Here is a 461,373-nt window from a genome sequence, read left to right on the forward strand (position 1 = left end):
CAATAGGTTATAATGGCTTACCTGAGAAAGTCGTGACCGATAAGAGTAGTGCCAACGCGTTAGCGCTACATAATATCAACGTCCAACTTTGGTTGACTGGTAGGATACTCAACCTGATTGAAGTGCTTCAGGTTAAGTATCTGAACAATATTGTTGAGCAGAGCCACCGCAGAGTAAGGGAAAATGAACCAAGCACTGGGTTGGAAATCTGACGAAGGCGCAAAAGCGACTTTAGCGGGAATAGAGCTGTGGTCGATGATTAAAATGGGCAACTCGACAATCCTGATGGTTTATCCGTTTGGGATGAATTTTACGCGCTTGCAGACTAGTTGCATCTGGAAATCAGTACGCTTGTACATCAGCATAACTTTGCGACAAAACCCGATATTATTGGTTTTCAGGGGCAAAGGTATTGAATAGCTGGCCTCTTAAAGGCTTTAAAGCCTTGGAGCCAACATTCACTTCAAGTAATGGTGAAACGGTCAGGAGCTTGCTTTAGCAGGAACGGTATCGCATGTTTGTCTGGCTTTATGGTTAAAAAGATATCGAAGAGGGACGATTGGTTCCATTATTAGAGCCTGAAAACTCTCGAATATAGACAGGGAGATAAATGCCGTGTTCTATAAATCCTCTTCAGTGGCAAAACGTATTTCGGCGTTTATAGACTTTATTCAGCCTAAATTGGAGTTGTGATATAGAGCCTACAGAACTTTTATGTGCATTTATGACAAAAATCATTTGTTCTTTTGCTGTAAATGTTCGCTATACAACTTGCTAGTATGACCTCAGTTTAATTCAAAGGGCATATTATGACTAGTTCACTTTTCCAACCGATTCAACTGGGAAACCTTACCTCAACAACCGCATTGTGATGCCACCAATGACTCGCTCGCGTGCAAGTCAGCCGGGTGATGTCGCCAACGACATGATGGCGACCTATTATGCTCAGCGAGCTACGGCAGGCCTGATCATTTCAGAAGGCACACAAATTTCGCCGATGGGCAAAGGCTATGCTTGACTCCGGGCATATATGCACCAGAGCAGGTCGCTGGTTGGAAAAGGTCACCGATGCAGTACATGCCAAAGGTCTTGCCATCTTTTTAACTTTGTCGGCCGCGTGACTCACCCTGATAATATTGGTGGTCAGCAGTTTTCTTCTTCTGCCATTAAAGCAGAAAATGTCAAAGTCTTTATTGATAACGGCACTGATGAGCCAGCTTTGTGGATGTTGTCCAGCCGCGTGAAATGACGGTTTATGATATTCAGCAAGTGATTGAGCAATATCGTCAAGCGGCATTTAACGCGATAGAGGCGGGCTTTGATGGTATCGAGTTGCATGCCGCCAATGGTTATTTGATCAACCAATTTATTGATTCAGAAGCGAACGACCGCACCGATGAATATGGTGGCAACCTACAAAACCGTCTGCGTTTTCTTGATGAAGTGGTCGCTGCTATGGTTGATGCTATCGGTGCTGAACGTGTCGCTGTTCGTTTAGCACCATTGACCACACTCAATGGAACAATCGATGCTAACCCTATTGAAACCTATACTGCGGCAGCGGCGTTACTCAATACTCATGATCGTTTATTTGCATATTGCCGAAGTGGATTGGGACGATGCGCCAGATACACCGATCTCTTTAAACTGGCTCTTCGAGAAGCTTACCAAGGTGTGTTGATTTACGCTGGTCGTTATAACGCTGAAAAAGCGCCTCAGGCTATTGATGACGGGTTAGCCGACATGATTGGTTTTGGTCGCCCATTTGTGGCTAACCCAGATCCGCCAAACCGCCTTCAAAATGGTTATCCACTCGCTACGCATAATGCAGAGACGCTGTTTGGTGGCAATGAAAATGGCTTAACCGATTACCCAACTTATCAACTTAAGGGTTAGTTTATGTTATTTCAAGAATTCAGTAATACGCTGTTAAAAAAAAAATCGTATCGCGATGGCACCTATGACTCGTTCACGCACCACTCAGCCGGGTGACGTGCCTAATGAAATGATGGCAACGTATTACAAACAGCGTGCTAATGCCGGTTTGATAGTCACAGAAGGTACGCCGATCTCAGCAGTGGGCCGTGGTTATTCAATGACACCGGGTATCTACACGCAAGACCATATTGAAGGTTGGAAGAAGGTGACCCACGCGATTCATGAAGAGGGGGGTAAAGTTTTTATTCAGCTTTGGCACGTTGGTCGTCGTAGCCATTCTATTATTTCTGGAGAGCAACCTTTAGCACCATCAGCGCTGAAAGTGCCTGATCAAGTGTTTGGTCCATTACCAGAAGGTGGTTTTGGCATGGTCGAAACAGAACAACCAAGAACTATGAGTCAGCAAGATATCGATGATACCATTGCAGATTTCGTGCTAGCGGCAAAAAATGCTATTGATGCGGGCTTTGACGGTGTAGAAGTGCACGCCGCCCATGGTTACTTACTGGATACTTTCATGCGTTTGGAAAGCAACCAACGTGATGACCAATATGGTGGTAGCCAAGAAAACCGTATGCGCTTTATGCTTGAAGTGCTGCAAGCGCTAGTCAATGAAATTGGCGGTGACAAAGTCGCGGTTCGCGTATCACCTCATGTGACCGAGGGCTTTGCGGAAGATGATACAGAGATTGTTGAACTGACCTTAAAGGCACTTGAAAAAATGATGCCGATGAATCTGGCTTATGTGCATTTCTCTGAAAATATTTCTCGTTCTGTTGAAGTTCCTGAAGTGTTCCGTAAGCAAGTACGAGAGGTATACTCAAACCCTATCATGGTGGCTGGCAAGCTAACAAAAGAAAGCGCACAAGTTCTACTTGAGAAAAAGTACGCAGATTTGGTTGCATTTGGTACGCCTTATGTCACCAATCCTGATTTAGTAGAACGTTTTAAAAATGATTGGCCGTTAACAGAATTTGATGCTGATGCACGCCTGAATCTCTATGGAGGAAGCGAGAAGGGTTATATCGATTACTCTGTATATCTAGCGTAATAAATCATACCCAAAGGCTTCAGCAACCTTTGGGTAAAACGTCAAAGACCAAAATCCTCAGAGCCGTACAAGTGCTTTTAGAGGTTCCCGAAAGTGGACAACACTATTTGGTATTTCTGATTTTCACTTTGCCGGATCCAAGTATTTCTAAATGATGTTTAGATCGAATTATCATGGTGTTCTCTGACTTTACAATACTTTCATGTCAGACATTCCAAAGTATCGAGGAAAAGCAATTGCTTTTCCTCGATCAGAATATGCACGATATATTCGTCAACATGGAATGATTGATTTTCAAAACATCCAAGGGGCTTTGTTGCGTAATTCGATGGGACTAAACGATGAGCTTACGATCTGATCAATTACATCAGTTAATCATCGAAGCCTTATGCCTAAACCTTGTTACAAAACATCTAACTGAAAGCAGTACAACAAGGCCTTAATCAACCGTGGCTCACTCACATTCTGGATTGATGAAAAGGCCATAAAAGACTGGAAGCAAACAAAACAAGCTGAGCTTTCAGGTGATGGCATTAAGTCGTTAGCGATACATCCAAGATGGGTACATAGCGATACATCCAAGATGGGTACAATCCGATATGGGCGGTGAACAAGCTAGATTGACAACGGCGAAAAGTATCTGCGGAGTCATACTGGTTATCTATAATCCCAAACCAGAGCATTCTGGATCTTTTTTGTTTATGACGGAACTCAATTGCCAGGGTAAGACAGTGATTAAAATAGTTTTACGAGTAAATGCGTTGATTCAGTCACTCCATGGATTGTTTACATATCTCCTTGAGCCAGTTTTCGTTATAACGCTTGAGTCCGTTTGCTGAGAAAAATTTGGTGAAGCGTGTCATCCCGCCACGTTGGGTAACTTCTGATGTGATGGTGCAACCTTGTGTATTGGGGGTGAGTAGCCAAGCATGATAAACATCGGCACTACCAATTCTGCCTTTCCAGGCAATAAACTCATTTTCTTTATATTGAACAACAGTGCATTTATAGGTTCGAGTTTTTGTTTTAAAAACAAAAACAGACCCTTTGTGAAGTGTAAGCCCATCACCATTAAGTATTTGTACTGAGGTGTTGCTGAATTTCCAGCTAGGCCAACAAGCCGCATGAGTTAGACTATGCCAGACGGTTTCAACATTACTTAATAGAGAGGCTTCACTTTTTATATGCAGTTGCGCATTGTCTGGATGGTAATAGCTTGGCCAAGGAATTGGGGGGATTTCATGCATCACGATTGCTCAATTAGCGTTGACTAACTGAGTATAGTACTTTTTACAGGAAGCAGAAGTATTGTGTCCACGATTCACGAACTTTGCGACAGAACCTGGGATAACGCTAATGTCTCAGATATGACCTTCATGTTTTACGAGGTTGGTGCTTTTAACCAAATCAGATTCCTCTTGAACAAAATGGCTGATCTTAAAGATTGATTCAACTAAAGTTGTCGTAACTATTCTGTCCCATATTCAACAGAGAATGTAGGTAAAAGGTCCAAGGACGCATTTCTCAATTGAAGTAAGTTTTAATGGTTGAATGAATTTGGCCACTAAAATAAAGGTTTTGCAATACTTTATCGGCTAATCCGTTAACTGCTAATTTAGCGAAAGTTGTAGCTCATTTTTGTCCGTGCGACCTGAGGTCGTATGAAGCGTTGTTCACCGCTTTATGAGTGAACCATCTGTATCACCAGATGAACCTACGAGCCTGAATAAAGCAGCGGCTCGGACAATGTAACGAAACTTGGCCGTTGGGCTGAGTGGGAAAAGAATCGTGAGAGGACGTTCCTCCTGAAAACCACAATTCGGGTAAGTGCTAGGTAGTCAGTATGATGAACGTATGTGAATCCATTCAAGGTGCGTTATATGATGAAGCAGCGGAAGTGGTTAATACGCCTGGCCAAAGGCAATGAGAGTTGGAAAGAGGTTGGACAGTACTTTTCGTGGTCGCCGTACTCCGCACTATAGTGGGCATCTAAGCTGACATTTTACGTAACATACGGAACAGGGTAAGCCTGTATCACTCCCTTTGGGAAAGCCTTTGTGGCCGATAGTGATGCAGGTATAGGAGGTCGGAAAAAGCGAAAGCTACATTGTAATGATGCAGATACAGACTTATGTCTGATCACGAAAGTGAGCCCACTTCCGACTGGTCTCCCATTGCGAGAGAATTTGAAGAACTTTATTCAAGGAGAAAAGCAAATGGTGATCCTCGAAAGAGATTAGTGCATCTTCTGACGGCGCTAAATGGCAGTCCATCGACTGGAAATCCGTTGAAGCGCACGTATTGAAGCTTCAAATGCGTATCGCAAAAGCAACGAGAGAAAAGAAATACGGTAAGGTGAAGTCCTTACAGTGGCTCTTGACTCATTCTCGCTCAGCCAAGCTTCTTGCGGTTAAGCGAGTCTCTCAGAATAAAGGCAGTAAAACGTCTGGAATAGACGGTGTCACCTGGAACACAGATGTACGCCGTATGAAAGCAGTCAATCAACTGAGCCGCAAGGCTTACTCTGCAAAACCACTCAAACGTATCTACATCCCCAAAAAGAACGGTAAGCTCAGGCCATTGGGTATTCCATGCATGATTGATAGAGCGCAACAAGTCCTCCACCTTCTAGCATTAGAACCAGTGTCCGAAACGCTCGCCGACCTCAATAGCTATGGGTTTAGGCCAAATCGCAGTACGGCTGACGCCGTCAGTCAGTGTTTCAAATGTTTGGCTCTAAAGCGATCAGCGAAATGGATTCTTGAGGGAGATATTAAGGCTTGCTTCGACAAAATCGGGCATCAATGGCTTATCGACAATATCACGGTTGATAAACGTATGTTAGAGCAATGGTTAAAGTCTGGCTATGTGGATAAGGGTCTGTTCTATGATACCGATGAGGGCACACCTCAAGGTGGGATAATATCTCCAACCTTGATGCTAATGACTCGTGGGAATAGAGCAACGAATAAAATCTACAGCTCTGAAAATGGGTGCTAGGGCCAACTTTATTGGTTATGCGGATGATTTCGTGGTCACCTGCTCTTCAAAGGAAGTGCTAGTGAACGATATCAAACCGTTGATTGCTGACTTTCTGGCAGAAAGAGGGTTAACCCTCCGAAGAGAAAACGAAGGTCACTCATATTGATGATGGCTTTGACTTTCTGGGTTTCAATCACAGGAAGTACAAAGGGAAATTGCTCATTAAACCGAGCAAATCTAACACGCTGTTATTTCTTAGAAATCTACGTGAACTTATTAAAAAGCACGCAACCATCCCTGTTAACGATCTTATCAAGTTGATAAATCCGAAACTTAGAGGGTGGGCGAATTACTATCGCCACTGTGTTGCTAAACAAGTATTCGGGTATGTCGGCCACAACTATTCCAAGCGTTATGGCACTGGGCAGTTAGACGTCATCCAACCAAGTCCAAAGACTGGGTTGTTCATAAGTATTTTCTCAATCGTAAAGGCCAGTGGCAATTTCACGGTTGGCAGAAAATCATGGACATGGACTGTCACTTCAATCTGTTCCAAATAGCTAAAGTGCCCATCGAGCGACACGTAAAATCAGGAATGCAGCGACCCCTTTGACCCTCAATACCAAGAATATTTGGTGAAGAGAAAATCTAAAAGGCTAGCTCGTAACTCTTGGAAAGAGCCTGTCCCGACTGCGTTATAAGTTGCTGGGTATCAATGATGCCTTAGTGGAGGCTTGAGCCGTATGCAGTGAAAGTTGCACGTACGGTTCTTAGAGGGGCGGCACTTGGTAACAAGTGTCGTCTACTCGACAGAGGCTTCTCAGCGGCGCTCATTCTTAGCTCATTCTTAGCTGTGATCACCGCTAGCATTGCAGCTTTTCGACTAATTGTGACTCGTAACATGCTTGAACAAACAAAAAAGCAGTACATCTTAATAAAAAGTAGTTTCTTTTATTCTGCCTTTAGCAGTAAAACAACGTGTTTTCGACGAGCGTCATTTGTAAAAATGATACGATTTTTGTCAGTGTCGATCCCCCAGAGGAGCTTACCATCAGAACTGTCTAAAACAGACACCAAAGACCATAGGCTTAAAGATATGGGTGTTGTTAGCGTATTCGGTGGAATGGGCATTGGGTAATTAATGGATGAATGCACGTGATCTTGCGTGAGACTAAGAGTAGTGAGCTCAGATTCAAAGCATTGTTTTATATGCAACCGTGCCTTTTTAACATCGTTGGCAACATTGAGTTTTTTCAGTGTTGATGCTAAGTCGTATGTACTAAATGGGTAGAAATAGTCATCGGCCAATGAGCATAATTGCTCGGTAAAGTTGGAACCATCCCAATGTGGCTGTGTTTGTCTAAAGGCACATTGCCACTGACCACGCGACAAAGATAAGTGGGACCGACATATATCAACACGTACTGAGCCTGAAACTTGACTTAGCAAGCCGGTTAGTTTGCTAAGGTCTCTAAGTTTGAGGCGGGCTACTATACTGTTACATTTTCCTTTTTGAGTATTGTACTTAACATCAATGTCTTGAGTGGCAGACCAGTATGATTTCCGTGAATACAATCTTATGTAATTGAGTGACTCAGTTATTTTAGTTTCTAGAATTAACTCGTAGTCATTCGATGTGATGTCACTGCTTTCCTTAGCCAGTTGCTCAACTAATTTGAGCTCTTTGCATAGTGTCACTGCGTCCACCTGAAACGAGCACTCATCGCCATTAAATATAAAGTCATATTCATAAAGTTTTCGATGGTCGATAACTTGAATGCTGTAACGTAGCCGCCTTATTAGTGATCTTAGGCGTGTATGTTATTGGCTCAAAAAGTGAAATTTGTGATGGGTGGGCTTCTTCGTAGGCTGCAATATAGATTTCATTTTCATTTGGCAGTCCAAGCCATACAGGCTCTTTGACGCCGACCTTGTTTAGTATTGAAACCAGTCCTTTGGCGGGCAGTTCTAAATAGCGGTTTTCTTGAAAAGTGGATTGTACGATTGTCCATCGATAAGTTGCATAGATACTTGAATTAACAGATAAGTGGGTGCTAATTTCAAGGATTTGTTTTCGAACATCGATACGTACACCAAAATAGACGTGGGTAGAATCACTCCCAATAATGGCACTGACCATGAACTCTAACAATTTAATTCTAGCGTTGGCTTCTAATACGAGGCTGTTGCGGAATTCCATCAGCACTCCTTATTCTGTATGAAAATGAGGAAGTCAAAATAATCAATAAGTTGCTTAATAATAAGCTCAAGATGGAGCCATAACGGCCACCTAAGCCGATAAGGGCGTATTGCAGCAGATAGGTTTCCACTGGCTTCAACGTCAAAAATTTTCGCGTCAAATTTTTGTATTAATTGTCCCCATTGACCCCATGATGTTGAGTGAGAATTTCCCATCAATTTAATGGTAATTGGTAGCAGATTGAGTGATTGGTAAACGCTCAAAGCGTTGTGTAACTCTCGATATTGGGTAATGTTTTGTTTTTGGCTCAGTAATCGATGAAATTTTTTGTATCGGTTTTGCATTCTTTTAATACTGTTGAGGGGCTTGGTGTGCCATGTGTCTAGGTGCAATAACAATGCCAGCCAAGCACTGGCTTCATTGGCCTGTGGTATAAATATGGCTGGAGTACATTGAGTGGATTGTAACCATGTAACCAACGCATTGTTGCAGTCTTTATCGTCAGCGTGATGGTGCAGCTTTACAAGCTCAGTCGTGTAAACAGAAAATGGTAGATTACTACCAATAGGGGTGGCGTTGTCGCTGAACGTTGGCGAAATATCGTAATTAGTGCTCACATCGCAATGGTGTTTGACCCAGTGACCGAGCGAGTCTAGATGAACAATACCAGTTAGGCTTCTGTCGTTTTCCGATTGAAATAGCTGCTTTTGACGCTCGAAACCATAATTTGAGTCTGAGGTCCAATAGCGAAGTGCAGCTTTGGTTGTGGTACGTGGTTTTGCGTTGATTACGATTGAAATCCAGTCTAATAGATGAAGGTAGCAGCTAAGGGTTGTGGCAGGTGAAGCGTGACCGAGTTGGCTGCTGACCCAACTGAGTATAGGAAAGTACGGTGATAATACCTGTCCACACATTTTAAAGGACTGTTTGACTCGTGCTCGTTGTTCAGCAGAGAAGAGAGCGTGTTGATTAAAGTAAAATTGCGGCTCAACGGGTGGTTGAAAGGCTATCATCGACAGTAAATAGACCCAGTTGTTGGCAGCACAGTGTCGCAGTGAATGAGTGACCAAGCTCTTCGAGTTCATCTTTTAGAAACGCGATAAAGTCACTTTCCTGATTTGCATACAGATACGTATCAAAAGGGTGTTGTCTTCGTCTGGGGTCGATTTTAAAATGATTCGACGCCCGTTTATTAAGGTGCTGATGCTTTTAAGCACATGACTTGGAATAAGCGCTAATGGGATTTTTCGAAGCGCGTTTTGAGATTTGCGCCTTTTATCAGCAGTGATATAAAGCAATCCTGTATTGAAATCGATGTCCGTTAATCGCAATGAAAGTGCTTCATCTTCTCTCAGACCTGCGTAGTAACAAAGCTGCATGAACACGATAATCGGAAGAGGGCTATGAGCGTGAGGTGGGTAATAGCGAAGACATAATGCATCAAACATTGCGGGTGGAATATAATGTGCTCGTGTTAGACCTTTACGATGAGAGAGTTCTAAAGCGTCCACCTCTATTTTAGGGAAATAATCGAAATGGCGACAGTACATTAGGAATCGAATTACGGTACATTGGTCATCGCTGTTATTAAGTGCGTCGAGACCATATTGGCATCGGGCTTCAAACTCATGCAGTGGCAAATTTAGCACTCCATCGCTAAATCCAGCTATTTCAATAAAACGACGAATAGCCGAGTGATAGGTGTGTAGTGAACCCACCGCGAGTATGGGTTTCCAGGGGGAGCCATGTAGAAAAAGGCTCGTTATCCAGTGAACGGGCAGTGCAAGTGCCCAATGGTGTTTTTCATTTTGTAGCTTCATTAAAGAATATTTACAGTGCCTATATGCGGCACTTCTTCTATCTTGCCCTAAGGATTGAGTCTGAAATTGCTTAAGTGCTTTTCTAAGTCGTCGATGGGACTTTTTAATTACGGAGTTGTCTTCACGGGTGAGAGCGTCATCCCAAATGATTTTATCTGTATTTGGGAATGTAGGCGATGGAATACTAGGCTCAGGATTTTCGACCACTCTTCCTGTAAATGCTCTCAAAAAGGTATGTGGCTTTACGGAATGATGCTTTGACCAAAGATGGTGTATTCCTGCACATTGGTCTAATAGGGACAAATTCTGGACCATCGCCTCAATGGATAGTGCCTCAATGAGTGTTGCAATGTGACGCGGACATTGAGATTGAGCGAACCTTTTCCAGGCTGTTATATTCTCTTTAAGACACTTTTTTCGCCGTGAAGAACCTAGTTGTTTCATGGCCAATTGTACGCGCCTTAAAGCGGGAATAGCCTCTTCCACCACATAGATCCGCCGAGTAGAGTTGGGGAGTAACGCACTGACGACAGGGTAGGCACCTATAATAGTTTGCCATGCTTCATCAGGCAGCGTAATGAGTGCCTCTAACTCTTTCATCGTACTCAGTTCACATCGATAGGCCACGGTCAATATCGCATGACCTATGCTGGCACTCGATATTGATAAAGCGTGAATTAGTGGCGTTGGATGTTGGGTGGAAATTGAGAAGATTCTCTTTAAAGCCTCAATAAGCCCTATGGATGGGGTGGTGTCATTTATCAGCGGCTTTTCATCTCGAAGAGGCATAGAAACAGTGGCTCTTAATAAACCGGGTGCTGCTGTTGATGACAATCACACAAAGTATCGAGTACGTGGGCGGTGGCACGTAGTTCATGCGCAGTTTCCGCTAGCATAGCCAGCGGCTTTGCGACTTTTTTAAGAAGGTTTTTGGGTAACTTTACATTTTTGGAAAATAGGCGTGATTCCATTTTATGCGCGCGATGAGTGACAATGATGAGTGCGTCTCTGACCTCTACAGGTTCAGCCTTAGTTAGCGCAGCGTTAATTTTGACAATCCACTCGTTTAGGCTCTCTGTCATGCGTATCTCTCACAGCTGTATTGCCGCATTTGGTCAGTGACTATGACATCCCACTTTTCTACGGATTGCCAAAACCCAGTGGTCCTTGAATTTGCATTGCAATGCTTGACTCTTTTTTGCATACGCCGCTGTATTTCTATCGAAGTGCTTATTGAGCACAATGAAAATTCGGCTAAAGGATTCTGCCCACGTTTATAGTGATTCATTTTTTGATTGAGTTCACTTTGCTCGAATTCACTGTGGGGTTGTAGCGCCGTTTGGATAATTTGATGTGCACATAAGTGGCGAAGGCTGCCTGGGTCAATAGGCGCGAGGTATTTCGCTTAAACGACTAATAATTTGAGGAGACACCGCTTGCCACAGGTCATCAATCAGTACAGACAAACAGGGTTCCTGAGAAGGGCGATAATGAGGGCAGAGAGTTTGAGAAAAATCCTGATAGTCTTGCAGTAGCTCTGATAACTCTTCAGATAGTACGAGTAGCCTTCTTTCTTCATTATGGTGTACTCGTTTATCTTGCACTACCATGATGCCCGCAGTCCACGCGCAGTCTTTATCGAGGGGATAGGGGGCGTTAACGGGTCGCAGTGCAAATTCAACCGCAGTGCGGATATGCAAGTACAATCCAATTCGTTGTGAGTATTCTTCGCCAGAAATTGGTCTGTCCCGTTTTTTTATTGGCGAGAGCAATACTTCAAATAAGTCCCAAAAAAGCGAATCTCTGAGAGTAATCGCGCTGCCGCACTGCTGATGAAATGTGTCACCAAGAGTTGAGCCAGTGTCTGTTTGTGAAGACCAGTCAAGCTCATTGGGTACGCCAACAAGCGTTATAAAATTAAACCAATGCCGGTTAAGCAAAGATGAAAACGCGGATGTTTCAACATTCACATAGTGCATGAGCACGCTGCCATTTTGATTCAAGTAGTCGCTCCACACTGAAGGTAAAGATTGTGCGCAAAAGTGCTGAAAGGCGTGGAATAGAGCCGTTGGGGTTACTTTAAATGGAAAGACTGCTTTGCTTTCTTTTAGTAACGTTGAGAGCCATTGTTTTTGTTCATTAGTAGACTTCGCCAACGCTGATTCGATCGGGGTGTTGTGGCGCTTGCTGGGCGGCAACGCTCGCAATATAAGATTCAACAGTGTCCCTAATGGCCAAGGGAGTTTGAGCTCAACGTAAGTTTGGGTCGAGTAGTACTGTTTGGCTCCCGGTGGAGCTTGCTTACCCTTGAACAAGTTGCGAGTAGATAATCGAAGTGAGGATGCACAGTCTCCTTTTTTATCAAGGATATAGGTAATACAGGAGTTTTCTGGGGAGTTGCCGAGTTTATTGGCTTGATTGAATAATATGGGTACGCAATTAGTATTCCCTAAAAACAAGCGTAAGAAAAAAGAAACCAATGAACACGATCTTCAGTAAGCCGATTGAGTTGATTGCTAAAAGTTCAGGGCAGTGATGAGTTAGCCAGCATTGCAATTCGCTCGGTGTTAGTGCTGCCATACTCATTGGCAGTTTTTGGTTGTTTCGAGCAATGGCGTTCTCAACTCCAACTCGATGAAATTGATATTGTCTCTTTGCTTGATCGTGGGTTAATGAAGGTGAGCCTTTGAATGTGGGATTGTCTAATTCATAAAAAGCACTTTTTTCATTGCCATCTGTATCCACGGGTGTACAAACAGTGATTGATTGACCCAGCGCTGTCGTCATGATGTCTTTATATTCATTGTCACTTTGGTATGGATGGTATGGCTTTCGCTTTCGAGTTGGATGAGGTGGAGTTATAAAGTAGTGACTGAACCGACGCAACTCTGGGTATGAGAGGCATAAGTTCGATAGCTCAATTTGAGAGTGCCCTTTAATGTCGTTTACTGTGAAGGGCTGCTTTTGAGATAATGTTCGCCTTGCATTATCAAAGTCCAACAATTGCTCATAAGTAAGATTTTCAACGCAGAGTTGCAATCGTGCTAGCAGCCAAAGCCAAGTACTCTTCTGCTCTTTATCTGGCATGGAGTAGATAAAAAGCAGTGTGCTGTAGAGTGGGTAGTCGGTGAGGTGCGTATTTAATTCAGACCTTTCGCATTGCATGAAATTGTTTCGATATCTTGATTGTGAATAGACATGCTATAGGTTAGTTCATCAATGCACTCTTTCAATCGAGATACTTGATTCCGCTGCAGTTGGTTAGGGGTGTTTGCAAGTTGAACATGAATGTCCAACCAGTGATGAATGATGCTGTGATACGAATCGACAAAACGAACGTTCTCTGGAGTAGGGCACAATTGCCATAAATGATTGAGGCTCACCCGTCTATGTTCAATGGTCAGAGTGCTTAACAATTCGGGAGATAGGAAACGTAGATAGGCACCGGATTGAATTAGATGGGCTGGAAATACGTCGAATTGTTGCAGAAACCACATATTAATCTCCCGATCATTCGATAGCGTCATTTGAAGGGATTTGTCGCGTTGCGTTTTCCCACGTGAAGGTCTTGGATTCGGTATGCTCTTTCGAGGAAGTTTCTAGTGATGTGGTTAATTGTTTTCGATGCCGATGCAACGAACTTCGCTCACAATTTATAAGTTGTGCCCATTGTTTTTGGCTTAAGAGGGGAGAGTAGCCACTGTTGATTTGCTCTTTCCATTTTTGTTCGAGTCCATAGAGATCTTTATTATTTATGGAAGGCAGGTGTTTCAGGATGAGCCGTGTATAGATATGTTGGTCAACTTCAGCGATGCTCTTGACTGCTTCAACGGTGATCGAGGCTATTTTCGTTTCTGGATAATGAGAACGAAGCCAGAGGATTTCATCGAGGTACTCGACAGGGTAGAGTTTTCTTTTGTATTTAACGACTTTAATTGGACTGATGCAGGCGAGAAGGGGGTCTAAAGCGTGTGGATGTGCAGTAAGGTGATTCAAGTAACGAGCGATTTCGTCATTTGGGTAAATAGCAGCTTGGATTTTGAGTTTTCAACTGAGACTGTTGTTACCATAAATGGGCCTACTTAACAGTATTATGTAACATCTATGCTATCAGACTTATTTATGAGATATAAGAGGTGTTGGTTAAATTGTGACCATGAGCGAAGAAATGTACTGTTAGTATAAAAAAACAGCGAAATTTATGCTCTGAAACGCCCCCAGGATGTGGTAAAAATGACACAATGAACCTCAGGTTTATGTTCAATTCTTTCAATTTTTGTTATTTTATTTATTGTCCCAATTTCGCCCCAAATAAAGATGACGCCATGTTAAGTGATTGAAATATAAAGGCTTGAATTCTAGGTTCGTGAGATGTTCGAAACTTGGTACAAGATGGCTTCACTAATCCAATCTGGCCTAGATTTGACGCCAATTATCACGCATCACTTCAAGGTTGATGACTTCCAAGCAGGCTTCGACGCTATGCGTAGCGGGCTTTCTGGCAAAGTTATCCTTGATTGGGAATAAGTGAAAATCTAAAAAGGTTTGACGTTTTATTAATGGTGGCTTTACTGGGTACGACCACAGTGAAATGGCAGATATAGCCCCATTTAACCCTCAAAAAAGCCCCAATTTAGCCCCAAAACTCGATGGAATCGCCCCATTAAATTTTTGGGGCTTTTATGTGTTTTATTATTTAATTTCAGATGTTTATAAGATTTTCTTGAACGTATCCGCTTTCAATGAAGTGGGCTGCCTAAATTTCATCTTCACAGGTAACTGCCCGCTCTGTTAACTCACTAATTCGATGGTATGCCCCACACCGACGCTAAAATTAGCTATGTCGTAGTAGATTTAGAGCTGCCATCATGTCCGCTATAACAGTTATTGGTATATATCTCGGGAAGTCGGTTTTCCATCTCATTGGTCATGACCATTCTGGCCGCGAAATTTACCGACACAAATTGAGCCGAGTTTAGCTCGTTCAATTCATCTCCCAACAAGAAACGACAACCATAGCAATGGAAGCCTGTTGTGGTGCACATTGGCTAGCTCGAAGATGCCAAGAATATGGTCATAATGTTAAGCTGATACCAGCACAGTATGTAAAGCCATTCGTTAAGAGCCACAAGAATGACTTCATTGATGCTGACGCTGCTACGAGACCTAATATGAGATTTGTTTCTGCTAAGAGTGAACAAGCTCAAATTAGTACGGTTATTTGGAGAATCAGAACGGGATATATTCGCGAAAGAACCTCATGCATGAATAGAATTGGTTCCATCTTGCTAGAGTTTGGCATCAGCTTTCCTCGTGACCATGCCAATATGAAAAAGTTGTTCCAGTGGCTAGAAGATAAAGATGCAGTAATCCCACCTCTGCTCATTCTAGAACTTCGCGATCAACTGGATTATTACAACCAATCAAATGAAAAAATTACAGCTCAAGACCAAAAGTTAATCGAACTTAATAAAGAAAACGAGCTGTATGCTTTGCTTCAAACAATACCAGTTGTAGGCCCGATGACAGCTTCGTGTTGTTTGTCTTCTGTAGGTGATCCAAAAGACTTTGCCAATGGGCGAAAATTTGCTGCATGTATAGGGTTAGTGCCGTTTCAATGTATCCGCCACATGAACCCACGGGGCGACTTGTCAGTGTTTGAAGTTCCAAGGTAGGAGTGCGTCGATATCAGGCTCAGCTTTCGCTAATTCTTTCATGCACTTGACCATGTTGTCGTAGAGGATAAGGCCGTTGGCTTTCGCGGTCTCGATGATGCTGTAAAGCATCGCGCTCGCATCAGCACCGTTTGTTGTGTTGGAGAATAGTCAATTTTTCCTACCAATGACCACTGCCCGAGCGTGTATTTTATCGCTTTGGCTAATGGGCTAGAGCCTATCACCTTCTGGGTTGTCTCCATTGGTACAGCTCATCCAGTATCCGCTTGGCATACGCTTGACGCTCTGCTTTTCGTTCTTCGACAGGCACTCCTTTTAAGCGTGATTCTATCCCGTAGAGTTTTTGGATTTTAGCTAGCGCTTTATCGACCTTGCCCGATTTACCTTTCCCTTGAAGCTTCTTCGCGTCCATGAACTTGCGACGAGCATGCGCTAAGCCCCCCCCCCCCACACATTGGTAACTTGATGAAGTCCATCATAAGCCGCGTAGCCATCGGTTTGTAGATAACCGCTGTAGTCACCTAAAAAGTCCACGGGACACGCCCTCGCGCAACTGTTTTGATAGTCGTACAAGGCGATATTTTTCACATTTGGCAGTGCCGCTTCGGACGAGTCAACTCCTGAGCAGTAGAGCCACATATAACACTTCTTCTCTTCTTTGAGCACATTGAGCGGCGTTTCATCCGCTTGAACCACCACCAGCTGAAGTAGGTGCTCTTTCAAAGCGACATACAGTGGGGCGAACTTCTCGCTGGCTTGGATGACCCACCTTGCCATCGTGGTGCGTGATAACTCGATACCGGACTGGGTAAACAGCGATTCTTGGCGATAAAGCGGCATCGCGTATTGGTATTTACCAAGAATGATGTTGGCCAGCAAGCTTTCTGTAGCGAAGCTTTTAGGGATGAGACTCTGAGGGGATGGCTCCACCTAGATGTAATTAAAAGTCAGAGTAGAGGTTATGTGTATTGGTGACAAATAGTTAACTGAGGATACCGAGAAAAATATAGCCAGCTCTTGGTGAAAGAGCTGGCCTTATCGTTATTCGTTGAGTGCCAGATTGTCGCTTTCAGGCTGCCAACTTTGAGTCCGCAAAGAATGCGAATACAAATTGTAGGTGATGGTGGTTTTGTTGCCATCTTGGTTGATACTGAATGTGATTTCGGTGTCGCTCCAAGAGATATCTTCAAGCAGGAGAACTGCATTTTGCGATAGGTCGTGAAGTACCATGGTGTTTAGCATGGTCGCATTGGAGCGAACCAGGGTATACGCGAGATTCGATGTTGCTGGGTTATCTGGCGCTTCACCAATCAAGACATCACACGGCGAACTGAATACCATCTTCTGGCTAAATGGCGTTTGTCCTTCAATGGCGTAGCGATGGGAGTGCGCTGAAACCGAACTCAACTGATGTGTATTGGTCATTCGGTTGAGTGCGCCTGGCAACGGGTTAGCGCAAACCTCAAAGCTGTCCGTTTCGGTATGTTCACCGCGAATATGGTAGGTCAAATCCAACTGTTGCTGATGCGGATTGGCTATCAGGTTTGCTTCTACATACGCTTCGCCAACACAGAACAAGATACGCCTGAACATGACGTTCTGATATGACTGGCTATCCCACTGCTCGATGGTGTGGCTATCGACTTCTGCTGCTGGTTGATTCCAATCGGCAAGCGTATCTATGACTTTGCAAATTGGAGAGTCAGAGAAGTGAAGTAACGTTGGATCGATTGGCGATTGGTTCTGCTGATTCACAACAAGGGTGTTGTGCGTGGCGGTATTCTTGTAATAGCCATAGTGCAGCTCTGCGCCATACCCGGTGGTACCGATATCGGGCAGTATCTCTTTGCCATTACGAACAATGATCAAGCCTAATCGATCGTAGTGATCGTGTTCGCCACCATAAGGACTATGCTTAACAAGCAGAGAATGGTCATTGCTTTGGTCGTAATGAATCGTCACGCCCGCCTGAGCGGTGTGGATAGATTGACATTGCAGTGGCGCAGCCTTTGGAAGTTCATCCACACCGTAAAGTAGAGCATCGATGTTATCTCTTGAGATATTTTGATAGATGCTAGTAAGAACACTCGCAAACTCATCACAAGGGTACTGCGCGTAGGCAAACTCAAACAGGTGTGAGTGAGCAATGCGCCTTGGCCGGCAATACAGTCATTGAGACGCGGGAAGTCGCCCGTATTAAGTACCAAGTTTAGTGGAAACTTGAGCATCTTAACAAAGTTAGAGTTGGAGCTCACGGAATGAGGCGTTGAGTAGGCGATTTTTTCAAAGTTTAACAGCGCTTGTAAGGCGTAGTAGTGATAGTGAATTGAGCCCTCAAACCACATTCCCTCTTCTGAGCAGCCGTGGTTAAGTTGATAGTGGATACCGTAGTTAGTATTCAGAGCAAAATCGATGTAGCGGCTCTCTTCGAGGATCAACCCAATCACACCAATGGTGGCGTTGATTTTCATTTCATGGTTGTGTAGCTGGTCAGTTCGGTATTCCATCAAAAACTCAGCCCCTTCACGAAGTAGGCGCTGCTCGATGTATGACTGCTCGTCTAGTGACAGTTGCTCATGAATGAAGTCATAACCGCGAGCAAGATCCAAGTGGCAGTTTGCCTCACATAAAGTCTGTGCATTCGCTTTGCCAGGACCGTTGTAGGGGATGCCACCATGAACTTCGTAGTCCGGATAGTATTTAGCGGATTGAAGCAAGATGTCTTTAACCTTATCGAAGAAACGTTGTTCTCCAGTCAGTTTCCAAAGCAAGCCAAGATCGTAGCACGCTTTTGCATTCAGGCCATTTAGCCATCGCCACCAGGCGCCATCATATGGTTCACCCGTGAACGCTTTACCGTCAACTGAGCAGCAGTGCGAGAGTGGCTTTTCACGATCCCACGTTAGGCGAACGCCATGCTCAGGGCAAAAGTAATACAGGTTCCAGGTCGCACGACCGTCGGGCGGAACCAAGGTATCGTTATTGAGCACAACATGATTGTCTTCTATGAGTTGGGCGATAGTTTGCTCAGAAGCGCGCTGTTTGATGGATTGAATTTGTTGTTCGCTAAACTGGATCATTGAGCATCCCCTGTGAGTCTGGATTGAGGAAAATTAAAGTAGCGCTCTGCATTGTAATAACAGATGTTTTCTATGGTGTCTTTCAGTAGCGCTTCACTATTTGGAAGCTCTCCATTTTCGACCCAAGCGGCGAGTTGATTACAAAGTACACGGCGGAAATATTCGTGGCGACTCATCGAAAATACGTTGCGAGAGTCGGTCAACATACCTATGAACCGGCCTAGCGCACCTAAGTTCTTTAATGTGGTGAGCTGGGCTTCCATGCCGTCTTTGTGGTCGTTAAACCACCATGCGGCGCCAAATTGGATTTTTCCAGCGGCGGAGTCACTGTCTTGAAAAGCACCGGCAATGCAACTGAGTAGTGCATTGTGATTCGGATTGATGCTGTAAAGCACCGTTTTTGGTAGCTGGTTGGTTAAATCTAATTGACTGAGAAGCTGGGTTAGATTTTCGGCAATAAGGCGATCATTCATCACGCTAAATCCGGTGCCACCGCCAAGCTCCTGTTTTCTGCGTTCGTTAACGTTAATCAATACACCAATGTGGAGTTGCATTGCCCAGCCACGGCTATGGTAGTGCTGACCTAACTGGTTGAACAGAAAAGAGCTAAGTTGTTTGCTTTCGATATCTTTAAGCACTTTCCTGTTAGCAGCTTTTCAAATAGTTGATGAGCGGAATTATGCGAGCAAGGTGCAAAATGCACTTGAGTGAATCCAAGATCGGATAGTCGGCAGCCAGCGTTATGGAATGCTTCGATTCGCTTTGAAATCGCGTTGAGAAAGTCATTGATGGATGCAATATGCAAAGAGGTCATCGTGTTTAATGTATCAATCATCATGCGAAAAGCACTTGGCGATCCAAACGCAAATAGATCGTCTGCTCTGAATGTAGGGAGCACCTCAACGTCAAAGTCGGACTCGGCAATCAGTTTGTGATAGTGAAGATCGGAGAGCGGTGAATCTGTAGTGCAAAGCGTAGTGACATGACACTGCTTCAACACACTCTGAGTTGTGAGTCTAGATGTGGCAAGCTCGGCTTCACAGTGTGACCAAATGGCATCGCAATTGTCCGAGTTTAATAATAGTGAGCAGTTGAAGAAACGCTCCAGCTCTAGGTGAGACCACTGATAAAGCGGGTTGCCGAGAAGATAAGGGGCGGTTTGACACCATTTCTCGAACTTTTTCTTGTCGTGCGCATCGCCGGTTATATAGTGTTCTTCAATTCCATTGCTGCGCATCGCTCGCCATAAATAGTGATCACTATGCAGCCAGCATTCAGCGATGTTACTCGCGCGATGGTTTTCCCAAATCTGTTTCGCATCTAGGTGATTGTGATAATCAATTATCGGCATAGCTTTGGCGTAGTCATGGAACAAGCGGCGAGCCAAATCTGAGGTTAAAAGAAAATCGTCGTGAATGTATTGGTTCATGGGTTTCATCTCGAAATACTTTGAAAACTCAACGGTGTTAGCGGTGACGAGTGGATTGCTAAACGCAAAATAGGGGCTGGTGGCCAGCCCCTTGTCATTACGCTAACTTTGAGTCTGTAGGTCCACTACTTTGGTATCCTTGGCGCTTTTTAACAGTAAAGCACCAACAGTGAGTACCACGCCGCCACAGAACAAAAATGCCATAAACTTACCTCTAAAATAAAAATTGCTTCGATGAAAATAAAACGATGGTTCATTATTGCACTTGTAGCGTCGCGATTACCAACGAACTGTGGGTTTTTGTGATGAATGAAACGGTTTTTCATTTTTTATGTTGCGTGTGGTTTTATCTTGTTGGGTTGTTCAGCCCTTATCTTGTCTACGCTTATGTGCTTATTAAGTCAGAGTTGGCTCGCTACTCATCCAATAGTAAACGCACACTGTGCCTTATCTTACTTGGTGATATATACAATAAAGGGTGAGTCATGGGTTAATAAATGAGTTACCTACAACCATATAAGAAACGGTTGATCTTGCCTGTTGCGCATTCTTTGATCGTGGTAACACAAAATCATACAGTTAGAAATAATTGGTTACATAGCTCACATAATAACCTGGTTGGACTTTATAAAAACGTTATTTACTTAATAATGAAACGTAGTTTTAAAATTAGTCTAAAAATAAGTAAAATGTAAAAGGAGTTCAGAATGAATGTCGATATGCTCGTCGTGGGCGTTTACTTTATCTTTATGATAGCGATAGGCGTCATCTTTAAACGTTTCGCAGGTAGTTCTACCAGTGACTACTTTCGCGGGGGCGGTAAAATGCTCTGGTGGATGGTAGGCTCAACTGCCTTTATGACGCAATTTAGTGCTTGGACGTTCACCGGGGCAGCAGGTAAAGCCTTTACCGATGGTTTTCCCATTATGGTCGTATTTATGGCCAACGCATTTGGCTTTTTACTTTCTTGGTTATTCTTTTCATACCGTTTTCGCCAAATGCGAGTCGTAACACCGATTGAAGGCGTTCGTCGTCGTTTTGGTGCTACAAATGAGCAAGTATTTACTTGGGCGACCATGCCAACCAGCATCGTTTATACCGGTATTTGGCTAAATGGTTTGGCACTGTTTGTCAGTGCGGTATTTAAAGTAGATATTGAGACAACAATCGTAGTTACAGGTCTAATCGTCCTGTTTATTTCTGTTATCGGCGGCGCGTGGGGTGTTGTAGCATCCGACTTTGTTCAGATGGTGGTCATTATGGCCGTGACCGTGGTATGTGCTGTTGCCGCTCTAATTAAGATAGGTGGTCCTACGAACCTAATTGAACAGTTCCCTGCGGATTCGATCATGGGTTCAAATATGAACTATCCGCTGTTGTTCGTGGCATGGTTCATCTTCATGTTCGTGAAGCAGCTTCAAAACATCAACAACATGCAGGACTCTTATCGATTCTTAACAGCTAAAGATTCGACCAATGCTCGTAAAGCTGCGCTACTTGCGTTTGTTCTTATGCTGATTGGTCCTGCTATTTGGTTCTTGCCTCCTTGGGTGTCGGCAGTGATCTACCCAGATGCAGCCACAGTACACGCAGCACAGCTAGGTAAAAAAGCAGCGGATGCGGTTTACTTGGTATTCGTTGAGAATGCGATGCCTGTTGGTATGGTTGGCCTACTTATGTCTGCGGTATTTGCCGCGACCATGTCTTCAATGGACTCTGGCCTTAACCGTAACTCCGGTATCTTTGTTCGTAACTTCTATGCACCAATCATTGATAAAAAGGCTGACGACAAGAAACTAATGCGTGTAAGCCAAGTGGTTACTGTGGTGTTTGGTGCTCTGATTATCGCAGTTGCCCTATTCATTAACTCTCTTCGTGGATTGAGCTTGTTCGATGCGATGATGTACGTCAGTACGCTACTGCAGATGCCAATATTGGTCCCATTATTCTTCGGTATCTTCATCAAGAAGACGCCAGATTGGGCGGCATGGGCAACATTGGCTGTCGGTATTATTGTCTCTTACCTTGTTAGTTTCGTGATTACTGCCGATGTTGTAGCAAACTGGCTGAACTTAGACACGCCATTTACGGGCCGTGAAGCGAAAGACCTAAAAGTCTTACTCGGTATCATGGGTCACTTGTTCATCACGGGTGGTTTCTTCTGCCTAACCACTAAGTTCTACAAAGAGCCAGTTGGTGAACGTGAATCTGAACTGACTGAGTTCTGGAGCGATGTTGCTACTCCTGTAGTAGAAGAAGCAGGTCAAGATGAGTTGGATCGTCAACAACGCAACATGCTAGGCAAATTGATTCTTGTATTTGGTGTTCTAGTGACGCTAATGGTACTCATCCCGAATCCATTCTGGGGACGAATGGCCTTTGTCTTCTGTGGAGCGGTCATTGTGACGGTTGGTAGTTTGCTTCTGAAAAGTGCAAAACAAGCCGATAAGCTTACGACTAGTAGCGCCACATAATTCTAATGCCCCCATGAGGAGCTACGCAGTTCACAGTAGCTCCTTTTTTTAACCAGTAACTAAAAGAAGTACATAATAAACGCGGAAGGGAGATCTAAACGTGAAAATGAACGTGAACACACTCGCCATACTTATTCCTCTAACCCTATATAGCGCATCTGGCATTTCAGCTCCAGGTTATAAACAAGGCGCAACGTTACCTACGACATTTCAAAATACTATCTACGCAGTTGATCACGGTGTTATCGTCGACGATGGCATCGATGATTCTGCTGCATTGTAAGCTATTATTGACAATGAGGTTACCGCTTCTACGAGTAAAAATACGGTGATAATACTGCCACAGGGCACTATTAACCTGAGTGATGAAATCCATATTGACAAGTCAGGGTTAGTTATCAAAGGGGCGGGAAGCGATCCAGCCACGGGTACTCAAATAGTCGTTAAGTCTTGGTCACCTTATGGTGTGGATGCCAGTAATGCTCCTGATTTTGATAAGAAATACTGGCCTGGTTTTGGCGTATTTCGTGTCGAAACTCGAGAGAAGCATGTCAAGGAACCCGCTTACGAGGGGAGCGTCAACTTCCACTGGAAACACAGCATTGAGTTTGCACAACCTGCAAAAATGGGTGACAACACCATTGTAATAGAATCAGGAAAAGCCGGTGAGTTTAGCCAGGGCGATCTTATTTATGTCGGTGCCGCCAACGACAAAGCGTTTTTGGATAAAGGGCAAGTGCCAGAATCGAGAAGAAGTGGTAGTCACATAAAAACCGGTCACATGCGCACACAGATTTTTAAAGTGACAGCGGTAAACAGTGGCAACAATTCGGTCACCCTTGATGGCGCTCTAGAGTTTGATATCCCGCTAAACAATGAGAGTGGTTACAACAGCCGTGTCATGCCAGTCAGTGCGGTAGAAAACTTTGGTCTGCAAGACTTCTTTCTAACCATGGACACGAAAGGCAGCCATTGTGAGGGCTACAATCGCAACCAGTTTTCGGCGAGCAACCCTAATGGCGTCTTGTATCGATATGAGAACGTATGTGCACAAGATGCGATTCACGGCATCATTCTCAAGTGGGCGTATAACGGCTGGGTTGATAATGTCCGTATCGACATGATCGGTTCACATCCTATTGTCAGTGAGTTCGCCAAAGCAGTCACCATCTCCAACAACACGATCGACGGCTCGTGGAATAAGGGGGCTGGCGGAAATGGCTATGTTCGTGGCTCTAAGTTATACAACAGCTGGATCCACAATAACGATATTCGTAACATTCGACACCTCGCTCTCCAATGGTCAGCGACTGGAAATATCGTCGAGCACAATACACTGAATGTTGATATGAACTTCCACGGTGGCTGGGAGCGAAATAATTTGGTTCGCTTAAATCATATCGCCGTGCCGTACGAGCATCGCAGTTGGTCTAATGGGGCGCCAGAATCGGGGTCAACGTGGCAACCGATTTGGGTTGGCTCCGGCGACCACGCCAGTAAGTGGTCAGGACCGACAGGGCCTAATAATGTCCTAACCAACAATACACTGGAGAAAGCAAAGAGTTCGGGTGAGAGTATTACTCGATGGGGGCTATTCGATGAACCTGATGTCGAGTACGCGCTCAATTGGGATGGCAGCCAGTACAAACATCTCAATATTAATGAAGAGCCAATAGCGACTTGGAATCAAGCGTTGGCAGAGGGCGTTCATCAGCAGATACCAACTTCTGGTGTCACTGTGGCTGGAGGTTCTTGGCCTCCGGAGGGGGTCGATCCAGAGGAGCCTGTTGATCCAGTCGATCCACCTGTATCTGAAGGGTGTGATGTCATCACCCAATATAGTTGGGGCAGAAAATGGAGTTGGACTTATCCCAAGCAAGCTGTGTAGCGATTGATAGAGATCTCGCAGGAAAGACAGTGCAATTGTGGGACAGTGATGCAAATAATAGTTGTGATTTCAGGGGGACGTTATCCAGCATTGATGGTAGCGGCTCAGTTAACGTGACATCAAACTATGTGAGCAGTAATAGCCTAACAGGTAAGCTGGTTAAAGTGATACCAAATAATAATTGTCAGTATGTTAAATTTAGGTCGTACTAAGTTACATACTTGCCCCGTCCTGATATGGGTTGACACTTCTAACCATACGCTCGATGTAATTCATCGGGCGTTTGGTATTCTAAGGACGTATGTGGCCTCATTTGATTATAGATCTTGATATGATTTTTAAACTGATGCTTCAATTGATATTTTATGTAATTTCATTAAGGAAGTTTTATGATTGTTCGCAAAATTTATGATTGCTATTTCTCTTGCTTGTCCTAGGGTGTAATGGCGGATGATATAGACTTCATTTTATTGGTTGAAACCATAAAGTATGAGGTTACATCATTTCTTCCGTTTGCAAAGAAGCAAGCATCGGATGTAATCTCGTAAAGTCGCACTTCAGGAGAGGCTTAGAAGCGAGTCATCATTGCACTTATCAATTATCGTTTAGGCAATGCCTACATTTGGGCTAATGACCACAATGTCGTCGTTTCATTAACCCAGCGGATTGCCGATGGACACTTATCTCAGTCTGTACCGCAAGGAAGCATTTTAGAATCCGTTAGTCAGATGCAAGCGTCAATCAAGCCATTTTCATTGAGTTCAATGAAAACGGCTATCGGACGATCTGCAATCCAATAGCCATGGTTTTGAAAAACAAGAGCTAGTGGCAGGTTAAGCATGAGTTGTCACGTTTAATAGGGTGGTTTGCACATCACTTCACTGAGCGGGCGATGACAGAGTCTTAGTCTCTTTACTTGAGCTAATAATAGCTCCGCACAACCTAATGCATCACTGGCTGCGGAGTGGGCCTGATAATCGGGCAAATTATAGTGTTGGCGCAGATCATCGAGTTGGAAGCTAGCATGGCCACTATTTTTTCCTAAATAGCTAAATCGCTTCTCAAGCATCAAGGTGTCTATCATGTAACAAGGCAGCTTTTCCAATTGATAGCGCCTTTTGAGATACGACGATAAAAAGCCATACTCAATGCCCGCACTGTGGGCAATGATAGTTTTGCCTGCACAATGTTCGATTAATAGATCGAGTGCTGGCTCGGGCTCCACCCCCTGTTTTTGAACTTGAATGGGCATAATTTCATGAATGATAGCGCTCTCTGGTCGCACAATAACGTCGTAGCGCAGAATCACTTCGCTAACACTGGTTAAATCAATCTCTTCATAGTTTAACTCAACCGTTCCAATAGAGAGGATCCTATCAGTGTCAGGATTTAATCCTGTCGTTTCAAAATCGAGTGCGACAAATTGTTGTTCAGACAACGGGCGCTCTGCATTAGGGAGCGGGTGGGCAAAGTAATGCTCGAGGGCATGAGAAGACCAGCGTTTAGCCTGCATGGATTGGTGCAAAGCTTCAATATTGTCGCCTTTAGAGAATAGCTTTTGTAGGGCTTTGGCCAGCATGTTAGAACCCGCCTACAAATTTGAGTTTAGCGACATCCTGCAGTTCGCTGATTATCTTGAACGCTTCTTTGAGGTGCTTGCGTTCAAAACTGCTGAATTCGTCAGGGCGGATGTGGTTATCCGGAGTATCACCACGAAGCTGTGCGTTGAGCTGGTGCCTAAAACGAACTTGAGTTAGAAAACGGTACGCGCCGATAATGTTGTCGCAACTGTTTTGAGACAAGGTGCCTTGCTCAACTGCATATCGAAATCGCTCTTCAGTCCCTGTTAGCGACCCTCCAGCGGCAAGGCTGTATATTCGAGCAAGATCGATGATGAGATTCAACGCAAATTTTTTGATGTTGAGTGATTTAGTGTTATCACCACTTTTTTCTAGTACCAGGCTATTGAAAATACCAAGTGGCGGTGATGTTTCGATGGCATCGCGTGTTAGTGCCGGGATAAAGCGAGGGTTTGCATGAATGGTCTGGTGTAGGTGGTTTTGAAGCGTATCAACAAGTTCCGCGTTCCCGTACACGCAGCGTATTTCCATGAAGACACTGATGTTGAGCAGTTTATTGTATTCTGGACTAGCTACCCATTTTGTATAGTATTCTTTCCAGCGACCTACACTCTGATTCCATTTTGCTGTGGCTGCCATGTACTTGCCATCACAAAGGGGATAGCCCACTGCGGCTAATCCATTACACACTCGCATTGCAAAGTAAGTGAAGTAGAATCGATCATCCTTGGTTGCATCTTCTGCGAGTACGAGAGCATTGTCTTGATCAGAGAGCATGTGTACTTCGTTTCTTGCATGCGACCCAGCAACCATCCAAGCGTATTCACAAGGTGGTGGACCGAGCACTTCTTCAGTTAGTTGGATTATTCGTCTATTGAACGCATCCATGATCATCGACATCACCTGACCATGAATTTCGGCGCTCACGCCACTTTCGACCAAGGCTTGGAAAATAGTTTCTTTTTCATCTCGTAAACTCGCAAGCGCATTGATCGAGTTGGCGTACTTGATTTTTTCAATGAGGAAGAGCGATTGAGTACGATGGTTATGAACTAGATGTGTAGTCGTTAATAAGCCTTTTACTTCGTTATTGGCGATTACAGGCAGGCATCGAATATTATACTGCAACATGAGTGAAATCGCTTGAATCACTTTGTCTTCGCTATTGATCAAAATGGGGTTACGTGTCATGACTTCATAAATAGGTCGCTGGGTATCTATGCCCTGAGCGACAACATGTTGGGTCATATCACGGTCGGTGACCAAGCCGACAATTTCATGTTCTTTTAGTACCACGGCGCATGAGCTGCGACGCTTACCACACATGGCCTTGGCGACATCCATGATCGAGTCGTCGTAACTTGATACTGTGATATTTTCGCTGGCGACTTCTCCAACCGTACGAAAGAACAAGCTTTTCTCTTCTTTGTTGACGATAGAACGTATGGCGGAGTTCAAACGGGTTTTTGCCGTAGCGGCAAAGTAGTCTTTAAGCTCGGGATGTTGCTTGCACGTCTCTTGAATGTTTGCATGTGGTATAAGATAAAGTAGCGAGTCTTCAATAGCTTCCGCTCGGTAGCCATCTTCTGCTTCATTAAGGGGCTCAAGGAAAGTAAACCCAAACTGATCCTCTTCACCGAGACGGGCTCGGAGTTTATTGATTTGGGTACGCTGCTCTATTGCGCCTTTTCGAATCACATAGAGGTACCGTTTCTCGCACATCGAGTGAAACTCAATACTTTCTCCCTTGGCTAGGTATTTGACTGTGACTGAGCCTGCTAGTGATTCAACCACCTGTTTTGGTAGAAGGTCGAAAGGGTCAAGGTGAATCAAAAAGTCGAAAATGTTATTTGAAGCTGAAGTACCCATGTAAATCCCTTAAATGAAATGGTGTTTCAATAAAGTGCTTGACGGCAAAAAAAGCAGCACGAGTGCTGCTTTTTTAACTGTATTAATGTCAGACAGGGTAATTGTGATAGCCCAAGTGCTCAGAAACATTGCGGCCAGCCGAGTGGAGCTGGGCAATATACTCTTGTTTGCGGTTTTCTTCGAATCGGATAGTAGGAAACGAAACAGAGATAGCCGCAATAGGGTCACCAAATCGGTCGTAAACCGGTACTGCAATGCAACGCAATCCTGGCTCTTGTTCTTCGTTGTCTTCACCAAAATGCTGCTCACGAACAAGGTTCAATTCTTCAAGCAGTTGGTCTGCGTTTTCATGCGTATGCTGCGTGTGTTTTTTAAACTTAACATCAGCCAAGAGAGCTCGTACTTCTTGCTCATCCATATGAGACATCAACACCTTACCAATAGCTGTGCTGTAGAGCGGGTTGCGGCGACCGATGCGTGAGTGCATACGTAGATGATAACTGGAGTCTATCTTGTGTAGGTAGATGATGGAGTCTTCGTCAATGGAGCCCAAGTGGACAGTTTCATTGATTATCTTGGAGATTTTCGCCATCTCAGTATTAGCAAGATTAATGAGGTCGACATGCTCTAAAGCTTTTGAACCTAACTCAAATAATTTTAATGTCAGTGAGTATTTATCGGCTTCCCCTTCCTGCTCAACAAACCCGAGTGTCTTCATGGTTTGTAAAAAGCGATAGGTTGTCGCCTTTGACATCATCAAGCGTTGAGATAGCTCGGATACACCAATCTCTTTTTGGTTAGCCAGTGCTGAGAGGATGTTAAATACTTTTAATACTGACGATACAGCTTCCGGTTGAGTTGATTTTTCCATTTCACGCTCTGAGTCATTTTCGATAGTACCTGATTATACCTGACATGTTCGAGCGAGTCAGTAGTTTCGAAAAGCCATTTCATTAATTTAAAATCAATAATTGAGATGTCAATCACATTAGTTGTAGTTAACTTTAAAAATTAAAACGCAATTTCAAAAATAACTTTAGATCGTATCATTTTTTGTGTAATGTAAGTTTCAACAGAGTGAACACCGGCCTTTTTTTGTTCACCACACATTCATTACAAAGGTACAGATTATGATTCTTGATTCGTTTAGCCTTGAAGGCAAGGTAGCAGTGGTAACTGGTTGTGATACCGGTCTTGGGCAAGGAATGGCTATCGGGCTTGCTAAAGCAGGTTGTGACATTGTTGGCGTGAACATTGTTGAACCGTCAGAGACGATTGCGATGATCGAAGAGACAGGTCGCAAGTTTGTTGATATTCGCGCTAACTTAATGAAGTTAGATGATATTCCAAGCATCGTCGATCGTGCAGTTACGGAGTTAGGTCGAATTGATATCTTGGTAAACAATGCAGGCATCATCCGTCGTAACGACGCCATTGACTTCTCTGAGCAAGATTGGGATGACGTGATGAATATCAACATAAAGTCGGTGTTCTTTATGTCACAAGCGGTAGCGAAACAGTTTATCGCGCAAGGCCAAGGTGGCAAAATCATTAACGTCGCGTCAATGTTGTCATTCCAAGGTGGTATTCGAGTACCATCTTACACCGCTTCAAAGAGTGGAGTGATGGGTGTGACTCGACTAATGGCTAACGAATGGGCAAAAGAAGGCATTAATGTTAATGCTATTGCGCCGGGCTACATGGCAACAAATAACACAGTAGCACTGCGCGCTGATGAGCAGCGTAATGCTGAAATTTTAGAGCGTATTCCAGCTGACCGTTGGGGCACTCCGGAAGATCTAGCGGGGCCATGTGTATTCTTGGCATCGAAAGCATCTGACTATATCAATGGTTACACTATTGCCGTTGACGGTGGTTGGTTGTCTCGCTAACAGGCTTAAGAGAAGGTGATGGATCTATTTTCTGTCGGACAGGTATTAGGTTTTTTGAGTTTTGGTTTAGGAATTTCTACCTTTTACCAAAAAGACGACAGGCAGCTCAAAATTTTAATGTTTGTCTTTAATATCAATCATCTTTTCCACTATTTACTACTAGGTTCAACCGTATCTGCCGCGGCAGCCGGACTGTCGGCAGCAAGAACGTTGGTATCGATACATACACGGTCCAAGCTTGTAGCAGTATTGTTCATTGTTGTTGCAGGTGGTTTTGGGTTTTGGGTTGCTGATGGTATAGGGCAGCTTTGGTCAATTTTTGGCACGATGATCGGGACGTTCTCAATGTTTGTTCTCAGCGGCGTGGCAATGCGTATTGGCTTTTTGCTTGGTGCGACATGTTGGCTAATCAACAATATATTGGTTGGTTCAATAGGTGGTACCTTACTTGAAGCGACACTTATAGTGACGAACCTAGTAACCATTTATCGATTACGCAAATCAAGTGATTTGGTGTCTAGCGAATCACAAACATAATAGGTTTTTACACATGTTCGTATTCAATAAAAATGTGCAGTTAGAAGACTTAGGTGATGGTGTCAGCCGAAAGGTGCTTGCACACAACGACAACATGATGTCGGTTGAAGTCCATTTTGAAAAAGGTGCGGTTGGTGCTATGCATTCGCACCCACATGAGCAGCTTACTTATGTGCTGTCTGGCGCTTTTGAATTCACGATTGGCCAGGAAATGCACATCGTTAAGGCCGGTGACACCATGTATAAGCAGCCAGATATTGAACACGGTTGTGTGTGTGTTGAGGCAGGTACGCTAATCGATACGTTCACACCAATGCGCAAAGATTTTGTTTAAGATTAAACTAATGACGAGCCTTCTCGTCGGGGAACTACTATGAAAATTGCACTAATGATGGAAAACAGCCAAGCACCAAAAAATGCGATGGTTGCTTCTGAACTAAACCTTGTGGCAGGTAATTTAGGCCACGACGTATTCAATGTCGGTATGACAGATGAAAACGACCACCACCTAACTTACATTCACCTAGGTATCATGGCGAGCATCCTACTGAACTCAAAAGCAGTAGACTTTATCGTAACTGGCTGTGGCACAGGCCAAGGTGCGTTGGTGGCAAGCAACCTTCACCCAGGTGTGGTATGTGGTTACTGCTTAGAACCATCAGATGCATTCCTTTTCAACCAAATTAACAATGGTAATGCTATTTCATTGGCGTTTGCGAAAGGCTTTGGTTGGGCTGGAGAGCTGAATGTTCGTTATATCTTCGAAAAAGCATTTACTGGTGCTCGTGGCGAAGGCTACCCTGTAGAACGAGTTGTACCTCAGCAGCAAAACGCAGCAATTCTTAATGATGTTAAGGCTGCTGTTTGCAAGGACGTTGTAGTATCACTAAAAGCGATTGATCAAGATCTAGTCAAGCAAGCTGTTGGTGGCGCTCAGTTCCAAGAATGTTTCTTTGCTAATTGCCAGGTCACTGAAATTGCTGAATACGTTCGCACTTTGATTGATTAATTTGATCTGACTTAAAGTGGCCTCAGAACTCCTTGAAATTTTATATCTGAGGCTGCTTCAAATCAAACGTAGCACCACTTATTGGCTATTTTATTATTTGTTTTGATGTCCATATCGGGATTTGGCCAGCCAGTGTTATCATTGGTTTTTTTATTTTTGATAGTCAACAGACTTATGGTCGTTGTCTCATAGTTTCACTAGCTTTCCTTTCTCATTCTCATTCTCATTCTCATTCTCAAAAGCAAAGATTCACATTGAACGGAAAAGTCTATTCTTAAGGTGGCATCTGAAGTCTATTATTCCAAGCAAACTATGCCGTTGTATCATTGGCATTTGCGAACAAACGGTTAGTGTGTAGGCTTATTTTCATTGAGCTCCCTGTTAGATGCATGGACTTGCTTTGGACGCTTAATGTCTTGACTGTCATCTGCTGCGTAACTGTGTAACTGCGTCGGCGGTTGAGGTAAGTAAATTTGAGCTGGGTGCGGTTTCGTTAAAAATAGCGGTTAGAGCGGATGTTTTTTTCCTTATTATCCCATCATGATTGATTTTTCAAAAAGAAATTAGCCCCATGGCCAAAGCTCGTGGGGCATAGTTTCCATAAGCGGGGGCGAATTAGTTAACGTGCGCAACCGCACCTTTAACCAACTGACCTAGTTCATCCCAGCGACCCTCGTCGATAAGGTTGGCTGGAACCATCCAAGTGCCGCCGCATGCTAATACAGACTTGATGGATAGATAATTATCGACATTCTTTAGGCTTACACCACCTGTTGGCATAAATTTCACTGGGTATACGGCTGTTAGTGCTTTTAGCATACCCACACCGCCAGATGGCTCTGCTGGGAAGAACTTCAACGTACGCAGACCCATTTCCATTGCTTGCTCAACAAGGCTTGGGTTGTTTACTCCAGGCACGATTGGTACGTTTTTATCGATGCAGTATTGAACCGTGCGTGGGTTGAAGCCTGGGCTTACGATAAAATCAACGCCAGCTTCAATCGCTTGGTCCACCTGTTCGTTGGTAAGAACGGTACCCGCGCCAATCAGCATTTCTGGATACGCTTGACGCATTGCAGCGATTGCGTCTGCTGCGCATTCGGTACGGAACGTGATTTCTGCGCAAGGCATGCCGTTGTCTACTAATGCTTTACCTAGAGGAATAGCATCCTCCACTTTGTTAATGGCAATGACGGGAATCACTTTAAGGCTTGCTAGCTGTTCATTTAGAGTTGTCATTTGTTTTGTCCTACTAATCAAGAGTTGGCGTTGCTGTATTAGGAATGATTGCACCGCGGTACTGAATCACAGTTCCGGCGACTTTGTGTCCTATTTCCGCTGATCTAAATGCATCACCACCTGTTAGGCGCTTGGCAAGATAACCGGCGCTAAATGAGTCCCCCGCAGCTGTGGTATCAATAACGGAGTTAACTGGCTTAGGCGCGACATACTCTGCGCGACCTTCGCTAAGTACTAGGCACTCTTTTGCGCCACGCTTGATGGCAATTTCAGAGACGCCTGCTTGCTGAGTGCGTTCAATGCACTCATCTAGACATGTGTCACCGAATAAGTATTGATCATCTTCGAAGGTGAGCAATGCGGTATCCGTGAAACCGAGCATCGCAAGGTACGTGCGCTGAGCGGTATCTCGGTTCGCCCATAATTTTGGTCGATAGTTGTTGTCAAAGAAGACGCTGCCGCCTTTGGCCTTGAACTTCTCTAAGAAGCTAAACAGGGTGTCACGTCCAGTGTCAGTTAAAATAGCCAAGGTGATGCCGCTTAGGTAAACCGCATCGTAATCCATCAATGAATCGACAAGGGATTGGCTCTCTGGCTGATCGAACACGAATTTAGCCGCTGCATCGCCGCGCCAGTAAAAGAAGGTGCGTTCGCCAGTTTCATCGGTCTCGATGTGATAAAGGCCGGGCATTTTGTCGTCTAGACGCAGTACCTGATCGGTATCAATGCCCTCTTCAGACCACGCTTTTAGCATTTCAGCAGAGAAAGGGTCATTACCTAATGCGGTAATGTAGCTCACTGAAATGTTGTAATTTTTCGTCAAACGAGAAAGATACAGCGCGGTGTTTAGTGTATCACCACCGAAACTTTGCTTTAGTAGTTCTTCTTTGCGTTGTAGCTCCACCATGCATTCGCCGATGATCGCTATTTTGTATTGGCTCATAGTCAAATATCCAGCTTGAGAGTGACCCGTTTTATCAGTATTTACTGAGTTAAAAACGTTTGGTAAGTATCTGATTTTAAATTTCTAACTGATTGTTTCTTTGTATGTTTATTGTGTTGATAAACGTTAGAGCGTAGATGTTGACTAAAGGATGTCGTGTTTAGCATGGTTTTACCATCATCCGCGCCTTCAAGAAGTAATTAGAGGTTGCATTTTATTTGAAACAGCGTTCCAGGTAGTTGTAATCTATCAGCGTAACTTGAAGGCGAGGTAGTAATATTTCTACTTTTAACCATTAACTGTGATTTGAGTCGAGTTTCATTGTTGCGGTCATTGAGTTCCGTATGGACGGCGAAACCAATAGGACTAATCGCAGTGAATGAATAATCTGTGATGTATAAGGAGTGATATAGAGCTCATTGATACTGTTATTATTGTAGGTTACTTTGCTTTCTTATTGTTCGCCGCTTTAGTGTTCAAGCTTTTTGCCACAGATAGTTCGAGCTTTATCCGCGGTGGTGGAGCAATGATGTGGTGGATGGCGGGCGCTACTGCTTTCATGACACAGTTTTCCGCGTGGACCTTTACGGGGGCTGCAGCCAAGGCCTATGAGGATGGGCTGACAGTATTGTTCATTTTTTGGGGTAATGCCTTTGGCTTTTTCGTCGCGGCTGGCTATTTTGCTCCCCGTTATCGCAAGATGCGCGTTGAGACGGCTATGGAAGCTATCAAGGTTCGGTTCGGACGAGCATCTGAGCAAGTTTATACCTGGCTCTCTTTTCCTTTGACTATTATGTTTGCGGCGATCTGGTTAAACGGTTTAGCGCTTTTCGCAGCCGCGGTTTTTAACATTGATCTTGTAGTGACGATTGTTGGCGTTGGTCTAATCGTGAATTTTATTGTCACGAGTGGCGGCTCGTGGACTGTGTCTGCGACTAGTGTCATTCAACTCATTTGTTGGTTGCGATTAGGGGCATTTGCGTTGCTCGAAGTTGGTGGGCCAGTGACACCAATAGATGTTACCCAACCTATAGTTATATGGGTGCTAATTTGAGTTATTGGCAAGTGTTTTGGCTTTGGGTTGTGATGATGCTACTTAAGCAAACTATCAACGCGAATAACGCGCTTTCTTGCTATCGATTTTTGGTGACAACGAACGAAAGATGAGCAAAAAAGCAGCCTTGTTCGCTGGTATCCTATTTATTTTTGGTCCTGTCATGTGGATTGTCCCTCCGTGGGTGACTGCGTCGATGGAATGGATCTTATGGCGTTATTTTGTTGGCAGGGACTCATCTCTGTCGGTATGGGAATGTAAAGGCTACCTCGCCGGCCCCCACAACAGATTAATTACGCTTTTCAGCCTGTGTGAATTGTTGGCTTTATTTTTGTCGAATCTTGGTCGTTAAGCTCCCGAACTATTGTTCTCACTGGTTGTACTATTCGTCTGGCACTACGACCCTAAAAGGGAGGTGTGCCCATCACCTTAAAGCCTACTTCATTTGGTGTTCACTAAACTGGGTGCCGACCGTCGCAAAAATCATCCCTGATTACACCAAAAACAGACATGTTTTTTCCAAGGTGATTACCCTATATTTGAGCTATGAACTAAACGTAATTATCACCGAAAGAAGTAGAGGGATAAAAATGGATTCAGATAAAACGTGGGCAAATAACGCTTGGAAAAGTGTGTTTGAGAAAGTTAAATTTACTAGTGAAGACATTTCAGTACAGTTTCCTTCCATGACGTCTGAAGGTAGGTATGAAGATACCCACGCTCCTTGGGCTTGGGTTGTCGGTTTTTGGCCTGGTTTGTTGTGGCTGCTTTATGAGAAAGAGCACTACCAGCCATTCAAAGGCATCGCCATAGCACGCGAGAACACGATGGATGGCCCGCTTGATGAATATGTTAATATCCACCATGATGTTGGCTTTATGTGGCAACTTACTTCAATCAAGCAGTATGAACTATTTGGCAACGAGCGTTCTAAAAATCGTGCACTTAGAGCAGCGAGTCACCTAGCGAGTCGATTTAACATCAATGGACGTTTCTTAACCGCTTGGAATAAAAATGATGTAAGTGCCGCAGACCCGAAAGGTTTGAGTATTATTGACAGTATGATGAACTTACCTCTTCTCTACTGGGCTGCTGACCAACTAGATGCACCGCGATTCAAACTGATTGCCATGGCGCACGCAGATACTGTGCTTAAAGAGTTTATTCGACCAGATGGTTCGGTAAGGCATATGGTTGAGTTTGACTATATTACTGGTGATGTGAAAAGCTACTACGGTGGTCAAGGCTACAATGAGAATTCTGCGTGGAGTAGAGGCGCATCGTGGGCGGTTCATGGCTGTGCATTAAGTTATAAATACACTAGAGAGCCAAGATACCTAGAAGCGGCCATGAGAACCGCTGACTTCTTTATTGACCAGTTACCTGAAGACGCAGTCCCACATTGGGACTTTAGAGCTCCAAGAGATGAGAATACGCCAAGAGATACTTCTGCAGCGGCGTGTGCTGCGAGTGGTATGTTACTCATCTCTGAGCTTGTTGAAGATGAAACAAAGAAAGCACATTACTTTGAAGCCGCCAATAGGATCCTAAAGAGTCTTTATGACAACTACTGTACAGCAGGCGAGGATAATCAGCAGGGAATCTTAACTGGAGGGGCGTTCAACTGTCCGAAAGGTTTGGGTGTTAATTGCTCTCTCATCTATGGTGACTACTACTTTGTAGAAGCTCTATCCAAACTGGTGGCAAAACTCTCGGTTGAGAAAGAAGAAACTATCGCCCAAGAAGCGGCGGTATGATAGTCAGTAATAGATAGTAAATTCTACGTTACGATCTATGAATAAGAACGCCTGATCTGGAATTTCGGGCGTTTTTTTATGCGCCGAGCATAGCACCAACCTAGGAGGTCAAAGCCCTCTACGTGCCTTATCGAGCAGGACACGTTAGCTTATGCAAGGGTGTCTATCGTGAGGTGGAATCTGAAGGAAGTAAATGGCAAAACATAGCTTGACGAACAGATATCTGATAGTAGGTATAGTCAGCTTGGGTAACCTAGCTACAGATAGAATAGCCCGAAGTCGCGAATAGAAGTGCGACTATGTAAATCAGGCTGAGCTATGAGAAAGGGGATATCTTACCTCGGGAGTTCTTAACAATTGTCCCTTAGACTAGGCTAGTAGTGATGTTAGACAAAGATTGATAAGAAATCAGCAGAGTGAATAGTAATTTTTAAGCTAAGTTACCCTCCTAGCAACTGTTTAATTCGACACATCGCTGCTTCTGAAAGTGAACGTTTGTGGTATCCATACCGCACTTTTCAATGCTTATTTGAACCATATAATTTTTGGCAGCCCACGGCGAGATTTCGATGGCTCCCATAATCTTATTAGCAGTGTGACATACTCTAGTGTAATAAGAACCATCACCAGCCACCGCAAGGATACTTCGGCGTATTTGTTTTCGTAAGTTCGGGAGTACCTATCGATTTGTAATCGTTGGTAAAACTAGCTCGGCGGCAATGAACTCATGAGTAATTGTATCTACTGGGATATGAAGCTTTCGCCAAACTCTACGCTTGCCATCCGTGCCGTTTTTTGCCTTTCCATTCGCCTTTGCCATAAACCTTAAGGCCAGTAGTATCAATGGCTATGTGCCGTATCGCTCCTTTCGTTTTAGTCTTCAATGAAACCTCAACTTGTTTGGCTCTACGACTGATACAGGTGTAATGCGGACACCTTAATGGTACATGGGCTAACCTAAATATTGAGTCGATAAATCCTTGCAGCGCTCTCAGTAGCATAGAAAAAACCTTTCACCATGAGTGCCGTCGTGATAGCTAAATCATTGAACTGACGTGGCCACCTGCGCTTATTCTGTTTGTTTTACACTGACTCTCACAATCTAAAAGATCAGAGAGCCATGAGAGGTAGTGGGTGTGGCTGGTTAGGTCGCAGGTTCTGGATTTATTCCACTAAATTACGCAACAAAGCCCTAGCTATTAAATGATGATCCTAGTCAGCACCATTAACGTCATTTTATGTTTGAGTCGAATCGCCAATTACACCGTAAATTGCGACATCTCTTTATTGAGAGCGACTACATTTTGCTTCAACTCTTCGCTAATCCTAGCGACCGAATTCACCTCAGATTCAGTATTATTCGTAAGCTCAAATAAGCCATGTAGATTAGAATTTAACTCTTCCGTAACCGAGGTCTGCTCATTGGCAGCCGTCGAAATCGTAGCATTTACCTCATTCAACAAAATGATTGCTTGATTAACCCGAACCAGGGAATGGTTAGATTCTTCCGTGACTGTTTTAGCATGAACACTCGATGCTCTACTCACTGTCATAGATTCCACAACATTATTCGCGCTAATCTGCAGTTTGTCGATCATCACACGAATCTCTTCGGTGCTAGCCTGGGTCCTGCTGGCAAGTGTTCTTACTTCATCCGCTACAACTGCGAACCCTCGCCCTTGATCACCTGCTCGGGCAGCTTCAATGGCGGCATTAAGAGCCAGCAGGTTCGTTTGTTCAGCTATTTGTTGAATCACCTCAAGTACTGAGCCGATTGCTTCAGTCTCTTGTCGTAACTCATTCATTGCATTGGAGGACAGATGAATATCTTCATTGAGCCTGCTCAGTTCTTGCACAGCATCGCATAGCGAAGCAGATGTTTTTGTTGCTTCCTCTGTTGCCTTATTAGCAGCACTAGCGGCTTGAACCCCATTGTTGGCAATTTCTTGTGCACTCATGATCATTTCATGAATGACATGCGTTAAGAATTCTGTCTTAACCTTTTGCTTTTGTACTAGTTCTAAACTGGATTGGGATGAGTTATCTAGTGCAGTAGACGCGCCTTTAATCACCTGCGCTTCTGTTGAGACAGTCTTGACAATCAGGCGGATTTTTTCTGAAAAGTCATTAAATGACTTAGCACATCGACCCACCTCATCATCAACTTCAACAACCAATTTATGGGTTAAATCTCCCTGACCATGAGCAATGTCTTGCAATGCTTCGTTCATATTATCAAATGGCTTTAAGGCCTTCATGATTGAGAACGCACACGCGGCTAATGAAAGAATAAAAATCCCTAAAGCAATCAGACCTGTTTGATTCATAATTCGAGTGATGGTTGATTCGAATGAGTTAACTTTCTCTTGCGCAGCAAGCTCAATATCATCAATAAAATATCCTGTACCGATTAACCAGTCATAACCGGGTACATTTTGCGTGTAGGCAAGCTTGGGATAGTATGCAGAATTTGAGCTTTTTTGCGCGTCATACTGTACAAATCCGCCACCAGATCGAGCTTGGAGAACCATTTTTTCAAGCGGGTGCAGTTCAGTTGGGGAATCACGAGTGAAACTTAGCTTCTTTGGTTCAGTTCTATTTATTCGACCATTTGCAATCGACCATTGATCATAAGAGTTAAGAAAGAAAAAAGAATTATCATCAAATTTAAAACGGTTCGCTATGTCGATAATCATCATATCGCGCTCTTTTGACGCAGGTAGTTTTAATATATCCTGCATGGATGATAGAGCTAGCGTTACTAGGTGTTTTAATTCACTTTGCTTGTGTTCCAATAGAACAACGCGCTCGCGCTCTATTTGCTCGTTTTTAAAAGACTTCAATTCATTGATTGTGATTGTAAATAAGGCCAATGACACGAGCAATAAAGGTACGATACAAATGAACAATAGTTTGTTCTTAAGAAGTGACATTTGTTTCAACAGCTTAATCCCCACGTACAGTTTAAAATAATTAATCAGGTAATGTATTGACAAAACATTTCAATCAATTGACAAACGATGAACCATAACTATCATGAGTTATACCGAAAAATTATCACGGAATGACTTCTATTGTTTCGTGTACTTATTATTGAAATGATTTATCTCTCTCAATAAAGCTACTTCATACTTGCCCCAGTAACCAAAACTAAAATATCATCAAGAACTTTAGTGGAACCAACATAGATTCCCCATCTGAATCCAATTTCTTCGGTTCTTTTAAATTGTCCAGTACCCACTAACTCACCATCGATATACATTTCGTAATCCAAGCCATTGTCACGAACTTTCATATCAAATGGCTGACCTAAGACATTGTCACGAATTTTAGTGTGCTTGGCGCCGCGTGGATAGAACCACAGGCTTCCGTCACCATGCACTCTCAACATGACCGACCAATGATCTACGTTATTACCTTTAGCTTGGAACAAAGAACAGTAATGCTTTTTAACAGGCTCTGCTGAGCACCCCGCAGCTTTCAATACATTGAAACGTGCAGAAAATTCATGCCAAACACTAGGTTCTGGTAACCAGCGGTCTTGAGGACTAAATGCCTCTACCCGAGCTGCTAGCTTACGCTGATTACTAACATTCTCTTCGTCTTTAAACAGGCGAAAAATTTGTGTGTTACCGTCCTCTTGATACCAACGGCTCCACAGATGAAACTTATCTTGCGTAATCGAAGGGTGGCCTACGGTATGTATACGATACTTATTGCTTTCGCTATTTATTGCTCGATTACCATAAGGTCCGGTCTCCACTTTCTCGTGATCAATTTTAATACGAGAACCTTCAAAACCTGCTGAAGTATGTGTCTGTAGTGGTTTTAAAGCAGCTGTACTTAAGATTTGTGACCAAGTAGGATCTGATCCTTCTTGAACGTAAAAATTATGAAGATCAGTTCCTTGATTATTGCTATCGGAAACTTTGTCACCACTAAAAGCCGATGCAGATATAGTTAATCCTAACATTGAAAAAATATAATATTTTTGTACATTTTTGTTTTCCATAAAATAGATGTAAAATAAATGTTATAAATTATAATAGCAACACATCAATTAATATAAGATAAAGATAACCCTGTCACTATTGATTAAATTAATAAATTTAATCGTAAAAAACACCTTTAATTTTCAAAGTTTCTTTAGTTTTAAAATTAGTAACATACAGCATAAGATAAAAAAAATAACACCTATCTTTGGGTTTTGTAACGTCAAAATTTGCGATTAACACTCCCCAATTCAACGGTGAAGTGTGACACTCGCCAATATCAAGCGACTAATGCCATTTATTGGAAGACAATCTTTGGTTGGTGAAAAATAAAAAACCTTGCGGTCAATAATTTGTCAGCGATAAGGCGTATTCAATATTGCTGTCTATTTAGAGGTGTTAGGTCAGTTACTTTCCTTTATTCACATATAGCTTCTTCATTAATTAATAAGGAAGGGTATTATGTCGGATTAAAGCTTGATAGTAGAAGAAGCAAATTTTGACATGGAAGTTGTCAATTATTTACATTGTAACCTCAATAATATCTAAGACAAAATAAATTGCACAAAAAACTTAGCAATACCAAATTAGGTGTAAAGAGAGATACTTACAATTAAAATTAATTCCAACATTAGGTGAAACATTATATGAGTAAGAATAGGGTTTTACTATCTATACTTTGTGGCTCCATGCTAATTGCTGGTTGCAACAGTGAAGAACAGTCTAATAATGGACCTATAGATCCACCTGTAGGCAATGACAAGCTAACTGGTGTACTGTGGGAACTAGCCCCCCGTGGCGCAAGTTCTCTATCCAAAACATCAGCAGACCTACCCAATATCTATCTGTTTTCTGACGAGAGTTTGAAATACTATCATGATGACGTAGAACTCGGAAACTATCAAATAGAGTACTCTGATTATGACCATGATGAGGATAAAAAAACCATTTCATTTACATACTACGAAGGTGATGCTATTTCCGTCGTATCAGGGACATATTCTGTCGAGAGTAATGTACTTACCATTAATCCTGGAAATCAAGGTGAATTAATCGGCGACGATCGCTCTGATGATGAAGCGGTAACTGATGCTGTAAAGCAGGCTGATAATACCACTGAAAACAAAGTGGGAAAAATCGAAGATCTTTTGACTACGAGCGCCGGTGAGCTTCGATTTGCTGTTCCGTCAGATAAAGTCAGCTCTGGTAAATTCACGTTCGATGCCACTGTGCGTCTTAACACCGATGATGAGGTTGGTGATAATCAAAGCGACTACGCATATGTGGGTCTCTTTAATGGTAGCTTCACTTCGGGTAAAAACTTCGGCGACATCGTTATGGATAATGACCCTGCTGACGGAGGCGAAGGAAGAATTCGCTACCGTGAGGGAAATCCTGGCTTTTCTGATGAGGTGGGTAAATTTGAATTTGGCGTTCCTATGTCCATTGAAACAAACTGGGACGAGAACTACTTCATATTTAAGATCATACAAAACGATGAAGTTATCGCTGACGAAACAGTAGATTACGCTGTAATCGCAGGCCCTGTCGATCGCTTTTCTCTGCGTGTAGGTTCGGTCAGTAAAACCAGTCGTTACGAGTTTTTAGTGGACAATCTCGAGGTGTACTCAAATGATTCGCAAAAAGTGGTCTTTTCTGATGACTTTGAGAGCTATAATAGTGGACAGGATTTAACTGGAGGTAGTGTGGGTGGTTATCACTCTAGTACCATTCAATCATCCGTTACCACGGTGCAGGGAGAAGCCCCCGTTGATATTAGTCAGTTCTATAGTCAAAACGGAACTGATATGACGTGGCAAGAGGTCTTAGACACAGGTAATCTATCACCACTTGGCACGCCAACGTCAACAGGTGTCCAGGGGTCGACTATCACTATAAACCCAGAGACGGTAGAAACTGGTCCTTATGGGAATCGACCAATCAACAGCGAGGCTAATAACTACCGTATACATACGGTTGGTAACTCATCAATTAGCCCAAATAAATTTGATGCATGGAGTCGTTGGTACCAAGAGGACAGCAATACCCAGATTTTCCGCCTGTTTAAAGACGAAGAAAGTGTTAGTGGTTCACGTGAACTAGCAGCTCGCATAGAGGCTTTTAGCCCTGATGGACGCTGGGCCCCAGGTGAGTGGCATGAATTTTCTGCACGGTTTAACGTACTAAAAGCAAAAGGTTGTTCAGCACAACCTGTAAAAGACCATTACTGTTCATTGTTTCAAGCAAAAGGCAACAACGTTGACCATTGGTCAGTTATGTTGAGAGTGCATGGCGATGGAAGCTTGTGGTTCTATCCACGTATCGGTGAAAAGATCAAGATTACTGATAATACTATTGGTAAACCATTTGATATGCGAGTTCGTGATAATGGCTTAGACTATGAAATGTACATTGATGAAGAACTTGTTGGTAGTGGTCAATTTGAGCGTACCGAAGAAGTTGGTTTCCGATGGGGTATTTATGTCGGTGAAACAGAGGTTGTTTACGATATATTGGTTTTGGTTACCGGTGCGAGTATGGAATAGAGCATCACACGGCGAGAAATCACCAATCTTAAGTTAGGTTAGAAAACAACAGCAGGCTTCTAAAAGCTTATACTTTTTGGCCTGCTATGCTAGTGTTGTTTGTATTCTCCTTTAGGGCTGAAGTCCGTGTAATTTGGCTGTATCAATCAAGCTATAACTAATAGCACGCGCTTGAGCACCGGTTCAAAGAGTCAAGTTCTTCGCTCTACTGCGAATAGAGGGATTACATTTTCTACCATGATGTTACTAATGCGTAGCTAACCACTATCGCAGTAAATTACCAGTTTTGACCACTGATTCAACATATAATTGATAGCTTTGCCCGTTAAGCTTTCTGATGGCAATTGGGTAATGCTCTTATCTAAGAATTCCTTCAAATTATCAAACAAGGGAGTGTTTGTGCCGATACTCCACTACTTGCTCTTGCATATACTTACCAGTTTCTTTTAATTCAGTCAGCTTAAGTTCAATGCGGTAAATTGTATTGATGTAACCGAGTGCTGTATCGGTTTTGCTGACTTTAGCTTTTTCCTTTTGGCTGCGCATCGATCTGATTGAGATTGAAGTTCCGCTTCTTTAGTTGCTGCCCTGTGGACGCTCTCGTCGGAGCGCTTTGGCCATTTAATTTTTTGCGCTGCTTATTGATAAATCCATCGAGGTACCTTGATCCGCACCAGAAGTTTTGGACACTGAGTTAAGTGAGTACAATCACTAACGAGGTGAACAATGACAACTAAGAAAACACGAATTAAACATGCTCCTTAATTTAAAGCCGAAGCGCTTAAGTTAGCAGAGAAAGTCGGTGTCGCTGCCGCCGCACGACAGCTTTCACTATATGAATCTCAAATTTATGGGTGGCGTAAAGCCGTCAAAAAAGATGCGAAAATCAGCGATAGAGAAAGAGAACTCGCCACTGAAAATGCCAAGCTCAAGCGATTATTAGCAGAGCAAGCTGAAGAGTTAGATATCGTAAAAAAGGCCGCCACCTACTTCGTATATGGAATCCACGGGTTTTACAAGATAAGAATGTGCAATGGATAAGATGCGGTCGTATATTCGGTTTCTCATTGAAGGAGCGACCTTCTAACCTTTGATGCATGCGCACCTACTGTCATTGCCGCGAAAAAAGCTTTTTATAGCATTGCGAAGTAGTCAGGGTCTCAGTAGGCTGGTCTAACCATTGAACATCATTATTTGTAATCTGTTAATTTATACTGCTAGCAGGATAGTGTCTTTGACTGATATTTTGTTTCATAGCGAAGCATTGCCCAAGCTGTTCTAACAGTTTTGTTTGCCAAAGCGATACAAGCTCTTTTGAAACCGACTCTATTGACTAACTTGATAAGCCACGCCTGTTTCTGGTTTGTAGGTGAGTCAGGCAGTCGATATATGTATGCCATAGCACCAAGGTAAAGCATTGAGCGAAGATCTTTAACTCCGCCAAATTTATCAATACCCATCATCGTCACCTTACCACCTGAACTGTATTGCTTCGGTGTTAACCCGATAAATGCTGATGCTTGTCGACCGTTAGTAAATTGTGTCCCGTCACCCAAATTAGCATAAAGCATGGATGCTGTTACCTCACCAACACCTTCAAGAGCCATGAGCCTTTTACAGGGTTCTATTTGGCGAGTTGTCGCATTCATGGATTTCTGAAGATGGCTTAACTCTTCTTTCAGGTTAAGGTATTGTTGCCAGAGCATTGATAAAGTAGCAATTAAACTTGCAGGTAGAACATCCCTTTCATCAAGCGCTGAAGTCACTAATGCAGCAAGCCCTTTAGTGCCTTTAGCCCTAACGATACCGTATTCGTTAATGATGCTTCGAATGTGCAGCCCCAATGACACGATAGTTTTCGAAAGAAACTGGCGATTTGCTTCAAGAGACATCAAAGTTTGTTGTTCCATCGATTTAGGTTTACTGTATTTTATCCCTATTTGAAGTGCCGCATTGGCGATAGCAAGCGCATCATTGGCGTCCGTTTTATGACCCTCAACATACGCCTTCACTTTTTTCGGATTAATTATACGCACCTCATGGCCGAAGGACTCAGCGTATCTACCCCAGTAGTGACAAGTAGCACAGCCCTCTAGAGCAACAAGGGATGGTTTGGCTTTAGCAAGGAGCTCCTTAAGCTTCTGCCTGCTTATAGCTTTGTTGCTGAGTAACTCTCCCTGGCAGCTTATATTACAAACCTGAAATACATTTTTCGCTAAATCTATGCCGATTACGTTCGTTCTTAGCATGATGACACCTCATTTTACAGTTCCTGCCCATGCTTAAGTTTGGCAGAGTATGAGTGGATTCCATACATCGCGAAAAATCTAAAATAGATTGCTATGAGTTTATGCTCGAACACCTGATGCAATATAGGATTGTCCGTATGGCTAAGGTGTTTGGGGTTTCTCGAAGTGGGTTTTATTATTGGATTGATAATCGCCATAAAGTCACTCAACGCAACGAGCACCGCAAGCAGCTTGATAACAAAGTTCGAGAAGTCTTTGATGATAAAAAGGAACGCGACGGTGCAAGGCGCATTCAAAAAGAACTTGAGGCAAATGGTAATAAGCACGATGTAAAAACCATTGCCGCGAGCATGAAGCGCCAGAGCTTAGTCGCGAAGGCCGCCCGTAAGTTCAAATGTACGACAGACAGTAAGCATAGACTTCCTGTAGCCCCGAATTTGCTTGAGCAAGACTTTAATGCGACAGCACCAAACCAAAAATGGGCTGGAGATATCACTTATCTAGCGACAAGCGAAGGCTGGATGTATTTAGCCGTTGTTATCGACTTGTACTCACGGCAAGTAGTTGGTTGGTCAATGAGTACCAGAATGACCGCAACTCTGGTCTGTGATGCGCTATCAATGGCATTGTTCCGCAGAGGTATGCCAGAAGAAGTGATTATCCATAGTGATAGAGGTAGCCAATATTGTTCAAAAGACTACCGCGACTTAATCGCAGCTCATAATCTAAAGCAAAGTATGAGTAGGAAGGGAAATTGCTGGGACAACGCTTGTGTTGAAAGCTTTTTCCACTCAATGAAAGTAGAAGCCGTCCAATACGAGCCGATAATGACCCGAGAAGAGATGCGTCAAGCACTCTTTGAATACATCGAAGTTGATTATAATCGAACAAGAAGGCACAGTGCTCTTGGGTATCTAAGCCCAGTTAACTTTGAAAAACAATATGTCGCTTAATGCGGTGTCCAGTCTTACTGGAGCAGATCACCTTCTGAATGGGCTGTGACCAAGTTCCATTTCGATGAGTGCACTCAACCCATTATATGACTCTAAAAACCTATGGGATCTTGGTAAAGCTAAACTGTTGGTAGGTTCTAAGCAAGCTTTAACGTTGTTGCGCTAGGTTACAGAAAATAATTGATATAATGAAGAAGGTTTATTTTTTTAAGTATGATAATGGCCTCATAATTCCGATCACTTATAATAAATAAGTTGCAATTACTCGGCAATAATCCGCTTAAACTATTATTGTGTGAAATTTATAATAATACTACTTAAACACTAATACTGTAGAGGTGGCGGTTTTGTTCATGAGTTATCTTTTTACTGTCTTGTACAACTAACCGCAAAATTTGACCTAGTAAAATTCAATTATTTACGTTGAGTGATTATCTAATAATAGGTGATCATATATTAAACTTTTGCATTAAAACCATTTATACCCCGTAATTAGTTTTCCGAAGAGATTCGATGGTAGGTTTTTATCGTTTTATTTATATCGCTTGTTGTCCTAATGAAATAAGAGGTCAAACAAGATTGAATCTTTGTCCAACCCAAATTAATGAGATTATACTATGAAAAAACTGCAATTTACGATTCCTTTGGTATGTGTGTCGTTACTCCTTAGTGGGTGTTCTGACGACGATCAAACACCTAGCAACCCTGGCGATGGTGATGCTACTCAATTGACAGGAGTATATTGGGAACTCGACCATGAAGGAGTGAAAGTGGCAGCAGCTTCTGATACAGATCTTCCAAACGTTTACTACTTCTCTGAAAGTCGCTTGAAGTACTACAATGATGACAAGGTCAGCGGAACTTATGAGATTGAATTCTCTGATTTCGATTATGATGAAGAGACTAAATCTATCACCTTCAACTATTACGATACTGATGTTAAAGAAGTTCAAGGAATTTACAGTTTTGATGATGGCAAGCTCATTATTGACGGTGGAAATGATGGTTTTTACAACGGTTTCGATCAGTCAGACAATAAATTAGTTGAAGATGCAGCGAAAGATGCTGATGACCGTTACGGTGAATCTAAGGTCGCGCGCATTCAAAACATTACTGAGGAACTGAGTGGCACCCTCAATATGGCGCTCAGTGAACCAGCTGCTGAAGGCTCGTTCGACGCCGATATTACTTATCGTTTAAATGAAGATAGCGCTGAGGATGGTGATTCTAAGGCCTACGTCGCTGTTTATACGAATGGTTTTACATCGGCAAACAGCTACGGTGAGTTATTGTTTGAAGCTATTGATGGCGAGCGGGCGCAAATTAAATACCGTAAGCTTTCAAATGCTTTCTCTGATCCGATTTGTGAGTTCACCATGGGAGAAACGCTTCCAATCAAGACTACTTGGGGTAATGATCAGTTTTCATTTACCATCGAGAATGCTGAAGTGATTAGCGATAGCGCGGACATAGAAGGTAATACTTGTACAGCAACCGTTGACTATGCTGTTAGCAATGAACCGGTGAAGTTTCTGAACGTTCGAATTGCGGCTAAAAAGACAGTATCTTCTCACGAAGTGCTTGTAGATAACGTAAAATCGGTGACAGGTGAAACGGTTTTGTTTGATAACGACTTTGAAAGCTTTGAGGATGGTTACGAGCTTGGTGGAGGCCATGGCTTTCGCGGAGAGAGTGCTCAAGCTACTGTCATTACGGTAGCGGGCCAGCAATAATCAGGGTGTTCTATATGTATCTACCTAAAATACGTTAACAGTATCTCATCAAGCCAACAGCGTTAGCTGTTGGCTTTTTTGTGCGCTTCATTTGACGTTTTCATGCTGGGGCTGAGGTTAGGCTGAGATGTGGCCTCATATTGCTTTAGTGACCCGTACCAGCAGTTTTGGACACTGAGTTAAGTGAGTACAATCACTAAAGTGGTGAACCATGACAAGCAAGAAAAGACGTGTTATCCATTTTCTGGATTTAAAGCAGAAACCCTGAAGCTAGCAGAGAAAGTAGGGGTTGCTTCAGAGCGAGACACTCGGCTTACACGAATCTCAGATCTACTGCAGCGTGGGGCGGTCAAGAAAGACACCAGCACTAGTAAGCGGGAAAAATATCTAGCCGCTGAAGTCCTAGCTCAAGAGACAATTGACTGAGCAACCTAAAGTGCTAGATATAGTAAAGGCCGTAATCTACTTCGCGAAAAATCTAAAGTAGATTGCTACGAATTTATGCTCTAAGACCTACTGTGCTTCAGTGTTGTCCGTATGGGTAAACTGTTCGGGGTTTCTCGAAGTGGGCATTACTGGATTAAGTACCGTCACAAAGCTACTCAGTACAAGAAGATATGCGCCAAGCGATCTTCGAATACACAGAGGTTTGTTATAATTGGACTAGAAGGCACTGTGCTCTTGGGTATCTAACCCCAGTTAACTTTGGACAACAATATATCGCTTAGTTAAGCCCGATTTCTGGCTGGAACAGATCACATTTACTCTTAAGTTGAATTCGGCAACTTAAGCCTAATCAGATCGTAACTTCCTGGTTTTGTTCCAAGGAATTACGCAACCAAATCAAAATAAATGTCACCGATATATTAATGAGTGTTTCGATATTCTCTTGGAGATACACCAAACTTAGCCTTAAACTTTTTATAGAAGTCACTGGTGTTTGAAAAACCGACCTCTATTGCTAGATCATTAATGCTAATGTTTTTTATTTTAATAATGTCGCAAAATTTATTAAACCTGATCTCTCTTAATAAATTATTGAATGTTACACCACTTTCTTTTTTTATAAGCTTAGAAAGATTGTAATTCTTCATTTTTAACTGGTCAGAAATTTCGTTTAAGTTAGCACATCTGAGGTTTTTCTCCATATAGGTGATGACCTTGCAAAGAACACCTTGATCATAAGTCACTTTTTCAATTCGCTGGGGTTTTTCAAGCGTCAGATCAAGTACAAGGATACCGAGTAGGAACTTAACACGTGGCTCGGTTAGAGGCTCGTCACCGTCTAACTCTGAAAGCATCTCATTGAGCAACGTCTCAAGCCTATTATTACCTTTGGTTGAAAAAATTAGCGCTGAGGTCGAGGACTTTTTAAACACGACATCAGTAAAAAAGTTAGATAAGCTACAGTTTTCACTTATAAATTCAAAGATATAGCTAAAGAACTTTTTATGGATAATAAAATTAATTAAGATATCTTTATCTCCAGTAGGATATATCTCATGCGTGACTCCTGGGCCTAAGAACAATAAATCCCCTGTTTGTAACTCTACCTCTTCATTTTCTACAACTTGTAGCGAACGCCCGCTCAGTACATAACAGATCTCTACGTAATCGTGGCTATGTTCAGGGTAATGGATAAAACGAGTATGTTTTCTTATGGATATCATCTTACCTTTTGGACAAACTTTATCAAAAGATATGATGTTTCGGTATCTATCCGTAAAAATGCTATTATCGATGCCTGAAACTTCATTGATTATCGCTTGTTCTTCAATAGTGGTAGACCTCATCTTTTCCATGAAATCGTACAGTCCTCTTTCCATAATAAACCCCGCTTAGTCCCTAGTTTACTCGTGTGACACTGCGCAAATATTGCCTTTCTAACGACCAACTTTTGCGATGCGCCGTACTGATATTTAAATATACACACAAAAAAAATAAATAATTGAACCGGCATTTTAAGTGTGAATTCAGTCAACAATGGCACGGTTCGAGGTGTGTTTTTTTTGGTATCGATCACGATGGGGTGATTATCCTTGCCATCGACAAGATCATCTTGTATTCATTCGTTATCCGTACGCTATGGTTTAAGCAACCATATCACGGAGGAGTCGACAACATAGCGCTATACGCGTTGCCAAGACAAGTTGTGACAACGGTCAGGCTATCTAGCAAAAAATGATGTTTTGGAGTGCAAAGCTTTGTATTTATAGGACAGTTTTACCCAATTATAATCAACGATCAGTGACGATTGGAGGTTGTAATGAATTACTTTTTAGCAATTGATATTGGTGCTTCAAGCGGACGACACTTGCTGGGCCATCTAGATGATGGCAAGCTCAAGATTGAAGAAATCCATCGATTTGGAAATCAAATCTTTAATGTAGACGATCAGCTTTGCTGGGATCTTGGTTATCTGTTCTCTGAAATAGTAACCGGCCTAAAGAAGTGTGCAAAATTGGGAAAGAAGCCAACAGCACTTGGTATCGATACATGGGGGGTAGATTTTGTCCTTCTTGATAGTGATGATCGTTTGATTGGTAATGCAGTGTCTTATCGAGACAAGCGAACCAATGGCGTTATGAACGAAATTTGTTCACAAATTGGTGATGAGGAGCTCTATGCCAAAACTGGTATTCAATTTATGGACTTCAATACCATCTGCCAGTTAAAGAAACTCCCAGAAGAGGTTAAGTTACAAGCCAAATCATTCCTCATGATTCCTGACTACTTAAATTACTTACTGACAGGGAAAAAAGTCAACGAATATACTAATGCCACCACAACACAACTTTATAACGTCGAAGCCAATAAATGGGACGAAGATCTGATTGAATTTGTTGGTCTTAAAAAAGATGTATTTCATGAAGCACTTCCTCCGTTATCAAAAGTCGGCAAGTTAACACAAGAGTTAGTAGATGAAGTCGGCTTTGATTGTGAAGTGATTCTACCCCCCACTCACGATACCGGATCTGCTTTTATAGCTAGTATTTTGAACATAGAAGATAACGGTGTCATTCTTAGTTCGGGTACATGGTCACTGTTAGGCAAGGAGTTGCTCGATCCTATAGTCAACGAACAGTCAAGGTCGAAGAACTTCACCAACGAGGGGGGGGTCGACAGGCGCTATAGATTCTTGAAGAATATAATGGGGTTGTGGATTGTCCAAGAAGTGTCGCGAAATTTGGATCATAGATATTCGTACTCTGAACTAGTCAAGCTAGCTCGAGAAGCTAAAGATTTTACTTCAGTAATTGATGTGAACGATCAAAGATTCTTTGTAAACGATAATATGATCGAGGAAATAGTCAATTATTGTAAAGAATCGGGCCAAATACCACCGTCGACAGTAGGAGAAGTCAGTGCGTGCGTCTACCGTAGTTTGGCAAGGTGTTACAAGAAATATATTGATGAAATATCTGAGATAACCGGCCAGGAAATTAGTGTTGTCAATATTATTGGCGGTGGGTGCAAGAATGAGTTCCTCAATGAACTGATAAAAGCAGAAACCGAGCGTGAGGTCATTATTGGCCCGATTGAAGCAACGGGGATAGGTAACATAGTCACCCAGATGATCGCCATGAAAGAAGTTGTTGATTTATCCGCTGCAAAAGAAATCATTAGATTTAGTGATCTATAAATACATCATTAATATCTTTTTGTGATGAAGTGATATATGTATTGGTAAGCTAATATATATTAATGGCATAGTAATTCATAAGTGTGATTGTTATAAAAAATATCAAATTTACTGTGCCGCATGTAAACTGTGATATTAGATTTTTAAATGGCAAATATTGTCATTAGATGTTGCAATAGTTTGTGTTACTTACTATTTAGTCTCTTGATAAGATATAGATGGTTTTATTTGTATCTAAATTCTGCTACGTGAATAAATAATAATAAAATTATCAATTAACGAGAAGCAAAAATAACTGTTATAGGAATATCAATGAATATGTTTAAATTTAGCTTATGTGCGAGTGCTATATTCGGCTCAATGTTATTTGTACCTACTGGAGTAGCCAATGCTGCTATTGCTCTTGAGAGTGAAGTAAAAATCACCGATGGAGCCCTACATTTTGATGGAAGTCGACTTAAAGCTCGACATGCCGATGACAACGGGTCTGATGTCTATGATTATAAGTTTGGACCTCAGATATCAGCTCATGGAGATAGTGTAAAAACATACAAAGACTACGTTTTTATGACTTGGTATAGTGGTGGTAAGCAAAATCGACACGTCATGTTAAGTCGACTTAACACCAAAACCGGTGCCATTAAAACGATTGAGTTCCCACATCAACATACAGGTTTTCTAAACCAACCGCATATCGGTGAGTCACACAACACTATCGCGGTTGAGATAAGTCCTATCGATGGTACGATTCATATGCTTTATGATATGCATGCATATGGCGAAGATAGACCAGCAGATGGATCATTTAGTGAAGATTACTTCCGCTATTCATTCAGTGTGCCTGGGGCTGCTGAGGTTGTGGATAAAGATTTTACGTTGGATAAGTTTGTTAAGGATACTAGCCCGTTAAGTGCCGGTGACAATGACTACAAGCACTTAACGCTTAGTGGTAAAATTGATTATGCCAGCTACGAAGGTCTCACTTATCCAACGTTCTACACAAACGATGATGGAACCTTGCTGGTTTATATGCGTAAAGGCGGTAACAACAACGGTGGGTATGTATTTGCTCATTATGATGCAGAGAAAGGCCATTGGTCTGACTGGAATCAATTTAACGTTTTAGATGCCAAATCCTATGGTAATGCCTATAACTGGGGTCTGTACGGCAGCATGAAGTATGTTAATGGTAAGCTCAGGGTTAGTTTCCAGCAGCGTGCTAAACGGGACGACAAATTTGTTTATCAAAATGGCGTTTACTACGCATACTCTGATAGCCCTAGTGGTGATGGCCAATGGAAAAACCACTCAGGTGAAAGCATGACGTTTCCACTTGTGAACTCAGATGAAATTAAGGTGTTTGAGCCAGGCGACTACATTAGTCATACCGAAAAAGATTCGGTGCATATTGTACAGAATTTTGATTGGACTGTGACAGAGAAGGGCGATGTACACATGATCAGTCGTGTTAAGTCCAGAGATAACAAACGTCCAGATTTCGAGATGGTTCACTTACACTCATATAAACCTGCTGGTGCAAAAGAGTTTATTATTTCTGACGATTTTGTAGGTGCGTCTAATATTTATACTGCTGGTGAAAATATTTATATCATTGGTTTGAATAAAAATGGCAAACCATATGTTGAAAAAGCGAAAGGCGGAACTAACGAATTTGAACGTGTCTATGAGTCTAAATCAGATAAGAAGTTTAGCCACGGTAAGGTACATATTCAAGATGGTAAGTTATATTATTATCTAATGGAACGTGCAAAGGGTAACTCTCGCCCGCTATATCTACAAGTTATTGACTTAGATCTATAATATAAAACAGTATAATAAAAGGGCCAACAAGTTGATTATCCTGTTGGCCCTTTTTATATAAATCAAAGCTAGATGACTGAAAGCGAGCGGTGGTGAGTTATCAGAGTTTGTATTCAGTGAATCGACGATAATTAATATGCTTCGCTACCCAGTCTACATCACTAACGTCATTTGATCTGGTTCTGGTGTCGCCGAGTAGAACCTCTGCGATAGCAAACGCAAAATCGATTGTGTAGCCATAGTCTTGCCCGGTAATAAATTGGCCGTCCATCACAACGGGTTGATTGATGTATGAGCCATCTGAGTAATTTTGGTGGAAGTTCCCACAGCAAACGTAGTGGTGAGAACCCAACAGTGAATTCTTGGCTAGTACTTTTGCACCAGAGGAGCATAGCGCTGCAATATAGGCACTCATGCTGATGTGTCTTTCAATAAAGCGGATAACCTGACTGTCTGTACCTAGTTTATCGGTATTCGGTGGACCACCAACAAGAACAATTGCATCAAAATCACATTGTATTTTGGAGGATAATAGGTCATCGGCAACAATTTTTACCCCATGATAGGAGGTAAGACTAACGGTTTGATCGCAGGACAATATCTTCACCGAAAGCTCCAAGCGACGTAATATGTCAATTACGTTGATTGCCTCACCTTCTTCGAATCCGTCACTGAGTAAAAGTGCAATAATTTTCATACCGCGTTACCTTATATATTAAATGTATTCATCGCTATCAGTATCGATGAGCTTCATGCTATCTACAATAATTATTATTGCCCAATGACTTGTCATATATTGCTTGCACACTTTATCACTACATTAGAATATTTTCGGCATTATATTGAAAATTACTATCACACTATTTAGGTAGTTAGGCAGAAATTGCCCCAGGATTTAACAAAAATAATTCTTATAACTTGTAGGGATAATTGTAACTATAACATTGGAACAAATATTTAAAAATAAACCAAGTGTATACCATTTCCAAACTTGGTTGAAAAATTATAATTCAAGGAATTGAAACATGAAAAAAGCAAATCTAATAGCATTAGCAGTGACCTCTACCCTCATCAGTACCTCTGTTCTTTCAGCAACATTGATGGTCCGTCAAGAACACTTGGCCGATCCTAGTAACCCAATAAATAAAAACGCTACTCTGATTAAACTTGGAGCTAGCTCTGGTAACACGTTCTTTGGCGCTCAGGTTTCTCATAAGGGCGAAACGCTAAGCACGTATCAATTGGGTAGTGGTGAGGTGCAACTTGGCCATCGTTACAACGTTAATGACGATATTAGGCTTGTCCCACAGCTTCAAGTGACATCAGTAACTAGTGGTCTTCTGTACAAACCGCAAATGGGTTTTGTTTATCAGCTTGGTAGCGGTTTCTCTACTGAGTTGAAATATAAGCATGAGTTTCATGTTCGCAGCGACGACAAAGATACTACCCAAAAAAGTCAATACCAATTTAATCTAGATTATCGAATAGACGACGCGCTGCGTTTGGGCTTACAGTATGATTACTTTAAGAGCCTTGACGATGTAAAACAGTATAATAATCATGACTTTAAACAGCACCTAGAGCTAAAAGCGTATTACCGAGTGGCTAAGGGGTGGACGCCATTTGTTACTTTTGCAGGTGTTCCTGTTAGTGCTAGGTCAGAAGACTACCAACTCCGCACAAGGGTAGGCTTCCTCTATAGCTTTTAATATAAAATTGCTTAGCTGATATTATTAAAAAACAGGGCCTCAAAAGAGGGCCTGTTTTTTTTTGGGAGTAAATGCAGTCGTAAAGTACCATAGGTTCAGTGGTTAAATTAACTATAACGATAACGATAACTAACTCATAGACAGGATCTTAAGCTCTAAGCTATTTATTTAGATAGAAAAAAGGCTTCATTTATGATCAGATAATCGTCGCCAAACAAACCACCCATATCAACCGTGAAGCCGATGACGATTATCTCCCTACAAAAACAGTTTAAGCAATTCTTTAATGCTGATAGCCTTCAAAAAATGGCGAAAAGTACAGGACTTATGAAGCGATGTCGGGCTATCTTACCCGACCAGCTAGTAGTAAGCCTAGTGGCCGCTTTGAGCAAAGGAAACTGCTCATCTATTGCCGATTTACTAAGGCAATTCAATGGGATGTGCTTAAGCGCTAAAGATACTGTGGCTTATAAGCCCTACCATAACCAGTTAAGAAAAGAAGAATTTCCGATATTCATGCGCCAATTGGCCATGCGAGCGATAGCTCAGTTTGCTCGCCAGCAGAGTGCCAACCTACCAGATAAACTCGCCACCTTTGATGATGTGCTGCTTCAAGATGGTAGCTCTTTCCACATTCATCGTGACCTTTCGAACGTTTACCCGAGCCGATTTAAACGCAATCCAGCCGCAGTTGAATGCCATATGACAATGTCTTTAAAAAGCTTTTCTCCAGTCGCAATGAGCATCAGCGCTGATACAGCATCAGAAAGAGACTTTTTGCCCGCCCCCAAAACAATGAGTAACAAATTGTTGTTGGCTGACGCAGGGTACCCTGACTTCCAATTCTTTACTGAGCTTGAACTGTATGGTGGTTTCTATATTTTTCGAGGAGCAAAGTCCCTGAATCCTCATGTTATAGAAGCGAGAAACGGTCAGGGCCGGCATTTATCTAAACTAGAAGGAAAGAAGCTCAAAGACATCACTCGAGGTACTAATCGCTCACAGGTACTCGACCTTAAAGTTCGTAGTGGTAAGCAAGAATTTAGAGTGGTAAGATGTTGGTTTGCCGAAGAAAAGCGATTCTGTATTTGGTTAACTAACTTGCCTTCAGGTACCTATACTGCTGATGACATAATGGCGATCTACCGCTGTCGATGGCAGGTGGAGTTGCTTTTTAAAGAATTAAAATCTCACACAAACTGGCAACGATTTGTCACCGCACAAAAGGCCATCGTTGATGGGCTTATCTGGGCCAGTTTACTCTCGCTGATCATCAGGCGCAGTACTGCGCTTCAGATAATGCCATCGGTCTCGCTGTTTAAGGCGGCAAAAAATGTGGATGTGTGGCTGTTGCCCATATTTGAATGTATCAGCCACAAGGCATGGTCAGAAATAGGTAATAAACTGGAATGGGCCTCTAGCTATATATTTAAGAACGCACAAAAGTCCGCCCAGAGGAAGTCAAAGAAAAACATCACGTTAGACGGGATTTATGCTGGTCTTAATGCTTAAGGTTCAGTCTATGATGACTAACTAGCTATGCTTTTGTGTTTACAGAGCAATAGATAGTACTAGTTTTCTGGTTCCATTTATTCTCCTTATTTTCATGTTAATATTGTAATTTAGGCTAATTTAGTCTTATTAAGTGGTTATATTTGCTTGTGTGAAGAGTGTTGAAAAAATAATTTTGTTATAAATGTGATATTGACTACATTTAACAATGAGACCCATCATTGAAATGAGGAATAAAACATGAAAGCAATTATTGCAGTAGTTTCAGTTTGTATGTCATTAAGTGCCTATGCAATGACAGACCAAGATATTTGTGAGGCATATGGTGTTGCGATAGCGTCGAATAGTACTCATGACCAGGTGCATTTCTTTGACGAAATACGTTATAGAATTGAGAATAAATCTTGGAGTCTAAGCTCTGAAGAATGTAATAACCTGAGTATGGAAGCAAAATATGAGTTCGATGTTGATTTGATGATTGAAATGGGGACAGATTAATCTCTGGTTATCGGTGATAAATGAAAAAGCCTCAACCCACCTTATTCTAGATGAGTTGAGACTTTAATTATCGCTTCTATTCAGTGCGCGTAAGCGCTTCTTCCTGCAACCTTTGGATTGGTCCGTTATCTCCGAGGAGGTACATCTTGCGCCATTGCGTTGATCCTTTTGCTTTCTCGGCAACAAACAGTCGTGCATCTGGATGAGCATTGCTAATCATAGCGGACATAGACCAACCAGACTTCGCTCTGCGTAAGAGTTCTGTGCTCTTCTCAAATGTCTGACCACCATCTTCAGAAGTAAAGTAGGCTACGACACCATCACCTTTTTCCTTATACCCTAGTGTAAATGTTACTTTTTCAGGTGATGAAATAAAGAAATCACCACGAGTATCGACGCCCCAGTTTACTGCTGCAGGGTTAACGGGATTTCCACCTATCCACTCTTCACCTGTCCAGCGAATGTGGGACGTCTGTTTTGGACCACCCGTCTTCTTAACGCCTAAGTCGACACCAATGTTTGTCCCAATATGAGGGTTACCATCTTGGTCTAAATGCACTGAACCATTAAAGGTCCACTTGTCTTCGGTGTCAAAAGCGAGTGTTTTCTTATCTGCGAGCTCTTTGGTAACCGGCAGGTCGAACGTTTCACCCTGGACATTACGCCATGTCCCTTCCTTGGTATTAAATACCATATAGTAAGTGTTGTGACGTTCTGTCGTGTGTCCGCGACCATTGTTTGCGTGGGTCTTCCAACACAGGTGATAGTCGTAGGTGATGATTATGTCATCGCCTTGTCCCTTGACGGCCCAAGCATACCAACTGTCTACGGCCTCTACATCATCACGCTCTTTGTGTTTGAGGAATGAGACAGGGTCTTCGAACGTACGGCCATGATCTGTCGATTTTTGGTACACCCAATCACTCTCATGAGCACCATGGCGATAGAACAGGTAGATATCGCCATTATCCATTTTGACCGCTTGGTTGTAGTTGCCAAATGGAGGAATATTGTCAAGCTCTACCCAGTCAGAAATGTCGTGTGGTTTTTTTGAAACGATATGCTTATTTTTTCCATCATGAACATCGCCCAACGGGTTCTCACCATGGCGGGCACCACCACCATGTCCGCCAAAGAAAATGTGGATGAAACCAAGATCGTCAATAATCATCGTCGGCTTACCGTGGTTGTCGATAGCACGGCCAGATGGAGCCCAATAGTTATCTTTACCTAACTCACTAAAGCCGGCTTTTATTGGACCTTGCCACTCCTTTGTCTCGTGGTTGTATGCAACGACATATGGATCTTCTAGGTCGCCTTGGTAGGTAAGATAAGTAATACCATTCTCATAGATCCCTGCTGGCGCTTGGACCACGGCAAGAGGGTTCCCGAATCCATTGTTAGCAAAGTAGTCAACCATCTCACCCTTGTCTTTTTCTGTCTGATCTGCCGTCGCGTTGAATGCGGTTGTGCCTAGAGACAATATCATGGCAGATGCCAATAGGCGTTTCTTAAATCGAGATGGCGTAGTGGTAACAGGTTGTGTATGTGACAAGTTGTCATTAGTAATCGTCATTAATGTTCCTTATATATTTTATTAAATAACAAACTAAAATTAGAAAGCTATGGATTATTAATTTTTTACTCTTTGAATAAAGAAATATAATGATATCGTAAAGTTGGTGGATTACTATTTCCATGCCTATTTTTGGGTTGTTGTAAGGCAAAATTTGCATGTAGGTATCAACTACAATTTATCAGGGGCTTTGTTGCGTAATTCAATGGAACTAAATCAAGAACCTACGATCTGATCAGCTACCTCCACCCTCTCTCGTAGCCCTATGCCTAAGCCTCGTTACAACACAACCAACTGGAAGCAATACAACCAATCACTCATTAACCGTGGCTCTCTGACCTTTTGGATTGATGAAGAAGCAATAAGCGGGTGGGCGCAAAGTAAACAGAATAAGCGCGGGAGGCCGCATCGGTTCAGTGATTTAGCTATCACGACAGCACTCATGGTGAAACGAGTTTTTTCTATGCCATTGAGAGCGCTTCAAGGATTTATCGACTCGATATTTAGGTTAGCCAATGTACCGTTAAGTTGTCCGCATGACACCTGCATCAGTCGTAGAGCCAAGCAAGTTGAGGTTTCATTTAGGACTAAAACGAGAGGAGCTATACAGCACCTAGCTATTGATGCTACTACCTTAAGGTTTATGGCGAAGGTGAATGGAAAGTCAAAAACATGGGACGGATGGCAAGCGTAGAGTCTGGCGAAAGCTTCATATTGCCGTCGATACCAACACTCATGAGATCATTGCCGCCGAGCTAAGTTTATCGAGGGTTACAGATGGAGAAGTACTCCTAACTTACTGAAACAAACACGCCGAAGTATCCTTGAGGTGTCTGGTGATGGCGCTTACGACACGAGAGCGTGTCACGCTGCTATTAAGATTAAGGAGCCATTGCGCTTATTCCCCAAGATAAGGCAGCCTTCTGGGAACGTGGTCACCCTCGAAATCTCGCCGTGGGTTGCCAGAAATTATACGGCTCAAATAAGTATTGGAAAGAGCGGTATGGATACCACAAACGTTCACTCTCAGAAACAGCGATGTATCGAGTTAAACAGTTGCTAGGAGGGCAACTGAGCTTAAGAAATTACAATGCACAGGTGGGTGAAACTTACGCGATGATAAAAGCGTTGAACAAGCTTACTGGGTTAGGTATGCCTGAAACTTGTCGTATTGACTAAGAAATACGCGAAACGGGGTGGCTCTATCTCTAAACTTAATTACGCAACAAAGCCTTTATCAGGCCATATCACTAATCTGATAGAACTTAAAAATATGATGTGTAAAATCTTATATAACTCATTTTTAGAGATTTATTCGGAAGTAACTTTAATTTTAAATATCACTAGTAGTTCCAGTGGCTTGTAATAATTAAGTATGAGGTTGGGGTGGGATGACTATTTTTATATATTTGGTTTTAATATACCATCATAAGTTAAATATTAGTTAAGCTAGACTATTTAGTGTGATTAATTCGTTAGATTTCCTTATTAATGTTGAGTCTAGTTCACCAGTTACCGTCCTTGGTGATTGGTTTTTCTTACTTCATAAATACCTAACTGTCTCATACACTCAAGCCAAGTGATACGATTATTGACCAATTTCTCAGTGGCAATTATTGACTGATTTATTGTAAAGACGATAAATAACATATCGTTTGTTTGGTGGTCTTCTTTCCTGTTAGCGTAGCTTTTGTTTTTAATTGACTTAATTTAAAGGGTATTTTTTATTGGGTACGCTTGGTTGAGTAGCAAAAAATGACACCATTAAGGGCAATTTAACGCATTTTACCAACTGCTGATTCTTGTATGATGAAATCAAACACTAGGAGGTGGTTATGAATTACTTTTTGGCAGTCGATATTGGTGCTTCTAGTGGAAGGCACTTATTAGCGCATATTGAGAATGAACAAATAGTGCTTGAAGAAATATATCGATTTGAAAATAAACTCTCATCAGTCGATGGTCAACTATGTTGGGAGCTGGATAATCTATTTAGTCATATTCTCGAAGGGCTAAAACAATGTGTCACGATCGGCAAGATACCAAAAAGCGTCGGTATTGACACTTGGGGTGTTGACTTCGTTCTTCTGGATAATGAAGAGAATATTATCGGTAATACGGTATCGTATCGAGATAGTCGTACAAAAGGTGTTATGGATGATATTTGTGATCAAGTTGGGCACCAAGAAATCTATAACAAAACTGCCATTCAGTTTATGGGTTTTAATACCTTATATCAGATGAAGTCTGTGGGTTCAAAAGAGAAGCAACAAGCCTGCTCGTTTTTGATGATTCCAGATTATATCAACTATCTGCTAACGGGTGTTAAAGCGAATGAGTATACCAACTCAACAACAACTCAAATGCTAAATATTGATACTGATGATTGGGATAAAGATTTACTTGAAGTATGTGGTATCAGCAAAGATATCTTCACTAAACCCCAATACCCTGGTCATCAGCTTGGAAACCTTAAATCCTCAATACAAGAGGCGATTGGCTTTGATTGCGAAGTAGTATTACCAGCTTCACACGATACAGCTTCTGCTTTTATTGCCAGTGTTTTAGAACTCGAAGACGATGGTGTAATTTTGAGTTCTGGTACTTGGTCATTGTTGGGCACTGAACTTGAGAAACCGATAGTTTCTGATATTTCTCGTCAAAGCAATTTCACTAATGAAGGTGGTTACGACAAACGATTTAGATTTTTGAAAAATATTATGGGTCTTTGGATCGTTCAAGAAGTTTCACGAATATTGGAATACAGGTATTCATATGCAGAATTAGCCAATCAGGCACGAGAAGCCAGTGATTTTACCTCTGTTATCGATGTCAATAATGAACGCTTCTTTGTGAGTGAAAACATGATCGAAGAAATTGTCGATTATTGTAAAGAAACTGGACAAGACATCCCACAAACAACAGGTGAAGTCTGCATGTGTGTTTATCGAAGCCTAGCCAAGTCTTATAACCAGTACATTGAAGAACTTATCAGTATTACCGGAAAAACCGTAGATAAAGTCAATATCATTGGTGGAGGGTGTAAAAATCAGTTTCTCAATGAGTTAATTGAACAGGAAACCAAGAAAGAAGTTATTGTCGGCCCAGTAGAAGCAACTGGTATGGGTAATATTATTGTACAAATGTTATCCATGGGCGAAATTGCTCATTTAAAACAAGCGAAAAATTATATTAGAAACAGCATTTAATTAGGAATTATCATGGAACAGAGTTTAAAAAATAGATACGAACTGAGTAAGTCACTTTACGCTAAATGGGGCATTGATGTAGATGCTGTTCTTGAGAAATTAAAAGGCGTTAAGGTCTCTATTCATTGTTGGCAGGGTGATGATGTTACGGGCTTCGAGGAAGCGGCTCATGAACTGTCTGGTGGTATCTCTGCTACTGGTAGCTACCCGGGTAAAGCAACAAATGCACAAGAGTTACGTGCTGATTTAGACAAAGCACTGAGTCTAATCCCAGGCAAGCACAAGATTAACCTCCACGCTCTTTATGCAGAAACACATGGTGTAGCGGTTGAGCGTGATGAGTTGAAACCAGAACACTTTGCTGGTTGGGTCGAATGGGCGAAAGAGCGTGCTCTAGGCCTAGATTTCAACCCTAGTATGTTCTCTCACCCGAAAGCGAGTGATGGTTTGACACTGTCTCACCCTGATAAAGAGATCCGTGATTTCTGGATTAAGCACTGTATTGCTTCACGTAAAATTGGCGAATATTTCGGTAAGGAATTGGATCAAACGTGTCTGACAAATATCTGGATTCCAGATGGTTATAAAGACACCCCAAGTAACCGTTTTGCGCCGCGTCAGCGCCTAAAAGATTCTCTAGATGAGATTTTTGCTGTTGACGTTGACGAGCAGTTCAACAAGGATTCAGTAGAGTCAAAGGTATTTGGTATTGGTGTTGAATCTTACACGGTTGGTTCGCATGAGTTTTATATGGGTTATGCGGTCGCGAACAATAAGCTTTGTTTGCTAGACAATGGCCACTATCACCCGACCGAGTCGGTTGCGGACAAGATCTCATCTATGCTGCTTTATCAAGATGAGCTTGCTTTGCACGTTACTCGCCCTGTTCGTTGGGACAGTGATCATGTCGTAACGCTAAATGACGAAGTTAAAGAAATCGCGAAAGAGCTAGTTCGTACAGACAGCTTGGACAAAATATACCTGGGTTTAGATTTCTTTGATGCAAGCATCAACCGCGTAGCTGCGTGGGTATTGGGTACTCGCAATATGCAAAAAGCGCTACTTGAAGCGATGCTTATGCCACATGACAAGCTGACTGAGTTGCAAGATAAAGGCGACTTCACACAGCGCTTGGTTCTGATGGAAGAGCTAAAAACCTATCCAATGGGTGATATTTGGAACTATTTCTGTGAATTGAATGATGTACCAGCAAACGAAGATTGGTTTAGAGCGATCGAGGTTTATGAGCAAGACGTTCTGTTTAAGCGAGGCAAATAATGGATAAGTTAGCATTTATACAAGAGTTTAAAAAGACGACCAACGACGCATGGTTGAAAGGGTGGCATGAGCGTAATGGGGGCAATTTGTCCTACCGTTTGACTCAATCCGAAGTAGAGCAAGCTCGTCCATTTTTTGAAGAAACATCGCAATGGCTGGAGATCGGTGTAACGGTTTCCAATCTTGCAAATGAATACTTTATCGTTACCGGTAGTGGTAAGTACTTTCGAAACGTAGAAGTTTGTATTGAAGAAAATGCTGGAATTATCCAAGTTTCAGAAGATGGCACTCAATACCGAACACTTTGGGGTCTTGTTAACGACGCGAAACCGACGAGTGAGTTGCCTGCGCACCTTATGAATCATTCAGTCAAGTTTGACGCGACGGGTGGAGCGCATCGAGTTGTTATGCACTCTCACACGACAAATTTAATCGCGCTTACCTTTGTTTTGCCGCTGGAAGCTGAGACGTTTACTCGTGAACTATGGGAAATGGCGACGGAGTGCCCAGTTGTATTCCCTGCTGGTGTGGGCATTGTCCCATGGATGGTTCCCGGTGGTCGTGCTATTGCTGAGTACACTAGCGAACTGATGAAAACGTACGATGTGGCTATTTGGGCTCATCACGGTACATTCTGTTCTGCGGAAGACCTAAGTCTCGCGTTTGGCTTGATGGATACCGCAGAGAAGGCCGCTGAAATACTAGTAAAAGTTCTCGCGATGGGTGGCAAACGTCAAACTATTCAACCAGCAGAGTTCAAAGAGCTAGAATCTGCATTTAACGTTACGTTGAATGAAAAAGCATTGGCTTGAGGAGGCGTTAGGTGATTAGAAAAGCGTTTAAACTCAAAGTTAACATGGATCAGTTTGAAGAATACAAAAAGCGTCACGACAATATTTTTCCTGAGTTAATTGATGTACTTAAAGCTGCGGGAGCAAACAACTACTCTATCTTCCTAGACGAGGAGACAGGTTGTCTGTTTGGTTATGTTGAGTTAGAATCTACTAATAAATGGAACGATGTTTCAAAAGCTGAAGCTTGCCAGAAGTGGTGGAGTTATATGGAAGATATCATGGAGACGAATCCAGATAGCAGCCCTAAATCCACAGAGTTAACAGAGATGTTTTATCTAGCGTAACTATGATCCGCTAATGCTATGAAACAAATTAGTATCAAGAGGTAAATATGAACAAGCCGAATATTATTGTAATTTTTAGCGATCAGCAGCGTTGGGATACGTTGGGTTGTTACGGTCAGGAACTGCCTGTAACACCAAACCTGGACGAGCTTGCACGAGACGGTGTTATGTTCGAGAACGCATTCACAGTCAACCCTGTATGTGGTCCTACACGTTCGACAATGCAAACTGGATTGTATCCAACCGAAACTGGTTGTTTCCGAAATGACATTATTCTTCCTCAAGGTCAAAAAACCGTGGCTCACTTTCTTTCGGATGAAGGATACAGTGTCGGTTACGTCGGTAAATGGCACTTAGCTTCAAATAACACTGCTCATGAGGGCTTTGTTGTAGCGGCACCGACAGAAAGCTCAGGTGAAACTATCGATAATTGTTTCACAGCAATACCAAACCAGTATCGAGGTGGTTATAAAGACTTTTGGGTTGCTTCCGATATCCTTGAAGGCACATCGCATGGCTATGGCGGACATATGTTTGACATCGATGGCAACAAGGTAAGTTGGGATGAAGATGTATATCGCGCAGATTTTTTGACTGACTTGACGACAGACTACATCGATAATTACCAAGAAGAGAAGCCGTTCTTTTTATTCTTGTCTTATCTAGAGCCACATCATCAGAATGACAAAAATACGTATGAAGGTCCCCATGGCTCTCAAGAGAAATGGAGTAACTTCAAAGTCCCTGGTGATCTAGAACCGTTTGTTGATGGTAATTGGGCAGAAGAATACCCAGATTATTTAGGTTGTTGTAATAATCTCGACCAAAATGTTGGAAAGATTCGCCAAGCGGTAAAAGATAAAGGCTTAGATGATAATACTGTAATCGTTTATCTGAGTGACCACGGCTCTCACTTCAAGACACGCAATGGTGAATACAAGCGTTCATGTCACGACTCTTCGATTCGTATTCCGTTCGTGATTTACGATCCACGTGCGAAAGCAGGTCAGGTGATAGATGACCATGCAAGCATCATTGATGTAGTTCCAACTCTGCTGAAGGCTGCGGGCGTTAAAGTACCTAGCTACATGCAGGGTCAGCCGCTTCAAGATCTGTATATTGACAACGCTAAGAAGAGTAATGCTAGCTTTATTCAGATCAGTGAGTCACAGATTGGCCGTGCTATTCGTACTGATTCATGGACGTATTCGGTATCAGCTCCGGATCAAAGTGGTTTAATCGAGAAAGACAGCGGGGTGTACCAAGAAGAGTTCTTGTACAACCTAGTTGATGATCCTAATCAGTTAGAAAACTTGGTGGCTAATGAAGATCTGAAGCCGGTGAAAGCGGAGCTAAGAAAGCTTTTATTGGAAGAGATCTATCGTATTGAAGGGGTACAACCGGAAATCATCGAAGCGTAACTGTTGGTGCTGAACACACATTTATATGTTCATTGCAAAAGTCCATAGTGGTAACACTGTGGACTTTTTTATTGTCATCTTTCCAGCAACAGTTTCGATCTCAATGCTAATGGGCACCTTGGAGGTGCAGCCTATGATTCGGCTGTGCAATCGGTTTGTGCTCATTCGTAAGCAACTATGAGGAAACCATTATTGGGTGAGGATAGTTCGTTGATACGGTGGGGTAAATGAAGATATGGTTCGGCGGGAGGTTATACCGCAAGAAAAAAGACGTTGAGTATGAACCTCTATTGGAGTTGAACACGAACTAACTGCGCGGAGCTTCTCCTCTGGAGGGGACTAAAAGTCAAATCCGCCTTCTAAGAAGGCGGGTTTTCACCTAGTTGTTATGCACAACAGCGTTTGTATTTCTTGCCACTGCCGCATGGGCAGGCGTCATTTCTACTCACTTTCTCAGCCTGTTTATTGGCAAACTGTGCCATGATCTCTGCAGGGGACTTACCATTCTTTATTAGCTTCGCCATATAAGCCATCGCATGTTGAGAATGATCGAAGAAACTATAATAGCCCTCACACAAGTAGTTATGGTCGAGTTCCCCTGTTGGTCCAGGCAAAAATCGATGTTTCGGGCAGCCGCCGTGACAGGCGAATCGATATCGACATGATTGGCACTTGCTATTCAGTTGTTTTGACTTGTTGAGTCCGAAGTCGATGGCCTCTTGACTATTGTTCATCGAACGGATGGTGCGGTCATGGATATTGCCTAGTTTGTACTCTGGGTACACATAGTGGTCACATTGATAAAGGTCTCCATTTGCTTCGATGGCAAACGCATGCCCACATCGAGGTGCGAATACACATATAGGGCTGGGTTGACCAAGCCAAGTGGTTAATGTGGTATCAAATTGTTGAACAAAGACGTGTCCAACATCTTTGGTTACCCAGTAGTCGAAGATTGTATTGAGGAATTGACCATAATCAACGGGTTGGACAGACCAAGGTGTGACTTTTCCATATTTTTGGTCTGGATTTACTAACCAGGTATCGTTTGTCAGTTGATCAGATTCTTGTCGTTCAACTAATGGGATAAATTGAATAAAGTTCGAACCAATGCTTTTTAAAAATTGATAGACCCTGAGAGGATGCTTGACGTTCTTGTCATTGACAACCGTGAGGGTATTAAACTCGACTTGATGCTTTTTCAATAGCTCGATTGCTGCGACGACTTTACTGTGAGTCCCCTTACCACTGGTGTTGGTGCGATAGGCATCATGTAGATCTTCAGGACCATCTATTGAAACGCCAATAAGAAAGTTGGCTTGCTTGAAGAGTTCACACCACTCATCGTTGATCAAAATCCCATTGGTTTGAAAGGCGTGAGAAATCGTTTTATTACCCCGATAGCGTTCGCACAATTGAAGTACGGTGCGATAAAAGCCCACACCGAGTAGTGTCGGCTCTCCCCCTTGCCATGCAAACTGAACGGTATCGCCCTGCTGCGCGTCGATATATTGTTGAATAAACACCTCAAGCGTTTCTTCATCCATACGCCAGTTTTTTTGTCTATCTGGATAGAGTTTTTCTTTCTCTAGGTAAAAACAGTAGTCACAGTCGATATTACATACCGAGCCAGATGGCTTGGCCATCACATGACAGTTGGTAATTTGGTTCATTGTAGTTTTCCTATGAAGACATCAGATAGCATGGTTAGGGCGTAGGTCACTGCTATCAGCATTATTATTATTGAAGTTAAAAACTTGATAATTCGCGCATGGGAGAAAGAGCACATGATGGCAACCAGCATTGCGGTTGCACCACATAAATATGTGAGCGTGGCATCTTGAGTTATCGAGACCTTTAGCAATACCACACCAATGGCAAATAGAACCAACTGAGTTCGTAGCCAGGATAGAGCAGTACGTTCAAACTGTAGCCCTTTAACCGCACTCATAGAGTGATGGCCAACGTGATAATGAAGGTGAGCACTAAAATGGTTGCACTAATAATCTTCATGTTCGATGTGTATTTGAGGTCTTGGTTTAGCCTCATCGCTTGTTCGTTGCGAGACCATCGTCGATAAGCATAGATAGCGACCGCTCCAGAGCAGAGGCATAAAAAACACGAGAGCAACAGTCGCACAAGTGGGTTCGCAAGTTCCGGAGTCAGCTGATCGAGAGCAATAGCGCCCGCTAGCAAGGCGAGAGATGTCCTAATCCACGCGAGATAGGTTCGCTCGTTGGCGAGTGAGAAGCGATAGTCTGGAGCGTTCCCTTGCGCACGCCATGGTGATTTTTTCGAGCGGAACTTTTTCATTCAACTTTTTCCTTGGACAACGAGTTAAGACTCGTGAGCTTTGATAGATCGGCAGGATGGGGATTGCGATGGTGGATGCTCAGCACTCCGGATTGTTTGAGTGTTTTGCAAAAACGAATCACAGTCGTCACGTCGGTAGCGCTGTACTCGCTAATTTCGCGATAAGTCCAGGGATAGTGTGGGTAGTATGCGAAGAAATGCTGTATCGCATCGATTATTCGGTTTTTAGCGTTGAAAGCACTAAATTGAACAAGACGTCGCTCAGCTTCCCCTAACTCTTGGCAAACTTCGGTTGTTAACGCTTTGGTTAGTGAAGGGGCCAACTGTTGCAGATCTTCAAAGGTGTGAATATTTACTCGACTAACAACACTGTTCTCCATCGCTCTAGCCGTCGCTGGGTAGCGCTGATGAGTAAACAGAGAGCGATAACCGAAGTATGAGCCCTTCCCGTACAGTCTGAGTAACGATTCTTTTCCGGTTTCTGCCACTTGGTAAAGCCCTATAAATCCACTTTCAACGCGATAAAACCCAGATGCTTTGTTGTTACTAAAGTAGACAGCTTCTTGTTTGCAAACGGTGAGTTTACTGGTCATCTCTTTCAGTGATGTTGGTATCGGTATCGTCATACTGCCGTCATTGCGTGTTACTGGAAGCGATAGTGTACTGCAAAAAAAACAGAAGAAATATGATCAACGCCATAAACTAAACACTAATTGGTACGTTAGATTGTTTTTAGTAAAAAGGTGTTTTGTTTTTAGTGGTAACGGAGGTGGTCTATGCCATTCAATGAGCTGTTGATGAACGTGTGGTCTGCGGATGCAGTGGCTTTGAAGCTGCTTTTAGGAAGCATTTTTGGTTTATGTTTAGGGCTAACCGGGGTTGGCGGAGGAGTGCTGTTAATACCAATGTTGCAGTTATTTTGCGGAATGTCTCCCGTGTTGGCGGTCGGCACAGCAAGTTTGATTTCAGCGATGGTTAAGATCAACGCTTCCCTAGTTCATATAAAAGCTCGGAACGTATCTTGGAACAAGATAGCGCTACTGTTTGTTGGTGCGGTACCGGTTACATTGGTGGTCACTCAGCTGGTAGTTTACTACAGTACACATCCGCTTTACTCGCAAAGTACAGAACAGATGGTGACTTGGCTTGTGACAATTGTGATGGTTGGGTCACTGGTTTCAGTGTTCTCTAAATACAAAAGCATGTCTAAGGTTGAGCCGGGCTTAATTTCAGAGCCTAAAACAAACACCAAAAAAGCGATTGTTTCTGGCATGTTCTGTGGTTCAGTTTTGGGTTCGACGGGTGTTGGTGGGGGCGTTTTGCTTCTCCCTGTACTCAACAATGTGTTGCATTTGGATATTAAGAAAGCCATTGGCTCTTCGGTAGTATTGGCATTGTGTCTGTCTGCCATTGCCGCAGCTGGTTATGCAAAGGGTGGACAGTCAGATATTCATACCGCAATCTTGTTTTTTATCGGTTCATTTCTTGGCGTTCCTGTGGCTGCTCATTTGATGAAACACATGTCTGAACGTCACGTTTATTCGGCGACCATGATTGTTATTTTGGTTAGTTTGATTGCATATCTAATGCTTTAGATATCGAGCTTAGAGTTTGCTTTAAATTACTGTCGCTGGTGAATCAGCGATCCTAAAAGTGTAGGTCGAGTTTAAATAGTCGACCTGTGATTATTTGTAAATATATTGTTGTTAATTACAAGGATTAAATATGGCATTTACTTTGGCACTACCCAAAATAAATATCTCTGGCGAAAATGCGATCAACGAATTGGTTTGTCATTTAGTCTCCAAAGAGGTTGGTGATGGCTTTATTATTGCGGACAATGCATTAAAAGATCTGGGTTTACTTGAACCACTGATTACAGCGCTCAAAGAATCTAATTTGTCTTTCACTTGTTTCACGGATACGGTTCCAAATCCAACTGTAGCCGTTGTTGATAGTGCTTATCAGGCATACAAAGAGTCCGGTGCGAACTACATTATTGGATTTGGTGGAGGTAGTGCAATTGATACCGCGAAAGCTGTAAAGATCCTGACTGCGAATCCACAACCAATCACTCGTTATACAGGGGTGAACAATGTAAAGAATCAAGGCGTACCACTATTTGCTATCAATACCACGGCAGGTACTGCTGCAGAGGTGACCAGTAATGCTGTCATTACCGATGAAAAGAGCAAAGTAAAGTGCGTTATTATCGATAGCAATATTATTCCGGATATTTCTGTGAATGACCCTAGCATTATGGTTGGCTTACCCGCTGATGTTACGGCAGCAACTGGTATGGATGCCCTGACTCATGCTATCGAAGCTTACGTTTCAGTAGGTGCACACACCCTAACCGATCACTCTGCGCTAGAGTCTGTTCGCGTGATTAGTCAATACTTACCTCATGCTGTAGAGGATGGTTCAAATATCGAAGCGCGAGAGAAGATGGCATTAGGTCAGTTCCTAGCAGGTATGGCATTTAATAGTGCTGGATTGGGTATGGTTCACGCCATGGCACATCCAGCAGGCGCACATAAAAACCTACCACACGGGGTATGTAACGCTATTCTCTTGCCACTAGTGTGTGAGTTTAACCGACCACATCGGATAGAGAAATTTGCCAAACTGGCTGTTGCTCTGGGGTGTAAAATTGATGGGATATCTGAAGAGCAGGCGAGTATCGAAGCTGTGAAGGCGATCCGTGAACTTAGCTCGCGTGTTGGTATCCCCGTTGGATTTGGCCAGCTAGGTGTCACAGAAGATGATGTGAAAGCCTGGGTGGATAGTGCGTTGGCAGACCCGTGCGCCGGAGGCAACCCCGTCAGCATGACCCCTGACGATGTGCTCACTTTGTATATCAAGTCGCTTGGGTAGTTAACACCATTACGTTGATTACATGAGCCCGTCATTCAAGGCGGGCTCATTTGTTTGCAATTTTTTAAGGTTTCAAAGGAGAATCATCTTACTGATTGCATTTTTTGACGCGATTCACATTATTGGTCATCCAGAAATGCGAACATTTCTTTGTTATTTAAACCCACGCACTATGCAAATTTTGCCCTCAAAATTACCAAAAATTATCATTTAACTTAGCAAGTATAGATTGTAACTTTACTATGTTGGTTTTAATTGATGGTGAAATTAATTCTCAAAATGAAATTTTTGTGGCTCATAAATAAATGGAATAGATTGTTTATTCTAATTTTTCATGTCACTTATTTATTCAAATGAGATTGTGATTAATGTTCGGATAAAACGGGCAAATTAAAATAAATTACGTTGAAATAAAATAAATGAAAGGGAAGAAACATGATTGATATAGCAATCGTACTGGTTTACTTTGGCTTCCTTGTGGCAATTGGGGTCTTATTTAAATCCTTCAGTAACTCCACAAGTGATTATTTTCGTGGGGGCGGTAAAATGCTGTGGTGGATGGTGGGTTCCACATCATTCATGACAGCGGTTAGTGCCATGACGTTTACTGGCCACATGGGGAAAGCATTAACGGGTGGATTCGCAGTAGCGACAACAGTTTTTTATGCAAACGCACTTGGCTACCTGTGTAACTATCTGTTTTTTGCTGCAAAAGCGCGTCAAATGCGAGTGGATACACCACTCGAAGGCGTACGCATGCGATTGGGTGCCGTGAATGAGCAGGTTTTTACATGGGCTAACGTACCATTAAGTGTTCTTCAGGCCGCGATTTGGATCAACGCACTTGCGGTATTCTGCAGTGCAGTCATTGGGCTTCCTCTAGAATTAACAATCGTAGTTGCCGGTTCTGTTGTGTTGTTTATGTCTCTTGTTGGTGGTAGCTGGGCTGTTATCGCATCAGACTTCATGCAAATGATCATTCTAACGACAATGACGTTGGTAACAGGTGCTGTTGCGATTTGGAAATCTGGTGGCTTAACACCATTGCTTGATGCAGGCCTTCCTGAGCAGCCATTCATTGGTGACGGATACAACCACGCATACTTGTTTGTTGGTTGGTTTATCTTCATGTTTATTAAACAGTTCTTTAGTACGAATAACATGGTGGATTCATACCGTTATATTGCTGCAAAAGACACCAAAAACGCACGAAAAGCGGCTATTCTAGCTGGTACCTTGATGCTTATCGGTCCACTACTATGGTTTGTTCCAGCTTGGTATGTGGCAGCTCACTACCCGGATACAAGCACTTGGGGCTTGGATGGTTTGGGTAACAAAGTCGCCGACGCGACCTATTTTATGTTTGTAAGTCGCGAAATGCCCGTCGGAATGGTTGGATTGATGCTCGCTGCTATGTTTGCTGCAACCATGTCTTCGATGGACTCAGCGTTAAACCGAAATGCAGGTATTATTCTCAAGAGTGTATATCAACCATATTTCTGTAAAAATCACTCTGAGTCACACCTCATTTTTGTGAGTAAACTGCTGACGGCTCTATTTGGTATCATCATCATTGTTTCAGCGTTGTTCCTAACATCATTGAAACAGTTTGGTCTGTTTGATTTAACGATGTTGGTGAGTACGCTAATCGGCTTCCCAATCCTTATTCCGTCGATCATGTGTTTCTTTGTCAGAAAAACACCTGATTGGGCAGGCTGGGGTACGGTTATTGTAGGTATGTGTGTGTCAGGATTTATTGCCATTGTTCTAACACCGGAAGTACTACAATCAATTTTAGGTTTAGATCAGCCACTGACGTCTCGTGAATACACAGAAATGAAGTCGGTAACGTTAGGCTTGATAGGACACATGTTGATTACACTACCGTTCTTTGTTTGCTCACAGTTCTTTTATAAAGGACTACCAGCGAAACGAGAAGCTGAAGTTAAACAATTCTTTACCAACGTAGACACTGAAGTTGTCGTTGAAGATTGTCCAGAAAGTGTTGCGATGGATAATAAGCAAAACACTGTACTAGGTAAGATGGTACTTATCGCGTCTGTCTTTATCCTTTGTCTGACTCTCGTTCCTAACCCTTTGTGGGGAAGAATGCTGTTTGTCTTTATCGCAGCAATTCTAGCACTTATCGGTACCTTGTTAGTTAGGTCTGAACGTAAACTTGAAAGTACAAAAGTAACTCAATCTTCAGCAACCGTTTAGATATAAGATAATACTGAAACCCTTAATGAGTTAATTCTCATTAAGGGTTTTTGGGTTTACAGCGAACCATAGTTATTTTTACATCTGGGATTCTAGTTTTGTGGGCAAATTATGATGTTGCTATGGGCAATAAGTTACCTTGTTGAGTGGTTATTTACATCAATTAATTAGGTAAGATAGATGCGGACGCCTTACTTTCTACTATGACAATAAAAATATTCATATAAATAGTAACTTAAATAAGATGAGACAAACTTATGAACCACAGTCATTTAACAAAAAACCTATCTCTCTTGATTCTCAGCTTAGTATCGAGCACCGTAGCCGCCGAAGACTGTACTTCAGCGCCGATAAACCCAAAGGGTGATACAAGCAAACTTCAAGCTGCGCTCCAACAAGCCACCAATACAGGCACTGAACTGGTACTTACGGGTACTTATTACATCAGCCAAGATACAAAAGTTTACTTGAGAAACGATCTTAAAGTAGATGCTAGCGAGGCTAGCTTTATTGCTACAAAGCAGTTGGATGGTGATATGTTTAGTTTCGATACGCACACCTCAAAATCGGATGAGTGTGGTGGCGCGAGTGTGCTAGCGAACTTTGATTGGACTGGTGGCACATTCAATATGTCAAAAGCCAAGGTTTCTACTGTTGTTCCACTTCGCTACAAAACCCCTGCGGGAAGAGAGGGAACAAAGCAGACAGCAGATGCGCTTTCAATCCGAGGTGCGACAAATTCAGGCAGGAGCAAACTTAACGAGTTACTTATTGAAGATATTGTTTTTATCGGTACTGAAAATGACACTGACCCTTATTATCTAGCTGGTGGAGATAGCGGAATCCTCATGACGGGGGCACTAAAAGCAATTATTAGAAACAGCAGCTTCTTTGGCGTTCGTGATGCAGCAATCTATGTTTCTGCTGGGGGCGTATCAGGAGAATATGGAGATCACTTCACACTGGTTAACAACTACGTTGAAAGAGCTTATGATGGCATCACGAGCAAACGAGGCGCTGATAATATCAAGATGCAAAACAATATCATGAACGATGTCGTAGTAGGTTTGAGTATCAAGAGAGTGTATGACGGTTGGACTGCAACCAACATTAATATTTCTGAAAATAGTGTGTCAAAGTCGGTTAGACCGATTAGTGTAGAGCGAGCTAATGATGTGGTGATAGACAGTAATCGTATCGATAATCTTGGCTCTATTGTTGCTGATTCTCCGAAACCAACAAACAAGTATGGGCAGCAATATGAAGGTATCGCACTCAACGGCGCTCAAGGGAGTAATCGTGTGACGAACAATATAATCAACGGAATCACGCAAGACGACTCACGCGCAAAGATACAACGACATGGGGTATTGTCCTTCGTCCGGAAGATGGTCGAGAAACAACGAATGTTGTTATCGAGGACAACAGTTATTCTAGGCTCGATAAGTGGGTAAATAGAATATCGCTTTAGTCTGCATTTGAGAGTGTCTCTTTTTATCTGAGTGGCTCTTCAGGTTTCGCGACCACGATGAATCCAAAGAGCTAGATTGGGTAATGGTGATACCCGAGGTTCTTAGAAATGTTACGAGCCGCATGATGCAATGAGCTAAAGTAATCGCGTTTTCTTTTTTCATCAAATCGATTTGTCGGAAAAGAGATTGAAATTGCCGCTGCGGCTTCTCCAAATCGGTCAAAAACTGGCACTGCAATACATCGTAACCCTGGCTCTTGCTCTTCAATATCTTCCGCATAATGTTGATGTTTGACCCAATCTAGCTCCGCTAGCAGATGCTCTACAGTTTTGTGTGTTTTGTCTGTGTGAGCTTTGAATTCCACAGGAGAGAGTAGCCCCCTGATTTCGGACTCAGAGAGGTAACTCATGATAATCTTGCCAATTGCGGTACTATAGAGAGGAGCTTGTCGCCCGATTCTAGAATGCATTCGAAAGTGATAGTTTGAATCTACTTTGTGAAGGTAAATGATCGCATCTTCATCGATCACGCCTAGGTGAACGGTTTCATTAAAGGCACTGCAGACAGTCGCCATTTCCTTGTTTGCTGCGTCGACAAGATCAACATGAACAAGCGCTTTTGAACCAAGCTCAAACAGCTTGGAAGTTAGTTCGTACTTCTCTGCATCCCTATTTTTCTGCACAAACCCTAAACTCGTCATCGTTTGTAAAAAACGGAAGGTCGTTGCTTTCGACATCCTCAATTGCTTTGAGAGCTCAGATAGGCCAGCCTCTTTTTGGTCCGCTAAGGCAGAGACGATATTAAATACCTTTAGTACTGAGGAGACGGCTCCTGGCTGGGTTGTTTTTTCCATTTCATGCCCTCGGCTTCGTTTAAATCAAAAAGTCATCACATATAGTTTTGCTAACTCTGCGATCTCATTTTGATAAACTTTAGTGTTGAGTAAAAGGCTAAGGTTTGCAGTGTTGACTGGCAGATTTAGTGCTAGCCTTAATCATTCTAGCCAGGGAGCGGCGTTATAGGTAATTAAGCTTGTACTAGCGCAAGTAGAGGTCTGGTATCAGTTGCGACAAAGACAAGCTTTACCTTGCACTTTGAATATTCACGTATTAGTAGGTCAATGCAAAGCCTGATGGTTATATCTTTGAGTTAAACGAATGTAATGAAAAAAGGATTTATCAGATTTTTTGATCTAACTGATGAATGTCCTCTTTATGATCACAAAGCGATTCGGGAACACATCTTTGATCAAACTTAATTTTCAGATATTGAGCTTTCGTTCATGTAATCTAATACAGAAATGGTCAAACTATTGTCCTCCGACAAGATGTACCCTAGGAGTTCTTCTGGTGGCATTCCATTTACTAAAAGATGTATTTTGGCCGCAAGTTCTTTCATTTCTTTCAGAATGTCTGCCGCAACTTGTGCTTGTTCAATCAATTGAAGTGCCTTATAGATAAAGTGGAAATTTAGCTCGTTACTGAACCGCTACGAAATCGATGGACACAAGCATGCCTGTACGATTACCCAACTATTAGCATATTGATCTGCTCCAGTCAGATTGGACACTTCGCTAAGCGACATTTTGCTTTTCAAAGTTCATTGGGCTTAGGTACCCAAGAGCACTGTGCCTTCTCGTTCGATTATAATCAATCTCTATGTACTCGAAGATCGTTTGGCGCATCTGTTCTCTCGTCATGATCGGCTCGTATTGATTTGCTTTACTTTCATTGAGTGGAAGAAGCTCTCAACACAGTATCCCAACAGTTCCCTTTTCTACTCATACTTTGTATTAGATTGTAAGCACTTATGAGGTCGCGATAGTCTTTCGAACAGTACTGACTACCTCGATCGCTATGAGTATAACCTGCTCAGGGAACCCTCGACGGAATAAAGCCATCGATAAGGCATCACAGACCAGTGAGGCTGTCATTCTAGTATCCATAGACCAACCAATAACTTGCCTTGTATAAAGGTCCATAATGACAGCTAAGTACAGCCAGCCTTCGCTTGTAGCAACATAGGTGATGTCTCCAGCCTATTTTTGATTCGGAGTCGTTGTGTTAAAATCTTGAGCGAGAAAGTTCGGAGCAACGGGCATAAACGTCTACGTCCATGAGTTGTAACGTCAGTGAAATTGGGAGTGATAATGCAACTCGTCATGGACGAGCTCTATACCTCTAAAGATCATCGATATGCTACCACCACCGCTGATATTCAAAAAATGATTTGGATGGGATTAAGTCTTAGCCTCAGAGATATATAATCGTTCTTCGGACAGCTAGGCAGGCAAACATGACAAAAATATCGAAGCCGTCGCGATGTATATGAATACGATTTTTGACTTTGAATGCCCTAACGCAAATCGTTTATGACTTGTTCTATGTTGTTACTAAGTTTGGTCGAGAGGCGATTAATAGAGAAAGAGTCGACCAAGCCAATAAACTCAAGTAAGAAAAAAGTGAGGCAATAGGTCAAGTGCCCATGCTCACTATAGATACTAGCGAAAATAGAGGCACTTAAATACAAGATAAAGTTAATCAAGCTAGTGGTATATGGGGATTGATATGTAGACAGCCACTTCTTGGAGGTAAAAAGGCTTTCTCCAGAAAGCCGCGGTGGATCATATAAAAGCCCATTTTGTATCGTTATTTTTTCACACCAACATAGTCGTGTGATTAGACTATGTTGGCGAGTCAAATCGATGAGGTATCATCTCTAGCACGCAAAGATGGTACCCCTAGTTACTTTAAGGTGCTGTCAGAATTAATTGCTGTTTTGAAAAGTACCAATGTCTAGTACTTGTCGTTTAATACGGTATCGACTGATAAAATTCCAGTTCCAAGACGGGTCATACTTATGGCATAAACCCCACTCTAACCCAGGTTCGAGCGTCGAGTCTGATTCTTCAGAGCGGAAGATCCCCAGCGCTTCAGGCGCCCCTTTGATATAGGACATAATTTCGAAATTTATGCCATCTTTCGCCCATTGAATTGTATTCTTTTCAGGACCATCTGTTGTAATCAGAGATGCGATGCCACCGTTGTAGTGCCATACAGCAACTTCGTGACCACTATTGGATATTGGGTTGTATTCAGATTTGATGTATGGACCTAAGATATCATCCGCTATGGCCACACCATGCTTGATTTCACGCCCCCCCATATTCATCTCTTCGCCCATCGTTTCGCCTTTGTAATATAGGTAGAATTTATTATTGAAGAACATTAAACATGGATCGTGCACCTTGTGGCTATCAAAGCTACCTTTTGATTCCACTATAAATCGATTGTCTTCTTCACCACGCCATTCTCCGTCTTTTGAAGGGCTTAAAATAGGTGCTTCAGTTTTAGTCCATGGCCCAAATGGGTTGTCTGCCCATGCCATTGCGATTTCTTCGTATTGGCGGTTTGTGTAAGGAGACTTGACGGTTTGGTAAACCAGATAGTATTTGCCTTCATGGGCAAGGACTTCAGGGGTAAAGACGGCACGATCATCATACTCACCAGCTTTGCCCGCTTGAATGGCAGGGCCTTGTTCTTTCCAAGTGATGCCATCTTCGGAGCTGGCATGCCACACTTCGGTTAGATCCCAAGGGAACACTTTATCTTTGATATCTCCGGTAAACCCGAGTGTTTCACCTTCGCCCTTTGTATACCAACAATGATAGGTATTGTCGACCTTTATGACCGCGGTGGGATCTCTTCGAATCACACCGTCCTCAAACTCGAAATCGCCTTTGAGATCGATGATATCGAACTCAACCATCCACTCTGGGCCTTTCTTATCGTAGCCCAACTCGATAGCACGACGACTGGCGAGGCTAAGTTTTTTTCTTGAATTGTCCATATCTACCTCTAAGAATAATGTTAAATCCGCATCAAAGGTAAACCAATTCCATCTTTGGTGCAATGAGTAGTAAATAAGAGAGGCAAGTAGCGTGACAAGACGCACGTAATTATGATTATCACGGTATAAACATAACTATATACCGCTTGTATTAGCGCAGTTTACGTTGCAGGTTGAATTTGTTGGTATTTACAAAGGTAAAAAATGACATCCCTTACTATAATGTGAGACTAATAAGTGAAAAAATAGAGTTTTCATGAACAAAAGTCGAGCTATTGGTTTGCCAATACTGCTGTTTTGGTTGTCTGTGTGATTGTGGTCACTGAAATTTATCAAAGTCTCAATTATAAATAGCCCTCATTGGTTAACCGTGGCGTCGTTAAGAAGATGATAAACACGGTTTGATAGTGAATAACGCGAATTAATACACGGTTTGAAGAGGCAAATATGACAACAGTTAGGGTAAAAGAACAGGCGTTGAGAACCATGGCGACTCAAAAGCTTGTAGAATCAGGGTTTTCAGCATCGGACGCGAAGAGTGTGACGGATGTGCTGATATATGCTGACCTAACTGGTGTTCATTCTCACGGTGTTATGCGTCTTGAGCACTACTGTCAACGAGTTATGGCTGGTGGTCTTAATGCTGCTACTAAGCACCAATTCGAATTAATATCACCTTCAGTCGGTATTTTTGACGCTGATGACGGTCTTGGGCATCCTGCACTCGTCGCAGCAACGAAACACGCTATTGAAATGGCGAGTGATACAGGACTTGGATTTGTCAGTATTAAAAAAGCCTCGCATTGTGGTGCCTTATCATATTTTATGAACATGGCAACGGAAGCTAGGATGATTGGCATTGGCATGACTCAAACCGATGCTTGTATGGCACCTCATGGTGGAGTAGGACGATTTTTAGGAACCAACCCCATCGCGTTTGGGTTTCCTGTCGAGGGAGCTCACCCTATGATCATAGACATGGCAACCAGTGCCACCGCATTTGGTAAGTTACTGCATGCGAAAGAAACGGGCAGTCAGATCCCCTTAGGCGTTGCCATTGATGCTGATGGAAATGAAACTACGGATCCACATAAAGTTGAAAATTTGCTGCCTTTTGGTGGTCACAAAGGCTCCGGTATTGCTTTGGCAATCGATGCGTTGACTGGCATTTTAATGGGAGCTAATTACGGTAATAACATCATTGGAATGTACAGTGATTACGATAAGATGCGTGAGTTAGCAAGCTTGGTGATTGTGATTAACCCTGAAAAACTTGGTACAAGGCTATTTGCACGATCGATGGCTTCAATGGTTTGTGAACTAAGAGAAGTCGCACCTGCACCAGGTGTGGATAAAGTGCTTGCGCCGAATGATCCTCAAATGGATTACAAATCAGATTGTTTAGAGAATGGAATTCCTGTCGCAGGGGGGGTATACGAGTTTCTGACCAGCTAGAATCCGTTATTATTTGCGACAAGGCGAGCTTGGTTATCCATGTTCGCCTTTTTTTATACAATATAAGTCGCTTATTATCTTTTTGGCCCTTTTCCCTTATTTTCCTGATTTTTATTATTGGTAAATGATTTTCTTTATATTGCTCATGCCTAGTGCTTTATTCGCCATTCTTCGGGTTTTCACTATATTAAATTGTTTACTAGGCGACATTGGTTGTCCAATTTTAGTTAAATGTCATCCAATGACTCAAAGTGTTACACCTGTCACTGTATGCTAGTGTATCACCATGTATTATCAATATTACAAATTTTAGGCAGTTCAAAGTAGCGACTGTTTAGGTATATAACGGAGTAAATATGAAAACCGATTCGAATAAAGTCGCAATGGGCAAAGTTTGTCTTATGTACTTTTTTTACAACTTTTTTTGGTCTTTGAGCTCAGGTTCATTATTCGCAGTGTGGCTGAATGATAGGGTTGGTATTGACGGTTCGCAAATTGGAGTCTTGTTTGGACTACAAACTGGTATTGCCGTTTTATTTAAGCCTGCCATGGGTTATATCATGGATAAATTAGGACTTAAGAAAAATTTACTTTATTTTATTTCAATACTTAGTGTGTTAATTGGTCCATTCTATATTTATGTATATGGACCGTTGTTAAGTAATGATTCTACGTTTATCGCAGGAATTATTGTTGGGTCAATTTATCTCGGCATGTTGTTCCAAGCCGGTAGTGGTGTCATTGCTTCTTATTCAGATAGATTCGCTCGTTGCCATAGTAACGATTTTGGCTTGGTAAATGGCTTTGGTATTGCAGCTTGGGGTACGTCTGCGATTCTTGCAGGTTACCTATACAACATTAACCCAGATCTCATCTTTGTTGCGTGTAGTGTGGCTGCATTGCTTATGCTATTTTTTGCATTCTCATTGCGAGTGGGTCACTTGGACGAAGTGGACAATGAAGTATTGTCAGCTGAGAAAATACAAAAAGAAGATGTCATCAAACTCCTTAAAAATAAGAAAATGTGGGCGTTCATGACTTACGCTGGAACGATTTCGGTTGTATTTTGGACATCAATGTCACAGTTTACTCGTTATTTTATTAGTTTCTTTCCAACGCAAGAGGAAGGTATTACTTTCAGCTCAAACATGGATGGTATAACAGCTATTTTCTTGTTTGCTGTTAGTGCTAGCGTACCATTTGTTATTAAGAAAATCGGTGCGAAAGGAAGTCTACTTCTTACTGCTGTTGGTATCACATCATTCCTTTTGATGATTGGTTTTGCGGGTTTGGGTCAAAAGAATCTTTACCTAGCTATAGTAGCAAAACTATTATTTGGTATTGTTAACCCATTACTTATCGTATCTGTATTTGCCTATATTGCTGAGCAGTTTGATAAAAAGGTTAACTCTTTCACTTATATGTTTGGCTTCCAGGTTATCAATAATTTAATGACAGCGATAGCTGCGCCAGTCATGGGTACCATGTACGATTCGCATGGTTTTCCGATGAGTTATATTTACTTTGGTGTGTTTTCAGCGGTTGCAACGGTACTTGCAATATTTACTTTGAGTCGTCCACCAATAAAAGTTGATGAGCAAGATATAAACAAAGAACCCGCAGCAGCGTAAATGATCATTTGGAGTAATTGTTATGAAAATTCTATATATTGTTCGTGGTCCATTTGGTACAGGTAAAACTGAGTTTGCCAATACGATTAGTGATAATGTTGTTTCTTGCTGGGATTACTATGCAAGATATGGCAAAAATAAATACGATGAAAATTTAAAATCTTATGCTGATCAATATTGTCGAGAGTCTGTATTCAATTTAATGAAAGATAATAAAAAAAATATTGCTGTGACCAACTCGTTTTCTAAAAATAGTGATCTAGATTATTTTTATCAAGCGGCACAAAAACATGGTTATGAAGTTTTTAGTCTTTTTATGGATACAAAAGATTCAACTAAATATAAGCGTGATGCACCAGATGATGTGGTATTGAAGCAAATTATTAACTTAAAGAATAATGTCGCTTTCCATCAAACTTTTTAAGAGTTGAAAAGGGGATTTCGGTCCCTTTTCATATTGTCATCTCTAAACGGCTTTTGTTACGCAATTCAGTTTAATGAAATTATATAAATAGCTACATCCACTAAAGCTAGTAGACTTATGTATAAACCTCGTTACAAAATAAACAACTGGAAGTAATACAGCCAATCAATCATTAACCGCGGTGCTCTGGTCTTTTGGGTTTATGACGAAGCAGTAGGTGGTTGGGCGAAAATAATCAAATTTAGCTTGGGAAGTATTTTGATTCGACAATTTAGATATCACGGCAACCTCATGGTGAAACGGGTATTAATAATGCTTTACGATGCTCAGTTTTTTAAACAAGATCAAACAAATCATTATATCGAGAAGTGCTGCCAGAGTTAATTATTCGTTTTTAGTATCATTTCTCGCGAGAATAAACATATCTACTTTAGCTAAGCCAATGTTGTTTCTTTCTTAATTAGCGAATGGTATTACCTCAATGAAGTATCTATTCCTTATAGATTCTTCATTTCTCTTTGGTCGACCTAGAGCCGAGTAAATAGAAAATTTGATGATAGTGGCTTGCTCTCGCACCGTACTGGGCCGCTTGGCTATTTATATTTGTCAAAGACTCTGATTCGCTGGATGGACGAATTAACCTATGAACAACGCGATGACATTGAACTTGCGGTTCAAAAGTTGACTAGTCGTTATGACCGCCTCTTTAAATGTTTATTCCCAGCACTATGCACCGTTTTTGAACAAGGAATCGATATTGAACATTGATAGTTCCATGCGTTCCGTTGTTCTATCTACCACGACTGCATAGTGAAACAATGCGTAAATTTATCTAGCCGAGAGCCATCACGATCTAAACACAGAATAAGAACCACTGCACCTGCGTGTTTCCACTATAAAGAGCAACAGTGATTATTAGCTTTCAGAGGGGGGGGCCCCCTTTTGTATTCGACTAAACAATAGGAGGAATACCTTATGTCGCAACTAATTCAAAACGTCATGACTTCATTTGAAGCCGTTTTAGGTTATAAGCCTAGTCATATTATTCAAGCCCCTGGGCGTGTTAACCTCATCGGTGAGCATACTGACTATAACGAGGGCTTTGTCCTGCCATGCGCTGTTGACTATCAGACAGTTGTGGCCGCAACTAGGCGCGATGACAATTTGGTACGTGTTGTGTCAGTTGATTATGGCAATGCTGTTGATGAATTTGACCTAACCCAATCCATCATTTTTCAACAAGATAAGATGTGGGCTAACTATATTAGAGGCGTGGTAAAATGTCTTATCTCGCGCGGTTATGAGTTTACTGGTGTTGACATAGCCGTGGGTGGGAATGTACCACAGGGAGCGGGATTAAGTTCTTCTGCGGCCCTTGAGGTTGTTATCGGGCAAACGTTTAAGGTTTTAAATAAACTACAAATTGGCCAAGCGGAAATCGCCCTAAACGGTCAACAAGCCGAAAACGAGTTTGTTGGTTGCAAGTGTGGAATCATGGATCAGATGATTTCGGCTGAAGGACGAGAAAACCATGCGATGTTACTAGATTGCCGAACTTTAGAGACACAACTCGTTCCGATACCTGAAGACATGTCGGTGCTGATCATCAACTCTAACAAAAAACGTGGACTGGTTGATAGTGAATACAATACACGTAGAGAGCAATGTGATGCGGCAGCGCATGTGTTTGGTGTAAAAGCACTACGTGATGTTACGCTTGCACAGGTCAACGAAAAGAGTTACGAACTTGACAACGTTGTTGCTAAACGAGCACGACATGTTATTACTGAAAACAGTCGCACATTGGAAGCTGCACAAGCACTTCGTAACCATGACATGAAACGCATGGGTGAGCTGATGGCAGAATCACATGTATCTATGCGAGATGACTTTGAAATCACAGTGAAAGAGATTGATCTGTTAGTGGACATGGTGAAAGCGGTAATAGGTGATGAAGGCGGAGTACGGATGACTGGTGGTGGTTTTGGTGGTTGTGTTGTTGCGCTTGTACCACCTGCGCTAGTCGATACCGTAATTACGGTAGTGGAAGAAAACTATCAGAATGAAACGGGTATCAAAGAGTCCATTTACATTTGTAAAGCGAAAGATGGAGCTGGCCTAGTCAAGATTCTGTAAAAACTGGTGTATATGAAGGTGTCATTAGGAACAACGATAATTCAGCAAAACGCGTATGGTTATAAGCTTGCTAAGCGGTTGTGTCGCGGAGTTGTTATGAATTAGAAGCACCCTAATTTTCAGGTGCAATTAGGCAGCTACTGTGTAAATTGCTCCCAAGAAGATAAGCCTTCAGGGTTGCTGAACTAGACTGCCCTAAATTCTGTGTATTTTCCTGAACGAAGCCTTGAAGGCTAAGTATAGGCAATATGAACAATAATGCGCTTGAAGCTTTCACTAAGCAAGTTGCCACTAGAATTAAAACCCTGAGGATTTAACCGAGTTTCATAGACAGGATCTTAAGCTCTAAGCTATTTATTTAGATAGAAAAAAGGCTTCATTTATGATCAGATAATCGTCGCCAAACAAACCACCCATATCAACCGTGAAGCCGATGACGATTATCTCCCTACAAAAGCAGTTTAAGCAATTCTTTAATGCTGATAGCCTTCAAAAAATGGCGAAAAGTACAGGACTTATGAAGCGATGTCGGGCTATCTTACCCGACCAGCTAGTAGTAAGCCTAGTGGCCGCTTTGAGCAAAGGAAACTGCTCATCTATTGCCGATTTACTAAGGCAATTCAATGGGATGTGCTTAAGCGCTAAAGATACTGTGGCTTATAAGCCCTACCATAACCAGTTAAGAAAAGAAGAATTTCCGATATTCATGCGCCAATTGGCCATGCGAGCGATAGCTCAGTTTGCTCGCCAGCAGGGTGCCAACCTACCAGATAAACTCGCCACCTTTGATGATGTGCTGCTTCAAGATGGTAGCTCTTTCCACATTCATCGTGACCTTTCGAACGTTTACCCGAGCCGATTTAAACGCAATCCAGCCGCAGTTGAATGCCATATGACAATGTCTTTAAAAAGCTTTTCTCCAGTCGCAATGAGCATCAGCGCTGATACAGCATCAGAAAGAGACTTTTTGCCCGCCCCCAAAACAATGAGTAACAAATTGTTGTTGGCTGACGCAGGGTACCCTGACTTCCAATTCTTTACTGAGCTTGAACTGTATGGTGGTTTCTATATTTTCGAGGAGCAAAGTCCCTGAATCCTCATGTTATAGAAGCGAGAAACGGTCAGGGCCGGCATTTATCTAAACTAGAAGGAAAGAAGCTCAAAGACATCACTCGAGGTACTAATCGCTCACAGGTACTCGACCTTAAAGTTCGTAGTGGTAAGCAAGAATTTAGAGTGGTAAGACGTTGGTTTGCAGAAGAAAAGCGATTCTGTATTTGGTTAACTAACTTGCCTTCAGGTACCTATACTGCTGATGACATAATGGCGATCTACCGCTGTCGATGGCAGGTGGAGTTGCTTTTTAAAGAATTAAAATCTCACACAAACTGGCAACGATTTGTCACCGCACAAAAGGCCATCGTTGATGGGCTTATCTGGGCCAGTTTACTCTCGCTGATCATCAGGCGCAGTACTGCGCTTCAGATAATGCCATCGGTCTCGCTGTTTAAGGCGGCAAAAAATGTGGATGTGTGGCTGTTGCCCATATTTGAATGTATCAGCCACAAGGCATGGTCAGAAATAGGTAATAAACTGGAATGGGCCTCTAGCTATATATTTAAGAACGCACAAAAGTCCGCCCAGAGGAAGTCAAAGAAAAACATCACGTTAGACGGGATTTATGCTGGTCTTAATGCTTAAGGTTCAGTCTATGAACCGAGTTTAGTCAAATGTTGAAGAAAATAACCGGCGAAGTTGTACTCAATTTGTACTTTGGCGTTGGTCAGTGATCGTTTTAAGTGTTGTTTGAAATAGTCAATGTGCATGATGTGCTCACTAAAGAGTATCCGCCCCATGAACCCGCGGGGCGATACTATTAATGTTTGAAGTTCCAAGGTAGGAGTGCATCGAGATCTGGATCAGCTTTCACCAGTTTTTTCATACATTTGACCATATAGTCGAAAAGGATAAGACCGTTGGCTTTCGCAGTCTCGACGATGCTGTCAAGCATCACACTCGCGTCAGAACCATTGGTTGTCGTCGAGAATAACCAATTTATTTTGGTTCATCGCGGCTTTCCGGGGAAAGCCGCTTTTATCTTCAAGAAGAAGTAGTCGGTATCTCGATACCCATACCCCATTCGCTTGATTAGCTTTATCTTGTTGTTTATCCCTTCTAGGGTGCAGGTGTTTAGCGGATAACTTGCCGATGCGATAATACCGTGAAGATAAGGACTCAGTTTTCGAGCGAACTCTTTCAATGGCTTAATTCCACTCTCTTGTACTTGTGCCCCGAGTATATAAGTGGTCATTAAGTCCTTATTGATATTACAATATTTCTGTAAGATAGCGGTCTTGCCGTGGATTTAAGTTGCCTCTATTTTTCAACAACACCCAGCGTGAGCGCTTGACCCATTGCCTCGCTTTTTTATCTTGCTTGAGTTTGTTGGCTTGGTCGACTCTGACTCTATCCATGACCTCACGACCGAACTTAGCAACAACATGGAATAAGTCGTAAACGATTTTTGCGTTCGGGCAGTGCGCTTGAACTTCAAGGTCAAAAGCCGTATTCATGTCCATCGCGACCGCTTCGATATTATTGCCATGCTTGCCTAACAGCTCGAAGAACGGTCGTATGTCCTTGCGGCTACGGCCTAACCCTATCCAAATGACTTGATGAGTCTTAGCGTCAGCAATGACCGTGGCATACCTGTGCCCTTTAAAGATAGCGAACTCGTCCATGACGAGTTGCCTTAGCTCTTCCCATTTCACTGACGGTACAACTTGTCGAAGTCGGCGTTTATCTATCTCTTTAATGGTGTGCCAGTGTACGCTCGTTAACTGGGAGATATGCTTAATGGGAAGAAGAGGCAGCAGTTGTTCTATATAACTTTTTAGGCGCTTCGTGATGCGAGCATAAGGCTCTAGCCAAGATAGAGACTCTGTTTTTATGCCGCAGTCACGACACTTAATTCTTCGTGTTTGAACGGAAAGTTCAACAGGAACACCGAGCAACATGGCTTCTTTCACATGACGCCATTGATACTCATGGATAGCTTCGGCTTCAAGACCACAAAGGCACTTAGCCTCAGAGTTAGGTTTAAGAGTCAGGGTAATAAGTGATGCTGTCTGGTGAGACTTTACTATTTGAAAGCCTTCCCAGAATGAAGATAGGAAAGTATGATTCGGCATGAAAACGGTAGTTTGTGTATGATTTTTGTTTGGCGACTAAACCATATCACTTACTACCGTTTTTGTTTTTAGTTCCCGCTAATCCGCGATGAACCTAAAAATAGGGGAACCGAAGTAGGTGAATTTATTCAGATGCTGCTAACAGCATGAAGTAGCCCCTTTTAAGGGGCTATATCTAAGTAAAATGCTTATTTTAGGTCGCCGTAACGACTCTCATAAAGGGATGTATGGAATTGCTTCGCAGCGTCGACGAGTTCTTGGTACGGCGTATCAGTTACTGTTACAAAACCGTTATTGTAGTTTTCACCATCCCATGCTCTCCCTGTTACAGGAGAGTCGAGGTATTGGAACCAATGCGCGCCAACAAAGTATGGGTTGTCGACAATACTTTGCATGTAATGCTTGAACATATCACCTCGCCATTGTTGAGATTCACCACTGATTGGTCCAGGATGGAACATACCGCTGTCCATCGCACCAAAGGCAAACTCACCAATAAAACTTGGTTTATCTAACTCTTCGAGTCGACTCCAGTCCCCTTTTGACTGAAGATCATAGGCATATAGGTTATAGGACATCACATCTACATACGGTGCTGCCGCTTTTGTAGCTTCTGGTGTGACACCCCAATCAGCAAAGCGAGAGCCAAGGTAAAGATGATTTGGTAGTTCTTGCTTCACTTCTTCACTGACAATCTTGAAAAATTCATTAGCGTGCAACGTCAAGAACATTGAGAAGTCAGATTTGATGGCTTCAGTGTACTCTCCAGAAAATTGGTAACCGTTTGAAAGATCATCCCATGATGCCAGCTTCTCACCCCACGCGGTATTGAGTGCAGAAATCTCACCATATTGTTTTTTTAGTGCGTTGACATACGCGGTTTTCGCAAAGCTATCTTTTGCATCTAAACGCAACGCTCCGATGGCTAGAGAGTAATGATTTGCATCAAATTGCATATTGCCCCACGTAAGCTCATTATCAACAAATATGCCAATACACCAAGGGGAGTCAACGACATCTTGGGCAACACCCTTTGCCATGGTTTTCACCGATGTTCTAAATTCTGGGTCAAATGGGTCGTGCATTGCCCCCCAGTAATCGTTACCGGTTTTTATTTTTTGGTGGTTGCCCACAACCCATCCGTGAGCGGTGTATGGGACTTTCGTATTGCTGTAGTACCCGGTATCGGACCAGTTTCCCAATGAAGTAAAGCCCCAATCCATCATCCGAGACAGTACCACTTCTCGCCAGGTGGTTAGCGCGTCATTAAAAGAGTCAGGTGCGAATTTTCGTTGTAGGTTTGCGCCGTAAAACGAGAAGACTTCACCGTGGTCAAGAGGCCCATCATGGATCATTTTACTGTATTGATATGACTGTGCTAAAGAATCGTTGTAGTCAGGAAGCCAGCTAAACATGTTGCGTCGTAAATCAGAAAGCTGAGTTTTCTCTCCTTTTTTATCGAGATATGGAACGCCAGAAATTTCACTTGGACGATAGTTAGCGGTATCTGGTTTTTCTACTTCAGAGAAACCAATACCTGTGGTGGTAAAGGTGTCATCTAGTCTAATGTTGTCGAGGCCAGTCGCAAAGTAAAGGTAGCCTTCGGGATCAACAAGTGTCCACTTTCCTTTGACTTTCTCTGTGCGGAAATAGCCCGTTGCGTCAAGTTTAGGTCCTTTTTTCCAGCCACCAAATTTTGATCTGTCTGGCATTAACGTGGCATTTTTTATTAGGCTGATGTCTTCTTTTGCCCGTTGGGTAAGCTGCTTATCATCAGTGACTTTTTCATTCCAGTTTTCTTCCTTATATTGACCATATTGGTCAATTAAGTTTTCAAATCGTTTGGAATCTGCCGCGAGATTTGGAAGCAAAGATACTGCCGATATTTCCAGTGTGGCTTCGTTTTGAGGGTTCATTTGGAAGAGTTGAATACTAACAATGTTACTGGTGTCCAATTCATCTGCACCCCAGCCAAACCCCATTTGCTGTGCCTGATACGCCTTTCTCGGCGGCAGCCCCCTCATGCCGGCATCAAACGTTTGGTCTAAGTTCTTTAGGGTAAAATAGTACGTGCCTTCATCATTGGGTGATAACTGCACGTACCCAGTGCGACTGTGCTTAACGCCGTCTGCCTTACCGCCGAGATTGACATCCACATCATCGTCAACACGAACATAGAGTTGAATAGGTGCCTCACCAGTATATTTGAGGTCGAAGCCTAAAGTGATGTCTTCGTACTGACTCCAGTCCCACGGTTTATCTTGAGCAATCTTGACTGTTGGATAATCTTCATCTGTACCATAATGAACTTCGAGCGCCTTCTTACCATTGTGTTCCACAATGCGAACGTCAGAACCCGTATGGCGCTCAATCATGTCTAGATTGGTGTCATTAAAAGCAATGACCGGTGCAACAATATCAATAGGTGCATCGATCACTTTTGTTTCTCGTACTTCGGATTGTACTAAATCCCCCGTTCCTTGGAGAAAATCGACATTGTGAATCAATAACGTTTGTTTTTCTGCAGGTCCAACGGTGTAGAGTGTCATTTCATACAATTGACGTAAATTGAGCTCTTTTCCCCCACGATAGCCAGGCATTTCCATGGCTGAGCCACTGAAATAAAATTCGATAGTGCGTTTTTCATTAGGTTTAAGATCAACAGGGAGATCGAGTTGGTGATCAGTCGCACCCATAATACCAATGGTGTCGGCAAGCTTAATTTCGAAGTGTAGCGGGGCATCGGTTGGGTTTTCAACCTCCATTGAGAACCCACCTTGTGTGTTCCAATCCCATTTTTCATCGGGTGCAAAAATTTTCAAACCTGGCCATTTTGAGTTGGCTTCGCTTTCGCTAATGGCATCAAACTCAACGGCGAGACTGTGCCCTTGCTTTTTAAAAGTGACATGGCTTGGTTGCATTTTATCCATAATGACATCGGACGTCAGATCAAGCTTTGCTGCGGTATTTAAGGTGGTTTCATTGGCCTGTGCTGTTTGTGCTTCCACTTGTGGTGTATACACAAAGCCGCCAACGAGCGTACCAGCAATCAGAATCGATAAGGCAGATCTTTGAAGTTTCAAGAGGGACTCCTTGTTCCTGTATGATATTGGATGTTCAATATTGGTTTTGTAACATTGAATTAAAGTTCAACCAAAAGATCCACAGGTAAACCATTGTTGCTCGTAAAACTGTGACTAGCGTGACTTAAAATGATAAATTTTGAATGGAATATTTGAACCTGTCCAAATGAACGCGAAATTTATGTTTTATTTATAAAGCTTTGATAGCAGCAATGTTATGTGTTTACTGAGCTTCATCGCTTAATTATAAATAAAATGACTTTTGCGATACCGATCAAAGATTGGTTTGCTGTGTTGGGTTAGATTGGTTGATGATTCTATTAAGTGCAGCGTATTTATTATGATGCTGCCAGTTTGAGGTAACTATCTATATGTCAGTGTTAGCCAAGGAAGCCGTTATGTTTTCTGAACATGATACGTCAATTTCGTTATTTGATTTCGCAGAAGCAAGTATTCCAAGTCAATTTTCGTTTGAAAATATTGAGGCGAAGATCGTATCAAGTGGTGATGGAATTACGGCTAGTAACCATGCACTCAAAATTCATACTCATAGTAAAGAGAACTTTCATACGTCGATTGTCCTTGAGCCAAGCGATGGTGAAGTATGGGATTGGAGCTTGTTGCCTGCGTTTAGTTTTGCATTTGACGCCACCAACGTCGGTCAACGTTCAACACAGCTTTTTATCAATTTATTTGATCACAAAGGGCAGATGCACAGCCGTTGTGCCAACATTCCGTCTCAAACAAGTGACACGTATTTAGTCGAATTAAAGGGAGAGTTTCTTAAAGGAAAAACGAACTTTGATTCTGGCTTACGTTCCAACCCAGCCTCTTTTGAGACCCCGTTTACCTACGCCACTTGGATGTGGGGTTTAATGAATGTGGATTTGACGAGCATCGTCAAAATTGAATTGAGTATTCACGGTACTTTAATTGATCACGATATCGTCTTTGATAATTTTCGATTGATGTTAAACCCAGAGCCAAACCCAGCATTTTTAGAGGGTGTTATTGATCAATATGGTCAAAACCGTGATGCGTCTTATTCTGAAAAAGTCACCTCTGACGAAGATCTACTTGTTCGTACCAATAATGAATTGCAACAACTCAAAGAAGGTGCGATGCCGGATAGAGGTAAGTTTGGTGGGTACATCGATGGCCAACGCTTGAAGGCAACGGGTTTCTTTAGGACTGAAAAAATAGAGGGTAAATGGTCGCTGGTTGATCCGGAAGGCTACCCCTACTTTGCGACGGGGATTGATATCATTCGTCTTGCCAATGCTTACACCATTACTGGTGTTGACTATGACCATAATAAAGTAGAGTCACGCGCCTCCGATGATGTCACGCCAGAAGACTCAAAAGAGAAAGTTACGGTCCCATATGCTGCTAAAGAAAGTGCCCACATTGCCAATAAAGCGCGTCGTGACATATTCCAGTGGCTACCAAGTTATGAGGAACCATTGGGTGAACATTATGCCTACATGCGTGAGTTGTTTGAAGGCCCTGTCGAACGTGGTGAAACCTTCAGCTTTTATGCTGCCAACCTACAACGTAAATACGGACAAAATTATTTGGAAAAATGGCGTGAGGTCACGGTCGATAGAATGTTGAACTGGGGTTTTACGTCGCTGGGTAATTGGACAAATCCAGAATTTTACCGCAATGAAAAAATTCCTTTTTTTGCGAACGGTTGGATTATTGGTGACTTTAAAACGGTGAGCAGCGGTGATGATTTCTGGGCTGCCTTGCCTGATCCATTTGATCCAGTCTTCAGAGAGCGTGCTCGTGCGACGGTTACACAGGTACGCGAAGAGATAAAAGAAACGCCATGGTGTGTCGGCATCTTTATCGACAACGAGAAAAGCTGGGGCCGAATGGGCACCATCGAAGGTCACCACGGTATTGCGATTCATACCTTGGGTCGTGATGCAGTTGACTGTCCAACTAAATTAGTCTTTGTTGATACACTCAGAGCAAAATACAACACGATTGAAGCATTAAATGCGCGTTGGGGAACCCGCATTGTTTCATGGGACACTTTAGCCACTGGAGTTAAGGGGCTTGAGCATAATGAAGCGCAGTTAGAAGATTATGGCATGCTGCTTGAAGTGTTTGCTTCCGAGTATTTCCGTGTCGTAAATGAAGAACTCAAAGCACAATTACCCAATCATTTGTATCTGGGTGTGCGATTTGCGGATTGGGGGATGACCCCAGACGTGGTACGTGCAGCAGCGAAACACTGTGATGTTATTAGCTATAACTATTACAAAGAAGGGTTGCACCCTGAACCATGGAAATTCCTTCCCGAGATTGATATGCCGAGCATTATTGGTGAATATCATATTGGATCAAAAGACGTGGGTTTCTATCATCCAGGATTGGTCTGCGCTGCCAACCAGCAAGAGCGTAGCGAGATGTATGAGAGTTATATGCATACCGTCATCGATAATCCCTATTTCGTTGGGGCGCATTGGTTCCAATATATCGATTCACCTATTGCGGGACGTTCATTTGACGGCGAAAATTACAATGTAGGTTTCGTGTCTACTGCGGATGTGCCGTATGAACCGATGGTTGAAGCTGCGCAAAGACTTCATAGTCAAATGTACAAACGCCGTTATCAAAAATAAAAGGCGTATTAGGTAACCTTAAGGGCTGATATTCATTTATCAGCCCTTTACACGGAGAGCGTTCATGATATTACCTAGAAAAGTTGTCGCCTTTTTATTACTGAATACGATACTGTCACCTTCGTTGTTTGCCTGTGCCTTTCATGATCTTGCCACAGACAATCTGACAGAAGAATTGTCTTATACCGTTGGCTATTACATTAAAGTTGGGCGTACTCAAGGAAAAATTGAAGAACCAAATAATGACAGTATGGCGATGTACTTGTTTCTGAATTCATTAAACAAACAGTCCGGTGAAGCGACCGTTTTCGATTTTCGACAACCTATCGACGGCCACGTGTCGACCATTGATGTGACGAACAAACCTAAACTGGTCGAATACAACCCAAAGCGTCAAGTAGCGATGTTGATAACTGAAATGGATATATTATGGGGGCTAGCGAAGGGGAATTTTTCTTGGAAGTGGGTGAAATCTGAAGGATTGGCGACGATAAATGGTAGTACTGAGCAACGATCAGAATTAGATAAGATATTAAGCGAATTGTATATTTAATCAATAGCTTATAGGATGGGCTTTCATTGTCGTTAGTGCATGAAGTAACAATGATGCCTTTGTTACCATGATTATTTCTCTACATGATAATTTATATATAATCATGTTCTGTAATGTGTTTTCTTTATATTAACGGATGGTTATTCCTCCCGTTGTGCCTGTTTTGCAAGGTGATTTTCCAATTGGTTATTTCTTTATTAAAGTTATGTTATTAGTTATTAGATTCGCATTTATACTTATCAAGTGAATTTTTTAATGAGTGTTCGTACTTGTTTTTATGTTGCGACGATTCTGTAGGAAGAATTATACCCTCATGTTTTTAATATGGCTTTGCACGTCTATATAGCTCCATACGTCAATATAAACGCATGACCTTATTTTTATATAGGGTCGATGAAATAAAAATACAGAGTGTATTAACATTTAGGAAGAGCGATGAAAGAATATAAAAAAAATGTACTAACCTTATCATTACTTGGGTTGCTTTGCATATTACCAGTAACGTCATCAGCAAGTAATGCTCCGGTTATAGTTAAACCTAATCATCCACTAGAGTTTAATGAAACCATAGATAGTGCTGTTAAACGACTTGTTTTAGAACTCGATAATCAGGGTGAGTATGCGACAGTGAGTGTTTACGCGGGTGAACAATTGCTTGTCGATAATATGAATGTACCATCAAAAGGAAAACAAACCATATCGGCATTGGTGAAATTTTCAAATTTAGGTCAGGTAACATTAAAAGTAAAATCACTCACCTCCTCATTAGTCATTCATCGCTTAAGTTTAGAGACTGTGGATGACCTCATAGTACCTTATTATGAGGATATTTCAGTAAAAGCAGGGCTTGATAAGGTCAGTTCACTTAAATATGGTGGACCGTCAGTTGTTGATATAAACAATAATGGCTTTTACGATTTTGTTGTTAATAATCATAATGAAGAAAGTAGTAAACTATATTGGAACAATGGTGATGGTACCGTAACAAAACATAATAAAGACCTTTCTCGTTGGTACATGCATGACTTACACGGTACGTCATTTGCAGACTACGATAATGACGGTGATTTAGATCTAATATTAGCGCAAGGCGGCGGTAACGGTAGAAATCCATCGAGGAACAATTTTTACCACAATAATAACGGCGAATTTGTGCTTTACACCGGTGATGTTGGTATTGAAAGAGGCGCTCGAGGTCGAGGGTCTAAATGGGGAGACTTCAATAAAGATGGCAAGCTCGATTTTGTCATGATTAATGAAAGAGGACTGTACAAAGAAACGCCGCAGCATCATTTTTATGAAAATGTTGGGAACGGGAAGTTTGAACTTCGTTCAGTTGAAGGCATTGAAAATGCAACCCCAGAACGGGCATTAATTACCGATTTAAATAACGACGGGATTGATGACATCATTCTCTATGGTCACCGTGATGCGATGTCTGTGTGGTTAGGAAATGGCGACTTTACATTTACTAACATCACTTCTCAGTTTCCTAAAGCACTTCGCGATGCCAAACAAATTTCTGCCGTGGTTGATTTAGACATTGATAACAACGGCAGAACCGATTTGTATTTCGCTCGTGGCAATGAGTTTGAACACGGTCGAGGAGAAGCACCGTCGGTTGATTTTGACCCGGAAACGAAACAGTTTTCCATTAAGCCACGCCCTTATTTTGGTAAAGATCAGTGGCAGTTTACGGCGAATGGCCCCTTGAAACTGGATAACTACTATTTCCTTGGACAAAACGGGTTTCGTCACAAAGATTATCCGATATTTTTGGGTAAAGACAAACTGGCGACGGCAGTTCCTTCAGGTGGAGAGTTTGAATTCTCTGCTGAAGATGCACATGGTTGGCCTGATGATATCAATAAGAGTGGTGTCTATTTTGGACACATAGGAAACGGGCAGTGGAAAGCCGCATTAGTTCGTAAAGGGGATATTTTTTGGGCATACAAATTTAATCTGACAGGGGTGACTTCTTACGACTTAGATTTTACGCCAGAAAATCGAAATCTTAGAGATTTCTTGATTCGAAATGATGGCGATAAATTCGTTGATGTGTCCGAAGAGTGGCAGATTCCTCGTGGTGGTAATGCGCAAGGAGTGACGACGGGGGATTTTAATAACAATGGTAAGCAAGATCTTCTCGTGTATCGCTGGGGCAATGTTAACCATCGTATTTCTGATCTAATGTTGCTTAATAATAATGGTCGATTTGAAGCGGTCACTATGCATGGAGCGTCAGATGTCGGCGGTCCTGGTTATGGAGACATGGGGCAAGCGTTTGATTTTGATATGAATGGTCGAACCGATATTTTGAGTGGTAGTGAATTTGGCGAGTGGTATCTCTACAGTAACCAAACAGAAGGCATCGGCAACTATGCTTTGGTTAGAGTTGGCTATTCACCGAAAGACAATATTGACCCTATTGCGGCGACGGTCACAGTAAAAACAGCAGATGGAAAGTGGCGCAAACGAGTTGGGTCTGCGGGTGAAATTTTCTCTCAAAGTTTATTGAATATTGTTCATTTTGGTGTCGGTGATGCCAAAGAAATCGAATCCATTGTGGTGACCTGGAGAAACGGCGAATCTGTAGAGTTTAATAACAAACCGGTCAATAAACAGTATTATACCGACCAATTGGATCCTGAGTCGCTTTCGATTGAATCGCCGTTTGAACACATTCGAGAAAACACAGAACTTTCGCTTCGAACCATTCCGTCCCCGATAAACTCTGATGCTTCAGTGGTATGGTCAAGCGACAATAATGATGTCCTAGTTGTTACTCAAGATGGTGTGGTTTCTGCGGTTGGACATACGGGTCAATCTGCAACAATTTCGGCCTCAAGTCAGGTGACGGATCTCAATACTTCGCGCACATTCGAATTAGTGGATTGGTACCCGAATCCAATTCAATCTCTGGTGATCTCACCAGAGAAAACAACGTTAATCGAAGGTGAAACGATGACGCTTGATGTCGCGGTGGCTCCAGCTCAAGCGGATGATGAAACATTGAGTTGGTCAAGCAGTGATGATGCTATTGCGACGGTAAGCTCTGATGGCGTGATTAATGCTTTAAGTGCGGGTGAGGTGACTATTATTGTACAATCTAAGGTGAATACCACCATTGAAAGTGCAACCGTGTTGACCGTCGAGCCAAACATAGAGGGCTTTGTGAGCATTGTTGGCAGTGATGTGTATGCGCAGCAGCCTATTGTGATTAAAGACAATATGACGGTTAAGGTGGATTATCATGCGGGCACTGAGAATAAAGTTATCTCAGCAGATGAAGGCGGCTTACGAATTTGGTTGCGTCATTTTCAACGTAAATGGTTACCACAACGCGATATCGTGTTAGTGGAAGCTGAAGCGATTGATACCGAATCTGGGCATGCCAGTTTTACCATTCCTCTTGAAGGCGTCGTTCCAACTAACGAATTACCGGAAGGGCACTTCTACTCGCTTCGAGCGACATTTACCGCGAGTGATGGCACCATGCACAGCCATGAAATTTATCCGCTTAACTTTGTTGCTAAGTAAAGTTAATGAGTTTGAAACGGATATAATCGGATATTAGTGTAGAGAAATGATAAAGCCCGGCCTTGAAATCAAGGTCGGGCTTTATTTATTGCTTTTGCTTATTTTGCGTTGTTGCTTACGTCTAACGTGACTAATGAGTTACTTGGCAATGCCCAGAGGGGAAAATAAGATATACAACATCATCACACCAATGCAGATAACGGCTGCCGTTGGTTTAGCCATTTTCCAGTGCTCTAATTCTACAACATTCGCGACTTTAGGTTGATAGTCAGAAGCACTTGGATAAATCGAACCAATAATTAACATTAAAATGGCAGTGACAACAAATAAAATGCCTGTCAAATGTAAGAAGTGAATATCAAATTTAAACACAAACATTGAAAGAGCATAACTAATCATAAAGAAGGCGATACCAATATTAGCTGCAATTGCTGGCACTCGGCGAGTGATAAATCCGACGACAATGATGGTACACATTGGCGCCATGTAAAAGCTATTAATTGTCTGAAAATATTGGAAAAAACCCTGTGGAGCATAATAAATAAATGGTGCTACAAAGATGGAGCCGAAGCCAATGACACCACTAAATGTACGCCCAACCTTGACTAATTTAGTATCACTCGCCCCTGAATTAATAAGTGGCTTATAGACATTCAACGTAAACAGAGTAGATGTACTATGAAGTACGTTATTGAAGGAACTCAGTACGGCTCCAAATAATACCGCTGCAAAAAATCCAAGCATCGGCGCAGGTAGTACTTCGCGAACCAACGCTGGGTAAGCGGCTTCTCCAGACGGTAGTGAATCACCAAATAATGCGAATGCAATAACACCAGGTAATAGGAGATAAAATGGACCTGCAAGCTTAACCAATCCAGCCCCAAGGACTCCTTTTTGCCCTTCGGCTAAATTTTTAGCACCTAACGCACGTTGAATGATTGACTGGTTGGTTCCCCAGTAGAACAGGTTAAGAATAAGCATACCAGTGAAAAAGGTTGAGATCGGCACGGGGTCATCAGCGCCACCAATTGCATTTAATTTCTCTGGATGTTCAGTCATCAATACTTGGAAACCGTCTACAGCGCTTCCGTGTCCAAGTGCGGTTAAGCCGAAAAAAGGGATGAGAATGACACCACCAATAAGCAGTTCGACTCCATTAAATGTATCAGCATAAGTAATGGCTTTCAGACCACCGAATACGGCGTAAGAGACCCCGATAAAACCTAATGCTAAAACCATCACCCATAAACTGCCCCAGTAGGAGATGTCAAGTGCCTCAGGTACATTGAATATCCCACTTAGTGCAACAGAACCTGTGTATAAAATGGGAGGAAGAAGATTAAAAATATAACCAAACAAAAATAAGAAAGTACACACATACATTGTGCTTTTTCCATACCTGTCTTCGATAAAATCTGGAATGGTGCTAAACCCACCACTTAGGTAACGAGGTAACAAATAAAGGGCAACCAAAACTAAGGTTAAGGCAGCACATACCTCCCACGCCATAGGGGTCATGTTTGCTGTATAGCTTTGAGCATTTAATCCGACGAGTTGTTCGGTCGAAAGATTGGTAAGGATGAGTGAAGACGCGATAATTATACCGCTCAAGCCTCTTCCTGCTAAGAAGTACGAGTTTGCATCTTCTTTCTCTGTGTTTTTTTTAACTTTAACCATGAGCCAATGGCAACCATGGAGGTCAGTAGGACAAAGGTAATTGGAACTATCATATTAAGCTCTCTTTGTGTTTTTTATTCAGTTCGCCAGCTTTTTGTATCAAAAAGCTGGCTGTGTAGGGGGGGAATCATTTAATTAATCGTGATCACCTTAATGCCTTCCATGCGAATATTGGTTTCGATTGCCTCACCGAGCTCATCTAATGGAAATTCGTGAGTGACGAGCTTTTCAATGGGAAGGCCAATACGCTTAATGCCCTTCATACACTCTATTGCATTTGGGTAATCTTCTGGACTATATGCCCATGAGCCCACTAAGGTGATCTCTTTGTTACAGATATCCAAATGAGGATTCATGGTTGCTTCACCATTATCAACAAAGAAGCCAACCTCACATAGACCACCACCACGCGCTACTAATTTAAGGGCAGTAGAGGCAGCAGCAGGTACCCCGGTGCACTGGAACGCAAAGCTTGCACCTCGGCCGTTGGTCAGTGATTTGACTTGTTCAACGATGTCCGCTGTATCATCAAAGTCCATAAAGTTAATTGTCTCTGTTGCCCCTAGCTCTTTTGCTAATCGCAAGCGAGATTCTTGACCATCGATTGCAATGATCTTTTGCACTCCAAGCGTTCTGAGAACCGCAATAACAGATAGCCCAATAGGGCCCGCCCCTTGAATAAGAACCGTAGAAGCGAAGTTGATTAAATGTGTGGTTTTTGCGCGCTCTACCGCGTGGACAGCGACTGCGATCGGCTCAATAAGAATGCGTTCTTTCAAGCTAAAATCTGATACGTTAAAGAAAGTCGACCCGGGCTTTAGGACGAGGTATTCACCAAACCAACCATTAAAACGGTTCTCAGGCTGGTCGCCCATCAAACCGTAGCAACCCATGTTTTCACAAAGGTTGGTTCTGCCTGGAGTACTTACACAAGGCTCACACTCGCCGCACGGAATGATGCTGGTAATAATTTTGCTGCCAATGCCGACTGGTTTATCTGCAGTATCTGATACAATATTGCGGCCCAATTTAACTATTTCACCGGTACCTTCATGGCCAAGGACTATCGGCATAATGCCGAATGGGTCATTGCGGTATTCGTGGACATCAGTACCACATACGCCACACCCTTCGATACGGACAAGGATTTCATCGTCCATGATGCTTGGCAGAGGGTGTTCAATAAATTGAATTGTTTTGATGTCCTTAAGGACAGCAACTTTAGCTTTTTCTGGAATATACATAATGTACATTTTCCTCGTGAAATTTTAAACAAATACGGTTGCCTGCTTGAGTACCTAATTCGTGTCAAGTTGGTTGAATTTAGATATTGGGGCCCTTAGTTACAGCGATGAACTAAGGGCGGTGTTATCGAACTGAATAACCGTGTTTATAGAATGGAGTTCACCGCCTTTAAGCGGTCTAATACGACAGCTTGAACTTGAGGGATAATCTCTTTCATGATGACTGGTGGATAAGCAGAAGCGACATCTTTGGTTATTATTGCGTGGGCTTCTCGCATGTAGGTAGTATGGACAATGGTGCCAATGTTAATTTTGGCAATCCCCATGGTAATGGCTCTTTGAATATCTTCATCGGCAATTCCTGTCCCACCATGCAGTACCAGTGGATTAGAGACAGCATTGGCAATCTGTTGTAAGCGGTCAAAATGAATTTTTGGCGTTGTTGGTGTAAAACCATGAGCGGTACCAATGCCAATGGCAACGATATCTGGTCCAGCCTCTTCACATAAGGCTACGACGTCTGCTACTGATGCAAGGTAATCATCTTCACTTTTGATGATGACATCTCGTCCCATAATTTTGCCGATTTCAGCTTCTACCGAGACGCCGGCACTACGAGCGTAATCGACGACCTCTCGTGTCATTTTGATGTTGGTTTTCAGGTCACTATGAGAACCGTCAATCATGACCGAATCATAACCGTCGTCGATCGCTTGTTTACATAGATCAACGGAGGTACTGTGATCGAGATGTAGGTATATTTTTTGATTGGCAATTCGTTCAAAACCATCCACCATTTTACGACATAAGTACGTACCATTTAGCTCTGCAACAGGTGGATACGTCATTGCCATAAATGGTAGGTCTAACTCATTCGCCGCTAATGCAACAGCATGAAGATCATAAATATCGTTGATATTAAAGCCAGCAAGACAACGTTGTTCTGCACGATACTGGTTGAGTAGCGTAGTTAAGTTTGTAGACATAATTCAATTCCAGAGTGTTGTGTAACGTTAAAAATCAAGTTTCTTTGGTAGACCACGACCCGTCGTTTGGGCGGCTGTCGCTGGCAATTCATTGATACCAGACCAATAGTTAAATTCACGTAGGTCTTCAAGAAGGTGACCTCGCGCCACAACCCAGTGATGATCCATACCGTGATTCATTATGGAGCTGGCGACAGATTTAGAGTTAAGCTCTGTTGGCACGACTTCGCCGTAGCAACCTCTATAGCGCATTGGCGATTCAACGAGATTGCCTTCAAATGAGAAGATTGTTGACGCATGAGGATACTGATACTTCGCGATGGTAACGGGGCCTGTTTCTTGTAAAAACTCGAACAACATGCCGTAGGAAGTCTCAGGATCGTAATTGTCCAGTATGCTGTGATTTCGTATTTCCAGCTGACATCCGTCACGCATCAACTTGGTTGACGTACCGCCGCAATGCCACATACCAATCTTATTTTCACTATGATTGACGAATGAAAAATCCATGAGTGTAGGTAAGGCTTCACCTACCGTGATTTCATTAAATATGGTCATGGTAAGTAAAGCTCCCATGTCCGATTCATCGGCAACAGGGATCCCAAGGTCTTGCACCAATGAGCCTGCACCATCACCTGATATGCCGTAGTTATCAAACAGTTCAGGCCAATTTTTCAAGGCCACACCGATGTAACCTTCTTTGTTTGCGTAGTCGGCTATAGCCAGAGCCAGTCGAACTGACTTCTTCAATTCATCGCGCTTTACATCGCACTTATGTACTTTTGGCGAATTGACCAGCTTATCGACTAATGGGTTCAATATGTCATCATGGTATTTAGCTTCGCCATGCAGCCAAATGGTATGCATATCAATGCGTTCTACTGCCAAACCAAAATGTTTGGCAATTGACATTTCGTTGAGCTCACAATCATAGAATCCGGGAACACGCATTCCCCCTACCATCAGCAATTTTGCGTGTTTTAAACGTGCTTTTGCTGATGTAGTACGAATGAAGCGACCTAATGACTCGTTCAGGCTTTCTGCACCAGGCTCTTCAAATATCCAAGAATATTGAACTTCCATGGATGAAAGATTATTCAACAAGAAATTTTGTCCACACAAGCGGTTTGCCGTCAGGCTTCCACCTGTTGTCTCTGTATGCGACCAGCTTAATATGGGTACATTGTGGTCGGCTAACCAAAGTGCTAATGCTAGCGCTAAATCACCTTGTATGTATGAAGCTTGGTAGACGATAAGCGCTTTCATACCTTGCGCGTAGTAACTTTCTAACAGCGCTAGCATCTGTTCTTTGGTTTGAATAGGCTCGTCTTCGGCAAGCATGGAGTTGTACTGGGAAAAGACTCCCGCGACATCAGACACCGCTTGTTTATAAGACTGTTTGGCTTTCGTCCAATCAAAATGCAGCTCGAAACCAATGCCAATGAATCCTACAGGTACATTGCTGTAGTTGGCTTTAGGTGCGATAAGAGATTTCATTTCTTGTTCAAGTAGTCCAGCACGAAGCGGAAATTTAGTCGTCATTAGGTTCACCTGTTATTGATAATTTTGGATAAAGGATTTAACTTCTGAAGGCGATGGGAAATACGTTCGACCACCAAAGTAGGTTGCGACGATAGCGGCAAACGCCGACGCAAAAATCATTCTTTCGGTCAAGGTGTCACCTTGAATTAGGCTGTAAGCATAAGCCGCATGATAAGCGTCTCCACAACCAGTGGTATCCACGACGGCGACCTCAAAACATGGCTGGTGGATGCTTTTTCCCTGTTGTCGCGCCCAGCTACCATTAGCCCCGTCAGTAATGACGAGCTGCGCGTCACTTAGCTGACTAAGAGTGTCGAGGCAGGTTTCAGGGTCTTCTTCATTGGAGATCAACTGTGCGGCTTCAAGCGGTAAAATTACGTGGCTACCTAGTTTGAGCATGGTTTCAAGTTGGTTGAGGTTACCGACTTCCATATCAATGATAGAAGGAATACCTTTCTCTTTGGCGAGCTCGAGCAATGCGATATTACCTTCGACGTCATAGCCATCGACATACAACAGTTTTGTGTTATCAAGCCATGTAGGCTGAATATCGGCCGCTACAAGAGCTCGATACCCTTGGGTGGTATAGAACACTGTCCTTTCACCCGATGTGGCATCGACTTGCACCAACGCTGTCGCGGGGATCATATTGGGTTCGCAGAGCATTAAACTGGTATCAACATTCCATCGATTCAGTTCATCACGTGCAATACTGCTTTGTGCGTTGTTACCTAGGTAGCCGAGAAATGCGGTATTTAGTCCGAGAGTTGCCATACCACACGCCCCATTGCCAGCAGGTGCTCCTCCTTGAATAATAATATTGTCCACTTTGTGTTTGCTACCGTAGTTGTACTCCTCAGGTAGTGTCACAAGCAGATCAATAACATTGAGACCTGAAACCAAAACATCAAATGTCATTTGATTGCTCCATCATAAGAATGTGTGTTGTTGATATCAGATTACGAGCAATTTATGAGATAAGTTAAATACTCAATTAGATTAATTGTGTACTATTTTTCCTTTAGTGATATTTTGGTGGTCTAAATGTTGGAAAATAAGAACTTGATCATGTTTTTTGAGGGATACAATGAGACCAATACTTGAACATGTACCTAACACGGAACAGCAGTCTCTGTTTTTTAATCGTTATGAAAAAACCAGCTTTACCTTTCCTTGGCATTACCATCCGCAATGGGAACTTAATTATATTATTGAGGGAACGGGTTCGGCTTATACTGGTAACACTGTTCGTCATTTCGTTGCCAACGAACTAGCCTTGATTGCACCAAACGTTCCGCATTGTTGGAAAAGTAATGTCGGGACACAAAGTGGTGTGAAGTCGATATTTGTCCAATGGGATAATCGTTTTCTGGGTGATAATTGGCTCGAAAAACCAGAATTTACGAGTATCAAAACCATGTTTGAAGGGTGTAAAGCTGGGTTATCTTTTCATCATTCTAATGCCCTTGGCAGTCGTATCATTGAGTTACAACTGAAAAGTCCATTTAAACGAATGTTAGGGTTTATTGATTTATTGCATGACTTGAGTATGCAAACCAACGTCATGCCATTAGGGCAGGGGTCAATGGTCACACCCTCTATGGTTGCGGATAAAAGAATTATTGCTATTTTGGATTACGTCAGCGAGCATTATGTGCGAAAAATATCGGCGGAAAATATGGCAACATTAACCAATATGACGCCGGTGTCTTTTAGCAAATTCTTTGCGCGAACCTTTGGAAAGACGTTTACTCAGTTTGTCAACGAATACCGAATAAGTCAGGCGTGCACTCTACTGATATCGACTCGACTGACCGTAGAACAAATTGCCGATCAATGTGGTTACCAAAATATGTCGTTTTTTCATCGGCAGTTTAAAATATTACAAGGAGGGGTGACGCCGATTGCATTTCGTGCGTCCTACCTGCAAGTGACTGATGAGACATCTGCAGATAGGACGTCGTGACTATTTTTTGACGGGCTTAAAGACGCGGATCCAATCGACTAACATTTTGTTTCGGCCTGTGGTATCACTAAGCTCTTCGTCCGTTGGGTTTGATGTCCACCAGCTTTGCAGTTCATTATTAATAATAATATCCATTGGCTTGTTGAACCCTTTACCATCTTGATAATTGTATGGGTCAATAACCGAAGTCGGTGAGCGTTCACTTGCTTGCTTTAAATAGGCAAAGTTAAATTCTCCTTGCTCTTTTTTGTAGATATCAACCGCTTGATAACCCTTACCATCGTTAGACAACTTTTTGTTGCCGTTCACTTTTGGGTAGCTGTAAGTCCATGTCCACTCACCACGATTAAACATTTTTGTGGCAAAGGCATTATTGTAGACAACACGAACGAGTTCGCCGTTGATATAGTATTCAAAGTGAAAAGGGTTCACCCAGTTAACGCCAATTTGAATGTATTGACGATCGCCATTGTTCCACGTGTAATCTCCCCAACTTGCGTGACCTTCACGATCGCCTAGCCACCAGCTGTTAGTGTCTCGAGGCTGGTAATCTGTAAACGGGTCACGAATAAATGAGTGATGACTAAGATGAATATATTGTGAGAAATGACCATTATTGTTGTCTTTTCCAGGATACGCTTCAAGAATGTCAATCTCTTGCGTATCATCAGGGCTTAGTAACCATACTGCCGTTGCGAGTGAAATATCAGCAAGACTTACACTTGCTTCCACAAAGACAGGATACAACACCTGAGTATTCGAAGTGATACATCCTGCATTAACTCCCGGCTTTCCTTGTTTTTCTGTACTTGGGTTCCGTGATAGGTGGAATTCAAGATTACCGTCTTGGACACCAATGTGATCGTGTTTCCAGTAGGTGGCACCTGGTCCATCCCAAGCGTTGTGGTAAAAGTTGTACCATTTACCATCACCAAAATCAGCACGTTCAGAGGTTCGCTCGAATGTGTACTTGAAGTCATCAGAGATATGAGTTTGTGCTTGCCATTGCTGCTGGTCGCCAGCTGCCGCCGGAACATCGAGTAATAAGTAGTCACCGGAGGTTGGATCAAGTCCAATGGCCTTATAACCGTTTTTCGACGCAGAAGTCAGCTCAGTTGTACTGTTTGGGCCGGGTTGGGCCGAAATAACACGTTCATAGCCTGTTAATGCCGGTTTGCTGTTTGTTGATGCACAACCGGCTAAGGCAATAGCGATCGATGTAATAATAAAGGTGTTCTTTTTCATTGAGATTGCATCCGTGATATCAAATCATAAACAAAAAATGCCAAAGCTTGTGTAGAGTCTCAAGCTTTGGCAAAGTGGATTATTTGGTCTTATTGAGCAACGGGTTTGAAAACACGGACCCAATCGACAAGCATAACGTTTTTACCAGAAGTATCGGCCAGTTCATTATCCGTTGGGTCATGTTCCCACCAACTTTGGAGCTCATTATTTATAATGATGTCCATTGGTTTGTGGAAACCTTTGCCCTGTTGATAGTTATAAGGATCAATGACTGAAGCTGGAGAGCGCTCACTGGCTTGTTTTAGGTAATCAAAATTAAAGTCATTACTATTTTGTTTATAAACCTCGACCGCTTGATAACCGGTATTGTCATTCATTAAGTCATTATTACTATCCACTTTTGGATAACTGTAATGCCACGTTGGAGCGCTACCGGAGTACATTTTCGTCGCAAATGCATTGTTATAAAGTACTCGAACTAACTCACCATTAATGTAGTACTCAAAATGATAGGGGTTGACCCAATTCACACCAATTTGTATGTACTGACGGTTACCATTATTCCAAGTAAATTCTCCCCAACTTTCATGACCGCCCATATGATGATCGTCATTCGAACCTTTCCACCAACTATTTTTATCACGAGGTTGATAATCGGTGAAAGGTTGTCGTATGAAAGAATGGTGGCTCAGGTGAATAAATTTTGAAAAATAAGTATTGCCGTTTGCGCTGCCTGCGTACGATTCTAGAATATCAATTTCTTGAGTATCATCCGGGCTAAGTAACCACACTGCAGCAGCTAGAGAAATATCTGACATACTGACACTTGCTTCAACAAAGACAGGGAATTGCACTTGTTGGTTTGAAGAAATACACGCGGCATTTATACCGGGTTTATCTTGTTTATCGGTTCTGTCACTTCGAGAGACATGAAACTCGGCTTTACCATTTTTTACCGTAACGTGGTCATGCTGCCAATACGTTGCGCCTGGACCATCCCAACTAGAATGATAAAAGTTGTACCAACGCCCGTCACCAAAATCCTGTCTTTCTGATGTCGCTTCAAACTCGTATTGAAAGTCATCAGACATATCAGTCCGTTCTTGCCATTTTTTTCCAACACCTGCAAATGCGGGCACGCTTAGTCGATGGACGTCTTCAGGGTCTTCGGAAACAGAACCGTAACCAAGAGTGGAAATATCAGTCAATGTGGTTGAACTGTCAGGACCAGCCTGAGGAGGTGCTACGCCATTTTGTCCGCCTGGGTCTGTGGGGCCGTCACCTGAGCCACCGCCGCAACCGGCCAAAACAAGAGCTGTCGCTATCGTCGCCAGAGTAAATGTATGTTTCATTCCTTTAATCCCTTCAAAATACGTTGCTAAACAAAAGAAGCATACACATTTCAACCAATGGGTTTTGTGATCAACCAATTGTATTTAACTGGCAGCCCAATGATTGATGTTATTCGTATCATTAATGTGATTTATGCGAAAATTTGTACAAAAATAAGTAAGGCCAACAACACGTTGTTGGCCTTAAGTTTCTAATAGCTATTGCTTTGTTCTAATTTCTTATGGGACTTTCGATTGGCTGACAACAACACCTCTATCTGTTCAATCGATTTGTCTTTAGTTTCAGGTAGTAGTTTACTAATTAGCACTAATCCGAGACCACTGAACACTGCATACATTAAGAACGTGTTTGCTGCGCCAAAGTTGGCCAATTGCCATGGGAAGAATTGTTGAATTAGGTAACTCGCAATACTAGTAACGATGGCACATATAGGGATAGCAGCACTACGGACTGAATTGGGAAATATCTCAGAGAAAAGAACCCACATAATAGGTCCAATTGATATATGGAACGCAGCGATGAAACCAAGAATTCCAAATAAGATTAAATAGGAGTTAACGGTGATCGCTTTTTCAATAATGCTCGCTTCATATTGTACCAATTCAATCGAAGAGTAGACCTCTGATAAAGTATCTTTAAATTCAACATCACTGTTAAAGACGATTCCTTTCAGTGATGTGAGAGGGGCAACATCGATGGTTTCTGACAGTTGCTCAATGTTAGTGTTGGTTAGCTCAAACTTAGCACTATTGAAGCCATACCAACATGTAAGATGACTAAGAACTGCGCAAGTTAGACCAAGCAGTAGTAATGGGCGGCGTCCTAATTTGTCGATAAAAATTATCGCAATGATGGTAAATATGACGCTCGTTAAGCCTATATAGATTGCTTGCTGGAAGGCCGCATTACCGCCAAATCCAACTTGTTCAAAAACCGTAGGCGCATAGAATAAGATGGCATTCATTCCCGTGATGCCTTGTACAATGGCGATCGTTACACCAATAATCAAAGCGGTCCGATACTTCGGTGTTATAAGGCTTTTAAGTTGATGACCAAAGGCGGGTTGTTTGTCTTCTAGCATGGTTGCGTTGATTTCTTTCACGATACCCATCAGTTCATCGGGCGTGTACAGTTTGCTAAGTACTTCTTTTGCTTCCTTAACTTTCCCTCTAGTGATTAACCAGCGAGGAGATTCTGGGACGGTAAATAATAGCCCAAACCAAAGGGTTGCGGGAACAAGTTCTGATGCAAGCATAGTTCTCCAGATACCTTCTGATGAGAGAAAGTAGATGTTCTCAGAGACATTGATGACTAGGTAGTAATTAATGAAATAAGCCATGGATAAACCAACGACAATGTTAAATTGGTTACATGACACTAACTTCCCTCGTAGTCGTGAAGGTGCAACCTCACCAATGTACATGGAGGCTAAAGAGAGAGAACTAAAGGCAAGACCACCAATAAATCGCGCGGCGACTAAAACCTCATAATTGGTTGATAATGCGGAACCTATTGCGGAAAAGACATACAAACCTGCAATAAGTATGAGGGTTTTTTTCCTCCCCCACGCGTCGGCTATTTTACCCGCGAAAAATAGTGCAATGATCGCGCCAAGGCTTGGTGCACCTACCACAGTGCCGATCTGCAAATCAGACAAACCAAACTCCAAACTAATATAGCGAATGGTTCCCGATATGATTGCGGCATCAAGGCCAAAGACGAATCCACCCAGCGCTACAATTAGCGCGTATCGGATGGCATTTTTAGTGTGATGGTTCATTGGGTGTTACCTATGAAAAAAAGATAAACCAATAATCAACTAAAGGTAACCCAAAATCTGCATGATTGATCACGATTGGTTAATCTCTTGTGCTTTTTTATGTTTTTTATCAACCAATTGTGGGTTTTGATAGAAAAACCAGCACGGAGGTAGCTTATAGTGGAAGACCGAGATTATTTGACCGCCCTCGGTTGCCATGTCATGCCTAAGACGATTTGTTTTGAAAGCGCAACGAATACGCAGTCGGGTGACGGGATATAACTACGATCTGAGCTCTTATGAGAGTAGGAACGAGTATAGAAATTATAGCTATTGATTCTACGGACCTCAAAGTGTTCGGTGAAGGCGAATGGAAAGTCAGAAAACTCGGCTATGAAAAGCGAAGAACGTCGCGAAAAATCCACCTTGCTGTTGAGTAGATACACATGAAGTCATCAGCGCTGAGGTAAACCTAGTCAATGTAGGAGATAGTGAGGTACGACCAACACTACTCAACCCACCTCGAAGGAAGTTTCACGCAGTTTCAGGTGATGGAGCGTATGATACGAAAGAGTGTCATAAGGTGTTGCAACGAACAGAGATAACTCCATTAATACCGCCCTGTAAAACTGCAGGGTATTGGGAAGGTGGACATGCAAGAGACGAAGCAGTACAAGCTTTAAAAGATGGTGCTTTAGTCCAATGGCAAGCAGGCTCTGGTTGACATGACCGCTCAATATCTGAAACAACAATATCTCGATACAAAGGGTTAACTAATGGCCAATTAGGTTTGAGAAATTACAACGCTTAAGTTGGTGAAGCATTTGCGAACGTCAAAGCCATGAACAAGGTCATAGGCCTAGGTATGCCAGTTAGAAATCGGGTGTATTTGGGCAATTTGTGGGTAAAAACGATGTTATTGTGCATTGGCCTGGAGTACATCAATTTGAAGAGATAACGCTGTATTTGTCATGCAATAATTATCATCTATTCGATGAAAATGGAGTTTGCATTAATTGTTACTCTAAGAAAGCATCGGAATAGCGATGCTTTCTTTTTAAAGTTAGTTATTACTAAATAATGAATGGATTATTGATAATTGACGTACACAGTTTTTTTCTGTAAATAACCCTCTAAACCGTGTTTACCATCCTCTCCACCAATACCAGAGCGTTTGAAACCAGTGTGGAAGCCGTTGAACAACTCACCATTCGGTCGGTTGACATATATTTCACCGACTTCAAGCTCGTTGACCGCCTGCATGATCTTACGCATATCGTTGGTATAAACATAACCAGAAAGGCCTAGGTCGATATCATTGGCGTACTCCAGCGCTTGTTCAAAGCTCTTAACTGGCATCGCTGCTACAATCGGTCCAAATGTTTCTTCTTTCATGATGTCCATGTCATTGGTCACGTTCGTGATAACCGTAGGTGCAAACCAAAAACCTTGGTCAAACTCTTCCCCATCAGGTCTTCCACCGCCAAGTTCAATCACCGCGCCTTGTTCTTTTGCACGCTCAACCATACGTGTAAGGTTTTGAATCTCTCTTGCGTTGACTTTAGGGCCAATATCGGTGTCATCTAGAAGCGGGTTACCAACTTTTAGTTGCTTTGTTTTCGCAATGAATTTTGTCATAAACTCATCGTAAATTGCTTCATGAATGTACATACGCTCGTTAGATGTACAAATTTGACCGCAATTTCCAAAACCAGACTTCACGGCTAGGTCGACGACATGATCAACATCGACATCGTCAAGCACAATAAATGGCGCCTTACCACCAAGTTCTAAATTCAGCGCGGTGATATTCTCAGAAGCTGAACGATAAAGTATTGAGCCAACTTCAGAGCTTCCTGTTAGTGTTACTAACTTGGTTAATGGGTTTCGAACTAATTCGTCACCGACAACGGCACCTTCACCTGAAATAATGTTAACGACACCTTTAGGGAAATCACACTCAGCGATGAGCTTTGAAAACTCTAAAACCGCTAGTGGCGTATCTGCTGGAGGCATAATCACCATGGTATTGCCCGCAACTAATGCATTGCCGAGTTTTCTCGCTGCAAGTGCTAACGGATAGTTCCATGCAAGTAGACCAGCAGTAACACCAAAAGGCACACGTTGAATCCAGATTTGCTCATTTGGGTTTTCGCTTGTCACTATCTCTCCCTCGATACGTCGAGCTGATTCAGCTGAGTAACGAAGAAAACCAACTGAACCTGCGACCTCACCACGAGCGTCCGAAAGTGTTTTCCCTTGTTCGGTGGTTAACAGCTTTGCGAATGACTCTGTGTTCGCTTCGAGTTTGTCGGCGAGTTTAGAGACATAGTTAGCACGAGTCTGGGCAGGAAGCTTTGCCCATGCCTTTGACGCTTTATCACTCGACACAAGTGCTTTTTGAGCATCTTCTCTCGTCGCTTTTGGTGCATAACCCACGATGGTTTCATTACTAGGGTTAATAACTTCAATAGTCTCTGAGCTAGAGGCTTTTAGCCATTGACCATCGATGTAAAGATTGCTGTGTAAAGTAGACATAGTTTCCTCAGCGAGTACAAATAATATGACCCTAATATAACCCAATTAGCACCACTGGTAAACCAAAAATGTTTCATTGGTGAATGTATGTGTGATTTGGTCAGCGTATTTGTATTTTTTAATTATCTAATGATACAGCATGATTATTTGTCAGGTATTTATCACGAACTCTGAATATTCAACACTGTAACCCTATTGTATTGCAAAAATCTGTGACACTGATGGCATAGCTATGCTGTATTTGGTGGTAAAATTGGTTATATTAAAGTAAAATCGGTTGACCGAATTATACCGACCACCTCTGGAAGACTGAATGATTGCATCAAATAACACTAAACGACGATACTATGACATTGGGCTTCAAATCGAGGAGCTGCTCCACTCTGGAGTATTTAAAGCTGGTGAACGGTTGCCCTCTGAACGCGAACTGAGTGACCGCTTTGAGACGAGTCGCGCGACGATCCGTGAAGCTATCATTATGCTTGAGCTCAAAGGTCTAGTGATTGTAAGACAAGGCGCAGGTATCTATTTCATTGATTCTCCTGATAAAGCGTCCAGTAGTGCATTTATCCCTAAAAGTGATATTGGTCCTTTTGAGCTTCTTCAGGCTAGACAGATTATTGAAAGTAACATCGCAGGGTTCGCCGCGACGCAGATCAAGTTCAATGAACTTAGAGACCTTAAAAAGGTGCTTATCCAGCAAGAGAATGAAATTAACGGTGATAGTGAAAAGTTCGAACAACTTGATGAACAGTTTCACCATTTGATCTCTGAGTCGACCCAAAATCGTGTACTGATTCGTCAAGCGGCAGAGATGTGGAACACGGTACGTATTGAAAACCCTCTTTGGCGTGAGTTAAACCACAAGTATCTTCATGAAGAGCGACTACAAACTCAGTGGATTAACGATCACAAACGTATTTTGATGGCTTTACAAAAACGCTCTGCGGAAGAAGCGAAGCAGGCCGTTTGGCAGCACATTGAGAACAGTAAGGTCGAGTTATTAAAGATAGCATCGTCAGAAGGGGTTGATGAGGAACTCGATGACTTTTTCTTCGCTCTTGATTTAGATATCGAGAACAGTTGATATAAGGGGCTAGTCCAAATAGCTTATTGTCATTAAAAATAAGTATGAATTAGACATTTCCTGACTCTCTAGAAAAAATCGGATACCTGTTTTAGGTTCCGATTTTTTTCGTTTTGAACGCTATTGTCTAGCCAAACCAATGTCGCGCCAAACCAAGTTCTTCAAAAAAAAACCGGAAACCTATGGGTAGGTTTCCGGTTGCTTGGTACTACGATTTAATCGCTATTTAGCATGGATTATTATCGCCAGCTTCTGTAATACAGACTGGTTGAGTCCCCCAATCACTCTTCTCACCTCGATCATTTAAGAACTCTACGTACAAGTAGTAGAAATCACCATTTTCCAAGTCTTTCGTTGGTACCAATCCATTATCTTGGTAAGACGGAAGATCAAGAGAGTAAGTTGCCGTTCCACTTTGACTACCTACTGTTTCAGGTACGACATCGTACTGATTACCTGTTCCCTGACCAGCAAAATCATAGACAAGGCCCCAGCTTGGGCTTTGGAGACGACGCAAGTAAATTTTCACGCCTTCTGGTATAACGCTATTAGAACCAGCGTGATATTTGAATGTAACCTCCATTGGGTTGTTGATTGGGTTTGCTCGAGTTTTGTATTTCCAATCGTTGTCAAAATTAATGCTACTTCCTACAAAGTCCTCGGAGTCAAAAGTAATTGAGTCTTGAACAGCATCTGGTGTTTCACTTCCATTTGCAGTCGCGGTAATCGTTACTTCACCAACGCCAGTACCTGATACGACACCCATCTCAGTTACGGTCGCGACCGCTGAGTCAGAAGTCGTCCACGTGATGGATACATCGTCGGGTTTTTCAGTTGGGTCGCTTGATTCCAGTGCGGCGTCTAGCGTTACCTCCTGACCAACGTATAGGGGAGTACCATCATGTTCGATCTCGATACCAGTGACATAGATTGGGTCAAAGTCTCCTACTGAAATATCGATTGTTTGGCTTACGCTACTTGCTACTGAAGAAGTCACGGTAATGACGGCATCACCGTTCGCTTTAGCAGTGATAACACCAGAGGCATTGACACTGGCAACCGCTTCATTGCTACTAGTGTATACAACATCCGGTGTAGCGTTTAATGGAGTGAAAGTAGGTGTCAACTCATAGGTCTCATCAACACGAAGCTTTTTATCTTCACGATCCAATGTAATGCCGGTTGGTGTTGGCGCCATACCGTCTTCAGAGTCCAAAGTGCCATTAAGCGCTGGTTTATCAAACGAGACCGTTTCACCATTTCGCCAGATGATGGTCGCCTTATCAACTTGCTCACTAGTACCAAGACCAAAATGGGTTAGGTTCATGACGCCTTGGGAGAACGCTTCACCACGAGAACCAACTCGGTGGGAAGGTTTGGTACCGGACGCTGTTTCTAAAACAATGCGAGCGCCCAGTGGATCAATGTTTGCAAATGGGCTGTAGCCAACATCGACATTGAGGTAGTTGTTCGAACTCGTGGTTGTGTTTTTATACAAGTACCACTTACCTTCTTCATTACTACCATTGAGCAAGTCAACTTGACCGTTGCGGTTAAAGTCGAATGCTTGTCCCATATCCCCATGTCCAGGGTCCGTTACATCGTGTGCACCATGAATCGTAGTTGTTTCAAATTGCCCTTTGCCGTTGTTAACCAACAAAAGGTCAGAAACACGTTCTGTTAAGAAGCCATAACGATGGATAAACAGATCGTTCCAACCGCTGTTGTTAAAGTCTCCAAACGTAACACCCCAGTGGTTACCACCCGCAGGTACATTCCACTCTTGTGTTGCATCAACAAACTTATCGCCCTCGTTGATAAGAAGCATATCACTAACGTTGCGGTTCGTTGGTGCCCAATCCGTTTCAACGCCTGTAACGTTTTCTAGAGAGAACGAAACGTTCCAATAAACATCTTGAGTTCTTACCCACTCAACTTTCCATTTTCCGTTGCCAGTGTAGCCAATATAAATACCATTTTGGTCTCGGTTTTCTGGGAAACCAGCGGCATCTTTTGGTTTAATATCAAGCTCGTGTGGTGCATCTTTCATATCTGGGTGAAGTTGGCTGTCTTGGAAGCCTGTGGCATAAACCCATTTTTTCTCTTTTGCATCACCAAGGTAAATTGGATAACCATCATCATACTGACGATAGGTAAGGTTTAGTTCATTGAGTGTTAACGTCGCCCCTTCTTCTGTCATAATATCAACGAGTGTCTCACCTTTCTCACCATCATCACGGACATCAAATTTTTCTGTGACCGGGTTGTAATCGTAAGACTTACGAGACATCTGATATTCAGGGAGACCACGCGATAGGTAGATATCGAATAGCCCATCATTGTTTAAGTCCACCTCTGCAGCTGCTTGGACCTGGTATAGGTTTTGAGCGCTTGCAGGCAAACGTTCACTCGTCACGTTGGTAAAAGAGAAGTTACCATTGTTTTTCCATAGTGAAAGAGGGGAAAACAACAGCAGGTCTTGTTGGCCATCGTTGTCAAAATCAACAATCAATACGCGTTCAGATGGCGTCGACTCAATGCCAGGGATACGCACTTGCTCGAAGGTACCGTCGCCGTTATTGCGATAAAACAGCTGGATAGGACCATCGTAATTAGGTGTCGTCGCGTTAATGAGAACCAGATCTAATAGACCGTTATTGTTTAGGTCAACCCAACGTGGAGCACGTCCGCGAGCGGGGGTATTGATACCACCGTTGTTGTCAACTTGAACATATCCACCTTTACCGTCGTTTTTGAAGAGGATGTAGGAAGATGGACTGGTACCGTTGGCCCCACCCATAGCAAGCATAAGATCTAGGTTACCATCGTTGGTGAAATCACCGAGCGCGGTACCGTGATAATCTTGAGCATAAGGGAAAATAGGTTCAACAGTAACGGTTGCACCTGAGGTGTTAGTTACTACTTGCGGAGCGATGAAATTGTGGTTGTTTAGAATAGCATCGTAGAAGCCATTGCCCTCAATATCACCAATGGAAGGACCACCGTATTTAAACGAGACCTCCGTCTCCAATCCAACGTCTTGAGAGGCATCTGTAAATTGAGGCAGAGCGACATCAACCAATGGTGCAGCGGTCATCGACTTGACCCTTACCGAACCAGTTCTGACAGCGATGGTAAAAGGTACATCACTATCAGATTGTGCAGCAGTATCATTTAGCCGAGTAATCAATCGTAAAGAATGATCGCCGGAACTTGGAATATCGACCTGATCTAAAAGAACTTGTTTTCCCTGCAATACAGAAATAGATGCGTAAGCAGAGTCAATAGTAACTTCTAGCTCAATAGCTTGAAGTGAATCTGGCGAAGCAATATCAACATCAACATCAATATTTTTGCCCACTTCAACAGTAGCGGGTAATGGCGTGGTTGGGTTTTGGCCTCCTGGAGGGATTTCACCGCTATCTGAGCTACTGTTGCATCCGACTGCGGTGATAATAGCCAAAGCTAAGACGCTGTAGCCTATTTTACTAAGTGACATAACGTTTCCTTTTTAGTGTCATACAATTTCCAGCAGATAGATTAGCGCTTAGTTTTAAACTGATTTGTGACCTTTGTCTTTTGGTTATCCAAAGTTTAAATTTGATTTCCAATTTTATGAGATAGATCAACCAGTTTGGCGGTGAGTTCACTTTTTTAAGGAATTTTCGGTAATGTGACTTAGGTTATTTAGAATTGGCAAAGGTGCTGTTATCTTTTGTTCAACCAATTTTGTTGTTTAATTTAGAGGTAAGACCAAGATGAAACGTTATCAAATGTATGTCGGCGGTGAGTGGGTTGATGCGAAAAGCAAGCAAATAGAGAGTGTGATTAGTCCATCAACGGAAGAAGTGATTGCGGAAATCCAAAATGCTGACGAGAGTGATGCTGACTGGGTTTTAGACGTAGCGAAAAAAGCCCAAGCCTCTTGGGCTCGCAAGCCCGCCAGACAACGCGCAGACATCATGCGTACCTTTGCACAACTAATTAGAGACAATAAAGAATACTTAGCCAAGTTAATCGTTAAAGAACAAGGGAAACTGCACCGTGTTGCACTGGTTGAGGTAGAGGTAACCAGTTCATTTATCGAATATGCGTGTGACTGGGCGAGGCAGATGGATGGCGATATCGTTCAGTCTGATAATGAGAATGAACAAATTATGATCCATAAAGTGCCGCGCGGCGTCGTAGTTGCGATAACCGCCTGGAACTTTCCACTCGCGTTAGCTGGTCGTAAAATTGGACCTGCGTTGGTTGCTGGTAATGCCATCGTGGTAAAACCGACGTCAGAAACGCCTTTAGCAACACTTGAGTTAGGTTATCTAGCCGAGCTGGCGGGTATTCCCGCGGGCATATTGAACATTGTCACGGGTGGGGGAAGAACACTCGGGAATGCGTTAGTTGGACATAGATTAACCAATATGGTCTCGATGACAGGAAGTACTCCAGCAGGCCAGTCGATTATTAAAGCATCTGCCAATAATATGGCACATGTTCAGCTCGAGCTTGGTGGTAAAGCGCCTTTCATTGTCATGGAAGATGCCAACCTTGAACAAGCGGCTGCAGCGGCTCTACACTCGCGTTTTGATAACTGTGGTCAAGTCTGTACCTGTAATGAGCGTATGTATGTGCACAGTGGGGTTTACGACGACTTCATGCGTATTTTTGTAGATAAAGTGGCGTCAATTAAAGTGGGGGATCCAATGGATCCTTTAAGCGATATGGGACCCAAAGTGAATGCGCGTGAATTAGCGCATATGGAAAAACTTGTCGCACAAGCGATTGACGAGGGTGCGACGTTAGCTTTCGGGGGCAGCAAAATTCAAGGAGCTGGGTTTGAAAAAGGTTTTTGGTTCCAGCCAACGGTACTTACCGATGTGACTCAAACGATGACGATTGCACACGAAGAAGTGTTTGGTCCAATTTTGCCAGTCATTCAATTTGATACGTTCGAAGAAGTGATCGGTTATGCGAACGACAGTGACTATGGTCTTGCCGCTATGGTTTGTACGAATAACATGAAATATGTTAACCGATTATTGTCTGAACTGGAGTCTGGTGAGGTATACATCAACCGTGGTCATGGTGAGCAGCACCAAGGCTTCCATAATGGGTATAAATTAAGCGGTACGGGGGGGGAGGATGGTAAATATGGTTTTGAACAATATTTAGAAAAGAAAACATTTTACCTAAACTTTAACTAATTAATTGAAAAACATCAATATAAAGCCAGTTTTATTGTTTAATCAATAGCAGGCTTTTTTAATTGGATTCTGCACAACTACCTCAATAATGCCATTTCCCCTCTCGTTTATTGACTCATGTGCTTCCTTTCTAATAAGTTGTTCGATTTTTGGTCTGCTGATTTATATGTTTTGTTATACCTTTTTGATACAACAGGTATTGATGTAGGCAACATTCAGGGTTCGTAAGGAAGTTAATAAAAAAACAATAAATTCAGTTGATTGTATTATCCTCCCCCTTTTTTCTTTATTGGTACTTTTGTGACTTATGGTGTTTTTGTGCAATTTAGAGTGGCAAAAAGACGTTCGTGATCAAAATTTTCATATCAAAAAAAAATTGTAAAATCGAAATGCTACTTCCATCACGTTAAATTGGGCGACCAGTAAGTAAACTTGTCAACATGAAGCGGGATATTGGTTAAGTGGATTTGGCGGCTGTTTAACATCAGATGTATTAGTTTCTCTATAAGTAAACCGATTAATTAACGACTTTAACGGGTAAATAAAAATGAAAAGGAAAATTCTTTCACTTTCTCTTGTCGCTGCAGCGGTAAGTAGCGTATGCGCGCCGGCAGCGGCGGGTGACGCAGCGCATTTAGATGGTTTCAAATTTTCAGGCTACGGTCGTGCTGTTGTGGGCGTGACAGAAGATCAGCTTGTAAGTAAAGAAGCTGAACGTGCCAATAATGGTGTGAATATTATTCAAACTGCAGGTAACCCTTATAAACCAACTGGTAAGCTTGGAAACCAAGGCAGTCAAGCTGAACTCCATTTGGATTATGGCATAAGTGCAAACGATATGAATTGGGTTACTCATGTAAATTTATTTACAGGTGCAAGTGATTATGAAGACCCATCAAAGCCACCATCAAGTTACGTTTATCTTGATGAATGGTGGGTACATGGTACGGGTATTTTTGATAACAGCCCAAATGCAGCGCTTTGGATGGGTAAACGGTATTACGGCCGTTACGAAGCATCATTAAACTCATACCAACATGTTAACCAAGATGGTATTGGTGGTGGTGTTGATAACTATGATGTGGGATTTGGTCTTTTAGATCTTGGTGTAGTGAAGGATGGATTTGGTGGCTCTACGCATGAATTCTGTGAAAAAGATTCACTAGGCCAGTGTAAATCCGATTCGGTTGAAGGCTATAGTGGCGGAAATGTTTCATTTCACGTAAACCTTCACAGCGTACCTATTACCGATAACGTGAAAGGAGACGTATTCGTAAATTACGGCCGCTACTTTGGTTCTGATTCAGATATGAAATCCCACATTTCTGGAGGGGAGTACACCCGTTCGGCACGTGAAGACAACCCCGATTCATATCAAGTAGGTTTTTCTCTTAAACAAGGCGAATGGGCAGATTTTAATCGATTACTTGTACGTTACAGTCACAAAACAAGTACTTCTATGACGCAATCTTGGCTACATCGTCCGAGCTATCAATATGGTGGCTTCTTTGACGGTATGCAAGAAATTACTGATTCGATTCGAGTTGAATACTTGCTGTCTCATGAAACTGCGTCTTATGGTGACGATGTACAAGATCTTGCGATTAACTGGGACTTACCATATGAAAGAACTACCTGGAATCAAGCTGTAGTTCGCGGCACTTATAAATGGAATCAAAAATTCTCCACAAAGCTTGAAGTGGCATACGACCAAATGGATTTTGAAGTGAATGCTACGGGTGCGGCGAAAGGGGGAGATGGTACTAATTCATCAGCAAAAGTTACATTAGCTCAAGATATCCATCTAGGCAATGGGTATTGGGACCGCCCAACGATTCGCTTATTTGCCACTTACGGTCAGCTCGATACCAATACTTTAGCGTTCCAAAGCTTCGACAATGGGTATAGTGATTGGCAGGCTGGTTACAATCCATATATAACCGAAGTAGGTACTAAAAACGCGACAACTGTTGGCATTATGTTTGAAACTTGGTGGTAATGATTTTTTGTGTGGCAGTCTTCTCGGATTGCCACCCCTCTTCTTTTTAGGATTATAACGATGAATACAAATAAAACGAAAATAGCAGTATTGCTATCTACGGTTTTAGTTGCGGGTTACGGTTGTAAATCAACACCAACCGACGATGTCAAGACGGGTGACAATACCGCAGAAGTTGCGGCGGTTTATCCTGATTTTGAATCGGATAGTTTCTTTAACTCTGCACGTGCAGAGCATGCCAAAACAAAAATCACCAGCGAAAGCGGTGTAACAGCTGGAAGCAAGGCATTACAAATCGACTTTGATGCCGTTTCAGATGCCAACAAATACAAGTACTGGCCAAACGTGAAATTCTTCCCTGCATCCGGTGAGTGGAACTGGAATGCAAAAGGTAGTTTTAAGGTTGATGTGACTAACCCTCTAGACGCGCCAGCGAACGTGATTTTTAAATTGGTTGATAACGTCGGTCAAATGGGCGCGGAAACTAATCAGTTAAATTACGCGGTCAATATTGGTGCGGGCGAAACTCAAACTATTGAAATGTTATTTAATGGTGGTGTCCGTAAGCTAGATGGTTATTGGAATGGTGATAACCTTAACCTAAGAAAATTAGTTGAACTTCAAGTGTTTGTTCAAGGGCCAGCAGATGCCCAGAGCATTATTTTAGATAATTTAGAGTTGGTGAATTCGACCGGTGATTTTGTTGCAGCTGAAGAAAAAATTGTTGCAGCTGGTCCGGTACCAACCGTTGCTGCTATCACCAGTTTCGAAAGTGGTGAAGAGACTTTTGTGAGTGCAGAGCGCAGCAACTCGACTCAAACGCGCGTTGTTGACACTGCAGATGGTAAGGGTTTGGAGGTTAAATTCTCGGCGACAAACGCGTACCCAAATGTAACGTTTATGCCGAAAACACCATGGAATTGGTCTGATAAAGGGGACTTTAACTTAGCGTTTGATATTGAGAACCCAACAGACGACGCTATTCAAATGTTTGTCCGTGTCGACCAAGCTGAAAATGCAAACTGGGGCGGTACTGCGGACGGCGTTACTGACAGTATGTCTAGTTATATGACAATCCTACCTGGAAAGAAGTCTACGTACTACATGTCTTTGCGCGAGCTTGAAGGTCACGTTGTCTCTGGTATGAGAAGTGAACCGCCAAAGCTATCTTATGATGCGCAGGCCATCAGTTATGGCTGGGGTGAAACGGGTCTTGATGTCTCAAACATTGATAATGTTCAGCTGTACCTACAAAACCCGACTAAGGATGCAAAAATCGTTGTCGATTCCATTCGACTAGTTCCAAACCTTGATGCAGATACGTCGCGCTATTCCGGTATCGTTGACCAATATGGTCAGTTCACGGGTGATGAATGGGAAGAAAAAGTCCATACCGATGAAGAGCTAAGAGAGGCCGGTAAAGAAGCGTTAGCCCAACTTGGTAATGTTAAGCCAATGGCAGATCGCTGTAAATTCGGTGGTTGGAAAGACGGCCCACGTCTTGAAGCGACAGGCTTTTTCCGTACAGAAAAAGTGGATGGCAAATGGACGATGGTTGACCCTGAGGGATGTATGTTCTTCATGACAGGGCTTGATAACGTTCGAATGGATGACACAGTAACAATTACCGGTATTGATTTTGCCAATGTTGATACTAAAGAAGGCCGTGTTGTTGCTTCTGAACTGCGCAACTCGATGTTTGAGTGGTTACCAGAAGAAAACGATCCTTTGGCGGTCAATTACGATTATGCGGGATGGATTCACTCTGGCGCATTGAAAAAAGGCGAAGTGTTCAGTTTCTATCGTGCGAACCTAATGCGTAAGTACGATACAGACCAAGCCGAAGCAATGAAGATCTGGAAAGATGTGACGCTTGACAGAATGGTTGATTGGGGTTTCACCACACTTGGAAACTGGATTGATCCAATGTTCTTTGGTTCAGATCGTGTTGCTTATGAAGCGCATGGTTGGATTCATGGTGATCATAAACGAATCAGCACTGGTAACGATTACTGGGGACCGATTCACGACCCATTCGATCCTGAGTTCAAAAACAGCGCTCGTGATATGGCAGACGAAGTCGCTTCACGAGTAAAAGACGATGATCAATGGCTTGTGGGTGTTTTCGTTGATAACGAAATCAGCTGGGGCAATGTCATGAACGAAGCAAATCACTACGGTTTGGTCGTCAATGCATTGGCTTATGACGCGAAAGATAGCCCAGCGAAAAAAGTGTTTGCTGACCATCTAAAAGCGAAATACAAAACAGTAGATAAGCTTAACTCTGTTTGGGGTAGTAAGGTTGCGTCTTGGGATTCATTCAATCGCTCTTTTGACCACCGTTCAGCATTGACTGCGGGAATGAAAACGGATTACTCCGAGTTGCTGCAAATGCTGTCTGAGAAGTATTTCTCAGTAGTGCGTGGAGAAGTGAAACGTGTCCTACCTAACCACCTTTACCTAGGTGCGCGTTTTGCCGATTGGGGTGTTACACCAGAGATCGCACGAGGTGCAGCGAAGTATGTTGACGTAATGAGCTACAACCTGTACGCCAATGATCTTAATGACGGCAAAAAAGCGCATTGGAAGAAACTACTTCCTGAGCTAGATAAGCCAAGTGTCATTGGTGAATTCCATTTCGGCGCGACCGACACTGGCCTGTTCCACGGCGGTATTGTAACGGTATCGAATCAAACTGAGCGTGCAGAAATGTACACCCAATATATGGATAGCATTGTCAAAGACCCATATTTTGTTGGCGCACATTGGTTCCAATATTTGGATTCGCCAGCGACAGGACGAGCTTGGGATGGTGAGAACTATAACATTGGTTTTGTAACGATTGCCGATGAGCCGTATGTCGAACTTATCGATGCAGCTAAGCAATTCAACGCAGATCTTTACAATAAGAGATTTGGGAAATAATGAGATAAGACCCGCGATGTTGTGTCGCGGGTTCTACTCAAAGTAGAAGGATTTATAGAATGAAAAAACTAGTATTAGCCACATTGGTTGCGAGCGTGTTTTCAGCTCAGGCCCTTGCGAAAGATGTCTTAATTAATGGTTTTGAAGGTACTCTTGAAAGCCCAGAAGACTCGGTTGCATATTACGCAAACGAAGGTGCAGTACATGACTTGGTGACGAGTGATTTTGCGTCTTCAGATGGCGGCAAAGTATGGGATATTGCATTTGCACCAAGCGGAGCGGCTGACTACGAGAAAGTATCTTTCGGTGGTCCTGATGGAACTGCACTCGACTTAAGCGATTACCATACTATTAAATATAGCGTTCAAAATACAGGCGATAATGCCGCTGTGTATGCGATGCGCTTAGAAGATAGTACAGGTGCCGTCTGCGATTTCTACCAAGAAGATCTCGCTACAGCAACGGACAGAACCGATACGCTAGATATGACGACGTGTGCTGACAAAATTGATGCATCCGATGTGGTGTATTTTGCGATGTTTGCTCGTCCTTGGGACACAACCAATGCAATCAATGTTCAGGTTGAAGATGTCATAGGTGTAAAAGAAGACACGACTGAGCCGCCGGTTGGTGATGTGACGGTGGTCGAATCTTTCAGTGATATCGATGTTGGTACGGTTATTGACAATAACGCTACGTCGTTAAGCAATATGGTGTCTAGTGATTATTCCAGTGATAATGATGGTAAGTCGTGGAAGATTGATTTCGATGCTAGCCATCAAGGTACAAGTCTGTGGGGAGAGTGGGACTGGAGTGCTCGCGACACTTTTGAATTCGATGTTATCAACAACTCTGGACAAGACCTTGCTATTACGGTGAAATTGATCGCTCAGAATACAGATTGGGGCGAGAGCTATAACCTATATGGTGGAGAGACTCTTCCTTCATCTGAAGAGCCTCAGACGATCAAAGTAGACCTAGATTCTTCTGAAGCAGGTGCTAACTTTACCAAAGGCGCAGTTGGCGGAATCCAGTTTATGCTTGATATTAATCCAACGGCTCAGGTGGCTGTTTACTTCGATAACATTCTTGTTTCAGGTCAGGATGGCGGGACGACTCCTCCAAACCCAGGTCCAGATCCAGAATACCCAGAGATCATCGGTGAAGGTGGTAGCTTTGGTAGCTTAGGTCTATTCATTGTTTCTGCTCTGGCATTCTGGCGTCGCAGAAAGTAGTACTCGATAAGGCAGCCGTACGGCTGCCTTTTTCCAATACGCCAATTCAAAGCGCCAATTGACTCAGTACGTTCGTGTATTAATGGCTTTGTTGTTCGTTGGTGTCTAGAAATCGCATTCTTCAAGAAGTATAAAAGCGGTGCGTTACATGAAGATATATCAAAGCAAAAACATATTCTTAATGCTTGTTGCCATCAGTGCGACATTCATGGCTCATGCAGAGATAAAAACACCGATGGTATTTCCGGGGCGAGATACTCTCATTCTCGAGTTGATTGATTTAGCGCTTGAAAAAAGTGCAGCATCTCACGATATTACTCATGCCGATGAATATTTATCTGATGCGAGACTTGTAGAAGAAGTCCGAAATGGAAATATCGATGTTATGTGGGCTGGTGCTTCTCAAGATCTACAAAATCAACTTGAAGCAATTAAAATTCCAATTTTTAAAGGCCTTGCCGGTTACCGTACTTTTGTCATTGAAAAAAACAGTCAAAACAAGTTCTTTGGTGTTAAAAATATTGATGATCTACGGAAACTAAAAGCTGGCCTAGGCCGGTTCTGGTCTGATACAAGGATTCTAGAATCAGCGAATTTAGACGTTGTGAAACCAGTAAAGGCAGAAAGTCTTTTTCATATGGTCGAGGGAGATCGCTTTGACTACTTACCACTCGGTGTTCATGAATCCCATGGTGTCGTTCGAGACCAGCATGAGCTTGAGCTAGCGGTTGAAGAAAATATTCTTCTTGTTTACCCATCAGCCATGTATTTCTATGTGTCTAAAGAAAATAAGCAGCTGTACCATTCATTGAACTCCGGATTAGAAATGGCGATAGCCGACGGCAGTTTTGATGAGGTTTTCTATAACTCTCAGCTTATTAAAGAGACATTTAAGTCAAGCCTAATAGCTGAAAGAAACATCATTAACATTAAAAACCCATATTTACCTCTTGATGCACCAATTAATAGAAAAGAGCTTTGGCTTGATATTAATCGATAGAATAGGTTCGAGAAAATGAATAATAGTTTAAGTAAATCACTCTCAATTTTCCTTATCTTAGTCGGGCTTGTTGGGATCGCTATCGGTGGTGGCACCAGCTATTTCACGGTTAAAGACCGACTGAACACGGCGTACACGCAAGATCTAGAATCTACAATCGGCTTGGCAGATGCGGCATTAGTAGAGGCAATATTTGCCTATGATTTTGAACAAGCTCAGGCGGTTACGGATGCATTGTTAAACTCTGAAATACTGCATTCTGTCACAGTCGTTGACCAGCGTGGTAAAGCGATCGCTAGTTCAGGTACTCAACATACAGAACTAAGCACACGAGCGCATTCGGTAGAACGCGGTGGTTCGAAAATTGGTACGATTACCTTCCAGTTTGACCCTGCAATTATTGCTCAAAGTATGCAAAATGAAATGCTGCTGATGATGTTTGGCATAGTGTTGGTTTTGGTACTCGTTATTGTCAGTGTCTATTTCTTCATGCGCAAACTTGTTATTCAGCCTATTGATGATGTTACAAAGTCACTTTATCGCTTATCCAAAGGTGATGCGGACTTGTCGCAGCGTATTGCTGTTAAAAGTGAGAATGAAATTGGGCGGTTAACCAAGAACTTTAATAACTTGATGGATAACCTAATGGATATGATTGCTGGTGTTGTGAATAATAGCAATCATATAAGAGAGATATCGAATACGCTGACTACTGCGGCGCAGCAATCGCAGGATGATTCTCACGCTCAGCAAATTTCAATGCAAACCGCTGCTTCATCGTTAGAGGAGATCAGTGTCTCTGCTGAAGATGTTTACCGAAACGCAGAAACGACATTGGCCAAAACTCAAGATGCAATCGAATGTGTTGAGGAAGGTGGTCGTCTGGTTGAGCAAAACGGGACATTGGCTACGAATCTATCTGACCAAATTAGTGAAACATCCCGAAGAATTGATAATCTGATTCAGTCCTCGTCTGATATAGGTTCAGTCGTAGAGGTGATTTTAAATATTGCAGAGCAAACGAATTTATTAGCACTAAATGCAGCGATAGAAGCGGCTAGGGCAGGCGATCAGGGACGCGGTTTTGCGGTGGTCGCTGATGAGGTAAGAGCACTGGCACAGAAAACCCAGAATTCAACATCGGAAATTGAGAGTATTGTTTCGGGCTTACAAGCTAACGCTAAAAACGCTGCGGATTCAATGGTGGCGAGTTTAGGGTCATCTCAGGAGGTCACTGCAGCAGCAAATAGCCTATCTCAAAATTTGAAGCAGATTTCTGCGAATATTGATTCAATTAACAGTATGAATAGTGAAGTTGCTGTTTCGACCAAGCAACAAAGTGAAGTAACAAAGACGATTGCTGTGAATATTGATGAGCTAAATCAGTTATCTGCATCTTTATCAGCAAATGCGACGGAAGTAAATGCCAAAGTCGAAGAGCTTCAGGGAGTGAATCATAGTTTAACGGCGAATATCGGACGTTTTAATATGTAACGTTGATAACTTTTCGATATAGTTGTTCCTAGAAAGTGGCGTTTACGCCACTTTTTTTCTAGGTGTTATATTGGAGTGGTATATTGAAGAGAAGGAGCCGATGAACAAGAAAGATGTACATTCATTTAATAAAAAGTCATTAAATGAATGTACTAATTAGATTAGGTTGCAAGCGATTTACTTGAATTTAATCCGTTGGTTGTTTTCTCCATCACAAGACGCTTGAATAATGCTACCGCCGTTTGTTGCTTGGCTATTAGCAACCTCAAGACATTTACCCGTCTTCTTATTTCGTAATTCAAAAGTGTTACTGCCCTTGTCGAATAACGTCCACAACTGATTTTCTTCTGCCGAATTACAAATATACTGCTGGATAGTAGCGCCATCTTTCCATTGAGATGCGTCTGGTTTTAACTCAACACAGAGTTGACTGTTATCTGATTGAATTAAATACTCACTGTTTGATACTGGAGTGAAAGTGAAACGTTGATTGCTATTTGACGTGTTGCAACTCCATTGTTGATAGGTACTACCATTCCACGTTGCTCCATCTTTTACATCGAGGCATCTATTACTATGAATAAACTGTAAACTAGTTGTATCACTTGGAGGGACAACGCCGTTATTATCGTTGTCTCGAACTGGTTTATAAACACGGATCCAGTCAACGTACATTTTATTTTTCGAGCTATCGGCTAGATCCGCATCAGAAGCAACGATACCAGCCTCTGAACGCCACGAATGGTCTTCAGTGTCAAGTATAATGAACATCTCTTCATCCATGTTAAACTGGCTCTTATCTAGAGTTTGTCCAGTGTAATCCTTGTCTTTCATCAACACTTGTTCCCACGAACCTTTCGGTGTCTTTACACCATCTATATAGAACGTCACTTCTGTAGGACTTTTCCAATAGGCAGCAAAGCGGTGGAAACCATCCCTCCAATATGTCCCCCAACTTGGTTCGTTGTGTGTCTGGTCGTTGAAATCACTTTTAATTGTGTTATCAGAGTTTCTAAGGAAAACATGAAAGTTAGTCGACATGTTTTTCGCAAACCAGGTATCCTTCGCTCCACCATATACCTCGAGAATATCAATTTCGCGTTGATCATTTTCACTCAATAACCAAAAATTTGATGAAAGCTCTAGATTACTAACTTTAATTCTAGCTTCCATGAAAATTGGATACTTTACTTTCGTCTTAGAGGTTACAACGCCAGCATTAACTTGTTCTGTACCTTGACGACGAGATGCGCTGATAATTAGGTTTCCATCCGAAACCCATGACTCGTTCGACTGCCAATAAGTTAAGCCTGGACCGGTCCATCCATGAAAATAAGTGTCGTTCCACTTGCTCGTGAAAGTGGTATTTTTACCCGAGTAGTTAAAAGAGTCGGAATAAGCTTCTTGTAACTCCCACTGTTGACCGTCGTCTAACTCTGCAGGAATTGGAATAGAATCCCAGTCATTCGCGAAAGCAGGATTTATGGCAATGGTGAGTAGAGAGAGTATTGGTAATTTCATTATTAATCCTTAAGTGTGGATATTAAAAATAGTTTGGTTGTAGTGCTAACCTTGTGTTTGCACTGTAATAATATAGTTCAACCAATGTTATTATTCGTTGATGTTTGAGTGGGTTTGGTAAATAGGTCGCTATAGGTTGGTGTTTATTATAAAAGTGAGACATAGCGCTTGTAATATTGCGATTCTTTATATAGTGCAGGTGATTTTTCTGGAAGTAGTTGTTTGTTGGTTGGATTATTTTGTTGAAACGGGTATGAGAGGATTTGTTCGGAGGTGAGAGGTGATGCAAACTATTAAAATATATATGAGAGCTCAGCAACAAGGTGAGCTCTCATATGGTTTTTTATATCCCTTACTTAGCTAATGATATTTTCTCCACGGTTTTCTTTTTGTTCTATTGTTACAGGCCAGCCTTCATAAATATTATCGAGGTTAGGATTATTGACATCAGCTAAGAAACGATCATAGACTGAACCTTAAGCATTAAGACCAGCATAAATCCCGTCTAACGTGATGTTTTTCTTTGACTTCCTCTGGGCGGACTTTTGTGCGTTCTTAAATATATAGCTAGAGGCCCATTCCAGTTTATTGCCTACGGTGTTTTTCAAGGTAGTTGTCATCATTTGCTTACTTATTAAGCAGCTTCTCTTTCTGGATTTAGGTGAACGTCACCAACAGGCGCACAGTTCCTGATATCACCAGACCACCGCTCAGGCTTTCGCTGTTTTGCAGCGAGCAATACCTCTACACGACGCTTCAAGATCTCTTTATCTTTTCCATTGTGACGCTCTGAAGGCGTGACGTAATTTAGCTGACTGTGCTTGTGCTCGGTGTTGTACCAGCGTACGAAGGCTTCAACCCAACTTCGGCTACTATCGATTGTTTCAAAGCCCTTTGTTGGCCAGCTTGGCATGTACTTTACCGTGCGGAACAATGACTCAACATACGGGTTATCATCACTGACTCTTGGGCGACTATACGATGAAGTAATACCTAACTCTTCCATTTTGGCTTTGAACGTCAACGACTTCATCGGCGCACCATTATCGGAGTGAAGAACCAGCGCTTGATTGAAGCACTGCTCTCGCATCAACGTTCGTTGCAGAAGTTGTGACGCCAGCTCACCGCATTCATGCTCATACACTTCATAACCAACAATTTTTCGACTGTAGATGTCCTCAATGACATACAGGTAATAATGTTGGCCTCGAACTTTTGAAGGTAAGTAAGTGATATCCCACGTATAGACTTGGTTCGAGTCCGTCGCTGTGTAACTGGTTGGCTTCGCTTGCTTCTGTCTGCTCCGCTGACGACCTCGTTTGTGAAGTTGCCCTGCGTACTCAACACTCGGTAGTAGCTCGACTCAGAGGCGATATACTCACCTCTATCAAGCAGTGTCGGGACGATTTGAGTTGGAGGCAAGCTTGCGAACTCAGAGCGGTTACACACCTCGATTATCGCATCACGCTCTTCCTGCGACAGCTTGTTAGCAGGCTCAGGTCTGAGGCATATTGGCCTTTTGTCAGCTTGAACTTCACCTTGCTGATACCAGCGACGATACGTTCTCAAGTCGATTTGAACTTCATGGCAAGCTGGCTCTAAACGACATCCGCATTGCTTCGCTTCAAGGATAAGAGTCACTATGGTCTGCCTTTCATCGGTTGAGGTTAGTCGTCCTCTGGCTCTTCCCCGTAAAAGGCTCTCAGCTTTTTTCTTAGTACCAAGAGAGCGGCCGTTTCAGCGAGTGCTTTTTCTTTGAGTCGTAAATCTTTCTTCAACTCTTTGATTTCAAGTTTGTCAGCTTTAGCCTGCTTCTTTGCTTCAGCTTCCTGCTCTTTACTCGACTTAAACCCTTGCATACAATCGCTGCGCCAGCTTTGGATTTGCTCTGGAAAAAGACCTTTTTCACGACAATATTGGCTGAGTTCACTTTCTGTCATTGAGTAGGTTTCAGCGACGATGGCGAGTTTAGTTTGAGCAGACCACTGCTCTGATGAAGTGTTGCTATTTGGCACTGCGGCTCCTGAACGTCTGAGTTGCTTGCGCCAATGATACAGGGTCGCAGTGCTAATTCCTTCCTCTTCCGACACTTCTTTAACTGACATTGAATATGGAGGCAACAGCTTCTTCAATATAGCTTCTTTTCTTTCTACTGAGATACGAGACACAATTACTCTTTATCGCCCAAACTGGTTAAATTTTAACAGTGACAACTACCCTGCCAGATAGGGCCTATTTCTGACCATGCCTTGTGGCTGATACATTCAAATATGGGCAACAGCCACACATCCACATTTTTTGCCGCCTTAAACAGCGAGACCGATGGCATTATCTGAAGCGCAGTACTGCGCCTGATGATCAGCGAGAGTAAACTGGCCCAGATAAGCCCATCAACGATGGCCTTTTGTGCGGTGACAAATCGTTGCCAGTTTGTGTGAGATTTTAATTCTTTAAAAAGCAACTCCACCTGCCATCGACAGCGGTAGATCGCCATTATGTCATCAGCAGTATAGGTACCTGAAGGCAAGTTAGTTAACCAAATACAGAATCGCTTTTCTTCGGCAAACCAACGTCTTACCACTCTAAATTCTTGCTTACCACTACGAACTTTAAGGTCGAGTACCTGTGAGCGATTAGTACCTCGAGTGATGTCTTTGAGCTTCTTTCCTTCTAGTTTAGATAAATGCCGGCCCTGACCGTTTCTCGCTTCTATAACATGAGGATTCAGGGACTTTGCTCCTCGAAAAATATAGAAACCACCATACAGTTCAAGCTCAGTAAAGAATTGGAAGTCAGGGTACCCTGCGTCAGCCAACAACAATTTGTTACTCATTGTTTTGGGGGCGGGCAAAAAGTCTCTTTCTGATGCTGTATCAGCGCTGATGCTCATTGCGACTGGAGAAAAGCTTTTTAAAGACATTGTCATATGGCATTCAACTGCGGCTGGATTGCGTTTAAATCGGCTCGGGTAAACGTTCGAAAGGTCACGATGAATGTGGAAAGAGCTACCATCTTGAAGCAGCACATCATCAAAGGTGGCGAGTTTATCTGGTAGGTTGGCACCCTGCTGGCGAGCAAACTGAGCTATCGCTCGCATGGCCAATTGGCGCATGAATATCGGAAATTCTTCTTTTCTTAACTGGTTATGGTAGGGCTTATAAGCCACAGTATCTTTAGCGCTTAAGCACATCCCATTGAATTGCCTTAGTAAATCGGCAATAGATGAGCAGTTTCCTTTGCTCAAAGCGGCCACTAGGCTTACTACTAGCTGGTCGGGTAAGATAGCCCGACATCGCTTCATAAGTCCTGTACTTTTCGCCATTTTTTGAAGGCTATCAGCATTAAAGAATTGCTTAAACTGCTTTTGTAGGGAGATAATCGTCATCGGCTTCACGGTTGATATGGGTGGTTTGTTTGGCGACGATTATCTGATCATAAATGAAGCCTTTTTTCTATCTAAATAAATAGCTTAGAGCTTAAGATCCTGTCTATGAAGAAACGATCATAGACTGAACCTTAAGCATTAAGACCAGCATAAATCCCGTCTAACGTGATGTTTTTCTTTGACTTCCTCTGGGCGGACTTTTGTGCGTTCTTAAATATATAGCTAGAGGCCCATTCCAGTTTATTGCCTATTTCTGACCATGCCTTGTGGCTGATACATTCAAATATGGGCAACAGCCACACATCCACATTTTTTGCCGCTTTAAACAGCGAGACCGATGGCATTATCTGAAGCGCAGTACTGCGCCTGATGATCAGCGAGAGTAAACTGGCCCAGATAAGCCCATCAACGATGGCCTTTTGTGCGGTGACAAATCGTTGCCAGTTTGTGTGAGATTTTAATTCTTTAAAAAGCAACTCCACCTGCCATCGACAGGGATTTGTTGCGTAATTCAATGGAACTAAATCAAGAACCTACGATCTGATCAGCTACCTCCACCCTCTCTCGTAGCCCTATGCCTAAGCCTCGTTACAAAACAACCAACTGGAAGCAATACAACCAATCACTCATTAACCGTGGCTCTCTGACCTTTTGGATTGATGAAGAAGCAATAAGCGGGTGGGCGCAAAGTAAACAGAATAAGCGCGGGAGGCCGCGTCGGTTCAGTGATTTAGCTATCACGACAGCACTCATGGTGAAACGAGTTTTTTCTATGCCATTGAGAGCGCTTCAAGGATTTATCGACTCGATATTTAGGTTAGCCAATGTACCGTTAAGTTGTCCGCATGACACCTGCATCAGTCGTAGAGCCAAGCAAGTTGAGGTTTCATTTAGGACTAAAACGAGAGGAGCTATACAGCACCTAGCTATTGATGCTACTGGCCTTAAGGTTTATGGCGAAGGTGAATGGAAAGTCAAAAAACATGGGACGGATGGCAAGCGTAGAGTCTGGCGAAAGCTTCATATTGCCGTCGATACCAACACTCATGAGATCATTGCCGCCGAGCTAAGTTTATCGAGGGTTACAGATGGAGAAGTACTCCCTAACTTACTGAAACAAACACGCCGAAGTATCCTTGAGGTGTCTGGTGATGGCGCTTACGACACGAGAGCGTGTCACGCTGCTATTAAGATTAAGGGAGCCATTGCGCTTATTCCCCCAAGATAAGGGGCAGCCTTCTGGGAACGTGGTCACCCTCGAAATCTCGCCGTGGGTTGCCAGAAATTATACGGCTCAAATAAGTATTGGAAAGAGCGGTATGGATACTACAAACGTTCACTCTCAGAAACAGCGATGTATCGAGTTAAACAGTTGCTAGGAGGGCAACTGAGCTTAAGAAATTACAATGCACAGGTGGGTGAAACTTACGCGATGATAAAAGCGTTGAACAAGCTTACTGGGTTAGGTATGCCTGAAACTTGTCGTATTGACTAAGAAATACGCGAAACGGGGTGGCTCTATCTCTAAACTTAATTACGCAACAAAGCCGATAAGAACTGCAGATATGTGATCTTGCTTGAATAATGTACGAACTGAGTCGGTGCGTTTGCTACCTGTCGAGACTAAGAAAAGAATTAACAGGTAACGGCATCTATATGAAATGCTGCAGTATTCAAAAAAAAGCCCCTCAATATTGAGGGGCAAAGGTCTTTAAGGTTAATGAAAAACTAGATACTGGAGCGAGCCAGATTAAACTTGATACTGAGCAATCTTATTCCAATCGAATTCAACTCCGATCCCCGGAGTTTCTGGGGCAACAGCGCGATGGTTATCGACAACAAGTGGACGTTTGGTATATTCGTCAATAGGGAAGCTATGCACTTCTAGCCATCCAGTATCAAAAGCGGACACTAAGCTAACATGAAGCTCTTGCATGCCATGAGTACACACAGGGACACCATATTTTGTGGCTAAATGAGCGGCTTGAAGCCACCCTGTGATACCGCCACAGTTAGACGCATCCGGCTGTACAAAACCGAGTTTCGCTTGATCCATCGCATAACCAAACTCATGGATAGTATGTAGGTTTTCACCCATAGCAAGTGGGATAGACGTGTTGTCTGCAATTTCGGCATAGCCAAGATAGTTATCGGGAATGGTAGGCTCTTCAAACCATGTGATGTTGTATTGTTCAACTGCCTTAGATAACGTGATTGCTTGTTCAACAGACAACGAGTAATTTGCATCAATCATAAACGTGACGTCAGGACCGATGAATTCACGCACAGCCTTGATTCGACCAATATCTTCTTGCATGTTCTCGCGACCGATCTTTATCTTGACGGCATTAAAGCCACTATCTAGATAGCCTTTAATGTTACTCAGTAATTTTTCAAGCGGAAATTGAAGATCGATACCACCACAGTAAGCTTGGCAAGTATGGTTCTTTCCACCGGCCATCTTCCAGAGAGGCTGGTTTTCACGTTTACCTTTTAAATCCCAAAGTGCAATATCTACGCAGGACATAGCAAAGCTGGATATACCACCACGACCTACATAGTGAATGTGCCATTCCATAAAGTCGTAGATTTCATCGATTTTTGAAGCGTCTTTACCGATAATCGCGGGTTGAATATCGTGTTCCAACATCGCCTTTATAGAAAAGCCGCCTTTGCCGCCAGTGTACGTGTAGCCAGTTCCTTGACTGCCATCTTCAAGAGTGATTGTCGTTGTGATTAATTCAAAGTGGTCATGATCGCCATGTTTAGCATCAGAGAGAATCTCTGCTAAAGGGATCTTAAACAATTTGGTTTCAATATTTTTAATTGCTGTATTCATATTGCTCTCTACATTCTATTTTCACTTAAGCGACAGATTTAACAACTTCGCGAACCAATCGGCCAATTTCAGCCCAGTTACCATCGTTGACCAGTTTTTTATCAACCATCCAAGTGCCACCGCAAGCAAGTACAGCAGGTAATGATAGGTAGTCGTGAACATTGCTAGGATTAATGCCACCTGTTGGCATGACTTTAATTTGTTGGTAGGGACCGAGTAAAGACTTAAGCATATTTAACCCACCGGAGGCTTCGGCAGGGAAGAATTTCAACGTGGTAACACCTAATTCTATCGCTTGTTCAACCAGAGATGGGTTATTCACACCAGGAATAATATCAATGTCATGCCTTAAGCACGCATTGACTGTATTGGGGTTGAACCCCGGTGAAACGATAAAATTAGCCCCTGCTTTTTTGGCGGCAATCACTTGATTTTCGTTCAAGATGGTGCCGGCACCAATCAACATATCTGGATAAGCCTTACGAAGCTGTCTGACCGCTTCTTCTGCGGCGTCTGAACGGAAAGTGATTTCCGCAACAGGTAATCCATTTTCGACCAGCTGTTCGCCCAATGGCAAAATATCTTCTGCGCGGTCAATAGCGATAACGGGAATGACTTTATACTGAGCTAACTGTTTATTTAATAGTGACATGATAATTCCTTAACGATTAGTTGCCGACCATACGAGATTTCACTTGAGCAAGTGTTGGTAGTGGAGCAACAGCGCCGTAACCCGTAATGGTGATAGAGGCGGTCGCATTCGCGTGGGCTAAACAGTCTTCTAAACTCAACCCATTGACATAATGAGTACAAAATGAGCCTGCAAAGGAGTCGCCAGCTGCAGTCGCATCTACGGGCGTGACTTGATGCGGCTTGATGTGATGGCGAGTATGTTCATTTGCAACTGTGGCACCATCACCACCTTGCTTAAGTACCACCACTTTAGCGCCAAGCTTGAGGTAGTGATCGATAATATCATCAGGTTGCTCTAGTCCTGTAAGCAGTTGAGCCTCATCAACACTTGGAAAGCAGATGTCGACGTTTGAAATAGTTTCTTCAATAATGGCTTTCGCTCGTTTTATCGACCATAGTTTAAGGCGCAAGTTAGTATCAAAAGAAACTAACGTATTATTGCTATTCGCGATATCGATAGCACTGAATACCGCATCACAACTCGACGCACTGATCGCTTGTGTAATGGCGGTAGTATGTAACAACTTAGCATGGCAGATGGCATCAACTGGTAAGCGAGCAGGGGTAATAAGCGATGCTGCTGAGTTTTTTCTCATAAAAGAAAAATGATGTCCCTTTTGATCATGGGTAATGAAGTAGACGCCAGTATGAGCGTCTGCATTAGAGAACACTTGGCTTGAACAAACTTGCTCTTGCTCCCACAAATCTAAAAAACGCTTACCAAACTCATCATCACCCAGGTGAGTCAACATTCCAACTTTTGCGCCTTGTCTGGCGGCCGCAATGGCGAAATTAGAGGCATCACCACCAAAACCACTTAAAAAATCACCTTCACCGCTAGTGGCGTCTCTTAGCTGGCTAAACTCAAACATTGGTTCGCCAAAGCTTAAGATTTCTGGATATTTTGGACTAATATCTTTCATTTTAGTACTCATAAATTGATTTTAGGTTGAAGATAAAAGGCAAAATACCTATATCCACTAAAATTGGTTGAACTTGATGCTATGTTAAAGGTGGATGTTTTTGTGGTCAACCAATTGGTTTGGTATTTTAAAGCCTGAGATCACACTTTTGTTATTTGTGTGAACATTGGATTATGGCCTTTATCGGTAAGGCTTTTGGATATACTTATATTGTTTTCCCATTTAAAATTGTTATCTGCATCACTTGTTATTATTTTAATTGGTTGTCCAGTGTCTTGTATTGGTTTTGTGTTTGTGTCTATAATTGGTCAAACGCGGCAGAATTTAGCCAATTTTTAATGTAATGGTCAACCAATCGAGCTTAGAATATGACATCAGCAAACAGAATTTTGGACGCTCAATACTCGTCTCAAACAAATTATGACAGAGCAGAACTACAAACGGATATTGTGCACCTTGGTTTTGGTGCATTCCATCGAGGTCATCAGGCGGTTTATAACGATCTTACAAACCAAGCAACAGGTAAGTTGTGGGGTATTTGTGAAGTTAACCTATTTGGTCCAGAAGACCTTATTCGCAATCTACAACAACAAAATGAACAGTTTACGGTTGTTGAGAAGTCTGCAAGCGATACCCATACCCGATTGATCAGAACGGTTTCGGAGTCAATTCACACTCCGGTTGATGGCATTGAACGTGCAATAGCAAAAATGACTGAAGAACAGGTCAAAATCGTGTCTTTGACGATTACGGAAAAAGGCTACTGCACTGACCCTCAATCTGGTCGCTTGGATTTAAGTAACGAATTGATTCTGAATGACTTAGCCAATCCACAGTTACCAAAATCCGCAATTGGTTGTATTACCGAGGCATTACGCCAACGTCGTGAACTGGGTTTAACACCGTTTAGTGTTCTGTCCTGCGACAATATCCCAGAGAATGGCTTGCTGACAAAAGACGCGGTTGTATCGTTTGCCAAAGCATTGGATCCAGTGTTTGCATATTGGATCGAAGAGCATGTGACGTTCCCGAGCACGATGGTTGATCGAATTGTACCCGCGATGACGGAAGATCAATTTGATGTCATAGAGCAGGAAACTGGTTATCGAGACCCTTGTGGGATTGTGTGTGAGGATTTCAGACAATGGGTGGTTGAAGACAATTTTGTTGCTGGTCGTCCTGACTGGGATGTAGCGGGGGCTATGTTTGTCGGTGATGTTCTGCCTTATGAAGAGATGAAACTTCGAATGCTAAACGGCAGCCATTCATTTCTCGCCTACAACGGCAGCTTGGCAGGGCATGAGTTTATTTACCAATGTATGCAAGATGAGGCGTTGAAAACAGCAACGCTTCGTCTAATGACGCAAGAGCAAGCTAAATCGTTACAAGAAGGGCTTGAGGTCAATCTTGAGACCTACGCAAACCTTCTGATTCAGCGATTTAGTAATACCAATATTAAACACAAAACAGGTCAAATCGCGATGGATGGTTCTCAAAAATTGCCACAGCGCTCTATTGATCCATTTATGACACTACAGCGTCGAGGTATTGAAAGTGTGTGTCTTCCGATTGCTATTGCTGGATGGATGCATTACACCCTAAGCCAAGCGACCAATGGTGACACGATTTTTGATCCACTTGAGGCTATCTATAAAGAAATTGCCTTGAGTGACGCTCCGTCAGTGGAGAAAGCGAATGCACTGCTATCAATCGAAAAAATCTTTGGTTCACACAAATCCGAGAACCCAGAGTTTCACAAAAAAGTGCTTGAAGCATTTATGTCTATTGAATCTAAAGGAATCAATGCTGTCATTGATTCTATTGCCAAGAATTAAGGAAACACCCATGAAAACACTTATTTGCCATGAACCAAATAGCATCGAATATATCGAACGTGATATTCCGTCGATCTTAGATAATGAAGTACTTATTAAGATTAACTCTGTAGGTATTTGTGGTACTGACATTCACGCGTACGCGGGCAGACAGCCATTTTTTTCCTACCCAAGAGTACTTGGACATGAGATCTGTGGTACAGCGGAAAAAGTAGGTCAAGCTTGTCAGTCGGTAACGCGGGGTAAGCGCTATTCTGTAATCCCTTGCGTACCTTGTGGAACGTGTTCTGCATGTAATGAAGGCAAAACAAACTGTTGTGAAAATGTATCGCTATATGGTGTTCATCGTGATGGTGGCTTTTCAGAATATTTAGCGGTTTACGAAGATAACTTAGTTGAACTCCCTGAGAATGTTAGCAGCTCAGAGGGCGCTCTGGTTGAGTGCTTCGCTATCAGTGCTCACGCTGTGCGTCGTGCTGAGATTAACGCTCGCAACAATGTCGTTGTAGTGGGTGCTGGTCCGATTGGCCTTGCCGCTGCGGCAATTGCAAAAGCGGAAGGTGCTAATGTCGTTGTGGTTGATGTTGATGCTGGCCGACGCGACCAAGTGGTTACCAAGTTAGGCGTTCAATCTCTCAACCCGCTGGAGGACGATTACGTTCAAAACTTGAAAGCAGCTTTTGGCGGTGAACTAGCGTGTGTGTTAATGGATGCAACCGGTAATAAAGGTTCTATGTCACGCAGTGTAGATTTGATTCGCCATGGCGGAAAAATTGTATTTATCGGCCTTTATATCGGTGACTTAGTTCTAGATGATCCAACATTCCATAAAAAAGAAACAACACTGTTGAGCAGTCGCAACGCAACTCGAGTGGATTTTGAACGCGTTATTGAGTTGATGGCTTCAGGCGCTATTAACCAAGATATCATGAAAAATAAAGACTATGACTTCCACACCTTCGGCAATAACTACAAGCAAGATGTTGCCGAGAATAAAGAGCTAGTCAAAGGCGTAATCAATTTTTAAAGGGAAGTAACATGTCTACAATCAACGTTAAATCAGAAGAGCTTAAATCTCTCGCGCTTGGCAAACTCCTTGCAGCAGGACTTGATGAAAAAACGGCAAATGAAGTGACAGATGTGTTAGTTCATGCCGACATCACAGGCGTGCACTCACATGGTGTGATGCGAGTTGAACACTATTGCAATAGACTTGCTGCTGGTGGTCTTAACGCAAACGCGAAGTTTACTATTGAACAAGTGTCTCCTTCGGTAGCCATTTTAGACTCCGATGATGGTATGGGGCATTCAGGTCTTATCGCGGCAACCAATCATGGTATTGAACTTGCCAAAGAGACTGGATTAGGTTTTGTCAGTGTTAAGAATACCTCTCATTGTGGCGCGTTGTCTTACTTCATGGAGCAAGCGACCAGTCAAGGTATGATTGCGATTGGCATGACTCAAACTGATACTTGTGTAGCGCCTCACGGTGGAGCAGAACGATTTTTGGGCACTAACCCAATAGCGTTTGGTTTCCCTGTTGAGGGTGGCACGCCAATGATCTTAGACATGGCAACCAGTGCAACCGCTTTTGGCAAACTATTGCACGCAAAAGAGACCAACCAATCAATAGGCGAAGGCCTAGCAATCGATGTCGAAGGCAATGTGACAACAGACCCTCATAAAGTTGAAAACCTGTTGACGTTTGGTGGTCACAAAGGGTCTGGTATCGCATTGGCAATTGATGCTTTGACTGGAGCATTGATGGGAGCAAACTTCAGCAATCATGTAGTACGCATGTACGGTGATTACGACAAGATGCGTAAACTGGCTAGCTTGGTGATTGTGATTAACCCTGAGAAGCTAGGTAATGCATTGTTCGCAGTGACTATGGCGGCGATGGTGTCTGAGCTGAGAGCTGTCGCACCAGTACCAGGTACAGAAAAAGTACTCGCGCCTAACGACCCACAAGTTGCTTACAAAGCCAAGTGTGAAGTTGAGGGAATCCCGATAGCGAAAGGAGTGTATGCGTACTTAACAAGCTAAACGGTTCCATTATACCTAGATAAAAACCGCCTTTGATTTGATAGTCGCATAGGCGGTTTTTTTTTGTTCACATAGCCTATTATCGGGAACTAAAAACAAAAACGTTAGCAAGTGATATGGTTTAGTCGCCAAACAGAAAGCATACACAAACGATCGTTTACATGCTGAATCAGATTTTCGTTTCTTCATTCTGAGAAGACTTTCAAATAGCAAAGTCCCACCATACCGCATCGCTTATTAGACTAACTTTTCTGTAATTTGGTCGCTCTATCTCCTTGATGGCGTTCATTGGTATGATCCGCACCAGCAGTTTTGGACACTGAGTTAAGTGAGTACAATCACTAATGAGGTGAACCATGACAAGCAAGAAGAAACGTATTATCCATTCTCCTGAATATAAAGCCGAAACCTTGAAGCTGGCAGAGAAAGTGGGAGTCGCTACAGCTGCAAGACAGCCTCGTTACATGAATCTCAGATCTGTGGGTAAGCGCTTAATTCTCGACCCCATTCCCATTTAAACCCAAGCCCCGATAATGACAACAGTCATTACTCATTGAGGCTTATATGTCATCTCTACAGCAAACTTGGCACCGTCATGTCGAGGCATGGCAAACCACTAATTTCTCGCAAGCGCAATACTGCCGAACCCACGATCTAGACCAATCTCAGTTCAGTTATTGGAAGCGCAAATTCAATCGTACAAAATCTTGATTATTAATAGACATGCAATGGCATAGTTCATCAATGCAATTTTTTAATAGGTATAGTCGATTCTGTTGCAACTGGTTAGGGTGATTTGTAAGTTGAACATGGATATCTAACCAGCGATAGATAATGCTCTTATAAGAGTCGATAAAGCGAATACTGACAGGAGTAGGGCACAGTTGCCATAAATAATTGAGACCTATTCGCCTATGTTCTATGAGCAGAGTGCTTGCAAATTCTGGAGATAGGAAGTCTAGATAGACTCCTGATTGGGTTAAATCGACTGGAAATACGTTAGATTGTTGTAGAAACCACATAGCAATCTTCCGTTCATTTGTTAGTGTTATTTGAAGGTATTTGTCGCGTCACTTTTTGCCACGTGAAATCGTTGGAGTCGATATGTGCTTCCGGAGATAGTTCTGGTGATTCAGTTAATTGCTTATGATGCCGACGCAGCAAACTACGCTCACAATTTATTAGTTGGGCCCACTGTTTTTGGTTTAAGAAGGGAGAGTAGTCACTGTTGATTTGCTCTTTCCGTTTTTGTTCGAGTCCATAGAGATCTTTATTATTTATGGAAGACAGGTGTTTAAGGATGAGTCGTGTATAGATATGTTGGTTAACTTCAGCGATGCTATTGACTACTTCAACAGTGATAGAGGCTATTTGCGTTTCTGGATAATGAGAACGAAGCCAGAGGAGTTCATCGAGGTACTCGACAGGGTAGAGTTTTCTTCTGTATTGAACGACTTTTATTGGGCTTATGCAGGCGATAAGGCAGTCTAAAACATGCGGATGTGCAGTAAGGTGATTCAAGTAACGAGCGATTTCATCATGTGGATATATCTCAGTCTGGATGTTGATTTTTTTAATGAGATTGCCGTTACCATAAATGCCCCACCTAACCGCACAGTATTATGTAACATTTATGTTACCAGGCTTATTTATGAGACGTAAAGGTTTTTGGTTGAAATTTAACCGCAATGAAAGAGGGAGGACTGTTAAAAACAGAGTTTTTCAGTTGAGCAACGTTTTAATTATGCAGCATAAATGCAACATTGTAAGTCAGGTTTTTGCTTAACATTTAAGATTTTTGTTTTAAATTTATCGCCCCAAATTCGCCCCAAATAGAGGTTGTTTTATAGCAAGTTGTTGAAATTAAATTACTTTTTTCTTGGTTCGTAAAATGTTCGAAACTTGGTACAAGATGGCTTCACTAATCCAATCTGGCCTAGATCTAACACCAATCATTACTCACCACTACAAAGTGGACGACTTCCAGAAAGGCTTCGACATGATGCGCTCTGGCATGTCTGGTAAAGTAATTCTTGATTGGGAATAAGCAAAAGGAGTAAACACTCCCGAGCTTCCTGATTAATTGAAAATGCCTCAAAGCGATTTGGGGCATTTTTGTATCTAAATTCTACCTAGGGTTAACTTATCCCTCTGTCACTTAATGGCCATTTTACTGCCCAGTAATCTCTAAAATACTCAATAAGCAGTTACACCTTATTGTTTTATTATTGAAGAGAGGGCTCATGGCTTGTAAACCACTTGCACTGATAATAACTGGAATATTATTAACGCCGAATTTTGCTAGCGCTGATGTCGACATTTCGAAATCTGAAAGCGATCAAGCAGCAGAAAAGGCAGCAAAGGAACTTGCAAACCCAAACACAGCTTACGCTAGCCTTAACTTAAAGCTCCAGTATTCAGGTGGTTACGATGGTGGAGGGGATGCTTTCGCGACTGTATTACAGCCGACATTGCCGTTTCCAATGGATAATGGCGACAAAGTCATCTTCCGTCCTGCGATCTCTTATGTTCAGAATGATTTCAATGTGGATACGCCGACAAGTTCCCAACATATGGATCAGTCAGGCGTTACAGACATCTCATTTGATTTAGCTTATGCGCCTAAAATGGAGGGTGGGACTATTGTCGCTTTCGGTCTCTTTGCTTCTTTGCCTACAGGTAGTAATGACTTAACGGTTGATCAATTTGCTGTCGGGCCAGAGTTTATGGTCGGGAAGGCGAGTAGTGAGCGAGTTGTTGGTATGTTCCCCAATCACCTGTATGGTATTTCTGGAGACGGAGCCGACCATTCTGATACTCGAATCAACAAGACATCGACACAAGTGTTTTGGGTAGAGATATTAGGAGGAGGTTGGACGGTGGGCTCTGCACCAACATTCTCGTACGACTGGAATAAGGATCAGGCGGAAATTCCGTTAAACATCAGTGTTAGTAAAACAACGGTTCTGAATGGACGCCCTTGGAAGTTTGGGATTGAAGCGAACTATTACCTTGAGAAAGACGAAAAAACGCGTCCAGATTTTATGTTGAGCTTTAATATCAGCCCTGTGGTGGAAAATAAACTGACATCTTTGTTCGATTAAGCCGTTATTTGAAATACAGTTTTAGAAACGAAAAAGGCTGAACGATCATCGTTCAGCCTTTGGTGTTATTGGATTAAGCGATTCTATTAACCAGCAGCAACCTGCATGATGAGACCACAGATGTAAGCACCGTATGTACCGAGAGCGTAACCCAATACCGCCATTAGGATACCTACTGGTGCCAATGCTGGGTGGAATGCAGCCGCGACGATAGGTGCCGATGCAGCACCGCCTACGTTAGCTTGGCTACCTACAGCCATAAAGAACAATGGTGCACGAATTAGCTTCGCCATCACAATCATCAGAAGGGCATGGATAGTTAACCATGTAATACCAATGAAGAAGTAACCTGGGTTGTCTAAGATAGCTGTCACATCCATTTGCATACCGATAGTTGCAACTAGGATGTAGATGAATGCTGAACCAACTTTAGACGCGCCGATGTGCTCAAGGCTGCGCGTTGATTTGAAGCATGAAGCGATCAGCGCGAACGTTGTTACCATTACGATCAGCCAGAAGAAGCCAGATGTTAGGCTGTATTTCGCAAGTTCTGGCGCGTTGCTTGAGATCCACGGTGCAATCATGTCACTGAATAAGTGAGCCAAACCTGTTAAACCAAAGGCAATTGCCGTGATCTTCATGAGATCGGTTGTAGTTGTTGGGCGCGCGTTCTCTTCTTGGTATTTAGATACAGTCTCTTTTAGCTCTTCAATAGATGAAGTATCCGCTTTTAACCATGCATCAATCTTCTTCTGACGACCAGCCATGATAAGCAAAACGGCCATCCAAATGTTCGCACAGATAACATCAACCGTAATCATTGCAGAGAAAAGTTGGTCATCAACCTCGAACACTTCTTTCATTGCAGCTTGGTTCGCACCGCCGCCGATCCAAGAACCAGCTACCGTTGTAAGACCTCGCCATACATCGCCAGATACGAGGTCAGGGTTAACTTGGTCAATAATCAGAATCGCTAAAGGACCACCAATGATGATGCCAACCGTACCCGTTAGGAACATGATGACGGCTTTTGAGCCAAGGCCGAAGATTTTGCGTAGATCAGCTGAGATGATCAGTAGAACGAGTGCGCTTGGTAATAGGTAACGACTTGCAACAAAGTACAGCTTTGAGTTTGATGCGTCGATGATGCCTAGGCTGTTCAATAGAGAAGGAACAAAGTAACAGAGCAATAGACCCGGAACGAACGAGTAGAATTTTTTCAGTGCGCTATTTTGGCTACTTTCCGTGATAAAAACACCGCCAAGAATAACAGCTAACATGCCCATTATTACAGCATCATTAGTAATCATTATTATATCTCCTTTAAGGTGAGCGCAAAGGTCTCACTTTTTGAATTGCAGGACTATACCGACAACCGCCATTCGTTACAAATTGTAACGATAGACATGCTTTGAAATGTTTATGTTAATTTTGATGGTTTGAATTTGTGAATGTCGTGCGTTATTTATTTGATTGATGAATGAATTTATTAGGGCTTGTGCAGCGTATTTAGATATATGCAATGTAACTCAAGCCTTAGCGAGTGGTCGCTATGAATTGGGGCGATGATTGAACGACTTAAATGAGTGCATATATAGCCATGTTTATGGTGTGGTTTATGCAGGGTTGGAATGTTTCAATAATGTAAAAATTGAATCCACTTTTGCTATGTGGTCAGAAATTAAAAATTTTAGCTAGATCACACAAATCTCCCGGATTACGAGTTTCAGCACTCGATATTTAGGCTCATTTGACGTTTTGTAAGGGGTAAATGAAAGAAAAAGCGGCTTAAATAGCCGCTTTTGATGGTTGAATTGCATGGTTATCTAGAGCTGAAGTCTAGATGCTGTTTAAGACTCTTCTTCCTCAAAGCCATCTGCATAGCCTTTTGGTGGAGGTGTCCAACCACGCTCAGATCGAGAGTGTTTGTCTGAACGGTCTTTTTTCATATCTTCTTTCATTGCTTCTTCTAGGTGAATGAAGATTTGTCGGTAGTTGTTGTCGTAGCGTGGATTCTCTTCCGCTTCAGACCAAGCTTGGTAGAGTTTTTCAGACTTACGGCTCTCAACGCGTTGATACGTCGATTTTTGCTGCTCGACGAAGAATGGGTGATGACCCAAAGAACGCAAGGCTTCAGCGCCCATTTCAAGAGCAGAATGGTAGGTCTCTGATTCCACAAAGTCTGCTCCCGCTTCTCTTAGGCGGTAACTATGACCACGGTCGAATGCGCGGGCTAAGATTTTCACTTTAGGGTAGGTGTGTTTAACGTACTTCACTAATTCAACGCTCGAGTCTTGGTTGTCGATTGCCACTACTAGCATCGCGGCTTCTTCGATTCCGGCGGTATGCAATAAGTCGTGACGAGTCGCATCACCAAAGTAAGATTTGATATTGATAGAGCGCAATAAGTCTACTTGGTTCGCTTGGTGATCCAGTACTACCGTATTGACATCGTTCGACACCAACAAGCGGTTAACGATTTGACCGAATCGACCAATGCCCGCAATGATAACGGTACCTTTCTCTTCGATGGTATCTTCTTCGCGGTCGTTAGATTTTTGTTCGTAACGCGGCAGAATCACTTTATCAAAGAGAATGAACAGCCCTGGTGTTAGGAACATTGAAAGTGCCACAACCAGCGACAATGTTTGGACGATGTCAGCAGGTAATACGTGGTTTTGAGCTGAGAAGCTCAGTAGTACAAAACCAAACTCACCGGCTTGCGCCAAGCTCAATGTAAACAGCCAACGGTCACTGTTTTTGATTTTGAAGATCAATGCCAACGTAAATAGCACCAAGGCTTTAAGAAGCATAACGCCAAGAGTGAGGCCAATGATCAAACCAAAGTCGTTGAATAGAACATCAAAGTTGATGCCAGCACCAACGGTAATGAAGAACAAGCCAAGTAGCAGCCCTTTAAACGGGTCGATATTAGACTCAAGCTCGTGGCGGAATTCACTATTTGCTAAAACCACACCCGCAAGGAAGGTACCTAAAGCGGGTGATAGACCGACTAGGCTCATCAGTGCAGCAATACCAATCACCAACATCAGTGCGGTTGCAGTAAAGATTTCACGCAGGCCTGAGCTTGCCACGAAGCGGAACAGTGGACGACTCAAGAAGTGTCCGCCGACCACAACAATCGCAATAGATGCTGTGATCACAAGGCCATATGCCCAACCGGGTAGGCCAGCAACAAGGCTTAACTCTTCATGGTGATCAGAAGCCGAAGCGACCGCGCTTTGTGCAGCTTCGATTAATTCTGGCAAGGCTAATAGAGGGATAAATGCCAACATAGGGATGACGGCAATATCTTGGAACAGTAGAACTGAGAAAGCGTTCTTGCCTCCTTCTGTTTTGGATAGCCCTTTTTCGTTAAAGGTTTGGAGAACAATCGCGGTAGATGACAATGCGAAGATCAAACCGATAGTCAGCGCAATGGTCCAAGGTTGTCCGAAGAAAAGGGCGATACCCATTACAATCGCGGTCGTGCCACCAACTTGTAGGCCACCCAGCCCCATAAGTCGGTTTCTCATTGCCCAAAGCATCTTAGGTTCAAGTTCAAGACCGACCAAGAACAGCATCATAACCACACCGAACTCGGCAAAGTGTTGAATAGTTGTGGTCTCTTCACCCACTAAGCCGATGATTGGGCCAATCACAACACCTGCGATGAGGTAACCCAATACAGAACCAAGGCCAAGTCTTTTGGCAATAGGCACGGCAATAACTGCTGCGACTAAGTAGATAAATGCTTGTAGAAAATATCCCGTCATTATTTAACCTCTGCCATTAGTTCTTCAACGTAGTGGTTTAGCTTTTCTGCCTTACTGGCTTTTTTGATATTGATCTCGCCAGCAACCAACGCCTCTAACAGTACTTTATAGCTATCGACATGCTCTTGAATGCGGTTCTCTTCCAACGCGGTACGCGAGCCAAATAACGCAAAGGGCGCGAGGTAGTTCATCCCACATAGGGAAGCGGTTTGTTCGATTGGGTGAAGCAGTTCTCGAATCGTGAAATGGTTGTAACCATCACTTTGGTAGGCGTCTTTTTTGCCACCTGCAGTAATGCTACATAACAATTTCTTGCCTTGTAGTTCGTTGCCGTCGGTGCCGTAAGCGAAGCCGTATTCTAGAACGAGATCTTGCCACTCTTTAAGAATTGCCGGTGTTGAGTACCAATATAGTGGGAACTGAAAAATGATGATGTCATGGTCTAACAGGCGTTTCTGTTCTCGGTCGATGTTGATTTTAAATGTTGGGTATTCAGCGTAGAGATCGACGCAGGTAACACCGTCAACGCGTTTGGCTTGTTCAAATAAGGGTTTGTTTGCTTCAGAACGATGTTGAGAAGGGTGGGCGAATAGCACCAAGACTCGATTTTTCGACATATAGCCCTCTTTGTTCATTAACGAATAATATTTATTGGAATTATAGTTATACAATAATAGAAGAATGGTTGAACAACAACGAATTAGCCCATACTTATCTAGTTAGATGCGCGTGTTTTTAGGGACTTAATTATATAAAACACCCGTCAATTTGAGTATTTCCGGCACACGCAGCCGATGACTGCGTAAAACTAATTATTCGCTAATAATAAAAGCGAATAGGTGCATTTTATGTCACTTTTGGTGGGTAACGTAAATAATCCAATAACCCTACATAGAACGATAATGAATAAAGGAAAAACTATGAGCATGGACTTGCGTCAACAATGTGATTTGTTGCTTTCCGGTCATCTAGAACCGACACCAGCACAAACATTCGCTCAGATGGCTGAATGGTGTGAAACACACAATGTGAGCCATGATAGCTACGGTAATGGCGAGTTTATCGAGAGCTTTGAAAACAAGGTCGCAGAGCTGCTTGGTTATGAAGCTGCCGTGTTTGTTATTACCGGGACGATGAACCAACCCACAGCATTAGAAATTGCGTGCCAAGAGAAAAGAAACCCGGTAGTAGCGATGCATGAATCGAGTCATATCATTCGCCATGAACGCCAAGGGTACCAGCTCCAAAATCGTTTCAACGTGCTTCCAGTCGGCAACGTATTTCGCACTTGGAATGTTGATGACTTAAAGGCGTGGCCTGATGAGATCGCCGCCGCTCTGTATGAATTACCGATGCGCGAAATTGGTGGTCAATTGCCAGAGTGGGAAGAGCTTGAAGCTATAAAGCAGTACTGCAAAGAACAATCGATTCACCTTCATATGGATGGTGCACGTTTGTGGGAATGCGGCGCCTATTACCAAAAGTCATACAGCGAGATTGCTCAGGGCTTCGATAGTGCTTATGTTTCGCTGTACAAAGGTCTCAATGGCCTTGGGGGTTCGTTATTGTTGGGCGATAAAGCCTTTGTAGCGAAAGCATCTGCGTGGATGAAGCGCCAAGGTGGCAATGTTTATCACCGAACGCCTTATGTGGTTTCAGCAGCAATGCAGTTTGATGAGCGATTAGAGTTGATGCCATCACTGTTTGAGCGAACAAAACAGATCTACCAAATCTTATTAGACTATCCTCAGTTCACTGTTAATCCGCAGCAACCGCAGGTCAACATGCTTCACCTATATTTACCTGTGAGCTATGAAGACGGCATTATTGTGAGAGATAACATAGCGAAGAAACACAAGATTTGGATAGGAAACCCAGCGATCAGTGAGTTGCCAAACCAATGTAAGATTGAATGGTATGTAGGGGATAACCTACTAAATTTGCCTGATCATGAGCTGATAGACATTCTAGATTTTATTAGCGAAGAGCTGATTTGATCACGGAAGAGCTGGCTGAAGAAGAACTGATTTAATTGGAACTGAAATGGATACAGGAAAAGGTTCTTATATCCATTTATATAGCTAGGATGTCCGGCTCTGTTACATATACTGGTTGATGTACACATCAACTAAGAACATGAACACTGGAACCGTGCTGAGAAGTCCGAAGAAGACGATTGGCACCCAGTTTTTCATTTTCTTTTTAGGTTGCTCAGTGTTATTCATAAATTCGGCCTTAAATTTGTTGTTGAGTCTGTTTAGCTTTTTGGTACTAAAAATCTAAGTGTATGGTATCAAATAAATGGGTTTAGCCCTATGTAGATTTAGAGAACCGTGGTGTATATCAATCACATAAAATGTAAGTGATTCATAAACGGTTCATAAAGGTTCAACAATAATGAACCTATTAGAACAAGCATTGCCTTACTCGGCATATCAAATAAACAGCATTCAAAGATTTGGAGAATACAAAATGAAAACAATAGGAAACATCATTTGGTTTCTATTCGGTGGCGTATTTATGGGACTGGCTTGGTGGTTCTTCGGACTGCTCGCATTCCTAACCATCGTTGGTATTCCATGGGGCAGAGCATGTTTTGTGATGGGTAACTTCTCATTCTTCCCATTTGGTCAGGAAGCGATTTCGCGTGACGAGCTAACCAATGAAATGGACATCGGCACGAGCCCGCTAGGTGTGATTGGTAACGTTATTTGGTTCTTATTTGCGGGGATCTGGCTTGCGATTGGTCACATCATGTCAGCTGTGGCGTGTTTCATTACCATCATTGGTATCCCGTTCGCGATTCAACACCTTAAGCTAGCAGTTATCTCGCTGGCGCCAATCGGTAAGACGGTTGTCGATAAACGTGAAGCAGAAGCGGCGCGAGTAAGAAATTACAAAGGTTAAGATTACACTTTCAGCCTGGTTGAATTGAAAAGCACATCGCATGGTGTGCTTTTTTGTGCCTCTGTTCTTATTTCTCGATGCTCATATCCTAAACACTAACTAGGCGTTGTTGAGCTAGACATTATTGAATAGGACTTCAAGCCGTAGGGTGATGTTGGCCTCTTCGGTGTGTTTCTCATGGGGCTCTCGTTCCCATTGATAACGAGGAATGAGTTCGTAGAACAACCACTCTTTCCACACGTTTTGTCGGTAGGTAACCGAAACCTGAGCGTATTCGTAATGATTATGCGGCTCATCTGTTGCATTAATCGTGGCGCTATATTGAAGTGCTTGGTCTTGGGCAAGGTAGTGATACAAGGTTAGTCCTGTACCATAGTTCCAACCTTTAAGGTCGTCGTTATACCCCGCAAAGCTTGACCATCGAGCCAAGAAACCATCACTCAAAGAAAGATCAAAATCGATGTCAGTGATTTCGCCAGTCTCTTGTTTTTCTTGATATACACGTTGAGTAAGCCTGAATACCAAATCGGTGGTGAGAGGGTAGGTAAATCGGTAGCGAGCTTCAATACGCGGGCGCAGTGTCGCTTTGATATTGAAGCTACTGTAACCCTTGGCATAAGCATCGTAACGTAGGCCGAGTGCGCTCTCTAATTCCTCTGAATCTTGCGGAAAGAAATCCAAGAACTCTTCATCGCTGACAGATTCGTAGATCAACTTTAGGCGTTTACTGACAAAGGGGAGATGAAGGCGCGCTTTGAGCTTGGTCGAGTAGTCGACATCGCCACCTTCAGAATAAATAAAATCGTTATACCAACGTACAGATGTGCCAGCTCTGGCATCTTCAGTTATTCGGTCATCTACAAAGAAGCTATCGAACCAGAGTGCAGGTTGGCAAAATTTACTGTTCAGAAAATGGTAAGCCTTTTCGACAGGGACGTCTTCTAACGGCTTACTGTGGCACTCATTCTGTTCCTCTGCCAGAACGGAGTATGAAATGAGTGACGCCAATAATGAGGTGCTAGCTATCCTACGACTCAATGGAACCTGTTTGTTATTCTATATATCAATAGTTTGACTATAACCAAGCGATTGCAACAATGCGACTTTTTAGTGATTAGCGAGGAAGATAAAGGTTTGAAAGGAATTGGATAGAAAAAAGAAAACGGACTCACAAGGTGAGTCCGTTTTTATCGATTGGTTTCTAGAACTTAGATTACATCGCCGCTTCGAAGATCGCTGAGATTTCTTCGTGAGTTGCTTGTTTAGGGTTAGTGAAACCACAAGCATCTTTCAGTGCGTTGTCAGACAGAGTAGGGATATCTTCTAACTTAGCACCAAGCTGCGCGATACCTGTTGGGATGGTCACGTCGTTTGCTAGTTGAACAATTGCGTTGATCGCTGCTTCTGCACCTTGCTCTGGTGTCATGCCTTCAACATTCACGCCCATTGCTTTTGCAACATCACGTAGACGCTCAGGACAAACTTGCGCGTTGTAGCGTTGAACGTGCGGCAGAAGGATAGCGTTACATACGCCGTGTGGAAGGTCGTAAAAACCACCCAGTTGGTGCGCCATTGCGTGAACATAGCCAAGAGATGCGTTGTTGAATGCCATGCCAGCCATGAACTGTGCGTATGCCATTTGCTCACGAGCTTCAATGTCTTCACCGTGCGATACTGCTGTTCTTAGGTGTGCTTGTACAAGCTCGATTGCTTTAATTGCTACAGCGTCGGTAATTGGCGTTGCTGCGATTGAAACGTAAGCTTCGATTGCGTGCGTTAACGCGTCCATGCCTGTTGCAGCAGTTAGTGATGCAGGTTTAGCAAGCATCAACTCAGGATCGTTTACTGAGATAAGCGGTGTTGTGTGCTTATCAACGATAGCCATTTTAATGTGACGAGCTTCGTCAGTAATGATGCAGAAACGTGTGACTACAATGGGTAACCTATGTTGACAAATTATTGGACTTTTGGGTGTCTATATACGATTAATCAGTTAGTTATATGTTCTATAACTTTCAAATTTTAGCTTTCATAGATAAAAACTAAAACGTCCAATTTTAACGAGAAATGTACGAAATTTGGACGTTTAACATCGGTGAAAACGTCCAACATTGTGTCTCTAAACTTCTTTAAATCCGGCATTAATCGGCCTAACATTGTCTTCGAATTTCTTGATTATCCGCTCTTTCTTAGCATCAGGAATATTGTCCAGCAATACAAAAAACATTTCATGATGTTCTCCTAACTTCTTCTCCAAGGTCTTAGATAAGGTATCAGCCTGTTGCTTGTACATAGTGGCTGCCATACGTGCATTATCTCTTTCTTCCTCAAGACGTTCATTCTCCAATACCTTATCAGTACTTTCTAACTCTGACTTTGTAATAACCCGGCCATTTTCAGGTGACACGAACACTCCATTGTCCGCCCAAGCCACTGTAGAATCGGCCTTTTTTGCCTTTATAAAGGACTTCACTTCAGGGAAATGCTTTAAAAACTGTCCTGATTCAATTTCAACATTTTTGTTGTTAAGTGAAAGGGTGTCCATTTTCGATTTCTGTTTTGGATTTCCAGATAAAATGCTATCTATTGCTTTTAGAAAAACCTTAATCTTAGCCTGTCTTCGAGGCGAAATATAAACTTTCATTAGATAATACTCTTTATATTAATCAGGATGTTCTTAACAGCATCAGTAGGTTGATACTCCGTATAATCAACATTTAATTCTTTCATGAGCTTTTCAGCACTTTTTATTTGCACAACGGCTTTTGCGGCGTACGATGGTGATAACTCACCCAGTTCCTCTGCAATAAGTAAATCACGTTGAGCTGCTATGCGAATCTGTTCTGCATATTGAGCAAACTCAATAAAATCAAACTCACAATCTAAGCAATCACTCAAATCAATAGCAATACGCATTGAGCATTTATTATTGGTGCAATACATGGCTGGTGCAATTGCGTGGACATGTTGAGTCTTCTTTCGCAAAGTTCTTTTCCAATAAGCCTTGGATAAAAGCCTATCTCCAGTCCCTTCTACAAAATGATTTACGCCTCTTTGAGCGAGATTGTCACTGACAAGTTTAGCTTTACCACCACCAACTCTTTCTTTGTTTGCGATCTTATTGTAAATTCTGACCATTAAGTTTGCTTGCTGCTCCAAGCGCTCCTCTTCCGTCTCCCGATAAAATCTTGCGTAACTCTTAGCATTCCGTGCATACCATTTGGTCATAGCTAAAGAAAAGTGGGACAGTTGTTGTTTCAATTGAGGATAACTAAGCAGTTCATACCCAATAAGGTAATATGCTAAAGAGCGCCGTAATTGGTGGACATTAAAATGATAGACTGCGCCGAGTTCAGTATTGACTCTTCTTGAAGGGTCTGAAATATTGAGTTGCTTTAGATCCTCAGACGTTAGACCACCATGTTTTTGAGTAATAACGCCTCTTGCCCATCTCGCCACTTTGTCAGCAGCTTTAGTTTGGGGAATGTTATGCGACCATTTTTGATGTGAACCAAAGAAGCGGTGTTTATCTTCAGTAAAGAATTCTCTTAATGGTTGGTGAATAGCATTCATCAATTGATATGCTTTGGCTCCAAATTTACTTGTGACATAAACATCATTAATGGAGTTTTTACCTTTAACTATTTTTGATTGGCGAGTTGTCAGCAAATATATCAACTGACCTTGAACTGTTGTAGACTGCAAGCCATACTCTGAGTGGATCCTATATAGCTCATCAGTACGCATTCCCGACATAGCTTGAACCATAAATCGACATGCAGCATCAATCTGATAAAGAAACTTTTTGAACTCTTTTAGCCCCGAAAAACGATGAAATGACAAGTTTAAGTCATACGAAATCGTGCTAGGTTTATATGCATGTGGCATTATATCAAATGACTTGATATTAGGATTGAATGCGTTATATATATCCACCCAACTTTCACCGTCTTTGTAGTTATCAACAAAATCAATACCATTCATTTTGAAATGGTTCATTAATGATTTATATGTTTTTTTATCATAGTTGGCTGATGGAATGCGTACTCCGATTCGCATTTCATGAATATACCTTTGGGTTTCTTCGAATTGAAGTGTTTGTATGTGCCTTATTTTATTCTGTATTTCAATACGATGGTTATAATAATTGTCAATTACTTCTTCAGCTTCATCGATCAGAGTTTTGTAAACTGACAAAGGTATAACACAGTGCTGTTCCACTTCTGATTTGTTGACCTCTGGAAAATTTTTATTTATATATGAACCTGCATCTTGTGGTCTGAATGGTATATCTTCCATTTTTGAAAACAGGTTTATAACTCCAATTTTCTTTTTATTTATTTCAACAAATCCATTATCTATCGCCTCTCTAAGTTTTCGAGAAGTCAATTCACTAAAACTCCTAATTCCAAAGTCAGATAGCTCCATCAATAGATTCTTTAGCTCTTGTGTATAGTTATAAACAGAATCTATTTTAATGGGTTTTTTCCTTTCAAGAAATAGAGAGTAGAGCATAAAAACTTTAATCTCATCACGCATTTGACTTGGTAATGTAGTAATAATAGAATAAAAATCATCATCAATAGCATCAACTGAAGTAAACTTCATATTTGCTAGATAAAGGTTATCAAATTTTGATTCCTTCAAATATTTCCTGAATCCCCAAATGTTATCTTTAAAAGATATAAGTATCTTTCCATTATCTCCTACTAATATTGGGAAGTCATATAAACTTTTTAAGTCGCCACTTTTTATTGCATCTAGTAAGGCGCTCTTTAATCCTTCAATATGTTTATTTGCATACTTATCCCATCTGGAGAATTTATATGCTGATACTTTACATGCACTTCCAAAAACACTGTCCATATCCCACCTAAATTATCAATTCTGCTACATCCATACTTCTTACTAGCGGGTGCAATCCCTCAAGTAAAAGTCTTTTTTGAGCATTGTTAATAGTTTCATGAGGTATATTCTCATGAATTATGAGCATTAAGTAATGAGCTGATTTTATTAACTCAATTTCATCATCAGGTTTTTGATCTGCTTTATTTTTTAATATCTCGACGAACGAAATCATCTTATAGATTTGGTTTTCATCATCGGCCATCTTTGCACTATTACAGTAGCAGCATTGATCTAACTGATAGCATGGAATTGTTTTTGCTTGTCCGACACCTAAATTTTCAGCTCGCAATGAGGCGGAACGATGTAAGTCTTTAGCTATATCCTTATTAATATCTGGCTTACCATTACATGCAAAGCCGTTTTGATTAAAGTACATCTTATCAGCGATTAGTTTATCGTAAGCTAAAACTTCTTTCTTTAAATATTTAAGTAGTTTTTCTTTAGCCTTTTCCTTTTCTATACCTTTAAATATCAAGGAGGCAACCTCCAAAGCTTGTGAAAATATTAACTGATTAAATTCTGGGTTACCACCTGAATAAGCAACGTCAAAAGTATTAATATCATTATCCAAGATCAGTGAACCCTCAGCACCCATATCCTCGTCTGAATAAAGCATCTCAGCAGTAAAGGACCTAAAACGCCTTGAGGTTAGGTCTAAGTAATAATGACCATGACCTATTCCAAGCCATTTTATCGTTTGATGTAGTGATGGTGGTAATTTCGGATTGTTCCATACATAAACTTGACGTCCTCGCTGAGCTTCTTTCAATGGAATAAGATATTTATTTTCCTTAAAAGACATTGCCCAAGACTCAAGGTTTCTTATTGTTTTTTCATATTCAGCTGGAATATAAAACTCCCCAGAACCAATATCATTTTCGAATCCAATTGAAAACCCTCCTTCAGTTTTAGTATAAGTAAGTGGAATCTTTGCTCCATAAAATGATTCAGGTTCGTTGTAGCTTGAGATCAAGGCTATTGCGCAGGAGCAGACTTCTTTGTAAGCTTTTCCCTTAGTTAAATTAATGGTTTTTTTTGAGACAACTCTTTCACCTTCCTCATTATTCTTGCTGAAAATTTCAAGGAATGCGTTTTTAGTCGCCAATGATAATGCTGCTGCAAATATATGGTTGCAAGGAGTAGTGTCAATTGGTTTAATATTCAACTTTTCTGATAGGAACTTCATCCACCCAATATCAAATTCAATGATTTCACTATTCTTACGCATACTCCAGAATAATGGTGCTCCCTTTTCTGTTGTGCCAAACATTTCAGCAATTTCAACTAGTTTTTCGACAAGATTAACCCCTGTCTTTTTTTCCACATCGACATCAAATTCGTTTTTATTAATATCATGAACTTCATCAGTTAACTCACTAGCTACAAACTTTCCAGATCTTGTTTTCCATAAACTTAACGATATCATTTTAATAGTTTTGTCTTTATAGTTTCTTTTGTCGATGATAATAGGATGTGCAGATTTTAGAATTACACTTTGATTGAGAGCAGTGTAAAAACAGAATAAGGCATAGCCAGAAAGCATGAGAGTATTAATTGGTGATTCACATTGACGGGTATTACCATTAAAGTTAACTTCACCTAATGAAGGAACTTCGACTGTTAAGTCATCTGGAATTGTATTGCCACATTTCAAGTAATGTTCTTTAACCGCGTTAAATAATGAATCAAATACATTTGACAGGCGTTTAACTGCGATTTTTGTTACATCACTTGAATAAGATATTGTTAAGTTTTGATCTTTTTCTGAGAAAGGTTCACGTGCTGAATCCCATAGTGGATCAAATACACCTGAAAGTTTTAGATATTTCCGTATATGCCCATTGTTGTTTAAAGCATATTTTTCAGTAATTCCAAGCATGTCTCCATCATCATAATCAAAGAGAAATGGTAGCGCCTCATCGTTTTGTTTAATCAAGCTATTTAGTTTACCATCATCACCTACATACCCTAAATATCCGTCTCTAGAAAACGGGTCTAGTTTATTTTTGTCACACCAATACACATACCTACGAAAACTGTAGTAAGAATTTGTAAATGTGTATGTTGAACCTTTATCCATAAGCGCAAGATTGATGCCTCTTGCAACGTTTTTTACGTATTCAATTCTCTTAGGTATTTGAATGCCAGATTTATTCCCTGACTTAAAAAATAGCTCAGATAAATTAATAGTTCGCTTTAGGTGCTTGAATTCTAGCCATGATTCATTAAAATCCCCCTCAACCCTAGCCTCCCTTTGAGTTAGCTTAATTCTAGAGTTTCTGGCTAAAATACTTCTTCTTGCCATTTAGGTCACCTAAATTTAGTAAATCACTGATGTAAGGAAAGTATTTTTCTTCCTCGCTTGATTAAAGCGTTTAATTTTTTCATTTAGGAAATTTATATACTTTTCCGTTGATTTATTACTTTTGTGACCCATTAACTCTGCTAATTCATCAATAAGCAGGTCAATTGGACATTTTCGTTCCTTGCTTTCTCTAAGTAACCACCTTGTAGCAAAGGTGGAGCGTAAATCATGAGGTCTGTAATACCATCGTGGTATAGCTTTATGTGTTAGCCTTCTCTTTTCCTCGTGAAAATGCAGGACCTCACTTGATATCTCTTTTAATTTGTCTTTCACAATTGATGATAGACCTTTGTTTATTGCATCATTTATATCTGACCTCGAATCACTCATAAACCGTTGAAAGGTACTTTTAGCATAAGGAAACCCCTTTCTAGTTACAAATAAACGGCCATGAGCATTATCACCGATTTGATTATCATCTTCACCTAATTCAATTCCTACTTTTTTAAGTGCTTCCATGCGCTTGTTTGATAACTTGTACTCAAAAAGCTCGCCCATTAAAGATGAAGGTATTTCAATAGTTCTGGGCTTACCATATTTCGTTTTACATCCATTATGTAACCCTATATTCACCTTAATGAAATCAAGATCTAGATACTCGTCAGAAATGTATGTTTCAGGAAAAGAAATTAACTCTTGCCCCCTTAAACCAGTTTCTAAAGACAGCTTAGCCATAAGGCTTAATTCTTTGTTAGCTTCATGCTTTAAATAATACTCAAACATCTCTCTATCGTCAGGAGTCATTGGTTTGAGTCTTTTATGTGGCTCGACAGAGTTTGTTAATGGAGAGTTGGCAAAGCGCTGTACTAAATCAGATGTTTCTATCGTAATGAATTTTGCGCTATCTAGGTGAGATAACATACTCTCATTAATGTATTCGTAATTTTTAGTGAAGTTTATCAATTCCTTTTTGTAAGGCATGTAGTCTTTATTTATTGTCAGGAAATTACATGAAATAAGCCAAGAGTAAAATTTGGCTGCAACCCTTACATACAGCATTGCTGTTGACGGAGCATATCCTTTGTTTATGACAATACCTGTCTCAGGGTCAATCTCTTGCAAATTATCAAACAAATGGTCTCCGTAAAGACTTGGTGCTCCCTGTTCAGTATTTTCAGTCAAACTCCTGTAGGTCATTTGTTCTTTTATATTGGTTACAGGGTGCGACCATTCACTTAAAGAACAGTACCGACAGAAATCCATTAGCGCTAACGCCTCTCTCTCAAGAGTGCTGTATTTGAGTTTTCTAGCGGAGTTAGCTCTCCAATGTATATATGTATTTTCAAGGAAGGCCAGAGTTCCATTGGGTTTTACTATTAGCGGCAAATCTATCTTTTTTGGTTCATCTTTATCTTTTTGGTTCTGTGCATGAATGCTGGCCTTTTGTTCACCATTTATAATTGATATTTTGAGTTTTGGATATTTCGTTACATTAGCTTTTACGACAAGAAAGTCCTTCAATAGACCGCTGTACTTAACCGTGGAGGACTTGTCAGCATGCTTATCGATTTCATCCTGAGTAAAACCGAAGGTATCAATTTCCTCTTGTCTAAAGTGAACCCCATCCATTGTGTCACCTGCTAAATCCATGTGCTATTTGATTATTGTACAATATATAATCTAATCTAAGCATTGAGTCCATCTTTTGTCAAATTTTTAGCCCGATACATATTGAGGTAATGCAAAAGATTGAGAATAAAGTTGATCTGCTGAGTTAAACACCCATTTGGAAAGAAATCAGTTTCGCAAATCAGAACATTAACATGTCATAAATTACGTGAAGTAAGGAAAAGTCGCTTAACTTGGTGTTTAGCATTGATGATGCAGATCACACGAAGTAGGCACACATTGTCTTTGACTTGATAATCTTGTGATAATTAATATGAGATTTATTCCATATTTTGTATTTTTAACCATCACTATTTTCCCAATGTTGAGGTGTGTATGAGAAATCGTTCTATTTTTGGGTGGAAGCTAAGTGAGAGTAGAGTTGTTCCTGTTGTTGAGCTAGAAAGTGGCACTCAGGATGACGTTGTCTGTCCTTGCTGTGGAGACTTCATGGTTGCCGCACATAGTAATAAAGGCATAGCTAGCTACTTACGCCATCAAAGTAACGCAGAATGTCGCTATTCGTATGAGACCCAGTTGCATTTGAGTGCAAAGGAGTTCATCGAACGAGAGAAGCTCATTCCTCATCCATATTCCAGTGGCATTTTTGATTCTAGTGATTGTGAAATGGTAGGTGTGAAAAATGTCCGTCTAGAGGTCTATCGAGACGGAAGGATTCCAGATGTCGTCTGCCAGATCGGTAGGGAAGAGTATTACGTGGAAGTTGCTAATACTCATGAAACCCCACCAGATAAAATAGTGGACTTTCGAAAGCAGGGCAGGAGTTCTCTTGAGTTATTTCTAGTTGGATTGGACTCAGATTCGTTGCTGAACAGCTATGAAAATGTAAAAGTTCAGATAACAGCATTAAACCCGTTAAATCCATTCTGGGATTTTATTGAGCAGCAAGCTGCGATGAGTATCAGCAAAGAAAGAAGTATGTTGTTGAGAAAGATAGCAAGGCATCGCAAACAAGTTCAAAGAATTACTGAAAATATTTCTGAGCGTGAGGAACAAGCTAAGGAAAGGGTTGCCCGAATAAAACAAAGAGTTGAAAAGTGGCAAGAAAAAGAGCGAGAGCAAAAAGAGCTCTATAAGCAGATAAAGTCCCTAGCGAATGATCTTCAAGTTGTGGTGGTGCGACTTGAAGAAGATAAGTCATCTTTAAATCAAGAATTAGAACAACTCAAGCAAACCATCTATCTTAACAAGTTAGAGGCGGGAAGAATCATTAACAATGCGAGAGTTGAAGCAGAACAGCAACGTGAAAAGGTTAGAGTAGAAGTTAAAAATGATGTTCTAGCTGAGTTAGCTTCGGAAATAGAAGATGCTAAAAAGAATGCTCAAATGATTACCGATAATGCTCTAAAACATGAGTTATCAATGGTTGAAAGCGCTCAAAGAACAGCGCAACAAATATTAGATGGAGCACATTACAAAATCACGAGTGAGCTTGAAGCTGCACTTGATAGAAAAGGTGTATCAAATGAAGCGTTGACCGAGTTAGAAAACCGTGTCAAACGGCTAAAACAAGAAACGGAGAGTCTAGAGGGAAAGAAAGCTGAGTTAGAGAGTGGTGTTAATTTAGATAGACTTTGGAGTAAACAACAAAACTTGCAGAGAGCGATTAGTAAGGAAACAAACCGTTTGAATGATCTTAAAGAAGTCGGTGATAAGTATATCAAAATCATTAACAGTATCGCTCTAGATTTCAAGCAGCTAGATACGGCAGAGTATGCATCTCTTTTTCCTGAACGTATTCAAAAGAAAATAAAAGTTAATCGAATGATCTTAGAGATGCAAAACTCAATAGAATACGAGCCGCTGTAACTGACTGAATGCGTTATGGATTTTATGACTGTTACTGACATTCGAGCAGAAGAGATTTGTCGAAGTCGAAGTGAATGCAACCTACACGCTAGACAGATACAGGCCGACTTATCATATTGAATTATTAGAAAAAATAGGTAAGTGAGTGACAAAAAATGAGTTCTGAGTCATAGGCTAGAACGTTTTGGGGTACAAACGTTTTAAAGTCGTAGCACTAAGGCGTTCTTGTCCCAAAGTATGGTGTGGTAACACATCACTGGACAAAAGCACGTTAGAATATGGGCCCTAGCGTGCGAGATTTGGATTAGAAAAAGTACCTTGAAAATTTAAACGTTTGTTATATCGATGATTATGCGCTTATGCTTCACGTAATTTTAAAATCAAGACTCCAAATGCGACAAAGCAAAATATCGCAGTAATAACGAACATAAACATGAACCATAGTGAGAAGAAAGCCATCAAGAAAGCTACAGCAAAGAAAAGAAGAAAAAAGCTCAAAGTTGCTATTGTACTTACTATCCTAGCTCCTAATACCTTTTCACACTGCTCAACTGACAGGTCAATCTCCGATATATGCACATGTGCTATTGCAAAAGCAGTAAACACAGGAAAACATATCGAAAAAAGTAGTGTTGATATAAATAAGCATGTCGAGTCATCAATGCTACTTGACCCACTAAAAAGTGCTAAGAAATATGCTGCACAAAATCCACTCAACGCAGAATAGAGCCACTTTAGCTGATTATATTTATAGTTTTCACTGACTAACATCTTAATGATACCCCAGACTCATTGATATAACGGTCTCTATACGGCTTCTTACTAGTAAGACAGACGTACAACTACAGATTGTGAGTAGAGACTTTCGCGCTGAGAGGGAATACGCCATTTTCATGTTTCATGCTCCGTCAGCACACCTTTGGACAAAAATCATTTTCGCAAAACCATACATTAGCAATTCATGAATAACTTTTTATAAGGCAAACTTGTCAATTAGTGCGCCTTCGTACAGTGCACACTTTGCCTGATTATGTTAAAACAAGTTTTATATCAAAAACATATAAAATCAAAGGTTTATCTGGAGATTTTATATGCACTATCGAAAAATGACCGAGAACTACATTTTTCGTGAGTTTGTCTGTCGATTAACCAAGGAAGATACGGCAGAACTATGTTTTAAAACTGTGAGAGCAATCACGGGTTGGGATGAGGGGAAACCAATACCTCCGGAGTGCAAGAGGCTTATGAGAATGGTGAATGGCAGAGAACTAAGTCACTCGGAAGATTGGAAAGAATTCAAAATGCATCATGATGGGTTGGAGTTACCAACGGGGCAGCTAGTCAGTGCACAACAAGTTCTAGCAGGTATGGCCTTATTAGAGATCCAATCTGATTTAGAGATTAGAACATCTACACATTTGCTTGAAATAGCTAGAGCGATAGCCAAGATAAAGAAGTGAGTATTAGAAAAGTATGGTTTGTATCGGCAAACATCAATTTTCGAATTAGAAGTACTTACATGTAGAGAATCAGCCTGATATGGTTATTCCGTCTGACAAGGTAACCTAGATGTTGTGAAAGTTCCTTTCACCTTGTCAGTCCTCCTTTTTGGTCATATCAAGGAGAAAGAAGCCGGGCTCATTGAGTCCGGCTTTCTATTTTTGGTAGTGAACAACTAAAAAATTCAGGTATTAATTTCCATTTGATTTCCCTTGTCCAAGCTTAATTGAACTTTTACCCAGTTGTATGTTCGAGCCATTAACATTTTTCAAAATTACTTCAAAAGGGTGACTGGTATTTCTTTCTCGTTCTGCACGACTTGTCATTAATAGTCTCAGGAATTCTATATCATGTTCGGTGAGATCTTTACCTTTCTTATACATCGAAAAAAACTCGAATAACTCACTTTGTTTTTTTAGATCTTCCTGAATTGCTATCAGCATAGCGCTTCTTTGGTGAGACGTTCTAATAATAAATATCAAAAATGAACTCAACGTAATGTATGTAATACCGACTAAGATTTTATTAGTGTCTGAAACATCATTACCGTAGACAAAGTTTGCTCCTAGCATTACCAATGTAAACAATATGAACAAATTAGTAAGTCTGGACTTCATTGAAGCAGAGTTGCGTTGCTCTGAAGTCAATGTCGAGTGTAAAAGTTTTGCGGATAATTCTTGCTTCTTTAGACGAACCCTATAACTATCAGATAGTTCGTTGTTATCCCTTAAACTTTGTCTTACCTTCGCATCTACTCTTTCGTTACAATAATTCTCTAGCTCTGCTTGTACAATCTTTTTAGTTAGGCCTTTATCTAGTAATTCGCGAATGACCTGCTTCTCCATTGTTGGAGATAGGAGGTCAGAGTCGTTATGCCTAGGCTTATGTTTATCGTCAGGATCAATAATGAAAAGAATCGAAGCAATACTTCTGATAAGGCTAGACATTTGAAATAGAGTGTGTCTGGTTTTTCTGTTTTTAAGCATAAAACCAAACACAACAAAGTAAACAGCTAAACCGGCTAGAACTCCTAAATTTTGTAGTATATCGCGCGACAACATGGTCGAAACTTCTACAAGTTTATACATTATGTCTTCCAATTATTACTCCTTTCTCGAAAAGAAATTAATAGTAGCAGCTGCATATGGCACTTTTAATTTACGAATGGTTATATATGCGAGGATTATACTCGAAATTTTCGCTTACTAATAATGACTTATCCCAAGATTGTATTAGGTAATAAATATAGACGGGTTGTGCGAGCGCAGGTAGTTATGTCGAATTTACCCCCGTGATACAACACGGGGATTAACGACGAGCAGCATTCGAAGAATGGATAACTTCTAGTAGGGCAAAACCCCATTAACAGGATGTGAATGAGTAAAAGGTCTATCTAACAATGGGGCACTTTCGAGCTAGAAAGTGCCAAGGGTAGAAATTCAACCTAAGAAACTCTTGGACATTTCCGAGTTACCCCTTTACCTAAATTAGCACTTCATGGATTACCAATGGTATTACAAAATATCTATTCTAGTGACCAAATTAACTATGCCATTATACTGGTGCAGATCAAAACAAGACTTGTGATTACAGGAGACATAGGGGGCTATATCTCCTGTTCAAACATTTATTTTCTTCGTTTTTTCAGGTTAGTAAAGTACTCATCAAGGTCTGCTACATCTTTTTCCAATTCATCAATATCTGGAAATGCACCAGCAACTTCCTCTGCCATATCATGTCCGTGCATATATGTACTGCACTTGCTCATAGCAGTATTAATGGTTTCAACATCTAGGTCAGTAATATCAGTTAGGTATCTGCAACTCTGGGTTTTCACCTCCCTATTGAAACGCTCAACAACACCACGAATCAACCATTCTTCGACAAGCCTTTCCCAAGTTTCTCGCATTTTCCCATAGATAAAGCCTGCTTGATGCTGATAGTCTTCTATGGATTCGTTGGCTGCTTTTCTAGCTCTGACTAACCTATCTTTGAGAAAACCTATTCTGCTTTGTGTTTTCAAAGCGTCCCAAGGTGGAGCATCGAGAGGAATGCCCGTAACACTCTTATTTCTAGTAACAGCTCTAATAGTTACATCGTCAGCAGTCTCTTGAATCATTTTCATAAAAGGTAAGTCATGAGTAAATACGATTACTTGTCTTGATTTTGCTTCCTCAACGATTCTTGTTGCGAATCTCAGCCTCCATATGTGATCAAGAGAATTTACAGGATCATCAAAGATGATTGCAGACTTTCTGCTATCGGTAGCTAACTCCGCGAAGAAGCTCGCTAAAGATATACACTTTTGCTCTCCTTCACTTGCAATATCGATAATGTTTGTATTGTTCCCTGAAAGCTGAATACTGAAGTTTTGGTTCCCTTTAGCACCTTTCGTAAGAGCATTAATTTTGAAGTGGTTAAAACCTAATTTTTCTAGCTCACTATTGAAAAACTCTTGCATCCGTCCTATCGAACCAGAGCTACATATCTCGTTATTTAACCTCGTGATAGCAGTTGTAGAAGTGGAGCGCTTAACCTTATCATAGGCGTCTCTTTGCTTAGCTTTCACAATTTCAGCTTTAATTTGCTCTTTGACCGCTAAGATTTTCTCTTTGTCTTCAATCTCAAAGATTCTCTGCTGTTTAACCTTAATTGCAGCAGCTTTTGCTTCGTCATTCAGTACTGCTTTCTCTGCTTCCTCCAATTTAGTTATGTAGGAGTTTAACCGTGTAAGCGCTACTGAATTTATTTCCTCTTGTTTAAATACAGGGGTGTCTTGTAACAAGCTATCAGATCTAGTTTTAAGTGTTAGAATCAGCGTATCAAACTGCGTACCTAACTCTGCATCCTTCTCTTTGATTTCATTGAGAATGGCGTCATATGGAATAGTAGAAAAACTTAAATCCTTAATTTTCTTAAGTTCTGTATTCCAATTTTTCAATGCAACATCTGCTTCTTTTTGCAACTCACTGCGAAGGTAAGTATCGAAAGAAGCTAACCGAGATGCAGTTGTATTATCAATTTCCTGTAGGCATGTTGGGCAGTGGTCACCTTCCTGTAGAGGAAATGTCTTCTTTTGTTCTGTATTTTCAATGAATAGTTTGGCCGCGTTCCACATCGTAAGCCATTGTTCGGAACCTATATTCGATACTGGTAGTTGAGAAAATGTTACAGAACTTAACTCAGCCGCAGCTAACTTGGTTTGTTCTTTTTTGCTGTATACAGCCTTATAGTGTTCCACCGACTTTAGATTTAGTGTATCAACCAGATTTTGTAAGAACTTTTGAAGCGGCACAGCCCGAAGTCTTCTTTTTTGATATCGGTCTTTAAGTGTTTGAGGAGAATTATTAGTCAGTTCAATAACTTCTTTTCTCAATTCTTGTAATTCAGACCGTTCTTTTTGAGTAGCACACAATAAATCTACGTTCTCAGGTTTTAACTGTGAGCTTATGACTAGTTTGCTTGGTGTTGTGCCAATATTCATTTGTGGAAGAACATGGACAGGTAGATAAGAGATCTCTTCCTTTTTCGCCTTATCAGTGATGAAGCTACTCACTTTGAGCAACTCATCTAATAGCTTCAAAGCCGCTGGTTTGAAGTCCAAAGTATCAGTTTTAGACAGGTAGTGAATTGATGATTGTGAGTCAAATACTCGAATAGACTTAAGACGAGGGTCTGGCTCCAATTGATTGTTCCATGTCACCAGTTCTGGTTTACCATTTGACTCTATTTGAATTTCTGCCGATGGTAGTCCAATTTTGGCAGCGAAGACGTTATGTTTTAGAGCAGGAGCTTCCCCCCTTGTTAAGCAGGCATTCTTCAATATCTTGGCATAACTCGACTTCCCAGCTCCGTTGTTACCATAAATGACAGTTAACCCTTTCGGTGAAAACTCGATTTTTTTCTCCTCAGCAAGTGTTGATATGTTTAAAGCATTACCAACAGAAATAAGTTTGTTTTCTTCAGCTTCTGCATGATATCCAGTTGCTTTAGCTTGCTGAGTTAATATTTCGTAATCTGGACTTTTGTCTTCTAAACCAAACTCCATCTTTGCAAGTATGTAAGCAGTTTCGAGTTCTTGATGTGATAGCTCGCCTAAAACCAATGCTTGGTTTAGAGTGTACCTCCACCAATCAGGCTTTCCTTTACTGTTTATTAGGTCACAGATTTTTGTTGCAATTGGCATAGATACTTCCCTCGCTGATGTGAATATCCATGATATTGCATATTGTTTATGAAAAACTGATTATAGCTCAAATAAATAAATCCAACTGAGAACGCCTTCGACACATATTGAACAATCAATAAATCCGATTTTTCACATCAAAGGTATAGTGAATACCTAAGATTAGATTTTCTATGGGAGCTTGTGTTTGACTCCTCATAATCAAGTATTAGCTCTGACAAGTTTCGGGGCAGGAATAATTTGTGAAACAGGTTGTTTCACAATTTAGCGACAAGCTGTTGCCAATTTGATAGCGACCAGTGGCATTCACGATTGGCAGAAGATCATGGATATGGATTGCCAGTTCAATCTCTTCCAAAGTGTCAATAGAAAAGCATGTGAAAATCCGAAATGCAATGACACCATTTGACCCTCAATACCAAGAATACTTGGCTAAAAGGAAGTCAAAAAGGCTAGCTCGTAACTCTTGGAACGAACCTGCTCCGACTGCTTTATAGGTTGCTGGGTATCATCTGATGCCTTCGTGGAGGCTTGAGCCCAGAGCAGTGAAAGTTGCACGCTGGGTTCTTAGGGAGACGGCACTTGGTAACAAGTGTCGTCCACCCGACCTTTGTGAATAATATTGATGGTCATTATTTCCCTCCTAGAACCTAAACGTGTAACGTGTCAACTTTATGTTTTTCGATTTTTATTTTTTGAATAGGTTTCCTAGAGTTTTCTCAATTTCTTTATTTGCATATTCAGCGACAAGTGATTCGCCCTCTTCGATAGCCACATCAATAAGCGCATCATAATCATTAAACTCGTGGCAATTCTGGCATTCAAGCATATCGCCAGACGAATACTCTATATCAGTATCGCCTTCTAGTACGCAATCACAAAAAAGACACTTTAGTTCAACGGTAAAGCTTTTGTCTTTCATCACTTATCTCCCATAATTTTTAGAGCAAACGTAGCAAGCGCAAGCAAAGAACCAAGAACAACAAATAGCCCTTTATGGTCCTCAATGTAATCAGAAAGTTTTTTCAACAATCCTCTCGATGCTTTCAATTCTTGAGCTCGCTTTTTTGACCGTGCAGCACCAATTCCTTTAGGTGTGATTTGTAAATGACGATACTTATCACCGAGAGAGGTATGCTTCAACCACTCGTGAGCTAAACATTTATCCGCAGCCTTCTGTAGTTGTTCAAGGTTAAACTGCTCCTTACTCGAACCATTAATCTCATTGAGTAACTCTTCGTCTATCGTGACATGAACAAGCTTATAAGTTGCACCATTCTCTTCCATACAATCAATGACGTTATCTAATATTAAGAACTCTGGCACTATATTTCCCCCTGAAACTTAACGCTAAATAGACTGATTCTTTTCGTATCGATATGCAACCATCATAATTCTAGTGGCGATAGAGCGCAATCAAGTCAAAGAAGCCATACAGCAGAACTTTTAGAAATTGACGAAAGTTTTCGTATAACTCCATAGGTATTGGCAAAGCACGGATCTAGCCAACCTACACGCAAAAAAATGATTGTCTGGTCTTCTTTAAATCGGATTAGGTTTGGTAGGGAAAGCTTACGCCCGAAAGTTACATGGAGTACTAATGCTCGATGATAATGGGGCACTTTCTTTTCAGACAGTGCCTAATGTGAAGGTTCTGGACAATTATTATTTGAAATCTGGAATTTTGAATTGTCTCACTGAAAGGGAGGTGGGAAATTGTGAAAATAAGAATAGATAAATTGTTTGGAACAATTAAATGGAACGACTGAAAGAGTCTCCTTTAGAGTCAATAGATGACATGGAGAACGTCATTAGGAAAGCAGAGCGTAGTGAGACGGTAAAACTTTCTTCAGAGGCTATATCAAAAAGGCACGGAGCCTTAAAAGATGCAGCTAGATTACAGGCTCTCGTCTCTATTGCTCGTAATTCTGCTGAAAAAATCTTGATGTTGCAGAACTCATCTAATATTGAAATTGTTTTGCAAGAGCTGTGTAGTTATGCTCCGGGCTTGACGTCGGTGCGACTAAATAAATCAATTAATATAAACAATGAAGTTATCTCTAGGCGAAAAGCTCTTTTGCCAGCAAAAGACAAAATGATTGCCTCCGATAATCAGCACTATGCAGAAATAGTCCGTGGACGTTCGATCGACTTATGTTGTATCAGCGGTGCGGAAAGACAGTACTTGTCTCCTTTGTTTTCAAACAAAAATAGCCAAGCGGTAAGAGATAGTTCACTAATGACAAAAACTATGGTGGCTATTTTTAAACAAATTAATCAGCGAGAGTTCAACCATTTAGAGGGAGACCTAATTGAGGCCTTTGGTATTTTTGGTTGCGAGCTTTTCAAAAATACGCAAGAACATGCCCTTAGAGACCAGCACGATAGACCTTACATTGAACATGTAGAGGGGATGATTGCTTCATGGAAAGACCAATCAAGCGAGACATATAAAAAAGACTTTATGGGGCATCCAAGACTAAGCCAGTATTGGAACGACAATGTTCTAACGAGTGTAGACGGAACCAAGAAAACGCTGCGTTGTATGGAGGTGAGCTTTTTTGATACCGGCCCGGGGTTGGTAGGAAGGGCCTTTGGAACAAGCATTGACGCAGCCTCCGAGAAAGATGCTCTGATAAAGTGTATTGGAAAAAATTTCTCTACTAAATCTGAAAGTGGCGCAGGTAACGGCTACCCTACGATTTTAAATCAGCTAAGTAAAGTAGGGGGATTGATAAGAATTCGGTCTGGGAACCAGTGTTTATTCAATTGCTTTGACAGAGACAAGCATGGATTTTGGACGCAAGAGCAATCTCTAGAAGCCGCGAAACAGCAGCAAACCCAATATTTGATGAATTTTGACAACTGGACGAACAAAAGTCTTGGGTCCACTTCAGGAACAGTGGTATCGATTTTGGTTCCCTTAAGGAAAGATAGTGGACAACGTACTTTGCTTTAACGCAGAAAAAGATCTTGACAATCAAAAGTTTGACATTCTATGCGCTTATCTTGGAGACGGAGCTTGGCAAGATCCATCTAGCTTTTATCCAGCTTTGGAAAAAGCGTTAAAAAATAGTGATACCCTTCCCGACGGTATCGTTATTTACGTACCTTCCGGCAAAATCAATGACTGCCTTCAACATTGGAAAAATGAAGATTTACAAGACAGTTTCTTGGATCGTTTGTCGAAAAACAACGTGTGCTTCACCAAAGCCCTATACTTTATTGATATTAGTGATGGCATTTTTAAAATGCATGAAGGTTATACTAGCTCATCCAGCTCTTTGCCACTTCAGGTAAATGATGTGACTGATTTTTACTCAACAGGTCTACGTAAGCTTGCTGAACGCAATAATGTTCTGCATGTTGCGCCCGCAGGACACACATTCAAACACCCCTCTGGCCGCATCAGTAAAATGTTTATACAGTCGAGAGATATAGCTGCCACTGAAACTGAACTACAATTCGTCGCTAACGGGTTACGAACCTTAGTTGAAAATGTAGATTGGATCAAAATTAAAACAATCTATATAGATACCATGGGTATTTACTCTATTGTAAAAGAAGCTGCTTTAACCGCCGGTTGTAGTGCTAATATCGAAAGCTACCATTCCTACGATTTTTTGAAGGAGCTGAATTTACCCATTGACGACTACCTTGTTGTAATTTCTGCATCGACTTCAGGGGGAATGGCCAGAGATCTAGTCAACAGAAACTTCTGTAAAGATAAAATCGTTACCTTGATTGATGTAGAAGTAAGACCCTCCATATCACATGTGCTTATCAACCTGTCTTCAACATCCTTGTTACAAGGGGTAAGTAATGTTGATGGCAATGAAACTGATATAGAGTTAGTAGGTGAACATTTCTCATATAAGGCTAAACCCCCTAAACAAGTGACCGTAGGTATCCCCCACAAGCCTAAACACCTTCCGGATATCCTCAAAGATTTCTGCATATCAGGCATCAACCCAATTAACCAACGCGTTGATATAATTGAAAAGAGTCCACTGCTAAGCCTCAAGCCAGAAAATCTTCACACCAGTATCAAGTTTAATCACTGGTTGGACGCAGAGTTAAAGTGGTCTCTATCCTCGTCTATTGATACTGTAATATTTAGTGATGACGGTGCGTCTAAAATTTTGGCTCAAAAAGCCTCGGAGTTTATTCAAAGCAACAGCGGTAATAGAAAATCTCCATTGTTATTGAAATGGCCGGATATAAACAAAGAAAAATTACAAGATTCAACTGGAGTTATAGTTGTCACGGCATTTGCAGGTGACGGAGGAAAATTGAGACAAATTAGTCGAGACCTTCGGGAATATGAAAGCAAAACCATTCCCAGACACTTTTTAATAGGCGTTGGTCTACCTCAAAGCATGGCATCTTGGAAAAAGCTTGAGCAATTCCTCGTACGCAATGCAACACCAAGATTTTACAATTTTTCAGTTTGGAAAGTATTGCCATTGGGACCAGATAACATCCAAAAATCATGGGATGAGTTGGCACAATTAGCTGCAAAAGCGGATAATGAAAGCACATCACCATTGGACATAATTACGCTCGATGAAGCAGAGAGATGTTACGAAGAACTTTCTAATTATGTTGCTCAGGCTAGCGCTAGCTTGCTGCCCAATACTAATGGCGATTCATTAAAACTTACCGAAGGTTTCGTATTTTTTGATGACAAGTTTGATGACGAAATTGACAGTATTACGCAAAGCGCTACGCTTTTAACCATAGCCGCAGTATTACAAACAGCGCGAGAACACGCAGATCCTGAAAAGTGTTTAAGGCCAACAAACTATCAATCCGTAATTATTTCCCCTGAGAACTTCTTGAGATTTAACGATGATATTTTGCAAGCCTGCATCCTTCGCGCCAGCTTACCATCAGAATTGGATTATTCGTCCGATCATCACTTAAGTGAACTGATGAAAGAGTTCCTCTACAAGGTTTTTACTAGACACAAGCATCCGTTCGGATATGCAGCCCTTGAGTTCGCGGGCGCACTTGCAGTTGGCAAGCTAAAACTGAAGAAGGAACACTGTAGGGAGTTAGTGGAGAAATCGGTCAAATCCATTGGTTCGGAAAGTCGCGTGCTAACAGGTTTCTTGCTGATGGCAATGCCTAAAAGCTGATTCAACGACATTTACAAAGTAGTGGGGGCAAGATTAGCGTTTTGCCCGAATTGCCTAACCATATTTGTTTAAAATATATAACTGATTAGTAAGAATCGTGGGCACTTTCAGATTAGAATAGCTAGTGCAAACTTGGGCTGTAGTTCCAGCGAATGCAACTAAGCGAAACTCATAATGGGGCACAAACGTTTTAAAGTTGTAGCTCTAAGTCGTTCTTATCCCAAAGCGAGTCTAGATTCCAGACGATTTAACACTAGCTTGGGTATCAAACGAACTAGCTTCTACTCCAACACCATATTATGGGTATGATTTACATTACAAACCAACGTTACGCTGTGTGCTATTGACTCCCCCAAAGAGTTTAATTGTAAGGGCTTTGTTATTACTCCATTGGCACCAGCATCAACGAACGCTATCGCTGTTTCTTTGGTAACATCAGCGGTACAACCAAGAATAGCCCCTTGAAAATCATGCTCATTTCGTATTATTTTTGTCGCTTCTATACCTCCCATTTGTGGCATTTGATGATCCATCAAGATTACGTCAAAAGAACATTGGTGCACCCTTTCAACAGCTTCTATACCGTTAGATACAATAGAAGTAGTAAGCCCTAGCTTTTCACACAAGCGTTTAGCAACAAGTTGATTAATCCGGTTATCCTCAACGATAAGAACTGACTTACCGGAAAAGTCTTCTTCGTTTGCGAGCTTTCTTTTATCTTGGAAGGTGGTTCCTCTTGGGCTTATAACTCTTGCTACAAAGCAACTTCCTGAACCTAACTCACTTGTGACTGTTATATCCCCACCCATTGATAAACATAATTTTTTAACTATGGATAAACCTAACCCTGTTCCTCCAAATTCGTGCATCGTTCTAACATCTGCTTGTTCGAACGCATTAAATATACCGTTTAAACGATGTGAAGGTATACCAATTCCAGTATCAGAGACTTGAATAAAAAGCTCATTTTTTTTATTGTCATATTTTAAGACAACCTTAACCTGCCCATCAGAGGTAAACTTTATGGCATTCCCCACTAAGTTGTAAATAATTTGACGTATACGAGCTTTATCTCCGACTAAGACAAGATCTTCAGGCAAACTACTGGTGTCGAATATAAGCTGAAGGTTTTTGTCAGAAGACTGCGGATAAAAAGAGTTTTTTATTGGCATCAATAGCGTGTTTAGTTCGAATTCTTCCTTAACAAAAACTAGATTCCCTTGCTCTAGATTTGAAAAATCAAGAATTTCGTTTATGACTACCATTAGGTGTTCACCTGACTCTAACAGCGTATCTAAGTGCGTCTGAATAGTTGAATCTTTATTGTCAGATATGAGTAACTGCGTCATTCCTATAACACCATTCATTGGGGTTCTTATCTCATGACTCATTGTTGCTAAAAAAATAGACTTAGCTAAATTGGCTTCCTCTGCCTTATTTACAGCCCCCTGTAATGCTAACTTGGTTTTTTTCAATTCTATAATGTAGTGGTTGAGGTAAAGGAACACGACAGAGAAGACTAATATAATCAATAGTATCAAGGTATAAACGGTTGCTTCGCTGGTTAAGAATATGTTGTCCATCAAACGTTCGTGAACATGTTCCGCTGCTTCATCCATCTCTTCTGAAAAAACTTGTCTCTCTAATTCACTTAATAAAGGTTCTGATACAGTTTGTTGTTTTGCTTTAAGTATTTTCTCAAGTAATACCAATTGTCTATCCGCAGTTTTTACGTACTCATCAACTACAGAAGGGAGTGAATTGCCTAACCAAAGCATTTGAGGAAATCTAACGTTAATGTCATTACTGGCTTCCTTTAAAGTGTTTAACTCGTAGGTTAGTTCTTGCACTTCAGAAAGTAGTTTGTTTATCTTTTGGTCAGCGTCTTCTGGCTGAGTTAAATGAATATAGCTTCTCATATGGACAAGGCTTGCTGAATGGGCAACGTGTGAGCTTTCAATGGCCTCTAGAAGAGAGTTTTGAGTTTTAAATGAAAAGAATAAACTGAGAGTTATGCCCAATGCTAGTGCAATTAAAGCTTCCATAACATTGAACATTTGTGAGTGTTCATTATTCACTTGAGTCCTCCAAATGGAATTCATGGATAACAGGTATAGAGCTTTCTTTTTCAATATAATCAAAAAAGCAAGCAACCATAAATAGCCAAACAATTAATGCTATCCATACAAATACGCTTGTTTTATTCACCTTCCGACACCTCTCTTTCTCCATATGCATGAAGTTTAGAAGAGCGTAACCTCAATAGCCATTCAATTTATGTGACTAAACTCAACGGAAAGAAAATAGTGTGGTTATGATACGCTTAAATTTGTTGGAGTAAGGCGCTTCTGTCCCGCTCCAAGTCAGAATCGCTTGGTGATCACAGTCAGAAACGCCGAATTCTAAGAAGGTTCTGGACAAAAGCACGTTAGAGTATAGATTCTAAAGTGCCAAAATTGGATTAGATGAAATATCTTGAAGCCTTAAAGATTTGTTAGGTTTATTTTCGGCCATAGTTTATTTTTACTATGTTGTCCATTGGCACTTCAACTACCCGACTTTCAGCATCTCTTAAGATGAGTGCTTTTGAGGTGCGCATCAATAGCTCATATTCGTGTAGCTCGTCACTTGATTTCAAAGTTAGGAGCACATCGATACCACCACCATAACGTAAATCTTGCAAGATATGTGCATAATTACTTGTATTGAACAACGCATAAGGCACCGTTACCACAGTTAGCAAGGACATTAAGAGAGCAAAGCAGACTAACATTCGTTTGTTCCATATTAGGACTAGCAGTAACACCCCTAGGAAAACTGATCTTAATAATCGCCAAACATCAAAAGAGAAGGAATCCCGATACAACTCTACAATAGAAAAAGCACCCCACAAGCTGAAACCTAAACCAGTGCCAATTAGAAAGATCGCCCAAATAGGAAGCTCTCTTACTTTTGAGTGATAACTTAAAAAGCCACCCTTTACATCAGTTCCTAGCTGCTGTAAGAGCACCGAAAAAATGACTGCATAGTAAGTAAAGAAAAGCCCCATTAAATAAACTAGCGCGAAGACAACTGCAAATACTATGAATAGAAAGAAACTGATCGTGGAAATCGTCATTGCGAGATATGGGATGCCCTCAGCTGGAATACGAAAACCACTTTGCCATGCAAAGTAATAGGATGCGAACTCACTAATGATTCCTACATAACCTGCGCCAAACATTGCACTTAGTACACTCAAGATTAGGTAGCGAGCTACAGCATGAAGCGCTAAGAAACTTGTGACTATTTTCTTTATTACCTTAAACACTGAACTTCCTTTAAAACCTAACGCCAAGCGTTGCGAATCACTCTAAAATGCTTTGTTAGCACACTAATTTTGTTCGACACTGCAACGTAAGATGCTGATGTATATCGAAAAGCTCTGTCGCTTTTTGATTTAGTAACTTGATGTTTTCTTCGTATTCTTTAGGGATATTATATGCCCTGATGTACTCCTCTGTGAGAACACTTTGACGTCCACTTCTAAGTGGCCCCGTCTTTCTACCAATTAAAATACTCAATTCACGACTTTTAGCCCAAAAATCCATTTTGATAGTTTCTAGTGACTCATCTAGAAATCTTTTTTCTGGGCAATCCCAATCATATACAAATTGGTCAATTGGGTGAAAACGACTTAAATCAAATGTGTTGCCAAAGTCATGTTGTTCCAAAAACTGAGCTGCACCAGATGTAGATGGTAACAAAGCTATAAACTCATTAAATAGCTTTCGGTCTACTTCCTTTTCTTTTTCTGAATCCATATGAGTCTGAATACTTTCTTGCAACACTAACCATTTACAAAACACATTGTGTACCAACGCAATTGCAATCAAAGAGAAACCCAGCCAATAGTCAGCAGAGCTGCTCCCTAACTCAGCCAATGTAAGCTTTTCACCACTATTTAAATTAAAAGACTCAATTAGGAAATTTAAGATAATTTGCTTTAACGGCATTGGGGCAAGGATGACAGAAGCTCCGAGCGTCACTACATACCCAGTGACCTTATTGGCAAAATCTGGAAAAAACCATTTTCGCCCTAACTTAATGAGAAAAGTTTTTACTTCTTGTTTACTAAACATACTATCTAATAACCTGAACCATAGTGTGTGCTAACGCCCAATTAAGGTGTGAAGCACACTACCACGACACTCAGTTTGAGCCCGTAATCACTAAACTAGACCCAAGCAAAAAATGCCACGTGTGCTGAATCACTCTTAAATGCTTGTTATGTGAATTTTTCCATTGAATTAGCTATAAACTCATTCTTTTCGTCTATTAGAAATCGATAATTTCCAGCTTTTAGATTTTCTTCATTGAACTCTCCATTGGGACAAGTAACCTTACCCAGATAATCAGAGACTTTTGAATATAAAACCCTACCAAATTCTTCTTTTGTAAAAGGCTCCATATCCATAGTCTCTGGTAATTCAGTATGAATACTCAGTGATTGTGCTGCTCGGTCGAATTTAGTGAAAAACCTAGGTCTGTACTTGAGCTTGTCATTAATTAGTGTCACATGAGCCAAGATTTCACGCAACTGAAGCGGAGAACAAGATCCTGTTATTTTTTCAAGGATTGGGGCAAGAAAGTACGCACTAGCACATGAATCATCTAGCACCGAAACTATAGCGACGTCACCAATACGAAGCATGATCGTATTGCTTGCGTAAGTATCACAGAAATCGAACTGGGAGTAGTTTGAACTTACAGTAGCAGGCAAAATAATCATTGAACCAAAACAACGTTCATCAAACTCAACACCTGTTTTTAGAGTCCGTATTAAACAATGTATATGGTGCATGAAACTCCAATCATAATCGCTGGCAATAGTCTCTTCCCCCTTACGCATATCCAAGTGCTTTCTTAAGAAAGAGTCTTTCAAATGAGTTTTAAAGAAAATTAGCGCAAGCCATAGAAACAACTTTTGCGTGCCATTCTGGTATATATACTTATTTAACGAATCATGACCATTATCAAATGCACATTTGATCTCAGCCTCAACCGTTTCTCCAAGAAAGGAATTACAACTCGTACAACAAGGAACAACATATCGTTCATATGGTATTTGTGCTTTATTTGGTAACGTGATTTTCTCTTTATATAAGTCTAGCTTTCTCAGAACCCACTTGGGAATGACATGTTCGTCATTAAATGAAGTATTAGTTGGCGAAGCACCACACATAAAGCAATGTTCACCCAGACAAATGTCAGACACAAATCGGTCTAAGCCGAAACTTAAAACGTTACCCTCGGAGTCTTCGACCGTACCATCTTGATATCTAACAACAATCTTCATTCCTTTCTCCATTCACATAACGCTTATTAGTCGACAAACTGTCGTCTTTTTCTTCTATATGATGCACTCTTAATCATATTGATTCAATTAACAATCAATAAGTTAAAGTAATACAAGGGATACTAAGCTGCAAAATGTCGCCTAAAAAGGGGAACGCTAACTTCTCGATTCAAGTGGATAAGTTTGAGTAGGCCAAACTCAGATTAACAAGATATGAATGAGTAAAAGATCTAACACTAAATGGGGCAGCTCTGAGCTAGCCATTATAGCTAGCTCATTGTTGGAAATGGTTTAGAGCGTATACATCATGTACTTCGGAATTTTATTTCTCTGACCTGAACGAGCTAACAATTAACATAAGCTCAAACGTCTCTGCATATATCTGTTTCTTCGTGAGCTACTAGTAGGTTCATGAGTCAAAGCAGCGAAATGAAATATTTTGCTATTCCATCTCTCAAACTTCTTCCTCCCCCTGTCGCATTAATATAGTACTTACCAGTAGCGTCGAGCTTCAACGCACTACAGTTACTCCAATGCTTTGCAGCCTTATCATAGTCTAGATGAGCAAGAACCTTTGCTGATTCATTTACGGAATCAGCAACATCAACTTCGTGTAGATGATGAATAACCAGACCTAGCGCTTGCCAAACTTGAGAAGAGTAATGAAACCCGTCAGGGTCTTTCTCAAACTGCGTCCCAAGAGTCGATAACCAGACTTTCAAAAAATCGATAATTAACTGTTTGGTTTCATTGATGAGTTCTTCTGTAATTATATTTTTGTTTGGAAGTTTTTGGGGTAAAGGAGTAGTCAACCTTGCGCTTCTTCCGCCAATGGCGGCTAGTACTAATCCGGCCATCGATGTTTGAGTCGTTACATATGAATCATTTTTTGTAAGCCGAGAGGATATCGACATCCCCCCGAACTTATCTATATTGATCGCTCTCGCTATATCCGTTACAGCTAACATAATTGGATGAGTTTCGTCCTCATATACTCCGAGTGACATTGAATGAATTCTAGTATCAAGGTTGTTGTATGAGTTAAGTAGTGAAACTATCTCGCGCTTGCGTATATTTTCATTGCTTCTATAAATGACGTTAGTAAGAGTCGGCAACATAGCGATCTTAGAGTTAAGGCTTTCCGCTTTTTGTTCGTCAATACCTATGGCTGGAGATCTAACAATTTCAGATTCGTATTTGGTAATCGAAGCGTATGCGGCTATCGTTTGTATGCCATTGATTATATAGGCTTTTTTGGGAGAGTAGGTTATTGATACTAAACCCGATGCCTCATCTATAATCTCTTTAAAGCACTCTTCTACTGCAATTGTTACAGTCAACAACGGATTCATACCAGTGTTATTCGATAAGCCTAATAAGTAGCTTTGAACTCGCTTGACTTCTGATAAGTTGACTGGTCTTGACATATCAGCAATTATGTTTTGTGCCCCTTCCAACACGTCAGGTAGCGAACAAAATTCAGAGACCTCAGAAAGAGGGAGCGCACACTGAAGAGAACTAGCCTCTCGACCAAAAGGTGCGACACCAATTCCTCTTAACGTTACAACGTCTTTTTTTATCATTATTTCAAATTCTTACAGTTCTTATCCTCATAACTTTACCAAAAAATTTAAAAAAACATTTGATCGGGGCACTGCCCCGATCAATAATTCGACACCTTCTTCAACAACTAAACAAATATGAGGCAATTAATTTGGAAATGACTATCCCTGCGCCAACTATGCGACATGGAGTCACTAGAAAACTAGTATATGGTTCATCCAGTGAAGGCAGTTTCAATGGCGTTAAAACTTTCTTAGCACATATGACATTATCTGAACTATTGAGGAGTTGTTCGTTAGACCTTATCCCCGAACACCTAAGGCCAATATATGATGACATTCAGCGAGTTGCGACACCAAGACGTCGAAATGGATTTGAAGATTTTTGCTACAAACATTTAAGTGGTACAACTGATATAGGGAGTGTTATTCCACCTGTTTTAGTGGGCTGCATGCATGGCGTTAGTTTTGAAAAATCTGGTCAAATTAACTTAAGTGATTGGTTAGAAATAGAGACTGAGAATACATTTGTCATTGATGGTATTGGAAGGCTTAGTACTGGCGGGGCAGTTATCGGGGGGTTCGATAACTTCCTGCTTCAGGTAAGTCGAGATTCAAGCGCACGCCTTGCTCGACGAGCCGAAATCCGAGACCAAATGGCATCATTAGAAATCCCGGTAATGTTCATTTTCAAAGATTCTGGAGGAGCTTTAACAGAAGATGAATTTGCTCAGATGTTTGTCGACGTTAACGGCCAACAACAACCATTAACTATGAACAAACTAATGAAAGTGCTTCGCTCAGATCCAGTAACTAACCTTGCTCGTGAACTAGGTGAGCTACCTGTTATCGTTTCCCACGGTGGAATGTCGATAGAAGGAGAGAAGATTACAGAGTCTAGCGAATACATTATGACTCTAAACTCACTAACTCGATTTGTGCTTGGAGGTATTGGTGGGTTTAGTATGCAGAGTCGACTAAAAGGAACCAGAGAAATGCCTGACGGTGCTCTTTTGGGAGATACACATGTCAATACAATTAAGAGCGATCTGACACTTTTCCTCGAAACATGGATCTACGAACAAGGAGATGACTTTTCAATGAATAGGAACGGCTTTCAGCTTGTTACGACACTGATTCAGTCTTTGGGTTTGGTGTTCCATCAAGTATGGAATAATTGTATTGACCTCACTCCTGCGAGTCGCACCAATCATATTTATTCTGTAGCTGAAAAATTAGGCCGTTTGGACTATTCGAGAAGAGCTCGACATTGGTCAGAGTGTTCGTTTCTTGCTTTATCTGAAGACGGAACTTATAAAGTCGCTTCTGGTGGTTCAACTACGAGGAAGTATTTTGCTCAACATCTATGTAAAAAAGCAGGATTATCATACACCTAAAATTATACTCATTAATTAGATCTCAACACTTATAGCTTTTGTGCCACAAAACTTCATTATAGACTGAGAACGTGTTGGAGGGGTCATACCTCTCTAACACGACTAATCAGGTTTCATACGTTCAAGATCAAACTAAGCCGTTATACATAGTAGCTAAGACTCGATCTGACATATCGATGAAAAATCATGGTTAGTCAGTATAGGTTAACTTGCAAGCGACTTACGAGATTAGTATAAACACCTTTGGACGGAAATGAGTTTCGGAGAACCGAGTATTAGCAAATCACGAATTAGCATAAGTATGGAAAGTCACTAAGCTCACTGTCCAGTATTGATGGTGCACATCAGTATTACTAAATGACCAAAAACTACTGTTTTCGTGAATTTGAGTGTGGATTATCTGTAGAAGAAACCGCTGCTCTTTGTTTTAAAAGTGTGAGGACTGTCAAAGAATGGGGCAAAGGTAAAACAATTCCGAAGGAGTGCAAAAGGTTGATACGCCTATCCACGGGGGTGTCGTATATTAGAAACTAAAGACTGGTGGAATTTTAGAATACATTTAGATAAACGAGAGCTGCCAACAGATCAATTAGTATCCCCCACAGAAATTATTGTCTGGAATAGCTCTACTTCAAATCAAATCAGAATCAGAGCTAAAAACGACTACTAAACTATTCAAGTTCGCTCGAGCTATAGTAGGTTCAAGGAAATAAAGGGAAGGGGGGAGGAATTATAGCCCCCCACATGAAGTTATACTCCGAAAAATTTATCTTCTGTCGAAAGAGTGAGTACTGAGTGCTTGTCAATCAACGCGTCAGGTAACAAAGCCAGCTTATCATTTAATACTGACACTATTGTTTGTATCTTTCGTTTATTTGCTATATTAAAGAGCTTAGTTAGCTTATCTAAATCAGCTGCTTCTAAATAGTCTTGTAGAGTAAACATTGGCAACTTAGCACCAGACTTTGACACATACTCAACAAAAGCCATGTCAATTGCCATTGCTGCTGCTCTTGGAGAACCATCACCTGTTGTTTTATCTGCATTTACTAGAGAAAAATTAATAGTACTTTCCCCGTCGATTGCGGAACCGAAATATATGCTAAATTTTTTAAATACTTCTTTAGTAATTTCATTGCATGATTCGTTAAATATCCCTATCTTAGCTTCAAAATTTGTTAGTTTTTTAGAGATGAAAGAACAAAGATTAATATTCTCTTGTTCTAATAAGAAAATATCTTCATCAATGCTAGATACTTCTTCTACTACGTATGATAGTTTGCCCCTAAGCTCTCTTTGCGCTTGAATTTCTTTTTCTATAAGAATGAAGCCACCTAGATGCGACTCATTCGAAATTCCTTTAATTAGCTCTTTCTCTTTTAAAAGCAACGCGTTTAACTCGCGTTTCAAACTACTAATCTCTTGGCTAAGACTTACATTTTGATTCCTAACAAATTCTGCCTTTTTTACGAAGAGAGAATTGTGAAAATTCATCGTTTCTTCAAAGGTTTTATACACTGTTGGTACTAGTGTAGTTGCCTCATCATAAATAGACTTTACCGTTTCTATGTCAATGTCAGATACTTTAGACTCGTAGTCTTTTATAGTACTTAGATTGTAGTTTATACGTATTTCAAGCTGAGATATTTTCATTGATAAACGAGCAATATTTTCTCGCGTAATACGAACATTCTCTATAGCTTTACTTTGTGCGCCTACGATATCGTAAGAGTTCTCTGCCTCATAAAGTTGATCTAGCTCATCATCTATAGACCTTAGCTTGTCTTGATAAGCAGCTATGCTATTCCCGTTTAGCAAAGCGGACCTTCTTTGGTTTAAAGATGAAATCTCTTGCTTGTTGGCGTATTCGGCTTGCAGTTCTTTGTGTCCATCAAAGCCGAACATGTGAGAATATATTAACTTATACTGATCATTAGATGTGTATGTATGGTTATAGTCTAGAAGTCTATTTGCTACTGATTTGTTTAATCGAGTGAACCTGTTTTTGATTGTTGGGAATGAAGGATTATCACAAGAATATCCGAAGATAGAGGATATTTCGTTTTTGAATGCTTTCACAGAGTTAAACGAAGCACCATTGATAGTGCTCATTCTATATATTTTTTTACCTCTTTGTTCAAAATGCCTAACAATATTATATGTTGTTCCATTTACAAATATAACTAAATTAAATAAAACTGGTGAATGAACTAATTTATTAAAAATATCTTCGTTTTTTACTTTATTGTCTGGGTCTAACCAAATGTTTTCACCCGATGAACCAAGACAAAAGTTTATTATTCTTAAAGTGGTGCTTTTACCTATTTGATTTCCGTTAGTTCCGGAGTTTGTAATAATATTCAATCCTTCATTAAATATTACATCTCGAATAATTAATTCGCCTTCACTTACAATTAGCCTTCTGATTTGCATAGTATAATATCACCCGATTCGTTATATTTTGCTAAACCGGAAATGTAGAGCCAGTCTAATCCAAAAAGAAAGTATGAAATTGATATGTGTTCAACTCTTTCACAATAATTATTGTATAATATTAGAGGCTCAATAGAGTTAAACTGATGTTGTTTAATTAAGCTTATTATATTCGAACCAATAAAAAACAGAGTTAATCTTTGCGTTTGAGAATTACTAATGATCACTAGGAGGAGCCTCTAAGATCTTGCAATTGATAAACCCATAACAGACTATCAGCCCTTGAGCAGCTTCAACAATTTCCACTGGTACGGATTTGGTCGCTTTTACAGTACTAAACAGTTCTGCTAAGACATTGTGAATCAATCTGTCAGCGTTTTTGCTTATGGCTTCATGTATGGATTCTTGGTTTGTCAGGTTAACTTCATTCTCAAGTAATAAGCGCGTTCGGCAATTGTTATATTTCTGTTTTATTGAGTATAGAAATTTATCCTTTGATTTGGGTTTTTGGCTATCTATTTCATTGATTACGTTTTCAACTAAAGACATCAAACCGCTGTTATCGCGTATTTCACCTGCATATAGAACCACTGAGTTATAACTAATTTTCTTTTCGGTTTCTGGGCTAAAATGAGGCTCTTCAGGAGTATCCGAAAAAGGATCGTAAACGTCTATAATTCCTTGCAGCAAAGGGCTCAGCAATGAAGGCATACATTCAACTGCTTTTATGATGTTTACTGGACTGTTTTTTCCGGCTGTATATACCGATATCCCGTCATCTGTAGCTTGGACTTGGGTCATTGGTTAGTCCTTTCTACCAATAGTTACACCGCTGTTATTACCAGTAGTTTTGACAGCATGACCAGACCCAGATGATGATATTACATCACCAGACTTTTTCTTAGATGCTAGATGCGTGTATACCGACAGCACAAGCATAATCAAGCAAGTCGCTAACGTCGCTAGAAATGATTTGTAGACCAAATCTGGAGTCAAATTAGCTAATGCTGGCATAGTTATAGCTTGAGACATCAGCGCGTAAAAAAATACAGCACCCACTCCCGCGATACCACACCCTGCTCCTAAAACTGCTTTAAGTATCGATATCATATAACCTCCATAAGTAACTATATTACAGATACATAAAATGTGTGCATATCAACACAGTGCGCATTAAAAGTAAATCAGAACAGTCGTACTATTTGAATTATCTCGAAGCATTGTTCCAGTTAGACTTTCACCCCGTATTACATCTTGGGGATTAACAGCCAACAGCATGAGAAGAATGGATAACTTTTAGTATTGCAAAAGCTCATTAACAGGATATGACCGAGTAAAGCACTAAGTAGAAATGGGGCACAAACGTTTTAGAGTCGTAGCACTCAGGCTCTAGACCCGAACTAAAACAGATATACTATTGAGACCAAAGACCAAAGACCAAAGACCAAACAAAAGCTGAACAGAACTAATGATGATTAGTGGTTAATAAATGCTAATCCGCCTATTTTATTTTTTAGTTTCTGAGACTTAATCATTTCTTCGAGATTGATAGGAAGCAAAACTCAGGATCAATTAGGAAGTCTTCACAGTTCAGTGGCTTTAAATTCTGCCGCTTACCCACAGAGCCACAATCAAAATCTAGCCGCCTTGGTAAAGCATAAGTAAATTAGTGGGTTGACGTTCTCTGGGGGGAGGGGGGGGAATGTTGTTATATCTTTATGGCATAGAGAGAAATTGATGAAAACAAAATGTCCAACTTTTAGCCCACTACTTTACGTCCAACTTTTTAGCCCACCGTAAGTCATCTCAGATGCTGTACCGGCCGTGGTGTTGATAGCGATCAATGGCATCATTGGTTTTTCAGATTGGTCTACGCCTTCGTAATCTGCAATCTTGCCGCCGTTAGAAGCAACCAGAGCGATGCCTTTTGCACAGTCGTGTGGAGAACCGCCACCTAGAGAAACAACAAAATCACAATCGTTGTCAGTCAGCAATTCTAGACCATCGTTCACGTTAGTGATGGTTGGGTTTGGTTGAGTGCCGTCGAATACAACTGTGTCTACGCCGCGCTGGCTAAGAAGGTCTTGTACCTGCTTAACTACGCCAATTTGGTTCAGGATCTTATCAGTAACGATCAGACCTTTTTTAAAGCCTTGAGACTGAATGCTATCAGCAGCATCCTTCAAACAGCCAGTACCCATGAAGTTGATTGTAGGGATGTAAAATGCAGTAGACATTGGAAAACTCCGTTAATTATGATTTTTAATTTCCTACATGTTGTCGGCATTCAAGTGGTCGACCATTGATCTGGAACAACTTTGATTCCGAACTACCACTTTGTGGCTAGTCGTTGTGATAGGGCTCATATAGCAATCGTTTTCATGTTTTTTGGTTGTGCTCTTTGTCAGTAGTGGTTAGCGATAAATCGGCTCCACCAAGAGCAGAATGGTGCTCTATAACAATGAAAATTAAGGTTTTTCACTGAAAGTTGATCTGGTTAGGCAGGTGTCGACGTTTTATCGGAGTCATCACTGCATTCAATTTGAGGATCTTGCGACTCTTCAGAACCAAGGATGTCTTCTGGCTCCTCGTCATAGTATTTGACAAGAAAAGGGGTGAGCATGACAGATGACGGTAAAAAGTGCTTCATAATACCTCCCGGTACTTAAGTGTATTTTTAGGGCGTGTTGATTTTTCGAGCTGATTTTTGCAGCGAGTTGCTGGGCATTTATACAAGGCAGAGGCTTTGATGTGTAGCTTGCCTACATGAGAAGCCGTTAACGTAGTAGAAATGACCAGAAAACGCTGCCCGAAGGGTTCGAGCTGGGCGCCCCCGCAAAAAGCGTTTTACTCTTTGTTGAGGGAAATTTGCTTAGAATGACTAGGCTACTTCCCCTCGCCGCGATTAAAACGCTTTTGTTTCGAACAAAACTTAACCACGAAAGGTCAACACGCCCTAGTATGGTATTGGTTTAATATGTGGCAAAATTTGCGATACATCATGAGTTGCGACTTGTTTTCTATAAATTATTAGATTTATATACAGGCTCACAAATTTGAGGGTAAAGTGATGCTTCGCCGTTTTAGGCCGCGATAAGAACAACGAAAAAAACAGTGTAGGCAGTGCTCAAAAGCGCGAATAATAGGAAATAAAATGAAGTACGATTGGATATTCTTTGATGCAGACGAAACCTTGTTCCATTTTGATGCTTATCAGGGAATGAAGCTGATGTTTTCTCGTTTTGGTGTGGACTTCAACGAACAGGATTATTCGGCTTATCAAAAGGTTAACTTACCACTTTGGGTAGATTACCAAGATGGGCGCATTACGGCAGCTCAACTGAAGCACGCGCGTTTTGAAAGCTGGGCAACAAAGCTAGAGACAACAACAGCAGAACTAAACAGTGCATTTTTAACGGCGATGGCGGACATCTGTTCTTTATTACCGGGTGCAAAAGAGTTGATGGAGTCTTTAAAAGGCAAAGTGAACATGGGCATCATTACCAATGGTTTCACCGAGCTGCAATCTATCCGTTTAGAACGCACTGGAATGACAGACTATTTTGACCACGTGATCATCTCTGAAGAAGTGGGTGTTGCTAAACCAGATGCTGAAATCTTTGAACATGCACACAAGCTTGTTGGCTTACCAGCAAAACAACGCGTATTGATGGTCGGAGATAACCCACATTCAGATATTCTAGGCGGACTAGATTTTGGCATTGAAACTTGTTGGTTAAACAGTCAAGAAAAGGCAACGCCAGCGGGTATTAACCCTCATTATCAAGTTAAGTCTTTAGCTGACCTGCAAGCACTTCTATTGGCATAATTGCTAATTGCTTTTAGATTTTTGAGTGAATGATTGATAGCCGAGTGCAGTTATGTGCTCGGCTACTTATTTTTACCTACTGCAAGTTATCGATAGTGGTGCTTAAGCCTATCTTTGCTTTAAGCTCGCTTTAATTAGACCATTAGAATAAAGAAAAGGAAGAGGCGTGCTGAAATCTCATCGCCATAGCTGCTACGGCATTGCTGCCATTTTACTTTGGAGCTGCTTAATTGCGCTTTCTCGTAGCGTATCAGAACAACTAGGCCCAATCGGTGGCGCTGCCAGTCTTTATACGGTGAGCTCAATTTTGTTGGTCTGTGTTATGGGTTTACCTAAGCTGTCACGCTTCTCTAAGTCGTATCTGCTGATTGGTGGTGCTCTATTCGTTTGTTATGAGATCTTCTTGGCTCTGGCTTTAGGAATGGCAAACAACCGACATCAAGCTTTGGAAATGGCGGTTATCAACTACCTTTGGCCTGCATTGACGGTGTTGTTCGCTGTGCTGCTTAGCGATAAAAAGATTAACTGGTTGGTTTACCCAAGTATCTTCTTAGCCTTCTTTGGTGTGGCTTGGAGCATCAGCGGTGACCAAGGTCTCTCTGTCGACCAAATTGCTGCCAACATTGCGACCAACCCTAAAACCTATTCTATGGCGTTTTTTGGTGCGATTATTTGGGCTGTTTACTGCAACTACACCCAACGTGTCGCTAAAGGTCAGAATGCGATTGTGCTTTTCTTTATCGCTACGGCGATCACTTTGTGGATCAAATACGCATTGAGTGATGAAACCGGCATGGTGATGACAACCAGTGCGGCGATTGATTTAGCGCTAGCAGGCGCTTGTATGGGCGCAGGCTATGCACTTTGGAACACGGCGATTCTTGGCGGCAATATGGTGTTTTTGGCAACCATGTCGTACTTTACGCCAATCTTCGCGACGCTACTTTCCTCGGTGATTTTGGGTTTGTCATTGACCATGACGTTTTGGCAGGGCGTATGTATGGTAACTGTTGGCTCACTGGCTTGCTGGTGGGTAACAAGAGAAAAGCCGACGGCAAAGGCGTCGGATTCCAAAAAGGTTCAATCTCAGTCGTAATTTACGCTGATGTTCCAGCGTCATTTGCTAGGTGAAAACTTAGCTCGCGACATTGAGGTTCAATTGAAGCTCATAAGGCATCTTCGATAGGCGACGCTTAAGTTGGCGGCGCGTACGTTCAATATCATCGACCGCTATTGCTTGTTGGTCATTGGTATGAATATCAACATTGATTCGTAATTCTGGACCAACCTTAGTCACACCCATCAGCTCCAAATCTTGCTCCGCTTCTTTGTCTACCGCGACAACGTTCTTATCGACCGCATCACAAATATCTTTGTTTGCCGACATCATAAGCAGTTCACGCATGGCTTCACGTAACATGTCGAAAGGCACTTTGATGAAGTAGAAAGACATTAGCAACATCATCATTGGATCGGCATACACCGCGTATTCTGCAAGCGGAGAAAAAGTAATTAACCAAGCTGCTACGAAACCCGCTGTTACCGCTACACTCAATAGCGTATCCATCTGCCACTGTTTAGACTCAGCCTGAATCAGACCTGAAGAAATACGTTTGCTCTTATTCGCGATGTACCACCAAGCGTAACCACAACCCAACACGTTGAAAATCCCAAACAGAGTTGCAATAGAAGCATCAACTTCACGACCACCCGTCATTAGGGCACCAAGCGCAGAGTAAAGTGAATAACCAACCACAAGCAGAATCACAACGGCTTTGATGGCAATCACAATCGGCTCGATGACAGCTCGACCGAACGGGAACTCTCTATCTGAAGGGCGGTTAATGTATTTTGAAGCAGCTAGTGACAATAAAGTTAACAGTAAGCTGATAAGAGAATAGACACCGTCAAATACTATGACCAGAGAACCAACGAGAAGACCCAACACCAATCCGCCAATTGCGAAGCCTGATGCTAAAAGGGCTGAGAACAATAGTACTCGATTTTCGTTTTGGCTTTTCCTGTCACACATAATATTTTCCAGATGTTTTTGATAACTTCATTGTTCTAATATTGAGCTAACTTTACAAACTTTATCTGATGACGTTTATATGTCCTATTTAAGTAAAATGTATAAATACATTAAATTCAGTGGCTTAAGTTTAAAATTTGGTGTCAATAAAGTTGACGCTGAGTGTTTTTTGGGGATGATGTGCAACTGAAATAGGATCGTTTATGATTAATAAAACACATTAGTCGCTGAGGTCTTATTGGTCTTCTAGATTTGACTAAGACTGCAATGGACAAGGAGAGAATCAATATGAAGTTTGACGATATCAGTGATAACGAGTTGTGGGTGATTGCTAACCCGATCATGGATAATCTGATGGATGGTTCAACCAAGGTCGACCATGAACAGCACTGTCGAGATTTTACTCAAAGGATGAAAGACATTGTTACACCAGATTATTTAGAAAAGGTGTGCCACCATTATCAGCACAGTAATGGCTTTTTTGCTGAGCGTGAACCTGTGGCGCTATTTAGACGTTCAGACTCCATCGCTTTTGTGTGGAAACAAGCTTACACCATTGCCAAAGGTGAGTTTGTCGCTGAAATGGTATTGGTTGAAGAAGACGGACGCTACTTAGTGGATCACGTGATGGTTTTTTAGGAGCAGTGCTGTTTGTGATTTTGCCCTTTGCTATAGACGATAAGCGCGAGCTAGAAATCAAACAAGTAGTCACTAAGCTGGTCGGCTAACCAATTCATTCCCGGGTGCTCCGCCATGCCAGCTGCGGTAAACATACAGTAGTCTTCTTGAGTCAGGCCGTAGGTGTGTTTGATCACCGCTAATTCTTGTTCACGTAGCAAGTGACGAATCAGTGGCTCTGGCATTACGCCCCATGCATCTTCACGCAAAATCGTATCCAACATAAAGTCGAAGCTAGAAAAGCCAATGTAACGACGCGAGAAGGGCTCAAGCTCTGGATTATCCTTTTCATTAAGATAAACCATGGTCGCTTGCATCGAATTTCTCAGTACCTCATCAGACACTCGTCGCATCGCACTCAAATCATGCCCTTTCTTACACACAGACATCATTCGAATTTTACCAAGCGGATTGTAGATAATTCTTGGGTCATCGACACGTTCGTAATCGACGCCAAATGCGAAGTCGACTTGCTGAGTTTCAACTAGGTTAGCTAAGTCACCGCTCGACGCGAGAACGAAGTTGAACGAGGTAGAAGGGTATTTGTTGTTTAAGGCATGAGATAAGTCCTGCCACATTTCATCGGGTAGTGAGTCATCTCGTGCTATCCAAATCTCCGCGTTGAATTCGCCCGAAACATGCAAGCAGGTTTGTTTAATACGCGCGGCTGTCACCAACATGCCTTCGCAATCCTTGTAAATCGCTTTACCCGCTTCTGAAAGCTCAACGTGGTTTCCGCTGCGGACGAACAGCTCGACATCTAACTCTTTCTCCAAGGCTTTAATCGACATGCTGAGTTTGGTTCGGTTGCATTCTAACTGGCGTGCAGCTTCAGAAACTGATCCTAAATCAGCAACGGAACAAAAGGCTTGGACTTGAGAAAGGTTCATTTCATTTCCATATTGAGCGGGTGTCGGTGCATATTATCTGAATATTGTGCTGACTATCTTAGAAATAGTCCATCTTTGCATGATAACTCTATGACGAATTGACTAATTTGGTTTACTCTGGGGAAGTTCCGAACCTACAAGAAGTAAAGATGGAGGCCATGATGGCGAAACAATGGGACGAATACGCCGTTGATTGGGATAAAGATCCCGCAACCGCAGTATTCGCACAGTCCGTATTTGACCAGTTAACACAGCTCGTTGATTTAAACGGAACCCGTGTCCTTGATTTTGGTTGTGGTACAGGACTACTCAGCCAGAAAATATCTCCTTTAGCAAAAGAGATCATCGCACTTGATATCTCTGAAGGGATGATTGAAGAGTTAGATAAGAAAGAGTTACCTAACGTTGAACCGGTAGTTGATATTTTATCGCGCGGACTTGCAGCGCAGCATCCAGCATTCAGAAACCAGTTTGACCTAGTGGTAGCCTCTTCGGTGTGTGGTTTTATCCCGAACCTACAAGACACAGTCAGTCTGATTTACACGCTGCTTGAAAACGACGGCACGTTTGTACACTGGGATTGGTACTTGGAAAGTGACAGTGAAGACTACGGTGTAAGCCAACAGCGATCAGAAAATGTATTGAGCGCAGCGGGCTTTGCAGTGGTTGAGGTCTCTACACCGTTCTCGATTGACACTCCACAAGGAGAGTTAAAGGTATTAATGGGTGTTGGACGTAAACAAGCGCTTCCAGATCTGTAATCGTGTGTATGCCTTGAGCTAGCATTCAGAATGCTCATTTAAACTACTAAACCCACATTAACGACTTTAAGTCAGTTATGTGGGTTTTCTCTTTTTGGCGCTATTGTTTTAAACAGAACGAGTTAGCGCTTTCTCATTTCTTCACTATTAACTCTGGTTTCCCTATTTCCCATCTCGCTCATAGAAAACTCAACACCGCTAATTTACAAATTACTTATTTCCATTTTGGAAATGTAGTCTTGCATACATTTCATTAGTGGAAATATAAGGGTGAGATATAAAATAAGCCCATAATAACACTAAGGGTTTAATCATGAGCCACCAATCTGCGTCATCTACTTCTTCACCACTTTCAGAGCAACAACAACGCTTTAGCAATATCATTTCAGATGCCAAACTGTCACCAAAACAGAAGTCGAGCTATCTTGCATTAGAAGCTGAAGCCAGCCTGCCGTATATGCCGGTAAACAAAGAAGTAGAGCAAGCCTTACAACAAGGTGTGCTGTGTGACATGTTTGAAGGACACGCCCCATTTAAGCCGCGCTATGTACTTCCAGATTATTCTAAATACTTACATCAAGGCTCAGAGTATTTAGAGCTTAGTGCGGCAACCAACTTCGATGAAGCATTGAACATGCTTACCATCCTTTACCACCATGTTCCTTCTGTCACTTCAATCCCGGTTTACCTAGGTCAGTTGGATGATGTGTTGATGCCTTTCGTGGGTGACTTAACGGAAGAGCAGGTATACCAAAAAATTAAACTTTTCTGGATCATGTTGGATCGCACACTGCCAGACGCGTTTATGCATGTGAATATCGGCCCGAAAGACAACATTATCTGCCGTACGATTTTACATGTAGACGCTGAATTGAAGCAGATCGCGCCAAACTTAACCTTTATGTACGACCCAGCTGTGACACCTGATGATCTACTTCGTCATGCGGCGAGCAACATCTGCGAATGCAGTAAACCACATATTGCAAACTATCCCCTGCATGCCGAGGCTTACGGCGACAAACGTTTTGGTATTGTGAGCTGCTATAACTCTTTGCCGTTAGCGGGCGGTTCCAACACCTTGGTGCGTATGAACCTTAAGCAAGTGGCGTTGAAGTCTGAGGACAGTGCTGATTTCTTACAACACGTATTACCGAACTACAGTGGCATCATGGTCGAACTTATGAACGCACGTAGTCGCTTCTTACATGAAGAGTCTAACTTCTTCGAAGGCTTCTTAACCAAAGAAGGTTTGATCGAAGAAGATCGCTTTGCGCCAATGTTCGGTATTTATGGCATGGCAGAAGCAGTCAACATCTTGATGGAGAAAGAGGGGCAAGCAGGGCGTTATGGTCACGATGAACTGGCTAATCAACTTGGTCATCGTATCTCTGAAAAGCTGTCTGAGATCGTTGAAAGCTCTGAAGTGCAGTATGGATTAGAAGGTAAGGCTCTGCTGCATGCTCAAGGCGGTATTAGCTTAGATGAAGATGTGACGCCGGGTGTCCGTATTCCTTATGGTACCGAACCGGATCCAGTCTCTTACGTTCGTGCAACCGCGGGTCACCATAAGTTCTACACCTCGGGCATCAGCGACATCTTGACCATCGACGAAACAGTAAAATCTAACCCTGAAGCGATGTTCAACTTGTGTAAAGGTGCGATTCAAGCGGGTTACCGTGAGTTCACGGCTAATGTGGCATCAAACGATTTGGTTCGTGTCACGGGTTACATGATTAAGCTGTCTGACATTGCCAAATATGACGAGCAAGGTTCACGCACCAATACTACCTTCTTAGGTGCTGAAGCCGCGAAGAATACAGGCATATTAGAGCGTAAACCACGCGTAGTGAGCTTAGAGATGTCGCCGACATACGAATAGCTTTAACGTGTCTTATGCGCTTCGAATACGAACAATGTGAATTATGAAAATTTCTGATCTAACAACTCAAATGGCTAGGGTTAAAAATAATAAGACAGAAAAACAAGCGAAGGTCAGCCGTGTGCTGACCTTTTCTTGTGTTGACGGCCCGGGAAATCGCTTGGTGCTGTTTCTTCAGGGCTGCAACTTTGACTGTATTACCTGCCACAACCCACACACAATCAATCACTGTAACCATTGTGGAGATTGTGTGAGTGGCTGTCCAAGCCATGCTTTAAGCATGGTTGATGGCAAAGTGAAGTGGGACCCAGCAGCTTGCACCAACTGCGATAAGTGCATTGATATCTGCGACCATAAGTCGAGCCCGAAAATTACCACAATGACGGTCTCAGAGGTTCTGGAGCTTGTCAGGCATAATCAGTTTTTCTTGAGTGGCATTACCGTTTCTGGCGGTGAAGCGACCATGCAGTTGCCGTTTATCATAGAATTGTTTCAAGCGATTAAACGTGATCCACAGTTAGCGCATCTCACGTGTTTTATTGATAGTAATGGTTCGCTGTCACTTCAAGGGTGGGACAAGGTGTTGCCTTATCTTGATGGCGCGATGATTGACCTAAAATCATGGCAATCGGAAACACATCAATGGTTAGTGGGCAGAGGCAACCATAGGGTGTTTGAAACCATTAACTACTTAGCAGATAAAGGAAAACTGCACGAAGCTAGGTTGCTGCATATTCCAAATAAAAGCGATCTTGAGGACGAAATTGAACAAGTGGGGCGTTACTTGAAGACTCTACCAAGTGATGTTCGAATTCGGCTGAATGCGTTTCAGCATCATGGTGTCATTGGCGACGCGTTAGATTGGCCGAAATGCACCGAAAAACAGATGCAGAGCTTTCACGATAAGCTCTACACCATAGTTCAAAGACCGATGCAAACTCCTGAGGTTTATACCTAGTCTTTAGATTTCTTAGGCGGTCAATCAGGCTTCTAAGAACGTTAACTTTCTAAAGATATTAAGTCTCTAAAAATATTAAGCTTCTAAAAACAGGTCACACAACCACTTGATCGCTTGATCATTCATGTTGGGCTTATTCCACACCAAGCTATATGCCACCTTACCGTAATCAAAAGGCAAGGGCTTGCTCACTAAGCCCTGAGCTTGCTTAGCACGCTCAGCCCACTGTTTAGAGCAAGTGAACAGGAAAGGCGTGTGGTGACACAACACAGCCGCAGCGCCGAAGTCCGCGACCGATATCGCCATCTCTCTTGGCTGGTGGCATTGAACCAAGTTTTGTTCAAAGTAGGGCTGAGACAGTTCGTTATCTAAAATGCCAATGTGTTTGTAATCTAAGTAGCCTTCTACCGTCAGTTCTTGCTGAGAAAGAGGGTGGTGTGCGCCCATCAAACAAACCATTTCATCTGGAAGAATTGTTTCCCAAACCAGCTCTTTGTTATCGGTGGGCGGCTGAGATATATCATGGGGCAGTAAGATCAAATTGACCTTGCCACTGAGCAAAGCATCGAAGCCGAGCTGTTGTTTCGAATAGATGTTGAGCTTCGCGTTTGGCGCGAGTTCAGTGGTGATTTTACTTATCTTAGAGGCAAATACTTCGAAGGTACTTTCACGCATCGAAAGTGAAAAACTTCCTTGGTACTCCTGAGGGGTAAAACTCTTCTGATGAAGCAGTCCGTTCATGCTTGAAAGAATTGCGTGAACCGTGGGCGCTATCTTCAGAGCAAAGGGAGTCGGGATAAGCTTGGTACCATCTCGATAGAAAAGCTCATCATTCAGAATGTCACGCAGCTGAGACAGGGTTTTGCTTACACTCGAAGGGCTGACACAGAGTTGCTCTGAGGTCTGAGTGACACTGTAGGTGTTCAGCATAATATGCAGCGCAGTGAGGTGCTTAAGGCTCACCCTAGATAAGTGTAAGTAATCCATTTATGACTCACGCATTCAGATTGGCTTGTGATTTTGCATGAACGACAAAATCGAACAAGCCAAATTGGATAAAGGTTATTTACGAGCTAGCTTATGGTGCGCTCGTGAAAAGTGGCCTGCGCAAAATGCGCCCACAATCGATAGCTCACCCGCCAAACACAATGCAGCACAAACTTCAGCTAGGGCTTGTGATTTACCGTTGCCATGCAGCCCAAGTAAATCTAAACAGGCTTTTTGACTTGGCAAGCCGGTACCACCGCCGACAGTCCCCACCATTAAGTTAGGCAGTGTTACGCTCGCGTATAAACCGCCTTCTTTGTTGAGTTCCATACGCGTCATACCAATCGCTGACTCAGCGACACAGGCCGCGTCTTGGCCACAAGCGATATAAAGTGCCGCCAGCGCATTCGCATAATGAGCATTGATACCGATAGTACCACTCAAAGCGCCACCGACTGTGGTCATTTGACCAAACTGGACCATCTTCTCAGGCGTCGTGTGTAGGTATTTAGCGACAAGCTCAGCAGGGATATTCACTTCTGCCGTCACCTTTTTGCCACGAACGCTGCGCAAGGTTTGGGTATTGGCTTTTTTGTCGCCTGACAAGTTGCCATCAAGGAAAGCATGGTCAGGCTTAACTGGCGTATTTTCGATGATGTATTCAAACACGGCATTGGTCGCGATGGTCACCATATTCTGACCAGAAGCGTCTCCGGTTAGAAATTCAAACACCAAGTAAACATGGTTACCTTCGATGTTGATGTTGATGTCGGTCAGCTTGCCGTGTGATGTTGTTGATTCTGCCAAGATCTTGAACTGGTCATATTGAGTTACAGCCCAAGCCACAAACTGTCCGGCTTCAACTAATCCTTGGAATGCAAAGCCAGGAGTACGTGTTACACCTTCATTGAGCAACATAGCACTTGCACCACCACAAGCTGTAATTAGCTTAGAACCACGATTGTAAGACGCGACAAGCGCAGCTTCTGTGGTCGCGAGTGGTACGAGGTAATCGCCCGTAGCAAATAGGCCATTGACTCTCAGTGGGCCAGACACACCGACAGGGACTTTAACTGTGCCAATAAAGTGCTCAATGTTTTTCTCATAAGCTTGGACCTGGCTTTGTGTATGAGGATCGAGCAGTTCTTGCTGTGAATCTGCATTATCGAGCGCTGTCCAGCGACGTGTGAGGTTCTTTTCTGTCAGGTAGGGGCTAGGTGTCAGCTTATTTACTGGCTTTTCAAAATGAGGCTGAAGCTTTTTTTCTAATTCGTCTGCGGAGATGTCGCCTCCTAAAATAGAAACATAGTCACGGCGATGCAGATTTAGTTTTGGCATAAATAGTATGAAGTAAAGTTTGTGCAGCAAATTGGTTTGCGCTGATTCTACCGAGTAATAAACCAGAAACAAGCGCCTGATATAATGAGTTACAGTTTGTGTGGTTGTTGAAGCAAAAAGCAGCGAAGTTTCGCGAAATATAGGCTTTATTTGAGCGAAATTTAGATATGAATGTCGAGAAGGCTACCGATGGCTTCGTTTTGACGATCAACCACACTTGCACCAACGCGGTTATAACTTGCGCTTTGTGTCAGTTTAATCAAGGAATCGGTTGAAGATGAAGCAGGTTCAGGTTCTTTGTCTTTAAAGGAAATGGATTGTTCAGGCTCTATTTGATTAAAGCTGAGATCGCTAGCTTCGAAAGTGTCGTCGGATTCTAGAGCGTGTTTGGAGGCTTGGTTGAGCTCGATTGCGGCTTCTTCAGCCATGTTGGTGGATTGCTGAATAATGGCGTAACCAGATTGAATACCAGATATCGACATATCAGAACCTTTTATTGACGTATGAAATGAGTCTAGGCGGACGATATTTTGAGCGCAATGGTGAACAGATGGAATTTACGGTGAAAATGTGAACTTAAGCTAAAATAGTGATGTCTGTCTATTAACTGAACAGGTCATTTAGCGCGTTTAATTCTTCGTCAGTAAGCAAAGAAGGCTTCTCTGTTTCAAGGTTGCCGTCGATCTCACCCTGAAGTGCTTTTAATTGTTGTGGGCTAAGAAGCTGTATTTGCTGCTTAAATGCTTCAAATTGCTGTGTATTCATAGTGTGACCTTTGTTCAAATCCATATGCTCTTTAGAGCATAGCCTACTGATTCAGGAAATCAAACAAGATTAAGTGAATATTAAATGATGTTTGAAGTTTCTTGAAACTAAGACAACTATAAATTCCTGTGGTCGTTTTTTGTCCGAGAAATGTTAGGCAAAGTTAAGGCTTGGTCAATCAAAGTCAGAAAATTCCCACAATGTAAAAATGCCTGCAACCCTTGTGGCACAAGGGTAGGTAAGTAATTGCCCTACCCAATTAGGGGTATAGGTAAAGCAATGTATAAGTATTTGTGATGATCAAAATATAAGCAATTGGCGTTATCTTTTTGTTTTTACAGTATTTTGTGTGTTGCTCAAGAAGCTTCCGTTTCAAACGGCTTGTCGATCTTAACCTTAACGGCAAACTTGGTCGCTAAGGTATGCAGTTCTGGAAGCATTCGATAGATCAAATGGAGCTGTTGTAGAACCATTTTGACAGAATTCTCATCTTCTTCTCGCCATTCACTCAAACGTTTATCCAACTCAGGGTCATAAGCGTTTTTCACTTCACAATGCTCTTTATGAGAATAGAGTTGATCATTTAGAGCGTCGAGATGCTCGTGGATTACTCTGTGCGCATCTAGCACCAGTTTGTGTGTCGCTTCATCATCAATACGCGTTCTGTGAGCACCCAGAGCCGAGATATAGCTAAGTAGAGCATGATTAAGTGTTAGGAATCGGAAGCTCTCATCTTCAGAGGTACGGTACTTACCCGGTTCAACCAACATGCTACTGATGGCGGCAGTCAGGTTTGCATCATTATTATGCGCACTACGTCGAGCGATACGATAGTTAAGGCTATCTTTCTTACCAACACGGTATTGGCCGATGATCTGAGCGAGATAGTTCTTATTGGAATCGAGCGCATCCGCCATCACTTTGTGCAGTCGCTTCGATTGCCAATCAGGCAACACATAAATGACAGCAAGCACGGCGAGAGCACAACCAATAAAGGTATCCGCTAACCTTGGCAATACTACCGCGTAGCCTTCTCCTAGTTGGTTAAAGCAGAAGAGCACAAGCAGTGTGATAAAGCCGGTCGCAAAACCGTAGTTATTGATTCGAAACGCAAAGAACATTACGCCACTGATCACAATGAACACCAATTGGCTCTCTTGTGACGGGAAGAAGGTCAGTAACGGTACTCCGATCAATAAGCCTGCGACCGTGCCAATGACACGCGCCGTCAGTTTTTGACGGGTTGCACTGTAGTTCGGCTGACACACAAACAGTGTCGTCAGTAGAATCCAGTAACCTCTTTCGATATCAAAGCCTTGGATAATCCCGTAGCCCAGCGTCAAAGTGATCGCCATGCGAATCGCGTGACGGAATAGCATAGAATCGGTGTGCAAGTTAGCTTTGATCTTGTGCCACATTGCCGTCAAAGTATGAGGATTGGTATCGTCCAATACACCTTCTTCGATCTTCTCTGCATCTGGGTTGCTGATATTCGAGAGCTGTTTTTCAACGGTTGCTAGGTTATTGAATAAGTAATCCAACTGGTTCAGCAGTGATTTCCATTCAGGATTATTCTGTTGGTGCAGATGATTAAGCGAAGACATCAGCTCATCAAGTGCCAGTACAGACTTGTCACCATGCTGGTATTCAGCGCCAACTTTCAATGAGCTCGCCACTTCTTTACAAGCTGTTGCCTGTGCTTCCAGTAGATACTTAAATCGAAACAACACGTCAGAGCGTTCAAAGTGTTTTGCTAGCTCTTGATAACGATAGTGGCTAGAGCTTACGCGTTCATGAATATCTTGTGCGATGAAGTAGGTGTTAAGAAATCGGTCACTAGGGCCGTCAATGTGTCCGCGCTTAGAGCGATTAAGCAGCGTCGCTTTGCACATGTTGAGTGCGCTAACGGTACTCGCGTTGAGTTTGGCTTCAATGATTCGGTGTGGCTGGGGAATCAAGTCTGAAACGGGGTAGAAGAGTTCCGCTTTTGAATCGATGTAATTACCGATTTGATCGAATACCGTGGCTAGGTTTTGCTGCACGGGTTGCATTGGCCACACTATCTGCCAAATCATCGACATGAAGTAGTACCAAGCGGCGCCACTTAATAGTAGTAGCGGTTGAAACCAAAGGTTAGTGCTCTCGTGTGCACCAAGCATGGTATAGATGGCAACCAAGAGAGAACCAAACGCGATACTCGCGTATTTAGGGCCAATTGCCCCGAGAATGATAAAAGAGAAGGTTGAAACAAAAAGCCCTATTGCGAACAGCCAAGGCGTATCGAAGAGAAGCTCAATAGAGAAAGCTGCAACGGCGAAACAGATAAAGGTCAGCGTGAGTGCTTTCAAGCGCCCGGTAAAGCTGTCATCACTTTCCGCAAGAGCCGCAGCAATAACGCCTAAGATCAAAGGCGTGATCAGTGTGTTTTGTCCATAATACCAAGTAGGCACCACCACGCCGAGCAGAGTGATGAGAATTAATATGCTGTAATTTATGGTTTTATTCGCCCAATAGAGGCGTAATTTGGCTGGGAAGTCCACAGTCGCTCACTTGACACACTAAAAACCATAATCCTAACAGAAATCAAGCACAAGAATTTGATACTTATCCATAATTGCCCGTAGGTGGTCATGAAAGCGTCGATAAGATATGAGATATTATTAATTCTCATTGCATCATGATATAAATTCAATATTCCCAATTAAGAGCACACTCCAATGCAGCTAAGCGCTAACAAGACTGCACAGTTTTTTATTCAAAATGAATATCATCAGGTTGAACTTGATGGTCCACGCTTGCTGTTATCTTCAGTAGGCAGTGAAGAGCGTATCCCATTTACTATTTGGAGTGGCAAGATCGCTATAAAACGCGGATTGTTTTGGGGATCGCTACAATTTTTTGCTAATCAACAAGATGGAACACAGCGCAGTTGGTTAGTACAAGGCTTACCTTGGGATCAATGCCGTCAATTTGCACGCGCGTCAGTGGCCGCTTATCAGAATTGGCACGACACTCAATGTCAACAATTGGCTGAACACGTTCCTCAGTGGGAAGCTGAATTAACACGTCTTGAGCAACTCCCTGCTTTTCTACCGCATTCTAAGGTCAATACTTGGGTTGATATGGTCAACTCAGGTTTAGAGAGTATGACAATGACGCTAGAAGAGGCCGCACAACGCATGCCAAACCGCATCGCAAGAATGCAGCCATGGTTATCTGAAACGGAAATCAAGCAAGCTGAAAGAAATCAGCAATGGCTAGAGACCGAGCGAAAAAACTGGGAAGTGTTGTTTGCGCAATGTGAGTCGTCACCACTGAACTTATCGCAGCAATATGCGGTGTTGATGAATGATGATCACAACCTTATTTTAGCGGGTGCAGGCTCGGGTAAAACCAGTGTTCTAACGGCTCGCGTCGCGTATTTACTGCAAAGCCATCAAGCTCAAGCTGAAGAGTTGTTATTGCTCGCCTTTGGTCGTGAAGCGGCAGAAGAGATGAAGCAGCGCCTCGACAGTAAAATTGGTTTATCAGCTGAGAAGGTGCAGGTCAGCACTTTCCACCAGTTGGGTTTAAAGATACTGAATCAAGTTGAACCCGAACGCGTGGTTATTTCTCCTTTAGCGCTCGATGATAATCAACGCCAAGCATGGTGTATTGATTGGTTGAAGAAGCACTGGATGACGCCGACCAACTTCAAACGTTGGCAAAAGCATTTGTCTAAATGGCCAATCGCTTATTTAACCGGAGATGATGAGCTTGGTAGCCATGTTTCAAACCTCAAATTGATCGGTTGGCTTGAAAAGCAGCTTGAACAGTTGAATGCGTCGGGTTTAACGAAAAAAGAAGTACAGCAACAGCTGATTGATCATCGAGACTATACGCGCCTCAACAGCGAGCTTTCACTGTGTTGGCCATGTGTGACCGCGTGGCAAAAGGAATTGAAAGAACAGAATCATATCGACTTCTCAATCATGATCAGTCGAGCGACTCAGTATGTCGAGAAGGGCAAGTTTATCTCACCTTGGAAGTTCATCATGATCGATGAATACCAAGACATCTCGCCAGATCGTCTTGCTTTGGTGGAAGCACTTTGTAATCAGTCTAAAGCCGAGCATCAAGCCTCTATTTTTGCAGTAGGCGATGACTGGCAGTCGATATATCAGTTTGCGGGTGCGGATGTGGATTTGACCACGGGCTTTAAGGATCGTTTTGAAAGCTCGACCATTCATCACCTAGATACCACTTACCGTTTTAACAATCAGTTAGGTGCGGTGGCTAATCGCTTTGTACAAGAAAACCCAATTCAGATTCCGAAAGAACTGAACAGTTTCAAGCAACAGAAGCAGAAGGCGGTGTACAGTGCGCCAAGTAAAGAAGTTGAGAAGATCCTCGACCAATTGAACCGCCAATCTAAAGGCAAAACCAATAAATCGGTGCTGCTACTTGGACGTAATCATTACCACAAGCCAGAGTTGTTGGAAGACTGGAAGAAGATCTTCACCTCCATTGATATCAAGTTCATGACTTGCCACGGCAGTAAAGGTAAAGAGGCGGACTTTGTCATTATTCTTTGTGTTGACGAAGGACAGTTCCCGACCAAGAAGAAACAGCTGCATATTGATGGCGCATTGACTGAATCATCAGACGCGTTCCCTTATGCGGAAGAGCGTCGTTTGTTCTATGTAGCAATGACGCGAGCAAAAGAGAAAGTATGGATCACGCACAGCGGTGACGGGTCTGGCTTTGTGCAGGAGCTGCATGGTTCTGATTACCCCGTCGTTCGTAAAAAGTGATGTTACTTGACGTGATTGTCTAATATTAGATCTTCAATCCCTGCCTTAACATCATAAGGCAGAGTCACAAAGCAGAAGGAATCCGCTATGGAACACGGCTCTATTAACTACATTGAATTTGCTGCGAAAGACATCGCCGCAACTAAGGCGTTTTTCGGCCAAGTGTTTGGTTGGAGCTTTGAAGACTATGGCCCTGAGTATTCTGCTTTTGAAGGCAAAGGCTTAATGGGCGGCTTCTATTTGGCGGATCTGGCGTCGAATGCGGATAATGGCGCGGCGCTGATGGTTTTTTATAGCCAAGATCTTGAGCAAACCGAGCGCGATGTAATTGATGCTGGTGGTCAGATAAACCGTGAGATCTTTAGCTTTCCCGGCGGCAGACGTTTCCATTTCAGAGAGCCAAGTGGCAACGAGATGGCAGTGTGGAGCGATAAGTAGAGACTCACTACACTGTTTATGATTGAACTGTTTAATGTCTGAAAACGAGACATAAAAAAGCCTGCGATAAAATGAAGTGACCCCATAAAGTTGGACATTTCTGTTAAGCGGCTTTCAAGGCCTGAGTTCGATATTCTATCGGAGTCAGGCCTTTTAGTTTCACTTTTATACGTTTGGTATTGTAGTACTCGATGTATTCTTTAATTTGCTCTATCAGAGCATCTGCATCTTCAAAGCTTTGGTTGTGATACATCTCGGTTTTGAGTAAAGCAAAAAAGTTTTCAGCAACAGCATTATCCAAGCAGTTACCTTTTCTCGACATGCTTTGCGTTAACCCACTCTCCGCTACCTTTTTCTGATACTGTCGATGGCGATATTGCCAACCTTGATCGCTGTGTATAATTGGCTTTGAGTTGGGTTTAAGCGTTGATATAGCCTCCGTCAGCATATCCGTGACAAGCGGCAAGCAGGCATTTTTGGCCACTCTATAAGCTACCACTTCCTGAGTAAACAAGTCGACAACGGGAGACAAGTATACTTTCTGCTCTTTGACTTTGAACTCCGTGACATCAGTTACCCACTTTTCATCGGGTTGAGTCGCACTAAAATCTCTTTCAAGCACGTTGGGAGCAGCTGTTCCAGACTCTCCTCGGTATGAACGGTACTTTTTAATCCTGACCGTCGATTTAAGGTTGAGCTGAGCCATAAGCCTTTGAACCGTTTTGTGATTAAGCGCGCCCCCCTGATTTTTTAGTTCTAAATGAATACGACGATAACCGTATCGGCCCTTATGTTCATGATAAATTGACTTTATCAACCGCAGCTCACGTTCGTAGCTATTTGGGCGCTTGCTCGTTTGAGCCTGATAATAAAAGACACTTTTTGCCAGCTGTAGAGTCTGCAGTAAGTGCTTCAACGGGTACTTGCCTTTAAGAGTTAGAGCTATGACCGCTTTTCTTTGTTCGACGGTTTTTCCTGCTCCAACTCTTCCAACTTTTTTAAAACAGCATTCTCGGTTCGTAAGTAGACTAACTCCTCTTTTAGCTCCTCAAGTGTCATTTCATTATCAGGCTTAGTGGTTCGTTGAGGTTGCTGTTTCATTGAGGGTCTTCCTTTCTGGCGCATTTTGAGCCCCTTGATACCGAGCTCATTAAATCGTTTGAGCCAGACAGAGAGTATCCCAGGGGATGAGAGGTTTAATACTGCGCTAGTGTGCGTGAGAGACCATTCATTCGTCCACATTAAATTCAATGCTTTTCGTTTTGTTTGAGCAGTCGCGGCATGCTTAGTTGGTAAAAATGAATCAGTACCATGGATGGCAAAGACTTGAGCCCAATACCGTATCTGCCTTGAAGAAATTGAATATTGTTTTGCTAAGTAGAGAGATGACGTGCCATCTAAGTATTGCTTAGCAATGATACATTTTAGCTCTCGGCTATATTTGGACATAAAAAGACCCCCAATAATTGGTGTCCAACTATTGGGGGTCAGTTCAAAATGCAGGCTTTTTAGTCTGTTCAGTAGAGAGCACATTTAACGTGCGATTATGTGCGCTCAGCTAGGTACGCTTCGTAGTCTGGGATCTCGATGATTACTTCTTCTTCAAGCAGTGAAGAGTTAAACAAGAAATTAGCGGTAGCGCGGTTAGTGGCCACAGGAATGTTCCAAACACTTGCGATACGAAGCAGTGCTTTTACATCTGGGTCGTGTGGTACAGCATTAAGCGGATCCCAGAAGAAAATCAGCATATCGATTTTGCCTTCAGAGATAAGCGCGCCAAGTTGTTGGTCACCGCCCATAGGGCCACTAATCATGCTCTTGATTGCTAGGCCTGTCTCTTTACTGAGTAGAGAACCAGTCGTGCCCGTTGCGTAAAGGAAGTGCTTTTGTAGTTTTTCTTTGTTCTCTTTGACCCATCTTAGTAGCTCAGGTTTGAAGTGGTCATGAGCGACCAAAGCGATATGCTTGTGTGTTGGCATAGTGCGCGTCGTTTTTTGCATGAATGTTCCCTAAATTGTTGTTTCGTTTTTATTGTTTTGAGTTCTTCAGCCAATATAGCACTAAGGATTCACACTGAATACCGGACGAAACTCAGAAGGTGACAATGAGTCGGCGATAATTTGATCTTTGAGTGTTGCTGGTGTCAGCGCTTCGATAATTGGTGCGCTGTGTTTCTCGTAAGGTTGACCGCGTAAGTAACTCGTGGCTTGTTTTACCGACAAGCGACCTTGCTCAACCATTTTATCTGTTGGCGCAAAAAGTACCTTGTTACGAAGTAAACCACGGTAGGTTCCGTGACTTAGGTAACTTGAAATTAATCCAATTTCTTCGGTTTTATCGGCTGCTCGTAGCTCACTGATCGCTGCTTCAATCGCGACGGCACTTCCGACTATATATTGGATATCCGGCTCCTCGATCACCTGTTGTACTAGGTTTCTTTGCAGTTCTTTATCGTTATCTGCCCAATAGCTGATCGCAATTTTGATATCGCTCGACTTGATCGCATCATAAAACCCCAGTGCCACAGGCTTAGTGCCGCCACTTGCTTGTGGACCAAGTAACAGGGCGATAGGTGTTTCGCCTGATCCTTTCGGGTGTCGTTTCGACAAAAAATCTCCGACTTGGTATCCCATTTGGTACCAATCGACACCGACCGTACCTTTTAATACCTTCTGTTGTTCTTCATTGACGGTTAACTCATTTACCGTAGCAAACACAGGCGTCGAGCCAACCCAATCGCTGAGATTGTCATGATACGCATCGGGTGAAACCGTACCTAAAATAATGGCGTCGGCTCCCCATTGTGTGCAAAGCACCAGTTGCGAGGCTTGTTTGGCCACGTTGGGGTAACCGCCAGCTTCCAATACTCTTAGCTCAACTTGCTGCTTTTCTGCTTCAGAGATCATTCCGTAGTTCACAGACAACCAGTATGAGTCTTTTAGGTGCGGATAAATGGCACAGATTTTCTCTTTTTGCGATGTGGCTTCGGCTGGTTTTATTGGGCTCAAAGGCTCGCTAGCACTTGCGACAGTAGTCACTGAGGCCAGTAGTGAGAGAAGAATTATTGAAGCGAAAGGTCTAGATAGCATGAATTGCCGTTTTATTGGTTTTAGATAAGAAACACTGCAAAATATAGCGTATTCTGCATGGGTAAAGAAGAACGTTTTAAGGTTTAGAGTTTATGTTGTTAGCTTCAGCGAGTATTGGACGCAAGCTGCTGGCCTCATTCTTAGTGATGGCACTGTTGGTTCTATTGTCTGCATTGATCGGTGTTTCTGGTTTTAGCTTTGTAGCCAAAACGGAAAGAAACGTCGTTGATTCGGCGCTTCCTGCCATGATCGAAGCTCGTCAGGTTTCTGAATTGAGTAACCGTATTATTTCGTCAGTACAAACACTTTCTAATGCGAGAAACGAAGCTGAAAGAAAAGAGGCTGGCACCGTACTGTTTGACCAACTTGAGTCGCTTCTTCAACATATCAAAGAGCTTGGTGTCGACAGTTTCGATTCTCAGCTCCTCAATAAACTCGAAAACAATGTTCAAAGCGTTATTAACACACTGGCTGAGCTGGGTGTGTCGGTTGAGCGTAAGCTTTGGTTAAGTAAAGAGTTGTCGTCTCGTGTCGAAGAGATGCGCCTATTAGCCGAAGAGCTAGAGCAGTTGACGCGAACCCAAGTTTTGAACACGGCTACCATTGCGGTTGCTAACGTCACGCATATCTATGACCTGCTAGAAACCAAAGAAACGGATAAAGCCTACCAAGCCTTAGATGCGCTTGTAGAGGTTGACCTTGATTTGTCTGAGCGCCTACACGAATTGCATTTGTTGGCGTTCAAAATGCTTAACCAAATTGAAGAAACGCAAACCGTTACCAACGTAGAGCGTATTCATCAAATCCAATCAGAATTTGAATCCAACCTAAGAATCATGGCGCGCCGCGTTAAAGCGGTCGAAGATCCTACTCGTTCAGCGCAGATGTCTCAGCTTCTAGAAGAGCTCAGAAAACGCCAAGTCGTGTTCGATATTTCATTAGAACAATATGAGAACACCAAAAAGTCAGAGTTTCTGATGCAAAATACGTTGGAGCTGTTCTCTCAGCTGAATACAACGGTTAACCAACTGGTTGATGATTCAAACCGAAGCACCAAAAAAGCGGTTGATGAGCTGACCAGCACGTTGAATTTGGCTCAATGGTCACTGTCTGTGATTTCGGTTATTGGTTTGGTTATCGTTGCATTTATCGTGTGGCGAGTGGTGTATATCTCGGTTGTTAAACGTCTTACTGAATACTCATCGGCCTTGATGTCTATCGCACAAGGTCGCCTGAATATTGATATCTCGGTAAAGGGTAATGATGAGCTGGCTCATATGGGCGAGGCGATCATCACTGCCAGAAACACCGCGCAGGCGCTACAAGTGGTTGCGGTGGGTGAAGCAAAGGCGAAACGCGAGCTTGAAGAGCACAAAGAACACTTAGAAGAGTTGGTCACAGACCGAACCTACCAGCTGCAAAAGACCAATGAGAAGCTGAATATCGAGGTGGGGAACCACGCTAAAGCTCGTAACGCCGCAGAACAAGCAAGCCGAGCAAAATCCGCTTTCCTTGCGACGATGAGTCATGAAATACGAACACCGATGAACGGTGTATTAGGTACCGCAAGATTGCTCAAAGATACTGGGTTAGACCCGCTGCAATCCGGCTATGCTGACATCATTAACCGCAGCGGTAAGAATCTACTCGCGATTTTGAATGACGTGTTGGATTACTCAAAGATTGAAGCGGGGCATCTGGAAATCCGCACAGCTTCGTTTGATCTTCATCAGATGGTTCAAGATACCTACCAATTGATGGAAGGGCGTGCCGCTGAGAAGAAGCTCAATTTTGATTTCCATATTGAAAGTGACGTGCAACGCTATTGGCGTGGTGACGTAACGCGAATCAGCCAAATCTTGAATAACTTGGTCGGCAACGCAATTAAGTTTACGGAAATTGGCTCGGTCGATATCTTTATCAGCTTAGATATCGAAGATGAAAATCGAGTGATGTTTGAAGTGTCAGATACCGGTGTCGGCATTGACGCTAGCGAACAAGCTTGCCTGTTTGATGCCTTTACCCAAACCGACAGCGGTCGCAACAAAACTGGCGGCACAGGTCTTGGATTAGCGATCAGTAAAAGCATCATGTTGGCAATGAACGGGGATATTGGCGTTCATTCTGAAGAAGGCGAGGGTAGTCAGTTCTGGTTCTCACTGCCACTTGAAGCCGGTGAGAAGATAGAAACGAAAGTACCGATCATTGAAGCGTGTATTCGAGCTAAGGTACTTCTGATTGAAGACAACCCCGTAAACTGCATCGTTGCTGAAGGCTTTTTGCATAATCTAGGCCACGAGGTTGTGATTGCGACAACCGGACAAGAAGCGAGAGCCATATTCAGTGAGCAAGAGTTCGATATTGCGCTGGTGGACATTAACTTACCGGACTGCGATGGCGTCGAGTTAATTCAACAACTCAAAGACGATGCGCTTCAGCATCAAAGTGAAGAAGACGTAATTCGAAAAGTACCCCCAATGATCGCAGTATCAGCTCACGTGTTTAACGAAGAAGTGGAAAGCTACTTGTCGTCTGGCTTTGATGGCTTCTTGCCTAAGCCGTTAGAGAAGGAAGCCTTGTCGGAATTGATTGTTGAGCAGTTGGACGGCCACACGCTGTTGCTGCCTCAGCCGGATCCGTCAGATGCCGTTTGTTATCAGCTAAACTCTAAACCTGAGGAGACCGAGCTAGACTTATCAGCATTGGCATTTGTAAGCTCGACACAACGAGCAAACCAAGGCGCGGAACATAATCAAGGAGAACCGATTGTGCAGATGATTAACCCTAAGATTATCAAAGACGACTTGGCTATTCTCGGTCGAGAAAAAATAGTGCAGATTGTTGGGTTGTTTGACCAAAGCAGCCAAGTCACTCTCGATGAACTGGTTGTGGCAAGTGCCGCTGACAACGCTCGTGAAATTAAGTCTTTAGCTCATAAACTGAAAGGGTCTGCCGGCAGCCTAGGGTTATCTGCACTGTTTGCTTTGTGCCAGAGCATTGAAGCGAGCGAGGACCCATTGCTTCAATATCGCGATAATGCTGACTCATTACCTGAATTGGTGAAAGACTCGCTAGCAGCGCTCCGAGAACAGCTATAGAGTGGCTATTGGGCGGAAAGCCCCAAAATAAAAGCAAAAAGCAAAAAGCAGGCTATTTCTCCGTTTTAATATGAAGAAGTGACCTGCTTTTTTATTGTCGAATAAGAATCTAAGCAAGGCGTTCGAGGAACGGCTCTAAGCCATCTTGATATGCCCAGCTGCTTTGATCTTAACGTGAACCATATTGCCTTGTAGGTAGCTTAATGGAATCTCGCTTCGTTCAATGATCGCGACATTATCGCTGCATGCGCCAGCTTCAATTGCCAGTTGCTTTGATTGCTCCTCCAAGCCCTTTAAGGTCTCTTCACGTGATGCTGGATCAATCGGTACGATCTTATCGAACTGGCCTGATATTTCTCCCAGCGCAACACCAATGGCATTCGCTACTTCAAAGTGCTCAGGGCGAACCACTTGGCTTACTCCTTCAAAATGATCTGGGAATAGTGCACTGCCGCCGCCAACCATGATTACGGGTACACTCGCTGCAGATGTCTTCATCTTATCGATGCCTTCTTCAACATCCGTGACCATTTGTTGGTAAACCTTGCTCGCTTGTTCGGCCGAAACACCAATATCATTACTCAATTGATGCTCTGCCTGCCACTGCATTTGACCTGTTTTGAGTGCAATATCGGTGAGCGTAAGTTCATCACCACCAAAGCTACGCGCCGTTTGCGTTAGAGTGTGACCAACACTTTCAGGGCCTAGTTCGATACGTTCTTGCTCAAAACGAACCTTGGTGCCGCCACCAATGGCTAACGCCAAAATATCAGGCATGCGGAAGTTGGTTCTCACTTCGCCAATCTCTACCGCTAAGCTCGACTCTCTTGGGTAACCGTGAGTCAGCACGCCGATATCAGACGTAGTGCCACCCACATCGACCACGATTGCATCTTTTAACTTGGTCAGGTGGCTTGCTCCGCGAATCGAGTTTGTTGGGCCACAAGCCACGGTAAGAATCGGGTACATCAATGCGAATTGCTGCGACATCAGTGTGCCGTCGTTCTGACCGAAATAAGGTGTGGTGTGGATTTCATGATTGATGAGTGCATTACAAAAGCCGTCTACGAATCGTTTTGCTGTACCTTGCAGAGCCGCATTGAGGATAGTGGCGTTCTCGCGTTCTAAAAGCCCTAAGCTGCCCACTTTATGGGATAACGAAAGGTTCACCCCCGGAAGTTCTTGTTGAATCCACTCTGCTGCTTGAAGCTCCTGGTCGCCATTGACGGGAGAGAACACACCGCAGATAGCAATAGAATCCACTTGGCCTTTCATTTTCTGGCAAAGCTCGCGGATCTCAGATTCTTGAATATCGGCAATCAACTGGCCGTCGTATTCATAGCCGCCGTGAGCTTGGTAGAAGTGCTCCCCAAGCAGTGTTTGCCAAGCTTTGCTCCAACCACAGAGTGGCGGAACACTATCACCACTGGGAAGCGCTAAGCGAATCATGCCGACTCTATCTAAGCCTTTTCGTTCAACGATTGCGTTGGTGCATTGAGTGGTACCAAGCATCGCATGTTTCACTTGCTGACCATCAATGTCTGCTTGGTTTAATAGCGCAGTAATCGCGTTATCAATGCCAGTTGAAATGTCATGTGTGGTTGCGGTTTTTACTTTGGCAATCACATTTAAGTCTGCGTCGAGCAGCACACCGTCGGTATTGGTGCCACCTACGTCAATGCCCAAACGGCAGTAATCAAGCGTAATGTTTGTCATGCGACTACCTCTTCAATGCAGACTTTAGTTGTTCAATGGTTTGATACTCGACTGTGTAGCCAAAGTAACCCGGGCCCGCGATTTCGATGCCTTTGTCAGTGCGCCATTTAGGGTCGCAAGGGTAGGCGATAAGGTCGATGCGCTGCCCGTAACGAAGTTGTTCGGTTGTGATTGGCTTGCCGGTTTCATGATCCAAGATCGAAATAAGATCCGGTGTTGATGCCAGCAGGTTATCTTGGTTCATGTCTGCACGACTTGTGCCTTTGTGCGCGAGAAGTAATTCGTTTTGGAACTGTACAAATACGTTATCGACACCGGTATCTTCAAACTGAGCCAGCTTTTCAATCACGACACCGCCTGTTGCAAAGCCACCATCGGTTTCACGTTGTATATCAACAATCTTGCCACTGATGATGGTATGGCCGCCGACAATGTCTAACACGGCCTGTGTGCCACTTTGATTGTTGTCGTTCGCCAGTCTAATCGCTTCACCAATCTTCATTGCTTGGGTCAGTGTTGCAGGCAGTGCACTGCGTTTTAGGTTCTTACCGTTCATTGGGTAATCGCACATTGCTGCAGAGCCACCCATCTGTTCGGTAATCGGCCTCGCAAACTTTTCAGACCAAATACCGTCAATCGGATAAAGCGTGACGACATTGCCACGCTCATCGGCCAATGTGTTCGGTGCAGAAGGGAGACCATCAAGAAAGAAGGTCACCATCTGAGCTTCTGGAAACGCACGTCCCATCGCATCACAATCGATCACAGGAATGTTCTTTTGCGCTGCAACGAGAATTGGAATCAATGAATTGAAGCCGCCTACTTCGATAGGAAACGTTGCCGCTACTTCAGTGCCGAGCGCTTTTTCCATCGCTTCGAAAGCAATCAACATTTGATCTTTCGAATTGAGTTTCTCTACTGCGACGGTTGGTGCGCCAATCATTGAAGAGGGCACTGTCATCCAATCGTCTTGCACGTCTTCTAAAGGAATCATGCGTACAGGGTGCTTTGCCGTTGCAATGGCTACTTTCGCCATCAAGGCACCGCTGTATGGGTCACCGCCGCCGCCAGTACCTAATACCGTCGCACCAAGCGCGATATCATCAATCATTTGTTCGGTAATAATCACAACTACTATTCCTTATCACTTGAAGGAGAAAGCTTCATTAGGGCGAGGTAAATCACACCAGCGGCAAGAATGCCGTCTAACGCCGAGATGCTGGTGAACGAAAATAGGTTGAAAAACTCTGGTGCAGTACAAGCGCTGAATGCAGTACCAAATGCCCAAGAAGCCAAGCCTTTAAACATCCAAGCTGGAACTTGTTGGATGTTCTCAAAGCTCATTTTTGTCGAATCTAAAACATAATATTGAACGATGTAGACACCCGCAGCAGGCGCAATGGTTACGCTGAGTAGCATTAAGAAGTCGGTAAACTTGTTCACCATGCCGAGTTGAGCAATGCCAATGCCGACGATGGTCATGATCACAACCAGAACAGGGCGCGGAATCTTAGGTAGAACCATCGACATGCATAAGCCGCCAGAGGTCAGGTTGCTACTGTTGGTAGTCCATTGTGCGAACACCAGCACGATGATAGCTGCCATGCCTAAACCTAGGGTGAAGAAGACTTCTACTAGATCGTCGGTGCCGGTCATTTTGGTCAAGATCAACGCGATAAGAATGATGGCACTGTTGCCGACGAGGAAACCGATACCCGCTCCTAGAATCGCATCACGACGCGTTTTGGCGTAGCGAGCAATATCAGGTGCTGCAACCGCTGCCAAAATCCAGATAGACATAACAAAAGAGATGGCTTGGCCAAGCGTCAAAGGATCTTCAATCGATGGCGCTGTGCCACCTTGATAGTCAGCGGCCATAAACAAACCGATGGTAATCAGCGTCACCATCAAAGGCACTGAATAGGTACTGAGTTTACCTAAAGCGCGAACGCCATAGATAGCCGTCATCATCATTAATACACTGCCGCCAATAAGAGCTGTAAGGTGTGAAATTATGATGTCGTATTTCGCCAGTGCATCGACCATGATGAAAGCGAAGAAGTCAGCCTGAAATGCGAACCAACCAACTAATGAGATACCGTTGATGAAGCCAAGAATTTTACCGCCGTTACGACCAAATACTGCGCTGCTCACCAGCGGGGTAGAGACACCAGCTTGAAAGCCAATGTTGGCACACAGCATCGCGATGATCGCCAATAACCCTGAACCAATAAACGTGGCAAGCAGGGCATCTTCAAAACCAATACCGCTGCTTAGGATCGAGCCGAGAAACAATCCCGAAATATCGATGCCGATAGCCAACCAAATAAGGCTGATAACCCACCAAGATCGTTTGGCCTTCTCGGGTACGGGTTCCAATTCGAAGTCATCTATCTTTTTGTGGCTGTGTGTTGCTTCGGGTTTATTCACGTAAGCTTCTGCCGCCATATTGCCATCCATGCATTGTTATTCCATAAGTGTGAATAAAGCATACTGATGTATTTATTGTTAATAAATGAATATAATCAGATGTAAACATAACAAAAAACAAATGTGAGTGGCAAAGTGAATTCAAACAATAAGTTAGATAAAAGAGACCTGCGAAGATTAGAGCTTTTTTGTGAAATTGTTGAGCAAGGTGGCATCAATCAGGCGGTCGCAAGCACTGGTATTAGCCAACCTGTGCTGAGTAATCAGCTTATTGCCTTGGAAAAAAGCTTAGAATTAACATTATGCCAACGTGGAAGAAGGGGTTTTAAGCTGACTCACGAAGGTGAGCAAGTGTATAAATATGCGAACCAACTAAAATCGACCTTAACCGACTTCGCTTATAAGTTACGTGGTGTACAGACAGAACTCTCTGGGCATGTGCGAATTGGATGCTTGGATAACACCGTCACTTTGCCCTATAACCCACTTCCTAAAGCGATCGAGACGTTTTACCAACGCAGTAACAGTGTTGAGGTGAGTGTTGATGTCGGCGATTTCACCCAGTTGAATGAGAAGTTAGCAAAGAACCAGATTGATATGATGATAGTGGTTCTAGGGTCACATCAAAAATCAGCGTTTCAACATAAATACCCACTGTTTGAAGAGCACAGTTATCTATATGCGCGCAAGGATCTGGCTGAGAAGATCATGGACAAGGATTTCTCATTGGAGGGCTGTCGTATCAACATGGGCGGCTATGCCAAAGATGAGATGTTCCGATTACTGAATATTGAGCAGTACGATTCCGTAAAGCCTTTTGATGGCTGGCATGTCGAGTCGGGTGTAATTTTAACCTTGGCCGGCACACACCTGAGTTTTTTACCGTCTCACTTAATCGACCGTGGCCATTATGACCAAGCCTTGATTCCGCTTCAGCCCGAGAAATGGAGCCTCAAGAGCCAGTTTTACGTGGTGTTGAAGCAACCTGTGGATTCCCTTTCTCCCGCCGCGCGTGCGTTTTTTGATGAGCTACACCAACCGGAAGCATCGGCTTCAATATAGAGAACTCGTCGCTTCTCAATAGCACTTAAGATACTTTCCTATATACAAAAAATCCTCTGCCAAGACAGAGGATTTTTGCTTTTATGCTTTATGAGTGAAAACTAACGGTTCTCGAAGCGGTTGTAATCCAATAAGCCAAACTCGATCGGTTGGTCTTGTTGATACCAACGATGCACGCGATCACTGAATGGCCAGAACTCGCTAGAACTGCGTCGTACCGCAAACTTGTCTAGCAGCGCCACGTAGTCCTCTTCTGCGTTTAAGTTTTGCAGCGCTTTAACCAGAGCAGGAATCTCGCTCTCCGTTAATGATAGGTAAGCCGCAGGGTAGCTTCCCACAACACCTCTTACGAGGGTTAGGTCATCATTGGCGTAATCACGGTTACCTTCTTCATTAAACAAGCTAGAAATGTTGCTGTGCGCGTTATTGTGAATCATGGTGAACAGTTGCTCTTCGCCGTTTTCGCCTTCAATCATGATCATCACTAATTGTGGTACATGACGCAGGCCTTCTCCCTTAATCAAATTCACTTGATTAAGCAGTGCTTCATTCTTTCTACCAAAACCCGTTTCCACAATCTCAAAGCGATTATCGAGAACAGGTTCGAGCTTATCTTTGATCATATTAAGCAGTTCACGCTTAGGGTTGGCTGTTTTGTAAACCACGCTGGTCGGCTGATCAAAAGGTGCAATGTTTCGCTGCAAGTAGTCACTCAGTTGTGCGCTTTGGTTCTGGTACCAACTAGAGTGTTCAATGTGGCGGACGTCTTTAGGAAGAAGGCTTAAGAAGTTACTCTCACCTTCAAGGCGCAAGAAGTCCATGAACATGCGTGTAATCAGCTGATGGCCAAAGTTGCCGTAAACATCGAAGCCCGCAACGAGAAGATAATGAATACGCTCTAGAAGAGCATAATCAAGAATCCACGCAGTCTTAGGTTGAGTGCCAACTAACCCTTGTGCAACAGAGGCGCTATCGAAGTGCCTAAAGACGGTGAGAGCAGCATTCGGGTTGATACCATCGCCATCCCAAATGATGCTAGTGTCTAGGTTTACGCCACTCTCGAACCATTGGTTGGTGAAGTCTGATTTCGCGTTTAAGTATCGCGCTTGTTGCTTCGCGTATCTTACCCAGTTGGTCACAGGTACGGTGTTGCTTTTTAGCTCACTAGGCAGCTTTAAGTTTTTCTTTTGGCTCGCGTAGAAGGCATTTATTTCTGGTAAATCGGCTTTCTCAGGGTCGATGAAGAAAACCCAAAAACGGTCGTTAATCACGTTCAAGGCAAGTTGACCACGACACACAGGTCCTTTGATGTAGGCCATGATGGTGTTTTGCGCGTTATCTAACATGAAATTGAAGCGCGAGTTTACTGGCAGCGCTTCAAACGAAGTCATTGGGTTAGCTGAAACATCAATATCGTAACTAGGAAGTTGTTTTACGGTGTAATTAACGTCGACAAACCAGCTATTCCACTTTTGTAGACGTTCTTTATTAAGTGCGAAAGGCATGTGCGTTTTGTCGACGATGGTGCCTTGCTCTGGAATCAGACGATAGTAAACACGGTCTACTTTTGGATCGTCATAAGGGCGACGAGTCGTGATGCGCTGTACCGCTTCACCCGGAGGTGTTGCAGAGCGAACAACAGTGAAGAAGCGTGTTGGCTGAGCTAAATCAGAAAAATAGACATGAGATAAAAACAGGTGCTCATAGATGTAACGTGCTGAAAGTTGGCTCTTATTATCACTCTTATTTAAAAAGCTTTCGTAGACATTAACGAGCTCTTGCTCTGCATCATTTAGCGGAATATGGTCGTTCATTAACGCGCCATTTTCCAACCAACTCATTAAAGTCGCGTATTCGGATTTATCTAAATTCGGCATCCCATAAGGCATCCCCCAAGTTGGGTAATCTCTCTCGTATTGAGCGTACTCTTCAATCGTTGGGCACTGTTGGTCGCGATCGATTGAAAAGTCGAAACCTTCAAGCTGGGTTTGATCGGGCAGAGGGTGATTCTCTTTCTGGATCAACATACGAGAAACAAGACCAGCATCGAGGTTAGCCGTTGAGTTCTGCATTCGCTCATTGAGGACTGGATGAAAATCCGCATCGCGCCACTCTTGCGTGGTTAACGCATCTTCAAACAAGCGAGTAGGGGCTGATGCCGTCAAGCGGGTGCCTTGATAAACGAGTGCTTTGCTCGCGCCTCGGTCTATGCCTTCCACTGAAGACATTTTGAGTTGGCAAGGGGCATCATAACAAGCGTGACAAACCACGCATCGGTGATCAATGATGGGCTTTACTTCGTCAATGAAGTGCTGTGCTTGAGCCGAAAGAATAGGCGCTTGGCGGTCGCGAACTTGTTGTTTACCAAACAGCTCGTCGAAGTTTAAACCCGCGTAGACGGCACAACCTGAGAAGACGCTAACAAAAGCTAAAATGAAGAGTTTTTTCAAATTCATACGTATTTAAATATTAGGCATTTTCTATAATTATATCGAAAATGATTGAAAATGCTCATGTTCTAACAATCTTATAGATAAGATCTTGATGGGACTGAGCAACTTATCGAGGTGAGTCACTCACCCGAGGTTGGAATTTAGAGTGTCGACTTAAGGCTTACTGATTGACGTAACAAACAGAGAAGGGGACAGACAATCGCTCAAACTCTTTGATCCAGCGCCACTGGTTGTCTTGCAGTTTATCGCCAGGGCCTTTGACTTCAATCCAATGAAACTCAGCGCCCTTGAATGCAATCAAATCCGGCATCCCAGTTCTAAATAGCTTTAAATCACTCAATATCACCTTGAAGAGATCGACAACTAAGGCATTTGGAATCGAAGCCAAGCTGTGTTCGATGAGTGCCTTAGGAAAATAATTCCAATGAACAAAGGGGTTCGCGATACCTAGCTTTTCATCGTGAGTATCAGGCAAATGGTTCAGCCCATGTTTGGATATCGTCTGAAACACGGCTTCAACCTGTCCGACTCGCTTGTCTACGAAATCTGAATGGTACAGATCCAATGGTCGATGTTGGTATCGATTGATAAAGGCGCCTTCAACGTCTGCGAAAATGACATCCCAGAAAGCCAAACCAAACAAGCCACACAGAAAACTGTTTTCAGAAAAATAGACATCCCAACCTTGGTTCTCAAAATGCTGCTTTACCGCAAGCTCTACTCGAGTTTGGCTGAGGTCTAATTCCAGTTTTATCTCTTTGCAGCTTGGTTTTATAGTTCGTGAAACTTTGTGCCCCTGTTTCCGTAATAGCCTGTCTTCAAGCTTAATCGCGACTTCTAACTCTGACACATCCGATGGAGTAGCTTTTATTTGCGTGACAATGTCACACATTAAGTCTAACTCACCTTGTTTGTCGTAGATGCGCGCAAGTCGTTCTCTGCTTGGTGGAAGTGTAGATTGCTTGAACCAAAAGACAGCTTGGGCGTTTAGGTTTAACCTTTCTAGATCGCGAGCAATATCATTGAGCAAACGCGATCGTTTTCTGGCAATGCTTCTGTGTTCTGATTCTTCAGGAATCGAATTTAAAAGCAGTTCCAGAAACTCGCCATCTTTGCGGTCACCTTCTGAATACAAGCGTTGAATATCGCGCATCTGGAGTAATTGATTGAGTTGATCTCTAGAAGTGAAGAAGCGGCGTTGCTTACTTAGTGGGTAGTTCTCAAAGGTGTTGAGCCCAAGGTCGCTTAACACGAACTGGCTTAAGTCTTGATAGGTGTTAGCAAAGAATAGCAACAGTAATACATCAATCACTTGAGATTCGATGACGTAAATACAGTCAAAAGTTAGGTTTTGAAATTGATCAAAAGGTTGCTGATCAAGCCGTAACAACAGATCATCTTTCTTGGCAGTTCTATGGCTCTTAAGGGCGGGGAATACATTCAACAGCTCTGGTTTGGTGAGTAAGTGCAACCCGAGATCGACCTCATTAATGGCGAGGTCATGCTGTTCTTCGGGATGACTCAACCCAATGAAGCCTGATCTGCTTAGCTCTTGCAGTGCGGTCTTTAGATCAGGGATCTCAACATAGTTGAGTTTATCGCTGCGAAACCAACGGCCTTTACGAGAAAGCAAACGAACCATTAAGCATTGGCTTGAAACAGAAAGGCGTTTGTATGCGGACAACCAACGACATTCATCGTCACTCAGAAGATCGGGGTAGAGCGTTTGAGCGTGTTCAACCAGCCGATTGAAGTTGTCGAGATAATAAGTAGGGGAGAGCTGAACAGTGGTTTCGGTCGTCAATGGAGAAGTCGCTTGATACAAAAAGAGCCTAACCCTAAGGTTAAGCTCTTCAGTAACAAATTCAATCTTTTCTGTTGATTAAGCTTGCGATGCTTTTAGTTCAGCAACTTTAGCTTCAGAGATTGGCTTAGTGATGATTGCTAGAACAATACACACTGCCATCATAACTGCAGAGATTGTGTAAGCTAGGCCGTAACCTTCGCCGTTTGACATTGAGAAGCCAACAACTGCTGCACCGATAGCGCCGCCAATACCCCATGCCGTGTAAAGTACGCCGTAGTTAGTACCGTAGTTTTTCAGGCCGTAGAACTCAGCAGTCAGAGTTGGGAATACTGCTAGAAGCGTACCGTAACCAACAGCTGCGATAGCCGTACCAATGATTAGCGTGAATTCAGAGTTGAACGTAGCGAATAGAGCCATGTTCGCGCCTTGAAGGATGAACGCTAGAAGTAGAGTACGTACACCACCGATTTTATCTGCAAGCATCCCTGCAGCAACACGGCCGCCTGAGTTGAATACTGCAAGGATAGACGCTAGGTAAACTGCGTTTGGCAGGTTAGCTTGAACGCTAGCAATCGTAGTGATGTTACCGATGATCATTAGACCAACAGATGCAGCGAATGCGTACATGATCCATAGAGAGTAGAACTGAGGAGTCTTCAGCATTACTTTCCAAGTTAGGTCTTCAGTCTTCTTAACCGCTTTAGGAGCTTGGCCGGCTTTTACTTTAGGCTCAGCTGGCGTGTAATCCGCTGGTGGGTTGTTGATTGTTGCTGCTAGAGGTACTGCGATTGCAAGTACACCAACACCAAGAATCATAAAGCTAGTTTGGATACCCATGCTGTCGATTAGCGCAGAAGTTACTGGTGCTAGGTAGATAGCTGCAAGACCGAAGCCTGCTGCGATAAGACCGTTAACCATACCTTTCTTAGAAGAGTGGAACCACTTCATTGCAGATGGAGAAAGACATGCGTAACCGAAGCCGATACCAGCACCTGTCATAATACCGAACGTGATGTTCAGCATCATAGGCGTTGTAGCGAAACCAGAAGCAATCATGCCTAGGCCTGTTAGAGCCGTACCTAGGATTAGGATCTTACGTGGACCCATACGGTCTTGTAGGATGCCTGCAACAAGAAGACAAACAGAGAATGTGATAGTTGCAATAGCGTAAGGAGAAGATGCTTCAGCAGCACTCCAACCAGCTTCAGTTACTAGCGCTTTGTTAAATACACTCCAAGCATACAGGATGCCAAGACAAAGGTTGATACAGAAGCCTGCTAGCAGGATACGTGTTGCTTTATCAATCTTGCTCATTTTTATTCTCAGTTTTGTCATCGGTTAGTGGAGAGCCACTTAACTAAAGACGGGTTATTGTGATTGTTTCTTCAAAATTAGTTTGCGTTTATCAACAGATAGCGCAAAAGAGCGCGGATTATAACCAATAAAAATGTGATTGGAATCTCTTTTTCCATTTTCGGTAAATTAAATTTAGTTTGTTAATGAGTTGTTTTTTATTGGTTTTTAAAATGTATTCAACACCTTTCTGTTTTGTTCTTTTTCGCTCTGTTTTCTTATTATTTCAGGGATTTTGAGGTGATGGTTTTTGAATAGACACGTATTCCGTGCGGATATCACAGAGTTACAAATAATTTTAATTAATTTCCAAGGTTAAAATTGTGTAACAAAATAAATCGAAATAGCGCTTTGTTCATATGAGACAAGGAGTAACGGAGTTTTATTAAAAACAGAATGTTACGTAATTGTTAAGGGTGCTTTTTGTTAGCACCTTTGCTTACATTTTGTTCGATTGGAGGGGTTGTGTTGTCCGTAAAAAGTGGGAAAATAGTACGCAAACTGAGATTCCAAATTTGAAAGGATGCGTTTCCAACTTATGGTGAGGCGAGTATTATGAAACTGTTTTTAATTTTATTGATGTCAATTTCTGGTGGTGTAGCGGCAGCTGACCATATTCACTCTTTCCTATTCGGCTTCTATGTTGCGGCTCTAGCAGTTGGTAGTTGCTACTGGCTTGCATTCCGCAGTACGCGTTTCCCACAGTTGGCATTAGTGCTATTGATGTGTGGCTTTTTTGCGAAAATTGCAGTGACTGTTATCGGTGTTTCTTGGGGTATCTCGAACGATATCATTCAATCGCCGTTCATTTTCTCATTGTCATATCTGTTTTTCTTAGTGGTCGTGTCTTACGTTTGGTTTGCGTACCGCGATAAACTGATGATGAAAAAGCGCGCTAAGCAGGTAGAAGAGTCTCGCAAGCAAGCGGCAGCATAATTCTATTTGATTCTTAAAAAGCCTTCTTCGGAAGGCTTTTTTGATCCTGCCTATCTGAACTCTATTATTTGGTTATGACGGCAGATAAAAGAAACCCCAGCATGGTGACATGCTGGGGTTTCTTGTTATTTATCTATTATCTACCAGTTACCATCTACCAAAGGCAACTCTGAAGGTGTGTTACTTCTTCATCATCTTGGCGAGATCGGCGAACGGGTTGTGTGTCGCTGACTGATGATCATCTAAACTCGCTTTTGCATCCACACCATAACGCTCATGGTCAGTGTATTTTGAATGCTCATGATCGTGACAGTACAGGCACAGTAGCTCCCAGTTGCTGCCATCTTCAGGGTTGTTTGTATGGTCGTGATCCACGTGGTGAACGGTCAGCTCTCGGAGGTTTGAGTAAACAAATTCACGCGCACATTTACCACAAACCCAAGGGTACAGTTTTAGTGCTTTTTCACGGTAGCCTTTCTCTTGGCGAGCATACGCTGCACTTGAACCTGTGAAATCAGAAGACATTGCCAAATCCTTATCAATTGTAATATCCCGATTTTATCACAGCTTTCTTGAAGCTGTCGGTATGTCGTTCGTAAATCATTGTTAAATGATGCGGGGGATTTTGCGATATTAGACTGAAGTTTGAATACGGACTTATCTTTTACACACTAACGCTAAAGCGGGTTATGTCTTTCTGGAATAAGCCATGCTTAACAGTTTGAAAATAAATCGTATTCAGGGGTTTTAACCGCAGACATGTGACCTAATATCAGTTTGTGAGACCCTATATTAATAAGGAAATATCATGTCAGAACAATACACTCCGCCAAAAGTTTGGGTTAACGATACTGCTGGTGGTAACAAATGGGCAAACATCAATAGTCCTGAATCTGGAGCTCGCTTTGATAAAGAGCTTCCTGTTGGTGACCATGCTTTTCAATTGTATTCTCTTGGCACACCTAACGGTCAAAAAGTCACTATTTTGCTGGAAGAGTTGTTAGCGGCGGGTGTTAAAGAAGCTGAATATGATGCGTACTTGATCAACATCGGTGAGGCTGATCAGTTCTCTTCTGGCTTTGTTGGCGTGAATCCAAATTCTAAAATACCAGCACTTGTCGACAAGTCTGGTGACGAAGACGTTAATGTTTTCGAATCGGCATCTATCTTGATGCATCTAGCAGAAAAATTTGGTCACTTCTTACCAAAAGAAGGGGCAGCAAGAACACAAACCATTAACTGGTTGTTCTGGGCACAAGGTTCTGCGCCATTCCTAGGTGGTGGCTTTGGTCACTTCTACGCTTACGCGGATGAAAAGCAAGAGTACCCAATTAACCGCTTTGCGATGGAAGCTAAACGTCAGCTAGATGTGTTAGACAAACAGCTCGCAAATAACACATTTGTGGCGGGTGACGAGCTAAGCATCGCTGATATCGCGATTTGGCCTTGGTATGGCAACCTTGTGCTAGGCAAAATCTACGATGCAGCCGAATTCCTGCAAGTAGAGTCCTATACCAACGTCATACGCTGGGCGAAGCAGCTAGAAGCGCGCGAAGGCTTCCAACGCGGCCGAGTGGTTAACCGTTCATTTGGCGAAGAGTGGGAGCAAGTACCAGAGCGCCATTCTGCAGAAGACATTGACCGAGTTTTAAAGCTTAAGCCTTAGTTCTTTTTTGAACGTGTTTTTGGCAGATATACCCTATCGGTCTTAATGTTAATGGCTAATTGAAACGCCATATCTCAATCGAGATATGGCGTTTTTCCGTTTTAAGGTAGGGAGAGGTTTTGCAATTGGAATGAGAGTCTCAATTATCACTTTATTCATCTTATTCAATCGCTTATGAGTAATAGTCTTTGTGGTTAAGACAAAAAACAATAGTCATCGAGGTGGAGTAAATCTATAAGATAACGGTCCACTTTAAATTACGACTAACTTCGCTCAATGAAAAAAAACTTAATTGCGTTGGCTATCATATCCACGGCTCTTTTAGGGTGTAATCACGACTCACTAAGCTATAGTGGTGGCCCTGATACGGTTCCTCCAACAGATATTGTACCACCAGCGGACATTCTTCCTCCGACAGATATTGTACCACCAGCGGACATTCTTCCTCCGACAGATATTGTACCACCAACGGATATTCTTCCGCCGACTGACATTATTCCACCAACAGATATTATTCCCCCAACAACTTACATCGGTTCACTGTTGTCGAGCGGGGCGTTTGTTTCTGGAGAGGTGTACTGTGACGGCATTCATCTTGAAAACGGAACGTTCAGTGTAAAACAAGGCGTGAGTTTTAGTTGTACCTTGGGTCACCTTACCTTAGGTGATTTCACTGCTCCTTTCCCTGAAGTTACCGAAAGCACGATTTCAAATGACACGCTTCATGCGGCATTTGAGTTGACAGAATTACATGGAGACAACGTTACTAAGGTACTCGAATCAATTGATGTTTGTGAGACTGAAAGTGCTATCTGTTTAAAAGAACTGGATGCTTTTGATATTGAGGATGTGTTCTCGCAACTTGATGATCAAGATGCTGTCGATGCGTACTTTTCTTCGAAAGAAGAAGAATCTACAGATGAAGTAGGTAAGGCTCCTAGTTCACACGTAGACACAACTGTTGTTCCTGCGGTTGACCCTAATGCGGACAATAACCTTAACGCTGGTTTTGTTTCTGCAGACGCAGAGTCTACCTATGCTTATAAGCCAAGTGTTGAAGGCAAGGTGTTAACTCGCAGTAAGCTTACAGATGCTAATGGTACGCCGATTTCTGGGATCAGTTTCTTTTCGGCTAACGCGACGGGCGTGACGGATGAAGAGGGAACCTTTGAGTACCTGTGGGGCGACAGAATTGTTTTTGGTATTGATACGTTTGAGTTTGGCTCCATTACGGGTAATCAGATTGCTTATAAATTGTCTGATGTGACCAATAATGTGGTAGAGAAAGCGAATATCCAGTCATTACTAGAGCGCTACGCGGTTGATCATGTAAGTTATTATGAGATATCTGAAGAAGTCCAAGATACCTTTTCAAAGTACCCTAACGTTATAAATGAGTTGATCAACCTAACTCTGCCAAATGGGGGGCTGATAGAGGGTACAGACTTCGAACTTCCTAATGAGTTTGTTGGTCAGTTTAGCCAAGGGTTAACAGCAGTCATTGATGAGCAGCTGCGCCAAACGCCTCAGTTTATGGATTATGTTCGTCAACCTGCCGTTTTATCTATGGATTCTGGTCAGTATGTTACAGATTCTCTGCAGCAAATCTTCCACAACGTCACCACATTCCATGTCTTCAATGACAATGGTAGCTTTTACGGTGCGACGGGTTATACCCGCGGTATGCGAGCTCTGAACATCTCGAACAGAGCCTTCCCTGTGATGATGCCAAGAACTGATAAAAACCGTGAGCTTTATTTTGGCGAGCAACAGGCTTGGACTCGTGAAGGTAAGCCTTACATCGCACAACACCCAAGCATCTCGATGCCTTCGATCCCTTTAGTTTCTGAAGACAACGCGACTTATGGATTTCCATTCGTTACTGCAGGCGAGATAGGCAAAGGTAAAGTCGTGTTCATGGGCAATGGCTTATATCCAAGTATTCTGTCATGCCCAGAGAATTATTGGGCGAATCGCACATTACACATCGATAGCAACAAACAACAGTGCACTGTTTCGACGTTTGAAAACCTACTGCATGATGACCAAGGCAGCATGAGGCTGTTTTTCTCGAACTTGTTTGAGTGGTTCAATAATGGTTTGCCTATTGCTGGGATGAATGCAGTCACCAATATTGACCAAGCTTATTCGGCTTATCACCACTCCACAATGGGTAAGCAGTACACGTTTTTTGTTAGTCCTCAGTATGGTTTTGCATCAGTAGAAAAGCGTGGTTCAGGTGACTTTGATGGTTTGAATGCGAGCACTACGCCGATTTTGATCCTTCAGGCATACCCACCTAAGTTGGTTCAAGATGGCATGACTAACCAGTTTGTCGCTGACTTGGATAACCCGAATTTAAGCCAAGACGATATTACGGCTCTTATTAACTATGTTAATGACGGTGGCAATATCTTGTTTATGGATGCGATTCAAACGACTAACCCTGAACCTATAGGGCGCTTGGCGGATGCCGCAGGTGTATCTCTTGGCGGTGAAAACGTTACGCCGACAAACCAAGCTTTCTGCAGTAGCTCTTATTACTGCCAAGCACCGTATCCAAATCTTCACGTGAAGAGCCAAAAGGAAATGGTGGTTCTTGAGCGTTTTCAAGATAACCAAGGGGAGCCTCCATTCACGGTAAATCAAGATGGTACGGTTGAGTGGATTGAAGATGAATCCAAAATCAAATTTGAAATCCCGACTTATGAGGTTGTTAAGTTAGACGTTGAAGGGAAGCCAGTGCTTGATGCGTCTGGTGTAACCGTAATGGAGACAAAATCCGCACGTATCTTTGTTGAATCGGCAGAAGAGCGTGAAGCGGCGATCAAAGAACTGCAATCTGCATTTGATGGAACTGATCTTTGTACAAACGATTATGAATACGAATTTAACTGTATTGAGACTCGTTCTGGAGACGGAATTACTGTTCGTGGTGCTTATCATAGAGCCGATTTCGACCGCTATGAAGTAAGTGAAGCTGTTGTTGGTAGCATGGTGAAAGCAGCAAACTTGGGCACTAACTTTACAGCGCTTTACGAGCACGAGATTTACTATCGAACAAAAGGTACTCAAGGTAAACGCCTGTCTAACAGTGAATTGAATCAAGCGTTTGATAACCTGTCTGTTTGGATGTGGAACGACAACGCATACCGTTTTGAAACAGACATACAAGATGAGTTGGGGTTCAAGCAAGCTGTTCAGTTCCTAAACTGTTATACCGAAGGCTTACATCAAACAGACACAATGGATGCACAGTGTCCTGTTGACCTAAAAGCGTCGTTAGTCGCTAATGGAATGATTCATGGCGAAGGTGAGTTATCTGGGCAGTTGAATCCGAGCTATCCATTAAATTACATGGAGAAACCTCTGACTCGTATCATGTTGGGGCGCTCATTCTGGGATCATGAAATCGTTGTCGATACCACAATGTATCCGGGTCGAACTTCGGGGGCATCCTCATCAAGTACGGTAATGATTCAAACCAACGGTAAAGCAGTGACGTATTCGGCAGGGAATAATCAATCTACAGGTCTGTGGGCACCTCAATTACAAGAAGTAACCATTGAAGACGGAGTGGCAGCTACGATTACCGTGATGATGGCGGATGATCTTACAGGTAAGCCGAATCACGAAACGAGCTTGAAACGTCCTCCACGTATGCAAACCAGCTACGATTACAATGGTTCGAGCTTAAATTTCAAAGCCCCTTATGGCGGCCTGATTTATATTCAACCGAAAGTAAAAGAGCTTGGTGAAGTTTCGTTTAGCATTGATGGCGCGTTAAAAGCGGCTTGGTGGAAAGAGGGGGAGTGGATTAACTCTATTCAATCGGCAGAGGCTCCAATTGCAGAAATCGATACGGGTTCATTTATTTATACGACCCCAATCAGGAATCTAGAATCCGCTGATTTGAACCAATTCACAACTGATATGAATCGATTCGCCGAAGCGGCAAGTGACTTCTACGGGCGTGATGAGAAACAAAACGATGGTTTACACCGTAGGTTCACTTATCCAGAACTGAAGGCGTTCCGCCATCGTTTTGTGAATGACGTGCAGATTTCGATTGGTGCTGCTCACTCTGGCTACCCAGTGATGAACTCAAGCTTTAACGCAAATCGGACATACATTCCAACCAACCCTGTGAACGACTGGCTGTTGTGGCATGAGGTGGGTCATAACTTAGCATCAGCTCCTTTCCTAGCGGCTGGTAGTACAGAAGTGACCAATAACCTTCTTGCGTTGTATATGCAGGAGTTAGAGGGGCGCAATGCAAACCCTGAAATGGATCGCATTAAATCGGATATTAAGAAAGCACCTAAATGGCTAGAGCTTAATAATGAACATGGTTGGTCACATGGTGATGCAGGTTTACGATTAGTTATGTTTGGTCAACTAAAAATCTGGGCAAAATCGAACTTTGCAATTGATGATTGGTATACACGCGGCGCAAGCCAATCTGATGTGTATGGTGACGATGAAGGCTGGAACATGTTCAAACTTATGCACCGTAAAGCTCGAGGTGATACAGAGGGTGATGTGGTTGAAAACTATTGTAGTGCCAAAGATACTGGGCTAACCGGTGGCGACTTAATGATGGTTTGTAGCTCCTACGTTTCCAATTATGACTTAAGTGATTTCTTTGTTGCTTGGAACGTGGGCGAAACTTCAATGACTAATGCTGATGGCACGAAGTCTTATAGTGGCGGAATTAGCTCTAAAGGTCTTAGTGCGGTTGAACAATTAAAACTAGAGAAACCAAAGAACAGTCCTTTGAATGTTGATTCAATTTACTAACGCTAATTATTGCTAAAGCATTTTATAGCTTAAAAACAAACGCCACACTTAAACTACGTGTGGCGTTTTTGTTGCAATGCTCTAGAAATTTCAGCTAGATCAGTCTTCTACATGATGTTTAATACTTCGGCTGCCATTGGTTGGCTGTCCTTGCTAGAGAAAGCAGGTTAAACTGTTCGCATCATAATTCTAAAGGATGGTGCCATGTACCACGGTCATATCTATTTCCCTCTGCGTTTTGCAGAGCAGGCAGAAACACTGCGTCAGAAAATTTTATCGGAACGTAAAGATGTATTAGAGGTTTTCCCATTAATACAGCGTTTGATTGGCCCACATAAGATGCCGATGTTTGAGATTCACTTTGCTAACAAAGAGTCGGGTATTGTTGAATGGCTTGAGCAAGAGCGCGGTGATATGTCGGTGCTTATTCACCCGGTAACTGGTGGTGAAGAAACTTTAGATCACACAGTACGTGCGACATGGCTTGGTCGTGAACTGGGTGTTTTTGAAGAAACGCTAAGTAGCTAGGGCGTGTTGATCTTTGCTGTACATTTCGCGTTCAACAATACATCGGTAGCCACATTAACATGAATGCCAGCGATAACATGCTGGCATAATTCCTTTCTAGCTTGTCATATCTACTTGAAATAGCTCGATAATGCTTAATTCTCCCAAAGGCATTTTCGACCAAGTGACGATACTTGTATAAACACCAATCCATACTGTCTTTGTCTATATCTTGTCCGTAATTGCGTTTAGCAATTACCGTTTCTCCGCCACGTTCCTTAACAAAATACGGAAAGGTTCGCTGTCATATCCTTTATCACAAACGATGGTATTAACTTCATCGAGTTGCTCAACTAAGCTTTCGGCATGCACTATATCGTGGCGTTGTCCCTCTGATAAATCAAAGCAAATCGGCAGGCCACCACTATCTACGGCTAAGTGAATTTTGGTTGAGTTGCCCCCGCGACTTTTTCCTATTTGCTCTGAACTTTCAGTAGCTGCACCTGTACTATGCTGATGTGCTCTAACTATAGAGCCATCAAGAAATACCCATTCAAAATCAGCCATGTTAGATAAGCTTTTGAAAAGATTATCTAAAATCCCTTTCTTTGACCAAAGATTAAATCGTCTGTAAACGGTACTCCACTCTCCGAACTCAGAGGGTAGATCTCGCCAAGGAATACCTGTTCTCATTCGATAAAGTATTCCTTCAAATGTCATTCGATGTTCAGTTTTATCGTAAATACGACCTGTACTTTTCATAACTTGGAGTAGCAGTTCCCAGCGAATATCAGTTAGCATTGTTCTTGGCATGGTATTGGTTATGGTTTTACTTTTGGCGAAGCAAATTATAACTCTTTACCATGCTGTTCAAAAAACACTCACGAAAGATCAACACGCCCTAATCAAATATACCAATATTGCACTTAACTCATTCCGACCGGAAAATATATGAACAATAAAAAGGCTCCTCAAATGAGGAGTCTTTGTTTTAAGAAGCCGTTTTACCAAGAAACCGGTTATCAAGAGCCTCTGGTTATCGGGCTGAGCCGTTAACCAGAGTAGGGGGATTAAGCCTCTGCAGTTGCCTTAGAGTCGCTCATCTTTTTAAGAGCTGCGTAACCAAAGCCAGTTACCGCTGTACCCGCTGCAATTGCCACTAGGTACATAAGAACTGGAGAGATAGCGCCAGGAATCAGTAGTACGAATAGACCACCGTGTGGAGCCATTAGTTGTGCACCAAACATCATTGATAGAGCGCCAGTTAGTGCGCCACCTGCCATACAAGCTGGGATAACACGCATTGGGTCTTTCGCTGCGAATGGAATAGCACCTTCAGAGATGAAACATAGGCCAAGAACGAATGATGCTTTACCTGCTTCACGCTCGCCCGCTTCAAACTTGTCTTTCACTAGGAAAGTCGCAAGGCCCATACCTAGAGCTGGAACCATACCTGCTGCCATGATAGCTGCCATTGGTGCGTAAGTTTGCGAAGCCAGTAGACCAACACCGAATGTGTAAGCTGCTTTGTTTACAGGGCCACCAAGGTCGAAACACATCATTGCGCCTAGAATCACACCCAGAAGAATCGCGTTAGACGTTCCCATGTTGTTTAGGAAAGTCGTCATCGCGCTCATCACGCCAGAAACAGGACCACCTACGATGTAAACCATCACAAGGCCAGTGAACAAACTCGCAATAAACGGAATGATCAGGATTGGCTTAAGGGCTTCCATAGATTGTGGAAGTTGAACCTTGTCGGCAATGAATTTAGCCGCGTAACCCGCAATGAAACCCGCTGCGATACCACCTAGGAAGCCTGCACCTGTTGAGCTAGCCAGCATACCGCCGATTAGACCAGGAGCCAGACCCGGACGGTCAGCAATTGAGAATGCAATGAAACCAGCAAGAACAGGAATCATCAGAGCGAATGCAGAGCCACCACCGATAGTCATCAGTGCTGCAGCCAGTGTGCCTTCTTCTTTAAACGCTTCGATACCGAATACGAAAGAGAGTGCGATGATCAAACCACCCGCAACAACCACAGGAAGCATGTGTGAAACACCCGTCATTAGGTGCTTGTACACGCCTTTCTTCTCGTCAGCAGGTGCTGAATTTGAAGAAGCAGTGTGTTGGTATGGTTTAGCTTCTGCGAACGCTTTTTCCATCTCTTGCTTTGTTTTCTTCAAAGCAGGGCTTGTTGTTGTTTTGTATAGCGCTTTGCCGTTAAAACGATCCAGTGGAACGTCGATATCTGCTGCGATGATAACCAGATCAGCGTCTGCGATTTCTTGGTCTGTCAGTTGGTTTTTCGCACCTACAGAACCGCGAGTTTCCACTTTGATTTGGTGGCCTAGGCGTTTGCCTTCAGCTTCAAGCGCTTCAGCTGCCATAAAGGTGTGTGCAACACCCGTTGGACAAGCGGTAATCGCTACGATCTTCTTGCTGCCTGTCGCTGGAGAAGTACCAGTAACTTCGACTGTAGTCTCAACTTGAGAAGCGTCTAATACTGTTGCTTCTGCTACCGCTTTCTCTAGGAATGCTTTTGCATCTGCAGTGCATTCAGAGATAGCCGCTTGGTACACTTTCTTACCGACAAAGCGCGCTTTATCAACGTTTGTGTTGGCTGCGATAACCACAACGTCGCTGCTGTCGATAGTGTCTTGCGATACAGTTGAATCAGGTAACACGCTTGATTGACATTCAATAGCGGCGTTCCAACCCAGTGCTTTTGTCGCTTGCTCTAACAAGCCTGCTGCGATGATGCTGTTTGCTACGCCACTAGGGCAAGCTGTGATAATGGTAATATTCATAATAAACCTTTTGTCCTATTTGCTTGTGTCTAACTGGCTAGTTGGAGCACTAAGCGACTGTAATTGGATATTTTGTAGTACTGAATCCAGCTCTTGTTGGCTGGTGATGCCCACGCCTACCTGTGAAACTGCTAGAGCAGATAGGGCGGTTGCGAATTTAATAAGTTCTGGTTTTGGCATCTGTTGCATGTGACCCCAACATAGACCAGCAACCAATGTGTCACCTGCGCCTACCGTGCTTACTACTTGCATACGCGGCGGTTTAGCATGTAACCATTCACCTTGGTTTAGCCACATCACGCCTTCAGCGCCAAGTGATACCACGATGTTATCGATGCCTTTTTCACTTAGGGCTTGGCCTGCGTGTTGGCATTGGTCACGTGTGGTGAGTTCTGCGTTGAACAGCTGAGAAAGCTCTTCATCGTTTGGTTTGATTAACCAAGGCTGTGCATTGATACCGGCTTTTAGTGCGTCACGGCTGCTATCAAATAGCACCTTCTTACCCAAATCGTGTAAGCGTTGCACCCAAGAAGCGCAAAGCTCTGGCGATACGCCTTGTGGCAAGCTGCCTGCAATTACGAAGTAATCGTGCGTTTCAGCAAGTTCTAAAAGGGTTTCTTTGAACGCTTTAATCGCGTCAGCGTCAACAGGTACTCCTGGGAAGTTGATGTCGCTTACTTGGCTTGAGTTCTCAACGAGTTTTACGTTGATACGAGTCGCGCCGTCGACACGGATAAAGCGGTCAGTTGCGCCCATTTGTTCGAACAGTTGGCAGAACGCTTCTTCGTTATTGCGACCAAGGAAACCTGTTACGGTCACTTTCGCGCCAAGCTCTGAAAGTACTTTTGCGACGTTTACGCCTTTGCCCGCTGCATGCAGAGAGCCTTTGTTTACTAGGCTCACTGAACCCACATTAAGTGCATCGATAGCGCCTGTTAGGTCTAGAGCAGGGTTAAGCGTTACAGTAACGGCTTTGATTTGTTTATCAGACATATCGACTCCTTAACCTTCGCCAAGGCCTGAAGCGATAGCTTTGCCAATCGATTCAAGTGCTTGTGCTGCATCATCACCTTCAGCAACAAACTGAAGTTGGTGACCGTGTTTAACGCCAAGAGCGATCACTTTCATCAAGCTCTTCGCGTTCACTTCTTTTCCGTCGCCATCTAGGTTTGAAACGCGGATAGTCGATTCAAACTTCTTGGCTTCAGCGACTAGCATTGCACCCGGACGAGCGTGTAGGCCGTGTGCGTTTTTGATTTTGAAGACTGCGCAGTTGTCATCGTCTTGAGACGCTGTAGAAACCGCTTCACCTTTTAGAAGGCCAATGACTTGCGCTGCGTCAGCGGCTAACAGTTGTTGCTGTTTACCTTCAAAAACCATCTTACTTAGGTTTGCTAGAATCGATTGGTGTGCGCTGTTACAAGCGGCGAATGCAACAAGTGCTTTAACTGGTGTGCCTTCGTACTCACAGTGGTTTGCTGTTGAAACGAAAGATACGCCAGTGCGAGTTACGCCTTTATCGCTGCCCAGCAACCAAAGGCCTTGGCCTAGGTGAGTCGGTGTTTTTGTCACTAGGTCAGCAACGAATGCGTTGTCTGTGCAACCTGTGTTCTTAAGTAGGCCACCCGCAACTGCAGACATTTGAATCATGTCGCTTGCAGGGAACAGTAGCTGAACCAAAGAAGCGTCTAGGTCGGCTTCTAGCTGAACTTCGCCGTTAAGTAGGGCGATGATTTCGTCTTCTGATTTAGCTTGCTTTAATTTCTCTTCAACACCGTCAGCTGCTAGCACTTTCGTTAGCTGCTTAAGAATGCCTAAGTGCTCGTCAGATTTAGCTGCAATACCAATCGCAACGTAAACACGGTTGCCGTCTGCCCAATCAATACCTTCAGGGAAGTGGTGTACCGCAACGCCTGTCTCTTTTACTAGGCCACGAGTATCCGTCGTTCCGTGAGGGATCGCGATGCCGTTACCTAGGAACGTAGAGTTCTGGTTTTCACGGTTCAGCATTCCTTCAACGTAACCAGAGTCAACTAAACCTTTAGCTGTCAGGTCGCCAGCAATGTTTTGGATTGCTTTGAATTTGTCTTCGGCAGTTTGGCCTAGAGTGATGTCAGATTTTGATAATTTAAGCATGGTGCCTCTTTAGCGTATCGCTTGAGAATTTGTGTATCGCTACGATTCAGTCTAGAGCAAGATTTATGGAGCTTAACTCTTTGCTTTATATTGGCTGAATCGGTTCAGCATTCAGTGTAAAAAAATTCAGCAAAGCCGATTTTGGTTTTCAAAATAGTTTTGCTGCGTGTCGTAATGTCAGTTTCGTTAACAACAAGAAGCTGAATCACGGCAAATGACGCTCAATCCATTCAAAAGGATGATTGAAGTCACTTTTCAGATTTTGCTGAATCCTTTCAGCTTTTATACTGAATCGATTCAGCATATAATTCAACTAATCCAAGGATCAGAAGATTGGTTATATGATCCTACGCACAAAATACAGGTCACCCATATGACACTAGATGAGATTGCCAAACTAGCCGGTGTGTCGAAAACGACAGCTAGCTATGTGATTAATGGCAAGGCGCAGAAATACAGAATCAGTGAAAAGACACAGCAGAAAGTAATGGCAGTGGTGGAAGAGTATAACTACCGACCAGACCATGCTGCTTCGTCGCTGCGCGCTGGTAATAGCCGTTCATTTGGTTTGATTATCCCTGATCTGGAAAACAGCAGTTACGCGCGTTTAGCAAAACTGATCGAGCAGAATTCCCGTAAAGTGGGGTACCAGATTTTGATTGGCTGTTCAGATGATGACGCTGAAACCGAGCGTAAAGTTGCGGAAGCGCTTGTTAGCCGTCGTATCGATGCCTTGCTAGTGGCGAGCTCAATGCCAGACGCCAATGAGTTCTACTTGAAACTGCAAAACTCAGGCACGCCAGTCATCGCGATAGACCGTCCTTTAGATGATGAGCACTTTGCTTGCGTGATCAGTGAAGATTTCGAGGCTGCATTTGAACTGACGCATTCGATTCTTGATGACAGTATTCATAGTGTTGGTTTGATTGGTGCACTGCCTGACCTGAACATTTCACGTGAACGTCAGTTGGGTTTTGAAGCGGCGAACAAAGCACATACTCAACAAACAGGGCTAGCAGACAACAAGCCGATGGTAGTGGGTTATGGCGAGCACTTTGACCGAGAATCAGGGCGTGAGATTTTTGAAGAGTGGATTGCCAAAGACACAGTACCCGATGCGATTGTCACTATGTCTTACACCTTATTAGAAGGTGTGCTGGATGTGATGGTCGAAAAGCCAGAGCTGATCAGCCAAGTAAAGCTAGCAACCTTTGGTGATAATCGTTTATTGGATTTCTTACCTTTTAAAGTCCACTCACTGCCACAGCAATTCGAAGTGATTGCAGACAGCGCCTTTGCACTTGCTTTGAACGCGTCGGCTAAACGTTACCAAGCTGGCATTGAGCTAGTGCCGAGAAGCTTAGTAAAACGAGGCTAGCTCGAATTTTACGCTTAGCTAGAAGCCTCGCGTTTAGCTCGAACTTAGATTTAACCCGCACTTGGTTTTAACTCGAACCTGTAATTAACTAGAACTCAGCAATAAGCCCATTTCTACAATGGCAACAATGCCGAGCAACAAGGCCAACACTTTCCAAAACTGGATCGGGTTTCGGTTTATCAAAGGTTGCTTGGCTTTGCTTTTGACCAAGCTTTGGTTTGGTGTGTAAAGGTCTGCTACAAAATCCCCCAACACTTGATGACGTTCGCTTGGTGATTCCGCGCAGGCTTTTTGTAACACCAAATCTACCCAACTGGGTAAGTCAGCTCGTTTCTGGGTGATGGGTTGGTATTCCCACTGATGATGACGAGATTGCTTAAGCGATTGTGCCGTCATTTCAGAGTAGGGCAATCCACCGGTTAGCATCTCATAGCCGATCACAGCGATAGAGAACAGATCCGAGCTGGTGGTCGCGCTGTTATGTTTGATGGTCTCGGGTGCAATGTAATTGACCGCGCCTAATGGTGTCTCGTCTTTGTCGGTGAGTTCTCCTTCTTCAAGGCCTCTCACTAACACTGCACCAAGGTCGATGATTTTCACCTCACCATCACGTTGAATCATGATGTTTTCCGGCTTTAAGTCTCGGTGCACCATATCTGCACGTTGTAATACTCGAATGCCTTGAGTGATCTTTTCTAATATGTCGCGCACTTCATTGAGTGACGGTTTTGGGTTGTCGTACATCCATTGTCTTAGCGTGATGCCTTCTACCCATTCGCAGATTTGGTATAAGAATTGCGAGTTCTCTGGCGTCGGGTAAACCTTCATTACTCTCTTGTTTTTTAACAAGATCCCTGCCCATTGTTCATTAAAGAAAGCTCTCAGTTGCGAAGGGCTATCGTGATATTGAACGGAAGGGACTTTCAGCACGAATTCGGTTTGTGTCTCTTTCTGCATCACACGATACACATGGCTTCTAGAGCCTGCATACAACACCTCAAGCACCATGAAGTTGTCGATACTTTGGCCGAGCTTTAAAGCGGGTGGGATAGCACGTTTAGCCAGTTTTTCATGGAATTCAATCAGCGAAGGTTTAGGCAGATGGCTGACTTGCACAATCAAGCAGCTCACGTTGTCTGAGCTATTGTGGCTTAAAGCAGTGTTACAGATGCTTTGTGCTGCGTATTCGAAATCCGCTCCGGGTTTGTCGATGTGTTCCTTGAAGGTGTTGGGAGAGACAAACTCATGCACGCCATCAGATGTCAGGATAAAGCAGTCGTTTTTCTTGATAGGCAGGGTTTGATAGTCAACGTTGAGTTGGTTGTCCATGCCTAAGGCACGTGTTAGATAATGCTTTTGCCCCATATTTTTACGGGTGTGGTCGCGGGTCAGTTGGCGTAATTCACCATCTCTTAGTAAGTAAATGCGACTGTCGCCAACGTGAAATATATGCGCGGTGTTGGATTTCAATATCACGCTGCTAAAGGTGGAAACGAGCGCATTATGGTTCACTTGTTGTGCGGGATGAATATTAGAAACAGACGTGTTGAAGAGCCAAGAATTGAGCGAGGTTAGGACTTTTTGCGCTGAACGCTGAATGCTCCAGCTATTTGGCGTGGCGTAATAGTCGTCGATAAACTGCATCACGCTGGTGTGACTGGCTTTCTGGCCGTGTTCACTGCAACTTGCCCCGTCTGCAATACAGGCAACACTGCCTTTCAACTCTTGTTCTGTGCGAGTTTTGGGGTGTTTTACAATGATGGCATCTTGGTTTTCATCACGTACGCCTTGATTCGAATAACCACCAAACTTAAGCGTTAACTGGTTGTTGGATTCTGGCGTGATGACTTGCCCTTGGCTGAATGAAATTGTCATAACTGGTCTTCTTCTTAACTGCTCTTCTTCCCGCTTCCTTGACAGAACATCCTAGGAAGAACAAAAGCCCTAGTGAACTTAGAGCTTTTGAACGAAGCACCTAGCATTGATGTATCCGCTAAGGTGCTTCTCCCGATTCAATAATATCAATGCTTCATAGTACTGAGACTAGCTTGAAACATTAATCAGCGTGACACTGCCATCGTCGTTTACTTCGGCGATTTGACCGTTAGGCTCTTCCATGAACAGTAGAGTTACAAAGCCTAGTACCGCTGTTGCAGCAATCACTAAGAAGAACGTTTGGTAGCTCACGAATGACAACACAGTTAGGTAAACTACCGCACCCACGTTGCCGTAAGCACCCGTCATACCTGCAATTTGACCTGTCATACGGCGCTTGATTAGAGGAACCGTTGCGAATACCGCACCTTCACCCGCTTGCACGAAGAAAGAACACGCCATCGCCGCGACAACCGCTAGCCATACAGGCCATGTGCTGTCTACTTGACCCATTGCAAAGTAACCCACAGCAAGACCAATCGTTAGAATAAGCAGTGTTGGTTTACGACCGAATTTATCTGAAATCCAACCACCACCTGGGCGAGACATTAGGTTCATAAAGGCATAAGCCGATGCAACCATACCTGCAAGAACCGGCGTTAATTCAAAGGTTTCAGAGAAGAATAGTGGCAACATAGAAACCACAGCCAGTTCAGAGCCAAATGTCGCGAAGTACAATACGTTAAGTACCGCAACTTGCTTGAATTTGTACTGGTGAATCTCTGGTACTTCTTCTTTGAATACGTTCTTGTTTACTTTCCAAACTTGCGACACTTCGTACACGTAAAGCGCAGCCAAACCGGCATACACAGAGTAAACCGCCATGTCAGACAACATGTTGATGTTGCTTGGTGATAGCTTCCAAGTCAGTAGCGCTAAAGCGGCATACATTGGGATCTTCATAATAAGTAGGAAGAAAAAGTCACCCTTTGATGTCACTTCCATCGCTGTTACTTGAGCAGGCTTGAAGTAAGTTGAACCTTTTGGTGTATCTGACACGTTTTTGTAGAAGATAAACGAGAACGCTAAGCTCATTACGCCAGTAATACCAACCGCATAACGCCAGCCGTCTTCACCACCAAACGCTAGAGCGAGAGTTGGAAGGGTAAACGCTGCTGCCGCTGAACCGAAGTTACCCCAGCCGCCGTAAATACCTTCTGCCGTACCCAGTTCGTTGTGTGGGAACCATTCAGACACAAGACGAATACCGACAACGAAACCTGCACCAATGAAGCCCAGTAGGAAACGAGCGATGGCTGCTTGAATGAAAGAGTCTGCCAGAGCAAACATGAAACAAGGAATAGAACAGACCGCGAGTAGCGAAGAGTAGACCAACCTTGGGCCGTATCTATCGGTTAGCATGCCTATTGCGACACGCGCCGGAATGGTTAATGCAACGTTGAGGATAAGGAGGGTTTTGATCTCTTCAGTAGAAAGACCAAGCGTGGTTTTTACCATTTGCAGTAGTGGGGCAAAGTTGAACCACACAACAAAGGTAATGAAAAAGGCCATCCAGCTTAGGTGTAAGACCTTCATCTTACCCGTAAATGAAAGCAGCGAAAATTTAGTGTTATCCATGGTTTAAATCCTTTAAATCTGGAAAATTACCCGGTTTGTGCATCTGCGTTACTTCCGAACTTCGAACGCTTTTAATGTGCATAAACCCTGTGCCGAAATTGCGCACGCCAATAAGCGTTTGCATGATGGTGTCGGCGTTTTAGTTAACTGGCGATAGCAAGTGGTGCGAGAACTTGAACTTGTTCTCCTTGCTTGCGAACTTCAAATTTCACGAGCTTGAGCTCAGGCTGTTCAAGACATTCGCCAGTTTCTAAGTGGTAATGCTGCTTGTATAAGGGTGAGGCCACGTAAGGTTCTCCGCTTAATGAACCAATTATACCACGTGACATCACATTCGCCTTGCCGATAGGGTCGTAATTAGAGAGCCCATAAAGCGTGTCGCTGCGCTTGCAGTAAAAAATAGCCACTTGGTTATCGTCTACTTTGGCGCAAATCCCCCCGTTTGGGGTTAGATCGCTGGTGCTGCATACGGTTGTCCAATTTTCCATGACTTTCTCCTAGTCTAAAATTGAGTTTTTATTTTTTTATTGATGAACCTGATGAAATTTATGAAACCTCAGTCACTTCGATTTGGTCTGCTTTAGCGAGCTTTTCATCGCGTTTTGAATTCGAAGCATCACTCAAGCTCGGCTTAGGAAAACGTTGCTCTCGCTCTTTGATGAAAGAGAGGCTAGTGTCCATTTCTTCACTGTTGATGTAGTGCTGGAAGCGCTTCATCTTCTCAGGGTTTTCAATGGTGGTTTTCCATTCACACTGGTACTTCTCGATGTTGAGTGCGATGTCTGCTTCGAGCTCTTCAGCAACGTTGAGCTTGTCTTCAATCACGACTTGCTTGAGGTATTCAATGCCGCCTTCGAGGTTCTCCATCCATACCGATGTACGCTGTAGGCGGTCTGCGGTACGTGTGTAGAACATCAAAACGCGGTCGATGTATTTAAGGAGTGTGGTTTCGTCTAAATCAGTGGCGAATAGGTCCGCATGGCGAGGGCGCATACCGCCGTTACCACAGATGTATAAGTTCCAACCTTTGTCGGTGGCGATAACACCAATGTCTTTCGATTGCGCTTCTGCACATTCACGAGTACAGCCTGAAACCGCAAACTTGATCTTGTGTGGTGAACGTAGGCCTTTGTAGCGGTTCTCAAGACGAATCGCTAAGCCAACACTGTCGTCGACACCGTATCGACACCATGTGCTACCAACACACGATTTCACGGTACGAACCGATTTACCGTAGGCGTGACCCGTTTCAAAACCTGCATCAATCAGCTTTTTCCAGATGATAGGCAGTTCGTTAAGCTGTGCGCCAAACAAGTCGACACGCTGACCGCCCGTGATTTTGGTGTACAGGTCGAATTCTTTAGCGACTTCACCAAGCACGATCAATTTATCTGGAGTAATTTCACCGCCAGCGATACGCGGAACCACTGAGTAAGTGCCGTCTTTTTGCATGTTGCCAAGGTAGATGTCGTTGGTGTCTTGCAGTTCGATGTGTTGATCTTCAAGGATGTAATCGTTCCAGTACGAAGCCAGAATAGAACCGACTGCCGGTTTACACACAGTACAACCCAATCCGTTGCCGTGAGAATCTAACAGCTCATCGAAGGTCTTAATTTTGTTGACGCGGATAATGTCGGTAAGCTCTTGGCGAGAATACGCAAAGTGCTCACAGATATCGTTAGAGACTTCCACACCTAGGTTACTTAGCTCGCTATCGAGAACCTGTTTAGCAAGGGCAGAACAACCGCCACAACCTGTTGAAGCATTAGTGGTTTCTTTCAATGCAGCCATCGTGGTGCAGCCCGCAGAGACCGCGTCTTTAATGTCGCCTTTGGTCACATCAAAACATGAACAGATCACAGCGCTGTCTGGCAGAGCTTCAACACCCATTGCGCTGCCAGAATCATCGGCCACGTTAGGTAAAATCAGCACTGATGGGTTTTCAGGAAGGGGCATATCGTTTTGCTTGATTTGCAGTAGCGAACTGTAGGCTTCTGCATCACCGACCAATACGGCACCGACAATTTTCGTGCCGTCAGCCGAAATGATAAGGCGCTTATAAACTTGTTCAATTTCATCGTTATAAGTATACGATTGAGCACCTTCTGTCTTGCCGTGTACTTCACCAATACTGGCTACATCGACGCCAAGCAGTTTGAGCTTGGTGCTCATGTCTGCGCCCTTAAATGCAGCGTCGTCAGTACCGTCAGAGACAATATGCGAAGCCGCGATTTTTGCCATCGAATAACCGGGAGCGACTAAGCCGAAGATCTTGTTATCCCAAAGGGCACATTCACCAATTGCGTAGACGTTTTCGATATTGGTTTGGCAGTGGTTGTTGATGACAATACCGCCACGTTCGCCAATCTCGACATCAGAGCTTCTTGCCAACTCATCTTGAGGGCGAATACCGGCAGAGAATACGATCATATCGGTTTCTAAATGGGTGCCATCGGCGAAGTTCATACGGTAGCGAGCGTTTTCACCGTCGACTATTTCAGAGGTCGCTTTCTCGGTATGAACTTGCACACCAAGGTCTTCAATCTTTCTGCGCAGTAGGGCACCGCCACCGTCATCTAATTGAACGGCCATTAGGCGTGGAGCAAATTCAACCACATGGGTTTCTAAGCCAAGGTTTTTGACTGCGTTTGCGGCTTCTAAGCCAAGCAGACCACCACCAATCACCACGCCAGATTTGCTGCCTTTGCTTGAAAGCTCGATGGCGTCTAAGTCTTCGATGGTGCGATAAACGTGACAGTGTTCTTGGTCGTTACCGGGAATAGGGGGAACAAAAGGGAAAGAGCCCGTCGCCAAGATTAGCTTGTCGTAACTTTCAACATGGCCACTTTCAGTGATGACTTGTTGATTGGCGGTGTCTAGCTTGGCAACCTTCTGGTTCAACAAGTAGTTCACGCCGTTGCTTTGGTAATACTCTTCACTGGTCAATGACAAGTCATCAGCACTTTTACCATTAAAGTAAGCCGTCAGCTGAACACGGTCGTAGGCCAGCCTTGGCTCTTCACTGAAAGTAATCACATCAAATTCATCACTGTCTGATTGCAGGATGTTGTCGATAAATTTGTGTCCAACCATGCCGTTACCAACAACGACGATTTTATTCTTGCTCATAATCCATTCCTTATTCTCGGTATCACCATCACTAGCATCTAATTTCTAGTCGTTAGCAGATGAATACCGGGTTGAGATTCCACTCAATTCATAATCATCAAGAAAAACAAAAATGTTTTTTCTAAGTCTTGGTTTTTAGTGGAGCAAGGAGGATGCCAGATTACGGTTAGTTCATTTAAATAAAAATTAACTTATAATTTTCAGTGGTTTAAAAAATATAGGTAGTACGCAATTACCCCTAAAGTGGTATGTAAAATTTTTGTTAGATTTATATAAATGAGCGTTTGTGGTGCAACTTTCAGCAAGATGGTGCAAAAATTAAGTTTCTATCTTGGTTAAGTTCTAATTGGTTCATTGTTGATATTTGTGTTTTTATTAAGTTGTTGTTTTTAAATAAAATTATTTGCTATTCATCAGCTGCTATTAAGTGGCGTGTTATTTGCTTGGTTTCAGTTATTACAATTATGGATATTTGAGCGAGAAACGGATGACCGATTCAAACAGCGGCTGGATAAAATCGACCTGTGCTTATTGTGGTGTAGGGTGTGGAATAGAAGCGAGACCGACATCGCTAGGGAAACTAGAAGTACGTGGTGATAAAGATCATCCATCAAACTATGGAAAGCTTTGTACTAAAGGGATTGCGCTCGGCGACACCGTCACGCCTTTAGGTCGTCTTACACAGCCTGCTTATATTCAGAACGAGCAAAAACAAGAGCTGGATTGGAACAGTGCCACTCAGTTGGTCGCAGACAAATTCAATCAAACCATCGAAGAATTTGGGGCCGATTCGGTTGCGTTCTATGTGTCTGGTCAGCTGCTTACCGAAGACTACTATGTTGCCAATAAACTGATGAAAGGCTTCATCGGCAGTGGCAACATCGACAGTAATTCTAGGCTATGTATGGCTTCAACCGTGGTCGGGCATAAGCGAGCATTTGGCGCAGACACCGTACCGGTGTGCTATGAAGATCTTGAGCAAGCCGATCTAGTCGTGATTACAGGCTCCAACTTAGCATGGTGTCACCCGGTACTTTTCCAAAGATTAAGAGCCGCGAAACAAGCCAACCCTGCATTGAAAGTGATCGTGATAGATCCGCGTTATACCGACACCTGTGAAATCGCAGACATTCACTTGGCATTGGAATCTGGCTCAGACGTGGCGCTGTTTAACGGCTTATTGGGCTATCTCGACGATAACGACAAGCTAGATGCAGACTACATAGAAAACCACACTCAAGGCTTTACTGAATCGATTCGTTCTGCAACTCAATATCGCTATACCGAATCGGGCTGGGGCGACAAAAGCGTGCCTGAGCTTACAGGGTTAACAGAGCAGCAGCTAAAACAGTTCTACAGTTTGTTTGCATCGAACGAGAAGGTGCTGACCATTTACTCTCAAGGCGTGAACCAATCGACACAAGGGTGTGACAAGGTGAATGCCATTATTAACTGCCATTTAGCCACTGGGAAAATCGGTAAACCGGGCATGGGGCCATTCTCTGTAACGGGCCAGCCGAACGCGATGGGTGGGCGTGAGGTGGGCGGTTTAGCTAATACCTTAGCGGCGCATTTTGAATTTGGTGACCCGCAATCACACCAAACCGTCAGTGAGTTTTGGCAAACCGACAGCTTAGCCACACATGCGGGTTTAAAAGCGATTGACCTGTTTGATGCCATGAATGAAGGCAAAATCAAAGCGGTGTGGATCATGGCAACGAACCCAGTTGTGAGCCTGCCTGACAGTGAAAAGATCAAAACCGCATTAGAGAAGTGCCCGTTTGTGGTGGTGTCGGACTGCATTGCCGACACTGAAACCACTCGCTTGGCCGATGTGGTTCTGCCCGCGCAAGGGTGGAGTGAGAAGTCGGGTACTGTGACCAACTCTGAACGCCGAATCTCACGCCAACGCCGCGTATTACCAAGCCCAGGGGAAGCCAAACCCGATTGGTGGATATTAAAAGAAGTGGCACAAAAAATGGGATTCAACGATCAGTTTGAGTTCCGCCACGAAGGCGAGATCTTCAAAGAGTATTGCGAGATGACCGCGCTCGACAATGAAACAGGCAAAGCGCGAGACTTGTGCTTAATTGGACTCACGCAACTGGATGAGAAAGGCTATGGCGAACTCACTCCACAGCAATGGCCAGTGCTTGAGTATCAACCAGAGATCATTGAGCAGCGCATGTTCACCAATGGCGAGTTCTTTACAGAATCTGGCAAAGCGCAGTTTATTGCAGTCGAACACGACAAACCGATTGCCGATACCAGCCTTGAATTCCCGCTTATCATGAACACAGGTCGAATCCGAGACCAATGGCACACCATGAGCCGCACAGGCTTGGCGGCAGGTTTAGGTGAACACACCCCAGAACCGTTTGTCGCCATGCACCCAGATACCGTTTCAGAACTGAACTTGGATGAATTCGGGCTAGATGCCTTCAACCACGCCACTATTAACCCTGTGGTGAAAGTGCGCAGCGCACAAGGGGAATGCCAAGCACGATTAGTGGTGACCAAAGAGATGCGCCGCGAACAAGTCTTCATGCCTATCCACTGGAATGCACCGACTGCCAAAGACAGCAAACCGTGTGACTTGATCTTGCCTCATACCGATGCCGCATCTGGTCAGCCAGAGTTTAAACACACCCCAGTGGTGGTTGAACCGTGCGGCTATCGCAGTGAAGCCGCACTGGTCAGTGACAAGGTGATGGATTGCAGCGGATTTGATTACTGGGTTCGCCAGAGAGTGGAGGGCGGCTTTCTGTATCGCATCTCGTCATCCAAGAACCCAATGGAGTTGGTGATTCAGCTTGCCAACACCCTCGATGCCTTACCAGAACCTAACGCGGAGGCGATCAAATCACTCCATTACCACGGCAATAAATCATTCAAGAACTACGGCTCTGCCAAGCTGGGTCAGTCTGGCGTAAAGCAAGCCTTCGTAGTGAACAGTAAGCTAGACCATCAAAGCATCGAATGGCTGGTGGAGTGCCTAACCCGAGAAGCCGATGAAGAGTTCGAAGCCGAGTTTTTGAGCACCATGGCGAAGTAGTAACTACCTCTCACTTATCCATACCTATAGCGTAAACGCCGACAATCATGTCGGCGTTTTTGTTTGAGAATACGACTCTTAAGTTATGACAACTCATAGACTGAATTACGGTTCACTCACATATTGAGGGGTTTTCTACATTTTGCCGAAACTATATGGAAAATTTCTGCTTTTCGTCATGTTTGATGCAAGGATAAGTAGGTAAGATGATGTTATTAAATGGGTTGTTGGGCTAAGTGTAGTGTGTCTTGGAGACTAGACAGAATTGTTTCAGGGACAAAATGCAGAATTATTCTGTCTAATATAGGTGTTAGACCACAACATCGAGATATCGTGAATAAGTAAAAATGGAGTTGTTTATGGAAAATGCAGTAAAACAAAAAAAGATTGAATATCTATGGCATTTTACAAAGCTAGAAAATGTTCATAGACTGAACCTTAAGCATTAAGACCAGCATAAATCCCGTCTAACGTGATGTTTTTCTTTGACTTCCTCTGGGCGGACTTTTGTGCGTTCTTAAATATATAGCTAGAGGCCCATTCCAGTTTATTACCTATTTCTGACCATGCCTTGTGGCTGATACATTCAAATATGGGCAACAGCCACACATCCACATTTTTTGCCGCCTTAAACAGCGAGACCGATGGCATTATCTGAAGCGCAGTACTGCGCCTGATGATCAGCGAGTAAACTGGCCCAGATAAGCCCATCAACGATGGCCTTTTGTGCGGTGACAAATCGTTGCCAGTTTGTGTGAGATTTTAATTCTTTAAAAAGCAACTCCACCTGCCATCGACAGCGGTAGATCGCCATTATGTCATCAGCAGTATAGGTACCTGAAGGCAAGTTAGTTAACCAAATACAGAATCGCTTTTCTTCTGCAAACCAACGTCTTACCACTCTAAATTCTTGCTTACCACTACGAACTTTAAGGTCGAGTACCTGTGAGCGATTAGTACCTCGAGTGATGTCTTTGAGCTTCTTTCCTTCTAGTTTAGATAAATGCCGGCCCTGACCGTTTCTCGCTTCTATAACATGAGGATTCAGGGACTTTGCTCCTCGAAAATATAGAAACCACCATACAGTTCAAGCTCAGTAAAGAATTGGAAGTCAGGGTACCCTGCGTCAGCCAACAACAATTTGTTACTCATTGTTTTGGGGGCGGGCAAAAAGTCTCTTTCTGATGCTGTATCAGCGCTGATGCTCATTGCGACTGGAGAAAAGCTTTTTAAAGACATTGTCATATGGCATTCAACTGCGGCTGGATTGCGTTTAAATCGGCTCGGGTAAACGTTCGAAAGGTCACGATGAATGTGGAAAGAGCTACCATCTTGAAGCAGCACATCATCAAAGGTGGCGAGTTTATCTGGTAGGTTGGCACTCTGCTGGCGAGCAAACTGAGCTATCGCTCGCATGGCCAATTGGCGCATGAATATCGGAAATTCTTCTTTTCTTAACTGGTTATGGTAGGGCTTATAAGCCACAGTATCTTTAGCGCTTAAGCATCCCATTGAATTGCCTTAGTAAATCGGCAATAGATGAGCAGTTTCCTTTGCTCAAAGCGGCCACTAGGCTTACTACTAGCTGGTCGGGTAAGATAGCCCGACATCGCTTCATAAGTCCTGTACTTTTCGCCATTTTTTGAAGGCTATCAGCATTAAAGAATTGCTTAAACTGTTTTTGTAGGGAGATAATCGTCATCGGCTTCACGGTTGATATGGGTGGTTTGTTTGGCGACGATTATCTGATCATAAATGAAGCCTTTTTTCTATCTAAATAAATAGCTTAGAGCTTAAGATCCTGTCTATGTAGTCTCTCTAATTGTTTTATTGCTAGCCGCAGTATCAAAAGTGGTAGATTTGGGTATTGGAGATTTAGTTTCGATTATAATGGCTTCATTGACAGCAATTGCTGCGTATGGAGCTTGGAACTCAGCTAAAGCATCTCAGCAACAGATAGTTATTCAAAAGAATTTAGTTGATAAAGAGCACTTTTTTGCACTTCTGGACAGTCTCGAACGTGCTCACGACATAGTTTTTTTTAGCAGAAATAAGCTTTACTCAAATTTAAGTGATTTCAATGAAATGTTTGAGCGCTATGAAAAAAGAACCGAAGCCTGTACGAAGCAAATAAAATCAGTTTTAGCGCAACAAAAAATGTTCGCTAACTCAAAAAGCTTAAAAGGTAACTTAGAAAAATCTAGCACCATATATGAGGCTCTTGTTGATTATGCGCGAGAATTAAGCTACGAGTATTGTTTCAACTATCACATCCATAGGAACGACTATATAGTCACATTTGCGGGTGCTAAAATCCCAATAGACAAAGATGATCAGGACCGATTTATCATTACGTTGAATACGGTAGTCGAAGAAGTACTATCTTATAGAAAACCTGATGTGTTTAATTATTCCGAGGGGATTAACAGAGGATTGTATAAATCCCATTCTTACCTAGAGCCATTTAAAAAAAAATATAGTCATGGTGACAATGAAACCTATAAGTACGTGTGTAAAAGTTGAGCTATAACAAAGGGTTTAAGGCTGATTCCCAACGCTTAGTATTTTTGGTTTGCTTTGAATTTAGTGTTTACGGCACAATGCTTTAAGTGCAGTGGTCTGCGTTGCTTACCACTTAATGCGGCTAGAGAGCTAAGGAGAAATAAGTGTCACCCGAAGAAATCGAATTGTACAAAGATGCTATAAAAATCGGTGTGCCCGCTATTGTAGGTTTACTCGCAGGACTTGTACCTTATCTAATTGAGGGGAACAAAGTATCTACACAACGAATGATCGAGAAAGATAAGTCTAAACGAGAGTTGGTTTTAAGCTTTTCTGATGCGTTATCGCAATATATCGGTAGTTCTTCAGCTTATATCTCCTATTTGTTGTCTAAGGAATTTAACCGTGGTGAAGAGTGGGATAAATCTGTATCCGAATCCGCGAAGAAAATGTTAGATAATGAAGTTGATAGAACAAGGGCTAAAGCTCTATCTGGTATCATTGGTGATACTGAAGTTATTGATTCTATTTTAGAGTATGACAAGTGTGTTACCAATGTAATTGCCTTGCTCGCTCATCCTAAGCGACCTGATAAAACAGAGAAGGAAGCTGTCTTGAACAGAATGAAAGATAGTGAAAAAGTGCTTCTACATTCATTGAGTAAGCTTCTTTAATAGCGCTCTAACAAACGCTTCAATAGGACAGTTAACGCTTGGTGAGCTTATTGTCAATAGCTGAGTTCTGTGTTTCTGGCATTTCAGGTGGAGTATAGTGGTAGCGTTGTCTGCCAATTAATCGGGCGTTATGACGTTAATGAAATTGGAGGTTCTGTGTCTTACGATAAACTATTTAAAATGCCTAATCCTGTGAGTATTACTGGCCGCTCTTCAAGTATCACTAATTCTTTTGTGAATGGCATTATTCCAACAGTTAAACCGTCGGAAGTTGAGGTTCAAGAAGCGTTAGCAATATTAGGAATGAACGATAAATCTATCTGTTGCTCATATTGCGGAGACAAGTTTACTGAGTGGGACCATTTAAGGCCATTGGTAATGAACAAGAAACCTACTGGTTATATCTCTGAAATCCATAATCTAGTTCCAGCTTGTGGTAAGTGCAACCAATCTAAAGGTAATAAACCTTGGGACGTGTGGATGCTTAGTGACGCGCCGTTATCACCTAAAACACGTGGTGTTAAAGATATTTCAGAAAGAATGTCTGCATTGGCTCGTTACGAGAGTTGGCAAGAGCCTACCAAAATGGATTTTGAGTCCATTGTCGGTGCTGAAACTTGGAATAAACACTGGGACAACTGGGCTAAAGTTCAGCAGTTAATGAAAGAATCTCAAGCTTTAGCTATTGAAATCAACCATAAAGTGGCTGAAGCATACAAAGCGTCATAACAAACGTTTAAGATTCAAGCCAACCAAACAGGGCGCCAGTAACGGCGCCCTTTGTGTTAGTTGGAAACGCTATAAGTGTCGTAGTCACGAAGTAAGAAGATTGCGACACAGGCTGCGAGCATTGGCCAAGAGGCGAAGAATAGTAGGTTGTTGAACGGGTCCATGTATTTTCCAAAAGAGGAAAAGGTTGAGCCTGCATGAAGAACTAAAATGGCTCCGTAGGTGTACTTTTTCCACATACCTACGACGAATGCGCCTAAAAATCCGAGCTGCGCGTGCATATTTCGGAGTATTCCGATCAGTCATTTCGGGATTATCCGATCACCCATTTCGGTTTAAACCGATCACTGATTCCGCGATTATCCGATCACTTTTAGTCTAACTCCGAAATCGGTGATCGGAATAGCGAAAACCGCGATCGTAATGGCCGAAACCCTTCCTTTTTCTCTTTTAAATCAATAGCTCGCTATTCTTTACTTCTTAAACAAGAAGGAAAGGAAGCGACAATGGCCAAAAAGAGAACTCCAATGAACAAAATCAAAGAGGTATTACGCCTTAAATACGACTGCGGTCTCTCAAATCGTGGTATCGCTTCTTGCCTTAAACTCGGCCCATCCACCGTATCAGAACTCCTTACTCGCTTTAAACAAAGCCAACTTGGTTGGCCTCTACCCGACAGTTGCAGCGATGCAGATCTCACACAGGCGCTGTATCACGGCAAGAAAGCCAGTCGAGATAAAGTTATGCCAGACTTCACTCAATACGCAGTCGAACTCAGGCGTAAAGGTATGACAAAGATGCTGCTCTGGCAGGAGTATCATGAGCAATATCAAGAGCAAGCTTACGCTTACACTCAGTTCTGCGAGCACTTCACTCGTTGGTTCAAAACCAAAACGCAGCATGCGCCAGCTTCATGTCGCAGGTGATAAACTGTTTATCGATTACTGTGGGCCTCGGCTTCAGGTGGTCAACCCTGACACAGGGAAGTGCGCGAAGCGGAGGTGTTCGTCGCGACTTTAGGCGCGTCCAATTACCCTATGTTGAAGCCTTCCCAGCCAAGGGAAGCCTTACTGGTTAGAGGCGCATGCAAATGCGTTCGAGCACTTCGGTGGCGTACCACAACTCTTAGTTCCCGATAACCTACGCAGCGCTGTCACTAAAGCGAATCGTTATGAGCCGAGGCTGAACGACAGCTATCAAAAACTGGCTAATCACTATCAAACCGCTGTGATGCCAGCTCGCCCCTACAAACCGAAAGACAAAGCCAAGGCAGAGAATGCCGTGCTCTTAGTAGAGCGCTGGATCATGATGCGGCTGAGACACCAAACCTTCCATACCTTCAAAGAGTTGAATCTCGCCATCCGCGAACTCATGAATGAGTTAAATCAGCGTAAGATGAAACAGTATGGCGCTAGCCGCCAAGCGTTGTTCGATAAACTCGACAAACCTGCATTAAGGCCATTGCCTAAGCAGCGTTACCTGTATACCGAAACTAAACGAGCCAAAGTTGGCCCTGACTATCACATCGAATATCGCCGTCATTACTACTCAGTTCCCCATCAACTTGTCGGTCATCATGTCGAACTAGAAGCCTCTAATCGTCTGGTGCAGATCTACCATAAAGGTAACGTGGTCGCCCAGCATCCACGTAGCCAAAGAGATCGCGGAAACAGCACCCAACCAGAGCACATGCCAAGCAACCATCAACATCAGAAGTGGTCACCAGAGCGCTTGCTTAGTTGGGGGGCCAATATCGGCGCAGCCACACGAGAAGTCGTCAATAAAATGCTGAACTCCAAGCCTCATCCAGAGCAGTCTTATCGTTCCTGTCTTGGCTTGCTCAGTCTGAGTAAAACCTATGGCGAACCGCGCCTTGAACAAGCCTGTAAAGATGCGCTGATGCTGACAAAATCCAATTACACCTTCATCAGTAATTTGCTGAAAAACAATCGTGAAGGACAGCTGAGCAAAGACAGCACGAGCACGCCGAACCTTGTTCATAGCAATGTTCGTGGCCCGAACAGTTATCACTAGGAGAAAGGATATGAATACACTGAACGACCAACTCAAAACCCTACGCTTGAGCCATGTAGCGAAAGCATTAGAGCAGCAACAAGAGCAACTGACTACTTACGCAGAGTTGGACTTCGAGGAACGGTTAAGTTTACTTCTGGAAAGCGAGATCTTGAATCGCAATCAGACCAAAATCCAACGCTTAAAACGACAAGCCAAGCTAAGAGTGGATGCACAGCCGAGCCAACTCATCTACAAAGAGGGACGAAACCTCAATCGCAAACAGATGAGCGAACTTCTGACTGGCAGTTATCTATATAAACACCAAAACATCTTGATCACAGGCCCAACGGGCGCAGGCAAAACATATCTTGGCTGCGCACTGGCCACCAGTGCCTGTGACCAACAACAAACGGTTAGGTACTACCGATTAACTCGCTTGCTTGACGACCTGACCGCTGGTCGTATGGATGGCAGCTATCAAAAGCAACTCCAATCACTGGCTAAGAAAGCCTTACTGATCCTCGACGACTGGGGGATGGAAAAACTGACACAAGAGCATGCGGGTCACTTATTAGAAGTGCTTGAAGATCGTTATCAAAACAGCAGTACAATCGTCATCAGTCAGTTACCTGTAAAGGAGTGGTACAACATGATCGGCAACGCGACCGTTGCCGACGCGCTAATGGATCGGCTAGTACACAATAGTCATCGACTAGAACTGGGAGGTGAGTCAATGAGAAAACTGGCGCAATCCGATCACTTAGAGTAAAAATAAGAAGAGAGAAAAACGGTAGGATCAGGCGATCGGAATAAACCGAAACAGCCGATCGCAATCACCGAAATACGCACTGCGCGACACCCAGAGCCATCATCGCATTGTTCGAGATGTCGATACCGTAAAAGCCAGACAGTACTTTTGTCGCGTGCTCAGGGACAAGGATCTTATCTAAGCCCCAGAACAAGAAGACGATAAAAATGCCGATTCTCAGCAGTAGTAGGCTAGTCGCCAGTTTGGTTTGAAGTGTCTTTTCCATGATATCCCTTGTGATGCATTCAATGATGCGATGATTTAAATGTTCATCAAAGGAGACCCATAGCCTTCGCATTTTCTTTCGTTGTTTTTTAGTGCCTTATGTAACAAGGAATGTCTGATTAACCTTTGCTTATATAATATGTCATTTTTTTGATGTGGTATCATTCACGCAGTTAACTGTTAATGGATATATAACGTGAAAAAATACCTACTATTATCGCTTTCGGTTTTAATTTTGGCTGGTTGTGGAGCCCCTCGTTACACTGGGAGCGCGATTCCAGAACCTACGACTGAAGTTGATGTTGTTATCGTTAAAGACGCTGAAACACGTGAAGGGTTTTTAAATACTATGGAAACGTGGCTGCAAGATAACGATTATACCTACACCGTCGTACCTGATAAGTCGAAGCACGATCTTGATAAGCTGACATTGGAGTATGAAGGCCATTGGAGCTGGGACTTAGCGTTGTTCTTAAAGCAAGCGGAGATCAATGCTTATCAGAACGGGCAAAGAGTAGGTGAAGTAGAATTTAAAGTCCCATACACGGCTAACCCAAACAAATTTGGTAATGCAGCTAAGCGTATTGGTTTTATGATGGATACGGTATTTGGTAAGAAAACCGCTGAAGAAGCAACGAAAGCAGCTAATTCATCAGATTCAAAAGCGACGAACTAGTCTAATTAGCTTACTAACTTATACCTTTGTTCGCTTTCTATTTTTCTTTAAGCTCTGCTCGAATAGACGAAGATACTAAGATGTGAAGCCGTCGCTTTAAAGCTGCGGCTTCGCATCTTTTCATATTAATTAAAACTCTTGTCTGAAGTAATTTTTGCTAAACCAGCAATCAACTTCCAAAGCGTGTAGATCGCGGCAACAAGAAGAACAACATAGCCAATAACAAAAACGGCTGTTAGAGCGCCAATGATAGTAAGCACAATCGAAACAAAGAATGTTTTGGTGATGTTGTCGTAGTGATCCGCAAAGACAGTCCCTTGAGCATCGGACTTTTTAACGATGCCCCAAATACCACCTGCAAGAAAACTAATACCAGTAAAGAAGCCTAATAGCATTAACGCATACGCGATGATGGCATGAGTTTTTGCATTTTTGTCCTTCTCTGAGAGCCCCGTATTAATTACTTCAGTATTTTCCATGTGATTGATTCCTAGGTTAATTTAATCGCGCACATGATACGGTATTATCTTGTTGATGGTCACGAATTAGTTTCTTGTTGCATATGTTGCATGCTGCGTTGTGATGTGTTTGGCATTGTGTGTAGAGTGTATGTCTCACTGGGCTTTTGTTGATAAAAAAGACATTAACGAAAAGATTGATTGGAACAAAAATCACGCTGATAGCATGCTAGCGATTACGAGTAGTCATAAAACCAACCAAAACACGCGTCGATAATTTAAGTCACAAATATGGTAAAAGCCTGCCTGGGTGTAAGAGTGGGGAAACGTACCGTAAGCTAAAGTGACGCGTTGTACTAAGCATCATTCTGAACTGTATCTTCAGCGCTTATCCCATCGGACCTGTTTAAAGCTGCTCACATTTTGGTGTTGAAAAGGATGATTCCTCAACGTTATCGGACTCAAAATGCTGCTGCCTGAGTAAGCTGACAGTCAGGTTTATCGGCATTGGCTTATAAAAATAGAAGCCTTGGATATAGTCGACACCAAGCTTAGATAAGATTTTCACTTGGGATTCATACTCGACGCCTTCGACAATGACTTGCATGCCTAAGGTTCGTGAGAGTTGAAGCATGGACTCTAGTAAAGGGATACCAAAGCTGGATTCGTCGGAGATGTTTTTCACGAACACGCGATCAATTTTGAGAATGCTAAACGGGAACTGTCTTACGAAATCTAACCCTGCGTAGCCTGTACCAAAATCATCAATCGCAACTCTTACGCCCATGTTCGATAGTTTGGTTAGGTTGTCTCTAATTTTGACCATGTCGGCATCAGAACATTCACCATCTTCGGTTACTTCAAATACCACCTGCTTGAGAATTTCAGGGTGTCTTTTAAAGATGCTGATCACTTTGTTAGAGAAGTTACTGTTGGACACAACGTTGCGGCTGATGTTAACGCTGATGTACTTCGATTCGAACACATCTTGATTGCTTTTCAACGTCATTAATACTTTGCGTAGCACGAAGTAGGTGAGCTCCTCAATCAAGCCTAAGCTTTCAGCAAGCGGGATGAAAATAGCCGGGGAGACGTTACCTTCAATTGGGTCGTTCCATCGTAATAGTGACTCACAGCCGACGATCTCATTGGTGTTTTGGTTAACGATAGGCTGCATGTGAACATGAAGGTGCTGGTTTTTTAGCGCACTTGAAAGCGAATACTCTAAGCTCCGTTGGCTCTGCTTTTTATGTTTGATGGAAAGGAGAATAATGGTGGTGATTCCGGCCATCAAAAAGCCAAACCATAAATAGCTCAACATGAAGCGAAGATAAAACTGATACCCAATGTATGAGGTGATGGTCAACGGGTAGGTGTTTGATTGTATCCGCACCTTGGCGATTGATGAGTCAATATTAGTAGGGTGGATATCTCTTTTGATCACCTCTACTTTGGCCTGTATTCCATGGTTGCTCAGGTTTGTTTCAACAAGGTCATAGATGAAGTGTGGCGGAATCATTAGGCTCACTCCGGCATCTTCTTTGTTCGAGAAAATGAGCATGATGGACTGAACTTGCGTGATGGCTGAGTTGGAATACGACAGGGTCGTTAAATTCGGGTCGTCGTTGAGTCGCTGCCTGATGGTGCTGTATAGGCGAAATGAAACGTCACCATCGGTGGTTGAACAGTAAAATCGGTTCTCTTTATTGAATACCGCTGCTTCTTTTACCCAATCGGCTTCAAAAACGTTTTGTCGAAGCTGTCTAACGATCGCGTCGCAAGACTGTTCAGGTCTAACTTCAGATAAAAAACGGTCGAACCTTGATTGGATCCCTTCTAACCTGGTTTCGACTAACCTTGATGTGTCTTCGGTTAATGTTTGGTAGTGATGCGGTGTAAAAGGAATGAGCATTGCCATGGAAAAAAAGAAAGAGATGGCAAAGTAAAATGAAGTCTTGGCAATGTTTTGGTACTTGATATCCATAGTTGGAGAAGCGTTACCGATTTATGTGAGCATTCGATTTAATTTATAAAGTTAACGATTATGTAGCAATATAAATAATTAATATTGTGAATGTAGGCACGAATTATTGATATAAATAATATGTTTTCCAGTTTTACCAGCAAAATCTTGATGTTATCTCGTTTATTTGAGTTATCGAGGCGTCATTTTTGATGATTCATGCGGATAACAAATGCTTATATCCTGATAAGTTTTGTTGTTATTTGGCCGAGCTGAATGAACTGAATGAACTGAATGAGCTAAATATTGAGCCATGTTTAAATTAATAAAGTCACGACACGATTCGTTTTGGTGGTGACAGCATAAGGGATGTTTATGAAAAAACTGATATCAGCACTCATAGCGGTGTGCTTCTCATTCTCTGCGTTGGCCGATGACGGTGTTGTTGATTGCGAGAATGCGATGAATACCATCGAGATCAATCAGTGTGCGGCAATTGAGTTGGAATCTGCACAAGCGGAACTGGATAAATACCTTGCAGCCAGCTTTGAGCACAATGCTTATGATGCTGAGCTGGTGGCATCAATTAAGAAGGCTCAGGAGAGCTGGCAGGTGTACATGACAGCGCATTGTGACTCGGTGTACACCCAATGGCGTGATGGTTCCATTCGAGGGGTTATGGCGCTTTCCTGCAAGACAAGGTTAACCAAGCAGCGCACGCATGAGGTGTGGGCGAATTTCTTAACCTATATGGACAGCACGCCTCCCGTTTTATCAGAGCCTAAATTAGCGCCGTAGGCAGATTTGAAATACGTACAGGACTGTGCACCTGCTTCAACCTTTGGCGTGCGAATAAGAAAGCGATAGGGGATTGTCTTACTCTGTCGTTCTTAGTCTCTAGTTTGAAGTATTACCTAGCAAGGATTCGATTTTGAATAATGTCAGTATCACCCTTATTCAGCTTGAAGTTGAATACAAAAACAAACAAAAGAACATTGATTCGGTCTCTGATCTTTTGCAAGCGGAGCTGTCAGTCGGGGATATTACTTTACTGCCTGAACTGTTCACGACTGGGTATATTTTTAACGAGGCTGAAGAAATTCACGAATTGGCTGAAGACTTCACCGAAAGCAGTACGATTGATTCATTAACTCAGATGGCAGCGAAACATCACACCTTGATTGTTGCGGGCATTGCCGAGAAAGATAGCGGCCAATATTACAACAGTGTGGTGGTTGTGGATGCTTCCGGTTTACGACACAAATACAGAAAAATCAGTCAAACCAAATTTGATAAGCAGTATTTCTCGAGAGGGGAGGAACGCCTCACGTTTGAGCACAAAGGCTTGAAGTTTGGTGTCGCGATTTGCTTTGATATTTGGTTCCCAGAGATCATGAGAGCCTATCAGTCGGTCGATGTTATTCTTCACCCTGCCAATTTCGGCGGGCAGCACAGTTTTGCTATTGCTCAAGCAAGGGCTTTAGAAGAGGGGTGTCATGTCGTGACATGTAATCGGGTTGGGCAGGATGTGGTTGATTCGTTTACCGCGACTTATTCTGGTGGAAGCAGAGTCTACTCACCCAAAGGGGAGTTAGTGACTCAACTTAACGAAAAGCAATCTATAGAAACTGTGAGTATTCAAGATCTCTCGATTGCGCCGCAATACAATGGCGTTGATGTTGAAGATGAGATTCAGCAAATCACCGCTCTCTTAAACCGTTAGACCGTTAAATCGTTAGAACAGAGACTAGCGCGGTATCATAGACAGGATCTTAAGCTCTAAGCTATTTATTTAGATAGAAAAAAGGCTTCATTTATGATCAGATAATCGTCGCCAAACAAACCACCCATATCAACCGTGAAGCCGATGACGATTATCTCCCTACAAAAGCAGTTTAAGCAATTCTTTAATGCTGATAGCCTTCAAAAAATGGCGAAAAGTACAGGACTTATGAAGCGATGTCGGGCTATCTTACCCGACCAGCTAGTAGTAAGCCTAGTGGCCGCTTTGAGCAAAGGAAACTGCTCATCTATTGCCGATTTACTAAGGCAATTCAATGGGATGTGCTTAAGCGCTAAAGATACTGTGGCTTATAAGCCCTACCATAACCAGTTAAGAAAGAAGAATTTCCGATATTCATGCGCCAATTGGCCATGCGAGCGATAGCTCAGTTTGCTCGCCAGCAGAGTGCCAACCTACCAGATAAACTCGCCACCTTTGATGATGTGCTGCTTCAAGATGGTAGCTCTTTCCACATTCATCGTGACCTTTCGAACGTTTACCCGAGCCGATTTAAACGCAATCCAGCCGCAGTTGAATGCCATATGACAATGTCTTTAAAAAGCTTTTCTCCAGTCGCAATGAGCATCAGCGCTGATACAGCATCAGAAAGAGACTTTTGCCCGCCCCAAAACAATGAGTAACAAATTGTTGCTGGCTGACGCAGGGTACCCTGACTTCCAATTCTTTACTGAGCTTGAACTGTATGGTGGTTTCTATATTTTCGAGGAGCAAAGTCCCTGAATCCTCATGTTATAGAAGCGAGAAACGGTCAGGGCCGGCATTTATCTAAACTAGAAGGAAAGAAGCTCAAAGACATCACTCGAGGTACTAATCGCTCACAGGTACTCGACCTTAAAGTTCGTAGTGGTAAGCAAGAATTTAGAGTGGTAAGACGTTGGTTTGCAGAAGAAAAGCGATTCTGTATTTGGTTAACTAACTTGCCTTCAGGTACCTATACTGCTGATGACATAATGGCGATCTACCGCTGTCGATGGCAGGTGGAGTTGCTTTTTAAAGAATTAAAATCTCACACAAACTGGCAACGATTTGTCACCGCACAAAAGGCCATCGTTGATGGGCTTATCTGGGCCAGTTTACTCTCGCTGATCATCAGGCGCAGTACTGCGCTTCAGATAATGCCATCGGTCTCGCTGTTTAAGGCGGCAAAAAATGTGGATGTGTGGCTGTTGCCCATATTTGAATGTATCAGCCACAAGGCATGGTCAGAAATAGGTAATAAACTGGAATGGGCCTCTAGCTATATATTTAAGAACGCACAAAAGTCCGCCCAGAGGAAGTCAAAGAAAAACATCACGTTAGACGGGATTTATGCTGGTCTTAATGCTTAAGGTTCAGTCTATGAGCGCGGTATAAGATCGAAAAACGCAAGGCGATTAAGCCTTGCGTTTTAGCTTGGGAACCAAGCGTTCTTATGCTTGATCGTTGATTTGATTCAGATGTTCGACTGAATGGGCGTTTTTCATCCGCTGAGCTTGATGGATATTGACCATAAGGCGATTGAGCAGTTTTTGCAGTCGTTCAATATCCGGCAGTTGTTGATTTTTGGCTTCGACTTCTAGCTCCAATGCCTGCTTAGAAAGCATGTTAAGACCTAAGTTTAGCGACATGCCTTTAATGGAGTGCAGAGTACGACAAAGTGGCTCCAACTCCTTCGCTAAATAATATTCGATGACACGATCAACCGACTGTTCGAACTCAATAATGGTTGAGTCGATGAGTAAGCTGAACCCTTCCGTGTCGTCTTTCAGTATGTGTATCACTTCTGAATGGCTGATCTCTTCTTCCGTTAACCTTAACGTTTCAATAGGCTTACGATGAAGCTCGACAATATTTTCATTCTCACTCGAACCTTCGGCTGCGATTTGTTTCGGTAATCGACTTGAGAACTGTTGTAGGGCGTCGAAGAAACTCTCTTGCTGCAGAGGTTTGGTCAGAATATGGTCGACACCCGCCTGAATAAAGTTGTCATGCGCCTCACGGAATACATCGGCCGTGTAAGCGAATATCAAGGTATCGAGTTTCAGTTTTTCGCGGATGTGATGTGTTGTTTCGACCCCGTTCATTTCAGGCATATGATTGTCCATCAAGATAAGGTCATATTGAGTGGTTTTGAGGCGTTCAATCGCCAATTTTCCGTTCTCCGCATGATCGACATGATGGCCGAGTTTTTCACAGAAGCCTTGTGCAACAATGGCATTAATACGGTTATCTTCCACCAACAGGATACTTAACGAGTCATAACTGAGGGTTTCTGCATCGACTACATGAGTTGCGATGTCTTTCGCTTTGCTTTCTTGCCATGTGATAGGCAGAGAGACTTGGAATTTTGTGCCAAGCCCAACAGCACTGGTTAATGTGATTTCTCCGTTCATGAGGTTGACTAGGTTCTTAACGATTGCGAGGCCAAGCCCTGTTCCGCCAAACTTCCTTGTTGTGGAAGTGTCTGCTTGTTCGAATGAATTGAATACTTGCTCGTGTTTATCTTTCGGGATACCAACCCCGGTGTCTGTCACGGTCAGAATCAACTGGTTGTTGGGGCGATTGAGGTCAGCTTGAATGGACACATGACCTTCTTTGGTGAATTTGGTCGCATTGCCACCCAAGTTGAACATGATTTGACGTAGCCTTGCACAGTCTCCGACGAGTTGGATGTTTTTCGGTATGTTATTTTCGATCAACAGGCGAATGCCTTTTTCATCCGCTAAGGGTTTTAGTGCGCTGCATACCGGCTGCATGACTTGAACAAAGTTAAAGGGAGCCACGTCTAGCTCAAGCTTGTTTTCTTCGACTTTTGAGAAGTCCAGAATGTCGTTGAGTATCGTCATCAAGTGGTGACCAGAATCGAGAATGATGTTGATGTTCTCTTTTGTTTCGGGTTCTTGGGTCTGGCTTGCAATGATTTGAGATATTCCAAGAACGCCGTTCATTGGCGTTCTGATCTCGTGGCTCATGGTAGACAGAAAATCGCCCTTAGCTTTTACTGCGGCTTCAGCTTTGGTTCGTTCGGCGATTAGCTCCTGAGTTTTCGCTCTCATTTCACTGTCATTACTGATCAAATTGGCTGTCATTTTTTGAAAGCTTTGTTTGAGATGAGCGATTTCGTCTTGGGTGTTTATATTCGAACTCAACTCCAGAGTTGCAGCACCTTGATCCAAATGGCCAGCGGCAACTTGGTTAGTGGCCTCAAGTAGGGTGTGTAATCTTCGATTAATACGCTTTGACGCCCACGCAGCAACAAGGAGTGAGATGAACACGGAAAACAGTGTTCCGAGGATTAATATGTAGCTGGTTTGATTGGCTGAGCTCTCCGATTTTTCGACCCTGAGAATAATAAGTTGTTGTTCAATTTCAATGAATTGAGCAATCTCTTGGCGGATCTCATCAATCAATTTTTTTCCGGTTTGCTGCTGAGTGAGGTCGATGACACTTTGTATTTCAGCTTCGCCTTTATTGACAAGGCTGCGTTGATTGATCTCTTTCTCTCCAGACTGTTTCAGCCATGTTTTATGAATATCATCGATTCTATATAGGCGTTCTACTTGAGGTGGGTTATCACTCACTTGATTCGCAAGGGTTTGGAGTTTTTGAGGCCATACATCAAGAGCTAAATGGTAGGGTTCTAAAAAAACAGGATCACCCGTGATCAAGTAACCACGTTCAGCCGTTTCTATGTCGACTGTTAAGCTGAGAAGTTCTTGAGCCCGAGCGATGGCTTTATGTGTGTGTACAACCCAACTATTGTCTTTTACAACCGTTCGGGTGTTTTCATGGACAGAAAAAGCCACGATAAGCATCAAAGCGATAGGAATCAAAAAGCTGACTAATAGCTTTTTCTGTAGGGATATATTGTCAAACCAACCCGCGATCATAAAACAGCGCTCTCCATGTCGTTGTTATTCAATGTTAGTGTAGATGATAATCAGTCGTTAAGTGCGCAAATAGTTGCTGAGTGCGTAAATACATACTTTAGCGTGTAAGTTTCGCATATTAACGGCATTTTAGGGGCGATTAAGCGGCGTTATTATGTTTCAAAGACAAAAAAGCTAGCTCAATAAGCTAGCTTTCAACGGTGTGATGAGTGTGGCGAGTATTAAAGCGCTTTTACGCTGCTTCGTTCAACAAGAGTAGGTTCAAGTTCAACGACTTGCGGATAAGCATCTGGAGTTTGTAATCTGCTCAAAAGCGTATCCACTGCGGCTTTACCTAAACGATGTTTTGGCTGGTGGACAGTGCTTAACGCGGGTGTCATGTACTTCGACAGGTGGATGTCATCGTAGCCAATGATAGACAGATCATTCGGAATCGATGTGCCATCTTGCGCCGCAGCGTGAATCACGCCCATCGCCATCATATCGTTACTGACGAACAAGGCAGACGGCATTTCGCCACGAGTTTTCAATGTCTGATAAGAGTCAAAACCACCGTCACATTCAAAGTTGGATTCAACAATCCACTTAGGGTTGATCTCTAAATTGGCTTCTTCCATTGCTTGCTTGAAGCCTTGATAACGAGACGAAGCTTGATTGCGGTGCAGTGGCCCTGTGATACAACCAATTTGAGAATGACCGTTATCAATCAGGTGCTTAGTTGCCATGTAGCCACCTTGGTGCGAGTTGTCTTGGATCTTATCGCTCGCAAACAACATTGGGCCCCAATCCATTACTACAACAGGCAGTTCTGGGTAGCGCTCGAATACATCGATATGTACACCTTCAAGGGTAGAACACATTAGCATCAGGCCATCGACACGCTTTTGCAGCAAGGTATCGATAGAGGATTTCATGCGTTCGCTATCGCCTTCGGTGTTACACAAGATAAGGTTGTAGCCTTTTTCGTAGCAACGACGTTCCACACCCTTTACCACTTCACCAAAGAAGGGGTTGGTGGATGTGGTCACTAGCATTCCCAAGGTTTTGGTTTGCTTCATTTTCAAACTGCGAGCCAATGCAGAAGGCGCATAGTTGAGTTCTTTAGCCGCACTGTTAACACGCTCAGCAATCTCTTCACTGACAAAGCGTGATTTGTTGATCACGTGGCTCACGGTAGAAGTCGAAACCTTTGCGAGCCGTGCGATGTCTTTCATTGTTGCCATAAAAAATCCTTGTGGGAATAACCTTCCACGTTGGGCGATATTCTGCCTGAAAACAGGGGCTTATTCTTGTTATTTGTTGTTACCGAATTTGAAGGCTAACATCCGTTAACCACGATTTAGCTCAGGAGTTAAGCCTTCAAATAGGTATCAAGCTAAGCAGACAGTTGCTCTGCTAAAAACGCATCAGTTTCAGCACGGCTTGGAATCGAGGTTTGAGCACCAAAGCGTGTTACAGAGATAGCAGCAGCAGCGTGGGCAAATTTAATCGCACGCTCTAGTGGCATATCTTCAAGCAAGCCTGTCACTAGCGCGCCGTTAAAGGTGTCACCTGCGGCAGTTGTATCTGTTGCTTCAACACGGAAACCTGCGATTAATTTACCTTCGCTGGCTTCATTGCCTTGACCGCGATGACTCACCCACACGCCTTTCGCGCCTAGCGTGATCATTACCGTTTCGATGCCTTTAGCATGCAGAGCCAACGCAGCCTGATGAGCAGACGCGTTGTCCGTCACGGTAATGCCTGTCAGCACTTCTGCTTCAGTTTCGTTCGGTGTAATCACGTCAACACAAGCAAGCAGTGAATCCGATAATGGACGAGCAGGAGCCGGGTTTAGAATGACTTGCGTGCCACTCTCTTTTGCTACTTTTGCTGCGTATTCAATGCCTTCAATTGGCGTTTCAAGCTGAGTCAGCAGGTATTTAGCGCCGCGAATCTTTTCTAGGTGCGGCTCGATTTGATCGCAAGTCAGCTTGTCGTTCGCTTCCGCAGAAAGACAAATGCTGTTTTCGCCGGTTGCTGATACTTGGATCATCGCAATGCCAGTCGGCGTGTTGTCCGCAACGATCACACCGTCGATGTTGATACCATCTTTAGCAAAATCTTGACGAATGTTGATGCCAAATGGGTCGTCACCAACACAGGCGATGAAGCCAATGTCTGCGTTTAATCTTGCTGCCGCTACGGCTTGGTTTGCGCCTTTGCCGCCAGGAATGACCTGATAGTTACCGCCAATCAAGGTTTCACCCGGACGAGGGAACGAAGGAACTTGCAGTACGTGGTCAGCGTTAACGCTACCTAAAACAATCAGTTGAGTCATGATACGAGCCTTATGATATATCGTATTTGAAAATGCATGGGTCTTTCTCATGGTGTTGAGTGCGCTCTCCTTTAGGAGCGGAATGAGAAACAGCGATGCACTGTCGGGTTTTGCTTTTATGTTAAGTCAGTGAGCTAATGAGCTAAGCTAAGCTAAGCAAAGCAGGGGATAGGGGACCCCTGCTTTATATCGCGTTACTTAGTAACGATTACTTAGCGATGATTTTTAGAGGTACTGGTACGTACTCGTCTACTGTTTCGCCTTTCAGTACTTTGTCTGCCATTTCGATACCTAGAGAACCGATTAGGTCAGGCTGTTGTGCAACCGTTGCGCCAAGTAGGCCGCGGTTAACTGCTGCGATGCCGTCTTCTGTGCCATCAAAGCCAACGATCATTACTTCTTTACCTGAAGCTTGAACTGCGCGAAGTGCACCTAGAGCCATTTCATCATTCTGAGCGAATACTGCTTGTACGTCTGGGTTAGCAGCAAGCAAGTTTTCCATTACGTTCAGACCTTTAGTACGGTCGAAGTCAGCAGGTTGGCTTGCTAGAAGCTCAAGGTCGCTGCCGTTTACTGCGTTCATGAAGCCTTCACCACGTTCACGAGCAGCAGAAGTACCAGCGATACCTTCAAGTTGGATTACTTTCGCTTTTTCGCCCACTTTTTCCATGATGAAGTGGCCTGCCATTTCGCCGCCGATTACGTTATCAGAAGCGATGTGGCTCACTACGTCACCACGGCTTGCACCACGGTCTAGCGTTAGTACAGGGATGTCTGAGCGGTTAGCAATACGAATCGCGTTAGACACAGCGTCTGAATCCGTTGGGTTAATCAGGATTGCTTTAACACCACGAATGGTTAGATCTTCAATGTTCGAAAGCTCTTTGCTTGGGTCGTTTTGAGAATCAAGAACGATAAGCTTGTAGCCTAGCTCTTCCGCTTTCGCTTCTGCGCCATCTTTCATGGTTACGAAGAATGGGTTGTTCAATGTAGACAGAACGATTGCCATTGTATCTTGCGCCTGTGCAGACACAGATACCGTTGTAGAAAGAAGAGCAGCAGAAATAAGAGTCGCTAATTTTTTCATGGTGTAAGTCCTTTGTGTAGGGTGAGCTAGGAGGTGAGTCCTAGCTCGTAGTTACATTATTTATAGATTCTAATATTTTAAGGTAAAACAGGGTGTTACTTGTATTAACCTAGAGTGTGAATAGGTTTTATTTGTTTTTGTTGTCGACCAATACCGCCAGAAGAATAACCACTGCTTTTGCAATCATCTGGTAGTAAGAAGATACGTCTAACAGGTTTAGGGCGTTGTTTAGGAAGCCGATAATCAGAGCACCAATCAATGTGCCCATGATGCGACCACGACCGCCGGCCAAGCTTGTGCCACCCAGAACTACTGCGGCGATAGCGTCGAGCTCATAACCCATACCTGCGGTAGGTTGAGCAGATGACAAACGAGATGCCACGATGATGCCTGCAACCGCTGCTAACAGACCACAGATTGCGTAAACGCCGATTTTTACTTTGTCTACGTCGATGCCTGATAGGCGAGTTGCTGATTCGTTGCCACCCAGAGCGTAAACGTAGCGACCAAAGCGTGTGTGGTTAAGTAGGTACCATACCGCTGCGAATACCACGACCATGATCCATACTGGAACTGGGATGCCCATTGCGTAGCCTGTACCGAACCAAGCGAATGCGTCTGCTGTGTCTGTAAAGCCAGTCGAGATAGGACGACCGTCGGTGTAAACCATGGTCACGCCGCGCAATAGAGTCATAGTCACAAGCGTTGCGATGAAGGCTTGAACCTTACCCTTGGCGATAATCACGCCACTGATTGCACCTAATGCTGCACCTGCTACAAGAGCGGTTGGCACGGCGATCATCACTGGAATTTCCATGCCAATCATGCTGGCTGCGAATGCACCACAAAGTGCCAGTACAGAGCCAACACTCAAGTCGATACCCGCGGTTAAGATAACCAGCGTCATACCTACAGCGATAATTGCGTTAACCGAGGTTTGGCGCAGAATGTTCAGGATGTTGTCGACAGTAAAGAAGTTCGGGTTTAAGAAAGAAACGACAACAATCAGGAAGATCAAAGCAATCAATGACTTTTGATCAATCAGCCACTCTTTGCTGATTAACGGTTTTTTCTTTGGAGCTTCAGTTGTTTTGCTCATGGTTTTAGTACTCATGCTGCGTCCTCGTTGATCTTTTTACCGACCGCACACGCCAGTAATAATTCTTGGTTTGCTTCTTTAGCATCAAATTCACCGCTTACACGGCCTTCATGCATCACCATGATGCGGTCACTCATTCCTAATACTTCTGGCATTTCAGATGAGACTAAGATGATGCTCATGCCGTCGGCTTTAAATTTATTAATGAGTTGGTAAATCTCTTTCTTAGCACCGACATCGACCCCGCGCGTTGGCTCGTCGAGAATTAGTACTTTTGGTTTGGTCATCAAGCCCTTAGCGATAGCCACTTTCTGTTGGTTACCACCAGAAAGGTTGCCAATAATCTGTTCGCGAGTCGGGGTTTTGATGTTGAATAACTTGATGAAGTCATCAACCGCAATCACTTCGTCTTTATGTTGGATTTGACCGCTCTTTGTTAGTAGGTCAAGCGAACATAACGACATGTTTTCTTTAACAGAAAGCCCTAGAACTAAGCCATCGCCTTTACGGTCTTCAGAGATGTAAGCAATGCCATTGGCCAAGCCGTCTTTCGGGCTTACAGGGTTGATGGTTTTGTTTTCTAGGTTGATGACGCCGCGTTCACTTGGAAGGGCACCGTAAATCACTTTCATCAGTTCGGTACGACCCGCGCCCATTAGGCCAGATACACCCAGGATTTCACCGCGTTTTAGCGTAAAGCTCACGTCGTGAACACCAGAACCCGTCAGGCCAATCACTTCAAGACATGTTTCACCGTGGCTTTGGCCGATACGCGGATATTGCTCGTCTAGCTTACGGCCAACCATCATTTCGATTAGGCCATCTTCGTCGGTGTCTTTTACTTCACACTGACCAATGAACTTACCGTCACGAAGCACGGTGATGTCATCACAAATCTCGAAGATCTCTTTCAAACGGTGAGAGATGTAAACAATGCCACAGCCTTCATCACGCAGTTCGTTAATCACCTTAAACAGAGATTCAGTTTCGGTATCGGTTAACGCATCGGTTGGTTCATCCATGATGATGACTTTAGATTCAAACGATAGTGCTTTCGCGATCTCTACCATTTGCTGCTCACCAAGGCTCAACTGACCTAGAGGTGTTTTCGAGCTGTGTTTCACATTAAGGCGTTTAAGTAGCTTGTCTGCTTCTTGGTACATCTCGTTCCACAAGATGCGACCCATGGTGCCCGTGATTTCACGACCTAAGAAGATGTTCTCGGCAATGGTCAACTCAGGAATTAGATTCAGTTCTTGGTGAATGATACTAATGCCGGCTTGTTGTGAATCACGAGGTCCTTTAAATGCGGCAGGCTTTCCTTGGTAGGCGATAGTGCCGCCGTCCAAGTGATAGATACCCGTCAGCACTTTCATGAGCGTTGATTTACCCGCACCGTTTTCACCCATTAACGCCATTACGCGTCCTGGATAAACGTTGAGGCTTGCCTTATCCAGTGCTTTAACACCAGGGAAGGCTTTCTCAATTGAGCTAAGTTCTAAAATGGCTTGAGTCATGTCGGTTCCTTTACTCGGGGCCAGTTGTATTTGATTGTTCTGTCTATGTATTGTTTTGGTTCAGTGATGACACTGAGCTGTCGTTGCGTTTTGCTTGAGCTAAAAGGTTACGCCAGCTTGGAAAATAACATTTGCGTATGGTGTGCATTCACCTGTGCGAATCACTGCACGGCTTTCATGCGTTCGCTGCTTGAATTCTTCATGAGTGATGTAAGTAATAGAAAGCGATTTGCCACAACGTGCTTCTTCTGTCTTGATTAAATCAATCAGTGCTGCGTGGTGTTCTGGGCTTACTTTCGCAAATTCTTCTGCAATCACAACGCCTTCGATTTGAGATTCATCCAGCATGGTTTTTACCGTTTGCTGAAAGCTTGGGACACCGTGAGTCAAAGCAAGATCAATACGAGTTACGTGGTCTGGAATCGGCAGGCCCGCGTCACAAATCGTGATTTCATCTGTGTGGCCAAGAGTCGCCACTAGGTAAGAGAGTTCAGAGTTTATTAGAGTACTTTTTTTCATATCACGACCTATCGAAAAATAACGCTTGATGGGTTGAGAACAACTCAAGAAAAGCCATCGAAACGTTTCGATAGTGATAATAGTGTCTGATTTATCATTTGCACGTTTGATTGTTTTAGAGTGTGATAATGATCATCGAAACGTTTCGATGGGGCGTTTTTTGGTGATCTTAGTCACCGCCATTGATTGCATAAATCCTTTTACGTGGGTTCAATCGATAGCGCATATCCGAACTTACTGATGGTAATGATCTGGACGTTTTGTGCTCTTAATCGCGCGAAGACATTGCGTAGGTTATAGACGACGTTTGCAAGAACATGTGGTGACGAGAGTTGTCCGTTCCAACACACATCAACAATATGATCTCTTGAAATCGGTCTTCCCACATTTTCCAATAACAAGCAGAGCACTGCTAATAGGTGAGGGCGCAAAGTGATTTTGTTTCCTTGCTGGTTGGTAATCGTTCGAGCGTCGATATCAATGATTAAGCCGTTGAAGTTTATTGTGTGGTTCATCGTGTTTTCTGTTCGTCTTATTCTAAATTGCGGAGATTGAGCAAATTGGCCTGCTGTTGGAGTGGGTAATTATTTAAGTGTGCTAATGGTCGAAGTGGGCGGATTATGCAAAATCACACCACGCTTGAAAGTAAGCCTGCGTAAGCTCATGAGAATAAAATCTAAAAATGAGAGGGTTTGAAAAATAGAGGGAAGGTTATTCTGAATAAATGACAGGGTTTTATTTCTCGCTTATTCAATGATTTATTAGGTTTTTACTGGTTGTGTTGGTTGAAGTTACAAAGTGATTATATTTTTATTTATTTTTTTGTTTTCTGTGAGATTAACCTGCTTGCCAATTCGACGGGGTGTCGGATAACTCTAACAAGATTGTGCAGCACAGGAAGGCGTAACAATCTTGATTTGCACTAAGTAAGGTTAAGCAGTAATGAACAACAAATTTATTCTAAGCATCGCGATGATGTCAGCATTTGCAGCAAACAATGTAATGGCAGCAGACAGTGGATTTTATCTAGGTGGCGCAATCGGTACATCTGGTATTGATGATGGCGGGTTAACTGACACGATCAAAGAACCTATTACTTTTAAAGCCGAAGACAATACTTACCGATTAATTGCTGGTTACAAATTTAACCGCATTGTTTCGGTTGAAGCTCAATACACAGATTTTGGTGATGTAGCCCTAAAAACGAAATCTGGTAATAAGGTTTTCACTTGGACACCTCAAATCTTTTCGGTAACGGCAAACCTCGGTTACACGTTTGATAATGGTATTCGTCCATTTGGCATCATCGGTTTGTCGACGATTGATTTAGACCAGTCGCTGCCGGTGCTTGATGACGATAGTGGTGAGGGTATTCGCTATGGTTTCGGAGTGGAGTACACACCTAAACAGGCTAAAAACGTCAGCTTTAGGTTAGGCTATGAAGCGGATGCTTTTGATATCGAAGATTACGAAAACGGACACAAGACAGAAGATACTGTTGTTCTGGATTCTTTCTACTTAGGCGCAATGTACACATTCTAAGTTTCACACTTTGCTAAACGGTAAATCGGTTTCTAAATGGGGCGTCGGTTGGCTCAACCCGTTTAGCTAAAGTGGAAGGCCGCAGTTTTTGACTGCGGCTTTTTTATGTTTAACTCTAGGCTTCACGGATATGTGCGGTAACAGACACGATGGCATGGTCGGTACTGAATTGGTCATGCTCAAAGCTTGGATTGATGAGGTGATGGTCTAATACTGTGTAGCTAGAGATCTCCATTAAGCTTGAAGAGTTCTGACAATCAAACTCGTTCGACATCAAAATGTAGTCCAGTACAGATCCAGATGCGCCGTAGTAATGGGTTGGTTTACGCTGTTCAAGCAAGTCTTCTTCATGTAACTGATGGTAAAGATCCCAGCTGTCTTTTAAGCGAAAGTGGGACAGCCAATGCTTGCTGTTTTCGTCTCGGTTGATTGAGTAACTCAATAGCCCTTTAAACTCATCATTAAACAGAGGCTTATTAAAGTCACCCATTAACACAACAGGCTGGTCGGTCTGGTAGCGTTGGTTGGTGATGTATTGATGCAGCATCTGAGCTTCAAGGCCACGCTGAACACTCGATAACCAAGAGCCAAGTTGTTCTTGGTGGAAGCGAGTGAGTGTGTCACTTTGTGGTTTTTCGCCTTGCTGAGTGTTGTCGGCATCGACAGATTCTGCTTTTGGTTCTGTCGGACGTTGTGATTTGAAGTGCACCACATAACAGTCGGTCGAACCTAAATGGGGTAACGTAATCGTCGCGTGAACAGGCGTTCTGTTGAATGAGAATTTGTCGCCAAGGTTGAATGCTGCCAGTAACGTCGAATCTGGCGTAACAGGCTGTACGTTTTCAATCGGGTAGCGAGAAGCGATCCCAACGACAGGTGAGGTGTATAGGTAATCATCTTCAACGTGTGCGCTATCGACCACTGCAAAGTATGGATAACCTAGCTCGTTCATCAATTGCTCTAAAGACTGAGGGCTAAATATCTCTTGGAAGCCAATCACATCGCAATCTAATGAACGAATCGCTTCAGCCATCCAATGTTGCTTCTTCTGCCATTCTTCGAAGCTGTAGATGTTCTCAAAATCATAATAAGCATTCGGTGGCTCGAGATAGTTCAGAAGGTTGAACGTTGCGAATGTTATTTGGTTTGGTTTGTTCAAAGTGTCATTCCATTTAGACCTAGGCAGCAAGGATACTCCAGTAAAAGTATAGTTTGTTGATTATTTAGAGCCTAAATTTCACTTTAGAAGCGAATCAAAGGAATCTAAGCCGTGGAGGCTTGTGTCATTCACGCTAGAGCAAGCTTAGTGCTTCTGCCTTATCCCGTACTTTCCAACGCCACCAAGCTAATCAACTTATTCAAAGGAACCAAAGGAACCAAAGGAATCAAAGCTAACTGTATCCAATAACTTCGAGCGGTGACGAGTAATTTGTAAATAAACCGTCAGAGATAGAGTGCTGATGGTTTTATTAGTTATTACATGATGTTAGATTTGAACCTATACTTGATTTAACGGCATGCATTCAAAGCCGATAAATCAACTTGAATATAGAATTCATGACATTTGAAGGGAGAGTCAAATGGGAACAGTTTTTCGACGCAAAGCCTCGCAACGCACTCAGTTTTTCAGGTTTAAATTGAAGTCATGTGCAATCATGTTGCCGCTTATTGCTTTACAACCCTCCGTTACTTACGCTTCTGAAACTCAATCAAACCCTGCTGTCACCGTTATTGAAACCACACAACTGGTTGGTTTTGGTGAAGCAAAATATCCAGCCGATTTCACTCACTTCGATTACGTTAATCCTGATGCGCCAAAGCAGGGTAAAGTGACCTATGGCAGTATAGGTACGTACGATAGCTTTAATCGATTCGGTTCCCGCGGCGTTGCTGCAAGTTATACCGGAGAGATTTACGATACATTGATGTTCTCTCCGAGTGACGAGATTGATGCGTACTATCCATTGATTGCTTCAAAGGTTCGCTACGCCAGTGATTTCACTTGGATGGAAATCGACATCAACCCAAATGCTAAATTCCAAGATGGCGAGCCTATCACTGCGCATGATGTTGCCTTTACTTTTGACAAGTTCTCAACAGAGGGCGTGCCTCAGTATCGTGTGTATTACAAAGAGATTAAGTCAGTAAAAGCGGTCTCTGATTTGGTTGTTCGTATTGAAATGAACAGTCCAAACCGCGAAAAACTGTTTAGCTTTGCGCAAAGCACTCGTGTATTGCCGAAACATTTTTGGAAAGACAGAAAGCTGTCTGAGCCTCTAAGTGAGCCACCAGTCGGTAGTGGTCCTTATAAGATCATCAGCTACAAATCAGGCCAAAGTGTTACCTATGGTCTAGATGAAAACTACTGGGCAGCAGACTTACCAGTTAACGTTGGCCGTAATAACTTCAAGCAGGTGCAATACGATTACTACCGTGACGACACGGTAATGCTGGAAGCCTTTAAAGCAGGGGAGTTCGATCTGCGAACCGAGAACTCGGCGAAGTTCTGGGCCAACTCCTACACAGGCGCGAACTTCGATAAAGGCTACATCATTAAAGAAGAGATAAACCATGAGAAGCCTGAAACGACTCAAGGTTTTGTCTTCAACATTCAATCTCCAGTGTTCTCTGATCCTAAAGTTCGTGAAGCGTTAACCTACGCGATGGACTTTGAGTGGATGAACAAGAACATGTTCTATGGTCAGTACAAACGTACTCGCAGCTACTTCCAAAATACTGACTATGAAGCGAAAGGCTTACCAAGCGAAGCTGAAGTCGAGTTGTTGTCTCAATACAAAGATCAAATTCCACCGCGAGTTTTCACCGAAGAATTCCAACCACCCGTCACCGATGGCAGCGGCCGTATTCGTAGCCAAATGCGCACGGCTTTCAAATTATTGAAAGAAGCGGGTTGGGTGCTGAAAGACAAAGTAATGACCAACGAAAAGACGGGCAAGCCGATGTCATTTGAGTTGCTGATTTATAGCCCAACGACGGAACGTATCGCAACGCCGGTTCAAAAGAACCTTAAGCGCATGGGTATTGAGATGAAGATACGTACCATTGATACGACTCAGTACATCAAGCGCTTACGTGATCGTGATTTCGACATGGTTTCGTCGTCATTTTCCGCAAACCCTTATCCTAGCCCGAACTTAATGATCGTTTGGAACTCTAACTACATTGATTCTACTTACAATACTGCAGGTGTTATCGATCCAGTGGTTGACGCGTTAACAGAAGAAATTGCGCTTAACCAACAGCATCCTGAAAAGCTTCTTACACTAGGTCGTTCACTTGACCGTGTATTGCAGTGGAATTTCTACAACATCCCGCAATGGCACGTTGGTGAATATCGCGTAGCAATGTGGGACAAGTTTGAGCGTCCAGATGTATTGCCTAAATACGATTTAGGTATCGATACATGGTGGATTTCAGAAGAGAAGGCGGCATTGCTTCCTGAAAAACGTCGCTAGGAGTTAGTTAGCATGGCCGCGTATATATTTCGACGTTTATTGTTGGTGATCCCCACGCTGTGGGCGATCATCACCATCAACTTTTTCATCATCCAGATTGCCCCTGGAGGCCCGGTAGAGCAAGCCGTTGCTCAATTAGAAGGGCATAACTCTGGCATTATGGAGCGCTTTTCTGGTGGTGGACAAGAAGTTGATTTGAGCGAAAGTGACCAAGCATCTGCCAGTGGCTATAAAGGCTCACGCGGGCTTGATCCTGAAGTGGTTGAAGAGATCAAAAAGCAGTTTGGTTTTGATAAGCCGATTCACGTTCGCTACTTCGACATGTTGAAAAACTACGCGACCTTTAATTTCGGTGAAAGCCTGTTTAAGGGCGGCAACGTTATTGATTTGATCATCGAGCGACTGCCCGTCTCCATCTCCTTGGGATTGTGGAGTACGTTAATCATCTACGTGATCTCGATACCTTTAGGCATCATGAAGGCGATACATCACGGCTCTCGGTTTGATATTTGGTCGAGTGCGGTGGTGATTGTTGGTTATGCCGTTCCAGGTTTCTTGTTTGCGATTATCCTGATTATTTTGTTCGCGAGCGGTAACTACTTCAGTTGGTTCCCATTGCGAGGCTTGGTGTCGAGTAATTTCGACCAGCTTAACTGGTACCAGCAGATTGGCGACTACTTCTGGCATTTAGCATTGCCTATTTTTGCGATGGTCATCGGTGGTTTCGCAACACTCAGCATGCTGACCAAAAACTCCTTCCTTGATGAAATCAATAAACAATATGTAGTGACCGCACGAGCGAAAGGTTTGGATGAGAGCAGCATTCTCTACAAGCACGTTTTCCGTAACGCGATGTTGATCATTATTGCCGGTTTCCCGAGCGCATTTATTAGTATTTTCTTCACGGGCTCTATGTTGATTGAAGTGATGTTTTCACTCGAAGGCATTGGTCTGCTTGGCTTTGAGTCGACCATTCAGCGAGATTACCCAGTGGTGTTCAGCTCTCTCTATATCATGACCTTGCTTGGCTTGGTGCTGAGCATTATCTCCGACCTGACGTATACCTGGGTTGATCCTCGAATTGATTTTGAAGCGCGTTAATGGCGAATGAATAAAAAGGTATTGATAATAAATGTTTAACAACCCTTTAGCTGAAGCTCGTTGGTTACGTTTTAAAGCAAATAAGCGTGGTTTTATCTCCCTTTGGATATTTACCATTCTGTTTGGACTGAGCCTGTTCGCTGAGATCATCGCCAACGATAAACCACTTTTAGTTTCTTATGATAATCAGTGGTTTGTACCTGTCATTAATGAGTATGCCGAGACTGAATTTGGCGGCGAGTTTGAAACCGAAGCGGATTACAAAGACCCTTATGTTATCGAACTTATTGAAGACAGCGGTTACATCGTGTGGCCAATCATTCCGTTTAGCTACGACACCATCAACTTCGATATTTCGGGCGCAGTGCCTTCTGAACCTGACTCAGTGAACTGGTTAGGAACCGATGATAAAGGGCGAGATGTATTAGCTCGCATCATTTATGGGTTCCGTATTTCTGTCTTATTTGGCTTTATTCTGACGATCGTATCAAGCGTGATAGGCGTGGTTGTCGGGGCGACACAAGGTTACTACGGTGGCTGGGTGGATCTGTTTGGTCAGCGCTTCATTGAAGTTTGGTCAGGGATGCCGACTCTATTCTTACTGATCATTCTATCGAGTTTTATTGAACCGAATTTCTGGTGGCTGCTCGGAATAATGGTGCTGTTCAGTTGGATGAGTTTAGTGGGGATTGTGCGAGCTGAATTCTTACGCTGTCGTAACTTCGATTATGTACGTGCCGCGCAAGCGATGGGTGTTGACGACAAACGCATTATGCTTCGTCACATGTTACCCAATGCGATGGTTGCATCGTTAACCATGATGCCGTTTATCCTTTCAGGCTCGGTCACTACGTTAACCTCATTAGATTTCTTAGGCTTTGGTCTTCCTGCGGGTTCACCTTCATTGGGCGAGTTGTTGGCGCAAGGTAAAGCTAACTTACAAGCGCCTTGGCTTGGCATTTCTGCTTTCGTCGTGCTTTCACTGATGCTGACGTTACTGGTCTTCGTTGGTGAAGCGGTGCGTGATGCTTTCGACCCACATCAACAGAAGTAAGGATAGGTTATGACTTCAAATACAACGCCTGCTTCTCCAGTTTTGACCATCGATAAATTGTCGGTCGGTTTCGGGCGAAAAGATTCGATAGAACAAGTTACTCATGATGTCTCGTTGGAGATATACAAAGGTGAGACACTTGCTCTGGTAGGAGAGAGTGGTTCCGGCAAATCAGTTACGGCTAATTCAGTGTTAAAACTGCTGCCTAAAGGCTCGTCGCATTACTTGAATGGTAAGATTAACTTCTCTGGCACCGATATTCTGAGTTGTTCTGAAAGACAACTGCGCGGGATTCGTGGTGGTCGCATCGGCATGATCTTTCAAGAGCCCATGGTGTCGCTGAATCCGCTTCATAGAGTCGGGAAACAGCTTGTTGAAACCCTCGCGATTCACCGAGGTATGCGAACCAACAAAGCGCAAGCCTTAGCGATAGAGTGGCTATCCAAGGTGGGGATTCGTTACCCAGAGCAAAAGATTTCAGCTTATCCGCACGAGCTATCTGGTGGAGAACGCCAGCGCGTGATGATCGCGATGGCACTGATCAATGAACCAGAGCTGCTTATTGCTGATGAGCCGACAACCGCATTGGATGTATCGGTGCAAGCGCAGATCCTCGACCTACTAAAAGACTTACAGCAAGAGTTGGGTATGGCAATGCTTTTCATTACTCATGATTTAAGTATCGTTCGTAAGATTGCCGACAGAGTAGCGGTAATGAAAGATGGTCGCTTGGTTGAAAGTAACGACTGTCATACCCTGTTTAACGCACCTGCTCACCCTTACACTCAAAAACTTATTAACTCTGATCCGAAAGGTTTGCCTGTTCCTGTGTCACCCGAAAGCAAACCGCTACTCGATGTAAATCAACTTCGTGTTTGGTTCCCGATCACGGGCGGTTTATTCAAGCGAACCATTTCTCATGTTAAAGCTGTGACCGACATGGAGTTCACTTTGAAGAAAGGGCACTCAATCGGTTTGGTTGGCGAAAGTGGTTCTGGTAAATCGACGACCGGTATGGCGATACTTAAGCTGGTAGATAGTGAAGGGTCAATCACCTATTCGAGTGAACAGCTTCAAGGTTTAGACCGAAAACAGATGCTTCCGTTTAGAAGCCGTATGCAAGTGGTCTTTCAAGACCCGTTTTCTGCATTGAATCCAAGAATGTCGGTCGCTCAGGTGATTGGCGAAGGCTTGTTAGTGCACCAACAATTGGATGAGCACGAGCTCGACCAACGCATCTGTGATGTAATGAAAGAGGTCGATCTCGATCCTGAAACTCGTCACCGTTATCCAAATGAGTTTTCTGGCGGACAAAGGCAGCGTATTGCGATTGCTCGTGCTTTGATTTTAAAGCCAGAGTTTATCTTGCTTGATGAGCCAACATCTTCACTCGACAGAACCGTTCAAGCTCAAGTACTGGATTTACTGAAGTCACTTCAAGAAAAGTATGGCCTGACCTATTTGTTTATCAGTCATGATTTGAATGTCGTGAAATCCCTATGTCATTACACCATAGTCATGAAAGCTGGCGAGGTAATAGAGAAGGGTGACACTGAGACTTTGTTTGGTAATCCGCAGCATGAATATACCAAGCAGTTGGTGAATCTCTCGAACGTTGGTGGTGTTTTATAACGCAGAGGGCTTATTTAAAACAAATGGGCTCTGGTTGAATTCAACATGGTCATTTCGTTGTTTTAAGATTACACTGCGCCCAATATTTCAGAAGTACATATTTAGGTAGAGGTCACCATGGACCAAGAACATTACGAAGACGCTGATTACGAAGACGCTGATTACGAAGGCCAAGAGCTGGGCGAAGAAGGCGAAGAGATTGAAATCGAAGCAATTGGTATTGATGTTTCATCACAGCCAATCGAACTCTACAAGGTGTTTAAAATTGCTAACCTAGTGAGTGGTGGCGGTGAAGCTAAACACATCATCTCTGAAGGATACGTAGCGGTAAATGGTGAGCTGGAAACGCGTAAGCGTCGTAAAATGTACGATGGCGACTTCTTTGAATTCAACCAAGAATACTATGTAGTGGTGTGTGATCAGCCAGTACAAGAAGAATCAGACAAGCCGAAAAAGAAAGAAGCGCCTAAAAAAGATAACAAGGCGAAGAAAGGTCAGTCTAAAAAGGATTCTAAGAAGAAAGAGTCTAAGAAAAGCAAAGCTGAAATGCTAAGCGCAAAGGCTGAACCAAAGAAAGAGAAAAAAGAGAAGAAACCGAAAAAGAAAGCGGATACGCCTAAGCCAACACGTGACGATAAAAGCGGCCGTAATTCGATTGAATTCTTCTAACATTATTCTTTTAAGACGTTAATCAACGTTAGAACTCGGTTTGCGTTAAGCAGATATCAAAAGGCTCACTATTTAGTGAGCCTTTCTGCATTTAGAATCAACAAAAATCTAAGCTCTATTCTCAGTGTCGAGTGCGAGAAGACGTCAGTTCTGATGCGCGAAGCTGAGCAACGGCTTTCGCCAATTCTAGCTGAGCTTGTGCGAAGTTAATGTCTATGTTGCCCTTGTTGATGTTCTCTAGAGCCGCATATTTCGCCTCTTCTGCACGAGCGCGGTCAATGTCTTTACCATGCAAGGCAGTGTCGGCTAACACCGTAACCACATCCGGTTGAACTTCCAGCATCCCACCAGAGACATACAGCACTTGGCTTTCTGATTTAGGGTCTGTAACAAACACGGTTACGCCCGGTTTGATCTTACTGAGAAGCGGAGAGTGACCGGGGCGAATCCCCAGTTCACCATCAGCGCCAGAAACGGCTAGGGCATACGCTGGACCTGAAAACAGCGTACCTTCCGCACTTACAATATTAAGTTGAAATGTATTATCTGTAATTCCGATAGCCATGGTGCACCTACCTGTTAGAGTGATTTTGCTTTGTTAAGCACTTCGTCGATAGAGCCACAGTACAAGAACGCTTGCTCTGGGATATCGTCATATTCACCGCTTAACAGACCTTTAAAGCCTCTTAGTGTTTCGCTTAGCGGTACAAAGACACCTTTCTGACCGGTAAACACTTCGGCTACGTGGTAAGGCTGAGTTAAGAAACGTTCAATCTTACGAGCGCGAGATACGGTCTGTTTGTCTTCAGTAGACAGCTCATCCATACCAAGAATCGCGATGATGTCTTTTAGCTCTTTGTAGCGTTGCAGTGTTGTTTGTACTTTTTGTGCAATGTCGTAGTGCTCTTGGCCAACCACAAGTGGGTCTAACTGGCGAGAGGTTGAATCCAATGGATCAATCGCAGGGTAGAGGCCCAATGCCGCGATATTACGAGACAGTACAACGGTCGCATCTAAGTGAGCAAAGGTTGTTGCTGGCGATGGATCGGTCAAGTCATCCGCAGGTACGTATACTGCTTGGATAGACGTGATAGAGCCTTGTCTAGTCGAAGTGATACGCTCTTGAAGCACACCCATCTCTTCAGCCAGTGTTGGTTGGTAACCTACTGCAGAAGGCATACGACCTAGCAGAGCTGATACTTCAGTCCCGGCAAGCGTGTAACGGTAAATGTTATCAATGAACAACAGTACGTCACGACCTTCATCACGGAAGCGCTCAGCCATAGTCAGACCTGTAAGTGCTACACGTAGACGGTTTCCCGGTGGCTCGTTCATTTGGCCATAAACCATGGCTACTTTGTCTAGTACACCCGCTTCTTTCATCTCGTAGTAGAAGTCGTTACCTTCACGAGTACGCTCACCTACACCGGTAAATACAGAAAGACCTGAGTGGGCTTTGGCGATGTTGTTGATAAGCTCCATCATGTTGACGGTTTTACCTACGCCAGCACCACCGAACAGACCAATTTTACCACCCTTAGCGAATGGACAGATAAGGTCGATAACCTTAACGCCTGTTTCTAGAAGCTCAGTGCTGTTTGCTTGTTCTTCATAAGAAGGGGCTTCACGGTGAATCTCGTAGTTTTCTTTCTGACCGATTTCACCACACTCATCGATAGGTTGACCAAGCACGTTCATGATACGGCCTAGCGTTTCTTCACCCACAGGAACCGTGATTGGAGAGCCTGTATTTTCAACCGTTAGGCCACGACGTAAGCCATCTGAAGTACCCATTGCAATACAACGAACGATATTGCTACCCAATTGTTGCTGTACTTCCAATACTAACGAACTTGCTTCGTCGCTAGTCACTTTCAATGCATCATAAACGCGTGGGCTATTGCCGCCGCTGAACTCGACGTCAACCACCGCGCCGATTACTTTAACTATTTTTCCAACACTCATTCTTAAATCCTCAAATTCTGTTCTTGACCCAGTCTTTTCTAGCCCTAGACAGCTTGGGCACCTGAGACTATTTCACTCAGCTCTTGGGTAATGGCAGCCTGACGCGCCTTGTTGTAGACCAACTGCAAGTCATCAATGAGTTGGCCTGCGTTATCAGTCGCCGCTTTCATTGCGACCATTCGGGCTGCTTGCTCACAGGCAATGCTCTCAACAATGCCTTGATACACTTGCGATTCGATGTATCGATGTAACAGTTCTGAGAGTATGTCTTTGGGTGCTTGCTCATAGATGTAGTCCCAACGACGCGCTTTTTTAGGCTCACCACCTTCCTCAGAATCCGAAGGGTGGGGGAGCAACTGCAAGGTCGTTGGCGCTTGAACCATGGTGTTGACGAACTGGTTGTAAACGAGATACAAGCTATCGATCTTGCCTTCGTCGTAATGCCCCAGCATCGCGTTCACCGTACCTAAGATGTCTTCTAACTTAGGTGTGTCGCCAAGACCTGACGTTTGTGCAATAACGTTGCCGCCGCGTTGGAAGAACGAGATAGCCTTAGATCCCACTAAGGTTGTTTCTACCTCGACTCCCTTGGTGCGCCATTGCTCCATTTCTTCTAACACTTTCTTGAACAAGTTTGAGTTCAAGCCACCACACAAGCCGCGATCGGACGAGATAATGATGTAAGCGACACGCTTAGGTTCACGCTGTTGCAGGTAAGGGTGCTGGTACTCCAGCGAACCCGATGCAACATGAGAGATAACTTTTCGCATGTTCTCGGCGTAGGGCCGAGTTAGCGTCATGTTGTCTTGAACCTTACGCATCTTACTTGCTGCAACCATTTCCATTGCGCTAGTGATTTTCTGAGTGTTACTAACACTGGCTATCTTGGTGCGAATTTCTTTAGTACTTGCCATAACCTGCTCCTATTTGTTTTGATTTCCAGCTAACAAACCGGAGCACTTACCAAGCTTTCATCCCAACAAAACCTTCTAGGATCTCTTTAAGAGCGCCATCGATTTCGTCGTTGTAATCGCCTGTCGCGTTGATTTTTTCGAACAACGCAGGGTTTTGACCTTTGGCGTAAGCAATCAGCTCTTCTTCAAAACGGGCAATGTTGCTTAGTTCAACACCGACCAAGTAGCCTTTCTCTGCCGCGTAGATAACCGTTGCTTGCTCAGCGACTGACATTGGAGAGTATTGTTTTTGCTTCATTAGTTCGGTAACACGCTCACCATGGTCTAGCTGTTTGCGCGTCATCTCATCTAAGTCAGAAGAGAATTGAGCAAAGGCCGCCAGCTCGCGATATTGAGCTAATGAAGTACGGATACCACCAGACAGTTTCTTGATGATCTTGCACTGCGCCGCACCACCCACACGAGATACCGAGATACCTGGGTCGACTGCAGGACGTAAGCCTGAGTTAAACAGTTGGGTTTGAAGGAAAACCTGACCATCGGTGATTGAGATTACGTTGGTTGGTACAAACGCTGATACATCACCCGCCTGAGTTTCAATGATAGGAAGCGCCGTTAATGAGCCTGTTTGGCCTTTCACTTCACCGTTAGTGAACTTCTCTACATACTCTGCATTCACTCGTGCTGCACGTTCTAGTAGGCGTGAGTGAAGGTAGAATACGTCGCCAGGGAAGGCTTCACGACCCGGTGGGCGTTTCAATAGCAATGAGATTTGACGGTAAGCAACGGCTTGTTTTGATAGGTCATCATAGATGATCAGCGCATCTTCACCGCGGTCACGGAAGTATTCACCCATGGTGCAACCCGCATAAGGGGCTAGGTATTGAAGTGCTGCAGACTCTGATGCTGACGCAACAACGACGATGGTGTTTTTTAGCGCATCATGGTCTTCGAGTTTACGAACCACGTTAGCGATAGTGGAGGCTTTTTGGCCAATCGCTACATACACACATTTGATGCCAGAATCTTTCTGATTGATGATCGCATCGATAGCTAACGCTGTTTTACCCGTCTGACGGTCACCGATGATAAGTTCACGTTGACCACGACCGATTGGCACCATGGTATCAACCGCTTTGTAGCCAGTTTGAATAGGTTGATCAACAGACTTACGTTCGATTACACCGGGTGCAATCACTTCTACAGGGTCGAGTCGGTCACAACTCACTGGGCCTTTGCCATCGATTGGCTCGCCTAATGTGTTTACTACACGGCCAAGAAGTCCGTTACCTACAGGTACTTCTAAGATACGACCTGTACCTTTCACTTTCATACCTTCAGAGAGGTCAGTGTAGGGGCCCATAACCACCGCACCTACTGAATGGGTATCGAGGTTAAGTGCGAGTGCGTATTTGCCACCTGGTAGCTCAATCATCTCACCTTGCATAACATCAGCAAGGCCATTGATTGTGATGATGCCATCACGAACCGATACGATAGTGCCTTCATTGCGAGCCTCGGTGCTCACATTAAATTTCGAGATGCGTTCTTTGATTAGATCGCTGATTTCATTTGAATTTAATTGCATAATTGTTACCTATCTCGCGTGAAGTTGATGAGCCAATCGGTCAATTGATGTGTTTAAAGAACCATCGATAACGGTTTCACCCGCTTTGATGACCATTCCACCTACTAACGTGTCATCAATAACCTGCTTCATTTCAACCTGACGCTCTAATTTCTTCTCAAGTGCAGCTGTTAGTGACGTAACTTGATCTTGTGTCAGCATTTCTGAACTGGTGACAGTGACAGGCACTACACGTTCATGTTCGTCCTTTAGCTCGCAGTACAATTCAAACAGGTCTCTTACAACAGAAAGGCGGCCGTTCTCGGCCAAGACTCGAATAAGATTAATGACGTGGTCATCAACGAGTCCTTGGCAAATATGAATGATGAGGTTTGCCAGCTCTTCTGTTTGGTGTGTAGAAGCACCTTCTGCTGAAGAAATCTGACTAGCGATCGTTTCTTCTTCCGCGACAGCCACAAGAATGGACAGCATTGAGTGCCACTCTTGTAACTGGTTTTCACCTAAAGCAAATTCAAACGATGCTTTGGCGTAGGGATGAGCAATATTGGTGTAATCTGACATATTGCCTCTCCTTAGAGTTCGCTAATCATTTGGTCAACTAGCGCTCGGTTCGTTGCGGAATCTAGGTTTTTGCTAATCAGTTTCTGTGCACTTTGAATTACTGCGTCTGCCATATCCGCCTGAAGTTCACGGCGTATCTTTTGGCGTTCGCCTTCTAGCTCAGCTCTACCTTGTTCTAAGATGCGTGCCTTTTCTTGCTCGGCTTCTTGTTGCGCTAAGCTGATGATTTCATTGCGGCGTTTTCGGCCTTGTTCAACCAGTTCAGTCACATCTTTTCTTGCATCTTCGATGAGTTGCGCGCCATTTGATTTTGCTAGTTCTAGCTCTTTCGCAGCGTTCTCTGAGTGGCGTAAACCATCAGCGATTTCTTTTTGGCGCTCGTCTAACATCGCGGTGAGAGGGGGCCATACATATTTCATGCAGAGCCAAACAAAAATCACGAATGAGATTGCTTGTCCAAACATGCTTGCATTTAAGTTCATACCTTCCTCACTAAATCTTGATTATGTATAAATCGATCTTTCAAAGCGGTTTGATTAAGCCACGGCGAAGATGATGTATAGACCGATACCAACACCGATCATCGGTACTGCATCCACAAGACCCATCATGATGAAGAATTGAGTACGAAGCATTGGAGTAAGGTCTGGTTGACGCGCAACACCTTCAAGGTATTTACCTGCTAAGTTACCAATACCAGATGCTGCACCTGCTGCACCTAAACCGATCAGTAATGCACCTGCTACATATAAAACTGCGCTTACGATATCCATTTGTATCTCCGAAAATAATTTGATAGTTAATTTTTTAGTTATTAATTAGTGGTGTTCTTCTGTTGCCATTCCTAAATAAACAACGGTCAGTACCATAAATATAAATGCTTGTAAGAATACGATTAATATGTGGAATAAGGCCCAAGGTACACTCAGTGCCCACTGCATCCACCAAGGCATTAGTGCAATAAGGATGAATATCATCTCGCCTGCATACATATTTCCGAATAATCGTAAGCCTAGTGATATTGGCTTTGAAATTAATGTTATTAATTCAAGAACTAAGTTAATAGGATATAAAAGAGGGTTATCAAATGGCTGAGTAGTTAGCTCTTTGATAAAGCCTTTCAAACCTTTATTTTTAAATGTATAGGTTAACAGTAGAATAAACACACCGAGTGCCATCGACATTGGTATATTTACGTCTGCTGTTGGTAGGTCTCTAAAGTGCTCTAGACCCACAGCTCGAGTTAACCCCGGGATTAAATCAATGGGTAATAGGTCGACTGCATTCATTAACAACACCCAAACAAAAGTGGTTAATGCCAGTGGCCCTATTAATTTATCTTCCGCTTGAAAAATTTCTTTGACGAGATTATTCACAAAGTCAAAGACAAGCTCGATAAAACATTGAAAACGACCTGGAACGCCGCTAGTGCCACGAGTGGCAACATAGCGAAATGCACCGATGAAAAGTAAACCTGTAATCCAAGATACCAACATCGAGTCAATGTTAAACGCCCAGAAACCATCACCTGTAGTTAAGAAGGTTAAGTGATGCTCTATGTACTCGTGAGCGGTAGTTACTTGATCCATACTACGCGTACTCCGATCTATTAGAGGCGGTAATAAATGGTGTTAAGAAGTATCCAACCATAGTAAAGATGTACGCATATAATATTACTGGGTTATCCAATTTGAAGAACTGGAACGCCAAGATAAACATCAAAAACGTATATGTTATTTTTACGACACGACTCATTTGCATTAAGTCACGTAAACTATAATTAGGATTCTTACGCACCTTTAGGCTTGCATATATAAATCCAAACAGCGGTGGCAACATTGCAATTACGATGCCCAAAGCTGATGATTCCATATCTACTTTATTACCAAAAAACACTTCATATAAAACTACACCGATGGCTAATACTATTTGGCAGAGAACAACTCTTTTAGCGGCAACAAGGATGTCGCTACTAATCCCATTAAGCCTCATAATAAAACCTTATGCTAAACAGTGTAAGTTAATATAAAACACAGTTTAAATTTAACTTGTTACTACATTTCACTTGTTAATAACACTTGATTTGCTTTAAAGAAAAACCCTTGCTGGCTTTATATCTCCTGACGAAATGAAACGAATTAAGCTAATTCGCTATCGTTTCGACAAAATATAAATTACGCCTAAAATTATGTGATCAAAACGACAAATATTGATATCAATAATTCCATTTTTGAAATGAATGTTTTTCATTTATGAAAGTAATAGTTCTATCACTTTATTCATGAATATTTAAGATGCTTTATCCTTGTGAAAAAGAGGGTCTTTTTAGACGGGTTCAGCGAGCCAAATAATCAACTTATTGTCTTATCAATTAAGACTATTCAAACACTTAGGTTCATTTACAAGCTGAATTGCGAAGTGTGATTTTGGTAGGGGTTAAGCTTGTTTGAGGCAATGATGGAAGATCTCATTTTTCTGATAAATTAAACGTACGTCGCTCCTTATCAATAAGCGAATATTTTTTATATTGTTGTCAGCTTGTCACTATTTGCGTGCGCGAGAGTGAAAATTCAGCGCCTAAATGTTGATGATATAGGAGTGAAATGGGGGACTGGGTGTGCGAGAAGCATGGTGCGGAGAAGAAACACCATGCTTTGAAGAAGTAAATGGCAGCAGAACGCTGCCTAATTTACTTAATCTAGGCTCAGTTATTACTCTTCATGACTGAGGTATTGAATACATAAGTCATGGAAAGCCTGTGCTTGTGGCGAGATCGTACGATCAGACAGTCTGAAAATGCCGATTTGTCGTTGCAAGGGTGGGTCAATTAACGGAATCCACACCAAGCGGGTTTCATTGGTTGGGAAAGCCAGCTTAGGTAGCGTGGTCACGCCTATCCCGAGCTCTAACACCGAAAACAGCGAGGTGATGTTCTCGACTGAGTACAGGGCTTGTTCACTGAGCATTCGCGCAGGTGTTGGGTCCAGTAGGGTGCAAGTCCCGTTACGAATGAAGGGCTGCTTTAACAAAGTTTGCCATTCGATTCCTTCCCGTTGAGAGGCAATAGGATTGTCTTTGAGGCACACCACACCGATAGGATCAGAAAGCAAAGGTGTGAAGTCGATGCTCTCTTCTTCTAAATGGGAGCTATTGCCGAGGGCAACATCCACCTCGCCAGATAATAATCTTGCTTCTACACCTACCGCATTATCATCAATCAAACTCACTTCTACATTCGGGTACTGCTCACAAAAAGCCCCTAAAACACTAGGGATTAGTTTTGCGGCCACCGAAGGCACGCTCGCTATTCGAACTCTTCCTTGTTGTCCTGCTGCCGCTGCGCGCAAATCATTGTCTAATGCTTTGTAAACATTCAGAAATTGAATGATCTTTGGCAAGCATATTTCGCCAAAAGGCGTCAGTGTCGATTTGTTGCCTGTTTCAAACAGTGGCTGGCCGAGTATTTTTTCCAACTCTTTTATCGAAGTTGAAAGTGCCGCTTGCGATCGATTTGCACGGTGAGATGCCGCTCGAAACCCACCTTCTTCGACCACCAAAACAAAATGTTTTAACTGTTGTAGCTTAATACTCATGGCGCGAATCCTTCTCTAGCCCTTGCTATACCTTACTTTCTGTAAGGTGATAGATTTTATTTATCAAATGCACAAAATTTACCGTTAGATTTATCAGTCGTCAAGGCGCAGTATTTAACTATCTTGAAACATAGTTGTTACAAAGTTGGATGGAATCGTGAACGCACAAACTAAAAAACACCCAGTAAAAACCGAGCTTTTCGCTTCAAAAGCACCCCTAGAGTGGGCAATCGTTAATAACGGCACTCTATACACCGCGCAGATTCCAATTGATGAAACTGGCGCAGTAGTAGAAGGCGGTATTGAAGCGCAAACGCGTCAGACTTTTAACAACCTTGTTCATACGTTGGAGTGTGCAGGCGAATCTATGGATTCAGTGCTGCAAGTTCTAATTTACGTGACAGACCGTGAATACCTAAAAACGGTAAACAGCGTATATGGAGAATACTTCAATGCACCTTATCCAAACCGTGCTGCGGTCGTCGTTGCAGGGTTAGCAAGAGAAGAGATGTTGGTTGAGTTCGTGGTTTACGCATCAGCCTCTCAACCTGAATAAAGATACTGTGAACTGAGGCAATTTGCGGATTAAAGCTGTTTTGAATTAAAGCGGTTTATTGATACAAGCGACTTGGTTCAGTTTTAGATACAAGATTTAAACGTAATTACTTATATAAATTAACGTTTTATTCATTAATCAGATGGTTGCCAGACTCAACCGCAACCTAACCGTTACAAGGACAGAATGATGACTCAATTACAGAATGTTCAAGCAGAAAACGCACTTTACATTGGCGGCGAATGGCAAGCGGGTGTAAGCACCGTAGCGAACATTAACCCATCGGATATTTCTGAAAACATCGGTAACTTTGCACAAGCAAGTGCTGAACAAGTTCAACAAGCGATTTCAGCAGCAAAGCACGCTCAACCAGAGTGGGAAAAAACGCCGATTGAGCGTAAACAAGCAGTACTTCAAGCAATTGGTGATGAGCTGATTGCACGTTGTGATGAACTAGGTACGTTACTTTCTCGTGAAGAAGGTAAGCCTTTTGCTGAAGGTCGAGGCGAAATTTACCGTGCAGGTCAGTTTTTCCAATACTTCGCGGCTGAAGTGCTTCGTCAAATTGGCGACAACGCAGAATCAGTTCGCCCAGGTGTTTCTGTTGAAGTGACTCGTGAAGCTGTTGGTGTTATTGGCATCATCTCTCCTTGGAACTTCCCGACGGCAACAGCAGCTTGGAAAATCGCTCCAGCACTGGCTTTCGGTAACAGCGTTATCTGGAAACCAGCAAACCTAACACCAGCAAGTGCGGTTGCGCTTACTGAAATTATCCACCGTCAAGGTATCCCAGCAGGCACGTTCAACCTTGTTCTAGGTAGCGGTTCAACAGTCGGTGATGCACTGATCAACTCTAAAGAAGTGAATGGTGTGAGCTTTACTGGTTCCGTTGATACGGGTCGTAAGGTTGCCGCTGCTACAGCGCCAAACTTCGTTCGTTGCCAACTAGAGATGGGCAGTAAGAACGCACTAGTGGTTGCAGATGATGCGGATATCCAAACAGCCGTTGATGCAACGATCGCAGGTTCATTCTCTGGCGCAGGCCAAAAATGTACAGCATCTTCTCGTCTAGTGGTTATGGATGGCATTCACGACCAATACGTTGAAGCACTAATCAAACGTATGAGCGAGCTGAAAGTGGGTCACGCACTAGAAGACGGCGTGTTCATGGGCCCTGTTGTTGACGGCAACCAACTTGAAGCGAACCTAGGTTGGGTCGAGAAAGCACGTCAAAGCGGCGGTGAGCTAGCATTTGGTGGCGAACGCCTAAGCATGAAACACGAAGGCTTCTACATGTCTCCAACGCTGTTCTTGAATACGAAGAACGACTGGGAAGTGAACCAAGAAGAAGTGTTTGCACCAATGGCAAGCGTGATTCGTGTGGCTGATTTAGAGGAAGCTATCGCGACGACCAACGATACTCGCTTTGGTCTAACAGGCGGCATCATTACTCAGAGCCTACGTACGAGCGCAATGTTCAAGCAACAAGCGCAAACAGGTTGTGTGATGGTGAACCTACCAACAGCAGGCACGGATTACCACGTACCGTTTGGCGGCCGTAAAGAGTCTAGCTTCGGTCCTCGTGAACAAGGTCAATACGCGAAAGAGTTCTACACAGTAGTGAAGACGGCTTACCAGCGTCCTTACTAGTTAGCTCTCTATTGATAAGAATTGGCCTGATTCACAGAGTCAGGCCAACACCCAAACCCAACACAGCAAATGAAATTAGAGACGTGATTTAACCCATTTTTGAAAACATGTTATTTGAGCGTGTTTTCAAAACCGAGCTAGAACACTGAGCTTTCAATAGGAGTGGTTATGTACCAGCAACGGATTGTTATAGATGGATTGCAATACTGCAATTGGAACAGAGAATATTTCCAAACACTAAAGGCGAGCGGCATTACAGCAGTTCACGCTACCGCGGTTTACCACGAGACGGCTCGTGAAACCTTATCTCGCTTTGCAGAGTGGAACTTAAGATTCGAGCAGAATGCAGACCTTATCATGCCGATTCACTCAATGGCGGATGTTGAAACTGCAAAAGCGACAGGCAAAGTCGGCATTTTCCTTGGTGCTCAAAACTGTTCTCCAATCGACGATGAGATTGGTCTTATCGAAGTCATGCGCAAGCAAGGTCTTTTGATCATGCAGCTTACTTACAACAACCAGAGCTTATTGGCGACGGGGTGTTACGAGAAGAACGACACCGGTATTACTCGCTTTGGTAAACAAGCTATCGAAGAGATGAACCGAGTGGGCATGATCATCGATATGTCTCACAGTGCAGAGCGTTCAACGCTTGAAGCGATTGATCTGTCTTCTCGTCCTATTTGTATCAGCCACGCGAACCCAACGTTTGCTCATGATGCGCTACGAAACAAATCAAACGATGTGATTAAAGCCCTAACCGCACGCGGTGGCTTAATCGGATTCAGCTTATACCCATTCCACCTACCAAACGGCAGTCAATGTACGTTGGAAGACTTCTGCCAAATGGTTGCGACGACAGCCGACATGGTTGGTGTTGAACACCTAGGAATTGGCAGTGACCTATGCTTAAACCAGCCTCAAGCGGTTCTAGAGTGGATGCGAAATGGTCGTTGGTCGAAGGCAATGGACTACGGTGAAGGTTCTGTAAACAACTCAGGTTGGCCAGATGCACTGCCTTGGTTCTGTGGTAGTTCTGGTATGGAAAATATTTATAACGGATTGATGCGTCATGGTTTCAGTGAGTCTGAAGCTGGGCAAGTCTTGGGAGAAAACTGGTTTAACTTCTTGAAAGATGGCTTAGAGCCGCAAAGCAAGGGTTAAGCGTTTCTCGCTAGTCATCATCTAATAGGCAGCCTGCTAACAGACGTTCATTTAGTCGGTGCTGCTTTAATCAAATTCATTATTTAAAAGGAACAACGGTCTATTTCGCAACGCGGTAACCCAAACATGGATTAGCCTGCCCAACACAAAAATAATAGGGCGGGTGTTAAATACACCCTTGTAGTCATCATTCAAATGACAGCTGCAAAGAAACCTCTGGAGTCAGAGTATGTCTGATTTAACCAATAGCGTGAAATCTTCAAACGTAAATGCGGGTCAAGTACACACAGCAAGCAACACAACAAGTAACACAAACCAGTCTGAATCGACTTCAGACAAATTAGGACTTACCAACCCAGCACTATGGTACAGCGGCGGTTTTATCGCTCTGTTCGTAACGCTTGCTTTATTTGATGGCGAGCTGTTATCAAGCCTAGTAAACACAGGCTTTGCTTGGTCGGTAAAAGTATTCGGTCCTTATTGGCAAATGCTTCTTCTTCTGACTTTTCTTATTGGTCTTGGCCTGGCGGCAGGGCGAACAGGCAAGGTTATCCTAGGTGGTATTGCTAAACCTGAAATGGATGGCTTCCGTTGGATGGCTATCATCTTCTGTACGCTACTTGCGGGTGGCGGTGTATTTTGGGCGGCAGCAGAGCCTATCGCACACTACGTTAATCCACCACCGTTATATGGCGCTCAAGAGAACGCACCGCAAGGTGCAGTGAACGCGTTATCGCAGTCATTCATGCACTGGGGCTTCCTAGCATGGGCAATTGTGGGCAGCCTAACGTCTATCGTGGTTATGCACCTTCACTACGACAAAGGCTTACCGCTTAAACCTCGTATTCTGCTTTACCCTGTATTAGGTGAAAGAGCACTGAAAGGCCATACAGGCGCACTGATTGATGCATGTTGTATTGTCGCTGTAGCGGCGGGTACTATCGGCCCGATTGGTTTCTTAGGCTTGCAAGTCAGCTACGCTCTGAATGAACTGTTTGGTATTCCAGATGGCTTCACAACACAGCTAATCATCATCTTGTTCGCTATCGTGCTTTACACATTGTCGGCATTAAGTGGTCTTAACCGCGGAATGCAAATGCTAAGCCGTTACAACGTAATTTTGGCGATGGCATTGATGGTTTACATCCTTATCTTTGGCCCAACGAACTTCATCTTCAATGGCTACATCCAAGGTGTAGGCAGCATGATTGATAACTTCATCCCGATGGCAACATACCGTGGTGACGAAGGTTGGTTGAGCTGGTGGACAGTATTCTTCTGGGGTTGGTTCTTAGGTTACGGCCCAATGATGGCAATCTTCATCGCACGTATTTCACGCGGTCGCAGTATTCGCCAATTGGTATCAACGATTAGCTTGATTGCACCGTTTGTTACTTGCTTCTGGTTCACGATTGTTGGCGGCTCTGGTCTTGCGTTCGAAATCGCAGATCCAGGCAGTGTAAGTAAAGCGTTTGAAGGTTTTAACTTACCAGGTGCGCTACTGGCGGTAACTCAGCAGCTACCAATGCCAATGCTTATCTCAATTCTGTTCTTGATCTTAACCACGATCTTCATCGTAACGACCGGTGATTCAATGACTTACACCATCAGTGTGGTGATCAGTGGTGAGACAGAGCCGAATGCAATTATTCGTACCTTCTGGGGTGTGATGATGGGGGTGACAGCGTTAATTCTGATTTCCCTTGGTTCTGGCGGTATTTCAGCGCTGCAATCCTTCATTGTTATCACCGCGGTACCGGTGTCCTTAATCTTGCTGCCATCACTTTGGAATGCGCCTCAAATCGCAATCAAGATGGCAAAAGAGCAAGGTTTTTAGAGAGCAGGGTTTTTAAACAAAAGGGCTCTGTAAAACAAGAACGAATCAGCCTTTGAAAGAAGGCTGATGCAAGATTCCGAAAGGAACAGAAAAACCGTACTGGTGAAGATACATCGGGCGGCACGTATTTAGGTCAATCGATCTAGTCAGGACAAATAATAAGGGGTGAGCTCGCTTGCCCCAAATAACGTGAAAGCTAACCAACACACTGTAACAACGAATGCTTCAAATGATGGCAACGATCGGTTCTGAATGGCTAGCAAAATCCTATAACTATAAGGTGGTGAGCAAATGGATGCACATCGTTCTACCTACACTGAATCAGCACTACGTGACGCGACTGTCGTCATGGCACCGGAAAGGCTAGGTGCAATGCACCAAACACGTATCAGCTTCGTTAGAACTCTGATTCGTAAAATGGCGCAGCAAGAATGGAAAGTGACCAAACATGAGTGGCAATTAGACGCTCAAGGTTTTGGTCATGTTATCTATAAGCTTGCGACGCCAAACCATGTTTACCATTTGGTTGTTTTCTGCGATGAGATTGCAGATGAAGAACGAAATGACCGTGTAATTGCTGAAAAGTGGGACGTAACGTTTGCGCTGGTTCTTGGTGATGTTGATGTCGCCCTACTTGAAAGACTTCGTGCGAATGTACCGCTTCAAGAAGCAGGCCGTAATCCAAATAACGTGCTTGTGTTGGCGCGTGCAAACAAAAGTGTACGTGTGTTTGAACATATCGTGAGTCACTTGGCTAAAGGTGTTCAACCAACGCCAAAAGAGCTGGCTGAGGTGGGTTACATCCTGCGAACGACAGCGGTTTACGGTAATGGCAAATTTGGCATTGCTGACTTTAAAATCTTAGAGAAAAATGAAGATTTTAATCAGTCGTTTAGTGCGCAAATGTGTGCGGTTTATATGCTGCGTGAGTTCAGCCTAGATTGGGTTCATTACCTAGCCGAGCAACAGGGCGGTGAACAAGCGATTACCTTGCATAGAGGATTACAGCGTTACCTTGGTGTTGGTAATGCGACTGGTTTAGGCATGGCGCCATACCTAATTAACCACCCAAGTATTGTCGATCAATGGATGACAACACGTGAGCATGCATTGGCAGACGTGTTGGCTAGTCAGACCGATACGGCGTTGATCGAGCCACTACGTAGATACGTTAAAAAAGCGATTTGTCATTTAGAACAAGTTGTTACCATCAATGAAACACAGCAAGAGTTGAACAAAACCGCTGTTGATGAGTTAAAACACGCAGAACAGTCACTAGAAGCTTCTATAAACCATTGCGAAACATGGGCGCAGTTAGTTGAACAATCTAAGCACATGAGTATGGAAGCCCAAGAAATCCTTATCTCATGCTTGATGGAATTGTACCCAGAATTAGTGGACGCCCATCAAGAGCAAATGAATTGTAGCGAAACACTCTCGCTTCCTAGTGGTAAAAAGATCCAAGACCTATTGGTTGTGTTAGAAGAAAAGTACCGTTGGGCGATCTCGACCGACTTTACGAAAGCAGAAAATAACTACTGGTTCTGGTATCGCTCTCAAGACAAAGAAGAGCCAAGACTCGGTGTTCGAGGTGAAGAGCTAGGCGAAGAGCGTGAACTGCCGTTGGATATAGGCCGTCAAGCTTACCGTTTGTACCATGCTTTATTGCAGTTTGCGCCAGAGCTTTCATTGGCTGAGTTCCTTGTTAAGCAGCCACAGCATCGTGCTATTGCACGTCGTGTATGGACGCTAGGCAACAAAGCGATGGGCGACATTCAAATGAATGTTCTGCACCAAGATTCGCCACCAATGCACTTACTGCGTTGCAAGCTTGCGATGTTTGGTGCGACTAAGTTTGATCCTCGCTCAGACCGTTGGGTACGAGTGACGTTTTTCCAAGGTGCGCCATTGCTTGATGAAATTCATCAGGACGAATGGGTGTTCCCAGTATTACCAAGTGAAGCGGAGCTCGCTGATTCACAAAAAGCTACTACACATATTAATGCTCAACATGGAGGTAAATCGTTATGATCGTTTCTCACAATGAACTGGTAGCGGCCGTCAATAAAGCCTTTCTGGGTATGCGCCGTACATGTGGTGAAGCCGATGTGATAGCGAACATGGTGGCAGATTTACAAATGGTGGGGTTGGATGGTGTTCGTCATTTTAACAATGCGAGCAACTTCATTGGGTTAGAAGACGATTGCCCAGTGGACATTCAAGTGCTTAGCGATAACACGGTTGAAGTTGACCTGCACAAGGCAAGTTTAGCGTGCCACCTACCTGTGGTGATGGATTACGCGATTGAAAAAATGGTCGGCAATAAGACGCTGAAAATTGAGTTAAACAACTGTCATAACCGCTGGTTAGCGTACAGCGAGCTTGTGAAACTGGCGGCTAAGGGCATCGCGTGTACTGCACGTTGGGATAATGGCTCCAACCCTAAGAGCACCTTGTATGTGCTTAACCGTGGTTGCGTTGCACCAGAATTGTTTTTATCAGATTTGCCTCTGGCATCGGACGATCATATCCACAATATGACCATCGAGCTTTCCGTCCAGGATTTCGATATCGAACGTTTGTCAGATGGCTACCAAACACACATTGAATCGGAAGCGCTTTTTAAAACTCAAGAGAAGGCGTGGAACGAGGGCATTGAAGTTGACGATGGAGAGTGGGGCGCGTTGAAAGAAACGGCCACGGCTATCCTTGTTGAAAACAGCCAACGTTCAATTCAAGGTGCAGGTGAGCTAGAAGCTTCTTAGCTTTATTTTATAGAGCTTTAGTTTATAGATATTTAGCTTATAGAAACTGAGCCTATAAATCCTGAGCTTATTGAATTTATAAACCTCATTTACAACAGATAAAACCAAAGAGCTTAACGTATCCTCACCTCGTTAAGCTCTTTTTATTTGTGTTCTACTTTTGTTCTTCCTCTCAATAGGTTACACCTTAAACTCTCTGTTTTGACACAAGTTGTCACGCGTTGAAGGTTAATTGAACGATTAGATGAAGTACCTTCACAATCATGTTAAACAAACGGTTTCTTTTACAAGCCACTATGCGTATCTTGCTAACTAAAGGTGCCAACGGGCGCCGTTTTTATTCGTACCGATGACATTAGAATCAGATAAAAAGGAATGAAGCGTGCAAGCTAACTTTATTGATGGAACCACCCTGTATCGTCAGCACTCTTTTGAGTTGCCACTCGATTACCAAGCAAAAGATGGACAACAGATCCAAGTCTTCGCACGTGAGCTGGTTGATCTCGCTAAGGATGCGCAAGAACTGCCGTGGTTGATCTACTTTCAAGGTGGACCGGGCTTCCCGTCGCCACGAGTAAGCGGTCAATCGGGTTGGCTAAAGCGTGCATTGCAAAACTACCGTGTGCTGCTTCTTGACCAACGTGGTACAGGCAACAGCACGGTGATCAGCCACGAAACATTGGCGCACCTGTCTCCAGAGCAGCAAGCTGAATACCTATCGCATTTCAGAGCAGACAACATCGTGCGCGACGCTGAAGCGATTCGTGAGCAATTCGGTGTTAAGCAATGGTCGACGATTGGCCAAAGCTTTGGTGGCTTCTGTACACTGAGCTATTTGTCGCTGTTCCCACAGAGCTTACAACGTTGTTATGTGACGGGCGGTATTCCTTCGATTGAACGTGAAGCTGACGATGTTTATCGTGCGACATACAAGCGTGTCGAAGACAAAAACAGAGCGTTCTTTGCTCAGTTCCCACAAGCGCAAGCGATGTGCCGCGAGATCTCTGATTACCTGCTGAACAACGATGTGAGACTGCCAAACGGACAGGTGTTCACGGTTGAGCAATTTCAACTTATTGGCATTAACCTTGGTGGCGGTGAAGCGAACCTGCCTATGTACTTCACTCTGGAAAGTGCCTTTGTTGAAGTGAACGGTAACAGACAGCTGAGCTACAGTTTCCTAAATCAAATGCAGCAAGAGCAGGGATATTTAACTAATCCAATTTACGCAATCTTGCATGAATCGATTTACTGTCAAGGTACAGCGTCTAACTGGTCAGCACATCGCGTTCGTGAGCAGTATCCACACTTCAACTACCAATCGGGCAGTGAGTTCTGGTTTACCGGAGAAATGGTCTACCCGTGGATGTTCGACCAACTAGAAACGTTGAAGCCATTGCGTGAAGCAGCCAATCTATTAGCTGAGAAGTCAGATTGGGGTACTTTGTACAACGCAGAGCAACTGAGCAAGAATACGGTTCCGATGGCGTGTGCAGTTTACGCAGATGACATGTACGTAGAACTGGATTACAGCCGCGAAACACTGGCTAATATTCCAAACTCGAAAGCGTGGATTACCAACGAGTATGAGCACAATGGTTTGAGAGTGGATGGAGAACGAATCGTCGATAAGCTAATGACGATGGTTGATGCATTAGAAAACTTGCCAAAATAATCAAATTATCTGCGTAGGTTATCTACGTTAGAAGCTATCTAAGTTAGAAGCTCTTTACGTTAGAGACAAGATACGTCCAAAACAAGAAAACGCTGCATCCGTGCAGCGTTTTTTTATGTCATCGAACTATTCGATTTAAGGAACTAGGAGGGGTAGCCCTTGAAGCCATTAAGGTTGGATGACGATATCTTGATTTTCAGTGGTCGATAAGCTGGCGCGGTTCTGTTCGATAAGCTGAGCCGCATAAGAGGGAGTCACAGCTTGAATTTCGCCTTTTGAACGAATCGTTAATGCTTCCCACGCATGATCACGGTATTTGCCTGTCTGTGTATATTCAATAAGTACTCTCATGATTCTTCCATCCGATGTGTGGTTAACGTGCTACTAACATTAGCGCTATTATTGTGGTTACACACCTGTTAAAAATGGAACATAAGATTAACCAAATGAGAATGCGTGTAACTTGAAAAACAGCCCCAACTGCACTTATCTTACTTATCTTACTTATCTTACTTATCTTACTTATCTTACTTATCTTACTTATCGTAAATAACGTCCATAAAAAAACGCTGCACGATGGCAGCGTTAAAGTTGAGATAGGTTGAAGATTGCTTAGCTGTTTTCTAAGCCAACAATCTTGCGTGCAGACATCACTGCACTATCCAAATCGGTCAATCTACCAGCACTTGCTGGACCAAGAACTGATGAATACAAAGCCAACTGCTTCTCAAATGATAAATCTAATTGGTTATATAGATTTTGGCGGATTTGAGCGTGTTGCTGTGGCTTTGCGCTCGATAGGCCTTCCAACGTATCGTAGATGAGTGTAGTTGTATCCATAACTGTCCTTAGTACATCTTTAGAAAATTTTGCATATTATGCACTTGGTGTCATCTTTGTTCTGCGCGATTGATCGCATTATGTGCAGCTCTGCTTAATTGTGTAATCAGTTAGTTACAATTGTGTTGTACGGCAAAGCATCGAAAATTCGCGTTTGGGCAAAAGAAAAGGAGACACAGTGGTCTCCTTTTGGTTTGTTAGGCAAAGATAAAAGTTACGTACTGTCCGCTGCTTATTGAGCCAATCGGCTACGCACAGCTACAGCGCCTATCGTATGTTAATGTTCTTATCTCGATTTTCGTACATTTCAGGCGTGGTGTGTAATCCACCCGCATAACCTGCTGCTTCAAGTGTTTCTCTTACCTCTCGAACATGCTCAGCCGTGACCTGTTCATTTCGGGCGCCAAGGTTTAAACGCACAAACGTGATTAACTCAGCTAAGCGTTGATCCGACAATACATCCTCGAAACTTGCCATCGGCATGAAGTTTCGATCTTTGTCGAGATAGGTGGGTTGCAAGCCGCGCACCGTTACCGCAATGGTATTGAATGGGTCGCTGTGCATGATAATGCCATTATTCAACAGAGTAGGGGCGATTGGGTCGCGACCTTTACCATCGTCACCATGACACGCCCCACAAGTTTGACGATACGTGGTGTAGATCTCACTGGCATATGCAGCTTCATCAAATCCTTTAGGCTGTAACTGAACGGCATCACTGGCAATGGTGTTGTTGATATCCCCACTCAGTAGGTAATAAGACATCGACTCAATATCTTCACGTGTCATCAAACTTAGGCTGTTTTTCACTACATCAGCCATACCCGCAAAAGCGGTGCCTTTGTCTGAATGTCCGGTGTGTAAAAAGTCGGTAAGTGTTGCTTCATCCCAACCATCGACATAGAGCTCATTAGCTGTGATATCAGGCGCGTTCCAACCGTCAATCAAGTTACCTTGGAAAATACGTTCTGGTATCAGTGCTTGGGCAATGTTTCGTGGCGTATGGCACTCCGAACAGTGACCAAGTCCTGCGACCCAATACTTGCCTTGTTGCCACTTATCGACATTCTCAATTTCTCCTTTGAGCTCCTCTGGTACTTCGTAATCAATAGGGTCGGTATCCATGAATACGATGTTCCAGCCAAGCAAACCTAAGCGAATATTGGATGGAAACATCATGCTGTTGTCATCGTTGCGTCGCGGCACGGCGGTGATTGACTGCATGTATTCCCATAAATCGACCATGTCTTGGTCGGTGAGGTATTGATAAGAGGTGTAAGGCATTGCTGGGTACAGGTAACCATTCTTACCTTTACCTGCAACTAACGCAGCTCGGAAATCATCAAAGTCATAAGTCCCAATCCCTTCGGTGGTATGTGGCGTTATGTTAGTTGAATACACGGTACCGAAAGGGGTGACAAAGGGCAGGCCGCCAGCAAAGGGTTCGCCACCTTCTGCACTATGACAAGCCACACAGTCACCGGCATAAGCGAGATATTCTCCACGCTCAACAGATGATGCTTTCAAACTCGCGAGCCTTTGTTGCTCTACATCACCAGCGTGTCGTATATAAGCCCCAAGCGCGAGTATTTCGTTCTCGGTGAGTTGCTCATCAAACGCAGGCATTAGGTTGTTCAAACCGTAATTGATGGTGTGCTGAATCTCTTCAATACTGCCGCCGTGAAGCCAGATGTCATCGGAAAGATCAGGTACACCAATCGCTGGATTAGCGACAGCACCATCAGCATGACAAGACGAACAGTATTGGACGAACAAGGTTTTACCGAGCTCGACTTTAATCTCCGGCACATCGGTATGACGTTGATTGAGAGACGCTAGATAGTAGGAGACTTTTGCCACCTCATCTGGGCGCATGATCTCACTCCAACCCGGCATAGCACCGTTCCGGCCTTTGGCGATCGAATGAATCACAGCTTCATCACTGCCGCCGTATAACCATTCTTGGTCGATAAGATTAGGGAAGTGTTTCTGACCTTGTGCATTATCTCGGTGACAAGCGGCGCAGTGAGTTTGGAACAGAATCCTACCGCTGTTCACGATCTCTGGGACTGCAGCCAATCCTTCTAACGTGGTTTCACTGGTTTGTGCAAATTGCTCATTGAGAGTGGTGGATGGTGAACAGAGCTTATCATCGCTTTGTTCCCAATCGACTAAGCCTTCCCATTCGCCAAGCCCAGGGTAGAGCACCAAATAGCCTGCAGATAAAAGAAATGCGACCGCATAGCTTACAAATAACAGCTTAGGTGGAGGCGCATCTTTCTCTTCAATCCCATCAAAGGTGCCAATGGTGTGGTCGTGATCGGCCTTGTGATTGCTACGCCAATATTTAACGATAACCGATACCATCAGAACAAAGAATATTAAGGTTAAGAGTACCGCCCATAGATTCCAGAATGTGCTCATTGTGATACCTCCTGTGACGTATCTTTACCTAGGCTTTGTAAATAGCGAATCAGCGCTTCACCTTTGGTTTTGCCTCTTACTTGTAAACGGGCGTCACCAATTTCTTGATCGGTATAAGGCACACCTAAGGTACGTAAAACTTCCATTTTGGCGCTAATATCATCGCCAGTCAGAGTCTGCTCAAACAGCCACGGGTAAGAGGGCATGATCGAGGTCGGTACAACTTTTCGAGGATCAATTAAGTGAATAACATGCCACTGGTCAGAATACTTTCTACCTAAGTTAGTGAGGTCAGGGCCGGTACGTTTAGAGCCCCACAAGTTAGGAAACTCATAGATATCGTCTGCTTCTTGGTTCGGACGACCATTACGCTTCACTTCTGGCTCTAGAGGGCGAACCATTTGTGTGTGACAAACATGGCAGCCTTCACTGATGTAGATGTCTCGGCCAGCTAACTCTATCGGTGTGAGTGGCATCGCTAAGCTGCCTTTGGCAATATCATCTCCACGGACAATGCTTGGCACTACCCAGACCAACAGAGAGAAGGAGGCAACAACAACAGTGGTCAAAATTAAAATGACGATTGAATGTGTAAAGTCTTTACTCATCATTTAAGCCCCCTCATTAACGGTGTTTTTAGCATCATGTACTGCGGGCATACGAACCGTTTTGTACAAGTTGAAAGCCATTAAGAACAGCCCAAGTACAAACAGCGCACCACCAAAGAAGCGCATGAATAGCCAAGGTGCTTTAAAGTCCATCGCTTCTACAAAACTGTAAATCAGTTCGCCATTTTCATTTTGAGCGAGCCACATATACCCCTCACCGATGCCTGCGATCCAAAGTGCTATTGCATAGATGGCGACGCCAGCATGAGCGAGCCAAAAGTGCCATTTAATCAGTCGTCGTGACCAAAGAGCGGTTTGGCCCCATAAGCGTGGAATGAAGTAGTAAAAAACCGCTATCCCTGACATTCCAACCCATCCGAGAGCTGCGGAATGTACGTGACCGATGATCCATTCTGTGTTGTGTGCCACCATGTTGAACCAGCGAATAGCGAGTAGCGGACCTTCGAATGTTGCTAAGCAGTAGTAAAGAATCGCTGAGAAAAAGAATAAAAGAATGTAGTCGGACTTCAGCTTTTCTTTGTTTTGTAGGAGGGTCATTGCACTATTGAACGCGCCCGCCCAAGAAGGGAGCCACAGGATCAAAGACATTACGATGCCGATGTTCTGAATCCAGATAGGAACGGAAGAGTAAACCAAATGGTGCGTTCCGGCCCACGTGTAAAAGCCGACCAAACCCCAGAAATGGATCACAGATAAACGGTACGAGTAGATAGGTCGATCCGCTGCTTTGGGTATGAAATAGTAATTCATACCAATCACACCAGCAGTCAGCAAGAAGCCGACGGCATTATGTCCCCACCACCACTGAACAATCGCATCTTGAGCGCCTGCAAACACAGAGTAAGACTTCATCGCCAACACAGGCATCGCGAGGTTGTTCACGATGAAAATCATTGCAACGACGATGATGAAAGCAGCAAAGAACCAGTTAGCCACGAAGATATGGCTGACTTTACGCTTAGCAAGGGTGCCAAAGAACAACACCGCATACAGCACCCAAACCAGCACAATCATTAAGTCGATTGGCCATTCAAGCTCCGCATACTCTTTTGAGCTGGTGTGGCCTGCGGGTAAGGAAATGACCGCAAGTAACAAGATGAATTGCCAGCCCCAAAATACCATCCATGAAAGGCTTTTATTGAACAAGTCACAATGGCCTGTTCGCTGGGCAATGTATAAAGACGTCCCCATCAAGATATTCACGACGAAGCCGTAAATTACTCCAGAGGTATGTAGCGGACGCAGTCGACCAAATTGGAAATATTGAGAATCAAAGTTTAAGACTGGCCAATATAATTGCGCGGCGAGAATCACGCCGATGATCATACCTACAATCGCCCACACTAAGGATGCGATAATGAAGTACTTCACGACCTTAATGCTGTATTGCGTTGTCACTTGTTCCATAACAAGGCTCCTTGCCTAGATATTTTGAATCGCTGACTTAATTTGAATCGCTGAGCGAGCTTGCTTCGTTGCCGAGCACTGAATAGAAATAGGAAATGTCACGAATGTCTTGGTCTGAGAGCGTATCGGCTTGTTGTTGCATGAGAATCGCTAAGCCACTGGTTCTCTCTCGAGTCTGGTAATCTTTCAATGAAGAGATGAGATAACCCACTTTTTGACCGCGAAGGTTCGGGTAGGGATCTTGTGTTGAGATGCCATCAGCGCCATGACAAGTCATGCACACTTTGGCTTTTTGTTTACCTAACTCGAATTGTTCTTGGTTAACTTCGGCAGAAACAGGAAACATGACCAGCGTCATTACCAGGGTAGAAAGTGTCGCCATGGGGTTAAATTTTTTTATATTCAAACTCATTCTCGATTCCCTTGATTATGAAATGAGTAAGCTTTTTAAGATCAACGCACGAGATCAACTGGTGAAGTAGAAACGACTGGAACTCGTTATTAGGTCTGTTAAAGCTGCTTACGTTCGATTAAAGATTATGCATCAACCAGCATTCTCGCTACTTACTTACTTACTCATATTTATTGTTAATTTTGTTGTTTGATACGTATTCATAAGGCTTATTGGTTTACTTGCGCAGAGTAAAATACGAGTTTTTGTTACTAGACGGTCGAGAAGGAATACGTCAAGCGGGTAGAGAGTGCTGAACGAGAGCGGTGATGGAAGCGACAGAGAAGTGAGAGAGAAACTGCGAAGCTATTGAAAAACAGCGAGGTGTAGGGGGCCTTAGGGATAAATCGATACCAATCAATCTGAGTGGTATCGGTACAAGTTAAATGGTCAATTTATACTAGACTCAATTTAGTGACCTTTTTAAAATGGAGTTTAGAATGAGAACTGTATTCTTGTTGATGCTTTGGCTTTGCTCGTTTTCGATTTTTGCAGCCTCAGAGTTAACGGTTTTCGACCACTCCGGGCAAAAGCATGGTTTTAGTAGAGATCAACTCCTGTCACTTCCTCAAAAAGAAATTACTACCACCTTGCCTTGGGTCGAGGGTCTGACCGTTTATAGTGGTGTGACGTTACAAACGGTGCTTGAAAATATGGATCTACCGATATCATCACAAGTTACTTTCGTAGCATTGAATGACTATAAAATTGCGGTGCCCAAAGAAGATTTTGATACCTATGAACCCATCATTGCGATTAAAAAGAATGGTGAGTTTATGTCTGTGAGAGAGAAAGGCCCGTTTTGGTTGATTTACCCAATCTCTGCGAACCCTGAGACCAATACCCCTGATTTCCATGCCAAGATGATTTGGCAGATTCGTGATATTCATCTGTAGAGGCTAATTATGAAGAAGCTGTTGTCTATGGCTGCAATCAAAGTCGTTGTTTTGTCTTTGGCCGTGGTTGTTCTATCCGTCAATATCTACAGCGTTACTCGAATTAATGACATCAACAAGAGCTTTTCTAATCGCCAAAATGAGGCCACATGGTTTGTTTTTCAACTTGTCAAAGAGTATGCAAACTTCTTGATGGTTAGCCACGCAAAGAAGATTGATTATGATGAACTTTGGTTGGCTTATGACATTACATGGAGTCGCTTTGATATTCTGATCAACAGCACTGAATCGTCCAATTTTATTCGCTCAGCAAACTTTAAGCCTTACTTTACCGCAGAGTTTGAAAAGTTTAAGTCGCTAGAATCGTCAATCAAGTTGGTCAGTACAGGGCAATTACCTAAAGAATCGCTGCAGAAGAAAGTTGATATTTGCTACACCACTTTGGTCGAATTCATTAACGAAAAGTTTCGATTACAAAGCCCAGTTATTGAAGAAAATACGTCCATGGTAGGCAAATTTGTTGTTGTTCACCAAATCAGCAGCGCCTTTCTTGTCTTGATTTTGTTGATGACAGGCATCATTTTCTATCTCGATTTTTCCATCAAACGAAAACTTTATTCTACCGACTTCATTACAGGCTTTCGTAATCGAGTATCGTTAATGAAATTTGTTAAGAACAGCTATCCTACAAACGGTAACTTCGACCTTTACTTTGTACGAATCAGAAATCTCAGTGAGATAAACCAAAAGTATGGGCTTGAATATGGAGACTTGGTGGTGAGTTCAGCCGCTAAGTCTCTGACGGCAAAGGTTCCGGAAAGTACTATCTCGTTTCGTAGTAGTGGCAGCCAATTTCTATTCTTCATTCCTGAGCACTTGTACACAAGTGATGAGATACAGGAAAAGTTCAATGACGTGCTCAAGGACTATATCTCGGCGGGCAATTTAGAATTGATGATTGACGCTGTAGTCAGGCATAAGAAGAATATCAGCTCTAAAGATATAATGGAGCTATTAACGACAATGCAGAGCTAATCTCCGCATTAGCGATAAGTTAAATCGTCAGGTTTTGTTTGCTTTTTGCTCGCCATTCTCCCGTTTCACTATCATGGCCTTTGCCATCCTTTATTTGCCTCCTCATTCAATGTGTAGCCAACGCAGAGCTCCTGCATTGATGAAGATAGTTCTACTACTAGTTATAGCTATAGTGGCTTGCAACGCTTGGATAGGAAGGGAGGCCTTGAGGTTTAGGTTTAAGGTTACTGCTTTTGAGTGAGTGCAACGATTCGCTCGTTAGATCTCGAACTGGTAACAGACTGCGGGTTTAAAATTGCTTGCGGATTATGGTCTCGCACAAACTCGATGAATTCCAGATAAGTGAGTGGTTGGCTAAAGAAGTAGCCTTGTATTAGGTCACAGTTCGCTTTTTTAAGGTAATGATACTGTTCTATGGACTCGACACCTTCTGCGACGATTCGCGTGTCACAAGAGTGGCCTAAGTTAACCATAGATTCGACCATCTTACGGTCGGCTTTGTCGTCTACCATGTTATCGATAAAGCTCTTATCAATTTTTAGCTCATCCACAGGGTAGTGGAGTAGCTGGTTGAAGGCTGTGTATCCAGTACCAAAGTCATCAAGTGAAACCTTTAAGCCTAGGCTTCTGATTCTCTCGATAGTCTGTACCGTAAGCTTGGTACTTTTCACGTAACTGGTCTCAGTTATCTCGATAATAATGTTGCTAGGAGGTACTTGGTACCGTTCGATAACCTTACGAATATTGTCGGCAAAATTGCGGTTGTATAGCTCCATTGCTGAAATGTTAATGGATAAGGTACCTTTGTACTTGTGGATTTCTGAGAGCTCTTTATAGCTCTTGATAGCGGTGCTAATAACCCAAATATCGAGTTTGGATATGAGGTTGCTCTTCTCTGCTGCAGGTATGAATTCGTCTGGACCCGCGTTTATGTCAAATAAAGCAGGGCAACGAACCAAACACTCAGCGCCATCTACCTGAAGTGTTTTAGCGTTGAAAATAGGCATAAAGCGAAGTTCAAAGTTATCACTTTCACAGCACTCTAAAAGCCTTTTTTCTATAATGTCGTGTCTCTCTAACGTGTGTAATAACTCCTCGCCATAAACAATACGGCTTTCTCCATCATTGTGAGATTTTGCACGGAGCAACATCTCATCAATACATCGGTGCCAAATTTCTTCAAACTTTGGTGTGTCGAGCGGTAAAACACCTGTTGCGAGTGATAACCTAAATCCATAGTAATCAAGGAACGTAGTGTTAGTCAGCGTATTATTGATGTTCTCTATTTCTTCGTTTATCACTTGGCTTTTATTCATTTCTAAAATGGCGATAAACTGATTCCCCCCAAGCCTTGCTATGGAGTAGTCATTGCAATTGAAACCGGAAGATGACTGTTGGTTTTGTAGAGTATCTCTCAGCACTCTAGTTAAGCTTATTAGTACATTATCACCAACTTTGGCACCGTAGAGATCGTTGATTTTACGGAAGTCGATGATGTCCCAACAAACCACATAGCAGTGTGGGTTCATTGAACTCTTGAGGCGTACATCAAGGTGTCGGATGAATGAGCGTCGATTGGCTAGCTTGGTGAGTTGGTCGAATTCAGCTTCGAATTTCAATTCCGTTAATGAGTCGATGTAAGCGTTTTTCAATCCATCAATTTCACTCTGTCCTGATGAACGTTTGAAGTATCTAAGCTTGAGTCCGCCGATTGATATCTCATGCAACAGATCTTTGAGTGGGCGCACAAGTTGGTAGCGCACCACTAAGTGCACGATCAACATGATCGTAAAGAGAGTGCCAAAGCCACCTAACAAGGTTTGTTTAGCGATGATGGCTTTCTCGTAATTGAATTTTTGCTCTCGAATGTTCACTTGAGCAATGAGGTGTCGGCTAGTCAGCTGTACATTGATACTTTCTGGGGTTTGTTCAATTGATTTGATAACGAATTGGGTATTTTCAATGTTGGCAGCGTCTGAGGATGGCTCTATTAAGAACTGAATATTGTCATCGTCATTGTATTTGATTAACAAGCTAGAGAGTTGTATCAGAGGTCCGTCAGCAATCAAGATGTAGCGATTTAAACTGTTAGTTGCACGCTTGTCTTGAGGGAGGAGGTAAGGGTCAATTGCAGCAACATACGCATATCTGAGCTCGCCACTAACCGAGATATAAGAGAAGCCTTCGTAGGAGAGTTCCTTCTTGCTGATTAACGAGGTGTATATGTCGAAGACTCTTTCATAAATCTTGTCAGGGATTTTTAGCCCCTCGAAAGGATCGGCTCTGAGAGTCGAAAGCGTTAATTTGAACTTAGGGTCCACGATATAAACATTGCGTTGCCCAAATTGATTGACGTGATTCTGGCTTAATACTCGGAGTACTCGTTTTTCCAATAGCGATAGAGTCGTATAGTCGCCAGGATTTTGAATGTAGCGGAGGAACTGCAACGAAGAACCGATATCTTTAACTAGTAAGGACAAGCCGAGCTGCTCGTATTCCGCCGCGACTAAAGCGGTGTTCACATCAGATTGCACCTTGTCCAAATACATGTGCTTAGCATGATTTGATGCGAAGTTGTACATCACGATTCCTGCTATCAGGAGCACAAATGTCAGCGTTGGTAAAAGTACAAAATAGAGCTTCTTCAATACTGGCATGAGTTATCTCAAACTGTCGACAATACGATTGCGAATTTGAATGCTACTCGGTTCTAACGGCTGATAAAGGTAGCTGCGATCTAATACTTCTTTATTCGGGAAAAGCTCGGGATCGTTTTGATACTCCTGAGAAGTGAGTGCTTTTGCTTTTGAACTTGGCGTTGCAAACCATGAATCCATTGCGTTTTGAGCGGCGATTTCGGGTTGCGATAAGAAGGAGAGAATCGTGGTTGCTTGTGGAGATAGCTCTCCGTTGTTAATTGCAGCCATACACTCTAACCATAAGGTTGTTCCTTCTAGAGGCACTGTGTAGGCCCAAGATGCCTCAGGTTCGGCATCATTAAGCACATAGCTGTCACCTGAGTATCCGTAGGCGAGATCGATATTGGCTAAGCGCTCAAGCTGGTGGATGTGGTCGATGACATACTCATTGCTTTCAAGATGTGGTTTTTGCAGTTGTAGCGTTTTGTACGCAACACGAAGTTCTTGCTCATTATTAGTAAATGGGTTAAATCGATTGACCAATAACGCCGTGCTCACCAAGTCGGTGGGGTCGTAGTACATACTTATACGGCCACTGACTTTAGAGTCGGGTTCAAGAATCGCCATCCAAGATTCTGGGGCGGAGATTTTATCACTGCGATATAGGATACCGGATGTTCCCCAAGCGTAAGGAATACCATATTCACCGCATCCATCTGCCCACCTAGGATCAAAATTGCTTTCAATGGATTGTTGTAAGTCACTTAGGTTATGGAACAGGTTTTGTTTGGCTAATGCCTTAAGTTTTACGCTTTCGACGATAACCAGTTCAAAAGCGCCTCGACGCTCGCTTAATAGAACCTCATCCCTTATTGACTCATCAGAGAAGAATTGTTGCTTTAGTGAGATGCCGTAGGTATCACTCAACTGGGTAACGACGCTGTCAGATAAAAATTCATCCCAATTGTAGAGATAAATATCTTGCTGCTGGCCAAATACAGGGCTAGCCAAAAAGGATGTTGACGCAAGTATTGATACGCAAAACGCTTTCACTGACGGACTCCCTTTCGTACGTGATAACTAAATCGTAGCCCAAAATCTGCAACATGATTCAAATTTACGACTCTTATTTTAGTACAACCTAATGCAATGCATGCGAACACCGACTTTTAATTACCAGAATAGAAGGGAAATGAGTCTGGGTTATGAGATCGCTAGGCAAAATAATGGATTAACTATCTAAACTAAATGTTGGAAAGTCGGTTATTAGAGCGTCTTTACCTAACGAGGCTTATGAAAACGTGTTGTCCGTCTGATTCTCTTAGTATCGAAGCATTAATTATGAACCAAAAAACCAACCGCAAGTTAATTATGCGATAATAATGCATTAAATTTCAAAATAAGGACATTGATTTATGGATGCAGGTTTAGTTGGGATTTTTGTTACCGTGGCGATTGCTCATTTTTTGGCGTTGTTGAGCCCCGGACCAGACTTTGTGATTGTGGTGAAGAGTGCTGTTCGAAATAAGGGAAAAAAAGCCCTAGGCGTTGCATTCGGTATTGCCAGTGCGAATGCGGTTTATATTGCTTTGTGCTTGGTTGGTGTTGGCTCGATTCTAGCGGCATCCGTTTCTATTATGATTGCACTCAAGATCATTGGTGGTGTGTTTCTTGTTTATCTTGCTGTACAAGCGATAAGAGCGAAAAAATGCAATTACAGTAATTTCGATGTTGACGAAGAAGGAGCCTCCAATCAAACCACTTTTCTTAAAGAATTCCTCACCGGTTTTCTATCGGGAATCCTTAACCCTAAAAACCTTTTGTTCTATTTGAGCTTGTTTACTGTTGTACTGAACAATGACGTTGGCTTCATGTTTAAGTTAGGTCTAGGTATTTGGATGACGGTGGTTGTATTTGTATGGGATGCGGCGATCATCTTCCTGTTATCTGCACCTAAAGTGCGTCAAGAGTTTACACGTGTTGCTTACTATATTGATAAAGTGACAGGAGTCATGCTGGGGCTACTTGGCTTGACTATTGTGAAATCTGTTCTAGTCCGCCAGTAGGTTATATTGAATTATAATTACTTGGTAAGCTTACGTTCGTAGCTCGATATGGTGTCGGTGTGCCACGAATGTGAGCTTGTTTCCTGCCAGGCTGATACGTTTTATCTCTTATCTGCTCGATTATAAACCTTCTGCTTAATCCACGAATTCTTTGCATAACTCTTTGTTTGTCATTTCTTTTGTTTCTGATTAAGTATCTATAAATTTGTTTCTAAAGACTTGTAGCACAAGGCACTTGTGCTTATTGTGGTCAGCAATATTAAGGACATGTCCCAACGAGCCATGATTGCCGATTTGGGAAATATTGTGCATTTAGGAGTCATTGTGGATTTAGAGATATATCAAGTAGATTCGTTTACAACTCAAGCGTTTAAAGGGAACCCTGCCGGGGTCTGTATCTCTAAAGAGCCGTTGGATGAGTCGCTAATGTTTTCAATCGCTGAAGAGATGGCGGTATCAGAGACGGCTTTTCTTGCGCTTAACACTATGACGCTTAAATGGTTCACTCCTGAAGTCGAAGTGAAGCTGTGTGGGCATGGCACACTGGCAACGGTTCATGTAATGAAAGAGCAAGGGCTGCTTGAGACAGGTGATAAGGTCGTGTTTAACACTTTGTCTGGGGAGTTATCTGCCGCCGTTTGTGAATCGTCTATCGAGCTTGATTTTCCTAGTACACAGCTATCATTGCGTTCTGAACCCAATCTCAAGCTGCTTGAACACTTAGGAATAGAGCCGCACCAAGTCGTTTCATTTAGAGAATTTGACTCTAAGCAGTTAATCGAAGTTTCCAACGAACAAGCGTTATTGGAGCTTTCACCAAACTTTGATGCGTTAAAAGGCATTCAAGGTCGCGGTGTTGTGGTCACAGCATTGACAGCAAATACGGGACTTGATTTTGTTTCTCGTTACTTTGCACCCTGGGTTGGGGTTAATGAAGATCCTGTTACAGGGTCGGCGCATTGCGCATTGACGCAGCACTGGGCAGAAAAGCTCAACAAAATCCGTTTCAGTGCTTATCAGGCGTCTCGTCGTGGTGGTTATATGTCGACAGAGCTCTTAGCTAGTGGGCGAATAAAGTTAATCGGTTCTGCGACCACTGTGATTAGTGGTGTGTTGAAGCTTTAGATCTCTATAGAAGCTTTAGGTCTCTATAGAAGTTTTAGAGCGCTGTTTGACCTGTATCGTTGGAACCGCCTAGTACGTTTTATTCGACTGTTCACAGTTAAAAGAGGCGGCTAGGGCGTAATGTATTATTGAAGGAATCACCGTGTCTGCCTTTTACCTTTCTCAAGTATTAGTCGCGATAGCCATTTGTTTTGATCTTCTGTCATTCCAATTCAAGGAAAGGAAGAAAATCGTCACTTGTCTGTTCTTTGCTGGCGTTCTTATTTCGAGTCACTTTATCCTTCTCGAACAATGGACAGCGGCGAGCTTAATGACGATTGCCACGGTTCGCTATTTAACGAGCGTATTTTCTACCTCGTCTAAGTTTAAATATTTGTTCTGTTCGATGTCGGTGGTGGCAACCGCAGTGACTTATGCAGGGCTGACCAGCATATTGAGTTGCTTTGCTTCCGTATTTCAAACCTTTGCTGCCTTCAATAAAGATGACCGTCGATTAAGAGGATTGATGATCATCGGAACCAGCTTTTGGTTGGTTCACAATTACTTAGTTGGCTCGCCAACAGCGGTTGTGATGGAGGCGCTGTTTATCTGCAGTAACTTGGTGGGCTATTACCGTTTTTACTTCAGAAAGAGTGCCGCTGCTTAGGTTTACAACTGAGGTTAAGGCCCAAATTATTATTCAATTCAATTCAATTCAATGCTAGCTAGGAGACCTTGATGCCAAACATTTACAATGATGTTCCTTCATCACTACCTAATGAGATATTCAATGACCTGATTGCCAACGACAGTGTTCGAATCGAAAGAATATTGTCGCATGGACACAGTTCACCAGACGAGGGTTGGTATGATCAAGATGAGAATGAATGGGTAATGGTGATTGAAGGTCAAGGCGTCATCGAGTTTGAAGATGGACGCGTTGTTACCTTGTCTAAAGGTGATTACATCAACATTGCTGCGCGAGAAAAGCACAAGGTTGCTGGTACAGATAAAGATACGGTGACGATCTGGTTGGCTGTGTTTTATCGTTGATATCTTGCTCTAAATCTGAGGCTGTTGAATTTGAATTATAGAGCCTGTTGGGTTTAAAGCCTGCTGATTCAGCTGTTTATTTACACCCCTGAAAGGATTTAAGACCAAAAGGAGTATGTCGTGGTTAGAATTCGAAACTATCAAGCGAGTGATGATAAAGCACTGTGGGAGATCTTCTTTCATACCGTACGTAACGTCAATGTTCGAGATTATTCTCAACAGCAAGTAGAAGCTTGGGCACCCAGTAGCTTTGACTTTGCATTATGGCAAAAGCGTATGAATGGGTTACAACCCTTTGTGGCTGAGATCGATGGTTGCGTTGTTGGTTATACTGATCTGCAACCCAACGGTTTGATTGATCACTTTTTCTGTCACCATGAATATCAAGGAAAGGGTGTAGGGAAAGCATTGATGGAACATGTTTTCACTGTGGGTCGAGTTCGTGGCGTATCGAGATATTTCTCTGAAGTAAGCATTACCGCAAGGCCTTTTTATGAGCACCTTGGCTTTACGGTGGTGAATGAACAGGAAGTCGAAATGCGTGGCGTAAAGCTGACCAATTACGTGATGGAAAAGATAGTTGAAGATGGACAAAGCAGTTGAATAGGTGAACTCGTGTTCTTAGGGATACAGAAACCGAGTTTGAAATATTAATGAACCTTATTAAGGATAACTTTTCCTGATCTATTGATATTGTCGATGAGTTCAAATTGTGTGCAAGATAATTTGTCTAATCTAAACATTGAATGAATACAAGGAGTGTTGTTCATGAGTCATGTGAGTAGATCTAAACTATATACATTGGTGTCGATGTTGTCCTTCGCTGTTGGCGTTCTTGCCTTAGATGCTGGGGTGTCGGGGTTATTTCCTCTCTTTGTTGTCGTCATCTCATTTTTTTCATTCGTCATTAACTCGTTTCTTTGTTTGTTCGGAGGTAAACGCGAAGATGGCTTTGATGCCTATCAAAAAGCAAATCAGACTCGGTCTGAAGCACTGGTCAAAGGCTTAGAAGACTCGAGCAAATAAACCTATGCCTTCAGGCGAACGGTAATCTCATTTTTGATACAGTTTTCACCTGTTTTTTGTTCTCTTCTTCAAGAAAAATCATCACTTTAGAGATAATATCCACTTCAACTAATTTCAGTGAAGGAAGAAAAGTGGGTATTGAAGCTTTAGCGTTTGTGATGGACGCATTAATCACCGCATGTTGTATGTATATCGCCTCTAAAATGTCATTCGTGGTCGCAGATTTTAAATCCCTTCTTACTATTGCTGTAATTGTTGCTCTGGTGTCATTGATTCCGACAGTGGGCTGGGTGTTAGGGTTGATTCTGTTTGTGTTCTTACTCGGGAAAGCGACGCACTCTAGTATTGGTGATTGCATCTGGGTGGTGGTCTTCACGAAGGTGGTATCGATGGCGGCCTTTCTGATATTCGGGCGCTTGTTTATGTAATCCGGGTTCTTGCTTATATCAAGGCAGACTTGGCTAGTTTGATACCGATCTTAACTTGGTATTTAAACGTCAAAAGGGTGTGAACCTATCACACCCTCTAAGAACTATTGATTTGTGTTCATCTTTATTATTTAGGCAGTAATACAGCATCAATCACATGGATAACACCATTGCTTGCTTCAACATCTGCCATCACGAACTGCGCTTTGTTGATCATCACGTTGCCGTGATCAATTCCTACCATTACCGCTTCGCCTTGCACTGTTACGGCACTATCGAGTTTCATCACTTCAGACGCCATTATTTTCCCCGGCACCACATGATAGGTCAGTACTGCGATTAGCTTGTCTTTGTTTTCTGGCTTCAACAGCATATCAACCGTTCCTTCTGGTAAAGCAGCGAACGCTTCATCCGTTGGCGCAAACACAGTGAAGGGACCGTCACCTTTCAATGTTTCAACTAAGCCTGCCGCTTTTACCGCTGCTACCAAGGTGTTGAAAGAGCCGTTTTCAGCCGCCACGTCAACGATATCTTTCTTCATTCCGTGGTGATCAGCGTGAGCAAAAGCCGTAAAAAGAAGCGTCGCAACTAGCACTGACATGGTTTTGATTAATTTATTAAACATATTGTCTTCCTTTGAGTTTTGTCCGTTATTTTCGAGAGGTATTACGAAAGCCCAATCGTGATAGATCAATTTGTTGTGTCTTTGAGTGAATGGTTAGCGATATTGACAGCGCCAAGCGAATAAATTTATTTTGTTAAATGCTTGTTATAATTCCATTTTGATGCTTATAGTTATTCGGTGATTATTCAAATGATGGATGTGAATATGAGGTTTGTTTTACCAGTAGTCTTTTCTGCATTGGCTTCAATGCCTGCATACAGTGGCCTTGCTCCAAGTGAAGGCTTCAGCGGTAACTTCAGTGTATTGGCCGGTTTCTACTCTGACAGTAGTAATTTGAGTACTGAACAAGATTCGAATCAAGCCACCAACACCCAGGAAGGGGAGAGTGAAAACCAAGGGCTACTCGGCTTTTTGGGTACTGTTCAATATACTTTTGGCGAATCGCTGACTCACCAAGTGTATGCGGGTACGACACGAGAGGATATTGCAACAGGTACCATTGCGTTTGAGATCGGTTATCGATATCAACTTTCTGGTGGCACCATATTGGATTTTTCTGTTCTTCCTACGCTTATCTCGGGCAAGGCTTGGACGGATCCGTATGCTGTTGGCGTTAATCGAAATGAAACGGATGTCAAAGGTAATGTAGGACGACTGCAGCTCACTAATATCGGTGGAACTGGTTTTCGAACGGATCTCGCATTTGGGCAATCTGATGTTGATGAAGAGCTATCTGGTAGCCAAGGCTTATCTCCGGAAGATGCTGTGCTGCTGGATAGGGAAAGAACCTATGTGTACGCCAAAGCAGGATACCGCTTTATCTTACCAAACCACGCAGGTCTATTTGTTCCTTCAATGGTGTATTTCCACTCAGACGCAGAAGGAGGAGCACTCAGCTTCGATAGTTATGGTATTGAATTAAACTACGCGAAGAGAATCGGTCGTCATGGTTTTGTTGTCACCCTAGATGCAAGTGATCGTGAATATGATGAGTCGAATCCAATTTACGGGCAAGTACGTGAAGAGAATGAATTCGGTGCATTCTTAGCTTATGAGTTTGGTGGTTTGATGGGCTATAAAGATTGGGCGTTCATTACTTTACTGGGTTTAAGAAGCATAGATTCTAATATCGATTTCTATAACTCCGAGCAAGTATTAGCGAGTGTGGGTGTGGATTATAAATTCTGATATTCGCACTATGTTAAAAATACTCATCAAAGCAGAAGTTTAAGTTCAGTATTTCTATTTATTTAATTATTTCGGGCACTTACAGCTTTAAAGGTTGTAGGTTCCCGTTGCTATCCGTAATATGAAAATGAGCTTATGGATAGAAATAATAGGATAAGGAAGCGCTTTGGAAATACAAATTAGACATTTAGAAGCAACGGATAGCCAAGATATTTTCGATATTTATCGCCGCCCTTCAGTTTCAGAAAATACCTCACAAAAGCCTTATCTAAGTTCTGACCAAGTGGGGCGACTGTTTGGCCATTCAGACCATTTCACTCTGGTTGCGGAAGCATCCGATAAAGTAGTGGGCCATATTACTTTATTCATGACCACCAAGGTAAGAGACAGGCACTGCGCGGGTCTTGGTATTGCGATTCACCCGGATGTCCATGGCAAAGGGGTAGGTAAGGCGTTAATGCAAGAAGCTATCAATCAGGCGGATAACTGGCTTAACCTCGTGCGTCTTGAGTTAGAGGTTCATGCCGATAACCACGCCGCTATTGCTTTGTATGAACGTGTAGGCTTTCAGTTAGAAGGCACAAAAAGACTCAGTACGTTCAAAGCGGGTAAGTACATCGATATGTTGCTGATGTCGAGAATACGACCAGATTACCGTTGAGATCGAACCAAACGGTTCCTGCTTTAGAAATCGGTTAATGAGTAATTGATTAGTGAAATTCCCATTGAACTCTGTATAGTAGCAACCGTTTGCTTCGTATAACCCCAATGATATGGTTTGGGGGTCTCTACCAGCTCCCGCAAAGTGCTGATTACGAAGGGTTTAGATCACAATAGTGTTCTTACTCTTTGTAATGGCGTTCAAAAATATCCTGTCTATTATTCAGAGTAAGAGCACACCTAAAATCCATAGTAGGTGAAATATGAACGCATTTATTCAAGGGCTCCCAAAAGTAGAGTTGCATTTACACATTGAAGGCTCGCTTGAGCCTGAGTTACTTTTCCAGCTTGCTCAACGCAATGGCATTGAGCTGCCTTATTCATCCCCAGAGCAACTAAGACGCGCATACGAATTTGATGATTTGCAATCATTTTTGGATATCTATTATCAAGGTGCCGATGCATTGCGCACGGAACAAGATTTCTATGATTTAACTTGGGCGTATTTAGAGCGCTGTAAAGCCGACAATGTTATTCATACTGAGATTTTCTTTGATCCTCAAACACATACGGAGCGTGGTATTGCATTTGAAACTGTGATTAACGGGATTCATCGTGCGCTTGAACAGGGTCATAAAGAGTTGGGCATTACCTCTCAAATCATCGCATGTTTTCTGCGCCATTTATCTGAAGAGAGCGCCATTCAAACGTTCGCAGAGGTATTGAAGCATCAAGATAAGATCGTCGGGGTTGGACTGGACTCTTCTGAATTAGGACACCCACCAGAGAAGTTCAAGCGTGTATTCCAACAAGCAAAACAAGCGGGCTTCTTGACGGTGGCGCATGCAGGAGAAGAAGGGCCGGCTCAAAACATTGTCGATGCGATTGAAATGCTCAGCGTGAGTCGAGTGGATCATGGTGTCCAGTGCATGACAGACGAAGCTCTAATCGAAGAGCTGATTGAAACCAAAATGCCACTGACGGTGTGCCCACTGTCGAATATTAAATTGCGTGTATTCGATGTGATGGAAGACCACAACATTGTCGAACTGCTCAGAAAGGGTGTGGCTGTAACGATTAACTCGGATGACCCTGCTTATTTTGGTGGTTACATGTCGGATAACTTTAATGCGGTGAGCCAAGCTCATGAGATGACGCATCAGGAGTTAGCGCAGTTTAGTTTGAATGCGATAGACGCGAGCTTTATTGAAGCACCATTGAAAGAGCAATATCGAGAGCTTGTTCAAGGTTACCTTTCTAAAGCTGATTCTGACCAGAATTTCTAGCGGCTGTGCCCATTTACTAGCAGCTGAGTATAAAGCGCTAGGATGGCCAACTAAAGTGGATGGTAAAGTGTTATCGACTGAGTTTGCTTAATCTCTATAAGCCTAAATCATCTAGATGAAGACAAAAAAGAAGCTGGCAGTTTGCCAGCTTCTTTCATTTTTAAATTAAGCTCATTGAGCTACTTGTTCACGTAGTCTTTGAATTTCTGCTTGGTTTCAGCATCCGCTTTTTCGTACCAGAAATAGAGCATCTCTTCAGCTGTATTTGCTGCATTTCCGTCAATCTTTGCTGGAAGCGTTACCGGTTGTGCGACAGCAGCTGCTACGCCCGCGCTAGCACCTACTGTAAGTGCTGCGATGCCACCTTTCTGGTTGTATTCCTTCGCTTCTTGTGGGTACTTACGACCAATCTGCATGCCATCTTTGATTAGCTTATCTTGCTTAACACTGATTGCATTTTGGTTTTCATCAACCAGTTTCCAATCTAAGTTTTGAAGGCCTTTTTTCGCTTCGTTGGTGTTACGGAACTTAGGCATGTCAAACGTCAAGGCAGTGTCTGTCGCATCAAAAGTAGCAATAATGGTATCGCTATCGACAAACTCACGGTCGTTACCTTGGCTGAACGCGAGTTGATACTTAAAAACAATTTGGTTTACACCGTCTGGAACGGTGATCGTTTTGCTCGAAGAGAAGAAACCACCGTCGAGATCAGGTTTAGCCTCATTAACAGCTAAGACTTCGACTAAAGCATCTGCGCTAGAAGGTACTTCAATTGTTACGTCAGCTAACACTTGTGGTGCTGCGATAATTGTGGACAGCAGCGCAATGGATTGTAAATTTTTCATAATCATACAGTTGTTTATAGGCAGTTAAATTACAATCGCACGGTAAGAGCTCCAATTCAAGTCGTGTCATAAGGATTTGAAAAAATTTGCGAAATCTTAACGCAACGGTCATATATCAAGGTTCATATTGACTAGGGCGTGTTGATCTTTGCTGTACATTTCGCGTTCAACAATACATCGGTAGCCACATTAACATGAATGCCAGCGATAACATGCTGGCATAATTCCTTTCTAGCTTGTCATATCTACTTGAAATAGCTCGATAATGCTTAATTCTCCCAAAGGCATTTTCGACCAAGTGACGATACTTGTATAAACACCAATCCATACTGTCTTTGTCTATATCTTGTCCGTAATTGCGTTTAGCAATTACCGTTTCTCCGCCACGTTCCTTAACAAAAATACGGAAAGGTTCGCTGTCATATCCTTTATCACAAACGATGGTATTAACTTCATCGAGTTGCTCAACTAAGCTTTCGGCATGCACTATATCGTGGCGTTGTCCCTCTGATAAATCAAAGCAAATCGGCAGGCCACCACTATCTACGGCTAAGTGAATTTTGGTTGAGTTGCCCCCGCGACTTTTTCCTATTTGCTCTGAACTTTCAGTAGCTGCACCTGTACTATGCTGATGTGCTCTAACTATAGAGCCATCAAGAAATACCCATTCAAAATCAGCCATGTTAGATAAGCTTTTGAAAAGATTATCTAAAATCCCTTTCTTTGACCAAAGATTAAATCGTCTGTAAACGGTACTCCACTCTCCGAACTCAGAGGGTAGATCTCGCCAAGGAATACCTGTTCTCATTCGATAAAGTATTCCTTCAAATGTCATTCGATGTTCAGTTTTATCGTAAATACGACCTGTACTTTTCATAACTTGGAGTAGCAGTTCCCAGCGAATATCAGTTAGCATTGTTCTTGGCATGGTATTGGTTATGGTTTTACTTTTGGCGAAGCAAATTATAACTCTTTACCATGCTGTTCAAAAAACACTCACGAAAGATCAACACGCCCTAGTGTGAGTTCTTATTTTTGAAAAATGAGCGGATAGCTTTGGTATGAATTCTATGAGTTGACGGTTTCCGCCTATATGTTCTCTGTATTGGATACTAAAAAGCCGAGATAACGTTTGAGCTATCACGGCTTTGTTTGCTTCACTAGAAGGGTGACTGTTAGTAAGCTAGTTATTACTTAGCTTGCGCTGCTGCCGCTTCTAGTTGCTTAAGTTTACCTTGAAGCATGTAAGCATTTTGGTTGAAGTTACCAGGGTTCAACACTTGGCTTTGCTGCATAGGGTAGTCAGGTAGCGTGTTCATGAACTCTTGTACTTTGCCGCCTACTGGTACGAATAACCACATGTTGTCTGCCATCCAGCGTAGGTACATGCCCGATTCGTGTGGTGCTTTTTCGAATGGGTCAGCACGTAGGTGAACAACTTGAGGCCAGTTTGGTTGGAAGCGCACAGCATCAACGATGTTACCGTCCATTACTGCGAACGAAATCTTGAAGTCATTCCAACGAACTGCGTTTAGCTCAGCGTTAGCAGAGAAGTAAAGCATGCTGTCACGAGGGCCTTCCTCTTCTTTGCCTTGGAAGTAAGGTAGGAAGTTGTAACCATCTAGGTGAACACGCCAGTTTTTACCGTTGTAAGTTGCACCTTTATCAGACGCAAGTTTCTCAACCACTTTATCATCACCAGCGGCTGCTAGTAGAGTAGGGATCCAGTCTTGGTGCCCCATGATATCGTTGATCTTAGTTCCCGGTTTGATAGTACCAGGCCAGCGAACTAGCTGAGGAACACGCATACCGCCTTCGTAAGTTGTACCTTTTTCACCGTGGAAGTAAGTAGCACCACCATCAGGCCAAGATACCGTTTCTGCACCGTTATCGGTCGAGTAGATAACGATTGTGTTGTCTGCGATTTTAAGCTCATCAAGCTTGTCTAAAAGGATACCCACTTGGTCATCGTGCTCTAACATGCCATCAGCGTAGATGCTGATACCAGATGCGCCTTGGTATTTTTCTTGTAGACGAGTCCACACGTGCATACGAGTGGTGTTGTGCCAAATGAAGAATGGTTTGTCAGCTTTTACTGCTTTTTCCATGAAGGCTAGAGATTCTTCTAGGAACTCTTCATCCGCATGCTCCATACGCTTACGTGTCATAGGGCCTGTATCTTCAATCTTACCGTCAGAAGTCGATTTGATTACACCACGAGGGCCAAAGTTCTTACGGAACTCAGGGTCTTTAGGGTAGTAGTATGTCTCTGGCTCTTCTTCCGCGTTTAGGTGGTACAGGTTACCGAAGAACTGGTCAAAACCGTGGTTCGTTGGAAGGTGTTTGTCTTGGTCACCCATGTGGTTCTTACCGAACTGAGCGGTCATGTAGCCCTGTTCTTTAAGAAGGTCTGCGATCGTTGGAGCCCAATCAGGGATACCGTGGTCCGAACCTGGCATACCGATAGTCAGTAGACCTGTACGGAAAGGTTCTTGACCGGTTAGGAATGCAGCACGACCAGCAGTACACGATTGTTGACCGTAGTGGTCAGTAAATAGTGCGCCTTCGTTAGCAATACGGTCGATGTTAGGTGTTTCGTAACCCATCATACCGTTGTTGTATGCACTGATGTTGAATACACCAATGTCATCACCCCAGATAGCAAGAATGTTTGGTTTTTCTGCTGCTGTTGCCGCTGAAGATGCTGCTAATAAGCCAACACCTAATGCTAGTTTATTAATTTTAGTACCCATAAGGACTCCGATTCACTTTTAAGATTAATGCGTTAGAACAACGCATCGATGAGCAAATGTTATTCTCAAAATTCCGTTACGTCCTTTTATAGTGCTTATAACCAATCGTTATGATGCATGGTTAACTTGCTGATTAAATTGAATTTAGGCTGATGGTTACCAGAAACCCTTAGATAACATGTGTGATCCTTATCATGTTTGTCGCCGTAAACCTTATCGATAACTTCTGCACCTGTATCTGAATAAAAAATGACAAAAAGATTAATAGCTTAGCGAACCTCGCGCATGCTTAAAAAATGGACTATACGTTGTAGGGCAGGATGCAAATAACTCACGAAGAGGTTTCTATGACAGCGAAATATGGCGCTAAACGTCGATTAGCGATTTTGGGTACAGCAATGATGGCCGCGTCCAGCGCCACTTTTGCGGCAGAAAAGCCAAATATATTGGTCATTTGGGGGGACGATATTGGTCAATCCAATGTGAGTGCATACACCTTCGGTCTCATGGGTTACAAAACCCCGAATATTGATAGCATCGCCAAAGAAGGGATGATGTTTACGGATTACTACGCAGAGCAATCTTGTACTGCGGGTCGCTCTACCTTTATTACGGGACAAAGTGTATTACGAACAGGTTTGAGTAAAGTAGGTTTGCCGGGCGCAGACATTGGCTTACAAGCAGAAGACGCGACAATCGCAGAAATGCTGAAACCTATGGGTTACATGACAGGTCAATTTGGTAAAAACCACCTTGGCGACAAAGATGAATTTCTTCCAACAGCACACGGGTTTGACGAATTTTTTGGCAACCTTTACCACCTGAATGCTGAAGAAGAACCAGAGAATGAAGATTACCCAACCGATCCTGAGTTTCGTAAGAAGTTCGGTCCGCGTGGTGTCATTAAGTCATTCGCTGATGGCAAGATTGAAGATACGGGTCCACTGACGCGTAAGCGTATGGAAACGGTCGATGAAGAAACACTAGACGCGGCACTTGATTTCATGGATCGCGCAGTGAAAGCGGACAAACCATTCTTCGTTTGGTGGAACGCAACACGTATGCACTTTAGAACGCACGTGAAAGCCGATAGTAAAGGTGTGACCGGTGTCGGTAACTACGCTGATGGTATGGTTGAGCACGATCGACACGTTGGGCAACTATTGAAGCAAGTGGATGAGTTGGGAATCAAAGACAACACCATCGTTTTCTACTCAACGGATAACGGCCCACACATGAACTCTTGGCCAGATGCGGGTACAACCCCGTTCCGTGGTGAGAAAAACACTAACTGGGAAGGAGCATACCGTGTACCAGCAATGGTCCGTTGGCCTGGTAAGATTGAACCAGGAACAGTATCCAATGAAATCATGCACCACATGGACTGGATGCCAACTTTCGTTGCCGCTGCTGGTGATGACCAAATCAAAGAGAAATTGCTGAAAGGTCATACTGCCGGTGATAAAACGTTTAAGGTTCACTTAGATGGTTATAACTTCCTTCCTTACCTAACGGGTGAAGAAGAAAAAGGCCGTCGTTCAGAGATCTTCTACTTTACCGATGATGGCGATTTAGCGGCGCTTCGTTACAACCAATGGAAAGCGGTGTTCATGGAGCAACGTGCAACGGGTACCATGCAGATTTGGGCTGAACCGTTCGTGACGTTACGTCTTCCTAAGCTGTTTAACCTGCGTATGGACCCATACGAAAATGCAGACATTACATCGAACACATACTACGACTGGTTGTTAGACCATGCTTATATGTTCGTTCCAGCACAAGCGTACGTTGGCAAGTTCCTAGAAACGTTTGCTGAATATCCGCCACGCCAAAAAGCCGCGAGCTTTAGCTTGGATCAGGTAATGGAAAAACTTCAGGAATCTCATAACAAGTAAGCGATTGTTTGAGTCAAACTGAACAGATTGAAGAGCTCTTAGGAGCTCTTTTTTTATGCGCATATCGATGAGTAAATCTCGGTCGTGAATACGAGTCACAACTATGGAGCTCATTGCCACTAAATAATTGTAAATTCGTTGTTTTTACGTCTACCTTATTAAGCATAAGCATGTATAAAAACAAGGAATGTTATGTCTGCATGGTTGTGCTCACTGGTAAACGGATTGAAACACCAGCGAGTCGCAGTATTATCCGCAATCTTGTCTTCACTGATGTTGTCGCTGTTCAGTCTGAACGCCTATGCCAACGAGCAAGATCCTAATATCAACTCTGATATTTCAAAGGTCAACTCTGTAGCTTCACACGTTAGCTCTGACGCTTTACCTATCGGTTCTAAAGCCACGTATGTCGGTTCGGAAGCGTGTGTTGATTGTCATAGTGCAGAAGTCGAAGCGTGGGAGGGCTCTCATCATGATATGGCGATGAAGCATGCTACAGACGAATCTGTATTAGGCGACTTCAACGATCAAACAGTCACACATGACGGTAAACCCAACCGATTTTTTCGCAAGGGCGAAGAGTTTTGGGTCAATATCGAAGGGCCAGACGGCCAATTCAAAGATTACAAAATCAGCTATACCTTTGCCTTTGAACCGCTTCAACAGTACATGGTTGAGTTTGAAGACGGCCGTGTGCAGTTAATTCCCTTCGCTTGGGATTCTCGGACTGAGGGCGAAGGCGGACAACGCTGGTATCACCTCTATCCTGATACCACCAACACTGATGAATTTTACTGGACCAACAGCGGTCAAAACTGGAACTTCATGTGTGCCGATTGTCATTCAACGAATCTAGAGAAAAACTACGACAGCGCGAGCAACACTTATAATACTACTTGGTCGGAGATTAACGTCGGTTGTGAAGCCTGTCATGGCCCTGCGAGTGAGCATGTTGAACAGGCCCAGCAAACAAATAACCAGCAAGCCAAAGCCAATGGTGGAAAGGATGCTCCAGTCTCGACGCATTATGGTTTTGATCGCGACTTGTCGAAGTCGGTCAAAGAGTGGATCTATCAAGAGGGTAATTCAACCCTGCAACCAAAAGACATCATCCATACCAATCAAGTTCAAACCTGTGCTCAATGCCACAGCCGACGTACTCAGTTGAATGAAACGGGTGACCACGTGAACGAGTCATTCTTTGATAAGTATCGCCTGAGCTTAATTACTCCTGAGCTTTACCATAACGATGGTCAAATCTACGATGAAGATTATGTCTACGGATCTTTCCTTCAATCAGTGATGGCTGAAAAAGGCGTCACTTGTACTAACTGCCACGATCCCCATACCGCAGAACTAAAAATTGCGGAAGAAGCCGTGTGTAGCCAATGTCACATTGCATCAGAATATACGCCTGAGAAGCACACATTCCACGAAGCGAATACAGAGGCTTCACAATGTACGACTTGTCACATGCCAGAGACGACTTACATGGAGGTCGACCCAAGACGTGACCACAGTTGGCATATCCCACGTCCTGATATTAGCCAACACATCAAAACGCCGAACGTGTGTACTAGCTGTCATGAAGATCAAACTGACCAGTGGGCCGATAAGCAAATCGGTGAGTGGTTCCCTGATTCTAAGTATCGTAACCAGCAGCATTTTGCCGTGGCCTTTTATGCTGACTCAATAGGGCACCGAGGGGCAGAGGATGCGTTGGCGTATTCGGCTCAGGATTCCAGCTTAAGCAATATCATTCGAGCATCGAGCTTAGAACGTTTGGGCGGTAATACGGGCAAGAATACGCTGATCTCGCTGGCAAGAGCGGTGAAACACGATAATGAAATGATCCGTTTGGGTGTGGTGCAAGGCTCGTCTGGTTTCCCATTTACTGACCGTTGGCAGATTCTAGAACCGCTATTGAAAGACCCTGTATTGTCGATTCGTTCAGAAACCGCAGGCGCATTAGTGCGTTATTGGGGAGAAATGAACCCTCTGCAGAAAGACCAAATCAAGCCTGCATTGGAAGAGTACATTGAAATACAGCAATTTAATGCCGATAGAGGATTTGGACGTACTAACCTAGGCAACGTTTACCGGGATTTAGGTCAGCACGACAAAGCGATTGAGTTTTATCTAGGCGCTATCGAGATTGAGCCTTATTTCGAAAACAGCTACGCCAATTTAGCGGATTTGTATCGAGCGCAAGGTAACGAGGCAAAAGCGTTGTCGACCTTGAAGCAAGGTATTGAAGCTCAGCTTAAATCGAGTGTTTTGCCATACAGCACAGGATTGTCTCTGCTTCGTGTGAAAGATTACGAACAAGCAACGGACTACCTTAAACAAGCCGCTGAAACTGCGCAAACCAACCCTCAATATTGGTATGTGTACGGATTGGCTTTGGAAAAATCAGATGTGCTTGCAGCTAGTCAATCACTGCATAAGGCTTACCAATTTAGCCGCAATCCACAGCACCTGTATGCCCAGTGTGAAGTGTTGGCGCGAAACAGCCATATACCGGGCGTACCAAAGGCGTTTGAGCAATGTATTTCATCATTGAGCAAAGTGGCACCGCCGGAAGCCATTAACCAATTGAAAGCTAGGTTTAAATAAAGCGATGAGGTGAGCTTTGCTATCGAGCTTGCTGCTTATTCCGCTTGTAACCAATTATCGTGTTTATAACTAATAGTTATGGGGCTTGTGAGTAGGATGTACGCAGCCAGATTGAATTAAGGGAAGACCTATGAACCATGCGCAACAAGCAATAAACCAACTGATTGAACAAACAGAGAAAAGTGTTATCGGTCAGAGCCACGTCGTTCGGGCTCTGGTGATAGGGTTATTGACTAATGGCCATGTGCTTTTAGAGGGACTTCCCGGTACAGCGAAAACTCGCTCAGTAAAATCGCTGGCGAATCTACTGAACACCAGTTTTGGTCGAATTCAGTTTACGCCAGACCTACTGCCATCTGATGTGACGGGTACGGAGGTGTATCAGGAGCTTGATGGGAAGCCTCAGTTGCATTTCCAACCGGGTCCTATTTTCAACAGCATTGTCTTAGCCGATGAAGTGAACCGTGCGCCTGCAAAAGTACAGGCTGCTCTGCTTGAAGCGATGGCGGAAGGGACGATTACGGTGGGTGGTCAAACTCATATTCTGCCAGATCTGTTCATGGTATTAGCTACGCAAAACCCAGTTGAGCAAGAAGGTACATATCCACTCCCTGAAGCTCAAATGGACCGTTTCATCATGAAAGTGACAGTCGACTATCCAGAAGATGAAGCTGAACGCGACATTATTCGACTTGTGCGCAGTGAGGAACTCGGTAGCGAAACCAGTTCAGAATTAGTCACACCCCAGCATATTGAACCTGAGTTAGTGCTCGAGGCACGTCGCCAACTTCCAGACATTGCCGTTTCCGATTTAGTTGAGAACTACATTGTGGCCTTGGTGATGGCGACTCGTAAGCCAGAGCGTTACCCAGAATCAAACTTGTCTAAATGGATTGAGATTGGTTCAAGCCCGCGTGCTTCCATCGCGTTGGATAAATGTGCTCGCGCTTATGCATGGCTGCAAGGGCGTGACCACGTCACGTTAGACGATGTGCGTGCCATGTTACCAACCGTATTAGGTCACCGATTCTCGTTGTCTTACGATGCATTGGCCGATGGCGTTGATCATCAAAGAGTGGTTGAAGAACTGCTTGATAATGTTGAGATCGGATAACTAGGGGACGTCATGGCGAAGCCAACACAAGCTCCCAAATCGCAAGGCCTTGATCCACGACTGTACTGTGACTATTCAAGGTTAGTGCGAATTCAGGCTCAAGCTGAGTCGTTTTCTCTACTGCCTCATCTAAAGGCGGGCAGTGTGCTGTCGGGTAGACACAACTCATTGTTCCGAGGTCGAGGCTTGAATTTTGAGGAGTTACGTCACTACCAACTTGGTGATGACATTCGTAACCTCGATTGGAAAGTTACGATGCGAACAGGTAAACCTCATGTTCGTAGTTATACCGAAGAGAAAGACCGTAATGTGATGATCTGTGTTGATCAACGCAGCTCGATGTTCTTTGCTTCTCAAAATACCATGAAATCCGTTGTGGCCGCTGAAGTGGCGGCACTGTGTGGGTGGCGAGTGCTAAAAGATGGTGACCGTGTCGGCTTCGTTTTAGCTTCACACCAAAAGCTCTTTCATACCAAAGCGCAGCGTTCTCAATCGAACTTATTGGCTCAACTAAAACACCTCACCAAAGCCAATCAAAGCTTAGGTGTCAGTGTGAGCGACAGCCAAGGTGTTGGGTTTAGCCAGTGGATTGAACTGATCAAACGTATGAGATTGAAGCAGTCGACCTTAATCTTTATTAGTGATTGGCGAGATTGCCAAGAGCAACATCTTGAACGACTCAAACAACTGCAACAACACAACGATATCTTAGCCATTATGGTGACCGATCCATTAGAGCAATCATTGCCTCAAGATTTAGCAAGCGCAAATTGGGTGGTGGGTGATGGTCGTTTTCAACTTAATCTGGATAGCCAATCTAAGGTAAACCTCGCGAGTGAAAGTCTTGCTCAGAAAGCGGCACTTCAGAAACAGTCCCTTGCTAAATTGATGGCGATGAAAAACCTCCCTTATATAGAATTAGACACGTCGGGCAATCACATATCACAGCTGCATAAGCTAGTGGGAGGGCGCTAAATGGCTGTTGAACATACTCCTCCAAGTACCTATATCCTCCGCGAACTGCACGATGTAGCGATTCCTGACAGTGTGAGCTGGGCTCCTCAAACGGTCGGCTGGAAGACCCTCGGCGTTATTCTGTTATTGGTCGCTATCTATCTGGCTTATCGTTTGGCGCAGAGATGGTGGAATAACCGTTATCGTAAAGAAGCGCTTCAAGAGCTCATGGTATTGGATGCACGAGACAAGAACTCAACCGAACGAACCTTCAAGGTACTGAAAGTGGTGCTTCGCTACCTAGACAGCAGCAATGCTAAGTTGTTTGGTCAAGCTTATGTGGACCGTTTGAACGCTTACCTGCCTGTTAGTGCTAACACCTGTGAAAACAGCAATGCGTTCTTTGCCGATGAAGTTTCGGAATTATGGATGCAGAGCCTAATTGACCCTAATGTTCGTTTGAGCTCTGAACAACGTTTAGAAGTGATTCAAACCGCGATGATGTGGCTAAAACTTCATAAACCAGATCTACAAGCGAAACCGGATGTACAAGCAAAACCAGAGGGGCAAGACAATGTTTGATGTTTTATCTGCCAGCTTTGAATTTGCGCACCCGCTATGGTTTATCGCGCTGCCTCTGCCGTTGTTGGTCTACTTTGCCGTGCCAGCTTATCGGACTAAGCAAATGGCGATTAAGGTGCCATTTTTTCGAGATCTGGTTGAAGCGATTGGGGAAGCTCCGTCAGAAGGTGCCAGCCAGTTAACACCAAGCTGGTGGCAACGAACCACGCTCATTATTACTTGGGTATTGGTCGTGTGCGCGTTAGCGAAACCAACCATTCTTGGTGAGCCACAGGTTCGTGAACAATTGGGTCGTGATGTGATGGTGGTGGTCGATTTATCCGGCTCAATGGCGGAGCAAGATTTTACCTCTAAACAAGGCGATAAAATCTCTCGTTTAGATGCGACCAAAGAGGTGTTAGCCGATTTTGCGAAAACTAGAAAAGGAGACCGACTCGGTTTGATCTTGTTTGGTGATGCAGCGTTTGTACAAACACCGTTTACAGCTGACCAAGATGTGTGGCTTGAACTGCTTAATCAAACCGATGTCGCTATGGCAGGGCAAAGTACCCACCTAGGCGATGCAATTGGCTTGGCGATCAAGGTGTTTGAACAGAGTGAAAAACAAAGTGCAGCCGTTCAAGATTCAAACGTCGATACCAACGAAAAAGAGAAAGTCGTGATCGTATTAACAGACGGTAATGATACAGGAAGTTTTGTTGAGCCTATTGATGCCGCAAAAGTCGCCAAGGCTAAAGGCGTTCGAATTCACGTGATTGCGATGGGCGACCCGCAAACCGTTGGAGAGGTTGCTCTGGATATGGAAACCATCAAGCGTGTGGCTCAAGAGTCTGGTGGCGAAGCCTTTGAAGCACTTAACCGCGATGAATTGACTAAAGCCTACGCTCAGATCGGTGAACTAGAACCACAGTTATATGAAAGTACCACTTATCGTCCTAAACAGGGACTGCACCATTACTTAATGGCGATTGTTGTTGTGATGTATTTGACCGCGTTCAGCTTAGCAACGATACGCCGAAGATCGCTGCTCGCTTCTTCGGCTAAGAATTTGAAAGGAGAGAGTGATGCCTGATTCTCTCACGATACAACAGTTCTTTACCCAGTTTCATTTTATCCGACCATTGTGGTTGTTGGCCTTTATCCCAATGTTTTTCCTGTTATGGGTTCGTTGGAGAGAAGATACAAAACCAACGTGGAAAGACATTCTACCGGCACATTTACGTGATGCATTGACGATTGGCGAAACAGGCTGGCGCAAGCAACTGCCGTTGAAGCTATTGGTGGTGATTGTGACTATCGCCATCATTATCTGTTCTGGCCCAACATGGCAACGTGAAGCATCGCCATTTGGTGAAGATAAAGCGTCGATGTTGGTTGTGCTCGATAATAGTGAATCTATGCTCGTTAAGGATTTGCCTCCAAGTCGCTTGGAACGATCTAAGCAGAAAATTAGAGACTTATTGGCAGCTCGCAAAGGCGGTAATACGGGCTTAGTGGTTTACGCAGGCAGCGCACACGTGGCGATGCCTGTCACTCAAGACAGCAAGGTATTCGAACCGTTTCTTGCGGCTATCACACCCGACATTATGCCGGTTTCAGGTAAATCAGCAGAAGAAGCGTTGCCGCTCATCAATCAGCAATTGTCTGGTGAGTTAGGTTCGTCAGTGTTGTTGGTATCAGATGGTGTGAATCCAAGCACCATTAGGGCGTACGAGAGTTTCTTTAACGACAATCCGTATCAGTTGCTCATTCTAGCCGCAGGAAATAGCAATGTGGTGAGTGATAATCCAGTCGATCTCGATTCATTGCGTAGCTTAGCGAGCAAGACGGACGGACGAGTGGTTGAGGTGACCGTTGATGATTCGGATATCCAACAACTGAACAGAGCGGTTGAAAGAAACATGCAGCTCAACGGCGAATCTTCAATGCCTTGGAAAGACATGGGCTATGGCTTGCTTATCCCAATGGCGATTATCATGTTGTTGTGGTTCAGAAAAGGCTGGCTGGTGCAGTGGTGTGTCGTTGGTCTAGTGATTTCGGGCAGCCTGTATTCACCAAGCATTTTGGCGAAAACCGTCAACTTAACCGCTGAGAAACCCGTTGTGGTGGAGTCGGTTACGGCTTGGGACAAAACAGCTCAATGGTGGTGGGACTTATGGTTAACACCCGATCAGCAAGGTCAACGCCTGTTGAACCAGAAGGAATACCTTGAAGCGGCAAAACATTTCACAGACCCCATGAGAAAAGGCGCGGCTTACTACTATGCTCGTGATTTTAAGCTCGCTCACAGTGCATTCCTGCAAACCAAAACTGACCTTGGTTTGTACAATGCAGCCAGTGCGTTAGCTAGGCAGCGTGAATACCTTGCGGCGCGAGACCTTTTGAAGTCACTAAGCGAGAAAGAGGATCTTTCACCTGAACTAAGAACGGATGTGGAAAATAACCTTGCTGTGCTTAGCGGGATTGTCGAAGAGGTAAACCGAACCAGTGAAAGTCAGTCCGGAACTACAGATGGCCCTGAAGAGTCGTTAGAACTCGAAGACGATCAGCCACGAACGGGTGATGGCGTCGAAGAAGAAACGGTAGCGGAATTGATGCTCAAGGAAACGCTGAACGCCAATGAAATCTTGGGCAGCCAAGAGCTTGCCGACAAGTGGTTAAAACGCGTCGAAGCTGACCCTAAGTTCTTCTTGAAGTCGAAATTTCAAATTCAATTAAGAGACCCTGCACCTTCGATAGAACAGACACCGAAACAGGCATCAAAACAGGAGCAAGCACAATGAGTCGATACGATTTAGCTCTTGAAGCGATTCAATCAAAGGGAGTGCGATTCACAGCTCGTACATGGTTGCTGTCGATGGCTCTAATGTTGAGTTGTGTTTTTCCTGCTGTTGCTTCTGCTGCTGATATCTTCGATCTGCAAAAAAGTGGTGATGTGGAGCTTATCGCTTGGATTGGCGAGAAACCCAAGTCAGGCGATAAGATAACGCCGACCAAAGTGAGCGTAAATGAGCAGGTGATTCTGAACATTGAGGTGGCGACACCGCGCTGGTTAACAGGCGGCACTCGAATTGGCAGTATCGAAATCCCTAACGTGATCGCTAAGCAGCGTAATCAACTCGCGACGAACTACACAGAAAGAGTCGGTGGTACTACATGGTCACGTCAGCGTTGGGAAGTGACGCTTTATCCGATGACTTCCGGTGAGTTTGTTATTCCAACCGTACCGGTTCGTATCCAAGTTTCTGCTCCTGATGGTTCAAACGTTGGTGGCACGCTTTACACGCAACCCATTAAGTTTGAAGCTTCATTACCTTCAGGTTTGTTAAGTGATGAATCGCCTTGGTTTTCTGCAACCGATGTGGATGTTGAACAGGAATGGCAACGTTCGAATGAAAGCTTGAAAGTTGGCGATGCGGTTACTCGTACCGTGACGATCAAAGCCAAAGACAGCTTGTCTGTGTTGTTGCCAGATGTGCTAACCAACGAGTCCACTCAACAGTTCCAAGCTTACCCACAGCCCAACCGTTTGGATGATACACAAGAACGTGGTGATTATCGCTCAAGCCGAGTTGAAGAGACGGTATATGTGATTCAACAAGGTGGTGAGTTTACGCTCCCAGAGTTTTCATTTCAGTGGTGGGACAGCAAAAATCAACGCCTTGAAAACGTGGTGATAAAAGGAGAAGTGTTTGAAGCCAAACACACAGTCCAATCTTTCATCAAAGCCTACATGTCGTTGTTTATTACGGTTGGTTTGGCGTTGTTAGCCTGCATTGCGTTGATTGTTTCTGTTAAGCGTTACTACGCAAATCGCCCAACACCGAGTTGGCTAGTATTACGTCGCTTACTCAAGCAAGGTAATTGGGCTGCATTAAGAACCTTTATCTACCGTCAATTGCGCAGAGAAACCGCTCAGTTGGAACTGAATAAAGCGCAGCTAAGTAAAGAGCAACTGGGTAAAGCGAACGAACAAAAGCGTTGGCTAGAAGATAGCGAAGCCCTTCAACAAGGAAGTGAAGATAAAAACGTATTCACTCGTTTATGGAAAGGGTTACGTAACTTGCCCAACGACAAATCAAGCCAGAGTAAACCTCGTTCAATTGCCGCTCGCTTGAAAATCCCTAAAGCCTTGCCAGACTTAAAAGATAGAACTAAGTAGCAAACTTTAGTCATTCGCATCGAACATAATCGGCAGGTTCTCTACTATGGGGAACCTGCTTCTTTAATATGGAACTGTATGAAAAGTACCGAACTAAATCTAATTCCTATATTTGTTGCTATCTATGAAGAGCAGAACTTATCTAGAGCTGCTAATCGCATGGATATAAGCCAACCAGCAGTGAGTAAAGCACTTGCAAGGTTGAGAGATATCTATGATGAGCCACTGTTTCATCGCACCACATCAGGCGTAGAGCCAACCACATTCGCGATTGATATCTATCCTGCAATGGCCGCTGCACTTAAAAATTTTACTTCTACTTTATCTGCATCAAGAGACTTCGATCCTAAAACATCTGGCCGTGTGTTTTCCATTGCCTGCGTCTCGGCGGCGAGCTACGAAATGATGCCAAAAGTCATGCAGTTAATCAGCCAAGTTGCGCCAGGTATCGCGTTAGAGGTTCATCCTCTGTTTACCGAAGACTATGAGTCTGATTTAAGGCTTCAAAGACATGACGTGATTGTTGATATGACGCCTAAAGGAAGAACCATGCTCAAGCACGAGGTGATTTCTACAGAAGAGTTGGTCGTGGTGTGTAGTAGTGATCATCCTACGGTTGGCGATACGATCGATATGGAACAGTTCTTAGCGCTCGAACATGTGGTTGTATCAAGGTGGCATGCGCGCAAAAGCTTATTGAGCTCTGAGCACTACAGTGACCTTGAGAAACGTAGAATCGTGTATCGTGCAGCGGGCGTTGTAGAGATGCTGCCTGTTATCGAAGGCTCTGAGTACATCGGTGTAATGCCTATTTCATCGGTGCGTTGTTTTGCTGAAAAGTACTCGGTTAAAACACTGCCATTACCCTTCGAGTTGGAAGACCTCGATATGTGTATGATTTGGCATCCAAGCCGTACTAATGAACCAAGCCATAAGTGGTTACGAGCTAAGATCAAAGCGGCAGCAAAAGAGTTATCAAGTTAGCCTATACAAGGACATAGCCATGGAAAGCATTCGCGCGATTTTAAACGGAAAGAAAGCCAATATCCCAGAATTAAGGCAAGCCATCTTTGCGGTGAGGGACAATGATATTGACCTGCAAGTTAGAGTGACTTGGGAATCGTCGGATATGTTCCGTTTGGTAAGCGAGGCAATATGCGATGGTGTTAAGCGCCTGATTGTGGCGGGTGGCGATGGAACGGTGAATGAAGCCGTTAACGCGCTCAACCAGTTCCGTGTCAGTGAGAGACCACAATTGGCGATTATCCCGATGGGCACTGCGAATGATTTTGCTACCGCAACGGGAATACCTAATGATATTCAGGGGGCCTTTGAGTTAGCGCTGGAAGGTAAGGCGTTTGCGGTTGATAGCGTGCGTGCGAATGACCGCTACTTTATGAATGTCGCTGCGGCGGGTTTTGGTGCTGAAGTCACAGCTGAAACGCCAGTCGAGCTTAAAGATTTTCTTGGTGGTGGCGCGTATACGTTAACAGGTGTGGTGAAAGCACTCGGCTTTAAGCCTTACAGTGGCACGTTGACCATAGACAAAGGCAGCTTTACTGGGGAGATCCTGGTTGGTGCTTTTTGTAATGGTCGCTTAGCGGGTGGAGGACAAGAGTTAGCACCCAAAGCATTGATTGATGACGGCTTGATGGATCTTACTTTGGTCAAAACCTTTGTGGCTTCTGATTTGCCAAAAGTCATCGAAGAGCTCAAACATCCGGCGGACAATGGCAAGTACATTGTCCATACTCAAGCTCGCTGGTTAGAGATAGATTTCCCACAATCACTGCCAATTAACTTAGACGGCGAACCTTATCGGTCGAACCAAATCCGTTTTGAAGTCATGCCATCCAGTATTTGTTTGGTGTTGCCAGAAAACAGTCCTTGTTTGGTGAAAAACCGGTAAACCACTTCGGTTGGGTAAACGGAGTGATCGACCGTTAGGGTCATTCACTCTGCTAAGATTCGTTATGCCTCTTTTTGCGTTTGTTCTGAATTAAGCAAGAAGTAAGATAACCAGTCATCAATCGGCAGAGGACGCGCAAAGAAATAGCCTTGAGCGTATTTACAACCGATCTGGCGCAGCGTCTTCACATGGTTCTGGGTTTCAAGACCTTCTGCAATAACTGAAAAGTCGAGTATTTGCGCGAGTTTAAGCACCGCGCAAGTAATCTCGTAATCAACCTTTGATGAGTTAATATCTTCAATAAAGCTTCGATCTAACTTTACGCAATCAGCCGAAAGATTCTTCAACACCGACAACGAAGAATAACCCGTTCCAAAATCATCGATAGCGATCTTGTAACCTTTAGAATGAAGTACCTCAATGGTTCTCGAACAGGTTTCAAAATCACGCATCATGTCTCTTTCGGTAATCTCAAGCAGCAATTGATGAGGTTGGCAATCCGTTTCATCCAATATCACTTGTAGCTGCTCGGCGAGGTCTGTCATATAGAACATTCTCGCTGAGAAATTGATTGAGAAAATCACGCCTTGTAGGTCTATTCCCGTTCGTTGCCATTCAGTGATCAAGTTTGCCACTTTCTTAAACACCCACTTATCGATGTCGATAATGAGGTCACTTTTCTCCGCAACTTCAAGGAAATCAATCGGTGGCAGTAAGCCCAATTTAGGGTGTCGCCAGCGAATAAGTGCTTCGGCGCCAATGATGCCCTGTGAGTCTAAGTCGACTTTGGGCTGGAAGAACACTTCAAGCTCGTCGTTAGCAATCGCTTGATGAAGCCCGATGTTGGTTTCGATTAAGTCGTTTACTTCATGGGTCATTTTATCCGCATAGATTCTGTATTGGTCTCGACCGTTCCGTTTGGCGTGATACATGGCGGTATCTGCGTTGCGAATTAAGGTTTCACGATCCAAACCATGAGTAGGGTACTCACAAACACCAATACTCGCGGAGACGAAGATAGAATTATCATCGATGTAATACGGCTTTCTTAATGCTTGGTTCAAGCGATCGGCGATCGGTTCACCTTCTTCTAAGCCAATGTTGGTATACACAACCAAGAACTCGTCGCCACCCATTCTAGCAACAAAGCCTTTATCGCCGACTAAGTTATTCAGAATGTCAGAGACATTGACTAATAAGTTGTCTCCGGGCGCATGCCCTAAGGAGTCGTTAATGGTCTTAAATTCATCAATATCAAGATAAAACAATAAGAAAGAGGCGTTGCTCTCACTGGATTTTCTAATCTCTTCATCCAATTGTTTGGTGGCCAACAGTCGGTTAGCCAAATTCGTCAGTGGATCATGGTGTGCGAGGAAGTCGAAGTTCTTCTTCTCTTCTGTGAGGTCGAGGTAGGCCTCGGACAGCCTTAAAGCCATGTCGTTATAGGCTTTTTCTAAGTGAGACCATTCGTCACTTCTGCCTAAGTTGATTGGGTTTTTGAGGCTACCGGATTCTAAACGGTCGAAGCCATGTCTAAGTGCATTGAGTGGCTTTCGAATGTGATGTCTAACAACGTGGCTAACCAGCAACATCGATAGCACGACGGCTGAAATGCTGATGACAATCGCATTGAGCCTTGATAGACCAATCTCTTGTTCAAGCTGGTCTGTCAGTTCTAAGGCTTGGTTTTGTACGCGTGATTCGGTTTGTTCTACCATCTCCAACAAGTCACTTTGGGCAACTAACAGTGATGCCATCACCAACCAACGCTGTTCCAGATTCGCTCTAATGCGTTTTAAAGCCGCGTTGTATCGTTTTACCGTTCGATGAATTTTTTTCTTCTCAGCAATCACCGCTGAGGTTTCGATATCGACGTTTTCTAAATGGAGCAAAAATATATCGAGTTCTTTCTCGACCTCGATAAGCAGGACTTTCTCGGTCTCTGGCGTGATACGGCTGTGAATGTCACCGACCATTTTTCCCGAGGTGAGAAACGACTCTCGTAGCATGTTGATGAGATCTAATTCATTGTTATAACGGATGAAATTAGGTTGGTCCAAGTGCCTTAGCTTGCTGTCGGCGATCGCAAATTCGAGTTGATCAAGTTGCTCGGCTAATGCAGCGTCGATTTGATTGGTCTGCTTAAGGATTCGATTCAGTGCTAGCGAACTGCCTAAGAAACGGTGGAAGTTGTCGATAAAGGCATCGATCTTTTGCGAGAAACCTTCGTTGGTCGAAAGATCTCTCAGTCGTTGCAGTTGGAAATCGACATTGAACGCTTCTTCCGACAGTGTGGTTTCGCTGAACAAAAAAGTCTGTTCCAGCAGCTTAACTCGAGAGGTGAGCGTAAACACGCGACGACTGATTTCAGAGTTAACTATAAGATCTGATACGTGTGTCGAGGTTTCCGTTTTGAGCGTCGACTCGACGTAATAGAGCGAGCGGATCACCATGATGACCGCAAGGCTCACAATCAATAGCGAAACCAGATTCGAAATAATGAGCCGTTGGGTGATGTTTATCTGAGGTAGTTTCATTGTGGCTTCCAAATTTTCAGATACGCTTCACGGTAGCCATTTTTAGGGTCGTAGATGCCTTTGTCTGACTGGCTGATGAGTTCTTCAACATTATCGGGCGTGACGAGATGCACAGGGGCAGAGTAGCCACTCGGAGGCATCTGATTGAATGCTCGATTGAGCTCGTCGACAATTTGCCAACCTTGTAGATATAAGGGTTCAGGTACCGTCGCCAGTTGGAATTGACCGCTATTGATTCTTTTGTACGCGGCTTTGCTGCCGTCACCCGCTGAAATGTTTTGTGGTATTAGCCTATACTCTTCGAGATTAGATTCCAAAGACGGGATCGCGTAATCAATGTAGAGGTCGTTGATGGCTAAGATATGAGTGATTTTTTCGCCATATTGATCATCAAGGTTCTTCAACGTCGCAGGCATCTGCTCAGCAATTTTATCGAGCGGTAAGTAGTTCAACTCAAGTACATCACAGGTACCGCAACGCTTGATGGTGTTGACCATCGCATTGGCTTTGATCATCGCAATTTCATAGTTCGGGTCGGTAAACACCACGGTTTTTGCTCGCCCGTTTGAGTTAACAATCGCGAGTAGCGCGGCCACTTCCGCCACATCGAGAGGGTCGGTGGTGATGTTGGTGTATAAGCCGATTTCAGGGTTGCCACCGACAAGTTCAGTCGCGTGCCAGCCAATAACAACGATTCCGAGATCTTCCGCTTGTTTCAAAATGGTTTTGTGTCGAACAGCATCAATGCCTCCAAGCACAATGGCGTCGGGTTCAAAGCCAATCGCTTTTCGGATAGCTGCACCCTGACGTACTTCTGAGCCTAAGCCATCAATGAACCTCAGATGCCAATTGATATTTGAAATGGCCTCAGAGATGCCTTTACCCACCCCGTAAACGCCACCATTACGTAAATCAGACGCGACAAAAATAACGTTTTTTTCATGACGCACCGCAGGGCCTTGCATTGGGCCATCCCAAGTTCTCTGGTTGGAAACCGCTCGCATCACTTTTTCTTCAGCATATTGGAAGAAATCGTCTTCATGATTACCGGCAAAACTCTGAGAGTAGCAAGTAGTAGCGAGCAACAAACTCGCAAAATTTAATCTCTTATTCATATGGCTTATAAAACGCTTTAACTTATAATCGCCCTATATTTATAATATTGTTAATAAACATTCAAACATTTGGTAACAGTTATGCCGGGTCAACTTTATAAAAATATTTTACCAACCCTACTGACAGCGTGTTTTTGCCTCCCTTTGTACGTCAATGCTGACGGCGTAAGGTCGGAGGCTGATGTAAAGAAACTTGAAAAATTTCAAGAGACTGTAAGTGGCGAGCCAATTTCATTAGCTCCGATGTCGGTAGAAAAACCGGTAAGAATTGCGCTGATTTATCCAAGTGCAGATATTTCTGACTTTTGGACAAGAAATTACACCGCATTGAAGCAAAGGCTCATCGCTTTGGAACTGCCTTTTGAGATCAGTGAGTTTACCTCAAGGCAAATTGAGCACTCATTACAAACCCAATACACCGAGCAAGTCCTGAATTCTGAGACGCCTTATGACTTCGTCATTTTTGGTCCTTCTGAATTGGGTATCCAAGCAGGTAACATTCAAAAACTGTCCGCTTCCAAAGATTTCAAAACCTTTATTTGGGCGTTTCACACACCTAATGAGCAATGGAAACATCAACCAGACAGCTGGTTTGATTTCTCAAGCGCGATGGGGGCTGAGGTGCTTTGTGACCATGTGGTGAAAGAGCTGGGAAATGAAGTTGAGTTTTCAGCTAATCGAGGAATCCCTGGAATAACAGATACTCAACGTTCACAGGGTTTCATTGATTGTGTAGAGGAAAAAGGTGATTGGTTAACTGTGTATGAGCACTTCGGGCAATACCAGAAGATAGGTGGCGCCGATGGGATTCGTTTAGTGCTCGGTAACTTCCCCGAAGTGACCATGGTTCACAATGCCAATACTGCGATGACCATGGGAGCGGTGGATGCTTTAAACAAGGCTGACATGTTGTCTGAAATCTATGTAACGGGTTGGGGCGGTACTGCTAAAGAGATAGAAAAGATTCGTTCAGATGAATTAGACGCGACGCCTATGCGAATGAGTGATGACCTTGGTGTGGCAACGGCCGAAGCGATTAAGTTTCACTTGGAAGAGCGAGAGGCAGAAGTCCCGTTGGTTTACTTAGGCCGTATCACCGTTGTGCACAATAAGATGAATGACGACCAATTAAATCAGCTAACCACAGAAGCGTTTCGTTACTCGGGCAAGAATTAGGTTCGATCCATCTAGCCTTTATCAATCAAAAAGAGCCGCTTATCTGTTTCGACCTAGTGAGTCAGAAATAGATAAACGGCTCTTTTATTGAGTGGGTTCCGGATTAGACATCTAGCTCACGAAACCGTAGAGATTGAGTCTACTCAGTGATCTCTTGTAACACCTCTCCAATTGACCCACTTGGTTGGGTGATACCCAGTTTGTTCGAAAGCGTTGGCGCAATATCATATGGCGTCACTGCTCGTGATACCTTCTTAGCTTCAACGTCGTAACCTGCAAAGATCACAGGCACGTGCGTGTCGTACTTCCACGGAGAACCATGTGTTGAGGCAATTTGAAGGCCTTCCATGTCGTTAATGTAGCTGCGCGGTGCAAATACTACGTATACATCGCCAGAACGAGCAGGGTGGTAGTTGTTTTTAATTAGCTGCATCACATGCGTGTCCGGTACTCGGTTAGCCGCAATGTCACTGCTTGATACAGCAAACGCAACACCTTTCACTTTTGCAATTTCATCCGCAATAGCTTCTTGCACCTTAGCCAGATCAAGCTTCTTCTCAGCGATCAGATCATGATTCAGATAGATGTAAGGTTGTGCATACAAGCGAATCGCTTCTTTGGTTAGACCAAATTCATCCTTCAATCGTTTTTCGACACCACTCGAGAGTAGTGTGTCTTTATTGAAGTATTGAGCTTGATTGAAGCCAAGCGCATTTGCCGCAGGTGAAGATTCCGGAACACCGTGGTCGGCAGATAGCACAATTAATGTGTTTTCTAGCCCGACTTGGTTATCCACGGTTTTGAAAAGCTTAGCGAGAGTCTTATCAAGTCGGATAAGGTTGTCTTCTGTTTCTAGGCTTTCAGGGCCGTAGAGGTGCACCACGTAGTCGTTTGATGAAAAACTTACAGACAGATAATCGGTTACGTCACTTTGGCCAAGCTTCTCTTGCATCAACAAGGTGCTAGCGAAGTTTTCCGTGATCTCGTCACCAGCAGGGCTCACGGTTAGGGTGGTGCTGTAGTACTTGTAACTTGCTGGGCCGTATGGGTGAGGGAAGGTGCGTTTGAAGTCACCGAGTTTCACTTTGTGTTCGGTATCGTGTTCTTGCAACGTGTACTTATCACGCGGTAATGAGAGCTCCCATTTCTGTTTGGAATACTGAGCAGCAATCGCTTTCTCGTTCCAGCGTGATACCCAATCTGGATACTCGTCGTAGTAATAGTTACTGGTGACAAACTCAGATTGTGCTTTGGAGAACCAGAAGGCTTTACCACTGTGTCCTGCCAATGAGATTGCGCCGCGGTCTTTCACTGATACACCGAACACTTTTGATTTGCCACTATTGGAAATCGTCAGTTCGTCACCAAACGTGGTGGAGAGTATTGGCTCTGGAGAGCGACCATCGCCTTGTGCTGTCTTCTGCGTTGGGTCGATCTCTGTTGCTTTATCGACACCCGCACCAGAGGTCAGCATTTGGTAGTTACCGTCTTCTACGTTATACACCAAACGTTCTTCGCTACGGTCATACCAAACGTTACCTACCATGCCGTGTACGCTCGGTGGAGCACCTGTTGCAAGCGACACATGGCCCACGATCGTTTCCGTGTTGCCATGTTGGTAGTTTGCATTGGTGTAGTAGGTACCATCATCCATTAAGTACCGGAAACCGCCTTCACCGAAGTTGTGCTTATATCGTTCGATTAGATCCGCGCGCAGGCCATCTACCGTGATTTGAAGGACTAGATTTGGCTTCTCCTCAGCTGAAACTGGGAGAGCGCAGAGTAAGGCGAGGGTTAGTCCTGAAAGCTTGGTGTATTGCATAGAGTTTCCTTATTCACTGTTGCCGCTGAGTTCTAATGTTTGTACAGTGCGAATCGTATTTTTTTGTATTGTTGGTGGCGATTAGTGAACCATAACCTTCGGCACCTTTAGTTGGTTCGCTTCGTTAGCTAGTTTACAGCTTTAGTTCGTATCCTTAACTAAACGCAGCCCCATATCTGACATAGTGATCGATTGGCTTGCGAAGTCACGACGGTAACTTTCAGATTCATTTTCGTCATAAGCAAAGCTGCCACCGCGAACCGATTTGTGCGATAAACCAACGTCGCTGTGTTTTGCGTTGTTAGGGTTGTCTGTTGGACCGAATCGGTAGAAGGTGTCATCGAAGGCATCAATGACAAACTCGCCCACGTTTCCTGTCATGTCATATAAGCCTAGTTCATTTGGTTTCTTTAGCCCGACTGGATGTGCGCTATTTTTAGAATTTGCTGAGTACCACGCAACATCATCTAAGTTATTGGAACCACTGTAAGTATAGCCTTTACTTTTGTTGCCACCTTTGGCTGCAAATTCCCATTCAGCTTCAGTAGGCAAACGGTATTCTTCGCCTGTAAGTTCGTTCAATTGCTCGACGAAGTAGCTCGCTTGTTGCCAGCTAAGGTTATTGACTGGAACTTGTGGGTTTTGGAAATAACTGAGAGATGAACCCATCACCGATTCGAACAATTCTTGAGTCACCTCAAACTTCGCAATATAAAAACTATCTACAGTTACATTACGTGCAGGACGCTCTGCTTTGGTCGCTTCTGGATCGTTCGACCCCATGGTGAATGTGCCGCCTTCAACCAACACCATCTCTTGGTCAATTTGTTGGGCGATAGGATGTGTAGGCACGTTTGCACAGCCACTCAGAAGAATAGTCATGGTGACGCTGCTAATTGTTGCTAACTGTTTGTAATTAAGAAATTTCATCACGTGCCTCAGATGTTCGAAATAGGGTCTAATTCTAACGTTTAAGGTCATTCCTATTGGTTATAAAGGGTATAACATGTCACATGATCGAATAGGAATTATGATGGGTCCAGAATACTAAAATAGGTAGGTAAATCATGCATATTACTCAAGGTCCACAGTATAACGGTAAAGCGTCTAAGCGCTTGCATGTCATGGCTAAGCCGATTGGCGCAGCGTGCAACATTGATTGTAAATATTGTTACTACCTAAGTAAGCAAGATTTGTTGGAGTACAAGAAAGGCAGTTCTCCAAGAATGGATGATGAGACATTAGAAACCTACATCCGACAATACATCGAAGGTCAAAACACGCCAGAAATCATCTTCTCATGGCAGGGCGGTGAACCGACCATGCTAGGTTTGGCGTATTTTGAACGCGTGGTTGAGTTACAGAAAAAGTACCAACCTGAAGGTGTATTGATTTCAAACGATTTACAAACCAATGGTACTTTGCTGAATGATGATTGGGCTGAGTTTCTTGCGAAGAATAACTTCCTGATCGGTTTGAGCATTGATGGTCCTGAAATGCTGCACAATGCCTATCGTGTTAACAGAGCTGGCCGTGGCACATTCAAACAAGTGATGGCGGCTGTGGAGCTGCTGCACAAACACCAAGTGAAGTTTGCAACGCTTACCTGTGTGAATAACCTCACCAGTCAAAATGCACTTGAGGTCTATCGCTTCCTACGTGATGTGGTGAAGTCACCGCAAATGCAGTTTATTCCTATCGTTGAACAGAAAACGTTCCGAACGGTTGCACCACAAACATCCCAAGTGAGCGAACAGCTCAAACAAGGCGACAAACGCCTGATCCCCGGCCATAAAGATTCGATCATGGAATCGTGGTGTGTGTCGGACTTGGCTTGGGGTAACTTCCTTATTTCTGTGTTTGATGAGTGGGCTAAGAACGACATCGGTAAGGTGTTTGTTCAGTATTTTGAAGCGAGCGTAGAAACATGGATTGGGCGTCCGAATCCACTGTGTACCTTGAACGAGATATGCGGAAAGGGTTTGGCAATGGAGCCAAATGGCGATGTATTCTCATGCGACCACTATGTTTACCCTGAGTACAAAATTGGCAATATTCTCCACGAGAAGCTTGATGACTTAGCGTACAGCGCACCACAGCAACAGTTTGGTTTTGCTAAATCCCGCACACTGACCAGTCAATGTCAGCAGTGTGATTACAAGTTCGCTTGTCATGGTGAGTGTCCTAAGAACCGTTTTATCAAAACTCGTGCAGGCGAACCGGGCTTGAACTACTTATGTGCAGGTTGGCATAAGTTCTTTTCTCATGTCGATAAGTCGATGGCGTATATCGCTCGCGCGATGGGGCATCCAGTGGCTCATGGCAAATTCAGCGACTCAGTGTTGATGGCGCATCGAGCAAAACAGGCGCAACAAGCTACGTTCGAGACCAAGTTTTAGCTTGTTCTTTGGATCAGCAGATCCAAGATAAATTTAATCAGATACGAGTCTAAGGACAGGCTAAGTTCTCCAGTTTAAGGTAATACTATGATCAAGAAGAGTTTAGCGACGACTGTTGCTTTATTGGTTTCAACGTCCGCATTGATTTCAACGTCTGCGATGGCTGCGAATAGCGTTCAACAAACGGTTGACGCGCCAGCACAAAATATCAATCAAGTGCTCGAAATGACGGATACTCAAACCCGTATTCAACAGTTGTCTTACATGGCACAAGATCAGAACCAATCTGTTGAAAATCGTACTGGTGCACTGCAAGAGCTTGCTTCATACCCAAGTCAGAATGCGCTGGTGGCGGTGGCAAGAGGTTTGAAAGATCAAAACCCTGAAGTGCGTGAAGCGGCGGTTATCGGTTCTGAACCTTACCAACTTGAACATCGCTGGGCGTTAATTTCACCCCTGCTAAAAGACAGCGATACCATGGTTCGCCACACGGCAACATCCAATTTAGTTCGTGACTTCAATGCATTGGATGACAAGCAGAAAGCACAAATTGAACCAGGAGTCACAGAGCTGATTAGCTTCTTGGAAACGCAAGAATCTGAAAAGTACCAATTACTGTTTGCTGATGTGCTTCGATGGCACAATGACTGGGATAAGGCGGAAACGGTTTATCTAGAACTGATCAATACGCATCCAAAAGAAGCGCAAGTTTGGTTGAGCTACGCAGATAATTTTCGAGCGCAGAATAAAGACAAACAAGCAGTCGAAGTATTAGAACGTGGTTTGGAGAGCGTACCAAACAACGCCGCTCTGCATTATTCGAAATCGCTGACTCTGGTTCGCCTTGAAGACAAAACTGCGGCAGCCAAAGAGATTGAAGTGGCTGCGAAGCTAGCGAAAGATAACAGCTACTACTGGTACCTAAATGGGGTATTACAAGAAGAGTTGGATATCGACAAGTCGACTAAATCGTTCGAGAAAGCATATTTGATCTCTGGTTCTCCAGAGCAGCTATACGCGGTATGCGATATCTATGTGCGCTACGGCAATGAAAAGATCGATGATTGCTTGGGTGAGCTAGGTAAAGTGGCTCCTGATTATGTAATTGATCAGTTGAAAGAGAAACGAGTAGCGCCAAGCTCATAATATTCTAATGAGTAATTAGCGAAGCCGATAATGAAAAGCCAGTAGAAACATTCGACTGGCTTTTTCGTCTCCATGAACTGCTTAGACAAGGTTCATGCAACTAAAAACAAAAGAAGGGCAAGCCTGTTACTTGCCTATTTCGTTTTATCATTCACCCATAGAGCTTGATGCACGGCGTCTGTCGGTCGCGCCATAGATCTTGCCATCTTTGACTTCAATGGCATTCAAGCCACTGACGACTGGAATGACATGCACCGGGTAACCGAGCTGCATGAACTCTGGTACTAACATTTCGGCGTAGGTTTTCTTTTCGACGAGTAAACCCGTTGGGTCATAAGGTTTGGTGCGATCAATCTTAGTGCCGTATTGGATGTTTGGAAGGTCAATGGCTTCCTGCGCAGACAGATCCCAATCTAAAACTCCAACTACGGTTTTTAACACGTACCCCGGAATTTGCGAGCTACCTGGAGAGCCGACAACTAAACGCAGGTCGTCTTTTTTATCCATAACCATTAACGGTGTGATTGCTGAACGAGGTCGCTTACCTGCTTCGATGGCATTTTGAGTCGGTTTACCGTTTATGGTGGGTTTGGTGGAGAAGTTTGCCATTTGTGCGTTGAGAATTACACCATCGACCATTACTCCTGAACCCATACCAGTGCCGACGGTGCTAGTCATAGCAATGGCATTACCGTCTTTGTCGATAATGGATATGTGCCCGGTATCTTGGCTCTCAAAACCTTGATACTGAGCGTAATCAGTATCGGATAGCTTGCCTGCTTTCGGGTTTGTTTTCGCAATGCCACTCTCAGGAATGAGCTTACGTCGCTCGTCGATGTAAGCTTTGTCGAGTAGGGCAGCAACGGGCGCTTCGATGTAATCTGGGTCACCGGCATAAGCGATGCGATCGGCCTTAGCGATTCTCATGGCTTCGGTCATCAAGCGCCAAGGTTCAACATCGGTTTTAGACATGTCGGCTAAGTCATAGGCTTCCAACATTTCAAGGCTTTGAGCAACCATCACACCACCAGATGCTGGATAACCAAACGAGACAATCTTGTTGCCTCGGTAGTCGCTTTCGATAACCTCGCGTTGTTTGACTTGGTACTGTTCAAAATCTTCGATAGAGAGTTTTGCATGGTCGGCATCGATTCGGCTGTTAACCGTTTCAACGATGTGCTTACCAAACTCGCCACCATAAAGGTACTTATCACCTTGTTGAGCAATGTTGCTCAGAGTGTCGGCAAGCTTTGGGTTCTTCATCAATGTGCCGGTCGGTTTGATTTGGTCGTCATTCCAATACAGGGCTTCGATTTCTGAATCTTCAATCAATCGTTCTTGTTCACGAACCACGATGTCGTAGGTGTAGCTGTTCATCGCGTAGCCCTTGCTTGCCAGTTCAATTGCGGGTTGAACAAGCTCAGACCATGGCAGTTTTCCGTATTGTTGATGAGTGCTATAGAGCAAACGAAGTGTGCCGGGAACCGCTACAGAACGAGCCCCTAAAATCTCGTTTCGACTTAGCGCTTCTCCATTTTCCATGAACATGTCTGGAGTAGCACTTGAAGGGGCTTCATCTCGTCCATCAAGTGCGAGGAATTGATCTTTGTCTTTTTGGTAAAACAGCGCGAAAGTACCGCCGCCAATCCCAGTCATATCCGGTTCAACCACCGACATTGTCATCTGCATCGCCACCATTGCATCGACTGCATTACCTCCTTGCTTGAGTACCGAATACCCAGTGCTGCTTACATATGGATTCGTTGCACTTACCATAAACTCTTCGCCAGTTTCGTCTGGCGTAATTGGAAAAGGATTTGGCTCAGCCGCGAAACCGACCGCTGAAACCAAACTTAAAGATAAAGTCGCTATTCGCATGCGTTCTCCGTTTAAGGTATCTGTTTATTCGCTCTTAGGTTGACCAAATTAAGGTAGTGAAGTTCTTTAGTTTGCAGCCTTCTTACACAATATTGACGGCTCTGACATTAATCGCCAAACCAACTAAATGTTTTTCTATTAAAGGATAGTTAAGGCCAATGTTATGGCTTGTTAAGCATGACAATTCAAAGACATTAAAAAGCCCAAGGTTATTTGATTACCTTGGGCTTTTATTTAATGGTGATTGTCTAATTTTGGGTTAGAAGACGAAACTCAACATGATGGTATAAAGGACGGCATCTTTGTCATCAAAACCAGTAAGTGCGTTGAAATTCTCAACAAAGGCACCGTTTGCTTTACGAGCCTCAAAATATTGCACTTCGCCATTGATGGAGACGTTAGGTAACACATCGTAATCCACACCAATTAGGTAGCTGTTTCCTGTTAGGTGTTCGTGAGAATCAAACTCTGCTCCGTAAACGACGTATGGAGTGAATAAATCTAGTCTGTAGCCCAAACTAGCGTACATCGAGGACGAGATGTCACTGATTTGCCCTTCACTGGCAAGTACAGCTTGGCCGAATTCGTACTCAGCACCTAACGACCAAAGTTGGATGTGTTGGTTGTCTGCTGTTGGAAGTGAACCGATGTTTTTAATCTTTACGGTTTGGTCAAAATTGGAATCGAGGAATGACAAATTCCAACGATAATCTTCTCCACTCAATTGTAGATTGGCACCAAACATTCGATTTGTTTCAAATTCAAGCTCAGTTGTCGAATTGAAGTCGACTTCATTGTTATCTTTAATACCGAAAAATGGAGAGAGTAGTAGGGTAGCTTCATCGCTTACATCATGAGTCCAGCTCACTTTTATGCCATTGAAAGCTGTGATTCCGAGAACGCTGTTATACACCTCTGTAGGTGGCCTCGCGGTCATATAGGCTTGGCCTACATAGTAGTACTCAGAGGCAAGGAACAGTGGCAGCCTCAAGCGTCCAATACTTACATCAAAGTCATTAAATTCATAGCCTAAGTAAGCCCACTCTAGCTGCGGTTCACTCCAATCATATTGGGGTGGCTTGACAACTTGCACGGAAGCTTTGAATGAGTTGTAGAAGTAATCGAGTTGAACACCAAATGTGGTATCACAGTCGTAACAGCTCTCATCAGTAAAACCGCGGTTGATGATTAATGGATTATCGTTATCCGATGTTGCCCAAGACGTTGAGCCAAAGCCACTCAAGGATAAATTATCGGTAAGTTCGATATTCGCAAAAGCCGGAGAGGCCATTGAGGCACATAACACTGACGTAATTATTCTTTTCATATTATTTCTCCGAACTTATAACGTAGAGAACGTTGGCATTTTGAGGAACCGAAGAGAGTGGGGAGTAACCAATACGGTTTGGTTTGTCATCAAGCCAGTCGACTAAGCTGTCGGTTGACGCCGTTTTGATTTCTCTTGGATAACGCGCTTTTCCTGAAAAAGATAAACCAGCCCAGTGTGCATTCATTTGAGCGGCATTTTTTCCAAGCAAAAGCTGATAAAAGTCCTCTCTTTCGGCACTGTTCTCAGGCCAATCAGACAGTTCAACACGTTTGCCATTGAGGCGCTTAGTTTTCCCTCTATAGAGCTTTCGCGCTTTGTTTATTGATATCTCCTCAAATCCAGAGTCTAAAGAAAATATGGCATAATCTTCAGCGGCGTGAGCAGGGCTTAGAAAAAGCAAGCTTCCTAATAGCCCTACCGCGACTGGCAACATGACTCTGCGGGGAAGTGTTTTTATTGTTCTAATCCAATCCATGAGGTGTCTCCTAACAAGTCGCACTTTCTATTTGATGGAATAGTTTTTCTTTTCTTACGGGCTTCGCTACGTATCCATCCATTCCGGAATCAAAGCACTTTTGAATATCATCATCGATAACACTGGCGGTTAACGCGATAATAGGAGTTTTGCTTAAGCCTTGGTTTTTCTCGTGTTCTCGAATCTCCTTAGTTGCCGTGAAACCGTCCATAACGGGCATCATGCAATCCATCAAAATAATGTCGAAGCTACTGTCGTTCTGGTACATATCAACGGCAATTTGTCCGTTGTCTGCAATTTCAAAGGCATATCCGGCCTTCTTCAGCATGATAGAAGCTACTTTTTGATTGACGCGGTTGTCTTCGACTAGCAAGATTCTTTCTGATTTGCTCGGAATTGCGTTTTGTTCCGCTTCTTCAGGCAAAGTACGTTTGGTCGCAGCCCCGTTGATAATCGGAGTGACAGTTGCAGGTTGTTTCTTAGGTTGAGCTTTATAGGAAGCTGGTAGTGGCATAGCTTCTACCGCGGTGAGCACTTTCTCTTTAAGCATTTCGAACTTGAATGGTTTTGGTACATAGTCATCCATACCAACGTCGAAACACCTCTGAATATCGTCATCGATGACACTGGCGGTCAATGCAATGATAGGGATGCGTCGCGTCGCTTCCGTTTCTTTTTCAATTCTTCGGATGTTGCTTGTTGCATCAAAGCCATCCATAACCGGCATCATGCAGTCCATGAGTATCGCCGCGTAATGAGGATTAGCTGTGAACATGTCCACAGCTTCTTGACCATTATTAGCGAACTCGAATTCAAAACCACTTTTACCGACATGAAGACCAGCAATTTTTTGGTTGATCTTGTTGTCTTCAACGATGAGGATTTTGTGTTGGATCTCGACTGGTGTTTGGCTTGCTTCTGATAGTTCCGCCAAACCTCGAGTATCACAAAGCTCAATAGCTTTAATTAAACGCAAGCCGAGTAGCGGCTGTGCGACTTGTGCAGTAACGCTGTCACCAAGATCCGCGGGCTCACTTAAGAAGGAACGTATCAAACAGATAGTGATGCCGTTTTGGTGCAGCTTTGCTAAGTTATCTGCGTGGGTATTAGCTAGGAATGCGTCATCTTCGGCGAAAACGACAGTGATAGGTTTAGTGTGTTTTTGAGTGGAGATCTGCTCTGTAATTGCCGTTATATCATTCGTTTTATCGGTAACCTTCAAACCATAAAGGTTAAGGTCGGACTCGATTCGCTCGGAGAGCATGTTTTCGTTACTCAGTACATAAATATCAGCTGTTGCTGAACTTGGTTTTGGCAGTATCAAGTCAACAGGCAATTCCAAGTCGAAGTAGAAACAACTCCCTTCACCTTTGACGGAGTCGAGTTGAATTTGGCCTCCCATCAGTTCAACTAACTGTGTACTGATGGCTAGACCAAGACCAGTACCACCAAATTGACGTGTGGTTGAATCGTCTTCTTGAGCGAACGGTTCAAATATCTGTTTTTGTTGCAGTGAATCGATACCAATACCCGTGTCTCGTACAGCAAATCGAATGGTGGCATTGTTATCTGCTTTGTTGAGCGTTTGAATTGATAATGTGACGCCACCTTCAGCCGTAAACTTCACCGCATTCGACATAAAGTTCATCAAGATCTGTCTTAAACGGTGATCGTCTATCATCACGCGTGCTGGTGTATCTGGGCTGATATCAACGTTAATCGATATTCTTTGTTCTTTCGCTTTTGGTGCCACAATAGAGGCGATGTCGTATATCGACTCTCTAATCGATGCAGAATGCGGGCTGATTAATAGCATGCCAGACTCAATTTTAGAGAAGTCTAAGATATCGTTGATTAAGCTAAGGAGCAGTTGGGATGAAGTTTCGATCGTATCAACATAGTCACGTTGTGTCGGTGTAAGCGGCGTATCTGCGAGGATTTCCGAAATACCAATAACACCATTGAGCGGGGTGCGAATTTCATGAGACATGTTGGCCAAGAAGCTACTTTTTGCTTTGCTGGCTTGTATTGCGTGGTCTTTCGCGTGTTCGGCATCCTCTTTGGCTCTCTCTGCGTCTTCTTTTGCTACCGTCAATCTATCTTTCGCGAGCTCTCGTTCGATGGTCAATCGTTCAACTTGCTGAGCAAACAGACTGAGTTCATCTTTACCTTGGATTAATTTATCTAAAGAAGGGCGCGTGTCATCATTTTCGCTTTTTAAGAAAGCTAACACCAAATTAAGGTTGTTAGTGACTTGTCTCGCCAAGCTAAGAGTTAAACCCATAACAATCGCTGCCAGCAAAGCGACGATTGAGATAAACAGGGTTCGTTGTATTTGCGCGTCATAGATGGCTTGCTCAACTTCTTGTTGAAACTCTTGCTTGATTACGCCGCCAAGGCTTTGTAATAAGTTGAGCCGTGCGCTCATCGCTTCTAAGCCGACAGACACTTCTTGTGGCGTCAGTTGGCTGATTGTATTTAGGTCGAGTAGCGCGCTTCTTATCTCTTGGCTTTGAGCAAACACATCATTTCGAAACACTTCAACCATCAAAGAAACTTGATGTTCGTTGGCGTTCAATGAAACAAAGCGCTCTAAGAACAATTGCTGTCTTTCACTCAAGGTTTTGATCTGTTCGGCGAGTTCTGGGTCGTACTCTTGGCTGATTTGGAAGATCTCAATCAGTGAACTACCAAGCTTGAACTCTTCGTTCGACCAAAACATCAACCACTCAAGTTGTTGAAGGGCAGTGAGGTGCTGTTGAATTTCACGTTTAGTGTTTTCAAAAGGGACTTTCTCTACTTCAAGTAACAGTTGCTTGTATAAATCGCTCTGCCATTCGAGGGCATCCAATTTATCGTAAGTGTCATTCGCTTCCATCGTTGATAGGGTCGCTTCACTGAAATCTGAAACCAGTTGATTCATTTCATCAGAAGCACCTAAAAAAATGATAGGCGAGAGTGTTTTCAATTCTGCCTTTACTTGGCTGCTTTGTGTTGCGAACTCTTCAGGGCTAGAAGCGAGGGTACTTCGATATAAGACCGAGATATCTTGAAGGTACACAGATAACTGATTGGTCCGCTCAAAATCGGTTAATTGAGTCGTTAAAATATAAGCCTGTCTACCTGCTAGGAAGAGTAATAATGAAATGGGAAGTAGAACTAAGCCAAAGAGTTTATGTTTGACTGAAAGGTTATTCCAGACCGTAATCGCCATATAAGGATCCATCCAACTGTCGTTATATAAAAACAGTAGAATAAAAATGCCGATATGGAAACTTTGAAACGGTAAATTTTACGTAAGTGTGGGAGGGGTATAAGTTCTTGTGATTTCAGAGCTTATTTTGAAATGCGTTCTTTTATTAGTAATTTATAGCGTTTGGCAGTTTGTTTAATTTTATGCTTATTGATGAATCACTTAAAAAGCTTATTAATGAGGACGATTGCTATCGAGGCTTAATTCGAAAAGAAGTTGCTCTAATACGGTTTTTGCAGAGGGTTCTAATGTCCAAACATAGACTGAACCTTAAGCATTAAGACCAGCATAAATCCCGTCTAACGTGATGTTTTTCTTTGACTTCCTCTGGGCGGACTTTTGTGCGTTCTTAAATATATAGCTAGAGGCCCATTCCAGTTTATTGCCTATTTCTGACCATGCCTTGTGGCTGATACATTCAAATATGGGCAACAGCCACACATCCACATTTTTTGCCGCCTTAAACAGCGAGACCGATGGCATTATCTGAAGCGCAGTACTGCGCCTGATGATCAGCGAGAGTAAACTGGCCCAGATAAGCCCATCAACGATGGCCTTTTGTGCGGTGACAAATCGTTGCCAGTTTGTGTGAGATTTTAATTCTTTAAAAAGCAACTCCACCTGCCATCGACAGCGGTAGATCGCCATTATGTCATCAGCAGTATAGGTACCTGAAGGCAAGTTAGTTAACCAAATACAGAATCGCTTTTCTTCTGCAAACCAACGTCTTACCACTCTAAATTCTTGCTTACCACTACGAACTTTAAGGTCGAGTACCTGTGAGCGATTAGTACCTCGAGTGATGTCTTTGAGCTTCTTTCCTTCTAGTTTAGATAAATGCCGGCCCTGACCGTTTCTCGCTTCTATAACATGAGGATTCAGGGACTTTGCTCCTCGAAAAATATAGAAACCACCATACAGTTCAAGCTCAGTAAAGAATTGGAAGTCAGGGTACCCTGCGTCAGCCAACAACAATTTGTTACTCATTGTTTTGGGGGGCGGGCAAAAAGTCTCTTTCTGATGCTGTATCAGCGCTGATGCTCATTGCGACTGGAGAAAAGCTTTTTTAAAGACATTGTCATATGGCATTCAACTGCGGCTGGATTGCGTTTAAATCGGCTCGGGTAAACGTTCGAAAGGTCACGATGAATGTGGAAAGAGCTACCATCTTGAAGCAGCACATCATCAAAGGTGGCGAGTTTATCTGGTAGGTTGGCACTCTGCTGGCGAGCAAACTGAGCTATCGCTCGCATGGCCAATTGGCGCATGAATATCGGAAATTCTTCTTTTCTTAACTGGTTATGGTAGGGCTTATAAGCCACAGTATCTTTAGCGCTTAAGCACATCCCATTGAATTGCCTTAGTAAATCGGCAATAGATGAGCAGTTTCCTTTGCTCAAAGCGGCCACTAGGCTTACTACTAGCTGGTCGGGTAAGATAGCCCGACATCGCTTCATAAGTCCTGTACTTTTCGCCATTTTTTGAAGGCTATCAGCATTAAAGAATTGCTTAAACTGCTTTTGTAGGGAGATAATCGTCATCGGCTTCACGGTTGATATGGGTGGTTTGTTTGGCGACGATTATCTGATCATAAATGAAGCCTTTTTTCTATCTAAATAAATAGCTTAGAGCTTAAGATCCTGTCTATGAATGTCCAAATACCGAGCATTCTGTTAAGTGCGGCGCGATACACTCTGTTTTTGAGTAGGAAGGCGAGTGTGCTCGTATCATTGCTGAATACGTGCATTTGTACGACGGTGAGCTCTGCTTTGTTCTCAATATCTATTTTCTGAAGATTGAAAGCGGGTAGGAAGGCAGATTCATACCAAACCTCAACGATCTCTCGAAGCTCCATCTCTTCTTCAGGTACATCGCACTCCTGAAGTTGGTGGTTTTCAGGGATTGCGGATAAGTAAGCTACATCAAGCTTGTCTGCAACGAATGTGTACATATTCTTCCTTGTTACCTGTGGTATTGGGGCGAATCATCCCTCTCACTTATGAATTTGTCAATTATATCCATTTCCCTAAATAGCGAATTGTGATTAAGCGTTGAGGTTTTAGCTTAAGCTGTTTAAGTATTTGTCTGTTAAGCCAAAATATTTCAAATTCCCATCCGGCTCTAAAACTAAACTCATGTTTGATGTTGCGATCAAACCAGGGTCGTTAGTCGAAAAAATCACGGTCTTATTCAACAATTTATCGGAGAACAGGCGATTAAAGTATTGAGCGTTTTCTTGCTCTGCACCGTTGAACGGTTCATCAATGATAATCAGAGATTGCTCACAGTTACCTAGGCCAAGCGCCAGCCGCAACTTTTGTTGAATTCCATTCGGAAGACTTTTGCATTTATCTACGCTTAACTGAGTAGCCAAGCCTTCCGGAAGCCATTCATCTAACTCGAAGAAGCTCACCATCTCTTGCATCTTGTCTGTTGGAATCAGCCCGTTATGTAGAATGAAGTTGGTCTCGAGTGAGCCTTCAAAAATATGCAAATTAAAAGGGATGTAGTTAATCGAGGTACGATAACGGTAGCTATTGAACTGTTTAATGTTGTAACCATCGACAGAAACTGCGCCTTGATACCGGTCTTCTAACCCAGCAATGATTGAAATTAAGGTGGTTTTTCCGCAGCCTGTTGGGCCACAAATGACCACTTTTGCACTGGGTGGGATTTTGAACCCCAAGTTAGTTAAACCCGTCGCGGCTCCTGCGTATCGGTGACTGACTCCGCTGCCCACAATGCTGCCTTGGAACAGGCGAATAGGCGGGCTTTTCTCTAAGGTTAATTTGTCGTCATTCATCGACATTAAATTGTTGATTTGCGCGGACGAAGCCTTAATCGACTGGAACTTAGAAATTGAGTTATAGATACCCATGATTGGGCCTAACGCTTTCCAAACCAAAATAACGGTTGCGAGCATGGCACCCGCATCAGAAGTACCTTCCATCACGCCGATTACCGCGGTCACGATACTTGCTGTACCAATCACTTGAATCAAACTGCCGCCAGCGGCCTGAATCTTACTGTTAGTCACGGCAACGTTCTCTGCATCGCTGGTGCTTTGCATATGCGATGCACTGAATCGAGATTGAACGACACGAAGTAAAGGCAGGCCTTGGATTGTTTTGATACCACGAAGGATTTCGTTCCATTGATACGAGACCATCGCATTGGCGCGCGAACTTTTGGATGTGGCCTGCGAGTAGATATAGCGCGAGTAAATACAGAACACTAACATCAGGATCAAACCACCCATCACCACTAATGCCGCTGTACCAGACATCAGAGCAATGGCGATGATAAATACGATCACAAACGGCATATCAAAATAGCTGAGGGTTGATTCGGCAGTCACCAAGCGTCGGAAGGTATCGATATCTTTCAAACGTGCTAGCTGAGAAGAGACCCCAGCAGTAGATGTCATCGCATAGGGTAGCCAAAGTAACTTAGATATAACGGCTTGCGAGATGTGCACGGCGAGATCTTTACCGGACGTGGCAATGATATTTACCCGCATCTTTTTAAAGAAATACTCCGAGAAGCCAACAATAATGGCGAATAAGGTTAACCAATAGAGTGTGGCTTCGGAGCTCGAAGTCAGTGCGAAGTTATATACACTCATAATAAAGAATGGCTGCAATGCACCGAGAATACTGATGACGAAGCTGAGAATGATCAGGCTTTTAAGTTCATTGTTATAACGATAGAAAGCGTATTTAATCCAATTACTTCTGTCTTGCGATTCCGGAGGTGGTTCGCGGAACAGACGAGAATATTCGCTAATCGCAATCAGCAAACAGGGCTTTTTACACATTGGGTATTCAATGGTGTTGTTGTTCGTGTAATCAAACAGCAGCAACTTTCCATCTTTGGTGCCTAAGAAAATCGCACTTAGATTCTCTATTTCAATAAAGCATGGGTGAGGGTGTTTATCGATATTCTCGAGTGTCTTTAATTTGGTCACATCACAGCGATACCCAAGACGCTCTATGGTTGCTGTAAAGCTGTCGCCGTCTTTGGGTTTTGGAATAAAAGCATCGCTGAGTATAGCGGGTGTGCCTTCCCATTCGAGTGCTATCAGGGTGTAGGCCAAACCACGAATAAGTGGCGATTGACTGTAACGTTCGTCGTATCCACTAGATTCAAAATCCAAGACACGTTGCGGTACATTATTGAAGTCGACTAAGATACTCATTGGTCACCTCCGGTAAGTTTTACGCGTTTGAGGCGATGGTTAAGCTTGTCCATTTTATTACTGGCGATGATCAAGATTTTGTCGTTGGCTCGATAAGCTGTACTGGTGAGAACCACTCTCGCAAATTCGTCATCAAACACACAATCGATGTCATCAAATATCAATACGCGTTTACTGGCGAGCAGGGCGCGAACTAATAATAGGGCGTAGCCAACTTGGCGTGAAAATGGGTTACGCATATGGCCTTTGAGTTCTGTATAAAAACCGGCAGGAAGCCCATCAATTTGAGCTTTGATGTTCATGGTTTCACACAGTGCAAACGCCGTGTTATTCAAGCTTGGGCGGAAACAGGTGAGGTTATCGATAATCGTCCCTTCTACGAACGAACTGGTCTTATCAACCATCAGAACACTGTTACGCCAAACGTTGTAATTGACGTCATCCAAAGGCGTGTCGTTAATCATGATATCGAGTTTGCTATCACTGTTCTGACGCGTAATACAGTTAGCGAGGTGGGTCTTACCAGAACCACTTTTCCCTGTCAGCAAATAGGCTTGTCCGAGTTCGAACTCGATGCGCTGCTTTTCAGAATACTTAACCGAAATACGTTCTACTTCTGTTGTTTCATGTTGGTGCTCGACAGAGGCTGCCAATTCAAGGAGATCAGCGATACGTTGGATATGGAGTTTGTTCAATTCCCAGCGGCTCGCGGTGCGCATTACTTGCTGGTAAGGCGCAAAATAACGGTTGGTTAGCATGATGATGGCGGCCATGATGCCTTGACTCGATTCCATATTGATAACGGCTGTTGCTAGTACTACCACAACACAAGCAATGGAGAGCTGTTGGATGAGCGCCAATATTAGGCTGAAGTTCGATTCAATCTGCTCATATTTGATGTTCTCAACTTCGCGTTCTTCGACCATTTGTGTCATCAGGCTTTCAACGCGGTATTCCATATTTCGAGCTTTGATATCAAGCGGACTAGAGATGATCTCGATGATTTTGGAGGTGGTTAACCCTTCGATGTCTGACTTATTCTGCAAGCTACCAATTTTCTGTTTGGAAAGGCTCCAAGCGAAAATAGCTAAGACGGCCGAGGCAATTAGAAGGGTAATACCAGCCCATATGTTGATGAGACCGATGATAAGTATAGTAATCACGCTAACAGCAAGGTTGATAAGCGCTCGAACTGACTCACCACCAAAAAAGGTTTTAAGTTCAGGAATCGTTGAGATTCGTTCTAGGTATTCGCCTGGTTCCAAACGACGGAATTTAGAGATTTCCGCCAAACAAATGGATTGGAATACCTTGTTGGTTAGGTTAGTTTCAAACAGCCTCATGATGACGGAGGAAATTTTCTCTTCCTGACTTTTTAAGTGGTAGTCGAGGAAGATGGAAATCAAAATAATCGCGAACAATAAGAACAGCGTATCTTGTGCTTGGTTGGGTAACACTCGGTCAAAAATGATCAGAATAGAGAAGGGCAGCACCAAACCAAACAGGGTCGATATTATCGTTGAGAAAGTCAGATAACACTTATCTGCCATGTTGATCTTTTGCGAAAACTGCTCAGTTTGCATTGTGACCTCCTTTTCTCAATGACTCCGTTGAGAGAAGGTGTTTAGGCACCAAATCTTGATTGTCTCGTCCCTCAATATCGCTCATCAATTGCATGATGCTCTCTATCGATTGAATTGAGAGTATGCCTTTAATTTGCTCAAGCTTGATTGTCTCGATGATGTAGTCGTATCGTGCGCTTTCATAGTCTCTCAAAGCGCTGAACAGTTTACTTTCCGCCGCCAGCAAGTCGGTGATGGTACGCGTGCCTAATTGGTAGGCTCTTTGGATCCCTTTATAAGAGGCGTAGTTGGCGCGAATGATGTTTTCGTAACTGCTTATAGACTGTGAGAAATCGTTAATATTGAGCACTGAGGTAGTCACGCTGTTACGTGTGGTATAAAGCGAATCTTGGTAAAGCAGTTCAGTACGCTCGATGGCCGTCGATGATTTTTGATAGCCGTAGTAATCAGAGCCACCAGACAAGATAGGCACGGCGAGGTTTAACCCAACACTGGTTGAGTTACTTTCGCCTGTCGCTGTAATGTCGGTTTTGTCGTAGTTATTGGCGTCATCGTGTCGATAGCTGGCTGAAAGCGATACGGTCGGTAAGAAGTTCGAACCGCTCTCTTTTAAGCTTCTGCGGCTTCTCTCTACGTTTTTCTTTGCCACCAACAAGTCGTTATTCAGCTTTAACGCCTGATCCATGATCGAGCGTTGTTCAGTTTCGTTGATCTCTTTTAAAGGCACGCTTTCGTATATGTCTTGTGACGGAGTAATAGGGTATTGAATTTGAATAGAGAGCCCGTTGAGAATGACACGACGATCTTTCTGCAAGGTTCTTAATCGGTTCGACACACCTTCTTTCTGAGCTATTACTTCGTACAGCTCACTGGCAGCGGTGTTACCTAGCTCTACATTACGTCGCATTTGATGTTCACGCGTTTCGGACGATTTAAGCTCAACTTTAGTCGCTTTGATTTGGGCGTTGTTTTTTAAATACTCAAAGTATTGAGAACCGATTTCCGAAATGGTGCTTTGGATTTTGTTCTCGTGTTTAATCTCTTCGATATTGAAGTCGAGTTTTGCCGTCCCATATTTGAAAATGTCGCCAAGGTTGAATATGGATTGGGATAACGAAAGACTGTAGCTGTTTGAGTTATAGCTAGAGGTTTCATCCGGCACGCTCGATAGCAAGGTTTCATTCTCGTTCCATGTGGTATCGGCAGCACCATTGAGTGAAGGCAGAAATTTAGAGCGACTAATACCAATGTTGTACTCGTTTTCTTCCACGCCCTTATCACTAGCGCGAAGAGACAGGCTGTTTTGCAGGCCGAGCTCTACCGCTTCAAGCAGGGTAGTCGCCGATGCTGAAGGTGTCGTGCTTAATACAAGCGCAGCCATGATGCTGCTAGTTAAGTTTTTGTACCGCCACATACTTGTTGATCACCTTGATGATTTGGTCGCTTTTATAAGGTTTGCTGATCACGTAATCCATTCCGGCCTCAATACAAGCCTGGTGTTCGTTACTGCTGGTCAATGCGGTTGCACCTATGATGGTACAAGGGTTTTTCTCGTTTTGTTGTTCGAATTGGCGAATACGTTTTGTTGCTTCGATGCCGCCCATACCCGGCATGATGCAGTCCATGAAAATGATGTCTGAGCGTTTATTCATGAAGTGTTTCACTGCGTCAGCGCCATCGCCAACCATGTCAGGTTCATATTCTTGTTTGGTAAGAATCCGTTTCAGTAAAATCTGCTGAACTCGGTCATCCTCTACGATAAGGAATGAGCTGTTTTCCATCTGTTCTTCCGATGCTTCCGCTTCCATAATGGTGAGTAGGTTTGGAATGAATTCGTAAGGAATAGCAGGAGCGTTGATGATTTTGTCGACAAAGCTATGACACTCTTGTGCTTGCTGAGTGTTGGTCACTGACAACAGTAACTTGGTATTTGGGTGGTTCTTAAGTTGGGATTTCACTGTTTTACTCAGTGAGGGCAGTTTGTTGGGTTCAAAGGTATCGGTCAGCATAATCGCATCGTATTCACCGAACGTTTTAGCCGCTGAGAAAAGCTCATTTGCAGTACGAATTTCGGTGATCTCTAGCCCCAAGTTACTGAGCATTTTCTTCATCACATCTATACGAACTTGAGTATTAGCACACAAGAGTAAACGCTTGCCATCAAAGCGAGTTTTCTCTGTGTGGAAGTTCTTAGCCTTAAGATCAAGCTCGATCTGAAAACGTTCCTGAGCCCCTGACTGGAACCAGTGGCTCTCGTAATATCCGTAATCCTTCAGAACGCTTTTCGCTAAGTCATCTGTGCTGGCTGTATGGTCTTTGTGTGCGCTCCAATGGAGTTTGTTGAGCTTGGCAACAGAAACATCCAGTGTTGATAAGAAGTTGAGGTTGATGGTGACACGGGTATTTTCCATGTCTGAAGCCGCACCCGATTCAATCGTTACAAACAGTTTCTTATTTGATTTGAGTTGAATAGCGTTAGAAAGTTGAAGGAACAGTATCCAGAATAAGCTGGTGGATTGGCCTGCAACACGATTCGGTAAGTTGTCAGAGATAAAACAGTCAAGTTGGCTTTCATTACGTTGTACTTTGGCACTGATATGAATCATTAATTCCGACAAGACGTTGAGTAGTGAAAATTCTTTCGATTTACTTTCCGTCCCCTGTGATATCAAGCGATTATAGTTCTCTGCTAACTCAGATAAAGTACTACATGCAGAGGTAATATCGTTCGCCATCAACACGCCGTTTTCATCGGTTTCTTGAACCAGATATTGGACGCCACCGTTAATGGTGTTTGTAATTCCGCGAATCTCATAACCGATCAGCGCATACAACTGTTTGTAGAGATCGTTATTGCGCTTTTGGTCTTCTAATTTACTGAAAATAAGTTTGAGATGAGAGTAAATCTGACGCTGCTTGGGGTTGATGCTCACTTCATTAAGAAGCTCTTCAAGACGTTGTAAATTTAGCTGCTTCAGCTCTTGATACAGGGCATCGAATTCATAGTCGATTGCGCGTTCGTTAGAACTGGATTTCTTTAGCTTCAACATAGCAACTGAGTTGGATAGAATCGTAATCACAGCCAATATCACGACCACCATAAACAACCAGATAAAGAACTCGTTTTTTTCTGACATTAAGTCATTCGCATGGTTGTTAAACATGGTGCGATAGTTGTCGTCCATCTTCAGGTAGTTATTGGTCAATGAAAGGTACAAGCCTAATACGTCGTTACGCGTTTTAGGACTATCGGAGAAACGATTAATCGCCAATTCCAGTTGCGTGTATTCAGTTGCTCCAACCAAGCTGAACTCGGTTTTGTTCAACGAGGCTAAAGAGCGAAACTCATCAATTTCACGCTTCAAGTGAACTAGGTTGAACTCGTTAGTGCCGCAAGTGTTGGTACTTAAACACTGTTGCAGAGTTTGAATATCTTGTTCTATGGTCTGATTAAGCTTCTGGGCTTGTATGAGCAGTGGGGCGCTTTGCACTTGTGCGACTGAATCTATTTTCGACCAAGAAAAGTATAAATAGAAAGCGAGCGCAGCCAATACCACGCTAAATAGTATGCTTAGACGTAGAGCGGGTACGGAAATATTGTACGAAGGTTTACCGCTCATTGATTATCTCTCATCGAAAGCATCCTCGATGGCTGACATCACAGGTTTCGCAGCGTATTCGATCACGCGACGCGAGCCTGTTTTCACATCGGCGGTAAACTCCATGTAAGGTGATAACTTGTATTGAGTGCCTCCTCGCTCAAGAAAGTTTCGGTCAATTTCAATCTCTGCTAAATAGAATTCAGCGTCTTCTTCTTCGTATGATGAACGGCTGATTGAGGCGATGGTTCCCTCAACAAATCCGTATTTTGCAAAGTTATAGGTATCCATTTTCACTTTCACTGCCTGACCAATTTCGACAAATCCCATGTCTTTACGTGGGATCTTCGCTTCACCGTGAAGGGAGTTATTGATCGGTGCAATATCGGCGATACTTTCTCCTGGCGGGATCACAGCAGAACGGAAATTGAAGTGCAGTTTGTCGACCACACCATCCACCGGAGAGTAGACGACTAGGCGATCAACCTTGTCGGAATGCTGTGGTTGTAAGATTCGCTTCAGTTTGAGGTCTTTATTCGCTTGAATGATTTGCGCTTGATACTCAGAGTTTCGATTCTCAACCAAGTCACGGTGTTGTTTTTCAAGCTTGTCGAGCTGGAAACGCTCATTCATCACAGATTCGTCAAGGTTCTCAATCTCACGCACCATATTCGACTCTTGTACTTTCATGTTAAGAACGTCGACATAAGACGCCATCTCTTCTTTATAGAGGGTGTTTTTGATGTTGAGCTGCTTACGTATCAGAGATAGTTGATTTTCTGAACTTTTGCGACGCTTTAACATTGAACTGATCAACGAGTTCTTGTGCTTAATATCGTGAGTGATGAGTTCTTCATTAGAACGATTTTTAGAGAACTCTTGCTTCCACGTATTCATGTTGACCTGAACTTGCTCTGGGTATTTATCAATGAAGGCGTCGAAGTTAGGTTCTATCATGTCGCGTAAGCTTTCATAACGAATCTTATCGAGCTCAATCTGAATAATTTCAGTGTTCACGGTATCAAGTTGAGTGTTACGGTCGAGTGAGCGTATTCGAGCAATAGGTTGGCCCTCATAAACGACTTCACCTTTCCTGACTAACAATTCTTCTAATATCCCGCCTTCTAAATGTTGAACCTTCTCAACATCCGATTCCAATAACAGTTCTCCACGTACAGAAACAACAATGTCGATACGTGCTTGTGACGCCACCGCAATAGCGACCAAAGCGAGCAAGAATATAATGAGCAACGTTTTGTGAACGCTGGTCATGGCACTAGCAAGCACAATAGTGTCATCAGCTGTGACCTTAGAAGCCTCGTTATTGGAAACAAGTGCTTTTCTGAGGTGATGTTCTATTTGGTTATTGCTCATGACTGACCTCGGTTACTTGCCATCTATAACTTCCTTAATATCCAACAAGTGGTTGATTTGTCGATTGACGTTGTGCAATTCAGTTTTTACATCCTCTATTAGATCTTCCGGCGCAGGGAACTTGTGTCTACTCAAATGTTCCAATTTGGCCATTTTGGGCGGAAGGTCTTGGTCGCAAAGCAACGTTAAGATGGTCTTCAACTTTTTTGAGTAACTATTGAGTTCATCAAAACGATTACCGTTATGAAGCTCTTCTATATTTAGGGCTGCGTCAGAAAAGTCATTGTAAAAGTCGCTTAATAGCAATTGCAGCCCTTTGTGGTTGTTGTCGACCGAGCGCAACAAATTCGTCATGTCTATCATCGCTCCACCGCCTTAATTGCTTTAATCACAATAACTAAGGATCTTTAAAGGCAGTTTTCAAATTTTTTTTGATTCTTTCTCTTTAAAAAGAAATTATGAAAAATGTTGTATAAAAAATTGGTTTTTCAAAATGATGTCCTTTAATGCTTCTATAAATACGATCAGTTAGCTAGTAGCAACGGAGGCTGTAATGGCAGGCGAAAATAACCAAAACAACCAAAATGAAGATCTAAATGACGCGGTAGAACAAACGGACACGAACGACGCGGGTACGCCCTCCCAACAGCAGAATCAACAAAATCAACAAAATACGATTGCGTCGACAATAGCGACGGGTGCTGAAAATACGGATGCGGCAGACGAAGTTAACCAGGCTTTAGACGACAATCCGAGTGGTGCAGGTAATGCTGAAGATGCCTCGGCTTCTGGTGCGGCTGTGCAAGAAGACACACCAGAAAGTAGTAGTGATTCAGAGGCAGCTCAATCCAATGTGGTCGATAGTGTTGCTTCTGAAGGAGGAAGCGCTGAAGGTGCATCGGGAAGTGGTGGTGAGGGTTCTGGTGCAGGTGCACAAGCTGTAGGAGGCGGTGGTGGTGCCGGATCTGAAGGAGGAGTTGATGCAGAAGGCAATCAAGCCCAAAGTCAAGCAGTACAAACTTCAGCAGCATCAAGTTCTTCTACAGACTCTGAAGGGTCACAAGGTGGTGATAATCTAGATTCGGAAACCGCAGAAGAAACGTTTGCAGTCGATGTTCAGGACCAAAGTGGTGAAGCAACGAATCAAGTAGAAGATGATTTTGATTCTGAAACGACGAGTGAAACTTTCCAAATCAATGTAGAAAGTGAAAATGATGCACCAGAAGCAGAACAAGATCTGGCTTACATCATGGATGAAGATGGCTCCATAACATTCACTCAAGAACAATTACTCGAATACGCAAGTGATGTAGATGGGGACGAGCTTGTTGCTTCTAACGTTCAAGTTGGTGCTGATGCAACAGTTCAAGACAATGGTGATGGTACTTTCACCGTTGTTCCTTCAGCTGATTTTAATGGTGAACTTGACCTTACTTTCGACATCAGTGACGGCCAAGAAACGATTAGTAGCGCAATTGATTTAACGGTACGTCCGATTAATGACGCGCCTGTTCCTGAAGATAAAACGTTTGAAATCGAGGAAGATGGAACTCTTGTCTTCACCGACGCTGACCTTCTTTCTGGCGCTACTGACATTGAAGGCGATAACCTAACGGTTGAAGGCATCACTTATGAAGGTACTGATGGCGTACTGACTGACTTGGGTGATGGCTCATATAGCTTTGCGCCAAACGAAAACTTCAATGGCGATGTGAACTTTAGCTTCGATGTGTCAGACGGTACCGATACGGTGTCTGCAAACATTGATGTTAGCGTGACTCCTGAGAATGATCCGCCAGTTGCGGGCTCTACGTCTTACACAGTGAATGAAGACAATTCGATTACCATTTCTGATGCACAACTATTGGCAACATCTTCAGATATTGAAGGTGATGTATCGATAGACAGCGTGACTTACTCTGGTAGCGACGGTGTCCTTGAAATCAATGGTAACGGCACTTACACCTTCTCGCCAAATGAGAACTTCAGCGGTGAAATTGCACTGGATGTGGTTGTTGCTGATGAAGATGGTGCTACCGACGCGACGACTGCGGGCATCAATGTTCTTGAAGTGAACGATCCGCCGGTTGCAGGTCCAACGTCTTACACCATTGATGAAGACTCAGTACTGACCTTTAGTGAGTCTCAAGTGTTGCTTAATGCCTCAGATGTAGAAGGGGATGTTGAGCTTGTTGGTATTAGCTACGATGGCCCTGAAGGTATCTTCTCAGTAAATGGTGATGGCACATGTAGCTTCGCTCCGAATGAGAACTTTAATGGCCAAGTTCAGCTTGATGTCACCATTCGTGATGAAGATGGTGCAGAAGTGGAAACCGTCATCAATGTTGACGTATTGCCAATCAATGATGCGCCAGTATCGGGTGATTTGGCTTACAACGTTAACGAAGATGGTTCAATCACACTGAGCCAAGAACAGCTGTTGTCTCAAGCGTCTGATGTTGAAGGTGAAGACCTAACCGCGAGCGGCTTAACGGTTGGTGGTGATGCGACGGTTGTAGCTAACGACGATGGTAGCTTTACCATTACGCCAGATGAGAACTTCAACGGTGACATCGATATCAGTTTCGATATCTCAGATGGCACCAACACGGTTCAAGCTTCAGCAGACCTAACCGTTAATCCAGTTAACGACCTACCAGTACCACAAGATCAACAGTTCAGCGTTGAAGAAGATGGCACGCTCATCTTCACCGATGCAGACATGTTAACAGGTGCTACAGATATTGAAGGTGACAACCTGACGGTTGAAGGTGTGACCTACGACGGCGGTGACGGTATTCTTACCGACAACGGTAACGGCACGTATACCTTTGCTCCGAATGAGAATTTCAATGGCGATGTAAACTTCGGTTTTGATGTGTCAGATGGCACCGATACGGTCTCTGCAAACATCGATGTGAGCGTGACGGCGGTTGATGATGCGCCTGTATCGGGTGACCTAGCGTACTCAATCGACGAAGATGGTTCGATTCGTCTAAGTCAAGAGCAGTTGCTATCACAAGCCTCTGACGTGGAAGGCGATGACCTTACTGCTAGCGACTTAACGGTTGGTGGTGATGCGACGGTTGTAGCTAACGACGATGGTAGCTTTACCATTACGCCAGATGAGAACTTCAACGGTGACATCGATATCAGTTTCGATATCTCAGATGGCACCAACACGGTTCAAGCTTCAGCAGACCTAACCGTTAATCCAGTTAACGACCTACCAGTACCACAAGATCAACAGTTCAGCGTTGAAGAAGATGGCACGCTCATCTTCACCGATGCAGACCTGTTAACCGGTGCTACAGATATTGAAGGTGACAACCTAACGGTTGAAGGTGTGACCTACGATGGCGGCGACGGTATTCTTACTGATAACGGTAATGGTACGTACACCTTCGCTCCAAACGAAAACTTCAATGGCGATGTAAACTTCGGTTTTGATGTGTCAGATGGCACCGATACGGTCTCTGCAAACATCGATGTGAGCGTGACGGCGGTTGATGATGCGCCTGTATCGGGTGACCTAGCGTACTCAATCGACGAAGATGGTTCGATTCGTCTAAGTCAAGAGCAGTTGCTATCACAAGCCTCTGACGTGGAAGGCGATGACCTTACTGCTAGCGACTTAACGGTTGGTGGTGATGCGACGGTTGTAGCCAACGATGATGGCAGCTTTACCATCACGCCAGATGAGAACTTCAATGGTGACATCGATATCAGTTTCGATATCTCAGATGGCACCAACACGGTTCAAGCTTCAGCAGACCTAACCGTTAATCCAGTTAACGACCTACCAGTACCACAAGATCAACAGTTCAGCGTTGAAGAAGATGGCACGCTCATCTTCACCGATGCAGACCTGTTAACCGGTGCTACAGATATTGAAGGTGACAACCTAACGGTTGAAGGTGTGACCTACGATGGCGGCGACGGTATTCTTACTGATAACGGTAATGGTACGTACACCTTCGCTCCAAACGAAAACTTCAATGGCGATGTAAACTTCGGTTTCGATGTCTCTGACGGTACCGATACGGTCTCTGCCAATATCGATGTAAGTGTGACTGCGGTTGATGATGCACCTGTATCGGGTGACCTAGCGTACTCAATCGACGAGGACGGTTCGATTCGTCTAAGCCAAGAGCAGTTGCTTTCTCAAGCATCTGACGTAGAAGGTGATGACCTGACAGCTAGCGGCCTAACGGTTGGTGGTGATGCGACGGTTGTAGCCAACGATGATGGCAGCTTTACCATCACGCCAGATGAGAACTTCAATGGTGACATCGATATCAGTTTCGATATCTCAGATGGCACCAACACGGTTCAAGCTTCAGCAGACCTAACCGTTAATCCAGTTAACGACCTACCAGTACCACAAGATCAACAGTTCAGCGTTGAAGAAGATGGCACGCTCATCTTCACCGATGCAGACCTGTTAACAGGTGCTACAGATATTGAAGGTGACAACCTGACGGTTGAAGGTGTGACCTACGACGGCGGTGACGGTATTCTTACCGACAACGGTAACGGCACGTATACCTTTGCTCCGAATGAGAATTTCAATGGCGATGTAAACTTCGGTTTTGATGTGTCAGATGGCACCGATACGGTCTCTGCAAACATCGATGTGAGCGTGACGGCGGTTGATGATGCGCCTGTATCGGGTGACCTAGCGTACTCAATCGACGAAGATGGTTCGATTCGTCTAAGTCAAGAGCAGTTGCTATCACAAGCCTCTGACGTGGAAGGCGATGACCTTACTGCTAGCGACTTAACGGTTGGTGGTGATGCGACGGTTGTAGCCAACGATGATGGCAGCTTTACCATCACGCCAGATGAGAACTTCAATGGTGACATCGATATCAGTTTCGATATCTCAGATGGCACCAACACGGTTCAAGCTTCAGCAGACCTAACCGTTAATCCAGTTAACGACCTACCAGTACCACAAGATCAACAGTTCAGCGTTGAAGAAGATGGCACGCTCATCTTCACCGATGCAGACCTGTTAACCGGTGCTACAGATATTGAAGGTGACAACCTAACGGTTGAAGGTGTGACCTACGATGGCGGCGACGGTATTCTTACTGATAACGGTAATGGTACGTACACCTTCGCTCCAAACGAAAACTTCAATGGCGATGTAAACTTCGGTTTCGATGTCTCTGACGGTACCGATACGGTCTCTGCCAATATCGATGTAAGTGTGACTGCGGTTGATGATGCACCTGTATCGGGTGACCTAGCGTACTCAATCGACGAGGACGGTTCGATTCGTCTAAGCCAAGAGCAGTTGCTTTCTCAAGCATCTGACGTAGAAGGTGATGACCTGACAGCTAGCGGCCTAACGGTTGGTGGTGATGCGACGGTTGTAGCTAACGACGATGGTAGCTTTACCATTACGCCAGATGAGAACTTCAACGGTGACATCGATATCAGTTTCGATATCTCAGATGGCACCAACACGGTTCAAGCTTCAGCAGACCTAACCGTTAATCCAGTTAACGACCTACCAGTACCACAAGATCAACAGTTCAGCGTTGAAGAAGATGGCACGCTCATCTTCACCGATGCAGACCTGTTAACAGGTGCTACAGATATTGAAGGTGACAACCTGACGGTTGAAGGTGTGACCTACGACGGCGGTGACGGTATTCTTACCGACAACGGTAACGGCACGTATACCTTTGCTCCGAATGAGAATTTCAATGGCGATGTAAACTTCGGTTTTGATGTGTCAGATGGCACCGATACGGTCTCTGCAAACATCGATGTGAGCGTGACGGCGGTTGATGATGCGCCTGTATCGGGTGACCTAGCGTACTCAATCGACGAAGATGGTTCGATTCGTCTAAGTCAAGAGCAGTTGCTATCACAAGCCTCTGACGTGGAAGGCGATGACCTTACTGCTAGCGACTTAACGGTTGGTGGTGATGCGACGGTTGTAGCCAACGATGATGGCAGCTTTACCATCACGCCAGATGAGAACTTCAATGGTGACATCGATATCAGTTTCGATATCTCAGATGGCACCAACACGGTTCAAGCTTCAGCAGACCTAACCGTTAATCCAGTTAACGACCTACCAGTACCACAAGATCAACAGTTCAGCGTTGAAGAAGATGGCACGCTCATCTTCACCGATGCAGACCTGTTAACCGGTGCTACAGATATTGAAGGTGACAACCTAACGGTTGAAGGTGTGACCTACGATGGCGGCGACGGTATTCTTACTGATAACGGTAATGGTACGTACACCTTCGCTCCAAACGAAAACTTCAATGGCGATGTAAACTTCGGTTTCGATGTCTCTGACGGTACCGATACGGTCTCTGCCAATATCGATGTAAGTGTGACTGCGGTTGATGATGCGCCTGTATCGGGTGACCTAGCGTACTCAATCGACGAGGACGGTTCGATTCGTCTAAGCCAAGAGCAGTTGCTTTCTCAAGCATCTGACGTAGAAGGTGATGACCTGACAGCTAGCGGCCTAACGGTTGGTGGTGATGCGACGGTTGTAGCTAACGACGATGGTAGCTTTACCATTACGCCAGATGAGAACTTCAACGGTGACATCGATATCAGTTTCGATATCTCAGATGGCACCAACACGGTTCAAGCTTCAGCAGACCTAACCGTTAATCCAGTTAACGACCTACCAGTACCACAAGATCAACAGTTCAGCGTTGAAGAAGATGGCACGCTCATCTTCACCGATGCAGACCTGTTAACCGGTGCTACAGATATTGAAGGTGACAACCTGACGGTTGAAGGTGTGACCTACGACGGCGGTGACGGTATTCTTACCGACAACGGTAACGGCACGTATACCTTTGCTCCGAATGAGAATTTCAATGGCAATGTAAACTTCGGTTTTGATGTGTCAGATGGCACCGATACGGTCTCTGCAAACATCGATGTGAGCGTGACGGCGGTTGATGATGCGCCTGTATCGGGTGACCTAGCGTACTCAATCGACGAAGATGGTTCGATTCGTCTAAGTCAAGAGCAGTTGCTATCACAAGCCTCTGACGTGGAAGGCGATGACCTTACTGCTAGCGACTTAACGGTTGGTGGTGATGCGACGGTTGTAGCCAACGATGATGGCAGCTTTACCATCACGCCAGATGAGAACTTCAATGGTGACATCGATATCAGTTTCGATATCTCAGATGGCACCAACACGGTTCAAGCTTCAGCAGACCTAACCGTTAATCCAGTTAACGACCTACCAGTACCACAAGATCAACAGTTCAGCGTTGAAGAAGATGGCACGCTCATCTTCACCGATGCAGACCTGTTAACCGGTGCTACAGATATTGAAGGTGACAACCTAACGGTTGAAGGTGTGACCTACGATGGCGGCGACGGTATTCTTACTGATAACGGTAATGGTACGTACACCTTCGCTCCAAACGAAAACTTCAATGGCGATGTAAACTTCGGTTTCGATGTCTCTGACGGTACCGATACGGTCTCTGCCAATATCGATGTAAGTGTGACGGCGGTTGATGATGCACCTGTATCGGGTGACCTAGCGTACTCAATCGACGAGGACGGTTCGATTCGTCTAAGCCAAGAGCAGTTGCTTTCTCAAGCATCTGACGTAGAAGGTGATGACCTGACAGCTAGCGGCCTAACGGTTGGTGGTGATGCGACGGTTGTAGCCAACGACGATGGCAGCTTTACGATTACGCCAGATGAGAACTTCAATGGTGACATCGATATCAGTTTCGATATCTCTGATGGCACCAATACCGTTCAAGCTTCTGCAGACCTTACTGTTAATCCAGTTAATGACCTGCCAGTGCCACAAGAACAACAGTTCAGCGTTGAAGAAGATGGCACGCTCATCTTTACTGATGCAGACCTGTTAACCGGTGCAACGGACATTGAAGGTGACAACCTAACGGTTGAAGGTGTGACCTACGACGGTGGCGACGGCATCCTTACCGACAACGGTAATGGTACTTACACCTTTGCTCCGAATGAGAATTTCAATGGCGATGTCAACTTCGGTTTTGATGTATCAGATGGCACCGATACAGTATCAGCAAACATCGATGTGAGTGTTACTGCGGTTGATGATGCGCCAGTATCGGGTGACCTCGCGTACTCAATCGATGAAGACGGTTCGATTCGTCTAAGTCAAGAGCAGTTGCTATCACAAGCCTCTGACGTGGAAGGCGATGACCTTACTGCTAGCGACTTAACGGTTGGTGGTGATGCGACGGTTGTAGCCAACGATGATGGCAGCTTTACCATCACGCCAGATGAGAACTTCAATGGTGACATCGATATCAGTTTCGATATCTCAGATGGCACCAACACGGTTCAAGCTTCAGCAGACCTAACCGTTAATCCAGTTAACGACCTACCAGTACCACAAGATCAACAGTTCAGCGTTGAAGAAGATGGCACGCTCATCTTCACCGATGCAGACCTGTTAACCGGTGCTACAGATATTGAAGGTGACAACCTAACGGTTGAAGGTGTGACCTACGATGGCGGCGACGGTATTCTTACTGATAACGGTAATGGTACGTACACCTTCGCTCCAAACGAAAACTTCAATGGCGATGTAAACTTCGGTTTCGATGTCTCTGACGGTACCGATACGGTCTCTGCCAATATCGATGTAAGTGTGACTGCGGTTGATGATGCACCTGTATCGGGTGACCTAGCGTACTCAATCGACGAGGACGGTTCGATTCGTCTAAGCCAAGAGCAGTTGCTTTCTCAAGCATCTGACGTAGAAGGTGATGACCTGACAGCTAGCGGCCTAACGGTTGGTGGTGATGCGACGGTTGTAGCTAACGACGATGGTAGCTTTACCATTACGCCAGATGAGAACTTCAACGGTGACATCGATATCAGTTTCGATATCTCAGATGGCACCAACACGGTTCAAGCTTCAGCAGACCTAACCGTTAATCCAGTTAACGACCTACCAGTACCACAAGATCAACAGTTCAGCGTTGAAGAAGATGGCACGCTCATCTTCACCGATGCAGACCTGTTAACAGGTGCTACAGATATTGAAGGTGACAACCTGACGGTTGAAGGTGTGACCTACGACGGCGGTGACGGTATTCTTACCGACAACGGTAACGGCACGTATACCTTTGCTCCGAATGAGAATTTCAATGGCGATGTAAACTTCGGTTTTGATGTGTCAGATGGCACCGATACGGTCTCTGCAAACATCGATGTGAGCGTGACGGCGGTTGATGATGCGCCTGTATCGGGTGACCTAGCGTACTCAATCGACGAGGACGGTTCGATTCGTCTAAGCCAAGAGCAGTTGCTTTCTCAAGCATCTGACGTAGAAGGTGATGACCTGACAGCTAGCGGCCTAACGGTTGGTGGTGATGCGACGGTTGTAGCCAACGACGATGGCAGCTTTACGATTACGCCAGATGAGAACTTCAACGGTGACATCGATATCAGTTTCGATATCTCTGATGGCACCAATACCGTTCAAGCTTCTGCAGACCTTACTGTTAATCCAGTTAATGACCTGCCAGTGCCACAAGAACAACAGTTCAGCGTTGAAGAAGATGGCACGCTCATCTTTACTGATGCAGACCTGTTAACCGGTGCAACGGACATTGAAGGTGACAACCTAACGGTTGAAGGTGTGACCTACGACGGTGGCGACGGCATCCTTACCGACAACGGTAATGGTACTTACACCTTTGCTCCGAATGAAAACTTCAATGGCGATGTCAACTTCGGTTTTGATGTATCAGATGGCACCGATACAGTATCAGCAAACATCGATGTGAGTGTTACTGCGGTTGATGATGCGCCAGTATCGGGTGACCTCGCGTACTCAATCGATGAAGACGGTTCGATTCGTTTAAGCCAAGAGCAGTTGCTATCTCAAGCATCAGATATTGAAGGCGATGACCTTACTGCTAGCGACTTAACGGTTGGTGGTGATGCGACGGTTGTAGCCAACGATGATGGCAGCTTTACCATCACGCCAGATGAGAACTTCAATGGTGACATCGATATCAGTTTCGATATCTCAGATGGCACCAACACGGTTCAAGCTTCAGCAGACCTAACCGTTAATCCAGTTAACGACCTACCAGTACCACAAGATCAACAGTTCAGCGTTGAAGAAGATGGCACGCTCATCTTCACCGATGCAGACCTGTTAACCGGTGCTACAGATATTGAAGGTGACAACCTAACGGTTGAAGGTGTGACCTACGATGGCGGCGACGGTATTCTTACTGATAACGGTAATGGTACGTACACCTTCGCTCCAAACGAAAACTTCAATGGCGATGTAAACTTCGGTTTCGATGTCTCTGACGGTACCGATACGGTCTCTGCCAATATCGATGTAAGTGTGACTGCGGTTGATGATGCACCTGTATCGGGTGACCTAGCGTACTCAATCGACGAGGACGGTTCGATTCGTCTAAGCCAAGAGCAGTTGCTTTCTCAAGCATCTGACGTAGAAGGTGATGACCTGACAGCTAGCGGCCTAACGGTTGGTGGTGATGCGACGGTTGTAGCTAACGACGATGGTAGCTTTACCATTACGCCAGATGAGAACTTCAACGGTGACATCGATATCAGTTTCGATATCTCAGATGGCACCAACACGGTTCAAGCTTCAGCAGACCTAACCGTTAATCCAGTTAACGACCTACCAGTACCACAAGATCAACAGTTCAGCGTTGAAGAAGATGGCACGCTCATCTTCACCGATGCAGACCTGTTAACAGGTGCTACAGATATTGAAGGTGACAACCTGACGGTTGAAGGTGTGACCTACGACGGCGGTGACGGTATTCTTACCGACAACGGTAACGGCACGTATACCTTTGCTCCGAATGAGAATTTCAATGGCGATGTAAACTTCGGTTTTGATGTGTCAGATGGCACCGATACGGTCTCTGCAAACATCGATGTGAGCGTGACGGCGGTTGATGATGCGCCTGTATCGGGTGACCTCGCGTACTCAATCGACGAAGATGGTTCGATTCGTCTAAGTCAAGAGCAGTTGCTATCACAAGCCTCTGACGTGGAAGGCGATGACCTTACTGCTAGCGACTTAACGGTTGGTGGTGATGCGACGGTTGTAGCCAACGATGATGGCAGCTTTACCATCACGCCAGATGAGAACTTCAATGGTGACATCGATATCAGTTTCGATATCTCAGATGGCACCAACACGGTTCAAGCTTCAGCAGACCTAACCGTTAATCCAGTTAACGACCTACCAGTACCACAAGATCAACAGTTCAGCGTTGAAGAAGATGGCACGCTCATCTTCACCGATGCAGACCTGTTAACCGGTGCTACAGATATTGAAGGTGACAACCTAACGGTTGAAGGTGTGACCTACGATGGCGGCGACGGTATTCTTACTGATAACGGTAATGGTACGTACACCTTCGCTCCAAACGAAAACTTCAATGGCGATGTAAACTTCGGTTTCGATGTCTCTGACGGTACCGATACGGTCTCTGCCAATATCGATGTAAGTGTGACTGCGGTTGATGATGCACCTGTATCGGGTGACCTAGCGTACTCAATCGACGAGGACGGTTCGATTCGTCTAAGCCAAGAGCAGTTGCTTTCTCAAGCATCTGACGTAGAAGGTGATGACCTGACAGCTAGCGGCCTAACGGTTGGTGGTGATGCGACGGTTGTAGCTAACGACGATGGTAGCTTTACCATTACGCCAGATGAGAACTTCAACGGTGACATCGATATCAGTTTCGATATCTCAGATGGCACCAACACGGTTCAAGCTTCAGCAGACCTAACCGTTAATCCAGTTAACGACCTACCAGTACCACAAGATCAACAGTTCAGCGTTGAAGAAGATGGCACGCTCATCTTCACCGATGCAGACCTGTTAACAGGTGCTACAGATATTGAAGGTGACAACCTGACGGTTGAAGGTGTGACCTACGACGGCGGTGACGGTATTCTTACCGACAACGGTAACGGCACGTATACCTTTGCTCCGAATGAAAACTTCAATGGCGATGTCAACTTCGGTTTTGATGTATCAGATGGCACCGATACAGTATCAGCAAACATCGATGTGAGTGTTACTGCGGTTGATGATGCGCCAGTATCGGGTGACCTCGCGTACTCAATCGATGAAGACGGTTCGATTCGTTTAAGCCAAGAGCAGTTGCTATCTCAAGCATCAGATATTGAAGGCGATGACCTTACTGCTAGCGACTTAACGGTTGGTGGTGATGCGACGGTTGTAGCCAACGATGATGGCAGCTTTACCATCACGCCAGATGAGAACTTCAATGGTGACATCGATATCAGTTTCGATATCTCAGATGGCACCAACACGGTTCAAGCTTCTGCAGACCTTACGGTTAATCCAGTTAATGATTTACCAGTGCCTCAAGATCAACAGTTCAGTATTGCCGAAGACGGTACTTTACTGTTCACAGACGAGGATCTGCTTACAGGCGCGACAGACGTTGAAGGTGATAACCTGACGGTTGAGGGCATCACTTATGAAGGCACTGATGGCGTACTGACTGACTTGGGTGAGGGATCATATAGCTTTGCGCCAAACGAAAACTTCAATGGTGATGTGAGCTTTAGCTTCGATGTGTCAGACGGTACCGATACGGTGTCTGCAAACATTGACGTTAGCGTGACTCCGGAAAATGATCCTCCAGTTGCGGGTTCTACTTCTTACACCGTAAATGAAGATAACTCGATTACCATTTCTGATGCACAACTATTGGCAACATCTTCAGATATTGAAGGTGATGTATCCATAGACAGCGTGACTTACTCTGGTAGTGACGGTGTCCTCGAAATCAATGGTAACGGCACTTACACCTTCTCGCCAAATGAGAACTTCAGCGGTGAAATTGCACTGGATGTGGTTGTTGCTGATGAAGATGGTGCGACCGATGCGACGACTGCGGGCATCAATGTTCTTGAAGTGAACGATCCGCCGGTCGCAGGCCCAACGTCTTACACCATTGATGAAGATTCAGTACTGACCTTCAGTGAGTCTCAAGTATTGCTTAATGCCTCAGATGTAGAAGGGGATGTTGAGCTTGTTGGTATTAGCTACGATGGCCCTGAAGGTATCTTCTCAGTAAATGGTGATGGCACTTGTAGCTTCGCTCCGAATGAGAACTTTAATGGCCAAGTACAGCTTGATGTCACCATTCGTGATGAAGACGGTGCAGAAGTGGAAACCGTCATCAATGTTGACGTATTACCAATCAATGATGCGCCAGTGTCTGGTGATTTGGCTTACAACGTTAATGAAGATGGCTCAATCACACTGAGCCAAGATCAGCTGCTGTCTCAAGCGTCCGATGTAGAAGGCGAAGATCTAACCGCAAGCGACTTAACAGTTGGTGGTGATGCGACGGTTGTAGCTAACGATGACGGCAGTTTCACCATCACACCTGATGCGAACTTCAATGGTGACATTGATATTCAATTCAACATCACTGACGGTACTGACACGGTTCAAGCAACCGCCGATCTTACTGTTAACCCAGTTAATGACTTGCCGGTTCCTCAAGACCAACAATTCAGTATCGCAGAAGACGGTACGCTTCAATTTACAGACGCCGACTTACTTACCGGTGCCACCGATATTGATGGCGACGACTTAACCGTTGAAGGTATTAGCTATACAGGTGGTGATGGCGTACTGACCGACCACGGTGATGGTACTTATACCTTTGCGCCAAATGAAAACTTCAATGGCGATGTGAACTTCAGTTTCGGTGTCTCTGATGGCACAGAAACAGTCAGCGCTAACATTGATGTGAGTGTGACTCCTGAGAACGATCCGCCAGTTGCGGGTTCAACCTCATACATGGTCAATGAAGACCATGCCATCACAATTTCTGATGAACAGTTGTTAGCTAACTCTTCGGATATTGAAGGTGCCGTGTCGGTTGATACTGTGACTTACAGTGGCACTGATGGTGTGTTCCAAGATAACGGCGATGGCAGCTATACCTTCCTTCCTAATGAAAACTTCAGCGGTGATATCAGCCTTGATGTGATTGTTGCAGATGAAGAAGGTGCAATTGATGAAACCACAGCAGGTATTACCGTTCTTGAAGTGAACGATCCACCAGTTGCGGGTCCAACGTCATACACCATTGACGAAGATTCGGTTCTGACGTTCAGTGAATCTCAGGTTCTTGTGAATGCTTCGGATATCGAAGGCGATGTAGAACTTGTTGGCATTAACTACGATGGCTCTGACGGTATCTTCACTGTAAATGGTGATGGTACATGCAGTTTTGCACCCAACGAAAACTTCAATGGTCAGGTTCAACTGGGTGTGACCATTCAAGATGAAGATGGTGCAACGGTTGAAACACACATTAACGTTGATGTATTGCCAATCAATGATGCACCAGTATCGGGCGATTTGGCTTACACCATCAATGAAGATAGTTCTATCACGTTAAGCCAAGAGCAATTGCTTGCAAGAGCCGATGATATCGATAGCGACAACTTAGAAGCTATCAACCTATCTACTGATGAAAATGCGACCATCCAACACAATGATGATGGCAGCTACACCATTACACCTAACGCCGACTACAACGGTGACCTAGACCTGAACTTCGATATCATCGATAACGATGGTGGTTCAGTTCAAGTTGGCCTAGACATTACCGTGAATCCGGTTAATGACTTGCCACAAGCGCAAGATCAACAGTTCACGATTGAAGAAGACGGCACGTTACTCTTCACCGATGCTGACCTGCTTGCAGGCGCGTCGGATGTTGATGGTGATGAACTGTCGATTGAAAACGTGCTCTACACAGGTGCAGATGGTGTTCTTAGCGATAATGGCGACGGCACATACAGCTTTGCTCCAAACGAGAACTTCAATGGTGATGTTCAATTCTCATTCGATGTCTCTGACGGTACTGATTCAACATCAGCTGTTATTGATGTCAGCGTAACGCCTGAGAATGATCCACCGGTAGCGGGATCAACATCGTACACAGTTCAAGAAGATGGCCAAATCACGATCAGTGATGAGCAACTATTGGCAAACTCTTCCGATGTAGAAGGCGATGTATCATTGTCTGGAGTATCGTACTCCGGTGATGACGGCTCTTTTGTTGATAATGGCAATGGTACTTACACCTTTACGCCAAATGAAAACTTCGATGGTGATATTTCACTAGACGTTGTTGTCGTTGACGAAGACGGTGCAACCGCAACCACAACCGCTGGCATCGATGTTATTGCTGTGAATGATGGACCTGAAACTTCGGGCATTCAGGCTGAAGTCGATGAAGATAATTCAATCACCATTACTCAAGAGCAGTTGCTTGCAAACGCAACCGACATTGAGGGTGATGAGTTAACGGCATCTAACCTTCAAACCAACGATCCCGATGCAACAATTGTTACTAATGACGATGGTTCATTCACCATTACGCACACAGAAAACTTCAATGGTGAGTTGGACTTCACATACAACATCAGTGATGGTGAGAATGAAGTTCTGACGACACTCGACTTGACGGTTAACCCTGTCAACGATGCGCCGGAAGCGGGCGATGAAATCTTCATCCAAGCGCAAGAAGACCAAACAGTTGGTGTGACACTTCGTGAAGAACCAGCACTACGTTTAGACCAAGCGCCAGAAAACGGCATCATTGAAGCAAATGTGAATGACGAATGGGTGGTACTGGAAGTAGGACAAGAAGTTCCTGCAGATACCGAAGTGCGCTTTGTTCCAAGTGAAGATGCTCTTGCTGAAGGTACACACACCACACAAATAGGTACGTTTGACGATAACGCGAGCGTGGATGACTGGGGTACAGAAGTAGACCCTTATACGCGTGAGTTCTCAGATGGTGACTTAACGGTAACCGTTCAAAGTAACGATGATCCTCTTGGTGCCTGGAATGGTAACACCCACATTGGTCACGGACTTGGTGATACAGACCGCCAAGGCTTAAGTGGTGATGAGAAACTGACGGTTTCAGTTGAAGGTCAAGACATCAATGAAATCAGTTTCCACCTAGATGGTTTGGGTGGCTGGTTCATGGAAGAGTCTCGTCACTTTACCGAAGTAGAAATCAAAGCGTTCAATGAGGATGGCGACCTAATTGACTCGATGACTTACCATAAAGAAGACCGTGGTACTTTCGAGACAGATTACACGCTAACGGTTGATCAACCAGTGTCTTACTTTGAGCTTGGTACCGTACAAGGTAATGGTACTTACGTGGTTCAAAACATGACAGTGTCACAAACTTGTCATGATGAAGCGGTGTTTACATCGATTGGTGTGGATGGCTCAGAGATTACTGAAACGGTTGAGTTGAATATCCATGCGGGTGACAACGAAATCGAGTTAACGGCTGATCTTCCGAATATTACTGTCGATACCGATGGTTCTGCCCAGTTTGCTTCGGTTGTAATTACCGAAGAGCAACTACTGGCGCAAGCATCTGATATTGATGGCGACGACCTTGATATTGAAAATCTAGAGCTAGTGGGTGAAAACTCAGAGCATGCAACACTCACCGATAATGGTGATGGCACTTGGACGGTAACACCGGATGAAAACTTCCATGGTGAAATCGAACTTGGTTATCAAGTTACCGATGGTGAGCTGACAGACAGCAATATCATCAACATCAACTTCGAATCAGTAAATGATGCGCCAATCGTTTCTGGCCCGATTGTTCTATCGACAGATGAAGATGAAGGTATCACGTTCAGTGCAGATGACTTGCTAGCGAACACCACAGATGTAGAAGGCGATACGCTGTCTATTTCTGACATCAGTTACGGTGGTGATAATGGTGACTTGGTCGACAACGGCGATGGTACGTTTACCTTCATGCCGAATGAGAACTTCAATGGTGAAATCGACATCGACTACAAGGTGTTTGATGGTACTGATGAAGTTGCAACGCACCTAGACCTAACGGTTGTACCAGTCAATGATGTGCCGGTTCCGGGTGAACCATTGCACACCCAAATGCTTGAAAACGGCTCCATGATCATCGAAGCGAAAGACCTATTGTCTGGTGCTACCGATGTTGATGGCGACATTCTTCACGTCGAAAACCTATTACTTGCAGACCAAACGCAAGGTACCTTAACGGATAACGGTGATAATACCTTTACCTTCGAACCTGCAGAAGACTTCTACGGTGAAGTGAATCTGACTTTCGATATCAGTGATGGCCAAGCAAGCGCGCCAAGCACTGCAAGAGTTGACGTTGAAATTGTCAACGAAGGACCTGAAGTGAGCGGTCCAATTGAAGCTGCGGTTGATGAAGATGGCTCAATCACCATTACTCAAGAGGACTTGTTGGCGAACGCGACGGATGTCGATGGCGACAACCTTGAAGCCGTTAACTTAGCAACCAACGATCCAAATGCGGTTATCGTAGAAAATTCAGACGGTAGTTTCACGATTACACCAAGCGCAGACTTCTTTGGTGAGATTGAATTTACTTACGATGTCACTGACGCGATCGAAACTGTTGTCGCTGACCTCAACCTAACCGTAAATCCAATCAATGATGCCCCAGACGTGCCTGACATGTCTTTCACTACGGAAGATGGTCAAGCGATTACTATTACCGAAGCTGAGTTACTAGCACAAGCGACAGACGTTGAAGGTGATGAACTGTCTGTTGTGAATGTGACGAGCGCAAGCGACACGGTAGAAGTCACAGACAATGGTGATGGAACATACACATTAACACCAGAACAGGGCTTCTTCGGTAATGTTGACTTAGCGTTTGATGTGAGCGATGGCACTGATGTAGTTGCCGCAAACATCGATCTAAAAGTTGAGTTTGTCAACGATGCGCCTGAAGCGACGCCAATGGTGGCTGATGTCGACGAAGACGGTTCAATTCTCGTTACACAAGCGATGCTACTGGAGAACGCGAGCGACCAAGATGGCGATGAGTTGTTTGCAAGCGCGCTTGAAACCAACGATCCGAATGCAAGTATCGTAGATAATGGCGATGGTACTTACACAGTGACACCTTCGGAGAACTTCAACGGTGATATCGCATTCACTTATGAGGTGAGCGATGGTGAGTTAAGTACGTCTAACGACATGACATTGACCGTGAATCCGGTGAATGACATTCCAATTGTTGCTCCAGGCATGTACCACATCGAAGAGGATGGCAGCATCCTGTTCACTCAAGAAGATCTATTGAGTGGTGCAATTGATATTGATGGCGACGACCTAAGCGTTACCAGCATCAATTACTCTGGTGATGAAGGCACAGTAACCGACAACGGCGACGGCACGTTCAGCTTCGTTCCTGAAGAGCACTTCAGTGGTGATCTACAGTTTAGCTTTACAGTGACCGACGGAACAACTGAAGTAGAGCAAGACCTCAATGTTCACATTGAAGCGGTCGCAGATGCGCCGGATCTTGTGATTACCGATGGTGATGGTGTTAACGTCGACGACCAGGCGATTTTGGTTGAGCCAGGCGGTATTGTTGAACTGAACATTGCTGCGGCACTTGTCGACCAAGACTTGTCTGAAACACTCACTGTAACGGTAGATGGTGTGCCAGAAGGCTCGGTTATCCAATACGATAACGAAGGCGTTCTGAATGACCAAGAAAACGGTATCACCAGTTACAACGATACTGAAATCACAGTAACGTTTGAAGGTGAAACCGCGGGTTACCAAAACGCAGCGGGTTACTACAAAGTCGATGAAGACGGTAACATCACAGGTGTTGAAGTTGTTTACGAAAACGCGTCACAAGTTGGTGGCGGTGGTGACCTTGTTCCAGGACAAGACCAGTTCAGCTTCCAAGTTGAAGAAGGTGAAAGCTTTAACCTGTTCTTGATTCCAAACGGACATCAACACAATGACTTTGACGCGATGCAGGAGGGTCAGTACGAGTTCCGCGCAGCGGATGGTTCGCCTGCAAACATGGATACGGTTGATCCTCAACTTGTATTTGTTGCTGCCGATGGCACTGAAACTGTCGTTCAAGGGCAGAATGGTGACGCGATCTTCCATGGTGGTTCAAGCTCTCAGCTAAACCAAGATGGTATCGAACATACGCGTACCACGGTTAATGAAGACGGCGAGCTCGTTTATGGCTTTGAAGATTTGTATGGCGGCGGTGATGCTGACTATTCAGACTTCAATTTCACAATCGATGTCGGTGAAGTCAACAGCCAAATCTACAGTGGTGAAGTGACGGTTGGCCCTGATGGTACGGTGAACTTACCAACAACGGCTATCGAAAATGCGTTACAAATCCAGTTACCAGAAGACTTCAATGAGCAGCTTGAAGTTCATGTAACCGCAACTGCGACAGAGTTATCGAATGATGATTCTGAAACGGTCTCTCAAACTATCTACATTAACGCGACAGGCGCGCACATTGAGCACGCACCTGAAGCACTACCTGTTGCAGCAACAGTAGAAGAAGATGGTTCAATCATCATTACGCAAGAAGACTTATTGGCTAATGCGCGTGATTTAGATGGCGACCAACTAACAGCGCTTAACTTAGCGACTGATGATGACAGCGTAACTATCACAGACAACGGTGATGGTACTTACACATTAACGCCAGATGCTGATTTCAATGGCGATGTGAGCTTTACGTTCGATGTGTCTGATGGTGATGATGTTGTCTCTACCAACCTTGAGTTAACAGTTTCACCAGTGAACGATGGTCCAGAAGCACAAGACCAGGCATTCACAGTCGGCGAAGATGGCGTGTTAACTTTCAATGACCAAGACCTATTAACAGGTGCAACGGACATTGAAGGGGACGACCTAAGTGTTGAAGGTGTAACTTACACTGGCACTGACGGTGTCCTAACCGATAATGGCGATGGCACATACAGCTTCGCGCCAAACGAAAACTTCAATGGCGATGTGAACTTCTCGTTCAATGTATCAGATGGTACCGATACGGTAACCGCTAACATTGATGTGAACGTGACGCCAGAGAACGATCCACCGGTTGCGGGTAGCACGTCTTACACGGTTCATGAAGACAACTCTATTACGATCAGTAACGAACAATTGCTAGCGAACTCTTCGGATATCGAAGGCGAAGTCGCAATTGATAACGTGACTTACAGTGGTAGCGACGGTGTTCTGGAAATCAACGGTGACGGCACATATACCTTCTCTCCGAACGAGAACTTCAATGGCGAAGTTAGCCTAGATGTTGTCGTGACGGATGAAGATGGAGCGACTGAAGCAACAACGGCGGGTATAACTGTCCTTGAGGTGAACGATCCGCCAATTGCTGGCCCAACGTCATACACCATTGATGAAGATTCAGTACTGACTTTCAATGAGTCTCAAGTTCTGCTTAACGCTTCTGATATTGAAGGTGATGTTGAGCTTGTTGAGATTAACTACGATGGTCCAGACGGCATCTTCTCAATCAATGGTGACGGTACATGTAGCTTCGCACCGAATGAAAACTTCAACGGTCAAGTGCAGTTGGATGTGACCATTCAAGATGAAGACGGCGCTCAAGTTGATACGTTTATTACGGTTGATGTATTACCAATCAACGACGTACCAGTATCAGGCGACCTGGCATACAGTGTTGAGGAAGACGGTTCGATTACCTTGAGCCAAGAGCAGCTTCTTTCTCAAGCGAGTGATGTAGATGGTGACGACCTTACTGCTTCTAACTTGATTGTTGATGGAGACGCGACGGTTGTTGCTAACGATGACGGCAGCTTTACCATTACGCCAGATGCGAACTTCAATGGTGACATTGACCTAACGTTCGACATTAGCGATGGTACAGATACGCTGGTTGCGACGGCTGACCTAACCGTTAACCCAGTTAATGACCTTCCACAACCACAAGACCAAACGTTTAGCATCGGTGAAGACGGCATCTTGAACTTCACTGATGAAGACTTGCTAACAGGTGCGACCGACATTGATGGGGATGACCTATCGGTTGAAGGCGTTACTTACACAGGTGCGGATGGTGTTCTTACTGATAATGGCGACGGAAGCTACAGCTTTGCGCCAAACGAAAACTTCAATGGTGATGTGAACTTCAGTTTTGATGTGTCAGATGGCACGGATACGGTTCAAGCCAACATTGATGTCAGCGTGACACCAGAGAACGACCCACCGGTTGCAGGTAGCACGTCTTACACCGTTCATGAAGACAACTCAATCACCATCAGTGACGAACAGTTACTTGCTAACTCTTCGGACATTGAAGGTGATGTGGCCGTTGACAGCGTGACTTACACTGGCGCTGACGGTGTCTTTGAAGACAACGGTGACGGTACTTACACCTTCTCACCAAACGAAAACTTCAACGGCGAAGTTAGCCTTGATGTTGTTGTAACTGATGAAGAGGGCGCAACTGAAGCGACCACCGCGGGTATTACTGTACTTGAGGTGAACGATCCACCAATCGCAGGCTCAACCAGCTACTCAGTCAACGAGGACGAAGTTATCACCATCAGTTCAGAGCAACTGTTGGCGAACGCTTCTGATATCGAAGGTGAAGTGGCGATTGATAGCGTTAACTACACAGGTTCAGACGGTATCTTTACCGACAATGGTGACGGAACATTCAGCTTCGCACCTAACGCTAACTTCGATGGCGATGTAAGCCTTGATGTTGTCGTTACTGATGAAGAAGGCGCAACCGTAGCGACCAACGCAAGCATAGATGTTCTGCCTGTTAACGATGCTCCGGTATCGGGCGACTTGGCGTACAGCGTGGATGAAGATGGTTCAATTACCTTGAGCCAAGAGCAATTACTTGCTCAAGCGAGTGATGTTGACGGCGATGACTTAACAGCGGCTAACCTAACCGTTGGTGGTGATGCGACAGTTACAGCAAACGATGATGGTAGTTTCACTATCACGCCAGATGCTAACTTCAATGGCGACATTGATTTGAACTTCGACATTACCGATGGTGATGCGACGCTTCAAGCAACGGCTGACCTAACGGTTAACCCAGTTAATGACTTGCCAACAGTCGGTGAGCCACAATTTGTGACTCAAGAAGACACCAGCTTTACCTTCACAGAAGAACAACTGCTGCAAAATGCGGGCGACATTGATGGCGATAACCTATCGGTTGAAAATGTGGCTTCAGATAGCGGTACTTTGGTTGATAACGGCGACGGCACTTACACATTCGCACCGAATGAAAACTTCGACGGCAATGTGAATGTGACGTTCGACGTGAATGATGGTACCGCGACAGTACCAGCTGAAGCGACGATTGATGTTCAATCTGTGGTTGATATGCCAGAGCTGTCGATTGCTTCTGACCTAGTGATTGCTTCAGACAACTTCGAGTCTGGCTCAAACGGCTGGAATACAGGCACTGAAAGCTCACAAGGCTTCGAATCTGGCGACATGCTAGGTCGTATTGGTGGAACGGGCGGTGATGAAGCCGTCAGCAAAACTTACGACATTCCAAGTGATGTGAGCGAAGTTAATATCTCGTTTAGCTTCTACGAAATCGACTCTTGGGATGGTGAGTCGTTCCAAATCTTTGTCGGCGGCGAAGAGCTTACCTCGTTAGATAACTCTGCGTTCCGTACCGAAGATGGCACGACAACGTTGTACGATTCAGCGGGCAATGAAGTGGGTGAAGTTGTTCACGGCGTGTCGCAAGGTGAAGGCTTCAGTGGTTGGAACGACCAAGCACACCAAATCAACCTAACGGTACCCGTTGAAGACGGCCAACTTGAGTTAGGCTTCGGTTCAACCTTGAACCAAGGTGTGAGTGATGAGTCGTTTGGCATCGATAACATTGAAATCACAGTGTCTGACGCGGATTACCAAATCATTGGTACCGAAGATACACCTGTACCACTTGATATTGATGCGGCGCTTACTGATACCGATGGTTCAGAAAACCTTGCTATTTTGATTGAAGATGTGCCGGAAGGCAGCTCGCTTTCTGCAGGTACCGATAATGGTGATGGCACATGGTCATTACAACCAGGTGAGCTAGAAGGGCTAGAGTTTATCCCTTCAGGTGACTTCAATGGTGATGTGGTTCTAACCGTGAATGCGACATCGACTGATGTTGATACGGGCACCACCGCAACGGCAACCCAAGATGTGACGATTCATATCTCGCCAGCGAACGATGCTCCAGAAGTTGATGGTGACATCAGTGCTGTGACAGCCGAAGATAACAGCATCACGCTAACGCAAGAACAACTGCTAGAGCACGCTGTCGACATTGATGGTGATGACCTATCAGCAATCAACCTAACCACCAATGATGAAAATGCGACCGTTCAAATGAACGACGATGGCAGTTTCACCATTACACCGAGTGAAAACTTCAACGGTAATATCGAATTTAGTTACGATGTCACCGATGGAGAGGACATGGTCGCTGCTGGCCTAGACTTGACGGTAACACCTGTCAATGATGCGCCAGAGTTGCAAGACCAAGCATTTACTATTGGTGAAGATGGGGTTCTTAACTTCTCTGACACTGACCTGTTAACGGGTGCAACGGATGTTGAAGGTGATGACCTAACAGTCGAAGGTGTGACATACACTGGTGCTGATGGTGTGCTTACCGACAATGGTGACGGGAACTACAGCTTTGCGCCAAACGAGAACTTCAATGGTGATGTGAACTTCAGCTTTGATGTGTCAGATGGCACGGATACGGTTCAAGCCAACATTGATGTGAGCGTGACGCCTGAGAACGATCCACCTGTAGCGGGTAGCACGTCTTACACTGTGCATGAAGACAACTCAATCACGATCAGTAACGAACAGCTATTAGCCAACTCTTCAGATGTTGAAGGTGAGGTTGCGATTGATAGTGTGACTTACACTGGCAGTGACGGTGTGTTCGAAGACAACGGTGACGGCACTTACACCTTCTCTCCAAACGAGAACTTCAATGGTGATGTGAGTTTAGCGGTTGTTGTTACCGATGAAGAAGGAGCAACAGAAGCGACCACCGCGGGAATCACCGTACTAGAGGTGAACGATCCGCCAATCGCAGGCTCAACCAGTTACTCAGTCAACGAAGATGAAGTTATCACCATCAGTGCAGAGCAACTGTTGGCGAACGCTTCTGATATTGAAGGTGAAGTGGCGATTGATAGCGTGAACTACACAGGCGCTGACGGTATCTTTACTGACAACGGTAACGGCACATTCAGCTTTGCACCGAACGCAAACTTCGATGGCGATGTTAGCCTCGATGTCGTGGTGACTGATGAAGACGGTGCGACAGTAGCCACCAGCGCAAGTATTGATGTTCTTCCAATTAATGATCCACCAGTATCGGGTGACTTGGCATACAGCATTGATGAAGATGGTTCCATTACTCTGACTCAAGAGCAGTTACTGTCTCAAGCATCGGATGTGGATGGCGATGACCTGACCGCAAGCAACCTGAGCGCAGGCGATAATGCGACCGTTGTTGATAATGGCGATGGCACCTTTACGGTAACGCCAGATGCGAACTTCAACGGCGACATCGACCTAAGCTTCGATATTTCCGACGGCACTGCGTCGATTGTGGCGAACGCCGATCTGACGGTAAACCCAGTCAATGACTTACCAACGACATCTGATGTTTACGCGAACGTTGATGAAGACAACGTCATCACTATCACGCAGGAACAGCTACTTGCGAATGCCGCTGATATTGAGGGCGATGACCTTGTCGCATCCGACTTAACCTTAGTGGGTGACGATGCAACCATTGTCGATAATGGGGATGGCACGTTCTCAATCACTCCAAGCGAAAACTTTAATGGCTACATTGATGTTGCCTACAGCATCAGCGATGGCGACACTCCAATTGCCGCTAACTTAGGCTTAACCGTTGACCCAGTTAACGACGCACCAATTGTTTCTGCTGATGTGGCGATAACCATTGAAGAAGATGGTTCATACACCATTACTCAAGAAGAGCTCCTACAATTCGCGACTGACATCGAAGACGATGACATGACCGCAATTATTGGAGAACAGGGCGATGAAACAACCGTAACCGGTACAGTGTTGGACGCTGAAACCAGTAATCCAGTGTCTGGTGCAGAAGTCACCCTGACCGACAGCGCTGGCAATAGCTACACCACAGTAACGGATGATTCAGGTAATTATTCTGTTACAGGTTCAGTCGTTGACCAAGGCACGGTAACCATTGAACAAGAAGGTTCAATTACCAGTAGCTTCCTTGTCCCTGCGGGCGAAGATGTGAATGGTGGCGTAACTGCTATATCTGAAGTACTTGAAGAAACAGATATGCGTATCGTGGTGACTTGGGGTGAAAGTCCTCGAGATATGGATAACCACTTATGGCTATATGATACAGAGAATGGCAATGAGCTAGACCATATCTACTACCGCGACATGAGCCATGATCTTGGTGAAGGTAACGTTGTTCAACAAGATGTAGATGACACAAATGGTGGCGGCCCTGAAACCATCACCATTCCAAACTACCAAGATGCGGACATGCACTATTCAGTACACAACTACACCAACAGAAGTTGGGATGTAGATGGTGTTGAAGATGTACAAGTTCAGGTGTTTGTAGGTGATACATTGGTTGAAACCTTCAGCCCAGATTTATCTGATAACCCATCAGGTGATCACTGGCATGTATTTGATATCGTGAATGGCATTATTGTACCAAGTCAAGATGTGGGTAGCGAAAATGCATTTGATTTACCAACGGTAGAAGAAGTACTCGCGAATGAAAACGGTATTGATATCTCTGAATTGCTAAGCGGCGACGAAGATGACGACTCTGGTGATACGGATGGTAACGAACCAAGTGTTGGAGACATCTCAATTGAGAATGCGCTTATCACTGACAATGGTGACGGTACTTACACCATTACACCGGAAGAGAACTTCAATGGTGAATTCTCGATTAGCTACAACGTAGACGATGGCAACGGTGGGGTTACTCCAGCGGAACTAGACGTGACCGTAACAGCAGTTAACGACCTGTCTGTAATTTACGACCACGACTACACCATTAATGAAGATGGCTCGCTGACCTTTACCGATGAACAGCTATTAGCTGGTGCAACGGATATTGACGGCGATGACCTATCTGTCGAGTCGGTTAACTACGAAGGCACAGACGGTGTGTTCACGGATAATGGCGATGGTACTTATACCTTTGCGCCAAACGAGAACTTCAATGGTAATGTCGACCTAACTTACGATGTGAGTGATGGTACTGATGTTGTATCGGCGAACATTGATGTTCAAGTGGTTCCAATCAATGACGTACCGGTAGCTGGTTCTACAACTTACAGCGTTGAAGAAGACGGCAGTATCACCCTAAGCGATGCACAACTTCTGGCGAATAGCTCGGATGTTGAAGGGGAAGTGTTTGTCAGCGATGTAAGCTACAGCGGCACTGATGGTGTATTCACTGATAATGGTGATGGTACTTACACCTTTGCTCCAAACGAAAACTTTAACGGTGACATCAATCTTGATGTCTCCGTTATGGATGAAGATGGCGCAACCGCTGAAACAACCGCAGGTATCGACGTCATTGCTGTTAATGACTTGCCAGTTGCAGGTTCAACGACCTACAGCGTTGACGAAGATAACGTGATTACCATCAATGAAGCGCAACTTCTTGCGAACAGCTCAGATATTGAAGGTGATGTGTCCGTTAGCGACGTTTCCTACTCAGGCGCAGACGGTATCTTCACTGACAATGGTGATGGTACTTACAGCTTCGCACCAAATGAAAACTTCAACGGCAATGTCAGCCTAGATGTCACCGTTGCAGATGAAGACGGTGCAACCGCTCAAACAACTGCGGGTATTGATGTTATCGCAGTCAACGATGCACCAGTATCGGGTGACTTGGCTTACTCAGTGGATGAAGATGGTTCAATCACGCTAAGCCAAGAGCAACTGCTTGCTCAAGCATCGGATGTGGATGGCGATGATCTTACCGCTGCCAACCTAACCGCGGGTGATAACGCTACAGTTACGGCAAACGATGATGGTTCATTTACAATTACCCCAGATGCTGACTTCAATGGCGATATTGACCTAAGCTTCGACCTTTCTGATGGTACTGAAACGGTTGTCGCAACGGCCGACCTTACTGTGAATCCAGTGAATGACATCGCAGTTGTAGAAGATGTCGCTTACACCATTGAAGAAGACGGTTCACTTACCTTTACAGACGAGCAACTGCTAACGGGTGCTTCTGATATTGATGGTGATGAGCTTTCAGTTGCCGACGTGTCTTACACTGGCGCAGAGGGTGTGTTCACCGACAATGGCGATGGCACTTACACCTTTGCACCGAACGAGAACTTCAACGGTGACGTAAGTCTAGACTTCTCAGTATCTGACGGCACTGAGACAGTCGATGCAAACATCGACGTAACGGTAACAGACGTTAACGATGCACCTGTGGCAGGCGCAACGTCTTACCAAATGAACGAAGATGGCACCATCACATTGAGCCCTGAGCAGTTGATTGCTAATAGCTCCGATGTGGACGGGGAAGTGTCTCTTGATAGCGTGAGCTACTCAGGTACAGACGGTATCTTGGTTCAAAATGAAGATGGTTCGGTAACGTTCGCACCAAACGAAAACTTTAACGGCGACATCAACCTTGATGTGACGGTTATTGATGACGACGGTGCTACCGCTCAAACCACCGCTGGTATTGAAGTTATTGCAGTTAACGACGCACCAGTGGCCGGAAACGTGGCTTACTCGGTTGATGAAGATGGTTCAATTACGCTATCTCAAGAGCAGTTGCTGGCTAACGCATCGGATGTTGATGGTGATGCACTAACCGCAAGCAATCTATCTGCAGGTGACAATGCGACTGTAACAGCGAACGAAGATGGTTCATTTACTATCATGCCGGATGCTGATTTCAACGGTGACATTGATTTGAGCTTCGATGTGTCAGATGGCCTTGAAACTGTTCAAGCTGGCGTCGACCTAACCGTTAATCCAGTCAATGACCTACCAACAGCAGAAGACCAAAACTTTACTGTTGAGGAAGATGGAATCCTAACCTTCACTGACGCTGACCTATTAGCAGGCGCTGCGGATATTGATGGTGATGACCTTTCTATCACGGATGTGTCTTACACGGGCGCAGAGGGTGTGTTCACTGACAACGGTGACGGCACTTATAGCTTTGCTCCGAACGAGAACTTCAATGGCGATGTCAACCTTGGCTTCACAGTGACTGATGGCACTGAGACAGTCGATGCTAATATTGGTGTGACGGTAACGGATGTGAATGATGCGCCGGTAGCGGGTTCTACGTCTTACCAAATGAACGAAGATGGCACCATTACAATCAGCCCTGAGCAGTTAATTGCTAATAGCTCTGACGTTGATGGTGAAGTGTCACTTGAAAGCGTGACTTACTCAGGCTCTGACGGCACCTTGGTTCAAAACGATAATGGGTCTGTGACCTTCACTCCAAACGAGAACTTTAATGGTGATATCAGCCTAGATGTGGTTGTGACCGATGATGACGGTGCAACTGCCACAACAACGGCAGGAATCGAAGTTCTGGCTGTGAACGATGGACCTGAATCTGAGGATGTGAAACTAACCACAGCCGAAGACAGCACCATTCTTATCACACAAGACATGTTGTTAGCTCAAGCTACCGACATCGATAACACCGCAGACGAGCTGTCGGCTTCTGGTCTACAAATCGACCCTAGCTTGGGTGAGTTGCTAGATAACGAAGATGGTACTTGGTCATTCACACCAAACGAAAACTTCAATGGCGATGTGCCAATGACGTTTAACGTTAGCGATGGCCAAGAGACAATTTCAGTCGACGGCAACATCGATGTCACGCCAGTCAATGATGCACCTGAAGCGCCAACCATTGAGATGCAAGGCGAAGAAGATGTGGTCATGGTGATTGACCCAGCATACATCGCGGGTCAAGTAACAGACCTTGATGGCGACGAGATCAGCATCGAGAGCATCACTGTTCGAGCACCAGCGAACGCGACCTTAACTCAGCAACCAGACGGCATGTATCACTTAGTGACTACTCAAGACTTTAATGGCTTAGTAGAACTGGGTTATCAAGCTACTGACGGTGAAGAAGTGGTTGATGGCTCGCTGAATGTGGATGTCATTCCGGTTAACGACGCACCATTCAATGTCGGCAACGCAATGATGACCACAGACGAAGATGGCGCGTTCACTTTCGATGCTGGCGACTTGATGAACTTGTTCGGTGACATTGATACCGCTGACCTGGTTGTTTCTCGCATTATCACCGCAGACGGTGAAGATGGCGGAGAAGTAACAGACAACGGTGATGGTACTTGGACATTCACACCAACAGGCGACTTTGCGGGTGTTTCCGACCTACAAGTTGTCGTGAGTGACGGTGAGTTCGAAACGGTTCTCGATGTTCCTGTGTACGTACGTCCTGTTGCAGATGGCGCGGTTATTTCAACTGACCATGATGGTCCATTAGTCTTCGGCGAAGATGAAACGGGTCACTTGGGACTGAACGTTGGCCTAGTCGATGATTCAGAAACACTAAGTAACTTGGTGATGACAGGTTTCCCTGTTGGATTCGAGGTAACAGATGGTGTGAATACCGTGATGATCACCGAGCCGGGTCAATACATCGACCTGTTCGATTGGGATATCTCAAACATTCAAATGACGCCTCCTGAAGATTTTCATGGTGAGTTCTTCGTAACCGTAAGCGCAACAACGGTTGACTACGGAGATGAGCCGGAAGCGTTTGAAGATGGCATCGATTCTGGTGATTTCGAAACCGTAGCGGGTGATTCCATCATCCTAACGGCGGACGACCTAATCGGTTTGGCTGAGAATGTGGATGCTGACAGCGATGATGAAGTGAAACTGGTTCATCTTGCCGACCGCAGCCAAGGTGAGATTGTCGATAATGGCGATGGCACTTGGACGTTCACACCAGCACCAGGCTTCACTGGCGAAGCAGACATAGCTTACGTGGTTGATAAAGATGGCGTGCTTCATGATGAGCAAACTGGCGTAGTCGTGAAAGAAGGCGACTCACAAGAGAATGCAGCACCAGAAGTTAACAGCATAACGACGACGGAAATCGCAGCGGATGCCACCTTGTCGTTCACTGATGAAGACATGTTAGCGAACCTGAGCGATGCAGAAGGCGACAGCTTGAGCATTGAGTCAGTAAGCTTGATGGAAGGTCAGGGCGTAATTGAGAGCGATAACCAAGGTAACTATCAATTCACTCCTGCGGAAGACTACACCGGCGATGTTCAAGTTGGGTTTATAGCGACCGATGGCGAAAATCGCATCGAAAGCTTCTTCAATGTGGATATCCAAAGTGGCGATGAAGCTGCGGCTAGCGAAGGTTATGCCTTAGCTGATGATGGTTCATTAACTATCACGGATGAACAGCTGGTGGATGAGTTAGGCGTGAGTGATTCTGCACAAGTTGTTGATGTTGCAGACGCGAACGATGCTGGTTTCTTTGCTCAATCTGGTGAAGGTGAGTGGACTTACTGGCCGAACGAAGACTTCGATGGCAATTTAGCGATGAATGTTGAAGTTAACGACGGCGGTGAAGTATCAAGTCACAGCTTAAGCATCCAAGTTGAAGATGATTCTGTACAAAGTGATGAACCACAAGTCCAAGCTGCTCAAGAAACAGAAGAGCAACAAGTGGAAGTGGCTCAACAAGCTGATGACCAAGCTCAAGATGCTGAAACTGAAGACAGTACAGCAGATGTAACCGCGGCACCGGGCGATACCATCTCTATCTCGATTCCAGATGAGGTGAGTGGTAACGAATCGGTTGATTACGCTGATATGTCTGGCTTACCTGAGGGCGCTACTGTGAGCAACGCACTGGATAACGGTGATGGTAGCTTCACAATCAGTGGCAACCTAGAGCAGCCTGTATCTGTCGAACTACCAGAAGGTTACGAAGGTACTAGCGAGATCCAATTCCAAGGTTACGACGAATTGGGTAGCTCAATAGACGGTGCTAGCGGTTCTGTTGAGGTTGAGGTCGATGATCAATACACCATGCAAGGTTCTACCCAAGAGCAGCAACCGGACATGGCGGGTATGGAATCTGGTGGCAGCGACTGGACAAGTGCGGGAGGCCAAGACCAAGGTGTTGACTTCACGGACGACTCTGGAAGCTTCGATTCAGATTCTCAAACTGGAACTGATCAAGGCAACGACTTCGACCAAAGCTCAATTTAATCGAGAGGGCTTGGTTTTAATCTGAACCGACATTTAGTCTAAACCAACAAGGAGATAGGGCAGCGTAAAGTTGCCCTGAGCAAAGCCATGTAGAGTGACCTTTGCATGGCTTTCTTATTTGTCGCTGAGATTCATTCTTTGGCTTCAAAAAACTTGAGAATCCACAAGAATGTTCTTAGTTACTATAAGAAAGAGTTAAAAAGGAGTGACGACATGTATCGTTATGTCAGTTCGCCACAAGCGTCGAGATACATCGTGCCACCGCCTCAACATCGTGAATTGTCGAGTGTGGATGTGCCTGAGTCCGAATTGGAGATGCGAGAAATATTGAATAATTGGTTTGCTGATGGTTTAGCACCCATTATTGAAAGTGAAGGTGACTACATCTCTGCGAGCGACCACGTTCGATTTGAAAAGCTTAGCCGCACCGTTGGGATGTTGTTGAGAAACAAAGATTATTATTTTGCGGCCAAACGGATTTTATCAGTGTGGGAACAAGATTGTCTTGAAACCACTTATATCAATTATCTCATTTTGCGCAGTGAGCGAGTCACTTTTCTAAGGTAAATTAATGCTGCGCCATTAGCCATTAGCGACTTAGGGTTCGTGTGCTTAAGATCTTTTTGTTTTTCTAGCGAACCTGCAAACAAAAAGGGCAAGCTTGGAGACTCACCCCAAAAGGTTCTTTGTTTTACTTACGTTCTTTGTTTTACTTACGTTCTTTGTTTTACTTACGTTCTTTGTTTTACTTACGTTGTTTTTTTTAATTACGTTGCTGTTTTGGCATAACTTTATGTTCAACTAATTCTAAACTGGGTTACGAATTACACCCAACCATCAAATTTGAGTCGTTTTTGAATTCTCTCGACCGCTTCTTTTTGCATTTGTCTAACACGTTCATTAGAAACATTCACATCCAACATTTGTCCGACCTCAGACAGCGTTTTCACGTTGTTATCAAAGAAACCAAAACGGTGGATGAGCACCTTTTGTAATTTTGGAGGAAGTGTATGGATGATTTGTTCTAGAGCTTGGGTAAAGGATTGATCTTCACAATCTTGTTGAGGGTCGGGGATATATTCACTTTCGCATTGATCAAGCACCATAGGTGCATGGCTAGTTCCAACCGTTGTCGTCACGTCAATAAACCCGCTTAACGCCACCAGTTGATCGACGCGTTCGGCCTTAACACCTGAACTGTCTGATAGCTCAGAAATTGAAACCTCTTTACTCATTTTTTTGCTTACATCGAGCTTTTTTGAGGCGAGGCTGTTTATTTCTTTACACACGTGAGCTGGCAATCGAACGGTTCGACCTGTGTTCATCAGTGCGGCTTCAATGTTTTCACGGATCCACCACACAGCATAGGTTGAAAAACGATAGCCTGGTTCTGGGTCGTATTTGTCGATGGCCTTAATCAAGCCAATGTTGCCTTCCTCGATTAGGTCAAGTAGGGTGAAGTTATTGCCTTTACGCTTTAGGTAACTCTTTGCGATTTTCACAACAAGGCGCAGGTTTGATTCGATCATGACATCACGCGCTTTTTTATCACCCGCGCGATTCAATTTTGCGTAATACACTTCATCTTCACGTGATAGCAGATCAATGCCTACAATATCTTTCAGATAATGAGCATAAGGATCTGCACTGGTAGAAAATGATTCGGTGATGGGTGTTTCGTCCGTGAGCCCCTGAAACGCAGCAAAACTATCGTTGTTCATTTCCTTGTCCTTATCTAGCCGACTGAACGTTTTATTTTATTATTATGCCACCAAGTGATTAACGCTTGGTCTCATTAGAGTGTAGATAACAGTTTCTTCTTTACCAATAAATAAAATGCAATTTCGTATGTTTATGTCACAAAAAGATCTACAAACATTTAACTATTTTGCATCTCATTAAGTGTGTAGGTTTTTCATTTAAAACATTAAGACGGATAGTTTATAAAGCACGTATTATGCATTGATTTATCTAGATAAATGACGTGAATTTATAGGTGTGGGTTAGATTTATAATTGAGGGGGGTGTGATGAAAAAAATGGTAAGAGTCGAGGTTCAATGTTTCCAAGTACCTCAACTCTTTTAGCTGTGTCGGCTGTTAAGTATCGCCACGCACGTTTTAATTCTATCGACTAATAAGTGCTAAGAACCTCATCGATTTGCTGATTAATGATCTTCATTTCGCTGTAGATAACCGAAAGATCATCATCTTGCGGCGCAAGCTTATTGAGTGTGTTTTGTTCTACTCTTTCCAATGCAACTGTGGCCGTTTCTTCACCAAAACTGGCTAAAATGCCTTTTAAGGTGTGTACGGTAAAATGAAGCTTGCCCCAATCTTGTTGTTGAACCAACTCTTCGATCTCTTGTAGCGAATTACCATGGTCTTCTTGATATGTAGACAAAACGGCGTAAATGACGTCTCTGTCATTGTCTAAATAGGCGTTTAAAGCATCAAAGTCTAGCATGTGGACTCCTGTCGGCTGAATGTTGAAAATGGGCTAGGCGGCTTAGTGGAAAAACCATACCTTGATGAATCACTAATCCATTGGTTCCATTTTGGAGGAAGTTCTAATTGTAAGATTTCTTCTAAATAGTCGTCGCTAAGTTTCTCACCTATATGAGCTTTATGGACGGCATATATATAGTCAAGTTTGGCGGCAACTGAATATGGGTAACTGTGAATGTAGTCCTTTAATTCCTGGATTGAACCCAAGTTTTCAATGTTTATACACGTTGAAGGGTCGACATTTTTGGACTCAAGTTGGTGATTTATGGCTTCTCCACGAGATTTGAGACATCCCATTGCTAAATGATAAAGAGAGTACTCACCAAAGTGGACGAGCAGTGGTAATAGTTGAGCGAGCAAGTAAGTCGGTTGGCTGTGGAAATTGTTCGCTAGCAGTGTCGAAGCTCTAATCACTTTTTTGTGGGCAACCTGAGGACTATTTTCGATGAGCAATATGCTGCTCTGAAATAGGGCAAGGCTGGCCAAAACCTGCTGCTGTTGTTTTACCGGAAGTTTCAGGTTTACCAACTCGGTGAATTGGTTGGCGTGCTCAAGCAAAATACGTTTGTACTTTAGTTGCGTCTCGCGTTGATACGTTGCTTTTAAGGAATTAAAGTGCGCACCAATGGAATGAATGACATCAATGTCAGCAGCTGAAATGTGGGTAGCATACATCTCGCCTAACTTAATAATCATATGTGTGTTATCTGCGTTCTCAGCTAAGTCGATCGCCCTGATTGCACGATGGCTGATACTCGGTGTCATCTCAAATGCACGAATCGCCAATTTAAGAGCAGGCAGCAGCATCTTGTGTTTTTCATAGATACAGCTTAAGCAGTCAATCACGCTCAATGAGAGTGGCTGTGCTATTAAAAAATTGTGGAGCTTATCTATGGCTAAATTTGGCTTGCCTAAGCTGTCGAGAATGAGTGCCTCAGCCACCAATTTTGTTGGGTGCATGTTGGTTTTCGAGTTGTTAATGACGCTAGCGAGTAACTGCCATTTTTTACCTGCTATTAAATGTTCAATCAATGTCGCTTCGAACTGGACGCTATTGCCATTCGGGGAGATCGCTAACGCTTGTGTCAATCGTTCCAGATTAGTGATCGGATATAAGTCATTCAGTTGGGTGAGTTTCTTCGAAACGGACACAGCACTTTGAATCTTCTTGCCTAAAGATTGAGTATTGATCGGTTTAGAAACAAAGTGATGTGCTTCGCCAGAAAGGGCCGTCAATACGGTTTCCTGACGCATATCCCCAGAAACAAGAATCGTGGCGACTGTATGATCGATGAGCCTGTTTCGATAAAGGATCCCCAACAGCTCAAACCCCGTGAAGGATTGCTCTAAGTGGTAATCGATGAGGAGTACATGAAAAGAGTGCGTCTCGACCGCCTTGATGGCTTGTCGATAATCGGTCGCAATAAAGATGCAATCATGTGAAATGCCCAAGCTCGAGAGTTGCTGCTTAATAAGTATTGTTGCGCTCTTAGAGTCGTCGACAATCAAAACCCGCAGGTCTGTTGGTAAGGTCAAATCCATTTTCCTCAATACCAAATGTTATGTTTAATTTAGGTGTCAAGTTGCACATTGTCAAGGTGGCGTACCCCTAATTAATTAAGGTTTAAGTCATTGTTGTTAAGATGATTATTTGTGCTTCAAGAGATAGCATCGAACGGCGCTATTAGAGTATTTTATAGAGTGAGTGAAAGCTGGCGAATTTTAAATTTCTGTTGCGAGAAAAGCAAAGGTATATCGTAATTTTGGTTTACCGTATTTAAGTGTTTAATCGAAATTATTTATGGTGATCATATTCTATCTGAATTGTTGTTGGCCAACCTTGGAAGTATTCTTGTAAATAAACGACGGTATATTATTCCGTTTATAAGGATGTTTCATGTTTTCGCTTTCTATAAAAAATAAAGTTATGGCTTTATGCCTTTTTTCTTTTGCTGGATTCAGTAGTATTTTATTTGTGGGTGAGGGGGACTTAAGTAATAATAATCAACAGGTTAACAGGTTAACAGGATAGATGAAGTTATCTATCCGGTCATGAACTCTTCGTCAATGAACCGAGTGTTAATATCTCAGGTAGCAGAACGGTTTAATTTGGCTGTCACTTTAGGCGATGAAGAATTGCTTGAAATGAATACTGTGACCTATAAAGAGATCCTAGCTAATTTTCAGATGCAGGCCGAATTAGATTCATCGATTAAATACTCTACTGTTGAACTTCAGAAAAAAACCACCGCCTATTTCGAGTTAGCGCATCGTATCGCTAAAGGAATGATCGATGGAGGCCTCTCATTTGCTGAGGTTGGTGACTTGGCTAAGCAAAATAGTGAAATGCTTGAAGTACTTACGAGAGATATAAATCAGTTCTCGGAAGCCCGAATCTCCGATTTTGAAAATTCAGTCACTTCTCTTGAAGAAAATAACCTTCGTTCAAATAAAATAATGACGGTGCTTGGCATCACTGCACTTATTTCATTATGTTTGTTTGGATGGTTCGTCGTCCATGCAATACGCAAAGATCTTGCGAATATCAGCGACAAGATGAGAGATATTGCTGAAGGGGAAGGCGATCGGCTTTGTTGCGTAATTCAATGGAACTAAATCAAGAACCTACGATCTGATCAGCTACCTCCACCCTCTCTCGTAGCCCTATGCTTAAGCCTCGTTACAAAACAACCAACTGGAAGCAATACAACCAATCACTCATTAACCGTGGCTCTCTGACCTTTTGGATTGATGAAGAAGCAATAAGCGGGTGGGCGCAAAGTAAACAGAATAAGCGCGGGAGGCCGCGTCGGTTCAGTGATTTAGCTATCACGACAGCACTCATGGTGAAACGAGTTTTTTCTATGCCATTGAGAGCGCTGCAAGGATTTATCGACTCGATATTTAGGTTAGCCCATGTACCGTTAAGTTGTCCGCATTACACCTGCATCAGTCGTAGAGCCAAGCAAGTTGAGGTTTCATTTAAGACTAAAACGAAAGGAGCGATACAGCACCTAGCTATTGATGCTACTGGCCTTAAGGTTTATGGCGAAGGTGAATGGAAAGTCAAAAAACATGGGACGGATGGCAAGCGTAGAGTCTGGCGAAAGCTTCATATTGCCGTCGATACCAACACTCATGAGATCATTGCCGCTGAGCTAAGTTTATCGACGGTTACAGATGGAGAAGTACTCCCTAACTTACTGAAACAAACACGCCGAAGTATCCTTGAGGTGTCTGGTGATGGCGCTTACGACACGAGAGCGTGTCACGCTGCTATTAAGATTAAGGGAGCTATTGCGCTTATTCCCCCAAGAGAAGGGGCTGCCTTCTGGGAGCGAGGTCACCCTCGAAATCTCGCCGTGGGTTGCCAGAAATTATACGGCTCAAATAAGTATTGGAAAGAGCGGTATGGATACCACAAACGTTCACTCTCAGAAACAGCGATGTATCGAGTTAAACAGTTGCTAGGAGGGAAACTGAGCTTAAGAAATTACAATGCCCAGGTGGGTGAAACTTACGCGATGATAAAAGCGTTGAACAAGCTTACTGGGTTAGGTATGCCTGAAACTTGTCGTGTTGACTAAAAAACAAGCGAAACGGGTTGCTCTATCTCTAAATTTAATTACGCAACAAAGCCAAGGCGATCTAACGGTTCGACTCATACATGAAAAAAATGATGAGCTTAAACCGCTAGTAGATTCGTTTAACTCTTTTGTTTCTCACTTGCAACGCAATGTAACTGAGACCATAGAAAACGTTGTGGAGTTGGACTCCATTTCGCGCTCGTTGGTCAGTACAAGCCAAAATACTCGCACGTTATCAAAGAGCCAACATTTGGCCATTGAAGAAGTATCCCAATCCTTACAACAACTCTTTAGCGCAGCTAAGGATATCGCCCTCAATGCTAACGACGCCTCTTTATCTGCAACAAGTGCTAGTGAGCAAGCTTCTATGGGTGAGGCTCAGGTTAAAAGTACGATTCTCGCCGTGCAAGAGTTGACTACAGATGTACGTCAAGCTTCTCAAGTGGTTGGCCAATTGGATACGAGCACTCAAAGTGCTGGATCAATATTAGATTCAATCAGTGCGATTGCCGAGCAAACCAACTTGTTGGCTCTGAATGCGGCAATTGAGGCGGCTAGAGCTGGCGAACAGGGTAGAGGATTTGCTGTTGTCGCTGACGAAGTTCGCACGTTGGCTTCAAGAACGCAAAGCTCGACACAAGAGATTCAGTCGGTGCTTTCTCAGCTACAAGAGCAAGCGAAAATGGCTTCAAAAATCATCTCTGATAGCGCCATTAAAGCCGAAAACTGTGTTGAACAATCTTTAATTGCCGAAAAATCCCTTATACAGATCACCAATGACGTTATGGATATTAGTCAACGTAACGACAGCATAGCTTCTGCAACAGAAGAGCAAGAGCAAACGTCCTCTCATATCGAGACGTATGTCAAAGATATCCGTGACATGGCAGAAGGCACAACGGACAGTGTTCAACAAGTAGATTCAGTCGCGCAAGATATTCAAAAAATCACACGAAATTTATCTGAATTAACGGGTCATTTTAAGATTCGTTAATAGTCCTTAATTCTTCCTGCTGTTTTTCTTAATGATGTTTTTCTTGACTACAACCGAGAAGAACAGCGGGAGTTTGCCTCGTATTTGGGGCTTCAAATAATAAAAATGAAAACATAACTGTGGAGTTCGTTATGAAAAAGACGGTAATTGCTGCTTTAGTAAGTGTTGCTTGTGGTGCTAATGCTGCAAGTATGGAAGATATTAGTATCAGTGGCTTTGGTTCCGTAGGTATCGGGAAAGCGAACAATGATGTGAATTACGCGGGATACACCAGTGAGAATCTTGAATGGGAACAAGAGACACTTGCTGGACTTCAGTTTGATTTTAAAGTGAATGAGAAAGCTAAGTTTGTCACACAGATTGTTGCGAACAGTCGCTATGACTATGAACCAAAGATCGAGATGGCGTATGCATCATACGATTTTGAACGTTTTACAGCTCGTGCTGGTAAGCTACGTCTGCCTCTGTTTTTCTATTCAGATTATACAGACCTGGGTTACGCATACCCTATGATTCGCCCTTCACAAGAGCTATACGAAAACATCGTTTTAAAAAGCTATACCGGTGCTGATCTATTGATTCCTGTAGAGTTTGAAAACTCAAGCCTATTGATTCAACCTGTTGTTGGTATTGGCACTATTGACGAAGATGACTCTATTGTTGGCGAAGTTAAACTTGATAAGCTGATGGGTCTAAGTGCGAACTGGAACGCAGGGGATATGACATTCCGTGGTTCTTACTTTGTTGCTGAATCGAACCCATCTTGTGATTTTAATAGTTCGCTTGATCCTTACTGCCAGATGGCTCAGATGTTAGACAGTAAAGACGGCCAGTTTATTTCGCTTGGTGCGCAATACGACAACGGCGATCTAATCGCAAACATCGAGGGCGCAGATGTACAGCTAGATGGTGAGTTCTATGACTACCAATCGATTTCAACTTTAGTTGGCTACAGAGTGAATGAATTTACCCCTTATATCTCTATCAACTGGGTAGAAACGACTGATAACGAAGAGCGTGTAAATCTACCATCTTCGTCTCTTAGAGAAGCTATGAACTACGAGCGTTTGTCTTATGCGGTGGGCTCTCGTTGGGATTTTGCTAAGAACATGTCACTCAAAGTTGATGTTACCTATGTTGACTACAAAGGTACCAGCGGAGGCTTCCAAGAGAATATCGAAACAACTAGGGCGTGTTGATCTTTCGTGAGTGTTTTTTGAACAGCATGGTAAAGAGTTATAATTTGCTTCGCCAAAAGTAAAACCATAACCAATACCATGCCAAGAACAATGCTAACTGATATTCGCTGGGAACTGCTACTCCAAGTTATGAAAAGTACAGGTCGTATTTACGATAAAACTGAACATCGAATGACATTTGAAGGAATACTTTATCGAATGAGAACAGGTATTCCTTGGCGAGATCTACCCTCTGAGTTCGGAGAGTGGAGTACCGTTTACAGACGATTTAATCTTTGGTCAAAGAAAGGGATTTTAGATAATCTTTTCAAAAGCTTATCTAACATGGCTGATTTTGAATGGTATTTCTTGATGGCTCTATAGTTAGAGCACATCAGCATAGTACAGGTGCAGCTACTGAAAGTTCAGAGCAAATAGGAAAAAGTCGCGGGGGCAACTCAACCAAAATTCACTTAGCCGTAGATAGTGGTGGCCTGCCGATTTGCTTTGATTTATCAGAGGGACAACGCCACGATATAGTGCATGCCGAAAGCTTAGTTGAGCAACTCGATGAAGTTAATACCATCGTTTGTGATAAAGGATATGACAGCGAACCTTTCCGTATTTTTGTTAAGGAACGTGGCGGAGAAACGGTAATTGCTAAACGCAATTACGGACAAGATATAGACAAAGACAGTATGGATTGGTGTTTATACAAGTATCGTCACTTGGTCGAAAATGCCTTTGGGAGAATTAAGCATTATCGAGCTATTTCAAGTAGATATGACAAGCTAGAAAGGAATTATGCCAGCATGTTATCGCTGGCATTCATGTTAATGTGGCTACCGATGTATTGTTGAACGCGAAATGTACAGCAAAGATCAACACGCCCTAGTAACCCATTTATCGCAACGGGCAATTTCTTTGAAGATGACTCAATCTTGTATTCAGCTAAATTAGACTTCGTATTCTAAGGTATCAGTATGAAAAAGTTACTAACGCTTATGGCAGCAACGTTTATTTCGTTTAATGCAGCTGCGGGTATGGTTGTTATCGGCAATAGCGCAGGTGTTGACGCGTTAACCAATGCTGATGTGAAAAAATTATTCATGGGTAAATCAAACCAACTGGGTAATGGCAGTAAGGCTCAGATTATTGAGCTTGTTGATGGTGCTGCAGGTCGTATTGCTTTTCATGAAGTAGCAACGGGTCGTTCAGAGTCTCAACTCCAATCCGTTTGGGCTCGCTTGGTGTTTACAGGTAAAGCAGAAGCCCCAGTTCAAGTTGCAGATTACAGCGCTGTAATCAATCAAGTTGCTACAAATGCTAATGCGATTGGGTATGTTGATGAAGCTGCGCTTACTGGCGATGTGAAAGTATTGCTTAAGTACTAGTCTTTGGCGATACAACATAGCTCTATAAAGAGTTATAAAGCCCGATAACGAGTGCGTTATCGGGCTTTCTTGTTTCTATTCACATATATCTGAATCGTAAATCAATTGACTCCTGCGCTAATCTCGCATGTTTAGAATCAATACTGCCGCTAGAGCTAAGAACGCTGTCATCATTAAGAACACATCGTTGTAAGCCATAATGGCAGCGTCACGTTGCATGGTGCCAAGTAAACTTGCTTGAGCTTGTTGCATCGCCGTTGTGGCATCACTTCCTGACTGAATAAAGAACGCTTGTTGCTGCTGAAGCGTTTGCCAACCGAGTTGACTTACAGAAGGTAACGACTCCTTGATGTGTGCCAAGTGCTCACGGGTTTTGTTATCCAATAGCGTGGCGATAATCGCGATACTAAAAGCGCCCCCTAAGTTTCGCATCACGTTGGTTAACGTAGATGCGTCTGGCGTGTCCATTTTGCTGATGTTCTTCATGGCAACCAAAGACAGCGGAACCATGATAAACGGACTACCAATAGCACGCAGAACCATGGATAAAATCAGTTGTTGCCCGCCAAAGTCGATTGTCATGTGCGTATTCACGTAACAACTGAAACCGAACATCGCGAAGCCAAAGGTCACCAAGTACTTAGGCTTAATGATCTGTGTTAGCTTGGGCACAATTGGGAATATCAGAAGTTGTGGGAAACCCATCCACATTAGCACTTCACCAATTTCCATCGCGTTATATTGCTGAATTTGAGTGAGATACATCGGCAGCACATAGATAGAGCCAAGCAACGCCATCCCCAAAATCAAATAGGCGATACAAGACATAGCAAACTGCCCATCCCGCAATAGCCGCAGGTTAACCAATGGCTTTTTGTGTTGGAGTTCGTTTATCACAAAGTAAACCAAACTCACCGCCGACACGATACTCAAGCCAATAATAAAGCTCGAACTGAACCACTCTTCACGGTTACCTTCTTCTAGTACCACTTCCAAGCAACCTAGCCCTAACGCCATAGTGGCGATACCAAACCAGTCCGCTTTTTTCAGCGTGCCAAGGTCGAGCTTTTCATCATCCAAGCCATATCGGATCATGGTGATCACAAGCAAAGCAGGCGGAATATTGATGTAGAAAATATAGTGCCATGAAAAGTTCTCCGTCAGCCAACCACCAAATGTTGGGCCGATCGATGGAGCAAAGGTCGCGGTTACGCCAAACAGTGCCATACCCACAGCACGTTTGTTAACAGGTAATAACTGAATCACTAACGAGAAAGCAAGCGGGATTAAAGCACCACCACTGAAGCCTTGCATCGTGCGGAATACGATCATCGAGGTCATATTCCAAGAGAACGAACATAACAAAGATGAAATGGTGAAAATGGCCGTCGTCCACGTGATATAACGGCGTTTACCGAGTGCTTTAGAAAGCCAACCACTGAGTGGAATAGCAATCATCTCTGCGACTAGATAAGACGTAGAGATCCACGAACTTTCATCTAAGGTGGCAGACAGCGCGCCTTGAATATCTTTGAGAGACGAGTTGGTGATTTGAATATCCAAGATCGCCATAAACGCACCAATCAAACCGCCAAATAGGGCGAGCCAATGGCGTCTTGAAACTTCGTCATTATCATTAGTGTGGGTGACAACACCAGCATTACTCATGATCTAGCCTCGTTTATCGATGGTCGCTACCACAGACAAACCAGGAAGCAATCTACCTTTCAATTCTTGCTGATCTGGAATCGTAATTTTCACCGGTACACGTTGAACGATTTTAGTAAAGTTACCTGTCGCGTTTTCTGGTGGTAGGAGCGCAAACTTGGCGCCAGTTGCAGGGGAGAAACTGTCTACCACGCCTTCAAGTGGTTGACCCGGAAAGGCATCCAGTTCGACTTCTACGGTTTGGCCTTTGTGAATGCCGCTTAATTGAGTTTCTTTGAAGTTAGCTTCAATCCACACTTGGTTGTTTGGTACCAAGCTCATAAGTGGTGCGCCTGCTTGAATCAGCAAGCCTTCACGAACGCTACGTTTACCAATCACGCCATCCGCTGGCGCGTAAACTTTGGTGTAATCAAGGTTAAGTTGTGCTTGATCTCTTTGTGCTTGAGCTTCAGTCACGGATGCGTTTGCTTGTTCGATTTCACTCGCAATCACGATTAGCTGATCATTACTTGCGACGAGGTTTGCTTTTGCTTCTTCAAGTTCTGCTTGGGTGACTTTTTGTTGTGCGACCATGCTGTCGACTTCATCTTGCGAAGCATAGTTACGCTTTAATAAGCTACGAGAACGGACTACTTGTTGGATTGCACGCTCGTATTCAGCTTGTGCGGAATCAACACGGCTCTCGGCTTGATTTATTTGGCTACGTTGTAACGTTTGTTGAGCGATAAGGTTGTGTACGCTTGATTGAACGACGCTTAAATGCGCATTCGCCTGAGCAAGTGCAGATTGGTAATCACGATCATCGATTTGAACCAACAAGTCACCTTGTTTAACCGATTGGTTATCACTCACATAAGACTTAACAATATAACCCGACACCTTCGGGCTTATATTAGTGATGTCGCCTTGTAGGTAGGCATTGTCGGTAGATTCAAAGTATTGGCCATAGCCGTACCAATATCCGGCACCAGCAAGACCTAATGACAGCATGATCGCAGTAGCAATAAGCGGGGCTTTTTTACGTTTTTTTGTGCTTACTGGTTGCGAAGCGTTGTTGTTCTCTGTCATTTTTTATTTCTCATTTTGTTTTTATTTAGATGTAACGAATTGTAAATGAATTCGATTGATTGATAAGATAGGAAAAAAGGGAAACACTGTTGCAATAATCTTACTAATAGGGCTTTGGGAGAAGTACGATGGACTTAAATGCTGTGACTGTTTTTACACAAGTTGTTGATTGTGGGAGTTTCACGCACGCAGCTGAAGCATTGAACATGACCAAGTCGACCGTCAGCCGAAAGCTTGACGAGCTCGAGCAGCACCTAGGTGTGAGGTTGATCACTCGTTCGACACGAAGTTTAGTTTTAACGCCAGAGGGTGAGCGCTTTTATCAGTCGAGCATGCAGATGCAAGAGATCATGAACCAAGCTGAGTTAGAGGTTTCTGCCAATCAGGATTTGATCCGAGGGCAGTTGAATGTTGTGTTGCCTGTCGAATTGGGGCATCAAGTATTAGCCACATACATCCACAGTTTCCTAAAAGAGCACCCAAACGTGACTTTGAACTTAGAACTGTCGAATCGAGAAGTCGACATCATTGCGGAGGGGATCGATCTTTACGCGCAAATTGGTGAGTTGGTGGATTCGAGCTTGGTTTCTCGCTACCTCACAACATCAAAGCGAGTATTGGTAGCCAGCCCTGAGTATTTAGAGCAGTTCGATGAAATCTCTTCGCCCAATGATCTTAAACCGCCATTCAGAATGATTGAGGTCGTGAACAAGGCCGCGCGTCTACCCAAGTGGCATTTACAATTAAAAGGCGGAGAGTCGATTTTGATCGATCTACCGTGTCAGTTGCGGGTGAATACCATCACGGCATGCCTAACAGCGTGTGTGGATGGGCTCGGCTTGGCGGTGCTTCCTGAATTCATTTGTCGGGAACATTTCAAGACAGGTAAGCTGATTCGCTTGTTACCTGAATATGAGATGCCAGAAGTTTCAGTAAGCCTAGTGTATGCAGACAGGCAGTTGATGCCCAAACGTAAGAAGGTCTTTATCGACTATCTACTGACTGCCTTTCAAAATAGGAAGCAAAAGTAACGGGGTAAATCTTAGTGGTAAAGTGCTTAGGCTTCCTATTATTCGTTATTGTCTAAACTGTATCGAAGCTAACTATGATTGGGCTGCCAGTCGACGACTTGTCCATTCGCTAATATAGCTTTGACTGATAGGCCAGCAATATCGATACCGTTGTGACGAAATGCCTTGTTAGAGAAGTTGGCAATGATCTTACTCCCGTCACTAAACTCAGTTTGTTGAACATCGCCGTTTTTATCTAACCATTCGAAATCGACCAACTGTTTATCCCATAACTGTTCGTGCATTGGTTCAAAGCCATCTTGATAGTGTTTGAGTGCTTTGATTCTCGGGCTTGAACTTGATAAAGCTTCATCTCTGGTCAAGTGAACCATCGCTGGTGTGTTGTATAGCATGGCGGTTAAGTCACGTTCTGCTTGTACATTAGTGAACTTAAGGCTGTCTGAATGCCAATGGTGCGTATTGATTACTTCATCATGGAAAACGGCTTGGTAAAGTGGAATTCGATATTGTGGCGAAAACAGTAGCGACTTATAGGGCTCTTTAACCTCGGCCGGCTTAAAGAAGAAGTCAGGCTTGTGGTCTGGGTACCAACGACCTAAGTAATAGGGAGATTGGCGGTTTTCTTTCATGTCTTTATCTGTCCAACCAAAACCAACCGTTTCTAAGCCGTGTGCAAACGCGATGCCTTTTGTTGTTAGGCTATTGCCGTCTTCAGATCCTAATACTAACGATGGTTGCTCGCTAAGCCACTGCATTCGGTTGTTGAAGGAAGAAAGCATGTCCGACTCGTTTGTATTGCCATTTCCATTGCTGTTGCTATGACTGTCTATAGAGCCGCTGTAATCTTCACGTGCCATGGCGGTTGCATCAACATCCAAGAACAAGCTGTTGAAGTTGCCGAATTTCATAATGTCTTGAGCGCGCTGCTTTACGTAATCTAAATGGCAATTCGGATTAAGATAGAATCCGTTACCTCGAAACCCTTTTTTTAGGCTGCCATCCGCTAGTTCAATGGCACAACTCTCACGCATCGGCTTTGGTAATTGAGCGGTTAGCCAGTTGTCGTTCAGCTTCGCAGGAATGGCTGTGTTGTAGGAATCGTAGGTGCCGACCAGATATCCGGACTGTTTTGCCAGAGCCACGGCGTTAGGTTGGTAGAATGCTGGCATCCAATTATCGAATCCTAGCCACAGTTTGTTTAAACCAGCCTTATTTAGATTAGCGACCATGTCTGAAGACAACGCTTGTCCCCAAGTCTCTGACGAGTTTAGGTACGGAGAAGCGTGCTTTAGCAACCAGTTCTTTTTATCCTGTGCTGCTTTGTATTGCGCTTTAATCGTGTTGTCTTCGAGTGTCGGATTACCAACAGGATATAACACCTGCAATGACTGGCTAATAGAGTCCAACAATAGTTGTTTGTGATACTGACTGAACCAATCTTTACCCTTAGATAGTGACGACAGTTCTCTTTTCGCTTCCGCAGAAACGCTTAGTTTAGAGCCCTCTAGATACCATGTTTTAAATCCCCACCAGTTACTCACATCTTGGATGCTTAATGGGTCTTTGCCAAATAGGTAAACGTGGCTCGCGCCGATCAACTTAGTCACATCTGGATTGCGCTTTTGCTTTGCTACAAGCGTTTCAGACTGGTCATTATTGATGCGCCAATCGCGGTATTGTTTGGCACCATCTAACCACGACTCTCCGAGGGTGATACGAACAATAAAAGGCTGCGATTGATTGAGCATCGTAAATTGGTGTGATGCCTTCATGTCAATTTTGGTCTTGGAATTTGTTGAAGTATCAGAGGATACCTCTGAGAAGAGCAGTTGATTGTTGGTTGCATTAATCATCTTATAGCTAATGAAGTGGTCGTTCTGTTGTGCTGTCCAAAAAGGCATCTTTAGGTCTTGAGTGGTGTTGCTTCCAGAATGGTTGTCAACTAGATAACTACCCCAAAGCTTGTTATCAGTAGGTACGCGCATGCCTTCACTAAAGGGTAGAAATAGTGTCTGAGTTCGTTGTTCTGCAAGATCAAACCACGCCAACTCGATTGGATCGTTTCGTTTCACCTGTATATTCGAAGGTAAGCTGAACTGAAAAGTGAGTTGGTCTTGATTAAGCTCTGCCTCAACGTTTATCCCACTGGGTACTAAGGTCCAAGTGGCGATTTTTACTGAGTCAGCTTTATCGGAAAAGCCAATAACCAGATTGGTCGCTTTCTGTGGTTTGCTATCAACGGTGAGAGCAGCGCTGTTAACGCTTAAGCCGTTCCAATCTATCTCTAGAGTATTCGATGATATAGAGACGGTATTGCTGGTAGTGGCGTTAGCATTGTCGCGAATACTGCTGCCGCTGACGCTGCTATTACTGGTGAGCGTTATTTGGCTCGCTTGTGCATTGGATGAAAACAGACAAGCTGTTGTTAGAGCCACAATGGCACAAGTGCAAATATTGAGTGGGTAACGTACGCTGAGCATATTTAGATTCCGTAAAGGGTAAGTACGGTTATTACACCTAAGTAGCGCTAGTGCTTTGTCACCTATATGTCTCTATTTTCTGTTTGGCTTTAGTGGTTTTCCATTAGAAAGGCACGGCGACGCGCTGCACATATTGGACTTCAATAGCGCCTTGGTATTCAAACATTTCAACCGAAGCACTCAAGTGCTTGGCTTTAGTTCCAAGTGGACCTTCTGTGGGAACGGGTGCTTGCGCTGTTTTGATTGGCACTTTGTAACCTAACAGGTTGTAGTTTTCATCAAACCATTGCCAACTCACATTAGCGTCAGGGCAGTTGTCGATCTCCTTTGGAGGTGAGAGCACGATATGTGGTTCGCTGAGTTTATTTTCGAGCGTCAGCCATCGATTACTGTCATTTAAAGCGACAATAATAGGGTAGTGGTTTGAACCTATCTTTAGTTGATAAACACCAGATTCGGGTTTGATGAACATTTCGTTGGTTTCAATCTCTTGATACTCATTATTGGAAGCGAGTTGCCCATTGAGAAGGACTTTACCTTTAGGTGATACCAAAGAAAGAGTTTGGGTTTCTAAGCCTTTGTTGAGTTGCTCGGCAGAGACTTTGATTTGATAACCGTGCGATGACAGGCCATAGCGTCGAATAAAGCTGACTTGGATGTGGTGTTTCGGCTCAGCACTTTGTTTTAGTGAGGTTCCACATTGAGTCTGGCTTAATATCTCTTGTTTGACTGGCAGCCAAAGCTCACTATCGAGTGTTTGTTGATCGAGTGCGATTTGTAGCTCTTGCCACGCAACTTGAGGTTGGTCATCAAGCAGAGATTGATAGGTGTGTTGCAATGGCGTGTCGGTAAACCATGCCGCATGACTTGCGAACGGCAAGGTGCAGAGCAGTGCCGCTAACGAAGTAACTTTCATTATGATTCCCCAGCTAAGCGGTAACCAACGCCGCGATGCGTTTCGATATTCAATGTTGGCAGCTTCTGGCGTAAGCGCAGTATGTGATTATCAATAGTTCGGGTACTAGGAAAGGCCTGATACCCCCAAATTTTATTGAGTAACTCATCTCGGTGAAACACACGACTTTGGTTCTGAACAAACAAGACCAATAACTGGAACTCTTTAGGTTTTAGTGTTATTGGGCTTTCATCCAGATAAGCGATCCGTTCCGACAAGTTGATCTGGATATTTGCGTAATTTAAGAGGCTCACACCTAACGGACGAAGCTGGGTAATCACTCGAGCAAGTAATTCGTCGTTAGAAAATGGTTTAGTCACGTAGTCTTTGGCTCCCGCCATTAATCCTTCAACACGTTGTTGAACTTCTACTTTAGCGGTCAGCACAATTACAGGAAGCGCTTTGAGGAGCAACCAATTTGGAAGGTGTTGCAAGCTGTCACCATCTTCAAGCTGTCGATCCAATATCACAAGATCGGCTCGAAACCATTGCTTACTGGCACTCTCTGAATCGTTCGCCCAAAGGCATTGGTAACCACTGGATTCAAAGAAGCTGACGAGGCCTTGTCCAAGCAGTTGGTCGTCTTCAATCAGCAGTAGGGTGTTCATAAGCAATTTCCAGAATACATCGGGTTGGGTTACGAAGAATAATGAGATGGCCATTCGCTTGTTTCATCAAGTGTTCGACAATAGTGAGGCCAATGCCCATGTTGTCTTGTCTGTGATTGATATTCGGTGTTGCTCGAGATACAAACCGTTGCAGAAAAGAAGGGAAGTGCCCCTCGTCTTGTACCTCAATCGTCAGCTTGTCTCCGAGTTCGACCTTTACCAAAACCTTACCTTTACCGTGTTGTTTGGCATTCTTGATTAGATTATCCAAGCAGATGGTTAGCCAGTAATAAGGCAGGTTAAGTTCGACTTCACGCGCTTCACATTGATAAGAAATATTGTGCTTTTCACAGACATGATCGAGCCACTCTTCTAATGAAGCGTTTTGCTTCAACAAAGGCTCTGACTGATCCGAACTTAGGTACACTTTGCTGTTTTCGGTGAGTTGAGAAAGCCTTTGATAGTCGGATATTAAACGCCAAACCGCATTTTGAGTTTCATCAGAAAAATCATCGTAGCGATTTCTAAACATTTCGACGGTTAAGCCTAGGCTAGTAATTGGCGTGCGCAGTTCATGAGTAAGAAGCTGTAAAACGAACTGTCTCTCTTTTCGTTGTTTTGTTCTTAGGTATAAGACTCTACCGAGTCCGGAAAGCAACGTTAAGAGCAATGTAAAGATCAAGGTTTTCATGATCAGATTGTCATTGCTAGGCTCGCTTAAGCACACGTTGCTGTAACGAAAAGTACAGGTCTCACCCGTCAAAGATACCTCTTGCCGCTTTGCAATAGGTTGCCAAACATCTAAGGGAATGGCTTTCCAGCCTTGCTCGCCACTTAACCAAAGCACATCATCTTGTTGCCAAGCGCGGTATCCATTGAGCAATGCCTCTCTGCCTTGAACAGTTAGCGCTTTTAGCTTTGTATATAGAGGGTGCTGTGGGTTGGTAAGACTCAAAAACGGGCGTATTTGCTCGCTTACGTCTGGGTAAGTGGCTAAATAACGATCAGCAAAGCTGCCACCGGCAGGGTGATGTTTGGAGTGTGCTGCAAACCAAATCGAATCCAATGCTTGTTGCTGACATAAGGCAAGCTCAAACTCGATGGCGTCATGTAATGAAGGATTACTGCTTTCAATTGCTTGGCAGTGATCTTGTATTGAGGCTAACGTTGCGATGTCGTCCCAACTGAAATGGTTGAAATTAGGATAACGGCTACTTTCATGAAGCAGAACTTTTGGGTACTGATCCAACTCTTGTTGAGATACTAAGATTGGAGATGATTGCCAGGTCAGTTGATACAGGGTTTGCCACTTGTCTTGCAAACTTTGGGCATTGGCTAAAGTTGGGAGCCAAAAGGTCAAGCAAAGGGCTAAGGTAAACCTGCGCATCCAATCATTCTCATTAAAAGTCGTGAGGCGAGTCTAAAGACTTTTGGGTTAGATTTGTAACCTGAATGTCAATAAGTGCTCCCTTAACAGCAAACTGTCGAGTGGATCATGCTTTTAAATAATAAGATGAAATTACAGTAAGTATCATTTGATTCCGATAAATTAGATAATTATGTACTTATTGTCATTATTAAGCATGTGGGAAGGACTATACTCAACTCATACCAAATAAGAGGAACCATCATGAAACTAATCATCAAATCAGTATTGGCAATCAGTATTTTGGCCGCAGGCTCTGCTCAGGCGTTCGAATTAACCAGCAACGATATTCAAGAAGGTCACCCAATGGCGAAGACTTTTGAATACTCAAGTTGGGGTTGTGACGGCGATAACCTATCACCACAATTAATGTGGAAAGATGCACCAGCAGGCACCAAAAGCTTTGCTATCACAGCTTATGATCCAGATGCTCCAACTGAAAGTGGCTTCTGGCATTGGGTTGCGTTTGATATCCCTGCAACTGTGAACGAGCTACCTCGCGGTGTCGACATCTCTAAAGTCGGTGGCAAAGAAGGTCGCATTGATTACGGAACAGTTGGCTACGGTGGCGTTTGTCCTCCAGAAAAAGATGGTATGCACCGTTACCAGTTCACGGTTTGGGCATTACCAACGGACAAACTTAACCTCGACGAAAACACGCCGTCGGCAGTGGTTGGATTCACGTTGAACAGTATGGCTTTAGACAAAGCGAAACTGACTGCAACTTATACACGTTAATAGCTTATGTACGTTAAAAGCTTATACACGTGCATAATAAGCAAATAAGCAAATAAGCAAATAAGCAAATAAGGGGATGAGATGAATCATCAATATCAAGTGACGATCTTTCGTGCAGAGCAGTTACAAAAGCTGCGTAATGTGAGGATTCTATCCCCTAGTATCATTCAGATAATTACAGGCAGTAAGCGCCTGTTTTGGAAAAATTCAGCGGCAGAGCTCTCACATTCTGAGCTGCTGTTGTGTGAGGCATCAGCTTCACTAAGTTTTGAGAACATGCCCCATAAAGGGCGCTTCTTGTCGCGAGTGTTCAGCTTTCAATTCCAACCTTCTCAGGCGATGCTTGATTTAAGTGAGGAACGGTCGAATGATCTGGGACTGCCTATAGTAAAAGCGGATCGAAACTTACAAGACTCACTCAATGCTCTGTTCTCGTTTGATACACAGAGCATGAGCAAAGAGACTCAACAGTTTTGGCTGCAGGGCTTTTACCAGCAATTAGCTGAAAAAGGGGTATTGCATCGACTGTTTGTCAGTGCCAACGTCTCGTTTAGCCAAAAGCTCAGCCATTATCTTTCACATTCACCAGACGAGAAGCATCCATTAGAGTCGGTGGCGGAGCGTTTTGCGATGAGCCGAGCCACGCTGATTCGAAAGCTCAAACTGGAAGGTATGCAATATCGTGAGGTATTAGCTGAAGTTCGGTTAAGTCACGCGCTTTATCTGATGCAAAACGGACAGCAGAATGTGGCGATGTTGGCTCAGTCTTGCGGTTACCAATCGGAAGGGCGTTTTAGTCAGCGCTTTAAAGGCAAATTTGGTTTGTCGCCAAGTGAATACATCAAAACCGTAGTCAGCCATAGAGTCGCGAGCAAATAAAGTCGCGACGCCATAGTCATTCTGTTTGGCTTAAACGCTCACTTTCTTATCTCGTGCTGCCAATGCCGCGAAAATCGTGCACGCAAAGGCAACAGATGCGATCAACAGAATCGGCACACTCCAAGAACCGGTTTGAGCATGAAGCTTACCCACCAGCGTTGGACCAGTGGCTGCCAACGCATAACCGATTCCCTGAGCCATACCCGACAATGATGCGGCTTGGCTGCTATTCGATGTACGCAAGCCAACAAAAGATAGCGCGATAATAAACGTCGAGCAGTTGGCTAATCCAAACAGTCCCACCCAAAAGATCGCAAACTCAGGCAAATACAACAGGCCAATCAATCCAACAAATACACTCGATGCACACAGAGTGATGAGCCATTGTTGATTGTCACTTTTGGCTAAGAATGGCAGTAACAGCAGCCCCGGAACCATAGTCGAAAATTGCAAAAATCCATAAATGTAGCCCGCGTCGATTTCGCTGTAGCCAAGATCGTTCAATATCTGTGGCAACCAGCCAGCCAAAGAGTAGAAGGTAAATGAGTTAAGCCCAAGCGCTAACGTTACTTGCCACGCTACGCCGCTTTTAATCATCTGTTTCATCGGCAGAGGTTTGTCTTGTTGCTTGTTATTGTTGGCTGAAGATGAGCGTTTTCTGATTTTAGGCAACCAGATCATCAAAGCTAATATTGGAAATACCAAGTTCATTAACAGTGCCAATTGCCAACCTGTGACCGTGAATAAGGTTAGATTTGAAAACGGTACCATCAAACTTGAGCCTAACGTCGAGCCGATGCCCATCGTAAAGATGTACAGAGAAGTAACGGTTGCAATACGAGTAGGGAAGCTAATTTTCACTACAACGGGCAACAACACGTTACCAATCGCGATACCAAGTCCAATCATTACTGTACCGATGTATAACGTCGGAATTGCTCCTAAAGAGCGCAGTGTAATACCCGAAGTGATCAAAACTAAGCCTAATAACAGGCTAGGCTCTAGACCAAATCGTTGGGATATCTTGGTGACTAATGGTGAGAACAAGGCAAAAGTTAACAGTGGTAAAGCTGTTAAGAAGCCAGCAGCCGATGACGTAAGGTTGAGGCCTTCCATAACCTGAGAAAGCACAGGAGCCAAGCTCGTAAAAGGCCCCCGAAGGTTAAGTGCTAGAAATAGAATCCCTAACATGACGAAAATGCTATTACGAAGAGAGGCGCTCATAGGTTGTTCTACTGTTTGCTTATGAGAAGAAAAGCTAGCCTACAGGTCATTGAATGATTATACAAATACCGTTTAAATAGGTTTACTAATGACTGAACCAGCGTCGCGCGCGCTTCACCAAAAAAGGTAATCCATGACCATATTGAATATCCATAAACTCATTTCAGATTTCCCATTACTTCGACAATTGATTGCACTGGAAGAGGTGGTTTGGTTTAACCCAAATGTGACGACTCTGGAGCGCGGTTTGCCTTATGTGGGATTAGGCGAACAGGATATTCATGATGCGAGTTTGAGGTTACAAAGGTTTGCCCCTTATCTGGTGAAGGCATTTCCTGAAACTCATGTGACGAATGGCATCATCGAATCTGAGCTTATCGATATCCCTGCAATGAAGTTAGCATTAGAAGCTCATTATCAGCAGCCAATAAAAGGGCGTTTGATGATGAAGAAAGACAGCCATTTACCGATTTCAGGTTCAATTAAAGCGCGCGGTGGTATCTATGAAGTACTAACGCATGCAGAGAAGCTTGCGATTGAAGCTGGGTTACTGTGTGAGAGCGATGACTACAGCAAGTTGCTCGAACCTGAATTTCGTGACTTCTTTAAACAATACAGTATTGCCGTAGGCTCAACGGGTAACTTAGGTATGTCGATTGGCATAATGAGTGCCAAGTTAGGCTTTACAGTTTCGGTTCACATGTCTGCTGATGCGAGAGCGTGGAAGAAAAACAAACTGCGTGAGCACGGTGTTAACGTGGTCGAGTATCAACAAGATTATGGCGTTGCAGTGGAACAAGGACGTAAAGAGGCAGAACAAGATCCTCGATGCTTTTTCATTGATGATGAAAACTCGCAAACCCTGTTCCTTGGTTATTCGGTGGCAGGGCAAAGGCTCAAACAGCAATTTGAGCAACAACATATTTCAGTAGATAAAGAACACCCATTATTTATTTACTTGCCGTGTGGAGTAGGTGGTGGGCCCGGTGGTGTCGCATTTGGCTTGAAGATGGCCTTTGGTGACCACGTCCATTGTATTTTTGCTGAACCGACTCATTCTCCGTGCATGTTGTTGGGGGTTCATACGGGTTTGCATGATGAGATTGCGGTACAAGATCTTGGTATCGACAACTTAACAGCTGCGGATGGCTTGGCGGTGGGTCGGGCTTCAGGTTTTGTGGGGCGCGCGATGGAGCGTTTACTTGATGGTTATTACACATTAACCGATGAACGCATGTACCAATTGTTAGGTGAACTGAATCAAGCAGAGGGCATTCAACTTGAGCCTTCAGCGCTAGCGGGTATGCCGGGTGCGATTCATGTTGAGCAAAATAGTGAATACCTTGCTCGTCTAGAAATTGATGAGTCGACGCTAGCGAATGCAACACACCTTGTGTGGGCGACAGGCGGAGGCATGGTGCCATCACAAGAAATGGCAGCTTACTTAGCTAAGTCATCGGTTTAACCCCAAAGCTTTTATTAGCTAATGTTTTACAAAGAGAAGCAGTTATAAATATCAGCGATTAAAAGATAAGTCATGATAGAAGAGTGTTGTTTATCGGTTGAACACACTCTTTCTCACCTCTAATTCCCACCGTTACTTAAACAATAACTTGCGCAGATCGTTATCCAAAACACACATTTTATAAATTAAACTTCTTAGATGTTCTAACTATCAGTTAGGTTGAGTGGAATTTAACTTGATAGGGATTAAGCTATGCAAACGGATAAAGTGATGCAGACAAGACACATAAACACACCAGAAAAATTACTCCAGCGTTTAGATGCGATAGGGGACTCTTTGGAAGCATCGGGTAAGGCTCATGCTTTACTGGGATTGGGCTCGGTAGGTATTGAAACAGAACGACTTGATCAGTATTCAGATGTCGATTTTTTCGCGATAGTACAAACGGGGCATAAGCAGTATTTCTTAGACAGCTTGCATTGGCTCTCAGACATTCACCCAATCGACTACGCGGTGAGAAATACCGTCGATGGCTATAAAGTCCTGTACGCTGACGGAATCTTTTGCGAATTTGCGGTGTTTGAATCCCACGAGTTAGCGCATATTCCATTTGCTGAAGGGCGCATTGTTTGGCAGCAACCTGAATTTGATACTCAGTGCTGTATCCCACCAGTAAAAGGGGAGGCAGGCGCTAACTCCCAAGAGTGGATCATTGGTGAGGCTCTAACCAATCTTTATGTGGGTATGTCTCGTTATAATCGAGGCGAAAAGCTGTCGGGCAGTCGGTTCGTTCAATCTTACGCACTTGATCGTTTGATCGATCTTGTGGATCAAACTGAACATTCTGAGCCTGAATTCGTCGATGAGTTTATGTCGGATAGAAGACTAGAAGCGCGCTTTCCTAAGTTTGCTCAATTGCTACCAACCTTTACCCAAGGTTACGAGCGTACGGCTGAATCGGCACTTGCCCAACTAGCGTTCCTCAACACCTACTTCACAGTCAACCAAGCCATGTGTGACCGAATCATTGAGCTGTGTTCCGTTAAAGATTAAGCCTATAACCTATTAATCTTATGACCTATTTTCTTGGTGCGCGTAAATAACAGTTGTCGCTCGTCTGTATTGTTGATAGGTTTTAACCATGAAATTTAATTCTGCTTCAACTTCAATTTTCTTTTGGTGGTGCTCTCAATAGAGCAGCACGGAATACTTACATTCTTTAGCTGCTGGACGGTAGCTAAGAATGTCATCAAAAATGTCGCCTCTTTTTATCTCCAGTAGCCTTTTTAACTTGGAGATACACCATGAATACCAACTCAAACAGCCATACCGACAGCAATAATATTGGCAGTAAGAACAATACCAACAAGCCTGAAATTATTCTGACTGGCGATAGAGCAACTGGACCTTTGCATTTGGGTCATTACGTCGGTTCACTTAAACAAAGAGTCTCTTTGCAGCATATTCACGACCAAACGATATTGGTCGCTGACATGCAAGGGCTTACCGACAACGCCCATAATCCTTCGAAGGTTTCTTCCAACATTCTCAATGTAGTCGCTGACTATCTTGCGGTGGGTATCGACCCGACCAAGACCACGATTTGTCTGCAATCACAGTTGCCGATGTTAGCTGAGCTCACCATGTTCTACAGCAATCTTGTTTCTATCGCTCGCTTGGAACGCAATCCAACGGTCAAAAGTGAAATTCAGAACAAGGAATTTGGACGATCTATTCCAGCAGGCTTCCTCACTTATCCAATCTCACAGGCGGCAGACATCACTGCTTTTAACGCGACTTTAGTGCCTGTTGGCGATGATCAATTGCCGATGTTGGAACAAACCAATGAGATAGTAAGAAAGGTTAACTCGCTTGCTGGTAAACCAATCTTAAATGAATGTAGGCCGCTTCTCAGCAATGCATCTCGCCTCCCTAGTACTGATGGTAAAAGTAAGATGTCTAAATCGATGGGCAACGCCATTAATCTTGGTGCGACAGAGAAAGAGATCAGAGCTGCCGTTAAATCCATGTATACCGACCCAAACCATCTGCGAATTGAAGACCCAGGTAAAGTAGAAGGCAATATCGTGTTCACTTATCTTGATGCTTTTCACACAGACGCTAACTATGTCAGTCAACTAAAAGAGCATTACCAAAGAGGTGGGCTAGGCGATGGACAAACTAAGAAAGTATTGGAAGAGTGCCTGCAAGAGATGCTTCGTCCTATTCGTGAAAGAAGATCAGAGTTACTGGATGATAAAGCGCAACTCATCGAAATTTTACGCAATGGCACCCAAGTCTCTAGGGAAAGAACGCAAAAGGTATTGTTCGATGTAAAAAACGTCTTTGGTCTGAATATTATCTAGTACTGGCTGCATGTAAATAAAGTCAATTAATTTGAATGATGATTGCGGTTGATTTATAAAATGGATTTTGTGAATGGAAATGAGGTTGTATGGTAACGTATGATCTCAAATTCCAGCTTTCAGTTATGGTAATTAAATGAAAACTAGCGTTTTACTCCCTTTGCTACTTCCAGTTTTGGCCTTAATGCCTGGCTGTTCAGATGTGGTTATTGATGAGTATTCGACCTATGCACAAGCCAAACAAGAGCTATTGTTCGACAGAGGTTGGTTACCCGATATTCTGCCTAAATCTACAGTGACGATTGAAGTGAATAACGATCTGGATGCGAATACTTCAGAAGGAAGCTTCATCATCAACGAGCCAGCATTGTCTGAATTTGTTGGTAAATTAAAGCCAACTGAATCAACCAATCAATTTCAATTTGTAGATGGCGAGAATGTTTGGGTGTTCAAGGTAGGTGATGATAGTTTAGTTTCCTACACGCTCAGTAAGAGCGAAGGCTAAGTTCAGTAATTCCAACCTACATTTCGGTTATGAGTTATGTGGGTTGTCGAATGACATTGTTAATCTAGCTATGCCTAGTCACTGCCAATAAGCCCTTATCACTCTAAGTTACAGGAAGGTAATGATGGAAATCATTCAGTTGGATCATTTGGTATTAACCGTGAGTGATTTGCACATTGCGGTCGACTTTTATCAGCGGGTGCTTGGAATGAAGCCCATCGAATTTGGTGAGGGCAGGTTAGCGTTGTCATTTGGGACGCAGAAGATTAATTTACACCTCAGCGGTAGCGAGTTCGAGCCAAAGGCAAGGCGTGTTCAGGTCGGTAGTGCAGACCTCTGCTTTGTTACCAATACACCAATTACAGAAGTTGTCGAACACATCCAATCGCAAGGCGTCGCGATAGAAGAAGGGCCAGTACCACGAACAGGTGCAATAGGGAAAATTGTTTCTGTTTATATTCGAGATCCTGATGGCAATCTGATTGAAGTCTCGAATTATCAGTTCTAGGCCTGAAATCGTACGCTTTTGTTTACTCTTCAAGAACATGACATTTCACTTTTACGCTGCTTGGTGCTGGATGTAGTCAATCAAATAAATTACAATCGAACAATGTTTTATTAATTCGTGCTTTATCATTATGATGAAAAACTTACTCATATTCATCGTTGGCCTGTTCTTCTTAACAGCTTGTTCTTCAACGAGTAATCATCAGCTAGACGATGAGACATTGAGCAACGAAGACGCTATGTCGAAAAGCGTAGAGGGAGAGAGTAACCTCGAGACTTCAAGCTATACAAACGCTGAGACCAGCGTTGATTCTTCCAATGATTCTATCGTTAATCATCAACCAGTCACTAACCTTGATTCAAATAACGACACGATAGCTCACGCACATGCAGAGCCAGAGCCAGAGCCAGAGCCAGAATCAGAATCAGTGGAACCTTCTCAAGTAGCAGCGACAGAAACAACGGAAAGCGATGCTAAGAGTGGCAGTGAAAAAGGCATCGGAAGCTATTTTATTCGTCATAATAAACCGACTAAGACCGTGATTAAATCACTAGAGGGCGTGACAGATGCATTGAACGTCATGACGTTTGGGATATTTGCCACCGGTAACGGTTAAATCGTTAACCTATAACGACAACCTAATAGATAGAATGAAACGTGAAGGCGAGCCAGATGGTTCGCCTTTTTTGATCTTCTAAATCTGGCCACCGTTCTTCCTAAGAATCGTGCTCACTTATCTGAGCGCTGAGTCAGGCGACGGTAAACGAAAATAGGAAATTATTAGTTCTGGAAGGGACTCGCCGAATTTACCCTGTTTGACTTGTTATATGCATCAAGGGTTCTAATACTCATCCCAAAGTAAGCAATGAAATCTAATCTTACAAAGACAAATCTTATATTCACTTACGAGCATAGTAAGATGTTTGCTGTTAAGTGCGGTTAGGTTTAGTTATCAATATTCTAGGGAAGAAAAATGAAGAATAAGAGTGTGTTTTTAAGTGTCGCGATGGTGATGTTGTCAGCTCATGCAAATGCATCAGACACGAGCCATGAGTCTGTATCAGATGGTGTTATCGCAGAGCAAAGAGCGAAGCTTTCTGAAAACACCCAAGGGCAAGGTTTTGGCCCGCAAGCCCCACGAGATTTGGGTTCATTGAAAGGAACAAATACCAGGCTGTTTTCGGATGCCCCTGATTCAACAGCAATGAACTTATGTAATATTCACTTCCATAAGAACGCTGAGCACAAAGGCGGCGAGTTTACTCAATACGCTGGCAATGGTGATGGGAAGGGCTTCCAGAGTGGTTTTAAATACACAGGTAAGTTGAGTTCAGCTGAGCTGAAACCATTTGAGGGTAAGGTTTGTCCGAGCGATCATGGTTCTTTGCATTCGGGCGACACCATTGAAGTTCACTATGTTTATTCAACGGCGCAAGTTGAACCGGGTGAAACATTGGGCGCTTGTTTTAACGACGCAATTACCAACCCGCAACTGCGTGTAGAAACCCAAGTTTACGTATTAGTGAATGACGACAGAGCACTCGACTTTGAAGCGCTCGCTAAACATTCAAAAGTGAACGGCTTACACCAAGCACCAAACATCCCACAAGATACTGGCTCAGCGATCCAATACGCAGGCTCTACAACGGGCCCTGGTTACAATGAGCAAGGTTCACCTTTCCAAGTAACATGGAGCGTTAGACCACAAGTCGCGAAAGTAAATATCGCGACAGTAGGTAGCTGGTGTGAAGGCAATGACTTTAACGAAGATCACGCCCACGGTGTGAGAAACTTGGTGGTTAACCCTGAGTTGTTATCACCTATTCGTAATGACTAAACGATTCTGACCAATAAAATGATTAAGGCGAACCGATGGGTTCGCCTTTTTAGTTGGATATAAGTGACATCGTTTAAACAGAGACTTGTTTGTTAGTCACAATGGTGCAATTATTTAACGAGTGATATTACTCGAATGCATGTCTTATGATGACTATCGAACAACAGCTTTCTCGGCTGGATCTAAACTTATTAGTGTCGTTAAGTGTTTTAATCAAAGAGAGGAACGTAACGCGAGCTGCTAATACTTTGTATCTGTCTCAACCTGCGATGAGTCGTACGTTAAGTCGCTTGCGAGAGTTGTTTGATGACCCACTGTTTTATCGAGAGTCTAATGGCTTAGTGCCCACGCAAAAAGCGCTAGAACTGCAAGCACCTTTAGACGAGTTGCTATTGGCGATGAGAAGCCTAGTAACGAAATCTGCGTTTGATCCTGCTGAATGTGTTCAAACCTTTGTTGTTTCTGTGCCGCCATTAATGAGTCGGATGCTTTCTGTTCCCCTTGCTGAACGGTTCATGCACGATGCTCCAAACGCCAGTCTTATCGAATATCCGATTGCAAAAACGCCTACTAGTCAACTGTTATCACGAGATGTAGATTTTACTATTCATATCGAAGCCCCGAGCAATCCAATCGAATTCCCATATGTGAGTCTTGGCCAGATCTATCCGGTATTTTATGTTTCAGAAAATCACCCTTTAGCCCAAGCTGAAAATGTCACGCTTGAGCAGTGCCTCGAATCTCGTTTTGTCGATCTCACGCTCGATATTCGCTCGAATTACGGGCTGCAACACCCTGTAGATACTTACTTAGTTAAGAATGGAATGCAGAGAGATATTGCTTTTAAAAGCGGACAGCTTCTTACGCTGGTGGAAGTGATGCAGAGCTCGAATACAATTTTGGTTGCTACCCACAAATTGACGGAACTAGAGGGAATAGGCGACAAGATAGTGCCGATATTCTCTCTAGATAATGTACCCGAGTTAATGTTCGAACTGTTTTTGATTGAGCATAAAAGAACCGTTACTAGCCCAGCCCATCAATGGTTCAAGAACTTAGTCGTGTCGGTGATTGAAGACGTTGTTTGTGACAGTTGATTAAGGCTACGGACTTTAGAGCTGGCCTAAGCAATAACCAGCTAGAGCAATAACCGACCTCCAGTTTTCATATGGATCTGGTTTAGATACTTCAGCGCCTGTGATTCATAACATGACGTCTTCCTTTCCTGCTTTATTATTTCTAATCATCAGTTGGTTTGCGCTCAGCCAATTTCAACTACAGCCCTAAACTGGATTCATTGCCCTACCTGTCTATTGTTAACCAGTGAGCCTGTTGAAGGTAATCGTTCATCTTAAGAATAAATCGATAGTGGCGACATAACTTTCATGCATATCTCTTATACGGAGATGTCATTTGTGAATTTATGCTGCCTTGATAACATTGTTCACAAGTTGAGCGGTTAACGAACTAACTGTTCGAACAAAAACAAATGGACTATGTATTGATTTAGCGTTATCGATTTTATTAGAGGTCAACAATGAAAAAATTAGCATTAGTAGTTTTAGGTTTAAGCGCAGTTTCTCTTTCTTCTTACGCAGCTGAAGAAGTTTCGACTCTGACAGAGTTCTTCAATGCCGATGGTGAAGTGACTACCGTCGACAATTACGCGGTGTACGAAACGTCACGCCAATATTTGAAAAACCAAGAGCTTGTTGGCGTTAATAAATTCCTACACAAACGCGAGCTAACGCCAACTGATAAACAGCCTGTGGTTCGAATGAACCGAGACACATACTACTCAATGGCTGTGATTAACGTTTCACAAGGCGCGACGATTACGTTGCCTGAGATTCCTGAAGGCAAATACATGTCGATGGAGGTGATTACAGAAGACCACCGCATTCAGCCAATGCAATACGGTTCTGGTACGTTTGATCTTTCTACTCACAGTGGTGACCACGTGTATGTCATCGTTCGTACTGATGCGACGTTCACCAAAGATGAAGTTCATAAAATCCAAGATCAGATGAGCATTGATGCAAAAGCAGATGGCGAATTCATGGCAATGCAAGTGGATGAGAAATCATTCGATGAGGTAGAGAAAAACCTTAAGATGGAAATGCCCAAACTACTGAAACGCGATGGTGCTCAGGCGACGTTTGGTATGTTTACCAGCCCTGAAGATGCTTCAAAAGAGATGTTTACCAAAGAGAAGTACGCAGTGGGCGCGGCTATCGGTTGGGGTGGCGCGCAGTTAGATGACAATATCTATGAAGTCTCTGGCAACTTCCCAGCAGACACTTGTCATCAGGCAACCTTTGATGACCCTAAAAACCAAGCGTTTTGGTCGGTAACTGTCTACAACAAGCAAGGTTTCATGTTTGGTGAAGTGGCGAACGTAAGCTCAAACACGGCTGAGAAAAATGCCGATGGCACTTACACTGTAAGCTTTGGTTGTGGTGATGATGCGGTAAACAACATCAAAACAGAAAACGATTCTGGTGTGTTTAACTTAGCTTTCCGCCATTACATTCCAAGCCAAAAAGTACGCGATGGATTCCGAGTGCTTCCTTACGTGAAAGCAGTGAACTAATGTTGCGATAGTCGTACAACGATTGATAGATGCGCGTTATTACCCATGGTAGTAGCGCGTTTTTTTATGGGTTCTATTTTGTTTCTTGTTTTCTTAGTCGGAGAAACAGAAAGACCAAGTCAAAAAATGGTCTAACTTTGGTTATACGTAGCGTGCCTCAGTTCAAATAAATCAATTAAACCTTCTTCCATCGATACTTTCAGTTGCACCACGCATTTGTTCGAATTTAAACCCACTGACACCTTATGTGACAACGCTTCCAGTTATCTTTGCAGCCTCTAGATAGAACAAACACCACATACCAGTGTTATAAAAACCGATAGCCGTTGAGTTTTATGAATCCTAATCGCGATGTATAGTTATTGATAGTTTATTCAATAATTGTATCTATAGCTGTCATTTGATGTGGGTGTTATGAAGAAAAACGGATTTACTTTAATGGAATTAATCATTGTCATCGTGATACTTGGAGTCTTGGCCGTTACAGCAGCTCCGAGGTTTCTTAATATCCAAGAGTCAGCGAGAGAAGCGGTACTTGAGGGCGTCGCTGGTGCGATGGAAGGGGTCATCACTCAGGTAACCTCTAAAGCCATTATTGTTGGGCTAGACCCTAGTGCGGAAAACCCAGATGACCAAAGTAACTATGTGATCGATTTCGGTATCGGTAGCGTTGAGGTCGACTGGGGTACACTTTGTCCTGAAAGCCGAGGGGAGTCTGGCGACAAATTGAATATGCTCGATTTCCTTACCTTGTCAGATGATGACAGCTTAACGTCTGACTTTGCTAATAGGTATACAGTGGTTGGTTATGAATACCCGTTTACCACTGGAGATCTTGGCGGCGCGATAATAGACGATCTTCCATCTGGTTGTTATGTTCTCTATGATTCTTTTGGTGGTAGAACGAGTGGAGATACATGTCCAGCTGATGGTTGTGTATGTACCGTTCAAGTAGTTAACGATGAGTGTTAAACCGAACACATGAACTGATTTATGAAAATTCAATAAAAAAGCGCGTTATTGCCGAGTAGCAATAACGCGCTTTTTTGTATTAGCTTGATGATTTGTCTTAGTTTGCCAATAGAGCACTTGTTGGTGGCAAGTCACGCTTCTTAATCACGTATCGCAAGCGAATTAACATCAGCGTCGCTGAAACGCTCAAGCCCGTTAGGATACCAATCCAAAATCCTTCCTCACCCATAGCAGGAACAATGTGGTCTGTTAAGCCCAACACCATGCCGAGTGGAAGTGCTAAGCCCCAGTATGAAGCGATGGCTAAGATCATTGGGATCTTAGTATCTTTATAGCCACGCAGTGCGCCGTTAGCAGACGTTTGTAATGCATCGCTGAATTGGTACATAGCAGTAAAGGTCAACAATACTGCTGCTGTCGCGCTTATTGCAGGGTCGGTTGTGTAAAGCCTAATGATCCACTCAGGGAACAGTAAGAACATCGCTACTGAAAGAAGTGAGATTAATGCTGCAACTAAGATACCGACTTTACTGCGTTCAATCGCGCCTAGTTCGTCTTTTTCGCCAAGAGCGTGTCCAACACGAATCGTAATGCCAAACGAGATACTCATAGGAATCACGTAAGTTAGGCTTGAAATATTGAGAGCGATTTGCGCCGCTGCTACGTTCTCTGCACCAATACGGCCGATCATCAAAGCGATAACCGCAAAGATACTGCCACACACCGCGATATTCATCCCGATAGGTAAACCTAATCTTAGAAGGTGAAGCATCTCTTTTGCTTTTGGCTTTGCATCTGAAAAGTTGATGATAGTTTTGTAGTGGTGATGACCTTTAATGTAGGAATACAACATTCCGGACATTAGCCAATACACCAAGCTAGTCGCCCAGCCACAGCCCACAGCCCCCATTTCAGGGAAGCCAAACTTGCCGTAGATAAGCACGTAGTTGACCGGAATATTCACCAACAAACCAACCACCGAAATGATCATTGGCACTTTAGTGTTGTTCATACCCTCACAAAAGCCATTCAAGGTGTAAAATAGGGCAATACCCGGCACACCGAAGGCTAGGGCAAACGCATAGTCGCTACCAATTGGAATGATCTCAGAGGCAACCCCAATCCACTCTAAGATCGGTTTCGCACTCACTAAGTAAGCGATGAGTAATACGCTAGCAATTAATGCCAACCAAACCATTTGGAAGAACTCAACAGAGATACTTTGAAAGTCACGTGCGCCGCGGTGGTAAGCGACAACAGGCGTTAACGCCATAATCACGCCACGAAGTAGCAGCAACACAGGAATCCAAAGGCTGGTACCGAGTGCAATAGCGGCGAGATCGGCAGGGCTTACTTGGCCAGCCATTGTCGTATCGACAAATCCCATCGCCTGGGTCGCTATTTGAGTCAAAATGATAGGAACCGAAAGATGCATAAGCGCACCCGATTCACGAGTAAAAGGACGAAGTTTCGTTAGCATGGAAGTTCACAACACCAATATAAATACACGAATGATGGCAGGATGGCCGGTGTGTATTTTAGGATGTGCCCCGTTGGGCGGGCGACAATATAAACACCTTACCGTATAGGGTCAAGCATTGGATTGATTGAGCGTAATTTGACGATCCAGAGTAGCTACTTATCACAGTGCAGTTACAGTGTGATTGTACGCAACTTATTGATTTTTTATTTGAATCCTATTCAGTCCTTAAATTTCCTATTTGTTATGTTAATCACTAAGAAAACAATATCGCTGATTGTTATGGACAAACCAAAGCTAGTAAAATTGGTGGCATAATTAATTGGACAGAATTACTCTGTGTAACCGCTGTTAGGTATTTTGAGGTCAATTTTAAATTGTTGGATATAAATAAACCTGCTTGGAGTACTGATGAGATTCGACATGCGTATTTCAGAAATTTTTCGGAAACAGAACAAATTCTAAAGTGCACTGAGGGTGCGATATTGTGGCAAAGGCACGAAGAATTAATGGATTGTGTAACAGTATTGGAAGCATGCTACAACGATGTATTGAATAGCATTAACTCTTTTAGCCATGAAACAACAAAGTTAGACTTTTGGTATCCTGCTAATCAACAAAAGCTGGAACAAAAGCAGTTAGATGTTAGAAAGTCTATTTTTAGTGCATCTGCAGCAACAATGGCACTTGTTGATCATTTTAGACGGTTTTCACAAAAGTATTCCGTTGAAAAATCAAATGAAACACGCTTAGAGATCTTCGGTAACTCAGGCATACATGAGTTTATACAGGGACTAAGAAACTATATTCTTCATGTCAAGATTGTTGAAGCAAACTGGGTTATATCGAGAGACTTCAAAAAACAAACTAGGGACGTTCGCTTTTACTTCTATATTGATGATCTTAAAAAATACAAAGATTGGAAATCAGCTGCAAAACAATTTCTAGAGCATCATGGAGAGAAAGTCGATGTATATGAGACGTTCTTTAAGTATCTAGAGTGTGTAAAAAAGTACTATGCATGGCACAGAAATGCAGTACTAACTGAGTACAATGAACAAATCCAACGTCATCTTTCTTATGAGAATGTACTCAACGGAATCAAAAGTGATACGAGATGGGGTTTCATTGTTGCTAACCTCAAAACACGTCAAGAGTTACTGTCTACGCTTACTAAGTACCTATCAAAAGAACAGTTAAGACTTGTTTTAGCTTGTGAGGGTGGGTCTCCTCAGCAGCTTGATATGGTTTTGTCAGTTACTGACACATTTGATGCGTTCAGCGACCAACTAAAAGAGAAGTTTAGTGACTTGCTAATAAATGCCTGAAAAAACGATTTCAAGAACAACTTTGATCGACGTATAGAGTTGTCGTTTTTAAAGCAGATGCTACTGCCACAAAGCCAGTAGAAACACTAAAAGACCAATCCCAAGCGTGACCTTTAGGAGTAAGCCAAGAGGGGCACCACCTTTTGGCGCTTTATTGCAACATAACATAATTGTTTCCTCATTCATCGTTGGATTCATTTCACCTTAAACCTTTCCCTTACGGTAAGGTCAATCCATTTATTGATCTTGAATTTCAGAAAACAAAAAGGCGAACCATTTGGTTCGCCTTTGTTATGTTTTGCTGCTTAGCACCGCTACGAATTAATCTTCGTAATTGTCGATGCTCGGGCAAGAACAGATTAGGTTACGGTCGCCGTATACGTTGTCTACACGGTTAACTGTAGGCCAGTACTTCGAGTTCTTCGTTGCTTTCGATGGGAAACAACCAAGTTCACGAGAGTAAGGGCGATCCCATTCTGCGCCAGCTAAGTCAACTTGTGTGTGTGGTGCGTTCACTAGAGGGTTGTTGTCTAGTGGCCATTCACCGTTTTTCACTGCTGCCATTTCGTGACGGATTGCAATCATCGCTTCACAGAAACGGTCTAGCTCTTCTAAGTCTTCTGATTCAGTTGGCTCTACCATTAGTGTGCCAGCTACTGGGAAAGACATAGTAGGCGCGTGGAAACCGAAGTCCATTAGACGCTTAGCAATATCTTCTTCGCTGATGCCTGTGTCTTCTTTAAGTGGACGAATATCGATAATACATTCGTGCGCTACGCGGCCGTTAGTGCCACGGTAAAGAACAGGGTAGTGAGGACGTAGTTTTTCCATCACGTAGTTCGCGTTCAGAATCGCTACTTTAGTTGCGTCTGTTAGGCCTAGTTCGCCCATCATCGCGATGTAAGCCCAAGAGATAGGTAGAATTGAAGCACTACCTAGATCTGCAGCTGATACCGCGTAGTCAGAACCTTGTACACCGTTTTCGATGTGACCTGGTAGGAAAGGTGCTAGGTGTGATTTAACACCGATAGGACCCATACCCGGACCGCCACCACCGTGTGGGATACAGAATGTTTTGTGTAGGTTTAAGTGAGATACGTCTGAACCGATGAAGCCAGGTGAAGTTAGGCCTACTTGAGCGTTCATGTTCGCGCCGTCTAGGTAAACTTGACCGCCCGCTGCGTGTACTTGTTCACACACTTCTTTCACTTGCTCTTCGTATACGCCGTGCGTAGAAGGGTAAGTGATCATGATACTTGATAGGTTTTCTTTGTGCTTCTCGATTTTCGCTGCTAGGTCTGTCATGTCGATGTTGCCATCTTCATCACACTTAACAACCACAACCTTCATTGAAACCATTGATGCCGTTGCAGGGTTAGTACCGTGCGCAGAGCTTGGAATCAGACAAACGTTACGGTGAGCTTCACCGCGGCTTGCGTGGTAACGTTGAATCGCGATTAGACCTGCGTATTCGCCAGATGCACCAGAATTAGGCTGTAGTGAGAAATCGTCGTAACCGGTGATTTCACATAGCTTCTCTTTAAGATCTTTCGCTAGTGCTGTGTAACCAGCCGCTTGCTCTAGAGGTGCGAATGGGTGAATTGAACCAAACTCAGGCCATGTTACTGGGATCATCTCAGCAGCAGCGTTCAGCTTCATCGTACAGCTACCCAGTGGGATCATGCCGTGCGTTAGTGAGAAGTCTTTGTTCTCAAGCTGTTTTAGGTAACGCATCATTTGCGTTTCGCTGTGGTGCGTATTGAATACTGGGTGAGTTAGGAACTCTGATTCACGACGGCAGTTTTCTGGAATTGCTGCAAACTCGTTTGATGCAATCTCAGAAGATAGTGCTTGAACGTCTTCTTTCACGTCGAAGATTGCGAATAGGGCATTCACGTCGTCGACTGTGGTTGTTTCATCTAAGCTGATACCGATTTTGCCAACAAGTCGACGAAGGTTGATGTCTGCTGCTTGCGCTTTTGCGTACAGTGCATCTGTGTTCTCTTCAGAGTTGATTGTGATGGTATCAAAGAAGCTGTTGTTCGTTAGCTCGTAACCCGCTTTAGTCAAACCAGCCGCTAGGATAGCTGTCATGTGGTGTGTACGACGAGCAATAGTACGAAGGCCTTCTGCACCGTGGTAAACCGCGTAGAAAGACGCCATGTTTGCTAGAAGTGCTTGAGCTGTACAGATGTTCGATGTCGCTTTCTCGCGGCGGATGTGTTGCTCACGAGTTTGCATTGCCATACGTAGCGCTTGGTTACCGTGAGTATCGATAGATACGCCGATTACACGACCTGGCATTGTACGCTTATGCTTTTCACGAGTACCCATGAATGCTGCGTGTGGACCGCCGTAACCCATAGGAACGCCGAAACGTTGCGCTGAACCGATGACTACGTCTGCGCCCATTTCGCCAGCTGGCTTAAGTAGAGCAGAAGCAAGTAGGTCAGTTGCAACCGTTACAAGAGTCTTGTTTGCTTGAGCTTTCGCAATGATGTCTGTTAGATCACGAACTTCGCCTGTTGTACCAGGGTATTGAACTAACGCACCAAATACGTCTTGCTCTGGAAGTGTTTCAAGAGCGCCAACCATTACTTCAAAACCGATGTACTCAGCACGAGTTTTAACAACTTCTAGTGTTTGAGGGTGAACATCGTCAGCAACGAAGAATACTTTGCTCTTGCTTTTACCAGCACGCTTACACAGTGTCATAGCTTCGCCAGCCGCTGTAGCTTCATCAAGAAGAGACGCGTTCGCGATTTCCATACCAGTTAAGTCCATTACCATTTGTTGGTAATTCAGTAGAGCTTCAAGACGACCTTGAGAAATCTCTGGTTGGTATGGTGTGTAAGCTGTGTACCAGCCTGGGTTCTCTAAAACGTTACGTAGAATAACGTTTGGAGTGAATGTGTTGTAGTAGCCTTGGCCAATGAAAGTACGTTTCACTTGGTTTAGGTTAGCGATCTCTTTAAGAGAGGTCAGCATGTCCATTTCGCTCAATGGAGCAGCAAGTGTCATTGGTTTTTCAAGACGGATTTGTGCAGGAACCGTTTCGTCGATCAGTGCTTCTAAGCTAGTCGCGTTGATCGCTTCAAGCATTTTTTGCTGGTCTGCTTTATTAGGGCCGTTATGACGAGCAACAAACTCGTTTTGAGTACCCAGGTCTTTTAGTAATTGGCTTTGAAGTAATTCAGTCATGATATGTTCTACTTTCTCTCTGGAGCCGTGAGCTAGCCCCTAAAATTAAGCTGCTCAAAAGAGCAGCTTTATCGTAATGAGGTTACCTATTAGTCTTCTTCGATAGAGCTTAGGTATTCTTCCGCATCCTTAAGGTTGTCTAGTTCAGACGCATCAGACATCTTCACTTTAACAATCCAACCACCTTCATAAGATTCTTCGTTAATTAACTCAGGGCTATCTTCTAATTCTTCGTTGATTTCTACGATTTCGCCAGAGATTGGTGCGTAGATATCAGAAGCTGCTTTCACTGATTCAACTAGAGAGAAGCTTTCGCCAGCTTCGATTTCGTCTCCAGTGTCAGGCAGGTCAACAAACACAACGTCACCTAGCATCTCTTGAGCGTGCTCAGAAATACCGATAGTTACAGTACCGTCACCGTTGTCTTTTACCCACTCGTGGCTGTCTGCAAACTTTAGTGTATTGTCCATTGCTTATTCTCCAAAAATTTATGAGGTTTTAATTTAAATCTTAAAAACGGTTTAACGATAAAGAGGGAAGCGTTTGCAAAGCTCTTTAACTTGCTTGCGAACACGTTGCTCAACTTCAGCGTTGCCTTCAGGGCTCTCAACTAAGCCATCAAGTACATCACCGATCCATTCACCGATAAGTTTGAATTCTTCAGTGCCAAAACCACGACTGGTTCCAGCTGGCGTACCTAAACGGATACCAGAAGTAATCATAGGCTTCTCTGTATCGAATGGTATGCCATTTTTGTTACATGTGATCCCTGCACGTTCTAATGCTTCTTCAGTTACGTTACCTTTCAAGCCCTTAGGGCGAAGGTCAACCAACATCAGGTGCGTGTCTGTACCGCCAGTCACAATGTCACAACCGCGAGTTTGCAACACTTCAGCGAGAACTTTTGCGTTGTCGATCACTGAATCAATATAAGTATTAAATTCTGGGCCAAGAGCTTCGCCAAACGCCACTGCTTTAGCCGCGATAACGTGCATTAGTGGGCCGCCTTGAAGGCCAGGGAACACTGCAGAGTTGATCTTTTTGTTGATGTCTTCGTGGTTCGTAAGAATCATACCGCCGCGTGGGCCACGAAGTGTTTTGTGCGTTGTTGTAGTAACAACGTGTGCGTGTGGTAGTGGGCTAGGGTGAGCACCTGTTGCGATGAGGCCCGCGATGTGTGCCATATCTACCATTAGGATTGCGCCAACTTCGTCAGCGATTTCACGGAACTTGGCAAAATCAATAACGCGTGGGATAGCACTACCACCAGCAATAATCATTTTAGGTTGGCTTTCGATAGCTAAAGCGCGTACCGCTTCATAATCGATTTCTAGAGTATCGCGGTCTACACCGTATTGTACTGCGTTGAACCACTTGCCCGACATTGCAGGACGTGCACCGTGTGTAAGGTGACCACCAGCGTCTAGAGACATACCTAGGATAGTGTCGCCAGGTTGAAGTAGCGCAAGTTTAACTGCTCCGTTTGCTTGAGCACCAGAGTGAGGCTGCACGTTTACGTATTCACATTTGAACAGCTGTTTAGCGCGTTCAATCGCAATAGATTCAACGGTATCTACGTGCTCACAACCACCGTAGTAACGACGGCCTGGATAACCTTCCGCGTATTTATTGGTTAGGCAAGTGCCTTGAGCTTGCATTACTGCTTTAGAAACGATGTTCTCAGAAGCAATAAGTTCGATTTGTTCGTTTTGACGAGTGTTCTCTGCTTGGATTCCAGCAAATACAGCATCGTCAGTACCAGATAGGTTTGTAGAGAAAAAACTGTCTAAGCTATGGTTTTGGTAAGCGTTCATTGTCGAGACCTTTCATTAAGCTAATGGTGATTGTTTTTATAGTCCATTAGGTCTTACGTTGATTTCTGCATCGGTATCGTTTGCGCTATATAGGTATAAATAAACGTGAATAGCGTTATAAATATACTCTTACAGCGTCTAAGCGATCGTTGTAGGGTCAATGCAGCACGAATTGTTTCCCAAAAAAGTTCGGGTAAAAACAGCTCTTACAAATGTTAAATTTATCATTTGCAGCAAGCTGAAGTAGCATCTCTTCATCTAACAAGTCGATAACATAGCTCCGTTAAATTCAATTTTCAACAAAAATTTCCAATAGGAAACAACTTTTCTGGTTTTGCTACGGGGAGCACGCTTTATTTCTGTGTGCGCTCTTTAATCAACAAAGCGCTTCATGCAACAATGAGTTTAATAGACAGGAAGTAAGAAATTAATGAGGGACCTATGTCAGAAGACATTTATGATGAGTACCCATCTTTAACGTTGGCGAAAGAAACGTTAGACCAGAATATTGAACCACTTAGGCTCGGTCAGCGTATTAAAGATATTCGCAGCAAGCTTGGGATTACGCTAGAAGAGGCGAGTCAGCGTACTGGCTTAGCTCGTTCTACGCTCAGTAAAATCGAGAACGAACAAATTTCGCCAACCTTTCAAGCTATGCAAAAATTAGCGATGGGTTTGCAAATAGATATGCCGCAACTATTTGAACCACCTAGAAAAAAAGTTGCAACAGGTCGGCGAGATTTAACTAAAGTCGGTCAGGGTAAACCTCATCCAACCCCAACATACGAGCATGAACTGCTTGCAACAGAGCTGTCTAATAAGAAGATGATGCCATTTAAGAGCCGCGTGAGAGCTCGTACTTTTGAAGAGTACAATGATTGGGTTCGTCACGACGGTGAAGAGTTCTTAATGATTATCTCCGGCGATGTGATGTTCTACTCAGAATTCTACGAACCGGTGCCTATGAGTGAAGGTGATAGCATGTATTACGATGCCAATATGGGTCACATGCTTATCTCGACTAGCGCAGAAGACGCGCTCATTTTGTGGGTGACAGCAAAATAAATTAACAAAGATCGAATTTCTTATAGTGGATGCAAACGTTTGCTTTTGTTTCTAACGTTTGCCAAATGACGCGATATTGATGTGAAAATCATCAATATCGCGTTTTTGTATGCATCGAATAATTGTTTTTAAATTGTTAAATGTCACATTTTGAGCTGTTTTAATCTTGTTAAGGGTGTAAAACTGACTCAGCCTTGTTTATTATAGTGAACACTGTTTACTCATGTTGATTGAAGTTTACTGAAGTGAATTCTTAGAAAGTGAGTTGTATGGGATTTGTACAGCTATTCAAATTTATAAAGCTAACAATATAAGCTTATATAAAAGACATCACTTTTTACTATCTACTGTTTCTAACGGTAATCACTATCGTTAGGGCGACTCTAAATAGAGATATAAGCGGCAGATTCGATTTAGGAAAGCCTGCAACGCTTCATGGAGAATAAAATGACTCAAGAACACGCAAATCAAGACCTACTAAAAACACCACTGCATGCACTTCACGTTGAAGAGGGCGCAAAAATGGTTCCTTTCGCTGGCTATGACATGCCAGTTCAGTATCCATTAGGTGTAAAGAAAGAGCACTTACACACTCGTGATGCTGCCGGTCTTTTTGATGTTTCTCACATGGGGCAACTTCGTCTTCATGGTGAAAACGCAGCTGCTGTCTTAGAATCTTTGGTTCCTGTAGATATTATTGACCTTCCTTCTGGTAAGCAGCGCTACGCGTTCTTTACTAACGAGCAGGGCGGCATTATGGATGACCTGATGGTGGCAAACCTAGGTGACCACCTGTTTGTTGTTGTGAACGCAGCATGCAAGACACAAGATATCGACCACCTAACGGCGCACCTTCCAGCTGACGTGGAAATTGAAGTTATTGATGATCGCGCTTTATTAGCACTTCAAGGCCCTAAAGCGTCTGAAGTTCTTGCTCGTTTCCAATCTAGTGTTGCAGATATGCTTTTTATGGACGTTCAAAAAGTCGATATCGATGGCGTTGAATGCATCGTGAGCCGTAGTGGTTACACGGGCGAAGATGGCTACGAGATCTCTGTACCGAACGATCACGCAGAAGCGTTAGCGCGTAAGCTGACTTCAGAAGCTGAAGTTGAGTGGATCGGCCTTGGTGCTCGTGATTCACTTCGTCTTGAGTGTGGTCTTTGCCTATATGGTCACGATCTAGATACAACGACAACACCAGTAGAAGCTAGCCTTCTATGGGGTATCCAAAAAGTGCGTCGTACTGACGGTGAACGTGCTGGCGGTTTCCCTGGCGCTGATATCATCCTTGAGCAAATCGCAACGAAAGACGTACAACGTAAGCGTGTTGGTCTTGTTGGTCAGACTAAAGCGCCAGTACGTGAAGGCGCTGAGTTGTTTGATGCTGAAGACAACAAGATTGGCGTAGTAACAAGTGGTACTGCGGGTCCTAACGCTGGTAAGCCAGTTTCTATGGCTTACGTTCGCACTGACCTAGCAGTTATCGGTACTGAAGTATTCGCTGAAGTTCGTGGTAAGAAGCTACCAATGACAGTAGAAAAAATGCCGTTTGTACCTCAGCGTTATTATCGTGGCTAATCTCTTCTGAGAGAATTATTCCACATTAACAAAAAGCCTATTGTGTTTTCTCTGGATGGAGAAATAAGACAATGGGCTTTTTTGTTATTTGGAGCGTATCTAATCCACTCAGCTTGGTTCGAAAATCAGCTTAAATAGTGAGATGTGTGACCATTTCGTTATAAATACTTACTATACTGATGGTTATGGTGGCGACTCATCATTTTTGTGTATAAGTAGTAGGGGTTACAAGGAGTTAACTATGAATGTGAACCATACAATGAGCCCGGTTCGTAAGGCTGTTTTAGGACTTTTAGTACCATTGATTTACACATCCAGTGTAATGGCAACGGAAAGTGCGTTCGAAATTACTCCTGATGCAGGTGTAACACCTTATATTGTGAATGGCAGTGATGCTTCAGTGACGGAATTCCCTTCAATGGCGAGTTTGTTCATTGACCGTATTGATTATGATGGTGTCTACTCAACAGGGCCTTACTGTGGAGCAACAATTTTAGATAACTATCATGTATTGACTGCTGCACACTGTATCTATGGTGACGACAACTCGCAGTTATTTACGGTGGTTGTCCCTCAATTAGAAGACACTTCTTTATTTCCTAACGGCGGTATTCAGAAAGTACGGGTATCAGAAGTTTATTACCGAACTGATTATTCAAATAGTATTAATCAACTTTTAAGAAATGATATTGCGATTTTGAAATTAGAAGCTTCTCTCAACCTGCAATCTTCTTCTGAAACTGTTATCCCTCCATTTGATACATATCTTGATTCTGCTTATGATTTCGTTGCTGTTGGCCATGGCGACATAGAATCTGATGTTGAAGGAACAACATTGCTACAGCAAGTTGACCTTACATACGTTGATACACCTAACTGCATAGCAGTGTTCGGTTCTTTCGTTACTGACAAACAAATTTGCTTTAATGGTGATGGGCCTGATAATAAGTTGTACGGAGGCACTTGCCAAGGAGATTCGGGTGGCCCGGTATTTTGGAAAAATGGCTCTACTTATGAACAAGTAGGCATCACAAGCTTTGGACCGACTACTTGTGGTGCGGGAATTGGTGTTACGTCAGTATTTACAGAGATATATGACTATAAAGATTGGATAACAAATGTGACTAATGGAGTAATCGATAGCGCAGAAACTGTTCAGCTTTCTGCGACGGAAGCTAAACGAATAGCTTACGCTGGCACTAGTTCATCTGGTTCAAGCAGCGGTGGTAGTGTTTCATTTGGATTGCTCGGCATGCTGATGTTGCTTGCAGGCTTGAGATCTACTCTATCACGCAGAACTTAATGTAATGTGTAAGTCGACATGATGTCTCTGGATATCGTCGACTTACCTGTTGTTCGCTTTTTCTCTCGACTATGCACCATCCCCAGATGGTAGCTCAAACCTTCTCTGTTAGTTCAATTCTAGGGTCGATTTCCTGCCGTATTTCTCAATGATCTCATCGATCTCTTTAACAGTATCGTTAATTGTCTTGATACCACTCTTTACTATCTGTTTCTCTGTTGAATTGAGTGCTTCAAAAGCTTGCTTCATTTCCTTGTCATCTAGCATACTCTGGTGAAGTAATACTTCTTTATAAGTTAGAAGCCTATGTTGTATTGCTCTGATCTCACTTAGCGCATACTTTGATTTTAAAGCCTGTTTGATACAAGAAAAAGCCAATTCATATTGACTCGCAATTTCCCATTCGACATTTTTGTTATTCGCAACTTGCAATTTTAACTACTTCCCAATACTCGAATATTCAAGTTTTTAGACTGCTCGTACATCACGGTTAATGTGTGAAGGTTTATGAAACATAACGCTTTTTATAGGGCGAATAATATGCCTTTGATAGCTTATGTAAACTGTTGTTCGTCAATATGGTTTGTTTCTTGCTTAAATTAGGTCATAACTGTCCATTTAGGAATAGATAATGTCTCAAGAACCTATCGTGATAGCGCTGATTGAACGTAGAAAACAAGCCAATTTATCGCAAGAAAAATTAGCTTTCAGTTCTGGAATGAGTTTAAAAACGTACCAACGTATCGAGCGCGGTGAAGCGGATATCAAAATGTCTCAATATCGTTCGATTATGAGAACCTTGAAAGTAACGGATTTGGATGTCGTTCTTGATGTTGTTGGGGCATCTCAACCGACAAAGGCAGACGTAGCCGCGGCGAGTCGCTTGTTAAGCAGTGAAGAAAGAATGTTGTTAATCAAACTGATTTTGTCTGTCAAAAAGCAGCAGTAGTGTCGGTTTAGTTATTCTTAAGGAACGTTGATTTACTATGTTTAGATATTCAATATTAGTGATTGTGTTGATGGTTCGATTTACTTGAATAAACAGAGCTGTGCTGCAGTAAAGTGGTGTTCTATAGACGGCTTAGAATCGCCTAACTTACTCTTCCACGGAGTTGTTTTGTTGTACTTCTTTGCTTCTTACTTTCCAAACGTCTCTTTTGAGAGCCACGCGTCGGCTTAGTTGCTCTTCTGACTTTTTGCACTTTAGTCGCCTCCAAGATCAACTCCTTCAAACGCAATAGGGCATCATCTCGATTTTGTTCTTGAGTCCTATACTGTTGAGCTTTAATGATAATCACGCCATCTTTGGTGATGCGGTTATCTTTATGTGCTAACAGTTTTTCTTTATAGAAATCAGGTAGTGTTGAGTGGTTAATGTCAAAACGCAAGTGTATCGCGCTGGATACTTTATTGACGTTTTGACCGCCAGCTCCTTGTGCTCTGATCGCAGTTAACTGAATTTCCCAGTCTTGAATTGAAACAGAGTTTGAGATTTGTAACATAAACATCCATTTTGAACGGTAATATGGGGTCATGATACTGAATATTGGTTATGGTATCAGTAACTTTCTTAAAGAGTGGTAGTAGTGATGAAAATAGATTTGGCTGCATATGAAGGACTAATTTTTGATATGGACGGTACGCTGATCGATACGATGCCTGCCCATGTACAAGCATGGCAAAAAACGGCAGAGCAGTTCGGCTTTCATTTTGAGGCATCTTGGCTGCACAGTTTAGGCGGGATGCCTAGCTATAAAATAGCAGGTGAAGTGAACAGTAAATATGGCTTATCGCTTGACCCACAGGCTGTATCTACTTTTAAGATGGCTTCATTTGCGGCTATTGAAGACAAAGGCGATATTATTCCTTGTACGCATTCTTTGTTGTTAGAACACTTGGGTAGTAAGAAAATCGCTGTAGGGACGGGGAGCCAACGTAAAAGTGCCGAGCAATTGTTAGAGAAAACCGATATTCTAAACAAGCTTGATATTTTAGTGACCGCCACGGACGTTAAAAATCACAAGCCAAACCCAGATACATTCCTTGATGCTTGTTTTGGAATGGGTTTGAAGCCGGAACAGTGTGTTGTGTTTGAAGATACAAATCTTGGTAAGCAGGCAGCTCACGCGGCGAACATGGACTGTATTCTTGTGGTCGAAGGGAATCACTTAGAGTTTTATCCTGCGCCAAGTTGAATGAATTACTAATAGGTGGGCAAGCGCTTTGGTTAACAACCTAAAGGAACGGCCTTGATTTTCTGTTAGGCGATTTCACTCATCTCACTGTCTAGGAATAAACATACGTTGTTTCGACCCGCAGCTTTCGCTTCGTATAGGGCAAGATCAGCACACTTGTAATTGAGGGCAGGGTCGTTCGTTAGGTTGGTAATTCCACCACTAATGGTAACGACGTTGTCCAGTTCGATGCACACAGCGATTCTTAAACGGTTGAGTACGTATTCTGCTTCTTCGGTTGTGGTATGCGGCAGAATGATGCCAAATTCTTCACCGCCGATGCGCGCAACAACATCGGTTTCACGGCACTCACGTTGTAGTACCTGAGCGACTGTTTGAATGACGCGGTCACCGTAATCGTGCCCAAACCTGTCATTTATACGTTTGAAGTGATCAATATCTAAGATCGCCAAGCAAGATTGCTCTCGGGTTGGGTAACGGTTGACACGGGAACATTCATCGCGAAGTTCAAGATCGAATTTACGTCGATTCCAACACTCTGCTAGTGCATCTTTTTCACTCAGGTTTCGCAGCCTTTTCTCAAGTTCTTTGTGTTTACTGATATCAACAAAAGACGCGACATAAAATTGGATGACACCTTTAGAATCTTTAATGGTCTGAATTCGAAGTATTTCAGTAATTAAGGACCCGTCTTTGCGACGATTGACTACTTCACCTTCCCACATGCCTTTTTTCTGAATTACGCTCCACATTTTAATGTAAAACTCTTGATTATAGCGTCCAGAAGCAAACATTGATGGTTGGCGGCCTTTTACATCTTCCAGTTCGTAGCCACTGACACGAGTAAACTCTTGGTTCACCTTGATGATTCGGTTGTTTCTGTCGGTGATAACCAATGCAGACATACCGTTCATTGCTGCCTTGGCTAATTGGCTTTCAATACTATTTTTTTTATGGTTTATATTCCAAAGCACGAAACCGATTGAAATCATTGATATTAATACAACTAAAGTAATCGTCTGAACCAGGATTGAGTGTTGCTCTCGTTGGTATTGACTGTTTACTTGCTGATTTTTTATATGAAGAACCATATAAATAGGCCCTTCAAACTGTTTTATTTTTGGACTAATGTTTGAATGGAAATACCAGTTTTTGCCATCAAAATAGCTTGAAGAGCGATCATCTTGAATCGCTCGCCAAAGTTCTGGATAAAGCTTGGCGTAAGTTTTATCAGCACGAGATTCAATAAGGTGTCCAAATGATTCTTCAATATCGGGCCCCATGATGACATGTCCCGTTTGGCTGAGTATGACGGGAACAGCATACGATGTGCCGATTTGATACAGAAGGCGGTCGTATATTTCAAGCATGTTTAGGTTGGCAATAAAATATCCGAGAATACGGTTGCCTGAAGCAACTGGCGTCATTATTCGCAGTGCTGGGATCAGTGGGTGGACGATCTCACCATTTTCAATCTCCAGATCAATCCCATTAGAGCTAACTTCTCCAATTTTTAACTGCTGAAGTGTTTTAAAGTAACCACGAGCTGATTTGTCTTGTAACTTGTTATTTGGAACTATCTTTGCTTTTTTATTGTTGTAATTTATACGAAAAACTTCATTACCCTCTAGATCGAGATAGCGAAGTTGAGAGTAATATTGTTGGCCACGAGCCAGCATTACCCAAAGATCTTCTAATGTTTCTCTATTGATAGTTGAAGGCTCTTCAATTGCGCGTAGCAGTGTCCGTGAATCGGCAATGGCAGGAACAGAGTTTGAGATTTGATCGACAATAACAGCAAGCTCATTGAAGCTATATTCGATTTGATTTTGGCTAGACTGTTTAATATTTAACGCGTGCTGAGCCTCGACCCTATCAAGCTCGGAGTTAATATAGAGGGCAGGGACTAATCCTAGCGCAAATAAGGTGCACAGAAATTGACTGATTAGCTTTTTTATACTCGTATTCATCGCTGTCCTTAAAGAATCAGCGCAATACTATATATTTTATAGGGTTTTTAATGTGATCTTGACCCAGAACTTAAAACAAGATTTGCATATTATTATGGTTTTAGTGCAACTTTTTGAAATTGGGGTTGCTAATTGATTGATTAAGTAATAATAAACAACGCTAAATGATGCCTACTCGTAACAGGCTAATTCGTTAGATGGCGAGTAGGCAAATCGTTGATGAGCTTCTCAATTGAACTAAGATATTGTATTGATTAACTTAACCCGATGATGTCCCCTTTGTCATCAATATCCAACGACATAAATGCAGGTTTATCAGGTAACCCAGGCATGGTCATCACATTGCCACACAAAGCATAAATAAAGCCCGCACCAGCACACAGTTTTAATTCTCTAACAGGAACGTCAAAATGAGCCGGCGCCCCTTTTATGTGTGCTTCTGTCGAGATAGACAACGGCGTTTTTGCCAAGCAAACCGATAGGCCGTTAAAGCCGTGTTTGTTAAATTCTTCAAGCTGTTGTTTCGCAAGAGCTGATAATGTAATGCTTGATGCCCCGTAGCCAACTTCAGCAACTGCCATCAGTTTCTCTTCCAAACTCTGTTCAGATTGATACAACGGCTTGAACTCATTGTTATCTTGGCAAGCTTTTACGACGGCATGCGCTAGTTGAGTGGCACCTTCACCGCCTTTGCCAAATGCTTCGCTTATTTCAACGCGAACACTTGGGTCAAAATCGATGATCATCTGTTTTAAAGCGTTTAGCTCTTGAATTGAGTCTTGTGGGAAGCGGTTGATTGCAATGACAATGGGTACGCCGTATTGCTTGACGTTGTTGATATGCCATTTAAGGTTTTCAAAGCCTGCTATCAGCGCGTCTTGGTCATCACTAAAAATTGAATCTGGTAAGGGATTCCCTGGTCTTAAATCGTATAATCCAGAGTTCGCCTTTAAGCCGCGTAATGTTGCAACGACAACTGCGCAGTCAGGTTTCTTGTTCGACGCCTTCACTTTTATGTTGCACGCTTTTTCAAAGCCCATATCTGAGCCGAACCCACCTTCAGTTACAACAAAGTCACTAAGCTTCAATGCTATTTTATCGGCAATGATGGATGAGTTGCCATGTGCAATGTTTGCGAATGGCCCAGCGTGAATTAACGTAGGAACGCCTTCAAGGGTTTGCATCAATGTTGGTTCAATAGAATCCTTCATGGTCACGGTCATTGCGCCTGCAACGTTGAAGTCATCTGCAGTTAACGGCATGCCTTGTTTGTTGTAGGCAAGTACCACTCGTCCGATACGCTTTCTTAAATCTTGAAGGTCATTGGCTAGAGCAAGAATGGCCATTAGCTCAGAAGCGGCTGAGATATCAAATCCATCTTCGCGCTCAAAGCCATTAATTGTTTTGTCTGCTTCGTTCTTGCCAACCGTGATCATGCGTAATGCGCGATCATTATGGTCAAGTACACGTCGCCAAACGATTCTGCTTGGGTCGATATTCAATGCTTTTAAGCCTGAGCGCGTTTCAAAGGCGTCTAACCCTTCACGCTGTTCATGATACAAACGTGCATCAATGGCGGCGGAGGCGAGGTTGTGAGCGGCCGTAACAGCATGAATATCGCCCGTGAGATGCAGGTTTAATTGTTCCATAGGGGCAACTTGAGAGTAACCACCACCCGCAGCGCCGCCTTTTACGCCAAATACCGGGCCCATTGAAGGCTGGCGAATGCAGGCCATTGCAGATTGGTTAATCTTTGCGAGGCCTTGTGCTAATCCGATAGTAGTGACGGTTTTGCCTTCACCAAGAGGTGTAGGTGTGATCGCCGTGACTACGACTAATTTACCATCTTGTTGGTTGGCGAGGCGTTCAAGTGATGTGAGAGACACTTTAGATTTGAATTGCCCTAATGGCTGATGTTCGTTGTGGTGCAGGCCAGCTTGCTTGGCAACCTCACTGATGTTTTTAAGGGGAGTAGAGCGACAAATATCAATATCAGACAGCATATTTGATCCTTATATCAGAACCGAAAGGTGGTACGTAAACGTTTGCGTGGCGATAGTACTGTATAAATTTGCCAAGTAAAGGCAAACCACACGAATTATGTGCTGGAAGATAACAGATCTAAAGAGTCATTGCGCGAGATCAAATCTTAAACGAGCAAAATATTCGATCTGATTACCTTCAGCTGCAATTATATTGGCGTTGAATACAAAAAGGGCTGCATATAGCAGCCCTTCAAGGAATAGGTAATCTCACTTGGCGTTAACCTTTAAGAGGTAACTGCCTAATATGGTCGATTAACGATCCCAGTATGTTTCTTCTAAGCTATCTTCGCGTTCAGGTAGTGCACGAGAAAGGCGAGGAGAGTGCTGAGTCAACACTTCGTAGCTTACACGGTTTGCGTACTTACAAATTTGAGACAGTGAAGAGTACGTCAGACAAGCGTGCTCGTGTTTCTCTGAGTTTGGTACATTCACGTGGTGGTAGCTGTTTGCTGCCATGTCGTGAAGTAGTGCTGAAAGTGCACCATCGCCAGCGCCGTTGGTGTTCTTAATCTCAAGCGGGCCACCTAGGTAAGGGCCAATGTGAGAGTACACTTTTACTGGGTCTTTACAGTCTTGCTTACGCATCGCACGGCTGAATTCGTATTTATTGAACTCAGGGATATTACCCGGTAACAATGGCAGTGTGGTTTCGCGTTTCGCTGGTTCGTCAGTGTAACCTGCCATGTATAGACCAATAGGGCCTGCAGTACATAGAACTAGGTCAACCCACTCAAGTGCCTTGTTAGCAGCTAATAGAGGATCTTTTTCACCCGTTAGTGCTTCACCTTCGTCTTCGTTCATCGCGACGATGGTTACGTTTTCTTTCAGGTATTCTTGCCACCATTCAGCGTTGCCTTCGATCACATACTTAGTACCAAGTGTTAGTACGACAGGCACATTGTGCGCTTTCGCGTATTCAATCGCTTTTTGTACCGCTTTTGGCATCGGATCTTCAGGTTTGCCACGCATTAGGTATGACGACACAACCAATGCAGAAGCTTTCTCGAACACTTTTTCAGGAATGCTTTCTGGAAGAAGTTGGTTCATGTGGCCTTCGTTGATTGCAAACGTACGTTCGCCATCTTCAGAAATCAGCGTGTAACAACGACCAATTGGACCATCAACAGTTTGAAGGTGGTTTAGATTCATACGAGAAGAAGTGCGGCAAAGGTAACGATAACCAAATGAGCCAACTTCAATCTTCTTAGACATTACGCCAAGCAGGACAGATTTGCTGTCCGCAAGTACGGAATAGTTGTGCAGTGTGTTGCCGATAGTATCGCCAGGGTATTGATGCGTGATCAAACCGCGCTCAACTAACTCTTCATACAGCGCATCTGCTTTACTTTCTTCCAATACCAGTGAGTGACCTTTACTCAGCTCGTATTTTTCTAGGAACTCGTTGTCAACACGGGCTTCGATGTCAACAATCGTTTGGCCAACACCCACAATCGTTGCGCGGTGAAGCTTAGGCGTTTGTTGAATTTGGTTGACCAACGGATCACGTGCGTGAGTTGGAAAGTAGTGCTTAGATTTACGCTGTCCAGGAAACTTCATATGAAAAATACAGTGAAAAAATTTTGCCGCATGATATCACATTTTGTTTCTGTTTCTTTCATTTTTATTACATTTTGAATCACCTGCACAATGTCTGTACAGGTGATTCAACTAACTATATGTTTGAAACTACTCGGTTGGCTGTACTAACGTCGCTGGATCAACGTAAGCCTCTGTACCCCATAGTGGAACAGTTGAAAGGCTGTGTTTGAAGCTACCTTCTGTTTCTTTGGTGGTGTAAGACAAGTAAAGCAGCGACTGATTCTCTGCATCGTAGATACGACGAACCTTCATTGTTTTAAAGAAGATACTTTTCGATTGCTTGAATACCACTTCGCCAGACTTACTCTTGTCTATTTGAGCAATCATTTCTGGTGTAATTTCACCTGTTTGACGACAAGAGATAGAGCTATCACTTGGATCAGAAAGGCTGAGGTTTGCTTCGATTGATGCGATATGACAGGTAACACCCGCGATCTTATCGTCATCTAATGAAGACATCTTGATATCCTTCATTGTGAAGAAACCCAGTGAGACGTCGCCAACCTCGTTGTCCGAACAGCCAGCTAACATTGTCACGATACCTGCTGCTATTAAGGCTTTTTTCATAAGAAGTCCTTTTTATTTATATAGTTCTGTTTACTATAAGGATATTGAAAGCTTGGATACGAGTGTAGAGCTTTTCGTTAAGTTCTTAAAGGATGTTGTTGGATAATGAAAAATATGAAGCATTTAAAGTACTTGTTGGCCTTGGTCATGCTCTGTATGCTCTCTGCTTGTAGCTCGGCACCTCAGCCGACCGTATGTCTTCCAAATAACTGCGATATTTGGGGATACTAACCGTAGGTACTAAAAGAATGAATAACGAAATACCTGAAATTGCACACAAGAAAAACCAATGGCTATTTAGTCAGCTCGATATTGCTTACCCCGCAAAAGAGAGCCTCCTCGGCCGTGAACTTTATCAAAGCAAACTCCCATCCAAGACATACCAACTCCTAGCACAAGATCAAACTCCTTCCCAAATTGATGAACTTCATAAAGTCGATTTCCATAAATTGACCGTGCTATTTTCACTCAACCAAGCAAGCGTTTACCAAGATGAAACGGAAAGGGCACACATGCTTGAGTTCCTGAGCCAAATTATGCTTTCTGACGATCATGTCTTATATATTGGTACTCAAAACGGTGAAGTTGTGGTGAGCGCTATCGTCACAGAAGCGGATGGTTGCCTATTGATCTCGGATGTCGTTGCTGGGAATGGTCAAAGTATCAACAACTTTGCTAAGCAGTTACACGATTTTTGGGCACAAGATCATGCTTCTTGCGATAAAGTGTGGATCGAGAATTAAAGATTCTTTGACAAAGCGTTAATCTAAGTACAATACCCCGTCTTATTTAAAGGGTATTGTATGTACAAGCTATTGATATCAATCGCTGTATTATGTGTTAGCGCTTATTCTTCACTCAGCTTTGCTAACGACTGGGATATAAAACGCATCCTAGTTTTACACTCATACGAACCTTCTTATCAATGGACTGCTGACTTCCAGAAAGGGATAGACAGTGCGTTCAGCCAGTCTCAAACCGAAGTTAAACTCTCAATAGAGTATTTGGATTCAAAGCGTGTCCACAGCCCAGAGTATTACGACTCTCTCGCGAACTACTTACGTGCGAAATATGCAGGTTATAAGTTTGATGGCGTAATTGCGACGGACGATAACGCGGCCAATTTTCTTGAATCTCTGCCTAATTTGATTGCTCGCTCAACACCTGTCGTTGCAGCCGGGATCAATGATTTCAGCACCGACATGTACGCGGTTTCTGACCGAGCAACCGTGCTTTATGAAAACGATCAGATAGACGTTAATATTAAGCTGATCTCCAAATTAAGACCTAATCTAAAGAATCTCTATTTTGTAAATGATTACAGTGTCACGTCTGAATTGATTCATAAAGAAATGAATAAAATGATGGCTGAATTTCCAAATATCAATCTCGTAGAAATTCGCGACTTGTCGCTGGAGCAAACGAGCCAGTTTTTGGAAGGGATCTCTGCGGACGATGCGGTATTGCTCAGTCATTACAACACAGAGTTGAAGCAAGGGGTTTACCACACTTACCAAGAGATTGCGGATACGTTGTCAAAAGCGAGTGCCGCTCCGGTGTTTGCTTTGTGGCAGTTCTATATTTCGGGTGATGTACTCGGTGGCTACGTTAATCACTCACAAAGCATGGGTGAAGAGGCTGTCGATGCGTTGGATAAATACCTTCCTCTTGGGTTTACGACACCGTTAACTCCCGGAGGCAACAAACGTTTTGTATTCAATTACCCTGCAATGAAGCGATACGGGATTAGTGCAAACGCGTTACCTGATGAAGCGGTTTTCATTAATGAGCCTTCGTCCTTTATTCGCAAAAACTTCCAGTTGTTATTGGGGCTGTCGATGGTGATTGCGGGGTTAAGCCTGATCATCTTGATGCAATTCGTTACTCTGCGCCAAAAGAAAGAGTTGGCGAATAAGAACAAACGAATCTTAAAGCTTCAGAAACAGACCTTGAATATCCAAAAGGATATGATTCATGTTCTCGGAGAAGCAATTGAAACCCGCTCTGGCGAAACAGGTAATCACGTTAAGCGTGTAGCCAAGCTGTCTGCATTGCTAGCGAAGTATCGTGGCTTGAGCCATCGTGAGGTCGAGATGATTGAGATCATCAGCCCAATGCACGATGTGGGTAAGATTTCTGTCCCTGAATCGATCTTGGATAAACCTGGGAAATTAACCGACCAAGAGTGGGAGGTGATGAAGCTTCATACTACGGCTGGCTATAACTTACTAAAGAGCGGAGCGGGTGATATTACCAACCTCGCAGCAATCATTGCTAACGAACATCACGAGCGTTGGGATGGTGCTGGATACCCGAATGGCAAAGTGGGTGATGAAATACACCTGTTTGCTCGTATCACCGCCGTAGCCGATGTATTTGATGCGCTGCTTAGTGCGCGTTGCTACAAAGAACCGTGGCCATTAGAGATGGTGGTTGACTTGTTCGAGCGGGAGTGTGGCTACCAGTTTGACCCTCAGCTAACTAAATTGCTACTGACGCACTTACCCGAGTTTGTTGCTATCCGAGATTCGTATCCCGATACTGGTACTGTAGAATATGCGTCTTCACCTTCGATTGAAGCTAAGGTCTTAGAAGAGTCGGTTGTTAACTAATTGCCGCTCTATCTGAGTAGCCCATAAGCCATGTTTTTTATCTATTCATCACGATCCGGCTAGAAAGTAGTGATTTATATTTTCCCCTGAAATTGAGTTGCTTATGTAAACCTCGCAGTATTTGATTTCGTAGAATCTGGGTTAATTTGATGAAAACTGTTGCTTATGCCGAGCGATAAAGTGATCAACTCCATATTTCGCGAAGAGAAATAAGCCTGTATCTGCAAACTGTTACCTCAATCATCTCGCGCATTGAAAGAACACTATAGGATAAAACTTGGATTCAATCTGAGTGAGATACCTATGCGGTTAGAACAGACTAAATGTGTGATTTTCGATTGTGACGGAACACTTATCGATAGTGAAAAGCTGTGCTGCCAAGCTTTGGTGAACGTTTTCACTGGCTTTGGGGCAGAGTTAAACGTCAACGACTGCTATGCGCACTTTCAAGGCGGGAAGCTAGCCGACATCTTAATGGATACACAAGAACGTCTTGGGTTATCTATCTCGATTGATACACTTGAGCCGTTATATCGCAATGAATTAGAAGCACTGTTCCAGCGTCATTTAAAACCGATGGACGGCGCTATCGAACTTATTGAATTCCTCAAACAACAAGACATCGAGTTTTGTATCGCTTCCAATGCACCGAAATCTAGAGTTGAATCTTCATTGGCGATGACAGGCATGCTAGATGACTTCAAAGGCAAAGTGTTCTCAGCTTTTGATGCTAACAGTTGGAAGCCAGAGCCTGATCTAATTATGTACACGGCCATGAACATGGGCTTTCTACCGAATGAGTGCATCTACGTGGATGATACGTTGAAAGGGATTGAGGCTGGTGTTCGCGCGGGTATCCAATCGTTTCGATTACGCCCGAGTATTGATGAAGCAATCGTAGATCCCGAAGCCGACTCAGCAGAACTCGCGGCTCAGGATATCTACAGTTTAGAAGAAATTTCAGTTTGGATTAATGGCAAGCACTGCTCAAATGGTGGTATATCGAATTCTGCAGCTTTGGTGGGGTAGAGCTTAATTGAAGGCTGACTACCTTACTAAATTGTTTGGTATGGAAACCGCAAGATGCACAAGTAAACTTCTCTCCACTTTCTGAAAGCAGATACTCGTCGTGTTGGCACAAAGGGCATGTAATGTCGTCGGTGTTTGGTGTTTCTGTTTTATTCATTATGTGTCACCTGCAGCAAGAGGGTAAGCGAAAAAAGACCCGTTCAATTAGATTACTCCTAAGCTCGAATATTAGACAGTTCTGACACTTCTTAATCTCTCCTTTGCGACTTGCTTCATGGTAATTGATAATGTCATCGTTATTGACCATGGTTCTTGTAATGTTATTAAACAAAAGCCAAAAAGAAAGGACCCATTACGAGTCCTCATTAGTTTGTTTTCAATTCACGCCGCTAGTTCGCCAGTTGAGCCTTAAGTGCGGTAGCGTGCCAACGTCTGAGACAGAGAAACCGACGCTTCTGTTAGCCTAGATACGCCATTTGAAGAATTCTGAGCCACGTCTTTAATCACATCGGATTGGCTTCGAATATCGTTAAGTTCTGCTGCAATCGTATTGGCAACGTTACTTTGCTCATCGGCTGATGTTGCGATTTGGATACTCATGTCCATTAGTGCTTGAGCTGAATCTGCAATCGAGTTTACGTCGTGACCAATGTTTGAAATCAACTGGCTACTGGTTTGTGCTTGGTCAACCGTCTGTTCGGTGATCTTCGCGATATTTTGGCTCTCTTGCTGTAAGCGTTCAATCATCGCTTGGATTTCTACTGTAGCCGACTGAGTGCGGCTTGCCAGTGTTCTTACTTCATCAGCAACAACAGCGAAACCACGGCCTTGTTCGCCCGCACGAGCGGCTTCAATCGCGGCATTCAAAGCAAGTAAGTTAGTTTGCTCTGAAATAGCGTTGATCGTCGTGATGACTTCGTTAATTTGGCTTGTATTCACATTCAAGCTAGTAACAGAAGATGAGGTTTGCTCAATCAAAGAAGAAAGGGTGGTGATTTCTGAGATGGCCTGTTGAACCTTCGCGTGGCTATCGTTGATTTGCTGCGCGTCTTGCTCTGTTTGTTCAGTTGAGCGTGCAGAGATGTTAGATACTTCATTTGCCGAAGCTGTCATCTGATCCATTGCTGTCGCTACAGAGTCTAGAGAGGCGTTTTGGCTCATGATTTGTGTTTCGCTGCGCTTCATCTCTGTTTCGAAAGAAGCCGATGTTTCGCTTAGTGTTGCTGCACTGTGGTTTACGTTGTTGACTAACTCACTAAGCGTGTCCATTGAACGGTCAAGCGCACAACCAATCGTGCCGAACTCATCACGGCCAGGGTGGAAGCCAAGGCGTGATGTTAAGTCACCATCACCAATCTTTTGAGTCGTTGAATAAAGAACCCAAAGTGCGCCGCCTAGGAAAGTCGCTACCCAGTAACAGAAAAGACCAAAAGGCACACACCACAAGAAGCTAAGTAATAAAGTGTAAAGTGCTTGCTGCTTTTGATTCTGTATATCGTTAGTTGAAACGGTAAGTGAGTAGTAGTTGCCATCCTGTGCGAGTGCTGTGGCAGTCACAGAACCATTATTTGAAATAGTGGTTTGTTGAGCGCGAGTTTGCTGGCTAACAGAGCGAACAGATGCAGGGGAGTCTGATGCTGATAAAATGCCTTGCAGTTGATACTCGACCTGCTGTTTTGCAGTTACGTCAATGTGTTCCGTTTTGTTGACGTAGTTCAGTCCAGCTAGGCTTGCCAGAGCGGCAAAAAAGATTAAGAAAATGACCCAAAACTTGTCGTTGATCGACATCTTGATAAACAGTTTGTCTATCGTTCGAAATTGTACTTCTTTCATAAAAACTCCACGGTAAATCCTTTACCGTGGACTCTAAATAACCGACCTCAATAAAAATGTGACTTCAATCGACTAATTGTGAAAATTAATGATAGTGACATGTTATTTATGAGATCTGGATCAAGTAAATTAGTTCTGTATAGGTTTATTAGCCCAAAGAAGGCAGTAACCCTACTGAAATAAGAACTTGAATGGCAATGATAAATACGCCAATGCTACCTGCTAAAAACAACGCTTTGCTACCGCCTAACACTTGGTAACTGGCTTCTGAAGATTGAGGTTTGACAGAGAAATCAGTGTAACGAACCTTGTAGACCATCACTGTTGGTAACAGAATCGCGAGCACTGAAAGTGCAATGGCTGCGTAGCCTAAAGCCATGATGAAGCCTTGTGGGTAAAATAAGGCAAAACCCAGTGGCGGTAAGAAGGTGATAGCAGCTGTCTTAACACGTTTTGCGTTATCTAGTTTCTTGCTCAGTGAGTCGCCCATGAATTCAAATAAGCCCAAGCTCACCCCAATAAAAGATGTCAGCAGTGCAAGGTCCGCGAATACACCGACGATCACGCTTAGGTTGGATTGATGAACCGTTTGCGATAGTGAGACTAATAGCGCGCCCAAACTTGTATCAGATAGTAATTGCTCTTGGCTAATCACACCCAAAGTAACACTTTGCCAGAAAACGTAGATAACCAGAGGCAGTGCCGAGCCAATAATCATTACCTTACGTAAAGAACGAACGTCACCATCTAGGTATCGAACAATTGATGGGATGCTGCCGTGGAAACCAAAAGAGGTAAACACAACCGGAATCGCCGCAACAATCAGGCCTTGCTGTAAAGGCATGCTCATTAAGTATTGAGAGGTAATGTTTGGCGCTAGGAAGCTAAGTACCAACACCATTGCGATAAGCTTTAAGCCAAATAAAACGCGGTTAACTTTATCAACACTGTGTGTACCAATCGTCACAACACCGGCAACTAATAGGGTAAATAGAAGCGTGGTGATTTGAGCATTGAGTTCGATACCCGCGATATCCGAAATTCGTTGGTTAAATTGCGCACCGCCGCCAGCTATGTATGCCGCACACAGAGCGTAGAAAAGAAACATCACCGCGAAGCTCGCAATCCACTTTCCTTTTGTCCCTAAAATGGTATGAGCTAACGTGTGTAGGGTAGCGTCAGATTCTGCGAATTGGTGAAGCTCTACCATTAATAGCGCAGTAAAAGCCATTAACGCCCATAAACCCAGCATCAAGAAAAGTGAAGTTGAAAAGCCAATACCTGCAGAAGCAAGTGGAAGAGCGAGCATGCCAGCACCAATGGTTGTGCCTGCAATGATCAAAGTACTACCAAAAACCTTTGATTTATTCATTGTATATAATTCTTTACGTTAGGGTGTGTTTTCATTGTAATTCTTCTAGCTTAAGCGCATAAACCCAAAGAATATCTCGATTTTGAAGTATTCTGATTGAGTTTAATTCCAAATGCAATGCCTAATGTAATTAAAAACATCCACTGTAAATTAATTTTTACATTGAAGGGGCGTGGCAGCATTTAAATGAGTAAAGCAAACGTTTGACCATGACCGGCTTCAAAATTTATAGAGTAATTTGTTGTACTTGGTGTAAGGTGGCAGTACATATGTCGTTCGCGTATACCCCTTTAGCGTAAAAAAGCGTAAATGATCGCGAGTAGCTTTAAGCTATGAATATGGAATGGGTAGAGTAGAGTGCGTTCATCAAAGTGACATAATATAAGTCCAAGATGGTGCACTAGTTAATAGGACATCATGTCCACATCAAGGAATAGAGGGGGCACAATGAGTGACCAATCTTATAATGACGAAAGTCTAGAGTTGTTAGATGCTATGGAAATTGGCATTGATTTGTCTGACTATGAACAGACAGTGAAACAGTTAGCAGAAGAGCTTTTCAAGTCTTCGAACTAAGCTTTAAGATCTTTAATTCAGTTTCAACCGAAACGTTTTAAAGCTAAAAGTTTTCTTAGCTAAAGCTTCTCAAAGCAAACAATTCTAAACTGAGCAAATCTTATTCGCTCACACGTCATACCAAAACTATCCTCATTAAAGTTCGCGAAGACAAACGAGTGCGTTTACCATGTTACTTAGTTCTCGATACTTTAATGAGGTTCAATGAACTTTCTCGCACACCTTCACATCGCCAAGCACTGTGACAGCAACTTAGCAGGTAACCTGTTGGGTGATTTTGTTAAAGGCGACCCTAACAAACACTATTCTGATTCCCTTTCTGACGGTATTAGGCTTCATCGATTTGTTGATAGCTATACTGATCGCCATGATGTATCTCGTTCTGCAAAATCACTTTTCTCAGACCAAACACGACGCTTTGCGCCTATCGCACTCGATGTATTTTGGGATCACTGCTTAGCTAATCATTGGGCTCAGTTTTCACAGCAGACATTAGAACGTTTTTGTTTCGATAGCCATGAGCAGATCTTTGAACATCAAGAGCCACACTGGCCAGAAAATTTCGTTATGGTTCATCAGAAAATGGCTGAGCATCGATGGTTAGAGAGCTATCAAGACATGTCATCAATAGAGGTGGTATTGCAGCGAATGGCGTTGAGAAGGCCCAAGCTCGGTATGCTCGAGGCATGTTACGATGACCTCGAACGTCACTATGATACGTTGCAGTGTCACTTCAATGAGCTTTATCCCAATGTTTTAGAGGAAGCTAAGCAGTTTAATGCGCTTCAAATGAAGAAAAATCAAAAGGAAAGGTAAACAGCGTAATGCAGGTTTGCTACAATCCGCGCCTATTTAATCTTTGAGCATCATACTATGTCTGAATCTACAAAATCTTTTAACCAACTAGGATTATCTGAGCATCTTCTTGCCACGTTGTCTGAGCTTAATTTTACGGCTCCTACCAGTGTTCAAGAACAAGCGATTCCATTGGTATTAGAAGGCAAAGATGTACTGGCTGGTGCTCAAACGGGTACAGGTAAAACGGCTGCGTTTGGTTTACCGATTATTCAAAGATTAATCGAGACGAAAGACAACGTTATTCCGAACCCTAAGCTCGTTCGTGCGCTTGTATTAGTACCAACTCGTGAGTTGGCACAACAGGTTTTCGATAACTTAACTAGCTACGCAAAGGGCACCGACATTAAAGTCGTGGTGGCTTACGGCGGCGTTAGCATGAAGGTGCAAACTGATAACCTACGCGGTGGCGCAGATATTCTTGTCGCGACGCCAGGTCGCCTTATTGATCACATGTTCACTAGAAACATCATGTTGAGCCATACGGAAGTACTGGTACTGGATGAAGCTGACCGTATGTTAGATATGGGCTTCATGCCTGACATCAAGCGTATTCTTTCTCGCATGAACGAAGTGCGTCAAACTCTGTTCTTCTCTGCAACGTTTGATAACAAAATCAAAGCGATTGCACACCGTATGATGCAGAAGCCGAGTGAAATCCAAGTTACTCCAAAAAACAGCACCGCTGAAACCGTAACACAGATGGTTTACCCGGTAGATAGGTCGCGTAAAAGTGAGCTATTAGCGTATTTGATTGGTTCAAAAAACTGGCAACAAGTGTTGGTGTTCACTAAGACTAAGCAGGGCACCGATGCTCTCGTTAAAGAGCTTAAGTTAGACGGCATTAAAGCGGCATCAATCAATGGCGATAAGAGCCAGGGTGCGCGTCAAAAAGCACTAGACGATTTCAAGTCAGGCAAAGTTCGTGCGTTGATCGCAACCGACGTGGCAGCTCGTGGTATTGATATTCAGCAGCTAGAACAAGTTGTGAACTATGATATGCCATTCAAAGCAGAAGATTACGTTCACCGTATCGGACGAACTGGTCGTGCGGGCAACAGCGGTTTAGCGATCTCGTTGATGAGTCAGGACGAAGCCTACCTACTGGGTGACATTGAACGATTACTTGATACGCGCTTGCCTCAAGAGTGGCTAGAGGGCTTTGAACCAAGCCTTGAAAAAGATCTAGCGCCCGACCGTGGTGGTCGCAGCAAAAGCCGTTCATCAGAAAAACGTAAGATGAAAGCGAAGCTTAAGATTCACCAAAACCGCGGTAAAGCACGTCGTTAACAAGCTGGACAAAGCTCCAGTTTAAAGATCTATACATATAAAAATGCGCCGTTACAGTGACTTCTGTAACGGCGCGTTTTTGTATCTTATAAGCTCATCATGGGTATGAACCCGATTAAGCTTTATGTTCCTGGTTACACTTCCATTCACATGGCACTTCATAAATCAGCTCTTCAATCGAGGTTGGGTTTAGAACCCACTCTTCATCAATATTGAACTTGCTGACCATCTGCGTGTTGAAAAGCTGCCAATGCTTAAGTAGAACATCTTCAGGAGAGGTGACCATATCGCCTTCATTCCAAGTGCTTTCCATAAAGGGAGTGAGGCATACAGCGCCGTTTGCGTACATGATCATTTGCCATTTAACTTCGTAAATGTTGATCATTTTGTCTGGGTTAGCTGTATTGTACTCAGCGGCAAGGCCGTTAATCTCTTTTTCAACATCGCCGACATTGTCGATGAAGTAATCAACAAGGTTGTCTTCTTGGCGAACAGAGTCTGAAATAAGCTGCATTGGCCTACGTGAGTGAATCATGTTGGTGAACAGACGCATGCTAAACAGGTAGATAGCGATATTTGGCGCAACATCTTTTGGAAGCTCTTCCATAATCTTACTGATGTAAGACTGAAAATAATCGTGCAAACAATCACTTATCGCATGCCAAATCTTTTCTTTGCTACCAAAGTGATGACGGATAAGGCTATGTGATACGCCTGCTTTTTCACTGATGTTTCGCAGTGATACACGATCGTAGCCAAAGTCACAGAACATGTCTGCGGCAACGCTCATGATCAAAAAACGCGTCTCTTCGGCGTCTTTTGCACTTCTTCTACCTTGCTTCTTTTCGGTCATCTTCATTTCACATAATTACCTGATTACCACATTCTACACTGTTTTTACTGAAATAAAAAATACTGCACAAGTGGAAAGTAAAGCTTGAGAATTATTTAATATTAAATATACTGCCCACCTGTGTAATAAATCATAATAATTTAACGGAGAGACATCATGCAGTCCAATTTGTCTATCAATGCCATATCGAGCAAGCGCATGGGAGCTGTTATTGCAGCACTATTGCTCGCAGGCTCTCTAACTGGATGTGACAAAGTTCAGTCAGAGGAAAATGAGCAGGTAATCAAGCCAGTCAAGCTGTTCGAAATCCCGCAACAGACTGATATCGATCTTGATAGCTTCATTGCAAAGGTTGATGCAACCGACCGTGCGGCACTTTCTTTCCAAGTGGGTGGAGATATAGAAACCTTCGATGTTCGTATGGGACAAGAAGTGAAGAAAGGTCAGGTGTTAGCCGTATTAGACGCAACGGATTACCGTATTGCCGTTGATGCAGCCCAAGCTAAATTTGATCTGGCGAACAGCCAATACAAACAAGCTTCTGAGTTGTATGCGAAAAAACTGGTCAGTACCGATTACTACGACCAAGCCGTGAACACCTTTACTGCCGCTGAAGTTGAGTTGGACCAAGCAAAAACAAACCTTGGCTACACTACCTTAGTTGCTCCATTCGATGGCGTGGTATCGATGGTGTTTGGAAAGCAATATCAATTGATCGCAGAAAAGCAGCCTGTACTGAATATTTTGAATCACAGTGAAATGGATGTGACGTTTTCCATTCCAGTATCAAAGCTTGAAGACCGTTCTATTCAAGACCTAACGAGCTCAAACATGTGGGTTGTGATGGACAGCCACCGCGGCATTCGTATCCCGACTCGCTTTAAAGAAATCTCAACGCAACCAGATGAAGACACCAACAGCTACCAAGCGGTTGTGTCTATCGAAAAGCCAGAAGGCATCAATCTACTTTCTGGTATGACAGCGCAAGTTGAAGTTCAGAAGAGTAAATCTGACTACGGCATTGGTATTGTGGATTCAGCTTGGTTAAACAAAGACGCAGGCCATGGTGAACTATGGCGTTATAACCCTGACTCTCAACTGATTTCAAAAGTACAAGTCCTTCTAGATGAGCAAGGCAAGGTTATCGACGGATTGTCGTCTGGCGACCTTATCGTTGAAGCAGGTGTGGATGTGTTATCAGACGGACAACAAGTAAAAGCTTGGCTTCGTGAGGGCGGTATTTAATGAACCTTTCAAAATTATCAGTTGTTGTCGCGTCGGCTCTGTTACTTCAAGCCTGTAACAATGAAGCTGTACACCGTGACCAACCGCCTTTGTTGGTTTCTACCTTTGAAGTTGGCGCGCCGCTGACTAATCAGTTCAGAAGTTTTAATGGGCAGGTGATGCCGGCTGAATTGACTCCCTTGGCATTTAAGTTGGCAGGCGAGATTCAACAAGTATTAGTCGAAGCGGGCGATAACGTCGAAAAAGGGCAGTTATTAGCCACCTTAGATAACGCAACGTATGTCCAAGATCTGACTGACGCTCAATCTCAATTCAAACTGGCGAGCAAACAGTTGGCCCGTGGTACTGAGATGTTTGGTAGCGAAATGTTATCGCAATCAGAACACGACCAACTGACGGCTAACTACAAGCTCGCATCGGCGAATTTGGCGGCGGCGAAACGCAAGCTAAGTTACACAGAACTTTTAGCGCCGTTCTCAGGAACAGTTTCAACTGTCGATAAGCAACGGTTCGAAAACACGACGCCTGGAGAAACACTACTGAGTGTGTACCAGAACGACAAGGTGTATGTGCGAATTCAAGTATCAGATTCGATCTTGGCGTCAATTAGCCCAGACATGCGTTCAAATAGCTATCGTCCTGAGGCGACCTTTGGCGGTCACACAGGCCAGTATCCACTGACGTATCTTGAACACACCAGTGAACTGCACCCACAATCCCGTACCTACGAGTTTTGGATGCAGATGCAGCAGCCTGAAAGTGAAATTCTGCCGGGCACGAGCGTTACGGTGAACGTGGATATGGCGAAAGCCGGCTTGAGCGATGTTCAAGGCTACCAGTTACCAATGACAACACTAGAAGCGGGCTCTGAAGCGAATCAATTCTATGTGTGGAAAATGGAAGACGGGCAAGCATTCAAAAGCGAAGTAGAAGTCGACAAGATCAGTGGCCAAGGCGCATTAATCGCTCATGGCGTTGAGCAAGGTGATCGACTCGTAAACTCGAATCTAAGAAAACTCCGTGACGGAATCCAATTGTCAGGAAAAGCAGAATGAACATCGCAGAATATTCAATAAAAAACAAAGTAATCAGCTGGCTGTTTCTAGTCATTTTAGCCATTGGCGGTGTATCGTCTTTTGGCAACCTATCCCGTTTAGAAGACCCAGCTTTTACCATTAAAGATGCAATGATTATTTCAACTTACCCTGGCGCTACGTCAATGGAAGTTGAAGAGGAGTTGACGTATCCACTTGAAAAAGAGATACGACAACTGCCTTATATCGACAAGATTACCTCAACCTCGTCGAATGGCATGTCTCAAATTATGGTGAGTATGAAGATGGACTATGGTCCGGATGAGCTTCCTCAAATATGGGATGAAATGCGTCGCAAGATCAACGACCTACAGCCAACGCTACCAAGTGGTGTTAACTCTGTTCAGATCATCGATGATTTTGGTGATGTGTTTGGTGTGATGATTATGCTTACTGGGGATGGCTACGATTACGTCGAGCTCAAACAGTATGCTGATTATCTCACACGCGAAATCGAACTGGTTGAAGGCGTAGGCAAGGTAAGTATCGCAGGCGACCAACAAGAGCAATTGTTCGTTGAGATGTCACTTGAGCGTTTAGCGGCGTTAAACCTAGACATGTCGACAGTGACATCATTGCTCGCACAGCAAAACAGTGTGGTATCGGCTGGTGAGGTAATGCTCAATGGTCAAAGCCTAACCATCAAACCGAACGGCACGCTAAGTACAGTTGAAGAGCTAGAAAACTTAATCATTCATGGCCGAGATACGGGTAACCTAATTCGCTTAAAAGATGTCGCTGAGGTCACTCGCGGAATCCAAGAAAAGCCTGGTAACGTATTAACTTACAATGGCAAACCAGCAATCAACCTAGGCATTGCGTTCTCATCGGGCGTAAACGTGGTGGAAATCGGTAATGCGCTTGATGCTGAACTTGATCGTTTAGAAAGCATTAAGCCAGCTGGTGTTGAGTTGAATTACTTCTACAACCAAGCACAAGAAGTGGACAAGTCTGTTGCTGATTTCTTGATCAGCCTAGTGGAAGCGGTGGCAATTGTTATCATCGTACTTCTGTTCGCGATGGGCTTACGCAGTGGTTTGATCATCGGTTTAGTATTGCTACTGACAGTGTTCGGTACGTTTATCTTGATGGACTACAACGATGTTGAACTGCACCGTATCTCGCTGGGTGCTTTGATCATCGCGCTAGGTATGCTGGTGGATAACGCGATTGTAGTCGTTGAAGGTATTTTGGTTGGCTTGAAGAAAGGCAAAACCAAGCTTCAAGCAGCAAAAGACATCGTCAAGCAAACACAATGGCCACTGTTAGGTGCGACCATTATCGCTATCACAGCGTTTGCACCGATTGGTTTGTCGAAAGATGCGACAGGCGAGTTCATGGGTTCGCTGTTCTGGGTACTGTGTTTCTCACTGTTTTTGAGTTGGGTAACCGCACTAACACTAACGCCATTCCTTGCCGAGATGTTGCTTAAAGAAGAAGACAAGGTTGATGAGAACGAAGACCCATACAAAGGCATCCTGTTTGTTGTATTCGGTGCGTACCTGAAAGTAGCACTTCGATTTAGATGGCTTACCGTAGTCACTATGGTTGTGCTATTAGCAGTTTCTGTGGTCGGTTTTGGTATGGTGAAGCAGCAGTTCTTCCCGCCATCAAACACGCCAATGTTTTACGTAGACATGTGGATGCCAGAAGGCACCGATGTTCGTGAAACGATCAAGCAGACAGAAAAAGTTGAAAGCTACATTCGCCAGCAAGACGACGTTGAGTTTGTGACAACAACGGTTGGACAGGGCATGCAACGTTTTGCGCTGACATACCAACCAGAGAACAGTTACGAAGCGTATAGTCAACTGCAGGTGCGAACGACTGATCGAGACACCATGTTTAAAGTCCTAGAAGGGCTAGACAAAGACTTGGCCAATAAATTTGAACAACCTACGTTCCAATTTAAACTGATTGAGTTTGGCCCGTCGCCAGCTTCAAAAATCGAAGCTCGCATTAGCGGTGCAGACCCGCAGATCCTTCGCAGCATTGCGGTTGAGGTAGAAGATATCCTGTTGGCGGACCCTGGCTCTCGAAATGTACGTCACGACTGGCGTGAACGCACCAAAGAGATCGTGCCACTGTTTAACGAATCAAAGGCACGTCGCCTTGGCATTTCAAAGACAGATCTGTCTGAGACACTACAGATGGCGTTTGGTGGTTACAACATCGGCTTACTGCGTGATGGTACACACATGTTACCTATCGTGGCACGCCTGCCTGAAGAAGAGCGTTTTGACTTTGAATCACTAAACAATGTGAAGATCTGGAGCCCATCACTGCAAACCTACATTCCTGTAGAACAAGTGATCGATGGGGTTGAGCTTCAATGGTCTGAGCCACTGATTCAACGTCGTGACAGAAAGCGTACGTTAACGGTTCTGGCTGATCACGATGTATTGGGTGATGAAACACCAGCTAGCTTGTTTGCTCGCGTAAAACCAAAGGTTGAAGCACTCGATTTACCAGCAGGTTACAACATTAGTTGGGGCGGTGAGTACGAGAGTTCTAAAGATGCACAAGAATCTCTATTTGGTTCACTGCCAATGGGTTACTTGCTGATGTTTATCATCACTATGCTTCTGTTTAACTCGGTTCGTAAGCCACTTGTGATTTGGTTTACGGTGCCACTGTCTATCATTGGTGTTTCAATTGGTCTGTTAGGTACTAATATGCCATTCAGCTTCACTGCGTTCTTAGGTCTATTGAGTCTAAGTGGCATGATTTTGAAGAACGGTATCGTACTGCTTGACCAGATCAACAGTGAGCTACAAACAGGTAAAGACCCATATTTAGCGGTTGTCGACAGTGCGATCAGTCGTGTGCGACCGGTATCTATGGCAGCACTAACAACTATCTTGGGCATGATTCCCTTGGTATTCGATGCATTTTTCGGCTCGATGGCGATTACCATCATGGCAGGCTTAGGCTTTGCTACCGTACTAACGCTAATAGTAGTACCAGTGATGTTCGCTATTCTATATAGAATCAAACCGTCCACTGCGGGTTATTAGGGATTGATATAAAACAGATTCTTTTAAGCCAGCCCAGTCAAATTTGACTGGGCTTTTTTATACGTATTGTCCCGTCCTGAAATGTCTTAACAAGTGAAAGTGGCAAGAGGGTACGAATAGATAAGCATTAAAAAGCCGCTACCCAATGGGCAAGCGGCTTTAAGTAAGTTGAGGGGAGGCTCTAGATTGCTAGGCGTATGTCCAACTCAATCGGCTTTGGCATGGCTAAGTGGTAGCCTTGATACATATTGAAGCCTAAGCCTTGCATCGCTTCGAGTTGTTGTTGGGTTTCTATACCTTCAATCACAGTCTTTGCGCCAATTTGGTTTGCAAGATCAAGCACTAACTCCATTTCTCGAGTGTCGCCTTGTTCAAAGTCCAACATAACCGAGCGGTCTATCTTGATGATATGAGGGTTAATGTGACGAACGCGCTGCTCGGTTGATGCTTGTGTTCCAAAATCATCGACCGCTATTTGAAAGCCATTATCCGCAAGCGAAAGGGCGGCATCCTTCAAACGCTCTTCACTTTCTACATTCAACTCTACCAACTCCATCACTATCTGTTCGCATGAAAGGTTAAGCTCGTGAAGGCGTTTAGCTAACAAGCTATCGCTGACCTTTTCTGCAGCAAACAACTCCCCAACGTTTGGAAGAACGTTCAAAAATAGGTGTAAATGACGGATTGTAGATTGTGCGAAGTTACGAATATGAATCGCTCGACTCAGCCTCTCGACATTGATTTTGTCTGTGCTTGAGGTTTCGTCGGAATGGAAGAAGTGATCAGGACGAACAATATCACCTTTGTTATTTGAAATGCGCACCAAAGCCTCAACACCTATTTGAGTCATAGAAGAGTCGAATATAGGTTGATAGACGCTTCTAAGCGTCAGGTCTTGGTATTTCGCAATAAACTGCATATCAGCATCTACGGATATACAGCTAATAAATTCACTTCTGTCTGATAAAATCATAGTCGCTAGTAAAGAGGGCTTATTCAATGGCGGACGTACATGTCGCGGCTGTCACAATATTGACAGGTGTAAGTAAATTGTCAATTAATAAAAACTCATTTGTAGAGCCAATATTTAAATAAATATAATTAACGAAAAAACAGCATGATAATTGATATTAGTCATTAAAATTACTTATCATTCACCATTAATAATGACTATTGTGAATTTAATCTCTGAGTAATCTATCTCATATCAACATCAATCAATATAAGCTTTCAGCGTAAATACACCAGTTAAAAGTAGGGACAAAGCCCCAGTTTATGGGGGAATGTCAAAGTTGCAATATCAACAAGCAGCTCCGCTTGCATATAAATGATATCTACTTCTCAAAATATGAATGATGATCTGATAAGTTATTATTTTATCGAAGATAAACTTTGATTGATTATTGGGTAGGGCTTGATATGTGTTTTTATAAAATATTGGGATAGAGGTCTAACAATGTACTTTCAAAACTGATTGAAAAAGTTGACCCGTATTCCTACTGCCATTGAAGTACCGCATAAAGTTGCAGGTATTTACGAACCAGTTGTTGATTTCCTGACCGTTTTAAAGGGTGTCCAAATTTAATAAAGCAAGGGCTGATTTTAAAGTTGTTATTTAACTCAGTGGCGAATTGAGAATCACTCTCTCTTAGCGTGATACCTTGTTGGCTATATTCCGTAACCTCGTCTGGGAGCTCACCCATCCACCAATGCAGTAATTCACCACTGTTTTTACTTCGGCTAATCCAATGGTCGGAGACAATGATCAAAACGTCATTGGGTTGAATGGAAAATCCATACTCTTGTTGCCAATTATGGATGTCTAACATCAACTTTCTACGACAGGTTTTCCCGGCACTCACCATATGATGACTGATCATCCAAACGGTACCGATTTCGGAAGATATTCGGAAGTGTCGAGGCGTTTCGCCAGAGGAAAGCATTTCAAGTGGGCTGATGTTGCTTGCGTGATTAAAACTAACGAAGGTGTGCTCCATCCGGCGGGCAAATGCCTTACCTATATGGTGCTCACTGATCCCTTGATTGTGTACTGTCGGGTAGTGGCGTTCACAGAGCTTTAGGCAATCGTCTTGAAATTGATTAACGCTTTTAATCACTAGATCTAATAACAATGAAGTCCCTTATACACGGTTACTATCTTATTGATGGGCAATAGTACGGTAATTGTGGCTCCGTTACCTATCGTCAAAGTGTGAGTTCTTGATCTCTCTATCAAAATTAGCCATTGCCACGTGATTTTATGGATAGCACTGGCACTTCAATGGTCTGTATTCTAAATTATGAGGAATTCTAGTTAGTTACCACGATTATAGTCTAGTTAGCTAATAACGATTTATCTACTTACTCTTTACTTGGAAACATTCATGACTATTCAATTAGATTCGAAGCAAAAGTCTGAGCTTACCCATGCCCTTCAAAAGTACATGCAAGATGAACTTGATGTAGAACTCGGTCAGTTCGACACGGAATTCTTAGTCGACTTCATCAGTAAAAAGTTTGGTGCGGTCTACTACAACAAGGGGATAGAAGACGCTCAAAAGGTGATGGAGCGTAAGATGTTAGACATCTCTGATGAGCTTTACGAGATTGAACAAATCGTTGAAATTTAATGTTAACCCCAAACTTGTTCAAATAATTTGAATAACTCGTTTAATTTGAAATGATGTTACCAATGTAAAGCTTGGTAAATACTATGTTACACAAACTCGGTGTAGGGTACGCTTTGCAAAACTTCACCACTCGTTAACATTCGGAAGAGATGCATGGACAACAACGTTAGAAATTACAACCCTTTAGCAAGAGCGATGCATTGGATTTCAGCACTCGCAATATTTGGCTTATTTGGTGTAGGCCTGTGGATGGTTGATCTTTCATATTACAGCGAGTGGTACAAAACAGCACCAGACTATCACCGCTCGGTAGGCATTCTTTTGGCTGCAGTTACCGTTATCCGCTTGGTTTGGAAATTGGTTACCGTGTCACCTAAGGTGGAAGGTAAAAGCTATGAAGTTGCTGCAGCGAAGATCGCTCACGGCTTTATGTACATTAACTTAGCGGTTTTATTTATTTCAGGTTATTTGATTTCAACATCAGACGGCCGCGGGATAGAGGTATTCAATTGGTTCACTGTACCAAGTATGGGTGAACTGTTTGCAAACCAATCTGATCTCGCAGGAACGATTCACTACTATGCTGCATGGGTACTGATCATCATGGCATCAGTGCACGCCTTAGCGGCGATAAAACACCACGTTATCGACAAAGACGATACGCTACGAAAAATGATAGGAGCTTCAAAATGAAAAAGTCAATTATCGCTACAGGATTAGCATTTGCAATGGCAATGCCTTTCGCTGCGAACGCCGCTGATTACGTGATTGATACAAAAGGTGCGCATGCTTCAGTTAACTTTAAAGTTAGCCACCTAGGTTACAGCTTTATCCAAGGTCGTTTTAACACATTCTCAGGTGACTTCTCATTTGATGAAAGCAACGTTGAAGCGTCTACAGTAAACGTAACGGTTGATACTACAAGCCTTGATTCAAACCACGCAGAACGTGATAAGCATATCCGTAGCGGTGATTTCATCGACGCTGGTAAGTTCTCTGAGGCGACATTCAACAGCACAAAAGTAGTTGATAAAGGTGACGGCAAACTTGAAGTTATGGGTGACCTGAAACTTCACGGTGTAACTAAGCCTATCGTTATCGAAGCTGAATTCATCGGTGCTGGTCAAGACCCATGGGGCGGTGAGCGTGCAGGTTTCGTTGGTACAACTCGTCTAGAGCTTGCTGACTTCAACATCCCAGTAATGGGCGCTTCAAGCTATGTAGATATGGATCTACACGTTGAAGGTGTAAAGAAGTAATCTAGCTATCAATAATTGCTGACTGGTATCAACATTTTTAGAAACATCAAAAGTTTGGTCGATATCAACTAGCAGGTTAGTTAGAAAAAGAACAAGTAGTTAGAAATAGAGAAAGGCGCAAAGTAATGACTTTGCGCCTTTTTTATTGAGGTAAATGGCCACGCGTTTAGATCTGTTTTGTGTCAAACCTTGAGTTGCGTTTTAAGCCTCCATTTACTTCTAGCCAGTCAACGTTGCCATGACTGATTTATCTAGCTGAACTACTAATCCCTAATAGTTCAGCTTTAGATTAGTTAAGCTGTTTCTAGTTAAGCTGTTTCTAGTTCAGCTTGTGGAACCACGTTTAGTCGGTCACCGTAGATTGGGCGCAGTGCTTGCATCACTTCAATACGAGTCAACACACCCACCATTACGCCATTTTCTAACACTGGAAGCATATGTGGTTGGCTAACTTTCATCGCTTTTGCACGCTCTTCTAGAGAAAGAGAAGTCAGGCGAGTTGCGAAGCCCATACTTGTCGTCGGGTACAGTTGCTCTTTGTCGATGCATAGGAACTCAGCAACGTCTACTAGCTTGTCGTTTGCATCAATTGCCACAACGTCACGGCTCATAAGGTCTACGACTTTTTGGCCTTTAGTTGGGATGTAATCTTGGCACCAAAGGTCAACCATTACGTCATGAACAGAGAAGATACCCACTAGACGGCCTTCAACATCGCAAACAGGAGCGCTAACAAGTTGCGCGTCTAAAAGTGTATCAATCGCGACTGACGTTGGCATTTCTACGCTCAGTGTAATTGGTTGAGTGTTCATGATTTGCTTGATAGTCGTTGCTGTGTTCATAGTAATTTCCTTAACTGACGTAATTTCTGTTGTTTGTGTAATAGCGGTAATTTTTGCTGCTTTAAGTTGTGGGCGACGGTAGATACTCCAGTTGGCTAAGCCGACCAATACTGAACCACCTACGATGTTGCCGATTGTCACTGGTATTAAGTTTGCTGTGACAAATTGCATGACGTTTAAGTCTGCGTACTGCGCTGGTGTTGCACCGATTTGCATCCAGAAGCTTTCCGGGGCGAATGTTTGAATCGTGATGCCTAGAGGAACCATGAACATATTCGCCACACAGTGTTCAAAGCCTGAGCTTACGAACATTGCAACGGGTAACACGGTCATCATTGCTTTGGTCATTGCGTTAGCAGAGCTGAACGTTAACCAAATCGCTAAACACACCAACAAGTTACAAAGCACACCCAAAGCAAACGCTTGAACTGGGCTGTGGTGCAGCTTGTGTTGAGCAATGTTTAGAGCGTTTAAGCCCCATTGGCCGCCATCCAGTTGATATAAGCCTGCTGCGCTTACCAAAGCCAATAGGAACATGGCACCGATAAAGTTGCCGACATACACTTTGCCCCAGATAGACAGCATCTTAGTGAAGGTGATTTGCTTGTTAGCCCATGAGATGCTGGATAACACTGAGCTGGTAAATAGCTCACCACCGCAAATCACAATCAAGATCAAACCCATACTGAATGCAAGACCGCCGGCTAAGCGACTCAATCCCCATCCAGCATCAGCGCTGCCCGTGGTTACCGTGATGTAGAACAAAAAAGCAAGCCCGATGAATGCGCCAGCCATGATTGCCAAACTCAATGTCATGCTGCTGGTTTTATTTGCTTTACTTAATGCAAACTTCTCTGCTTCCGCCATCATTTCTGTTGGTGAGAACAGTTGATGATTTTCAGAAGTGCTGGTTGCCATATTCCCCCCTTGAACAATCCGTCATGTGTAATTCCTAGTGTTAATGACTTGGTTAATCCGTAATGGTTAATCAGTAATGTTTTGCAGGGCTCGTTGTGTCCTGCCATTTCAGATTAGGGCGTTGATGGGTAGAGGTAAAATTGATAATTTTTAGAAACCACATCAAATTTATTGATATAGATT

General features: G+C 43.5%; 322 protein-coding genes, 38 pseudogenes and 1 riboswitch. Of the genes and pseudogenes, 177 read left to right on the forward strand and 183 right to left on the reverse strand.

Features of this window, described 5'->3' with window-relative positions; translation table 11 throughout:
• Window positions 1-2 precede the first annotated feature (2 nt).
• The 6 genes and pseudogenes from OCV19_RS24990 to OCV19_RS16320 all read left to right on the forward strand — a co-directional run.
• Window positions 3-212, forward strand: a pseudogene (locus OCV19_RS24990) (DDE-type integrase/transposase/recombinase); the annotation flags it as partial.
• 182 nt (window positions 213-394) lie between these two features.
• A pseudogene (locus OCV19_RS16300) lies at window positions 395-693 on the forward strand (LysR substrate-binding domain-containing protein); the annotation flags it as partial.
• A 187-nt stretch (window positions 694-880) separates the two neighbouring features.
• Window positions 881-1,018, forward strand: coding sequence for an oxidoreductase (locus OCV19_RS16305; RefSeq protein ID WP_261875710.1), 138 nt, complete (start codon window positions 881-883; stop codon window positions 1,016-1,018).
• 203 nt (window positions 1,019-1,221) lie between these two features.
• On the forward strand, window positions 1,222-1,896 hold the full coding sequence (locus OCV19_RS16310; protein ID WP_261875711.1) for an oxidoreductase: 675 nt from the start codon (window positions 1,222-1,224) through the stop codon (window positions 1,894-1,896).
• Window positions 1,897-1,951: 55 nt separating this feature from the next.
• A complete protein-coding gene (locus OCV19_RS16315; RefSeq protein ID WP_261875712.1) occupies window positions 1,952-2,989 on the forward strand; it encodes an alkene reductase in 1,038 nt (345 codons plus the stop codon).
• 388 nt (window positions 2,990-3,377) lie between these two features.
• A pseudogene (locus OCV19_RS16320) lies at window positions 3,378-3,500 on the forward strand (IS5/IS1182 family transposase); the annotation flags it as partial.
• 259 nt (window positions 3,501-3,759) lie between these two features.
• Here OCV19_RS16320 and OCV19_RS16325 read toward each other — a convergent pair.
• Window positions 3,760-4,236 (reverse strand): SRPBCC family protein, encoded by a 477-nt coding sequence (locus tag OCV19_RS16325; RefSeq protein ID WP_065677735.1) that lies wholly within the window; start codon window positions 4,234-4,236, stop codon window positions 3,760-3,762.
• A gap of 969 nt (window positions 4,237-5,205) precedes the next feature.
• Here OCV19_RS16325 and ltrA point away from each other — a divergent pair.
• Window positions 5,206-6,672 (forward strand): annotated as a pseudogene (ltrA, locus tag OCV19_RS16330) (group II intron reverse transcriptase/maturase).
• Between the two features lie 47 nt (window positions 6,673-6,719).
• Window positions 6,720-7,109: a hypothetical protein gene (locus OCV19_RS16335; RefSeq protein WP_139093583.1), complete on the forward strand. Its 390-nt coding sequence runs from the start codon at window positions 6,720-6,722 to the stop codon at window positions 7,107-7,109.
• 609 nt (window positions 7,110-7,718) lie between these two features.
• Here the strand turns inward: OCV19_RS16335 and OCV19_RS16340 are convergent.
• The 7 genes from OCV19_RS16340 to OCV19_RS16370 form a co-directional block, all read right to left on the reverse strand.
• Complete coding sequence (locus OCV19_RS16340; RefSeq protein ID WP_261875713.1) at window positions 7,719-8,171, reverse strand: hypothetical protein; 453 nt, start codon at window positions 8,169-8,171, stop codon at window positions 7,719-7,721.
• Window positions 8,171-9,184 carry a hypothetical protein gene (locus tag OCV19_RS16345; RefSeq protein WP_261875714.1) on the reverse strand — a complete coding sequence of 338 codons (1,014 nt, stop codon included), beginning with the start codon at window positions 9,182-9,184 and terminating at the stop codon, window positions 8,171-8,173. Before OCV19_RS16345 ends, OCV19_RS16340 begins: the two co-directional genes overlap by 1 nt.
• A 75-nt stretch (window positions 9,185-9,259) precedes the next feature.
• A complete protein-coding gene (locus OCV19_RS16350) occupies window positions 9,260-10,780 on the reverse strand; it encodes a tyrosine-type recombinase/integrase (RefSeq protein WP_261875715.1) in 1,521 nt (506 codons plus the stop codon).
• 14 nt (window positions 10,781-10,794) lie between these two features.
• Window positions 10,795-11,073, reverse strand: coding sequence for a hypothetical protein (locus OCV19_RS16355; RefSeq protein WP_261875716.1), 279 nt, complete (start codon window positions 11,071-11,073; stop codon window positions 10,795-10,797).
• A 300-nt stretch (window positions 11,074-11,373) separates the two neighbouring features.
• Window positions 11,374-12,210 carry a hypothetical protein gene (locus OCV19_RS16360; RefSeq protein WP_261875717.1) on the reverse strand — a complete coding sequence of 279 codons (837 nt, stop codon included), beginning with the start codon at window positions 12,208-12,210 and terminating at the stop codon, window positions 11,374-11,376.
• Between the two features lie 220 nt (window positions 12,211-12,430).
• Complete coding sequence (locus OCV19_RS16365) at window positions 12,431-13,156, reverse strand: hypothetical protein (protein WP_261875718.1); 726 nt, start codon at window positions 13,154-13,156, stop codon at window positions 12,431-12,433.
• Window positions 13,132-13,488, reverse strand: a complete 357-nt coding sequence (locus tag OCV19_RS16370; RefSeq protein WP_261875719.1) for a hypothetical protein — start codon at window positions 13,486-13,488, stop codon at window positions 13,132-13,134. The genes OCV19_RS16365 and OCV19_RS16370 overlap by 25 nt, the downstream gene beginning before the upstream one ends.
• 868 nt (window positions 13,489-14,356) lie before the next feature.
• On the opposite strand from OCV19_RS16370, the pseudogene tdh (OCV19_RS16375) reads away from it, so the two are divergent.
• Window positions 14,357-14,518: pseudogene (gene tdh / locus OCV19_RS16375) on the forward strand (L-threonine 3-dehydrogenase); the annotation flags it as partial.
• A 341-nt stretch (window positions 14,519-14,859) separates the two neighbouring features.
• Window positions 14,860-15,609, forward strand: a pseudogene (locus OCV19_RS16380) (IS110 family RNA-guided transposase); the annotation flags it as partial.
• A 33-nt stretch (window positions 15,610-15,642) separates the two neighbouring features.
• Here the strand turns inward: OCV19_RS16380 and tnpC are convergent.
• From tnpC to uxaC, 3 pseudogenes are all read right to left on the reverse strand, one after another.
• A pseudogene (tnpC, locus tag OCV19_RS16385) lies at window positions 15,643-16,593 on the reverse strand (IS66 family transposase); the annotation flags it as partial.
• A 114-nt stretch (window positions 16,594-16,707) separates the two neighbouring features.
• A pseudogene (locus OCV19_RS24920) lies at window positions 16,708-18,746 on the reverse strand (heparinase II/III domain-containing protein).
• Window positions 18,743-20,184: pseudogene (uxaC, locus tag OCV19_RS24995) on the reverse strand (glucuronate isomerase). The pseudogenes OCV19_RS24920 and uxaC overlap by 4 nt, the downstream one beginning before the upstream one ends.
• Before the next feature lie 698 nt (window positions 20,185-20,882).
• Here uxaC and OCV19_RS16410 point away from each other — a divergent pair.
• From OCV19_RS16410 to OCV19_RS16420, 3 genes are all read left to right on the forward strand, one after another.
• A complete protein-coding gene (locus OCV19_RS16410) occupies window positions 20,883-22,649 on the forward strand; it encodes a sodium:solute symporter family protein (RefSeq protein WP_065677440.1) in 1,767 nt (588 codons plus the stop codon).
• A 100-nt stretch (window positions 22,650-22,749) separates the two neighbouring features.
• A complete protein-coding gene (locus OCV19_RS16415) occupies window positions 22,750-22,932 on the forward strand; it encodes a hypothetical protein (protein ID WP_139093582.1) in 183 nt (60 codons plus the stop codon).
• 45 nt (window positions 22,933-22,977) lie between these two features.
• A complete protein-coding gene (locus OCV19_RS16420) occupies window positions 22,978-24,537 on the forward strand; it encodes a hypothetical protein (RefSeq protein ID WP_261875724.1) in 1,560 nt (519 codons plus the stop codon).
• Window positions 24,538-24,787: 250 nt separating this feature from the next.
• Here the strand turns inward: OCV19_RS16420 and OCV19_RS25000 are convergent, their stop codons facing one another.
• The 4 genes from OCV19_RS25000 to kdgR (OCV19_RS16435) form a co-directional block, all read right to left on the reverse strand.
• Entirely contained in the window at window positions 24,788-24,892 is a 105-nt protein-coding gene (locus OCV19_RS25000) for an integrase core domain-containing protein (RefSeq protein ID WP_167352292.1), read from the reverse strand.
• A gap of 498 nt (window positions 24,893-25,390) precedes the next feature.
• Window positions 25,391-26,116 (reverse strand): exonuclease domain-containing protein, encoded by a 726-nt coding sequence (locus OCV19_RS16425; protein ID WP_065677438.1) that lies wholly within the window; start codon window positions 26,114-26,116, stop codon window positions 25,391-25,393.
• Between the two features lies 1 nt (window position 26,117).
• Window positions 26,118-27,986, reverse strand: a complete 1,869-nt coding sequence (locus OCV19_RS16430; protein ID WP_065677437.1) for a DUF294 nucleotidyltransferase-like domain-containing protein — start codon at window positions 27,984-27,986, stop codon at window positions 26,118-26,120.
• An 88-nt stretch (window positions 27,987-28,074) separates the two neighbouring features.
• Window positions 28,075-28,857 (reverse strand): DNA-binding transcriptional regulator KdgR, encoded by a 783-nt coding sequence (gene kdgR, locus OCV19_RS16435; RefSeq protein ID WP_065677436.1) that lies wholly within the window; start codon window positions 28,855-28,857, stop codon window positions 28,075-28,077.
• 259 nt (window positions 28,858-29,116) lie between these two features.
• On the opposite strand from kdgR (OCV19_RS16435), the gene kduD reads away from it, so the two are divergent.
• Genes kduD through OCV19_RS16455 form a run of 4 tightly spaced genes read left to right on the forward strand, consistent with a single transcriptional unit; the run spans window position 29,117 to window position 31,424 of the window.
• Window positions 29,117-29,878 (forward strand): 2-dehydro-3-deoxy-D-gluconate 5-dehydrogenase KduD, encoded by a 762-nt coding sequence (gene kduD, locus OCV19_RS16440; RefSeq protein ID WP_065677435.1) that lies wholly within the window; start codon window positions 29,117-29,119, stop codon window positions 29,876-29,878.
• Window positions 29,879-29,896: 18 nt separating this feature from the next.
• Window positions 29,897-30,415 (forward strand): YgjV family protein, encoded by a 519-nt coding sequence (locus tag OCV19_RS16445; RefSeq protein ID WP_065677434.1) that lies wholly within the window; start codon window positions 29,897-29,899, stop codon window positions 30,413-30,415.
• A 13-nt stretch (window positions 30,416-30,428) separates the two neighbouring features.
• Window positions 30,429-30,749, forward strand: coding sequence for a cupin domain-containing protein (locus OCV19_RS16450; RefSeq protein WP_065677433.1), 321 nt, complete (start codon window positions 30,429-30,431; stop codon window positions 30,747-30,749).
• A 39-nt stretch (window positions 30,750-30,788) separates the two neighbouring features.
• A complete protein-coding gene (locus OCV19_RS16455) occupies window positions 30,789-31,424 on the forward strand; it encodes an RpiB/LacA/LacB family sugar-phosphate isomerase (RefSeq protein WP_065677432.1) in 636 nt (211 codons plus the stop codon).
• Window positions 31,425-32,039: 615 nt separating this feature from the next.
• Here OCV19_RS16455 and OCV19_RS16460 read toward each other — a convergent pair.
• Both OCV19_RS16460 and kdgK read right to left on the reverse strand, forming a co-directional pair.
• The gene (locus tag OCV19_RS16460; RefSeq protein ID WP_065677431.1) at window positions 32,040-32,663 is read right to left on the reverse strand and encodes a bifunctional 4-hydroxy-2-oxoglutarate aldolase/2-dehydro-3-deoxy-phosphogluconate aldolase; all 624 of its coding nucleotides are present in this window, start codon (window positions 32,661-32,663) and stop codon (window positions 32,040-32,042) included.
• A 13-nt stretch (window positions 32,664-32,676) separates the two neighbouring features.
• On the reverse strand, window positions 32,677-33,606 hold the full coding sequence (gene kdgK / locus OCV19_RS16465) for a 2-dehydro-3-deoxygluconokinase (protein WP_065677430.1): 930 nt from the start codon (window positions 33,604-33,606) through the stop codon (window positions 32,677-32,679).
• Window positions 33,607-34,132: 526 nt separating this feature from the next.
• Between kdgK and OCV19_RS16470 the strand changes: the two genes are divergently transcribed.
• The 3 genes from OCV19_RS16470 to OCV19_RS16480 all read left to right on the forward strand — a co-directional run bounded on the left by OCV19_RS16470 (window position 34,133) and on the right by OCV19_RS16480 (window position 36,417).
• Entirely contained in the window at window positions 34,133-34,660 is a 528-nt protein-coding gene (locus tag OCV19_RS16470) for a sodium:solute symporter family transporter (protein ID WP_240508203.1), read from the forward strand.
• Window positions 34,661-34,769: 109 nt separating this feature from the next.
• Window positions 34,770-35,012, forward strand: a complete 243-nt coding sequence (locus OCV19_RS16475) for a hypothetical protein (protein WP_065677428.1) — start codon at window positions 34,770-34,772, stop codon at window positions 35,010-35,012.
• A 238-nt stretch (window positions 35,013-35,250) separates the two neighbouring features.
• The gene (locus tag OCV19_RS16480) at window positions 35,251-36,417 is read left to right on the forward strand and encodes a glycoside hydrolase family 88 protein (RefSeq protein WP_065677427.1); all 1,167 of its coding nucleotides are present in this window, start codon (window positions 35,251-35,253) and stop codon (window positions 36,415-36,417) included.
• Between the two features lie 443 nt (window positions 36,418-36,860).
• On the opposite strand, the pseudogene OCV19_RS16485 reads toward OCV19_RS16480, so the two are convergent.
• The 3 genes and pseudogenes from OCV19_RS16485 to OCV19_RS16495 form a co-directional block, all read right to left on the reverse strand.
• Window positions 36,861-37,500: pseudogene (locus OCV19_RS16485) on the reverse strand (IS5 family transposase); the annotation flags it as partial.
• A 176-nt stretch (window positions 37,501-37,676) separates the two neighbouring features.
• Entirely contained in the window at window positions 37,677-39,350 is a 1,674-nt protein-coding gene (locus OCV19_RS16490) for a methyl-accepting chemotaxis protein (RefSeq protein WP_065677426.1), read from the reverse strand.
• 188 nt (window positions 39,351-39,538) lie between these two features.
• Window positions 39,539-40,429 carry a hypothetical protein gene (locus OCV19_RS16495; RefSeq protein WP_261875725.1) on the reverse strand — a complete coding sequence of 297 codons (891 nt, stop codon included), beginning with the start codon at window positions 40,427-40,429 and terminating at the stop codon, window positions 39,539-39,541.
• A 627-nt stretch (window positions 40,430-41,056) separates the two neighbouring features.
• On the opposite strand from OCV19_RS16495, the gene OCV19_RS16500 reads away from it, so the two are divergent.
• A complete protein-coding gene (locus OCV19_RS16500) occupies window positions 41,057-42,955 on the forward strand; it encodes a hypothetical protein (protein WP_139093580.1) in 1,899 nt (632 codons plus the stop codon).
• 257 nt (window positions 42,956-43,212) lie between these two features.
• Here the strand turns inward: OCV19_RS16500 and OCV19_RS25005 are convergent, their stop codons facing one another.
• Window positions 43,213-43,344, reverse strand: a complete 132-nt coding sequence (locus tag OCV19_RS25005) for an IS66 family transposase (RefSeq protein WP_370736628.1) — start codon at window positions 43,342-43,344, stop codon at window positions 43,213-43,215.
• 337 nt (window positions 43,345-43,681) lie between these two features.
• On the opposite strand from OCV19_RS25005, the pseudogene OCV19_RS16505 reads away from it, so the two are divergent.
• Window positions 43,682-43,950 (forward strand): annotated as a pseudogene (locus tag OCV19_RS16505) (transposase); the annotation flags it as partial.
• Between the two features lie 222 nt (window positions 43,951-44,172).
• Here the strand turns inward: OCV19_RS16505 and OCV19_RS16510 are convergent.
• Window positions 44,173-45,204 (reverse strand): IS110 family RNA-guided transposase, encoded by a 1,032-nt coding sequence (locus OCV19_RS16510; RefSeq protein WP_065677423.1) that lies wholly within the window; start codon window positions 45,202-45,204, stop codon window positions 44,173-44,175.
• Between the two features lie 68 nt (window positions 45,205-45,272).
• On the opposite strand from OCV19_RS16510, the pseudogene OCV19_RS16515 reads away from it, so the two are divergent.
• From OCV19_RS16515 to OCV19_RS16530, 4 genes and pseudogenes are all read left to right on the forward strand, one after another.
• A pseudogene (locus OCV19_RS16515) lies at window positions 45,273-46,157 on the forward strand (IS3 family transposase); the annotation flags it as partial.
• A gap of 617 nt (window positions 46,158-46,774) precedes the next feature.
• Entirely contained in the window at window positions 46,775-47,890 is a 1,116-nt protein-coding gene (locus OCV19_RS16520; RefSeq protein WP_065677421.1) for a hypothetical protein, read from the forward strand.
• 211 nt (window positions 47,891-48,101) lie between these two features.
• Window positions 48,102-48,496, forward strand: a pseudogene (locus tag OCV19_RS16525) (IS3 family transposase); the annotation flags it as partial.
• Window positions 48,497-48,498: 2 nt separating this feature from the next.
• A pseudogene (locus tag OCV19_RS16530) lies at window positions 48,499-48,618 on the forward strand (IS3 family transposase); the annotation flags it as partial.
• Window positions 48,619-48,756: 138 nt separating this feature from the next.
• Here OCV19_RS16530 and OCV19_RS16535 read toward each other — a convergent pair.
• Window positions 48,757-49,716 carry an AraC family transcriptional regulator gene (locus OCV19_RS16535; protein ID WP_065677420.1) on the reverse strand — a complete coding sequence of 320 codons (960 nt, stop codon included), beginning with the start codon at window positions 49,714-49,716 and terminating at the stop codon, window positions 48,757-48,759.
• Between the two features lie 440 nt (window positions 49,717-50,156).
• Between OCV19_RS16535 and rhaB (OCV19_RS16540) the strand changes: the two genes are divergently transcribed.
• Both rhaB (OCV19_RS16540) and OCV19_RS16545 read left to right on the forward strand, forming a co-directional pair.
• The gene (gene rhaB, locus OCV19_RS16540) at window positions 50,157-51,533 is read left to right on the forward strand and encodes a rhamnulokinase (RefSeq protein WP_065677419.1); all 1,377 of its coding nucleotides are present in this window, start codon (window positions 50,157-50,159) and stop codon (window positions 51,531-51,533) included.
• A 312-nt stretch (window positions 51,534-51,845) separates the two neighbouring features.
• Window positions 51,846-53,354, forward strand: a complete 1,509-nt coding sequence (locus tag OCV19_RS16545) for a BNR-4 repeat-containing protein (RefSeq protein ID WP_065677418.1) — start codon at window positions 51,846-51,848, stop codon at window positions 53,352-53,354.
• A gap of 100 nt (window positions 53,355-53,454) precedes the next feature.
• Here OCV19_RS16545 and OCV19_RS16550 read toward each other — a convergent pair whose 3' ends face one another.
• Complete coding sequence (locus tag OCV19_RS16550; protein WP_065677417.1) at window positions 53,455-54,051, reverse strand: DJ-1/PfpI family protein; 597 nt, start codon at window positions 54,049-54,051, stop codon at window positions 53,455-53,457.
• Between the two features lie 328 nt (window positions 54,052-54,379).
• Between OCV19_RS16550 and OCV19_RS16555 the strand changes: the two genes are divergently transcribed.
• From OCV19_RS16555 to OCV19_RS16565, 3 genes are all read left to right on the forward strand, one after another.
• Window positions 54,380-55,063: an oligogalacturonate-specific porin KdgM family protein gene (locus OCV19_RS16555; RefSeq protein ID WP_065677416.1), complete on the forward strand. Its 684-nt coding sequence runs from the start codon at window positions 54,380-54,382 to the stop codon at window positions 55,061-55,063.
• 243 nt (window positions 55,064-55,306) lie between these two features.
• Window positions 55,307-56,575: an IS4 family transposase gene (locus OCV19_RS16560; RefSeq protein WP_261875726.1), complete on the forward strand. Its 1,269-nt coding sequence runs from the start codon at window positions 55,307-55,309 to the stop codon at window positions 56,573-56,575.
• Window positions 56,576-56,815: 240 nt separating this feature from the next.
• Window positions 56,816-57,073 (forward strand): hypothetical protein, encoded by a 258-nt coding sequence (locus OCV19_RS16565; RefSeq protein WP_065677833.1) that lies wholly within the window; start codon window positions 56,816-56,818, stop codon window positions 57,071-57,073.
• Window positions 57,074-57,149: 76 nt separating this feature from the next.
• Here the strand turns inward: OCV19_RS16565 and OCV19_RS16570 are convergent, their stop codons facing one another.
• Window positions 57,150-58,649: a BNR-4 repeat-containing protein gene (locus OCV19_RS16570; RefSeq protein WP_206377716.1), complete on the reverse strand. Its 1,500-nt coding sequence runs from the start codon at window positions 58,647-58,649 to the stop codon at window positions 57,150-57,152.
• A gap of 265 nt (window positions 58,650-58,914) precedes the next feature.
• Between OCV19_RS16570 and OCV19_RS16575 the strand changes: the two are divergent.
• The 6 genes and pseudogenes from OCV19_RS16575 (at window position 58,915) to OCV19_RS16600 (ending at window position 65,695) form a co-directional block, all read left to right on the forward strand.
• Window positions 58,915-59,828, forward strand: a pseudogene (locus tag OCV19_RS16575) (IS5 family transposase).
• Between the two features lie 656 nt (window positions 59,829-60,484).
• Complete coding sequence (gene rhaB, locus OCV19_RS16580) at window positions 60,485-61,858, forward strand: rhamnulokinase (protein WP_065677832.1); 1,374 nt, start codon at window positions 60,485-60,487, stop codon at window positions 61,856-61,858.
• A gap of 12 nt (window positions 61,859-61,870) precedes the next feature.
• Window positions 61,871-63,136, forward strand: a complete 1,266-nt coding sequence (locus tag OCV19_RS16585; protein ID WP_065677831.1) for an L-rhamnose isomerase — start codon at window positions 61,871-61,873, stop codon at window positions 63,134-63,136.
• Entirely contained in the window at window positions 63,136-63,948 is an 813-nt protein-coding gene (gene rhaD, locus OCV19_RS16590) for a rhamnulose-1-phosphate aldolase (RefSeq protein WP_065677830.1), read from the forward strand. Before OCV19_RS16585 ends, rhaD begins: the two co-directional genes overlap by 1 nt.
• 11 nt (window positions 63,949-63,959) lie before the next feature.
• Window positions 63,960-64,274, forward strand: a complete 315-nt coding sequence (gene rhaM / locus OCV19_RS16595; RefSeq protein WP_065677829.1) for an L-rhamnose mutarotase — start codon at window positions 63,960-63,962, stop codon at window positions 64,272-64,274.
• Between the two features lie 47 nt (window positions 64,275-64,321).
• Window positions 64,322-65,695, forward strand: coding sequence for a sulfatase-like hydrolase/transferase (locus OCV19_RS16600; protein WP_065677828.1), 1,374 nt, complete (start codon window positions 64,322-64,324; stop codon window positions 65,693-65,695).
• Window positions 65,696-66,081: 386 nt separating this feature from the next.
• Here OCV19_RS16600 and OCV19_RS16605 read toward each other — a convergent pair whose 3' ends face one another.
• From OCV19_RS16605 to OCV19_RS16615, 4 genes are read right to left on the reverse strand one after another with little or no spacing between them, the layout of a single operon-like run.
• Window positions 66,082-67,368 carry an anaerobic sulfatase maturase gene (locus OCV19_RS16605; protein ID WP_065677827.1) on the reverse strand — a complete coding sequence of 429 codons (1,287 nt, stop codon included), beginning with the start codon at window positions 67,366-67,368 and terminating at the stop codon, window positions 66,082-66,084.
• Entirely contained in the window at window positions 67,365-67,646 is a 282-nt protein-coding gene (locus tag OCV19_RS25010; protein ID WP_065677826.1) for a DUF202 domain-containing protein, read from the reverse strand. The genes OCV19_RS16605 and OCV19_RS25010 overlap by 4 nt, the downstream gene beginning before the upstream one ends.
• Window positions 67,643-68,008, reverse strand: coding sequence for a YidH family protein (locus OCV19_RS16610; protein WP_065677825.1), 366 nt, complete (start codon window positions 68,006-68,008; stop codon window positions 67,643-67,645). The genes OCV19_RS25010 and OCV19_RS16610 overlap by 4 nt, the downstream gene beginning before the upstream one ends.
• The gene (locus OCV19_RS16615) at window positions 68,005-68,634 is read right to left on the reverse strand and encodes a Crp/Fnr family transcriptional regulator (RefSeq protein WP_065677824.1); all 630 of its coding nucleotides are present in this window, start codon (window positions 68,632-68,634) and stop codon (window positions 68,005-68,007) included. Before OCV19_RS16615 ends, OCV19_RS16610 begins: the two co-directional genes overlap by 4 nt.
• Before the next feature lie 150 nt (window positions 68,635-68,784).
• On the opposite strand from OCV19_RS16615, the gene OCV19_RS16620 reads away from it, so the two are divergent.
• The 4 genes from OCV19_RS16620 to OCV19_RS16635 all read left to right on the forward strand — a co-directional run bounded on the left by OCV19_RS16620 (window position 68,785) and on the right by OCV19_RS16635 (window position 74,559).
• On the forward strand, window positions 68,785-69,603 hold the full coding sequence (locus OCV19_RS16620) for a sulfite exporter TauE/SafE family protein (protein ID WP_065677823.1): 819 nt from the start codon (window positions 68,785-68,787) through the stop codon (window positions 69,601-69,603).
• A 130-nt stretch (window positions 69,604-69,733) separates the two neighbouring features.
• On the forward strand, window positions 69,734-70,885 hold the full coding sequence (locus tag OCV19_RS16625; protein WP_065677822.1) for an iron-containing alcohol dehydrogenase: 1,152 nt from the start codon (window positions 69,734-69,736) through the stop codon (window positions 70,883-70,885).
• Between the two features lie 435 nt (window positions 70,886-71,320).
• On the forward strand, window positions 71,321-73,105 hold the full coding sequence (locus OCV19_RS16630; protein ID WP_065677821.1) for a sodium:solute symporter family transporter: 1,785 nt from the start codon (window positions 71,321-71,323) through the stop codon (window positions 73,103-73,105).
• Window positions 73,106-73,362: 257 nt separating this feature from the next.
• The gene (locus tag OCV19_RS16635) at window positions 73,363-74,559 is read left to right on the forward strand and encodes a right-handed parallel beta-helix repeat-containing protein (protein ID WP_065677820.1); all 1,197 of its coding nucleotides are present in this window, start codon (window positions 73,363-73,365) and stop codon (window positions 74,557-74,559) included.
• Window positions 74,560-74,647: 88 nt separating this feature from the next.
• On the opposite strand, the gene kdgR (OCV19_RS16640) is transcribed toward OCV19_RS16635, so the two are convergent.
• From kdgR (OCV19_RS16640) to OCV19_RS16655, 4 genes and pseudogenes are all read right to left on the reverse strand, one after another.
• The gene (gene kdgR / locus OCV19_RS16640; protein WP_065677819.1) at window positions 74,648-75,430 is read right to left on the reverse strand and encodes a DNA-binding transcriptional regulator KdgR; all 783 of its coding nucleotides are present in this window, start codon (window positions 75,428-75,430) and stop codon (window positions 74,648-74,650) included.
• Between the two features lie 401 nt (window positions 75,431-75,831).
• Entirely contained in the window at window positions 75,832-76,017 is a 186-nt protein-coding gene (locus OCV19_RS16645; RefSeq protein WP_065677818.1) for a hypothetical protein, read from the reverse strand.
• 133 nt (window positions 76,018-76,150) lie between these two features.
• Window positions 76,151-76,678 (reverse strand): annotated as a pseudogene (locus OCV19_RS16650) (IS3 family transposase); the annotation flags it as partial.
• A 665-nt stretch (window positions 76,679-77,343) separates the two neighbouring features.
• Window positions 77,344-78,426 (reverse strand): glycoside hydrolase family 117 protein, encoded by a 1,083-nt coding sequence (locus OCV19_RS16655; protein WP_065677817.1) that lies wholly within the window; start codon window positions 78,424-78,426, stop codon window positions 77,344-77,346.
• A 447-nt stretch (window positions 78,427-78,873) separates the two neighbouring features.
• On the opposite strand from OCV19_RS16655, the gene OCV19_RS16660 reads away from it, so the two are divergent.
• From OCV19_RS16660 to OCV19_RS16690, 5 genes and pseudogenes are all read left to right on the forward strand, one after another.
• Complete coding sequence (locus OCV19_RS16660) at window positions 78,874-79,881, forward strand: Ldh family oxidoreductase (RefSeq protein WP_065677816.1); 1,008 nt, start codon at window positions 78,874-78,876, stop codon at window positions 79,879-79,881.
• Between the two features lie 356 nt (window positions 79,882-80,237).
• Complete coding sequence (locus OCV19_RS16665) at window positions 80,238-81,512, forward strand: oligosaccharide MFS transporter (RefSeq protein ID WP_065677815.1); 1,275 nt, start codon at window positions 80,238-80,240, stop codon at window positions 81,510-81,512.
• A gap of 22 nt (window positions 81,513-81,534) precedes the next feature.
• Window positions 81,535-81,936: a hypothetical protein gene (locus OCV19_RS16670; RefSeq protein WP_065677814.1), complete on the forward strand. Its 402-nt coding sequence runs from the start codon at window positions 81,535-81,537 to the stop codon at window positions 81,934-81,936.
• A gap of 975 nt (window positions 81,937-82,911) precedes the next feature.
• On the forward strand, window positions 82,912-84,072 hold the full coding sequence (gene galK, locus OCV19_RS16685; protein WP_065677813.1) for a galactokinase: 1,161 nt from the start codon (window positions 82,912-82,914) through the stop codon (window positions 84,070-84,072).
• A 433-nt stretch (window positions 84,073-84,505) separates the two neighbouring features.
• Window positions 84,506-85,773: pseudogene (locus OCV19_RS16690) on the forward strand (IS4 family transposase).
• A 175-nt stretch (window positions 85,774-85,948) separates the two neighbouring features.
• On the opposite strand, the pseudogene OCV19_RS16695 reads toward OCV19_RS16690, so the two are convergent.
• The 3 genes and pseudogenes from OCV19_RS16695 to OCV19_RS16705 all read right to left on the reverse strand — a co-directional run.
• Window positions 85,949-86,128: pseudogene (locus OCV19_RS16695) on the reverse strand (transposase domain-containing protein); the annotation flags it as partial.
• 9 nt (window positions 86,129-86,137) lie between these two features.
• Window positions 86,138-87,263, reverse strand: a pseudogene (locus tag OCV19_RS16700) (ISL3 family transposase).
• Window positions 87,264-87,451: 188 nt separating this feature from the next.
• Complete coding sequence (locus tag OCV19_RS16705; protein WP_065676848.1) at window positions 87,452-90,346, reverse strand: beta-galactosidase; 2,895 nt, start codon at window positions 90,344-90,346, stop codon at window positions 87,452-87,454.
• A gap of 398 nt (window positions 90,347-90,744) precedes the next feature.
• Between OCV19_RS16705 and OCV19_RS16710 the strand changes: the two genes are divergently transcribed.
• The 3 genes from OCV19_RS16710 to OCV19_RS16720 all read left to right on the forward strand — a co-directional run bounded on the left by OCV19_RS16710 (window position 90,745) and on the right by OCV19_RS16720 (window position 97,072).
• The gene (locus OCV19_RS16710; protein WP_240508215.1) at window positions 90,745-92,979 is read left to right on the forward strand and encodes a beta-galactosidase; all 2,235 of its coding nucleotides are present in this window, start codon (window positions 90,745-90,747) and stop codon (window positions 92,977-92,979) included.
• A 64-nt stretch (window positions 92,980-93,043) separates the two neighbouring features.
• The gene (locus OCV19_RS16715; protein ID WP_065676850.1) at window positions 93,044-93,532 is read left to right on the forward strand and encodes a hypothetical protein; all 489 of its coding nucleotides are present in this window, start codon (window positions 93,044-93,046) and stop codon (window positions 93,530-93,532) included.
• Between the two features lie 435 nt (window positions 93,533-93,967).
• On the forward strand, window positions 93,968-97,072 hold the full coding sequence (locus OCV19_RS16720) for an FG-GAP-like repeat-containing protein (RefSeq protein WP_083994335.1): 3,105 nt from the start codon (window positions 93,968-93,970) through the stop codon (window positions 97,070-97,072).
• Window positions 97,073-97,210: 138 nt separating this feature from the next.
• On the opposite strand, the gene OCV19_RS16725 is transcribed toward OCV19_RS16720, so the two are convergent.
• From OCV19_RS16725 to OCV19_RS16745, 5 genes are all read right to left on the reverse strand, one after another.
• Entirely contained in the window at window positions 97,211-98,749 is a 1,539-nt protein-coding gene (locus OCV19_RS16725) for a solute:sodium symporter family transporter (protein ID WP_065676851.1), read from the reverse strand.
• Between the two features lie 131 nt (window positions 98,750-98,880).
• The gene (locus OCV19_RS16730) at window positions 98,881-99,993 is read right to left on the reverse strand and encodes a zinc-dependent alcohol dehydrogenase (RefSeq protein ID WP_206377672.1); all 1,113 of its coding nucleotides are present in this window, start codon (window positions 99,991-99,993) and stop codon (window positions 98,881-98,883) included.
• Window positions 99,994-100,139: 146 nt separating this feature from the next.
• Window positions 100,140-100,979: a class II fructose-bisphosphate aldolase gene (locus tag OCV19_RS16735; RefSeq protein ID WP_065676852.1), complete on the reverse strand. Its 840-nt coding sequence runs from the start codon at window positions 100,977-100,979 to the stop codon at window positions 100,140-100,142.
• A 27-nt stretch (window positions 100,980-101,006) separates the two neighbouring features.
• The gene (locus tag OCV19_RS16740) at window positions 101,007-102,521 is read right to left on the reverse strand and encodes an L-fucose/L-arabinose isomerase family protein (protein WP_065676853.1); all 1,515 of its coding nucleotides are present in this window, start codon (window positions 102,519-102,521) and stop codon (window positions 101,007-101,009) included.
• Between the two features lie 12 nt (window positions 102,522-102,533).
• Window positions 102,534-103,439, reverse strand: a complete 906-nt coding sequence (locus OCV19_RS16745) for a carbohydrate kinase family protein (protein WP_065676854.1) — start codon at window positions 103,437-103,439, stop codon at window positions 102,534-102,536.
• Window positions 103,440-103,608: 169 nt separating this feature from the next.
• Here OCV19_RS16745 and OCV19_RS16750 point away from each other — a divergent pair, with 169 nt between their 5' ends.
• Window positions 103,609-104,487, forward strand: a complete 879-nt coding sequence (locus OCV19_RS16750; protein WP_065676855.1) for an AraC family transcriptional regulator — start codon at window positions 103,609-103,611, stop codon at window positions 104,485-104,487.
• Here OCV19_RS16750 and OCV19_RS16755 read toward each other — a convergent pair whose 3' ends face one another.
• The 3 genes from OCV19_RS16755 to OCV19_RS16765 form a co-directional block, all read right to left on the reverse strand.
• Entirely contained in the window at window positions 104,488-105,732 is a 1,245-nt protein-coding gene (locus tag OCV19_RS16755; protein ID WP_065676856.1) for a LamG domain-containing protein, read from the reverse strand.
• Between the two features lie 89 nt (window positions 105,733-105,821).
• Window positions 105,822-107,084, reverse strand: a complete 1,263-nt coding sequence (locus tag OCV19_RS16760; protein WP_065676857.1) for a LamG domain-containing protein — start codon at window positions 107,082-107,084, stop codon at window positions 105,822-105,824.
• A 191-nt stretch (window positions 107,085-107,275) separates the two neighbouring features.
• Window positions 107,276-108,865 carry a sugar porter family MFS transporter gene (locus OCV19_RS16765; protein ID WP_065676858.1) on the reverse strand — a complete coding sequence of 530 codons (1,590 nt, stop codon included), beginning with the start codon at window positions 108,863-108,865 and terminating at the stop codon, window positions 107,276-107,278.
• A 305-nt stretch (window positions 108,866-109,170) separates the two neighbouring features.
• On the opposite strand from OCV19_RS16765, the pseudogene OCV19_RS16770 reads away from it, so the two are divergent.
• A pseudogene (locus OCV19_RS16770) lies at window positions 109,171-109,724 on the forward strand (IS5 family transposase); the annotation flags it as partial.
• Window positions 109,725-109,933: 209 nt separating this feature from the next.
• On the opposite strand, the gene aldA (OCV19_RS16775) reads toward OCV19_RS16770, so the two are convergent.
• A complete protein-coding gene (gene aldA, locus OCV19_RS16775) occupies window positions 109,934-111,382 on the reverse strand; it encodes an aldehyde dehydrogenase (RefSeq protein ID WP_065676859.1) in 1,449 nt (482 codons plus the stop codon).
• 313 nt (window positions 111,383-111,695) lie between these two features.
• Between aldA (OCV19_RS16775) and OCV19_RS16780 the strand changes: the two genes are divergently transcribed.
• Window positions 111,696-112,469 carry an FCD domain-containing protein gene (locus OCV19_RS16780; RefSeq protein ID WP_065676860.1) on the forward strand — a complete coding sequence of 258 codons (774 nt, stop codon included), beginning with the start codon at window positions 111,696-111,698 and terminating at the stop codon, window positions 112,467-112,469.
• 226 nt (window positions 112,470-112,695) lie between these two features.
• Here OCV19_RS16780 and OCV19_RS16785 read toward each other — a convergent pair whose 3' ends face one another.
• Entirely contained in the window at window positions 112,696-115,968 is a 3,273-nt protein-coding gene (locus OCV19_RS16785) for an FG-GAP-like repeat-containing protein (protein ID WP_065676861.1), read from the reverse strand.
• A gap of 259 nt (window positions 115,969-116,227) precedes the next feature.
• Here OCV19_RS16785 and aldA (OCV19_RS16790) point away from each other — a divergent pair, with 259 nt between their 5' ends.
• From aldA (OCV19_RS16790) to OCV19_RS16815, 6 genes are all read left to right on the forward strand, one after another.
• Complete coding sequence (gene aldA, locus OCV19_RS16790; protein ID WP_065676862.1) at window positions 116,228-117,670, forward strand: aldehyde dehydrogenase; 1,443 nt, start codon at window positions 116,228-116,230, stop codon at window positions 117,668-117,670.
• Window positions 117,671-118,217: 547 nt separating this feature from the next.
• Window positions 118,218-119,669 (forward strand): carbohydrate porin, encoded by a 1,452-nt coding sequence (locus OCV19_RS16795; protein WP_065676863.1) that lies wholly within the window; start codon window positions 118,218-118,220, stop codon window positions 119,667-119,669.
• 60 nt (window positions 119,670-119,729) lie between these two features.
• Window positions 119,730-122,594: a beta-galactosidase gene (locus OCV19_RS16800; RefSeq protein ID WP_065676864.1), complete on the forward strand. Its 2,865-nt coding sequence runs from the start codon at window positions 119,730-119,732 to the stop codon at window positions 122,592-122,594.
• A gap of 59 nt (window positions 122,595-122,653) precedes the next feature.
• Complete coding sequence (locus OCV19_RS16805; protein WP_065676865.1) at window positions 122,654-123,829, forward strand: hypothetical protein; 1,176 nt, start codon at window positions 122,654-122,656, stop codon at window positions 123,827-123,829.
• 148 nt (window positions 123,830-123,977) lie between these two features.
• A complete protein-coding gene (locus OCV19_RS16810; RefSeq protein WP_065676866.1) occupies window positions 123,978-124,829 on the forward strand; it encodes a transporter substrate-binding domain-containing protein in 852 nt (283 codons plus the stop codon).
• A gap of 15 nt (window positions 124,830-124,844) precedes the next feature.
• Complete coding sequence (locus OCV19_RS16815; RefSeq protein WP_065676867.1) at window positions 124,845-126,323, forward strand: methyl-accepting chemotaxis protein; 1,479 nt, start codon at window positions 124,845-124,847, stop codon at window positions 126,321-126,323.
• A gap of 177 nt (window positions 126,324-126,500) precedes the next feature.
• Here the strand turns inward: OCV19_RS16815 and OCV19_RS16820 are convergent, their stop codons facing one another.
• From OCV19_RS16820 to OCV19_RS16840, 5 genes and pseudogenes are all read right to left on the reverse strand, one after another.
• Window positions 126,501-127,844: an RICIN domain-containing protein gene (locus OCV19_RS16820; RefSeq protein ID WP_065676868.1), complete on the reverse strand. Its 1,344-nt coding sequence runs from the start codon at window positions 127,842-127,844 to the stop codon at window positions 126,501-126,503.
• A 476-nt stretch (window positions 127,845-128,320) separates the two neighbouring features.
• On the reverse strand, window positions 128,321-128,467 hold the full coding sequence (locus OCV19_RS16825; RefSeq protein WP_261875727.1) for a hypothetical protein: 147 nt from the start codon (window positions 128,465-128,467) through the stop codon (window positions 128,321-128,323).
• 11 nt (window positions 128,468-128,478) lie between these two features.
• Window positions 128,479-130,012: pseudogene (locus OCV19_RS16830) on the reverse strand (IS3 family transposase).
• 65 nt (window positions 130,013-130,077) lie between these two features.
• A pseudogene (locus OCV19_RS16835) lies at window positions 130,078-131,229 on the reverse strand (IS4 family transposase); the annotation flags it as partial.
• Between the two features lie 131 nt (window positions 131,230-131,360).
• Window positions 131,361-131,723 (reverse strand): annotated as a pseudogene (locus OCV19_RS16840) (IS4 family transposase); the annotation flags it as partial.
• A gap of 80 nt (window positions 131,724-131,803) precedes the next feature.
• On the opposite strand from OCV19_RS16840, the pseudogene OCV19_RS16845 reads away from it, so the two are divergent.
• A pseudogene (locus OCV19_RS16845) lies at window positions 131,804-132,724 on the forward strand (IS5 family transposase).
• Window positions 132,725-132,979: 255 nt separating this feature from the next.
• Here OCV19_RS16845 and OCV19_RS16850 read toward each other — a convergent pair.
• The 3 genes from OCV19_RS16850 to OCV19_RS16860 are packed head-to-tail and all read right to left on the reverse strand — an operon-like array spanning window position 132,980 to window position 135,684.
• Window positions 132,980-134,068 carry a 3,6-anhydro-alpha-L-galactonate cycloisomerase gene (locus OCV19_RS16850; RefSeq protein WP_065677812.1) on the reverse strand — a complete coding sequence of 363 codons (1,089 nt, stop codon included), beginning with the start codon at window positions 134,066-134,068 and terminating at the stop codon, window positions 132,980-132,982.
• Between the two features lie 25 nt (window positions 134,069-134,093).
• A complete protein-coding gene (locus OCV19_RS16855; protein ID WP_065677811.1) occupies window positions 134,094-134,720 on the reverse strand; it encodes a bifunctional 4-hydroxy-2-oxoglutarate aldolase/2-dehydro-3-deoxy-phosphogluconate aldolase in 627 nt (208 codons plus the stop codon).
• A 16-nt stretch (window positions 134,721-134,736) separates the two neighbouring features.
• The gene (locus OCV19_RS16860) at window positions 134,737-135,684 is read right to left on the reverse strand and encodes a sugar kinase (protein WP_065677810.1); all 948 of its coding nucleotides are present in this window, start codon (window positions 135,682-135,684) and stop codon (window positions 134,737-134,739) included.
• A gap of 368 nt (window positions 135,685-136,052) precedes the next feature.
• Here OCV19_RS16860 and OCV19_RS16865 point away from each other — a divergent pair, with 368 nt between their 5' ends.
• The 7 genes and pseudogenes from OCV19_RS16865 to OCV19_RS16890 all read left to right on the forward strand — a co-directional run bounded on the left by OCV19_RS16865 (window position 136,053) and on the right by OCV19_RS16890 (window position 142,669).
• Window positions 136,053-137,519: a mannitol dehydrogenase family protein gene (locus OCV19_RS16865; protein ID WP_065677809.1), complete on the forward strand. Its 1,467-nt coding sequence runs from the start codon at window positions 136,053-136,055 to the stop codon at window positions 137,517-137,519.
• A 10-nt stretch (window positions 137,520-137,529) separates the two neighbouring features.
• Complete coding sequence (locus OCV19_RS16870) at window positions 137,530-138,546, forward strand: zinc-binding alcohol dehydrogenase family protein (RefSeq protein ID WP_065677808.1); 1,017 nt, start codon at window positions 137,530-137,532, stop codon at window positions 138,544-138,546.
• An 11-nt stretch (window positions 138,547-138,557) separates the two neighbouring features.
• Window positions 138,558-139,565, forward strand: coding sequence for an Ldh family oxidoreductase (locus tag OCV19_RS16875; protein ID WP_065677807.1), 1,008 nt, complete (start codon window positions 138,558-138,560; stop codon window positions 139,563-139,565).
• Window positions 139,566-139,921: 356 nt separating this feature from the next.
• A pseudogene (locus OCV19_RS16880) lies at window positions 139,922-140,049 on the forward strand (IS3 family transposase); the annotation flags it as partial.
• Window positions 140,050-140,129: 80 nt separating this feature from the next.
• Window positions 140,130-140,276, forward strand: coding sequence for an IS66 family insertion sequence element accessory protein TnpA (gene tnpA, locus OCV19_RS25015; RefSeq protein ID WP_390904195.1), 147 nt, complete (start codon window positions 140,130-140,132; stop codon window positions 140,274-140,276).
• A gap of 1,174 nt (window positions 140,277-141,450) precedes the next feature.
• Window positions 141,451-141,612: pseudogene (gene tdh / locus OCV19_RS16885) on the forward strand (L-threonine 3-dehydrogenase); the annotation flags it as partial.
• 196 nt (window positions 141,613-141,808) lie between these two features.
• On the forward strand, window positions 141,809-142,669 hold the full coding sequence (locus OCV19_RS16890; RefSeq protein WP_065677805.1) for a hypothetical protein: 861 nt from the start codon (window positions 141,809-141,811) through the stop codon (window positions 142,667-142,669).
• An 86-nt stretch (window positions 142,670-142,755) separates the two neighbouring features.
• On the opposite strand, the gene OCV19_RS16895 is transcribed toward OCV19_RS16890, so the two are convergent.
• From OCV19_RS16895 to OCV19_RS16905, 3 genes are all read right to left on the reverse strand, one after another.
• The gene (locus tag OCV19_RS16895) at window positions 142,756-143,979 is read right to left on the reverse strand and encodes a DUF819 family protein (RefSeq protein ID WP_065677804.1); all 1,224 of its coding nucleotides are present in this window, start codon (window positions 143,977-143,979) and stop codon (window positions 142,756-142,758) included.
• 540 nt (window positions 143,980-144,519) lie between these two features.
• Window positions 144,520-146,445, reverse strand: a complete 1,926-nt coding sequence (locus OCV19_RS16900; RefSeq protein ID WP_048608770.1) for a monovalent cation:proton antiporter-2 (CPA2) family protein — start codon at window positions 146,443-146,445, stop codon at window positions 144,520-144,522.
• Window positions 146,445-147,062, reverse strand: coding sequence for an NAD(P)H-dependent oxidoreductase (locus OCV19_RS16905; RefSeq protein ID WP_065677803.1), 618 nt, complete (start codon window positions 147,060-147,062; stop codon window positions 146,445-146,447). The genes OCV19_RS16900 and OCV19_RS16905 overlap by 1 nt, the downstream gene beginning before the upstream one ends.
• Window positions 147,063-147,365: 303 nt before the next feature.
• Here OCV19_RS16905 and OCV19_RS16910 point away from each other — a divergent pair, with 303 nt between their 5' ends.
• Window positions 147,366-148,442, forward strand: a complete 1,077-nt coding sequence (locus OCV19_RS16910) for a threonine aldolase family protein (protein ID WP_065677802.1) — start codon at window positions 147,366-147,368, stop codon at window positions 148,440-148,442.
• 102 nt (window positions 148,443-148,544) lie between these two features.
• Here the strand turns inward: OCV19_RS16910 and OCV19_RS16915 are convergent, their stop codons facing one another.
• Entirely contained in the window at window positions 148,545-148,670 is a 126-nt protein-coding gene (locus tag OCV19_RS16915; RefSeq protein ID WP_017060906.1) for a hypothetical protein, read from the reverse strand.
• Window positions 148,671-148,917: 247 nt separating this feature from the next.
• Here OCV19_RS16915 and OCV19_RS16920 point away from each other — a divergent pair, with 247 nt between their 5' ends.
• Window positions 148,918-149,352 carry a YccF domain-containing protein gene (locus OCV19_RS16920; protein ID WP_004730224.1) on the forward strand — a complete coding sequence of 145 codons (435 nt, stop codon included), beginning with the start codon at window positions 148,918-148,920 and terminating at the stop codon, window positions 149,350-149,352.
• Window positions 149,353-149,466: 114 nt separating this feature from the next.
• Here OCV19_RS16920 and OCV19_RS16925 read toward each other — a convergent pair whose 3' ends face one another.
• The 6 genes and pseudogenes from OCV19_RS16925 to OCV19_RS16950 all read right to left on the reverse strand — a co-directional run bounded on the left by OCV19_RS16925 (window position 149,467) and on the right by OCV19_RS16950 (window position 158,215).
• The gene (locus tag OCV19_RS16925) at window positions 149,467-150,390 is read right to left on the reverse strand and encodes a hypothetical protein (protein ID WP_065677801.1); all 924 of its coding nucleotides are present in this window, start codon (window positions 150,388-150,390) and stop codon (window positions 149,467-149,469) included.
• A gap of 175 nt (window positions 150,391-150,565) precedes the next feature.
• Window positions 150,566-151,282 (reverse strand): annotated as a pseudogene (locus OCV19_RS16930) (L-threonine dehydrogenase); the annotation flags it as partial.
• 189 nt (window positions 151,283-151,471) lie between these two features.
• On the reverse strand, window positions 151,472-151,996 hold the full coding sequence (locus OCV19_RS16935) for a hypothetical protein (protein WP_065677800.1): 525 nt from the start codon (window positions 151,994-151,996) through the stop codon (window positions 151,472-151,474).
• Window positions 151,996-154,218, reverse strand: a complete 2,223-nt coding sequence (locus tag OCV19_RS16940; protein WP_065677799.1) for a hypothetical protein — start codon at window positions 154,216-154,218, stop codon at window positions 151,996-151,998. Before OCV19_RS16940 ends, OCV19_RS16935 begins: the two co-directional genes overlap by 1 nt.
• A gap of 7 nt (window positions 154,219-154,225) precedes the next feature.
• A complete protein-coding gene (locus tag OCV19_RS16945) occupies window positions 154,226-156,565 on the reverse strand; it encodes a hypothetical protein (RefSeq protein WP_065677798.1) in 2,340 nt (779 codons plus the stop codon).
• Between the two features lie 15 nt (window positions 156,566-156,580).
• Window positions 156,581-158,215 carry a tyrosine-type recombinase/integrase gene (locus tag OCV19_RS16950; RefSeq protein WP_123283863.1) on the reverse strand — a complete coding sequence of 545 codons (1,635 nt, stop codon included), beginning with the start codon at window positions 158,213-158,215 and terminating at the stop codon, window positions 156,581-156,583.
• A gap of 354 nt (window positions 158,216-158,569) precedes the next feature.
• Here OCV19_RS16950 and OCV19_RS16955 point away from each other — a divergent pair, with 354 nt between their 5' ends.
• The 3 genes from OCV19_RS16955 to OCV19_RS16965 all read left to right on the forward strand — a co-directional run bounded on the left by OCV19_RS16955 (window position 158,570) and on the right by OCV19_RS16965 (window position 161,523).
• The gene (locus tag OCV19_RS16955) at window positions 158,570-160,063 is read left to right on the forward strand and encodes a hypothetical protein (protein WP_065677796.1); all 1,494 of its coding nucleotides are present in this window, start codon (window positions 158,570-158,572) and stop codon (window positions 160,061-160,063) included.
• 433 nt (window positions 160,064-160,496) lie between these two features.
• Entirely contained in the window at window positions 160,497-160,790 is a 294-nt protein-coding gene (locus OCV19_RS16960; RefSeq protein WP_046223098.1) for a hypothetical protein, read from the forward strand.
• Between the two features lie 364 nt (window positions 160,791-161,154).
• Entirely contained in the window at window positions 161,155-161,523 is a 369-nt protein-coding gene (locus tag OCV19_RS16965; protein ID WP_065677795.1) for a phage protein, read from the forward strand.
• A gap of 231 nt (window positions 161,524-161,754) precedes the next feature.
• Here OCV19_RS16965 and OCV19_RS16970 read toward each other — a convergent pair whose 3' ends face one another.
• On the reverse strand, window positions 161,755-162,651 hold the full coding sequence (locus tag OCV19_RS16970; RefSeq protein WP_139093602.1) for a hypothetical protein: 897 nt from the start codon (window positions 162,649-162,651) through the stop codon (window positions 161,755-161,757).
• 539 nt (window positions 162,652-163,190) lie between these two features.
• Complete coding sequence (locus tag OCV19_RS16975; RefSeq protein ID WP_065677793.1) at window positions 163,191-165,749, reverse strand: AAA family ATPase; 2,559 nt, start codon at window positions 165,747-165,749, stop codon at window positions 163,191-163,193.
• A 307-nt stretch (window positions 165,750-166,056) separates the two neighbouring features.
• On the opposite strand from OCV19_RS16975, the pseudogene OCV19_RS16980 reads away from it, so the two are divergent.
• Window positions 166,057-166,246, forward strand: a pseudogene (locus OCV19_RS16980) (group II intron reverse transcriptase/maturase); the annotation flags it as partial.
• A gap of 191 nt (window positions 166,247-166,437) precedes the next feature.
• On the opposite strand, the gene OCV19_RS16985 reads toward OCV19_RS16980, so the two are convergent.
• Window positions 166,438-166,671 carry a hypothetical protein gene (locus tag OCV19_RS16985; protein WP_065677792.1) on the reverse strand — a complete coding sequence of 78 codons (234 nt, stop codon included), beginning with the start codon at window positions 166,669-166,671 and terminating at the stop codon, window positions 166,438-166,440.
• Window positions 166,671-167,075, reverse strand: a complete 405-nt coding sequence (locus tag OCV19_RS16990; protein WP_057620351.1) for a hypothetical protein — start codon at window positions 167,073-167,075, stop codon at window positions 166,671-166,673. The genes OCV19_RS16985 and OCV19_RS16990 overlap by 1 nt, the downstream gene beginning before the upstream one ends.
• Window positions 167,076-167,505: 430 nt before the next feature.
• Between OCV19_RS16990 and OCV19_RS16995 the strand changes: the two genes are divergently transcribed.
• Together OCV19_RS16995 and OCV19_RS17000 are read left to right on the forward strand one after the other, a co-directional pair.
• Window positions 167,506-168,708 carry a hypothetical protein gene (locus OCV19_RS16995; protein ID WP_065677791.1) on the forward strand — a complete coding sequence of 401 codons (1,203 nt, stop codon included), beginning with the start codon at window positions 167,506-167,508 and terminating at the stop codon, window positions 168,706-168,708.
• Window positions 168,686-170,890 carry a hypothetical protein gene (locus OCV19_RS17000; protein WP_065677790.1) on the forward strand — a complete coding sequence of 735 codons (2,205 nt, stop codon included), beginning with the start codon at window positions 168,686-168,688 and terminating at the stop codon, window positions 170,888-170,890. The genes OCV19_RS16995 and OCV19_RS17000 overlap by 23 nt, the downstream gene beginning before the upstream one ends.
• Before the next feature lie 281 nt (window positions 170,891-171,171).
• On the opposite strand, the gene OCV19_RS17005 is transcribed toward OCV19_RS17000, so the two are convergent.
• The 5 genes from OCV19_RS17005 to OCV19_RS17025 form a co-directional block, all read right to left on the reverse strand.
• Window positions 171,172-172,947, reverse strand: coding sequence for an ATP-binding protein (locus OCV19_RS17005; protein ID WP_065677835.1), 1,776 nt, complete (start codon window positions 172,945-172,947; stop codon window positions 171,172-171,174).
• A 443-nt stretch (window positions 172,948-173,390) separates the two neighbouring features.
• Window positions 173,391-174,200: a hypothetical protein gene (locus tag OCV19_RS17010; RefSeq protein WP_065677789.1), complete on the reverse strand. Its 810-nt coding sequence runs from the start codon at window positions 174,198-174,200 to the stop codon at window positions 173,391-173,393.
• A gap of 55 nt (window positions 174,201-174,255) precedes the next feature.
• Window positions 174,256-175,011 (reverse strand): hypothetical protein, encoded by a 756-nt coding sequence (locus OCV19_RS17015; protein ID WP_065677788.1) that lies wholly within the window; start codon window positions 175,009-175,011, stop codon window positions 174,256-174,258.
• A 146-nt stretch (window positions 175,012-175,157) separates the two neighbouring features.
• Window positions 175,158-176,228, reverse strand: a complete 1,071-nt coding sequence (locus OCV19_RS17020) for a hypothetical protein (protein ID WP_065677787.1) — start codon at window positions 176,226-176,228, stop codon at window positions 175,158-175,160.
• Window positions 176,229-176,644: 416 nt separating this feature from the next.
• Window positions 176,645-177,811 (reverse strand): DNA sulfur modification protein DndB, encoded by a 1,167-nt coding sequence (locus OCV19_RS17025; RefSeq protein WP_065677786.1) that lies wholly within the window; start codon window positions 177,809-177,811, stop codon window positions 176,645-176,647.
• Window positions 177,812-177,948: 137 nt separating this feature from the next.
• On the opposite strand from OCV19_RS17025, the gene OCV19_RS17030 reads away from it, so the two are divergent.
• Window positions 177,949-179,187, forward strand: coding sequence for a ParB N-terminal domain-containing protein (locus OCV19_RS17030; RefSeq protein ID WP_065677785.1), 1,239 nt, complete (start codon window positions 177,949-177,951; stop codon window positions 179,185-179,187).
• 750 nt (window positions 179,188-179,937) lie between these two features.
• Here the strand turns inward: OCV19_RS17030 and OCV19_RS17040 are convergent.
• From OCV19_RS17040 to OCV19_RS17060, 6 genes and pseudogenes are all read right to left on the reverse strand, one after another.
• On the reverse strand, window positions 179,938-181,620 hold the full coding sequence (locus tag OCV19_RS17040) for a DUF2326 domain-containing protein (RefSeq protein WP_065677784.1): 1,683 nt from the start codon (window positions 181,618-181,620) through the stop codon (window positions 179,938-179,940).
• Window positions 181,602-181,847: an ABC-three component system middle component 6 gene (locus tag OCV19_RS25020; protein ID WP_370736631.1), complete on the reverse strand. Its 246-nt coding sequence runs from the start codon at window positions 181,845-181,847 to the stop codon at window positions 181,602-181,604. Before OCV19_RS25020 ends, OCV19_RS17040 begins: the two co-directional genes overlap by 19 nt.
• Window positions 181,837-182,421, reverse strand: a complete 585-nt coding sequence (locus OCV19_RS17045; protein WP_065677783.1) for a hypothetical protein — start codon at window positions 182,419-182,421, stop codon at window positions 181,837-181,839. The genes OCV19_RS25020 and OCV19_RS17045 overlap by 11 nt, the downstream gene beginning before the upstream one ends.
• A gap of 3 nt (window positions 182,422-182,424) precedes the next feature.
• Window positions 182,425-182,730, reverse strand: coding sequence for a hypothetical protein (locus tag OCV19_RS17050; protein ID WP_065677782.1), 306 nt, complete (start codon window positions 182,728-182,730; stop codon window positions 182,425-182,427).
• Window positions 182,731-183,419: 689 nt separating this feature from the next.
• Window positions 183,420-183,857, reverse strand: a pseudogene (locus OCV19_RS17055) (iron-containing alcohol dehydrogenase); the annotation flags it as partial.
• A gap of 260 nt (window positions 183,858-184,117) precedes the next feature.
• The gene (locus OCV19_RS17060; protein WP_167352297.1) at window positions 184,118-184,270 is read right to left on the reverse strand and encodes a hypothetical protein; all 153 of its coding nucleotides are present in this window, start codon (window positions 184,268-184,270) and stop codon (window positions 184,118-184,120) included.
• Between the two features lie 504 nt (window positions 184,271-184,774).
• Between OCV19_RS17060 and yjjG the strand changes: the two genes are divergently transcribed.
• Both yjjG and yddG read left to right on the forward strand, forming a co-directional pair.
• Window positions 184,775-185,449, forward strand: coding sequence for a pyrimidine 5'-nucleotidase (yjjG, locus tag OCV19_RS17065; RefSeq protein ID WP_065677781.1), 675 nt, complete (start codon window positions 184,775-184,777; stop codon window positions 185,447-185,449).
• Window positions 185,450-185,615: 166 nt separating this feature from the next.
• On the forward strand, window positions 185,616-186,545 hold the full coding sequence (yddG, locus tag OCV19_RS17070) for an aromatic amino acid DMT transporter YddG (RefSeq protein ID WP_065677780.1): 930 nt from the start codon (window positions 185,616-185,618) through the stop codon (window positions 186,543-186,545).
• A gap of 39 nt (window positions 186,546-186,584) precedes the next feature.
• Here the strand turns inward: yddG and OCV19_RS17075 are convergent, their stop codons facing one another.
• The gene (locus tag OCV19_RS17075; RefSeq protein WP_065677779.1) at window positions 186,585-187,481 is read right to left on the reverse strand and encodes a cation diffusion facilitator family transporter; all 897 of its coding nucleotides are present in this window, start codon (window positions 187,479-187,481) and stop codon (window positions 186,585-186,587) included.
• Between the two features lie 288 nt (window positions 187,482-187,769).
• Between OCV19_RS17075 and OCV19_RS17080 the strand changes: the two genes are divergently transcribed.
• Complete coding sequence (locus OCV19_RS17080; RefSeq protein WP_065677778.1) at window positions 187,770-188,120, forward strand: hypothetical protein; 351 nt, start codon at window positions 187,770-187,772, stop codon at window positions 188,118-188,120.
• 50 nt (window positions 188,121-188,170) lie between these two features.
• On the opposite strand, the gene OCV19_RS17085 is transcribed toward OCV19_RS17080, so the two are convergent.
• Window positions 188,171-189,049 (reverse strand): LysR family transcriptional regulator, encoded by an 879-nt coding sequence (locus OCV19_RS17085; RefSeq protein ID WP_065677777.1) that lies wholly within the window; start codon window positions 189,047-189,049, stop codon window positions 188,171-188,173.
• A 161-nt stretch (window positions 189,050-189,210) separates the two neighbouring features.
• Here OCV19_RS17085 and OCV19_RS17090 point away from each other — a divergent pair, with 161 nt between their 5' ends.
• The 3 genes from OCV19_RS17090 to OCV19_RS17100 all read left to right on the forward strand — a co-directional run bounded on the left by OCV19_RS17090 (window position 189,211) and on the right by OCV19_RS17100 (window position 192,647).
• On the forward strand, window positions 189,211-189,810 hold the full coding sequence (locus tag OCV19_RS17090) for a class I SAM-dependent DNA methyltransferase (protein WP_017064785.1): 600 nt from the start codon (window positions 189,211-189,213) through the stop codon (window positions 189,808-189,810).
• Window positions 189,811-190,123: 313 nt separating this feature from the next.
• Complete coding sequence (locus tag OCV19_RS17095; RefSeq protein ID WP_065677776.1) at window positions 190,124-191,689, forward strand: YjjI family glycine radical enzyme; 1,566 nt, start codon at window positions 190,124-190,126, stop codon at window positions 191,687-191,689.
• Between the two features lie 43 nt (window positions 191,690-191,732).
• Window positions 191,733-192,647, forward strand: a complete 915-nt coding sequence (locus OCV19_RS17100; protein ID WP_065677775.1) for a YjjW family glycine radical enzyme activase — start codon at window positions 191,733-191,735, stop codon at window positions 192,645-192,647.
• A gap of 75 nt (window positions 192,648-192,722) precedes the next feature.
• Here the strand turns inward: OCV19_RS17100 and OCV19_RS17105 are convergent, their stop codons facing one another.
• The 5 genes from OCV19_RS17105 to yccS form a co-directional block, all read right to left on the reverse strand.
• Window positions 192,723-193,634 carry a LysR family transcriptional regulator gene (locus OCV19_RS17105; protein ID WP_065677774.1) on the reverse strand — a complete coding sequence of 304 codons (912 nt, stop codon included), beginning with the start codon at window positions 193,632-193,634 and terminating at the stop codon, window positions 192,723-192,725.
• 75 nt (window positions 193,635-193,709) lie between these two features.
• Complete coding sequence (locus tag OCV19_RS17110) at window positions 193,710-194,972, reverse strand: hydroxymethylglutaryl-CoA reductase (RefSeq protein WP_065677834.1); 1,263 nt, start codon at window positions 194,970-194,972, stop codon at window positions 193,710-193,712.
• A 161-nt stretch (window positions 194,973-195,133) separates the two neighbouring features.
• On the reverse strand, window positions 195,134-195,454 hold the full coding sequence (locus OCV19_RS17115; protein ID WP_065677773.1) for a hypothetical protein: 321 nt from the start codon (window positions 195,452-195,454) through the stop codon (window positions 195,134-195,136).
• A gap of 121 nt (window positions 195,455-195,575) precedes the next feature.
• Complete coding sequence (locus tag OCV19_RS17120) at window positions 195,576-195,761, reverse strand: hypothetical protein (protein WP_029235859.1); 186 nt, start codon at window positions 195,759-195,761, stop codon at window positions 195,576-195,578.
• Window positions 195,762-196,093: 332 nt separating this feature from the next.
• Entirely contained in the window at window positions 196,094-198,277 is a 2,184-nt protein-coding gene (gene yccS / locus OCV19_RS17125) for a YccS family putative transporter (RefSeq protein ID WP_065677772.1), read from the reverse strand.
• 177 nt (window positions 198,278-198,454) lie between these two features.
• Here yccS and helD point away from each other — a divergent pair, with 177 nt between their 5' ends.
• Both helD and OCV19_RS17135 read left to right on the forward strand, forming a co-directional pair.
• Window positions 198,455-200,530: a DNA helicase IV gene (gene helD / locus OCV19_RS17130; RefSeq protein ID WP_065677771.1), complete on the forward strand. Its 2,076-nt coding sequence runs from the start codon at window positions 198,455-198,457 to the stop codon at window positions 200,528-200,530.
• An 87-nt stretch (window positions 200,531-200,617) separates the two neighbouring features.
• The gene (locus OCV19_RS17135) at window positions 200,618-200,968 is read left to right on the forward strand and encodes a VOC family protein (protein ID WP_065677770.1); all 351 of its coding nucleotides are present in this window, start codon (window positions 200,618-200,620) and stop codon (window positions 200,966-200,968) included.
• A gap of 103 nt (window positions 200,969-201,071) precedes the next feature.
• On the opposite strand, the pseudogene OCV19_RS17140 reads toward OCV19_RS17135, so the two are convergent.
• From OCV19_RS17140 to torT, 4 genes and pseudogenes are all read right to left on the reverse strand, one after another.
• Window positions 201,072-201,941: pseudogene (locus tag OCV19_RS17140) on the reverse strand (IS3 family transposase); the annotation flags it as partial.
• Complete coding sequence (locus tag OCV19_RS17145; protein ID WP_261875728.1) at window positions 201,911-202,417, reverse strand: helix-turn-helix domain-containing protein; 507 nt, start codon at window positions 202,415-202,417, stop codon at window positions 201,911-201,913. The gene OCV19_RS17145 and the pseudogene OCV19_RS17140, both read right to left, overlap by 31 nt.
• A 95-nt stretch (window positions 202,418-202,512) precedes the next feature.
• Window positions 202,513-202,968, reverse strand: coding sequence for a methylglyoxal synthase (locus OCV19_RS17150; RefSeq protein WP_017064778.1), 456 nt, complete (start codon window positions 202,966-202,968; stop codon window positions 202,513-202,515).
• A 60-nt stretch (window positions 202,969-203,028) separates the two neighbouring features.
• Complete coding sequence (gene torT / locus OCV19_RS17155; RefSeq protein WP_065675821.1) at window positions 203,029-204,057, reverse strand: TMAO reductase system periplasmic protein TorT; 1,029 nt, start codon at window positions 204,055-204,057, stop codon at window positions 203,029-203,031.
• A gap of 92 nt (window positions 204,058-204,149) precedes the next feature.
• Here torT and torS point away from each other — a divergent pair, with 92 nt between their 5' ends.
• Entirely contained in the window at window positions 204,150-207,155 is a 3,006-nt protein-coding gene (gene torS / locus OCV19_RS17160) for a TMAO reductase system sensor histidine kinase/response regulator TorS (RefSeq protein ID WP_065675820.1), read from the forward strand.
• 135 nt (window positions 207,156-207,290) lie between these two features.
• Here the strand turns inward: torS and OCV19_RS17165 are convergent, their stop codons facing one another.
• From OCV19_RS17165 to OCV19_RS17175, 3 genes are read right to left on the reverse strand one after another with little or no spacing between them, the layout of a single operon-like run.
• Window positions 207,291-208,871 (reverse strand): hydantoinase/oxoprolinase N-terminal domain-containing protein, encoded by a 1,581-nt coding sequence (locus tag OCV19_RS17165; RefSeq protein ID WP_065675819.1) that lies wholly within the window; start codon window positions 208,869-208,871, stop codon window positions 207,291-207,293.
• Window positions 208,872-208,875: 4 nt separating this feature from the next.
• Window positions 208,876-210,000, reverse strand: a complete 1,125-nt coding sequence (locus OCV19_RS17170) for a DUF917 domain-containing protein (RefSeq protein ID WP_065675818.1) — start codon at window positions 209,998-210,000, stop codon at window positions 208,876-208,878.
• 5 nt (window positions 210,001-210,005) lie between these two features.
• Window positions 210,006-211,331 carry a cytosine permease gene (locus OCV19_RS17175; RefSeq protein WP_065675817.1) on the reverse strand — a complete coding sequence of 442 codons (1,326 nt, stop codon included), beginning with the start codon at window positions 211,329-211,331 and terminating at the stop codon, window positions 210,006-210,008.
• 93 nt (window positions 211,332-211,424) lie between these two features.
• On the opposite strand from OCV19_RS17175, the gene OCV19_RS17180 reads away from it, so the two are divergent.
• On the forward strand, window positions 211,425-212,363 hold the full coding sequence (locus OCV19_RS17180) for a LysR family transcriptional regulator (RefSeq protein ID WP_065675816.1): 939 nt from the start codon (window positions 211,425-211,427) through the stop codon (window positions 212,361-212,363).
• A gap of 101 nt (window positions 212,364-212,464) precedes the next feature.
• Here OCV19_RS17180 and OCV19_RS17185 read toward each other — a convergent pair whose 3' ends face one another.
• From OCV19_RS17185 to OCV19_RS17195, 3 genes are all read right to left on the reverse strand, one after another.
• Entirely contained in the window at window positions 212,465-214,819 is a 2,355-nt protein-coding gene (locus tag OCV19_RS17185) for a fatty acid cis/trans isomerase (RefSeq protein WP_065675815.1), read from the reverse strand.
• Between the two features lie 157 nt (window positions 214,820-214,976).
• Window positions 214,977-216,641 carry a VRR-NUC domain-containing protein gene (locus OCV19_RS17190; RefSeq protein WP_065675814.1) on the reverse strand — a complete coding sequence of 555 codons (1,665 nt, stop codon included), beginning with the start codon at window positions 216,639-216,641 and terminating at the stop codon, window positions 214,977-214,979.
• A 57-nt stretch (window positions 216,642-216,698) separates the two neighbouring features.
• On the reverse strand, window positions 216,699-217,937 hold the full coding sequence (locus OCV19_RS17195) for an L-lactate MFS transporter (RefSeq protein WP_019825796.1): 1,239 nt from the start codon (window positions 217,935-217,937) through the stop codon (window positions 216,699-216,701).
• A 594-nt stretch (window positions 217,938-218,531) separates the two neighbouring features.
• Here OCV19_RS17195 and OCV19_RS17200 point away from each other — a divergent pair.
• Entirely contained in the window at window positions 218,532-218,912 is a 381-nt protein-coding gene (locus OCV19_RS17200) for an NADH:ubiquinone oxidoreductase (RefSeq protein WP_065675813.1), read from the forward strand.
• Window positions 218,913-219,092: 180 nt separating this feature from the next.
• Here OCV19_RS17200 and OCV19_RS17205 read toward each other — a convergent pair whose 3' ends face one another.
• Window positions 219,093-219,437 carry a YajD family HNH nuclease gene (locus OCV19_RS17205; protein WP_017060876.1) on the reverse strand — a complete coding sequence of 115 codons (345 nt, stop codon included), beginning with the start codon at window positions 219,435-219,437 and terminating at the stop codon, window positions 219,093-219,095.
• 283 nt (window positions 219,438-219,720) lie between these two features.
• Between OCV19_RS17205 and yghU the strand changes: the two genes are divergently transcribed.
• The 3 genes from yghU to OCV19_RS17220 all read left to right on the forward strand — a co-directional run bounded on the left by yghU (window position 219,721) and on the right by OCV19_RS17220 (window position 225,906).
• On the forward strand, window positions 219,721-220,578 hold the full coding sequence (gene yghU, locus OCV19_RS17210) for a glutathione-dependent disulfide-bond oxidoreductase (RefSeq protein WP_065675812.1): 858 nt from the start codon (window positions 219,721-219,723) through the stop codon (window positions 220,576-220,578).
• Between the two features lie 276 nt (window positions 220,579-220,854).
• Complete coding sequence (locus tag OCV19_RS17215; RefSeq protein ID WP_065675811.1) at window positions 220,855-225,378, forward strand: SslE/AcfD family lipoprotein zinc metalloprotease; 4,524 nt, start codon at window positions 220,855-220,857, stop codon at window positions 225,376-225,378.
• Between the two features lie 204 nt (window positions 225,379-225,582).
• The gene (locus OCV19_RS17220) at window positions 225,583-225,906 is read left to right on the forward strand and encodes a DOPA 4,5-dioxygenase family protein (protein ID WP_065675810.1); all 324 of its coding nucleotides are present in this window, start codon (window positions 225,583-225,585) and stop codon (window positions 225,904-225,906) included.
• Between the two features lie 31 nt (window positions 225,907-225,937).
• Here OCV19_RS17220 and OCV19_RS17225 read toward each other — a convergent pair.
• From OCV19_RS17225 to fruB, 4 genes are all read right to left on the reverse strand, one after another.
• Window positions 225,938-226,698, reverse strand: a protein-coding gene (locus OCV19_RS17225) for an IS5 family transposase (RefSeq protein ID WP_261875664.1) whose coding sequence is annotated in 2 segments (ribosomal slippage) — window positions 225,938-226,158 and window positions 226,158-226,698 — 762 coding nt in all. Because the reading frame shifts where the segments join, the coding sequence is not laid out codon by codon here.
• A 257-nt stretch (window positions 226,699-226,955) separates the two neighbouring features.
• Window positions 226,956-228,698, reverse strand: a complete 1,743-nt coding sequence (fruA, locus tag OCV19_RS17230; RefSeq protein ID WP_059018860.1) for a PTS fructose transporter subunit IIBC — start codon at window positions 228,696-228,698, stop codon at window positions 226,956-226,958.
• 15 nt (window positions 228,699-228,713) lie between these two features.
• Window positions 228,714-229,691, reverse strand: a complete 978-nt coding sequence (pfkB, locus tag OCV19_RS17235; protein WP_065677554.1) for a 1-phosphofructokinase — start codon at window positions 229,689-229,691, stop codon at window positions 228,714-228,716.
• Between the two features lie 9 nt (window positions 229,692-229,700).
• Window positions 229,701-230,834, reverse strand: coding sequence for a fused PTS fructose transporter subunit IIA/HPr protein (gene fruB, locus OCV19_RS17240; protein ID WP_050712439.1), 1,134 nt, complete (start codon window positions 230,832-230,834; stop codon window positions 229,701-229,703).
• Between the two features lie 373 nt (window positions 230,835-231,207).
• Between fruB and cra the strand changes: the two genes are divergently transcribed.
• A complete protein-coding gene (cra, locus tag OCV19_RS17245) occupies window positions 231,208-232,212 on the forward strand; it encodes a catabolite repressor/activator (RefSeq protein WP_065677559.1) in 1,005 nt (334 codons plus the stop codon).
• An 84-nt stretch (window positions 232,213-232,296) separates the two neighbouring features.
• On the opposite strand, the gene OCV19_RS17250 is transcribed toward cra, so the two are convergent.
• The 4 genes from OCV19_RS17250 to nirB all read right to left on the reverse strand — a co-directional run bounded on the left by OCV19_RS17250 (window position 232,297) and on the right by nirB (window position 238,854).
• Window positions 232,297-234,087, reverse strand: coding sequence for a bifunctional protein-serine/threonine kinase/phosphatase (locus OCV19_RS17250; RefSeq protein ID WP_065677555.1), 1,791 nt, complete (start codon window positions 234,085-234,087; stop codon window positions 232,297-232,299).
• Window positions 234,088-234,255: 168 nt separating this feature from the next.
• Entirely contained in the window at window positions 234,256-235,725 is a 1,470-nt protein-coding gene (locus OCV19_RS17255; protein WP_017060867.1) for a NarK family nitrate/nitrite MFS transporter, read from the reverse strand.
• A 143-nt stretch (window positions 235,726-235,868) separates the two neighbouring features.
• Window positions 235,869-236,213: a nitrite reductase small subunit NirD gene (gene nirD / locus OCV19_RS17260; RefSeq protein ID WP_012600889.1), complete on the reverse strand. Its 345-nt coding sequence runs from the start codon at window positions 236,211-236,213 to the stop codon at window positions 235,869-235,871.
• A gap of 58 nt (window positions 236,214-236,271) precedes the next feature.
• Window positions 236,272-238,854, reverse strand: a complete 2,583-nt coding sequence (nirB, locus tag OCV19_RS17265) for a nitrite reductase large subunit NirB (protein ID WP_065677556.1) — start codon at window positions 238,852-238,854, stop codon at window positions 236,272-236,274.
• Window positions 238,855-239,326: 472 nt separating this feature from the next.
• Here nirB and OCV19_RS17270 point away from each other — a divergent pair, with 472 nt between their 5' ends.
• The gene (locus tag OCV19_RS17270; protein ID WP_065677558.1) at window positions 239,327-241,909 is read left to right on the forward strand and encodes a molybdopterin oxidoreductase family protein; all 2,583 of its coding nucleotides are present in this window, start codon (window positions 239,327-239,329) and stop codon (window positions 241,907-241,909) included.
• A gap of 438 nt (window positions 241,910-242,347) precedes the next feature.
• Here the strand turns inward: OCV19_RS17270 and OCV19_RS17275 are convergent.
• Window positions 242,348-243,611: pseudogene (locus tag OCV19_RS17275) on the reverse strand (IS4 family transposase).
• Window positions 243,612-243,769: 158 nt separating this feature from the next.
• Here OCV19_RS17275 and OCV19_RS17280 point away from each other — a divergent pair.
• The 3 genes from OCV19_RS17280 (at window position 243,770) to OCV19_RS17290 (ending at window position 245,814) form a co-directional block, all read left to right on the forward strand.
• Window positions 243,770-244,432 (forward strand): hypothetical protein, encoded by a 663-nt coding sequence (locus tag OCV19_RS17280; protein WP_139093590.1) that lies wholly within the window; start codon window positions 243,770-243,772, stop codon window positions 244,430-244,432.
• Between the two features lie 143 nt (window positions 244,433-244,575).
• The gene (locus OCV19_RS17285; protein ID WP_065677661.1) at window positions 244,576-245,085 is read left to right on the forward strand and encodes a hypothetical protein; all 510 of its coding nucleotides are present in this window, start codon (window positions 244,576-244,578) and stop codon (window positions 245,083-245,085) included.
• A 156-nt stretch (window positions 245,086-245,241) separates the two neighbouring features.
• Window positions 245,242-245,814 (forward strand): HNH endonuclease, encoded by a 573-nt coding sequence (locus OCV19_RS17290; RefSeq protein ID WP_206377711.1) that lies wholly within the window; start codon window positions 245,242-245,244, stop codon window positions 245,812-245,814.
• A 56-nt stretch (window positions 245,815-245,870) separates the two neighbouring features.
• Here the strand turns inward: OCV19_RS17290 and OCV19_RS17295 are convergent.
• Window positions 245,871-246,089: pseudogene (locus tag OCV19_RS17295) on the reverse strand (hypothetical protein); the annotation flags it as partial.
• 231 nt (window positions 246,090-246,320) lie between these two features.
• Here OCV19_RS17295 and istA point away from each other — a divergent pair.
• Both istA and istB read left to right on the forward strand, forming a co-directional pair.
• Window positions 246,321-247,848: pseudogene (gene istA / locus OCV19_RS17300) on the forward strand (IS21 family transposase).
• Between the two features lie 10 nt (window positions 247,849-247,858).
• Window positions 247,859-248,599, forward strand: coding sequence for an IS21-like element ISVch3 family helper ATPase IstB (gene istB, locus OCV19_RS17305; protein WP_017102174.1), 741 nt, complete (start codon window positions 247,859-247,861; stop codon window positions 248,597-248,599).
• A 70-nt stretch (window positions 248,600-248,669) separates the two neighbouring features.
• On the opposite strand, the pseudogene OCV19_RS17310 reads toward istB, so the two are convergent.
• Window positions 248,670-248,864: pseudogene (locus OCV19_RS17310) on the reverse strand (hypothetical protein); the annotation flags it as partial.
• A 195-nt stretch (window positions 248,865-249,059) separates the two neighbouring features.
• Here OCV19_RS17310 and OCV19_RS17315 point away from each other — a divergent pair.
• Window positions 249,060-249,539: an Sbal_3080 family lipoprotein gene (locus tag OCV19_RS17315; RefSeq protein ID WP_017068825.1), complete on the forward strand. Its 480-nt coding sequence runs from the start codon at window positions 249,060-249,062 to the stop codon at window positions 249,537-249,539.
• Window positions 249,540-249,664: 125 nt separating this feature from the next.
• Here OCV19_RS17315 and OCV19_RS17320 read toward each other — a convergent pair whose 3' ends face one another.
• The gene (locus OCV19_RS17320) at window positions 249,665-250,018 is read right to left on the reverse strand and encodes a DUF4870 family protein (RefSeq protein WP_017068500.1); all 354 of its coding nucleotides are present in this window, start codon (window positions 250,016-250,018) and stop codon (window positions 249,665-249,667) included.
• Between the two features lie 385 nt (window positions 250,019-250,403).
• Window positions 250,404-251,981, reverse strand: a complete 1,578-nt coding sequence (locus tag OCV19_RS17325) for an EAL domain-containing protein (RefSeq protein ID WP_065677721.1) — start codon at window positions 251,979-251,981, stop codon at window positions 250,404-250,406.
• 354 nt (window positions 251,982-252,335) lie between these two features.
• Here OCV19_RS17325 and OCV19_RS17330 point away from each other — a divergent pair, with 354 nt between their 5' ends.
• The 3 genes and pseudogenes from OCV19_RS17330 (at window position 252,336) to OCV19_RS17340 (ending at window position 255,092) form a co-directional block, all read left to right on the forward strand.
• Window positions 252,336-252,758, forward strand: a complete 423-nt coding sequence (locus tag OCV19_RS17330; RefSeq protein ID WP_048608669.1) for a lysozyme inhibitor LprI family protein — start codon at window positions 252,336-252,338, stop codon at window positions 252,756-252,758.
• Window positions 252,759-252,891: 133 nt separating this feature from the next.
• Window positions 252,892-253,683 (forward strand): carbon-nitrogen hydrolase family protein, encoded by a 792-nt coding sequence (locus OCV19_RS17335; RefSeq protein WP_048608667.1) that lies wholly within the window; start codon window positions 252,892-252,894, stop codon window positions 253,681-253,683.
• A gap of 144 nt (window positions 253,684-253,827) precedes the next feature.
• A pseudogene (locus OCV19_RS17340) lies at window positions 253,828-255,092 on the forward strand (IS4 family transposase).
• 81 nt (window positions 255,093-255,173) lie between these two features.
• On the opposite strand, the gene OCV19_RS17345 reads toward OCV19_RS17340, so the two are convergent.
• From OCV19_RS17345 to OCV19_RS17380, 8 genes are all read right to left on the reverse strand, one after another.
• The gene (locus tag OCV19_RS17345; RefSeq protein WP_065676252.1) at window positions 255,174-257,633 is read right to left on the reverse strand and encodes a CHASE3 domain-containing protein; all 2,460 of its coding nucleotides are present in this window, start codon (window positions 257,631-257,633) and stop codon (window positions 255,174-255,176) included.
• 221 nt (window positions 257,634-257,854) lie between these two features.
• Window positions 257,855-258,856: a substrate-binding domain-containing protein gene (locus OCV19_RS17350; RefSeq protein WP_065676253.1), complete on the reverse strand. Its 1,002-nt coding sequence runs from the start codon at window positions 258,854-258,856 to the stop codon at window positions 257,855-257,857.
• Window positions 258,857-259,008: 152 nt separating this feature from the next.
• Complete coding sequence (gene rbsK / locus OCV19_RS17355; protein WP_019823674.1) at window positions 259,009-259,953, reverse strand: ribokinase; 945 nt, start codon at window positions 259,951-259,953, stop codon at window positions 259,009-259,011.
• A gap of 208 nt (window positions 259,954-260,161) precedes the next feature.
• Entirely contained in the window at window positions 260,162-261,040 is an 879-nt protein-coding gene (gene rbsB / locus OCV19_RS17360; protein WP_017058470.1) for a ribose ABC transporter substrate-binding protein RbsB, read from the reverse strand.
• A 127-nt stretch (window positions 261,041-261,167) separates the two neighbouring features.
• Window positions 261,168-262,154, reverse strand: coding sequence for a ribose ABC transporter permease (gene rbsC, locus OCV19_RS17365; protein ID WP_017082395.1), 987 nt, complete (start codon window positions 262,152-262,154; stop codon window positions 261,168-261,170).
• Entirely contained in the window at window positions 262,151-263,656 is a 1,506-nt protein-coding gene (rbsA, locus tag OCV19_RS17370) for a ribose ABC transporter ATP-binding protein RbsA (RefSeq protein WP_009844906.1), read from the reverse strand. Before rbsA ends, rbsC begins: the two co-directional genes overlap by 4 nt.
• A gap of 99 nt (window positions 263,657-263,755) precedes the next feature.
• On the reverse strand, window positions 263,756-264,175 hold the full coding sequence (gene rbsD / locus OCV19_RS17375; protein WP_017060853.1) for a D-ribose pyranase: 420 nt from the start codon (window positions 264,173-264,175) through the stop codon (window positions 263,756-263,758).
• Between the two features lie 200 nt (window positions 264,176-264,375).
• Window positions 264,376-264,690, reverse strand: a complete 315-nt coding sequence (locus tag OCV19_RS17380; protein WP_065676254.1) for a winged helix-turn-helix domain-containing protein — start codon at window positions 264,688-264,690, stop codon at window positions 264,376-264,378.
• A gap of 427 nt (window positions 264,691-265,117) precedes the next feature.
• Here OCV19_RS17380 and OCV19_RS17385 point away from each other — a divergent pair, with 427 nt between their 5' ends.
• Window positions 265,118-265,717 carry a porin family protein gene (locus OCV19_RS17385; protein WP_065676255.1) on the forward strand — a complete coding sequence of 200 codons (600 nt, stop codon included), beginning with the start codon at window positions 265,118-265,120 and terminating at the stop codon, window positions 265,715-265,717.
• Window positions 265,718-265,832: 115 nt separating this feature from the next.
• Here the strand turns inward: OCV19_RS17385 and OCV19_RS17390 are convergent, their stop codons facing one another.
• The gene (locus tag OCV19_RS17390; protein ID WP_065676256.1) at window positions 265,833-266,876 is read right to left on the reverse strand and encodes an endonuclease/exonuclease/phosphatase family protein; all 1,044 of its coding nucleotides are present in this window, start codon (window positions 266,874-266,876) and stop codon (window positions 265,833-265,835) included.
• 421 nt (window positions 266,877-267,297) lie between these two features.
• On the opposite strand from OCV19_RS17390, the gene OCV19_RS17395 reads away from it, so the two are divergent.
• The 5 genes from OCV19_RS17395 to OCV19_RS17415 all read left to right on the forward strand — a co-directional run bounded on the left by OCV19_RS17395 (window position 267,298) and on the right by OCV19_RS17415 (window position 273,649).
• A complete protein-coding gene (locus OCV19_RS17395) occupies window positions 267,298-269,193 on the forward strand; it encodes an extracellular solute-binding protein (protein WP_065676257.1) in 1,896 nt (631 codons plus the stop codon).
• A 12-nt stretch (window positions 269,194-269,205) separates the two neighbouring features.
• Window positions 269,206-270,294 carry a microcin C ABC transporter permease YejB gene (locus OCV19_RS17400; protein ID WP_004730359.1) on the forward strand — a complete coding sequence of 363 codons (1,089 nt, stop codon included), beginning with the start codon at window positions 269,206-269,208 and terminating at the stop codon, window positions 270,292-270,294.
• A 31-nt stretch (window positions 270,295-270,325) separates the two neighbouring features.
• A complete protein-coding gene (locus tag OCV19_RS17405) occupies window positions 270,326-271,348 on the forward strand; it encodes an ABC transporter permease (protein ID WP_048608646.1) in 1,023 nt (340 codons plus the stop codon).
• Window positions 271,349-271,357: 9 nt separating this feature from the next.
• Window positions 271,358-272,980 (forward strand): microcin C ABC transporter ATP-binding protein YejF, encoded by a 1,623-nt coding sequence (yejF, locus tag OCV19_RS17410; protein ID WP_065676258.1) that lies wholly within the window; start codon window positions 271,358-271,360, stop codon window positions 272,978-272,980.
• Window positions 272,981-273,097: 117 nt separating this feature from the next.
• Window positions 273,098-273,649, forward strand: coding sequence for an RNA-binding S4 domain-containing protein (locus OCV19_RS17415; protein WP_065676259.1), 552 nt, complete (start codon window positions 273,098-273,100; stop codon window positions 273,647-273,649).
• A 121-nt stretch (window positions 273,650-273,770) separates the two neighbouring features.
• Here the strand turns inward: OCV19_RS17415 and OCV19_RS17420 are convergent, their stop codons facing one another.
• The 10 genes from OCV19_RS17420 to OCV19_RS17465 form a co-directional block, all read right to left on the reverse strand.
• Window positions 273,771-274,214, reverse strand: a complete 444-nt coding sequence (locus tag OCV19_RS17420) for a F0F1 ATP synthase subunit epsilon (protein ID WP_065676260.1) — start codon at window positions 274,212-274,214, stop codon at window positions 273,771-273,773.
• Window positions 274,215-274,228: 14 nt separating this feature from the next.
• The gene (atpD, locus tag OCV19_RS17425; protein ID WP_019820615.1) at window positions 274,229-275,614 is read right to left on the reverse strand and encodes a F0F1 ATP synthase subunit beta; all 1,386 of its coding nucleotides are present in this window, start codon (window positions 275,612-275,614) and stop codon (window positions 274,229-274,231) included.
• Between the two features lie 44 nt (window positions 275,615-275,658).
• Window positions 275,659-276,528 carry a F0F1 ATP synthase subunit gamma gene (gene atpG, locus OCV19_RS17430; protein ID WP_017064727.1) on the reverse strand — a complete coding sequence of 290 codons (870 nt, stop codon included), beginning with the start codon at window positions 276,526-276,528 and terminating at the stop codon, window positions 275,659-275,661.
• A 46-nt stretch (window positions 276,529-276,574) separates the two neighbouring features.
• Window positions 276,575-278,116, reverse strand: a complete 1,542-nt coding sequence (gene atpA / locus OCV19_RS17435) for a F0F1 ATP synthase subunit alpha (protein WP_048608585.1) — start codon at window positions 278,114-278,116, stop codon at window positions 276,575-276,577.
• Between the two features lie 9 nt (window positions 278,117-278,125).
• The gene (locus tag OCV19_RS17440) at window positions 278,126-278,677 is read right to left on the reverse strand and encodes a F0F1 ATP synthase subunit delta (protein ID WP_017060840.1); all 552 of its coding nucleotides are present in this window, start codon (window positions 278,675-278,677) and stop codon (window positions 278,126-278,128) included.
• A gap of 11 nt (window positions 278,678-278,688) precedes the next feature.
• The gene (locus tag OCV19_RS17445) at window positions 278,689-279,159 is read right to left on the reverse strand and encodes a F0F1 ATP synthase subunit B (RefSeq protein ID WP_017060839.1); all 471 of its coding nucleotides are present in this window, start codon (window positions 279,157-279,159) and stop codon (window positions 278,689-278,691) included.
• A 54-nt stretch (window positions 279,160-279,213) separates the two neighbouring features.
• Complete coding sequence (gene atpE, locus OCV19_RS17450) at window positions 279,214-279,450, reverse strand: F0F1 ATP synthase subunit C (RefSeq protein ID WP_004730405.1); 237 nt, start codon at window positions 279,448-279,450, stop codon at window positions 279,214-279,216.
• Window positions 279,451-279,495: 45 nt separating this feature from the next.
• The gene (atpB, locus tag OCV19_RS17455; protein ID WP_065676261.1) at window positions 279,496-280,266 is read right to left on the reverse strand and encodes a F0F1 ATP synthase subunit A; all 771 of its coding nucleotides are present in this window, start codon (window positions 280,264-280,266) and stop codon (window positions 279,496-279,498) included.
• Window position 280,267: 1 nt separating this feature from the next.
• Window positions 280,268-280,669: an ATP synthase subunit I gene (locus tag OCV19_RS17460; protein ID WP_048608582.1), complete on the reverse strand. Its 402-nt coding sequence runs from the start codon at window positions 280,667-280,669 to the stop codon at window positions 280,268-280,270.
• Window positions 280,670-281,388: 719 nt separating this feature from the next.
• Window positions 281,389-282,270, reverse strand: coding sequence for a LysR family transcriptional regulator (locus tag OCV19_RS17465; protein ID WP_065676262.1), 882 nt, complete (start codon window positions 282,268-282,270; stop codon window positions 281,389-281,391).
• 157 nt (window positions 282,271-282,427) lie between these two features.
• On the opposite strand from OCV19_RS17465, the gene OCV19_RS17470 reads away from it, so the two are divergent.
• From OCV19_RS17470 to OCV19_RS17500, 7 genes and pseudogenes are all read left to right on the forward strand, one after another.
• Window positions 282,428-282,826 carry a RidA family protein gene (locus OCV19_RS17470; RefSeq protein ID WP_004730412.1) on the forward strand — a complete coding sequence of 133 codons (399 nt, stop codon included), beginning with the start codon at window positions 282,428-282,430 and terminating at the stop codon, window positions 282,824-282,826.
• Window positions 282,827-283,015: 189 nt separating this feature from the next.
• Window positions 283,016-284,476: an aldehyde dehydrogenase family protein gene (locus OCV19_RS17475; protein WP_050650528.1), complete on the forward strand. Its 1,461-nt coding sequence runs from the start codon at window positions 283,016-283,018 to the stop codon at window positions 284,474-284,476.
• Window positions 284,477-284,644: 168 nt separating this feature from the next.
• Complete coding sequence (locus OCV19_RS17480) at window positions 284,645-285,640, forward strand: membrane dipeptidase (RefSeq protein ID WP_065676263.1); 996 nt, start codon at window positions 284,645-284,647, stop codon at window positions 285,638-285,640.
• Window positions 285,641-285,869: 229 nt separating this feature from the next.
• Complete coding sequence (locus OCV19_RS17485) at window positions 285,870-287,477, forward strand: BCCT family transporter (RefSeq protein ID WP_065676264.1); 1,608 nt, start codon at window positions 285,870-285,872, stop codon at window positions 287,475-287,477.
• Between the two features lie 229 nt (window positions 287,478-287,706).
• A pseudogene (locus OCV19_RS17490) lies at window positions 287,707-289,508 on the forward strand (hypothetical protein).
• A complete protein-coding gene (locus OCV19_RS17495) occupies window positions 289,505-290,242 on the forward strand; it encodes a DUF3726 domain-containing protein (protein WP_065676266.1) in 738 nt (245 codons plus the stop codon). The pseudogene OCV19_RS17490 and the gene OCV19_RS17495 overlap by 4 nt, the downstream one beginning before the upstream one ends.
• 382 nt (window positions 290,243-290,624) lie before the next feature.
• Window positions 290,625-291,917 (forward strand): alpha/beta fold hydrolase, encoded by a 1,293-nt coding sequence (locus OCV19_RS17500; protein ID WP_065676267.1) that lies wholly within the window; start codon window positions 290,625-290,627, stop codon window positions 291,915-291,917.
• Window positions 291,918-292,085: 168 nt separating this feature from the next.
• On the opposite strand, the gene OCV19_RS17505 is transcribed toward OCV19_RS17500, so the two are convergent.
• The 6 genes from OCV19_RS17505 to OCV19_RS17530 all read right to left on the reverse strand — a co-directional run bounded on the left by OCV19_RS17505 (window position 292,086) and on the right by OCV19_RS17530 (window position 297,629).
• Window positions 292,086-292,268, reverse strand: a complete 183-nt coding sequence (locus OCV19_RS17505; RefSeq protein WP_004730424.1) for a hypothetical protein — start codon at window positions 292,266-292,268, stop codon at window positions 292,086-292,088.
• A 261-nt stretch (window positions 292,269-292,529) separates the two neighbouring features.
• A complete protein-coding gene (locus OCV19_RS17510) occupies window positions 292,530-292,757 on the reverse strand; it encodes a PAS factor family protein (protein WP_004730426.1) in 228 nt (75 codons plus the stop codon).
• 267 nt (window positions 292,758-293,024) lie between these two features.
• Window positions 293,025-295,181: a cytochrome c gene (locus OCV19_RS17515; RefSeq protein ID WP_065676268.1), complete on the reverse strand. Its 2,157-nt coding sequence runs from the start codon at window positions 295,179-295,181 to the stop codon at window positions 293,025-293,027.
• Complete coding sequence (locus OCV19_RS17520) at window positions 295,178-295,792, reverse strand: cbb3-type cytochrome c oxidase subunit II (protein ID WP_017060032.1); 615 nt, start codon at window positions 295,790-295,792, stop codon at window positions 295,178-295,180. Before OCV19_RS17520 ends, OCV19_RS17515 begins: the two co-directional genes overlap by 4 nt.
• Window positions 295,793-297,217, reverse strand: a complete 1,425-nt coding sequence (gene ccoN, locus OCV19_RS17525; RefSeq protein ID WP_065676269.1) for a cytochrome-c oxidase, cbb3-type subunit I — start codon at window positions 297,215-297,217, stop codon at window positions 295,793-295,795.
• Window positions 297,218-297,254: 37 nt separating this feature from the next.
• Entirely contained in the window at window positions 297,255-297,629 is a 375-nt protein-coding gene (locus OCV19_RS17530; RefSeq protein WP_059018733.1) for a c-type cytochrome, read from the reverse strand.
• A 479-nt stretch (window positions 297,630-298,108) separates the two neighbouring features.
• Between OCV19_RS17530 and OCV19_RS17535 the strand changes: the two genes are divergently transcribed.
• Together OCV19_RS17535 and OCV19_RS17540 are read left to right on the forward strand one after the other, a co-directional pair.
• A complete protein-coding gene (locus tag OCV19_RS17535) occupies window positions 298,109-298,564 on the forward strand; it encodes a hypothetical protein (protein WP_065676270.1) in 456 nt (151 codons plus the stop codon).
• 9 nt (window positions 298,565-298,573) lie between these two features.
• On the forward strand, window positions 298,574-299,599 hold the full coding sequence (locus OCV19_RS17540) for a GGDEF domain-containing protein (RefSeq protein WP_065676271.1): 1,026 nt from the start codon (window positions 298,574-298,576) through the stop codon (window positions 299,597-299,599).
• 224 nt (window positions 299,600-299,823) lie between these two features.
• Here OCV19_RS17540 and OCV19_RS17545 read toward each other — a convergent pair whose 3' ends face one another.
• Both OCV19_RS17545 and OCV19_RS17550 read right to left on the reverse strand, forming a co-directional pair.
• On the reverse strand, window positions 299,824-302,256 hold the full coding sequence (locus tag OCV19_RS17545; protein WP_065676272.1) for a putative bifunctional diguanylate cyclase/phosphodiesterase: 2,433 nt from the start codon (window positions 302,254-302,256) through the stop codon (window positions 299,824-299,826).
• 3 nt (window positions 302,257-302,259) lie between these two features.
• Window positions 302,260-303,291, reverse strand: a complete 1,032-nt coding sequence (locus tag OCV19_RS17550; protein ID WP_065676273.1) for an ABC transporter substrate-binding protein — start codon at window positions 303,289-303,291, stop codon at window positions 302,260-302,262.
• A 362-nt stretch (window positions 303,292-303,653) separates the two neighbouring features.
• Here OCV19_RS17550 and OCV19_RS17555 point away from each other — a divergent pair, with 362 nt between their 5' ends.
• The 7 genes from OCV19_RS17555 to OCV19_RS17585 all read left to right on the forward strand — a co-directional run bounded on the left by OCV19_RS17555 (window position 303,654) and on the right by OCV19_RS17585 (window position 307,915).
• A complete protein-coding gene (locus tag OCV19_RS17555; RefSeq protein WP_065676274.1) occupies window positions 303,654-304,304 on the forward strand; it encodes a LysE family translocator in 651 nt (216 codons plus the stop codon).
• Window positions 304,305-304,628: 324 nt separating this feature from the next.
• Window positions 304,629-305,429 carry a PhzF family phenazine biosynthesis protein gene (locus OCV19_RS17560; RefSeq protein ID WP_065676275.1) on the forward strand — a complete coding sequence of 267 codons (801 nt, stop codon included), beginning with the start codon at window positions 304,629-304,631 and terminating at the stop codon, window positions 305,427-305,429.
• Window positions 305,430-305,571: 142 nt separating this feature from the next.
• Window positions 305,572-306,075: a YgjV family protein gene (locus OCV19_RS17565; RefSeq protein WP_065676276.1), complete on the forward strand. Its 504-nt coding sequence runs from the start codon at window positions 305,572-305,574 to the stop codon at window positions 306,073-306,075.
• A 71-nt stretch (window positions 306,076-306,146) separates the two neighbouring features.
• Complete coding sequence (locus OCV19_RS17570) at window positions 306,147-306,461, forward strand: cupin domain-containing protein (protein ID WP_065676277.1); 315 nt, start codon at window positions 306,147-306,149, stop codon at window positions 306,459-306,461.
• A 120-nt stretch (window positions 306,462-306,581) separates the two neighbouring features.
• Entirely contained in the window at window positions 306,582-307,064 is a 483-nt protein-coding gene (locus OCV19_RS17575) for a GNAT family N-acetyltransferase (protein ID WP_065676278.1), read from the forward strand.
• A gap of 165 nt (window positions 307,065-307,229) precedes the next feature.
• Entirely contained in the window at window positions 307,230-307,487 is a 258-nt protein-coding gene (locus tag OCV19_RS17580) for a hypothetical protein (protein ID WP_048611086.1), read from the forward strand.
• 131 nt (window positions 307,488-307,618) lie between these two features.
• On the forward strand, window positions 307,619-307,915 hold the full coding sequence (locus OCV19_RS17585) for a hypothetical protein (protein WP_017064710.1): 297 nt from the start codon (window positions 307,619-307,621) through the stop codon (window positions 307,913-307,915).
• 127 nt (window positions 307,916-308,042) lie between these two features.
• On the opposite strand, the gene OCV19_RS17590 is transcribed toward OCV19_RS17585, so the two are convergent.
• Entirely contained in the window at window positions 308,043-308,540 is a 498-nt protein-coding gene (locus OCV19_RS17590; protein WP_065676279.1) for a fasciclin domain-containing protein, read from the reverse strand.
• 204 nt (window positions 308,541-308,744) lie between these two features.
• Between OCV19_RS17590 and OCV19_RS17595 the strand changes: the two genes are divergently transcribed.
• From OCV19_RS17595 to OCV19_RS17605, 3 genes are all read left to right on the forward strand, one after another.
• Window positions 308,745-309,728, forward strand: coding sequence for a DUF2860 family protein (locus OCV19_RS17595; protein WP_017071335.1), 984 nt, complete (start codon window positions 308,745-308,747; stop codon window positions 309,726-309,728).
• A 166-nt stretch (window positions 309,729-309,894) separates the two neighbouring features.
• Window positions 309,895-310,389, forward strand: coding sequence for a GNAT family N-acetyltransferase (locus OCV19_RS17600; protein WP_065676280.1), 495 nt, complete (start codon window positions 309,895-309,897; stop codon window positions 310,387-310,389).
• A 74-nt stretch (window positions 310,390-310,463) separates the two neighbouring features.
• Window positions 310,464-310,563, forward strand: a riboswitch (purine riboswitch).
• Between the two features lie 88 nt (window positions 310,564-310,651).
• The gene (locus OCV19_RS17605) at window positions 310,652-311,674 is read left to right on the forward strand and encodes an adenosine deaminase (protein ID WP_065676281.1); all 1,023 of its coding nucleotides are present in this window, start codon (window positions 310,652-310,654) and stop codon (window positions 311,672-311,674) included.
• A 179-nt stretch (window positions 311,675-311,853) separates the two neighbouring features.
• Here OCV19_RS17605 and OCV19_RS17610 read toward each other — a convergent pair whose 3' ends face one another.
• The 3 genes from OCV19_RS17610 to OCV19_RS17620 all read right to left on the reverse strand — a co-directional run bounded on the left by OCV19_RS17610 (window position 311,854) and on the right by OCV19_RS17620 (window position 315,272).
• Entirely contained in the window at window positions 311,854-312,519 is a 666-nt protein-coding gene (locus OCV19_RS17610) for a DUF2057 family protein (RefSeq protein ID WP_065676282.1), read from the reverse strand.
• A 166-nt stretch (window positions 312,520-312,685) separates the two neighbouring features.
• Complete coding sequence (locus OCV19_RS17615) at window positions 312,686-313,447, reverse strand: IS5 family transposase (protein WP_086738309.1); 762 nt, start codon at window positions 313,445-313,447, stop codon at window positions 312,686-312,688.
• Between the two features lie 262 nt (window positions 313,448-313,709).
• Window positions 313,710-315,272, reverse strand: coding sequence for an arylsulfatase (locus OCV19_RS17620; protein WP_065677118.1), 1,563 nt, complete (start codon window positions 315,270-315,272; stop codon window positions 313,710-313,712).
• Between the two features lie 347 nt (window positions 315,273-315,619).
• On the opposite strand from OCV19_RS17620, the gene OCV19_RS17625 reads away from it, so the two are divergent.
• The 10 genes from OCV19_RS17625 to yegS all read left to right on the forward strand — a co-directional run bounded on the left by OCV19_RS17625 (window position 315,620) and on the right by yegS (window position 328,504).
• A complete protein-coding gene (locus OCV19_RS17625) occupies window positions 315,620-317,167 on the forward strand; it encodes an arylsulfatase (RefSeq protein ID WP_017060009.1) in 1,548 nt (515 codons plus the stop codon).
• Between the two features lie 192 nt (window positions 317,168-317,359).
• Window positions 317,360-319,783 (forward strand): tetratricopeptide repeat protein, encoded by a 2,424-nt coding sequence (locus tag OCV19_RS17630; RefSeq protein WP_065677119.1) that lies wholly within the window; start codon window positions 317,360-317,362, stop codon window positions 319,781-319,783.
• Between the two features lie 130 nt (window positions 319,784-319,913).
• Window positions 319,914-320,897, forward strand: a complete 984-nt coding sequence (locus tag OCV19_RS17635) for an AAA family ATPase (protein WP_017060007.1) — start codon at window positions 319,914-319,916, stop codon at window positions 320,895-320,897.
• 12 nt (window positions 320,898-320,909) lie between these two features.
• Window positions 320,910-321,872, forward strand: coding sequence for a DUF58 domain-containing protein (locus OCV19_RS17640; RefSeq protein ID WP_065677120.1), 963 nt, complete (start codon window positions 320,910-320,912; stop codon window positions 321,870-321,872).
• Complete coding sequence (locus OCV19_RS17645; RefSeq protein WP_065677121.1) at window positions 321,873-322,433, forward strand: DUF4381 domain-containing protein; 561 nt, start codon at window positions 321,873-321,875, stop codon at window positions 322,431-322,433.
• Entirely contained in the window at window positions 322,426-323,505 is a 1,080-nt protein-coding gene (locus OCV19_RS17650; RefSeq protein ID WP_065677122.1) for a vWA domain-containing protein, read from the forward strand. The genes OCV19_RS17645 and OCV19_RS17650 overlap by 8 nt, the downstream gene beginning before the upstream one ends.
• Window positions 323,498-325,216, forward strand: a complete 1,719-nt coding sequence (locus OCV19_RS17655) for a vWA domain-containing protein (protein WP_065677123.1) — start codon at window positions 323,498-323,500, stop codon at window positions 325,214-325,216. Before OCV19_RS17650 ends, OCV19_RS17655 begins: the two co-directional genes overlap by 8 nt.
• Window positions 325,213-326,595, forward strand: a complete 1,383-nt coding sequence (locus OCV19_RS17660; RefSeq protein WP_065677124.1) for a BatD family protein — start codon at window positions 325,213-325,215, stop codon at window positions 326,593-326,595. Before OCV19_RS17655 ends, OCV19_RS17660 begins: the two co-directional genes overlap by 4 nt.
• A gap of 78 nt (window positions 326,596-326,673) precedes the next feature.
• On the forward strand, window positions 326,674-327,579 hold the full coding sequence (locus OCV19_RS17665) for a LysR family transcriptional regulator (RefSeq protein ID WP_065677125.1): 906 nt from the start codon (window positions 326,674-326,676) through the stop codon (window positions 327,577-327,579).
• A gap of 19 nt (window positions 327,580-327,598) precedes the next feature.
• Window positions 327,599-328,504, forward strand: a complete 906-nt coding sequence (gene yegS, locus OCV19_RS17670) for a lipid kinase YegS (RefSeq protein WP_059018693.1) — start codon at window positions 327,599-327,601, stop codon at window positions 328,502-328,504.
• Between the two features lie 62 nt (window positions 328,505-328,566).
• Here yegS and OCV19_RS17675 read toward each other — a convergent pair whose 3' ends face one another.
• Complete coding sequence (locus OCV19_RS17675; RefSeq protein ID WP_065677126.1) at window positions 328,567-331,041, reverse strand: EAL domain-containing protein; 2,475 nt, start codon at window positions 331,039-331,041, stop codon at window positions 328,567-328,569.
• Window positions 331,038-332,156, reverse strand: coding sequence for a substrate-binding domain-containing protein (locus tag OCV19_RS17680; RefSeq protein ID WP_048611123.1), 1,119 nt, complete (start codon window positions 332,154-332,156; stop codon window positions 331,038-331,040). Before OCV19_RS17680 ends, OCV19_RS17675 begins: the two co-directional genes overlap by 4 nt.
• A gap of 81 nt (window positions 332,157-332,237) precedes the next feature.
• Between OCV19_RS17680 and OCV19_RS17685 the strand changes: the two genes are divergently transcribed.
• Window positions 332,238-333,332, forward strand: a complete 1,095-nt coding sequence (locus OCV19_RS17685; protein ID WP_065677127.1) for a substrate-binding domain-containing protein — start codon at window positions 332,238-332,240, stop codon at window positions 333,330-333,332.
• A 139-nt stretch (window positions 333,333-333,471) separates the two neighbouring features.
• On the opposite strand, the gene OCV19_RS17690 is transcribed toward OCV19_RS17685, so the two are convergent.
• The gene (locus OCV19_RS17690) at window positions 333,472-335,154 is read right to left on the reverse strand and encodes an alkaline phosphatase family protein (RefSeq protein ID WP_065677128.1); all 1,683 of its coding nucleotides are present in this window, start codon (window positions 335,152-335,154) and stop codon (window positions 333,472-333,474) included.
• A gap of 141 nt (window positions 335,155-335,295) precedes the next feature.
• The gene (locus tag OCV19_RS17695) at window positions 335,296-336,084 is read right to left on the reverse strand and encodes a formylglycine-generating enzyme family protein (RefSeq protein WP_065677129.1); all 789 of its coding nucleotides are present in this window, start codon (window positions 336,082-336,084) and stop codon (window positions 335,296-335,298) included.
• Window positions 336,085-336,221: 137 nt separating this feature from the next.
• On the opposite strand from OCV19_RS17695, the gene OCV19_RS17700 reads away from it, so the two are divergent.
• Together OCV19_RS17700 and OCV19_RS17705 are read left to right on the forward strand one after the other, a co-directional pair.
• Window positions 336,222-337,553 carry an anaerobic sulfatase maturase gene (locus OCV19_RS17700; RefSeq protein WP_065677130.1) on the forward strand — a complete coding sequence of 444 codons (1,332 nt, stop codon included), beginning with the start codon at window positions 336,222-336,224 and terminating at the stop codon, window positions 337,551-337,553.
• 87 nt (window positions 337,554-337,640) lie between these two features.
• On the forward strand, window positions 337,641-338,699 hold the full coding sequence (locus OCV19_RS17705) for a HEAT repeat domain-containing protein (RefSeq protein WP_065677131.1): 1,059 nt from the start codon (window positions 337,641-337,643) through the stop codon (window positions 338,697-338,699).
• A gap of 147 nt (window positions 338,700-338,846) precedes the next feature.
• Here the strand turns inward: OCV19_RS17705 and ggt are convergent, their stop codons facing one another.
• From ggt to OCV19_RS17765, 12 genes and pseudogenes are all read right to left on the reverse strand, one after another.
• Window positions 338,847-340,577, reverse strand: a complete 1,731-nt coding sequence (gene ggt / locus OCV19_RS17710; protein ID WP_065677132.1) for a gamma-glutamyltransferase — start codon at window positions 340,575-340,577, stop codon at window positions 338,847-338,849.
• Between the two features lie 259 nt (window positions 340,578-340,836).
• Window positions 340,837-341,904 (reverse strand): sulfate ABC transporter permease, encoded by a 1,068-nt coding sequence (locus OCV19_RS17715; protein WP_065677133.1) that lies wholly within the window; start codon window positions 341,902-341,904, stop codon window positions 340,837-340,839.
• 1 nt (window position 341,905) lies between these two features.
• Window positions 341,906-342,382, reverse strand: coding sequence for a hypothetical protein (locus OCV19_RS17720; protein ID WP_065677134.1), 477 nt, complete (start codon window positions 342,380-342,382; stop codon window positions 341,906-341,908).
• 10 nt (window positions 342,383-342,392) lie between these two features.
• A complete protein-coding gene (locus OCV19_RS17725) occupies window positions 342,393-345,596 on the reverse strand; it encodes a response regulator (RefSeq protein WP_065677135.1) in 3,204 nt (1,067 codons plus the stop codon).
• A 309-nt stretch (window positions 345,597-345,905) separates the two neighbouring features.
• Window positions 345,906-347,176, reverse strand: a pseudogene (locus OCV19_RS17730) (IS4 family transposase).
• A gap of 71 nt (window positions 347,177-347,247) precedes the next feature.
• The gene (locus OCV19_RS17735; protein ID WP_065677769.1) at window positions 347,248-347,586 is read right to left on the reverse strand and encodes a hypothetical protein; all 339 of its coding nucleotides are present in this window, start codon (window positions 347,584-347,586) and stop codon (window positions 347,248-347,250) included.
• A 108-nt stretch (window positions 347,587-347,694) separates the two neighbouring features.
• A complete protein-coding gene (locus OCV19_RS17740) occupies window positions 347,695-349,833 on the reverse strand; it encodes an ATP-binding cassette domain-containing protein (protein ID WP_065677768.1) in 2,139 nt (712 codons plus the stop codon).
• The gene (locus tag OCV19_RS17745) at window positions 349,830-351,416 is read right to left on the reverse strand and encodes an ABC transporter transmembrane domain-containing protein (protein WP_065677767.1); all 1,587 of its coding nucleotides are present in this window, start codon (window positions 351,414-351,416) and stop codon (window positions 349,830-349,832) included. Before OCV19_RS17745 ends, OCV19_RS17740 begins: the two co-directional genes overlap by 4 nt.
• A complete protein-coding gene (locus tag OCV19_RS17750) occupies window positions 351,406-352,830 on the reverse strand; it encodes a TolC family protein (RefSeq protein WP_065677766.1) in 1,425 nt (474 codons plus the stop codon). The genes OCV19_RS17745 and OCV19_RS17750 overlap by 11 nt, the downstream gene beginning before the upstream one ends.
• Entirely contained in the window at window positions 352,805-355,036 is a 2,232-nt protein-coding gene (locus OCV19_RS17755) for an ATP-binding response regulator (RefSeq protein ID WP_065677765.1), read from the reverse strand. The genes OCV19_RS17750 and OCV19_RS17755 overlap by 26 nt, the downstream gene beginning before the upstream one ends.
• Before the next feature lie 3 nt (window positions 355,037-355,039).
• Window positions 355,040-356,389, reverse strand: coding sequence for an HlyD family type I secretion periplasmic adaptor subunit (locus tag OCV19_RS17760; protein ID WP_065677764.1), 1,350 nt, complete (start codon window positions 356,387-356,389; stop codon window positions 355,040-355,042).
• A 12-nt stretch (window positions 356,390-356,401) separates the two neighbouring features.
• Window positions 356,402-356,752 carry a hypothetical protein gene (locus OCV19_RS17765; protein ID WP_065677763.1) on the reverse strand — a complete coding sequence of 117 codons (351 nt, stop codon included), beginning with the start codon at window positions 356,750-356,752 and terminating at the stop codon, window positions 356,402-356,404.
• A gap of 190 nt (window positions 356,753-356,942) precedes the next feature.
• Between OCV19_RS17765 and OCV19_RS17775 the strand changes: the two genes are divergently transcribed.
• Window positions 356,943-387,635, forward strand: a complete 30,693-nt coding sequence (locus OCV19_RS17775; RefSeq protein WP_315972722.1) for a tandem-95 repeat protein — start codon at window positions 356,943-356,945, stop codon at window positions 387,633-387,635.
• A gap of 213 nt (window positions 387,636-387,848) precedes the next feature.
• Entirely contained in the window at window positions 387,849-388,202 is a 354-nt protein-coding gene (locus OCV19_RS17780) for a hypothetical protein (protein ID WP_065676584.1), read from the forward strand.
• A 257-nt stretch (window positions 388,203-388,459) separates the two neighbouring features.
• On the opposite strand, the gene OCV19_RS17785 is transcribed toward OCV19_RS17780, so the two are convergent.
• From OCV19_RS17785 to OCV19_RS17795, 3 genes are all read right to left on the reverse strand, one after another.
• Window positions 388,460-389,356, reverse strand: coding sequence for a sigma-70 family RNA polymerase sigma factor (locus OCV19_RS17785; RefSeq protein ID WP_048612578.1), 897 nt, complete (start codon window positions 389,354-389,356; stop codon window positions 388,460-388,462).
• Window positions 389,357-389,767: 411 nt separating this feature from the next.
• The gene (locus OCV19_RS17790; RefSeq protein ID WP_017060508.1) at window positions 389,768-390,100 is read right to left on the reverse strand and encodes an Hpt domain-containing protein; all 333 of its coding nucleotides are present in this window, start codon (window positions 390,098-390,100) and stop codon (window positions 389,768-389,770) included.
• On the reverse strand, window positions 390,094-391,683 hold the full coding sequence (locus OCV19_RS17795) for a response regulator (protein WP_065676585.1): 1,590 nt from the start codon (window positions 391,681-391,683) through the stop codon (window positions 390,094-390,096). The genes OCV19_RS17790 and OCV19_RS17795 overlap by 7 nt, the downstream gene beginning before the upstream one ends.
• Window positions 391,684-392,217: 534 nt before the next feature.
• Here OCV19_RS17795 and OCV19_RS17800 point away from each other — a divergent pair.
• The 6 genes and pseudogenes from OCV19_RS17800 to OCV19_RS17825 all read left to right on the forward strand — a co-directional run bounded on the left by OCV19_RS17800 (window position 392,218) and on the right by OCV19_RS17825 (window position 397,294).
• Complete coding sequence (locus tag OCV19_RS17800; protein WP_244499596.1) at window positions 392,218-392,757, forward strand: hypothetical protein; 540 nt, start codon at window positions 392,218-392,220, stop codon at window positions 392,755-392,757.
• Between the two features lie 50 nt (window positions 392,758-392,807).
• Window positions 392,808-393,728 (forward strand): IS5 family transposase, encoded by a 921-nt coding sequence (locus OCV19_RS17805; protein WP_261875729.1) that lies wholly within the window; start codon window positions 392,808-392,810, stop codon window positions 393,726-393,728.
• 55 nt (window positions 393,729-393,783) lie between these two features.
• Window positions 393,784-394,722 (forward strand): annotated as a pseudogene (locus OCV19_RS17810) (methyl-accepting chemotaxis protein); the annotation flags it as partial.
• Between the two features lie 131 nt (window positions 394,723-394,853).
• Window positions 394,854-395,921, forward strand: coding sequence for a hypothetical protein (locus OCV19_RS17815; protein WP_065677670.1), 1,068 nt, complete (start codon window positions 394,854-394,856; stop codon window positions 395,919-395,921).
• 78 nt (window positions 395,922-395,999) lie between these two features.
• A protein-coding gene (locus tag OCV19_RS17820; RefSeq protein WP_261875687.1) for an IS5 family transposase occupies window positions 396,000-396,760 on the forward strand; the annotation gives its coding sequence in 2 pieces (ribosomal slippage) (window positions 396,000-396,264 and window positions 396,264-396,760; 762 coding nt in all).
• Window positions 396,761-396,883: 123 nt separating this feature from the next.
• Window positions 396,884-397,294, forward strand: coding sequence for a type 2 periplasmic-binding domain-containing protein (locus OCV19_RS17825; protein ID WP_065675399.1), 411 nt, complete (start codon window positions 396,884-396,886; stop codon window positions 397,292-397,294).
• Between the two features lie 117 nt (window positions 397,295-397,411).
• Here OCV19_RS17825 and OCV19_RS17830 read toward each other — a convergent pair whose 3' ends face one another.
• On the reverse strand, window positions 397,412-398,962 hold the full coding sequence (locus OCV19_RS17830) for a DHA2 family efflux MFS transporter permease subunit (RefSeq protein ID WP_065675398.1): 1,551 nt from the start codon (window positions 398,960-398,962) through the stop codon (window positions 397,412-397,414).
• Window positions 398,963-398,965: 3 nt separating this feature from the next.
• The gene (locus OCV19_RS17835) at window positions 398,966-400,030 is read right to left on the reverse strand and encodes an HlyD family secretion protein (RefSeq protein WP_065675397.1); all 1,065 of its coding nucleotides are present in this window, start codon (window positions 400,028-400,030) and stop codon (window positions 398,966-398,968) included.
• A 128-nt stretch (window positions 400,031-400,158) separates the two neighbouring features.
• On the opposite strand from OCV19_RS17835, the gene OCV19_RS17840 reads away from it, so the two are divergent.
• The gene (locus OCV19_RS17840; RefSeq protein WP_065675396.1) at window positions 400,159-401,061 is read left to right on the forward strand and encodes a LysR family transcriptional regulator; all 903 of its coding nucleotides are present in this window, start codon (window positions 400,159-400,161) and stop codon (window positions 401,059-401,061) included.
• A 68-nt stretch (window positions 401,062-401,129) separates the two neighbouring features.
• On the opposite strand, the gene OCV19_RS17845 is transcribed toward OCV19_RS17840, so the two are convergent.
• From OCV19_RS17845 to OCV19_RS17860, 4 genes are all read right to left on the reverse strand, one after another.
• Window positions 401,130-403,541: a glycoside hydrolase gene (locus OCV19_RS17845; RefSeq protein ID WP_065675395.1), complete on the reverse strand. Its 2,412-nt coding sequence runs from the start codon at window positions 403,539-403,541 to the stop codon at window positions 401,130-401,132.
• A 103-nt stretch (window positions 403,542-403,644) separates the two neighbouring features.
• Window positions 403,645-404,457 carry a DUF2861 family protein gene (locus OCV19_RS17850; RefSeq protein WP_065675394.1) on the reverse strand — a complete coding sequence of 271 codons (813 nt, stop codon included), beginning with the start codon at window positions 404,455-404,457 and terminating at the stop codon, window positions 403,645-403,647.
• Window positions 404,457-405,104 (reverse strand): response regulator transcription factor, encoded by a 648-nt coding sequence (locus OCV19_RS17855; RefSeq protein ID WP_065675393.1) that lies wholly within the window; start codon window positions 405,102-405,104, stop codon window positions 404,457-404,459. The genes OCV19_RS17850 and OCV19_RS17855 overlap by 1 nt, the downstream gene beginning before the upstream one ends.
• Window positions 405,082-406,491 (reverse strand): ATP-binding protein, encoded by a 1,410-nt coding sequence (locus OCV19_RS17860; RefSeq protein ID WP_065675392.1) that lies wholly within the window; start codon window positions 406,489-406,491, stop codon window positions 405,082-405,084. Before OCV19_RS17860 ends, OCV19_RS17855 begins: the two co-directional genes overlap by 23 nt.
• Window positions 406,492-406,734: 243 nt before the next feature.
• Between OCV19_RS17860 and OCV19_RS17865 the strand changes: the two genes are divergently transcribed.
• Complete coding sequence (locus tag OCV19_RS17865; protein WP_050648620.1) at window positions 406,735-407,268, forward strand: YbhB/YbcL family Raf kinase inhibitor-like protein; 534 nt, start codon at window positions 406,735-406,737, stop codon at window positions 407,266-407,268.
• Between the two features lie 81 nt (window positions 407,269-407,349).
• Window positions 407,350-408,147: a helix-turn-helix transcriptional regulator gene (locus tag OCV19_RS17870; RefSeq protein WP_065675391.1), complete on the forward strand. Its 798-nt coding sequence runs from the start codon at window positions 407,350-407,352 to the stop codon at window positions 408,145-408,147.
• A 30-nt stretch (window positions 408,148-408,177) separates the two neighbouring features.
• Here the strand turns inward: OCV19_RS17870 and OCV19_RS17875 are convergent, their stop codons facing one another.
• Window positions 408,178-409,371: a CynX/NimT family MFS transporter gene (locus OCV19_RS17875; protein ID WP_065675390.1), complete on the reverse strand. Its 1,194-nt coding sequence runs from the start codon at window positions 409,369-409,371 to the stop codon at window positions 408,178-408,180.
• Window positions 409,372-409,504: 133 nt separating this feature from the next.
• On the opposite strand from OCV19_RS17875, the gene OCV19_RS17880 reads away from it, so the two are divergent.
• The 10 genes from OCV19_RS17880 (at window position 409,505) to OCV19_RS17925 (ending at window position 419,617) form a co-directional block, all read left to right on the forward strand.
• Entirely contained in the window at window positions 409,505-410,836 is a 1,332-nt protein-coding gene (locus OCV19_RS17880; RefSeq protein WP_065675389.1) for a D-serine ammonia-lyase, read from the forward strand.
• A gap of 252 nt (window positions 410,837-411,088) precedes the next feature.
• Entirely contained in the window at window positions 411,089-411,889 is an 801-nt protein-coding gene (locus OCV19_RS17885; protein ID WP_065675388.1) for a hypothetical protein, read from the forward strand.
• A 251-nt stretch (window positions 411,890-412,140) separates the two neighbouring features.
• A complete protein-coding gene (trpS, locus tag OCV19_RS17890; protein ID WP_065675387.1) occupies window positions 412,141-413,202 on the forward strand; it encodes a tryptophan--tRNA ligase in 1,062 nt (353 codons plus the stop codon).
• A gap of 136 nt (window positions 413,203-413,338) precedes the next feature.
• Entirely contained in the window at window positions 413,339-413,707 is a 369-nt protein-coding gene (locus tag OCV19_RS17895; RefSeq protein WP_065675386.1) for a hypothetical protein, read from the forward strand.
• 124 nt (window positions 413,708-413,831) lie between these two features.
• Window positions 413,832-414,215, forward strand: coding sequence for a VOC family protein (locus OCV19_RS17900; RefSeq protein WP_065675385.1), 384 nt, complete (start codon window positions 413,832-413,834; stop codon window positions 414,213-414,215).
• Between the two features lie 130 nt (window positions 414,216-414,345).
• Window positions 414,346-414,831, forward strand: coding sequence for a putative periplasmic lipoprotein (locus OCV19_RS17905; protein WP_065675384.1), 486 nt, complete (start codon window positions 414,346-414,348; stop codon window positions 414,829-414,831).
• A gap of 357 nt (window positions 414,832-415,188) precedes the next feature.
• Window positions 415,189-416,052: a delta-class carbonic anhydrase gene (locus tag OCV19_RS17910; RefSeq protein WP_065675383.1), complete on the forward strand. Its 864-nt coding sequence runs from the start codon at window positions 415,189-415,191 to the stop codon at window positions 416,050-416,052.
• 146 nt (window positions 416,053-416,198) lie between these two features.
• Complete coding sequence (locus tag OCV19_RS17915; protein ID WP_065675382.1) at window positions 416,199-417,149, forward strand: LysR family transcriptional regulator; 951 nt, start codon at window positions 416,199-416,201, stop codon at window positions 417,147-417,149.
• A 440-nt stretch (window positions 417,150-417,589) separates the two neighbouring features.
• Window positions 417,590-418,645 carry a DUF1254 domain-containing protein gene (locus OCV19_RS17920; RefSeq protein ID WP_050646387.1) on the forward strand — a complete coding sequence of 352 codons (1,056 nt, stop codon included), beginning with the start codon at window positions 417,590-417,592 and terminating at the stop codon, window positions 418,643-418,645.
• A gap of 414 nt (window positions 418,646-419,059) precedes the next feature.
• Window positions 419,060-419,617, forward strand: a complete 558-nt coding sequence (locus tag OCV19_RS17925; RefSeq protein ID WP_083994251.1) for a type II secretion system protein — start codon at window positions 419,060-419,062, stop codon at window positions 419,615-419,617.
• A 97-nt stretch (window positions 419,618-419,714) separates the two neighbouring features.
• Here OCV19_RS17925 and OCV19_RS17930 read toward each other — a convergent pair whose 3' ends face one another.
• A complete protein-coding gene (locus OCV19_RS17930; protein ID WP_065675380.1) occupies window positions 419,715-421,097 on the reverse strand; it encodes an MATE family efflux transporter in 1,383 nt (460 codons plus the stop codon).
• 509 nt (window positions 421,098-421,606) lie between these two features.
• On the opposite strand from OCV19_RS17930, the gene OCV19_RS17935 reads away from it, so the two are divergent.
• Complete coding sequence (locus tag OCV19_RS17935) at window positions 421,607-422,425, forward strand: hypothetical protein (RefSeq protein ID WP_139093557.1); 819 nt, start codon at window positions 421,607-421,609, stop codon at window positions 422,423-422,425.
• A 321-nt stretch (window positions 422,426-422,746) separates the two neighbouring features.
• On the opposite strand, the gene gcvP is transcribed toward OCV19_RS17935, so the two are convergent.
• From gcvP to OCV19_RS17950, 3 genes are all read right to left on the reverse strand, one after another.
• Window positions 422,747-425,626 (reverse strand): aminomethyl-transferring glycine dehydrogenase, encoded by a 2,880-nt coding sequence (gene gcvP / locus OCV19_RS17940; protein WP_065675378.1) that lies wholly within the window; start codon window positions 425,624-425,626, stop codon window positions 422,747-422,749.
• 89 nt (window positions 425,627-425,715) lie between these two features.
• Entirely contained in the window at window positions 425,716-426,096 is a 381-nt protein-coding gene (gene gcvH, locus OCV19_RS17945) for a glycine cleavage system protein GcvH (RefSeq protein ID WP_017105929.1), read from the reverse strand.
• A 51-nt stretch (window positions 426,097-426,147) separates the two neighbouring features.
• On the reverse strand, window positions 426,148-427,440 hold the full coding sequence (locus tag OCV19_RS17950; protein WP_010429450.1) for a serine hydroxymethyltransferase: 1,293 nt from the start codon (window positions 427,438-427,440) through the stop codon (window positions 426,148-426,150).
• Between the two features lie 441 nt (window positions 427,441-427,881).
• On the opposite strand from OCV19_RS17950, the gene OCV19_RS17955 reads away from it, so the two are divergent.
• From OCV19_RS17955 to OCV19_RS17965, 3 genes are all read left to right on the forward strand, one after another.
• Window positions 427,882-428,505, forward strand: coding sequence for a helix-turn-helix domain-containing protein (locus tag OCV19_RS17955; RefSeq protein WP_010429452.1), 624 nt, complete (start codon window positions 427,882-427,884; stop codon window positions 428,503-428,505).
• A gap of 447 nt (window positions 428,506-428,952) precedes the next feature.
• Window positions 428,953-430,086 carry a glycine cleavage system aminomethyltransferase GcvT gene (gcvT, locus tag OCV19_RS17960; RefSeq protein WP_065675377.1) on the forward strand — a complete coding sequence of 378 codons (1,134 nt, stop codon included), beginning with the start codon at window positions 428,953-428,955 and terminating at the stop codon, window positions 430,084-430,086.
• 241 nt (window positions 430,087-430,327) lie between these two features.
• Entirely contained in the window at window positions 430,328-431,389 is a 1,062-nt protein-coding gene (locus OCV19_RS17965; protein WP_065675376.1) for a S1 family peptidase, read from the forward strand.
• 108 nt (window positions 431,390-431,497) lie between these two features.
• Here the strand turns inward: OCV19_RS17965 and OCV19_RS17970 are convergent, their stop codons facing one another.
• The gene (locus OCV19_RS17970; protein ID WP_065675375.1) at window positions 431,498-431,821 is read right to left on the reverse strand and encodes a hypothetical protein; all 324 of its coding nucleotides are present in this window, start codon (window positions 431,819-431,821) and stop codon (window positions 431,498-431,500) included.
• A gap of 199 nt (window positions 431,822-432,020) precedes the next feature.
• Between OCV19_RS17970 and OCV19_RS17975 the strand changes: the two genes are divergently transcribed.
• Window positions 432,021-432,338 carry a helix-turn-helix transcriptional regulator gene (locus OCV19_RS17975; protein ID WP_065675374.1) on the forward strand — a complete coding sequence of 106 codons (318 nt, stop codon included), beginning with the start codon at window positions 432,021-432,023 and terminating at the stop codon, window positions 432,336-432,338.
• Between the two features lie 142 nt (window positions 432,339-432,480).
• Here the strand turns inward: OCV19_RS17975 and arfB are convergent, their stop codons facing one another.
• Window positions 432,481-432,891, reverse strand: a complete 411-nt coding sequence (arfB, locus tag OCV19_RS17980) for an alternative ribosome rescue aminoacyl-tRNA hydrolase ArfB (RefSeq protein ID WP_016768716.1) — start codon at window positions 432,889-432,891, stop codon at window positions 432,481-432,483.
• 87 nt (window positions 432,892-432,978) lie between these two features.
• Between arfB and OCV19_RS17985 the strand changes: the two genes are divergently transcribed.
• Window positions 432,979-433,584: a beta-phosphoglucomutase family hydrolase gene (locus OCV19_RS17985; protein WP_016789846.1), complete on the forward strand. Its 606-nt coding sequence runs from the start codon at window positions 432,979-432,981 to the stop codon at window positions 433,582-433,584.
• A 65-nt stretch (window positions 433,585-433,649) separates the two neighbouring features.
• Here OCV19_RS17985 and OCV19_RS17990 read toward each other — a convergent pair whose 3' ends face one another.
• The 4 genes from OCV19_RS17990 to OCV19_RS18005 form a co-directional block, all read right to left on the reverse strand.
• On the reverse strand, window positions 433,650-435,554 hold the full coding sequence (locus tag OCV19_RS17990; protein ID WP_065675373.1) for a sensor domain-containing diguanylate cyclase: 1,905 nt from the start codon (window positions 435,552-435,554) through the stop codon (window positions 433,650-433,652).
• A 254-nt stretch (window positions 435,555-435,808) separates the two neighbouring features.
• Entirely contained in the window at window positions 435,809-437,557 is a 1,749-nt protein-coding gene (locus OCV19_RS17995; protein WP_065675372.1) for a formate--tetrahydrofolate ligase, read from the reverse strand.
• Window positions 437,558-437,851: 294 nt separating this feature from the next.
• Entirely contained in the window at window positions 437,852-439,156 is a 1,305-nt protein-coding gene (locus OCV19_RS18000; protein ID WP_017064646.1) for an inosine/guanosine kinase, read from the reverse strand.
• A gap of 129 nt (window positions 439,157-439,285) precedes the next feature.
• Entirely contained in the window at window positions 439,286-439,765 is a 480-nt protein-coding gene (locus OCV19_RS18005) for a CreA family protein (protein WP_017064645.1), read from the reverse strand.
• A gap of 248 nt (window positions 439,766-440,013) precedes the next feature.
• On the opposite strand from OCV19_RS18005, the gene OCV19_RS18010 reads away from it, so the two are divergent.
• The 3 genes from OCV19_RS18010 to OCV19_RS18020 all read left to right on the forward strand — a co-directional run bounded on the left by OCV19_RS18010 (window position 440,014) and on the right by OCV19_RS18020 (window position 443,406).
• The gene (locus OCV19_RS18010; RefSeq protein WP_065675371.1) at window positions 440,014-440,508 is read left to right on the forward strand and encodes a hypothetical protein; all 495 of its coding nucleotides are present in this window, start codon (window positions 440,014-440,016) and stop codon (window positions 440,506-440,508) included.
• 60 nt (window positions 440,509-440,568) lie between these two features.
• Entirely contained in the window at window positions 440,569-442,377 is a 1,809-nt protein-coding gene (locus tag OCV19_RS18015) for an HD domain-containing phosphohydrolase (RefSeq protein ID WP_065675370.1), read from the forward strand.
• Between the two features lie 303 nt (window positions 442,378-442,680).
• Window positions 442,681-443,406: an HAD-IA family hydrolase gene (locus OCV19_RS18020; protein ID WP_065675369.1), complete on the forward strand. Its 726-nt coding sequence runs from the start codon at window positions 442,681-442,683 to the stop codon at window positions 443,404-443,406.
• Window positions 443,407-443,814: 408 nt separating this feature from the next.
• Here the strand turns inward: OCV19_RS18020 and OCV19_RS18025 are convergent, their stop codons facing one another.
• Together OCV19_RS18025 and OCV19_RS18030 are read right to left on the reverse strand one after the other, a co-directional pair.
• Window positions 443,815-445,239, reverse strand: a complete 1,425-nt coding sequence (locus OCV19_RS18025) for a methyl-accepting chemotaxis protein (RefSeq protein ID WP_065675368.1) — start codon at window positions 445,237-445,239, stop codon at window positions 443,815-443,817.
• 148 nt (window positions 445,240-445,387) lie between these two features.
• Window positions 445,388-446,611: an aromatic amino acid transport family protein gene (locus OCV19_RS18030; protein ID WP_065675367.1), complete on the reverse strand. Its 1,224-nt coding sequence runs from the start codon at window positions 446,609-446,611 to the stop codon at window positions 445,388-445,390.
• 447 nt (window positions 446,612-447,058) lie between these two features.
• Here OCV19_RS18030 and OCV19_RS18035 point away from each other — a divergent pair, with 447 nt between their 5' ends.
• The 3 genes from OCV19_RS18035 (at window position 447,059) to OCV19_RS18045 (ending at window position 449,332) form a co-directional block, all read left to right on the forward strand.
• The gene (locus OCV19_RS18035; RefSeq protein ID WP_017059831.1) at window positions 447,059-447,187 is read left to right on the forward strand and encodes a hypothetical protein; all 129 of its coding nucleotides are present in this window, start codon (window positions 447,059-447,061) and stop codon (window positions 447,185-447,187) included.
• A 204-nt stretch (window positions 447,188-447,391) separates the two neighbouring features.
• The gene (locus OCV19_RS18040) at window positions 447,392-448,003 is read left to right on the forward strand and encodes an acyl carrier protein phosphodiesterase (RefSeq protein WP_065675366.1); all 612 of its coding nucleotides are present in this window, start codon (window positions 447,392-447,394) and stop codon (window positions 448,001-448,003) included.
• Between the two features lie 57 nt (window positions 448,004-448,060).
• Window positions 448,061-449,332, forward strand: a complete 1,272-nt coding sequence (locus OCV19_RS18045) for a DEAD/DEAH box helicase (protein ID WP_065675365.1) — start codon at window positions 448,061-448,063, stop codon at window positions 449,330-449,332.
• Window positions 449,333-449,447: 115 nt separating this feature from the next.
• On the opposite strand, the gene OCV19_RS18050 is transcribed toward OCV19_RS18045, so the two are convergent.
• The gene (locus tag OCV19_RS18050) at window positions 449,448-450,191 is read right to left on the reverse strand and encodes a TetR/AcrR family transcriptional regulator (RefSeq protein ID WP_065675364.1); all 744 of its coding nucleotides are present in this window, start codon (window positions 450,189-450,191) and stop codon (window positions 449,448-449,450) included.
• A gap of 150 nt (window positions 450,192-450,341) precedes the next feature.
• Here OCV19_RS18050 and OCV19_RS18055 point away from each other — a divergent pair, with 150 nt between their 5' ends.
• Genes OCV19_RS18055 through OCV19_RS18065 form a run of 3 tightly spaced genes read left to right on the forward strand, consistent with a single transcriptional unit; the run spans window position 450,342 to window position 455,541 of the window.
• On the forward strand, window positions 450,342-451,430 hold the full coding sequence (locus tag OCV19_RS18055; RefSeq protein ID WP_048612522.1) for an efflux RND transporter periplasmic adaptor subunit: 1,089 nt from the start codon (window positions 450,342-450,344) through the stop codon (window positions 451,428-451,430).
• On the forward strand, window positions 451,430-452,485 hold the full coding sequence (locus OCV19_RS18060; RefSeq protein WP_065675363.1) for an efflux RND transporter periplasmic adaptor subunit: 1,056 nt from the start codon (window positions 451,430-451,432) through the stop codon (window positions 452,483-452,485). The genes OCV19_RS18055 and OCV19_RS18060 overlap by 1 nt, the downstream gene beginning before the upstream one ends.
• Window positions 452,482-455,541, forward strand: coding sequence for an efflux RND transporter permease subunit (locus OCV19_RS18065; protein WP_065675362.1), 3,060 nt, complete (start codon window positions 452,482-452,484; stop codon window positions 455,539-455,541). The genes OCV19_RS18060 and OCV19_RS18065 overlap by 4 nt, the downstream gene beginning before the upstream one ends.
• Before the next feature lie 181 nt (window positions 455,542-455,722).
• Here the strand turns inward: OCV19_RS18065 and OCV19_RS18070 are convergent, their stop codons facing one another.
• On the reverse strand, window positions 455,723-456,460 hold the full coding sequence (locus OCV19_RS18070; protein WP_083994250.1) for an EAL domain-containing protein: 738 nt from the start codon (window positions 456,458-456,460) through the stop codon (window positions 455,723-455,725).
• A 577-nt stretch (window positions 456,461-457,037) separates the two neighbouring features.
• Window positions 457,038-457,673 (reverse strand): hypothetical protein, encoded by a 636-nt coding sequence (locus OCV19_RS18075; RefSeq protein ID WP_065675360.1) that lies wholly within the window; start codon window positions 457,671-457,673, stop codon window positions 457,038-457,040.
• Between the two features lie 252 nt (window positions 457,674-457,925).
• On the opposite strand from OCV19_RS18075, the gene OCV19_RS18080 reads away from it, so the two are divergent.
• From OCV19_RS18080 to OCV19_RS18090, 3 genes are all read left to right on the forward strand, one after another.
• Window positions 457,926-458,171: a DUF2164 domain-containing protein gene (locus OCV19_RS18080; RefSeq protein WP_065675359.1), complete on the forward strand. Its 246-nt coding sequence runs from the start codon at window positions 457,926-457,928 to the stop codon at window positions 458,169-458,171.
• A 153-nt stretch (window positions 458,172-458,324) separates the two neighbouring features.
• The gene (locus OCV19_RS18085; protein WP_065675358.1) at window positions 458,325-458,864 is read left to right on the forward strand and encodes a cytochrome b; all 540 of its coding nucleotides are present in this window, start codon (window positions 458,325-458,327) and stop codon (window positions 458,862-458,864) included.
• The gene (locus tag OCV19_RS18090; protein WP_065675357.1) at window positions 458,861-459,430 is read left to right on the forward strand and encodes a YceI family protein; all 570 of its coding nucleotides are present in this window, start codon (window positions 458,861-458,863) and stop codon (window positions 459,428-459,430) included. Before OCV19_RS18085 ends, OCV19_RS18090 begins: the two co-directional genes overlap by 4 nt.
• A gap of 308 nt (window positions 459,431-459,738) precedes the next feature.
• Here the strand turns inward: OCV19_RS18090 and focA are convergent, their stop codons facing one another.
• Window positions 459,739-461,190 carry a formate transporter FocA gene (gene focA, locus OCV19_RS18095; protein ID WP_017064629.1) on the reverse strand — a complete coding sequence of 484 codons (1,452 nt, stop codon included), beginning with the start codon at window positions 461,188-461,190 and terminating at the stop codon, window positions 459,739-459,741.
• Window positions 461,191-461,373 lie beyond the last annotated feature (183 nt).

Source organism: Vibrio celticus (assembly GCF_024347335.1).
In the GTDB taxonomy this organism is placed as follows: Bacteria; Pseudomonadota; Gammaproteobacteria; order Enterobacterales; family Vibrionaceae; genus Vibrio; species Vibrio celticus.

Excerpts from the sequence above, each read along its gene's own strand:
- OCV19_RS16305 (WP_261875710.1), top strand. The coding sequence starts at position 881 with ATGACTCGCTCGCGTGCAAGTCAGCCGGGTGATGTCGCCAACGACATG.
- OCV19_RS16315 (WP_261875712.1), top strand. The coding sequence starts at position 1,952 with ATGGCACCTATGACTCGTTCACGCACCACTCAGCCGGGTGACGTGCCT.
- OCV19_RS16325 (WP_065677735.1), bottom strand. The coding sequence starts at position 4,236 with ATGCATGAAATCCCCCCAATTCCTTGGCCAAGCTATTACCATCCAGAC.
- OCV19_RS16340 (WP_261875713.1), bottom strand. The coding sequence starts at position 8,171 with ATGGAATTCCGCAACAGCCTCGTATTAGAAGCCAACGCTAGAATTAAA.
- OCV19_RS16345 (WP_261875714.1), bottom strand. The coding sequence starts at position 9,184 with ATGATAGCCTTTCAACCACCCGTTGAGCCGCAATTTTACTTTAATCAA.
- OCV19_RS16350 (WP_261875715.1), bottom strand. The coding sequence starts at position 10,780 with ATGCCTCTTCGAGATGAAAAGCCGCTGATAAATGACACCACCCCATCC.
- OCV19_RS16355 (WP_261875716.1), bottom strand. The coding sequence starts at position 11,073 with ATGACAGAGAGCCTAAACGAGTGGATTGTCAAAATTAACGCTGCGCTA.
- OCV19_RS16365 (WP_261875718.1), bottom strand. The coding sequence starts at position 13,156 with ATGCAATGCGAAAGGTCTGAATTAAATACGCACCTCACCGACTACCCA.
- OCV19_RS16370 (WP_261875719.1), bottom strand. The coding sequence starts at position 13,488 with ATGTGGTTTCTGCAACAATTCGACGTATTTCCAGCCCATCTAATTCAA.
- OCV19_RS16410 (WP_065677440.1), top strand. The coding sequence starts at position 20,883 with ATGAATGTCGATATGCTCGTCGTGGGCGTTTACTTTATCTTTATGATA.
- OCV19_RS16425 (WP_065677438.1), bottom strand. The coding sequence starts at position 26,116 with ATGCTGGCCAAAGCCCTACAAAAGCTATTCTCTAAAGGCGACAATATT.
- OCV19_RS16430 (WP_065677437.1), bottom strand. The coding sequence starts at position 27,986 with ATGGGTACTTCAGCTTCAAATAACATTTTCGACTTTTTGATTCACCTT.
- kdgR (WP_065677436.1), bottom strand. The coding sequence starts at position 28,857 with ATGGAAAAATCAACTCAACCGGAAGCTGTATCGTCAGTATTAAAAGTA.
- kduD (WP_065677435.1), top strand. The coding sequence starts at position 29,117 with ATGATTCTTGATTCGTTTAGCCTTGAAGGCAAGGTAGCAGTGGTAACT.
- OCV19_RS16445 (WP_065677434.1), top strand. The coding sequence starts at position 29,897 with ATGGATCTATTTTCTGTCGGACAGGTATTAGGTTTTTTGAGTTTTGGT.
- OCV19_RS16450 (WP_065677433.1), top strand. The coding sequence starts at position 30,429 with ATGTTCGTATTCAATAAAAATGTGCAGTTAGAAGACTTAGGTGATGGT.
- OCV19_RS16455 (WP_065677432.1), top strand. The coding sequence starts at position 30,789 with ATGAAAATTGCACTAATGATGGAAAACAGCCAAGCACCAAAAAATGCG.
- OCV19_RS16460 (WP_065677431.1), bottom strand. The coding sequence starts at position 32,663 with ATGACAACTCTAAATGAACAGCTAGCAAGCCTTAAAGTGATTCCCGTC.
- kdgK (WP_065677430.1), bottom strand. The coding sequence starts at position 33,606 with ATGAGCCAATACAAAATAGCGATCATCGGCGAATGCATGGTGGAGCTA.
- OCV19_RS16470 (WP_240508203.1), top strand. The coding sequence starts at position 34,133 with ATGATGTGGTGGATGGCGGGCGCTACTGCTTTCATGACACAGTTTTCC.
- OCV19_RS16475 (WP_065677428.1), top strand. The coding sequence starts at position 34,770 with ATGAGCAAAAAAGCAGCCTTGTTCGCTGGTATCCTATTTATTTTTGGT.
- OCV19_RS16480 (WP_065677427.1), top strand. The coding sequence starts at position 35,251 with ATGGATTCAGATAAAACGTGGGCAAATAACGCTTGGAAAAGTGTGTTT.
- OCV19_RS16490 (WP_065677426.1), bottom strand. The coding sequence starts at position 39,350 with ATGTCACTTCTTAAGAACAAACTATTGTTCATTTGTATCGTACCTTTA.
- OCV19_RS16495 (WP_261875725.1), bottom strand. The coding sequence starts at position 40,429 with ATGGAAAACAAAAATGTACAAAAATATTATATTTTTTCAATGTTAGGA.
- OCV19_RS16500 (WP_139093580.1), top strand. The coding sequence starts at position 41,057 with ATGAGTAAGAATAGGGTTTTACTATCTATACTTTGTGGCTCCATGCTA.
- OCV19_RS16510 (WP_065677423.1), bottom strand. The coding sequence starts at position 45,204 with ATGCTAAGAACGAACGTAATCGGCATAGATTTAGCGAAAAATGTATTT.
- OCV19_RS16520 (WP_065677421.1), top strand. The coding sequence starts at position 46,775 with ATGAAAAAACTGCAATTTACGATTCCTTTGGTATGTGTGTCGTTACTC.
- OCV19_RS16535 (WP_065677420.1), bottom strand. The coding sequence starts at position 49,716 with ATGGAAAGAGGACTGTACGATTTCATGGAAAAGATGAGGTCTACCACT.
- rhaB (WP_065677419.1), top strand. The coding sequence starts at position 50,157 with ATGAATTACTTTTTAGCAATTGATATTGGTGCTTCAAGCGGACGACAC.
- OCV19_RS16545 (WP_065677418.1), top strand. The coding sequence starts at position 51,846 with ATGAATATGTTTAAATTTAGCTTATGTGCGAGTGCTATATTCGGCTCA.
- OCV19_RS16550 (WP_065677417.1), bottom strand. The coding sequence starts at position 54,051 with ATGAAAATTATTGCACTTTTACTCAGTGACGGATTCGAAGAAGGTGAG.
- OCV19_RS16555 (WP_065677416.1), top strand. The coding sequence starts at position 54,380 with ATGAAAAAAGCAAATCTAATAGCATTAGCAGTGACCTCTACCCTCATC.
- OCV19_RS16560 (WP_261875726.1), top strand. The coding sequence starts at position 55,307 with ATGACGATTATCTCCCTACAAAAACAGTTTAAGCAATTCTTTAATGCT.
- OCV19_RS16565 (WP_065677833.1), top strand. The coding sequence starts at position 56,816 with ATGAAAGCAATTATTGCAGTAGTTTCAGTTTGTATGTCATTAAGTGCC.
- OCV19_RS16570 (WP_206377716.1), bottom strand. The coding sequence starts at position 58,649 with ATGACGATTACTAATGACAACTTGTCACATACACAACCTGTTACCACT.
- rhaB (WP_065677832.1), top strand. The coding sequence starts at position 60,485 with ATGAATTACTTTTTGGCAGTCGATATTGGTGCTTCTAGTGGAAGGCAC.
- OCV19_RS16585 (WP_065677831.1), top strand. The coding sequence starts at position 61,871 with ATGGAACAGAGTTTAAAAAATAGATACGAACTGAGTAAGTCACTTTAC.
- rhaD (WP_065677830.1), top strand. The coding sequence starts at position 63,136 with ATGGATAAGTTAGCATTTATACAAGAGTTTAAAAAGACGACCAACGAC.
- OCV19_RS16600 (WP_065677828.1), top strand. The coding sequence starts at position 64,322 with ATGAACAAGCCGAATATTATTGTAATTTTTAGCGATCAGCAGCGTTGG.
- OCV19_RS16605 (WP_065677827.1), bottom strand. The coding sequence starts at position 67,368 with ATGAACCAAATTACCAACTGTCATGTGATGGCCAAGCCATCTGGCTCG.
- OCV19_RS25010 (WP_065677826.1), bottom strand. The coding sequence starts at position 67,646 with ATGAGTGCGGTTAAAGGGCTACAGTTTGAACGTACTGCTCTATCCTGG.
- OCV19_RS16610 (WP_065677825.1), bottom strand. The coding sequence starts at position 68,008 with ATGAAAAAGTTCCGCTCGAAAAAATCACCATGGCGTGCGCAAGGGAAC.
- OCV19_RS16615 (WP_065677824.1), bottom strand. The coding sequence starts at position 68,634 with ATGACGATACCGATACCAACATCACTGAAAGAGATGACCAGTAAACTC.
- OCV19_RS16620 (WP_065677823.1), top strand. The coding sequence starts at position 68,785 with ATGCCATTCAATGAGCTGTTGATGAACGTGTGGTCTGCGGATGCAGTG.
- OCV19_RS16625 (WP_065677822.1), top strand. The coding sequence starts at position 69,734 with ATGGCATTTACTTTGGCACTACCCAAAATAAATATCTCTGGCGAAAAT.
- OCV19_RS16630 (WP_065677821.1), top strand. The coding sequence starts at position 71,321 with ATGATTGATATAGCAATCGTACTGGTTTACTTTGGCTTCCTTGTGGCA.
- OCV19_RS16635 (WP_065677820.1), top strand. The coding sequence starts at position 73,363 with ATGAACCACAGTCATTTAACAAAAAACCTATCTCTCTTGATTCTCAGC.
- kdgR (WP_065677819.1), bottom strand. The coding sequence starts at position 75,430 with ATGGAAAAAACAACCCAGCCAGGAGCCGTCTCCTCAGTACTAAAGGTA.
- OCV19_RS16655 (WP_065677817.1), bottom strand. The coding sequence starts at position 78,426 with ATGGACAATTCAAGAAAAAAACTTAGCCTCGCCAGTCGTCGTGCTATC.
- OCV19_RS16660 (WP_065677816.1), top strand. The coding sequence starts at position 78,874 with ATGACAACAGTTAGGGTAAAAGAACAGGCGTTGAGAACCATGGCGACT.
- OCV19_RS16665 (WP_065677815.1), top strand. The coding sequence starts at position 80,238 with ATGAAAACCGATTCGAATAAAGTCGCAATGGGCAAAGTTTGTCTTATG.
- OCV19_RS16670 (WP_065677814.1), top strand. The coding sequence starts at position 81,535 with ATGAAAATTCTATATATTGTTCGTGGTCCATTTGGTACAGGTAAAACT.
- galK (WP_065677813.1), top strand. The coding sequence starts at position 82,912 with ATGTCGCAACTAATTCAAAACGTCATGACTTCATTTGAAGCCGTTTTA.
- OCV19_RS16710 (WP_240508215.1), top strand. The coding sequence starts at position 90,745 with ATGTTTTCTGAACATGATACGTCAATTTCGTTATTTGATTTCGCAGAA.
- OCV19_RS16715 (WP_065676850.1), top strand. The coding sequence starts at position 93,044 with ATGATATTACCTAGAAAAGTTGTCGCCTTTTTATTACTGAATACGATA.
- OCV19_RS16720 (WP_083994335.1), top strand. The coding sequence starts at position 93,968 with ATGAAAGAATATAAAAAAAATGTACTAACCTTATCATTACTTGGGTTG.
- OCV19_RS16725 (WP_065676851.1), bottom strand. The coding sequence starts at position 98,749 with ATGGTTAAAGTTAAAAAAAACACAGAGAAAGAAGATGCAAACTCGTAC.
- OCV19_RS16730 (WP_206377672.1), bottom strand. The coding sequence starts at position 99,993 with ATGTATATTCCAGAAAAAGCTAAAGTTGCTGTCCTTAAGGACATCAAA.
- OCV19_RS16735 (WP_065676852.1), bottom strand. The coding sequence starts at position 100,979 with ATGTCTACAAACTTAACTACGCTACTCAACCAGTATCGTGCAGAACAA.
- OCV19_RS16740 (WP_065676853.1), bottom strand. The coding sequence starts at position 102,521 with ATGACGACTAAATTTCCGCTTCGTGCTGGACTACTTGAACAAGAAATG.
- OCV19_RS16745 (WP_065676854.1), bottom strand. The coding sequence starts at position 103,439 with ATGACATTTGATGTTTTGGTTTCAGGTCTCAATGTTATTGATCTGCTT.
- OCV19_RS16750 (WP_065676855.1), top strand. The coding sequence starts at position 103,609 with ATGAGACCAATACTTGAACATGTACCTAACACGGAACAGCAGTCTCTG.
- OCV19_RS16755 (WP_065676856.1), bottom strand. The coding sequence starts at position 105,732 with ATGAAAAAGAACACCTTTATTATTACATCGATCGCTATTGCCTTAGCC.
- OCV19_RS16760 (WP_065676857.1), bottom strand. The coding sequence starts at position 107,084 with ATGAAACATACATTTACTCTGGCGACGATAGCGACAGCTCTTGTTTTG.
- OCV19_RS16765 (WP_065676858.1), bottom strand. The coding sequence starts at position 108,865 with ATGAACCATCACACTAAAAATGCCATCCGATACGCGCTAATTGTAGCG.
- aldA (WP_065676859.1), bottom strand. The coding sequence starts at position 111,382 with ATGTCTACTTTACACAGCAATCTTTACATCGATGGTCAATGGCTAAAA.
- OCV19_RS16780 (WP_065676860.1), top strand. The coding sequence starts at position 111,696 with ATGATTGCATCAAATAACACTAAACGACGATACTATGACATTGGGCTT.
- OCV19_RS16785 (WP_065676861.1), bottom strand. The coding sequence starts at position 115,968 with ATGTCACTTAGTAAAATAGGCTACAGCGTCTTAGCTTTGGCTATTATC.
- aldA (WP_065676862.1), top strand. The coding sequence starts at position 116,228 with ATGAAACGTTATCAAATGTATGTCGGCGGTGAGTGGGTTGATGCGAAA.
- OCV19_RS16795 (WP_065676863.1), top strand. The coding sequence starts at position 118,218 with ATGAAAAGGAAAATTCTTTCACTTTCTCTTGTCGCTGCAGCGGTAAGT.
- OCV19_RS16800 (WP_065676864.1), top strand. The coding sequence starts at position 119,730 with ATGAATACAAATAAAACGAAAATAGCAGTATTGCTATCTACGGTTTTA.
- OCV19_RS16805 (WP_065676865.1), top strand. The coding sequence starts at position 122,654 with ATGAAAAAACTAGTATTAGCCACATTGGTTGCGAGCGTGTTTTCAGCT.
- OCV19_RS16810 (WP_065676866.1), top strand. The coding sequence starts at position 123,978 with ATGAAGATATATCAAAGCAAAAACATATTCTTAATGCTTGTTGCCATC.
- OCV19_RS16815 (WP_065676867.1), top strand. The coding sequence starts at position 124,845 with ATGAATAATAGTTTAAGTAAATCACTCTCAATTTTCCTTATCTTAGTC.
- OCV19_RS16820 (WP_065676868.1), bottom strand. The coding sequence starts at position 127,844 with ATGAAATTACCAATACTCTCTCTACTCACCATTGCCATAAATCCTGCT.
- OCV19_RS16825 (WP_261875727.1), bottom strand. The coding sequence starts at position 128,467 with ATGATGACAACTACCTTGAAAAACACCGTAGGCAATAAACTGGAATGG.
- OCV19_RS16850 (WP_065677812.1), bottom strand. The coding sequence starts at position 134,068 with ATGAATACAGCAATTAAAAATATTGAAACCAAATTGTTTAAGATCCCT.
- OCV19_RS16855 (WP_065677811.1), bottom strand. The coding sequence starts at position 134,720 with ATGTCACTATTAAATAAACAGTTAGCTCAGTATAAAGTCATTCCCGTT.
- OCV19_RS16860 (WP_065677810.1), bottom strand. The coding sequence starts at position 135,684 with ATGAAAGATATTAGTCCAAAATATCCAGAAATCTTAAGCTTTGGCGAA.
- OCV19_RS16865 (WP_065677809.1), top strand. The coding sequence starts at position 136,053 with ATGACATCAGCAAACAGAATTTTGGACGCTCAATACTCGTCTCAAACA.
- OCV19_RS16870 (WP_065677808.1), top strand. The coding sequence starts at position 137,530 with ATGAAAACACTTATTTGCCATGAACCAAATAGCATCGAATATATCGAA.
- OCV19_RS16875 (WP_065677807.1), top strand. The coding sequence starts at position 138,558 with ATGTCTACAATCAACGTTAAATCAGAAGAGCTTAAATCTCTCGCGCTT.
- tnpA (WP_390904195.1), top strand. The coding sequence starts at position 140,130 with ATGTCATCTCTACAGCAAACTTGGCACCGTCATGTCGAGGCATGGCAA.
- OCV19_RS16890 (WP_065677805.1), top strand. The coding sequence starts at position 141,809 with ATGGCTTGTAAACCACTTGCACTGATAATAACTGGAATATTATTAACG.
- OCV19_RS16895 (WP_065677804.1), bottom strand. The coding sequence starts at position 143,979 with ATGATTACTAATGATGCTGTAATAATGGGCATGTTAGCTGTTATTCTT.
- OCV19_RS16900 (WP_048608770.1), bottom strand. The coding sequence starts at position 146,445 with ATGACGGGATATTTTCTACAAGCATTTATCTACTTAGTCGCAGCAGTT.
- OCV19_RS16905 (WP_065677803.1), bottom strand. The coding sequence starts at position 147,062 with ATGTCGAAAAATCGAGTCTTGGTGCTATTCGCCCACCCTTCTCAACAT.
- OCV19_RS16910 (WP_065677802.1), top strand. The coding sequence starts at position 147,366 with ATGAGCATGGACTTGCGTCAACAATGTGATTTGTTGCTTTCCGGTCAT.
- OCV19_RS16915 (WP_017060906.1), bottom strand. The coding sequence starts at position 148,670 with ATGAATAACACTGAGCAACCTAAAAAGAAAATGAAAAACTGGGTGCCA.
- OCV19_RS16920 (WP_004730224.1), top strand. The coding sequence starts at position 148,918 with ATGAAAACAATAGGAAACATCATTTGGTTTCTATTCGGTGGCGTATTT.
- OCV19_RS16935 (WP_065677800.1), bottom strand. The coding sequence starts at position 151,996 with ATGAAAGTTTATATTTCGCCTCGAAGACAGGCTAAGATTAAGGTTTTT.
- OCV19_RS16940 (WP_065677799.1), bottom strand. The coding sequence starts at position 154,218 with ATGGACAGTGTTTTTGGAAGTGCATGTAAAGTATCAGCATATAAATTC.
- OCV19_RS16945 (WP_065677798.1), bottom strand. The coding sequence starts at position 156,565 with ATGGCAAGAAGAAGTATTTTAGCCAGAAACTCTAGAATTAAGCTAACT.
- OCV19_RS16950 (WP_123283863.1), bottom strand. The coding sequence starts at position 158,215 with ATGGATTTAGCAGGTGACACAATGGATGGGGTTCACTTTAGACAAGAG.
- OCV19_RS16955 (WP_065677796.1), top strand. The coding sequence starts at position 158,570 with ATGAGAAATCGTTCTATTTTTGGGTGGAAGCTAAGTGAGAGTAGAGTT.
- OCV19_RS16960 (WP_046223098.1), top strand. The coding sequence starts at position 160,497 with ATGAACCATAGTGAGAAGAAAGCCATCAAGAAAGCTACAGCAAAGAAA.
- OCV19_RS16965 (WP_065677795.1), top strand. The coding sequence starts at position 161,155 with ATGCACTATCGAAAAATGACCGAGAACTACATTTTTCGTGAGTTTGTC.
- OCV19_RS16970 (WP_139093602.1), bottom strand. The coding sequence starts at position 162,651 with ATGTATAAACTTGTAGAAGTTTCGACCATGTTGTCGCGCGATATACTA.
- OCV19_RS16975 (WP_065677793.1), bottom strand. The coding sequence starts at position 165,749 with ATGCCAATTGCAACAAAAATCTGTGACCTAATAAACAGTAAAGGAAAG.
- OCV19_RS16985 (WP_065677792.1), bottom strand. The coding sequence starts at position 166,671 with ATGAAAGACAAAAGCTTTACCGTTGAACTAAAGTGTCTTTTTTGTGAT.
- OCV19_RS16995 (WP_065677791.1), top strand. The coding sequence starts at position 167,506 with ATGGAACGACTGAAAGAGTCTCCTTTAGAGTCAATAGATGACATGGAG.
- OCV19_RS17005 (WP_065677835.1), bottom strand. The coding sequence starts at position 172,947 with ATGTTCAATGTTATGGAAGCTTTAATTGCACTAGCATTGGGCATAACT.
- OCV19_RS17015 (WP_065677788.1), bottom strand. The coding sequence starts at position 175,011 with ATGTTTAGTAAACAAGAAGTAAAAACTTTTCTCATTAAGTTAGGGCGA.
- OCV19_RS17020 (WP_065677787.1), bottom strand. The coding sequence starts at position 176,228 with ATGAAGATTGTTGTTAGATATCAAGATGGTACGGTCGAAGACTCCGAG.
- OCV19_RS17025 (WP_065677786.1), bottom strand. The coding sequence starts at position 177,811 with ATGATAAAAAAAGACGTTGTAACGTTAAGAGGAATTGGTGTCGCACCT.
- OCV19_RS17030 (WP_065677785.1), top strand. The coding sequence starts at position 177,949 with ATGACTATCCCTGCGCCAACTATGCGACATGGAGTCACTAGAAAACTA.
- OCV19_RS17040 (WP_065677784.1), bottom strand. The coding sequence starts at position 181,620 with ATGCAAATCAGAAGGCTAATTGTAAGTGAAGGCGAATTAATTATTCGA.
- OCV19_RS17045 (WP_065677783.1), bottom strand. The coding sequence starts at position 182,421 with ATGACCCAAGTCCAAGCTACAGATGACGGGATATCGGTATATACAGCC.
- OCV19_RS17050 (WP_065677782.1), bottom strand. The coding sequence starts at position 182,730 with ATGATATCGATACTTAAAGCAGTTTTAGGAGCAGGGTGTGGTATCGCG.
- OCV19_RS17060 (WP_167352297.1), bottom strand. The coding sequence starts at position 184,270 with ATGAAGCACTTTTTACCGTCATCTGTCATGCTCACCCCTTTTCTTGTC.
- yjjG (WP_065677781.1), top strand. The coding sequence starts at position 184,775 with ATGAAGTACGATTGGATATTCTTTGATGCAGACGAAACCTTGTTCCAT.
- OCV19_RS17075 (WP_065677779.1), bottom strand. The coding sequence starts at position 187,481 with ATGTGTGACAGGAAAAGCCAAAACGAAAATCGAGTACTATTGTTCTCA.
- OCV19_RS17080 (WP_065677778.1), top strand. The coding sequence starts at position 187,770 with ATGAAGTTTGACGATATCAGTGATAACGAGTTGTGGGTGATTGCTAAC.
- OCV19_RS17085 (WP_065677777.1), bottom strand. The coding sequence starts at position 189,049 with ATGAACCTTTCTCAAGTCCAAGCCTTTTGTTCCGTTGCTGATTTAGGA.
- OCV19_RS17090 (WP_017064785.1), top strand. The coding sequence starts at position 189,211 with ATGGCGAAACAATGGGACGAATACGCCGTTGATTGGGATAAAGATCCC.
- OCV19_RS17095 (WP_065677776.1), top strand. The coding sequence starts at position 190,124 with ATGAGCCACCAATCTGCGTCATCTACTTCTTCACCACTTTCAGAGCAA.
- OCV19_RS17100 (WP_065677775.1), top strand. The coding sequence starts at position 191,733 with ATGAAAATTTCTGATCTAACAACTCAAATGGCTAGGGTTAAAAATAAT.
- OCV19_RS17105 (WP_065677774.1), bottom strand. The coding sequence starts at position 193,634 with ATGGATTACTTACACTTATCTAGGGTGAGCCTTAAGCACCTCACTGCG.
- OCV19_RS17110 (WP_065677834.1), bottom strand. The coding sequence starts at position 194,972 with ATGCCAAAACTAAATCTGCATCGCCGTGACTATGTTTCTATTTTAGGA.
- OCV19_RS17115 (WP_065677773.1), bottom strand. The coding sequence starts at position 195,454 with ATGTCGATATCTGGTATTCAATCTGGTTACGCCATTATTCAGCAATCC.
- OCV19_RS17120 (WP_029235859.1), bottom strand. The coding sequence starts at position 195,761 with ATGGATTTGAACAAAGGTCACACTATGAATACACAGCAATTTGAAGCA.
- helD (WP_065677771.1), top strand. The coding sequence starts at position 198,455 with ATGCAGCTAAGCGCTAACAAGACTGCACAGTTTTTTATTCAAAATGAA.
- OCV19_RS17135 (WP_065677770.1), top strand. The coding sequence starts at position 200,618 with ATGGAACACGGCTCTATTAACTACATTGAATTTGCTGCGAAAGACATC.
- OCV19_RS17145 (WP_261875728.1), bottom strand. The coding sequence starts at position 202,417 with ATGTCCAAATATAGCCGAGAGCTAAAATGTATCATTGCTAAGCAATAC.
- OCV19_RS17150 (WP_017064778.1), bottom strand. The coding sequence starts at position 202,968 with ATGCAAAAAACGACGCGCACTATGCCAACACACAAGCATATCGCTTTG.
- torT (WP_065675821.1), bottom strand. The coding sequence starts at position 204,057 with ATGCTATCTAGACCTTTCGCTTCAATAATTCTTCTCTCACTACTGGCC.
- torS (WP_065675820.1), top strand. The coding sequence starts at position 204,150 with ATGTTGTTAGCTTCAGCGAGTATTGGACGCAAGCTGCTGGCCTCATTC.
- OCV19_RS17165 (WP_065675819.1), bottom strand. The coding sequence starts at position 208,871 with ATGACAAACATTACGCTTGATTACTGCCGTTTGGGCATTGACGTAGGT.
- OCV19_RS17175 (WP_065675817.1), bottom strand. The coding sequence starts at position 211,331 with ATGGATGGCAATATGGCGGCAGAAGCTTACGTGAATAAACCCGAAGCA.
- OCV19_RS17185 (WP_065675815.1), bottom strand. The coding sequence starts at position 214,819 with ATGAATTTGAAAAAACTCTTCATTTTAGCTTTTGTTAGCGTCTTCTCA.
- OCV19_RS17195 (WP_019825796.1), bottom strand. The coding sequence starts at position 217,937 with ATGAGCAAGATTGATAAAGCAACACGTATCCTGCTAGCAGGCTTCTGT.
- OCV19_RS17200 (WP_065675813.1), top strand. The coding sequence starts at position 218,532 with ATGAAACTGTTTTTAATTTTATTGATGTCAATTTCTGGTGGTGTAGCG.
- OCV19_RS17205 (WP_017060876.1), bottom strand. The coding sequence starts at position 219,437 with ATGTCTTCTGATTTCACAGGTTCAAGTGCAGCGTATGCTCGCCAAGAG.
- yghU (WP_065675812.1), top strand. The coding sequence starts at position 219,721 with ATGTCAGAACAATACACTCCGCCAAAAGTTTGGGTTAACGATACTGCT.
- OCV19_RS17215 (WP_065675811.1), top strand. The coding sequence starts at position 220,855 with ATGAAAAAAAACTTAATTGCGTTGGCTATCATATCCACGGCTCTTTTA.
- OCV19_RS17220 (WP_065675810.1), top strand. The coding sequence starts at position 225,583 with ATGTACCACGGTCATATCTATTTCCCTCTGCGTTTTGCAGAGCAGGCA.
- fruA (WP_059018860.1), bottom strand. The coding sequence starts at position 228,698 with ATGAATATTACCATTATCACAGCTTGCCCTAGTGGCGTAGCAAACAGC.
- pfkB (WP_065677554.1), bottom strand. The coding sequence starts at position 229,691 with ATGTCTGATAAACAAATCAAAGCCGTTACTGTAACGCTTAACCCTGCT.
- fruB (WP_050712439.1), bottom strand. The coding sequence starts at position 230,834 with ATGCTTAAATTATCAAAATCTGACATCACTCTAGGCCAAACTGCCGAA.
- cra (WP_065677559.1), top strand. The coding sequence starts at position 231,208 with ATGACACTAGATGAGATTGCCAAACTAGCCGGTGTGTCGAAAACGACA.
- OCV19_RS17250 (WP_065677555.1), bottom strand. The coding sequence starts at position 234,087 with ATGACAATTTCATTCAGCCAAGGGCAAGTCATCACGCCAGAATCCAAC.
- OCV19_RS17255 (WP_017060867.1), bottom strand. The coding sequence starts at position 235,725 with ATGGATAACACTAAATTTTCGCTGCTTTCATTTACGGGTAAGATGAAG.
- nirD (WP_012600889.1), bottom strand. The coding sequence starts at position 236,213 with ATGGAAAATTGGACAACCGTATGCAGCACCAGCGATCTAACCCCAAAC.
- nirB (WP_065677556.1), bottom strand. The coding sequence starts at position 238,854 with ATGAGCAAGAATAAAATCGTCGTTGTTGGTAACGGCATGGTTGGACAC.
- istB (WP_017102174.1), top strand. The coding sequence starts at position 247,859 with ATGAATACACTGAACGACCAACTCAAAACCCTACGCTTGAGCCATGTA.
- OCV19_RS17320 (WP_017068500.1), bottom strand. The coding sequence starts at position 250,018 with ATGGAAAATACTGAAGTAATTAATACGGGGCTCTCAGAGAAGGACAAA.
- OCV19_RS17325 (WP_065677721.1), bottom strand. The coding sequence starts at position 251,981 with ATGGATATCAAGTACCAAAACATTGCCAAGACTTCATTTTACTTTGCC.
- OCV19_RS17330 (WP_048608669.1), top strand. The coding sequence starts at position 252,336 with ATGAAAAAACTGATATCAGCACTCATAGCGGTGTGCTTCTCATTCTCT.
- OCV19_RS17345 (WP_065676252.1), bottom strand. The coding sequence starts at position 257,633 with ATGATCGCGGGTTGGTTTGACAATATATCCCTACAGAAAAAGCTATTA.
- OCV19_RS17350 (WP_065676253.1), bottom strand. The coding sequence starts at position 258,856 with ATGGCAACAATGAAAGACATCGCACGGCTCGCAAAGGTTTCGACTTCT.
- rbsK (WP_019823674.1), bottom strand. The coding sequence starts at position 259,953 with ATGACTCAACTGATTGTTTTAGGTAGCGTTAACGCTGACCACGTACTG.
- rbsB (WP_017058470.1), bottom strand. The coding sequence starts at position 261,040 with ATGAAAAAATTAGCGACTCTTATTTCTGCTGCTCTTCTTTCTACAACG.
- rbsC (WP_017082395.1), bottom strand. The coding sequence starts at position 262,154 with ATGAGTACTAAAACCATGAGCAAAACAACTGAAGCTCCAAAGAAAAAA.
- rbsA (WP_009844906.1), bottom strand. The coding sequence starts at position 263,656 with ATGACTCAAGCCATTTTAGAACTTAGCTCAATTGAGAAAGCCTTCCCT.
- rbsD (WP_017060853.1), bottom strand. The coding sequence starts at position 264,175 with ATGAAAAAAAGTACTCTAATAAACTCTGAACTCTCTTACCTAGTGGCG.
- OCV19_RS17380 (WP_065676254.1), bottom strand. The coding sequence starts at position 264,690 with ATGAACCACACAATAAACTTCAACGGCTTAATCATTGATATCGACGCT.
- OCV19_RS17385 (WP_065676255.1), top strand. The coding sequence starts at position 265,118 with ATGAACAACAAATTTATTCTAAGCATCGCGATGATGTCAGCATTTGCA.
- OCV19_RS17395 (WP_065676257.1), top strand. The coding sequence starts at position 267,298 with ATGGGAACAGTTTTTCGACGCAAAGCCTCGCAACGCACTCAGTTTTTC.
- OCV19_RS17400 (WP_004730359.1), top strand. The coding sequence starts at position 269,206 with ATGGCCGCGTATATATTTCGACGTTTATTGTTGGTGATCCCCACGCTG.
- OCV19_RS17405 (WP_048608646.1), top strand. The coding sequence starts at position 270,326 with ATGTTTAACAACCCTTTAGCTGAAGCTCGTTGGTTACGTTTTAAAGCA.
- yejF (WP_065676258.1), top strand. The coding sequence starts at position 271,358 with ATGACTTCAAATACAACGCCTGCTTCTCCAGTTTTGACCATCGATAAA.
- OCV19_RS17415 (WP_065676259.1), top strand. The coding sequence starts at position 273,098 with ATGGACCAAGAACATTACGAAGACGCTGATTACGAAGACGCTGATTAC.
- OCV19_RS17420 (WP_065676260.1), bottom strand. The coding sequence starts at position 274,214 with ATGGCTATCGGAATTACAGATAATACATTTCAACTTAATATTGTAAGT.
- atpD (WP_019820615.1), bottom strand. The coding sequence starts at position 275,614 with ATGAGTGTTGGAAAAATAGTTAAAGTAATCGGCGCGGTGGTTGACGTC.
- atpG (WP_017064727.1), bottom strand. The coding sequence starts at position 276,528 with ATGGCAAGTACTAAAGAAATTCGCACCAAGATAGCCAGTGTTAGTAAC.
- atpA (WP_048608585.1), bottom strand. The coding sequence starts at position 278,116 with ATGCAATTAAATTCAAATGAAATCAGCGATCTAATCAAAGAACGCATC.
- OCV19_RS17440 (WP_017060840.1), bottom strand. The coding sequence starts at position 278,677 with ATGTCAGATTACACCAATATTGCTCATCCCTACGCCAAAGCATCGTTT.
- OCV19_RS17445 (WP_017060839.1), bottom strand. The coding sequence starts at position 279,159 with ATGAACTTAAATGCAAGCATGTTTGGACAAGCAATCTCATTCGTGATT.
- atpE (WP_004730405.1), bottom strand. The coding sequence starts at position 279,450 with ATGGATATCGTAAGCGCAGTTTTATATGTAGCAGGTGCATTACTGATC.
- atpB (WP_065676261.1), bottom strand. The coding sequence starts at position 280,266 with ATGGATCAAGTAACTACCGCTCACGAGTACATAGAGCATCACTTAACC.
- OCV19_RS17460 (WP_048608582.1), bottom strand. The coding sequence starts at position 280,669 with ATGAGGCTTAATGGGATTAGTAGCGACATCCTTGTTGCCGCTAAAAGA.
- OCV19_RS17465 (WP_065676262.1), bottom strand. The coding sequence starts at position 282,270 with ATGAGTATTAAGCTACAACAGTTAAAACATTTTGTTTTGGTGGTCGAA.
- OCV19_RS17475 (WP_050650528.1), top strand. The coding sequence starts at position 283,016 with ATGACTCAATTACAGAATGTTCAAGCAGAAAACGCACTTTACATTGGC.
- OCV19_RS17480 (WP_065676263.1), top strand. The coding sequence starts at position 284,645 with ATGTACCAGCAACGGATTGTTATAGATGGATTGCAATACTGCAATTGG.
- OCV19_RS17485 (WP_065676264.1), top strand. The coding sequence starts at position 285,870 with ATGTCTGATTTAACCAATAGCGTGAAATCTTCAAACGTAAATGCGGGT.
- OCV19_RS17495 (WP_065676266.1), top strand. The coding sequence starts at position 289,505 with ATGATCGTTTCTCACAATGAACTGGTAGCGGCCGTCAATAAAGCCTTT.
- OCV19_RS17505 (WP_004730424.1), bottom strand. The coding sequence starts at position 292,268 with ATGAGAGTACTTATTGAATATACACAGACAGGCAAATACCGTGATCAT.
- OCV19_RS17510 (WP_004730426.1), bottom strand. The coding sequence starts at position 292,757 with ATGGATACAACTACACTCATCTACGATACGTTGGAAGGCCTATCGAGC.
- OCV19_RS17515 (WP_065676268.1), bottom strand. The coding sequence starts at position 295,181 with ATGAGCACATTCTGGAATCTATGGGCGGTACTCTTAACCTTAATATTC.
- OCV19_RS17520 (WP_017060032.1), bottom strand. The coding sequence starts at position 295,792 with ATGATGAGTAAAGACTTTACACATTCAATCGTCATTTTAATTTTGACC.
- ccoN (WP_065676269.1), bottom strand. The coding sequence starts at position 297,217 with ATGGAACAAGTGACAACGCAATACAGCATTAAGGTCGTGAAGTACTTC.
- OCV19_RS17530 (WP_059018733.1), bottom strand. The coding sequence starts at position 297,629 with ATGAGTTTGAATATAAAAAAATTTAACCCCATGGCGACACTTTCTACC.
- OCV19_RS17535 (WP_065676270.1), top strand. The coding sequence starts at position 298,109 with ATGAGAACTGTATTCTTGTTGATGCTTTGGCTTTGCTCGTTTTCGATT.
- OCV19_RS17540 (WP_065676271.1), top strand. The coding sequence starts at position 298,574 with ATGAAGAAGCTGTTGTCTATGGCTGCAATCAAAGTCGTTGTTTTGTCT.
- OCV19_RS17545 (WP_065676272.1), bottom strand. The coding sequence starts at position 302,256 with ATGCCAGTATTGAAGAAGCTCTATTTTGTACTTTTACCAACGCTGACA.
- OCV19_RS17555 (WP_065676274.1), top strand. The coding sequence starts at position 303,654 with ATGGATGCAGGTTTAGTTGGGATTTTTGTTACCGTGGCGATTGCTCAT.
- OCV19_RS17570 (WP_065676277.1), top strand. The coding sequence starts at position 306,147 with ATGCCAAACATTTACAATGATGTTCCTTCATCACTACCTAATGAGATA.
- OCV19_RS17580 (WP_048611086.1), top strand. The coding sequence starts at position 307,230 with ATGAGTCATGTGAGTAGATCTAAACTATATACATTGGTGTCGATGTTG.
- OCV19_RS17590 (WP_065676279.1), bottom strand. The coding sequence starts at position 308,540 with ATGTTTAATAAATTAATCAAAACCATGTCAGTGCTAGTTGCGACGCTT.
- OCV19_RS17595 (WP_017071335.1), top strand. The coding sequence starts at position 308,745 with ATGAGGTTTGTTTTACCAGTAGTCTTTTCTGCATTGGCTTCAATGCCT.
- OCV19_RS17605 (WP_065676281.1), top strand. The coding sequence starts at position 310,652 with ATGAACGCATTTATTCAAGGGCTCCCAAAAGTAGAGTTGCATTTACAC.
- OCV19_RS17610 (WP_065676282.1), bottom strand. The coding sequence starts at position 312,519 with ATGAAAAATTTACAATCCATTGCGCTGCTGTCCACAATTATCGCAGCA.
- OCV19_RS17615 (WP_086738309.1), bottom strand. The coding sequence starts at position 313,447 with ATGCCAAGAACAATGCTAACTGATATTCGCTGGGAACTGCTACTCCAA.
- OCV19_RS17620 (WP_065677118.1), bottom strand. The coding sequence starts at position 315,272 with ATGGGTACTAAAATTAATAAACTAGCATTAGGTGTTGGCTTATTAGCA.
- OCV19_RS17625 (WP_017060009.1), top strand. The coding sequence starts at position 315,620 with ATGACAGCGAAATATGGCGCTAAACGTCGATTAGCGATTTTGGGTACA.
- OCV19_RS17630 (WP_065677119.1), top strand. The coding sequence starts at position 317,360 with ATGTCTGCATGGTTGTGCTCACTGGTAAACGGATTGAAACACCAGCGA.
- OCV19_RS17635 (WP_017060007.1), top strand. The coding sequence starts at position 319,914 with ATGAACCATGCGCAACAAGCAATAAACCAACTGATTGAACAAACAGAG.
- OCV19_RS17640 (WP_065677120.1), top strand. The coding sequence starts at position 320,910 with ATGGCGAAGCCAACACAAGCTCCCAAATCGCAAGGCCTTGATCCACGA.
- OCV19_RS17645 (WP_065677121.1), top strand. The coding sequence starts at position 321,873 with ATGGCTGTTGAACATACTCCTCCAAGTACCTATATCCTCCGCGAACTG.
- OCV19_RS17650 (WP_065677122.1), top strand. The coding sequence starts at position 322,426 with ATGTTTGATGTTTTATCTGCCAGCTTTGAATTTGCGCACCCGCTATGG.
- OCV19_RS17655 (WP_065677123.1), top strand. The coding sequence starts at position 323,498 with ATGCCTGATTCTCTCACGATACAACAGTTCTTTACCCAGTTTCATTTT.
- OCV19_RS17660 (WP_065677124.1), top strand. The coding sequence starts at position 325,213 with ATGAGTCGATACGATTTAGCTCTTGAAGCGATTCAATCAAAGGGAGTG.
- OCV19_RS17665 (WP_065677125.1), top strand. The coding sequence starts at position 326,674 with ATGAAAAGTACCGAACTAAATCTAATTCCTATATTTGTTGCTATCTAT.
- yegS (WP_059018693.1), top strand. The coding sequence starts at position 327,599 with ATGGAAAGCATTCGCGCGATTTTAAACGGAAAGAAAGCCAATATCCCA.
- OCV19_RS17675 (WP_065677126.1), bottom strand. The coding sequence starts at position 331,041 with ATGAAACTACCTCAGATAAACATCACCCAACGGCTCATTATTTCGAAT.
- OCV19_RS17680 (WP_048611123.1), bottom strand. The coding sequence starts at position 332,156 with ATGAATAAGAGATTAAATTTTGCGAGTTTGTTGCTCGCTACTACTTGC.
- OCV19_RS17685 (WP_065677127.1), top strand. The coding sequence starts at position 332,238 with ATGCCGGGTCAACTTTATAAAAATATTTTACCAACCCTACTGACAGCG.
- OCV19_RS17690 (WP_065677128.1), bottom strand. The coding sequence starts at position 335,154 with ATGCAATACACCAAGCTTTCAGGACTAACCCTCGCCTTACTCTGCGCT.
- OCV19_RS17695 (WP_065677129.1), bottom strand. The coding sequence starts at position 336,084 with ATGAAATTTCTTAATTACAAACAGTTAGCAACAATTAGCAGCGTCACC.
- OCV19_RS17700 (WP_065677130.1), top strand. The coding sequence starts at position 336,222 with ATGCATATTACTCAAGGTCCACAGTATAACGGTAAAGCGTCTAAGCGC.
- OCV19_RS17705 (WP_065677131.1), top strand. The coding sequence starts at position 337,641 with ATGATCAAGAAGAGTTTAGCGACGACTGTTGCTTTATTGGTTTCAACG.
- ggt (WP_065677132.1), bottom strand. The coding sequence starts at position 340,577 with ATGCGAATAGCGACTTTATCTTTAAGTTTGGTTTCAGCGGTCGGTTTC.
- OCV19_RS17715 (WP_065677133.1), bottom strand. The coding sequence starts at position 341,904 with ATGAAAAGAATAATTACGTCAGTGTTATGTGCCTCAATGGCCTCTCCG.
- OCV19_RS17720 (WP_065677134.1), bottom strand. The coding sequence starts at position 342,382 with ATGGATTGGATTAGAACAATAAAAACACTTCCCCGCAGAGTCATGTTG.
- OCV19_RS17725 (WP_065677135.1), bottom strand. The coding sequence starts at position 345,596 with ATGGCGATTACGGTCTGGAATAACCTTTCAGTCAAACATAAACTCTTT.
- OCV19_RS17735 (WP_065677769.1), bottom strand. The coding sequence starts at position 347,586 with ATGTACACATTCGTTGCAGACAAGCTTGATGTAGCTTACTTATCCGCA.
- OCV19_RS17740 (WP_065677768.1), bottom strand. The coding sequence starts at position 349,833 with ATGAGTATCTTAGTCGACTTCAATAATGTACCGCAACGTGTCTTGGAT.
- OCV19_RS17745 (WP_065677767.1), bottom strand. The coding sequence starts at position 351,416 with ATGCAAACTGAGCAGTTTTCGCAAAAGATCAACATGGCAGATAAGTGT.
- OCV19_RS17750 (WP_065677766.1), bottom strand. The coding sequence starts at position 352,830 with ATGTGGCGGTACAAAAACTTAACTAGCAGCATCATGGCTGCGCTTGTA.
- OCV19_RS17755 (WP_065677765.1), bottom strand. The coding sequence starts at position 355,036 with ATGAGCGGTAAACCTTCGTACAATATTTCCGTACCCGCTCTACGTCTA.
- OCV19_RS17760 (WP_065677764.1), bottom strand. The coding sequence starts at position 356,389 with ATGAGCAATAACCAAATAGAACATCACCTCAGAAAAGCACTTGTTTCC.
- OCV19_RS17765 (WP_065677763.1), bottom strand. The coding sequence starts at position 356,752 with ATGATAGACATGACGAATTTGTTGCGCTCGGTCGACAACAACCACAAA.
- OCV19_RS17775 (WP_315972722.1), top strand. The coding sequence starts at position 356,943 with ATGGCAGGCGAAAATAACCAAAACAACCAAAATGAAGATCTAAATGAC.
- OCV19_RS17780 (WP_065676584.1), top strand. The coding sequence starts at position 387,849 with ATGTATCGTTATGTCAGTTCGCCACAAGCGTCGAGATACATCGTGCCA.
- OCV19_RS17785 (WP_048612578.1), bottom strand. The coding sequence starts at position 389,356 with ATGAACAACGATAGTTTTGCTGCGTTTCAGGGGCTCACGGACGAAACA.
- OCV19_RS17790 (WP_017060508.1), bottom strand. The coding sequence starts at position 390,100 with ATGCTAGACTTTGATGCTTTAAACGCCTATTTAGACAATGACAGAGAC.
- OCV19_RS17795 (WP_065676585.1), bottom strand. The coding sequence starts at position 391,683 with ATGGATTTGACCTTACCAACAGACCTGCGGGTTTTGATTGTCGACGAC.
- OCV19_RS17805 (WP_261875729.1), top strand. The coding sequence starts at position 392,808 with ATGCTTAAGCCTCGTTACAAAACAACCAACTGGAAGCAATACAACCAA.
- OCV19_RS17815 (WP_065677670.1), top strand. The coding sequence starts at position 394,854 with ATGAAAAAGACGGTAATTGCTGCTTTAGTAAGTGTTGCTTGTGGTGCT.
- OCV19_RS17825 (WP_065675399.1), top strand. The coding sequence starts at position 396,884 with ATGAAAAAGTTACTAACGCTTATGGCAGCAACGTTTATTTCGTTTAAT.
- OCV19_RS17830 (WP_065675398.1), bottom strand. The coding sequence starts at position 398,962 with ATGAGTAATGCTGGTGTTGTCACCCACACTAATGATAATGACGAAGTT.
- OCV19_RS17835 (WP_065675397.1), bottom strand. The coding sequence starts at position 400,030 with ATGACAGAGAACAACAACGCTTCGCAACCAGTAAGCACAAAAAAACGT.
- OCV19_RS17840 (WP_065675396.1), top strand. The coding sequence starts at position 400,159 with ATGGACTTAAATGCTGTGACTGTTTTTACACAAGTTGTTGATTGTGGG.
- OCV19_RS17845 (WP_065675395.1), bottom strand. The coding sequence starts at position 403,541 with ATGCTCAGCGTACGTTACCCACTCAATATTTGCACTTGTGCCATTGTG.
- OCV19_RS17850 (WP_065675394.1), bottom strand. The coding sequence starts at position 404,457 with ATGAAAGTTACTTCGTTAGCGGCACTGCTCTGCACCTTGCCGTTCGCA.
- OCV19_RS17855 (WP_065675393.1), bottom strand. The coding sequence starts at position 405,104 with ATGAACACCCTACTGCTGATTGAAGACGACCAACTGCTTGGACAAGGC.
- OCV19_RS17860 (WP_065675392.1), bottom strand. The coding sequence starts at position 406,491 with ATGCGCAGGTTTACCTTAGCCCTTTGCTTGACCTTTTGGCTCCCAACT.
- OCV19_RS17865 (WP_050648620.1), top strand. The coding sequence starts at position 406,735 with ATGAAACTAATCATCAAATCAGTATTGGCAATCAGTATTTTGGCCGCA.
- OCV19_RS17870 (WP_065675391.1), top strand. The coding sequence starts at position 407,350 with ATGAATCATCAATATCAAGTGACGATCTTTCGTGCAGAGCAGTTACAA.
- OCV19_RS17875 (WP_065675390.1), bottom strand. The coding sequence starts at position 409,371 with ATGAGCGCCTCTCTTCGTAATAGCATTTTCGTCATGTTAGGGATTCTA.
- OCV19_RS17880 (WP_065675389.1), top strand. The coding sequence starts at position 409,505 with ATGACCATATTGAATATCCATAAACTCATTTCAGATTTCCCATTACTT.
- OCV19_RS17885 (WP_065675388.1), top strand. The coding sequence starts at position 411,089 with ATGCAAACGGATAAAGTGATGCAGACAAGACACATAAACACACCAGAA.
- trpS (WP_065675387.1), top strand. The coding sequence starts at position 412,141 with ATGAATACCAACTCAAACAGCCATACCGACAGCAATAATATTGGCAGT.
- OCV19_RS17895 (WP_065675386.1), top strand. The coding sequence starts at position 413,339 with ATGAAAACTAGCGTTTTACTCCCTTTGCTACTTCCAGTTTTGGCCTTA.
- OCV19_RS17900 (WP_065675385.1), top strand. The coding sequence starts at position 413,832 with ATGGAAATCATTCAGTTGGATCATTTGGTATTAACCGTGAGTGATTTG.
- OCV19_RS17905 (WP_065675384.1), top strand. The coding sequence starts at position 414,346 with ATGATGAAAAACTTACTCATATTCATCGTTGGCCTGTTCTTCTTAACA.
- OCV19_RS17910 (WP_065675383.1), top strand. The coding sequence starts at position 415,189 with ATGAAGAATAAGAGTGTGTTTTTAAGTGTCGCGATGGTGATGTTGTCA.
- OCV19_RS17915 (WP_065675382.1), top strand. The coding sequence starts at position 416,199 with ATGATGACTATCGAACAACAGCTTTCTCGGCTGGATCTAAACTTATTA.
- OCV19_RS17920 (WP_050646387.1), top strand. The coding sequence starts at position 417,590 with ATGAAAAAATTAGCATTAGTAGTTTTAGGTTTAAGCGCAGTTTCTCTT.
- OCV19_RS17925 (WP_083994251.1), top strand. The coding sequence starts at position 419,060 with ATGAAGAAAAACGGATTTACTTTAATGGAATTAATCATTGTCATCGTG.
- OCV19_RS17930 (WP_065675380.1), bottom strand. The coding sequence starts at position 421,097 with ATGCTAACGAAACTTCGTCCTTTTACTCGTGAATCGGGTGCGCTTATG.
- OCV19_RS17935 (WP_139093557.1), top strand. The coding sequence starts at position 421,607 with ATGGATTGTGTAACAGTATTGGAAGCATGCTACAACGATGTATTGAAT.
- gcvP (WP_065675378.1), bottom strand. The coding sequence starts at position 425,626 with ATGACTGAATTACTTCAAAGCCAATTACTAAAAGACCTGGGTACTCAA.
- gcvH (WP_017105929.1), bottom strand. The coding sequence starts at position 426,096 with ATGGACAATACACTAAAGTTTGCAGACAGCCACGAGTGGGTAAAAGAC.
- OCV19_RS17950 (WP_010429450.1), bottom strand. The coding sequence starts at position 427,440 with ATGAACGCTTACCAAAACCATAGCTTAGACAGTTTTTTCTCTACAAAC.
- OCV19_RS17955 (WP_010429452.1), top strand. The coding sequence starts at position 427,882 with ATGTCAGAAGACATTTATGATGAGTACCCATCTTTAACGTTGGCGAAA.
- gcvT (WP_065675377.1), top strand. The coding sequence starts at position 428,953 with ATGACTCAAGAACACGCAAATCAAGACCTACTAAAAACACCACTGCAT.
- OCV19_RS17965 (WP_065675376.1), top strand. The coding sequence starts at position 430,328 with ATGAATGTGAACCATACAATGAGCCCGGTTCGTAAGGCTGTTTTAGGA.
- OCV19_RS17975 (WP_065675374.1), top strand. The coding sequence starts at position 432,021 with ATGTCTCAAGAACCTATCGTGATAGCGCTGATTGAACGTAGAAAACAA.
- arfB (WP_016768716.1), bottom strand. The coding sequence starts at position 432,891 with ATGTTACAAATCTCAAACTCTGTTTCAATTCAAGACTGGGAAATTCAG.
- OCV19_RS17985 (WP_016789846.1), top strand. The coding sequence starts at position 432,979 with ATGAAAATAGATTTGGCTGCATATGAAGGACTAATTTTTGATATGGAC.
- OCV19_RS17990 (WP_065675373.1), bottom strand. The coding sequence starts at position 435,554 with ATGAATACGAGTATAAAAAAGCTAATCAGTCAATTTCTGTGCACCTTA.
- OCV19_RS17995 (WP_065675372.1), bottom strand. The coding sequence starts at position 437,557 with ATGCTGTCTGATATTGATATTTGTCGCTCTACTCCCCTTAAAAACATC.
- OCV19_RS18000 (WP_017064646.1), bottom strand. The coding sequence starts at position 439,156 with ATGAAGTTTCCTGGACAGCGTAAATCTAAGCACTACTTTCCAACTCAC.
- OCV19_RS18005 (WP_017064645.1), bottom strand. The coding sequence starts at position 439,765 with ATGAAAAAAGCCTTAATAGCAGCAGGTATCGTGACAATGTTAGCTGGC.
- OCV19_RS18010 (WP_065675371.1), top strand. The coding sequence starts at position 440,014 with ATGAATAACGAAATACCTGAAATTGCACACAAGAAAAACCAATGGCTA.
- OCV19_RS18015 (WP_065675370.1), top strand. The coding sequence starts at position 440,569 with ATGTACAAGCTATTGATATCAATCGCTGTATTATGTGTTAGCGCTTAT.
- OCV19_RS18020 (WP_065675369.1), top strand. The coding sequence starts at position 442,681 with ATGCGGTTAGAACAGACTAAATGTGTGATTTTCGATTGTGACGGAACA.
- OCV19_RS18025 (WP_065675368.1), bottom strand. The coding sequence starts at position 445,239 with ATGAAAGAAGTACAATTTCGAACGATAGACAAACTGTTTATCAAGATG.
- OCV19_RS18030 (WP_065675367.1), bottom strand. The coding sequence starts at position 446,611 with ATGAATAAATCAAAGGTTTTTGGTAGTACTTTGATCATTGCAGGCACA.
- OCV19_RS18035 (WP_017059831.1), top strand. The coding sequence starts at position 447,059 with ATGAGTGACCAATCTTATAATGACGAAAGTCTAGAGTTGTTAGATGCT.
- OCV19_RS18040 (WP_065675366.1), top strand. The coding sequence starts at position 447,392 with ATGAACTTTCTCGCACACCTTCACATCGCCAAGCACTGTGACAGCAAC.
- OCV19_RS18045 (WP_065675365.1), top strand. The coding sequence starts at position 448,061 with ATGTCTGAATCTACAAAATCTTTTAACCAACTAGGATTATCTGAGCAT.
- OCV19_RS18050 (WP_065675364.1), bottom strand. The coding sequence starts at position 450,191 with ATGAAGATGACCGAAAAGAAGCAAGGTAGAAGAAGTGCAAAAGACGCC.
- OCV19_RS18055 (WP_048612522.1), top strand. The coding sequence starts at position 450,342 with ATGCAGTCCAATTTGTCTATCAATGCCATATCGAGCAAGCGCATGGGA.
- OCV19_RS18060 (WP_065675363.1), top strand. The coding sequence starts at position 451,430 with ATGAACCTTTCAAAATTATCAGTTGTTGTCGCGTCGGCTCTGTTACTT.
- OCV19_RS18065 (WP_065675362.1), top strand. The coding sequence starts at position 452,482 with ATGAACATCGCAGAATATTCAATAAAAAACAAAGTAATCAGCTGGCTG.
- OCV19_RS18070 (WP_083994250.1), bottom strand. The coding sequence starts at position 456,460 with ATGCAGTTTATTGCGAAATACCAAGACCTGACGCTTAGAAGCGTCTAT.
- OCV19_RS18080 (WP_065675359.1), top strand. The coding sequence starts at position 457,926 with ATGACTATTCAATTAGATTCGAAGCAAAAGTCTGAGCTTACCCATGCC.
- OCV19_RS18085 (WP_065675358.1), top strand. The coding sequence starts at position 458,325 with ATGGACAACAACGTTAGAAATTACAACCCTTTAGCAAGAGCGATGCAT.
- OCV19_RS18090 (WP_065675357.1), top strand. The coding sequence starts at position 458,861 with ATGAAAAAGTCAATTATCGCTACAGGATTAGCATTTGCAATGGCAATG.
- focA (WP_017064629.1), bottom strand. The coding sequence starts at position 461,190 with ATGGCAACCAGCACTTCTGAAAATCATCAACTGTTCTCACCAACAGAA.